Source organism: Tardiphaga sp. 813_E8_N1_3 (assembly GCF_051811025.1).
Lineage (GTDB): Bacteria > Pseudomonadota > Alphaproteobacteria > Rhizobiales > Xanthobacteraceae > Tardiphaga.
The window spans coordinates 5,571,424-6,013,354 of sequence record NZ_JBPWQE010000001.1; the positions used below are offsets into that span (position 1 = coordinate 5,571,424).

General features: G+C 61.5%; 429 protein-coding genes, 5 tRNA genes and 2 pseudogenes. 217 read left to right on the forward strand and 219 right to left on the reverse strand.

Features of this window, described 5'->3' with window-relative positions; translation table 11 throughout:
- The 5 genes from AB8A33_RS26325 to trxA (AB8A33_RS26345) all read left to right on the forward strand — a co-directional run bounded on the left by AB8A33_RS26325 (window position 1) and on the right by trxA (AB8A33_RS26345) (window position 8,352).
- On the forward strand, window positions 1–318 hold the full coding sequence (locus tag AB8A33_RS26325; RefSeq protein WP_439095480.1) for a PilZ domain-containing protein: 318 nt from the start codon (window positions 1–3) through the stop codon (window positions 316–318).
- 141 nt (window positions 319–459) lie between these two features.
- Window positions 460–1,182 carry a nucleotidyltransferase family protein gene (locus AB8A33_RS26330; RefSeq protein ID WP_439096069.1) on the forward strand — a complete coding sequence of 241 codons (723 nt, stop codon included), beginning with the start codon at window positions 460–462 and terminating at the stop codon, window positions 1,180–1,182.
- Window positions 1,183–1,250: 68 nt separating this feature from the next.
- Window positions 1,251–4,439 carry a double-strand break repair protein AddB gene (gene addB / locus AB8A33_RS26335; protein WP_439095481.1) on the forward strand — a complete coding sequence of 1,063 codons (3,189 nt, stop codon included), beginning with the start codon at window positions 1,251–1,253 and terminating at the stop codon, window positions 4,437–4,439.
- Window positions 4,436–7,930: a double-strand break repair helicase AddA gene (addA, locus tag AB8A33_RS26340; RefSeq protein WP_439095482.1), complete on the forward strand. Its 3,495-nt coding sequence runs from the start codon at window positions 4,436–4,438 to the stop codon at window positions 7,928–7,930. The genes addB and addA overlap by 4 nt, the downstream gene beginning before the upstream one ends.
- 101 nt (window positions 7,931–8,031) lie before the next feature.
- Window positions 8,032–8,352, forward strand: coding sequence for a thioredoxin (gene trxA / locus AB8A33_RS26345; RefSeq protein ID WP_068734104.1), 321 nt, complete (start codon window positions 8,032–8,034; stop codon window positions 8,350–8,352).
- Window positions 8,353–8,584: 232 nt separating this feature from the next.
- On the opposite strand, the gene AB8A33_RS26350 is transcribed toward trxA (AB8A33_RS26345), so the two are convergent.
- The 12 genes from AB8A33_RS26350 to aroA form a co-directional block, all read right to left on the reverse strand.
- Window positions 8,585–9,325 (reverse strand): metallophosphoesterase family protein, encoded by a 741-nt coding sequence (locus AB8A33_RS26350; protein WP_439095483.1) that lies wholly within the window; start codon window positions 9,323–9,325, stop codon window positions 8,585–8,587.
- A 46-nt stretch (window positions 9,326–9,371) separates the two neighbouring features.
- Window positions 9,372–10,703 (reverse strand): bifunctional folylpolyglutamate synthase/dihydrofolate synthase, encoded by a 1,332-nt coding sequence (locus AB8A33_RS26355; protein ID WP_439095484.1) that lies wholly within the window; start codon window positions 10,701–10,703, stop codon window positions 9,372–9,374.
- Window positions 10,700–11,629: an acetyl-CoA carboxylase, carboxyltransferase subunit beta gene (gene accD, locus AB8A33_RS26360; protein WP_439095485.1), complete on the reverse strand. Its 930-nt coding sequence runs from the start codon at window positions 11,627–11,629 to the stop codon at window positions 10,700–10,702. Before accD ends, AB8A33_RS26355 begins: the two co-directional genes overlap by 4 nt.
- 105 nt (window positions 11,630–11,734) lie before the next feature.
- The gene (gene trpA / locus AB8A33_RS26365) at window positions 11,735–12,571 is read right to left on the reverse strand and encodes a tryptophan synthase subunit alpha (RefSeq protein WP_439095486.1); all 837 of its coding nucleotides are present in this window, start codon (window positions 12,569–12,571) and stop codon (window positions 11,735–11,737) included.
- Window positions 12,568–13,785 carry a tryptophan synthase subunit beta gene (gene trpB, locus AB8A33_RS26370; RefSeq protein ID WP_439095487.1) on the reverse strand — a complete coding sequence of 406 codons (1,218 nt, stop codon included), beginning with the start codon at window positions 13,783–13,785 and terminating at the stop codon, window positions 12,568–12,570. The genes trpA and trpB overlap by 4 nt, the downstream gene beginning before the upstream one ends.
- The gene (locus tag AB8A33_RS26375; RefSeq protein WP_439065472.1) at window positions 13,785–14,441 is read right to left on the reverse strand and encodes a phosphoribosylanthranilate isomerase; all 657 of its coding nucleotides are present in this window, start codon (window positions 14,439–14,441) and stop codon (window positions 13,785–13,787) included. Before AB8A33_RS26375 ends, trpB begins: the two co-directional genes overlap by 1 nt.
- A 57-nt stretch (window positions 14,442–14,498) precedes the next feature.
- Window positions 14,499–14,888, reverse strand: coding sequence for a LapA family protein (locus AB8A33_RS26380; protein ID WP_439095488.1), 390 nt, complete (start codon window positions 14,886–14,888; stop codon window positions 14,499–14,501).
- Between the two features lie 87 nt (window positions 14,889–14,975).
- Entirely contained in the window at window positions 14,976–15,287 is a 312-nt protein-coding gene (locus tag AB8A33_RS26385; RefSeq protein WP_315840004.1) for an integration host factor subunit beta, read from the reverse strand.
- 160 nt (window positions 15,288–15,447) lie between these two features.
- A complete protein-coding gene (sppA, locus tag AB8A33_RS26390; RefSeq protein WP_439095489.1) occupies window positions 15,448–16,428 on the reverse strand; it encodes a signal peptide peptidase SppA in 981 nt (326 codons plus the stop codon).
- A 200-nt stretch (window positions 16,429–16,628) separates the two neighbouring features.
- Window positions 16,629–18,332, reverse strand: a complete 1,704-nt coding sequence (rpsA, locus tag AB8A33_RS26395; protein ID WP_068730324.1) for a 30S ribosomal protein S1 — start codon at window positions 18,330–18,332, stop codon at window positions 16,629–16,631.
- Between the two features lie 262 nt (window positions 18,333–18,594).
- Window positions 18,595–19,233: a (d)CMP kinase gene (gene cmk, locus AB8A33_RS26400; RefSeq protein WP_093757876.1), complete on the reverse strand. Its 639-nt coding sequence runs from the start codon at window positions 19,231–19,233 to the stop codon at window positions 18,595–18,597.
- A 111-nt stretch (window positions 19,234–19,344) separates the two neighbouring features.
- Window positions 19,345–20,694 carry a 3-phosphoshikimate 1-carboxyvinyltransferase gene (gene aroA / locus AB8A33_RS26405; RefSeq protein ID WP_439095490.1) on the reverse strand — a complete coding sequence of 450 codons (1,350 nt, stop codon included), beginning with the start codon at window positions 20,692–20,694 and terminating at the stop codon, window positions 19,345–19,347.
- Between the two features lie 147 nt (window positions 20,695–20,841).
- On the opposite strand from aroA, the gene AB8A33_RS26410 reads away from it, so the two are divergent.
- Together AB8A33_RS26410 and AB8A33_RS26415 are read left to right on the forward strand one after the other, a co-directional pair.
- Complete coding sequence (locus tag AB8A33_RS26410) at window positions 20,842–21,255, forward strand: TIGR02300 family protein (RefSeq protein ID WP_068730321.1); 414 nt, start codon at window positions 20,842–20,844, stop codon at window positions 21,253–21,255.
- A gap of 81 nt (window positions 21,256–21,336) precedes the next feature.
- Window positions 21,337–21,412 (forward strand) — tRNA-Ala (locus AB8A33_RS26415).
- Window positions 21,413–21,481: 69 nt separating this feature from the next.
- Here the strand turns inward: AB8A33_RS26415 and AB8A33_RS26420 are convergent.
- Window positions 21,482–21,940 (reverse strand): MarR family winged helix-turn-helix transcriptional regulator, encoded by a 459-nt coding sequence (locus AB8A33_RS26420; protein WP_439095491.1) that lies wholly within the window; start codon window positions 21,938–21,940, stop codon window positions 21,482–21,484.
- Window positions 21,941–22,100: 160 nt separating this feature from the next.
- Between AB8A33_RS26420 and AB8A33_RS26425 the strand changes: the two genes are divergently transcribed.
- The 10 genes from AB8A33_RS26425 to AB8A33_RS26470 all read left to right on the forward strand — a co-directional run bounded on the left by AB8A33_RS26425 (window position 22,101) and on the right by AB8A33_RS26470 (window position 30,869).
- Window positions 22,101–22,526 carry an organic hydroperoxide resistance protein gene (locus AB8A33_RS26425; protein ID WP_439095492.1) on the forward strand — a complete coding sequence of 142 codons (426 nt, stop codon included), beginning with the start codon at window positions 22,101–22,103 and terminating at the stop codon, window positions 22,524–22,526.
- Between the two features lie 244 nt (window positions 22,527–22,770).
- The gene (locus AB8A33_RS26430; protein WP_439095493.1) at window positions 22,771–23,979 is read left to right on the forward strand and encodes a CaiB/BaiF CoA transferase family protein; all 1,209 of its coding nucleotides are present in this window, start codon (window positions 22,771–22,773) and stop codon (window positions 23,977–23,979) included.
- Between the two features lie 167 nt (window positions 23,980–24,146).
- Window positions 24,147–25,460, forward strand: coding sequence for a sn-glycerol-3-phosphate ABC transporter substrate-binding protein UgpB (gene ugpB / locus AB8A33_RS26435; RefSeq protein WP_439095494.1), 1,314 nt, complete (start codon window positions 24,147–24,149; stop codon window positions 25,458–25,460).
- A 106-nt stretch (window positions 25,461–25,566) separates the two neighbouring features.
- Window positions 25,567–26,448, forward strand: coding sequence for a sn-glycerol-3-phosphate ABC transporter permease UgpA (gene ugpA / locus AB8A33_RS26440; RefSeq protein ID WP_439095495.1), 882 nt, complete (start codon window positions 25,567–25,569; stop codon window positions 26,446–26,448).
- Window positions 26,448–27,296, forward strand: coding sequence for a sn-glycerol-3-phosphate ABC transporter permease UgpE (gene ugpE / locus AB8A33_RS26445; protein WP_439095496.1), 849 nt, complete (start codon window positions 26,448–26,450; stop codon window positions 27,294–27,296). Before ugpA ends, ugpE begins: the two co-directional genes overlap by 1 nt.
- 6 nt (window positions 27,297–27,302) lie before the next feature.
- Window positions 27,303–28,400, forward strand: coding sequence for a sn-glycerol-3-phosphate import ATP-binding protein UgpC (locus tag AB8A33_RS26450; RefSeq protein WP_439095497.1), 1,098 nt, complete (start codon window positions 27,303–27,305; stop codon window positions 28,398–28,400).
- A gap of 179 nt (window positions 28,401–28,579) precedes the next feature.
- Complete coding sequence (locus AB8A33_RS26455) at window positions 28,580–29,005, forward strand: Hsp20 family protein (protein WP_116659550.1); 426 nt, start codon at window positions 28,580–28,582, stop codon at window positions 29,003–29,005.
- Window positions 29,006–29,097: 92 nt separating this feature from the next.
- A complete protein-coding gene (locus tag AB8A33_RS26460; protein WP_439095498.1) occupies window positions 29,098–29,364 on the forward strand; it encodes a DUF1150 family protein in 267 nt (88 codons plus the stop codon).
- Between the two features lie 357 nt (window positions 29,365–29,721).
- On the forward strand, window positions 29,722–30,309 hold the full coding sequence (locus AB8A33_RS26465) for a hypothetical protein (protein WP_439095499.1): 588 nt from the start codon (window positions 29,722–29,724) through the stop codon (window positions 30,307–30,309).
- Between the two features lie 32 nt (window positions 30,310–30,341).
- Window positions 30,342–30,869: a hypothetical protein gene (locus tag AB8A33_RS26470; RefSeq protein ID WP_439095500.1), complete on the forward strand. Its 528-nt coding sequence runs from the start codon at window positions 30,342–30,344 to the stop codon at window positions 30,867–30,869.
- A 111-nt stretch (window positions 30,870–30,980) separates the two neighbouring features.
- Here the strand turns inward: AB8A33_RS26470 and ptsN are convergent, their stop codons facing one another.
- The 7 genes from ptsN to AB8A33_RS26505 form a co-directional block, all read right to left on the reverse strand.
- Window positions 30,981–31,442: a PTS IIA-like nitrogen regulatory protein PtsN gene (ptsN, locus tag AB8A33_RS26475; RefSeq protein ID WP_068730308.1), complete on the reverse strand. Its 462-nt coding sequence runs from the start codon at window positions 31,440–31,442 to the stop codon at window positions 30,981–30,983.
- A 240-nt stretch (window positions 31,443–31,682) separates the two neighbouring features.
- Window positions 31,683–32,288, reverse strand: a complete 606-nt coding sequence (hpf, locus tag AB8A33_RS26480; RefSeq protein ID WP_439095501.1) for a ribosome hibernation-promoting factor, HPF/YfiA family — start codon at window positions 32,286–32,288, stop codon at window positions 31,683–31,685.
- A gap of 59 nt (window positions 32,289–32,347) precedes the next feature.
- Window positions 32,348–34,024, reverse strand: coding sequence for an RNA polymerase factor sigma-54 (gene rpoN / locus AB8A33_RS26485; protein WP_439095502.1), 1,677 nt, complete (start codon window positions 34,022–34,024; stop codon window positions 32,348–32,350).
- A 90-nt stretch (window positions 34,025–34,114) separates the two neighbouring features.
- Entirely contained in the window at window positions 34,115–35,119 is a 1,005-nt protein-coding gene (gene lptB, locus AB8A33_RS26490; RefSeq protein WP_439095503.1) for an LPS export ABC transporter ATP-binding protein, read from the reverse strand.
- A gap of 197 nt (window positions 35,120–35,316) precedes the next feature.
- Window positions 35,317–35,988 (reverse strand): LptA/OstA family protein, encoded by a 672-nt coding sequence (locus tag AB8A33_RS26495; RefSeq protein WP_439096070.1) that lies wholly within the window; start codon window positions 35,986–35,988, stop codon window positions 35,317–35,319.
- Between the two features lie 5 nt (window positions 35,989–35,993).
- Window positions 35,994–36,743, reverse strand: coding sequence for an LPS export ABC transporter periplasmic protein LptC (lptC, locus tag AB8A33_RS26500; protein WP_439095504.1), 750 nt, complete (start codon window positions 36,741–36,743; stop codon window positions 35,994–35,996).
- Between the two features lie 176 nt (window positions 36,744–36,919).
- Window positions 36,920–37,534: a ribonuclease D gene (locus tag AB8A33_RS26505; RefSeq protein WP_439095505.1), complete on the reverse strand. Its 615-nt coding sequence runs from the start codon at window positions 37,532–37,534 to the stop codon at window positions 36,920–36,922.
- 168 nt (window positions 37,535–37,702) lie between these two features.
- Here AB8A33_RS26505 and AB8A33_RS26510 point away from each other — a divergent pair, with 168 nt between their 5' ends.
- Window positions 37,703–38,539 carry an NYN domain-containing protein gene (locus AB8A33_RS26510; RefSeq protein ID WP_439095506.1) on the forward strand — a complete coding sequence of 279 codons (837 nt, stop codon included), beginning with the start codon at window positions 37,703–37,705 and terminating at the stop codon, window positions 38,537–38,539.
- On the opposite strand, the gene AB8A33_RS26515 is transcribed toward AB8A33_RS26510, so the two are convergent.
- From AB8A33_RS26515 to AB8A33_RS26525, 3 genes are read right to left on the reverse strand one after another with little or no spacing between them, the layout of a single operon-like run.
- Window positions 38,521–38,901 carry a cupin gene (locus AB8A33_RS26515; protein WP_439095507.1) on the reverse strand — a complete coding sequence of 127 codons (381 nt, stop codon included), beginning with the start codon at window positions 38,899–38,901 and terminating at the stop codon, window positions 38,521–38,523. The genes AB8A33_RS26510 and AB8A33_RS26515 overlap by 19 nt on opposite strands.
- A 24-nt stretch (window positions 38,902–38,925) precedes the next feature.
- Entirely contained in the window at window positions 38,926–40,425 is a 1,500-nt protein-coding gene (locus AB8A33_RS26520; protein WP_439095508.1) for a 4-hydroxyphenylacetate 3-hydroxylase family protein, read from the reverse strand.
- A gap of 51 nt (window positions 40,426–40,476) precedes the next feature.
- A complete protein-coding gene (locus AB8A33_RS26525; protein ID WP_210269356.1) occupies window positions 40,477–41,007 on the reverse strand; it encodes a flavin reductase family protein in 531 nt (176 codons plus the stop codon).
- A gap of 160 nt (window positions 41,008–41,167) precedes the next feature.
- Here AB8A33_RS26525 and AB8A33_RS26530 point away from each other — a divergent pair, with 160 nt between their 5' ends.
- Entirely contained in the window at window positions 41,168–41,749 is a 582-nt protein-coding gene (locus AB8A33_RS26530; protein ID WP_439095509.1) for a MarR family winged helix-turn-helix transcriptional regulator, read from the forward strand.
- Between the two features lie 28 nt (window positions 41,750–41,777).
- Here the strand turns inward: AB8A33_RS26530 and AB8A33_RS26535 are convergent, their stop codons facing one another.
- From AB8A33_RS26535 to AB8A33_RS26565, 7 genes are read right to left on the reverse strand one after another with little or no spacing between them, the layout of a single operon-like run.
- A complete protein-coding gene (locus AB8A33_RS26535) occupies window positions 41,778–42,467 on the reverse strand; it encodes a response regulator (RefSeq protein ID WP_439095510.1) in 690 nt (229 codons plus the stop codon).
- Window positions 42,464–45,184: a DUF4118 domain-containing protein gene (locus AB8A33_RS26540; protein ID WP_439095511.1), complete on the reverse strand. Its 2,721-nt coding sequence runs from the start codon at window positions 45,182–45,184 to the stop codon at window positions 42,464–42,466. Before AB8A33_RS26540 ends, AB8A33_RS26535 begins: the two co-directional genes overlap by 4 nt.
- 40 nt (window positions 45,185–45,224) lie before the next feature.
- Window positions 45,225–45,830: a K(+)-transporting ATPase subunit C gene (locus tag AB8A33_RS26545; protein ID WP_439095512.1), complete on the reverse strand. Its 606-nt coding sequence runs from the start codon at window positions 45,828–45,830 to the stop codon at window positions 45,225–45,227.
- A gap of 11 nt (window positions 45,831–45,841) precedes the next feature.
- Window positions 45,842–47,959 carry a potassium-transporting ATPase subunit KdpB gene (gene kdpB / locus AB8A33_RS26550; protein WP_439095513.1) on the reverse strand — a complete coding sequence of 706 codons (2,118 nt, stop codon included), beginning with the start codon at window positions 47,957–47,959 and terminating at the stop codon, window positions 45,842–45,844.
- A 20-nt stretch (window positions 47,960–47,979) separates the two neighbouring features.
- On the reverse strand, window positions 47,980–49,683 hold the full coding sequence (gene kdpA, locus AB8A33_RS26555) for a potassium-transporting ATPase subunit KdpA (protein ID WP_439095514.1): 1,704 nt from the start codon (window positions 49,681–49,683) through the stop codon (window positions 47,980–47,982).
- 26 nt (window positions 49,684–49,709) lie between these two features.
- Entirely contained in the window at window positions 49,710–49,799 is a 90-nt protein-coding gene (locus tag AB8A33_RS26560; RefSeq protein ID WP_081421711.1) for a K(+)-transporting ATPase subunit F, read from the reverse strand.
- A gap of 10 nt (window positions 49,800–49,809) precedes the next feature.
- Window positions 49,810–49,968 carry a hypothetical protein gene (locus AB8A33_RS26565; protein WP_439095515.1) on the reverse strand — a complete coding sequence of 53 codons (159 nt, stop codon included), beginning with the start codon at window positions 49,966–49,968 and terminating at the stop codon, window positions 49,810–49,812.
- Between the two features lie 210 nt (window positions 49,969–50,178).
- Between AB8A33_RS26565 and AB8A33_RS26570 the strand changes: the two genes are divergently transcribed.
- The 3 genes from AB8A33_RS26570 (at window position 50,179) to AB8A33_RS26580 (ending at window position 52,307) form a co-directional block, all read left to right on the forward strand.
- A complete protein-coding gene (locus AB8A33_RS26570; protein WP_439095516.1) occupies window positions 50,179–50,637 on the forward strand; it encodes a hypothetical protein in 459 nt (152 codons plus the stop codon).
- Window positions 50,638–50,751: 114 nt separating this feature from the next.
- Window positions 50,752–51,675, forward strand: coding sequence for a 2-dehydro-3-deoxygalactonokinase (locus AB8A33_RS26575; RefSeq protein ID WP_439095517.1), 924 nt, complete (start codon window positions 50,752–50,754; stop codon window positions 51,673–51,675).
- On the forward strand, window positions 51,672–52,307 hold the full coding sequence (locus AB8A33_RS26580; protein ID WP_439095518.1) for a 2-dehydro-3-deoxy-6-phosphogalactonate aldolase: 636 nt from the start codon (window positions 51,672–51,674) through the stop codon (window positions 52,305–52,307). Before AB8A33_RS26575 ends, AB8A33_RS26580 begins: the two co-directional genes overlap by 4 nt.
- Before the next feature lie 111 nt (window positions 52,308–52,418).
- Here AB8A33_RS26580 and AB8A33_RS26585 read toward each other — a convergent pair.
- Window positions 52,419–52,505 (reverse strand) — tRNA-Leu (locus AB8A33_RS26585).
- A gap of 163 nt (window positions 52,506–52,668) precedes the next feature.
- Here AB8A33_RS26585 and AB8A33_RS26590 point away from each other — a divergent pair.
- The gene (locus AB8A33_RS26590; RefSeq protein WP_439095519.1) at window positions 52,669–53,637 is read left to right on the forward strand and encodes a complex I NDUFA9 subunit family protein; all 969 of its coding nucleotides are present in this window, start codon (window positions 52,669–52,671) and stop codon (window positions 53,635–53,637) included.
- A 59-nt stretch (window positions 53,638–53,696) separates the two neighbouring features.
- Here the strand turns inward: AB8A33_RS26590 and AB8A33_RS26595 are convergent, their stop codons facing one another.
- Entirely contained in the window at window positions 53,697–54,506 is an 810-nt protein-coding gene (locus AB8A33_RS26595; RefSeq protein WP_170849629.1) for an undecaprenyl-diphosphate phosphatase, read from the reverse strand.
- A 205-nt stretch (window positions 54,507–54,711) separates the two neighbouring features.
- On the opposite strand from AB8A33_RS26595, the gene AB8A33_RS26600 reads away from it, so the two are divergent.
- The gene (locus AB8A33_RS26600; RefSeq protein ID WP_068730287.1) at window positions 54,712–55,404 is read left to right on the forward strand and encodes a glutathione S-transferase family protein; all 693 of its coding nucleotides are present in this window, start codon (window positions 54,712–54,714) and stop codon (window positions 55,402–55,404) included.
- Complete coding sequence (gene queG / locus AB8A33_RS26605) at window positions 55,353–56,588, forward strand: tRNA epoxyqueuosine(34) reductase QueG (protein ID WP_439095520.1); 1,236 nt, start codon at window positions 55,353–55,355, stop codon at window positions 56,586–56,588. The genes AB8A33_RS26600 and queG overlap by 52 nt, the downstream gene beginning before the upstream one ends.
- On the opposite strand, the gene AB8A33_RS26610 is transcribed toward queG, so the two are convergent.
- Window positions 56,548–57,018: a nuclear transport factor 2 family protein gene (locus tag AB8A33_RS26610; RefSeq protein ID WP_439095521.1), complete on the reverse strand. Its 471-nt coding sequence runs from the start codon at window positions 57,016–57,018 to the stop codon at window positions 56,548–56,550. The genes queG and AB8A33_RS26610 overlap by 41 nt on opposite strands.
- Window positions 57,019–57,079: 61 nt before the next feature.
- The gene (locus tag AB8A33_RS26615) at window positions 57,080–57,862 is read right to left on the reverse strand and encodes an alpha/beta hydrolase (protein WP_439095522.1); all 783 of its coding nucleotides are present in this window, start codon (window positions 57,860–57,862) and stop codon (window positions 57,080–57,082) included.
- A 322-nt stretch (window positions 57,863–58,184) separates the two neighbouring features.
- Here AB8A33_RS26615 and infC point away from each other — a divergent pair, with 322 nt between their 5' ends.
- Window positions 58,185–58,724 (forward strand): translation initiation factor IF-3, encoded by a 540-nt coding sequence (gene infC, locus AB8A33_RS26620; RefSeq protein ID WP_086936983.1) that lies wholly within the window; start codon window positions 58,185–58,187, stop codon window positions 58,722–58,724.
- Between the two features lie 114 nt (window positions 58,725–58,838).
- On the opposite strand, the gene AB8A33_RS26625 is transcribed toward infC, so the two are convergent.
- Window positions 58,839–58,985, reverse strand: coding sequence for a hypothetical protein (locus AB8A33_RS26625; protein ID WP_439095523.1), 147 nt, complete (start codon window positions 58,983–58,985; stop codon window positions 58,839–58,841).
- Window positions 58,986–59,278: 293 nt separating this feature from the next.
- Here AB8A33_RS26625 and rpmI point away from each other — a divergent pair, with 293 nt between their 5' ends.
- The 6 genes from rpmI to AB8A33_RS26655 all read left to right on the forward strand — a co-directional run bounded on the left by rpmI (window position 59,279) and on the right by AB8A33_RS26655 (window position 65,385).
- Window positions 59,279–59,479 (forward strand): 50S ribosomal protein L35, encoded by a 201-nt coding sequence (rpmI, locus tag AB8A33_RS26630; protein ID WP_068730283.1) that lies wholly within the window; start codon window positions 59,279–59,281, stop codon window positions 59,477–59,479.
- Window positions 59,480–59,547: 68 nt separating this feature from the next.
- Window positions 59,548–59,907 carry a 50S ribosomal protein L20 gene (gene rplT, locus AB8A33_RS26635; RefSeq protein WP_068730282.1) on the forward strand — a complete coding sequence of 120 codons (360 nt, stop codon included), beginning with the start codon at window positions 59,548–59,550 and terminating at the stop codon, window positions 59,905–59,907.
- A gap of 208 nt (window positions 59,908–60,115) precedes the next feature.
- A complete protein-coding gene (pheS, locus tag AB8A33_RS26640) occupies window positions 60,116–61,198 on the forward strand; it encodes a phenylalanine--tRNA ligase subunit alpha (protein WP_439095524.1) in 1,083 nt (360 codons plus the stop codon).
- The gene (gene pheT, locus AB8A33_RS26645; RefSeq protein WP_439095525.1) at window positions 61,195–63,600 is read left to right on the forward strand and encodes a phenylalanine--tRNA ligase subunit beta; all 2,406 of its coding nucleotides are present in this window, start codon (window positions 61,195–61,197) and stop codon (window positions 63,598–63,600) included. Before pheS ends, pheT begins: the two co-directional genes overlap by 4 nt.
- Complete coding sequence (locus AB8A33_RS26650; protein WP_439095526.1) at window positions 63,597–64,364, forward strand: TSUP family transporter; 768 nt, start codon at window positions 63,597–63,599, stop codon at window positions 64,362–64,364. The genes pheT and AB8A33_RS26650 overlap by 4 nt, the downstream gene beginning before the upstream one ends.
- A gap of 73 nt (window positions 64,365–64,437) precedes the next feature.
- Window positions 64,438–65,385: an MBL fold metallo-hydrolase gene (locus AB8A33_RS26655; RefSeq protein ID WP_439095527.1), complete on the forward strand. Its 948-nt coding sequence runs from the start codon at window positions 64,438–64,440 to the stop codon at window positions 65,383–65,385.
- A gap of 25 nt (window positions 65,386–65,410) precedes the next feature.
- Here AB8A33_RS26655 and AB8A33_RS26660 read toward each other — a convergent pair whose 3' ends face one another.
- The gene (locus AB8A33_RS26660) at window positions 65,411–66,811 is read right to left on the reverse strand and encodes a flavin monoamine oxidase family protein (protein WP_439095528.1); all 1,401 of its coding nucleotides are present in this window, start codon (window positions 66,809–66,811) and stop codon (window positions 65,411–65,413) included.
- Between the two features lie 194 nt (window positions 66,812–67,005).
- Between AB8A33_RS26660 and AB8A33_RS26665 the strand changes: the two genes are divergently transcribed.
- Entirely contained in the window at window positions 67,006–67,893 is an 888-nt protein-coding gene (locus AB8A33_RS26665; protein ID WP_439095529.1) for a YiiX/YebB-like N1pC/P60 family cysteine hydrolase, read from the forward strand.
- A gap of 9 nt (window positions 67,894–67,902) precedes the next feature.
- Here the strand turns inward: AB8A33_RS26665 and AB8A33_RS26670 are convergent, their stop codons facing one another.
- From AB8A33_RS26670 to AB8A33_RS26680, 3 genes are read right to left on the reverse strand one after another with little or no spacing between them, the layout of a single operon-like run.
- Window positions 67,903–68,754, reverse strand: a complete 852-nt coding sequence (locus AB8A33_RS26670) for a carbohydrate ABC transporter permease (protein ID WP_068730277.1) — start codon at window positions 68,752–68,754, stop codon at window positions 67,903–67,905.
- A 13-nt stretch (window positions 68,755–68,767) separates the two neighbouring features.
- Entirely contained in the window at window positions 68,768–69,646 is an 879-nt protein-coding gene (locus AB8A33_RS26675) for a carbohydrate ABC transporter permease (RefSeq protein WP_439095530.1), read from the reverse strand.
- 53 nt (window positions 69,647–69,699) lie between these two features.
- A complete protein-coding gene (locus AB8A33_RS26680; RefSeq protein WP_439095531.1) occupies window positions 69,700–71,082 on the reverse strand; it encodes an ABC transporter substrate-binding protein in 1,383 nt (460 codons plus the stop codon).
- 140 nt (window positions 71,083–71,222) lie between these two features.
- On the opposite strand from AB8A33_RS26680, the gene AB8A33_RS26685 reads away from it, so the two are divergent.
- Window positions 71,223–71,975, forward strand: a complete 753-nt coding sequence (locus AB8A33_RS26685) for a sulfate transporter family protein (RefSeq protein ID WP_439095532.1) — start codon at window positions 71,223–71,225, stop codon at window positions 71,973–71,975.
- Here the strand turns inward: AB8A33_RS26685 and nth are convergent.
- Complete coding sequence (gene nth / locus AB8A33_RS26690; protein WP_439095533.1) at window positions 71,972–72,748, reverse strand: endonuclease III; 777 nt, start codon at window positions 72,746–72,748, stop codon at window positions 71,972–71,974. The genes AB8A33_RS26685 and nth overlap by 4 nt on opposite strands.
- A gap of 22 nt (window positions 72,749–72,770) precedes the next feature.
- Between nth and AB8A33_RS26695 the strand changes: the two genes are divergently transcribed.
- The gene (locus AB8A33_RS26695; protein ID WP_439095534.1) at window positions 72,771–73,289 is read left to right on the forward strand and encodes a DUF2244 domain-containing protein; all 519 of its coding nucleotides are present in this window, start codon (window positions 72,771–72,773) and stop codon (window positions 73,287–73,289) included.
- A gap of 81 nt (window positions 73,290–73,370) precedes the next feature.
- Window positions 73,371–74,252 carry a methylated-DNA--[protein]-cysteine S-methyltransferase gene (locus tag AB8A33_RS26700; protein WP_439095535.1) on the forward strand — a complete coding sequence of 294 codons (882 nt, stop codon included), beginning with the start codon at window positions 73,371–73,373 and terminating at the stop codon, window positions 74,250–74,252.
- A 78-nt stretch (window positions 74,253–74,330) separates the two neighbouring features.
- Here AB8A33_RS26700 and AB8A33_RS26705 read toward each other — a convergent pair whose 3' ends face one another.
- The 3 genes from AB8A33_RS26705 to AB8A33_RS26715 form a co-directional block, all read right to left on the reverse strand.
- A complete protein-coding gene (locus tag AB8A33_RS26705; protein ID WP_439095536.1) occupies window positions 74,331–75,698 on the reverse strand; it encodes an MFS transporter in 1,368 nt (455 codons plus the stop codon).
- A gap of 76 nt (window positions 75,699–75,774) precedes the next feature.
- Window positions 75,775–77,304, reverse strand: a complete 1,530-nt coding sequence (locus AB8A33_RS26710; RefSeq protein WP_439095537.1) for an aldehyde dehydrogenase — start codon at window positions 77,302–77,304, stop codon at window positions 75,775–75,777.
- Window positions 77,301–77,951: a GntR family transcriptional regulator gene (locus AB8A33_RS26715; RefSeq protein WP_439096071.1), complete on the reverse strand. Its 651-nt coding sequence runs from the start codon at window positions 77,949–77,951 to the stop codon at window positions 77,301–77,303. The genes AB8A33_RS26710 and AB8A33_RS26715 overlap by 4 nt, the downstream gene beginning before the upstream one ends.
- Window positions 77,952–78,122: 171 nt before the next feature.
- Between AB8A33_RS26715 and AB8A33_RS26720 the strand changes: the two genes are divergently transcribed.
- The gene (locus AB8A33_RS26720; RefSeq protein ID WP_439095538.1) at window positions 78,123–78,914 is read left to right on the forward strand and encodes an alpha/beta fold hydrolase; all 792 of its coding nucleotides are present in this window, start codon (window positions 78,123–78,125) and stop codon (window positions 78,912–78,914) included.
- A gap of 26 nt (window positions 78,915–78,940) precedes the next feature.
- On the opposite strand, the gene AB8A33_RS26725 is transcribed toward AB8A33_RS26720, so the two are convergent.
- From AB8A33_RS26725 to dnaK, 8 genes are all read right to left on the reverse strand, one after another.
- Window positions 78,941–79,564, reverse strand: coding sequence for a 2,3-bisphosphoglycerate-dependent phosphoglycerate mutase (locus tag AB8A33_RS26725; RefSeq protein ID WP_439095539.1), 624 nt, complete (start codon window positions 79,562–79,564; stop codon window positions 78,941–78,943).
- Window positions 79,565–79,587: 23 nt separating this feature from the next.
- Window positions 79,588–80,403, reverse strand: coding sequence for a 4-hydroxy-tetrahydrodipicolinate reductase (dapB, locus tag AB8A33_RS26730; protein WP_439095540.1), 816 nt, complete (start codon window positions 80,401–80,403; stop codon window positions 79,588–79,590).
- Window positions 80,404–80,537: 134 nt separating this feature from the next.
- Complete coding sequence (locus tag AB8A33_RS26735) at window positions 80,538–80,840, reverse strand: DUF1330 domain-containing protein (protein ID WP_439095541.1); 303 nt, start codon at window positions 80,838–80,840, stop codon at window positions 80,538–80,540.
- Between the two features lie 23 nt (window positions 80,841–80,863).
- Complete coding sequence (gene pyrF, locus AB8A33_RS26740; RefSeq protein ID WP_439095542.1) at window positions 80,864–81,580, reverse strand: orotidine-5'-phosphate decarboxylase; 717 nt, start codon at window positions 81,578–81,580, stop codon at window positions 80,864–80,866.
- 6 nt (window positions 81,581–81,586) lie between these two features.
- Window positions 81,587–82,165, reverse strand: a complete 579-nt coding sequence (locus tag AB8A33_RS26745) for an NADPH-dependent FMN reductase (RefSeq protein WP_439095543.1) — start codon at window positions 82,163–82,165, stop codon at window positions 81,587–81,589.
- Between the two features lie 44 nt (window positions 82,166–82,209).
- Entirely contained in the window at window positions 82,210–82,812 is a 603-nt protein-coding gene (locus AB8A33_RS26750) for a class I SAM-dependent methyltransferase (protein ID WP_092140887.1), read from the reverse strand.
- Window positions 82,813–82,904: 92 nt separating this feature from the next.
- Entirely contained in the window at window positions 82,905–84,047 is a 1,143-nt protein-coding gene (gene dnaJ, locus AB8A33_RS26755; RefSeq protein WP_439095544.1) for a molecular chaperone DnaJ, read from the reverse strand.
- Window positions 84,048–84,230: 183 nt separating this feature from the next.
- Window positions 84,231–86,129 (reverse strand): molecular chaperone DnaK, encoded by a 1,899-nt coding sequence (dnaK, locus tag AB8A33_RS26760; protein ID WP_439095545.1) that lies wholly within the window; start codon window positions 86,127–86,129, stop codon window positions 84,231–84,233.
- A gap of 380 nt (window positions 86,130–86,509) precedes the next feature.
- Between dnaK and AB8A33_RS26765 the strand changes: the two genes are divergently transcribed.
- Both AB8A33_RS26765 and pncA read left to right on the forward strand, forming a co-directional pair.
- Window positions 86,510–87,457: a hypothetical protein gene (locus tag AB8A33_RS26765; RefSeq protein ID WP_439095546.1), complete on the forward strand. Its 948-nt coding sequence runs from the start codon at window positions 86,510–86,512 to the stop codon at window positions 87,455–87,457.
- An 86-nt stretch (window positions 87,458–87,543) separates the two neighbouring features.
- Window positions 87,544–88,260 carry a bifunctional nicotinamidase/pyrazinamidase gene (pncA, locus tag AB8A33_RS26770; protein WP_439095547.1) on the forward strand — a complete coding sequence of 239 codons (717 nt, stop codon included), beginning with the start codon at window positions 87,544–87,546 and terminating at the stop codon, window positions 88,258–88,260.
- A 53-nt stretch (window positions 88,261–88,313) separates the two neighbouring features.
- Here pncA and grpE read toward each other — a convergent pair whose 3' ends face one another.
- Together grpE and hrcA are read right to left on the reverse strand one after the other, a co-directional pair.
- Entirely contained in the window at window positions 88,314–88,910 is a 597-nt protein-coding gene (gene grpE / locus AB8A33_RS26775) for a nucleotide exchange factor GrpE (protein WP_439095548.1), read from the reverse strand.
- Window positions 88,911–89,026: 116 nt separating this feature from the next.
- Window positions 89,027–90,115, reverse strand: a complete 1,089-nt coding sequence (hrcA, locus tag AB8A33_RS26780) for a heat-inducible transcriptional repressor HrcA (RefSeq protein ID WP_439095549.1) — start codon at window positions 90,113–90,115, stop codon at window positions 89,027–89,029.
- 153 nt (window positions 90,116–90,268) lie between these two features.
- Here hrcA and rph point away from each other — a divergent pair, with 153 nt between their 5' ends.
- From rph to hemW, 3 genes are read left to right on the forward strand one after another with little or no spacing between them, the layout of a single operon-like run.
- Complete coding sequence (gene rph, locus AB8A33_RS26785) at window positions 90,269–90,991, forward strand: ribonuclease PH (RefSeq protein WP_439095550.1); 723 nt, start codon at window positions 90,269–90,271, stop codon at window positions 90,989–90,991.
- Window positions 90,992–91,027: 36 nt separating this feature from the next.
- On the forward strand, window positions 91,028–91,663 hold the full coding sequence (rdgB, locus tag AB8A33_RS26790) for an RdgB/HAM1 family non-canonical purine NTP pyrophosphatase (RefSeq protein WP_439095551.1): 636 nt from the start codon (window positions 91,028–91,030) through the stop codon (window positions 91,661–91,663).
- Window positions 91,650–92,813 carry a radical SAM family heme chaperone HemW gene (gene hemW, locus AB8A33_RS26795; protein WP_439095552.1) on the forward strand — a complete coding sequence of 388 codons (1,164 nt, stop codon included), beginning with the start codon at window positions 91,650–91,652 and terminating at the stop codon, window positions 92,811–92,813. The genes rdgB and hemW overlap by 14 nt, the downstream gene beginning before the upstream one ends.
- A gap of 3 nt (window positions 92,814–92,816) precedes the next feature.
- On the opposite strand, the gene AB8A33_RS26800 is transcribed toward hemW, so the two are convergent.
- Window positions 92,817–94,043 (reverse strand): penicillin-binding protein activator, encoded by a 1,227-nt coding sequence (locus tag AB8A33_RS26800; protein WP_439095553.1) that lies wholly within the window; start codon window positions 94,041–94,043, stop codon window positions 92,817–92,819.
- A gap of 225 nt (window positions 94,044–94,268) precedes the next feature.
- Between AB8A33_RS26800 and rsmI the strand changes: the two genes are divergently transcribed.
- From rsmI to AB8A33_RS26820, 4 genes are all read left to right on the forward strand, one after another.
- A complete protein-coding gene (gene rsmI / locus AB8A33_RS26805) occupies window positions 94,269–95,225 on the forward strand; it encodes a 16S rRNA (cytidine(1402)-2'-O)-methyltransferase (RefSeq protein ID WP_439095554.1) in 957 nt (318 codons plus the stop codon).
- The gene (locus AB8A33_RS26810) at window positions 95,212–95,625 is read left to right on the forward strand and encodes a YraN family protein (protein ID WP_439095555.1); all 414 of its coding nucleotides are present in this window, start codon (window positions 95,212–95,214) and stop codon (window positions 95,623–95,625) included. Before rsmI ends, AB8A33_RS26810 begins: the two co-directional genes overlap by 14 nt.
- Before the next feature lie 38 nt (window positions 95,626–95,663).
- Window positions 95,664–96,605, forward strand: coding sequence for a glutathione synthase (gene gshB, locus AB8A33_RS26815; protein ID WP_439095556.1), 942 nt, complete (start codon window positions 95,664–95,666; stop codon window positions 96,603–96,605).
- A gap of 193 nt (window positions 96,606–96,798) precedes the next feature.
- Entirely contained in the window at window positions 96,799–97,779 is a 981-nt protein-coding gene (locus AB8A33_RS26820) for an MBL fold metallo-hydrolase (RefSeq protein WP_439095557.1), read from the forward strand.
- Window positions 97,780–97,863: 84 nt separating this feature from the next.
- Here AB8A33_RS26820 and AB8A33_RS26825 read toward each other — a convergent pair whose 3' ends face one another.
- Window positions 97,864–98,898 (reverse strand): diguanylate cyclase domain-containing protein, encoded by a 1,035-nt coding sequence (locus AB8A33_RS26825; RefSeq protein ID WP_439095558.1) that lies wholly within the window; start codon window positions 98,896–98,898, stop codon window positions 97,864–97,866.
- 181 nt (window positions 98,899–99,079) lie between these two features.
- Between AB8A33_RS26825 and AB8A33_RS26830 the strand changes: the two genes are divergently transcribed.
- From AB8A33_RS26830 to AB8A33_RS26845, 4 genes are all read left to right on the forward strand, one after another.
- Window positions 99,080–100,618: a YifB family Mg chelatase-like AAA ATPase gene (locus tag AB8A33_RS26830; protein WP_439095559.1), complete on the forward strand. Its 1,539-nt coding sequence runs from the start codon at window positions 99,080–99,082 to the stop codon at window positions 100,616–100,618.
- Window positions 100,619–100,725: 107 nt separating this feature from the next.
- Complete coding sequence (locus AB8A33_RS26835) at window positions 100,726–101,196, forward strand: hypothetical protein (RefSeq protein ID WP_439095560.1); 471 nt, start codon at window positions 100,726–100,728, stop codon at window positions 101,194–101,196.
- Window positions 101,197–101,371: 175 nt separating this feature from the next.
- On the forward strand, window positions 101,372–103,618 hold the full coding sequence (locus AB8A33_RS26840; RefSeq protein WP_439095561.1) for an ATP-binding protein: 2,247 nt from the start codon (window positions 101,372–101,374) through the stop codon (window positions 103,616–103,618).
- Between the two features lie 138 nt (window positions 103,619–103,756).
- Entirely contained in the window at window positions 103,757–104,707 is a 951-nt protein-coding gene (locus AB8A33_RS26845; protein WP_439096072.1) for a GNAT family N-acetyltransferase, read from the forward strand.
- A gap of 4 nt (window positions 104,708–104,711) precedes the next feature.
- Here the strand turns inward: AB8A33_RS26845 and coaA are convergent, their stop codons facing one another.
- From coaA to hisB, 7 genes are read right to left on the reverse strand one after another with little or no spacing between them, the layout of a single operon-like run.
- Complete coding sequence (coaA, locus tag AB8A33_RS26850) at window positions 104,712–105,665, reverse strand: type I pantothenate kinase (RefSeq protein ID WP_439095562.1); 954 nt, start codon at window positions 105,663–105,665, stop codon at window positions 104,712–104,714.
- A 28-nt stretch (window positions 105,666–105,693) separates the two neighbouring features.
- Window positions 105,694–106,014: a phosphoribosyl-ATP diphosphatase gene (locus tag AB8A33_RS26855; protein WP_439095563.1), complete on the reverse strand. Its 321-nt coding sequence runs from the start codon at window positions 106,012–106,014 to the stop codon at window positions 105,694–105,696.
- A 48-nt stretch (window positions 106,015–106,062) separates the two neighbouring features.
- Window positions 106,063–106,824: an imidazole glycerol phosphate synthase subunit HisF gene (gene hisF, locus AB8A33_RS26860; RefSeq protein WP_068730242.1), complete on the reverse strand. Its 762-nt coding sequence runs from the start codon at window positions 106,822–106,824 to the stop codon at window positions 106,063–106,065.
- A gap of 8 nt (window positions 106,825–106,832) precedes the next feature.
- Window positions 106,833–107,570, reverse strand: coding sequence for a 1-(5-phosphoribosyl)-5-[(5-phosphoribosylamino)methylideneamino]imidazole-4-carboxamide isomerase (hisA, locus tag AB8A33_RS26865; protein WP_439095564.1), 738 nt, complete (start codon window positions 107,568–107,570; stop codon window positions 106,833–106,835).
- Window positions 107,567–108,217 (reverse strand): imidazole glycerol phosphate synthase subunit HisH, encoded by a 651-nt coding sequence (gene hisH, locus AB8A33_RS26870; protein ID WP_439095565.1) that lies wholly within the window; start codon window positions 108,215–108,217, stop codon window positions 107,567–107,569. Before hisH ends, hisA begins: the two co-directional genes overlap by 4 nt.
- A complete protein-coding gene (locus tag AB8A33_RS26875) occupies window positions 108,214–108,744 on the reverse strand; it encodes a DUF2628 domain-containing protein (RefSeq protein ID WP_439095566.1) in 531 nt (176 codons plus the stop codon). Before AB8A33_RS26875 ends, hisH begins: the two co-directional genes overlap by 4 nt.
- Window positions 108,745–108,775: 31 nt before the next feature.
- Window positions 108,776–109,369, reverse strand: coding sequence for an imidazoleglycerol-phosphate dehydratase HisB (gene hisB, locus AB8A33_RS26880; protein ID WP_068730239.1), 594 nt, complete (start codon window positions 109,367–109,369; stop codon window positions 108,776–108,778).
- 201 nt (window positions 109,370–109,570) lie between these two features.
- Between hisB and hslV the strand changes: the two genes are divergently transcribed.
- Genes hslV through hslU form a run of 3 tightly spaced genes read left to right on the forward strand, consistent with a single transcriptional unit; the run spans window position 109,571 to window position 112,094 of the window.
- Window positions 109,571–110,143 (forward strand): ATP-dependent protease subunit HslV, encoded by a 573-nt coding sequence (hslV, locus tag AB8A33_RS26885; RefSeq protein WP_115032094.1) that lies wholly within the window; start codon window positions 109,571–109,573, stop codon window positions 110,141–110,143.
- Complete coding sequence (locus tag AB8A33_RS26890; protein ID WP_439095567.1) at window positions 110,140–110,751, forward strand: DUF2585 domain-containing protein; 612 nt, start codon at window positions 110,140–110,142, stop codon at window positions 110,749–110,751. The genes hslV and AB8A33_RS26890 overlap by 4 nt, the downstream gene beginning before the upstream one ends.
- Window positions 110,752–110,792: 41 nt before the next feature.
- Window positions 110,793–112,094, forward strand: a complete 1,302-nt coding sequence (hslU, locus tag AB8A33_RS26895; RefSeq protein ID WP_439095568.1) for an ATP-dependent protease ATPase subunit HslU — start codon at window positions 110,793–110,795, stop codon at window positions 112,092–112,094.
- 168 nt (window positions 112,095–112,262) lie between these two features.
- Here the strand turns inward: hslU and AB8A33_RS26900 are convergent, their stop codons facing one another.
- The 3 genes from AB8A33_RS26900 to AB8A33_RS26910 are packed head-to-tail and all read right to left on the reverse strand — an operon-like array spanning window position 112,263 to window position 115,274.
- A complete protein-coding gene (locus AB8A33_RS26900; RefSeq protein ID WP_439095569.1) occupies window positions 112,263–112,856 on the reverse strand; it encodes a Smr/MutS family protein in 594 nt (197 codons plus the stop codon).
- Entirely contained in the window at window positions 112,853–114,601 is a 1,749-nt protein-coding gene (gene mltA / locus AB8A33_RS26905) for a murein transglycosylase A (protein WP_439095570.1), read from the reverse strand. The genes AB8A33_RS26900 and mltA overlap by 4 nt, the downstream gene beginning before the upstream one ends.
- A complete protein-coding gene (locus tag AB8A33_RS26910) occupies window positions 114,579–115,274 on the reverse strand; it encodes a Tim44/TimA family putative adaptor protein (RefSeq protein ID WP_439095571.1) in 696 nt (231 codons plus the stop codon). Before AB8A33_RS26910 ends, mltA begins: the two co-directional genes overlap by 23 nt.
- 504 nt (window positions 115,275–115,778) lie before the next feature.
- On the opposite strand from AB8A33_RS26910, the gene secB reads away from it, so the two are divergent.
- The gene (gene secB / locus AB8A33_RS26915) at window positions 115,779–116,258 is read left to right on the forward strand and encodes a protein-export chaperone SecB (protein WP_068730233.1); all 480 of its coding nucleotides are present in this window, start codon (window positions 115,779–115,781) and stop codon (window positions 116,256–116,258) included.
- 61 nt (window positions 116,259–116,319) lie between these two features.
- On the opposite strand, the gene dnaQ is transcribed toward secB, so the two are convergent.
- The 4 genes from dnaQ to AB8A33_RS26935 are packed head-to-tail and all read right to left on the reverse strand — an operon-like array spanning window position 116,320 to window position 119,114.
- A complete protein-coding gene (gene dnaQ / locus AB8A33_RS26920) occupies window positions 116,320–117,021 on the reverse strand; it encodes a DNA polymerase III subunit epsilon (RefSeq protein WP_439095572.1) in 702 nt (233 codons plus the stop codon).
- A gap of 32 nt (window positions 117,022–117,053) precedes the next feature.
- On the reverse strand, window positions 117,054–117,653 hold the full coding sequence (coaE, locus tag AB8A33_RS26925) for a dephospho-CoA kinase (RefSeq protein ID WP_439095573.1): 600 nt from the start codon (window positions 117,651–117,653) through the stop codon (window positions 117,054–117,056).
- A 16-nt stretch (window positions 117,654–117,669) separates the two neighbouring features.
- Window positions 117,670–118,278 (reverse strand): Maf family protein, encoded by a 609-nt coding sequence (locus tag AB8A33_RS26930; RefSeq protein WP_439095574.1) that lies wholly within the window; start codon window positions 118,276–118,278, stop codon window positions 117,670–117,672.
- Entirely contained in the window at window positions 118,275–119,114 is an 840-nt protein-coding gene (locus tag AB8A33_RS26935; protein ID WP_089263669.1) for a pyruvate, water dikinase regulatory protein, read from the reverse strand. Before AB8A33_RS26935 ends, AB8A33_RS26930 begins: the two co-directional genes overlap by 4 nt.
- A 472-nt stretch (window positions 119,115–119,586) precedes the next feature.
- Between AB8A33_RS26935 and hemJ the strand changes: the two genes are divergently transcribed.
- The 4 genes from hemJ (at window position 119,587) to mnmG (ending at window position 125,277) form a co-directional block, all read left to right on the forward strand.
- Entirely contained in the window at window positions 119,587–120,009 is a 423-nt protein-coding gene (gene hemJ, locus AB8A33_RS26940; RefSeq protein WP_439095575.1) for a protoporphyrinogen oxidase HemJ, read from the forward strand.
- Window positions 120,010–120,283: 274 nt separating this feature from the next.
- Window positions 120,284–121,549, forward strand: coding sequence for a transcription termination factor Rho (rho, locus tag AB8A33_RS26945; RefSeq protein WP_068730228.1), 1,266 nt, complete (start codon window positions 120,284–120,286; stop codon window positions 121,547–121,549).
- A 214-nt stretch (window positions 121,550–121,763) separates the two neighbouring features.
- Window positions 121,764–123,098 (forward strand): tRNA uridine-5-carboxymethylaminomethyl(34) synthesis GTPase MnmE, encoded by a 1,335-nt coding sequence (gene mnmE / locus AB8A33_RS26950; RefSeq protein WP_439095576.1) that lies wholly within the window; start codon window positions 121,764–121,766, stop codon window positions 123,096–123,098.
- Between the two features lie 307 nt (window positions 123,099–123,405).
- Window positions 123,406–125,277 carry a tRNA uridine-5-carboxymethylaminomethyl(34) synthesis enzyme MnmG gene (gene mnmG, locus AB8A33_RS26955; protein ID WP_439095577.1) on the forward strand — a complete coding sequence of 624 codons (1,872 nt, stop codon included), beginning with the start codon at window positions 123,406–123,408 and terminating at the stop codon, window positions 125,275–125,277.
- A gap of 32 nt (window positions 125,278–125,309) precedes the next feature.
- Here mnmG and AB8A33_RS26960 read toward each other — a convergent pair whose 3' ends face one another.
- Both AB8A33_RS26960 and AB8A33_RS26965 read right to left on the reverse strand, forming a co-directional pair.
- A complete protein-coding gene (locus tag AB8A33_RS26960; RefSeq protein WP_439095578.1) occupies window positions 125,310–125,495 on the reverse strand; it encodes a hypothetical protein in 186 nt (61 codons plus the stop codon).
- Window positions 125,496–125,580: 85 nt separating this feature from the next.
- The gene (locus tag AB8A33_RS26965; RefSeq protein ID WP_439095579.1) at window positions 125,581–126,114 is read right to left on the reverse strand and encodes a DUF4269 domain-containing protein; all 534 of its coding nucleotides are present in this window, start codon (window positions 126,112–126,114) and stop codon (window positions 125,581–125,583) included.
- A 102-nt stretch (window positions 126,115–126,216) separates the two neighbouring features.
- On the opposite strand from AB8A33_RS26965, the gene rsmG reads away from it, so the two are divergent.
- The 3 genes from rsmG (at window position 126,217) to AB8A33_RS26980 (ending at window position 128,770) form a co-directional block, all read left to right on the forward strand.
- The gene (gene rsmG, locus AB8A33_RS26970) at window positions 126,217–126,927 is read left to right on the forward strand and encodes a 16S rRNA (guanine(527)-N(7))-methyltransferase RsmG (RefSeq protein ID WP_439096073.1); all 711 of its coding nucleotides are present in this window, start codon (window positions 126,217–126,219) and stop codon (window positions 126,925–126,927) included.
- Window positions 126,914–127,768 (forward strand): ParA family protein, encoded by an 855-nt coding sequence (locus AB8A33_RS26975; RefSeq protein WP_439095580.1) that lies wholly within the window; start codon window positions 126,914–126,916, stop codon window positions 127,766–127,768. The genes rsmG and AB8A33_RS26975 overlap by 14 nt, the downstream gene beginning before the upstream one ends.
- Before the next feature lie 111 nt (window positions 127,769–127,879).
- Window positions 127,880–128,770, forward strand: a complete 891-nt coding sequence (locus AB8A33_RS26980; protein WP_439096074.1) for a ParB/RepB/Spo0J family partition protein — start codon at window positions 127,880–127,882, stop codon at window positions 128,768–128,770.
- Here the strand turns inward: AB8A33_RS26980 and holA are convergent.
- From holA to AB8A33_RS27000, 4 genes are all read right to left on the reverse strand, one after another.
- Window positions 128,767–129,795 (reverse strand): DNA polymerase III subunit delta, encoded by a 1,029-nt coding sequence (gene holA / locus AB8A33_RS26985; RefSeq protein ID WP_439095581.1) that lies wholly within the window; start codon window positions 129,793–129,795, stop codon window positions 128,767–128,769. The two genes, AB8A33_RS26980 and holA, sit on opposite strands and share 4 nt — an antisense overlap.
- Window positions 129,796–129,804: 9 nt before the next feature.
- Window positions 129,805–130,356 carry an LPS assembly lipoprotein LptE gene (lptE, locus tag AB8A33_RS26990; RefSeq protein ID WP_439095582.1) on the reverse strand — a complete coding sequence of 184 codons (552 nt, stop codon included), beginning with the start codon at window positions 130,354–130,356 and terminating at the stop codon, window positions 129,805–129,807.
- A complete protein-coding gene (gene leuS / locus AB8A33_RS26995) occupies window positions 130,343–132,952 on the reverse strand; it encodes a leucine--tRNA ligase (protein WP_439095583.1) in 2,610 nt (869 codons plus the stop codon). Before leuS ends, lptE begins: the two co-directional genes overlap by 14 nt.
- A 182-nt stretch (window positions 132,953–133,134) precedes the next feature.
- A complete protein-coding gene (locus AB8A33_RS27000) occupies window positions 133,135–134,832 on the reverse strand; it encodes a diguanylate cyclase domain-containing protein (protein WP_439095584.1) in 1,698 nt (565 codons plus the stop codon).
- A gap of 75 nt (window positions 134,833–134,907) precedes the next feature.
- Between AB8A33_RS27000 and AB8A33_RS27005 the strand changes: the two genes are divergently transcribed.
- Together AB8A33_RS27005 and AB8A33_RS27010 are read left to right on the forward strand one after the other, a co-directional pair.
- Entirely contained in the window at window positions 134,908–135,636 is a 729-nt protein-coding gene (locus AB8A33_RS27005) for a YggS family pyridoxal phosphate-dependent enzyme (protein ID WP_439095585.1), read from the forward strand.
- Between the two features lie 199 nt (window positions 135,637–135,835).
- Window positions 135,836–136,879, forward strand: a complete 1,044-nt coding sequence (locus tag AB8A33_RS27010; protein WP_439095586.1) for a hypothetical protein — start codon at window positions 135,836–135,838, stop codon at window positions 136,877–136,879.
- An 84-nt stretch (window positions 136,880–136,963) separates the two neighbouring features.
- On the opposite strand, the gene AB8A33_RS27015 is transcribed toward AB8A33_RS27010, so the two are convergent.
- On the reverse strand, window positions 136,964–137,473 hold the full coding sequence (locus AB8A33_RS27015) for a L,D-transpeptidase family protein (RefSeq protein WP_439095587.1): 510 nt from the start codon (window positions 137,471–137,473) through the stop codon (window positions 136,964–136,966).
- Between the two features lie 249 nt (window positions 137,474–137,722).
- Here AB8A33_RS27015 and AB8A33_RS27020 point away from each other — a divergent pair, with 249 nt between their 5' ends.
- Window positions 137,723–138,409, forward strand: coding sequence for a response regulator transcription factor (locus AB8A33_RS27020; RefSeq protein ID WP_068730214.1), 687 nt, complete (start codon window positions 137,723–137,725; stop codon window positions 138,407–138,409).
- 72 nt (window positions 138,410–138,481) lie between these two features.
- On the forward strand, window positions 138,482–138,931 hold the full coding sequence (locus AB8A33_RS27025; protein ID WP_184512497.1) for a cyclic nucleotide-binding domain-containing protein: 450 nt from the start codon (window positions 138,482–138,484) through the stop codon (window positions 138,929–138,931).
- A gap of 6 nt (window positions 138,932–138,937) precedes the next feature.
- Here the strand turns inward: AB8A33_RS27025 and AB8A33_RS27030 are convergent, their stop codons facing one another.
- The 8 genes from AB8A33_RS27030 to tesB form a co-directional block, all read right to left on the reverse strand.
- On the reverse strand, window positions 138,938–139,753 hold the full coding sequence (locus AB8A33_RS27030; protein ID WP_439095588.1) for an exodeoxyribonuclease III: 816 nt from the start codon (window positions 139,751–139,753) through the stop codon (window positions 138,938–138,940).
- Between the two features lie 66 nt (window positions 139,754–139,819).
- Window positions 139,820–140,674 (reverse strand): outer-membrane lipoprotein carrier protein LolA, encoded by an 855-nt coding sequence (locus AB8A33_RS27035; RefSeq protein WP_439095589.1) that lies wholly within the window; start codon window positions 140,672–140,674, stop codon window positions 139,820–139,822.
- 193 nt (window positions 140,675–140,867) lie between these two features.
- The gene (locus AB8A33_RS27040; protein ID WP_439095590.1) at window positions 140,868–143,354 is read right to left on the reverse strand and encodes a DNA translocase FtsK; all 2,487 of its coding nucleotides are present in this window, start codon (window positions 143,352–143,354) and stop codon (window positions 140,868–140,870) included.
- A gap of 38 nt (window positions 143,355–143,392) precedes the next feature.
- The gene (locus tag AB8A33_RS27045; protein ID WP_439095591.1) at window positions 143,393–144,622 is read right to left on the reverse strand and encodes an aminotransferase class I/II-fold pyridoxal phosphate-dependent enzyme; all 1,230 of its coding nucleotides are present in this window, start codon (window positions 144,620–144,622) and stop codon (window positions 143,393–143,395) included.
- Between the two features lie 295 nt (window positions 144,623–144,917).
- Window positions 144,918–146,357 carry an ammonium transporter gene (locus AB8A33_RS27050; RefSeq protein WP_068730209.1) on the reverse strand — a complete coding sequence of 480 codons (1,440 nt, stop codon included), beginning with the start codon at window positions 146,355–146,357 and terminating at the stop codon, window positions 144,918–144,920.
- A 54-nt stretch (window positions 146,358–146,411) separates the two neighbouring features.
- On the reverse strand, window positions 146,412–146,750 hold the full coding sequence (locus AB8A33_RS27055) for a P-II family nitrogen regulator (protein WP_068730208.1): 339 nt from the start codon (window positions 146,748–146,750) through the stop codon (window positions 146,412–146,414).
- A gap of 468 nt (window positions 146,751–147,218) precedes the next feature.
- A complete protein-coding gene (locus AB8A33_RS27060) occupies window positions 147,219–147,557 on the reverse strand; it encodes a P-II family nitrogen regulator (protein WP_092140987.1) in 339 nt (112 codons plus the stop codon).
- Between the two features lie 167 nt (window positions 147,558–147,724).
- Window positions 147,725–148,600 carry an acyl-CoA thioesterase II gene (tesB, locus tag AB8A33_RS27065; RefSeq protein WP_439095592.1) on the reverse strand — a complete coding sequence of 292 codons (876 nt, stop codon included), beginning with the start codon at window positions 148,598–148,600 and terminating at the stop codon, window positions 147,725–147,727.
- 142 nt (window positions 148,601–148,742) lie between these two features.
- On the opposite strand from tesB, the gene AB8A33_RS27070 reads away from it, so the two are divergent.
- Window positions 148,743–149,963 carry a ubiquinone biosynthesis hydroxylase gene (locus tag AB8A33_RS27070; RefSeq protein WP_439095593.1) on the forward strand — a complete coding sequence of 407 codons (1,221 nt, stop codon included), beginning with the start codon at window positions 148,743–148,745 and terminating at the stop codon, window positions 149,961–149,963.
- A gap of 8 nt (window positions 149,964–149,971) precedes the next feature.
- On the opposite strand, the gene AB8A33_RS27075 is transcribed toward AB8A33_RS27070, so the two are convergent.
- Window positions 149,972–150,949: a LysR family transcriptional regulator gene (locus AB8A33_RS27075; protein WP_439095594.1), complete on the reverse strand. Its 978-nt coding sequence runs from the start codon at window positions 150,947–150,949 to the stop codon at window positions 149,972–149,974.
- Window positions 150,950–151,036: 87 nt separating this feature from the next.
- Between AB8A33_RS27075 and gstA the strand changes: the two genes are divergently transcribed.
- Genes gstA through AB8A33_RS27090 form a run of 3 tightly spaced genes read left to right on the forward strand, consistent with a single transcriptional unit; the run spans window position 151,037 to window position 152,690 of the window.
- Window positions 151,037–151,678: a glutathione transferase GstA gene (gene gstA / locus AB8A33_RS27080; protein WP_439095595.1), complete on the forward strand. Its 642-nt coding sequence runs from the start codon at window positions 151,037–151,039 to the stop codon at window positions 151,676–151,678.
- Window positions 151,679–151,693: 15 nt separating this feature from the next.
- Entirely contained in the window at window positions 151,694–152,353 is a 660-nt protein-coding gene (locus AB8A33_RS27085; protein ID WP_439095596.1) for a glutathione S-transferase family protein, read from the forward strand.
- Between the two features lie 7 nt (window positions 152,354–152,360).
- Window positions 152,361–152,690: a DMT family transporter gene (locus AB8A33_RS27090; protein ID WP_439087125.1), complete on the forward strand. Its 330-nt coding sequence runs from the start codon at window positions 152,361–152,363 to the stop codon at window positions 152,688–152,690.
- 17 nt (window positions 152,691–152,707) lie between these two features.
- On the opposite strand, the gene AB8A33_RS27095 is transcribed toward AB8A33_RS27090, so the two are convergent.
- The 3 genes from AB8A33_RS27095 to trxA (AB8A33_RS27105) are packed head-to-tail and all read right to left on the reverse strand — an operon-like array spanning window position 152,708 to window position 154,599.
- On the reverse strand, window positions 152,708–152,908 hold the full coding sequence (locus AB8A33_RS27095) for a Trm112 family protein (protein WP_068730204.1): 201 nt from the start codon (window positions 152,906–152,908) through the stop codon (window positions 152,708–152,710).
- A gap of 47 nt (window positions 152,909–152,955) precedes the next feature.
- Window positions 152,956–153,630 (reverse strand): LON peptidase substrate-binding domain-containing protein, encoded by a 675-nt coding sequence (locus AB8A33_RS27100; RefSeq protein ID WP_439087126.1) that lies wholly within the window; start codon window positions 153,628–153,630, stop codon window positions 152,956–152,958.
- A gap of 30 nt (window positions 153,631–153,660) precedes the next feature.
- Window positions 153,661–154,599 carry a thioredoxin gene (gene trxA, locus AB8A33_RS27105; protein ID WP_439095597.1) on the reverse strand — a complete coding sequence of 313 codons (939 nt, stop codon included), beginning with the start codon at window positions 154,597–154,599 and terminating at the stop codon, window positions 153,661–153,663.
- Window positions 154,600–154,897: 298 nt separating this feature from the next.
- Between trxA (AB8A33_RS27105) and AB8A33_RS27110 the strand changes: the two genes are divergently transcribed.
- The 4 genes from AB8A33_RS27110 (at window position 154,898) to AB8A33_RS27125 (ending at window position 157,779) form a co-directional block, all read left to right on the forward strand.
- Window positions 154,898–154,972: transfer RNA gene (locus AB8A33_RS27110), tRNA-Gly, on the forward strand.
- A gap of 160 nt (window positions 154,973–155,132) precedes the next feature.
- The gene (locus AB8A33_RS27115) at window positions 155,133–155,582 is read left to right on the forward strand and encodes a hypothetical protein (protein ID WP_170849625.1); all 450 of its coding nucleotides are present in this window, start codon (window positions 155,133–155,135) and stop codon (window positions 155,580–155,582) included.
- Window positions 155,583–155,843: 261 nt separating this feature from the next.
- Entirely contained in the window at window positions 155,844–157,112 is a 1,269-nt protein-coding gene (locus AB8A33_RS27120; RefSeq protein ID WP_439095598.1) for a PQQ-dependent sugar dehydrogenase, read from the forward strand.
- 76 nt (window positions 157,113–157,188) lie between these two features.
- Entirely contained in the window at window positions 157,189–157,779 is a 591-nt protein-coding gene (locus AB8A33_RS27125) for a c-type cytochrome (protein WP_439095599.1), read from the forward strand.
- A gap of 54 nt (window positions 157,780–157,833) precedes the next feature.
- On the opposite strand, the gene panE is transcribed toward AB8A33_RS27125, so the two are convergent.
- From panE to AB8A33_RS27150, 5 genes are all read right to left on the reverse strand, one after another.
- Complete coding sequence (gene panE, locus AB8A33_RS27130; protein WP_439095600.1) at window positions 157,834–158,757, reverse strand: 2-dehydropantoate 2-reductase; 924 nt, start codon at window positions 158,755–158,757, stop codon at window positions 157,834–157,836.
- A gap of 137 nt (window positions 158,758–158,894) precedes the next feature.
- On the reverse strand, window positions 158,895–159,632 hold the full coding sequence (locus AB8A33_RS27135; RefSeq protein ID WP_439095601.1) for an SDR family oxidoreductase: 738 nt from the start codon (window positions 159,630–159,632) through the stop codon (window positions 158,895–158,897).
- 12 nt (window positions 159,633–159,644) lie between these two features.
- Window positions 159,645–160,274, reverse strand: a complete 630-nt coding sequence (locus tag AB8A33_RS27140; protein ID WP_439095602.1) for a 2-hydroxychromene-2-carboxylate isomerase — start codon at window positions 160,272–160,274, stop codon at window positions 159,645–159,647.
- Window positions 160,275–160,367: 93 nt separating this feature from the next.
- Window positions 160,368–161,732, reverse strand: coding sequence for an MATE family efflux transporter (locus AB8A33_RS27145; RefSeq protein WP_439095603.1), 1,365 nt, complete (start codon window positions 161,730–161,732; stop codon window positions 160,368–160,370).
- An 88-nt stretch (window positions 161,733–161,820) separates the two neighbouring features.
- Window positions 161,821–162,423, reverse strand: a complete 603-nt coding sequence (locus AB8A33_RS27150) for a DUF2239 family protein (RefSeq protein WP_439095604.1) — start codon at window positions 162,421–162,423, stop codon at window positions 161,821–161,823.
- Between the two features lie 135 nt (window positions 162,424–162,558).
- Here AB8A33_RS27150 and AB8A33_RS27155 point away from each other — a divergent pair, with 135 nt between their 5' ends.
- The gene (locus AB8A33_RS27155; protein ID WP_439095605.1) at window positions 162,559–163,224 is read left to right on the forward strand and encodes a glutathione S-transferase family protein; all 666 of its coding nucleotides are present in this window, start codon (window positions 162,559–162,561) and stop codon (window positions 163,222–163,224) included.
- Here AB8A33_RS27155 and AB8A33_RS27160 read toward each other — a convergent pair.
- The 3 genes from AB8A33_RS27160 to ggt form a co-directional block, all read right to left on the reverse strand.
- Window positions 163,221–164,120 (reverse strand): amidohydrolase family protein, encoded by a 900-nt coding sequence (locus AB8A33_RS27160; protein ID WP_439095606.1) that lies wholly within the window; start codon window positions 164,118–164,120, stop codon window positions 163,221–163,223. The genes AB8A33_RS27155 and AB8A33_RS27160 overlap by 4 nt on opposite strands.
- Window positions 164,107–165,411: an MFS transporter gene (locus AB8A33_RS27165; protein WP_439095607.1), complete on the reverse strand. Its 1,305-nt coding sequence runs from the start codon at window positions 165,409–165,411 to the stop codon at window positions 164,107–164,109. Before AB8A33_RS27165 ends, AB8A33_RS27160 begins: the two co-directional genes overlap by 14 nt.
- Before the next feature lie 80 nt (window positions 165,412–165,491).
- A complete protein-coding gene (gene ggt, locus AB8A33_RS27170) occupies window positions 165,492–167,237 on the reverse strand; it encodes a gamma-glutamyltransferase (RefSeq protein WP_439095608.1) in 1,746 nt (581 codons plus the stop codon).
- A gap of 106 nt (window positions 167,238–167,343) precedes the next feature.
- Between ggt and AB8A33_RS27175 the strand changes: the two genes are divergently transcribed.
- The gene (locus AB8A33_RS27175; RefSeq protein WP_439095609.1) at window positions 167,344–168,735 is read left to right on the forward strand and encodes an MFS transporter; all 1,392 of its coding nucleotides are present in this window, start codon (window positions 167,344–167,346) and stop codon (window positions 168,733–168,735) included.
- 9 nt (window positions 168,736–168,744) lie between these two features.
- On the opposite strand, the gene purH is transcribed toward AB8A33_RS27175, so the two are convergent.
- From purH to AB8A33_RS27190, 3 genes are all read right to left on the reverse strand, one after another.
- The gene (gene purH, locus AB8A33_RS27180) at window positions 168,745–170,337 is read right to left on the reverse strand and encodes a bifunctional phosphoribosylaminoimidazolecarboxamide formyltransferase/IMP cyclohydrolase (protein ID WP_439095610.1); all 1,593 of its coding nucleotides are present in this window, start codon (window positions 170,335–170,337) and stop codon (window positions 168,745–168,747) included.
- 100 nt (window positions 170,338–170,437) lie between these two features.
- Window positions 170,438–172,129: a heparinase II/III family protein gene (locus AB8A33_RS27185; RefSeq protein WP_439095611.1), complete on the reverse strand. Its 1,692-nt coding sequence runs from the start codon at window positions 172,127–172,129 to the stop codon at window positions 170,438–170,440.
- 182 nt (window positions 172,130–172,311) lie between these two features.
- The gene (locus tag AB8A33_RS27190) at window positions 172,312–173,652 is read right to left on the reverse strand and encodes an RsmB/NOP family class I SAM-dependent RNA methyltransferase (protein ID WP_439095612.1); all 1,341 of its coding nucleotides are present in this window, start codon (window positions 173,650–173,652) and stop codon (window positions 172,312–172,314) included.
- Between the two features lie 195 nt (window positions 173,653–173,847).
- On the opposite strand from AB8A33_RS27190, the gene AB8A33_RS27195 reads away from it, so the two are divergent.
- Entirely contained in the window at window positions 173,848–174,075 is a 228-nt protein-coding gene (locus AB8A33_RS27195) for a DUF1674 domain-containing protein (protein ID WP_439095613.1), read from the forward strand.
- Window positions 174,076–174,186: 111 nt separating this feature from the next.
- Complete coding sequence (locus AB8A33_RS27200; protein WP_439095614.1) at window positions 174,187–174,702, forward strand: thermonuclease family protein; 516 nt, start codon at window positions 174,187–174,189, stop codon at window positions 174,700–174,702.
- 63 nt (window positions 174,703–174,765) lie between these two features.
- Here AB8A33_RS27200 and AB8A33_RS27205 read toward each other — a convergent pair whose 3' ends face one another.
- The 3 genes from AB8A33_RS27205 to acs form a co-directional block, all read right to left on the reverse strand.
- Window positions 174,766–175,281 (reverse strand): L,D-transpeptidase, encoded by a 516-nt coding sequence (locus tag AB8A33_RS27205; protein ID WP_439095615.1) that lies wholly within the window; start codon window positions 175,279–175,281, stop codon window positions 174,766–174,768.
- Window positions 175,282–175,554: 273 nt separating this feature from the next.
- Entirely contained in the window at window positions 175,555–176,676 is a 1,122-nt protein-coding gene (locus tag AB8A33_RS27210; RefSeq protein WP_439095616.1) for a Kelch repeat-containing protein, read from the reverse strand.
- A 38-nt stretch (window positions 176,677–176,714) separates the two neighbouring features.
- Window positions 176,715–178,664: an acetate--CoA ligase gene (gene acs / locus AB8A33_RS27215; protein ID WP_439096075.1), complete on the reverse strand. Its 1,950-nt coding sequence runs from the start codon at window positions 178,662–178,664 to the stop codon at window positions 176,715–176,717.
- A 355-nt stretch (window positions 178,665–179,019) separates the two neighbouring features.
- On the opposite strand from acs, the gene AB8A33_RS27220 reads away from it, so the two are divergent.
- Window positions 179,020–180,126: a DNA topoisomerase IB gene (locus tag AB8A33_RS27220; RefSeq protein ID WP_439095617.1), complete on the forward strand. Its 1,107-nt coding sequence runs from the start codon at window positions 179,020–179,022 to the stop codon at window positions 180,124–180,126.
- 1 nt (window position 180,127) lies between these two features.
- Here the strand turns inward: AB8A33_RS27220 and AB8A33_RS27225 are convergent, their stop codons facing one another.
- From AB8A33_RS27225 to tsaD, 5 genes are read right to left on the reverse strand one after another with little or no spacing between them, the layout of a single operon-like run.
- Complete coding sequence (locus AB8A33_RS27225; protein WP_439095618.1) at window positions 180,128–180,838, reverse strand: class I SAM-dependent methyltransferase; 711 nt, start codon at window positions 180,836–180,838, stop codon at window positions 180,128–180,130.
- Window positions 180,805–181,221 (reverse strand): EVE domain-containing protein, encoded by a 417-nt coding sequence (locus AB8A33_RS27230; RefSeq protein ID WP_115033147.1) that lies wholly within the window; start codon window positions 181,219–181,221, stop codon window positions 180,805–180,807. Before AB8A33_RS27230 ends, AB8A33_RS27225 begins: the two co-directional genes overlap by 34 nt.
- A 12-nt stretch (window positions 181,222–181,233) precedes the next feature.
- Window positions 181,234–181,785: a L,D-transpeptidase family protein gene (locus tag AB8A33_RS27235; protein WP_439095619.1), complete on the reverse strand. Its 552-nt coding sequence runs from the start codon at window positions 181,783–181,785 to the stop codon at window positions 181,234–181,236.
- Window positions 181,782–182,762 carry an NAD(P)H-dependent glycerol-3-phosphate dehydrogenase gene (locus tag AB8A33_RS27240; protein ID WP_439095620.1) on the reverse strand — a complete coding sequence of 327 codons (981 nt, stop codon included), beginning with the start codon at window positions 182,760–182,762 and terminating at the stop codon, window positions 181,782–181,784. The genes AB8A33_RS27235 and AB8A33_RS27240 overlap by 4 nt, the downstream gene beginning before the upstream one ends.
- Window positions 182,763–182,772: 10 nt before the next feature.
- Window positions 182,773–183,846, reverse strand: a complete 1,074-nt coding sequence (gene tsaD / locus AB8A33_RS27245; RefSeq protein WP_439096076.1) for a tRNA (adenosine(37)-N6)-threonylcarbamoyltransferase complex transferase subunit TsaD — start codon at window positions 183,844–183,846, stop codon at window positions 182,773–182,775.
- Window positions 183,847–183,991: 145 nt separating this feature from the next.
- Here tsaD and AB8A33_RS27250 point away from each other — a divergent pair, with 145 nt between their 5' ends.
- The 4 genes from AB8A33_RS27250 (at window position 183,992) to AB8A33_RS27265 (ending at window position 187,911) form a co-directional block, all read left to right on the forward strand.
- On the forward strand, window positions 183,992–184,738 hold the full coding sequence (locus AB8A33_RS27250) for a uroporphyrinogen-III synthase (protein ID WP_439095621.1): 747 nt from the start codon (window positions 183,992–183,994) through the stop codon (window positions 184,736–184,738).
- Window positions 184,739–184,794: 56 nt separating this feature from the next.
- The gene (locus AB8A33_RS27255; protein ID WP_439095622.1) at window positions 184,795–185,958 is read left to right on the forward strand and encodes a COG4223 family protein; all 1,164 of its coding nucleotides are present in this window, start codon (window positions 184,795–184,797) and stop codon (window positions 185,956–185,958) included.
- Window positions 185,959–185,965: 7 nt separating this feature from the next.
- On the forward strand, window positions 185,966–187,681 hold the full coding sequence (locus tag AB8A33_RS27260) for a heme biosynthesis protein HemY (protein WP_439095623.1): 1,716 nt from the start codon (window positions 185,966–185,968) through the stop codon (window positions 187,679–187,681).
- A gap of 154 nt (window positions 187,682–187,835) precedes the next feature.
- Window positions 187,836–187,911: transfer RNA gene (locus AB8A33_RS27265), tRNA-Thr, on the forward strand.
- Window positions 187,912–187,965: 54 nt separating this feature from the next.
- Here AB8A33_RS27265 and AB8A33_RS27270 read toward each other — a convergent pair.
- From AB8A33_RS27270 to AB8A33_RS27295, 6 genes are read right to left on the reverse strand one after another with little or no spacing between them, the layout of a single operon-like run.
- A complete protein-coding gene (locus AB8A33_RS27270) occupies window positions 187,966–188,769 on the reverse strand; it encodes an ABC transporter ATP-binding protein (RefSeq protein WP_439095624.1) in 804 nt (267 codons plus the stop codon).
- 5 nt (window positions 188,770–188,774) lie between these two features.
- Window positions 188,775–189,575, reverse strand: a complete 801-nt coding sequence (gene rutD / locus AB8A33_RS27275) for a pyrimidine utilization protein D (protein ID WP_439095625.1) — start codon at window positions 189,573–189,575, stop codon at window positions 188,775–188,777.
- Window positions 189,576–189,606: 31 nt separating this feature from the next.
- On the reverse strand, window positions 189,607–190,398 hold the full coding sequence (locus AB8A33_RS27280) for an ABC transporter permease (RefSeq protein ID WP_439095626.1): 792 nt from the start codon (window positions 190,396–190,398) through the stop codon (window positions 189,607–189,609).
- Window position 190,399: 1 nt separating this feature from the next.
- Window positions 190,400–190,786 carry a pyrimidine utilization protein C gene (gene rutC / locus AB8A33_RS27285; protein ID WP_093757765.1) on the reverse strand — a complete coding sequence of 129 codons (387 nt, stop codon included), beginning with the start codon at window positions 190,784–190,786 and terminating at the stop codon, window positions 190,400–190,402.
- Between the two features lie 7 nt (window positions 190,787–190,793).
- The gene (gene rutB / locus AB8A33_RS27290) at window positions 190,794–191,522 is read right to left on the reverse strand and encodes a pyrimidine utilization protein B (RefSeq protein ID WP_439087158.1); all 729 of its coding nucleotides are present in this window, start codon (window positions 191,520–191,522) and stop codon (window positions 190,794–190,796) included.
- Window positions 191,522–192,535 (reverse strand): ABC transporter substrate-binding protein, encoded by a 1,014-nt coding sequence (locus tag AB8A33_RS27295; protein WP_439095627.1) that lies wholly within the window; start codon window positions 192,533–192,535, stop codon window positions 191,522–191,524. The genes rutB and AB8A33_RS27295 overlap by 1 nt, the downstream gene beginning before the upstream one ends.
- Window positions 192,536–192,617: 82 nt before the next feature.
- Between AB8A33_RS27295 and AB8A33_RS27300 the strand changes: the two genes are divergently transcribed.
- From AB8A33_RS27300 to AB8A33_RS27345, 10 genes are all read left to right on the forward strand, one after another.
- Complete coding sequence (locus tag AB8A33_RS27300; protein WP_439095628.1) at window positions 192,618–193,592, forward strand: LysR family transcriptional regulator; 975 nt, start codon at window positions 192,618–192,620, stop codon at window positions 193,590–193,592.
- 76 nt (window positions 193,593–193,668) lie between these two features.
- Window positions 193,669–194,961 (forward strand): glutamate-5-semialdehyde dehydrogenase, encoded by a 1,293-nt coding sequence (locus tag AB8A33_RS27305; protein ID WP_439095629.1) that lies wholly within the window; start codon window positions 193,669–193,671, stop codon window positions 194,959–194,961.
- Window positions 194,962–194,991: 30 nt separating this feature from the next.
- Entirely contained in the window at window positions 194,992–195,621 is a 630-nt protein-coding gene (locus AB8A33_RS27310; RefSeq protein ID WP_439095630.1) for a nicotinate-nucleotide adenylyltransferase, read from the forward strand.
- 417 nt (window positions 195,622–196,038) lie between these two features.
- A complete protein-coding gene (rsfS, locus tag AB8A33_RS27315) occupies window positions 196,039–196,404 on the forward strand; it encodes a ribosome silencing factor (protein ID WP_439096077.1) in 366 nt (121 codons plus the stop codon).
- A gap of 45 nt (window positions 196,405–196,449) precedes the next feature.
- Window positions 196,450–196,932 carry a 23S rRNA (pseudouridine(1915)-N(3))-methyltransferase RlmH gene (gene rlmH / locus AB8A33_RS27320; RefSeq protein WP_439095631.1) on the forward strand — a complete coding sequence of 161 codons (483 nt, stop codon included), beginning with the start codon at window positions 196,450–196,452 and terminating at the stop codon, window positions 196,930–196,932.
- 126 nt (window positions 196,933–197,058) lie between these two features.
- Window positions 197,059–198,390 (forward strand): murein hydrolase activator EnvC family protein, encoded by a 1,332-nt coding sequence (locus tag AB8A33_RS27325; RefSeq protein WP_439096078.1) that lies wholly within the window; start codon window positions 197,059–197,061, stop codon window positions 198,388–198,390.
- Window positions 198,387–199,763: a S41 family peptidase gene (locus AB8A33_RS27330; RefSeq protein ID WP_089263233.1), complete on the forward strand. Its 1,377-nt coding sequence runs from the start codon at window positions 198,387–198,389 to the stop codon at window positions 199,761–199,763. The genes AB8A33_RS27325 and AB8A33_RS27330 overlap by 4 nt, the downstream gene beginning before the upstream one ends.
- A gap of 145 nt (window positions 199,764–199,908) precedes the next feature.
- The gene (locus AB8A33_RS27335) at window positions 199,909–201,117 is read left to right on the forward strand and encodes a divergent polysaccharide deacetylase family protein (RefSeq protein ID WP_439095632.1); all 1,209 of its coding nucleotides are present in this window, start codon (window positions 199,909–199,911) and stop codon (window positions 201,115–201,117) included.
- A 105-nt stretch (window positions 201,118–201,222) separates the two neighbouring features.
- On the forward strand, window positions 201,223–201,726 hold the full coding sequence (locus AB8A33_RS27340) for an RNA pyrophosphohydrolase (protein ID WP_089263237.1): 504 nt from the start codon (window positions 201,223–201,225) through the stop codon (window positions 201,724–201,726).
- A gap of 7 nt (window positions 201,727–201,733) precedes the next feature.
- Complete coding sequence (locus AB8A33_RS27345) at window positions 201,734–202,228, forward strand: RNA pyrophosphohydrolase (protein ID WP_439095633.1); 495 nt, start codon at window positions 201,734–201,736, stop codon at window positions 202,226–202,228.
- 43 nt (window positions 202,229–202,271) lie between these two features.
- On the opposite strand, the gene AB8A33_RS27350 is transcribed toward AB8A33_RS27345, so the two are convergent.
- From AB8A33_RS27350 to AB8A33_RS27370, 5 genes are all read right to left on the reverse strand, one after another.
- Entirely contained in the window at window positions 202,272–202,679 is a 408-nt protein-coding gene (locus AB8A33_RS27350; RefSeq protein ID WP_439095634.1) for a F0F1 ATP synthase subunit epsilon, read from the reverse strand.
- 160 nt (window positions 202,680–202,839) lie between these two features.
- Complete coding sequence (atpD, locus tag AB8A33_RS27355) at window positions 202,840–204,282, reverse strand: F0F1 ATP synthase subunit beta (protein ID WP_315839865.1); 1,443 nt, start codon at window positions 204,280–204,282, stop codon at window positions 202,840–202,842.
- A 76-nt stretch (window positions 204,283–204,358) separates the two neighbouring features.
- Entirely contained in the window at window positions 204,359–205,234 is an 876-nt protein-coding gene (locus AB8A33_RS27360) for a F0F1 ATP synthase subunit gamma (RefSeq protein WP_439095635.1), read from the reverse strand.
- A 121-nt stretch (window positions 205,235–205,355) separates the two neighbouring features.
- Window positions 205,356–206,888 (reverse strand): F0F1 ATP synthase subunit alpha, encoded by a 1,533-nt coding sequence (gene atpA / locus AB8A33_RS27365; RefSeq protein WP_439095636.1) that lies wholly within the window; start codon window positions 206,886–206,888, stop codon window positions 205,356–205,358.
- Window positions 206,888–207,448, reverse strand: a complete 561-nt coding sequence (locus AB8A33_RS27370; RefSeq protein WP_089263247.1) for a F0F1 ATP synthase subunit delta — start codon at window positions 207,446–207,448, stop codon at window positions 206,888–206,890. The genes atpA and AB8A33_RS27370 overlap by 1 nt, the downstream gene beginning before the upstream one ends.
- A gap of 696 nt (window positions 207,449–208,144) precedes the next feature.
- On the opposite strand from AB8A33_RS27370, the gene AB8A33_RS27375 reads away from it, so the two are divergent.
- Window positions 208,145–208,636: a septal ring lytic transglycosylase RlpA family protein gene (locus AB8A33_RS27375; RefSeq protein WP_439095637.1), complete on the forward strand. Its 492-nt coding sequence runs from the start codon at window positions 208,145–208,147 to the stop codon at window positions 208,634–208,636.
- Window positions 208,637–208,816: 180 nt separating this feature from the next.
- Here the strand turns inward: AB8A33_RS27375 and AB8A33_RS27380 are convergent, their stop codons facing one another.
- Complete coding sequence (locus AB8A33_RS27380) at window positions 208,817–211,015, reverse strand: primosomal protein N' (protein ID WP_439095638.1); 2,199 nt, start codon at window positions 211,013–211,015, stop codon at window positions 208,817–208,819.
- A 146-nt stretch (window positions 211,016–211,161) separates the two neighbouring features.
- Here AB8A33_RS27380 and AB8A33_RS27385 point away from each other — a divergent pair, with 146 nt between their 5' ends.
- The 3 genes from AB8A33_RS27385 (at window position 211,162) to AB8A33_RS27395 (ending at window position 213,571) form a co-directional block, all read left to right on the forward strand.
- Window positions 211,162–211,794 carry a carboxymuconolactone decarboxylase family protein gene (locus AB8A33_RS27385; RefSeq protein ID WP_439095639.1) on the forward strand — a complete coding sequence of 211 codons (633 nt, stop codon included), beginning with the start codon at window positions 211,162–211,164 and terminating at the stop codon, window positions 211,792–211,794.
- An 84-nt stretch (window positions 211,795–211,878) separates the two neighbouring features.
- The gene (locus AB8A33_RS27390) at window positions 211,879–212,877 is read left to right on the forward strand and encodes a tyrosine recombinase XerC (RefSeq protein WP_439095640.1); all 999 of its coding nucleotides are present in this window, start codon (window positions 211,879–211,881) and stop codon (window positions 212,875–212,877) included.
- A gap of 103 nt (window positions 212,878–212,980) precedes the next feature.
- Entirely contained in the window at window positions 212,981–213,571 is a 591-nt protein-coding gene (locus AB8A33_RS27395; protein WP_439095641.1) for a DUF4337 domain-containing protein, read from the forward strand.
- Between the two features lie 4 nt (window positions 213,572–213,575).
- On the opposite strand, the gene AB8A33_RS27400 is transcribed toward AB8A33_RS27395, so the two are convergent.
- The 7 genes from AB8A33_RS27400 to AB8A33_RS27430 all read right to left on the reverse strand — a co-directional run bounded on the left by AB8A33_RS27400 (window position 213,576) and on the right by AB8A33_RS27430 (window position 222,549).
- The gene (locus AB8A33_RS27400; protein WP_439096079.1) at window positions 213,576–214,469 is read right to left on the reverse strand and encodes an alpha/beta fold hydrolase; all 894 of its coding nucleotides are present in this window, start codon (window positions 214,467–214,469) and stop codon (window positions 213,576–213,578) included.
- Between the two features lie 27 nt (window positions 214,470–214,496).
- Window positions 214,497–215,027 (reverse strand): hypothetical protein, encoded by a 531-nt coding sequence (locus AB8A33_RS27405; RefSeq protein ID WP_439095642.1) that lies wholly within the window; start codon window positions 215,025–215,027, stop codon window positions 214,497–214,499.
- Window positions 215,028–215,065: 38 nt separating this feature from the next.
- The gene (gene lpdA / locus AB8A33_RS27410; RefSeq protein ID WP_439096080.1) at window positions 215,066–216,469 is read right to left on the reverse strand and encodes a dihydrolipoyl dehydrogenase; all 1,404 of its coding nucleotides are present in this window, start codon (window positions 216,467–216,469) and stop codon (window positions 215,066–215,068) included.
- Between the two features lie 43 nt (window positions 216,470–216,512).
- Complete coding sequence (locus AB8A33_RS27415; protein ID WP_439095643.1) at window positions 216,513–217,259, reverse strand: SDR family oxidoreductase; 747 nt, start codon at window positions 217,257–217,259, stop codon at window positions 216,513–216,515.
- A gap of 122 nt (window positions 217,260–217,381) precedes the next feature.
- Window positions 217,382–218,614 carry a 2-oxoglutarate dehydrogenase complex dihydrolipoyllysine-residue succinyltransferase gene (odhB, locus tag AB8A33_RS27420; protein WP_439095644.1) on the reverse strand — a complete coding sequence of 411 codons (1,233 nt, stop codon included), beginning with the start codon at window positions 218,612–218,614 and terminating at the stop codon, window positions 217,382–217,384.
- 116 nt (window positions 218,615–218,730) lie between these two features.
- Window positions 218,731–221,691, reverse strand: coding sequence for a 2-oxoglutarate dehydrogenase E1 component (locus AB8A33_RS27425; protein WP_439095645.1), 2,961 nt, complete (start codon window positions 221,689–221,691; stop codon window positions 218,731–218,733).
- A 174-nt stretch (window positions 221,692–221,865) separates the two neighbouring features.
- Window positions 221,866–222,549 carry a TetR/AcrR family transcriptional regulator gene (locus tag AB8A33_RS27430; protein ID WP_439095646.1) on the reverse strand — a complete coding sequence of 228 codons (684 nt, stop codon included), beginning with the start codon at window positions 222,547–222,549 and terminating at the stop codon, window positions 221,866–221,868.
- A 234-nt stretch (window positions 222,550–222,783) separates the two neighbouring features.
- Here AB8A33_RS27430 and AB8A33_RS27435 point away from each other — a divergent pair, with 234 nt between their 5' ends.
- The 3 genes from AB8A33_RS27435 to AB8A33_RS27445 all read left to right on the forward strand — a co-directional run bounded on the left by AB8A33_RS27435 (window position 222,784) and on the right by AB8A33_RS27445 (window position 225,539).
- Window positions 222,784–223,326, forward strand: coding sequence for an OsmC family protein (locus AB8A33_RS27435; protein ID WP_439095647.1), 543 nt, complete (start codon window positions 222,784–222,786; stop codon window positions 223,324–223,326).
- 69 nt (window positions 223,327–223,395) lie between these two features.
- Window positions 223,396–224,535: an acyl-CoA dehydrogenase family protein gene (locus AB8A33_RS27440; RefSeq protein ID WP_439095648.1), complete on the forward strand. Its 1,140-nt coding sequence runs from the start codon at window positions 223,396–223,398 to the stop codon at window positions 224,533–224,535.
- 125 nt (window positions 224,536–224,660) lie between these two features.
- Window positions 224,661–225,539 (forward strand): sulfurtransferase, encoded by an 879-nt coding sequence (locus AB8A33_RS27445; RefSeq protein ID WP_439095649.1) that lies wholly within the window; start codon window positions 224,661–224,663, stop codon window positions 225,537–225,539.
- 235 nt (window positions 225,540–225,774) lie between these two features.
- On the opposite strand, the gene sucD is transcribed toward AB8A33_RS27445, so the two are convergent.
- The 6 genes from sucD to AB8A33_RS27475 all read right to left on the reverse strand — a co-directional run bounded on the left by sucD (window position 225,775) and on the right by AB8A33_RS27475 (window position 231,902).
- Complete coding sequence (sucD, locus tag AB8A33_RS27450; protein WP_439095650.1) at window positions 225,775–226,659, reverse strand: succinate--CoA ligase subunit alpha; 885 nt, start codon at window positions 226,657–226,659, stop codon at window positions 225,775–225,777.
- 4 nt (window positions 226,660–226,663) lie between these two features.
- The gene (gene sucC / locus AB8A33_RS27455) at window positions 226,664–227,860 is read right to left on the reverse strand and encodes an ADP-forming succinate--CoA ligase subunit beta (RefSeq protein WP_439095651.1); all 1,197 of its coding nucleotides are present in this window, start codon (window positions 227,858–227,860) and stop codon (window positions 226,664–226,666) included.
- A 206-nt stretch (window positions 227,861–228,066) separates the two neighbouring features.
- A complete protein-coding gene (gene mdh, locus AB8A33_RS27460; RefSeq protein ID WP_439095652.1) occupies window positions 228,067–229,032 on the reverse strand; it encodes a malate dehydrogenase in 966 nt (321 codons plus the stop codon).
- Window positions 229,033–229,239: 207 nt separating this feature from the next.
- Window positions 229,240–230,424, reverse strand: a complete 1,185-nt coding sequence (gene zapE, locus AB8A33_RS27465; RefSeq protein WP_439095653.1) for a cell division protein ZapE — start codon at window positions 230,422–230,424, stop codon at window positions 229,240–229,242.
- A gap of 65 nt (window positions 230,425–230,489) precedes the next feature.
- Window positions 230,490–231,026 (reverse strand): RNA 2',3'-cyclic phosphodiesterase, encoded by a 537-nt coding sequence (gene thpR / locus AB8A33_RS27470; protein ID WP_439095654.1) that lies wholly within the window; start codon window positions 231,024–231,026, stop codon window positions 230,490–230,492.
- Window positions 231,027–231,257: 231 nt separating this feature from the next.
- On the reverse strand, window positions 231,258–231,902 hold the full coding sequence (locus AB8A33_RS27475; RefSeq protein ID WP_439096081.1) for an arylesterase: 645 nt from the start codon (window positions 231,900–231,902) through the stop codon (window positions 231,258–231,260).
- A gap of 55 nt (window positions 231,903–231,957) precedes the next feature.
- Here AB8A33_RS27475 and AB8A33_RS27480 point away from each other — a divergent pair, with 55 nt between their 5' ends.
- The 4 genes from AB8A33_RS27480 to AB8A33_RS27495 all read left to right on the forward strand — a co-directional run bounded on the left by AB8A33_RS27480 (window position 231,958) and on the right by AB8A33_RS27495 (window position 236,983).
- Entirely contained in the window at window positions 231,958–232,698 is a 741-nt protein-coding gene (locus tag AB8A33_RS27480; protein WP_089263284.1) for an ABC transporter ATP-binding protein, read from the forward strand.
- A gap of 4 nt (window positions 232,699–232,702) precedes the next feature.
- Window positions 232,703–235,273 (forward strand): ABC transporter permease, encoded by a 2,571-nt coding sequence (locus AB8A33_RS27485; RefSeq protein WP_439095655.1) that lies wholly within the window; start codon window positions 232,703–232,705, stop codon window positions 235,271–235,273.
- Window positions 235,274–235,585: 312 nt separating this feature from the next.
- The gene (locus AB8A33_RS27490; RefSeq protein ID WP_089263288.1) at window positions 235,586–236,374 is read left to right on the forward strand and encodes a Bax inhibitor-1/YccA family protein; all 789 of its coding nucleotides are present in this window, start codon (window positions 235,586–235,588) and stop codon (window positions 236,372–236,374) included.
- Window positions 236,375–236,458: 84 nt separating this feature from the next.
- Window positions 236,459–236,983, forward strand: a complete 525-nt coding sequence (locus tag AB8A33_RS27495; protein WP_439095656.1) for a GNAT family N-acetyltransferase — start codon at window positions 236,459–236,461, stop codon at window positions 236,981–236,983.
- 15 nt (window positions 236,984–236,998) lie between these two features.
- Here AB8A33_RS27495 and AB8A33_RS27500 read toward each other — a convergent pair whose 3' ends face one another.
- From AB8A33_RS27500 to acnA, 3 genes are all read right to left on the reverse strand, one after another.
- On the reverse strand, window positions 236,999–237,361 hold the full coding sequence (locus tag AB8A33_RS27500; RefSeq protein ID WP_439095657.1) for a DUF2794 domain-containing protein: 363 nt from the start codon (window positions 237,359–237,361) through the stop codon (window positions 236,999–237,001).
- A 429-nt stretch (window positions 237,362–237,790) separates the two neighbouring features.
- On the reverse strand, window positions 237,791–238,543 hold the full coding sequence (locus AB8A33_RS27505; RefSeq protein ID WP_439095658.1) for a DUF1223 domain-containing protein: 753 nt from the start codon (window positions 238,541–238,543) through the stop codon (window positions 237,791–237,793).
- A 168-nt stretch (window positions 238,544–238,711) separates the two neighbouring features.
- Window positions 238,712–241,432, reverse strand: a complete 2,721-nt coding sequence (acnA, locus tag AB8A33_RS27510; RefSeq protein ID WP_439095659.1) for an aconitate hydratase AcnA — start codon at window positions 241,430–241,432, stop codon at window positions 238,712–238,714.
- A gap of 230 nt (window positions 241,433–241,662) precedes the next feature.
- Here acnA and ccmA point away from each other — a divergent pair, with 230 nt between their 5' ends.
- The 5 genes from ccmA (at window position 241,663) to AB8A33_RS27535 (ending at window position 244,551) form a co-directional block, all read left to right on the forward strand.
- Window positions 241,663–242,265 (forward strand): heme ABC exporter ATP-binding protein CcmA, encoded by a 603-nt coding sequence (gene ccmA, locus AB8A33_RS27515; protein ID WP_439095660.1) that lies wholly within the window; start codon window positions 241,663–241,665, stop codon window positions 242,263–242,265.
- Window positions 242,262–242,936: a heme exporter protein CcmB gene (gene ccmB, locus AB8A33_RS27520; RefSeq protein ID WP_439095661.1), complete on the forward strand. Its 675-nt coding sequence runs from the start codon at window positions 242,262–242,264 to the stop codon at window positions 242,934–242,936. The genes ccmA and ccmB overlap by 4 nt, the downstream gene beginning before the upstream one ends.
- Window positions 242,937–243,059: 123 nt before the next feature.
- The gene (locus AB8A33_RS27525) at window positions 243,060–243,797 is read left to right on the forward strand and encodes a heme ABC transporter permease (protein ID WP_439095662.1); all 738 of its coding nucleotides are present in this window, start codon (window positions 243,060–243,062) and stop codon (window positions 243,795–243,797) included.
- On the forward strand, window positions 243,797–243,976 hold the full coding sequence (ccmD, locus tag AB8A33_RS27530; protein ID WP_068730071.1) for a heme exporter protein CcmD: 180 nt from the start codon (window positions 243,797–243,799) through the stop codon (window positions 243,974–243,976). The genes AB8A33_RS27525 and ccmD overlap by 1 nt, the downstream gene beginning before the upstream one ends.
- Window positions 243,973–244,551, forward strand: coding sequence for a DsbE family thiol:disulfide interchange protein (locus tag AB8A33_RS27535; protein WP_439095663.1), 579 nt, complete (start codon window positions 243,973–243,975; stop codon window positions 244,549–244,551). The genes ccmD and AB8A33_RS27535 overlap by 4 nt, the downstream gene beginning before the upstream one ends.
- Before the next feature lie 3 nt (window positions 244,552–244,554).
- On the opposite strand, the gene AB8A33_RS27540 is transcribed toward AB8A33_RS27535, so the two are convergent.
- Window positions 244,555–244,950, reverse strand: a complete 396-nt coding sequence (locus AB8A33_RS27540; RefSeq protein WP_439095664.1) for a nuclear transport factor 2 family protein — start codon at window positions 244,948–244,950, stop codon at window positions 244,555–244,557.
- Window positions 244,951–245,082: 132 nt separating this feature from the next.
- Between AB8A33_RS27540 and AB8A33_RS27545 the strand changes: the two genes are divergently transcribed.
- Window positions 245,083–245,589, forward strand: a complete 507-nt coding sequence (locus AB8A33_RS27545; RefSeq protein WP_439096082.1) for an Lrp/AsnC family transcriptional regulator — start codon at window positions 245,083–245,085, stop codon at window positions 245,587–245,589.
- Window positions 245,590–245,690: 101 nt separating this feature from the next.
- A complete protein-coding gene (locus tag AB8A33_RS27550) occupies window positions 245,691–246,062 on the forward strand; it encodes a ComEA family DNA-binding protein (RefSeq protein ID WP_315839838.1) in 372 nt (123 codons plus the stop codon).
- A gap of 75 nt (window positions 246,063–246,137) precedes the next feature.
- Here AB8A33_RS27550 and AB8A33_RS27555 read toward each other — a convergent pair whose 3' ends face one another.
- Window positions 246,138–247,043, reverse strand: a complete 906-nt coding sequence (locus tag AB8A33_RS27555) for a LysR substrate-binding domain-containing protein (protein ID WP_439095665.1) — start codon at window positions 247,041–247,043, stop codon at window positions 246,138–246,140.
- Window positions 247,044–247,280: 237 nt separating this feature from the next.
- Here AB8A33_RS27555 and katG point away from each other — a divergent pair, with 237 nt between their 5' ends.
- On the forward strand, window positions 247,281–249,458 hold the full coding sequence (gene katG, locus AB8A33_RS27560; protein ID WP_439095666.1) for a catalase/peroxidase HPI: 2,178 nt from the start codon (window positions 247,281–247,283) through the stop codon (window positions 249,456–249,458).
- A gap of 164 nt (window positions 249,459–249,622) precedes the next feature.
- The gene (locus AB8A33_RS27565; protein WP_439095667.1) at window positions 249,623–250,228 is read left to right on the forward strand and encodes a glutathione S-transferase family protein; all 606 of its coding nucleotides are present in this window, start codon (window positions 249,623–249,625) and stop codon (window positions 250,226–250,228) included.
- A 140-nt stretch (window positions 250,229–250,368) separates the two neighbouring features.
- On the opposite strand, the gene fabI is transcribed toward AB8A33_RS27565, so the two are convergent.
- The 3 genes from fabI to fabA all read right to left on the reverse strand — a co-directional run bounded on the left by fabI (window position 250,369) and on the right by fabA (window position 253,031).
- On the reverse strand, window positions 250,369–251,178 hold the full coding sequence (fabI, locus tag AB8A33_RS27570) for an enoyl-ACP reductase FabI (RefSeq protein WP_439095668.1): 810 nt from the start codon (window positions 251,176–251,178) through the stop codon (window positions 250,369–250,371).
- Window positions 251,179–251,182: 4 nt separating this feature from the next.
- On the reverse strand, window positions 251,183–252,409 hold the full coding sequence (fabB, locus tag AB8A33_RS27575) for a beta-ketoacyl-ACP synthase I (protein ID WP_439095669.1): 1,227 nt from the start codon (window positions 252,407–252,409) through the stop codon (window positions 251,183–251,185).
- Between the two features lie 82 nt (window positions 252,410–252,491).
- Window positions 252,492–253,031: a bifunctional 3-hydroxydecanoyl-ACP dehydratase/trans-2-decenoyl-ACP isomerase gene (fabA, locus tag AB8A33_RS27580; RefSeq protein WP_439095670.1), complete on the reverse strand. Its 540-nt coding sequence runs from the start codon at window positions 253,029–253,031 to the stop codon at window positions 252,492–252,494.
- 308 nt (window positions 253,032–253,339) lie between these two features.
- On the opposite strand from fabA, the gene irrA reads away from it, so the two are divergent.
- Window positions 253,340–253,828: an iron response transcriptional regulator IrrA gene (gene irrA, locus AB8A33_RS27585; protein WP_089263317.1), complete on the forward strand. Its 489-nt coding sequence runs from the start codon at window positions 253,340–253,342 to the stop codon at window positions 253,826–253,828.
- A 22-nt stretch (window positions 253,829–253,850) separates the two neighbouring features.
- Here irrA and AB8A33_RS27590 read toward each other — a convergent pair whose 3' ends face one another.
- Window positions 253,851–254,678 carry an SGNH/GDSL hydrolase family protein gene (locus tag AB8A33_RS27590; protein WP_439095671.1) on the reverse strand — a complete coding sequence of 276 codons (828 nt, stop codon included), beginning with the start codon at window positions 254,676–254,678 and terminating at the stop codon, window positions 253,851–253,853.
- Window positions 254,645–255,172: an SH3 domain-containing protein gene (locus tag AB8A33_RS27595; protein ID WP_068730049.1), complete on the reverse strand. Its 528-nt coding sequence runs from the start codon at window positions 255,170–255,172 to the stop codon at window positions 254,645–254,647. The genes AB8A33_RS27590 and AB8A33_RS27595 overlap by 34 nt, the downstream gene beginning before the upstream one ends.
- A gap of 224 nt (window positions 255,173–255,396) precedes the next feature.
- Here AB8A33_RS27595 and AB8A33_RS27600 point away from each other — a divergent pair, with 224 nt between their 5' ends.
- Complete coding sequence (locus AB8A33_RS27600; protein ID WP_439095672.1) at window positions 255,397–256,398, forward strand: 2-hydroxyacid dehydrogenase; 1,002 nt, start codon at window positions 255,397–255,399, stop codon at window positions 256,396–256,398.
- A gap of 26 nt (window positions 256,399–256,424) precedes the next feature.
- On the opposite strand, the gene trmB is transcribed toward AB8A33_RS27600, so the two are convergent.
- The 11 genes from trmB to tsaB form a co-directional block, all read right to left on the reverse strand.
- Window positions 256,425–257,183: a tRNA (guanosine(46)-N7)-methyltransferase TrmB gene (gene trmB, locus AB8A33_RS27605; protein WP_439096083.1), complete on the reverse strand. Its 759-nt coding sequence runs from the start codon at window positions 257,181–257,183 to the stop codon at window positions 256,425–256,427.
- Between the two features lie 77 nt (window positions 257,184–257,260).
- Complete coding sequence (locus tag AB8A33_RS27610) at window positions 257,261–257,677, reverse strand: helix-turn-helix domain-containing protein (protein WP_068730045.1); 417 nt, start codon at window positions 257,675–257,677, stop codon at window positions 257,261–257,263.
- A gap of 273 nt (window positions 257,678–257,950) precedes the next feature.
- Window positions 257,951–259,558: an apolipoprotein N-acyltransferase gene (gene lnt / locus AB8A33_RS27615; RefSeq protein WP_439095673.1), complete on the reverse strand. Its 1,608-nt coding sequence runs from the start codon at window positions 259,556–259,558 to the stop codon at window positions 257,951–257,953.
- A complete protein-coding gene (locus AB8A33_RS27620) occupies window positions 259,555–260,670 on the reverse strand; it encodes a hemolysin family protein (RefSeq protein ID WP_439095674.1) in 1,116 nt (371 codons plus the stop codon). Before AB8A33_RS27620 ends, lnt begins: the two co-directional genes overlap by 4 nt.
- Before the next feature lies 1 nt (window position 260,671).
- Complete coding sequence (gene ybeY, locus AB8A33_RS27625; protein WP_068730038.1) at window positions 260,672–261,184, reverse strand: rRNA maturation RNase YbeY; 513 nt, start codon at window positions 261,182–261,184, stop codon at window positions 260,672–260,674.
- Between the two features lie 65 nt (window positions 261,185–261,249).
- On the reverse strand, window positions 261,250–262,305 hold the full coding sequence (locus AB8A33_RS27630) for a PhoH family protein (protein ID WP_068730036.1): 1,056 nt from the start codon (window positions 262,303–262,305) through the stop codon (window positions 261,250–261,252).
- Window positions 262,306–262,309: 4 nt separating this feature from the next.
- The gene (gene miaB / locus AB8A33_RS27635; protein WP_439095675.1) at window positions 262,310–263,728 is read right to left on the reverse strand and encodes a tRNA (N6-isopentenyl adenosine(37)-C2)-methylthiotransferase MiaB; all 1,419 of its coding nucleotides are present in this window, start codon (window positions 263,726–263,728) and stop codon (window positions 262,310–262,312) included.
- A 104-nt stretch (window positions 263,729–263,832) separates the two neighbouring features.
- Window positions 263,833–264,537, reverse strand: a complete 705-nt coding sequence (locus tag AB8A33_RS27640; RefSeq protein ID WP_439095676.1) for an HAD family hydrolase — start codon at window positions 264,535–264,537, stop codon at window positions 263,833–263,835.
- Between the two features lie 13 nt (window positions 264,538–264,550).
- Window positions 264,551–265,003, reverse strand: a complete 453-nt coding sequence (locus AB8A33_RS27645; RefSeq protein ID WP_068730031.1) for a Fur family transcriptional regulator — start codon at window positions 265,001–265,003, stop codon at window positions 264,551–264,553.
- 42 nt (window positions 265,004–265,045) lie between these two features.
- The gene (gene rimI / locus AB8A33_RS27650) at window positions 265,046–265,531 is read right to left on the reverse strand and encodes a ribosomal protein S18-alanine N-acetyltransferase (RefSeq protein WP_439096084.1); all 486 of its coding nucleotides are present in this window, start codon (window positions 265,529–265,531) and stop codon (window positions 265,046–265,048) included.
- The gene (tsaB, locus tag AB8A33_RS27655; protein WP_439095677.1) at window positions 265,531–266,226 is read right to left on the reverse strand and encodes a tRNA (adenosine(37)-N6)-threonylcarbamoyltransferase complex dimerization subunit type 1 TsaB; all 696 of its coding nucleotides are present in this window, start codon (window positions 266,224–266,226) and stop codon (window positions 265,531–265,533) included. Before tsaB ends, rimI begins: the two co-directional genes overlap by 1 nt.
- 379 nt (window positions 266,227–266,605) lie before the next feature.
- Between tsaB and AB8A33_RS27660 the strand changes: the two genes are divergently transcribed.
- Window positions 266,606–268,285 carry a methyl-accepting chemotaxis protein gene (locus tag AB8A33_RS27660; RefSeq protein WP_439095678.1) on the forward strand — a complete coding sequence of 560 codons (1,680 nt, stop codon included), beginning with the start codon at window positions 266,606–266,608 and terminating at the stop codon, window positions 268,283–268,285.
- Between the two features lie 74 nt (window positions 268,286–268,359).
- On the opposite strand, the gene AB8A33_RS27665 is transcribed toward AB8A33_RS27660, so the two are convergent.
- From AB8A33_RS27665 to murJ, 4 genes are all read right to left on the reverse strand, one after another.
- Window positions 268,360–268,929 (reverse strand): NifU family protein, encoded by a 570-nt coding sequence (locus AB8A33_RS27665; protein ID WP_439095679.1) that lies wholly within the window; start codon window positions 268,927–268,929, stop codon window positions 268,360–268,362.
- Between the two features lie 135 nt (window positions 268,930–269,064).
- A complete protein-coding gene (locus AB8A33_RS27670) occupies window positions 269,065–269,559 on the reverse strand; it encodes a universal stress protein (protein ID WP_439095680.1) in 495 nt (164 codons plus the stop codon).
- 156 nt (window positions 269,560–269,715) lie between these two features.
- The gene (gene trpS / locus AB8A33_RS27675) at window positions 269,716–270,768 is read right to left on the reverse strand and encodes a tryptophan--tRNA ligase (protein ID WP_439095681.1); all 1,053 of its coding nucleotides are present in this window, start codon (window positions 270,766–270,768) and stop codon (window positions 269,716–269,718) included.
- Window positions 270,769–270,861: 93 nt separating this feature from the next.
- The gene (gene murJ, locus AB8A33_RS27680) at window positions 270,862–272,412 is read right to left on the reverse strand and encodes a murein biosynthesis integral membrane protein MurJ (protein WP_439095682.1); all 1,551 of its coding nucleotides are present in this window, start codon (window positions 272,410–272,412) and stop codon (window positions 270,862–270,864) included.
- A gap of 160 nt (window positions 272,413–272,572) precedes the next feature.
- Here murJ and AB8A33_RS27685 point away from each other — a divergent pair, with 160 nt between their 5' ends.
- Window positions 272,573–273,574, forward strand: coding sequence for an adenosine kinase (locus AB8A33_RS27685; RefSeq protein ID WP_439095683.1), 1,002 nt, complete (start codon window positions 272,573–272,575; stop codon window positions 273,572–273,574).
- Window positions 273,575–273,772: 198 nt separating this feature from the next.
- Here the strand turns inward: AB8A33_RS27685 and AB8A33_RS27690 are convergent, their stop codons facing one another.
- Window positions 273,773–274,957 carry a serine hydrolase domain-containing protein gene (locus tag AB8A33_RS27690; RefSeq protein ID WP_439095684.1) on the reverse strand — a complete coding sequence of 395 codons (1,185 nt, stop codon included), beginning with the start codon at window positions 274,955–274,957 and terminating at the stop codon, window positions 273,773–273,775.
- A gap of 274 nt (window positions 274,958–275,231) precedes the next feature.
- Here AB8A33_RS27690 and AB8A33_RS27695 point away from each other — a divergent pair, with 274 nt between their 5' ends.
- Together AB8A33_RS27695 and AB8A33_RS27700 are read left to right on the forward strand one after the other, a co-directional pair.
- Entirely contained in the window at window positions 275,232–275,561 is a 330-nt protein-coding gene (locus AB8A33_RS27695) for a hypothetical protein (protein WP_439095685.1), read from the forward strand.
- Between the two features lie 154 nt (window positions 275,562–275,715).
- Window positions 275,716–277,206, forward strand: a complete 1,491-nt coding sequence (locus AB8A33_RS27700; RefSeq protein WP_439095686.1) for an NAD-dependent succinate-semialdehyde dehydrogenase — start codon at window positions 275,716–275,718, stop codon at window positions 277,204–277,206.
- Between the two features lie 126 nt (window positions 277,207–277,332).
- Here AB8A33_RS27700 and AB8A33_RS27705 read toward each other — a convergent pair whose 3' ends face one another.
- Both AB8A33_RS27705 and AB8A33_RS27710 read right to left on the reverse strand, forming a co-directional pair.
- Window positions 277,333–277,545, reverse strand: coding sequence for a hypothetical protein (locus tag AB8A33_RS27705; protein ID WP_439095687.1), 213 nt, complete (start codon window positions 277,543–277,545; stop codon window positions 277,333–277,335).
- Window positions 277,546–277,570: 25 nt separating this feature from the next.
- Window positions 277,571–277,774 carry a hypothetical protein gene (locus AB8A33_RS27710; RefSeq protein WP_439095688.1) on the reverse strand — a complete coding sequence of 68 codons (204 nt, stop codon included), beginning with the start codon at window positions 277,772–277,774 and terminating at the stop codon, window positions 277,571–277,573.
- Window positions 277,775–277,818: 44 nt separating this feature from the next.
- On the opposite strand from AB8A33_RS27710, the gene AB8A33_RS27715 reads away from it, so the two are divergent.
- Window positions 277,819–278,175, forward strand: a complete 357-nt coding sequence (locus AB8A33_RS27715; RefSeq protein WP_439095689.1) for a hypothetical protein — start codon at window positions 277,819–277,821, stop codon at window positions 278,173–278,175.
- A 37-nt stretch (window positions 278,176–278,212) separates the two neighbouring features.
- Here the strand turns inward: AB8A33_RS27715 and AB8A33_RS27720 are convergent, their stop codons facing one another.
- Window positions 278,213–279,034, reverse strand: a complete 822-nt coding sequence (locus tag AB8A33_RS27720; RefSeq protein ID WP_439096085.1) for a hypothetical protein — start codon at window positions 279,032–279,034, stop codon at window positions 278,213–278,215.
- A 291-nt stretch (window positions 279,035–279,325) separates the two neighbouring features.
- Between AB8A33_RS27720 and AB8A33_RS27725 the strand changes: the two genes are divergently transcribed.
- Window positions 279,326–280,456, forward strand: a complete 1,131-nt coding sequence (locus tag AB8A33_RS27725; RefSeq protein ID WP_439095690.1) for an efflux RND transporter periplasmic adaptor subunit — start codon at window positions 279,326–279,328, stop codon at window positions 280,454–280,456.
- 8 nt (window positions 280,457–280,464) lie between these two features.
- On the forward strand, window positions 280,465–283,632 hold the full coding sequence (locus AB8A33_RS27730) for an efflux RND transporter permease subunit (protein ID WP_439095691.1): 3,168 nt from the start codon (window positions 280,465–280,467) through the stop codon (window positions 283,630–283,632).
- A gap of 38 nt (window positions 283,633–283,670) precedes the next feature.
- On the opposite strand, the gene AB8A33_RS27735 is transcribed toward AB8A33_RS27730, so the two are convergent.
- From AB8A33_RS27735 to AB8A33_RS27755, 5 genes are all read right to left on the reverse strand, one after another.
- Entirely contained in the window at window positions 283,671–285,863 is a 2,193-nt protein-coding gene (locus tag AB8A33_RS27735) for an SLC26A/SulP transporter family protein (protein WP_439095692.1), read from the reverse strand.
- 174 nt (window positions 285,864–286,037) lie between these two features.
- Window positions 286,038–286,955, reverse strand: coding sequence for a phosphoribosylaminoimidazolesuccinocarboxamide synthase (locus AB8A33_RS27740; protein WP_439095693.1), 918 nt, complete (start codon window positions 286,953–286,955; stop codon window positions 286,038–286,040).
- A 67-nt stretch (window positions 286,956–287,022) separates the two neighbouring features.
- Window positions 287,023–287,940: a pirin family protein gene (locus tag AB8A33_RS27745; protein ID WP_439095694.1), complete on the reverse strand. Its 918-nt coding sequence runs from the start codon at window positions 287,938–287,940 to the stop codon at window positions 287,023–287,025.
- A 104-nt stretch (window positions 287,941–288,044) separates the two neighbouring features.
- Window positions 288,045–288,647 carry a 3-keto-disaccharide hydrolase gene (locus AB8A33_RS27750; protein WP_439095695.1) on the reverse strand — a complete coding sequence of 201 codons (603 nt, stop codon included), beginning with the start codon at window positions 288,645–288,647 and terminating at the stop codon, window positions 288,045–288,047.
- A gap of 65 nt (window positions 288,648–288,712) precedes the next feature.
- A complete protein-coding gene (locus AB8A33_RS27755) occupies window positions 288,713–289,633 on the reverse strand; it encodes a LysR substrate-binding domain-containing protein (RefSeq protein WP_439095696.1) in 921 nt (306 codons plus the stop codon).
- A gap of 240 nt (window positions 289,634–289,873) precedes the next feature.
- Between AB8A33_RS27755 and AB8A33_RS27760 the strand changes: the two are divergent.
- Window positions 289,874–289,987: pseudogene (locus tag AB8A33_RS27760) on the forward strand (DUF1127 domain-containing protein); the annotation flags it as partial.
- Window positions 289,988–290,077: 90 nt separating this feature from the next.
- Complete coding sequence (locus AB8A33_RS27765) at window positions 290,078–290,365, forward strand: DUF1330 domain-containing protein (RefSeq protein WP_439096086.1); 288 nt, start codon at window positions 290,078–290,080, stop codon at window positions 290,363–290,365.
- Between the two features lie 6 nt (window positions 290,366–290,371).
- On the opposite strand, the gene AB8A33_RS27770 is transcribed toward AB8A33_RS27765, so the two are convergent.
- On the reverse strand, window positions 290,372–291,736 hold the full coding sequence (locus AB8A33_RS27770; RefSeq protein WP_439095697.1) for an MmgE/PrpD family protein: 1,365 nt from the start codon (window positions 291,734–291,736) through the stop codon (window positions 290,372–290,374).
- Between the two features lie 131 nt (window positions 291,737–291,867).
- Between AB8A33_RS27770 and AB8A33_RS27775 the strand changes: the two genes are divergently transcribed.
- The gene (locus AB8A33_RS27775) at window positions 291,868–293,013 is read left to right on the forward strand and encodes an FUSC family protein (protein WP_439095698.1); all 1,146 of its coding nucleotides are present in this window, start codon (window positions 291,868–291,870) and stop codon (window positions 293,011–293,013) included.
- On the opposite strand, the gene AB8A33_RS27780 is transcribed toward AB8A33_RS27775, so the two are convergent.
- A complete protein-coding gene (locus AB8A33_RS27780; protein ID WP_439095699.1) occupies window positions 292,997–293,491 on the reverse strand; it encodes a hypothetical protein in 495 nt (164 codons plus the stop codon). The genes AB8A33_RS27775 and AB8A33_RS27780 overlap by 17 nt on opposite strands.
- A gap of 51 nt (window positions 293,492–293,542) precedes the next feature.
- Window positions 293,543–294,016 (reverse strand): DUF2867 domain-containing protein, encoded by a 474-nt coding sequence (locus AB8A33_RS27785; protein WP_439095700.1) that lies wholly within the window; start codon window positions 294,014–294,016, stop codon window positions 293,543–293,545.
- A 143-nt stretch (window positions 294,017–294,159) separates the two neighbouring features.
- Here AB8A33_RS27785 and AB8A33_RS27790 point away from each other — a divergent pair, with 143 nt between their 5' ends.
- The 10 genes from AB8A33_RS27790 to ccoS all read left to right on the forward strand — a co-directional run bounded on the left by AB8A33_RS27790 (window position 294,160) and on the right by ccoS (window position 302,749).
- Complete coding sequence (locus AB8A33_RS27790) at window positions 294,160–295,119, forward strand: tripartite tricarboxylate transporter substrate-binding protein (RefSeq protein ID WP_439095701.1); 960 nt, start codon at window positions 294,160–294,162, stop codon at window positions 295,117–295,119.
- Between the two features lie 93 nt (window positions 295,120–295,212).
- Window positions 295,213–295,587, forward strand: coding sequence for a nuclear transport factor 2 family protein (locus AB8A33_RS27795; RefSeq protein WP_439095702.1), 375 nt, complete (start codon window positions 295,213–295,215; stop codon window positions 295,585–295,587).
- 235 nt (window positions 295,588–295,822) lie between these two features.
- Window positions 295,823–297,481: a cytochrome-c oxidase, cbb3-type subunit I gene (gene ccoN, locus AB8A33_RS27800; protein WP_439095703.1), complete on the forward strand. Its 1,659-nt coding sequence runs from the start codon at window positions 295,823–295,825 to the stop codon at window positions 297,479–297,481.
- Window positions 297,482–297,483: 2 nt separating this feature from the next.
- Window positions 297,484–298,221: a cytochrome-c oxidase, cbb3-type subunit II gene (gene ccoO / locus AB8A33_RS27805; RefSeq protein ID WP_439095704.1), complete on the forward strand. Its 738-nt coding sequence runs from the start codon at window positions 297,484–297,486 to the stop codon at window positions 298,219–298,221.
- 2 nt (window positions 298,222–298,223) lie between these two features.
- A complete protein-coding gene (locus AB8A33_RS27810; protein WP_439095705.1) occupies window positions 298,224–298,406 on the forward strand; it encodes a cbb3-type cytochrome oxidase subunit 3 in 183 nt (60 codons plus the stop codon).
- Entirely contained in the window at window positions 298,400–299,281 is an 882-nt protein-coding gene (gene ccoP, locus AB8A33_RS27815) for a cytochrome-c oxidase, cbb3-type subunit III (protein ID WP_439095706.1), read from the forward strand. The genes AB8A33_RS27810 and ccoP overlap by 7 nt, the downstream gene beginning before the upstream one ends.
- Window positions 299,278–299,493 carry a hypothetical protein gene (locus AB8A33_RS27820; RefSeq protein ID WP_439095707.1) on the forward strand — a complete coding sequence of 72 codons (216 nt, stop codon included), beginning with the start codon at window positions 299,278–299,280 and terminating at the stop codon, window positions 299,491–299,493. The genes ccoP and AB8A33_RS27820 overlap by 4 nt, the downstream gene beginning before the upstream one ends.
- 16 nt (window positions 299,494–299,509) lie before the next feature.
- Window positions 299,510–300,316, forward strand: coding sequence for a DUF2189 domain-containing protein (locus tag AB8A33_RS27825; protein ID WP_439095708.1), 807 nt, complete (start codon window positions 299,510–299,512; stop codon window positions 300,314–300,316).
- A 16-nt stretch (window positions 300,317–300,332) separates the two neighbouring features.
- Entirely contained in the window at window positions 300,333–302,597 is a 2,265-nt protein-coding gene (locus tag AB8A33_RS27830) for a cation-translocating P-type ATPase (protein WP_439095709.1), read from the forward strand.
- Complete coding sequence (gene ccoS / locus AB8A33_RS27835) at window positions 302,594–302,749, forward strand: cbb3-type cytochrome oxidase assembly protein CcoS (RefSeq protein ID WP_089263381.1); 156 nt, start codon at window positions 302,594–302,596, stop codon at window positions 302,747–302,749. Before AB8A33_RS27830 ends, ccoS begins: the two co-directional genes overlap by 4 nt.
- 109 nt (window positions 302,750–302,858) lie before the next feature.
- Here the strand turns inward: ccoS and AB8A33_RS27840 are convergent, their stop codons facing one another.
- A complete protein-coding gene (locus tag AB8A33_RS27840) occupies window positions 302,859–304,172 on the reverse strand; it encodes an MFS transporter (protein ID WP_439096087.1) in 1,314 nt (437 codons plus the stop codon).
- A 199-nt stretch (window positions 304,173–304,371) separates the two neighbouring features.
- Here AB8A33_RS27840 and cyoA point away from each other — a divergent pair, with 199 nt between their 5' ends.
- From cyoA to AB8A33_RS27875, 7 genes are all read left to right on the forward strand, one after another.
- Complete coding sequence (gene cyoA / locus AB8A33_RS27845; RefSeq protein WP_439095710.1) at window positions 304,372–305,538, forward strand: ubiquinol oxidase subunit II; 1,167 nt, start codon at window positions 304,372–304,374, stop codon at window positions 305,536–305,538.
- A 14-nt stretch (window positions 305,539–305,552) separates the two neighbouring features.
- Window positions 305,553–307,577 (forward strand): cytochrome o ubiquinol oxidase subunit I, encoded by a 2,025-nt coding sequence (cyoB, locus tag AB8A33_RS27850; RefSeq protein WP_439095711.1) that lies wholly within the window; start codon window positions 305,553–305,555, stop codon window positions 307,575–307,577.
- Window positions 307,574–308,206, forward strand: coding sequence for a cytochrome o ubiquinol oxidase subunit III (gene cyoC / locus AB8A33_RS27855; protein ID WP_439087213.1), 633 nt, complete (start codon window positions 307,574–307,576; stop codon window positions 308,204–308,206). The genes cyoB and cyoC overlap by 4 nt, the downstream gene beginning before the upstream one ends.
- Window positions 308,203–308,592, forward strand: a complete 390-nt coding sequence (gene cyoD, locus AB8A33_RS27860) for a cytochrome o ubiquinol oxidase subunit IV (protein ID WP_439095712.1) — start codon at window positions 308,203–308,205, stop codon at window positions 308,590–308,592. Before cyoC ends, cyoD begins: the two co-directional genes overlap by 4 nt.
- Entirely contained in the window at window positions 308,592–309,428 is an 837-nt protein-coding gene (locus tag AB8A33_RS27865; RefSeq protein ID WP_439095713.1) for an SURF1 family protein, read from the forward strand. Before cyoD ends, AB8A33_RS27865 begins: the two co-directional genes overlap by 1 nt.
- A gap of 84 nt (window positions 309,429–309,512) precedes the next feature.
- Complete coding sequence (locus AB8A33_RS27870; protein WP_439095714.1) at window positions 309,513–310,886, forward strand: ATP-binding protein; 1,374 nt, start codon at window positions 309,513–309,515, stop codon at window positions 310,884–310,886.
- Complete coding sequence (locus AB8A33_RS27875; protein WP_089263395.1) at window positions 310,876–311,409, forward strand: response regulator transcription factor; 534 nt, start codon at window positions 310,876–310,878, stop codon at window positions 311,407–311,409. The genes AB8A33_RS27870 and AB8A33_RS27875 overlap by 11 nt, the downstream gene beginning before the upstream one ends.
- 39 nt (window positions 311,410–311,448) lie before the next feature.
- On the opposite strand, the gene AB8A33_RS27880 is transcribed toward AB8A33_RS27875, so the two are convergent.
- From AB8A33_RS27880 to AB8A33_RS27895, 4 genes are read right to left on the reverse strand one after another with little or no spacing between them, the layout of a single operon-like run.
- Entirely contained in the window at window positions 311,449–312,888 is a 1,440-nt protein-coding gene (locus AB8A33_RS27880; protein ID WP_439095715.1) for an amidohydrolase family protein, read from the reverse strand.
- 13 nt (window positions 312,889–312,901) lie between these two features.
- The gene (locus AB8A33_RS27885; RefSeq protein WP_439095716.1) at window positions 312,902–313,927 is read right to left on the reverse strand and encodes an ABC transporter substrate-binding protein; all 1,026 of its coding nucleotides are present in this window, start codon (window positions 313,925–313,927) and stop codon (window positions 312,902–312,904) included.
- 27 nt (window positions 313,928–313,954) lie between these two features.
- Window positions 313,955–314,728 carry an ABC transporter permease gene (locus AB8A33_RS27890; protein WP_439095717.1) on the reverse strand — a complete coding sequence of 258 codons (774 nt, stop codon included), beginning with the start codon at window positions 314,726–314,728 and terminating at the stop codon, window positions 313,955–313,957.
- Window positions 314,729–314,731: 3 nt separating this feature from the next.
- Window positions 314,732–315,586, reverse strand: coding sequence for an ABC transporter ATP-binding protein (locus AB8A33_RS27895; RefSeq protein ID WP_439095718.1), 855 nt, complete (start codon window positions 315,584–315,586; stop codon window positions 314,732–314,734).
- 165 nt (window positions 315,587–315,751) lie between these two features.
- On the opposite strand from AB8A33_RS27895, the gene AB8A33_RS27900 reads away from it, so the two are divergent.
- Entirely contained in the window at window positions 315,752–316,453 is a 702-nt protein-coding gene (locus AB8A33_RS27900; protein ID WP_439095719.1) for a GntR family transcriptional regulator, read from the forward strand.
- 27 nt (window positions 316,454–316,480) lie between these two features.
- On the opposite strand, the gene gyrB is transcribed toward AB8A33_RS27900, so the two are convergent.
- The 7 genes from gyrB to rpsT all read right to left on the reverse strand — a co-directional run bounded on the left by gyrB (window position 316,481) and on the right by rpsT (window position 328,338).
- Complete coding sequence (gene gyrB / locus AB8A33_RS27905; protein ID WP_439095720.1) at window positions 316,481–318,922, reverse strand: DNA topoisomerase (ATP-hydrolyzing) subunit B; 2,442 nt, start codon at window positions 318,920–318,922, stop codon at window positions 316,481–316,483.
- Window positions 318,923–319,148: 226 nt separating this feature from the next.
- On the reverse strand, window positions 319,149–320,243 hold the full coding sequence (locus AB8A33_RS27910) for an FUSC family protein (protein ID WP_439095721.1): 1,095 nt from the start codon (window positions 320,241–320,243) through the stop codon (window positions 319,149–319,151).
- 157 nt (window positions 320,244–320,400) lie between these two features.
- Complete coding sequence (locus tag AB8A33_RS27915; protein ID WP_439095722.1) at window positions 320,401–322,560, reverse strand: hypothetical protein; 2,160 nt, start codon at window positions 322,558–322,560, stop codon at window positions 320,401–320,403.
- Between the two features lie 112 nt (window positions 322,561–322,672).
- Window positions 322,673–323,821: a DNA replication/repair protein RecF gene (recF, locus tag AB8A33_RS27920; RefSeq protein ID WP_439095723.1), complete on the reverse strand. Its 1,149-nt coding sequence runs from the start codon at window positions 323,819–323,821 to the stop codon at window positions 322,673–322,675.
- A gap of 231 nt (window positions 323,822–324,052) precedes the next feature.
- Complete coding sequence (dnaN, locus tag AB8A33_RS27925) at window positions 324,053–325,171, reverse strand: DNA polymerase III subunit beta (protein WP_089263411.1); 1,119 nt, start codon at window positions 325,169–325,171, stop codon at window positions 324,053–324,055.
- Window positions 325,172–325,412: 241 nt separating this feature from the next.
- Window positions 325,413–326,846 (reverse strand): chromosomal replication initiator protein DnaA, encoded by a 1,434-nt coding sequence (gene dnaA, locus AB8A33_RS27930; protein ID WP_439095724.1) that lies wholly within the window; start codon window positions 326,844–326,846, stop codon window positions 325,413–325,415.
- 1,225 nt (window positions 326,847–328,071) lie between these two features.
- On the reverse strand, window positions 328,072–328,338 hold the full coding sequence (gene rpsT, locus AB8A33_RS27935) for a 30S ribosomal protein S20 (protein WP_068729934.1): 267 nt from the start codon (window positions 328,336–328,338) through the stop codon (window positions 328,072–328,074).
- Between the two features lie 354 nt (window positions 328,339–328,692).
- Here rpsT and AB8A33_RS27940 point away from each other — a divergent pair, with 354 nt between their 5' ends.
- From AB8A33_RS27940 to AB8A33_RS27955, 4 genes are all read left to right on the forward strand, one after another.
- Complete coding sequence (locus AB8A33_RS27940) at window positions 328,693–329,007, forward strand: hypothetical protein (protein WP_439095725.1); 315 nt, start codon at window positions 328,693–328,695, stop codon at window positions 329,005–329,007.
- Window positions 329,008–329,194: 187 nt separating this feature from the next.
- Window positions 329,195–329,851, forward strand: coding sequence for a peptide-methionine (S)-S-oxide reductase MsrA (gene msrA, locus AB8A33_RS27945; protein WP_439095726.1), 657 nt, complete (start codon window positions 329,195–329,197; stop codon window positions 329,849–329,851).
- Between the two features lie 183 nt (window positions 329,852–330,034).
- Window positions 330,035–330,661 carry a polysaccharide biosynthesis/export family protein gene (locus AB8A33_RS27950; protein WP_093757687.1) on the forward strand — a complete coding sequence of 209 codons (627 nt, stop codon included), beginning with the start codon at window positions 330,035–330,037 and terminating at the stop codon, window positions 330,659–330,661.
- A gap of 225 nt (window positions 330,662–330,886) precedes the next feature.
- A complete protein-coding gene (locus tag AB8A33_RS27955) occupies window positions 330,887–331,885 on the forward strand; it encodes a Bug family tripartite tricarboxylate transporter substrate binding protein (RefSeq protein WP_439095727.1) in 999 nt (332 codons plus the stop codon).
- A gap of 164 nt (window positions 331,886–332,049) precedes the next feature.
- Here AB8A33_RS27955 and AB8A33_RS27960 read toward each other — a convergent pair whose 3' ends face one another.
- Both AB8A33_RS27960 and AB8A33_RS27965 read right to left on the reverse strand, forming a co-directional pair.
- Window positions 332,050–332,724: a dienelactone hydrolase family protein gene (locus AB8A33_RS27960; protein WP_439095728.1), complete on the reverse strand. Its 675-nt coding sequence runs from the start codon at window positions 332,722–332,724 to the stop codon at window positions 332,050–332,052.
- A gap of 75 nt (window positions 332,725–332,799) precedes the next feature.
- Entirely contained in the window at window positions 332,800–333,141 is a 342-nt protein-coding gene (locus AB8A33_RS27965) for a hypothetical protein (protein WP_439095729.1), read from the reverse strand.
- 214 nt (window positions 333,142–333,355) lie between these two features.
- On the opposite strand from AB8A33_RS27965, the gene AB8A33_RS27970 reads away from it, so the two are divergent.
- Window positions 333,356–334,450 (forward strand): HD-GYP domain-containing protein, encoded by a 1,095-nt coding sequence (locus AB8A33_RS27970; RefSeq protein ID WP_439095730.1) that lies wholly within the window; start codon window positions 333,356–333,358, stop codon window positions 334,448–334,450.
- Window positions 334,451–334,462: 12 nt separating this feature from the next.
- On the opposite strand, the gene AB8A33_RS27975 is transcribed toward AB8A33_RS27970, so the two are convergent.
- Together AB8A33_RS27975 and AB8A33_RS27980 are read right to left on the reverse strand one after the other, a co-directional pair.
- Entirely contained in the window at window positions 334,463–336,055 is a 1,593-nt protein-coding gene (locus AB8A33_RS27975) for an AMP-binding protein (protein WP_439095731.1), read from the reverse strand.
- 122 nt (window positions 336,056–336,177) lie between these two features.
- Window positions 336,178–336,591: a VOC family protein gene (locus AB8A33_RS27980; RefSeq protein ID WP_439095732.1), complete on the reverse strand. Its 414-nt coding sequence runs from the start codon at window positions 336,589–336,591 to the stop codon at window positions 336,178–336,180.
- A gap of 152 nt (window positions 336,592–336,743) precedes the next feature.
- On the opposite strand from AB8A33_RS27980, the gene AB8A33_RS27985 reads away from it, so the two are divergent.
- Window positions 336,744–337,733: a Bug family tripartite tricarboxylate transporter substrate binding protein gene (locus AB8A33_RS27985; RefSeq protein ID WP_439095733.1), complete on the forward strand. Its 990-nt coding sequence runs from the start codon at window positions 336,744–336,746 to the stop codon at window positions 337,731–337,733.
- A 155-nt stretch (window positions 337,734–337,888) separates the two neighbouring features.
- Window positions 337,889–338,149: a DUF3551 domain-containing protein gene (locus AB8A33_RS27990; protein WP_439095734.1), complete on the forward strand. Its 261-nt coding sequence runs from the start codon at window positions 337,889–337,891 to the stop codon at window positions 338,147–338,149.
- A gap of 24 nt (window positions 338,150–338,173) precedes the next feature.
- On the opposite strand, the gene AB8A33_RS27995 is transcribed toward AB8A33_RS27990, so the two are convergent.
- Window positions 338,174–338,854: a spermidine synthase gene (locus AB8A33_RS27995; protein WP_439095735.1), complete on the reverse strand. Its 681-nt coding sequence runs from the start codon at window positions 338,852–338,854 to the stop codon at window positions 338,174–338,176.
- Window positions 338,855–339,279: 425 nt separating this feature from the next.
- On the opposite strand from AB8A33_RS27995, the gene AB8A33_RS28000 reads away from it, so the two are divergent.
- Window positions 339,280–339,609, forward strand: a complete 330-nt coding sequence (locus tag AB8A33_RS28000; RefSeq protein WP_439095736.1) for a GCG_CRPN prefix-to-repeats domain-containing protein — start codon at window positions 339,280–339,282, stop codon at window positions 339,607–339,609.
- Window positions 339,610–339,770: 161 nt separating this feature from the next.
- A complete protein-coding gene (hutH, locus tag AB8A33_RS28005) occupies window positions 339,771–341,297 on the forward strand; it encodes a histidine ammonia-lyase (protein WP_439095737.1) in 1,527 nt (508 codons plus the stop codon).
- Window positions 341,298–341,311: 14 nt separating this feature from the next.
- Here hutH and fliI read toward each other — a convergent pair whose 3' ends face one another.
- The 3 genes from fliI to AB8A33_RS28020 are packed head-to-tail and all read right to left on the reverse strand — an operon-like array spanning window position 341,312 to window position 344,226.
- Window positions 341,312–342,643 carry a flagellar protein export ATPase FliI gene (gene fliI / locus AB8A33_RS28010; RefSeq protein ID WP_439095738.1) on the reverse strand — a complete coding sequence of 444 codons (1,332 nt, stop codon included), beginning with the start codon at window positions 342,641–342,643 and terminating at the stop codon, window positions 341,312–341,314.
- A gap of 28 nt (window positions 342,644–342,671) precedes the next feature.
- Window positions 342,672–343,442: a flagellar basal-body rod protein FlgF gene (gene flgF, locus AB8A33_RS28015; protein ID WP_439095739.1), complete on the reverse strand. Its 771-nt coding sequence runs from the start codon at window positions 343,440–343,442 to the stop codon at window positions 342,672–342,674.
- Window position 343,443: 1 nt separating this feature from the next.
- Window positions 343,444–344,226, reverse strand: coding sequence for a DUF1217 domain-containing protein (locus AB8A33_RS28020; RefSeq protein ID WP_439095740.1), 783 nt, complete (start codon window positions 344,224–344,226; stop codon window positions 343,444–343,446).
- Between the two features lie 154 nt (window positions 344,227–344,380).
- On the opposite strand from AB8A33_RS28020, the gene motA reads away from it, so the two are divergent.
- The 36 genes from motA to AB8A33_RS28200 all read left to right on the forward strand — a co-directional run bounded on the left by motA (window position 344,381) and on the right by AB8A33_RS28200 (window position 373,780).
- The gene (gene motA / locus AB8A33_RS28025) at window positions 344,381–345,286 is read left to right on the forward strand and encodes a flagellar motor stator protein MotA (RefSeq protein ID WP_439095741.1); all 906 of its coding nucleotides are present in this window, start codon (window positions 344,381–344,383) and stop codon (window positions 345,284–345,286) included.
- The gene (locus AB8A33_RS28030) at window positions 345,286–346,221 is read left to right on the forward strand and encodes a FliM/FliN family flagellar motor switch protein (protein WP_068729903.1); all 936 of its coding nucleotides are present in this window, start codon (window positions 345,286–345,288) and stop codon (window positions 346,219–346,221) included. The genes motA and AB8A33_RS28030 overlap by 1 nt, the downstream gene beginning before the upstream one ends.
- Window positions 346,202–346,486, forward strand: a complete 285-nt coding sequence (locus tag AB8A33_RS28035; RefSeq protein WP_093757678.1) for a hypothetical protein — start codon at window positions 346,202–346,204, stop codon at window positions 346,484–346,486. The genes AB8A33_RS28030 and AB8A33_RS28035 overlap by 20 nt, the downstream gene beginning before the upstream one ends.
- 33 nt (window positions 346,487–346,519) lie before the next feature.
- The gene (gene fliN, locus AB8A33_RS28040; RefSeq protein WP_175369216.1) at window positions 346,520–346,918 is read left to right on the forward strand and encodes a flagellar motor switch protein FliN; all 399 of its coding nucleotides are present in this window, start codon (window positions 346,520–346,522) and stop codon (window positions 346,916–346,918) included.
- A gap of 12 nt (window positions 346,919–346,930) precedes the next feature.
- Complete coding sequence (locus AB8A33_RS28045; RefSeq protein ID WP_093757676.1) at window positions 346,931–347,968, forward strand: flagellar motor switch protein FliG; 1,038 nt, start codon at window positions 346,931–346,933, stop codon at window positions 347,966–347,968.
- Between the two features lie 12 nt (window positions 347,969–347,980).
- Entirely contained in the window at window positions 347,981–349,057 is a 1,077-nt protein-coding gene (gene flhB / locus AB8A33_RS28050) for a flagellar biosynthesis protein FlhB (protein ID WP_439095742.1), read from the forward strand.
- 93 nt (window positions 349,058–349,150) lie between these two features.
- The gene (gene flgB, locus AB8A33_RS28055; RefSeq protein ID WP_092141368.1) at window positions 349,151–349,528 is read left to right on the forward strand and encodes a flagellar basal body rod protein FlgB; all 378 of its coding nucleotides are present in this window, start codon (window positions 349,151–349,153) and stop codon (window positions 349,526–349,528) included.
- A gap of 11 nt (window positions 349,529–349,539) precedes the next feature.
- Window positions 349,540–349,956, forward strand: coding sequence for a flagellar basal body rod protein FlgC (gene flgC, locus AB8A33_RS28060; protein ID WP_089263697.1), 417 nt, complete (start codon window positions 349,540–349,542; stop codon window positions 349,954–349,956).
- Between the two features lie 2 nt (window positions 349,957–349,958).
- A complete protein-coding gene (locus AB8A33_RS28065; RefSeq protein ID WP_439095743.1) occupies window positions 349,959–350,279 on the forward strand; it encodes a flagellar hook-basal body complex protein FliE in 321 nt (106 codons plus the stop codon).
- 9 nt (window positions 350,280–350,288) lie between these two features.
- A complete protein-coding gene (gene flgG / locus AB8A33_RS28070; RefSeq protein ID WP_089263432.1) occupies window positions 350,289–351,077 on the forward strand; it encodes a flagellar basal-body rod protein FlgG in 789 nt (262 codons plus the stop codon).
- A gap of 25 nt (window positions 351,078–351,102) precedes the next feature.
- The gene (flgA, locus tag AB8A33_RS28075; protein ID WP_439095744.1) at window positions 351,103–351,579 is read left to right on the forward strand and encodes a flagellar basal body P-ring formation chaperone FlgA; all 477 of its coding nucleotides are present in this window, start codon (window positions 351,103–351,105) and stop codon (window positions 351,577–351,579) included.
- On the forward strand, window positions 351,576–352,685 hold the full coding sequence (gene flgI / locus AB8A33_RS28080) for a flagellar basal body P-ring protein FlgI (RefSeq protein WP_439095745.1): 1,110 nt from the start codon (window positions 351,576–351,578) through the stop codon (window positions 352,683–352,685). The genes flgA and flgI overlap by 4 nt, the downstream gene beginning before the upstream one ends.
- A gap of 66 nt (window positions 352,686–352,751) precedes the next feature.
- Window positions 352,752–353,408, forward strand: coding sequence for a MotE family protein (locus AB8A33_RS28085; protein WP_439095746.1), 657 nt, complete (start codon window positions 352,752–352,754; stop codon window positions 353,406–353,408).
- A 5-nt stretch (window positions 353,409–353,413) separates the two neighbouring features.
- Window positions 353,414–354,109, forward strand: a complete 696-nt coding sequence (gene flgH, locus AB8A33_RS28090; protein WP_439096088.1) for a flagellar basal body L-ring protein FlgH — start codon at window positions 353,414–353,416, stop codon at window positions 354,107–354,109.
- 12 nt (window positions 354,110–354,121) lie between these two features.
- Window positions 354,122–354,607 carry a flagellar basal body-associated FliL family protein gene (locus AB8A33_RS28095; RefSeq protein ID WP_439095747.1) on the forward strand — a complete coding sequence of 162 codons (486 nt, stop codon included), beginning with the start codon at window positions 354,122–354,124 and terminating at the stop codon, window positions 354,605–354,607.
- Window positions 354,604–355,338: a flagellar type III secretion system pore protein FliP gene (gene fliP, locus AB8A33_RS28100; RefSeq protein WP_439095748.1), complete on the forward strand. Its 735-nt coding sequence runs from the start codon at window positions 354,604–354,606 to the stop codon at window positions 355,336–355,338. The genes AB8A33_RS28095 and fliP overlap by 4 nt, the downstream gene beginning before the upstream one ends.
- A gap of 222 nt (window positions 355,339–355,560) precedes the next feature.
- The gene (locus tag AB8A33_RS28105) at window positions 355,561–356,859 is read left to right on the forward strand and encodes a flagellin N-terminal helical domain-containing protein (RefSeq protein ID WP_439095749.1); all 1,299 of its coding nucleotides are present in this window, start codon (window positions 355,561–355,563) and stop codon (window positions 356,857–356,859) included.
- A gap of 129 nt (window positions 356,860–356,988) precedes the next feature.
- Window positions 356,989–358,632: a flagellar basal-body MS-ring/collar protein FliF gene (gene fliF / locus AB8A33_RS28110; protein ID WP_439095750.1), complete on the forward strand. Its 1,644-nt coding sequence runs from the start codon at window positions 356,989–356,991 to the stop codon at window positions 358,630–358,632.
- Complete coding sequence (locus AB8A33_RS28115) at window positions 358,629–359,324, forward strand: hypothetical protein (protein WP_439095751.1); 696 nt, start codon at window positions 358,629–358,631, stop codon at window positions 359,322–359,324. Before fliF ends, AB8A33_RS28115 begins: the two co-directional genes overlap by 4 nt.
- 1 nt (window position 359,325) lies before the next feature.
- Window positions 359,326–360,663: a MotB family protein gene (locus tag AB8A33_RS28120; RefSeq protein WP_439095752.1), complete on the forward strand. Its 1,338-nt coding sequence runs from the start codon at window positions 359,326–359,328 to the stop codon at window positions 360,661–360,663.
- Window positions 360,660–361,847, forward strand: a complete 1,188-nt coding sequence (locus tag AB8A33_RS28125; protein WP_439095753.1) for a chemotaxis protein — start codon at window positions 360,660–360,662, stop codon at window positions 361,845–361,847. Before AB8A33_RS28120 ends, AB8A33_RS28125 begins: the two co-directional genes overlap by 4 nt.
- A 68-nt stretch (window positions 361,848–361,915) precedes the next feature.
- On the forward strand, window positions 361,916–363,088 hold the full coding sequence (fliK, locus tag AB8A33_RS28130; RefSeq protein ID WP_439095754.1) for a flagellar hook-length control protein FliK: 1,173 nt from the start codon (window positions 361,916–361,918) through the stop codon (window positions 363,086–363,088).
- A complete protein-coding gene (locus tag AB8A33_RS28135; RefSeq protein WP_439095755.1) occupies window positions 363,009–363,617 on the forward strand; it encodes a transglycosylase SLT domain-containing protein in 609 nt (202 codons plus the stop codon). Before fliK ends, AB8A33_RS28135 begins: the two co-directional genes overlap by 80 nt.
- A 74-nt stretch (window positions 363,618–363,691) precedes the next feature.
- Entirely contained in the window at window positions 363,692–364,942 is a 1,251-nt protein-coding gene (locus tag AB8A33_RS28140) for a flagellar hook protein FlgE (RefSeq protein WP_439095756.1), read from the forward strand.
- Between the two features lie 32 nt (window positions 364,943–364,974).
- The gene (flgK, locus tag AB8A33_RS28145; RefSeq protein WP_439095757.1) at window positions 364,975–366,444 is read left to right on the forward strand and encodes a flagellar hook-associated protein FlgK; all 1,470 of its coding nucleotides are present in this window, start codon (window positions 364,975–364,977) and stop codon (window positions 366,442–366,444) included.
- 5 nt (window positions 366,445–366,449) lie between these two features.
- On the forward strand, window positions 366,450–367,496 hold the full coding sequence (locus AB8A33_RS28150) for a flagellar hook-associated family protein (protein ID WP_439095758.1): 1,047 nt from the start codon (window positions 366,450–366,452) through the stop codon (window positions 367,494–367,496).
- A 37-nt stretch (window positions 367,497–367,533) separates the two neighbouring features.
- A complete protein-coding gene (gene flaF / locus AB8A33_RS28155) occupies window positions 367,534–367,881 on the forward strand; it encodes a flagellar biosynthesis regulator FlaF (RefSeq protein WP_439095759.1) in 348 nt (115 codons plus the stop codon).
- A gap of 8 nt (window positions 367,882–367,889) precedes the next feature.
- Entirely contained in the window at window positions 367,890–368,297 is a 408-nt protein-coding gene (gene flbT / locus AB8A33_RS28160; protein WP_439096089.1) for a flagellar biosynthesis repressor FlbT, read from the forward strand.
- 16 nt (window positions 368,298–368,313) lie between these two features.
- Window positions 368,314–368,727, forward strand: a complete 414-nt coding sequence (gene flgD / locus AB8A33_RS28165; protein WP_439095760.1) for a flagellar hook assembly protein FlgD — start codon at window positions 368,314–368,316, stop codon at window positions 368,725–368,727.
- A gap of 3 nt (window positions 368,728–368,730) precedes the next feature.
- Window positions 368,731–368,997, forward strand: coding sequence for a flagellar biosynthesis protein FliQ (fliQ, locus tag AB8A33_RS28170; protein ID WP_068729862.1), 267 nt, complete (start codon window positions 368,731–368,733; stop codon window positions 368,995–368,997).
- 75 nt (window positions 368,998–369,072) lie between these two features.
- The gene (flhA, locus tag AB8A33_RS28175; RefSeq protein WP_439095761.1) at window positions 369,073–371,160 is read left to right on the forward strand and encodes a flagellar biosynthesis protein FlhA; all 2,088 of its coding nucleotides are present in this window, start codon (window positions 369,073–369,075) and stop codon (window positions 371,158–371,160) included.
- Complete coding sequence (gene fliR / locus AB8A33_RS28180) at window positions 371,157–371,903, forward strand: flagellar biosynthesis protein FliR (RefSeq protein ID WP_439095762.1); 747 nt, start codon at window positions 371,157–371,159, stop codon at window positions 371,901–371,903. The genes flhA and fliR overlap by 4 nt, the downstream gene beginning before the upstream one ends.
- A 6-nt stretch (window positions 371,904–371,909) precedes the next feature.
- Window positions 371,910–372,305, forward strand: a complete 396-nt coding sequence (locus AB8A33_RS28185) for a hypothetical protein (RefSeq protein WP_439095763.1) — start codon at window positions 371,910–371,912, stop codon at window positions 372,303–372,305.
- A 36-nt stretch (window positions 372,306–372,341) separates the two neighbouring features.
- Complete coding sequence (locus AB8A33_RS28190; protein WP_439095764.1) at window positions 372,342–372,806, forward strand: rod-binding protein; 465 nt, start codon at window positions 372,342–372,344, stop codon at window positions 372,804–372,806.
- A 33-nt stretch (window positions 372,807–372,839) separates the two neighbouring features.
- Window positions 372,840–373,331 (forward strand): hypothetical protein, encoded by a 492-nt coding sequence (locus AB8A33_RS28195; protein ID WP_439095765.1) that lies wholly within the window; start codon window positions 372,840–372,842, stop codon window positions 373,329–373,331.
- Window positions 373,328–373,780 (forward strand): hypothetical protein, encoded by a 453-nt coding sequence (locus AB8A33_RS28200; protein ID WP_439095766.1) that lies wholly within the window; start codon window positions 373,328–373,330, stop codon window positions 373,778–373,780. Before AB8A33_RS28195 ends, AB8A33_RS28200 begins: the two co-directional genes overlap by 4 nt.
- A gap of 169 nt (window positions 373,781–373,949) precedes the next feature.
- Here AB8A33_RS28200 and AB8A33_RS28205 read toward each other — a convergent pair whose 3' ends face one another.
- Entirely contained in the window at window positions 373,950–374,663 is a 714-nt protein-coding gene (locus AB8A33_RS28205) for a response regulator transcription factor (RefSeq protein ID WP_116659879.1), read from the reverse strand.
- A gap of 901 nt (window positions 374,664–375,564) precedes the next feature.
- On the reverse strand, window positions 375,565–376,449 hold the full coding sequence (locus AB8A33_RS28210; protein WP_439095767.1) for a hypothetical protein: 885 nt from the start codon (window positions 376,447–376,449) through the stop codon (window positions 375,565–375,567).
- 534 nt (window positions 376,450–376,983) lie between these two features.
- Between AB8A33_RS28210 and AB8A33_RS28215 the strand changes: the two genes are divergently transcribed.
- Window positions 376,984–377,331, forward strand: a complete 348-nt coding sequence (locus AB8A33_RS28215) for a hypothetical protein (protein ID WP_439095768.1) — start codon at window positions 376,984–376,986, stop codon at window positions 377,329–377,331.
- Window positions 377,332–378,229: 898 nt separating this feature from the next.
- On the forward strand, window positions 378,230–379,222 hold the full coding sequence (locus tag AB8A33_RS28220; protein WP_439095769.1) for a glycosyltransferase family 1 protein: 993 nt from the start codon (window positions 378,230–378,232) through the stop codon (window positions 379,220–379,222).
- 76 nt (window positions 379,223–379,298) lie between these two features.
- Here the strand turns inward: AB8A33_RS28220 and AB8A33_RS28225 are convergent.
- A tRNA-Arg gene (locus AB8A33_RS28225) sits at window positions 379,299–379,375 on the reverse strand.
- 384 nt (window positions 379,376–379,759) lie between these two features.
- Between AB8A33_RS28225 and AB8A33_RS28230 the strand changes: the two genes are divergently transcribed.
- From AB8A33_RS28230 to AB8A33_RS28240, 3 genes are all read left to right on the forward strand, one after another.
- On the forward strand, window positions 379,760–380,572 hold the full coding sequence (locus tag AB8A33_RS28230) for a class I SAM-dependent methyltransferase (protein ID WP_439095770.1): 813 nt from the start codon (window positions 379,760–379,762) through the stop codon (window positions 380,570–380,572).
- 186 nt (window positions 380,573–380,758) lie between these two features.
- Entirely contained in the window at window positions 380,759–381,724 is a 966-nt protein-coding gene (locus tag AB8A33_RS28235) for an amidohydrolase family protein (protein WP_439095771.1), read from the forward strand.
- A gap of 112 nt (window positions 381,725–381,836) precedes the next feature.
- The gene (locus AB8A33_RS28240) at window positions 381,837–382,925 is read left to right on the forward strand and encodes an acyltransferase family protein (protein WP_439095772.1); all 1,089 of its coding nucleotides are present in this window, start codon (window positions 381,837–381,839) and stop codon (window positions 382,923–382,925) included.
- Window positions 382,926–382,933: 8 nt separating this feature from the next.
- On the opposite strand, the gene AB8A33_RS28245 is transcribed toward AB8A33_RS28240, so the two are convergent.
- From AB8A33_RS28245 to AB8A33_RS28265, 5 genes are all read right to left on the reverse strand, one after another.
- Entirely contained in the window at window positions 382,934–383,434 is a 501-nt protein-coding gene (locus tag AB8A33_RS28245) for a hypothetical protein (protein WP_116659886.1), read from the reverse strand.
- A 46-nt stretch (window positions 383,435–383,480) separates the two neighbouring features.
- Window positions 383,481–383,657 carry a hypothetical protein gene (locus tag AB8A33_RS28250; RefSeq protein ID WP_439095773.1) on the reverse strand — a complete coding sequence of 59 codons (177 nt, stop codon included), beginning with the start codon at window positions 383,655–383,657 and terminating at the stop codon, window positions 383,481–383,483.
- Between the two features lie 207 nt (window positions 383,658–383,864).
- Window positions 383,865–384,926, reverse strand: coding sequence for a polysaccharide deacetylase family protein (locus AB8A33_RS28255; protein ID WP_439095774.1), 1,062 nt, complete (start codon window positions 384,924–384,926; stop codon window positions 383,865–383,867).
- Window positions 384,927–385,041: 115 nt separating this feature from the next.
- Window positions 385,042–385,446, reverse strand: coding sequence for a YccF domain-containing protein (locus tag AB8A33_RS28260; protein WP_093757646.1), 405 nt, complete (start codon window positions 385,444–385,446; stop codon window positions 385,042–385,044).
- Window positions 385,447–385,538: 92 nt separating this feature from the next.
- Window positions 385,539–387,260, reverse strand: a complete 1,722-nt coding sequence (locus tag AB8A33_RS28265; protein WP_439096090.1) for a putative bifunctional diguanylate cyclase/phosphodiesterase — start codon at window positions 387,258–387,260, stop codon at window positions 385,539–385,541.
- A gap of 612 nt (window positions 387,261–387,872) precedes the next feature.
- Between AB8A33_RS28265 and ssuD the strand changes: the two genes are divergently transcribed.
- From ssuD to AB8A33_RS28285, 4 genes and pseudogenes are all read left to right on the forward strand, one after another.
- Window positions 387,873–389,030, forward strand: coding sequence for an FMNH2-dependent alkanesulfonate monooxygenase (ssuD, locus tag AB8A33_RS28270; RefSeq protein WP_439095775.1), 1,158 nt, complete (start codon window positions 387,873–387,875; stop codon window positions 389,028–389,030).
- An 18-nt stretch (window positions 389,031–389,048) separates the two neighbouring features.
- A complete protein-coding gene (gene ssuC, locus AB8A33_RS28275) occupies window positions 389,049–389,855 on the forward strand; it encodes an aliphatic sulfonate ABC transporter permease SsuC (RefSeq protein WP_068729785.1) in 807 nt (268 codons plus the stop codon).
- A 239-nt stretch (window positions 389,856–390,094) separates the two neighbouring features.
- Window positions 390,095–390,739, forward strand: a pseudogene (locus AB8A33_RS28280) (ATP-binding cassette domain-containing protein); the annotation flags it as partial.
- A gap of 25 nt (window positions 390,740–390,764) precedes the next feature.
- Window positions 390,765–391,367, forward strand: a complete 603-nt coding sequence (locus AB8A33_RS28285; RefSeq protein ID WP_231078779.1) for a flavin reductase family protein — start codon at window positions 390,765–390,767, stop codon at window positions 391,365–391,367.
- Window positions 391,368–392,311: 944 nt separating this feature from the next.
- Here AB8A33_RS28285 and AB8A33_RS28290 read toward each other — a convergent pair.
- The 4 genes from AB8A33_RS28290 to AB8A33_RS28305 all read right to left on the reverse strand — a co-directional run bounded on the left by AB8A33_RS28290 (window position 392,312) and on the right by AB8A33_RS28305 (window position 402,177).
- Window positions 392,312–394,537: a CHASE2 domain-containing protein gene (locus tag AB8A33_RS28290; protein ID WP_439095776.1), complete on the reverse strand. Its 2,226-nt coding sequence runs from the start codon at window positions 394,535–394,537 to the stop codon at window positions 392,312–392,314.
- A gap of 10 nt (window positions 394,538–394,547) precedes the next feature.
- The gene (locus AB8A33_RS28295) at window positions 394,548–395,855 is read right to left on the reverse strand and encodes an HlyD family type I secretion periplasmic adaptor subunit (protein ID WP_439095777.1); all 1,308 of its coding nucleotides are present in this window, start codon (window positions 395,853–395,855) and stop codon (window positions 394,548–394,550) included.
- Entirely contained in the window at window positions 395,852–397,609 is a 1,758-nt protein-coding gene (locus AB8A33_RS28300; protein ID WP_439096091.1) for a type I secretion system permease/ATPase, read from the reverse strand. Before AB8A33_RS28300 ends, AB8A33_RS28295 begins: the two co-directional genes overlap by 4 nt.
- A gap of 137 nt (window positions 397,610–397,746) precedes the next feature.
- Window positions 397,747–402,177: a cadherin-like domain-containing protein gene (locus AB8A33_RS28305; protein WP_439095778.1), complete on the reverse strand. Its 4,431-nt coding sequence runs from the start codon at window positions 402,175–402,177 to the stop codon at window positions 397,747–397,749.
- 556 nt (window positions 402,178–402,733) lie between these two features.
- Here AB8A33_RS28305 and AB8A33_RS28310 point away from each other — a divergent pair.
- Window positions 402,734–403,534: a transglutaminase-like cysteine peptidase gene (locus tag AB8A33_RS28310; RefSeq protein ID WP_439096092.1), complete on the forward strand. Its 801-nt coding sequence runs from the start codon at window positions 402,734–402,736 to the stop codon at window positions 403,532–403,534.
- Between the two features lie 45 nt (window positions 403,535–403,579).
- Here the strand turns inward: AB8A33_RS28310 and AB8A33_RS28315 are convergent, their stop codons facing one another.
- Entirely contained in the window at window positions 403,580–405,268 is a 1,689-nt protein-coding gene (locus AB8A33_RS28315) for a methyl-accepting chemotaxis protein (RefSeq protein ID WP_439095779.1), read from the reverse strand.
- 245 nt (window positions 405,269–405,513) lie between these two features.
- On the opposite strand from AB8A33_RS28315, the gene AB8A33_RS28320 reads away from it, so the two are divergent.
- Together AB8A33_RS28320 and AB8A33_RS28325 are read left to right on the forward strand one after the other, a co-directional pair.
- Complete coding sequence (locus AB8A33_RS28320) at window positions 405,514–406,356, forward strand: SDR family NAD(P)-dependent oxidoreductase (protein WP_439095780.1); 843 nt, start codon at window positions 405,514–405,516, stop codon at window positions 406,354–406,356.
- Between the two features lie 18 nt (window positions 406,357–406,374).
- Complete coding sequence (locus AB8A33_RS28325) at window positions 406,375–406,887, forward strand: cupin domain-containing protein (protein ID WP_439095781.1); 513 nt, start codon at window positions 406,375–406,377, stop codon at window positions 406,885–406,887.
- Here AB8A33_RS28325 and AB8A33_RS28330 read toward each other — a convergent pair.
- On the reverse strand, window positions 406,868–407,179 hold the full coding sequence (locus tag AB8A33_RS28330) for a hypothetical protein (RefSeq protein ID WP_439095782.1): 312 nt from the start codon (window positions 407,177–407,179) through the stop codon (window positions 406,868–406,870). The genes AB8A33_RS28325 and AB8A33_RS28330 overlap by 20 nt on opposite strands.
- A 112-nt stretch (window positions 407,180–407,291) precedes the next feature.
- Between AB8A33_RS28330 and AB8A33_RS28335 the strand changes: the two genes are divergently transcribed.
- Window positions 407,292–408,095, forward strand: a complete 804-nt coding sequence (locus tag AB8A33_RS28335) for a DUF4886 domain-containing protein (RefSeq protein WP_439095783.1) — start codon at window positions 407,292–407,294, stop codon at window positions 408,093–408,095.
- A 104-nt stretch (window positions 408,096–408,199) separates the two neighbouring features.
- Here the strand turns inward: AB8A33_RS28335 and AB8A33_RS28340 are convergent, their stop codons facing one another.
- Both AB8A33_RS28340 and AB8A33_RS28345 read right to left on the reverse strand, forming a co-directional pair.
- Complete coding sequence (locus AB8A33_RS28340) at window positions 408,200–409,426, reverse strand: LLM class flavin-dependent oxidoreductase (RefSeq protein WP_439095784.1); 1,227 nt, start codon at window positions 409,424–409,426, stop codon at window positions 408,200–408,202.
- Window positions 409,414–409,569, reverse strand: coding sequence for a hypothetical protein (locus AB8A33_RS28345; RefSeq protein WP_439095785.1), 156 nt, complete (start codon window positions 409,567–409,569; stop codon window positions 409,414–409,416). Before AB8A33_RS28345 ends, AB8A33_RS28340 begins: the two co-directional genes overlap by 13 nt.
- A 46-nt stretch (window positions 409,570–409,615) precedes the next feature.
- On the opposite strand from AB8A33_RS28345, the gene htpX reads away from it, so the two are divergent.
- From htpX to AB8A33_RS28365, 4 genes are all read left to right on the forward strand, one after another.
- Window positions 409,616–410,548: a zinc metalloprotease HtpX gene (htpX, locus tag AB8A33_RS28350; RefSeq protein WP_439095786.1), complete on the forward strand. Its 933-nt coding sequence runs from the start codon at window positions 409,616–409,618 to the stop codon at window positions 410,546–410,548.
- A gap of 158 nt (window positions 410,549–410,706) precedes the next feature.
- Entirely contained in the window at window positions 410,707–411,786 is a 1,080-nt protein-coding gene (locus tag AB8A33_RS28355) for a DUF4892 domain-containing protein (protein ID WP_439095787.1), read from the forward strand.
- Between the two features lie 186 nt (window positions 411,787–411,972).
- Complete coding sequence (locus tag AB8A33_RS28360; protein WP_439095788.1) at window positions 411,973–412,395, forward strand: hypothetical protein; 423 nt, start codon at window positions 411,973–411,975, stop codon at window positions 412,393–412,395.
- A 112-nt stretch (window positions 412,396–412,507) separates the two neighbouring features.
- Window positions 412,508–413,245, forward strand: coding sequence for a cupin domain-containing protein (locus tag AB8A33_RS28365; RefSeq protein WP_439095789.1), 738 nt, complete (start codon window positions 412,508–412,510; stop codon window positions 413,243–413,245).
- A 76-nt stretch (window positions 413,246–413,321) separates the two neighbouring features.
- Here the strand turns inward: AB8A33_RS28365 and sthA are convergent, their stop codons facing one another.
- Window positions 413,322–414,716 (reverse strand): Si-specific NAD(P)(+) transhydrogenase, encoded by a 1,395-nt coding sequence (gene sthA / locus AB8A33_RS28370; protein ID WP_315844270.1) that lies wholly within the window; start codon window positions 414,714–414,716, stop codon window positions 413,322–413,324.
- Window positions 414,717–414,995: 279 nt separating this feature from the next.
- Here sthA and AB8A33_RS28375 point away from each other — a divergent pair, with 279 nt between their 5' ends.
- The 9 genes from AB8A33_RS28375 to AB8A33_RS28415 all read left to right on the forward strand — a co-directional run bounded on the left by AB8A33_RS28375 (window position 414,996) and on the right by AB8A33_RS28415 (window position 425,104).
- Window positions 414,996–416,405 carry an MFS transporter gene (locus AB8A33_RS28375; RefSeq protein WP_439095790.1) on the forward strand — a complete coding sequence of 470 codons (1,410 nt, stop codon included), beginning with the start codon at window positions 414,996–414,998 and terminating at the stop codon, window positions 416,403–416,405.
- A gap of 144 nt (window positions 416,406–416,549) precedes the next feature.
- Complete coding sequence (locus tag AB8A33_RS28380) at window positions 416,550–417,368, forward strand: chromate resistance protein ChrB domain-containing protein (RefSeq protein ID WP_439095791.1); 819 nt, start codon at window positions 416,550–416,552, stop codon at window positions 417,366–417,368.
- A gap of 1 nt (window position 417,369) precedes the next feature.
- Window positions 417,370–418,764 (forward strand): chromate efflux transporter, encoded by a 1,395-nt coding sequence (gene chrA, locus AB8A33_RS28385; RefSeq protein WP_439095792.1) that lies wholly within the window; start codon window positions 417,370–417,372, stop codon window positions 418,762–418,764.
- A 106-nt stretch (window positions 418,765–418,870) separates the two neighbouring features.
- Window positions 418,871–419,119, forward strand: coding sequence for a hypothetical protein (locus AB8A33_RS28390; protein ID WP_439095793.1), 249 nt, complete (start codon window positions 418,871–418,873; stop codon window positions 419,117–419,119).
- 213 nt (window positions 419,120–419,332) lie between these two features.
- Window positions 419,333–420,514, forward strand: coding sequence for an extracellular catalytic domain type 1 short-chain-length polyhydroxyalkanoate depolymerase (locus tag AB8A33_RS28395; RefSeq protein ID WP_439095794.1), 1,182 nt, complete (start codon window positions 419,333–419,335; stop codon window positions 420,512–420,514).
- 106 nt (window positions 420,515–420,620) lie between these two features.
- A complete protein-coding gene (locus tag AB8A33_RS28400) occupies window positions 420,621–423,110 on the forward strand; it encodes a PAS domain-containing protein (RefSeq protein WP_439095795.1) in 2,490 nt (829 codons plus the stop codon).
- Between the two features lie 131 nt (window positions 423,111–423,241).
- Entirely contained in the window at window positions 423,242–423,661 is a 420-nt protein-coding gene (locus tag AB8A33_RS28405) for a DUF1236 domain-containing protein (protein WP_439095796.1), read from the forward strand.
- Window positions 423,662–423,827: 166 nt separating this feature from the next.
- Entirely contained in the window at window positions 423,828–424,799 is a 972-nt protein-coding gene (locus tag AB8A33_RS28410) for an acyl-CoA desaturase (protein WP_439095797.1), read from the forward strand.
- A 68-nt stretch (window positions 424,800–424,867) separates the two neighbouring features.
- Window positions 424,868–425,104, forward strand: coding sequence for a hypothetical protein (locus AB8A33_RS28415; RefSeq protein ID WP_439095798.1), 237 nt, complete (start codon window positions 424,868–424,870; stop codon window positions 425,102–425,104).
- Between the two features lie 143 nt (window positions 425,105–425,247).
- On the opposite strand, the gene AB8A33_RS28420 is transcribed toward AB8A33_RS28415, so the two are convergent.
- Together AB8A33_RS28420 and AB8A33_RS28425 are read right to left on the reverse strand one after the other, a co-directional pair.
- Window positions 425,248–425,916, reverse strand: a complete 669-nt coding sequence (locus tag AB8A33_RS28420) for an MBL fold metallo-hydrolase (protein WP_439095799.1) — start codon at window positions 425,914–425,916, stop codon at window positions 425,248–425,250.
- A 293-nt stretch (window positions 425,917–426,209) separates the two neighbouring features.
- Window positions 426,210–427,334 (reverse strand): vWA domain-containing protein, encoded by a 1,125-nt coding sequence (locus tag AB8A33_RS28425; protein ID WP_439095800.1) that lies wholly within the window; start codon window positions 427,332–427,334, stop codon window positions 426,210–426,212.
- A gap of 148 nt (window positions 427,335–427,482) precedes the next feature.
- On the opposite strand from AB8A33_RS28425, the gene AB8A33_RS28430 reads away from it, so the two are divergent.
- The gene (locus AB8A33_RS28430) at window positions 427,483–427,977 is read left to right on the forward strand and encodes an MmcB family DNA repair protein (protein ID WP_439095801.1); all 495 of its coding nucleotides are present in this window, start codon (window positions 427,483–427,485) and stop codon (window positions 427,975–427,977) included.
- A gap of 14 nt (window positions 427,978–427,991) precedes the next feature.
- Here the strand turns inward: AB8A33_RS28430 and AB8A33_RS28435 are convergent, their stop codons facing one another.
- Window positions 427,992–428,546 carry an ActR/PrrA/RegA family redox response regulator transcription factor gene (locus AB8A33_RS28435; protein WP_089263491.1) on the reverse strand — a complete coding sequence of 185 codons (555 nt, stop codon included), beginning with the start codon at window positions 428,544–428,546 and terminating at the stop codon, window positions 427,992–427,994.
- Window positions 428,547–428,760: 214 nt separating this feature from the next.
- Between AB8A33_RS28435 and AB8A33_RS28440 the strand changes: the two genes are divergently transcribed.
- Complete coding sequence (locus tag AB8A33_RS28440) at window positions 428,761–430,017, forward strand: MFS transporter (protein WP_439095802.1); 1,257 nt, start codon at window positions 428,761–428,763, stop codon at window positions 430,015–430,017.
- A gap of 54 nt (window positions 430,018–430,071) precedes the next feature.
- Here AB8A33_RS28440 and AB8A33_RS28445 read toward each other — a convergent pair whose 3' ends face one another.
- Both AB8A33_RS28445 and AB8A33_RS28450 read right to left on the reverse strand, forming a co-directional pair.
- Window positions 430,072–430,569: a VOC family protein gene (locus tag AB8A33_RS28445; protein ID WP_439095803.1), complete on the reverse strand. Its 498-nt coding sequence runs from the start codon at window positions 430,567–430,569 to the stop codon at window positions 430,072–430,074.
- Window positions 430,570–430,712: 143 nt separating this feature from the next.
- Window positions 430,713–431,258 (reverse strand): carboxymuconolactone decarboxylase family protein, encoded by a 546-nt coding sequence (locus tag AB8A33_RS28450; protein WP_439095804.1) that lies wholly within the window; start codon window positions 431,256–431,258, stop codon window positions 430,713–430,715.
- 172 nt (window positions 431,259–431,430) lie between these two features.
- Here AB8A33_RS28450 and AB8A33_RS28455 point away from each other — a divergent pair, with 172 nt between their 5' ends.
- Together AB8A33_RS28455 and AB8A33_RS28460 are read left to right on the forward strand one after the other, a co-directional pair.
- Window positions 431,431–432,615 (forward strand): acyl-CoA dehydrogenase family protein, encoded by a 1,185-nt coding sequence (locus tag AB8A33_RS28455; protein WP_439096093.1) that lies wholly within the window; start codon window positions 431,431–431,433, stop codon window positions 432,613–432,615.
- 141 nt (window positions 432,616–432,756) lie between these two features.
- Window positions 432,757–433,893, forward strand: a complete 1,137-nt coding sequence (locus AB8A33_RS28460; RefSeq protein ID WP_439095805.1) for an acyl-CoA dehydrogenase family protein — start codon at window positions 432,757–432,759, stop codon at window positions 433,891–433,893.
- A 50-nt stretch (window positions 433,894–433,943) separates the two neighbouring features.
- Here the strand turns inward: AB8A33_RS28460 and AB8A33_RS28465 are convergent, their stop codons facing one another.
- The 8 genes from AB8A33_RS28465 to AB8A33_RS28500 all read right to left on the reverse strand — a co-directional run bounded on the left by AB8A33_RS28465 (window position 433,944) and on the right by AB8A33_RS28500 (window position 441,930).
- Window positions 433,944–434,984 (reverse strand): amino acid ABC transporter substrate-binding protein, encoded by a 1,041-nt coding sequence (locus AB8A33_RS28465; RefSeq protein WP_439095806.1) that lies wholly within the window; start codon window positions 434,982–434,984, stop codon window positions 433,944–433,946.
- A gap of 76 nt (window positions 434,985–435,060) precedes the next feature.
- The gene (locus tag AB8A33_RS28470; RefSeq protein WP_089263709.1) at window positions 435,061–435,663 is read right to left on the reverse strand and encodes a L,D-transpeptidase; all 603 of its coding nucleotides are present in this window, start codon (window positions 435,661–435,663) and stop codon (window positions 435,061–435,063) included.
- Window positions 435,664–435,823: 160 nt separating this feature from the next.
- Window positions 435,824–435,973: a DUF2474 domain-containing protein gene (locus AB8A33_RS28475; protein WP_120287497.1), complete on the reverse strand. Its 150-nt coding sequence runs from the start codon at window positions 435,971–435,973 to the stop codon at window positions 435,824–435,826.
- Window positions 435,973–436,974 carry a cytochrome d ubiquinol oxidase subunit II gene (cydB, locus tag AB8A33_RS28480; RefSeq protein WP_089263497.1) on the reverse strand — a complete coding sequence of 334 codons (1,002 nt, stop codon included), beginning with the start codon at window positions 436,972–436,974 and terminating at the stop codon, window positions 435,973–435,975. Before cydB ends, AB8A33_RS28475 begins: the two co-directional genes overlap by 1 nt.
- Window positions 436,971–438,380: a cytochrome ubiquinol oxidase subunit I gene (locus AB8A33_RS28485; RefSeq protein ID WP_439095807.1), complete on the reverse strand. Its 1,410-nt coding sequence runs from the start codon at window positions 438,378–438,380 to the stop codon at window positions 436,971–436,973. The genes cydB and AB8A33_RS28485 overlap by 4 nt, the downstream gene beginning before the upstream one ends.
- 345 nt (window positions 438,381–438,725) lie before the next feature.
- A complete protein-coding gene (locus AB8A33_RS28490; RefSeq protein ID WP_439095808.1) occupies window positions 438,726–439,337 on the reverse strand; it encodes a sigma-70 family RNA polymerase sigma factor in 612 nt (203 codons plus the stop codon).
- Window positions 439,338–439,531: 194 nt separating this feature from the next.
- Window positions 439,532–440,269, reverse strand: a complete 738-nt coding sequence (locus tag AB8A33_RS28495; protein WP_439095809.1) for a response regulator — start codon at window positions 440,267–440,269, stop codon at window positions 439,532–439,534.
- Entirely contained in the window at window positions 440,266–441,930 is a 1,665-nt protein-coding gene (locus tag AB8A33_RS28500) for an ATP-binding response regulator (protein WP_439095810.1), read from the reverse strand. Before AB8A33_RS28500 ends, AB8A33_RS28495 begins: the two co-directional genes overlap by 4 nt.
- Window position 441,931: the final 1 nt, after the last annotated feature.

Below are 441,931 nucleotides of genomic sequence, written 5' to 3' on the forward strand. Positions count from 1 at the left end.
ATGACGGAGCGGCGTGCCGGAGATCGGGCCGTTTTCGAGCGCGGATTTCCTGCGCACATGATGGGCATCGACGGCACCTGGCGCCGCTCCTGCATCATGGAAGATATTTCCGAGACCGGCGCCAAACTCACCGTCGATGGTTCTGTCGAAGGACTAAACCTGAAAGAATTCTTCCTTCTGCTCTCATCCACAGGCCTCGCCTATCGCCGCTGCGAACTCGGCTGGGTCAATGGCGACCAGATTGGTGTGAACTTTCTCAAACCGAACGATAAAAAGAAAAAGACGAAACGTTCCGAGACACAGGAGGCAGAAACGTGACTGTGTAGGCGGGTGCAATTGTCGCATCCGCGTCATCTCGGCCGATTATGGCTCGATAGGTTCATGCATGCGACACGCCGCCGTGCTACCATCATTTCAGCTCAAAAATTCAAGAACGATTCCATCAAGGCCAATGTCGCCATGTCTGTAAAACCCACCAGAGCAATGGTTCTCGCCGCCGGCCTCGGCCTGCGCATGCGACCGCTCACCGACAATCTGCCGAAGCCGCTGGTCCCCGTCGCAGGACAGCCGCTGCTGGATCACGTGCTCGACAAGCTCGCCGCTGCGGGCGTGACCGAAGCCGTAGTTAATGTGCATTACCTGCCTGACCAGATCATCGATCATGTCGCAGCGCGCACCAAACCGAAGATCATCATTTCCGACGAGCGCGATCAGGTGCTCGGCACCGGTGGCGCCGTGGTGAAGGCCCTGCCGCTGCTTGGCTCCGAGCCGTTCTATCATCTCAATGCCGACACGATGTGGATCGACGGCGTGCAGCCGAATCTCGCGCGGCTTGCGGAGGCCTTCGATCCCGCGCGCATGGATATCCTGCTGCTGATGGCGCCGACGGCCAACAGCATCGGCTATGCCGGCTCCGGCGACTACGCGATGCTCACCGATGGTGCGCTGCGTCGTCGCAAGGAAAACCAGGTGGTGCCGTTCGTCTATGCCGGCGTTGCGATCCTGTCGCCCGCACTATTCAAGGATGCGCCGTCGGGTGAATTCTCACTCACCAAACTGTTCGACAAGGCCAACGAGCAGGAGCGCCTGTTCGGGCTGCGCATGGAAGGCGTCTGGATGCATGTCGGCACGCCCGACGCCGTGCGCGCCGCGGAAGACGCATTCCTCGCCAGCGTCGCCTGAATTTCCTGCGACTCCCGTCGCCTTTCCAGCCATGCCATGATGCACCCTGATCACGAATCAGGGTGTTCATGCGCGTTTTCAATATCCCATCTTCCGCGCCGTTTCTGCGCACGCTGATCACCGCGCTTGTCGACGGTGATCTCGTCGAGGGATTCTCTGCGCGTAAAGCGCCAGAGAAGCTTGCTGAAGTCACCCTGTATCTGCCGACACGCCGCGCCGGCCGTATGGCCCAGGAGATATTCCTCGACGTGCTCGGCACCGATGCCGTGCTGCTGCCGCGTATCGTTCCGCTCGGCGATGTCGACGAGGAGGAACTGGCCTTTGCACAGGCGGCATCGCCCGACGCGCTGGAAAGGCTGGATGCACCGCCCGCGCTTGACGGATTGCAGCGTCGCCTGCTGCTGGCGCAACTGATCGCCGCATGGGCGAAGCAACTCGCGCCCGGCGACCCCGGCCAGACACCGCTCGTGGTCGGCGGCCCTGCCTCGACGCTCGCGCTGGCCGACGATCTGGCGCGGCTGATGGACGACATGGCGACGCGCAAGGTCGACTGGAGCGCGCTGGACGGGCTGGTGCCCGATGCGCTCGATCAGTACTGGCAACTCACGCTGCAGTTTCTGAGCATCGCCAGGAACGTATGGCCGGACATCCTCGCCGCACACACTGCGATCGAGCCTGCGGTGCGCCGCGATCTGCTGATCGATGCAGAGGCCGCGCGCCTGAAGGCGCACAAAGGCGGGCCGATCATTGCGGCCGGCTCGACGGGCTCGATGCCGACCACGGCAAAATTCCTGCGCGAAGTCGCGCAACTGCCGCAGGGTGCTGTCATCCTCCCCGGCCTCGACACCGACCTGGACGACACCGCGTGGAATCTCATCGGCGGTACCATGGATGCACTTGGCCGAACCGAATCCTCGGCATCGAACCATCCACAATTCGCGCTGCATGCACTGCTGGAACGCTTTGGCATCACGCGCCGCGATGTGATGATGCTCGGCACGCCGTCGCCGCAGGGGCGCGAACTCTTAGCCTCGGAAGCGATGCGGCCGTCCAATGCCACGGCGCAATGGCACACGCGACTGGCACAGCCGGCCGTCGAACAGAAAATCGCGGCCGGCATGCAGAACCTCGCTGTGATCGCCGCCGCCAATCCGGAAATGGAAGCGCTGGCCATCGCGATTGCGATGCGCGAGGCCCATGAGCTGAAGAAATCCGCGGCATTGGTGACGCCCGACCGCGCGCTGGCGCGCCGGGTGATGGCCGCGCTCGGGCGCTGGAATCTGACCTTCGACGATTCCGGTGGCGACGCATTGACGGAAACCTCGGCGGGCGTCTTCGCGCGCCTGATCGCCGAGGCCGCAGCGGAGCAGCTTGAGCCCGCAACATTGCTGGCGCTGCTGAAACATCCGCTATTTCGTCTGGGCGCCGCGCCGAATGCCTGGACAGATGCCATCGAGACGCTTGAGCTGGCGTTGCTGCGCGGCACGCGGCCGACGCCGGGCACGGCGGGACTGGCGCAGGACTTCGCGCGGTTCCGCGACGAACTCGGCAAGCTTCGCCGCCGTGAAGCATCGATGCTGCATCGCGCGGAGCCACGCACGAAGCTCAATGACGATCGCCTCGACCGCGCCGAGGAACTGATTTCAGGACTGCGCACGGCGCTGGCGCCGCTGGAAAGCATCCATCCGATCAGGCCAATCGATTTCGCTGACGTCGCCCAACGTCATCTTGAGGCTATCAAGCTGCTGTCTTGTGAAAGCAAGGACAAGCACGTCGCGCTATTGGGACGCACAGGCGGTGTAGCGCTGAGTAAAGCTTTTGAGGATCTGCTGGTGAAGGAGCCAGCCGAAGACGGCGGCGAGGATAAGCTCCGCCCGAGCGGGCTGATGATGCAGCTCCACGATTATCCCGATGTGTTTCAGACCGCCTTCGCGGACCGTATCGTGCGCCGCCCGGAAGTCGCCAATGCCAACTTGCGCATCTATGGCCAGCTCGAAGCACGACTGACGCAATCGGACTGCGTGATCCTCGGCGGTCTCGTCGAAGGCATCTGGCCGCCCTCGCCGCGGATCGATCCATGGCTGAGCCGTCCGATGCGCCATCAGCTCGGCCTCGATCTGCCGGAGCGGCGCATCGGCCTCACCGCGCATGACTTCGTGCAGCTGCTCGGCACGGAGGACGTCATCCTCAGCCACGCTGCGAAAGTCGGTGGCGCGCCGGCCGTCGCCTCGCGCTTCCTGCACCGGCTCGAAGCCGTTGCTGGCGAGACACGCTGGGAGGCGGCACTGGCCGCGGGCGAACATTACGTCCGCTATGCCGAAGAGCTCGATCGCCCTGAGCAGGTCACGCCGATCGCGCAACCCGAACCACGGCCGCCACGTGCTGCGCGCCCGCTGCGGCTCTCGGTCACGGCCATCGAGGACTGGCTGCGCGATCCGTATACGATCTACGCGAAATATATTCTGGGCCTCGCGCCACTCGATCCCGTCGACATGGCGCTCTCGGCGGCCGACCGGGGCTCGGCAATCCATGCGTCGCTCGGCGACTTCACGATGGAATACAGCAAGGCGCTGCCCGACGATCCCGCCCGCGAGCTGCGCCGGATCGGACAAACACATTTTGCGCCCCTGATGACGCGGCCGGAAGCGCGCGCTTTGTGGTGGCCGCGCTTCCTGCGCATCGCATCGTGGTTCGGCGCATGGGAAATCGATCGCCGTATCAATGTCGCCAGCATCGATGCGGAAGTGCGCGGCGAGATCGCGATCCCACTCGATCACGGCCGCGTCTTTCATCTGTCGGCGCGGGCCGACCGCATCGAACATCGCAGCGACCGCACTTTCGTGCTGCTCGACTACAAGACCGGCCAACCGCCCACCGGCAAGCAGGTGCGCATGGGCCTGTCGCCGCAGCTCACGCTGGAAGCCGCAATCCTGCGCGAGGGTGGATTTGCCGGCATTGCCGCGGGATCGTCCGTCAGCGAACTGGTCTATGTTCGGCTCAGCGGCAACAATCCGCCGGGCGAAGAGCGGTCGCTCGAACTGAAGATTGAGCGCAAGGACGAGGCGCAATTGCCCGACGACGCCGCTATCGAGGCGCGCGCCAAGCTGGAAGCACTGATCCGCAGCTTCGAGGACGAGGCCACCGCCTATACGTCGCTGAGCCTGTCCATGTGGTCGAACCGCTATGGCAGCTATGACGATCTGGCGCGGATCAAGGAGTGGTCGGCCAATGGTGGCTCTGGAGGAGGCGAGTCATGAGCGGCCCGCGCAATATCCCGCCTGCAGCAAGCACCAAGCAGCAGCTCGCATCAGATCCCGCCTCCTCCGTATTCGTCTCGGCCAATGCCGGTTCCGGCAAGACCTATGTGCTGGTCAATCGCGTCATCCGGCTGCTGCTCGACGGCGTGCCACCGGAGAAGATTCTCTGCGTCACCTTCACCAAGGCCGCAGCGGCGAATATGGCGGAGCGCGTGTTCACGCGGCTCGGCCATTGGGTCACGCTGGATGACGCCGCCCTCGACGCGGAAATCAAAAATGCCGGCGTTCCCGCGTCGAACAGCAGACTGCGCTCGCGGGCGCGAGAATTGTTCGCCAGCGCACTGGAAACGCCGGGCGGCCTGAAAGTTCAGACCATCCACGCACTCTGCACGCGGCTGCTGCAGCAGTTTCCGTTCGAGGCCAACGTGCCGGCGCGGTTCAGCGTGCTCGACGACCGCGACCAGAACGAGATGATGGAGCGCGCCAGCCTGCAGGTGCTGCTGCACGCGGCGGCGGCGCCTGACAGCGCAGAAGGCCGCGCGTTGACAACGGCCATGACCTCGGCCTCCGACGTGACGTTCCGCGACGTGGTGCGCGAGGCGAGTCTGTCCCGCGATCAGTTCCTGGCCTGGATCGAGCGTGCCGGCTCGACCGACGCCGCGATGGCGCAGCTGTCGGCAATCCTGGGCGTGACAGCCGGCGATACCAGAGAGAGCGTCGAGCTGGAGATTATCGACGGGCCGCATCTGCCGCGCGAGCGCTGGATTCCCGCCGCCGAAATCTTCGAGACCGGCAGCAAGACCGACAACGATCAGGCAGCGCGGCTGCGCGAAGCTCTGGCGCTGTCGGGCACCGAGCAGGTCGAAAAATATCTCGAACTGTTCCTGACCAAGGATCAGAGCTTACGCAAATCGCTGGCCACCAAGAAGATCGCCGACAGCCGGCCGGATCTTCTCGCCGCCCTGCAACGTGAAGGCGACCGCGTGATCCCACTGCTGGAGCGTCGGCGCGCCGTCGCGATGCGCGAACGCACCCAGTCGCTGCTGGTGATCGCCAGCCAGGTCGCGGAGAACTATCGGCGCGAGAAGAACGAGCGCGGCCTCCTGGATTACGACGACCTGATCGCGCGCACGCTGGAAATGCTCGACCGGGTGTCGTCGAGCTGGGTGCATTTCAAGCTCGACCGCGGCGTCGATCACGTGCTGATCGACGAGGCGCAGGACACGAGCCCGCGGCAATGGGACATCATCACCCATCTGATCTCGGAATTCACCTCCGGCGAAGGCGCGCGCGACGGGCTCAAGCGAACGATTTTTGCCGTTGGCGACGAGAAACAGTCGATCTTTTCGTTCCAGGGCGCGGCGCCACGCGAATTCGATCTGCGCCGCAAGGCATTGCAGAGCCGGTTCAAGGATGCCGGGATGAAGTTCGATCCCGTCGCGTTCAGCCATTCGTTCCGCTCGGGCTCGGCCATTCTGCAATCGGTCGATCACGTGTTTCGCGAGGAAGCGATCTTCCGCAGCATCCATGCCGTGGAGAACGGCTATCCCATTCATGAAACACTTGATGATGCTGGGCCCAGCCTTATCGATCTATGGGAGCTGGAGCAACCGGACGACCGGCCCAGTATCGAAGGCTGGCAGGCGCCATTCGACAAGCGCTCGGAGACCAGCCCGGAGGTGAAGCTCGCCCGCCGTGTCCAGACCGAGATCAAAGACTTGATCGCGGCAAAGACAGAGACCGGCCCCATCGGCAAACGCCGCGCGCTGCGCTATGGCGACATGCTGGTGCTGGTGCGCCGCCGCGGCAAGGCGTTCGATGCCATCATCCAGGCGCTGAAACATGCGGGCATTCCCGTCGCCGGCGCCGACCGGCTCAAGCTCACCGAACATATCGCCATCATCGACCTGATGAATCTGGCCGACGCGCTGCTGCTGCCGCAGGACGATCTGGCACTGGCGACCGCATTGAAGAGCCCGCTATTCGGACTCGACGACGACGACCTGTTCAAGCTGGCCTATGAGCGTACGGGATCGCTGCGCGATGCGCTCGGCAAACAGGCAGCCGGCGACGACAAGCTTTCCGGTGCGCTGAAGCGGCTCATCGCCTGCGAGAAACGCTTCGCCAGCGAGACGCCTTTCGCGTTCTACGCCTGGCTGCTCGGCGGCGACCATGGCCGCGCGCGTATCCTGCGCCGGCTCGGCCATGAGGCCAATGACGCGCTCGACGAATTTCTCGAACTCGCACTGGGCTATGAGCGCAAGGCACCGGCCTCGCTGCAGGGCTTCGTCGCCTGGCTGCGCGCGGCCGACACGGAAGTGAAGCGCGATATGGAGATCACGCGCGACGAAGTCCGCGTGATGACCGTGCACGGCGCCAAGGGCCTGGAAGCGCCTGTCGTGTTCATGGTCGATACCACGTCGTCGCCGGCGGATTCGCAGCGGCTCAATTTGATTCATCTCCCGCAGGGCAACGCCGCACCGAACAGCCCGGGCGTCGTGGTCTGGGCCGGCAAGAAGGCGGACGATCCGCCAGCAGTCGCGGCGGCGCGCGCCGACATGATCCGCGATACCGAAGACGAGTATCGCCGGCTGCTCTATGTGGCGATGACGCGCGCCGCCGATCGCCTGATTGTCGGCGGCTGCATGCCCGGCAATCGCAACGAGGTGCGGCCGCTGTCCTGGTACGACCTGATCCAGAAGGGCCTGGAGAATTCCGGGCTGCAGATGCAGAGCGTGCCGCCGTCGGACGGCGTGGTGAAACGCTATACGCGGGTGGAAGACGTGACACCGGCGCTTGGTGCGACGGCACCTGTCGCAACGGGTGCGCCGATCGTGCTGCCGGCCTGGATGCGCCACAAGGTCGGCGACCAGCCGCGCCGCGAAAGCCTGTTGCGCCCATCGGATGCCGACGACGATGACGACGGCCGCGGACAACGCTCGGGCGAATCCGAGCGGCTGCGCCAACTGGCCTTGCAGCGCGGCAACCTCGTGCATCGCCTGTTGCAATCGCTGCCCGACATCACCGCCGAGAAACGCCGCGAGACCGGACTGAACTTCCTCGCCCGCAACGCCAGCGACTGGACCGATCTCGACCGCGTGGCGCTCGCCACGCAAGTGCTGTCGCTGATCGGCGATCCGCGCCTGGCCGAGCTGTTCGCCCCCGGCAGTCGCGCGGAGGTGGCGGTGGCCGGACGATTGACGCGGAAGGACGGATCGCCCGTGCTCGTCTCGGGCCAGATCGACCGGCTGGTTCTGACCAAGATCGAGATCCGGATCGTCGACTACAAGACCAACCACAACCCGCCGCGCAGACTGATCGAGGCGCCCAAGGCCTATATCCGGCAGTTGGCGCTGTATCGCGGCGTGCTCGCCAAGTTATACCCAGACCGACCGATCCGCGCCGCCCTGCTCTGGACGGAAACGCTTGAAATGATGGAGATTTCCGGTGCTGCGCTGGACGCGGAGCTGGCCGCCATCATCTCGGCGTGACCAACCTTGACCCGGCAAGGGGGCGTTCATAGGTTGGATGCATCATTCCAGCGCGCGAATCTTCTGGCGCGCCCTTCATTGAACAGGACGAGGATAAGACCATGGCCGTTGGCAAGGTGACAGACGCCGATTTCGAAGCGGAAGTGCTCAAGGCGACCGGCCCGGTCGTGATCGATTTCTGGGCCGAGTGGTGCGGTCCGTGCCGCATGATCGCGCCGGCGCTCGACGAAATCTCCGCTGCCATGGGCGAAAAGGTCACCATCCTGAAGCTCAATGTCGACGAGAATCCGAAGACCGCCTCCAAGTATGGCGTGATGTCGATCCCGACGCTGATGATCTTCAAGGGCGGCGAAATGGCCTCACGCCAGGTCGGCGCCGCGCCGAAGGCGAAGTTGCAGCAATGGATCAGCGCAGCGGTTTGATCGCGCGCGTGAACTAACGAATTCGAACGGCCGGTGATTTTTTCACCGGCCGTTTTTATTTGACGTGATGGAACCAGATCTTCTCAGCTGTCGTCCCCGCGAAGGCGGGGACCCATAAACACCAAAGTACTTTTGGAGTGCTGTAGTTACGGCTCTGACGTTCGAACATACTGACCGTGGTTATGGATCCCCGCCCTCGCGGGGATGACAATCGAGAGGCTGTACCTCTCAACTACCTGATCCACCCTGTCGCCAGCGCGCTCGCCCATTCCGGGCGCTCATTCTTCCGCGCCATGTCCGCCATCGCCTGATGATCATAAGGCACCTGACGGAACGTCACCTGCCAGCGGCCTGAGCTGGAATCCAGAATCGCGTAGCAGGCATCGGGCGTGCCGACTTCGAGCATGTGCGGATAGGGCGTGACGTCGCGATAGCCGGGGCCGCCGACGCTGCCGGGATTGACGATCATGCGGCCGTCGCGAAGCCTGACGGCGCGCGCGATGTGGGTGTGCGCGCAGAGAATCAGCGACTGGGCGATGCCCTTGGCTTTCTCCTCGATGGCTTCGATCGTGGCCATATGCACGATGCCCTCGGGCGTCACCGCTTCCATCCAGTAGGTGTTGTCGTCATCCGGCGTGGCATGACAGAGATAGACCTCCTCGCGATAGATCGTGCTGAACGGCAAAGTGCGCAGCCACTCCATCTGCGCCGGTTCGAGTTGGCTGTGCGCCAGACGATCCGACGGATACATGTCGTCAAGCGCGTAGTCGGTGACATAGCGGTCGTGATTGCCGCGGACACATACGGCATTCATGCCCATCATGATCTCGACGGTGCGGCGGGCATCCATCGGGCCCGAAACCATATCGCCGAGATTGACGATGTCGGAAATGTCCTGGGCATGGATATCGGCGACGACAGCCTCAAGGGCGAGATGATTGCCGTGAACGTCGGCAATGGCAGCGAAGCGCATCGGACCTCCCCAAAATCAAGCAAAGATCACTTGTATCGATGCGATTCTATGCAGGTAGCGTGCCGTTCTCCGCAAGCACATGGCCGGCCAGATAGAGCGAGCCTGCAATCAGGATCCGAGGCGGGACTTCGTAGGCCAGCTTCGTCAGCGAATGCAGCGCGTCGGCAACGCTCGGCGCTGTCTCGACGCGCATGCCGAGACTGCGCGCAGCATCGGCGAGCGTATCCGGCGCCATGGCGCCGTCGCGGCCAGGGATTTTCACGGCAATGATATGGCGGGTCTGGCCGGCGAAATTCGCCAGAAAGCCCGTCGCATCCTTGTTGGCCATCATTCCGGCGATCACCACCAGCGGCCGCGGTACGCGCTCTTCGAGATCGCCGAGCGCCGCTGCAATGACACGCCCGCCATCGGCATTATGGCCGCCATCGAGCCAGACTTCGGAATCGGCGGGCGCGGCTTCGACAAGCTTGCCCGATGTCAGCCGCTGCATCCGCGCCGGCCATTCGGCACGCGCGACGCCGGTCTCATAGGCTGCGGGATCGATCTTGAGGATATCCAGCGCGCGCAGGGTCGCAATCGCCAGACCCGCATTGCCAAACTGATGGCGCCCGAACAGCCGCGGCGCAGCGATATCCATCAGCCCGCGATCGTCCTGATACACCAGACGCCCGCGCTCGATATTGACGTGCCATTCCTGCCCGGCGCTGATGAGCGGCGCATGCATCTTGCGCGCCTGCTGCTCGATCACGTCGGTGGCCTCCGGCAATTGATCGACCGTGATCACCGGCACGCGGCGCTTGATAATGCCAGCCTTCTCGGCGGCGATCTTCGCGAGCGTGTCGCCGAGAAAATCCGTGTGGTCGATGGTAATCGGCGTAAGCACGCAGGCGGCGGGTGCTTCGATGACATTGGTCGCATCGAGGCGGCCACCGAGACCGACTTCGAGCAGGACAACATCGGCGGGATGCCTGGCGAACAGATCGAATGCGACGGCGGTCTCGGCCTCGAACAGCGTGATCGGCGCACCAGCGTTAATCAACTCGACATGCGCGAACACGTCACGCAAAGCGTCATCACTCACGAGGGTGCCAGCGAGCCGGATGCTCTCATTCATGCGGACGAGATGCGGCGAGGTGTAGACGTGGACGCGCAGGCCTGCGGCCTCACAGATCGCGCGCAGATAGGCAATGGTCGAGCCTTTGCCATTGGTGCCGGCAACGTGAATCACCGGAGGCAATTTGCGCTCGGGATTGCCGAGCTGCGCCATGAGCCGCTGCATGCGGTCCAGCGACAGATCAATCGTATTCGGATGCAGCTTCGAGAGCCGCGCCAGAATCTCGCCGAGGTCCGGCGACGATGGCGGCGCGGAGGTGCTCACGCGTGCGCGGCCGGCACCGCGTCTGGAGCCATGACGATCTCGGCCGGAATGCTCTCCGCACGCGGCGGGCTCGCAATGGCCGGCGACTTCGTCAGCAGACGGCAGAGCCGCGCCAGCGTCGGCTTCAGGTCGTGGCGGTGCACGACCATATCGACCATGCCGTGGTCGCGCAGATATTCGGCGCGCTGGAAACCTTCCGGCAGCTTTTCACGGATGGTCTGTTCGATCACGCGCGCGCCGGCAAAGCCGATCAGCGCGCCGGGTTCGGCGATGTGCACATCGCCCAGCATCGCATAGGACGCGGTGACACCGCCGGTGGTCGGATTGGTGAGCACGACGATGTAGGGCAGTTTGGCTTCGCGCAGCATCTGCACGCCGACGGTCGTGCGCGGCAGCTGCATCAGCGACAGGATGCCTTCCTGCATCCGCGCGCCGCCGGAGGCTGCGAATACGATGAAGGGCGACTTCTTCTCGACCGCGAGTTCGAGCCCACGGACCAGCGCCTCACCGGCGGCCATACCGAGCGAGCCACCCATGAAATCGAAATCCTGCACGGCGACGACGACGCCGGTGCCTTCCATCCTGCCGTAACCGACCTTCACCGAGTCGTTCATGCTGGTCTTGGTGCGCGCATCCTTGATGCGGTCGACATATTTGCGCTCGTCGCGAAACTTCAGCGGATCGGCGATCACTTCGGGCAGCGCGACGTCGTACCAGGTCTCGTTGTCGAAGATCGACTTCATGCGGGCGGTGGCGCCCATGCGCATGTGATAGTTCGAGCCGGGAATGACGAACTGGTTGCTCTCGACGTCCTTGTAGAACACGAGCTGTCCAGTATCCGGGCACTTGATCCAGAGGTTCTCGGGCGTATCGCGCTTGAGGATGCTGCGGATCTTCGGCCGGACGACGTTGGTGAGCCAGTTCATATGTGTCTCCGCGTCGCTGAGATGATGCGTCGCTCTGATATCTATATGGCGGCCGGGACGGAGCCCGGCAACCGTTGTTCCCGGTTGATGGAGGCCAATTGTGGCTTATTCCGCAGCCTGTTTGGCTCCATGAACGCCCTGGGCGAGGGCTGCGGCCAGATCGGCGACCGCGCCGACAGTCCTGGCCGTGGCCTTGCCATCGGCATCCAGCGAGCCTTTCAGCGCATCGATCAGCGCAGTGCCGACCACGGCGCCATTGGCATGGCGCGCGATGTCATGCGCAGCTTCCGGCGTCCGGATGCCGAAGCCGACACAAACCGGCAATTGGGTGTGACGCTTGATCCGCGCCACGGCCGCGCTCACGGCGGATGAATCCGCGCTGGCTGACCCGGTGATGCCGGTGATCGAGACGTAATAGACGAAGCCCGACGTGTTCGCGAGAACGGCCGGAAGGCGCTTGTCGTCGGTGGTCGGCGTTGCCAGACGGATGAAGTTCAATCCGGCCTTCATCGCGGGGATGCAGAGCTCGTTATCTTCTTCCGGCGGCAGATCGACGATGATCAGGCCATCGACGCCGGCAGCCTTGGCATCGGGCAGGAATTTATCGACGCCGTAGATATAGATCGGATTGTAGTAGCCCATCAGCACGATGGGCGTCTTGTTGTCGGAGCTGCGGAAGTCGCGCACGAGCTGCAACGTCTTCTTCAGCGTCATGCCGGCCTGCAGCGCGCGCAGGCCTGCGGCCTGGATCGACGGGCCGTCGGCCATCGGATCGGTAAAGGGCATGCCGATCTCAATGATATCGGCGCCGGCCTTCGGCAGCGCCTTGACGATTTCGAGTGCGGTGGCGGGATCGGGATCGCCGGCCATCACGAAAGTAACGAAAGCCGCGCGGCCTTCGGCCTTGAGTTCGGCGAAACGGGTATCGATGCGGGTGGTCACGACTGCCTGCCCTTCAGGATATCGCCGACCTGCGGGACGTCCTTGTCGCCGCGGCCGGAGAGATTGACGACCATCAGGTGATCCCTCGGCAGCGTTGGCGCGAGTTCGCTCACCTTGGCGAGAGCATGCGCCGGCTCCAGTGCCGGGATGATGCCTTCGAGTTTCGACAGCAACTGGAATGCGGCCAGCGCTTCCTCGTCCGTCGCCGACAGATACTTCACGCGGCCGATCGTATGCAGCCACGAATGTTCGGGGCCGATGCCGGGATAATCGAGGCCCGCGGAGATCGAATGGCCTTCCTGGATCTGGCCGTCTTCGTCCATCAAGAGATAAGTGCGGTTGCCATGCAGCACGCCGGGACGGCCGCCAGCGATCGATGCGGCGTGCAAGTTGGTGAGCCCGTGGCCCGCCGCTTCGACGCCGTAGATATCGACCGAGGGATCGTCGAGGAACGGATGGAAGAGCCCCATCGCATTGGAGCCGCCGCCGATGCAGGCAATCAGCGAATCCGGCAGGCGGCCTTCGATCTCCTGCATCTGCACACGAGTTTCCTCGCCGATGATCGACTGGAAGTCGCGCACCATCATCGGATAGGGATGCGGGCCGGCGACAGTGCCGATGCAATAGAACGTGTTGTGCACATTGGTGACCCAGTCGCGCAGCGCCTCGTTCATCGCATCCTTGAGCGTGCGCGCACCGACCTGCACAGGCACCACCTTGGCGCCGAGCATTTCCATGCGGATCACATTAGGCTGCTGACGCGCGACGTCCACCGCGCCCATATAGACGATGCATTCGAGGCCGAAGCGCGCGCAGAGCGTCGCCGTCGCCACGCCGTGCTGGCCGGCGCCGGTCTCGGCGATGATGCGCTTCTTGCCCATGCGGCGCGCGACCATGATCTGGCCGAGCACGTTATTCACCTTGTGCGAGCCGGTGTGGTTCAGCTCCTCGCGCTTCAGATAGATTTTTGCGCCACCGAGATGTTCAGTGAGACGCTCAGCAAAATACAGCGGCGATGGGCGGCCGACATAGGCCTTGAGATAACCATCCATCTCCTTGCGGAAGGCGGGATCGGCCTTGGCATCCTCATAGGCCTTCTGCAGATCGAGGATCAGCGGCATCAGCGTCTCGGCGACGAAGCGCCCGCCGAAGATACCGAAGTGACCAGTGTCGTCGGGGCCGGACCGGTAGGAATTGGGAATGGCTTGAGTCATCAGGTCGTCAACTCTTCCGTTGCGCGCGCGGCGCGGATGAAAGCGCGGATCATGTCGGGATCCTTGATGCCCGGCGCGCTTTCCACGCCGGACGAAATATCGACACCACCTGCCCGCGTGATGCGCAGGGCTTCGGCGACGTTGGCGGCATTGAGGCCGCCCGACACCATGAAGGGCAGCTTCAGATCGAGGCCTTCGAGCAGATGCCAGTCGAAGACCGCGCCGAGACCACCCGGACGCGTTGCATCCTTCGGCGGTTTGGCATCGAACAGGATGCGATCGCAGACCGCTGCATAGCCAGGCAATGCAGCGAGATCGGCTCTGGTCTCGACGGCCAGCGCCTTCATCACCGGGAGGCCGAACTTCTGTTTGATATCGCGCACCCGCGCAACGCTCTCCTTGCCATGGAGCTGCAGGATATCGGGCTTCAAGGCATCGATGCTGTTTTCGAGATCGGCGTCATCGGCATCCACCGACAGCGCGACCTTCACGGCACGGCCCTTCGCCTGCTTGCCCAAAGCCCGCGCAACGTCGAGCGTGACGTGACGCGGTGACGGCGGAAAGAACACGAAGCCGACCATATCCGCGCCGCCAACCAGAGCCGCATCGAGCGTCTCCGGAGTGGACAGGCCGCAAATTTTGACGATCAGAGACATGCTTCAAATGGCCGCTGGCAATACCGGGAATGGCAGGAAAAGCCTGTGCGCGGGGTTCTACAACGTCGCGCCGGACTTGTCTCGCTCACCGGCCATATAAGGGGAACCGGGCGCCGGGAGCCGCTGCGTACCATTCCGCGAGGCGGTCGCAGTATGGGCGCGCAGATCGGCCAGTTCAGCCCGGGCCCGCTGCGCATCGGCCTCGCGCTGGCGTGCTGCGCGGCGCCAGTGGCCCTGCCTGAACCAGGTGGCCATGCCGCCTGCGATGACGCCCAGGATGGCCGACAGGATGATCACAACGAATAGCGGCATCGTGGCACCGACCGCGGGGTCGCTGCTGTTGAACGGATCGAAGGAGACCGTGACCAGATGACGGTTAGCGACGGCGAACACGACGAAAACGATCGCGAGGGGGATGATCACCAGAGCTGAGAAGAATTTACGCATCAACGTCTCTCGCGAAGGCGATGCGGGCGCGCATTCCGCTAATTGGCTCAGACCTGTCGGCCCGAATGCGCGCTACCTCAAAGTTCTTTATGGCGCTGCGCTTGCTTCCGGCACAGCATTGTCGCGATTCAGGCGCTCGCGCATTTCCTTGCCGGTCTTGAAGAACGGAACGCTCTTCTGGTCCACCGGCACATGCTCGCCAGTCCGGGGATTGCGGCCCGCACGGGCCGGGCGATGCTTCACCGAGAATGCACCGAAGCCGCGGAGTTCGACACGGTCACCGCGTGCCAGCGCAGCCACGATCTCATCGAGAATCGCATTCACAATGTTCTCAACATCCCGCTGGTAGAGATGCGGGTTATGCTCAGCGATGCGTTGAACGAGTTCGGATTTGATCATCGAGACGTTGGACTCTGAACGGGAGGATGCATTTCCGTGAAAATGCCTTGAACTGTCAAGACGCTAAATGAATTCGGGCACCTTCGAAAATGCGTGACAAATGCCCGAAACCGTTGTTGCAGCCTTCCTTGCAGTGCGGAAGAACAGGATGAGCGGTTCCCTAGTTAGTGGTGGCCGGCCGCCACAGCGCCAGCATGCCATCGAGACCGAAGCCATCCATGGCCTGCGCGAGGCCCGCCTGCTCGACCTGCCGCGCGATCGCACCAAGACCTACAGCGTCGAGCGTGATCGTCGCAGCAGCGCGCAGGAAGGTGAAATCGCTGAATTTAGGCGTCAGCTTGAAGTCGCTAACCGGCAGGTCGCTCTTGATCTTCTTCTCGGATACCAGCCACGCCACGGCGGCTTTCTCGTCGCCAAGCTGATCGATCAGCTTGAGGTCCACGGCCTGGCGCCCCGTGAAAACACGGCCATCGGCGACTTTCTGTAGTTGCACGTCATCCATGGCGCGGCGGCTCTGCACGAGCCCGCGGAACCAGCCGTAGGAGTCCTTCACCAGCGATTCCAGCGCTGCCCGCGCCTCCGGGCTGGTCGGCTCGAAACCATTAGGCGCCGCCTTCAGCGGCGAGGATTTGACCTGCTCGACCTCGACACCGACGGTCTTCATCAACCCCGTGAAATTGGGAAACTGGAACAGAACACCGATGGAGCCGACCAGCGAGCTCTGCTGCGCAACGATATGGTCGGATGCGAGCGCCGCGATATAGCCGCCCGATGCGGCCAGGCCCTCGACGACAACGACCATCGGCTTCTTGGCCTTGAGGCGCATCAGCGCGTCATAGAGCTGCTCGGAGCCAGCCGTAGTGCCGCCCGGCGAATTGATGTGTACCACCACCGCCGCCGCCGATGACTTCTCCAGCCGCTCCAGCGCCTCGACGCGATCATTGTTGCTCTGGATCAGGCCCTCGATCTTGATGCGCGCGATCGCCCCCGACGACGACAGCGCCTCGGACCCCGACCGTGTCACGACGACGCCGACGACGACCATCGCAGCGACCGCGACCAGCACCGCCGCCACGCGCCAGAACGTCAGCTTGCGACGTATCCTGCGGCGATCGACGATCACATCGGAATCAAGCGACATCGGAAATCTCCTAAGCCCTCGGCGAGAGCTGCGTCTGGCGGATGCTGCATCTGTCGTCCGGGCAGCGTTTACTTGAGGTATCTCAAATACATCAATTGCGAGGCAATATGAAGAAAACATGGTCGAAACAGCAAAAAGGGCCCCGGTGAAACCGGGGCCCCAATTGGTAGCAACAAGTGAGTCGAAACTTACCTGCGCGCTTACTTGTCGGTGCTCTGCTTGAGCGCCTTGCCGAGAATGTCGCCGAGGGTCGCGCCCGAATCCGAAGATCCGTACTGCGCGATGGCTTCCTTCTCTTCTGCCACTTCGAGAGCCTTGATCGACACCTGGACCTTGCGGGCCTTCTTGTCGAACTGGATCACGCGGGCATCGACCTTCTCGCCGACGGCGAAACGCTCAGCGCGCTGATCCGAGCGCTCACGCGCCAGTTCCGAACGCTTGATGAAGGTCGTGAAGTCGGTGCCGGCGATCTGAACGTCGATGCCGGATTCCTTCACTTCGATCACTTCGCAAGTCACGACAGCGCCCTTCTTGACGTCGCCCGGCTCTGCGAAGGGGTCGCCTTCGAGCTGCTTGACGCCGAGCGAGATGCGCTCCTTCTCGACATCCACATCGAGGACGATGGCCTTGACCATGTCGCCCTTCTTGAAGTTGTCGATGACCTGCTCGCCCGGCTGCTTCCAGTCGAGGTCGGAGAGATGGACCATGCCGTCCACATCGCCTTCGAGACCCAGGAACAGACCGAACTCGGTCTTGTTCTTGACTTCGCCTTCGACGGTCGAACCGACCGGGAACTTCTCAACGAACACTTCCCACGGATTGCGCATGGTCTGCTTGAGACCGAGCGAAATGCGGCGCTTGACGCTGTCGACTTCGAGAACCTGCACTTCGACTTCCTGGGAGGTCGAAACGATCTTGCCGGGGTGCATGTTCTTCTTGGTCCACGACATCTCCGACACGTGGATCAGGCCTTCGATGCCCGGCTCCAGTTCGACGAATGCGCCGTAGTCGGTGATGTTGGTGACGCGACCCGAGAAGCGTGCGTTCAGCGGGTACTTCGCCTCGATGCCCTGCCATGGATCGTCGAGCAGCTGCTTCATGCCGAGCGAGATACGGTGGGTCTCGTGGTTGATCTTGATGATCTTGACCTTGACCGTCTGACCGATGGTGAGCACTTCGGTCGGGTGGTTGACGCGGCGCCACGCGATATCGGTTACGTGCAGCAGGCCGTCGATGCCGCCGAGGTCAACGAACGCACCGTAATCGGTGATGTTCTTGACGACGCCGTCGATGACCTGACCTTCTTCAAGGTTCTGGACCAGTTCCTGACGCTGTTCAGCGCGGGTCTCTTCGAGAACCGTACGACGCGACACGACGATATTGCCGCGGCGACGATCCATCTTGAGGATCTGGAACGGCTGCGAGTTGTTCATCAGCGGAGCAACGTCGCGGATCGGACGAATGTCCACCTGCGAACGCGGCAGGAAGGCCACTGCGCCGTCGAGATCGACGGTGAAGCCACCCTTGACCTGATTGAAGATGACGCCGTGAACCTTCTCATTGTTGTTGAAGGCCTTCTCGAGCTTGCCCCAGCTCTCTTCGCGGCGGGCCTTGTCGCGCGACAGAACGGCTTCGCCGAGTGCGTTTTCGATCCGGTCGAGGAACACTTCGACTTCGTCGCCGACCTTGAGTTCGCTGTCACGGCCGGGACCGGCGAATTCGCGCAGTGCCACACGGCCTTCAGTCTTCAGGCCGACGTCGATGACGGCCATGTCCTTTTCAATCGCAACCACGATGCCCTTGATGACAGAGCTTTCCTGAAGGTTGCCGCCCGCGAAGGACTCGTCGAGCATTGCCGCGAAATCATCGCGGGAAGGATTATACGAAGAAGCAGTCGAAGCCATTTGTTCTCCAGATGCGGGTATCGCCGGCCGTTCGGGTTAATGGGCGTCTCAAATGTGAAGTGTCAGGGGTCCGCAACCTCTAACGACCGTCTTGCAGGAGGATGCAAGAACGGGCCGGCAGCATGCCTTCACGATCGAAACGTGGGTAGGGTCTTGATGGTGTCCGGAGCCTTAAGCGCGTATCGCAGCTCGAGATCGGGAGCGGGCTTTCCTCCAATGACGGCAACGGTTTTGTCTGAGGTCTTTCGGAAAGAAAGAAAAATCAGACCCGCTGCCGGCCCGCTCGGACGGCCTCGACAATGTCGATGGCGGCCCGGACGCCGCCTTCTATATCCAAATTGGAGTTATCCAGCAAGTATGCATCCGTGGCCGGCTTCAGAGGCGCAATCGGGCGGTTCTGGTCGCGTTCGTCGCGCCTGATGATATCCGCCAGTACGGCGGCCTCATCGGCCACCTCGCCCCGTCCAAGAGCCTCCAGGGTGCGCCGGCGGGCGCGAACCCTGGCATCGGCCACGACGAAGATCTTCACGTCCGCATGGGGGCAGATCACGGTTCCAATGTCGCGGCCGTCGAGCACCGCTCCCGGCGGATCCTCGGCAAAACGCCGCTGGAAGTTCAAAAGAACCTCCCGCACCCGCGGGATGGCCGAGACTACAGAGGCCGCATCACCGACTTCCTGGGTCTTCAGCGCCGGATTGCCGAATTTCTCGGGATCGAGCTCACTGGCGACAGCCACGGCCTGCGCCTCATCGGTCAGGTCCGCGCCGAGATCGAGCATCGCCTTGGCGACCGCGCGATAGATCACACCGGTATCGAGGTGCCGGTAACCGTAATGGTGCGCAAGCCGTTTGCCCAGCGTGCCTTTTCCGGATGCGGCGGGACCGTCGATAGCAATGATCATGCGTTGTGCGTGCTCGTCTTGTCACGATGAATGGCGGTGGATCGGGAGCCAGGCTCGCGCGATCTGCGCGGGCTTAACATCCGTCTCCGGAAATATCCACGCCGGCTAGACTCAGGAAAAATCAGCACCCAGCCGACGCATCATCGGGATGAAATCGGGGAAGCTGGTCGCGATGAAGGTCGTGTCGTCGATGGTCACCGGCTTGTCGGAAGCGAGGCCCATGGCCAGCGCCGACATCGCGATACGGTGATCCATATGGGTGGCGACAAGGCCACCGCCGGCAACACGGCCATTGCCATACACGATAAGGTCGTCGCCAACGATCTCGACATTGACGCCATTGACCCGCAGCATCGCCGCAGTGGCTTCCAGACGGTCGGATTCCTTCACACGCAGCTCCTGCAGCCCGCGCATGATGGTCGTGCCCTCGGCGAAAGCCGCAGCTACCGCCAGCACCAGATATTCATCGATCATCGACGGCGCGCGCTCCGGCGGCACTTCGACGCCGTGCAGCTTCGAGGCAGTGATCCGGAACTGCGCCATCGGTTCGCCGGCATCGCCGCGGATATCGCTTTCCTCGATGGATGCACCCATCTCGCGCAGCGTCGTGAACAGGCCTGTGCGCAGCGGATTGGTCATCACATCGGTGAGCACGATCTCCGAGCCCGGCACGATCAATGCCGCGACCATCGGGAATGCTGCAGAGGACGGATCTGCCGGCACCACGACATCGGCGCCCTTCAATTCGGGCTGGCCAGTCAGCGTGATCTTGCGACCGTGCGCGCCTTCTTTCTCGGAGACGATCTCGGCGCCGAAATGCTTGAGCATCAGCTCGGTGTGGTCCCGACTGGCCTCTGTCTCGATCACCGTGGTGGTGCCAGGGGCCGACAGGCCGGCCAACAGCACAGCTGACTTGATCTGGGCGGAGGCGACCGGAGTGCGATAGACGATCGGCAGCGGATCACGCGCGCCTTTGATCGTCAGCGGCAGACGCCCCCCGTCCTGGCTCGCGGTGACCTTGGCGCCCATCAATTCCAAGGGATCAACGATCCGGCGCATCGGCCGGCTGCGCAGCGACGCATCGCCATCGAACGTCGCCTCAATGGGGCAGCCTGCGACGGCTCCCATCACCAACCGGCATCCGGTACCGGAATTGCCGAAATCCAGCGGCGCCTTTGGCGCGGCGAAGCCGGCAACGCCGACGCCGTTGACCTTCCACGCAAAATCGCCCGTTCGTTCGACCCTGGCGCCCAGTGCCTGCATCGATTTGGCGGTATTCAGGACGTCCTCGCCCTCCAGCAGCCCCGTGATCCGGGTCTCGCCGACCGCCAGCGCGCCCAGAATAAGGGCCCGATGCGAGATCGACTTGTCACCGGGCACCCGGGCGCTACCACGCAGGGCGCCGGATTTTCGCGCTGTCAGCGGTGTCGGCTGGGCGGCGGCTGTGTCTGATTGGGTCAAGATTGTGTTCCTTCGCGCAGGCGGCTCGTAGCATATGAGCCACGCTGCGTCACGCAGCGGTCATTCTCACGCAAACCGCTATTGACAGGGGCGCGTCAACTAGCCAAGTGAAGCACCGTTTTTCAAAAAATCCCCAGGACCCTTCACGTGGCCAAATCCGATCTCGGAACCAAACGCATTTGCCCCACGACGGGCAAGAAGTTCTACGACCTCAACAAGAGCCCGGTGATTTCGCCGTATACGGGCGAGGTCGTGCCAATTGCGCCGATTGCGCCGCCGCGGACCCGCGCGGATGCAGCCGCACGCGCAGCTGCAGCATCTGCCGCCGCGGAAACTCCGGAAGCCGCCGAGAGCGAAGAATTGGTCTCGCTGGAGGAAGCCGACGCCGAGGAGAATACCGGCAAGAAGGCTGCGGTGCTGGAATCCGAGGACGATATCGAAGTCGATGACACCATCGATGACGATGAAGACGATGATTCGACCTTCATTGCCGACGAAGAAGAAGGCGATGAGGACGTGACCGACATCATCGGCGACGTCTCGGGCGACGAAGAAAGTTAAGCTCAGAAGAGACTTGAGATCACTCCTGATATGTGATCTTGGTTTGCCGCGCGACGCCCTACCCAGTGCGTCGCAGGTATTGGGGCCATAGCTCAGCTGGGAGAGCGCTTGCATGGCATGCAAGAGGTCGGCGGTTCGATCCCGCCTGGCTCCACCATCCTTCGCTCGCTTCGCGAGCTGCGGCTCGGCGAGCCGCACCAACCAATCCTCGTAGAGAATGACCGCGCTAATCCCCCAGCGCTGCGTTCAGCCGATCACGTAGCGCCACGAGTTCATTTTTCATCGCGGCCATTTCGCCGACCGTGCAGGCTGACGCCGCAAGGATCCCCTGCGGCACGGCCTTGGCTTTTTCACGCAGCGCCTGACCTTGCGCCGTCAATGCGATCAGCATCTGCCGCTCGTCTTCGACGCTGCGGGTACGTTTGATCAGGCCGGCCGCTTCCAGACGCTTCAGCAGTGGCGTCAGCGTGCCAGAATCGAGAAACAGCCGCTCGCCGATATCCTTGACCGGGACATTGTCGTGCTCCCACAGCACCAGCATCGCCAGATATTGCGGATAGGTCAGCTTCAGCCGCTCCAGCAGCGGCTTGTAGACGCGGTTGAACGCGTGGCCGGCTGAATAGACGGCAAAGCAGAGCTGGTTATCGAGCTGCAATAGCGGATTTGGTGCGGGTTTCTTGGCCATGGTTATCTCCGGAGCTTATCTGGCCACGGGTAATCCCAGACCCAAACCCCTTCACGATCAGTTGAGCACAATTCGATTGCCTCGTCCATTTTATGTATTGCGCGCAATCTAATTGTGCGCAATTATGATAGGGCAAGACGCAAACAACGAGGAGACGACAATGTCTGTGAATGTGCTCTACAAGACCAGCGCCAAGGCAACCGGCGGCCGCGATGGCCACGCCGCGACTCTCGATGGCGCGCTCGACGTCAAGCTCACCACGCCGAAGGAACTCGGCGGCGCAGGTGGCGCCGGCAACAATCCCGAGCAACTGTTCGCGGCCGGCTACGCCGCCTGCTTCATCGGCGCGATGAAGTTTGTGGGCTCGCAAGGTGGCCCGAAGGTACCGGCCGACGTGTCGGTCACGTCCACCGTCGGTATCGGCCCGCGCTCAGCTGGCGGTTTCGGCCTCGATGTCGAACTCGCGGTCTCGCTGCCGAGCCTGCCGCGTGCAGAAGCCGAGGCGCTGGTCGAAAAGGCGCATCAGATCTGCCCGTATTCCAACGCCACCCGCGGCAATATCGACGTTCGCACCGTCGTGGTGTGATCGATCTCGCAAATTGATCTTGGTCCCGCAGATATTCCGCCGGGCGACGCAAATCCAAAAGGGCTCGGCCATTGGCCGGGCCCTTTTCTGTTCGCCTGACGGCACCCTTACACCTGCCCATAGCGGCCATCCCGCGGTTGGGCATTGCCGCTACGGCGGAAGCCAGCTAGCTCTGACAGACCCCGACATGCCCTTCGCGATGCGTTGGGCATATCCGCAATACACGTGAGAGAAGGCTGACTTGATGAGCTTGCCGATAGCTCCCGGCGCAATTGCCGGTCTGCGCGTGATCGACCTGTCACGCGTGCTTGGTGGACCCTACTGCACCCAGATCCTGGCCGACCACGGCGCCGACGTCGTCAAGGTCGAACCGCCCGCCGGCGACGAGACTCGCGACTGGGGCCCCCCCTTCCACGACGACGACGCGGCCTATTTCATCGGCACCAACCGCAACAAGCGCTCGATCGGTCTCGACCTCGCCTCCGAGGGCGGCCGTACAGTGCTGATGCGGATGCTCGAAAATGCCGACGTGATGATCGAGAACTTCAAGCCCGGGACGCTCGACAAATGGGGCATCGGCAACGATTTCCTGCGCGAAAAATTCCCGCAGCTGATCCATTGCCGCATCTCCGGCTTCGGCGGCGATGGCCCGCATGGTGGCCACCCCGGCTATGACGCGATCATCCAGTCGATGGTCGGCCTGATGGCATCGACCGGCTCGCAGGAGAGCGGCCCGACCCGCATCGGCGTCGCGCTCGTCGACATGGCGACCGGTCTCTATGCCTGCGTCGGCATCCTGATGGCGCTGGCCGAGCGCGCCAAATCGGGTCTCGGTCAATTCGTCGAGGCAACATTGTACGAAACCGGTCTCGCGATCATGCATCCGCATACCGCGAACTACTTCTACAACGGCGGCAAGCCGCCGGCGCTGACCGGCAACGAGCATCCGAACCTGGTGCCCTATGCCGTGTTCGCTGCCCGCGACGGCAACATCTTCATGGGCGTCGGCAATGACGGCACCTTCCGCAAACTGTGCCGCGAACTCGGCAAGCCGGACCTCGGCACGGACGTGCGCTTCGCACGCAACCGTGACCGCGTGCAGAATCGCGATGCGTTGCGGGCCGAGCTGGAAGCGATCCTGAAAGATCACGACAGCGCGCCGCTGTGCGAGCGCCTGCTCGGCGCCGGCCTCCCCGCCGGTCCGGTGCAGTCGATCGACAAGGCGCTGGCCAATGCGCATACGAAGCATCGCGGCGATATCATCGAGAAGGACTGGTACAAAGGCGTTGCCTCGCCGGTCCGCTTCGATCGCACCAAAGCGAGCCTGCGCCGCGTGCCGCCGAAGTTCAACGAGCACTTCAACGAGATCCTCACCGAGTTCGGCTACTCCGGTGATGAGATCAAGGAGCTGGTCGCCAAAGGAACCGTGAGCGGCTCCGAGCGCAAGCGATAAAAACAACACGGGGCTGCGCGATCCGCAGCCCCGTTCGTCTTCGACTTTTTGCGGCTTCCCAACGCCGCCATTTCCCGCCTAGCATCCGCGCCGTCAAAATGTCGCATGCACGTCATCCGGCGCAGCTTTGTTGCAACGAGACGATGACGGCTAACGGGAGAAACTGGATGATCCGCCCCCAATTCGCACTTGCCACTTTGTTCGCATCCACGCTGGCGCTCGCTTCGCCCGCGCATGCGGTGACCGAGATCCAGTGGTGGCACGCGATGACCGGCGGCAACAACGACATCGTCAACAAGCTCGCGGCTGACTTCAATGCCAGCCAACCGGACTACAAGGTGATCCCGACCTTCAAGGGTAGCTATCCCGACACCATGAATGCCGGCATCGCCGCGTTCCGCGCCGGCACCGCGCCGCACATCCTGCAGGTCTTCGAGGTCGGTACCGCGACCATGATGAGCGCCAAAGGCGCCGTCAAACCTGTCTACCAGCTGATGAAGGATGCGGGCGAGCCGTTCGACCCGAACAACTATCTGCCCGCGATCACCGGCTACTATTCGACATCGAAGGGCGAAATGCTGTCGTTTCCCTTCAACTCGTCGTCGATGGTGATGTGGGTCAATCTGGATGCGCTGAAGAAGGCCAACATTGCCGAGATTCCCAAGACCTGGCCCGAAGTGTTCGAGGGCGCCAAGAAGCTCAAGGCGGCCGGCTATGCGACCTGTGGCTTCTCCAATGCCTGGGCGACCTGGGCCAATATCGAGCAGTTCTCGGCATGGCATAACGTGCCGATCGGTACCAAGGCGAATGGACTCGACGGCTTCGACACCGAGTTGAAGTTCAATTCGCCGCTGCATGTTAAACATTTGCAGACACTGATCGAATTGCAGAAGGACAAGACCTACGATTATTCCGGTCGCGCCAATGCCAGCGAGAGTCGCTTCGGCTCCGGCGAATGCCCGCTGTTCATGACCTCCTCCGGCTATTACGCGACGGCGAAGGGCACCGCCAAATTCGCCTTCACGTCGGTGCCGATGCCTTACTACCCCGAAGCTGCCGGCGCGCCGCAGAATTCGATCATCGGCGGCGCCTCGCTATGGGTGATGGGTGGCAAGAAGCCCGACGAATACAAGGGCATTGCGAAATTCTTCAGCTTCCTGTCCGACACAGATCGTCAGGCCAAGCTGCATCAGGAGTCAGGCTATCTGCCGATCACCAAGTCCGCCTATGAAAAGACCAAGGCCGACGGTTTCTATGACAAGAACCCGATCCTACAGACCCCGCTGAAGGAGCTGACCAACAAGGAGCCGACCGAAAATTCGCGCGGCCTGCGGTTCGGCAACATGGTGCAACTGCGAGATATCTGGTCCGAAGAAATCGAGGCTGCGCTGGGTGGCCAGAAGACGGCACAACAGGCACTCGACACCGCCGTGAGCCGCGGCAACGCCATGTTGCGAACCTTCGAAAAGACTGCGAAGTAATATTCAAGCGGACGCTGTCGTTGCCCGCCCTCGTGCGCAATTGCGCGCTTGGACCGGGCGATGACATGAGCAGAATGAGGCTGCTTGCTGGGGCACGACGAACTGCATGGAAAAGTCCGCGGTCTTCAAGGGTAAGCTGCTGCCATATCTGTTGCTCGTGCCGCAGCTGGTCATCACCCTGGTGTTTTTCTACTGGCCGGCCAGCCAGGCTGTCTGGCAATCGTTCCTGCGCGAGGACGCGTTCGGCCTGAACTCGGAATTCATCGGGCTGGAGAACTATCAGGCGCTGCTTGCTCAGCCGGAATACTACAAAGCAATGGCGACGACAGTGGTGTTCTCGTCGCTGGTCGCGGCGCTTTCGCTGTCGATCGCGCTGCTGTTCGCGACCCAGGCCGACAAGAACCTGAAAGCGGCACCGACCTTCAAGGTCATGATGATCTGGCCCTATGCGGTGGCTCCCGCGGTCGCCGGCGTGCTGTGGCTGTTCATCTTCCACCCGACGCTCGGCACCATGGCCCGGCCGCTGCGCCTGATGGGCTTCAACTGGAATCCAATGCTGAACGGCAATCACGCCATGGCGCTAGTCGTCATGGCCGCGGTGTGGAAGCAGATCGCCTATAATTTCCTGTTCTTTCTGGCCGGCCTGCAGGCGATCCCGCGCAGCGTACTCGAGGCCGGAGCGATCGACGGCGCCGGACCATATCGGCGATTCTGGACGATCACCTTCCCGCTGCTGTCGCCGACCACGTTCTTCCTGCTGGTCGTCAATGTTGTCTATGTGTTTTTCGACACCTTCGGCATCATCGACGCCGTCACGGGTGGTGGGCCGGCTGGGGCGACGACCACCATGGTCTACAAGGTCTATGCCGACGGCAGGCTCGGCGGCGACCTCGGCGGATCGGCAGCGCAATCGGTGATCCTGATGGTTATCGTGATCGCGCTCACGGCCATCCAGTTTCGTTATGTCGAGCGCAAGGTGCAGTACTGATGGTCGAGCACCGCCGCTGGAACGACATCCTCGCTTACGCGATCCTGACACTCGGCGTGTTCATCGTCGTGTTCCCGGTCTATGTCGCACTGATCGCCTCGACCCATGACGCAGCGACGGTGGTCAACGGCAACATGCCGATGCTGCCGGGCAGTCATACGCTGGAGAACTACTACCGCGCGATTTTCATCGGCGGATCGCGCGCCAGCCGCGAGCCGGTCGGCCACATGCTGATGAACTCGTTCGTCATGGCAATGGGCATCGCGCTCGGCAAGATCGTGATCTCGATCCTCTCCGCCTATGCGGTGGTGTATTTCCGTTTTCCGTTCCGCCAGACGGCGTTCTGGATCATCTTCGTGACGCTGATGCTGCCGGTCGAGGTCCGTATCTATCCGACCTACAAGGTGATCGCCGATCTGAAGATGCTCGACACCTATGCCGGGCTGATCCTGCCGCTGATCGCATCAGCCACCGGCACGCTGCTGTTTCGCCAGTTCTTCATGACCGTCCCCGATGAATTGCTCGAAGCCTCGCGCATCGATGGCGCCGGTCCCTTTCGCTTTTTCAAGGATACGCTGCTGCCGCTGTCGGTCACGACGATGGCAGCGCTGTTCGTGATCCAGTTCATCTATGGCTGGAACCAGTATCTGTGGCCGCTTCTGATCACGACGCAGGAATCCATGCAGACCATCGTCACCGGCATCAAGAAGATGCTGACGACGACGGATGAACTCGCCGAATGGCAGCTCGCGATGGCGACAGCGATCCTTGCGATGGTGCCTCCTGTCGCCGTGGTGGTGTTCATGCAGCGGCTGTTCGTGCGCGGCCTGGTCGAGACGGAGAAGTAAATTCAGATGGCCAATGTTTCGCTGCGCAACGTCCGCAAGACCTATTCCGGCGGCTTCGAGGCCATCAAGGGCATCGATTTCGAGATCGGCGACGGCCAGTTCTGCGTGCTCGTCGGGCCAAGCGGCTGCGGCAAGTCGACCTTGCTGCGCATGGTTGCCGGCCTCGAAACCGTCACCTCCGGCGAGGTCGATATTGGCGGCCGTATCGTCAACGAGATCGAGCCGGCGGATCGCGACATCGCCATGGTGTTCCAGAACTACGCGCTCTATCCGCATATGAGCGTCTACAACAATATGGCTTACGGCCTGCGCAACAGGGGCATGCCGAAGCCGGAGATCGATACGCGCGTGCGCGAAGCCGCGCAGACGCTCGAACTCGCCGGCATGCTCGATCGCAAGCCCAGACAATTGTCCGGCGGGCAGCGCCAGCGCGTCGCCATGGGCCGCGCCATCGTCCGGCAGCCGAAAGTGTTCTTGTTCGACGAACCACTGTCGAATCTCGACGCCAAGCTGCGCGTCGCCATGCGGGTCGAAATCCGCAAGCTGCAACGCCGCCTCAAGACGACGTCGATCTACGTCACCCACGATCAGTTGGAGGCGATGACGCTCGCGGATATTCTGGTGGTGATGAATGGCGGCCAGGTCGAGCAGATCGGCAGTCCCCTCGATATCTACCGCAAGCCGGCAACCACTTTCGTCGCCTCCTTCATCGGCGCGCCACCGATGAACCTGATCAAGCTGAGCGGCGATGAGATCCGTACCCAGTTCGCTGGCGACAGCCGCAGCGCTGCCGAGGCCGGTATCCTGGGCGTCCGGCCGGAAGACCTTGCGATCTCCGGCGAGGCGACAGCCGACGGCGGCATCACGCTGAACCTGACGGTCGAGGCCATCGAGCGGGTGGGCGCGGAAACCTTCGTCTATGGCACCCGCGCGCGGGCCGAGAAGGCCGTCAGCGCCACTCCGGGCGAGCTGCCCGAGGGCGAGGTCATCGTGCGTATCCCCGGCCAGGATGCCCCGGCCATCGGTGCTGCGATCCGCGCCACGGCTCCCCGCGACAAACTGCACCTGTTCAGCGCTGACGGCCGCAACCGGATCGATATCTGATCCCTAGGGATCGATATCCGATCCGTTTCAAGGCCTTAGTAACGGTTTCCCTGCAATTTAGGGGTGCTTGAACCGGGCTTTGGCATGCCCATATTGTTGATTGACCTGTTGGCAGAGTGCCGATTGGCCAGGGGTGCCGTAAGGGCCCCTCAAAGTCGCTTCGAGAGGGCTTTGTAGGTATGTCTCGTGTTCCTTCGTTATCCAGTCCGTTCCTTTTGGGATTCGACGAGATTGAGCGTGCGCTCGATCGCGTCGTCAAAGGCGCCGACGGTTATCCTCCTTACAACATCGAGCGGTGCGACCGGAACAATGGTCAACCCGAACGCCTGCGGATCACGCTGGCGGTCGCAGGTTTCACCCGCGATCAGCTCGATGTGACCACTGAGGAAAACCAGCTCGTGATCCGGGGCCGCCAGCAGGACGACAAGACCCGGCAATACATCCATCGCGGCATCGCCGCGCGCCACTTCCAGCGCACATTCGTGCTGGCAGAGGGGATGCTGGTGCTGGGTGCGGATCTGAAGAACGGGCTGTTATCGGTTGATCTGGCCAGGCCTGAGCCTGAAAGGGTCATTAAGACAATCGCTATCAATGAACACGAATAATGCATGACGCGACAAACTGATCAGGTCATGCATCCTGAGTATGGAACGAGTAGCGGACTCGACCGCTTGATCTCATAGAAGGAGTCGAGACGATGACTGAAGTTGTTACGATCAATGAAAACGCCGCCGTCACCACCGAAGCATTGGCGCATCTGGGCGAAGGTATGATCGCCTATGTAAAGCCGGTTCGCTCGGAAGATGTGCCGGGACTGTTTCCGCAGGCGCCGGAGATTGCGCCGGGACTGCAGCTCTTCGCGCTGCACGCCGCCGACGGCACACCAATCATGCTCACCGACAGCCGCGAAGCGGCGATCGCGAATGCATGGAGCCAGGAATTGCAGGCCGTCAGCGTTCACTAACGCCGACTGGCTGAGATGCAGACGTCAGGATACGCGGTGACAGCCGCGTATCCCAATGTCCGGTATCCCAGTTTCCAAACGACGATCATCACGCGCAGGTGCTCGGCCTCCATGACGCGGTATCTGTTTAACCCGTCGTCAACATCGTGAACGCAACATCAGACGCAATCGATTCGCACAGGTGCGCCAGCCACCGTTGCCATCTGAAAAATTTATCCCCCCATCAGTAGCAATCCGTATATCCGACGCGATGGCATCATTGCGCCTGATCTCTGCTGCCGTTTCACGGAAGAAAATGGTGACCACGCATTCACCATGACTTGAGAAAATCTGGTCATGTTGAGATTCGAGGTCGCCATGAATGGATCGACACAAGCCGAGATCGTTCAAATCGAAGACCTGCTGCGGAGCTTCGGTGCAAAGGTCACCGCTCCAGAGGTACAGGTGGCTGCGCCAAGCCGCTCCTGGAGTTTCGATAGTCGGCCGGTGATCGCAGCCTGTTTCGCGCTCTTCGTTTTTGCACCGGGCTGCGCTGCGGCCGCCGTGTTCCTGATGCGCGTCGACGGCACCGTCCCTCCGATTATCGCGCCCGACAGCAATCCTCCTTTCGTAACCAAGTCAGACCGCTTGCCGCTCGGGCAATGGAGCATCGAGGCAGTTCAGACCCTCGGCACTCTAAATAACGCACGCCTTGCGGCGGCTGCAGCACTCGCAGATCCTGTATTTCTCTCACCAATCCTGATCCGCGGCAGCCTCGAGGACGGCACGCTCACGACCTTCGCCGAGCCTGCGGTCATGCCTGGGCCGACCATGCTGCCGTCAAAGCTGCGGGTGCAGCGTGACGTCCGGCGCCCCAAGCCACCCAAACTCGTCGCCGACATCACTCACCCTGAGCCGCCACAACCAACCTTCTTCGAAAAGCTGTTCGGACGACGTTTCAACTAGCTCAGTCACTCTTCTCACAAGCGAGGAACACAATGCAAAACACTGCCGCGATGAACTCGGACGTCAAAGCTCTCCTCACTTTGCTGTTGCTCAAGACCGGCACCAGTTCGCCGGAGATTCACAATGCTCTGCAGCTTGCTGCCGCATCGCGGGTAATGATGGCGGAAGAATATGCCAATCCGATGCGCATGCAGGGCACAGAAGCTTCAGGTAGCAACGTCGCCAAGCTTCGTCCCGTAGCCGCCGTCAACGTTCCTGAAACGTCAGCGGCCGTGCGACGCATGAAGCAGAGCGCAGACGCGATGAATTCCGACGTCAAGGCGCTGCTGACGCTGCTGCTGCTCAAGAGCGGTGCGGATTCCAACGAGATCCAGACAGCACTGCGGATGGCAGCATCGTCGCGCGCAGTCGCTGCAGCGGAAGAAGCAGAATCGATCCGTGCCGAAACGCAGGCTGAAGCTGCCTCTGCAGCCATGACCGAGCTCGCATCGATCACCGCGCGGCAGGCGGTGCGCAACGAGTCGCTCGCTCCAATCTCGGCCAAGGAATTCGCGGCATAAGCCGGCGAGGCCAACTAGCCTTCCATTTCCACGTAAGCAAGGATCTGGTTCGGAACAGAAAATCGCCCGGTCCAACCGGGCGCTTCCAGCGTAAGCTGCGGGGCGAGATGGTTAGGCGGCTGTCGCTGGCGGCAAAGCGAGCACCGAATAGATCGCCTGCGCGTCACGGGAAGCACGCAGTTTCTTGGCAACGTCCTGATCGCGCAGCAGACGTGCGATCCGCGCCAGCGCCTTCAGATGATCGGCGCCCGCACCTTCCGGCGCCAGCAGCAGAAACACCAGATCGACCGGCTGGCCGTCCATGGCCTCGAAATCGATCGGACGCTCAAGGCGTGCAAACAGCCCAAACAGCTTGTCGAGCTTCGGCAACTTGCCATGCGGAATGGCGACGCCATAGCCCACGGCCGTCGTGCCGAGCTTCTCACGCTGCAACAGCACCTCGAAAACGGCGCGGTCGTTCTGACCGGTGAGCGCGGAAGCGCGCGCAGCGAGCTCCTGCAGCGCCTGCTTCTTGCTGTTGACCTTCAACGCCGGGATTATCGCCTCGGGCGCGACCAGATCGGTAATCGTCATTGACCGTTCCGAGGATGTTTGACCGTCAGCGGGTAGTTAGAACAAAAACCGGCAGCGTCAAGAAAGACTGGAAAGGGGCATCGTTCCCTGTGGCGGAAAACGCGCCGGGCGCGAACGCCCGAACGTACTCTAGCACCGGAACCCCCCATGCGAAATCCATTGACCGGTATAACCTGTCAAAGGCGGCGGACCATAGGGAGGGGCCGTTTGGGCGTCAATGCTGTTAAACAGAATTGGCCGTCAGGACGGTTTAACCACCGGAGGATCGACCCAACCCACGTTACCGTCCCCCCGTCGATAAACGATATTTAGCCGGCCGGTACTTCCGTGCTGAAATACCACGACGGCAGCGCCGGTAAAGTCGAGTTCCATGACAGCTTCGCTCACCGAGAACCGCTTCAGCGACCTGGTCGATTCGGCAATGATGACCGGATCGTAGCCACTGTCGGCATCCCCCTCATGATCGGGCGCCTCAAGGATGTAGCTCGGCGCGTCCAAAGTAGGGGCCGTGAGTTCGGCCATCGCCTGATTTTCAGCATGCGACTTGCGCGCGGAACGATCCTTCAGCCGGCTCTTGTAGCGACGCAAACGTTTCTCGATCTGAAGCAGCGCCTGATCGGCGCTGGCGTAAGCATCCGCTGCATTGGAGTCCGCTTCGAGCGTAATTCCGGAATCAAGATGCAACGCACAATCGGTGCGGAAGCCGAAGCCGTCTTTGCTAAGCGTGATGTGACCGGAATAGTTGCCATCGAAATATTTGCGGAGGACCTCATCGGTCCGCTCGCTCACGCGGCCTCGCAAAGCGTCTCCGACATTGATGCTTTTTCCCGAGATACGAAGGGTCATGCTGATGCCTCGATTCTTCTGCCTTGAACCGACAGTATCCCGTTTCCACGGGAGTGCAATCAAGCTGGTGCAGTGTCGCGGGATCGGTCGGGTGTCCTATCGGACGGAGTGGTGGGTGCCGTGAGTGCATTGCCGAGCATACTCTGCTTGTCGCGGCGGCGCTGGACCGAAGACGGGATACGCATGGCTTCACGGTATTTGGCAACGGTACGGCGCGCGATATCAATTCCGGCTTCGCGCAAGCGTTCCACGATCGTGTCATCCGAAAGAATAAGAGAAGGACTTTCTCCATCAATCAATTGCTTGATGTGATGTCGCACCGCTTCGGCCGAATGCGCTTCGCCACCATCAGCCGACGCGATCGACGCCGTAAAGAAGTATTTCAATTCAAAGCTGCCGCGATTTGTCGCCATGTATTTATTGGCGGTGACGCGCGATACCGTCGATTCATGCATTTGAATGGCATCAGCAACCGCCTTGAGATTCAGCGGCCGCAGATGCGCAACACCCTGCGTGAAGAAGCCATCCTGTTGCCGGACGATCTCGGTCGCAACCTTCAGGATAGTCCGCGCGCGCTGATCGAGCGCGCGCACCAGCCAGGTCGCGTTCTGTAGACAATCAGTGAAGTACGACTTGTCGCCATCCTTACGGATCGTTTTCGACAATTCGGAATAATAAACCTGGTTCACGAGAACGCGCGGCAGCGTGTCGCTGTTCAACTCGACATGCCAGCCGCCATCAGGACCGGGCCGCACGTAAACATCAGGTACCACGGTCTGCGTCCGCGCCGAGCCAAACTTCAGACCGGGCTTCGGATCGAGCCTGCGAATCTCGCCGATCATGTCGGTCAGATCTTCGTCGTCGACGCCGCAGATTTTTCTAAGATTGCCGATGTCGCGCTTGGCCAGAAGATCGAGATGCTCGACCAGTGCCTGCATCGCGGGGTCGTAGCGGTTCTGTTCACGCAACTGGATCGCGAGACATTCGCTGAGGCTGCGCGCGCAGACACCCGGCGGGTCGAATTTCTGCAGCGCGCCGAGAACGCTTGCGACATCGTCAACAGAGGCGCCCAGCCGCTCATGCACGTCGCCGAGATCTTGCGGCAGATAGCCGGCCTCATCAACGAGATCGATCAGATACTGACCAATCATGCGCTGCACAGGCGATGAGAACGCCACCGCGAGCTGTTCGGCGAGATGGCTGCCGAGCGTCACTTCCGCGGCAACGAAGGCCTCGAGATTGTAGCTGTCGTCGTTGGAAGCGCCGCCACCCCATTCGGTATAGGCGGTCGGAGCAGCGTCTTGTGCGTTGCGTGCGGCGGCTTCGGCCGGCTCTTCGGAGAAGACGTTGTCCAGCCCGGTATCCAGGGTCTGTTCGATCTCGGCGCGGGTGCCGAGCTCGCGGTTCATCCACTCGTCGGGCGCCGGCGCATCGAAGCTGTCGCCGCCTGAACGATCGGAAAAATCGGAATGGTCGCCACCATCGTCGTGGCCGGAGGCATAGCCCGCCTCGTCTTGGCTCGAAAACTCGCTGCGCTCGGGGCTGGCCTCCCCGGCCACCGGCGGCTCAGGACCGTCGCTAGCGCGTTCCAGCAGCGGATTGCGCTCCAGTTCATCTTCGACAAAGGTTGCGAGATCGAGATTCGACAGCTGCAGCAGCTTGATGGCCTGCATCAGCTGCGGCGTCATCACCAGCGACTGGGATTGCCGGAACTCTAGTCTCTGCGTCAGCGCCATGGAGGCAAAAACCGATCCAAAAGTTGGTCCGTTTCTTGCTTATCTCTTTCCCGGCCTGATGTACACGGCTTGACGAATTGTAAATTTGGTCTAGAGGCGGAATTCCTCGCCAAGGTAAAGGCGACGCACGTCCGGGTCAGCCACGATCTCCTCAGGAGATCCTTCCGTCAGGATTTCACCAGCATAGACGATGTAGGCGCGGTCTGTCAGCCCCAGCGTTTCGCGCACGTTGTGGTCGGTGATGAGGACGCCGATGCCGCGATTGGTCAGGTGACGGACCAGGTCCTGAATATCCCCCACCGCAATCGGGTCGATGCCGGCAAAGGGCTCGTCGAGCAGCATATAATTCGGCCGCGTCGCCAGCGCGCGCGCAATTTCAACGCGGCGGCGCTCACCGCCGGACAGCGCGATCGACGGCGACTTGCGCAGTCTCTGGATGTTGAACTCTTCGAGCAGCCCGTCGAGCTCGCGCTCGCGCTTCTTGCGGCTGGGCTCGACGACTTCCAGCACCGCACGGATGTTCTGCTCGACGGTAAGACCGCGAAAAATCGAGGCTTCCTGCGGCAGATAGCCGATGCCGAGGCGCGCACGTTGATACATCGGCAGCTTCGTGACGTCGTGACCGTCAAGCTCAATGGCGCCGCTGTCGGGCTTGATTAGGCCGGTGATCATGTAGAACACCGTGGTCTTGCCGGCGCCGTTCGGTCCGAGCAGGCCGACGGCCTCGCCCCGGCGCACATAGATGCTGACGCCGCGGGTGACCTGGCGTGAACCGAAGCTCTTTTTGACGTTATGGACGGCCAGATAGCCTGCACGCGGGGTCGCTTTTGGCGCGGCAGCGCCGTTGGTTCTGGGTCGTGGCGGGGCCTTGTCGGGACGGCGGGGCGGCGTAGGCTGTGGGGCACGCGGCGCATCCCCCCGGGCCTGCGGAACCTGGGGCGTATCGGCCGGAGCGGTGCGCACGAGCGGCGGCGCCTCACGGCTGGGATTGCCCAGCATGTCGCCGAGCGCCGTGATGTCGACCGGCGACCGCGCAAAACCCTGCGGACCGCGTTTCGGAGCGCGCCGACGGAACATGCCGAGGAAATCAACCATTCGCGCTTCGATCAGCCTCTAAACGTCATCCGCGCCAGGTCGCGGCATGTTCGATCACTGGGAACAGCATGGCGGACTAGATGTCCCTTGCCCAGCCGAACGCCAAGCCTTCCATGTCGATTAAAACAATGGCGATAACGGGTTACGCGGCGAGATTCAATCGGATCCGGCTCGCCTCTATTGGTAAGCCCTTCGATTTACTTGGGTTTTCCGCCTCCGGGCCCGGGTATGATGGAGGTCGGGCCACCACCCTTCTGCTGGCCGGATGACTCGAACATGCCCTGAACCCTGCCGCTATTGGATTCGACGCGTGACGTGCCCGTGGTCATATCCACAGTCAGACGATCGCCGCGCAGCACATTCTTGCCCTGGGTGAGCACAACATTGCCCTGCATGGTGACGAGATTGGTCCGGGTATCGAACACCGCCGTCTCGCCGGTGACGACCTGGTCTTTCTGGGTGACGATGACGCCGCCGCGCGCTTCGAGCCGCTTGATCGCCGACGAGCCGCCAGGGCCCGGCTGCGCCGCCTTGATCGGCGCCTTGGGCGCAGCCTTGGCAGCCGGCTCGTTCGCGGAGCCGCCGCCGTCATAGAAGACCACGAGAGTCTTGGACTTCATCGTGGTGTCGCCCTGCACGACCTTCACATCGCCTGCGAAGGTCGCCTCCTTTTTCTTGTCACGCATTTCCAGAGATGCGGCCTCGATCTGAATGGGCTGATCGCGATTCTGCGAGAAGCCCTGCATCGCATTCGGCACACCCTGCACCGCGCTCTGCGCATGTGCATCGGCTGTCAAAGCCAGCAGGAGCACGGCGATCGCAGCGCCGGTCACCCCGCGGAATCGGACATTACTGACGGGAAAAATCATCACATTCATTTCGCGTTGGCGCGCTTGCCGTTGGCGGCCCGCGGCTTCACGGGCTCCGGCGCGACTTCGGGCTCTGCCACGGTCTCAGGCTGAGCCGAAGCATCCGGCGAAGGCGGGTCCATCTTTAGGTTCATCGACACACCGCCCTCGAACCGGACCAGCTCACCATGTTCCGTGATGCGCATCCGTTGCCCGAGCAGAGTACCATTGAGAAGTTTGACATCGACCGGTTCGTCCGACGTGACGGTGCCATTGGCAATATCAATGTTCGCCTGAGTCAGCCGGGCTTCGTAGCCGGTCGTCGTTTGCAGGAAAACGTCCTGGTACAGATAGAGCATCTGCGCCTTCGAATTAAACTTGCCGGTGCGGGCATCCATCGTCATCGTCGACTTGTCTTCCATCATCACCTTGGCGCGCAAGGTTGTCAGTTCGACATTGTCGGGATCAGTCAGATCCTGCGTCGCGGCCTTGGCCCATAACTCATATGGCCGCCCGTCCGGCGAGAAACCGGCCAGATGCGGCGTCTCCATGGTGATCTTGGTGCCCGAAACGACCAGATTGCCCATGTCGAGCGGCAATTTGGCGAGGATCCGGAACGGATTGAAGATCGACACGCCGACAATTGCCGCCATCGACAGGATCACGACGGCAGGGACAGCAATCCGCAGCAGACGCACCAGACGGCTATGGCGTGCCGCGGCCCTGAACCGCGCATCCATGCCCGCCTGATAGCTGGGAACCTGAACTGAACTCACCGTCGCTCCAACGGGCCATGCCGAAAAGGGCCACACCGAAAGGCCTGCCAAACCTGCGCCAGTCTATGCTGAAATGCACCGGTTTGCAGCCCCGCCCCACCAGAACGAGGAGTATGACCGAAACGCGGCGGGAGGGACCCTGAACTGTTTCAGAAAGTCACTTCGCCGCAGGCCGGTCACGAATGAGCGAAAATGTCCTCGTTTTCCCAGCCCGAGAGGTCCAGTTTGGCCCGGGTCGGAAGGAAATCGAAACAGGCCTGCGCCAGTTCGGTGCGCCCCTCTCGCGTCAGCATGACGTTCAGCCGCTCGCGCAGTCCATGCAGATGCAGCACGTCCGACGCCGCGTAGGATAGCTGGGCCTCGCTGAGGGTCTGACTGCCCCAGTCGCTCGACTGCTGCTGCTTCGACAGATCGACGCCGAGGACTTCGCGGACCAGATCCTTGAGACCGTGCCTGTCAGTATAGGTACGGCACAGGCGAGAGGCGATCTTGGTGCAATAGACCGGCTCGGGCATAACGCCGAGTGCGTTGTAAAGAGCCGCGAGATCAAACCGGGCGAAGTGGAAAATCTTGGTGACTTTGGGATCGCCGAGCAGCTTCTTCAGGTTTGGCGCGTCCGTGTGGCCCATCGGGATCTGCACGACATCGGCACTTCCGTCACCGGGCGAGAGCTGCACCACGCATAGCCGGTCGCGATGCGGATTGAGACCCATGGTCTCGGTGTCGATCGCAACCGAATCGGTGTAGCGGCTTAAATCCGGCAAATCGCCGCGATGCAGGCGGATGGTCATGTCTGGTCAAATGCCTCTGTCAGTGCCCGCGATTCGAGGGCTTTGGGTGACTTTACCGCGCAATGGCCGGGCTGACGAGAGATACGCTCCCTCAGGTTTCGCCTGCAGCAAAAAGCTGACAGACTGAGCGGGCCATTCATCCATCGCGCTAGCGGGCAGAGGTTGCAGATGAACGTCGCACAGCAGCGCTTGCCCCGTTTCGCGGTCCTGATCGATGCCGACAACACGTCCCCGCAGATCGCCGGCGGCTTGTTCGAGGAAATCTCCAAATTCGGCGAAGCCAGCGTTCGCCGGATCTACGGCGACTTCTCAAGTCCGCAGCTCAGATCCTGGGCCGACATCCTGCAAAAACACGCCATCGATCCTTATCAACAGTTCGCCTACACGAAGGGCAAGAACTCATCCGACATCGCGCTGGTGATCGACGCGATGGACCTGCTGCATAGCGGGCGGTTCGACGGCTTTTGCCTGGTGTCCTCCGACAGTGACTTCACACGTCTCGCCTCACGGCTGCGCGAGCAGGGCGCTGACGTCTACGGCTTCGGCACGCGGAAAACACCCGAGAGTTTTCGGCAGGCATGCCGGCGCTTCATCTATACGGAGAACCTGAGATCCGAGCGCGCGGCGGCAAGCACGGAACAACCATCAAAGCCGGCAGCCTTGCAAAGCCCCGCTGCCGCAGTTCCGATTCTGGAAAAAGTGGTATCCCAACTGAGCAACGAAGACGGCTGGGTCAATCTGGACCGGGTCGGAGAACAACTTCCGAACACCGTGTCCGACTTCGACGTCCGCACCTACGGCTTCAAGAAGCTGAGCGACCTGGTGCGCAAAATGGAGACATTCGAGGTCGGAGAGGGCTCGACCGGACGTTTGCGACTTCGGATCAAACCGAAGACGGCCACGCCGGCCGAGGAGAAACCTTCCGAAGAAGCAGCGGTCGCGCCACAAAGAAAGCGCGCCCCAATCAGGAGGAGACGCGAAACGGCTCAGGCCGGATCGAAATAGTGGATTTCCATCAGCACGCAGCCGCCGATCGACTTGAACGGGCCGTGATAGGCGCCGGGCGGACGGCAGGCATAGGTGTTCGGCTTGAAGGACTCGCCGCCATTGCCCTGCTTGTCATTGCCGACGATCAGGTCGCCGGTAAACAGGAACACTTCTTCCCAATATTCGTGCACGAACGGTTCGGTGGTGTAGACGCCCGGCTCGAAACGCAGCAGGCGGGTGCGGCTACCACGCTTGTTCACTTCGTCGAGCGCCCCGGACAGGATCTTCTGCTGGATGCCTGCCGGATAACCCGCGGGCGTCTCCCATCCCGAGGACATATCGACGGTGCGGAATTCATCGTGAAGTTTATTAATGGCCATAGTCAATGTTCCTGAAGGGACAGATCAAGCGACAGCGCGCGGCGAAGCAGCCGGCGCCATCGAGGTGGAGACTTCATCGGCAAGGTCATAGCTGGACAGCATCTTGTCGAGCAACGCTGCAGACCGCATCCAGTCATAGGTGCGGAAGGCGTGGCCCTTGGTGACGAAGGTCGCGCCGGCGAAAAACATCTCGTATTGCGAGTGACGCGAGGCGAATTCGGAGCCGACCGCATCCCAAGCTAGCTTGTAAAACTTGACCTTCTCGGTCGCGCTGGCAGCGGGGGACTGCTGGGTCTTGCCGATCAGACGCGCCAGTTCCGGATTGGCGAAGTCCTTCACCGAGGACGGCAGCATAATCATGCCGCCGCCGGCGAGTTCGCGCAGCGTATTGATGACCTTGGAATAGAGTTGCTGGGTAAGGACCTGTGCCGAATACAGCATCGCCCGGTCTGGCACATAATAAGCGCCGCGCTGGGTGCCCTTGGTCTCCATCGCGACGACGAAGGCTTCGACCATCGACACTTCGGCTGCGAGCTGACCTAGCATTTCCCTGACCTGCGGGAAGCCGGCGATGCCGTTGGTCTCGGCGGTCCGGTGCGCGATCCCGATCAGGAAGCGCAGCTTCACCGAAAGCCGGATCATGGCCTGATAGTTCTGATACACATGTGCCGGGGTCGCGTGGAACTGCTTCTGGCACATCGCGATGTCATCAACGATGAACACTCGATCCCAAGGCACCTTCACGTCGTCGAAATACAGCACGGCATCGTTTTCATCGAAGCGGCTCGAGAGCGGATTGTCGAACACCGACGGCGACGCGGCTTCATAGGACTTGCGCGACAGGACCTTCAGACCCTTGGTGTTCATCGGAATCGCGAAAGACACCGCGTATTTCTCGTCGCCGGGTTGCAGCGGCTGGATACAGGTGACGAACACCTCGTTGGCCATGATGCCGCCAGTGGCCAGCATCTTGGCGCCACGGATCGTCAGGCCCTCGGCATCGCGCGACAACACGCCCGCCGACAGGAACGGATCGGCCTGCTCGGCCGCGCTCTTGGAACGGTCGGCCTGCGGGTTGATGATCACATAAGTAAGGTAGAGGTCGTTGTCGCGGGCGTAGCGATAGTAATCCGCCAGCGCCTTGGCGCGATCCTTGTCGTAGGCCTCGAATACCTCGACGCCCATATACATACCGGCGATGCAGGAGGCGACGTGATCCGGCGCGCGGCCCATGAAGCCGGCATGCAGCTCGGTCCAGGCTTCCAGACCGCGGCGGCGATTGACCAGCGCATCATAGCTGCCGGGCAATTCCCAGATCCGGTTGGCGCGGGTGCCGGTTTCAGTCTCGAAAGTCATCAGCTCGCGATTTTCCGGCGCACTCTGGAAATCGAACATCCGTCCGATCGAAGCCACTGCACCCCGGAACGCCGGATGAATGGTCACGTCATCCACCAACTCGCCATCGAGATAGATTTCGCGGCCGTCGCGCAGGCTCGCGATGTGCTGTTCGCCGGTCTTGATCATGGGTTGCCTCGATCACTTTCAGTCATGGGTAGCATTCTCAGGTGCATTATTTCAGTAGTGCATCGGCAGCGGCCATTCCGGGCTGCGCTCGGTACTTGCAAGGCTGCGATAGGCCCCACGGAAGAAGACCAACGGCTCGTTGGCTGGATAGGCGCTGAACTTCACCACCCGGCCGACGAAGATCACATGGTCCCCGCCGTCATATTGCGCGTATGGCGCGCATTCGAAGTGCGCGAGCGCGCCGGCGATCAAGGGCGCAGCCTCATGACCCAGCGTATGTTCGACCGCCGCCCACTTGTCGCCGAGCGCCCTGGCGAACTTGTTCGACAGATGTTCCTGATCGCGGCCGAGGATATTCACGGCATAGCCCTTGGCCTCGGTCATCGCCTTGAGACTGAAGGCTTTGCGGTCGATCGAGAACAGGATCAGCGGCGGGTCCACCGAGACCGAGTTGAACGAACTCATGGTCAAACCGATCGCCTGGCCATCGGCCGCTTCGGCCGTGATTACGGCGACGCCGGTGGCAAACTGTCCGAGCGCCTGTCGGAAGGCGCGGGGATCCACGTCCGCAGTGGCGCCCATGGTCATCTCCTGATCGCGAAACCTGAACGACGCGCATTAGCTTTATAACAAAGCTATATTATCGAACGAAAGCTCGCGCTGTCAAGCATGGCTGGCCCGCTATCAAAACGCACTGGTTCCAACTTGTTTGTGCGTAACGCCGCCGCTATACGACTCATAGGTGTGCGGGGACCTGATGGCGATTAAAAGCAAATCACGTAAAATGAAGGTAGAACCAACGATTTCGCGGCCACAATTGATGGTCGACGGATCGGATCGGGCCTTCCGTCAATTTGTCCATGACACATTGGCGTTTTCGGCGCGGCTTCAGGCTGTGCGCGGGCAACTCGGGGCAGTGATCGGCCTGTCCGGCACGCAATACACCGTGCTCATCGCCATTGCTCATTTGAGCGGCACAGATGAGAAGATCGGCGTCAATCAGGTCGCCGAGCATCTGCACTTCAGCGGCGCGTTCATTACCATCGAGATCAACAAGCTGGTATCAAACGGCCTTGTTGAAAAAGAGACCGATGAGGAAGACCGCCGCCGCGTCATTCTGACCATCACGCCGAAAGCGCGCGCGCTGCTCAATGAATTGGCACCCGTTCAGCGTCCGGTGAACGATATGCTGTTTCGCAGCATGTCGGCTGCGGATTTCGAGCGAACGCGCAAGCTGATGTCGGAGATGGTGGACGCCGCCGACGAGGCGATCCGGCTGCTGGACTACAACGCACCGGCATCGGTCGCCCGGCAGACCAAATAACCTGCTGTTTGACGGAGTTTGTCGCTGGCTATTCGCCGGCGCGCAGCCGATAGCCGATACCCGTTTCGGTCAGGACAAATTGCGGGCGCTCCGGATCAAGCTCAATTTTTTGACGCAGCTGGCGTACATAAACGCGCAGATATTGTGCGTCCGTGAGTTCGTCCCACAATTCCTTCAGCAGAAACCGGTGAGTCAGCACCTTGCCGGCATGCTGCACCAGGACCCGCAGCAACTCATATTCCTTCGGTGACAGTTTCACCTCACGGTCACCGACCTTGACGATGCGGCGCACCAGATCGACCGACAACTCGCCGGATCGGAATACCGGCCGCTCGCCATGAACCTGCAGCTGATGCCTGAGCGCGGCTCGCATGCGCGCCAGCAGCTCATCCATGCCGAACGGCTTGGTGAGATAGTCGTCGGCGCCAAGATCGAGCGCCTGCACCTTGCCCGCTTCGTCGCCGCGGCTGGACAGGACCACGATCGGCACGCTGTCATCGCGCGCGCGAATCATCTGCAGCAGGTCGTGGCCCTGGATGTCCGGCAGGCCGAGATCGAGGATGATCACGGCTGGCTTCTCCGCCAGTTTCTCCAGCGCGATCTTGCCGTTGCTGGCCTCCAGGACGTCATAACCCTGGGTGCTGAGGCCCATGCGCAGCAATTTGCGGATCGGCGGCTCGTCATCGATGATCAGGACCTTGATGGCAGCGGTGTTCATGCGGCGGTGTCCAGAGCTTCGGAGGCCGGCGGGATGGGAAGGCGGATGATCAGCACGGCGCCTGATCGGTCGGCCCGATTGGTGGCCGAGATAGTGCCATGCATTGCCTCAACAAAGCCCCGAGAGATCGCAAGGCCGAGGCCGGTACCCGCCCGAACGTGATCGCCCTTGTTGGCGCGATAGAATTTATCGAACACCTGCTCGAGATCCGCGGGTGGAATGCCCGCACCTTCGTCCATCACCTGCAGCGAGACCGACTCCTTGTCGCGTATAGCCCTGATCGCGATGGTGGTGTCATCCGGGGCATATTTCGCGGCATTATCAAGCAAGTTGAACAACACCTGCTCGAACAGTACCGCATCCAGCTCCAGCATCGGCAGGTTTGGCGCCAGATCGAGCGCGACGGGATGCCTGCTGAGGATCTTGCCGGCCCGGCGCAGCGCGCTGCCGACAATCTCGGTGAGATCCTGCAGCGTTGCATTGGGCACCACGGCACCGGACTCCAGCTTGGTCATATCCAGCAGATTGGCGATGAAGCGGTTCAGCCGCTCGGATTCGTCGATCACCGTGCCGAGCAGATCGGCCTTCTCGGTCTCGCTGAGCTTCGACGACAGATCGCGCAGCGTGGAAGCCGCGCCGAGTACGGAGGCCAGCGGCGTCTTCAGATCATGCGAGATCGAGGTCAGCAGCGCCTGGCGCAACCGATCGGATTCGACGTTGCGCTCGGCGCGGTCCATGTCTTCGACGAGCTGCACGCGCTCGATGGCTAGTGCGCTCTGATCCACAAGCGCATCCAGCAACCGGCGCTGGTCCGGCGTCAGCAGCGGACCTGTACGGTCGTCGTCGATGCCGATCACACCGATCGGTCCACGACCGGTGCGCATCGGCAGAAACAGCCGCTTCGCGCCGGGCAATGTCTCGGAGCCACGACCGGCCGGGCGATCGTTGCTCCAGGCCCAGTTGGCAGCGGCCAGATCCGCCTTGTCCAATTCATCCTCAGGGGGATAGCCCGCTTTGACGGTGATAACGCCCTGTTCCGGCAGCAGAAGCACGACGCGCACCTTGAGCATCAATGCGATCTGATAGGCGCTCGCCCACAGCACATCGTCGAGTGCCGCCGTGCCCGCCAGCTTTCTGCTGAAAGCATAAAGCGACTCGGTTGTTCGCACGCGGCCGAAGGCCGAGACGGCCTGCGTGCGCACCCGCGCCGCGACATTGGACACCAGAATAGCGATCAGCATGAAGAAGAAGAACGCCGCAACATTGGTCGGGTCGGTGATAGTGAGCGTATATACCGGCGGCAGGAAGAAGAAATTATAGCTCAACGATGCCACGACGCTCGCCAGCAGCGATGGCCAGAGACCAAAGCGTACGGCGACGCCGACCACGGCGGTGAGAAACATCAGATCGACATTCTCGATGCCGAAGATCGGACGCAACAGTGTTGCAGCCGCAAGAGCCACCGCCACGACGGCAAACGCTGCAAAATAGGGTTTGGCATCGAACGGCTCGACGCGATCGGCCATCTGTGCGCGCTTCGCGGCGGGTTCGGCCGGCAGTGCATCACCGGCGATGACGTGCACGCTGATATTGCCCGAGCGCCTGACGAGATCATGGACCACCGAGCCGCGCACCAGTTCGAACCACCATGACCGCGATGCCTTGCCAATCACGATCTGGGTGACGTTGTTGGCATGGGCATAGCCGAGCAGATCGTCGGCAATCCGCCGTCCAGCCCCCGGAATCGTCAGGGCTTCGGCACCAAGCGCTTCGGCGAGCCGCAGCGTATCGGCCAGCCTGTCGCGCTGTTCCTCAGTAAGCTGAAGGCTGCGCCGCGTTTCGATACTGACTGCCGTCCATGGCGCATGCAGCCGATCGGCAAGACGCTTGGTGTAGCGCACCAGCCCGGCCGACCGCGGATCCTCACTGATACAGACCAGAATGCGTTCACCGGCAGCCCAAGGGCCGGCAATGGCATTGGCCTGCATATGCGTGAGCAATTGCTCATCGACCCGGTCGGCCGTCCGTCGCAATGCAAGTTCGCGCAGCGCCGTGAGATTGCCGGGCGAGAAATAATGCTCCAGCGCGCGCTCGGCCTGTTTGGGAACGTAGACTTTGCCTTCCTTCAGGCGCTGAATCAGATCGTCCGGCGTCAGATCAATCAGCTCGATGGCGTCGGCACGATCGAACACCGAATCCGGCACGGTCTCGCGCACCCGCACATGGGTGATCTGTGCGACCACATCATTCAGGCTTTCGATGTGCTGGATATTGACTGCGGTATAGACGTCGATCCCCGCAGCAAGCAATTCCGCGACGTCGAGATAACGTTTCGGATGCCGGCTGCCGGGCGCATTGGTATGGGCGAGTTCATCGACCAATGCGATCTGCGGGCGCCGCGCGATCAGCGCATCTAGATCCATTTCCTCGAGTTGCTGACCCTTGTGGTCGATGCGCTTGCGGGGAAGCACCTCAAGGCCGATCAGCAGCGCCTCGGTCTCGGCGCGCCCGTGGGTCTCGACTACGCCAACCACCACATCGACACCCGCCTTGCGCCTGGCATGGGCGCTTTGCAGCATCTCGTAGGTCTTGCCGACGCCGGGGGCGGCGCCGACAAAAATCTTCAGCCGCCCGGCCGCAGCTTCCTCGCGCCTTGCTGTTTCCAGCAAGGCCTCAGGCGAAGGTCGGTGATCGGGATCGCGGCGCTGATTTGCCATAAGGCAATATAGTCTCCGCCAGGGCTGCGGCCTAGACGGCCTACTTCGGTGCGGCGGCGTCCAGCGCGAGATTCAAGGCGAGAACGTTAACGCGCGGTTCGCCGAGCAGGCCGCCGAGGCGGCCCTCGACCTTTTCGGTCACCAGCTGGCGGACGCGATCCTCAGGCAGCTTGCGCGCCTTGGCGATGCGGGGCACCTGAAACAGCGCGCCCTCCGGCGAGATGTTGGGGTCGAGACCGCTGCCCGAGGTGGTGACGAGATCGATCGGGACCGGCATCGATGGGTTCTCCGCCCTCAGCTTCTCGACGTCGTCCTTGACGCGGTCGATCAGCGCCTTGCTGGTCGGACCGAGATTGGAGCCCATTGAGTTCACCGCGTTATAGGGCTGCGGCACGGTCTTGGTGGAATCCTGCGGGTCCGGGCCCAGGGTCGCAGACGGACGGCCGTGGAAGTATTCGTCGCCCTTGAACTCCTGACCGATCAGCGCGGAGCCTATCACCTTGCCGTCACGCTCGATGAGGCTGCCTTGCGCCTGTTCCGGCATGATCACCCCGGCAATGCCCGTCATCGCGAGTGGATAGCCGAGGCCGGTGATGGCAGTGAGGCCGAGCAGCAAAACGATGGCCGGGCGAATTTCTCTCAACATAGCGTAACTCCTTAAACCAGGTGCAAGGCGGTGACGACGAGGTCGATCGCCTTGATACCGATGAACGGAACGATGATGCCGCCGAGGCCGTAGATCAGCAGGTTGCGGCCGAGCAATGCGCCGGCGCCGATCGGGCGATAGGCAACGCCTTTCAGGGCCAGCGGAATCAGCGCGATGATAATGATCGCATTGAAGATGATGGCCGACAGGATGGCGCTCTGCGGGCTCGCCAGCTTCATGACATTGAGCGCCTCAAGCTGCGGATAGAAGGCGAGGAAGATCGCCGGGATGATGGCGAAGTACTTCGCCACGTCATTGGCGATCGAGAACGTGGTCAGCGCACCGCGCGTCATCAGCAACTGCTTGCCGATTTCAACGACCTCGATCAACTTGGTCGGGTTGGAGTCGAGATCGACCATGTTGCCAGCCTCGCGTGCCGCCTGCGTGCCGGTATTCATGGCGACACCCACATCGGCCTGCGCCAATGCCGGCGCGTCATTGGTGCCGTCGCCGCACATGGCCACCAGCTTGCCCTTGGCCTGCTCGTCCCGGATGAGCTGCAGCTTATCCTCGGGTGTGGCCTGCGCGAGGAAATCATCGACGCCGGCTTCAGCCGCGATGGCCGCAGCGGTCATCGGATTATCACCGGTGATCATGATGGTCCGGATGCCCATGCGACGCAGTTCGGCGAAGCGCTCGCGGATGCCGCCCTTTACGATGTCCTTCAAATGGATGACGCCGAGTAGCTTGCCATCGCGCGCCACGGCCAACGGCGTGCCGCCGGCCTTGGCGATTTCGTCTGAAATCGCCTGGATCTCGCGTGCCGTGTCCGACATCGGCTGGATCGCGCGGGCAACGTTTCCGGATGCGACGGCAAACGAGGCGCCGCCATTGACGTAAGCCAGCATCGAATCCACCGCGCCCTTGCGCACCGACGAGCCACCGGCATCGACACCGCTCATGCGGGTCTGCGCGGTGAACGGCACGAAGGTCGCTGACAGTTCGGCCATGTCGCGGCCGCGGATACCGTATTTCTCCTTGGCAAGCACGACGATGGAGCGGCCTTCCGGCGTTTCATCTGCGAGCGACGCGAGCTGCGCCGCATCGGCCAGTTCCTGCTCGGTGACACCGCGCACCGGACGAAATGCCGTCGCCTGACGGTTACCGAGGGTGATCGTGCCGGTCTTGTCGAGCAACAGCGTATCGACGTCGCCGGCGGCTTCGACCGCGCGGCCGGACATCGCCAGCACATTGAAACGCACGAGGCGATCCATGCCGGCAATACCGATGGCCGACAGCAGCGCGCCGATGGTGGTCGGGATCAACGTGACGAACAGCGCCACCAGTACCACCACCGAGATCGAGCCGCCGGCATAGGCCGCATAGCTCGGGATCGTCACCGTCGCGAACACAAAGATGATGGTGAGGCCGACCAGCAGAATGTTCAGCGCGATCTCGTTCGGCGTCTTCTGCCGCTCGGCGCCTTCGACCAGCTTGATCATGCGATCGATAAAGGTCGAGCCTTGCGCCGCGGTGATGCGGACGCGAATCCAGTCGGACAGCACCTGCGTGCCGCCGGTGACCGCCGAGCGATCGCCGCCGGATTCACGAATGACAGGTGCGGACTCGCCGGTGATCGCCGCCTCATTAACTGAAGCCACGCCTTCGATCACTTCACCGTCGGACGGGATGTTGTCGCCGGCTTCCACCAGAACGACATCGCCGACCTTCAGGCTGGTGCCGGAGACCATGCGGTAGCTCTTGTCGCCGCTGTCGCTGCCGGTGAGCAGCTTGGCCTGGCTTTCGGTGCGGGTCTTCTTCAGCGATTCCGCCTGCGCCTTGCCGCGGCCTTCGGCGACGGCTTCGGCAAAGTTGGCGAACAGCACCGTGAACCAGAGCCAGAGGATGATCTGGAACGCAAATCCCAGATCGCTTCCGCCGGTGATGACGTTCTTGATGAAGATCACCGTGGTAAGTGCGGCGACGACCTCGACCACGAACATCACAGGGTTCTTGATCATCAGTCGCGGATCGAGTTTGGTAAAAGCCGAGCCGATGGCTGGGATGACAATTTTCGAATCGAGCATGGCCGAGACCGGCACCCGCTTCTGCAGTTTCAACGTTTCCATGGACATAACTCCAAATCCGATCAGAACAGGGTATTGGCGGTCATCGCGAGGTGCTCGACGATCGGCCCGAGCGCGAGTGCCGGGAAGAAGGTGAGACCGCCGATGATCAGAATCACGCCGATGACGAGGCCGACGAACAATCCGCCGGTGGTCGGCAAGGTGCCAGCCGAAGCCGGGATCGACTTCTTCGCGGCCAATGATCCGGCCAGCGCCATGGCTGGTACGATCATGAAGAAGCGGCCGACGAACATCGAACTCGCCAGTGTGAGGTTGTAAAAGAAGGTGTTGCCGGTGAGCCCGCCGAAGGCCGAGCCGTTATTGCCGGTGGCCGAGGTGAAGGCGTAGAGCACTTCGGTAAAGCCATGCGGCCCGGCATTGGCCATGGAGGCCACGGCCGAGGGCAGCACCACCGCCACCGCGGTCCAGCCGAGATACATCAGCGGCAGGACGAGAATGGCAAGCATCGCCATCTTTACTTCGCGCGCCTCGATCTTCTTGCCGACATATTCCGGTGTGCGGCCGACCATCAGACCGGCGACGAAGATCGCCAGCACGACGAACAGCAGCATGCCATAGAGACCGGCACCGACGCCGCCAACGATGATCTCACCGAGCTGCATATTGATCAGCGGGATCATGCCGCCAATCGCCGTAAACGAGTCATGCATCGCATTGACCGCACCGCAGGATGCTGCCGTGGTGATGACCGCGAACAGGCTGGAGGCAACGATGCCGAAGCGCAGCTCCTTGCCTTCCATATTGCCGCCGGTGAGACCGAGTGCATTCAGGCCTGTTGTGCCCGAGGCTTCAGCGCCATAGGTGATGGCAACGCCGACAATGAACAGCACGCCCATCACGGCCAGAATCGCCCAGCCTTGCCTGGGGTTGCCGACCATGCGGCCGAACACATTGGTCATCGCCGCACCCAGCGCGAAGATCGAGATCATCTGGATGAAGTTCGACAGCGCGGTCGGGTTCTCAAACGGATGTGCCGCATTGGCGTTGAAGAAGCCGCCGCCATTGGTGCCGAGCATCTTGATGGCAACCTGCGACGCAACGGGGCCAACCGCGATGGTCTGCTTCGCACCTTCAAGCGTCGTCGCATCGACATAGGCGCCGAGCGTCTGCGGAATGCCCTGCCAAACCAGGAACAGCGTGTAGACGATGCAGATCGGCAGCAGCACATAGAGCGTGCAACGGGTAATATCGACCCAGAAATTTCCGATGGTGCGCATCGACGAGCGTGCGAAGCCGCGGATCAGCGCAACCGCCAAGGCAATGCCAGCGGCCGCCGACAGGAAGTTGTGCACCGTCAGACCCAGCATCTGGGTCAAATATGACATGGTGCTTTCGCCGCCGTAGTTCTGCCAGTTGGTGTTGGTGATGAAGGAGATCGCGGTGTTGAAGGAGAGATCTTCGGCGACCGCGGATTGCCCCGCAGGATTGAACGGCAGCACGGCCTGCAGCCGCATGAGCGCGTAGAGACTGAGGAAGCCGACCACATGAAAGAGCAGCATGGCGACCGTATAGGTCAGCCAGTGCTGCTCGCGTTTCTCGTTGACACCACCGATCCAGTACAGACCGGCCTCGACCGGCCGCAGGATGGGAGAGAGGAAAGTACGCTCTCCATTGAAAACGGATGTCATGTAGCCGCCGAGCGGCTTCACCAGCGCGAGAACCACCGCGCAGTACAAAGCGATTTGAATCCAGCCAATTGTTGTCATGTCAGTGGACCTTTTGGAGTGCGCGCTCAGAACCGCTCGGGCCGCAGCAGCGCGTAAGTGAGGTAGATCAGCAATGCCGCGGACACGAAGCCGGCGAGGGTGTAATCGAAAATCATGATGCGCTCCTCACAGCCGTTCGCAGGCATAGGCATAGCCCAGCGTGAGGATGAAGAAGCCCAGACCGAGGGCCAGCATGACGACGTCCAGCATGGGAAGCTCCTGATGTGATGACTGCAGCGGCGCGGAGCAAATGGCTCTCGCGCCCGATGCACGATCAGGTGCCATTCAGGACGTAGGTTTTCGAGATGAAGCCAGCGGCGAACTTATAGGAATCTCATAAAGACGCGCAGAGCCCGTAAGCGCATGCGGGACCCATTCTCGCGCTTATGTCGCCTTTATATTTTTGTGGCCGGGACCGCCTCGCATTCAAATGACGAACTGCGGATATTGGAGGCTGCGGCCTTCTCAAGACCGCGCTGTTCATGGAGACCCGCTATGTCGTTCATCTCGATTCAGCGAACGCCCCTTTCCGAAGCGCCATCCGAAACGGCTCCGCTTGACGCTACGAGTTTCGCCGCGATCTGCCTCACCACCTGCAAGCGCCTGCCGGCCATGCGCCACACGGCGGAGGCCCAGCGCCTCGATCGCCTGGTTACTGCCGGCGCCTGGACCGATGCCGCGCTTGCCTTGATCGTCATCGAACTGCCGCGGTGGCAACTGCGTCGGCTCGCTTATGACGAAGGTGAATGGCATTGCGCTCTCTCGAATCAGCGTGACCTTCCAGACTGGCTGGACAGCGCCGTCGAGACGCATCACCCAGACATGGCGACGGCGATTCTGGATGCATTTCGCGCTGTTGTTAGCCGCGGAGGCACGCCGCATCTGTCGCAAGCACCCGTGCGCGCAATCCAACCCACCGATTGCGAGCCGATGCTGTGTGAGAATTACTGTTGAGCGAAGAAGGTCGGTGCGAAATGCTGTAGCTCGACCATCTCGAACAGCCTTCCAAGAGTGAGGCTTTCGGCTATGCTCGGCACGAATTCGTGCCATCACAAGCCGGAGCAAAACGTGACATCAGACAAACCGGCTTTCGTCGCGGTCGATTGGGGGACCAGTAGCTTTCGAGGCTGGTTGATGGCGCCCGACGGCAGCGTGCTTGCGGAGACGCGCGGGCCTGAAGGCATGCTGCATTGCGCGACTGCCGGCTTCGCTGCGGTGCTCGCTGATCACCTTGCAAAGCTTGGCGGAGCGCAGGACCTGCCCGTGTTGATCTGCGGCATGGCCGGCGCAAAGCAAGGCTGGATCGAAGCACCCTATCTCCACACACCGACACGACTCGACGATCTGCACAACGGTGCGCAGCGTGTCGACACGCAAGGCGACGTGTGTATCCTGCCCGGCATCGCCCAAGCCGACGCCGCAGCGCCCGACGTCATGCGCGGCGAAGAGACGCAACTCCTCGGCGTGACCGAGCCTGGCTTCACCGGCCTGGTCTGCATTCCCGGCACCCACAGCAAATGGATCCGGATTGAGTCCGGCAGCGTGGTGTCGTTCACGACCTATATGACCGGCGAACTCTTTTCCGTCATCAGTCAGCACAGTATCCTGAAACACGCCGTCGATCATGATGCGCCTTCGCCCGCCGCGAATGACGCGTTCCGCGATGGCCTGCAACGCGCGCTCGATGCGCCCGCTGGCTTGACCGCCTCGCTATTCAGCTTGCGCGCAGCGCAATTGCTTGGCTTCCAGCAACAGCCCGACGGCGCGGCACGCCTGTCGGGCCTCCTGATCGGCACGGAAATCGCCGATGCCGGATCGCGCTATGGCACGCGCCATCCGGTGCGCCTGATCGGCGCCGGCGGGCTCAAGGATCTCTACGCGTCGGCGCTTGCAGCTGCCGGCTTCGAGGTCACCATCGTCGATGCCGAACGCGCATCGCAACACGGCCTGACCAAGGCCGCAATCCAGCTGTGGGGAGCTAAATTCATATGAACCAGCCAATCCGTTGGCCCATCGTGAAGCGTCCGCTCGTCGCCATCCTGCGCGGCGTGCAGCCCGATGAGGTGGAGGGCATCGTCGAGACGTTGATCGACACCGGCTTCGAGATGATTGAGGTACCGCTGAACTCGCCCGATCCGTTCGATTCCATCGCACGGATTTGCAAACGATTTGGCACCGACATCCTGATCGGCGCCGGCACCGTTCTCACCGCAGACGACTGCGCCCGCGTTGCCGATGTCGGCGGGCGTTTGATGGTGAGCCCGAATGTCGATGTCGATGTGCTGGCAATGGCGGCGAGCCGCGGCATGGTCACGATGCCCGGCGTATTCTCGCCGACCGAAGCTTTCCTCGCCCTACGTGCAGGAGCTTCCGCCCTGAAATTCTTTCCGGCATCGATCCTCGGCCCGTCCGGCATCGCCGCCATTCGCGCGGTTTTGCCCAAAGATGCAGTGATCGGAGCTGTTGGTGGTGTTTCCGACCGGAATTTTGCGGACTATGTCGCCGCCGGCATACAGGCCTTCGGCCTTGGCAGCAGCCTGTATCGGCCTGGAATGAGCGCTATCGAGGTGAGGGCGACCGCACAGGCATCTGTCGCGGCCTATGATCAGGCGATGGCCCGCTAGAGGCGGAGTGCAATGTCTGTTCGCGGGTGGCGCGTCCGTACTTGTCGAACGCGCGGCCGGCACATTTAAATTGACTGAATTTCTCTGAATATCAGAGACTTAGGAGCACCGTGGTGCCCAGGAAAGGACTCGAACCTTCACGGCCGTTAAGCCACTGGCACCTGAAGCCAGCGCGTCTACCAATTCCGCCACCTGGGCACGTGCGAGGCACGTGGCGCGGTTAGTAGGGGGCCGTTACGCGCTTGTCAAATTGCTTCGTTCAATTCCAAATCCGCTGTACAGGCTCCGCGCGTTGGCGTATCGCGAATTGGTCTAAATTCCCTCGTTTTGCCCTTGCATGACTGACTCAAGGAACTGATCCATGGCTGCCCCCATCGACACCCTCGTTACGGTTTTCGGCGGATCCGGCTTCGTGGGACGCCATGTGGTCCGCGCGCTGGCCAAGCGCGAATACCGGATCAGGGTCGCCGTGCGCCGTCCGGAGCTGGCCGGCCATCTGCAGCCGCTCGGCCGTGTCGGGCAGATCAACATTGTTCAAGCCAATCTGCGCCACCCGGCCTCGATCAAGGCCGCGATGCGCGACGCCAGCATCGTCGTCAATCTGGTCGGTATCCTGACCGAAAGCGGCGCGCAGACCTTCGATGCCGTGCAGGCGCGGGGCGCCGGCGCGGTGGCGCAGGCCGCCGCCGAGATCGGCGCGCGGGTGGTGCAGTTTTCGGCCATCGGTGCTGATGCCGATTCCGAATCGGCCTATGCCCGTGCCAAGGCGGCCGGCGAGCAGGCCGTGCTGGCGGCTGTGCCTTCCGCAACGATCCTGCGCCCGTCGATCGTGTTCGGCCCCGAGGATCAGTTCACCAATCGATTTGCCAGTCTCGCCCGGATGGCCCCGGTGATGCCGGTGTTCGGCGCCACGACCAAGATGCAGCCGGTCTATGTGGGCGATGTCGCCCAGGCAGCGGCCGATGCCGTCGACGGCAAGACCAAGCCCGGCGCCACCTATGAGCTCGGCGGCCCGGAAGTGCTGACGATGAATGAAATCGTCGATATCATTCTCAAGACCATCGAGCGCAAGCGCGTGACGCTGCCGGTGCCGACGGCCATCGCCAAGCTTCAGTCGTATTTCCTGCAATTCGCTCCGGGCGACTTCAAGCTGACGCCAGATCAGGTCGCCATGCTGCGCGTCGACAATGTGGTGTCGGAAGCCGCCAAGGCGGCCGGCCTGACGCTGGATGGCTTGGGTATTGCTGCTGATTCGCTGGAAGCGATTGCGCCACAATATCTCTGGCGCTTCCGCGCCACCGGTCAGTTCGCACATAACGGCATAAACTGACGATGTCATCCCCGCTTGGCACGCCGAAAGCGTGCGTGGAGCGGGGATGACCTGGAATTTTAGTAGCCCAGCGCCAGCGCGATCAGGCCGAGCGTACCGACGATCACACGCCACCATGCGAACAACGCGAAGCCGTGGCGGGTCACGTAGCCGAGAAAGCTCTTCACCACGATGATCGCGGTGATGAACGATACCACGAAACCGATAGCGATGATCACGCCGTGATCGACCGAGAGATCGGCCCGGCTCTTGTAGAGATCGTAGACGAAAGCACCGACCATGGTCGGGATCGCCAGGAAGAACGAGAACTCCGCCGCTGCGCGCTTCTCAGCGCCGAGCAGCATGGCACCGACGATGGTCGCGCCGGAGCGCGACACGCCGGGAATCATCGCCACGCACTGCGCCAAACCGATTTTCAGATACATCGGCAATGGAAACGTCGTGGCATCGTGATGCACGGGCTCAAGATCGAGCTGATCGACCCAGAGCAGGATCGCACCGCCAACAATCAGTGAGAAACACACGACCCACGGATTGAACAAATAGCTTTTGACATAGCCGCCGGCAGCGGCGCCGATGATCGCGGCAGGCAGGAACGCGATCAGCACGCCGATCACGAACCGGCGCGCCGCAGCGTCACCTTTGAACAGGTTCAGCGCGATATGCCACAACTTGCCGAAGTAAAGTGCAAGGATCGCCAGAATGGCGCCGAGCTGGATCAGCACGGCGAAGCTCTTCCAGAAATTGTCTTCGCCCAGATCGAAGAAGCGTTCCGCGAGAAGCAGATGCCCCGTTGAGGAAACCGGCAGGAACTCGGTGACACCCTCGACAATGCCGAGAATCACCGCCCTTATCGCATCAGACATCATCTGCTTATCTGTCCTTCGTCAGTGTGGGCCTGAAAAAGCCGGGTTCTTCTCGCCTATTCCCTTCATTGCTGCAATCGCAAATACCATCACATTCGCGGGTTGCCTCAGAGCCAAGCTCCGGTAGTTTGGCGCGCGCCGCGTGACACTTTTACCACCGACGCAACCGAGACGCTTTCTTAACGACCGCATAACTATCAAGGCCGGCATGTACACGCTTTACCATCACTCGTTCTGTCCGCATTCCCGCTTCATTCGTCTCGTACTCGGCGAATACGGACTCGATCTCACACTGGTGGACGAGCGACCGTGGGATCGGCGTGAGGCATTTCTGGCGCTCAATCCTGCGGGAACTACGCCTGTGCTGCTCACCGATGGTTTCCCGCCCATTCCTGGCGCCGGGATCATCGCCGAATATATCGACGAGACCCATGGACCGGAGATGGGCGATCGCCGCCTGCTGCCTGTCGCGATGGCGGAACGCATCGAAGTGCGCCGGCTGATGGCGTGGTTCAACGAGAAATTCTTCGAGGAGGCCTCCGGTCCACTGGTCACCGAGCGCATCTATAAGCGCTTCATGAGCGAAGAGGTCGGCGGCGGCGCGCCTGCGATGGATGTGATTCGCGCAGCCACCGCAAATGTGCGCTATCATCTGGCCTATATCGGCTGGCTGGCGCGGACACGCAATTTTCTGGCCGGTGACCGACTGACTTATGCGGATCTGGTCGCGGCAGCTCATCTGTCGGCGATCGACTATCTGGGCGATGTTCCATGGAGCGAGGACGACGCAGCAAAAGCGTGGTACGCGCGGGTGAAATCCCGTCCGTCGTTCCGACCGCTGCTGAGCGAATGGCTGGCGGGCGTGCCGGCATCGCGGACCTATGTGGATCTCGATTTCTGAGCCCATCCGCTGACGACGGCCGCTCCACGCTTCCCGCCGATCTCAAGGATAGGCTGACGCGCGAGGCAAAGGCGCTGGGCTTCGATTCAATCGGGATCACCGATCCCGATTCCATCGCCGGCGTACGCGAACGGCTGCAGGAATTTCTCAACGCCGGCGCCCATGGCGACATGGAGTGGCTTGCCGACAATCCGGACCGCCGCGCCGACCCCAAGGTGATGTGGCAGGACGTGCGCTCCGTCATCATGCTCGGCGTCAATTATGGACCCGACGAGAATCCGCTCGAGATCCTCAAGCAGCGCTCGCACGCCGCGATCTCGGTCTATGCCCGCGGCGACGACTATCATGACCTCATCAAGAAGCGCTTGAAGCTGCTTGCGCGCTGGCTGATCGCGCAGGCTGGCGGCGATGTCAAAGTGTTCGTCGATACAGCCGCCGTGATGGAGAAGCCACTTGCCGGCGCGGCGGGATTGGGCTGGCAGGGTAAGCATACCAATCTCGTTTCGCGCGAATTCGGCTCGTGGCTATTTCTCGGCGCGATCTTCACCACGCTCGAACTGCCGCGCGATAAGCCGGCCAATGATAGCTGCGGTTCGTGCCGGGCCTGTCTCGACAGCTGCCCGACCTCGGCCTTTCCGGCGCCTTACAAACTCGATGCGCGGCGCTGCATTTCCTATCTCACGATCGAGAACAAGGGCCCGATCCCGCACGAATTTCGTAAAGCCATGGGCAACCGCATCTATGGCTGCGACGATTGCCTCGCGGCATGTCCCTGGAACAAGTTTGCGCAGGAGGGCCGCGAGATCAAACTCGCCGCGCGCGATGAATTGCGTGCGCCATCGCTGGCCGAACTTGCAAGGCTCGATGATCCGTCTTTCCGCGCATTCTTCACGAAGTCGCCCGTAAAGCGCATCGGCCGCAACCGCTTCATCCGCAATGTGCTGATCGCTATCGGCAATTCGAACGACCTGTCGCTGATGAACGATGCGCAGCGACTGCTCGGCGATGAAAGCCCCGTGGTCCGCGGAGCTGCAGTGTGGGCGTTGTCGCAACTGATGCCTGCGGATGCGTTTGCTGCATTGGCTGCGCAGTTCACCGCAGCCGAACAGGACGAGAGCGTCGGCAGCGAGTGGCGACTGGCCCTCAGTTCGTCAGGTGTCGCGCCATCTCCGGTCGCGCTTTGAGCGCTTCACCCTGCTTGGCGACGATCTTGGCGATCCGCTCAGGCGCGAAATGCAAATCGACGAAGGCCGGCGCCGTATTGGCCACTTCATGATAGCTCACGATCTTGCCGTCACGCAGCGTCATGATCGCAACGCCTTCGAACATCGCGCGGCCGCCATTGGCTTCGGGGAGTTTCGAGCGATAGCTGAATGTGTAGCGCGCATAGAGCGTGGTGCCGTCGCTCACCGGCGCATGCATGTCCCAGCGAAAGTCTTGCGCGGTTCGATAGAACCAGTCATCGACCATGTCGGCGATTTTTGCACGGCCTTCGAACGCACCATAGAAGACGTCGTGATAGACGCCGTCCTCGGCGAACAGCGCAGCGAAGCTCTGGCCGTCACGCTGTTCGACGGCATCGCAAAATGCGCGCAGCATTGCCGTGGCATCCATCCTCACTCCTCCCGCTGATCGTTCTTTCAGGCGAGCCTATTCAACGGTGCGGGTGATGCAATCAAAACTCCGCCACAGCCGACAATAGTCGCGCAATGTCCTGCGGGCGCGACAGCCGATGGTCGCCGTCCTGAATCATGGTCAACACGACATCCTCGCTGGGCAGCCGTTCGGCCAGCCTGAAAGCGTGCTGCCAGGGCACGTCGGGGTCCTGCCTGCCTTGCAAAATCCGCACGGGGCAACCGACATCGATCGTGCTGCCGAGCAGCAGGTGATTGCGCCCCTCTTCGATCAACCGCCGCGTGATCGGATAGGGCTCACCATATTCCGACGGGCGCAGCCATTGGCCAGTGGTCTCGATCTCCGTGCGAATGTCCGGCGAGAAACCTTTCCACATCAGCTCTTCGGTGAAATCCGGCGCCGGCGCGATCAGCACCAAACCCTTCAGCGTCGCGCGTCCCACTTTGCCGCGTCGGGTCAGCGCGCGCGCCAACAGCAACGCCATCCAGCCGCCCATCGACGAGCCGATCACCACCTGCGGACCCTGGCAGGCCGCATCAAACGCCGCGAGGCCGTCCTCCAGCCATTGGCCGATGGTGCCATCGGCGAAATCGCCGCCGGATTCACCGTGGCCGGAATAATCGAAACGTACACAGGCCCGGCCATGGTCGGCGGCCCAGGCATCGAGCGCCACCGCCTTGCCGCCCTGCATGTCGGATTTGAAGCCGCTCATCCAGAACAGGCCTGGCGCAGCGCCATCGCGAACCCTCATGGCGATCTGGCGGTTGCTGCCGCCGGTACCGACAGTGATGAAAGTAGGGTCGGTCGATACCGTTGTGCTCATCAAACTATCCTTGTTCGACCTCAAAATGCTGCCTGCTGTTTGATTGAGCAGGTCGGAATCGTCAACGCCGATCCCTAAACGTCCTTATGCTCGGGAACGCCCACCCCGGTGCCGCGTTGCGCTCCTGTCAACCACGGCTTGCAGAAAGGCCCCGGGAACTCTATGTGAGCCAAGTCAGCGGAGTGCGACACCTGATGCCCTTTCGCGTGACGAAATTGCCTCGTATTTGAGTGATTAAACGCTGCGTTGCGTGAGTTTGCTTGCTCCAAACGCCTTATTCCTTCACACTGCGGCCTTCCTAAACAACATTGGAGAGTTACCCATTCGCCGTCCCAACAGAGCCCCGCCCGCCGCAACCAAAGACGGGCCGCGCACCAACGATGAAATTCGCAATCTGCAGATCCAGCTGATTGATCAGACCGGCCTCAACCACGGCACCGTGGAAACCATTGCTGCGATCAAGATGGCGATGGAAGCCGGTATGGATCTGGTCGAGATTTCGCCGAATGTGAGTCCCCCCGTCTGCAAGATCATGGACTACGGCAAGTTCAAGTATTCGGCGCAGAAAAAGGCCGCCGAGGCCCGCAAGAAGCAGAAGATCGTCGAAATCAAGGAGATCAAGCTCCGTCCGATGATCGATGATCATGACTACGACGTGAAAATGCGCGCGATGCAGCGCTTCTTCGAAGAAGGCGACAAGGTCAAAATCACCTTGCGCTATCGTGGCCGCGAAATGGCGCACCAGGAAATCGGTACCAAGCTGCTCGACAAGGTCAAAGCAGACGTCGCCGAATACGCCAAGGTGGAGCAGGACGCGCGCTTCGAAGGTCGTCAGGTGGTGATGGTGCTGGCACCGCGCTGATCACAGCGGCGACTGACCTTAACGAGGTTGGCAACCAGGAATTTCGGCCCGTCAGATTTCTGGCGGGCCTTTTTCTTTGGGAGAGTATTCGGAGATCGTCCGGAGCCGGACGGCTCAGCCCGAAATAAGGGCGAGTGCGCCGGCCAGCGCGAGAGCCGCGGCGAGGCCCGCGGCAGCGAACATCCAGCGGGTGGCCGTCTGAGCAGCAGCATCTTGCTGGATGGCAACCGCCCTTGCGGCGGTACGTACATTCCGGGCCATTGTCGTCGTCCCTCTGTTTCTCTGGTCCGGATCACATAGGCATCCGACCCCAGTCAGACCAGTCTGCAGCCATGCGCTAAACAGAAGGTTGAACCGCGTTAATCGTTGCCATCAGGGCGTTCCTCTGCCATAAGCCCAACCTTCGTCGCCCGGCTGATTAAGGGCTGCCGTGTCGACGACTGTGCTGACTTCTCGCAAGCGGCGATTAGTTGAGCATTTTCAACGCTCTAACGAGCATTTTAGCCAACGCTACGCCTTCCGGGGCGCTTTCTGCGTGGCAATAGGAGAGCCAAATGCCCAAGCTGAAGACCAAGTCGGGCGCTAAAAAGCGCTTTAAAGTCACCGGAACGGGTAAGGTTATGGCCGCCCATGCCGGTAAACGCCACGGTATGATCAAGCGGACGAAGAAGCAGATTCGTCAGCTCCGCGGCACCCGCGTGCTGTTCAAGACCGATGGCGACAACATCAAGCAGTACTTTCTGCCAAACGCCTGATCGCCCTTACGCCGCTTCATAGCGGCGGATATCACCCCTTTTGTTATTTCAGATGAAGGAGATCAGTCATGGCTCGCGTAAAACGCGGTGTGACGGCTCACGCCAAGCATAAGAAAGTCTACAAGGCCGCCAAGGGTTTCCGTGGTCGCCGCAAGAACACCATTCGCGCCGCCAAGGCCGCCGTCGACAAGGCCGGCCAATATGCGTTCCGCGATCGCAAGCGCAAGAAACGTACGTTCCGCGCGCTCTGGATCCAGCGCCTCAACGCTGCCGTCCGTCCGCTCGGCATGACCTACAGCGTGTTTATCAACGGTCTCGCCAAGTCCGGCGTGACTGTCGACCGCAAGGTGCTCTCGGATCTCGCGATCAACGAGCCGGCGGCGTTCAACGCGATTGCTGAGAAGGCCAAGGCTGCACTCGCAGCTTAAGTCTGCAAAGGCCGCGCTTGCGGCCTGCGCTCTCTCCACTCCGCGTATTCATCGACATTGTCATGGCCGGGCAGAAGCGTTCACACGCTCCTGTCCCGGCCATTGACGTCTTAATCCCTGTGATACCCGTGCTGTAGAAGCTGGTGCCCGGCCTTCCGTCGGACGCAAAAACAGCAAGAGGCGCCCGCCTCTCTCATCGAGGTTGCTGATGTCCGATCTGACGACGCTCCAACAGAATATTTTGGCCGATATTGCCAATGCCTCCGACGAAGCCGCCCTCGAAGCGGTGCGCGTCGGCGCGCTCGGCAAGAAAGGCTCGATCTCCGCGCTGCTTGCCACGCTCGGCAAGATGTCGCCGGAGGAGCGCAAGACCGAGGGCGCCGCGATCAACCTCGCCAAGGATGCCGTCACGCAGGCACTAACCGCGCGCCGCGACGTGTTGAAGTCCGCTGCACTCGATGCACGCCTCGCTTCCGAGACCATCGACGTGACGCTGCCGCTGCGGGATGGCCCCGCTGAACTCGGCCGCATTCATCCGCTCAGCCAGACCTGGGACGAACTGACGACGATCTTCGCCGATATGGGCTTCGCCGTCGCCGAAGGTCCGGACATCGAGACTGACGATTATAACTTCACCAAGCTGAATTTCCCCGAGGGCCATCCGGCCCGCGAAATGCACGACACCTTCTACTTCAATCCGAAGGAAGACGGCTCGCGCCTGCTGCTGCGCACGCATACGTCACCGGTACAGGTACGCACCATGCTGAGCCAGCAGCCGCCGATCCGCGTGATCTGCCCGGGCCGCACCTACCGCAGCGACTCTGACCAGACGCACACGCCGATGTTCCATCAGGTGGAAGGCTTGGTCATCGACAAGGGTTCGCACCTCGGCCACCTCAAATGGATCCTGCACGAATTCTGCAAGGCGTTCTTCGAGGTCGATAACGTCAATATGCGCTTCCGTCCGTCGTTCTTCCCGTTCACGGAGCCGTCGCTGGAAGTCGATATCCAGTGCCGCCGCGACAAGAACGAGATCCGTTTCGGCGAAGGCGAAGATTGGCTCGAGGTTCTCGGCTGCGGCATGGTGCATCCAAATGTGCTGCGCGCCTGCGGCATCGATCCCGATGTGTATCAGGGCTTCGCCTGGGGCATGGGCATCGATCGTATCGCGATGCTGAAATACGGCATGGCCGACCTGCGTCAGCTGTTCGAAGGCGACGTGCGCTGGCTCAATCACTACGGCTTCAAGCCGCTTGAAGTACCGACGCTGGCCGGAGGACTGAGCACGTGAAATTCTCCCTCTCCTGGCTGAAGGATCATCTCGACACTGACGAGTCGCTCGAGACGCTGACCGACAAGCTCACCATGATCGGGCTTGAGGTCGAGCATATCGACGACAAGGCGAAGCTGCTGAAGCCGTTCACAATCGCCGAGATCGTCACGGCCGTGCAGCATCCCAATGCCGACCGCCTGCGCGTCTGCACCGTCAATGTTGGCGACGACAAGCCGCTGCAGATCGTCTGCGGTGCGCCGAATGCGCGCGCGGGACTGAAGACCGTCCTCGCCAGGCCCGGTACTTTCATTCCGGGCAAGGATTTCACCATCGGCCTCGGCAACATCCGCGGCGTCGAAAGCCAGGGCATGCTGTGCTCGGCCGGTGAACTCGGCCTGCCGGACAATATCGACGGCATCATCGAACTGCCGGCCGATGCGCCCGTCGGCGCGATCTATCCCGATTGGGCCAAGCTCGGCGATCCGGTCATCGAGATCAATCTAACGCCGAACCGCCAGGATTGCACCGGTGTGTCCGGCATTGCGCGTGACCTTGCCGCGGCCGACATGGGCGTGTTCAAGAATCCCGGCATCAAGCCGATCAAGGGTGAATTCCCTTGCCCGGTGAAAGTCACCGTCGAAGACCCCAAGCTTTGCCCGGGCTTCGCGCTGCGTCTCGTGCGCGGCGTCAAGAACGGCCCGTCACCGGAGTGGCTGCAGAAGAAGCTGACCTCGATCGGCCTGCGCCCGATCAATGCGCTGGTCGATATCACCAACTTCCTGACCTTCGACCGCGCGCGTCCGCTGCATGTGTTCGATGCGTCTAAGGTAAAGGGCGACATCGTTGTCCGCCGCGCACGTGACGGCGAGACGCTGCTCGCGCTCGACGGCAAGACCTATACGCTCGACAGCAAGGCTTGCGTCATTGCTGATGACAACGGCGTGGAATCGCTCGCCGGCATCATGGGCGGCGAAGCCTCCGGCTGTTCGGAAGAAACCACCGATGTGCTGATCGAATCCGCGCTGTGGAACGAGATCAACATCGCACAGACCGGCCGCAGGCTCGGCATCAATTCCGACGCACGCTATCGTTTCGAACGCGGCGTCGATCCGGTGTTCATGGTGCCCGGCCTCGAACTGGCAACCAAGCTGGTGATGGAACTGTGCGGCGGCACGCCGTCGGAAAGCATCGTGGTCGGCAAGCCTTATGGCGACGACCGCATCATCGATTTCCCGATTGCCGAGGTGAAGCGCCTCGCTGCCATCGACGTGCCATTCCCGGAGATGCGGCGCATCCTGACCCATCTCGGCTTCATGGTGGCCGGCAGTGGTCCTGTGGTGAAGGTCGCGGTGCCGTCATGGCGCAGCGACGTCACCGGCAAGGCTGACATCGTCGAGGAAGTCATGCGCATTTTCGGCGTCGACAAGGTGCCGATGACGCCGTTCCCGCGCGGCGATGCGCCACGCAAGCCTGTGCTCACCCAGATCCAGCAGCGTACCCGCCGCGCCAAGCGTGGACTGGCAGCGCGTGGGCTGGTTGAAGCCGTGACCTGGTCGTTCATCTCGAAACCGCATGCCGAAGTGTTCGGCGGCGGCGCGCCGGAACTGGCGCTGGCCAATCCAATCGCCGCCGATCTCTCCGACATGCGCCCGAGCTTGTTGCCTGGCCTGATCGCGGCCGCTCAGGCCAATGCGCATCGTGGCTCGTCCGACCTCGCATTGTTCGAAGTCGGCCAGATCTTCCGCGGCGACCGCCCGCAGGATCAGTTCATCGCGGCCGCCGGCGTGCGGCGCGGTCTCGCCTCGTCGGCGGGCAACGGCCGTCACTGGTCAGGCGCCAGCGCTGCGAATGCGCTCGACGCCAAGGCCGATGCCTTTGCAGTTCTCGCAGCAGCGGGTGCGCCGACGCAGGCATTGCAGATCGTGGCCGGTGGCGCGAACTGGCTGCATCCCGGCCGTTCCGGTACGATCCAGATCGGTCCACAGAACATCCTCGGTCATTTCGGCGAGCTGCACCCGCGCACGCTCGAAGCACTCGGTGCCGACGGCCCGTTGATGGCATTCGAAGTATTCCTCGATCGCATTCCCGACGCCAAGCAGAAGGCGACCCGGGCCAAACCGACTTTGGAGCTCTCGGCGTTCCAGCCTGTGTCGCGCGATTTCGCCTTCATCGTCGATCGCAAGATCATGTCCGGCGACATCGTCAAGGCCGCGGCCGGCGTCGACAAGAAGCTGGTCACGGCGGTGACCGTGTTCGACGTCTATGAAGGCAAGGGCATCGACGACGACAAGAAGTCGGTGGCCATCGCTGTCACGATCCAACCGCGCGAGAAGACCCTGACCGATCAGGAAATCGATGCGGTGGCAGCGAAGATCGTGGCGGAAGTGACGAAGAAGACCGGCGGCACGTTGCGCGCATGATGGAAGCACTCGGCCTGGTCCAGTATTCGACCACGTCGCTCGTTTTTATCACCGTCACCGCCTTCATCGCTGGACTGGCCCGCGGGTTTTCGGGCTTCGGTTCGGCGCTGATCTTCATGCCGCTCGCCTCAAGCGTGGCCGGCGCGCAAGTCGCGTCGCCCTTGCTGCTGCTGATCGACTTCTCGACCACGCTGACGCTGATCCCGAACGCCGCAAGACGCGCCGACAGGCGCGACGTCAGCATCATTTCGCTGGGCGCACTTATTGGTGTGCCGCTTGGCACGATGGCCTTGACCTGGGCCGATCCGCTCACTGTTCGCTGGGGCATCGTCGCACTGATCGTCACGATGCTGACACTACTGATCTCCGGCTGGCGCTATCCCGGTCAGCCGACGGTGCCAGTGACGGTCAGCGTTGGCGGCGTCGCCGGGTTTTTCGGTGGCTTGGCGCAACTCGGCGGCCCGCCCATAGTGATGTATTGGCTGCGAGACGCGGCAGTCGCGGCCGTCACCCGCGCAAATATCATCCTGTATTTCGCGGTCGCAGACGTCTTGATCATCATCAGCTATGCGATCGGCGGATTGTGGAGTTCCGCCATTCTCGGCCTCGCGGTGATTACCGGACCACTGTTCGGTCTCGGCCTCTGGCTTGGCTCGAAACTGTTCGGCAAGGCCAGCGACGAGCTGTTCCGCAAGATCTGCTACGCGCTGATCGCCGTCTCGGCGCTGATCAGCCTGCCGCTGTTCGACGGGATATTTCACTGACGCTTGCGTGACTTGCCGCGCTAGCCGGCGCGGCGCTAGGGTCTCTCCAATTCAAGAACAACGGGAGAAGACCATGATCGATCGCCGCGACATGCTGAAGTTTGCCGCTGCCGGCGCCGCGGTCTTCGTGGCGCGCCCCGCGCTGGCGCAAACGCCGGCAAAACCCCGCGCCAGGATCATATTTCTCGGCACCAAGGGCGGCCCGCGCGTCGGCGTCGGTGCATCCAATCCCGCCAACGTCGTTGTCGTCAACGACACGCCATTCGTGATCGATTGCGGCATGGGCGTCAGCCGGCAACTGGTCAATGCCGGCGTGCCGATTCCCTCAGTGAAGTATATCTTCATCAGCCACCACCATTCCGATCACAATCTGGAATACGGCAACCTGTTCTACAATGCCTGGGCCGCAGGCCTCTCGACGCCGATCCACTCGTTTGGTCCCAAGGGCATCGAGACAATGACCCGGACTTACTGGGAGCTGAACAAATTCGACGTTGATACCCGCATCGAAGATGAAGGTCGCCCTGATCCACGGCCGTTGCTCGTTGCCAAGGATATCACGGAGGATGGCGTGGTGCTGCAGACCGCCGACGTCAAGGTGACAGCGTTCCGCACACCGCATCCGCCGATCGTCGACAACTTCGCCTACAAATTCGAGACGCCAGACGGCGTCATCGTGTTCTCCAGCGACACCGCTTACAACCCGAAGCTCGCAGAGTTCGCCAAGGGGGCGGACGTGCTGGTGCATGAGGCACTTTACGTGCCCGCTGTTGACCGGCTGGTGATCAAGACGAAGAACGGCGCGACGCTGAAAAAGCATTTGATGGAAAGCCACACCACCACCGAGGATGTCGGCCGCATCGCCGCCGCGGCTGGCGTGAAGGTGCTGGTGCTCAGCCACTTCGTGCCGGGCGACGATCCCGAAGTCACCGACGAAGACTGGATCGAGGGCGCGCGAAAGAATTTTTCCGGCAAGATCATCGTGGCCAAAGATCTGATGCAGCTGGCGCTACCGATGTAGCGCCAATAGCGGCCTCACGTCGCGGCTACTCCAGCCCCGCTCCGCTCGACCGCTGCCGACGCTTCGTGCGCACGGGCTTCTCCGGTTCCGGCTCTTTCATTGCGCCGATCTTCTTGAGCGCCGCCTCTGCTGCGCGCTCGCCGCTTTCCCATGCGCCATCGACCGTGCCCCACAATGTTTCATGCGTGGCTTCGCCGGCAAGGAACAGATTGCCCATAGGCTCAGCCAACACGCGGCGCGAGGCCTGACCACCCGGTGCGGCCCCCGACATGGCTCCGAGCACGAATGGCATCGTATCCCAGCGTGTTGTTGCAGAACGCTTGATCGCAGATTTGATATCGGAGCCGAACAGCTTCGTCAGCCATTCAACGGCGAAAGCCACCATCGCGGCCTCGCCCTGAGTTGCAAGGTCGCGGCCGAATGTGCCGGCGACATCGACGGTACACAGCGATGACCCGCCAATATTCGCAAACAGCGCACCGGTACGTGTGCTCGTGCTTTGCTCGACCATTAGCTCATCGCGACCCAGCCCGAGCGGATTGCCCGTAAACTGTAGCGCGATACGGTCATAGCTGCCGAGGCTGAGTTTTGCCGCCGCGTCGAGCTGCCGCTTTGGCAGTTCCGGCGTGAACTTAATCGCCCCCGACGACAACACATTGCTTGATGCGGTGATGATCACCGCCCGCGCCGCAATGCGCCCTGACGCCGTCTCAACGCCGATGTCGCGCCCGCTCCAGGTCACGCGCGTCGCAGGGGTCGACAGTGCCACCGGAACGGCCTCACCGAGCTTACCCATCAACGCGCCGAGCCCCTGGCGCGTGGCAACATCGATGGCGCGATCCTGTGCGCGCGAAAGATCCAGCGTCGAGAGATCCTTGAGGTCCTTGCCGGTCGCATAGGCCCCGAGCACGAAATCGATCGTGCCCGCCCAGTCCCCGAGGTCCTTCGGCAGCGCCGCGGCGCAGGAGATGTCGGCACGGCGTGCCGCCTCATCGATAGCGCGATTGGCGCGCACCACCGCGGCGAGCAATTCCTCGGTCTCGCCGGCGCGGGCATTGCGACGCCCGATGCGCAGCTTCTGGCTCGGCGGCGACGGCGCGACATCAATTCCCACCGGCCGGGCAAGCTTCACCACTGCGTTAGTTTCCGGCGTGTGCAGCCAGCGCGCGCCACGATCGAAAGGGACGTCGAAACTTGTCGCGTCCGTCATGCAGCGTCCGCCAATCCGGCTGGAGGCCTCGACCACGATCACCTTGCGATTGGCCGCCTGGATGCGACGCGCCGCTGCAATGCCCGCAGCGCCCGCGCCGATCACGACAATGTCAGCATCCCGCGGCAGCGGCGCGGCCAATCCCCTTGCGCCGAACAACGGCGCGAGCGTCAATGCTGCGGACGCCGACAGGAAATCCCGGCGTGAAATTGTCATGACATGGTTTCCGAAATTTTATGATGCATGAGAACGTCCCGCGAACCTTGCCGTATTCGAGGATGTGCAGCAACCGTCGTGGTGAATCAATCGTCACCAGCGCCGCGTGGGCATGAACCAAATTGCAATGGCTCTCGACCATGATGGAGCCAGGGAAAGCGGTCGATATGAACCGCGCTGGGGGAGTCACGATCATGGGCCTCATGCTCGATACGGTCGGGAAACTGATCGCGAAATATCTGCAGAAGGAGCTGCCCGGCTACGAGCCTTTCACGCCGAGCGATCCCGAGCGCCTGCGCGGTATCATTCAGGAAGGTGATGTGTTGCTGGTCGAAGGCAACAACCGCGTCTCCGGCATCATCAAATATCTCACGCAATCGACCTGGTCGCATGCTGCGCTTTATGTCGGGCCGATCGACGGCGCTACGGAGCCGAATGGCGAGCCGCATGTGCTGATCGAGGCCAATATCGGCGAAGGTGTCACCTCGGCACCGCTCTCGAAATATTATCCGTTCCACACCCGGTTGTGCCGCCCGGTCGGTCTGTCCCACGAGGACCGCACCACGGTGTGTCGTTACGCCATCAACCGGATCGGCTTTGGTTACGACACCAAGAACATTCTCGACCTGATGCGCTTCCTGATCCCGCTGCCGGTGCCGCAGCGCTGGCGGCGGCGCATGATCGCTTTCGGCTCCGGCGATCCCACCAAGATCATCTGCTCGGCACTGATCGCGCAGGCTTTCGATGCCGTGCGCTATCCGATTCTGCCGAAAATCACCCGCGCGGGCAGCCGCCAGGCCCGTCGCGAGATTCTGCACATTCGCGATTCATCGCTGTATATGCCCAGGGATTTCGATATCTCGCCCTATTTCGAAGTGGTGAAGCCGACCATCGAACTCGGATTCGACTACACGGCGCTGCACTGGGCTGACAAACAGAAGCCGCTCCGGGAGGTGGCGGGCACTTTCGATCCATTTCCGGACGTCTTCGGCACGCCGCCGTTCATTCCTGAGACGACTGACACGGAAGCGGAAGTGGCTGACGAAGACGTGAGCAGGCCTCGGATCAGGCTAATCGCCTGATCCGCCACTTCAAGACTTGACCGCGCCCGCTGTGAGTCCGCCGACCATGTAGCGCCGGAAGGCGTAGTACACGGCGGCCGGTGGAAGCGCGTAGATGAAGCCCGTGGTCATCAGCAATTCCCACGGCGAGTCGTCAGCTGCGAGGAAGTTCCCGAGTGCCACTGGCAGTGTGATCTCGGTGTCTTTCGACAACAGCAGGAAGGCGTAGAGATATTCGTTCCAGGCGAGCAACAGCGCATAGGTCCCGATTGCAACCAGCGACGGCAGCATCAAGGGCACGTAGACCATGCGAAACAGCTGCAGCGGTGTCGCGCCGTCCATGATGGCGGCTTCGTCGAGCTCGAGCGGCAGTTTGTCCGACGCCTGCTTGAGCACCCAGATCGCATAGGGCGAAGCAATGGTCACCATCGCCAGGATCAGCGACCAGTGATTGTTGAGCAGGCCGTAATTGCCCATGGTGCGATACATCGGCACAGCGAGGAATGCCGCGGGAATGAAATAGGTAAACAGCGCCATGTTCATCACCGTTCGGCCGCCGCGGACGCGCAGGCGACTGATCGCAAAGGCCGCCGATGTCGCAATCACCAGCGTCAGCGCGCCGACCGCCACCGCAATGACGACCGAGTTCAGGAACTGCGCCCAGAAATCGCGCAGAAAATAGTGCTGCTGATTGAACACGATTCTGAAATTATTCAGCGTCGGATGGTCGGGCCACAGCTTGCCCGCGAATGCATCCTGCTTCGGCGAGATCGCGAACAGGAACATGTGGTAGATCGGAATCAGCGTCCAGATCAGCACGGGAATGCCAATCAGCAGCAGTCGCGCTTCGGTTCCGACTTCTCGTAGCGTTGGCACTCTCATCGGGTGAACCTCTTCATCGAGAGAGCCGTTTCATCATGAAATAGACCAGCGGCAGCACCAGCGGCATCGCGCAAACGATGGATGCCATTGACATGTCGAGCTGATCGAGGCGGAGATAGCGAATCCCCAATGTCGACAGAACATGAGTGAGATCGGCTGGCCCGCCTCCCGTCAACAGATAGACGCTGTTAAAGTCGCCGAGCGTCCAGATCATCGAGAGCAGCGTGCAGGTCAGATACAGTGTCTGCATCGATGGCCAGGTGATGAAGCGGAATTTCTGCCACCAGCTGGCGCCGTCCACATCGGCGGCCTCGAACATGTCGGTCGAGATCGCAAGACGCCCTGTCATCAGGATCAGCGTCCAGAACGGCAGTGACTTCCAGATGTGCACCAGAATCGCCAGCGTCAGGCCCATGGCAGGGTCGTTCAGCCAGTTGGGCCCATCCTCGCCGGTGAACTTGAAAATCAGGTTATTGATCACGCCCCATTCGGGATTGAACATGAAGCGGACCGACAGGATGGTCGGGATCGACGGCACCGCCCAGGGCAGGATGAACAGCACCGACAGCCAACGAATCCAGGTGCGCGACTGCACAAAAAAGCCGGACAGGAACAGCGCCACCAGCATCTTGAGATTGATGCCGACGATCAGAAAGATCAGCGTATTGACGACGGCACGCGCAAACACCGGATCGTTATAGAGCGCGACGTAACTCGCGGGGTGACGCGCCAGCCACAAGCCATAACCGATCGGATAGACCACGAAAGCGGCGAAGACGAGCAGATAGGGCGCCAGCATGACGATGCCCCAGACCTGCGGCGTCGTCAGGCGGGCAGACCATGGCCGGCGTGGCAGCGTATCTGCGGGAGCGGGATAGGTGATCGTAACCATGCTGTACACCATTGCAAAAGCCGGCCGCAAAGTGCGGCCGGCTTTGTGTCGGACTAACCCGCGATTTCCTTGATGCGGGCGATCAACTCATCGACCGCCTTCTCGACCGGCACCTTCTCGCTGACCACGCGGTTCATCGCCTTGGCCCAGACGTTCTCGTTGTTGAGGATCGTGAACTTGTAGTTCTTCACGAAATCGAACGACGAGGTGCCACCCGTGAACTGGGTGTAAACTGCCTTGCGATGCTTGTCGGCCTGCCAGAACGGACTTGCCTGTCCGGCCTTGGTCACCGGGAACCAGCGACCAAGCGCACCTTCGACATAGGGGCTGAGGTTTTCTTCTTCCATCAGGAACTTGACGAACTCCTTGGCGCCCGCCTTGTTCTTCGACTGCGAGAAGATCATCCCCGTCTTCACGTCGGAGCGATACTTGATCGGCGTGCCGTCCGGCTTCAGCGGGAACGATGCCGTGACGATCGTGTCCTCATAGGCCTTCTTGCCTGCCGCGCGCTGCTCCGGTGTCAACGTCTGGTTTTGCGAATCCTCGAACCACTTTGCCGCGATCGAAATCGTGAAGTTGTGGGTCATGATGATGCTCTTGTTGTGGAAGGCGACATTGTTGTCGGGGTCCTTCCACGTCGTCGAGGACGGCGGCGTACAGCCCCTGATATAGGTGTCGGTATAGTCCCTGAGCGCGCCGATCAGGCCTTCCTTGACCTTGGGATCGTCAACCAGAAGCTTGCCGTCATCGTCCACCAGCTTGACGTTATAGGCATCCATGAAGGTGTAAAACGACTGCAGCGAGTCCGTGGACTCCACGCCCATCGGCTGGCCGACACCATAGGCGCGGCTGCCTGACGCCTTGCGATAGGCCGGCTGGACCTTGTCGCACCAGAACGACCAATAGCCCTTCCAGTCCTTGGGGATATCGCTGATCTTGTAGCCCGCCTGCTCAAGCAGATCGCTCCAGATCTCCACATGCATCGACTGCTGCTTCAGCGGAAAGCCGTAATAGGCTTTCTTCTTGGTCTGACCGTTCATCAGATAGGCCGTTTCGACCGTATTCGGCGCAAACTTGTCCTTCATCGGCGCCAGGATGTCGGTCAAATCCTCCAGCTTGCCCTCAAAGGCCCACTTGCCCGACGCCTGCACGTCATAAGTATCGGCATAGGCAACGTCCGGCGGCGTGCCGGAATCCAGCGCGGCCACCGTCTTCGGGATCATGTCCTGAATGGCATATTGCGAGAGTTCGACCTTGATCTTGGTCTTGTCCTCGAACTTTTTGATCGCCGCCAGCAGCGATTCATCTTCGGATTTGTAGAAACCCTTGCTGAACCAGACGGTGATGCTTTGCTGCGCGAAGGCGGGCGCTGCGGTCAGAAACAAGCCGGAAGCGGCAGTGGCCAAAACAAGCGCACGGGTACCCTTGGTGATCAAGACGTCGTCCTCCCTGATGATTGTTTTTCTTGAGACTACCTCTTTCTATTTATCCGTCCAGTGAAGAAGTCGATGCTGCGCTGCACTTGTCTGACAACTTCGCAAGGGTTAGGTCTTCGTGATTACGAGGAGAAAATCGGATGCTTGTCGCTGCCGCCAAGGCGTTATCGCAAATTCTTTCACCACCGATGCGCAGCATCCTGTGGAAGTCGATCGGACTTGCCCTGGTTTTAATCACCGTATTGGCGATCGGCATGCAGCGGCTGTTGAACTGGGCTGCCACTTCGGGCGGCGTCTGGGCCGAAAGTGCTGTCGGGTCGGACTACCACACGATGATCAATATGCTGTCCTGGATCTTGTCGATCGCCGCCGGCCTAAGCGTCGTCGCAGGTGCAATCTTTCTGATGCCGGCGATCACGTCACTGGTCGCCAGCGTGTTCGTCGATGATGTCGCCGATGTCGTCGAGCGCGAGCACTATCCCGCGGAGCGTGTCGGCGTCGCATTGCCGTTCGGGCTCGCCATTACCGAAGGCGGCAAGACCGCGCTGCTGACCATCGCGGTCTATCTGATCGCGCTGCCCTTCGTGTTGTTCGCCGGCATTGGTTTCATCGTCTTCTTCATCGCGACCGCCTGGCTGCTCGGCCGCGAATATTTCGAGCTGGCCGCCATGCGGTTCCGCTCACCGGCGGACGCCAAGGCGATGCGCAAGCAGCATGCGGCGACGGTGTTCACCGCCGGGCTGTTCATTGCAGCCTTCGTCTCTATCCCGATCGTCAACCTGGCCACGCCGCTATTCGGCATGGCCTTCATGGTCCATATGCACAAGCGATTGAGCGGCCCGCGACCGGAGCTGATCGAGCCGGGTCGGGTGACGAGGATACCGGTGGCCTAGACCACCGTCTTCTCCGGCCACTGGCACAGATCGTTGATCAGACATACCTCGCAGCGCGGCTTGCGCGCGAGGCACGTGTAGCGGCCGTGCAAGATCAGCCAATGATGGGCATGCAGCATGAACTCTTCGGGAATCACGCGCTCCAATTCGAGTTCGACCTCCAGCACGTTCTTGCCCGGCGCCATATTGGTGCGATTGCCGACGCGAAACACATGGGTATCCACGGCCATCGTATGCTCGCCGAACGCCATGTTGAGTACGACATTGGCTGTTTTGCGCCCGGCACCCGGCAGTGATTCGATTTCGGCGCGGGTGCGCGGCACGACGCCGCCGAATTCGCGGATCAGCTTTTCCGACAGCGCGATGACGTTCTTCGCCTTGGTGCGGTAGAGTCCGATCGTCTTGATGTAGTCCCGCACCGTCTCTTCGCCGAGATCAATCATTTTCTGCGGCGTATCGGCGATGGGAAACAGCGCGCGAGTCGCCTTGTTGACGCCGGCGTCGGTCGCCTGCGCCGACAACACCACAGCCACGAGCAGCGTATAGGGATTGAGATGCTCGAGCTCGCCCTTGGGCTCGGGATTGGCCTTGCGGAAGCGCGAGAAGGCTTCATGGACCTGGGCTTTGGTCCAAGGCTTCAACTTGTTCGGTTTCAGCTTGATAGGCTTCGGCTTGGCCATCTTCTTCGCAGGCGCCTTGACCGCTTTCGCTACAACCTTCTTTGCAGGACTGGATTTCGTGCTGGCGGGGAGCTTGCGGGTGATTTTCGGCATCAAAGGGATATACTGAGGGACCATGACATCAGGCAACGACTTTGACGTCCTGCAGGAACCGATGCTGTTCAGCGCGCTGCTGCGTCCGCATCGCGCGCTGGGTCGCAAGGGCTTCCTCGTGCTCATGGGTTTCATCAGCGCGGTCTCGTTCGGCGCGGGGATGGCCTTCCTGCTAATGGGCGCCTGGCCGGTGTTCGGCTTCTTCGGCCTCGACCTGCTGGCGATCTATATCGCCTTCAAGATCTACGACAGACGCGCCAGGGCCACCGAAGAGATCACGGTCACGCCGTCGGAAATCCGTGTGCGCCGGGTCAGCCCATCAGGCGACGTCGTGGAATGGGCATTCAATCCGCTCTGGGTGCAGATCGATCAGGTGTGCCACGCCGAATTCGGCATCGAGCAGCTTTTTCTGGTGTCGCGCGGCCGTCGGGTGTCGATCGCACGGTTCCTCGGCGCGGAGGAAAAGGCAAGCTTTATCAAAGCCTTGATGGAAGCGCTCCAGGCTGCCAAACGCGGCCCGACCTATAATCCGGTGAGCTGATGATCCACCGGGAAACGGGTGGTTTGCGCGCCGGGACAGGCCTACATCGATATCATGATGAATCTTGCCAGAGACCTAGCGATGACTGAGCATCGCCCGATCAAGCCGGGCCAGCGCGACGCGGCCCTGCGCGATTACGATTCCGTACGCCGTGCCATCGGCTTCATGCACTCACAGTGGCGGGACCAGCCCAACATCGAGGCCGTGGCGGACGCCGCAAGCGTGACGCCGGACGAGTTGTACCACCTGTTCCGCCGCTGGGCCGGACTGACACCGAAAGCGTTCATGCAGGCGCTGACGCTCGATCACGCCAAGCACCTGCTGCGCGATTCCGCCAGCGTCCTCGACGCAGCGCTCGACTCCGGCCTTTCCGGCCCGGGCCGGCTGCACGATCTGTTTGTAACCCATGAAGCGATGTCACCCGGAGAATGGAAAACCGGCGGCGCCGGCATGGAGTTGCGCTACGGCTTCCATCCCTCGCCGTTCGGCACAGCGATCGTGATCGCCAGCGACCGCGGCCTTGCAGGTCTCGCTTTCTCCGATCCAGGCGACGAACAGCGCGCTTTCGCCGACATGAGCCGGCGCTGGCCCGCGGCCACATTGATTGAGGACACTCCCGGCACAGCCGGACTGGCGCAGCGCATCTTCGACAGCAAGCTGTGGCGCCCGGACCAACCGTTGCGGGTGGTGCTGATCGGCACCGACTTCGAAGTCCGTGTCTGGGAAACGCTGCTGAAAATCCCGATGGGCCGCGCCGTCAGCTATTCGGATATCGCCTGCAAGATCGAAAACCCGAAGGCCGCACGCGCCGTCGGCGCCGCCGTCGGCAGGAATCCGATTTCCTTCGTGGTGCCGTGCCACCGCGCGCTCGGCAAGTCCGGCGCGCTGACGGGTTATCATTGGGGCATCACACGGAAGCAGGCAATGATCGGCTGGGAGGCCGGACAGGTCGGGGTGAGCTAAAGACGAGTCAGAGACGCTGGGCGTGACTTCTGTAACCAGCAGGCCGCGAGATGGACGCGACCTGCTGGATCGCGATGATCAGGAAACTTCCTTCAGCACCGGCACTGCCGCCTCGTCTGGCTTCATTTCTTCCAGACTACGATTGCGGGGCTCGATACCCAGCGCCCATACCGTGATAATCTGCAGCACCAGCAATCCGATCATCAGTGCCATCACACCTGCAACGCCCCGTGCCTCGAAGAGCGTCACCACCAGGAACGGCGTCACGATGGTGGCGCCACGCCCCAGCGTATTGACGATCCCCGATGCCCGCAGACGCACTTCGGTCGGGAACAGTTCGGGGATGTAGATGCCGAACAGCAGCGCAACCAGCACATAGATCGGGATCGTGAGCGCGAAGCCCACCGCTGGCAGCAGCAGCGGATCGGAAATCATCGGATAGATGATGCCCAGCACCACCGCGATCAGCGACGAACCGATGATGGTCGGCTTGCGACCCCAACGATCCGCTGTCAACGCGCCGATGGCCGAGCCGACCGGAGCACCCAGCGCCATCAGCAACGAGTAACTGAACGACGTCGCGACGCTCAATCCCTGCTTGATGAAGAACACCGGCAGCCAGGTCACGAAGCCATACAGTAATGTGTTGATGGTGATCAGGCAGACCGAACCGACGATCATGCGCGACAGCAGCGGCGGCGCGAACAGCGACGACAGCTGGCCGGACGCCTGCACGGTCGGGACCGTGGTCACCGGCGGCAGCGGCTTGCCCTGGGCAGCCTCGCTCTCGATCTTCTGCATGAGCGCCTCAGCTTCCTCGCGGCGGCCGACGGCCTCGAGCCAGCGCGGCGACTCCGGCAGGTTCTTGCGCATGTACCAGACCACCAGCGCACCGATGCCGCCGAGCACGAACATGGCGCGCCATCCGAACATCGGCACCACGAACGAGGCCACCAGTAGCGCCACCGGCAGGCCACTAACGACGCAGACGGCCATCAGCCCTAGATACTTGCCGCGCGAACGTGCGGGAACGAACTCGGTCATCGTCGAGTAGCCGACCACGTTTTCAGCGCCGAGCCCGAGGCCCATTACGAAGCGGCAGAGGATCAGGATGGTCATGTTTGGTGCGAATGCCGCCGCAAGCGATGCCACGCCGAACAGCAACAGATTGAACTGGTAGGAGAATCGACGGCCGTAGCGATCACCGAGAAAGCCCGTGGCGAACGAGCCGAGCATCATTCCGAAGAACGTCGCCGAAATGAACAGCGCATTCTCGGCGAGTGTCGAGAAGCCGCTTTTGAGCGTCACGCCCAGCACTGTTCCTGCGATGTAGATGTCAAAGCCGTCGAAAAACATTCCAATCCCGATCAACGTCATGATGCGGTAGTGGAACGGTCCGATCGGCAGCCGGTCCAACCGGCCGCCTGCATTTACTGATGTCGGCATCGTCGTCTCTCCCTGTGTGTTTTCATGTCGATTGGCGCCGTCCCTCTGTGGGGGATCTGTTGGCGATCGCCTTGCTCTAGTTCAGTCGCTTCTGCCCCGCAGTGTCGCGATACCAGTCGAACGGACCATCGCCCGTCGCGACCATCACGCTCTTGGTGTTGAAGTGATCGTCGAAGCTTTCGGTGCCGCATTCACGGCCGATGCCACTGTCGTCCACGCCGCCCCAGGGCGATGCGGGATCGAGGCGATGATGATCGTTGATCCAGACTATCCCCGCCTTGACGCGGCCAGCGACGCGATGCGCGCGCGCGACATCACGGGTGCGAATGGCTGCTGCAAGCCCGAACGGGGAATCATTGGCCAGACGCAACGCATCGGCTTCGTCCTTGAACGGCGTGACAGATGTGAACGGACCGAACACCTCTTCCTGGAAGATGCGCATGTCCGACCGAACATCGGCGAACACCGTGGGCTCCACGAAGAACCCGTTTTCGTGACCGGCTATCTTTGCCGCTACGCCACCAGCAACCAGCCGGGCACCGTCTTCGTGACCGAAACGCGCATAGGAAAGCACGCGGTCACGCTGGCGCGCCGAGATCACCGGGCCGAGCTGCGTATTGGGATCGAACGGATCGCCGATGCGGATCGACTTCGTCTTGGCCTGCAGCTTGGCTACGAACTCATCGTAGATCGAAGCCTGCACGATATGCCGTGAGGCGCAGACGCAAGTCTGGCCGGCGCCGATGAAAGCGCCGAAAGCGGCGTAATTGACCGCTTGATCGACATCGAAATCATCGAACACCATGACGGGCGTCTTGCCGCCAAGCTCCATGGTCTGATGCGCGAACACCTTCGCTGCCGAAGCACCGGCGATGCGCCCAGCCTCGGTGCCGCCGGTCAACACCAGCTTGTTGATGTCGGGATGTTCGGACAACATCTTGCCGGCACTTGGGCCATAGCCCAGCACAATATTGAACACACCCGGCGGCAGGCCGGCTTCGGTGAAGATTTGCGCGAGCTTCAGCGTGGTCAGGGGCGTGTATTCCGAAGGCTTCACGACCGTCACGCAGCCGGTGGCCAGCACGGCCGCCAGCGACTTGCACAGAATCATCAGCGGGTGATTGAACGGCGTACAGTTCGCCACGATCCCGATCGGCGTGCGCAGTGTGTAGTTGAGATACGCACCTTCGACCGGGATGACCGAGTCGCGCCGCGCCAGCGCAACGCCGGCGAAATAGCGGAAGAAATCAGGGAGACGCGCAAGCTGCGCACGGGTCTCGTTGACTGGACGGCCGTTGTTCAACGTCTCCAGCCGGTACAATGTGTCGAGATTGGCCTCGAATGCATCGGCAAGCTTGTTGATGAGGCGCGCGCGGGCGCGCGTATCCAAGCCACCCCAGGCGCGTCCTTCGAACGCCGCACGCGCGCTCTTCATCGCATGATCGATATCGGCCGCGGTCGAATTGGGGATTCGCGCGATGACGTCGCCCGTAGCCGGGTTTCGCACATCAATCATCTCGCCGTTGCCGGCTTCGACCTCACGGCCATCGACGAAGTTGCCGTGAATCTCGACATCGATGGAGCCGGTTTTTGCTGGAATGTTCATAGATCTCTCCCTTCGACGATGATCGCGTTACGCGCCAAGGCCGGTAGCACGCGCTTTTCTGTTTTCTCGATATGAGCCTTGATGATGCGCGCCGCGCCGCGCTGGTCGCGGCGCTGCATGGCGTCGATCAGGCTGACGTGCTCACCCACGAGCTGCATGTGATCGCGGCCCTTGACGTTGGCGATGCTGACACGCACCAGCCGGTCGGCCTGTTCGATCAGATCGCGCGCGGCCGACGCCATGCGCCGGTTGCCGGACGCCTGTGCCAGCGCGATGTGGAAGGCCCGGTTGTAGTCGATGAAATCTTCCGCCGAGCCGTCGAACGACCGGTACTGGTCCAACCCGCGCAGGATGTCGTCCGAGGCCTGCTCGATCGCCTCCGACACACAGGCCGGCTCGACCGCATAGCGAAACCGCAACAGGTCCCGGGCGTCCGAGATCGAGATCGGATTGACCCGGTAACCCTGGCGCGGCTGCACCGTCACGAGATGCTCCCGCTCCAGCCGCAGCAGAGCTTCGCGTACGGGCTGACGGCTGACCGCATAGCGCTCCGCCAATTCCTGTTCCCGCATATCATCGCCCGGCATAAAGCGACACATGAGGATATCAGACCTGAGGCTATTGTAGACATTATCCCGAAGAAGCACGGATATTTCCTCTGATTCTTCTTCCAAGATGCTCCTCGTGAAATATCACGTCAAGTCAGATTTGCGCGATCGGGGACTTGCTTTTGCGCGGTGGTCCGGGACACAACAGGACAGGCGGATGCGACAGCCGATCAGGCTGCGGGCCGGAAGCTTTTGACGGGAGAGGCAAAAATGGCAGATCGGCGCTTGGCAAACGGCACCGTCAATGCAGCGCAATTCGGCGAAGGACCAGCCATCGTGCTGCTTCACTCGCTGCTGTCTGACCGAGCAAGCTTCGACAGGATCGTGCCGTCACTGGCCAAAACCCACCGTGTCATTGTTCCCGAATTGCCGGGCTTTGGGGGATCAGACGCCGTAAGCGGCGGACTGGCGGCGGTGGCGGACCGCGTGGCGGAGGCCGTCGGGGACTGCGGCGACGGCACGGACACGATCGTGCTCGGTAACGGCTATGGCGGTTTCGTTGCCTTGCAGATGGCGATCCGCCATCCGGGCATCGCAAGCCGTCTGGTTCTCGCCGATTGCGGCGCAGCGTTTTCCGAACCCGGTCGTGAGGCGTTCCGCAACATGGCGACGGCAGCATCGACCAAGGGATTGCCGGCGGTTACCGACGTCGCGATGCGACGCTTGTTCGCCGCCGAATTTCAGGAGCATAATCCGGAGCTGATGCGCGATCGCCGCGAGGCCTTTTTACGCACCAATCCCGGGGTGTTTCAAAGCGCCTGCGAGTCCTTGGCGACGCTGGACCTGCGCCCCGAGATCGGGACCGTCAAAGTGCCGGTGCTGGTACTGGTCGGCGAGCACGATGAAGCGACGCCACCACCGATGTCCAGAGAGCTTGCTGCCGGACTACCTGATGCACGGCTGATCGTGCTTCCGGGCTGCGCGCATGTCCCGCAGCTTCAGAAGCCGGACGTCTTTCTCGATGCGATCTCGGATTTCGTGTCGGTTGCGATGGCGCGCTAACGGCGCCACGCAACCGAGCCCGTCGATCAACTCGCCAGATCGACCTTCGACGCCACCGTCGCATCGGCATTCAGCCGGTAGATCACCGGCACGCCGGTCGCGAGTTCGCGGGCCAGAATGCCTTCCGGCGTCAGCTTCTCCAGCACCATGATCAGCGCGCGCAGCGAATTGCCGTGCGCGGCGACCAGCGTGCGCTCGCCGCGCAGCACACAAGGCAGGATCTCCTGCACGAAATACGGCAGCGTGCGCGCCAGCGTATCCTTCAGGCTTTCGCCGCCAGGCGGCGGCACGTCATAGGAACGGCGCCAGACATGGACCTGCTCCTCACCCCATTTGGCGCGGGCATCGTCCTTGTTGAGACCAGAGAGGTCGCCGTAATCGCGCTCGTTCAGCGCGAGGTTTTTGGTGATCGGCAAACCCGTCTGGCCCATCTCTTCCAGTGCGAGATTGAGCGTGTGCTGCGCGCGGGTCAGCGCCGAGGTGAACGCGACATCGAAGGTCAAGCCCTGCGCCTTCAGCTTGCGGCCGGCTTCCTTGGCCTCTGCGACGCCCTTCTCGGTGAGATCAGGATCTTTCCAGCCGGTGAAAAGGTTCTTCAGATTCCATTCGCTCTGTCCGTGACGGACGAGGACGAGAAGACGTTCGTTCATCGACAATTCCGTTTCGTTCTTTCTTACATTTCACCAAGGCCGAGCACGTCAGCCATCGAGTACAAACCGGGCTTTTTTCCGTGTGCCCACATCGCCGCCTTCAGCGCGCCGTTCGCAAAGATCATGCGATCGTCGGCCTTGTGCGTCAGCTCGATGCGTTCATTGGGGCCGGCGAAGATCACCGTGTGATCACCGGCTACGGTGCCGCCGCGGAGTGAAGCAAATCCGATATCGCCGGTCTTGCGCGCGCCGGTGAGACCATCGCGGCCACGCGCTGAATGCTGGTCGAGCGGAATCCCGCGACCTTCGGCTGCAGCCTGACCCAGCATGAAGGCCGTGCCAGATGGCGCGTCGATCTTGGCCTTGTGATGCATCTCCAGCACTTCGATATCGAACCCGTCATCGAGCGACTGCGCGACGCGCTTTACCAGCGCAGCGAGCAGGTTGACGCCGAGGCTCATATTGCCCGACTGCACGACGATGGCCTGGCCGGTCACGCTCTTGATGACGGCATTGTCTGACGACGACAGACCGGTGGTGCCGATCACATGGACGAGGCCGCGCTGGGCGGCGATGGCGACATTGGCGATCGTCGCGGCAGGCACGGTGAAGTCGAGAATGCCATCGGCATCCTTCGACAGCGTCCAAAGGTCGGCCGAGAGTTTGACGCCGTTCTCGGGCAGGCCGGCGAGCACACCGGCATCCTGTCCGAGCAATTCAGAGCCCGGCGCTTCCAGCGCGCCGGCGAGAACTGCGCCCGGGGTTTCGGAGATGGTGCGGATCAACGCGCGGCCCATTCGGCCGCCGGCGCCAGCAACGATCAGTCTCATGTCAGACATTGAACGATCCTCAGTATCTCAAGGCGGTATAGCGGCGCGCTGCCACGGCGGCAACACGCCCACGGTACCTAAAGTCCTTAGATACCAATCAGATCAGACACATGCTTAAGGCCTGCGGCTTCAAACTTGTTCGCTCAAGGCTGCGGCCCCTCATAGCCCTCGATGATCACGAGGTCACTCTCGCCATGGGGTTTGCGCATCTCGACGAGGCGCTGGTATTCCGGCGAATTGTAGCAGGCCAGCGCGGTCGCGTAGTCCTTGAATTCGAGCACGACATTGCGCGAACGCGAACTGCCTTCCTTGGCCTCGAACTGACCGCCGCGCACCAGGAATTTGGCCCCGAATTTATTGAAGACCGGACCGTTCTCGGCCACGTATTGCTTGTAACCGTCCATATTGTGCACGTCGACACGCGCAATCCAGTAAGCCTTGGCCATCTGTCTCTCTCCCTGTCCCGTTCTTACTTGTTCGTCAGAGCCTGCGTGATTTCGGCGACGATCGCCTCGGCCGCTGCCTTCGGATCGGAGGCTTCCATTACCGGACGGCCGACCACCAGATAGTCCGAACCTTCGGTAATCGCGCGTGCCGGGGTCATGATCCGCTTCTGATCGCCCGCATCACTGCCCGCAGGGCGCACGCCGGGCGTGACCAGACACATCTCGGGCTTGATATACTTGCGCAGGTTCGCGGCCTCTTCCGGCGAGCAGACGAGGCCATCGATACCGAGCGCCTGCGCCTGCTGCGCGCGCGTGGCTACGAGATCGCTGACACAGAGCTGATAGCCAGCGGCTTTCAGATCCTCGTTGTCGTAAGAGGTCAGCACAGTCACGGCGAGGATCTTCAGGCCGGAGCCCTTGCTGGCATTGGCCGCCGCCTGCATGGTCTGCGGATAGGCATGCACGGTGAGGAAGGTCGCGCCGAGCTTCGCCACGCTTTCCACGCCGCGCGCGACGGTGTTGCCGATGTCGTGCATCTTCAGATCAGCAAACACCTTCTTGCCGGCATCGGCGAGCTTGCGCACCAGCGGCAGGCCACCGGCATAACCAAGCTGATAGCCGATCTTGTAGAAAGACACGCTGTCGCCGAGCCGCGCGATCATCGCTTCGGCAGCCTCAACATCCGGCAAATCGAGCGCGACGATCAGGCGGTCGCGGGGATCAATGGTCTGCAACGTCATGTCATCTCACTTCATCTGCTGCGCGACATCGATGAGCTGGCGCACCATCGCCGTCATCGCATCCTTGTCAGCGGCGTGTTTCAGCCGGTCCATATCGTCATAGGCCTCACCGGCGAAAGCCAGCGTGAGCTGGTTCGGGATCACGGTCGCGCGGCAGGCCGACAGCACCAGCCGCAGCGCCTGCAGGCAACGCGTACCACCGAGCCGGCCATTCGACGCCGCAGCAATCGCAAACGGCCGTTCGCGAAACACCTGGCCCTTGCCCTCATGTGCATCCGCCACGCGCGAGACCCAGTCGATCGTGTTCTTCACCAGCGGCGGCAGCGACGCGTTGTATTCGGGCGTCACAATCAGCACACCATGATACGCCGATATCATGCGCTTCAGATCGAGCGCATATTTCGGCACGCCGGAACTGCTCTCGAGATCACCGTCATAGATCGGCAGCGGAAAGTCGCCGAGTGAAATCTTGCTGACGTCGACATCGGCGCGAACCAGCGCATCAACGGCAACGGCCGCCAGTTTCGCATTCAGCGATCCTGTGCGCAGCGAGCCGGGAATAACGAGGATCTTGATCGCGGCCATGATTCCGATCGTCGGGCGAAGCCGCCGCGCGATCGCGGCCGGCACTAGCGTTTGCGATACACCCAGACGCGCGCCGGCGGAAGGTTCATCCAGATCCGCTCGGAGGCCTCTGTGGACACGCCGGGCAGCGATTTGGGGATCGGCGGCGCCACCGAATAGGTGAACTGCACGAAGGGCGCGTTCGGCGACATCGCCGTAAAGGCATCACGGATCAGCTTGAGGCGCGTCAGCATCGGTTTGGTGACCAGCGGCAGGCCGGAGACGACGGCAGAGGCGGGCTCTTTCAGCACATCCCACAGCGTATCGCGCAATGTGTAGGCGTCGCCCTGAACGATCGTCGCCTGCGGGTAGCGCTCGCGCAGCAGTGCGCAAAAGGTGGGATTGAATTCGACGAGCACCAGACGTTTCTGGTCCACCCCGTGTGCAACCAGCGCAGAGGTGATCGCGCCGGTGCCGGGTCCAAGTTCGATGACCGGACCGGTCGTGTCATTGTCGACATATTGCGCCATCGTGCGGGCAAGAGCTTTGCCCGACGGCATCACGGCGCCCATATGCAGCGGCTTATCGATCCATGAACGGAGGAAGCGGACCTCGTCGTCGAGACGGAGCGGCTTCTTCAACGTACGCGCGGACGAGTGCAGAGGCATGTCGCTTCCAGGCAGACCGCGGAACGTGCGGAACGTCAGAATTTCGTCATAAAGAGGTATAGGCAACAATAGAAACGGTCAAGCTTCCAACGTCAGGAGCCTGTCCGCGTTCCGAAGAAGTCCTTGACCTTAGTGAAGAAACCCGCGGCTTCAGGTTGCGTTGCACCCGAAGATAGTTTCTCGAATTCGGCCAGCAGCTCCTGCTGCTTTTTCGTCAGGTTCTGCGGCGTTTCCACGACGACCTGGACATACATGTCACCGGTCTGGCGCGAGCGCAGCACCGGCATGCCTTTCGACGAAACGCGGAAGCGGCGCCCGGACTGGGTGCCCGAGGGAACCTTGACCTTGTTGCGCCCGCCTTCGATGGTCGGCACTTCGAATTCGCCGCCCAGCGCCGCGGTCACCATCGAGATCGGCACACGGCAATGCAGGTCCGCGCCATCGCGCTGGAAGAAGTCGTGCGAGGCCAGCGACAGGAAAATATAGAGATCGCCCGATGGGCCACCGCGCGCGCCGGCTTCGCCTTCATTGGCAAGACGAATGCGGGTGCCGTCCTCGACGCCCGCCGGAATGTTGACCGAGAGCGTGCGCTCGCGCTCGACGCGGCCAGCGCCGGAGCAGCTCGGGCAAGGATCCTCGATCATCTGACCGCGGCCCTGACAGCTCGGACAGGTCCTTTCCAACGTGAAGAAGCCCTGGGCCTGGCGAACGCGGCCGGCGCCGCCGCAGGTCGAACAGGCCTTCGGCTTGGTACCGGCCTTGGCGCCGGTGCCGGAGCAGGCTTCGCAGGTCACCGCGACCGGAATCTCAATCTGTGCGGTCTTGCCGGAGTAAGCCTCCTCCAGCGTGATTTCCATGTTGTAGCGAAGATCTGCCCCGCGCTCGCGGCCGCCGCTGCGGCCACCGCTGCGCTGCCCGGCCATGCCGAACAGGTCTTCAAAAATGTCGGAGAAGGATGAAGCGAAGCCGGATCCGAAGCCCGGACCACCACCGCCACCATTGCCCTGTTCGAAGGCCGCATGGCCATAACGGTCATAGGCCGCGCGCTTATCACCGTCCTTGAGGACGTCGTAGGCCTCGGCAATTTCCTTGAACTTCACTTCAGCGGCGGCATCGCCTGGATTCTTGTCCGGATGCCACTTCATCGCAAGCTTGCGAAACGACGTCTTCAGAACCGCTTCATTGGCGGAGCGCTCGACTTCCAGCGTTTCGTAGTAACATTGCTTGGTGGACATCAGTCAGATCCGCCCGAAATTGGTCCTCATCCCGAGGAGCATCCCAGAAGAACGCATCAATGAAGATGCTACTCCCGTACTAACAAAACTTGCCTAACAAGGCCCGCCTGACAAAAAACAACCCTCATCCTTCGAGGTGCGCACCGCGCTACTCAGGATGAGGGTCATTGTTCCGCTCGCCTATCAGGCCGACTTCTTCGGCTTGTCGTCGTCGACTTCCGTGAACTCGGCGTCGACCACGTCATCCTTCTCGGCATCGCGCTTGGCGTCAGCCTCGGCCTGCTGGGCGTACATCGCTTCGCCGAGCTTCATCGAAGCCTGCGCCAGCGTGTTGGTCTTGGCCTTGATCGCCTCGGCATCATCACCCTTCAGAGCTTCCTTCAGGTCGCTCATGGCATCCTCGATCGCGCGGCGCTCAGGCTCACCGACCTTGTCGCCATGCTCGCTGAGAGCCTTCTCGGTCGAATGCACGAGGGCATCGCCGTGGTTCTTGGCATCGACAGCCTCGCGACGCTTCTTGTCGTCGGCAGCGTTGGCTTCGGCGTCCTTGACCATCTTCTGGATGTCGGACTCGGACAGACCGCCCGATGCCTGGATCCGGATCTGCTGTTCCTTGTTGGTCGCCTTGTCCTTCGCCGACACGTTGACGATGCCATTGGCGTCGATGTCGAAGGTCACCTCGACCTGCGGCATGCCGCGCGGAGCCGGCGGAATGCCCATCAAATCGAACTGGCCGAGCGGCTTGTTGTCGGCCGCCATTTCGCGCTCACCCTGGAACACCCGGATGGTGACGGCGTTCTGGTTGTCTTCGGCCGTCGAGAACACCTGGCTCTTCTTGGTCGGGATCGTGGTGTTGCGCTCGATGATGCGGGTGAATACGCCACCCAACGTCTCGATGCCCAGCGACAGCGGGGTCACGTCGAGCAGCAGCACGTCCTTGACGTCGCCCTGCAGCACGCCGGCCTGAATGGCGGCGCCGATGGCCACGACTTCGTCCGGGTTGACGCCCTTGTGGGGCTCCTTGCCGAAGAACTGCTTCACGACTTCCTGGATCTTGGGCATGCGGATCATGCCGCCGACCAGAACCACTTCGCCGATTTCACCGGCGGTGAGGCCGGCATCCTTGAGCGCCTTGCGGCAAGGCTCGATGGTCTTCTGCACGAGATCGTCAACGAGCGCTTCGAACTTGGCGCGGGTCAGCTTCAGCGTCAGATGCTTCGGACCGGAGGCATCCGCCGTGATGAACGGCAGGTTGATTTCGGTCTGGGTCGTCGACGACAGCTCGATCTTCGCCTTTTCAGCAGCTTCCTTCAGACGCTGCAGAGCCAGCTTGTCGTTGCGCAGGTCGATGCCCTGCTCTTTCTTGAACTCGTCGGCGAGGTAGCCGACCAGACGCATGTCGAAGTCTTCACCGCCGAGGAACGTATCGCCGTTAGTGGACTTCACTTCGAACACGCCGTCGCCGATCTCAAGGATCGAGACGTCGAAGGTGCCGCCGCCGAGGTCGTACACCGCGATGGTGCCGGACTTCGACTTGTCGAGGCCGTAAGCGAGCGCAGCCGCAGTCGGCTCGTTGATGATGCGCAGCACTTCGAGGCCAGCGATCTTGCCGGCATCCTTGGTGGCCTGACGCTGGGCGTCGTTGAAGTAGGCGGGCACGGTGATGACGGCCTGCTCGACCTTCTGGCCGAGGTGAGCCTCCGCGGTCTCCTTCATCTTCTGCAGCGTGAAGGCGGAGATCTGCGAGGGCGAATAGGTTTTACCGTCGACTTCCACCCAGGCGTCGCCATTGCCACCCTTGGCAATCTTGTAGGGGACGAGCTTCTTGTCCTTCTCGACGGTCGGATCGTCATAGCGGCGGCCGATCAGGCGCTTCACCGCGAAAATGGTGCGCTCGGGATTGGTAACTGCCTGGCGCTTGGCCGGCTGGCCGACGAGGCGCTCGCCATCATCGGTAAAAGCCACGATGGACGGCGTGGTCCGCATGCCTTCTGCGTTCTCGATGACCTTCGGCGTTTTGCCATCCATGACGGCGACGCAGGAATTCGTCGTACCGAGGTCGATACCGATGACCTTTCCCATGCTCTCATATCCTTTTTCTGCGGCAGGTTGGCTGGGCCCTGACGGCACCCCGCTCCCAACCCCCAAACATCAACTATTCGCGATATTGCGACGGTAGGCCTCATATAGGAGGGGGGGTGGTGGCCGCAAGGCATCTGGCACACTCCAGACCCATGAAAACACGACCGGTGCGCGAAATTAATATTTGGTGAAACAGACCCTTGGCGGTTGTTTCGCCAATACGCGACGGATAGGCGCGGACGGCGCCGGGAACGGATTTATGGCTTGATCTGTTGGCGGAACAGGGCAACCGTGAACGCCCTTTCCGGCCGGTCGTGTGACGGCCAAGGCCGGAACCCCACACCATCGAACAGCCTCAATACAAACCCAGTAGATTTTTCATGAAACATGCTGCGCCCCTGTTCGCTTTGACCATGCTGACGGCCATTTCGGTCGCCCACCGCCCCGCTTTGGCGGCTGACCCCGTCTTCCCGCCGGGTGTCCGTGTGGGTCTGGCCCCGCTGGTCGGCCTCGCCCCCGCAAAGACCTTTGTCGGCTTCGAGACCTCCGATCAGGGCGTCAAGGTGCTCATGACCGAACTGCCGGCCGCGGCCTTCAACGAGGTCGAGACTGCGTTCAAGGCCAATCCGGCGGGCATGGCCGCGAAGCCCGAGAGCATCGAGACCACTGCCGGAAAGGCCTTCTACACGATCGAGAGCGCGAAGGACGCCACCGGCAATGTCAGGCGCTATTCGATGATCGTCGGCGGCAGCGGGAACTTCTCCGGCTATGTCGCCGTGCAGGTCCCGGAAAACGCCCAGAAGATCTATACCGACGACGCGGTGCGCCAGATGTTCTCGTCCGTTGTGGTGCGCAAGGAAGTGCCGCTGGCAGAGCAACTCGGCCTGATGCCGTTCAAGGTCGCCGAAATGAGCGATTTCAAGACCGTCCGCACGCTTGCGCCAGGCGCCGCTTTGTTGCTGGCCGACTCGACCGACGAGAACAGCATCGAAACGAGTCCTTTCATGGTGATCGGCAGCCTCGCTTCGGCGCCTGAAAAGGCCGAAGACCGTGGCCGCTTCGCCCAACAGGCCGCAGGCTCGATCCCTGGTTTGCGTGAGGGCCGCATCACCATGTCGGAGCCACAGCGCATCGACGGCATGGCCGGCTGGGAGACCCGTATCGACGCCGTAAGCGGCAAGAACAACACGCCGGTCAGCGTCGTGCAGTGGCTGCGCTTCGGCGGCGGCAAGGTCACCATGCGCATTATCGCCAGCGCGCCGCGCGACGATTGGGCCAAGGCGTTTCCGCGCTTCCGCGCCGTGCGCGACGGCATCGAGCCGCGCTAACGAAAGGCGCGGGCCGGCTCACGGCCCGCTTTACGATCTCCCCGTGACCTGATCTGCTGGACAAATCCGATACGGGGAATTTCGTGATGCTCAACAGACGTCAAATTCTCGCAGGGTTGGGGACGATTGCGATGACCAGCCTAGCTTCCAAAACATTATCCGCCGCCGGCAAGGTCAGCCTCGACCGCACATCCGTCCTGCTGGTGATCGACGTTCAGAACTGCTTCCTGCCCGGTGGCAGCCTTGCGGTGAAGGACGGCGACAAGGTCGTGCCGGTCATCAACGGCATCGCCAAGAAATTCGCCGACGTGGTGATGACCCAGGACTGGCACACACCAGGCCATATCTCATTCGCGTCAAGCCACAGCGGCAAGAAACCATTTGAAACCACTGATGTGAAATACGGCAAGCAGGTGCTGTGGCCGGACCACTGCGTACAGGGCACTGACGGAGCCGCCCTCTCGAAGGATCTCGCGATCCCGCATACCGAGCTGATCTTGCGCAAGGGCTTCAACAAGGATGTCGACAGCTACTCGGCTTTCACCGAGGCTGATGGCAAGACCACCACCGGCCTCGCCGCCTATCTGAAAGCCCGCAAATTGCAGCGTGTGTTCATCGCCGGCCTTGCGACCGACTTCTGCGTCGCATGGTCGGCGCTCGATGCGCGAAAAGCAGGCTTCGATGTCTATGTGGTCGAGGACGCCTGCCGCGGCATCGACACGCAGGGCTCGCTGGCCAAGGCCTGGGCCGACATGAACAAGGCCGGCGTGAAGCGGATTCAATCAGGCGATCTGGCAGCGTAACTCATACTGGATCACCCGCTTTCGCGGGTGATGACAGCAAGAGGCGCTGTTACTCAGACGCTGCCGCCCGCAGCCTTGGCGCCGCCCTTCGATACGCCGACCAGCGCCGGACGCAGCACGCGCTCACCGATGGTGTAGCCGGCCTGCACGACCTGAACGACGGTGCCCGCAGGCACCGATGCATCCGGCACCTCATACATCGCCTGCTGGAAGTTCGGGTCGAACTTCTCGCCCGACGGATCGAACTTCTTCACGCCGTTCTTTTCCAGCGTGTTGAGCAGCGACCGCTCGGTGAGTTCGACACCTTCGAGCAGTGCCTTCAGGCCCGGATCAGCCGCGGCCTTGGTGTCGGCAGGCACGGCATCGAGGGCGCGCTGCAGACTGTCAGCGATATCGAGCACTTCGCGCGCGAAATTGGTGATTGCATAGGTACGGCCATCGGCGACGTCGCGCTGGGTGCGCTTACGCAGGTTTTCCATTTCCGCCAGCGTGCGCAGCATCTTGTCGCGCGCGTCCGCGGCTTCCTTGGTCAGGGCCTCGACCGAGTTCGGCTCCGGATCGTCCGGCATGATGTAGGGCTTAGAGACCACCGGATCGGCGGCCGCTGCCGTCTTGTCCTGATTGTCGTTCTGCCCATTGGAATCAGTCATCACGCTGCCTTCTCAAAAACACGCCAAAATGGTGGGATTGCTGAGCGGGATATCGGGGTTTAAGCGCCGAAAATCAAGCGCAACCAGCCAGAATGCAGGATCTGGAACCGGCCCTGTCAGCCGCCGAGCATGCGGCTGACGATGCGCGCCGCATAATCCACCATCGGGATCACCCGCGCATAATTCAGCCGGGTCGGGCCGATGACACCGAGAACGCCGACAATATGGCCGGCACCGTCGCTATAGGGCGCAATGATCGTGGACGAGCCAGACAGTGAGAACAGCTTGTTTTCGGAGCCGATGAAGATGCGAACACCTTCCGCGGTCTCCGCCCGGCCAAGAAGATCGATCACCTCGCGCTTGGCTTCGAGATCGTCGAACAGGAGGCGAACGCGTTCAAGATCCTCCAGCGCATGGAGATCCTCGAGCAGATTGGCCTGGCCGCGCACGATCAGCTGCCGATCGTCCTTTTCCCCGCCCGACCAGCTGGCAATGCCGGCGGCAATCACCTTCTGGGTCAGCTGATCGAGCTCGATCTGGTTCTGGGTCAGCGCCGTTTCCAGCTCCAGCCGGGCTTCGGCCAGCGTACGGCCGCGGATTCGGGCATTGAGGAAATTCGAGGCCTCGTTCAACGCCGATGATGGCACGCCGGGCGCCAGGGTCAGCACCCGGTTTTCGACCTGGCCATCCTCGGCCACCAGCACAACCAAGGCCTTTTCAGGCTCCAGACGGACGAATTCGATGTGTTTCAGCCGCACATTGGACTTGGCGGTCAAAACTACCGCCGCTGCGCGGGTCAGCCCGGACAGCCGCGTCAATGCCTCGCCGAGCGCCGCCTCCACTGTCTGCGAACGGCCGACGGAGGAGAGCTGCTGCTGGATCGATTGCCGCTCTGGTTCGGTTAGGTCACCGACCTGCATCAGGGCATCGACGAAAAACCGCAGTCCGAGTTCGGTCGGCAAACGCCCGGCAGAGGTATGCGGCGCGTAAATGAGGCCAAGTTGCTCCAGGTCCGACATGACGTTGCGAACCGAGGCCGGCGACAGCGGAACCGTGATCAGACGCGAAATATTGCGCGATCCGACAGGTTCCCCAGTGGCGAGATAGCTCTCGACGATCTGCCGGAAGATCTCGCGCGATCGCTCATTGAGCTGGGCAAGCCCGGCATGCGGCGTGATCAGGCCGATCGGATCGTGGTGGGCCACAGGCAACTCCTTGAGGACCTAATTTGTCGCTCCGGCGCGCCGGATACAAGCACCATTGCGTGCGTGGAACCTGCCCTGCCCTTGCCGCTGCGGTCCGCGGCCCCTAAAAGCACCGCGAACAGGCTCTCTCTGGACATTTGGAAGGATTTTCTCATGCGGCCAAGCCGTCGTGCGCCCGATGAACTGCGCGCCGTGTCGCTGGAACGCGGCGTCGTCAAATATGCCGAAGGCTCCTGCATGGTGAAATTCGGCGACACCCATGTGCTGGTCACCGCGACGCTGGAAGAGCGCCTGCCGCCATGGCTCAAGGGCCAGGGCCGCGGCTGGGTCACGGCCGAATACGGCATGCTGCCCCGCGCCACATTGGAACGCACCCGCCGCGAAGCCGCATCCGGCAAGCAGGGCGGCCGCACCGTCGAGATCCAGCGCCTGATTGGCCGCTCGCTCCGCGCTGCCGTCGATCTGGAAGCGCTCGGCGAACGCCAGATCACCATCGACTGCGACGTCATCCAGGCCGATGGCGGCACCCGCACGGCGTCGATCACCGGCGCATGGGTTGCGCTGGCTGACTGCATCTCGTGGATGAAGAACCGCAACATGTTCAAGAACGGCGGCGGCAACGTGCTGCGCGACAATATCGCGGCGATTTCCTGCGGTATCTATCAGGGCACCCCGGTGCTCGATCTCGACTATGCCGAAGATTCCGAGGCCGACACTGACGCCAATTTCGTGATGACCGGCGACGGCCGCATCATCGAAGTCCAAGGCACCGCCGAAAAGACGCCGTTCACGCAGGACGAGTTCCTGAAGCTGATGGCGCTGGCGCAGACGGGCGTCGGCCGTCTGGTCGAATTGCAGAGGATGGCGATCACCTGATTTCGCAATCACCCAAGCAGGCATAGACTCACCACCATGCATCGTCGAATCACTGGGAAGCTCGTCATTGCCACCCACAATCCCGGCAAGCTCGCCGAGATGCGCGATCTCCTGGCTCCCTACGGCATCGAGGCAGTATCGGCCGGCGAGCTCGGCCTCGCCGAGCCCGACGAGACCGGCGACACCTTCAAGGCCAACGCGGCGATCAAGGCGATTGCCGCGGCCAATGTCGCGCAACTGCCAGCCTTCGCTGACGATTCAGGTCTGGTCGTCGATGCCCTCGATGGCGCGCCCGGCATCTATTCGGCACGCTGGGCCGGTGACTCCAAGGACTTCAACGGCGCGATGACACGCATCGAACGCCTGCTACAGGAACGCGGCGCGACTACGCCCGACAAGCGCGCCGCGCATTTCGTCTCGGCGCTCTGCGTGGCATGGCCCGACGGTCACCTCGAGGAAGTCGAAGCCCATGCCCATGGCACGCTGGTCTGGCCGCCGCGCGGCACTGCCGGCTTCGGCTATGATCCGACATTTCTGCCCGACGGCCATGGCCGCACTTACGGCGAGATGACCGCGGTCGAAAAACACGGTCTGCCACCACTCGGCGAGGGCCTGTCGCATCGCGCCAGGGCGTTCGTGAAACTCGCGGAGATCTGCCTTGAATCCCGCTGACGCACAGCAAGACGCTTTCGGCGTCTATGTGCACTGGCCGTTCTGCCTGTCGAAGTGCCCGTATTGCGACTTCAACAGCCATGTCCGTCATCACGCCGTCGATGAAGTGCGTTTCGCGCGCGCCTTTGCCCGCGAGATCGAAACCACCGCAGCGCGCACGCCGGGCCGGACGGTGACGTCGATCTTTCTCGGCGGCGGTACGCCGTCGCTGATGCAGCCGCAAACCGTCGGTGCTATTCTCGACTCGATCGGCAAATACTGGAACGTCGCCTCCGACGTCGAAGTATCACTCGAAGCCAACCCGACCTCCGTCGAAGCGACGCGCTTTCGCGGCTATCGCGAGGCCGGCGTCAACCGCGTGTCGCTCGGCGTACAGGCGCTTGACGATGCGTCGCTGAAATCACTGGGACGTCTGCATAGCGCGCGTGAAGCACTCGATGCCGTCGCCATCGCGCGCAGCGCATTCGATCGCTATTCATTCGATCTGATCTATGCGCGCCCCGACCAGACTCCGCAGATGTGGACCGATGAACTCAAGCTCGCGATCTCCGAGGCCGCAGAACATCTGTCGCTGTATCAGCTGACCATCGAGGAAGGCACGCCGTTTTTTGGGCTGCATGCTGCCGGTAAACTCAAGACGCCGGACGAAGGCCTCGCGCGCACGCTTTATGACGTGACGCAGGAGGTTTGCGCGCAGCAGGGCCTGCCATTCTACGAGATTTCCAACCACGCCCGCCCGGGTGCGGAATGCAAACACAACCTCGTCTACTGGCGCGGTCAGGAATATGCCGGCATCGGGCCCGGCGCCCATGGCCGTCTCGACATCGACGGTGTCCGCCATGCCATCGCCACCGAGAAGCGTCCGGAAGCTTGGGTGATGCGTGTGGAAGACAACGGCCACGGCGTGACATCGGATGAATTGCTCAACAGCGAAGAACGCGCCGACGAATATCTGCTGATGGGCCTGCGCCTCGCTGAGGGCATCGATCCCGCGCGTTATCAGATGCTGTCCGGCCGTGCGCTGGATGAGAAACGCATCGAGATTCTGCGCGAGGAAGGCGCGATCATCGTCGAAGAGAACGGCCGTCTGCGCGTGACGCAGGAGGGATTTCCCGTGCTCGATGCAGTCGTGGCAGATCTGGCGGCTTAATCGCTACGCCCCGAAACTCTTGGGCGAACCCGCCACGGCCTGACCGCCGCCTGAAGCGACCTTCATCACAGCCAAACCGCGATCATTGCCGCCATCGCTGCGGAAACGGAACAGGCCATCGATGCCGGCAAAGCCGGACGGATTGGTGAGCGTCTCCGGCGCGAAGCGCTGTCCGCCCTGGGTGCGCGCCAAGGCAGCCACGAGCGCCACCGCATCGTAGGCAAGCGTCGCGGTGCGCACGGGATCGCCGCCATATTTCGCGCGATAACGGCCAGCAAATGCACGAAACCCTGCGGGATCCGGCGCGGCATAGAGCCCACCCTGCAACGCCGCGCTGTTGAAGACGCGCGGATTGTCCCACAGGCCCGTACCGAGTAATTGCACATTGCGCAGATTGGCGCCCGCCGCGGTCAAAGCGTCGGCCGTTGCAACCACCGCGTCGCCATCGTCTGCGATGAAGAGTGCATCAGCGCCGGTCAGTGATGCCGCGATGTTACGTGCCGCGCTGGAGCGATCCGCGCCGTAGCGCTCAAAGGCGACGATGCGGCCGCCCTTGCGCGCGACGGCCTGTTTGAAAGCCACTTCGACGACATTGCCATAGGCGTTTTCGGGCAGCATCGCCGCAAAGGATCGTTTACCCGTGCCCGCAGCGTAATCGACAATGCGATTGACGTCGGACTCAGGCAGAAAACTGAGCAAATAAACACCGCGGCCCGCGACGCTCGAATCGGTCGAGAACGCGATCACCGGCACGTTGCGCGCCCGGGTCAGTTGCGCCGTCGCCGGCACTGACAGCGCAAACAGCGGCCCGAGAATAATTTCGGAGCCTTCATCGAGCGCCTGCTGGGTCGCCTGTTGCGCGCCCTGCGCGCTGCCGTTGTCATCCTTGATCAGCAATTGAATGCTGGGATTCTGGAATTCGGCGAGCGCCATTTCGGCGGCATTCTTCATCGACTGCGCGGCGACGCCGGCATTGCCCGACGCCGACAGCGGCAGGATCAGCCCGACTTTCGTGCCGCCGGTGCCGATAGCTTGCGACTGCTGCGCCGGCCCCGCGGGAGGTCCCGACGGCGCTGCAGGGCCGGTGCCGAACGCATTGGTCAGCGTCGATTGCACACCCGCGCAGGCCCCGAGCAGCGGCGCGCCCAGCAGCAGGCCGACAGCCGTCCGCCGTGTTGCGCCCGACGTCGCGCCCTTGGTCCCGGATTTGGGGTCGAACGGATCCGCCATCACTTCTCTTCTTTCGGCCGCATCAAATCGGCCCGCCTCGTCACCCACCATATAGTGTGAGGCGCGGATTCAGACATATTGTCGGCGATAAGTTAACCAAAACAAAAGCTTTATGTCCGGCATACCCCGTCACCGCGGCCGGATTAGCACGACGGGAATGAACCACGACCAAACGCCGAAAAAACGGCTGTCCCCCTTTGGCGCAATTCGCTCTACATTGTCGCCATGCGCGCAACACCCCTCTCCTCATCGCCTGCGGACGCCGCGGCGCCATCGGCCCGGACCTTCACGGTCTCCGGCCATCTGCTCATGGCACCGAAAGCTGTTCCGGGGCTGCATCTCGTAGCCACGCCGATCGGCAACCTTGGCGACATCACCCTGCGCGCGCTGGAAACCCTGGCGGGGGTCGATATTATCGCCTGCGAAGACACCCGCATCACCCGCCGCCTGACCGAGCGCTACGGGATCACTGGCACACTCAAGCAATATCATGAGCACAATGCCGAACAGGCGCGGCCGAAGATCCTCGAAAAGCTGGCGCAGGGCGCATCCATCGCGCTGGTGTCGGATGCCGGCACACCACTGATTTCCGACCCCGGCTTCAAGCTGGTGCGCGAGGTCGCCGCCGCAGGCTTTAGCGTGATCTCGCTGCCGGGGCCGTCCTCGGTGCTGGCCGCGCTGGCTGTCTCGGCGCTGCCGACCGATCGCTTCTTCTTCGAGGGCTTCCTGCCATCACGGCAAATGGCGCGCCGGTCCCGCCTGACGGAGTTGGCTGCCATCGACGCCACGCTGGTAATGTTCGAATCCGGCAACCGCGTGCAGGACACGCTGGCCGATCTCGCCGATATCATGGGCAACCGCGATGCGGCGATCTGCCGTGAACTCACGAAGATGCATGAAGAGATCAATCGTGGACCGATTGCCGATCTGGCCAAGGAGGCCGATGGGCTGGAGACCCGCGGCGAATTCGTACTCGTCATCGGGCCACCGGCTGCGGATGCGCAGGCCATGACCGAGGACGATCTCGATGCCCTGCTGCGCAGCTCGTTGCAGCTCGACAGCGTCAAGGATGCCGTCGCGCATGCGGTCGAACTGTCCGGCCGGCCGCGCCGCGCCGTCTATGCCCGCGCGCTGGAACTGGCGAAGGAGATTCACAGGGACTCCGGCGATGGCGAAGACTGACAAAGTCTCCACGCCGAAGCCCGCACCTAGACCGGCAGCCCCGGAACGCGTTGCTGCGTTCAATACCGGCCTCTCCGCCGAAAGCCGTGCCGCTGCTTTGCTGCTGGCCAAGGGTTACCGCATCCTCGCCCGCCGCTTTCGTACACCCCATGGCGAGATCGACATTGTCGCCAGGAAACGCAGCCTGATCGCCTTTGTCGAGGTGAAGGCCCGCGCCAGCCTGGACGAGGCCGCCTATGCGGTGACACCGCGTCAGCAGGCCCGGATCATGGATGCCGCCCAGGCCTGGCTGATGGTGCACCCCGAACATGCGGAATTCGACCTGCGTTTTGACGTCGTGCTGATTGCGCCGAGACATTTGCCACGCCATCTGTTAGCGGCATTCGACGCCTCAACCTGAGCTTTCGCCTCCCCGACCACAATTCCGGACCATGCAGCATGACCTTGAACGTCGCCGTCCAGATGGACCCCATCGCGCGCATCAATCACAAGGGCGATTCGACCTTCGCAATGCTGCTGGAAGCCCAGAAGCGCGGTCACAAGCTGTCCTATTACACCCCGGACAAGCTCTCGCTGCGCGGCAATGATGTGGTGGCGCCAGTGCAGCCGCTGTCGGTACGCGATGTCGAAGGCGATTATTTCACGCTCGGCGAGCCCGTCCGCACCAACATGGCATCCTTCGACGTCGTGTTGCTGCGCCAGGACCCGCCATTCGACCTCGCTTACATCACCTCGACGCATCTGCTCGAGCGCATCCATCCGAAGACGCTGGTGGTCAATGATCCGGCTTCCGTGCGCAACGCGCCGGAGAAGATCTTCGTGATGGGCTTCTCGGATCTGATGCCACCGACGCTGATCTCGCGCGACAAGGACGAGATCAATGCGTTCCGCGCCGAACATGATGCCGTGGTGATGAAACCGCTGCATGGCCACGGCGGCGCAGCCGTGTTTCGCGTGCTACCGCAGGACATGAATTTCGGTTCGCTCTACGATCTGTTCTCCGTGACCTTCAAGGAGCAGTGGGTCATCCAGCGCTTCCTCCCCGAGGTGAAACATGGTGACAAGCGCATCATCCTGATCGACGGCGAATTCGCGGGTGCCGTGAACCGCGTGCCGGCTGAAGACGATTTGCGCTCCAACATGGTGCGCGGCGGCGCCGCCAAGGCCACCGAACTCTCGCCGCGCGAGCGCGAGATCTGCGAACGTGTCGGACCGGCGCTGCGTGAACTCGGTCTACTGTTCGTCGGCATCGACGTGATCGATGGCAATCTCACCGAGATCAACGTGACGTCGCCCACGGGCATTCGTGCCATCGCCAAGCTTGGCGGCCCTGATGTGGCAGCACGCGTATGGGACGTGATCGAAGCGAAGCGGAAGTAAACTCCACCCACGTCATTCGCTGCGTTGCGTCAATGCTTAACGCAGACGTTTAAATTCCATTCGTCACAATTCTTCACCCGCTGCTTTTGCTTGCCAGTCATCGAGGGCAAGGGCAGCATGCTGATGCACGCCCGACCAATCGGGCGGCCCGCCATGTGTGGTGGCAAGCAAAAGCATAATAGTGGAGGAACGCATGACTTCAGACGTTTCGCGACGGTCCCTGCTCGCGCTCTGCGCAGGTCTGGGCGCTAATGTCCTCGCTCCCGGCCTCATCGGCAGCGCATCGGCCAAGGCACCAAAGCTCGGCACACAGGCGCCCTACTTCCACCGTTTCATGTTGGGCAGCGCGGAAGTCACCGTTGTCTCCGACGGACCTTTGCCGCTCGGCGATCCCTCCGGCACATTCGTCGGCGTGCCCAAGGAAGATGTGCAGAAGATGCTGACGGATAATTTCCTCAGCAGCAGCAATGTCGTGCTCGAACAGAACGCGCCGATCGTCAACATGGGCGACAGGCTGATCCTGTTCGATACCGGCATGGGCACGTCGCAGCTGTTCGGCAACACCACGGGCCGCCTGCAAAAGAGCATGGCCGAGGCGGGTATCAAACCCGGCGATATTGACGCTGTGGTATGCTCACACGCGCATATCGATCATATCGGCGGCATCGTCGATGCCAATGACAAGCCGCTGTTTCCGAACGCGCAGGTCTATCTCAGCGAGGAAGACTTCAAGTTCTGGACCGACGAAGGCAAGCTCGGTTCGCCGCTCAAGGACTTCATCGTCCATGCCCGCAAGAACCTGCTGCCAGTGAAGGATCGCCTGGTATTCTTCAAGGACGGCCAGGAGTTCCTGCCGGGCGTTACCGCGATCCATGCGCCGGGCCATACGTTCGGCCACCACATGTTCATGATCCAGTCGGACGGAAAGTCCTTCGCGTTCCTCGGCGACCTGACCCACCATCAGGTGCTGTTGCTGGAGAAGCCGCGGATGGAGTTCGCCTATGATTCCGATCCGAAGATGGCGGCGGTGACGCGGGTGAAGATGCTCGACATGCTCGCGGCCAACAAGACCGCGGTGATGTCCTATCACTTCGCCTGGCCGGGTTATGGCCATGTGGTCAAATCCGGCGATGGCTTCCGCTATATCGCCGAGCCGATGGTGATGAATCTCTAGCGGAAATCCTGCAACTTTCCTGCGACTTTCTTGCGGCGATCCTGAGACAGCGATCGCCGCAGGAACTCCGCAGCGAACACATCGTCATGCCGCCGACGAGGTGTCTCGCGAGCGCAGCTCGGCGCCGCGTTTATAGATCCGGAACGTCCCTCGTCCGGCATCCTTCGCCGCATAGAGCGCTGAGTCGGCCATGGCCGCCAGTTGCGACGATGTGCAGTTGTCCGCCAGCGCGATGCCGACCGATGCGCCGACGCGCAACTGTTGTCCGCGATGATCGATCGGTAAGCCCAACTGTGTGACAATCGCACGCGCTGTCTCGGAGGCTTCCTCGAATTGTGCGTGAGGCCCCAGCAGAACTGCAAATTCATCACCGCCAAGGCGTGCGACCAGTTCGGCACCCGCGCAGATGTTACGGATTCGATTTGCGACGACGGTCAGGCAGGCATCGCCGGCCGCATGGCCGAAACAGTCATTGACGGGCTTGAATTCATCGAGATCGATCAGCAGCAGCGCGCCGAACGGCTTCACCTTGATGGCCGACGCCGCATCGAACAGCGACAGCTTGGTTTGAAACTGGCTGCGATTGGCGAGCCCGGTCAGCGTATCGAACTCGGCGAGATAGCGATTGCGATCCGCCAGGATTTTTTCTTCGGTAATGTCCTGCTTCATCCCGAAGATGCGCACGGCGACGCCATCGACCGACTCGACCGTGGCCGTGATCCTGATCCAGCGCCGGTTGCCCTTGAAAGTGATAATCTCCGCATCGAGGCTAAAGCCGGTTCGATCTTCGATTGCCTTGCTGCGCCGCTTTGTCAGTTCCCTGACGGATTCTTCGGGATAACAGGCGAGCGCCTCCTCGCGAATCGGCGTCGAGCCGCGCGGCAGATCGAAGATGTCATAGACGACATCGGTCCAGACCAGCGATTCATCGGAGAGGTCGCATTCCCAGACGCCGATTCGCGCTGCAGCCGAGGAGCGATCGAAGATCTTCCGGCTATGGGCCAGCGAAGCAGCTTGTTCGTCGATGATGGCTTGCTGGGCTTCGATCTGCGCCTTCAGCGCAGCGATCAGGTCGGCGTCATCCGGAGCGTCTGGCGGCATCGACAAGCGATCTGACATCTGCGGGCACCCGGTCTTCGTCTCGAAGCTCATAGGATGCTTTGCATGACGTGTTTAAGATTTTCTACGCCAATGGCCGACTTCAGCCAAAATCAGCATACTTTACCACTAGATTTCGTTCACCAATTGTTCTTGATGTTTCGGCAACCTTAGGTTACCATCGCTCACGAATGAGGGCGGCATGGTTCAGCGCGTTTCCACCGTAGCCTTTGAGGGAATCGAGGCCCGCGCGGTCGACGTGCAGGTTCAGGTCGTGCCCGGCCTGCCGAATTTCCTGATCGTTGGCCTGCCCGACAAGGCGGTGTCCGAAGCGCGCGAGCGGGTCCGTGCGGCGCTGGTCGCCTCGGGTCTGGCGCTGCCGGCGCGGCGCATCATCGTCAATCTCGCGCCGGCCGATTTGCCGAAGGAAGGCAGCCATTACGATCTGCCGATCGCGCTCGGGTTGATGGCGGCGATCGGCGCGATTCCACCGGACGCATTGGCGGGCTTTACCGTACTCGGCGAGCTCGGTCTCGATGGCTCGCTCGCTCCCGTGGCCGGCGTGTTGCCGGCTGCGATTGGCGCGAATGCGCGCGACGAGGGATTGATCTGTCCGGCAGCCTGCGGCGCGGAAGCCGCCTGGGCCAGTCCCGACATCCAGATCGTCGCCGCGACGTCGCTGATCCAGATCGCCAATCACTTCAAAGGTACGCAGGTTTTGTCACGGCCGCAGCCGAAGATACATGCGCGCGAAGAAATGCTGCTCGATCTGCGCGACATCAAGGGACAGGAAAGCGCCAAACGCGCGCTGGAAATCGCTGCCGCGGGCGGCCATCACCTGCTGATGGCCGGCAGTCCCGGATCGGGAAAATCCATGCTGGCGGCGCGGCTGCCATCGATCCTGCCGCCGCTGTCCCCGGCGGAGCTGCTCGAAGTCTCCATGATTGCGTCGGTGGCCGGCGAGATCAGGGACGGCGCACTCACCTCACGCCGGCCGTTCCGCGCACCGCATCATTCCGCCAGCATGGCCGCACTCACAGGCGGCGGGTTGCGCGCGCGGCCGGGCGAGATTTCGCTTGCGCATCAAGGCGTGCTGTTTCTCGATGAATTGCCGGAATTCGATCCGCGCGTGCTGGATTCGCTGCGCGCACCGCTCGAGAATGGCGAGGTCGCGGTCTCGCGCGCCAATCACCGCGTCACCTATCCCGCGCGCTTCATGCTCGTCGCCGCGATGAATCCATGCCGCTGCGGTCACGCTTTCGAGCCGGGCTTCTCCTGCAAGCGCGGCCGGATCGATCGCTGCACCTCGGACTATCAGGCGCGCATCTCGGGCCCCTTGATGGACCGCATCGATCTGCGCATCGAAGTGCCGGCGGTGACCGCAGCGGATCTCATTCTGCCGCCACCTTCCGAGGGTTCTGCCGAGGTCGCCGCGCGTGTCGCCGCCGCGCGCGATCTACAGACCATGCGTTATGCCGCGGCGGGATTGTCGGGCACACATACCAATGCCTCCGCGCCCGCCTCTGTGCTGGAAACGGTTGCGCAGCCGGATGCCCAGGGACTGACATTGTTGCGCGACGCCGCCGAAGCCATGCGACTGACCGCGCGCGGCTATCACCGCGTGCTGCGCGTGGCGCGGACGCTGGCGGATCTCGACGGCGCCGAGAAAATCGGGCGGCTGCATCTGGCCGAGGCGTTGTCTTACCGCGCGCTGGCGGAGGACGTTCGCCGAGCTGCTTGACGTCACCTCATCGCCCCTGGTGTGGACATCAACGCGATAGTAACGAGTTTTGTTTACGCTCTGCTCACCATAACCCCGCGTTACGGGGCCAGGGCGAGTACCGTGTCATGCTGCGTTTCAAGATTTTAGCCTCGACAATTCCTTTGGTACTCGCGGCATTTCTCGCCCGTGGCGATCTCGTAGCCAGTACGCATCCCTGCATCTCCACCGGTGAGACCACCATCCAGATCGCCACCATGCCCTGGCAGGCGCGATCGCATGTCAGCTTCACCAGCGATCCCTTGCAGGCAACCGTGCGTGTGCAGATCGTCGATAGCGCTGAGATTGCCGACTTCGTCGTAGTTGATGATGTCGATGCAGCGGAACCGGATGTTTGTCCGGTCACCGCTGCGACGCGCTTCATCGGTATTGCCGATACGTCGGCAACATCGGAACCCGTCATCTATTTGTCGGAGCAGGGTGACGCCGACTACCGGATCTTTGTGAAGTCACGCAGCTTCACGGCGCACGATGCCGCCGCGCTGATTGTCAGCGCCCATGGCCGCAGCCCGGCGCGAATGGCAGCGGCCAGCCTCTAAGCCACGCATTAACGCTTCATCAACCATGTCTGCGCGGGCAAATTCAAAACTGCCATCGCGCAAGCACTTGGCAACAACATACCCGCATTGTTTCCGACATCTGCGATCGTCTGATCGGGGCCTGTATTCGTGTGCAAGCGCGAGCCAGGATGTGACCAAGCCGGAGTACTGATCTGTGGCGAAAGGTGTTTTCCGGATCAAGGTCTACTTCCGCCGCTTCGCGCGCCGTTTTCCGTGGCTCGCTTTTGGCATCCGCTCCTTCGTGATGTTCTCGGCTGCCTTCGGTGGCGCCTATGGCTTCATCTCCGGTTCGACCTCCAAAGACTCCGGTTACGATCCGCATACCTTTGCGATCGGTGCCAGCTTCCTGTTCGCGCTGGCCTGCGTGGCGCTGGCCACCATGAGCATCCGCATGCGCTTCATGAGCAAGCGGATGCGCAAACTGGCTGCGCATAACGACGCCCTGGTCGATCGGAACTGGGAATTGAAGGAAGCCGAGGAACGCGCGCGCAGCCTGTTCGAAGCGCAAGGCGACCTGATCGTGATCCGCAACAGCGAAGGCTGCATCACTTTCGTCAACGATGCCTATTGTGCGCTGGCGGAACAATCTCGCGAAGCATTGATCGGCAGCCACTTCGAACTCACGCTGCTGGAGCAGGGCGATATCGCCAACGAGCCGAACGGCACCAGCATGCACGATCAGAAGATCGCCACGGCGACCGGCCCGCGCTGGATCGCTTGGCGTGAAGGTCTGGTGCGGATCGACGCAGGCCAGCCCGCCGAATTGCAATGCGTTGGCCGCGATGTCACCGACCGCACCCAGACCGAGCGCGCCCTCAGCGAAGCGCGCGACCACGCCAATGCCGCCAACCGCGCCAAGTCGCGTTTCCTCGCCATGGCGTCCCATGAAATCCGCACGCCGCTGAACGGCATTCTCGGCATGAGCGGCTTGCTGCTCGATACGCCGCTGACACCCGAACAGACCACTTACGCCAAAGCCGTGAAGACCTCCGGCGATGCGCTGCTGTCGCTGATCGAGGAGCTCTTGGATTACTCCAAGATCGAGGCCGGCAAGATCGATCTCGAACACCGCCCCTTTGCGCTGGCGGGATTGATAGAGGACATTACCGAATTGCTGGCGCCGCGCGCGCAGGCCCGCAATCTCGAAATCGCGGCCTATGTCGACGAGCGGCTGCCGCTGCAAGTGATGGGCGATGCAGCGCGCCTGCGCCAGGTGCTGCTCAATCTCGCGGGCAATGCCATCAAGTTCACGGCGACCGGCGGCGTGGCGCTGATCGTCGAGCCCGGCATCTGGCCGAACGAAATCTCTTTCCTGGTTCGCGACACCGGCATCGGCATCGCGCCGGATGCGCAACAGCGCATCTTCCGCGAATTCGAACAGGCAGACGAGGGCACTGCGCGCCAATATGGCGGAACGGGTCTTGGCCTCAGCATCAGCGAGCGTATCGTCAAGCGCATGAACGGCCGCATCACGCTGCAGAGCGAGCTCGGTGCCGGCTCGACCTTCGAAGTGTCGATCCCGCTCGCCGCATCCGACAGCGGCACCGCGACCTTCGTGCCGCCGGATCTCACGGGCGTTTCGGTGATGCTGGTGGCACCACAAACCATCGAAGCTTCGCTCACAGCCCTGCGACTCGGGCGATGGGGCGCGCAGACCTGCACTGTCTCCGACCTAACCGTTGCGCAAGCGCTGCTGCCCGAACGTTCATGGCACGCCGTCATGATCGATCGCGCTCTTGGTGCTGACACTGCCGAGCAGCTTGCGAACGCTGCGATTCCGCACGCGCTGCGACGGATCGTGCTATTCACGCCGGCGATGCGTCATGAGCTGCAGCCCACAACGCCGAGTGCGTTCACCGGCTATCTGGTGAAGCCGCTGCGTGCGACCTCACTCGCCGCGCGCCTGACATTGCAGACGGACTCACCGACGATCGCCGCCGATGATCCGTTGGATCGCGATTCGGCCACATCGGAACCAACGGAGGCGATGGCACCCAGCCTCTCGATCCTGGTCGCCGAAGACAATGAGATCAACGCGCTACTGATGCGCTCGCTGCTGATGCGGCTTGGCCACAAGCCCGTCGTGACCACCAATGGCGAAGAGGCACTGGAATCCTGGCTCGCCTCCGACGCGGCCGACACGCCCTATGACCTCGTCCTGATGGACATCCAGATGCCGAAGCTCGACGGCATCGAGACCACCAAACGCATTCGCGCGCGCGAGGCCGGTCAACGCGTCAGGCGTACCCCGATCCTGGCCCTCACAGCGAATGCACTGGTCGAAGACCGATACGCCTGTTTCGAGGCCGGCATGGACGGCTTCCTGATGAAGCCGCTGGACCGCGATAAACTCGCCGAAGCCCTCAGGGGACTCGCCAAGACGCGGCACGTCGGCGCCTAGCAGCTCCACCTTCGCTGTCACACCCCCGCAACACGCCCGTCACACGGCTGTTGAGCGCCCGTGATGTCTGGTGCGGATAAGCCGCATCGATGATTCGCGTAATGCCTGCGGCACAAGTCGATTGAGTTGGGGATGGCCATGCACGGCAACGAACTGGTGCGACCGAAGCAGGGTTTCATGCAGATGTTGCGGCCCCAGAACATGAGCGCCGCCGCGCAGACGGCGATCACCTGGTTCAAGCCGCCACTACATCTCGATCCCGCTAACGGTATTCCCGTCGCCTCGAATTCGCTCGGCCGGATGGGTCCGCTCGAAGTTCGCCTCGCGCAGGACAAACGCGACGTGAAGCGCGCGCAGCGTCTGCGCTACAAAGTATTCTACAAGAACGGCACCGCGATCGCCGACGCCGCTACCATGCTGGCACGCCGCGACAAGGATGCATTCGACAAGATCTGCGATCACCTTCTCGTCGTCGATCACGATGCCAAACCCACACTGTCCGGCAAACAGCCGGTGGTCGGCACCTATCGCCTACTACGCCATGAGGCGGCCATGCAGAATGGCGGCTTCTATACCGACAGCGAATTCGATCTGTCGGGGATGATCGAGCGCCATGAGGGTCTGCGGTTTCTCGAACTCGGTCGCTCCTGCGTGCTGCCGCGCTACCGCAACAAGCGCACCGTCGAATTACTGTGGCAGGGCATCTGGAGCTACGTGCGACAGAACAAGTTCGACGTCATGATCGGTTGCGCCAGTTTTGAAGGCACCGATCCGGATCGCCTGGCATTGCCGCTATCGTTTCTGCACCACAATGCGCGCGCGCCCGAAGCCTGGCGCGCCCGCGCGCATCCGTCGCGCTATGTCGAGATGAACCGGATGGCCGCGGATGCCATCGACACCAAGGCGGCGCTCCGTGCGCTGCCACCGCTGATCAAGGGATATCTGCGGATCGGCGCCATGATCGGTGATGGCGCCGTGATCGATCATCAGTTCGGCACGACCGACGTGTTGATCGTGATGCCGGTGACGTCGATCGGCGCACGCTATATCGAGCATTTCAGCACGGACGCGTCACGCCACGCGGCGTAATCACTTAGAGGCGACGCAGCGCGACGTTCTCTACCACGTGATCCGCGCCTTTTTTCAGAATCAGCGTGGCACGTGGCCGCGTCGGCAGGATGTTGTCTTCGAGATTGGCGAGGTTGGTGCGCTCCCAGATCGCCAGCGCCGTCGCCGTGGCTTCTTCATCCGACAGCAATGCGTAGCGATTGAAATACGATCGCGGATCATGGAATGCGGTGTCGCGCAGTGCCAGAAACCGTCTCACATACCAGTCGCGCAGCACCGGTTCGTCAGCATCGATATAGACGGAGAAGTCGAAAAAGTCGGAGACCACAGGCACCGCCTTGCCGTCGCGCGGCAGGCGTCCGGTCTGCAGCACGTTGACGCCTTCGACGATCAAGATATCCGGTTGGTCGACTTCGACCCACTTGTTTGGAACCACATCGTAAGTGAGATGCGAATACACAGGCGCGCGGACGGCATTGCGGCCGGCTTTGATGTCACTGAGAAACTGTAGCAGCGTCGGCAGATCGTAGCTTTCGGGAAAGCCCTTCTTCTGCATGATGCCTTCGCGCTCGAGCACCGCATTAGGATAGAGAAAGCCGTCGGTGGTGACGAGATCGACCTTGGGCCGCGGCGACCATCTTGCGAGCAGTGCCTGCAGCACGCGGGCGGTGGTCGACTTGCCGACAGCGACCGACCCGGCGACGCCGATGATATAGGGCATTTTGCGATCCTCGATGCCGAGGAATTTGCGCTGCGCGTAATATAGACGTTGCGTCGCCGTGACATAGATCGAGAGCAGGCGGGACAGCGGCAAATAAATCTCTTCGACCTCGCGCAGATCGAGGCGATCATACATAGAACGCAGGGCGGCGATCTCGCCGGCCTCCAGCGTCATCGGCGTATCGTCGCGCAGCTTGGCCCACTGATCCCGCGAGAAAGTCCGATAGGGATTGTATTGTTGGTCTGCCCGCATATCCATGAAGCGGTCCCCGTTGTGATCGACGCTGTTACTCGCTCTTGCGCGAAGCTTTCTCTTGCAGTCCGGATTGCGACGTGCGCTGACCGAGCGCCGTCTCGACCTCCTGAATTGTCACGCCGCGCGCCTTCAACAGCACCAGCAGATGAAACAGCAGGTCAGCACTTTCGTTGATCAGATTGGTGCGATCGTTCTCGACCGCCGCGATCACGGTCTCGACCGCTTCCTCACCGAATTTCTTGGCGCAATGCTCCGCACCCTTGTCGAGCAGCTTGCGGGTATAGGACGCGTCGCCACCCGCCGCGGCGCGGGCGTCGATGGTATCGGCAAGGTCATGAAGCGTAAAAGCCATTTCGGCGCCTTGTTGGCTGGGCAGCGCGGACTCCTGCCAGAGATTGACCTAGGGGTCGAGCCGCATCGGCAGTCCGGCCCGGACCATATGCTCCTTGGCCTCGCGAATGGTAAATTCCCCGAAGTGAAAAATCGAGGCCGCCAGCACCGCGGTGGCGTGGCCGCTCCTGATACCTTCGACCAGATGATCGAGATTACCGACGCCGCCCGAGGCAATGACCGGTACACCGACGCTGTCGGCGATGGCCCGGGTCAGTTCGATATCGAAGCCGGAGCGGGTGCCGTCGCGATCCATCGAGGTGAGCAGGATTTCACCGGCCCCCAATGACACGACTTCCTGGGCGAATTCGATGGCATCGATGCCGGTCGACTTGCGGCCGCCATGGGTAAATATCTCCCAGCGTGAGCCGGATCGCTTGGCGTCGATCGCCACCACGATGCACTGGTCGCCGAATTTCTCGGCGGCTTCCTTGACGAACTGGCGATTGGCCACCGCGGCCGAATTGATAGAGACCTTGTCGGCACCGGCGCGCAGCAGTGTCTTGATGTCGTCCACCGTGCGTACGCCGCCGCCGACCGTCAGCGGCATGAAACAGGCTTCGGCGGTACGCCGGACCACGTCCATCATGGTGCCGCGATTTTCGTGGGTCGCGTTGATGTCAAGGAAAGTGAGCTCGTCGGCGCCAGCGGCGTCATAGGCGATCGCAGCCTCGACGGGATCGCCGGCATCGCGCAGGTCGACGAAGTTGACGCCCTTCACCACACGTCCATCCTTGACGTCGAGGCAGGGGATCACGCGCACCTTGAACATACCAGCTCCTATGCCGCCCGTGACTGCTTGATCAGCGCCAGCGCCTCGGCCGGATCAATCCGCCCATCATACAGCGCACGGCCGGAGATCGCGCCTTCGAGCTTCGCAGCGCGTGGCTCAAGCATGGCCTTGATATCATCGATGGAGGCGAGGCCGCCCGAGGCGATCACCGGAATTGAAATCGAATCGGCCAGCGCAATCGTCGCATCCCAATTGATGCCCTTGAGCAGACCATCGCGCGCGATGTCGGTGAAGATGATGGCGGCGACGCCGGCATCTTCAAAACGCTGCGCGATTTCGAGTGCGGTGACGGTCGAGGTCTCGGCCCAGCCTTCAACGGCAACCTTGCCATCGCGTGCATCGAGGCCGACGGCGACCTTGCCAGGGAATTTCTTCGCCGCTTCCTTCACCAAAGCGGGATCGCGCACCGCAGCCGTACCGATAATGACACGGGTGATACCTTTGGAAAGCCAGGCTTCCACCGTCTTGAGATCGCGAATGCCGCCGCCGAGCTGCACCGGCATCTTGATGACCTTCAGCATCGATTCCACGGCCTGCGCATTCACCGGCTTGCCTGCAAAGGCGCCATCGAGATCGACGACATGCAGATATTCGAAGCCCTGGGTTTCGAAGTCGCGCGCCTGTGCTGCGGGATCGAGGTTGAACACAGTGGCGCGCGCCATGTCGCCCTGTTCGAGGCGAACGCACTGGCCGTTTTTCAGATCGATGGCGGGAAAGAGAATCACGGCTTCCACTTCAGAAAGTTCGAAATCAGGGCCAGCCCGAAACGCTGGCTCTTTTCGGGATGAAATTGCGTACCGATCGCGGTGTCCTTGCCGACGATGGCGGTGATGGGACCGCCGTAATCGGCGCGCGCCAACACATCGGCCTCGTTGACCGCGTTCAGGTGATAGGAGTGCACGAAGTAAGCATGGCGGCCCTTCGGCCCGAGCGGCAGGCGCTCCAGCACCGCGTGCTCGCGCACCATGTCGAGCGTGTTCCAGCCCATATGGGGGATCTTCAGATTCTCTTCGCGCGGCTGGATCTTCTCGACATCGCCAGCAATCCAGCCCAGCCCGTCGGTCGTGACGTGTTCCTTGCCCTTGGTCGCCATCAGCTGCATGCCGACGCAGATGCCGAAGAAAGGTCGAGCCTTGTCGCGCACCGCTTCCGACATCGCCTCGACCATGCCGTCCAGTGAATCCAGTCCCTTGCGGCAATCCGCAAAGGCGCCGACGCCGGGCAATACGATGCGATCGGCGCGAAACACCGTTTCGGGATCGCGCGTGACGATGACTTTCTCGGGCACGTCCATGCTGCGCGCGGCGCGCTCGAACGCCTTCGCCGCGGAGTGCAGGTTGCCCGAGCCGTAATCAATAATGGCAACGCTCACCGTGTCACTCCCGGTTGCGGGAATAACCCGATGATGTCGTTTTGCGCCGGAGACGGCGGACGTGAGAAAGGCTGGCTGGGAACGTGACGGGTCGGCGGCGGACCGCCGCGATCGCTCGCCCACTGGTCGTTGACGGCGTTGTGTTGGGCGGTCCAGCGATCGAAGAAGCGACGCTCGGCGGCATCCTTGTTATTGGCGACGACCACATCGAGCTGACGCCACTTGCCGCGCGACAGGGTCCAGCGGCGCAGGCTGGCGCCCTCGAAGCCCATCAGCAGCGCAAACAGCAGCATCACGACGAAACGCGCGCCGATATCGACCTTCAACATCGACAGCGCGACTTCGCCTGCGACCGACAGCACGACATAGCCGAGCAACGCCCACCACAGCCGATGATAGATCAGCCAGATCAGGCCGGCGACGAAGGCCCAGAAATGGAATCCATCGCGCACGAACTCGAACTTGTCCGTTGCCGCAAACGGCTCAGGGCCGGCACCGCGAGGCGCATGAACTGTGTAGACCGGCATGGCAAACTCCGCCCGAAACCGTAGAGGCCGATCAGCCGCCGAGCTGACCCTTGGTGGATGGCACTTCGCCGGCATTGCGCGGATCGATCGCAACACCCGTCCGCAGTGCCCGCGCCAGACCCTTGAAGCAGGATTCGGCAATGTGATGGCTGTTCTCGCCATATAGGGTTTCGACGTGCAAAGTCACGCCCGCATTGCCGGCAAAGGCATTGAACCACTCGCGCACCAGTTCGGTGTCGAATTCGCCGATCTTGTGGGTCGGGAAGGTAGACTTGAACACCAGCACCGGCCGGCCGGAAATATCCAGCGCCACCCGGGTCAGGGTCTCGTCCATCGGCATATAGACCGAGGCATAGCGGGTGATCCCGGCCATATCGCCGAGCGCCTGCTTGACCGCCTGGCCAAGCGCGATGCCGACATCCTCCACCGTATGATGGAAATCGACATGAAGGTCGCCGACCGCCTTCACGGTGACGTCGATGCGGGAATGGCGGGCGAGCAGATCAAGCATATGGTCGAAGAAGCCGATTCCGGTGGTCGATTTGGATACGCCGGTACCGTCGAGGTTCACGGAGACCTCGATATCGGTTTCCTTGGTCTTGCGCTTGATTGTCGCCGTGCGCATGAAAACGCCTCTCCGCCTGCTGAAAACGCGCCCTTTTAACAGGGAGATGACACCTTCGCTACCGCGGGAGAGCCGATTCCGGACCGATCTTTGCGCCTATGGTGACCGGAATCCGCGCGCATCGGCCGCTGGCCTATGCTTCCTCGCCGGATTTGCAACGGCCGGTATCCGTGCCTAGATCAGGCGCTCAAGAGGGTTTCCATGAACGCATCCTATTCGGCCTCCCATGACGGATCGTCTCCGGTCTGGCACGGCACCACCATCCTGACCGTCCGCAAGGGCGGTAAAGTCGTCATCGGCGGCGATGGCCAGGTCTCGATTGGCCAGACGGTCATCAAATCCAATGCCAAGAAGGTCCGGAAACTGGGCCGCGGCGACGTGATCGGCGGCTTTGCCGGCGCCACGGCGGACGCCTTCACCTTATTCGAGCGTCTCGAAGCGAAACTGGAGCAGTATCCCGGCCAATTGACCCGGGCGGCCGTCGAACTCGCCAAGGACTGGCGCACCGACCGGTATCTGCGCCGGCTGGAAGCCATGATGATCGTCGCCGACAAGGACGTCTCGCTGGTGCTCACCGGCACCGGCGACGTGCTGGAACCGGAAGCCGGCGTGATGGCGATCGGCTCCGGCGGCAACTACGCACTGGCGGCGGCAAGGGCCTTGGTCGATACCGACCAGGATGCCGAGACCATCGTGCGCAAGTCGCTCGATATCGCCGCCGATATCTGCGTCTACACCAACCGCAACGTGACCCTGGAAATGCTGGACGCATGACCGTCGCGGGTCACAACACCCGCGCGTCGTCCGTCAGCGACCTCTCGGTCAAGCAGGGCGTAGTCATTGCGCTCGGTCTGCTCGCCCTGCAAGCGGCACTTCTCTATGCAATGGGGCGGCTGCCGATCTGCGCCTGCGGCTATGTGAAGCTCTGGCATGGCGTGGTGCTGAGTTCGGAAAATTCACAGCACCTCACCGACTGGTACACTTTCTCCCACATCATCCATGGCTTCCTCTTTTACGCCGCTACCTGGCTGCTATTGCCGCGACTGTCCTGGATCGCGCGCCTGATCGTCGCCATGCTCGTGGAAGGCGGTTGGGAGCTGCTGGAAAATTCGAGCTGGATCATCGAGCGCTATCGCGCCGGAACGATGTCGCTGGATTATTTCGGCGACAGCATCGTCAATTCGCTGGCAGATACATTATCGATGATCGCCGGCTTTATTATCGCAAAGAAGCTGCCGGTCGCCGCCACCGTCGCGATCGCTTTGCTGTTTGAAATTCTGGTCGGCTTGCATATTCGCGACAATCTCACTTTGAACGTGATCATGCTGATTCATCCATTCGAAGCGATCCGGACCTGGCAGGCCGGGCCACCCATCATCTGATCCGCTTGTCCCAACGCCCTTCTCACCCTACGTAGAGCGACATGACCGACTTTTCCCCCCGCGAAATCGTTAGCGAACTCGACCGCTTCATCGTCGGCCAGCATGATGCCAAACGCGCAGTGTCCATCGCACTCCGCAATCGTTGGCGGCGCCTGCAGCTAACGGGATCGCTCCGCGAGGAAGTGCTGCCGAAGAATATTTTGATGATCGGCCCCACCGGCGTCGGCAAGACCGAGATCGCACGGCGGCTGGCGAAGCTCGCCGGCGCGCCGTTCATCAAGGTCGAGGCCACCAAGTTCACCGAGGTTGGTTATGTCGGCCGTGACGTCGAGCAGATCATCAGGGATCTCGTCGAAGTCGCGATCTCACTAACCCGCGAGCGCAAGCGCAAGGATGTCCAGGCGCGCGCTCAGCTCGCCGCTGAGGATCGCGTGGTCGATGCACTGGTTGGCGCCACCGCAAGCGCGGCCACGAAAGATTCATTCCGCAAGAAGCTCCGCACCGGCGAGCTCAACGACAAGGAAATCGAGATCGAGGTGCAGTCATCCGGCGGCCCGTCGATGTTCGAAATCCCGGGGATGCCCGGCGCACAGATGGGCGCGATCAATATCGGCGATATCTTCGGCAAGATGGGCAAGGGTACCAAGACGCGCCGCCTGCGTGTCGAGGATGCGCATGAGCCACTGGTGAATGAGGAAGCCGACAAGCTGCTCGACAGCGATGCGCTGGTGCAGGAGGCGATCTCTGTCGTCGAGAACAACGGCATCGTCTTCCTCGACGAAATCGACAAGATCTGCGTGCGCGACGGCCGCAGCGGCGGCGAGGTCTCGCGCGAAGGTGTGCAGCGGGATCTGCTGCCGCTGATCGAAGGCACGACAGTGTCCACCAAGCACGGTGCAGTGAAGACCGACCACATCCTGTTCATCGCCTCCGGCGCATTTCATATCGCCAAGCCGAGCGACCTATTGCCGGAACTGCAAGGCCGCCTGCCGATCCGCGTCGAGCTCAATGCGCTCACGCGTGATGACATGCGCCGCATTCTCACCGAGCCGGAAGCGTCGCTGATCAAGCAGTATGTGGCGCTACTGCAGACCGAAGGCGTGACGCTGGAATTCGCCGACGATGCGATCGATGCGCTGGCGGATGTAGCTGTTGCCGTAAATTCAACCGTCGAGAATATCGGCGCGCGCCGTCTGCAGACGGTGATGGAGCGCGTGCTCGACGAGATCTCGTTCGCGGCGCCGGACCGCAACGGCGAGACGATCCGCGTCGATGCCGCCTATGTGCAGAAGCATGTGGGGGATCTGGCGAAGAATTCGGATCTGAGCCGTTTTATTTTGTAGGGACAATTCGTCATTCCCCGCCACTCCGACTGGAGTGGCTGAGGGCGCGGGCAGCGTCAGCTGCACGCGAACCCGGAACCTCGGGCGGCCCTATCGCTGCGAGTTTCCGGGTCTGCGCTCCAGCCGGCTTCGACGACTTATGTGCATCCCGGGATGACGAGTTCGGGCCTACCTCGCCCGCCTGATCCGCACATACAGCGCACCGGCGCCGCCGTGCCCGATATGCGCTTCCTCGAATCCCACCACCAGCGAACGAAACTCTGGCAGCCCCAGCCAGAGCGGCACCTGACGGCGCAGGATGCCGCGCTCGGATTCCGGACCGGTGGTCCGGCCCTTGCCGGTGATAACCAGCACGAAGGTCATGCCGTCATGGCTGGCGCGATGCAGGAAGACGGACAGCGCGTGATGCGCGCGCGTCTGTGTCATCCCGTGGAGATCGATCCGCGCATCGATGTCCTTGCGACCGCGCGAGAGCTGCGAACGTTCGCGACGGCCGAGCGGAGCCAAAGGCGGCACGGGCTGCGGTGCAGGCTTTGCGAGTTTGAGGACTGCCGGCGGTGCCGAGGTCATCTTCCTGGGCACCACGGCTTTCACGAGCGTTGGCGCTTCTTCCGCGGGCTCCGGCTTCACCACGCGCTTCTTGCGCAGCGGCTTGACCTGTTTGGCGACCAGTTCCCAGAGCGCGCGCTCCTCTTCGCTCAGCGCGCGGCGACGGCGCGGCGCCACGGGATCGATGAGTTGCGGTGGACGTGAACGCTTCATTGCCAGGGGAAACGGAAGAGTGACTGCGGCTGCTTCGCTGCGCGATGATACACGCGGTGCCGGACTGTGACACGTTTCGGTTTAACTTCTCGCTTCACTTCAGGTTTTACTTCGGGTTTTTTCTGCGGTTTCGCCTCGGCTGCGACTTGAGGCGCGACCGCAGGCCGTGCCTCCGGCAATGGCGCTGCCTTAGCTGCGGCTGGAAGCGATGCCGGAGCGGGCGCGACTGCAGCCGCAGCCGGTTTTGCAACTGGCAATGGCGTCGTCGTGGTCACCGCTGGTGCTGCGGGTTTCGACGTGGCCGATGTATCGGGCCTGGACGTATCGGGCTTTGCTGCAGCCTTGTTATCGGCCGCGGAATTTTCGACCTTCGATGCTTCTGCAGGCTTCGGCTCGGTCTGCGGATAAAGTTTTGCGATCACTGCCGACGGCCGAGCATCGGGCAGCGGCATGTGATGGCCGCGCGCAGAGGGATCGAGACTCTTCGGCACCAGCATCGCGAAGCGCGCGGGATGACGCATCCGACCGGCGACTCGGCCAGCTTCTGCGCCGGCGCCAAAATACAGATCGGCACGAGCCGGGCCGACAATGGCCGAGCCGGTGTCCTGCGCCACCATCAGGCGACGGAACGGCGTCTTTGCCGTATCTGAATCGACAGGCAGATCGCCTTCGATGAAGAACGGTGTGCCATAGACATGCAGCGACTTATCGACGGCGATGGATCGGCCCGGCGTCAGTGGCACGCCTTGCGCACCGACGGCTTCGTCCTTGTCGGAGAGCTGCACTTCGCGGAAGAACACGTAAGAGCGGTTCTGCCGACGCAACTCGCTCGCGGCATCCGGGTTCTCGTCCATATATTGCCGAATGCGCTGCATCGACATCTGCTCGCGCGGGATGATGCCGCGATCGATCAGCACGCGACCAACCGGCGTGTAGCGATAGCCATTATGCGCATCGTAATTGATCCGCACCGTGCCGCCGTCTTCGAGGCGCACGCGTGCCGAGCCCTGGATCTGCGTGAACAGCAGATCGGTCTGACTCTTCAGCCAGACGATTTCGAGCCCGCGTCCGGCGATGGCGCCATCCTCGATTTGGCCGCGATCGTAATAAGGCACGAGCTTGCGGCGGCCGATCTTGCGAAACACATCGCCGCCATTCGGCATGCTTGCGGAGGACTGGCTATAGCCGCGCACGAACAGATTCGACGGGCGGCGATAGACCGGCACCGTATAGACATCGGTTTTGGTCCGCGAGCCATCGATCACCGGCTCATAATAGCCGGTGACGAAACCTTCGGGTTCGCCGAGCCGCGAGATACGCAGCGGCAGGAAATGCTCTTCAAAGAAAGCCCGGGCCTTGGCGCCGTCGGAAATGTCGGCGCTCCTCGCTGCACGACAGGGATCGCGGAGCGTGGTGCCGAGCGCCTTGGAATCTGGCAGTGGCTTGCGTTGAGCTACGATCGGTTTGCAGCTGGTGCGAAAAGCCTGAAAGGCGAGGAGGTGATCGTCTTCGCTCCAGCCGGCGATATTGGCCCACGCGACAGGCTCGTACTGGCTGCCTGTGAATTCGAACGGCCATTCCCGCGGCGGATTGTGCCGCGGGACATAGACAAATTGTGCAGGATCATTCTTGGTGTGGCGCCGAGCCCGTGCGTCTGCAGGGGCAGGGATCAACGCAGCAGCAATCACGCACAGCGCGGCAAGCCGGCCGAACCTGGCAGCGTTACTGCACGCTGCCGGTGCCAACCAGCTTCCAATTCGGATCGCGCGAGGTGATATCGCGAGCAAAGGTCCAGACGTCGGTGATGTCGCTGACCTTGTCGGCATTGCCGTCGACCACAGCGCCGGTCTTGTCGCGCGTCACCGAGATCATCTGCGACACGAAACGCACGGTGAGCTGCGCCGCGCGGTCGCGCACTTCGGCGCCGACGAGTTCGGCCTTGTCGATTGAGACGAAGCGGGTCTCGGTCTTCTGCTCGTTCTTCTCGCGGTCCTTAATGACCGCGTCGAACGAGTCGAACACTTCCGATGACAGCAGATCCTTCAGCGACCGACGATCGCCATTGGCAAAGGCCAGCACGATCATCTCGTAGGCGCCCTTGGCGCCAGTGATGAAATGGCGGGGATCGAATGACGAATCCTGTTCCACGACGGCATCGAGACCGGTGGCGAGTGGCGTGCCCGGTTCGGTGATGCCCTTCCAGCGCTCCGCGGGAGAGACGTCGGCGGCCGGTGCCGGGGCAGCCTGATCGACGGGACCGCCGGGCATGGGCACGACATTGCCTTCAGGCGGCAGAGCATCACGCGCCGCGCGGTCGAAGGGCGGACGCTCTTCGCCGGTGCGCTGTCCGAGCACATTGCGCAGGCGGATGAAAATGAAGACCGCCAGTGCCAGGAAGATGATGGTGTAAATGTCCACGTCTTATTGCTTTCTGATCGGTGCCGGGCATGCCCGGCGGAAGACTATGCCGCCCATCGCGGTCCTGAAATCGGCTCCCGCAAGGTCGGGAGATCGCGTCATGAGCGAACCTGCTCCATGTAGACATGAAACTAAGCCCAGCCAATGGCGCGCCATCGTGTCCGGCTGCGGCAAAGCGGCCTTTGCGCCGGCAGCCTCGACCGCAACCGCTTCGATAAATTCTAGCGCGTTTGTCCGGCAGAGGAAATCAGATCGGATGAGGAAAACCCGCACTTTCAGTCATTTACCGCGAATTCGGGGCGAATATGACCGGTTTTGCGCCTGGATGCCCAAGCGTTGGGTCAAACCAGCGATTTTCTAGCGTCCAGGTTGTGGCGTGGCATCCTTGTCGAGTGCCGCAGGCCTATGATAGCCACTCGCCGCGATCACCTCATTCGACCGTTCGCGCGGACGCCCGCGACGAACCGGTTCCACCCGCCCGGCAGCGCTTCAGGAGAATTTTCGATGGCAAACGGCAACGGCACCCCTCCGGAGCAGTCACCCCCCCAGCTCAATGTGCTGGCGCAATACACCAAAGATCTCTCCTTCGAGAATCCGAACGCCCCGGCCTCGCTAGCACCGCAGGCCCAGCAGCCGAACATCAATATCCAGATCAATGTCGGCGCCAACAATCTCTCGGAGAGCGAATATGAAGTGACGCTGTCGGTCGAGGGCAAGGCCGAGAACGCCGGCTCAGTACTATTCTCGTTCGAACTGGCCTATGCTGGCGTATTCCGCATCGTCAATGTGCCGCAGGAAAACCTGCACCCGCTGGTTATGATCGAATGCCCGCGCCTGCTGTTCCCGTTCGCGCGCGAAATCATCGCCACCGCGGTACGTGATGGCGGCTTCCCGCCGCTGATGCTCGATCCCGTGGATTTCGTCGGTCTGTACCGGCAGAACCTGGAACGTCAGGCTCAGGCCGACGCTGGTCCGGCAAACTAAGTTCGGGTGCTCGAAACAACAAGCTTACGTCATGGCCGGGCTTGTCCCGGCCATTATCGTTTTACGACGGCGTTCCCAGAAATTCGTTCCAGATTGCCTTCTCGCCCATCGTTGCGACAAAGGCGCGGTGCTCGGCGCGATCGGCTTCGGTCACGCGTGGCGCAAGTGCGATCTCGCGCTGGCGGCGCGGTGCGTCATTGATGCTGCCGGTGCGCTGCGCAGGCGCTTCGTCCGCCAGGATCAGTTGCGACTGCCGGGCGCCGATGAGGTCGATATAGACTTCCGCCAGCAATTCGGAGTCGAGCAGCGCGCCGTGCTTGGTACGCCGGGAATTGTCGATCGCATAGCGGGCGCAGAGATCGTCGAGCTTGTTCGACACGCCGGGATGCTTGCGCCGCGCCAGCAGCAGCGTGTCAACGAGACGCTCGCGCGGCACCGGCGGGCGCTTGATGCGGTCGAGCTCGGCATTGATGAAGCCGAGGTCGAACATGCCGTTATGAATCACCAGCGGCGAATCACCGATGAAGGTCATGAAGTCGTCGACCACTTCGTGAAACAGCGGCTTGGTCGAGAGGAACTCGGCCGACAGCCCGTGCACGTTGAACGCTTCCTGAGGCATGTCGCGCTCGGGATTGACGTAGACATGGAAAGTCTGGCCGGTCGGCATCCGGTTGAAGATTTCGAGGCAACCGATTTCCACCAGCCGATCGCCCCGGAGGGGATCGAGGCCCGTGGTTTCGGTATCCATGACGATTTCACGCATCGAACTAAGCCGGTTGTCGAATCAGGGGACGGTCAGGGCCGCCGTTGTGGCATCTTAACAGCCTCGGCGAGAATTTCACGGATCCGCTCCCGCACGGGGTCCAATCCGTTCGATGTATCCACCACGAAGTCGGCGCGCTTGCGCTTTTCGGCGTCAGGCAGCTGCCGCGCCAGGATGGCGTCAAGCTTCTCGGCCGTCATACCCTCGCGCGCCAGGATGCGCTCGCGCTGCTGCTCAGGATTGGTGGACACGACGACCACCGCATCGACCCGCTTTTCACCGCCGGTCTCATAGAGCAGGGGTACATCAACCACCGCCACCGGCACGCCGGATTTCTCGGCATCGTCCAGGAATTTCCTGTGATAGGCTGATAGCAGCGGATGCACGATCTGCTCGAGCTTCTTCATCGCGGCGGCATCATGCACGACCTGTGCAGAGAGCTTCGCGCGATCGACCTTGCCGTTATCTGTGGTGCCGGGGAAGGCGGCTTCAATCAGCGGCGCAGCTTCGCCCTCATAGACCATGTGCACAGTGGCGTCGGCGTCATAGACCGGCACGCCGGCTTCCATGAACAATTTCGCGGTGGTCGATTTGCCCATTCCGATCGAACCGGTCAGCCCCAATACGCGCATCAAGTCCTCATCAAAATCAGATCGCGATCATCTCTTCGCCGCGCAGGAAACTCAGCAGCGGCAGCAGCGGCAGACCGAGAATGGTGAAGTGATCGCCTTCGATCAGCTCGAACAGATGCACACCCAGACCTTCGAGCTGATAGGCGCCAACACTCGTCGACACCTTGTCGCCCGCAGCATCCAGATAGGCATTAATCGCGGCATCATCCAGCTTACGCATGGTCATGTGCGCGACAGAGACATTGGAGAACAACGTCGCGCCATCGCAAACGACGGCGAGCGCTGAGTGCAATTCGTGGGTCCGGCCGGCGAGAGCTGCAAGTTGTTCGGCCGCCTGTTCGCGTCCGGCGGGTTTGCTGAACATCCGATCGCCCAGTGCCAGGGTTTGATCGGCGCCAAGAACATAGCGACCAGGATGACGCAGCGAGATAAAGGCTGCCTTCCGCTCGGCGAGCAAAGCTGCGATCTCGCCCGGCGCCTTCAACCCGGATTTCTGCTGGATGCCGCGCTCATCGATATCCGCTGGCATCGCATCGAAGGTGATGCCGGCATTCGCCAGCAACTCGCGACGGGCCAAACTCTGCGACGCCAAGATCAGCGGTTGCACGCCGCGCCAAATGGTCATTCGGACATCCTCTGACGCTGGCGATCGGCCAGCAGTTTCATGATGGCTGCCGCGGTTTCCTCGATGGAGCGACGTGTCACTTCCAACAAAGCCCAGCCGTATTTGGCACTAAGCTTGCGCGCATAGGTCACTTCATCCGTGACCGACTGGCGATCGATATAATCGTCATTAGCCGTATCGCTGCCAATGCTCAGAAGCCGGTTCTGGCGAATCTGAATCAAGCGCTCCGGCGTTGCGTGCAGGCTGACCACCAGCGGATTTTTCAACGTCTCAAGCTGGTGGGGAATGGGGATGCCGGGGACCAGCGGCACATTGGCCGTGCGCACACCACGATTGGCAAGATAAATTGATGTCGGTGTCTTCGACGTGCGCGAAACGCCGACCAGAACCACGTCCGCTTCTTCGAGGCCTTCCACATGCTGGCCGTCGTCATGCATCATCGAATAATTCAGCGCATCGATACGCTTGAAATATTCGGCATTGAGCGTGTGCTGCGCGCCGACGCGGCCGGTGGTCGACGCACCAAGATAGGCCTGAAAGAGCTGCATCACCGGCCCGATGATCGACAGGCTCGGGCTGTTGATCTCCTGGCATTTGGCTTCCAGTCGGCCGACCAGATCTTTTTCCAGTAGCGTAAAGAGAACAATGCCCGGCGCTTCCTCGATCTCGGAAAGCACCCGATCAAGCTGCTTCTGACTCCGCACAAGCGGGTAGACATGCTCGACCGGCGTGACATTCGCATATTGCGCAGCGACGGCGCGGGCCACGGTGATCAATGTCTCACCGGTCGAATCGGAGACCAGATGAAGATGAAAATAGCTGCCGGTGGTGGGCACCATGATCGTGTATGTCCTGTGAATCTCTGTGGAGCTTTTCCGGAATATCGACCACCGCCTCGGCGGACCCGGGATAACTCGGTTTTTTCTTCACAGGCCTCATGAAGAGGAAAAACTCTGAGGCTGCCTGGAATGATAATGGGGTTATCCAGGTTTGTCTTGGGATAATCCAGTGCACGGCGACGGTAAGCCTTTGCGCTGCATATCGAACTTGCATGCGAGCGGCTGTCGGAAAATCACACGGCGATGTGCATAAGCGCGGGACAGTTCTGGGATTGTTTTGGGCGGCTGAAATCCACTGTCACTTAGACTCAAACCTAAGATTCTATAAATATTATTTAAGAGAAGGATGGCTTGCGGATAGTGCGGTGATCCGCTCTGTATCGGCGTGTCCTGCAACGCGGCTTTCCGGTGAAGTGTTCCGGTCTCGGCACGTGCGATGTGACGCAGTGATGCTGGAAAGAACTTTCGAATGTATGAATGGGCCAAGGCGCTGCATGTGATCGCCGTCATCTCGTGGATGGCAGGCATGCTCTATCTGCCGCGACTGTTCGTCTATCACTGCGATGCGGAGATCGGCTCGAAGCAATCCGAAACCTTCAAACTGATGGAGCGTCGTCTGCTCAAGGCGATCATCAATCCGGCGATGATCGCCACCTGGATCGTCGGCCTGTATCTCGCCTGGGCCGGTCACTGGTTAAGCTCGGGCTGGTTTCACGCCAAACTGACGCTGGTGCTGCTGATGTCTGGCGTTCATGGTTTCCTGAGTGCCCGGGTGCGTGATTTTGCTCAGGACAAAAATACGCGGACTTCGAAATTCTATCGAATTATCAACGAGGTACCGACCGTTTTGATGATCCTGATCGTGATTTTGGTGATTGTGAAGCCGTTCTAGGCTAAATTTGTCATCACAACCGCCGTCTCGGCTCCTTGCGCGACACCCTGCGATTTTCTATATTCGCGTCATCCCACCCCACGCAGGCGGATGTGGTTTGTACCGGTTTCGCTTTTTAAACCGGCCACCGCATCAGGTTTGAAGCTCCTTCAGCACCTTCCTCGCTCAAGACTTCCTGGCCAGAGACCTGCGGACTTTCCTGATCTTTTCCAGCGTCCGCATCCGTCTTGGCTACCTCGCGCTCCCTCCCCGACTTTCCACAGGATCCCTCCCAATGCGGGAAATGAAACTCCAGGACCTCAAGGCCAAGACGCCAGCCGAGCTTGTCTCGTTTGCGGAAGAGCTCGGGGTCGAAAATGCCAGCACCATGCGCAAGCAGGAGCTGATGTTCGCGAGCTTGAAGCAGCTTGCGATCAAGGAAACCGACATCATCGGCGAAGGCGTCGTCGAGGTTCTCTCCGACGGCTTTGGCTTCTTGCGGTCGCCCGATGCGAATTACCTGCCGGGCCCAGACGATATCTACGTCTCGCCCTCGCAAATCCGCCGCTTCGGCCTGCGCACCGGCGATACGGTTGAAGGCCATATTCGCAGCCCGAAGGAAGGCGAACGCTATTTCGCTCTGCTGAAGGTCAATACGCTTAACTTCGAGGATCCTGAGAAGTCGAAGCACAAGGTCAATTTCGACAACCTGACCCCGCTCTTTCCAGATCAGCGTTTCCGCCTTGAGCTGGAAGATTCGACCCGCCGCGATCTCTCGGCACGCGTCATCGACATTGTGGCGCCGATCGGCAAAGGCCAACGCGCATTGATCGTTGCGCCGCCGCGCACGGGTAAAACCGTGTTGATGCAGAACATCGCGCATTCGATCACGGCCAATCATCCGGAATGCTATCTGATCGTTCTTCTGATCGACGAACGTCCGGAAGAAGTCACCGACATGCAGCGTTCGGTGAAGGGTGAGGTCGTCTCCTCGACCTTCGACGAACCGGCGGTGCGTCACGTTCAGGTCGCTGAAATGGTGATCGAGAAGGCCAAGCGCCTGGTCGAACATGGCCGCGACGTCGTCATCCTTTTGGATTCGATCACCCGTCTCGGGCGCGCCTACAACACCGTGGTGCCGTCGTCCGGCAAGGTGCTGACCGGCGGTGTTGACGCCAACGCGCTGCAGCGTCCGAAGCGCTTCTTCGGTGCGGCTCGTAACGTGGAAGAAGGTGGTTCGCTGACCATCATCGCCACCGCGCTGGTCGATACTGGCAGCCGTATGGACGAAGTGATCTTCGAAGAATTCAAGGGCACCGGTAACTCGGAACTCATCCTGGACCGCAAGGTCTCGGACAAGCGGACCTTCCCCGCGATCGATATTTCGCGCTCCGGCACCCGCAAGGAAGAGCTCATCACCGATCCACAGCTGCTCAAGAAGATGTATGTCCTCCGCCGCATTCTCAATCCGATGGGTACGATGGACGCTATCGACTTCCTGCTCGACAAGCTCCGCAATACGAAGAACAACTCGGAATTCTTCGATTCGATGAACACGTAAGCTTAGGGGCTGTTCGAGCGAACAGTTTCAGGAATGCAAAAGCGCCGTTGCGACAGCAGCGGCGCTTTTTTGTTATGAGTCCACAAACCGTCATTGCAGGATGTACGTCGGTAGGCGCAGCGATCAGAGTGCGAATCCGGAATGTCCCGCTTGGCTTAAAAGATGCGACGCAAGAATCTGATTGCGCCACCTGCAGCCCATCGGCAAATAGGCGATGCATCCACGCGACCAGACGATCTACGCTTTGTCCTCCGGACGCCCGCCGACGGCGATTGCGATTGTCCGCGTGTCAGGTCCTCAGGCAGGCGAGGCGCTGGCGCGTCTGGCAAGGAAGCTGCCGGCGCCGCGGATGGCCACCCATGTTTTCCTCTCGGATGACCGGCTCGGGCCGATCGACGATGCGGTGGTGCTGTGGTTTCCGGGACCGGCCAGTGCGACCGGCGAGGACATTGCCGAATTTCACATTCATGGCGGGCGCGCAGTGCTGGCTTCCTTGTTTGAAGCGCTGGGCGCTATCGACGGCTTGCGGCCGGCGGAGCCCGGCGAATTTACGCGCCGTGCGTTCGAGAACGGCAAGCTCGACCTGACCGAGGCGGAAGGCCTTGATGATCTGATCCATGCCGATACCGACCGGCAGCGGCGTCAGGCGCTGCGGCAGCTCAAGGGACTGCTCGGCGACAAGGCGCGCAACTGGCGACAGCAGATCATCGAGGCGCTGGCCCTGGTCGAAGTCGGTATCGATTTTTCCGACGAAGGCGACGTATCCGCCGAATTACTGGCGCCGGCTTTGGCGAAAGCATCGGCGCTGCATCGGGAGATCGAGGACGTGCTGGCGGCGCAGGGTCGAAGCGAGCGGTTGCGTGACGGTCTGGTGGTGACCATCGCTGGCCAGCCCAATGTCGGGAAATCAACGCTGATGAATCAGCTCGCCCGCCGCGATGTGGCAATTGTTTCACCGTATGCCGGCACCACCCGGGACGTCATCGAGGTGCAACTCGATCTCGACGGTTATCCGGTGACGATCATCGATACCGCCGGCATTCGCGAGACGGCCGATCCGGTGGAGGGGGAGGGCGTGCGCCGGGCGCGGGCTCGGGCGGCTGAAGCGGATCTGGTGCTGTGGCTGGTCGACTCCGGCGCGGAGGCATCCAATCCGGGGCAATGGTTGGCGGAATCTAAAACGCCGGTCTGGGTGGTCCGGAACAAGGTCGATCTGATCCAGGGTGCGTCGGCCGGGCCAGACTTGTTGATCGCCATCTCTGCAGAGCGCGGCGATGGCCTCGCACAACTGTTGGCCCTGCTGGTCGATTTCGCCGGTCGGTACTTCGGGAGCGGTGAGGCCGGGCTGATTACCCGGGAGCGGCAACGTCTTTTGCTGCGCAGCACGTCGGATTTGCTGCAGCATGCTGCAGCATCGGCTGAGCAAGGCGAAGAATTCGTAGCCGAGGATATGCGTGCTGCAGCGCAGCAATTGGGACGGTTGCTTGGGCGTGTCGATGTGGAAGACATCCTCGATAGCATCTTCCGGGATTTTTGTATAGGTAAGTAATATTACTTTGTTCATTTTTAATGAAATGAATATTGAATCAACTCGGGTGTGGAGCTCTCGGTAAAAGCATAGAGATTTCAGCCATCATTGCGAGCGGAGCGAAGCAATCCAGAAGGCCGGGTAGCTGACTTGCAAAAGACAGGACTGCTTCGTTGCAATACGCCCCTCGCAATGATGGCCGAAGAAGAATGTGTTTCACGTGAAACAGTCCGGCCTCCATTCTTCCAAAGACACTGTTGTTTCACGTGAAACGCTGCCTGTGGATTTCTCTTCAATCCCGGCGGCGCCCGCGCTAGAAGCTGCAGCCATGCAGGACAAGTTTGACGTCATCGTAATCGGGGGAGGCCATGCCGGCTGCGAGGCCGCGGCTGGTGCTGCGCGCATGGGCGCGCGGACGGCATTGGTCACGCATCAGTTTGCGACCGTTGGCGCGATGTCCTGCAACCCAGCCATCGGCGGTCTCGGTAAGGGCCATCTCGTTCGCGAGGTGGATGCGCTGGACGGGTTGATGGGACGCGTCGCCGATGCCGGCGGCATCCAGTTCCGCATGCTCAACCGCAAGAAGGGTCCAGCCGTTCGTGGCCCGCGTACCCAGGCGGACCGCAAGCTTTACGCTGCAGCGATGCAGGCGGCGATCGTGGCGACCGAGAATCTGAGTGTGGTTGAAGGCGAGGCCGACGACCTGCTGATGTCAAATGGCCGGGTCACCGGCATCCGTCTGGCCGATGGCCGCGAACTCTCCGCCGGATCGGTGGTCATCACCACCGGGACCTTTCTGCGCGGCCTGATCCATCTCGGCGAGAAGAACTGGCCCGCTGGCCGGATCGATGAAGCTCCCGCACTCGGCCTGTCCAAGGCGTTCGAACGCGTCGGCTTTACCCTCGGACGGCTCAAGACCGGCACGCCACCGCGGCTCGATGGGACCACCATAGACTGGGCCGCCGTTGAGATGCAGTCCGCCGACGATCCGCCGGAGCCGTTTTCGGTGATGACCGATCGGATCACCAATCCGCAGATTCAGTGCGGCATCACGCGCACCACACCGGCGACCCATGAGGTGATCCGGGCCAATGTGCATCGCTCGCCGATGTATTCCGGCCAGATCAAGAGCTCGGGGCCGCGCTATTGCCCGTCCATCGAGGACAAGATCGTCCGTTTCGGCGATCGCGATGGCCACCAGATCTTCCTGGAGCCGGAAGGCCTCGATGACTCCACGGTCTATCCCAACGGCATCTCTACCTCACTGCCCGAGGACGTTCAGGCTGCGATCCTGGCCTCGATCCCCGGTCTCGAGCGGGTCCGAATGGTCCGCCCGGGCTATGCGATCGAATATGACCATGTCGATCCCCGCGAACTCGATCCGACCCTGCAGACCAAGCGCGTCCCCGGCCTGTTTCTGGCCGGGCAGATCAATGGCACCACCGGATACGAAGAAGCCGCCGCCCAGGGTCTCGTCGCCGGTCTGAATGCGGCCCTGGCCGCGAGTGGGAGCCAGCTGACCGTATTCGATCGTGCCGATGGCTATCTCGGCGTGATGATCGACGACCTGGTCACCCGTGGGATTACCGAGCCCTATCGGATGTTCACTTCACGGGCGGAATACCGTCTCACGCTGCGTGCCGACAACGCCGATCAGCGCCTGACCGACAAGGGTATCAGTCTGGGATGTGTCGGCAGCGCTCGTTCGGCCCGCCATGGCGCCAAGATGGAAGCCCTCGGCGCTGGTAAAGCCCTGACCCAGGCGCTCTCGATCACTCCTAATGGGGCCGCTAAGCACGGTCTGGCGCTCAATCATGACGGTCAGCGTCGCTCCGCCTTCGATCTCCTGTCCTACCCGGAGACCGAATGGGCCACTGTGACCCGGATCTGGCCAGAATTGTCGGCCATTGACCCAGCGATCGGCACCCATATCGAGATCGATGCCAAATATGATGTCTATCTGAAGCGTCAGACCGCGGATGTGGAGGCTTTCCGCCGTGATGAGGGTCTCTCGCTCGTGGATGTCGACTATGATGTGGTCCCCGGACTGTCCAATGAGGCCCGGGCGAAGCTTAAAGCCGCGCTTCCGCACACAGTGGGGCAGGCGGGACGTCTGGATGGTATGACCCCGGCCGCGCTGGCCATTCTCGCCGCCTATCTCCGCCGCGAAGCGCGCAAGCCGAAGGCTGGTTTGGCCTAGTTGTTTGTTTCACGTGAAACAGGAAGCCGAAATCAGCGTGGCTCTGTTGAAGATGGCTTCGTTGGGCGGGGCCAGAAGGCGATAGCAGCGACGGCCACTGTAAAGAGAACCACCGCGACGATCGTCTGGACCACGTCGAAATTGAGTGCATCACGCGAGACGAATAGCGCAGTGATGGGTGCTGCCAGCATCAGGAAAAGCCGTACGATCACACTCATGGTCATCTGCCTCCAACGATGATTCATTGGAGGCCGGACTCGTCCCGCTCGCATTGATCCTGGTCAACTCACTGTCCTGCATCCTCTAGACTGCAAAGCCTTGCGCCCTCAGGACTGCATTCAGCTGGTCATCAGAGGTGCTGAACAAGTCGTACAAGACAGCATAAGGATCGCCTTCAAGCTTGAGAGCACGCGCAAAGGCGGGCTCTGTCTTTACTCCCCCGGCCCGTAACGCGTAGACGGCGGTATGGAAGGCGGGTCCGCCCAGGCTCAGCAGTCGCTTCTCGACCTCGAAGTGCCGCCAGCCGGCTTGATCCTGTACGGGAGTCGAGCTGACGAAGATCTCGAACGGCCATCCATACGCTTCGAATATCGCGATCACCGGTCGGCCTTTGGCCGACCATTGATAGATGGCAAAGCTTTCGGACTCGCCGAAGTGCTTCCAGATAAGTCCGACAGCCGCGGACAGGTCGGCGGCGCAACAGACGATATCGATGTCCCTGTCGGACCGGGCGACTCCGAGCGGCAGCGTGCCGATCACATGCGGGTCGAATGGCTCGAGGATGCCGAGCAGGTCGGTGCGTCGAAGGGCTTCCTGATAGGTCGGGCGCTCATTCATCGGCAATTCCCGCCCGGATTCGTCGCCTCAATCCGGCAATTTGATAGCGACAGCAATGGACTCAGAGTATGGATGGGTCCCAACAGCTTTTCAGACAATCCAATGGCCCAACGATCCCAGCAAGCTGCTCCCGCACCCCGGCTCGATGCCGACAAGGCCGCGGCCCTGCGGCTGACACCTGTTTCACGTGAAACGGAAGACAGGCTCGATCGTTATGTTGACCTGTTGCTGCAGTGGCAGGCCAAGACAAATCTGATTTCGCCGGCCACGCTTCCAAATCTCTGGACGCGCCATATCTCGGATTCGCTGCAGCTTCTGAACCTCGCGCCGGATGCAAAGATCTGGCTCGACTTCGGCAGCGGCGGAGGTTTCCCCGGCGTCGTTCTGGCCTGTGCCATGGGTGACGTCGTGGGTGGGCATATCCATCTCGTCGAGCGCAATGCCAAGAAGGCGGCGTTCCTGCGCGAAGCGCTACGGGTGACGCAAGCCCCTGGTACAGTTCATCTGGCTGACATCGGGGATAATGTGGATAGATTTCCCGAACACGTCGATTGCATCACTGCACGTGCTGTTGCCTCGTTACATATCGTCATCGGTTTCGCTGAGCCCTTCATGAAGCCGGGCACAAAAGCCTTATTTCTCAAGGGTCAAGATGTAGAATCGGAATTGACCGAAGCTACTAGATATTGGAATATAAGCCCGCGCCTGCATGCCAGCCTGACCGGCGGACAAGGCTGGATCGTTGAACTCGACCGGATCGAGCGACTGACCCCGTCCGCAAACCAAAATGGCCACACCAATGACAGTAATTGATCAGCAATATCAAGAGCATACGTCAAATATGGTGCCTGGCCATCCGCGCATCCTGGCACTGGCCAATCAGAAGGGCGGCGTCGGCAAGACCACCACCGCGATCAATCTCGGCACGGCACTGGCTGCCATCGGCGAGCGGGTGCTGATCGTCGATCTCGATCCGCAGGGCAACGCATCGACCGGTCTCGGCATCGATCGTCGCAATCGCAACTGCTCGACCTATGACGTCCTGATCGGCGAAGCGCCGCTGCGCGATGCCGTTGTCGTCACGGCCGTGCCACGTCTGCATATCGCTGCCTCGACGATGGATCTTTCGGGCCTCGAGCTTGAACTCGGTTCGGCCCGCGACCGCGCCTTCCGGCTGCGCGATGCGATCGGCGAGTTGAACAACAATGTCTCGCCGGGCTCCGACTACACTTACGTGCTGATCGATTGCCCGCCGTCGCTCAATCTTCTGACGGTCAACGCGATGGCCGCATCGGATGCGATCCTCGTTCCTCTGCAGTGTGAGTTCTTCGCCCTCGAAGGTCTGTCGCAATTGTTGCAGACGGTGGAGCAGGTGCGCTCGACGTTGAACCCGAACCTGTCGATCCATGGCATCGTGATGACCATGTTCGACGCACGCAACAACCTGTCGAACCAGGTCGTTGCTGACGTACGCGAGTTCATGGGAAGCAAGGTTTACGAGACCATGATCCCGCGCAACGTCCGCATTTCGGAAGCACCGTCCTACGGCAAGCCGGTGCTGGTTTATGATCTGAAGTGCTCGGGCTCCGAAGCCTACTTGCGGCTCGCGACCGAAGTGATTCAGCGCGAGCGTGATCTGCGTACTGCTCACTGAAATCTTGCGTCGATAGTTTTCGGGATGCGGTGAGCTTTGCGCTACCGATCCTGCGGTCTGAATTTTTAGTTTGAGTACGGAGTACCCCGCATGAGTTCGAAGGGATTGGCGATGGCTGATGAAGCGCGTTCGCGGTTGGGTCGCGGTCTTGCAAGTCTGATCGGCGATGTCGGCGGCGAAGCCGCGCATGTCGAGCGGCCTTCGCGTAACCAGCGCAAGGTGCCTATCGAATTCCTCAAGGCCAATCCGCGCAACCCGCGTCGCACGTTTGCTGATGCGGAACTCAGCGAACTCGCGGCATCGATCAAGCAGCATGGCGTGATCCAGCCGATCGTGGTGCGTCCGGTGAAGGGCTCGAACGATCGCTTCGAGATCATCGCCGGCGAACGCCGCTGGCGCGCGTCGCAGATCGCCGGTCTGCATGAAGTGCCGATCGTGCCGCTCGACGTGACGGATTCGGCCGCGATGGAAATCGCGATCATCGAGAACGTCCAGCGCGAAGATCTCAATGCGATGGAAGAGGCGCAGGGCTATCACGCGCTCGCCGAGACCTACAAACACAGCCAGGACGAGATCGCGAAAATCGTCGGCAAGAGCCGTAGCCATGTCGCCAACATGATGCGCCTCACCAAGCTGCCGGAGGACGTGCAGGGCCTGATCGCTTCCGGTCAGTTGTCCAACGGTCATGCCCGGGCACTGATCAACCTGCCGGATGCGTCGAGCGCCGCGAAGCGGATCATCGCCGAGGGGCTGAACGTTCGTCAGACCGAAGCACTCGCGCATGAAGAAGGCGTGCCGGAGCGCGCGCCGCAGAAGCCCCGCACGTCGTCTCCCAAGGCGGCGAAGGATGCCGACACGATCGCGCTGGAAAAGCGGGTCAGCGACGTGCTCGGGCTGAAGGTGTCGGTGGATCACCGAGATCCCGGCGGTACCGTGATCATCAAGTATCGCGATCTCGATCAGCTCGACGAAATTCTGAAGCGGCTGGATGCGGGAAGCTAACCGCGCCGCCTTGCATTCACGGCAATCGACATCAACGCCCTCTGTGCGATCACCGCGCCGAGGGCGCTTTGTTTGCGGACATCGAGGGCGGCGACGGCGAGCTGGTCGATGATATTCACCAGTCGTTGTGCTGAGAAATTTCGCAGTGCCGCTTCGACCGTTCCCTTGCGCGAAAAATGCAGCCGCGGAAATCCGCTCTCGACAGCCGATGACGCAGAGCTGCCGGCTTCGACAAGCAGACTGGCTTTGTGCAGCAATGCGGCCTGGCGCTGCGCCGCCATCATGATCATGCCGGGATAGGTCCCGGCGATCATCGCCTTGTTGAACTCAACCTCGACGGCCGCGGGATTTCCGGCAAAGGCGCCATCGACGATCGGATCGATCTTCAGCTCGGATGCGTCGGCAACAACGGCCATCACATCGTCGAGCGTGACTTCGCCGGTGCCATGCGCATAGAGCGTCAGTTTGCGGAGTTCGTTGCGCGACGCCTGCCGATCGCCACCGAGCAGCGACATCAGCGTCGCGCGCGCATCGGGCGCCATGCGGAGATTGGAGACGCGGAGTTCTTCGTCGATCAACTTTGCGAGGTCACGCTCGGTGTCCGGGTAACAGGCAATCGCTACCGCGGTCCTGGCCTTCTCGCAGACCTTCCGCAAAGGCGATTCCGGCCGTAGCTCGCCAGCCTCGATGACGATACGGCAATCCTTGATGTCGGAGTCGGCGAGGGTGTCGACGCCGCTGGAAAAATTCTTCGAGCCCGCGCGCACGCGTATGGCGCGGCGACCGCCGAACAGCGGGACGGTCATGGCTTCTTCGACGAGGCGCGACGGCTCGGCGGCGAGATCGTCGCCGTCCATGCGGACCAGCGAAAATGGATCGTTGGGATCGTCGACGGCGGATTTCATCAACGCATCGGCACGCTCGCGAACGAGTCCGGCATCAGCTCCGTAGAGCAGGATGATCGGCCGACCGGTATCCGGCCTGGCCAGGAACGTGTCGATATCTTTTCCGCGAAGCGCGACCACGCGAGGCGCTTAGGTGCCGGCGTAGAAGAACGACGCCAGCCGGGTGTTGATATTGTCGGCGATCTCACCGGCCGCGCGGTCCTCGGCATCACGATAGGCACGGGCGCGGGCGAAGCGCTGCAGCTGGCCAGGAATGTCGTAGGTGACGCGGGAGAAGGTGCTGCCGGTCAGGACCTGCTTGCCGGTGGCGATCTCGATCAGGCCGTAGGTCGCATCGATGCCGTAGTTTTCGCTGGTCGGCAGCGCGGTATTCGGATCGACGATCAGCGAGGTGCGGCTCGGGTTGAAGCGGATCTTGAGCTGATAGGTCGGCGGCAGGCCGGTGGCGCTGCCATACATCTTGAACATCAGCGCGTTGCGGATCGCGACACCGACGCGCGCCTGCGGCGACGCATTGGGATATTCCAGCGGTGGAACTTCGACGCCCTGCAGTTTCTCGCGCAGGCCGGGTTTGCCATCGCCACGCTCGGCATACATCGGCTGGAAGCAGCCAGCCGTCAGCGCCGCCAGGGTGGCGACGACCATGAGCCGGGCGGCAATGCGGGATTTAGCCGACAACATTCACGATCCTCTGGGCGACGACGATGACCTTCTTGACGGGCTTGCCGTCGAGAGCCTGTTTTACAGCATCGAGCGCCAGAGCGGCAGCCTCAATTTCCGGGTTCGTCGCTTCCCGGGCCACTGTGACTTCTCCGCGCTTCTTGCCATTGACCTGCACCGGCAGGGTCATGGTGTCTTCAACCAGCAGATTGGGCTCGATTTGCGGCCAACGGGCTTCCGAAATCATGCCCGGTTGCCCCAGTACGCCCCAGCATTCTTCGGCCAGATGCGGCATCATCGGTGCAAACAGTTGAACAAGGATGACCGAGGCCTCGTGGAGCGACCAGCAGACGTCCGGGGCCGGGGTTCCCGGACGCGCCAAGGCTTCGCCCAGCACGTTAGAGAATTCGCGGATATGGGCGAGACAGACGTTGAAATGCAGTTTTTCGATCTCGGTCGAGACCTTGCTGAGCGCGCCATGGGCGGCCTTGCGGATCGCCAGCGCATCGGGATTGAATTCGGTGGGACGGGCTGCCGGCGCTGATTTGCCGTGCGCGGCTGATTCGCTGATCTGACGCCACAGGCGCTGCACGAAACGCGAGGCGCCCTTGACACCTTCCTCGCTCCAGATCACGTCGCGGTCCGGCGGCGAGTCCGACAGCATGAACCAGCGGGCGGTATCGGCGCCGTAGGTGCCCATGATGTCATCGGGGTCGACCGTGTTGCGCTTCGACTTCGACATCTTTTCGATCGGGCCGATGGTGATGTCTTCGCCAGTGGCGATCAGCGTAGCGCGTTGGCCGTTACCGCCGATCTCGATGTTGATCTCGGCCGGTGAGGCGAAGGTGCCGTCCTGCTTCTTGTAGGTCTCGTGAACCACCATGCCCTGCGTGAACATGCCGGCGAATGGTTCGTCGAAATTGACGTGACCGGTGGCCTTCATGGCGCGGGTGAAGAAGCGACTGTAGAGCAGATGCAGGATCGCGTGTTCGACGCCGCCGATATACTGATCGACTGGCATCATTCGATTGGCGACGGACGTCGTCGTCGGTGCGGTCTCGTTCCACGGATCGGTGAAGCGCGTGAAATACCAGGACGAGTCCACGAACGTGTCCATGGTATCGGTTTCGCGCCGTGCATCCGCGCCGCAATTCGGACACTTCACATGCTTCCACGTCGGATGATGATCAAGCGCATTGCCCGGCTTGTCGAAGGAGACGTCCTCCGGCAGCACGACCGGCAGATCCTTGTCCGGCACCGGCACGATATCGCAGCTCGGGCAGTGAATGATCGGGATCGGGCAACCCCAATAGCGCTGACGTGAGATGCCCCAGTCGCGCAGGCGGAAATTGATCTCGCGCTTGCCCCAGCCGTCCTTCTCGAAGATTTCGAGCGACCGCTTCATGGCTTCTTCGCAGGTCATCACGCCGGGTTCGCCAACCCAGCGCACATATTGCACCGTATCGGTCTTCGCCGGAACGAACGCGACATCCTGCACGCGCTCGTCGCTGCCGACCGGCACGAACACGTCCAGTACCGGCAGATCGTATTTGCGCGCGAAATCCAGATCGCGCTGGTCATGCGCGGGACAACCGATGATGGCGCCGGTGCCGTAATCCATCAGCACGAAGTTCGCGATATAGAGCGGCAGCGTCCATGACGCGTCAGCGGGATGTGTGACCTTGATACCGGTGTCGAAGCCCAGCTTCTCTGCCGTGTCGATCTCGGCCTGCGAGGTGCCCATGCGATGGCATTCCTCGATGAAGGCCGCCACCTTCGGATCTATCTCAGCCAGCGCTTTTGCCAGCGGATGATCTGGCGAGATCGCCGAGAAGGTCGGGCCATACATCGTGTCCGCGCGCGTCGTGAACACGGGCAGCGTGTCGAAACCTGCGGGCGCGCCGATCAGTCCGAACTGGAAATGCAGGCCTTCCGACTTGCCGATCCAGTTGCGCTGCATTAGGCGCACCTTGTCCGGCCAGCGATCCAGCGTATCCAGCGCGGACAACAGCTCGTCAGAATATTTGCTGATCTTGAAGAACCACTGGGTCAGCTCGCGCTGTTCGACCAGCGCGCCAGAACGCCAGCCGCGGCCGTCGATGACTTGCTCATTGGCCAGCACGGTGTGATCGACCGGATCCCAGTTCACCTTGGACTTCTTGCGCTCGGCCAAACCTGCCCGCATGAAATCGAGAAACATCTTCTGCTGATGCTTGTAATAAGTTGGGTCGCAGGTTGCGAATTCGCGCGACCAGTCCAGCGACAGACCCATGGTCTGCAGCTGCTTCTTCATCGATGCGATGTTCTCATAGGTCCAGGCCTTCGGGGCGACCTTGCGCTCGATGGCGGCATTCTCGGCGGGCAGGCCGAACGCGTCCCAGCCCATCGGATGCAGCACGTTCTTGCCCTGCGCGCGCTGGAAGCGCGCGACGACGTCGCCCATCGTATAGTTGCGGACATGGCCCATATGGATGCGCCCTGACGGATAGGGGAACATCTCGAGCACGTAATACTTCTCGCGCGGATCGTCGTTCTTGGTGGCGAAGATCGCCTTCTCGTCCCAGACGCGCTGCCAGCGCGGTTCGGTCTCGCGGGCGTTGTAACGTTCGTTGCTCATGGTGCTTTTGAAATCCGCCGGCCGGTTCGAGCGCTTCTCAGATCATGGACGCGCGAACGAGGTCGCAAACCGGTGCTTGCTCGGGCTGAATTCGCGCTTGAGGCCGGGGACTAGGCCATAAAAGGCCGCGTTAGGTCAATGGTTTAAGACGAGAAACGGGGCCGCGGCGGGTCCCTGTCGTCTCACCCCGCCAGCGACACGGCCGTGCCATAGGCCCGGACAAAGCCGTGCTCAACCACGGTGTTGCGGCCACGCCGTTTGGCGGCGTAGAGCGAGGCATCGGCTGCCTCGATCAGGTCCCTGGCAGTCTCCAGTGTGGCGGGCGTCGCTGAGGCTACGCCGACACTGACGGTGACCCGCTGATGCGCGCTGGTGGCATGGGGGACCGACAGATTCCAGATGGCAGCGCGCACCATTTCGCCGATCTGGACGCCGCGGGCGACCTCGGTGCCCGGTAGCAGCAGGCAGAATTCCTCGCCGCCATAGCGGCCGGCAAAGCCCGAGCTGCGATCGGCCAGATTCGAGAGCGCTTCGCCGACGCGCGCCAGGCAGGCATCGCCTTCGGGATGGCCATAGGTGTCGTTGAAGAGTTTGAAGTGATCGACGTCGATCATCATCAGCGTCAGATGGTCGCCGGACTGCTGGGCTTTCAGCCATTCGAAGTCGAGGCGGCTTTGGAAGCCCCGCCGATTCGCCAGGCCGGACAGCATGTCCACCGATGCCAGCACCGTGAGCTGCTCGTTGCTGGCGCGCAATTCGCGTTCGCGGCCACGTAGTTGCGCTGCCATCCCGTAGAATGCGCGTGCCAGCGGCACGAACTCGGCCGGCAACGTGTTGCGCGCAACGCGCGCCGACCAGTCACCGCGGCCAAACCTCTGCGCCATGGTTTCCATCATCTGGATCGGCTTGATGATCAGTCGCTCCGCAACCACAAGCGCGCCAAGCAGAACGAACAGGCAGACGAAGGCGAGCTGCAAATAAGCCGTGCGGATTTCGCGATCGGCAACCGCCGAGACTCGGGCCTCGTCGATGCTGACGATCAATTGCGCGCCGGTACCGGGGATTGTCGCGAATGATACGGCGCGCTGTGAACCGTCACTGGCGCTGAATGACAGCGAACCGGTCTGCTTATCTGTATTGCGCAGATGCGCTTCGATCATCGTCAATAGAGCAAGGTCTTCCATCGGCCGACCGATCGCGCTGGCGTTTGTCGGCGGCGCTGCAAGCACGGTGCCGGCATGATCGACCAGCAGTGTCGTGACACCGGGCCGGTCGCCGAGATTGCCCATGATCTTCGACATCCAGTCGAGATTCACCGCCGCCAATACCACGGCATCGTCGTCCTTGGTCAGGCCCGGTGCGAGATAGGCAGCCATCACCGTTGGTTGGTTCGTCAAGCGGCTGAACAGATAATCGCTGACGACAAACTCACCGGTCGCTATCGCTTTCTTGAAATAGGGGCGATCGCTGAAATCGAATCTCTGCTCGATGACTTCCGGCCAGGTCGAGCACATGGCGATGCCATCCGCGCCGGCCACTGTCAGGCTGCGCAGCCACGGCATATCGCCGCGGAGGCTCGCCCGCATAATGGCGCAGCTCCGATTCACCTGAGCGGCCGACGTATAGATGTAGGCGGATGATTTCAGCACGGCCTCGATCGAGGCGAAGACTTCGCGCTGTGCATCGGCGCTGTGCTGGGCGACACCAGCGAAATCACGCGCGGCCGTCGCGATCTGGTGGGTGCGCGTCGCATCGAGTGAGCGAATTCGCTCCGCCATTAATGGCCCGACCAGAATGAGGGCCAACAGGACCAGTCGAGCGCGAATACCGAGAGCTCCCCTAAGCCTCGCTTTATTGCGGTTAATACCGATGCGTGACATCTTCGATCCCTAAGCCCCGCGGACATAGGTACTCCAAAGCCTTCAAAAAGCCTTTCCCGGATTCGTTAAACTGCAATGGATCTCAAGAAAGTTCGCGCCTTGGTTGAAAATAAATCCGTGCAAGAGTCGTCGAGCGTAACGCCTTCTTTACCAACCGGCGGACTCGCATCGGTCGAGTACGATATCTTCCGCGCGTGTAACGAAGCGCGGCGGGATCGCAGTTCTGTGACTTTGATCGCGGTGTCGAAGACCTTCGAGGCTGATGCAATTGCGCCCGTGATCCAGTCCGGTCAGCGTGTGTTCGGCGAAAATCGCGTCCAGGAGGCAAAATCCAAGTGGCCGGCGCTGATCGCCACTCAACCCGCGATTGCGTTGCATCTGATCGGGCCTTTGCAGTCCAACAAGGCCAAGGAAGCGGTCGCCTTGTTCGATGCGATTCACTCGGTCGATCGCCCGAGCATTTGCGAAGCGTTAAGCAAGGAGATGAAGGCGCAGCAGCGGACGCCACAGCTCTTTGTACAGCTCAACACCGGTGAGGAGCCGCAAAAGGCCGGCATCGCGCCGGGCGAGGCCGATGATTTCCTGGCCCGCTGTCGCGATACATATGGGCTGACGATTTCCGGATTGATGTGTATTCCGCCGGTTGACGATGCGCCGGCACCGCATTTCGCGCTGACAGCGAAGATCGCTGCACGTAACGGATTGACTGGGTTGTCGATGGGCATGAGTGCCGACTTCGCCATCGCCATCCAGTTCGGCGCGACTCATGTGCGCGTCGGCTCGGCGATCTTCGGGAAACGGTAGTTCTTCTCTCACCTCTCTCACTTCCGGTAATGGGCCGTTGGCGCTTTGCCTGAAGTGAAAAGTTCCCGACCGCGCGCCTGAAGGTGCGCCATAATGTCGCACCAATCCGTCTCGACTGTGTCCGACGCGGGACCCAGCCCCGCGAGAGGGACAGACATGCTACTTTCGCTCCGCCACTTGGCTTCTGGCCACGCTGACCATGCCGGTCGTTGCCATGGCGCAGATCATCAGCATCACGATTGCTCCACCGGAACTGCCGGTCTACGAGCAGCCCGCCATTCCCGCGCCTGGCTATATCTGGACGCCCGGCTTCTGGGCCTATGGTCCGGACGGTTACTACTGGGTGCCCGGCACCTGGGTCGAGCCGCCTCAGGTCGGCCTGTTGTGGACGCCGGGCTATTGGGGCTGGCATGGCGGCTATTACGGCTGGAACGCCGGCTACTGGGGAACGCAGGTCGGTTTCTACGGCGGCGTCGATTACGGCTACGGCTATGGCGGCGCTGGTTATGGTGGTGGGCGCTGGACCAACGGCGTGTTCGCCTACAACCGAACCGTCAATAACTTCGGCGGCGTCGCCGTCACGAATGTCTACAACCAGACCATCGTCAACAATACGACCAACATCACGCGGGTCAGTTTCAACGGCGGCGCTGGCGGCACAACCGCGCAGCCGACGCCGCAGGAGCAGGCCGTCGCGCACCAACCACACATCGCGGCAACGGCTGTACAAACCCAGCACGAACATATCGCGAGCACCAACAGAGCGCTGCTCGCGTCCGAAAATCATGGCCGTCCGGCGATTGCGGCGACTGCCAAGCCGGGTGAATTCGCTGGCAAAGGTGTCGTGGCAGCGCGGGAAATTGGGCCGGCTGCCGCGCGGCCGGCGGCGACGTTCGTGCCCGCGGCACTTCCTTCGACCGGCGCCAAACCGCCTGCAAACAGGCCGGTTGCGAACGCAATGCCTGAGAACAAGGGGCCATCGGCGGCCGTCGCACATGCGACGACCAATGGCGCAGTCCCGCCGAACGCGCTGAACACGGCAGCCAAGCCGCTTACGGTCAGGCCGCCTGTCGCCCCGCACCCGGCGGCTCCCAGGATGGCCGCTGTCGCGAAACCGCCGGCCCCGCCGCATGTTGCCGCCGCGCGGCCAGCGCCGCATCCGGTTGCAGCTCGTCCGGCTCCTCATCCTCCGGCGCGGCCGAAGGCGCCGCCGCATAACGATCCGCACAGGAAGCCGGAGTAACCGATCAGTCTGGCCGGGTCATTCAATCTCCGGTCAGATCTTCCCGTCTCTTCTAAAAATCTGAAGGCTGGGTCTGCACCAGATTTAGCCGATGACGATGCGCGTTTGCGGTCCGATCCGGGCCAGCAGCCGCAGCATGGCTGGCTTGGTCATCGCAACACAGCCAGCGGTCGGCGCGAATTTCTGGCGTGCGAGATGCAGGAACACTGCGCTTCCCCGTCCGGCGATCCGCGGCCGGGTGTTCTGGTCGATCTCGATGATGAAATCGTAGAGATGATCCTCGCGGGCCAGTCGGTCGCCGTCATTTCCACGATCGAGGCGCACAGGCCGATTGTAGTGCCGGTCAGATGGATCCTCGCACCAGCCATCCGTGGGGGTGATCGGGCGGATTGGCAGAAAGCTACGCGGACGTGGATGGCGGTCGGCTCGCCACCACAGCCGGATGGGGCGAAACGTCCCACGCGGCGTTCCGCCATCGCCTTCGCGTTTGTTCGCCTTGATTCCGCCGCGGCCGAGCGCGACGGGTATGGTTGTGTGGTCGGTCGTCAGCCATCCACGGAGTCTGTCTCCGGCTGACGCGCGAATGTGAACCATAGTTAGCGGTCGATCACGCAAGCTTGTTCGATAAGTGTCTGAAATAACGAGACTTCCCATCCGAATCGCGAACTCCGCCTTGCTATTTACCGCAAATGTTCTATTTCGCGCTGCAGCAGTACATTCGCCGGGAATGTCGCTGATTTTGCGCTAGAATATGCGCTAACGGCGAAGCCTGTCACGATTTCTGGCCCACTGTTTCAGCGCGGCGTACAACGCTCCGCCGCAGCCGTTCAAAGGATTGTCGCAATGCCCAATGCCCGCAAGATCCTGATCGTGGATGACGATACTGATTTGCGCGAGGCGCTGGTCGAGCAGCTGTCGCTGCACGAAGAGTTCGAGGCCTCCGCTGTCGACACCGGCGCCAAGGGCGCTACCGCAGCCAAGGCCAATTCCCCCGATCTGGTCCTGATGGATGTCGGCCTGCCCGATACGGATGGTCGCGAAGTCGTGCGCAGCCTACGCAAAGGTGGCTTCAAGGCGCCGATCATCATGCTGACGGGACACGACACCGATTCCGACACCATTCTCGGTCTGGAGTCCGGCGCCAATGATTATGTCGCCAAGCCGTTCCGCTTCGCCGTGCTGCTGGCGCGTATCCGTGCGCAGCTCCGTCAACACGAAGCCAGCGAAGACGCTGTTTTCACTGTCGGTCCCTATAGTTTCCGGCCTGGCTCCAAGATGCTCACCGGCGCCAATGCCAAGAAGGTCCGCCTGACCGAGAAGGAAACCGCGATCCTGCGCTTCCTGTATCGCGCCGGCCAGTTGCCGGTGTCGCGCGAGACGTTGCTGCAGGAAGTCTGGGGCTACAATTCCGGCGTCACCACGCACACGCTGGAAACGCATATCTATCGGCTGCGTCAGAAGATCGAGAAGGACGCCGCCAATCCCGAAATCCTGGTGACGGAAGCCGGTGGCTACAAGTTGGTGCCGTGATACGATTGGGGAGCCGATTCGCCATTAGCTGTTCGGTGCCCTCCTTCGCGCGTCCCGATCACACGGTTCTACATGTCGATCGATGATGATGTAGCCCTGCTTGAGCGCGTCCCGACATTGCGCCTGTTGGGTATCGCCGCTTTGCGCGTGATCGCGATCGGCTCCGAACAGCAGGAATTTGCACGGGGCTCCGTGTTGTTCCGGCAGGGCGACGATGCCGATTGCGGCTACGTCGTCCAAACCGGCGCATTCCGCATCAGTCTCGACGACGGCAGCGATCATGAAGTGATCGCAGGCCCCGGCACATTGATGGGCGAACTTGCATTGCTGGTGGCGATGCAGCGACCCTCGACGGCGGTCGCCACGGAATATTCCAGCACGATCCGGATCACACGCAGCCTGTTTCAGCGCGTGCTCGACAGCGATCCCGCTGCCGCGCGCCGTCTGCGTGACGACATGGCGACCCGCGTCAGCCAGCTCGCCAGCGACGTGACGTTGATCGGCGCCAAGCTCAGCCAGTAACTGATATCAAAGCTCCAGCACCGTCGTGACCGGTACGTGGTCTGATGGCCGTTCCCATCCGCGTGCATCACCGGTCACGGTGAAGTCGCGGATTGAATCTTTCAGTGCGGACGACACCCAGATGTGATCGAGGCGGCGGCCGCGATTCGACGCTGCCCAGTCGGCGGCTCGGTAGCTCCACCACGTGTAGATCTTTTCCGACAGTGGAATGCGTTCGCGCGCGACGTCGATCCAGTTGCCTTCGCTCTGCACGGCGAGCAGCTTTTCGCACTCGATCGGCGTATGCGACACAATCTTCAGCATCTGCTTGTGCGACCACACGTCATTCTCATGTGGCGCCACGTTGAGATCGCCGACCAGGATGTGACGCGCGTCGCCGCGCGGATGCAGCGGCTCGCAGGTCTTCATCTCGTCGAGGAACGAGAGCTTGTGCGCGAACTTCGCATTCACGTCCGGATCCGGAACGTCGCCGCCGGCAGGCACATAGAAATCATGCACGATCAGCGGCACGGCCATGCCGGCCTTTTCGCCGAACGATACCGAGATGTGGCGTGAGTCCAGATTGTTGCAGAACACGCGGATGTCGCTGCTCTCGAACGGAAGTTTCGAGACGATGGCGACACCGTGATAGCCCTTCTGTCCGTTCAGCACGACATGGTCATAGCCGAGCTGTTTGAAGCGCTTGAGCGGAAAGGCATCGTCCGGGCACTTGGTTTCCTGCAGACACAGCACATCCGGCTGCATCTCTTCGAGAAACTTGGCGACAAGGTCGATGCGCAATCGCACCGAATTGATATTCCAGGTAGTCAGGGAAAAACGCATGGAAATCCGATGGTGAGACGGCGCAAGCGCGCCTGCTCATCATGAGGGCATCACCTGCAGCGAAAACTAATTCGCGCCGCTGGTGGGATACTTGGTGAAGTCGATCTTGAACAGCCCCGGGTCGGGCTTTTTCGCGGTATCGAGATTGTAGATCGCGACCGTGGTGTCATAGCCCTGCGGGTCGGTGACGGTCCACTGCTTGAGCTGGCCATCCTTGGTGCCGACCATCAGCATCAGGCGCGAGGTGCCGACCAGCGCGTTCTTTTCCTCAATGGTCACCGACGTATAGAGGTCGTCAGCGGTGACGGCGACCACATTGGTGTCCTTCATCAGGTCGATGCGATCGGACAGCAGATAGCGCAACGGTGTCTGCGACAGCGGGTAGATGTCCTGGGTTGCCAGCTTGGAATCGCGGACGGCGAGCGACTGGCCATCGGACACCATGGCGATGGTCGTCGGCGCATCATATTCGAAACGGACCTTGCCGGGCTTCTGGATGAAGAAGTCACCGGTGGTGCGGCTGCCGTCTGGCCCCACCTGAACAAAGTTACCGCTCAGATTGCTGAGTGATGACAGATAGCTGCTTACTTTACTTGCCTGGGCCTTTTGATTGGCGTCGAAGGTCATGAAAATGCTGGCGGGAACGTTGCGGCGAGGATCCGGAATGATCGGATTCGGTGGCGTGGATGTCGTCGCCGATGTCTTGGGTGCAATTGCGACCGGCGGCCGAACGGCCTGGGGCTCGGAAGCCGACATCTGGAAACTGCCATTGCTGCGCGCCAGCGGTGCAGGTCGCGGCAAGGGGATTGATTGGGCGTAGGCCGAGGGCGCCACAATGGCGGCGACAAACGTCGCGACGAGGCCGGCTGCGCCGATGCGCAGGAAAGACCGGTCTGCGGCGTGATGGGTCGGGCGTCTCATCAAGGCGTCGTCCTGCTCGGCGGGTTCGGCGCATTTTACCGCGCTTTGCGTCAGAATGGGTACCGGTTTTGCGGTCCGGCCGGCGGTCTCTTGCGCCCCCGTCGCGGCTGGCGCCGCCAGCGCAGGCGCTAACCCGGAGCTGTGGCGATTTCGCGACTCGAAAGCGGGATTGTCCATCGGCAGGGTCAAACTCTCAGAACCCGCTTTCTTCTTCTTCGATCAGAATCTCGCGTTTACCGGCATGGTTTGGCTGACCAACGATGCCTTCATTTTCCATGCGCTCTATCAGCGACGCTGCGCGATTGTAACCGATCTGCAGCCGGCGCTGGATGTAGCTGGTCGACGCCTTGCGGTCGCGCTTCACGATGGCAACGGCTTGCTGGAACAGATCGCCACCACCGCCATCGGCACCCATGCCGGTCGAATCGAATACCGCGCCGTCCTCGCCTTCTTCCGGTTCTTCGGCGGTGACCGCCTCGAGATATTCCGGCTCGCCCTGCGTTTTCAGGTGGCGCACCACCTTCTCGACTTCCTCGTCCGACACGAAAGGACCGTGTACGCGCGAGATGCGACCGCCGCCAGCCATATAGAGCATGTCGCCGCGACCGAGCAGTTGCTCGGCGCCCATCTCGCCCAGGATGGTGCGGCTGTCGATCTTCGAGGTGACCTGGAAGGAAATGCGCGTCGGGAAGTTCGCCTTGATCGTGCCGGTGATGACGTCCACCGACGGACGTTGCGTCGCGAGGACGACGTGCAGACCGGCGGCCCGTGCCATCTGCGCGAGGCGCTGCACCAGGCCTTCGATATCCTTGCCGGCGACCATCATCAGGTCGGCCATTTCGTCGACAATGATGACGATATAGGGCAGCGGCGCGAGATCGAGTTTCTCTTCCTCGTAGATCGCCTTGCCGGTTTCCTTGTCGAAGCCGGTGTGAACGGTGCGCGAGAGCTCCTCGCCCTTGGCCTTGGCTTCCACGAGGCGCGCATTATAGCCGTCGATGTTACGCACGCCGAGCTTGGCCATGCGCTTGTAGCGCTCTTCCATCTCGCGCACGGCCCATTTCAGTGCGACCACGGCCTTCTTCGGATCGGTCACGACCGGCGTCAGCAGATGCGGGATGCCGTCATAGACGGAGAGTTCGAGCATCTTCGGATCGACCATGATCAGGCGACACTGATCCGGCCGCAGCCGGTAGACCAGGCTGAGAATCATGGTGTTGATAGCGACCGACTTGCCCGAGCCGGTGGTACCGGCGATCAGCATATGCGGCGTGCGCGCAAGGTCGATGATGATCGACTCGCCGCCGATATTCTTGCCGAGGCAGAGCGGCAGCTTGATGCTGCCGTCATTGGTGTCCTGCACGGTCAGCAGTTCGCGCAGGTAGACGTTCTCGCGATGTGCGTTCGGCAGCTCGATGCCGATGGCGTTGCGACCGGGGACGACGGCGACGCGGGCGGACAGCGCGCTCATGGAGCGCGCGATATCGTCGGCAAGGCCGATCACGCGCGACGACTTGATGCCCGGTGCAGGCTCCAGTTCATACAGCGTGACGACGGGGCCGGGATTGGCTTTGACGATTTCGCCGCGCACGCCGAAGTCCTGCAGCACGCCTTCCAGCGCGCGCGAATTGGCTTCGAGTTCGGCCTTGCTGAGCGGCTTGCGATCGGCGGCCTTCGGCGCGGTGAGCATGCCGACAGAGGGCAGTTCGAACTTGCCGTTGGATTTGCGCACCGGCTCCTTGGCCGAGGATTTCTTGCGCGCCTTCGGGGCGGGCTCCTCTTCCTCTTCTTCCTCCTCGTAATCCTGCTCTTCGTCTTCGTCGTGACCGCTCTCGTCTTCGTCATGCGGCGCAATTGACGGACTGTTGCGACGACCGCCGAGGTTGGGTTCCTGACGTTCGAAGGAGGCCGCGCGCGCTTTCGGCTCGCTCGCGACCATCTTGCCATAGACCAGCGAGAGCAACCGGCCGAGACGCGCCTTCGCGCTCATCACCGCATGCGCGGCCCAGCCCAGCGAAACCGAAATTGAGCCGCGATCGCGAGCTTCATCTTCCTCGAACGGCTCGTCGTCTTCCTCGATGTCGATCTCGGCAAATTCTTCCTTCGCTTGCGCGCCATAGCCGCAGGCGATCAAGAAAGTCACGATCATCGCCGCGCAGAGAATAAAGCCGAGGACGAATCGATAGATGAAGCCGACGGGACCGAAGACGACCGCGGGCGCGCGAAACAGCGCGTCGCCGACTACGCCACCGACGCCGGTCGGCAGCGGCCACGACCCGCCGTGCTGCCAGCAGCTGGCAAAGCCTGATGCAATGATGGTGCAAAGGACCCAGCAACCGATGCGCAGCGCTTCGCGATCGAAATGCCGATGCGTCATCATCCGCCAACCCCAGACGGCGATGGTGAGAATCATCATGATCGCGCCGAGGCCGAGGATCTGCATCAACAGATCGGCACCGATCGCGCCAGGATAACCGGCGACATTGCGGATCGCACGCGAGGTGGCATGGCTCAGGCTCGGGTCCTGCACGGACCATGTCATCATCGCTGCCGCCGCGACACCTGCGGCGCAGACCAGGCCAAAGCCGGCGAGTTCGCGCAGCCGACGACCCAGCATCTCGCGAATTGACGCGGGCAGATGGCCGACCAGAGGAATGACGCGTTCGATCGTGGTGCTCATACCGGAGTGCTCATGCGCCCTGCATTAATCCAGGATCTTCAATTCAAAATTTTCACCAGCCGATGCAAAGCCTCGGCTGTCGTTTCACTGTCCTGCACCATGGCCAAACGAATATAGCCGGCGCCGGGATTGCTGCCGTCGGCCTGCGGGCGCGCCAGATAACTTCCGGGCACCACGCGTACGCCGCCATCGCGATACAGTCTCACGGTTGCCTCTTCGTCGCCGCCATATGCGGAGACATCGAGCCACAGGCAGAAGCCACCGGCCGGTCGCTTGTAGCCGTAGCGATTGCCGAGGATCTGATCCGCAAGATCGAACTTCAAGCGGTAGAGTCTGCGATTCTCTTCCACATGCGCTTCGTCGCTATAGGCGGCAACTGCGACCTGTTGCAGCGGCACCGGCACCTGCGGCGCGGCCACGTTGCGCAATTCGTGAAACGCGCTCAGGAATCTCTTGTCGCCAGCGACGAAGCCGACGCGCATGCCGGGCAGGTTCGAGCGCTTAGACAGCGACTGAAACGCAACGACATTGGCATAGTCGGGTCCGGCTGACGCCAGCATGCTGCCGGGCGCGGCCTGTGTGTAGATTTCCGAATAGCATTCGTCGGACAGCACGATGAAACCGTAGCGCAGCGCGAGGTCGTGCAGCTTTTTGAAATAAGCGGGCGTCGCGACGGCGCCTTGCGGATTGGCCGGCGATGCGACGTACATCGCGACCGTGCGTGCCAGCGTCGCTTCATCGAGCGCGTCGAGATCGGGAAGGAAGCCGTTGGCCACTGTGGTCGGCATGAAGATCGGCTCGCAACCCGCGGCGCGCGCACCGGCGCCGTAGGCTGGATAGAACGGATTTGGCAGCAGGATCGCCGGCGTGCCTTTGCGCGGGCCGACAAAGCGCGCGGCCGTGATCGCGGCGAAGAACAGGCCTTCACGGCTGCCATTCAGCACCAGCACTTCGGTTTCAGGATCGAGGGTGCGCGGAAGATTGAAGCGCGTACTCATCCACGTGGCGGCGGCGCGGCGGAACGGCTCGATGCCCTTGGCGATCGGATAGCGGCCGAAATCGGCGGTGTGTTTGGCGAGGATCGGCCCAACGAAATCCGGCACCGGGTGCTGCGGTTCGCCTAATGACAGTGTGATCAGCGGTTGGCCGGGCTGATATGGCGCCAGCAATTCCGTCAGTCGCGCAAACGGCGAACGCTCGCCATCGGGCCTAGCCGAGGTCCGGCTGCCAGCGCCTTGCGCCGCGGAAGGAGGAGCGGTGAGTGCCATCAGAAAAACGCCAGTACTTTCAAGGCAGCCGATCGCCCCGTGAGATCGGCCGAAACGGGATCAAACCACCATAGATACGGCGAGGTTAAGACGCGATTAACCATCGAGGGGCCGGCCTTGCTATCACACGTTCAGCGGCCGTCCAGGCCTGCGCGGGGATCAGAATGGCACCCCAAAAAGTGAAAGGCCCCAGCTTGCGCTGGAGCCCTTCGACGGTTGGGACATTGCCGGGTAGTGCCCCAACCGATCCCTTTGTGAGCATCCCGGATCGATGAGCCGGGATGGCTCGTGACGCTTACATGTTGTAGGCGCGTTCGGTGTGCTCGGTGACGTCGAGGCCTTCGCGCTCGACTTCAACATTGACGCGGAGACCGACGATCACGTCGACGACCTTGAACAGGATCGCCGAACCGACGCCCGACCACACCAGCGTGGTCGCGACAGCCTTACACTGGGCGATCATCTGGGTGACCATGTCGTAGTCGCCGATCTTGCCGGCGACGTAGTCCATGACGCCCGTGCCGCCGAGGGCCGGGTTGACCAGGATGCCGGTGCCGAGCGCGCCGATGATGCCGCCGACGCAATGGACGCCGAACACATCGAGCGAGTCGTCATAGCCAAGCGAGTTCTTCACGACGGTGCAGAAGAACAGGCAGACGACGCCTGCGACCAGACCGAGAACCATCGCGCCCATCGGGCCCGAGAAGCCGCAAGCCGGGGTGACGGCGACGAGGCCGGCAACCGCGCCCGATGCTGCACCGAGCAGCGACGGGTGACCCTTGGTCATCCACTCCGCGAACATCCAGGCCATCGCCGCAACCGCAGTTGCGAGGAAGGTGTTGGTCATTGCGAGAGCGGCAGTGCCCGAGGCTTCGAGGTTCGAACCGACGTTGAAGCCGAACCAGCCAACCCACAGCAGGGACGCGCCGATCATGGTCATGGTCAGCGAGTGCGGAGCCATCAGCTCCTTGCCGTAGCCGGTGCGCTTGCCGATGATCAGGCAGCCCACGAGGCCAGCAATACCGGCGTTGATGTGAACGACGGTGCCGCCAGCGAAGTCGAGAGCGCCCCACAGGAACACCTGGCCGGCATCGGCCATGACTTCGTCAAGCTTGGCCTGAGCGGCAGCCTTCGCATCGGGAGCCGCTGCAGCAACAGCCTTGGCAGCTGCGACAATGGCGTCCGGACCAGCCCAGTACCAAACCATGTGCGCGATCGGGAAGTAGATCAGCGTCACCCAGAGCGGCACGAAAAGCGCCACAGCCGCGAACTTGGTGCGTTCGGCGAAGGCGCCGACGATCAGGCCCGGGGTGATGGCAGCGAAGGTCATCTGGAAGCAGAAGTAAACGAGTTCCGAGATGTTGGCGTCTGCGGTGAACGAAGCAGCCATCGAATCAGGTGTCACGCCGGCGAGGAACGCCTTCGAGAAACCGCCGATATAGGCCGAACCGCCCGTGAAGGTGATGCTGTAGCCATAGAGGGCCCACAGCACCATCACGATACAGGCGGTGTAGAGAACCTGCATCAACACCGAGAGCATGTTCTTGGAACGGACGAGGCCGCCATAGAACAGGGCGAGGCCCGGGACGGTCATCAACAGAACCAGCACCGTCGAGGTCATCATCCAGGCGTTGTCGCCTTTGTTGACCGTCGGATCGGCGTAAGCCGCAGTTGCGGCGAACAGGCCAACGGCGAGTGCCGCCAATCCCGCGCCAGAGGGACGCTTAAACGTCATTGTGTTTGACTCCTGATTGAAGAATGGGTGAGCGCGAAATCCGAGGAATTCGACTTAGAGGGCTGCAGCATCGGCCTCGCCGGTGCGGATGCGAACCGCGTGGTCGAGGTTGATGACGAAGATCTTGCCGTCGCCGATCTGGCCGGTCTTGGCGGCCGTGGTGATGGCTTCGATGGTTTTGTCGACCTGATCGGAAGCGACAGCTACCTCGATCTTGATCTTGGGCAGGAAGCTCACCGCATATTCAGCGCCGCGATAAATTTCCGTATGGCCCTTCTGCCGGCCATATCCTTTGACTTCCGTGACCGTCAAACCATGAACGCCAATGGCGGTCAGGGCATCACGGACTTCCTCAAGCTTGAATGGCTTGATGATCGCCATAACAATTTTCATGGGTCCTATCCCCGCTTGGGCCCGACCGAAAACCGACCGGGCGATCTCGACTGAGGTTCACCACGCGGAGAAGTTCACTACGCGGGCACAGCCAGACCAGATAGAATCAAATGCCGTGCCAGATCGGTGGAATTCTCTAACGGTTTATGAATCCCCAGCTTTTCGCGTTTCTCAGGCATTGAGACAGAGTGCGCTATTCGGTCGCGCCCAAACTCTAGTCAATTCTGCTCAAAATGGAAGCATGACAGGCTCTCGACATATTCCTGCTCAGGCGGCGGGCAGCCGGGAGGTGTCCAAATACGTCAATTCGAGGCAAAAACCTCAAAATTGTCTAATCTGGAGGCCTTCCAACCAGCGCGCGCAGAGTCGATCCTGCTCAACTGAAAAAAGCAGCCGAGGGCTTCTCAGGAAGGTTCCGAGCTGACCGTCAGCAGCTCCTGACAGTAACGGCTTGCGCTGGCGTATTGCCTAAAGCGCGTCGCTGTCGGTCTCGCCGGTGCGGATACGCAGGGCGTGGTCGATCGGGGTCACGAAGATCTTGCCGTCGCCAATCTGGCCGGTCCGGGCTCCGCTGGAGATGACCTCGACCGCCTTGGCTACGAGATCGGATGCCACAGCGATTTCGAGCCGCAGCTTGGGCAGGAAATTCACGATATACTCGGCGCCGCGATACATCTCGGTATGGCCCTTCTGCCGGCCATAGCCTTTCACTTCGGTCACCGTCATGCCGTGGACGCCGATAGCCGTCAAAGCCTGACGCACTTCATCGAGCTTGAAGGGTTTGATGATCGCGACCACGAGCTTCATGCAGGGCTTCCTCTTCGGGGCGGTGTAAGACCCTGCTTACGCAATCACGCAACTTTATGCCATCCCTGTTGGCACGGCGCGTGGAAATTGGGCGCCGGCGCTGCCTTCGGGCGGGCCAACTGCACGCCAGGACGGCAAGCAGTATCCCGGACTGGAAGCGACGCGACTTACGTCGCTGGCTTCTCGCGTCGCTCGCGCACTGAGCCTTCCTGTGCCACGGTCGCCACCAGCGTGCCGTCGGGCTTGAAGATCAGGCCGCGCGCGAGGCCACGGCCGGTCTGGGCGCTCGGCGAATCCTGGCTGTAGAGCAGCCATTCGTCGGCGCGGAACGGGCGGTGAAACCACATGGCGTGGTCGAGACTGGCCGCCATTGCCTGACCGTCGAACAAAGTGCGGCCATAGCGGGCCATGATGGAATCCAGCAGTGAAAAGTCCGACGCGTAGGCCAGCGCGCACATATGGAGCGCCGGATCGTCCGGCAGCTTCGCGGCGGTACGAATCCAGAAATTAATCCGGCCCTCCGGAATCTTCTCGCCGGCATAACGCTGGAATTCGACCGGACGCAGCTCGATCGGCCGGTCAGACTCGTAATAGCGGCGGATGAAATCGGGCATCTTCTCGATGATCGGATGTTTCGAGAGCTCTTCCGCAGTGAGCTTGTCCGGCGGTGGCACGTCCGGCATCGGATCCTGGTGGTTGAACGAGTCCTCCTCCTCGGCGTGGAACGACACTATCATCGAGAAGATCGCGTGGCCGTGCTGGATCGCGGTGACACGCCGGGTCGAATAGCTCTTGCCGTCGCGCAGGCGCTCGACCTCGTAGACGATCGGAATCTGCGGGTCGCCGGGCAGGATGAAATAACAATGCAGCGAATGCGGCATGCGGCCTTCGACGGTGCGGCACGAAGCCACCATGGCCTGGCCGATCACCTGGCCGCCGAACACCCGCTGCCAGCGCGTTTTCGGGCTGCGACCGCGGAACATGTTCACCTCGATGGTCTCGAGATCGAGGATATCGATCAGATCGATCAGGCTCTTGGACATGTCGGCATCTTTCGCTCAGCGGCAATATTAAGGGAGGTTTACCAAGACCTTGGCCGTGCAGGCCCCGGTCCCATTGCCGCCCTTGTTTCGCGATCCTGTTTCGCCCAGCTATAAGCGCGTGGCAACAGCGAGAACGGATATCATGACGGCACAACGAGGCATTGTCATCGGCGGCGGAGCGTTTGCCGGGCTGGCATTGGCGCTGGCGTTGCGGCAGGGGCTTGGCCCCGATCTGCCGATCATTGTCGCCGATCCCGCGCTGGCGGCGAGGCCGAGCCGCGATCCGCGTGCCACGGCCATCGTTGCTGCCTGTCGGCGGCTGTTCGATGCTCTCGGTGTCTGGGATGCCGTGGCCGCCGAAAGCCAGCCGATCCTCGACATGGTCGTTACTGATTCCAAGCTGGAAGACGCCACTCGTCCGACCTTCCTGACCTTCGGCGGTCATGTGGAGCCGGGCGAGCCATTCGCACATATGGTCGAGAATCGCCGGCTGATCGACGAACTCGTGATCCGCGCCGAAGCGGCGGGCGTCGACCTGCGTGCGACTGCGGTGACGACGTTCGATTCAAGGGCCGACGGTGTCAGCGTCACGCTCGGGGATGGCAGTGTGATCGAGGCTGGCCTGTTGGTCGCCGCCGATGGCGCGCGCTCCAAGCTGCGTGAGCGCGCGGGTATTGCGACCCATGGCTGGGACTATGACCAGTCCGGCATCGTCGTCACCGTCGGCCATGAGCGCGATCATGACGGACGTGCCGAAGAACACTTCCTGCCCGCCGGGCCGTTCGCAATTCTGCCTTTGACTGGCAAGCGTTCGTCGCTGGTGTGGACCGAGAAGCGCGCGGAAGCCGCACGCATCGTCGCGTTGCCGGACGATGAATTCCATGCCGAGCTTGAGCAGCGCTTCGGCCTGCACCTCGGCGAGGTCAAAGCACTCGACAAGCCGCGCGCCTTTCCGCTCGGCTACTTCGTCGCGCGCTCCTTCATCGGCGAACGGCTGGCGCTGATCGGCGATGCCGCGCATGTGATCCATCCGATCGCGGGGCAGGGACTCAATATGGGTCTCAAGGACGTCGCGGCCTTGGCAGAGACCATCGTCGATGCTGCACGGCTTGGGATGGATTTCGGGCAGAGCGATGTGCTTGAGCGCTACCAGCGCTGGCGCCGCTTCGACACCATGACGATGGGTGTCGCCACCAATGTGCTGAACGTCCTGTTCTCGAACGACCTGCCCTTCGTGCGCAGCATCCGCGACATTGGTCTCGGTATCGTCGATCGGCTGCCACCGTTGAAGGGCGCGTTCATCAAGCAGGCTGCGGGATTGTCGGGGGAAGTGCCGCGGCTGTTGAAGGGCGAGGCGCTATAGTCAGCACGTCATGCGGTTACGTCGCTCAACGTGGATGGTTTCTGATTCTTCTCGCCTTCGAACAGCGAGCGCTCGCGGATCAATCCTTCGCCGACGAGATCGAAGAAGGCCCTGACGCGCGCCGTATTCTTCAAATCCGCATGAGTCACGATCCAGAGTTCACCCTCGAGTTCCTTGAGGGGCTCAGATAGTGCTCTTGCCACCCCGGTGTCGTGATCTGCGAGATAGCATGGCATCAGCGCGAGCCCGATGCCGGCTTTCGCTGCGACGAGCTGGTTGACCAGACTGTTTGTCCGATAGACGAAGGCATTCGATGGCGCGGCGCGTGACAGCCAGTCGGCAGCCCCGATGCCTGATGTTGTTTCCTCCCAGCCGATCAAGGAATGGCGATCGATCTCGGATGGATTCGATAACGGGCCGCCAATTGCCTCGAGATAGGCAGGGGCGGCATAGAGCCCCCACGCGATGGCCGACAGTCTACGTCCCCAAAGATCGCCTTCCTTCGGACGGATAGGGCGCAATGCGATGTCGGCTTCGCGGCGCGACAGGCTCAGCACGCGGTTGTCGATCACCAACTCCACGACGATGCGGGGGTGAGCCTGCTGGAACGTGGCGAGAAGCGGCGTCAGCCGGCTATAGGCCAGCGTTTCGGACGACGTGACCGTCAGGCGGCCGGACAGACGATGATCGCGGCCGGATATGTCACGATCAAGCGCCAGCGCCTCGTCTTCCATGCGCTCCGCGCCGGCAGCCATCCGCGCACCGGCTTCGGTCGCTTGGTAGGCGCCGCCTGGAAGCCGTTCGAATAGTCGCACGCCAAGCTTGTCCTCCAACGCTTTCAGGCGGCGGAAGGCCGTGGAGTGATCGACTCCGAGTGTTATCGCCGCCGCTGTCAGACTGCCCGCGCGTTGGATGGCGAGCGCCAGCCGAAGTTCGTTCCAATCATCCATGTTGACGAAGATAGCAGTGTGCTTGCTTGCAGTCACGCAAGCGTCGCTGGCGAAATGCCAATGGGACTTGCGTCTGCGCGGACGCTACCTTGCTGGTGCAATAGCGACACCACGACGGACGCGATGAAAGATCCAGCCATGAAACTCTATTACGCCACCGGTACCTGCTCGCTCTCACCTCACATTGTTGCGAACGAAGCCGGTATTCCGCTTGAACTCGTGCGGGTGGATATCCGGAAGTCGCCCCATGTCACCGAGGCGGACAGCGACTATTCGGCGGTGAACCCTAACGGCTACGTGCCGGCGCTAGCGCTTGATGATGGGACAGTGCTGACCGAGGGCACCGCGATCGTTCAATACCTTGCGGACCTCAAACCCGAGAGCAGGTTGGCGCCACCAGCGGGCACACCGCAGCGTGTCGAGCTGCAATCCTGGCTCAACTTCATTGCCACCGAACTCCACAAGATGTTTAGCCCGTGGCTGTTTCACCCCGAATATGGCGCACAGGCGGGAGATGTTGCACGCGCAAAGATCGCAGAGCGGCTGGCGTCGGTCGAACGCCATCTGGCAGCGGGCAGGCTGTTCCTGCTCGGAGAAAGCTTCACGGCGGCCGACGCCTATCTGTTCACGATCGTCGGGTGGTCCAACTTCGCCAAGGTGGATCTGTCCAACTTTCCGCATCTGCGCGACTTCATGGCCCGCGTCGAGGCGCGGCCCGCCGTGCAGCAGACGATGCGCGCCGAGAGAATAAAGGTGAGCGCATGACCATGGATCAGCCAGATGCGCCATCATCTCTGCCCTTACGTGCAGCGAGCGGCCATCGTGCTTGCCGAAAAGGTTGTCCGTTTCGAGCGGTGCTATATCGATCTCGCGCACAAGCCGGATTGGTTTCACGAAATCTCACCGCTGGGCAAGGTTCCGCTTCTGCTTGTCCGGCGCGACGGCAACGACACCGCCGTTCTCTTCGAGAGCGCGGTGATCTGCGAATATCTCGAAGAGACGCAGACAGGCGTGCGGCTCCACCCATCCGATCCGCTCGAACGAGCCAGGCACCGTGGCTGGATCGAGTTCGGCTCGTCGATCCTCGCCGATCTGTGGGGATTCGAGACGGCCACCGAAGCGAACAGCTACGAAGCGAAGCGGAAGATGCTGGCCGGAAAATTCGGTCGCATCGAGGACGTGCTAACCGCAGCGCCATTTTTTGCGGGGCGGCACTTCAGTATGGTCGATGCGGTTTACGCGCCGATCTTTCGCTACTTCGATGTGTTCGATACCATCGCTGACACGGAAGTCTTCGCCCAAACACCCAAGGTTCGGGCATGGCGGGCAGCGTTACGCGGGCGTCCGAGCGTAGCGAACGCCGTCACGGCCGACTACGCCGACCGGCTGCGTGCATTCCTCGCTGAACGGGACGCTCATCTTCTCAAGATCGCAGCATGAGGAAGCCATGAGCCAGGGTGTCGCATGGCTGCTGCTGATCGTGGCCGGGCTTCTGGATGTGGGGTGGGCGATCTCGATGAAATATGCGGCGGGTTACACCCGGCCGGGCTGGACCATCCTGTCGCTGATTTTCCTCGCCGCGTTCGTCTATCTGCTCGGTCGGGTTCTGGAGGTTTTGCCGGTGGGATCCGCCTACGCGGTATGGGTCGGGATTGGTGCAGCCGGCACGGTCCTGTTCGGAAGCGTGCTGTTTGGCGAGTCGATGAGTCTGCTGCGTGGCGGTGGGGTCGCGCTCATCGTAGCGGGCATCGTCGCCCTGAGATTTGCGCCGGCATGAGCCGCTACATCAGAAATTCAGTCGATCTTCCGCGCTTCTTCCGGCAGCATGATCGGAATGCCATCACGGATTGGATAAGCAAGCTTGGCCTGGCGCGAGATCAGCTCCTGGCGGGCCGCATCGAATTCGAGTTGCCCCTTGGTCAGCGGGCACACCAGAATCTCGAGCAGCTTGGCGTCGACGGTGCTTTCGGCGCGCTCGATTGGCGGTGTGGTCATGGGTGCGCTCCGGTGATGCGGTCGTGGATCATGGTTATTTATCAGAATTACTGCAGCGGTGGGTCGCCGCTGGTGCGCTTCTTGGCCAGATCCATTTCAGTGACAGCGATCAGGATCTCGGCGCGGGTCTTGAGATCGGGCGCTTCGAGCATCGCCTGCTTCTCGGGCGGACCATAGGGCGACATCATCGCCAGCGCATTCACCAGGGCCTCGTTGGGGGCCTTGTCGATGCCTTCCCAATCCACTTTCAGGTTGTTGGCCTTGAGGAAGTCGTTGAGCACCGCGAGCAGCGCGGTCCGATCCACATCATCTTCGCCTTTGCGTGCGGTAAAATCGTCGATGAAGGGGAAGTAGTCGACCTTGCACTGCCGGTACGCGGTCAGCACCGAGAGTTCCTGCACCACCTCGAAACGGGAAACGCCGGTCAGTTCGAGGATGTAGCGGCCGTCACCGGATTCGGCGAGCTGGGTGATGCGCCCGACACAGCCGACTTTGAACAGTGCCGGCCTGGCCTCATCGGGCGAATGCGCCGCGTCGGGCTGGATCATGCCAATCAGCCGGTGCCCGTCGCGAAGCGAATCGTCGATCATCGCCAGATAACGCTGCTCGAAAATGTTCAGCGGCATCTGGCCACGCGGCAGGAGCAGTGCACCCGGTAACGGAAAGACCGGGATCACCTCGGGAAGTTCGGCAGGCCCGCGATAGTCGGCATTGATGGGCATGTCCGGTTCCGATTCGTCACGCGAGGAGAATTACGAGAACAGGATAGTCGATAACCGCCTGCGACCGTCAACGGTGGCCTCATCCGTCGGTCCCCAGGCGTCGAAGAGCTGGATCAATTGCTTGCGGGCGCCGTCGTCGTCCCATTTGCGGTCACGCTTGACGATTTCGAGCAGATGACCGGTGGCCTCGCTGCGCTGGTTGCCGGCATTGAGCGCGATCGCAAGGTCGAAGCGGGCTTGATGGTCGAGCGGATTCGCCGCGACCTTCTGTTCCAGTTCGGTGACCGGACCGAGCGCGCTGGCCTGTTCGACCAGGTCGATCTTGGCCTGCACGGCCTTGACCGCAGCGTCCTCACGCTTCGCGACCGGGACGAGCTCAAGCGTCTGCTTGGCCTGCTCAATGGCGCCGGTCTCGACGTAACAGCGGGCAAGACCAGCAATGGCGGCGATATTGCCGGCGTCGGCGGCAATCACCTCGCCATAGATCGAGGCGGCGGTCGCCGGATCGCCCTCAGCCAGAATCGCTTCAGCTTCCTGAAGCAACTCTGCTGCCGTCGGCTCGGCCCCAGGCATGCCGGCTGTCAGCTTGTCGATGAACGCGTTGACCTGGCTCTCCGGAACCGCACCCATGAAGCCATCGGCCGGCTGGCCGTTGACGAAGGCAATCACGGCCGGGATCGACTGGATGCCCATCTGGCCGGGAATCTCCGGATTCTCGTCGATGTTCATCTTGACCAGCTTCACCTTGCCCTTGGCGGCGGTCACGGCTTTCTCGATGACAGGAGTCAGCTGGCGGCACGGACCACACCAAGGCGCCCAGAAGTCGATCAGGACCGGCTGGCGCTTGGATTCCTCGATGACGTCCTGCACGAAGGTGCGGGTGGTCGTGTCCTTGATGAGAGCGGTTGCTGCCTGCGGCGTCGAACCTGCCTGCGGCGCCTGTGCGCCGCCCTGATCCATGATGGTCACGTGAACCTCGCTCGATGTCTGAAAAATTTGGCTGCTTCTAGCATGGCCTGAGCGATTAAATGGCGTTCGTGACAGTAATTTGCAATCCGGTGAAATAGGTCCGGCAGGGGCCGTTTCGACCCGAGAGGCGACATTTGGCTGTTTTGACCCATTTTCTGGGCGGAATCAGGCTCAAAGGGCCATAAACCGCGATTAACTCGTCGCGATCCGAGATGCAGTCTAACTGTTGCATTCGCCACCGGCATTTGGCATAGGTCTGCGCGTCGGCGGCGAGCAATCGCCGCCTGTCTTCTCGGATGCGGGTGTAGCTCAGTGGTAGAGCACGACCTTGCCAAGGTCGGGGTCGAGGGTTCGAATCCCTTCGCCCGCTCCAGAATTTTCCTGGTTTTTTGGCATCAGTTTTATCGATCGCAGGCCGCCGTCAGGCGGCCTTGTCGTTTGTAATCCGCAGGCACGCAGATCCGCCCCGCATCGCTTGAAATCATCGGGCGTTGGGCAGACAATCCACGGGCGAAGCGGGTACGAGACTGACGATGCCGTCGACCACTGATTCCAACCTGGAAATTGCCAAGCGTGCCAATGACGAGGCGCGGGCGGATTTTGCGACCTGGGTGATGATGGCGAAGCTGAAAAGCCTCGACGCGCTGCCGCAGGAAGCCCAGACATTCTATGCGGGCTATCTCGCGCTGCTGGCGCGTGGCAAACAATCCGAGCCAGCCGCGGCCGAAGCCACCATCCAGACTGTCTACCGCAGCTATTATTCCCGCATGGGCGGCACCGGCATCGCGCCCATCATCAAGACGGCTTCGAGATCAAGACCAATGCCCGACGACAACAATAACAACGTCACGCCTTTTCGCCGGATCAAGCCCAACACGCCACCGCCCCCGCGCGAAAAGAAGAAGCTGCCGGTCGCGCTGATCTTCATCGGGCTGATCTTGCTGGCCGTGGCCTGGCGCTATCTCACCAAGGGCAGCCTTTAAAAAAAAACGTAGCAATGATCGCGCGATGATGCGGTGCGATGCGCCAATTGCATCAGGCTACTGGAACTAACTCTCAAAATTTCTTTTCAAGATGTCGTCGTGATGGCGACGTCTTTCATTTGCGCGAGCGTTAGTTGCGCTTTTCACTTGCGACATTTGTGCTAGCATCTCACTGTCTGAGAAATCACAGACCAATAAAGTTCGTCTCGAACGTTCAATTAAGACATAGCAGCCGCAATAAGCTGCACAGGGAGTGACGCGATGAAATCGATGACTGGTCGATCCGTTGTTGCGTGCGCCGCCATCCTCGCTACGGCGATCGGCATGGCCTCGCTCAATCAAGCGAGCGCACAGCAGAAGCTCAAGAGCTACAAATCCGATACCAAGGAATTCTGGACCAATCCGCCGGACGACTGGTTCCTCGGCGACGAGACCGAGGCACAGAAGGGCCTCGCGCCACCGTCAGGTCCGCCGACCGGTGCGTCCGACGCCGAACTCGCAGCCATGATAAAGAAGATCAAGCTGCCGCCGGGATTCAAGATCGAGGTCTATGCATCCGGCGTGCTGGCGGCGCGGCAGATGGCCTGGGGCGATAAAGGCACGCTCTTTGTCGGCTCGTTCGGCCTCGGCAACGTCTATGCGATCACCGACAAGGGCGGCAAGAAAGAGGTCAAGACCGTCATCAAGGGCATGAAGATGCCGACGGGCATCGCCTTTCAGGACGGTGCGCTCTATGTGATCGATATCAACAAGCTGATCAAATACGAGAATGCCGAGGCAAATATCGACAAGCTCGGTGACGGCAAGGTGGTCTATGACGACATGCCGTCATTCGCAGCGCATGGCTGGAAGTATCTCGCGCCGGACAAGGACGGCTGGTTCTACGTTCCGTTTGGACCTCCCTTCAACATCGGCATTCCGCCGACCAGCCTCTCGCAGATCCGCCGTGTCGATCCCAAGACCGGCAATGCCGAAATCGTGGCGCTCGGCGTTCGCAACAGCGTCGGCGGCGATGTCGATCCCCGCACCGGCAAATACTGGTTCACCGAAAATGCGCGCGACTGGATCAGCGACGATATGCCGAGCGACAAGCTCAACATGATCTCGAAGCTCGGCGAGCATTTCGGTTATCCGCATTGCCATCAAGGCAACATGCCGGATCCGAAATTCGCCATGGGTCACAAGTGCTCGGAATTCACGCCGCCGGTGTTGAATCTCGGCGCCCATGTCGCGCCACTGGGGATGAAGTTCTATACCGGCAACATGTTTCCTGCCGAATACAAGAACAACATCTTCATTGCCGAGCATGGTTCGTGGAATCGGCACAAGTATCAGGGCGCACGTATCAAGCGTGTGATCGCCGGGCCGGATGGGAAGAACGCCAAGCAGGAGATCTTCGCCTCTGGCTGGATCGAGGGTGACCAGGGCTATCTCGGCCGTCCTGCCGATATCGTCCTGGCCAAGGACGGATCGCTGCTGATTGCCGACGATTGGGCAGGCGCGATCTATCGCATCAGCTACGCGAAGTAAGTCGCGAATTGCGTGAGGCTGGAGTTGCGTCATCCGCAGCTCCAGCCTCATGTATTCTGGAATGGGAATGTGGCTCATGCATCGTTCTGCAATCGCGGCTGTTCTTGTCTTTCTAGTTCTTGGTTCTGGGTCCAGTCCGGCTGATGCCGCCGATATCGCCGCCGGCAAGGAGAAAGCCGAGCTCTGCAGTGGATGTCATGGCGAGAACGGCATCTCGCAAATGGAGAACGTGCCATCGCTCGCCGCCCAGCCGGATCTGTTTATCCAGTGGCAGCTGGTGTTCTTTCGTTCAGGCACGCGCAAGAACGAACAGATGCAGCCGATCTTGGAGCAGATCGACAACAACGACATCCGCAATCTTGGCGCCTATTTCGCCTCGCTGAAACCGCCGGAGGGCAAAAAGCCCGATGACAATCCGGATCTGTCGGCCAAGGGCGCGCAAGCGGCGGTCGGCCGTCGCTGTGCGTCGTGTCACACAGACAGTTATGGTGGCACGAAAGCGGTGTCGCGTATCGCCGGACAACGCGAGGACTATCTCGTCAAAGCGCTGCGCGATTACAAGTCCGGCGTCCGCGCCGGTGGCGGCATGGCAGCGATGGCCGAGGTTGCCTATTCGCTGAGTGAAGAAGAAATCACCGCGCTGGCGCATTATCTGGCGCGTCTATGAGATGAAAGCGTAGCCCGGATTGCGATTGGCTCAATCCGGGCTACGTCGTGATGCTTACGCTACCCGCTGATGCTCATACGCCTTGAGATGCGTATAGATCATCCGCAGTCGCGGCACGGCAACCTTGGCGGCATCGGCGCGGGCGATGACATCGCCGACGATCTGGTCGGCCTCAATCTGCGCCTTGTTGAGGATGTCGCGATACATCGAGGCGGTCATCTTCGAACCTTCCGCCGTCAGCATGCCCTCGGTGCGTTCCAGGAACGCTGCCCGCGGTGCGAAGCCATTGGCCTTGGCGACGGCGCTCATCTCATCGCGCACGCCAAGGATAAAGTCGCGGCCGCCGGGTGCCGCCACGATATCGCCGACCGCGCCGCGCATGGCGCTGGTCGCGCCGGCAATCGTCGCTAGGAAGACCCACTTCTCCCACATATCCTGCATGATGGTCTCGGAGGCTGTGCCGCCAAAGTTGCCGGTCGCCATGATTGCGGCGATCGCCTTCACGCGATCTGAACTGCCGCCCTTGCGTTCGCCGAAGCTGAGCACTTGCATCGGCGCCATCTGCACCACTTCGCGCGCCTCGTTGAGCGTCGCTGCGATCTGGCACTGACCGCCCATCACGTTCTCCGCACCAAATTTCTTCTCCAGCACGTCGAGATGCTTCATGCCGTTGAGCAGCGGAATGATCGCTGTGTTCGGCCCAACAGCCGGTGCGAAGGACGCGATGGCGTCGTCGAGATCGAAGGCCTTGCAGCTCAGCAGCACGACATCGAATTTCTCCTTGATCGTGTCAGCCTGCACCGTCGGCGGATTCTTCAGGGTCACGTCGCCATGCGGGCTCTTGATGACAAGGCCGGCGCTCGCCAGTTCACCGGCGCGCTTTGGGCGGACAAGAAAGGTGATGTCATTGCCGGCCTGCAACAGCCTGCCGCCGAAATAGCCGCCGATGGCACCGGCGCCGACCACGAGAATACGCATTGAGGAATTCCTTAGTTGGGTTGTTCTGAATTTTATTGTTCGATTGGTTCAGACAGAGATCTCATCACGGCCTAACAAACCCGCGTTTAGGCGAGATGCGCAAAGTCGCACTCCTCACCACGAAGCAGGTTTTGCTTCTACCACTTCTCTCCGAACGGACGGATCTCCAGCTCGAACGTCCAGGCGCTACGCGGCTGCTGATAGAGCTGCCAGTATGACTGAGCGACCGAGGCCGGTGGCATCAATAAATCGGGATTGTTCAGCGCCTCCTTGCCCCACATCTGCTCGCGGCGCTCGCGCACCCAGGCGGTGTCGACGCCGCTGTCGATGATCAGATGGGCGACATGAATGTTTTTCGGGCCGAGCTCGCGGGCCATCGCCTGAGCTACTGCACGCAATCCGAATTTGGCCGATGCAAAAGCGGCAAAGCCACTGCCGCCACGCAAGCTCGCGGTGGCGCCCGTGAAGAAGATGTTGCCCTGGCCACGCGGCATCATCAGCCGGGCAGCTTCGCGCCCGGCCAGGAAACCGGAATAGCAGGCCATCTCCCAGACCTTGCGAAATACCCGCTCGGTCGTCTCCAGGATCGGGAAATTCACATTGGCGCCGACATTGAAGATGCAAATCTCCAAGGGAGCATGCGCATCTGCGTCATCGAGAAAGGCGGCGATTTCGTCTTCCTTGCGGGCATCCAGCGAGCGCGCCACGATCGTGCCACCCATGGCCTCGATCTCTGCCACCAAAGGCGCCAGCTTGTCGCCGTTGCGGCGCCCGGCGAACACCGTGAAACCTTCGGCGGCAAACTTCTTGGCGATCTCGGCGCCGATATAATCCCCGGCGCCGATAACAGCGACAGTCGCGTTGCGCTTCTGCATGAAACTCTCCTGTTACTTGCTGGCGCCGGTGATCAGTTCCTCGACTTCGCGCAGCTGCTCCTTGCCGAAGAACATCTCGTTACCCACGAAGAAAGTCGGCGAGCCGAAGGCGCCACGCTCGACGGCGGTCTGCGTGTTTGCCACCAGCACTGCCTTCACCTCGGGCTCCTGTCCGCGTGCGAACAGTCTTGCGCCATCGAGACCCGAGTCGGTCAGCGCTTTGATGGCCACTTCGGGGTCATCCATCTTCTTTGGCTCACCCCACATATGATGGAATGCCGCCTCGACGTATTTCTCGAACACGCTGTCAAGCTGTGCCGCGATGGCGACGCGCATCAGGTTCAGTGTGTTGACCGGAAAGAACGGGTTCATCGTGTAGGGCTTGACTCCGAAGCGCTTCACGAAGCGCTCGGTCTCGAGCTGATGAAACTCGCGCTTGTTTTTGACGCCAGCATAGGTTTCGGCCGGCGAGCGATTATTGGTCGCCTTGAAGATGCCCCCCAGCAGGACCGGGACATATTCAAACTTCGCGCCGGTACGTGCTTCGATCGCGGGAATTGCCTCGTGACTGAGAAACGCATTGGGACTGCCGAAATCGAACAGGAATTGCGGGGCAGCTTTGGTCAAGGCGGTCTCTCCCATCGTTATTTTCTGGGCGTATTGTGCCGTAGGGATACCGGTTCGTCCATTAACTTTATGATGATCGTCATCCTTTGGGATGTGCCTGAGCGAGGGTCAAATAAGGCGCTCGATGCGCTGCTTCTTCCAGACCAGTTGGTAATAGCTCATCTGCAGAATGCACATGACGCAGAACGTCATCGCATAGGCGATCCAGATGCCTTGAAGTCCGAGGTGACGATCGAGGATGAAGGCGGCGGGTACCTCGATCCCGGCGATCGCCACCAGCGACAGGAGCATGGGTGCAATCGCCGTTCCGCTCGCGCGCATCGCGTTGGAAAAAACCAGCGACATCCCGAACATGACCGAGCTCCAGGATACGATGTGCAGCAGGTTCTGCGCGAGATCGAGCACGACGGGATCGGTGATGAACAAGGCCATGACGGCGCGCGAAAACAGATAGGTCAGCGCGACCAGACTGCCGGTCAGAACCAGGTTCATCATCAATCCGGTGCGAACCACGGCATCAACGCGATCGGTGCGGCCCGCGCCGATCATCTGAGCGCTCAGGATCGATACCGCAATGCCGATCGACATCGCAGGAAACTGGACATAGGCCATGGCCTGATTGACGGCACCGTAAGCCGCGGTGGCGCTGGAGCCGTGGCCATTGACTAGGCCGAGCAATACGAGTTCGGCGAGCGACATCGCGACCATTCCCACGGCGGCAGGAAAGCCGATGCGGAGGATCTTGCCGAGAAGCGCCGGATTGGGTCGCAAGTGAGCGAGAACCGCAGCGCTGCAGGCCAGCGGATGGCGTTTGCGGCTGAGGTAGAAGCCGAGACATGTCAGTGTGACGAGGCTCGACGTCGCAGAGGCCCATGCTGCACTGGCTATGTTGAGCTGAGGCAGGCCGAACCATCCGTTGATCAATGCCGGGGTCAGAACGAGACCAATCGCCGTGGAAATCGTCAGGGCCAGCAACGGCGTGACAGTGTCACCTACACCCCGCATCATGGACGTCCAGATGACAAACAGAAATGTCAGTGGCATCGCGACCAACATAATGCGTGCGTAGTTGCTGGCCTCGTCGACAATATTTTCTGGTACGGAGAGCGCGACCATCAGGGGGCGGCTGAACAAGCCGCCAACAATCGCGGTCACGAGTCCAAAGAGGAGACAGACCGTAAAGGTCGTGCCCGCGATCACGGCGATCTTCTCCCGTTCGCCGGCGCCCCATGCCTGACCGATGAGCACCGTTGCGCCTATGCTCAATCCGATAACGAAGGACACCAGAAAGAACATCACGGGGAAGAATCCGGATGCGGCTGCGAGCGCATCGACGCCGATCATCTGGCCGAGATAGATATTGTTGAAGGTGCCGAACAATGACTGCAGCACGTTGCTCAGCATCATCGGTGCAAGGAAGGTGAGAAACGTCCTCCACAAAGGACGCGGTGTCATCGGCAAAGGCTCAGACATGGCGGGTTCTCGGTTGGCACGAAGACATAACGGTCCGTTAGCGCGTGTTGATGCGCACGGTGTTGTGGTGGTCGATGGGGCCGGGTGATCAGGCCGAGGAGGCGGCCTGATCACGAAATGCGAGTATTACGATGTGATCGCGGATATCGACTGGCCAATTCGCGATGAGTTCGGTGAAGCGCCGTCGATCGCCAGCAAACAGCGCGCGCGACGCTTCCTCGAAGCCCGACAGATTACCGGCCATTGTCGACATGAAGTGATAGGCGGCATCGCGTGCCGCGCGCTGCCGATCGCGGTCGCCATTGGCGCGGCGAGCATTTTCGACCAGTTTGCGCAGCGCGACTGAGGCACCGCCCGGCTGTGCGCCGAGCCAATCCCAGTGTCGCGGCAACAGCGTTATTTCGCGGGCGACGACGCCGAGCTTCGGCCGGCCACGGCCACGGGGTTCAGCGGGCGCGTCGGTTTCTGACTCGATGGTTGTTGGCTGAGGCAGACGGGCGACGACCTCGCGATGGCTGCCGCGCAAATCGATGTCGAGGGACTTGCCGGTGGCGTTGTCGAAAATGATGATCGGGTCGGCGATTGCGCCGGTCGCGATCTTCACGGCAATGGCCACCTCGGCCAACGGCCCAGAAGCTAGCAGCCGTTCGCCGGCAAATGCGGTGAAGGAGCTGGAAGACGTTGTATTCATTGTGAAACCTGCGCCATAAATTCTGCGATGGAATGCAGTTGATCTAACGCTATTTATACCCGGGTAATAATTGAGTCAATATCACCCGGGTGTAATTCTGTCGCTTGCCCGGCTTCGCGCCCAGAAGGACCCGCCATGCTCACTGTCCATCACCTGAATAACTCGCGCTCCCAGCGCGTTCTGTGGCTGCTCGAGGAGCTCGGCGTTCCCTATGAGATCATCAGGTACAATCGGCAGCCCAACATGCTGGCGCCGCCGGAGCTGCGGGCGATCCATCCGCTCGGCAAGTCGCCTGTCATCACCGACAACGGCAACACGATCGCCGAGTCCGGTGCGATCGTCGAATATCTGATCAAGACCTATGGCAACGGTCGGCTGATCCCGGCCGACCATACGCCGGAGCGGCTGCGGTTCACTTACTGGCTACATTATGCCGAGGGATCGGCGATGCCGCCGTTGTTGTTGAAACTCATTTTCATGATGCTGCCGAAGCGCGCGCCGCTACTGATGCGTCCGGTGGTCAATGCCATCGCGGCGAAAGCGCTGAACACGTTGGTCGATCCGCAGCTCAAACAGCATATGGCGTTCTGGGAAGGCGAACTGTCGAAGAGCGAATGGTTCGCCGGCAACGAATTCAGCGCCACCGATATCCAGATGAGCTTCCCGCTCGAAGCCGCCTCGGCGCGGGCCGGGCTAGAGCAAGGACATCCCAAGGCAATGGCGTGGCTCGCGAAGATCCACGCGCGGCCCGCCTATCAGCGTGCGCTGGAGAAGGGCGGGCCGTATTCGGTGGGGCGCTAGACCGCGGGGAAGCCGAACAGCTTTTGCGGATTGTTCGTGAGGATACGATTGCGCGTCGTCTCATCCGGCACCCAATCGGCCAAGAGGTCGAGCAGATCGCTCACGCCCATCATCACGTCCCAGTTCGCCACATGCGGCCAGTCGGAGCCCCAGATGCAACGATCGGCATTGGCGGCGACCAGCTTCTGCGCGAACGGAATCGTATCGCTATAGGGTGGGCCACCCTGGATGCTGGTGCGATAGGCGCCGGACAGCCGCACCCATGCGCCGTCACGCACGAGTCCGACCAGAGCGTCGAAGCCCGGATCGTTGATGCCGCGTGAGGTCGGGAAGTGTCCCATGTGGTCAATGAGAAATGGTACCGGCAGTTTCGCAAAGCGTGAGGCCAGAGCAGGAATGTCCTTGGCGTCAATCAGAAACTGCAGATGCCAGCCCATTTCGCGGCAGAGCGACGCATAGTCCTCAAGCTGCGCGAACCCCATTCCGCCGCCATAAAGCACGTTGAGCCGAAGGCCGACGACGCCGGCTTCTTTCAGCGCCGCCTTCTCCTTCTCGGGGCAATCGAGCCCGATCACGGCGATGCCGCGCAACCGGTGGCGATTGGCAGTGAGTGCATCCACCAGCAGGCGATTGTCGGTGCCATGCACGCTGACTTGCGTCAGCACGCCGTAAGTCATGCCGGTCGCATCGAGCATCGATAGATAGGATGTAGCTGTGGCTTCTGGCGGCGTGTAGCTGCGCCCGGCGACGAACGGATAGTCCGGCGGCAGACCGATCACATGGGCGTGAGTATCAACGGCGCCACGCGGCACGGTGAACCGTGTCGCGCTGCGCTGGGTCGGTTGCGGCCCCGGGCAAGCCCGGGGTTCGCTCGATAATGGATCAGGCGTCTGCATAGAGAATACGTCCGCGGGTTTCAGGCAGCGCGAAGGCCGCAAGGAAGAACAGGCTGTAAGCCAGCACCGCGAAGATTGCGATGGCGTTGCCGAGGCTGGTGGTGTTGGACAGCGCGCCGACCAGGAACGGGAACAGAGCGCCGATGCCGCGGCCAAAATTGTAGCAGAAGCCCTGGCCCGATCCGCGCAGGCGTGTCGGATAGAGCTCCGTGAGGAACGCGCCCATGCCGGAGAAGTAGCCCGAGGCAAAGAAGCCGAGCGGGAAGCCGAGGACCCACAGCACTTCGTTGGTGAGCGGCACCTGTGTGTAGACCAGGATGACGGCGATGGCGCCGAGCGAAAAGGTCAGGAACAGGTTACGGCGGCCGATGCGGTCGGCGAGCCAGGCACCGACCAGATAGCCGATGAAGGAGCCGATGATCAGAGCCGAGAGATAGCCCGTCGACGAGACGATCGACAGCTTGCGCTCGGTGGTGAGGAAGCGCGGCACCCAGAAAGTGATGGCGTAGTAGCCACCCTGACAACCGGTTGCGGCGAGCGAAGCGAGAATCGTGGTCTTCAGCATCGGGCCAGCGAAGATTTCGCTGAGCTTCGGCCGATCTCCACTGGCATTCTGCTTGGCGCGGGTTTCGACGGCGATGGCCGGCTCTTCGACATAGCGACGCAGATACAGCACCAGCAAGGCCGGCAGTGCGCCGATGGCGAACATCCAACGCCACGCGACGTCCGGCGGCAGATATGAGAACAGGATCGCCTGCGACAGCACGGCAAGACCCCAGCCGATCGCCCAGCCCGACTGCACCGACCCAACCGCGCGACCGCGATATTGCGGGCGGATGGCTTCGCCCATCAGCACCGCGCCTGCGGCCCATTCACCGCCGAAACCGAGGCCGAGCAGCGCTCGCGCCACCAGCAGCTGATCGAAATTCTGCACGAACGCACAGACCAGCGAGAAGAACGAGAACCAGAGAATTGTGAGCTGAAGTGTACGGACGCGACCGATGCGGTCGGCAAGATAGCCGCCGAGCCAGCCGCCGATGGCGGATGCGAGTAGTGTCACGGTGCCAGCAAGGCCGGCAGTGCCGGGATCGACCTTCCACATCACGATGATGGTGCCGATCACCAGCGGGTAGATCATGAAATCCATGCCATCGAGCGCCCAGCCCGTGGCGCAGGCCCAGAATGTGCGGCGCTCCGGCAAATTCATGTCGCGATAGAAGGCCAGAAGGCTGGTGTCTTCGATTTCCGCGCGCTCGATAGCGCCGGGATCGATTGGTCGGTTGCCGCTCATGATTGTTTCCCCCGTTTGTCGTCTTGGTTCGGGGGCGCTCACCCGCGCGCCCCTGGAGGCACCGGATATGTCATTGCACGTCAGTACCCAGATGCCTCAGCGCCACGCGTACGCGGATCAGGGGCGCCAAGCAAGCCGTCTGGCGTCACGAGAATAGAATTGGCCGAAGTCTGGCCCATCGGCTCGACCACCTTGTGGCCCATGGCACCCAGGGCACTGAGGATCTCTTCGCTGAAGCCGCGTTCGATGCGCACTTCATCAGGCAGCCACTGGTGATGCAGGCGAGAGGTCGCGACGGCCGACATCACATCCATTCTGTAGTCGAGCACATTGACGATCACCTGCAGCACCGTCGAGATGATGCGGCTGCCGCCGGGCGAGCCGGTGACGAGCACCGGCTTGCCGTCCTTCAGCACGATGGTCGGCGACATCGATGACAGCGGCCGCTTGCCGGGGCCGGGCAGGTTGGCTTCAAAGCCGACAAGTCCATAGGCATTGGATGCGCCGGGTGCGGCGGTAAAGTCATCGAGCTCGTTGTTGAGCAGCACGCCGGTGCCGTCGGCGACGAGGCCGACGCCATAGCTGAAGTTCAGCGTGTAAGTGTTGCTCACCGCATTGCCGGCGCTGTCGACCACCGAATAGTGGGTCGTATTCTGTCCTTCGCGCGGCGGCACGGCCGAGAGTGCATCGGTCCACGGCGTTGCCTTGTTGGGGTCGATCGAGGCGCGCTGCCCGGCAGCGTAGTCCTTCGAAGTCAGCGTCGCGATCGGCGCGTTGACGAAAGCGGGATCGCCTAGATAGCGCGCGCGATCCGCATAAGCACGCTTCATGGCCTCGACCAGCAGATGCAGCGACGGAGCGGAGGCCTGCCGCATCTCACCCATCGGAAAGCCTTCGAGAATATTCAGCGTCTCCAGCAGCACCGTTCCGCCGGATGATGGCAGCGGCATTGAGATAATGTCGTAGCCGCGATAGCTGCCGCGGACCGGTGTGCGAACCACGGGCTGATAGGTCTTGAGATCGTCTGCCGTGAAGATGCCGCCTGCCGCATTGATGCCGCTGACCAGCTTCTCGGCGACGGGGCCTTCATAGAAGCCGCGCGGTCCCTGTGCGGCAATCGCTGTGAACGTTGTTGCGAGGTCTGTCTGGATCAACCGGTCGCCGTCGCGCAGCGACGTGCCATCATCACGCGAAAAGATCTTCTTCGTTGCGGGCCAGCGCGCCAGGCGCCTGTGCCAATCCGGCAGCGTATCTGCGCCGTCGTCAGTCAGGATGAAGCCGTCGCGCGCCAGCGCAATCGCGGGCTGTAACAGATCCGACAATGTGAACTTGCCCGAGCCGTATTTCTCCAGCGCCAGCGCAAGTCCCGCCACCGTGCCGGGGATGCCGATGCCCAAAGCGGAATCGCGGGATTTTGCGGTGTCCGGTTTGCCGTCGCTGCCGAGAAACATGTTGCGGGTGGCAGCGGCCGGCGCGGTCTCGCGATAGTCGATGGTGACGTCTTCGCCGGAGGCTGTATGGATCACCATGAAACCGCCACCGCCGATATTACCGGCGCGCGGATAGGTGACAGCCATGGCGAAACCGCTCGCAACAGCCGCATCGATCGCATTGCCCCCGTGCGCCATGACATCCGCGCCGACCTTGGCGGAGATTTTCTCCTGAGCGACGACCATGCCATGCTTGGCAGCGATGGGTTTGAGCGTGCCTGGCGGTGCGGGGGTATAGATGTCACGCGCCTGCTGCGCGTTTGTTGATGCCGGGACGACGAGTATAAATGCGAGTGCTGCGACGCACGTACAACGCAGGAAAGCAAACGGTACCATCGATCACTCCGGCTGACAGCGGACATGATCGCATCGCCGTCTCGAATGCTATATGGCTTGTGAAACGGACGAGACAACACTCTGTGATTCGCGGGGGATACCACGCATGGCGGTCGCCGCCGCTTCATCAGCCTCTGTGACAGCCGCGCCAAAGACCTATCCACCGCGCTCTGCGGTGATCAGCTGGATGTTTTTCGACTGGGCGGCGCAGCCTTACTTCAGTCTCATCACCACCTTTGTCTTCGCGCCCTACTTCGCCACGCGCGTGGCATCCGATGCCGCCACGGGACAATCGCTGTGGGGCTTTGCCACCGCTGCGGCCGGGTTGATCATCGCGCTGGCATCGCCGATGCTTGGCGCGATTGCCGATGCGAGCGGCCGCCGCAAGCCGTGGATAGCAGGTTTCGGTGCGATTTTCGTGATCGGTGCCTGCATCATGTGGATCGGCAAGCCTGGCGATCCCGCGTTGATCCTGCCGCTGCTGATTGCCTATGGATTTGCGACGATCGGCGTCGAATTCGCTACGGTGTTCAACAATGCGATGATGCCGACGCTGGTGCCGCCGGATAAAATCGGTCGCCTGTCGGGCTCCGGCTGGGCGCTCGGCTATGTCGGCGGCATTCTGAGCCTCATCATCGTGCTCGGCTTCATGGCTGCGAATCCGACGACGGGACGTACGCTGTTTGGTCTGGTCCCGATCCTCGGTCTCGATCCCGCGACGTTCCAGGGCGATCGCATTTCGGCGCCACTGTCGGGCCTGTGGTTCGTCGTCTTCGTGCTGCCGATGTTTCTGCTGACGCCGGATTTTCCTGCGAAAGTTTCGCCCGGTCACGCCGTGCGTGCAGGTCTGACCGATCTCAGGCACACGCTAAGCGAATTGCCGAAGCATCGCTCGATGATGGCATTCCTGATTGCCAACATGATCTACACCGACGGGCTGGTGTCGCTGTTTGCTTTCGGGGGCATCTATGCGGCCGGCACGTTCGGCTGGAATACGATTCAGATCGGCACATTCGGCATCGTCCTCGCGATCGCCGGCACATTCGGCGCCTTCATCGGCGGCAGGCTCGACGATGCGCTGGGCCCGAAGCGCGTGATCACCGGCAGCATCCTGCTGCTGCTGACCTCGATCATCGCGATCCTGCTGATCGATCGCGAAACCATCTTCTTCATCAAGGTCACACCACCGGTGCCTGGCGGCGGCTTGTTCGCAGCGCCGGCAGAGAAAGCCTATCTCCTGCTTGGTTGCCTGATCGGCATGGCTGGCGGCCCGCTACAGGCGGCATCGCGTACGCTGTTGATCCGGTTGGCACCGCAGGATCGCATCGCGCAGTTCTTCGGCCTGTTCGCACTGACCGGAAAGGTGACGTCCTTCATGGGGCCGCTGCTGATCGGCCTTGTCACCGCGGTCACCGCCAGCCAGAAGGCTGGCATGGCGGTGCTGGTGCTGTTCTTTGTCGGAGGTCTCGGCCTGCTCGCGCGGGTGCGAGAAGCCTGAGCCTCGGCCTCAGTGCTTGAAGTGGCGGACGCCGGTGAACACCATGGCGATGCCGGCATCATCAGCCGCCTTGATCACTTCATCGTCGCGCACCGAACCGCCGGGCTGGATCACCGCGGTGGCTCCGGCCTCGATGGCAACGAGCAAGCCGTCCGCGAACGGGAAGAACGCGTCTGACGCGACCACCGATCCCTTGGTCATTGGCTGTGCGAGCTTCATCTCGATCGCCGCATCCTGCGCCTTGCGCGCTGCGATGCGCGCGGAATCAATGCGGCTCATCTGGCCGGCGCCGATACCGACAGTGGCAAGGTCCTTGGCATAGACAATGGTGTTCGACTTGATGTGCTTTGCTACGCGGAAGGCGAATTTGAGATCGCGCAGTTCGGCGTCGGTCGGCTGGCGCTTGGTCACAGCCTTCAGCACCATGTCGTCGACAACAGCATTGTCGCGGCTCTGGACCAAAAGACCGCCGGCAACCGTCTTGTACGTGAAGCCCGGTGCGCGCGGATCCGGCAATGCGCCAGCCAGCAGCAGGCGCAAGGTCTTTTTGGCAGCGACGATGGCGATGGCTTCCTCGGTGGCGTCAGGCGCCACGATCACTTCGGTGAAGATCTCCGTGATCACGCGCGCGGTATCTGCATCGAGCGTCTTGTTCAGCGCAACGATGCCGCCGAATGCCGAGGTCGAATCGCAGGCCAGTGCCTTGCGATAGGCTTCAACGAGGCTGCTGCCTTCGGCAACGCCGCAAGGATTGGCGTGCTTGACGATGACACAGGCCGCGGTGCGCTTTGGATCGAACTCGGCGATGCATTCATAGGCCGCATCGGTGTCGTTGATATTGTTGTAGGACAGTTGCTTGCCCTGCACCTGCCGCGCCGAGGACACGCCGGGGCGCAGTTCGGGTGTGCGATAGAACGCAGCGGTCTGGTGGGGGTTCTCGCCGTAACGCAACGCTTCGACGAGCTTGCCACCGACAGCACGGAAATCCGGTGCGGTGATCTTCAATTGATCCGCGAACCAGTTCGAGATCGCAGCGTCATAGGCCGCGGTGCGGGCATAGGCCTTGGCTGCCAGGCGGCGGCGCAGCGTCAGCGTGGTCGCGCCCTTGTTGGTCGCGAGTTCGTCGAGCACCGACTGATAATCGGAGGGCTCGACGACGACGGTGACGTCGTCATGGTTCTTGGAAGCCGCGCGGATCATGGCCGGGCCGCCGATGTCGATGTTCTCGATGCAATCCTCGTAGGATGCATTCTTCGCGACGGTCTCTTCGAACGGATAGAGGTTCACGACGAGCAGATCGATCTGCGAAATTCCGTGATCCTTCATCGCCTTGGCGTGTTCAGCATTGTCGCGGATCGCGAGCAGGCCGCCATGGACCTTCGGATGTAGCGTCTTGACCCGGCCATCCATCATTTCCGGGAAGCCGGTGAGATCGGACACGTCGGAGACCTTCAGGCCGGCCGCAGCGATCGCCTTGGCGGTACCGCCGGTGGAGACGAGGTCGATGCCGTGAGCGGACAGCGCGCGTGCAAATTCGATCAGCCCGGACTTATCGGAAACGGACAATAAAGCGCGGATAACCTTGCGCGGATGGTCGGTCATGATGCGTATCCCATGGGAGAAGACCGCCGCGTAGCATGGTTTCGCGGTGCAAGAAACCGCAAGGGCTTGCATGCCAGCAATTTCGTCGGGAAGGCCTGATTTACAAAGGCAATTCCGGCTCGCGACGGGCATTGCGGCGGGCTGTGGTCTGCGACGGCGAGGAGGCCGAGCGGGCAAAACTCCAGCGGATGCTGGAGTTCTGCTGGGCGTTCTGATGGATCACGATCTGGGCGGTTCGCCGGGGCCCGTCATTGCCGGCCAGGAACACGCTGTCTTCGAGCTCGACCTTGTCGTCGAGGGCTTCGAAGGTCCAGACGTCACGGTTCGGCAATACCAGCATGACGCCGCGGGCGTCGCTGAGCCGGCTGGCCTTCACGGACGGATGCAGATGGAAGCGCAACGCGTAGTCGGTATTACTGCCTTTCAGCCGCGCGCCGGGCGCTGCCGCGACGATGTCCTCGCCCTCGAGTTTCGAACCGTCCTCGGAGATCATCAGCACGCGCCGATGGGTGACGCCAAAGCGTGGGTGATAGCCGTCATGCGACGTGGTCAGCATGGTGCCGCTTGAGGTGATCTCGCGATAGCTCTCGACCACATGCGGACCATTGACGATCGGTGCGCCCTGCAGAAACTTCTTCATCGCGCTGCGCTCGATGAACTGGCACGACGAGGTGTTGTGATAGGTCATGGTCGAATGCGCGGGGGTGCCACGTGCGAAAGCACGCCAGTTGTCGCGTCCGGTCGACGGCATCCCGCAATTGACGACGATGCGGCTTGGGCCGGACGACAGTTCGAACGACAGCGTGCCGGCATGAGCATCGTGGCTGACACTCGGCGGCGGCGGCGGACCGGTATCGATGATCACGGTCATCTGGCCGGCTTCGAGGCGCTGGAAGCCGGTGTGCGGCATATGCGCCATTGGCACGCCATGAGTGTCGTCATAGGCCAGCAGCGTCGCCAGCAGATGCGACGGCGCATTGCTCATGCCGTTGAACAGCGCGAACGAGCCATCGCCGTGACGGAAGAACCGCAACATCGGCATCATGCGGTCGATGGCGTTCAGCAACGCCGGGGGCGGCGCGATGTTGCGGGCGGCAAAGGTCTGCCGCAGCGGCAGCAGATCGATCAGCAATTCGATCAGTGCGCCAGGATTGCGCGAAATATGCCCACCGTCGGGCAGGATCTGGCGCTGCAATTCGTCAGAGAGTTTGCGTGTGGCGGTACGAATGTGGCGCGCCTGGTTGGCGAGGCAGAGCGATGCGTAGCACAGCGCGATTAGTACCTGCAGCTTCGGCACGCCGTCGGGAGCGTGCGACAGCGCGTAGCGTAGCGAGCGAATCTCGCGGCTGAGCGAGCGCAGATAGCGGCGATAGAATTTCCCGTCGGTATCGCCGAGCACCAGTGGTGCCTGCGATAGCAGCGAGATCACGCGGCGCGCGATGACGTCGGCGCGGCGGCTGACAGGACGCTTGCGCGACGGATTCGACATCCAGTCGTCGATCAGCGAGCGGGCGTTGGCGCGGGTGATAGCGGTGTCGGCGGCGCGCAGATGCCTCAGCCAGCCGAAGCCGAGCAGTGAGACTTCCCAGTCTTCCGATGGCGGTTCCAGGTCGAAGATCGAACGGCCGTGACAGGTGACGATCTTGCCGGCAAAGACGAAGCGCCCGGCATAGATTTCGGCGGCGCGGGTGGCGTCGGTGGTGCGCAGATCATGCGGAGCGATGATCAGGCGATCGGTGCGTCCGGGCCACAATCGGGCCAGCGCTGCCGATCCGCCAGACGCGCGCGACATCGCGCTCCGCGCGAAGCGGCCGAGGATCAGCCTCGAGATACGTCTGCGATGAGCGACCACGCGCGCCTTGAACTGGAGAGAAAGGTTTGTTGCGAATCCTTTTAGCCGGAAACGCGGTCCGCACACAGTACAAGGAGGCCCCCTGTGGAAGCCTCGCGAATCGGGAGATTACTCTGTGAATATCAGGATTTAATCAGTCGCGCCGCATAGAAGCCGTCGAGCCCGCCCAGCCGGGGGTCGGCATGGGGTAGATGGCTCGGCAGAGTGCGCAGATCGCCATCGGGGGTGACGATCTCGGCAAGGCCGGCCACTTCGCTGGCGTCGGCGGGGGCGCGGCGCATGCTGGAGTCCTTGGCCAGCAGGTCGGCGATGGCCTGTTCGCCTTCTTCGGGCTCCAGCGAACAGGTGCAATAGACCAGGGTTCCGCCGGGCTTCAGGATGGAGGCTGCCTTCTGCAGCAGGCGTCGCTGCAGCGCTGTCAGCATGACGATGTCGGAGTCCTGTTTCAGCCAGGCGACGTCGGGATGCCGCCGGATGGTGCCGGTGGAGGAGCAGGGCGCGTCTAGCAGTACGCCGTCAAAACCCTCGCCGGGATATTCGGTGCCGTCGACGACGACGGTTTCGGCTTCCAGCGACAGACGCGTCAGATTCTCGCGCAGGCGCGCCACGCGGTTCGGCGAGCGGTCTACGGCCGTCACCTGAGCGCCGCCATGGACCAGCTGTGCGGTCTTGCCGCCCGGTGCGGCGCAGAGATCGACGATGCGCTTGCCCTTGAGGTCGCCGAACAGTCGTGCGGGTAGTGCCGCCGCGGCGTCCTGCACCCACCACTGGCCGTCATCGAAGCCGGGCAGCATAGTCACCGAGCCCTGCAGCAAGGTTCGGACGGAACCGGTTGGAAGCACTTCGCCGTGCAGGCGCGTGGCCCAGGCATCGGCTTCGGATTTGACGGTGAGATCGAGCGACGGCTCATGGCTCAGCGCCACGGCCATTTCCTTCGCGGCCGTCTCGCCGTAATGCGCCGTCCAGCGCGCCATCAGCCATGGCGGGATGTCGAGAGTCTGAGCGGCCACTTCGTCGATCAGCGGCTGGCCTTCTCGCGCGCAGCGCCGCAATACGGCATTGACCAGCCCGGCATATTTCGCAGCCTTACGGTCGGATTGCACCATGCGGACCGACAGGTCGACGGCGGCGTGATCCGGTACGTCCATCCAGAGGATCTGGGCAGCGCCGATCAGGAGCGCGCTTTGCGCGCGCGGTGCATCTGTAGGAACACCGCGGTCGAGCAGGCGGGAGAGAATATGCCCGAGCGTACCGAGCCTGCGCAGGATCGTCGCAACCAGGCGGCGCATCAGCGCGCGGTCGCGGTCAGACAGCGTTTTCAGGCCGGGATGGGCGGCGGCGCCTTCGAGCTGGTCGTCGAGGGTCCGGTGCTTGTGCAAGACGCCGTCGAGAATATCCGCCGCAATCCGTCGCGCGGCGAGGCCGGGGACCTCGGTTGGCGGTGCGTATCTTACTTGCGACATACAAAAACATCACGACTGAGGGCGGGCAATGGCACGGGCAGGCTCAGCGTGCGGCCATTGGATGGGAGCGATTCTGTCGCATGCGAATATGCCAAATGTAAGAATCGCCCTTATATGCTCACAGTCGAACGGCAACTGTTCGACAGTGATTTATGTAACGCGTGCCGCCCTTGCCGGTTCAGCAGGAAACCTGAGATGAACGACATTCCTTCCGAGTCCGCAACGTCTTTGCCGGAGCATGAGCCGGCCCTGAAAAAAGTTTTAACGCCCGCCGCGCAGCGCGCGCTGGCCGAGGCGGAAGCGCGCCGGGCCGCAGCTGCAGCAAATACTTCGGCGAAAGCGAAAGAGTTTCAGGGACCTGAAGGTCCGGAGCCCACGCGCTTCGGCGACTGGGAACGCAAGGGTATTGCGTCCGACTTCTAGCCGTCGCGTCATTGTGGCCAGATTCTTCTGGCCGGCTGTTTCGACTCACATTATCGCAGGGCGATGACCCCAGCATCGCGCATTCACCGTGCGTCGCCGTGGCGATCCCGCATGTCCGCGGCGATGCCGTGGGTATTCGTGCTCGGCCTGGCCGCCGGCACCATGCTGCCGGTGAAGCGTTGGCTGCCGTTCCTGCCCGGCGCGGATCAGACCGAGGCGGCCCGCGATTCCGAGGCGATCGTCAGGCGCGCCGGCAATGCTGAGGCGCGCTATCCGATCGAGATGCGCTATGCCATCGATGGCGATACTTTTGGCGCGCGCGTTCATCTTGGCTCGGGTGAAGACGTCAGCGTGCGCATTCGTTTGCGGGGCATCGATGCGCCGGAGCTGAAGGGGCAATGCGCGCGCGAGATTCAGAAAGCAGAAACCGCGACGGCCGCACTGACCAAGTTGCTCCGCGAGGGAAGCCTCACGATCTACAATATCGGGCCTGACAAATATCCCGGCCGCGTAGTCGCCGATGTGGCGACCAGGCAAACGCCGAACGTGTCGGCTGCACTGCTCGGTGCTGGTCACGTGCGCGCGTATGGCGGCGGCCATCGCAACGGCTGGTGCGATAACCGCTGAGATCAGCAAAACAAAAAGCCGCGCATCATGCGCGGCTTTTCAGAATAGCGAAGCTGCTAGCGATTAGCGCTGGGTGACGATCACCGGCGTGCCGACCGAGACCCGCGAATAGAGGTCGGTGATGTCTTCGTTGTACATGCGGACGCAGCCATAAGAGACATAGCCGCCGATCGAATTGGGGCGGTTGGTGCCGTGGATGGCATATTCGCCGCCGGCAAGGGTCATCGCAGCAACGCCCATCGGATTGGCTGGCGAGCCGCCAGCGATCACGTCCGGGATGCTGGGATTGTCGCGCTTCACGTCGGCGGGCGGAGCCCAGGCCGGCTGGCGATACTTGCCGTCGATCTTGGTGGCGCCGGCCCACTGTTTGCCGGGCTTGCCAACGCCGACGGGATAGCGCACGGCCTGACCCTGTTCGAGCACGAGATACAGCTTACGTTCATTGGTCTTCACGACGATGGTGCCGGGGGCATAGTCGCCGTGGAAGCCGACCACATTGGGCGCTGCCTGCGCGGCGGGGGACATCAGGGCGCCAATGACAACGGTGGCTGCCAGCGCACTAGCAATCTTCAAGGACATCGATCTCTCCAGTTCGGCCCGGCCGGTAGCGGCCGACGAGGTCGTGCCGCCTCTCAAGGCGACGAAAACAATTGCACACGGGAAATTCTCAACCAGCCGCGTAAACAACCGGTCTCTGCCGGCGCGGGGGAGTGCGCCAACGAGCGCCTAAAGAGGAAATCCGCTGAACAAAGTAAATGCCCGGAAAACAACACTCGCTCTAAATTGGCCGGCAGCGGCCATCTGCCCCTGACAATCGCGTGAGCGCAGCCAGATGCGATGCGTTGGAGGTCACTAGGCCAGCGTAAAGGCCTCATGGACGGCGGATTGTACCGCGCCGCCGAGGACAGCGCCGCCGCCAGCCACATAGATCCAGTCACCAATAACTGTGGCGCCGACCGCATGGCGCGGGGTCAGCATCGGCGCGTGGCTCTGCCAGGTGTCGGAGGCCGGATCGTAGCTTTCCATCTGTCCGTACACTTTGCCCTGGGTGAGCTGGCCGTTCTGTACCACGCCGGATTCGCCGCCCATGGCGAACAGCCGGTCGCGATACACGACAAGGCCATGGCCTGAACGGATCGTCGGCAGTGCAGCGCGCAGCTCCCATGTGTCGCGCTCGGGCAGATACACATGATGCAGATCGGTATTGTACTCGAACGTATTGAAACGCCCGCCGATCACATGGATCACGCCGCGCGTGGCGACGCAGCCGACATGGTCGCGCGCGCCGGGCAGTGCCTTGCGGGTCTCCCATTTGTCGGTCTTGGGATCATAGACTTCGTGCCAGCTGACACTGGCGCGCTCGGCCGCTGGCTCAGACGCGCCGCCGATCAGATGAATCTTACCGTTCAGCGCAACGGCAGCGCCGGCGCCACGTGGCCGCGGCAAAGGCGCGATATTGTCCCAGCGATTGGCAGTGACGTCGTAGGCATAGGCGTTCTGGTCCGAACCGCGGTTCTGCTGCATGAAGCCGCCGAGCGCGTAGACGCGGCCGGCATCGGCAGCGACCGAGACATGGTTGGCGCCGCGCGGCAGCGGCGCGGCGTCGAGCCACTGATCCGAAGCGGGATCGTAGACATGGTGATAGGGGCGGTCGACGCGGCCTTCGCCATAGCCGCCGACGATATGCATGCGATCGGCCCACGATGTCGCCCAGGCCATCTCGCTGCGCGGTAACGGCAGTGCAGCGCGCGATATCCACTTGCCCGGCGGTCCCTTTGGCGCGGGACTCTCAGTGACGCGCTGCGCTTCCTGCTCGGGCGTCATGTGATGCGGGACGCCGCCCTGCAGTTTGGCGTAGGGTTCTTTCGACGACGGGGCCGCGGGTAGTGCCGGATGACCGGCATGTTGTGCGCGGGCGGAAACTCCGCCCGCAACAACTGCAGCACTTCCCAACACGAATGACCGACGATCCACCACATCACTCCGTGTTTGCCGATAGATCGGGCGAGCGGTTACGCCCCCGGCTTCTTGTTCTGCCGATGCTCGACGAGGTCGGTGACCACGGCGGGGTCGGCCAGTGTCGATGTATCACCTAGAGATGACGGTTCATCCTCCGCGATCTTGCGCAGGATGCGGCGCATGATCTTGCCGGAGCGGGTCTTCGGCAGGCCCGGCGCGAACTGGATGAGGTCCGGCGAGGCGATCGGGCCGATGTCCTTGCGGACCCAGGCCACCAGCTCCTTGCGCAGCTCTTCCGTCGGCTCGACGCCATTCATCAGCGTGACATAAGCGTAGATGCCCTGGCCCTTGATGTCGTGGGGATAGCCGACCACGGCGGCCTCGGACACTTTCTCATGGGCAACCAGCGACGATTCCACTTCGGCGGTGCCCATGCGGTGGCCGGAGACGTTGATGACGTCATCGACCCGGCCGGTGATCCAGTAATAGCCGTCGGCATCCCGTCGGCAACCGTCGCCGGTGAAGTACTTGTTCTTGTAGGTCGAGAAGTAGGTCTGCTCGAAGCGCGCGTGATCGCCATAGACCGTTCGCATCTGGCCAGGCCACGACTTGGCAATGCAGAGATTGCCCGAAGTCTCGCCATCCAGCACTTTGCCATCGGCATCGACGATCTCCGGCACGACGCCAAAGAACGGCCGCGTGGCCGAGCCGGGCTTGAGCCTGGTCGCACCGGGCAGCGGCGTGATGAGAATGCCGCCTGTCTCGGTCTGCCACCAGGTATCGACGATCGGCGCACGCGCCTCGCCGACCACGTGATAGTACCACTCCCAGGCTTCCGGATTGATCGGTTCGCCGACCGATCCCAGCAATCGCAGGCTCTTGCGCGAGGTCTTCTTTACCGGCTCGTCGCCGGCCTGCATCAGCGCGCGGATTGCGGTTGGCGCGGTGTAGAAGATGTTGACCTTGTGCTTGTCGATGACTTCCCAGAAGCGCGACATCGACGGATAGTTCGGCACGCCTTCGAACATCAGCGTGGTCGCGCCGTTGGCCAGCGGCCCGTAGAGAATGTAGCTGTGACCGGTGACCCAGCCGACGTCGGCGGTGCACCAGTAGATGTCACCCTCATGATAGTCGAACACATATTGATGCGTCATCGACGCGAACAGCAGATAGCCGCCAGTGGTGTGCAGCACGCCCTTGGGCTGGCCGGTGGAGCCCGACGTGTAGAGGATGAACAGCGGATCCTCCGCATTCATCGGCTCGCAGGGGCATTCGGTGGTGACGACTTCGGCGGCTTCGCGGTACCAAAAGTCACGGGCGGGATCCATATTCACCGGTGTGCCGGTGTGCTTGACGACAACGACCCAGTCGACACCGCCGGCCTTGGCGACCGCGGCATCGACATTGTTCTTCAGCGGCACCTTCTTGCCGCCGCGCAGGCCTTCATCGGCGGTGATGATGATCTTCGACTGGCAGTCAGTGATGCGCTGCGCCAGCGAGTCCGGTGAGAAGCCGGCGAAGACGACAGAGTGGATCGCGCCGATACGCGCGCAGGCGAGCATCGCGTAAGCGGCTTCCGGAATCATTGGCAGATAAATCGTGACGCGGTCGCCTTTGCCGACATTGCGGTTGCGCAACACGTTGGCCATCTTGCAGACTTCGTCGTGCAGCTCCTGATAGCTGATGTGTTTCGACTGCGAGGGGTCGTCGCCTTCCCAGATGATCGCTGTCTGATTGGCGCGCTTCGGCAAATGCCGGTCGATGCAATTATAGGCGGCGTTCAATACGCCATCTTCGAACCACTTGATCGAGATCTTGCCTGGGGCAAAGGACGTGTTCTCGATCTTGGTGGGGGCGTGGCTCCAGTTGAGGCGCTTGGCCTGCTCGGCCCAGAAGCCGTTGGAATCGCTGATCGAGCGTGCATACATCGCGTTGTATTTCGCGTCATCGACGAAGGCGCGCGTCGTCCACTCAGCCGGTACGTCGTAAATCTTGTCGGACATCGTCCCCTCCACCACCACCGTGCGACCGCTGCGCGAATTCGCCGCCAGCCGGTTCTCGTTGCGCGCAATATGCGCCGGCGCGAGATAGCTGGACAAGCGGGGCCGGACTAGGCCTTTGGTCGGTCCGCAAGGTCGCAGCCCCGATCACGTTCGCGTTTTGACCGGCCCGGAAATTTCATCATAAAGCCAATTCGGATGCTGAACGGTAACCAGTAACCGAAATTGCGTGCCTGCGGACTCGCAATAGTTGCGGGAAGCCCCTAAATCGCCCTCGCAGGGACGGCCAAGCGGCCCGGAACCAAAAATCAACAAACGGCATTAGCAGAGACACAGGGCCGACGAGGCAGATAACACTATGATGGAACAGCAGAATTTCGCGCCTTCCCGGGCCGTTTCCGCCCGTTCCGTCGCGCGACCAGGCCGTATGGCCAAGCCAAGCCCCGCGAGTGTGGAGGTTTTGGCCCGTGAAATGGGCCTGAAGCTTGGAGATCAGTCTGAGCTGACGATCCGCCGGCTTAAGCGCGGAAAATCTTATTCCTTCGTCAGGGCCAACGGCACCCCGATCAAGCATATCGGCACGATCAAGCGGCTGAACTCCATGGCGGTGCCCCCGGCCTATGCCGAGGTTCGCTATGCCGTTGATCCTACGTCGCACTTGCAGGCCGTAGGCCGCGACGCGGCCGGCCGGCTGCAATACCGCTATCACTCGGACTGGGAGAAGGTCCGCGAGCAACGCAAGGCGCATCGGCTGGCGAAGCTGGTGGCGGCACTGCCGAAGATCCGCCGCAACGTCTCGGCGCTTCTGGCTGGCGACGAGCCGACGCGTGAGTTCGCGCTCGCCGCTGTCATCGAACTCGTCACGCGGACCGCGATCCGTGCCGGCAACGAGAGCTACATGAAGCTGTCGGGCACCCGCGGCGCCACTACGCTGATGAAGTCGAACGTGCAGCTCGAAGACGATTGCATCGTGCTCACCTTCAAGGCCAAGGGCGGCAAGGCAGTGCGCAAGGAGTCCAATGCGTCGAAGCTCGTCCGCGCGATTGGTATCCTGCACGACGTGCCGGGCAAACGCTTGTTCCAGTATCGCGACAATGCTGGCCGCATTCACAAGGTCAACACGGCAGCTGTGAACGCCTTCCTGCGCGATATCGCCGGCATCAAGATTTCACTGAAGGATTTCCGCACGTTGATGGCGTCGGCGACGGTGGCTGAAACCCTGTCACGAATCGAGCCGGCAGCCAGTGAGCGCGGACGCAGGAAGCAGGTGCTCGAAGCCGTGCGTTCGGCGGCGGACGAATTGCAGAACACGGCGGCGATCTGCCGCAAGAGCTATGTGCACGATACCATCGTCACGGCCTTCGAGGACGGCGTCCTCGCGCGCATCGCGGCGACGCAGACGGGCTATCGCTCGCAATCGAAGCGCGAGCAGCTTCTGGCGCAGGTGGTGGCAGAGGCGGGTTGAGTCAGGCGAGCGTCCACACCGCAGTGTTCTTGATCTCCGCATCTTCGAGATCACGTGTCACCGGCACCTTGTATTCGGTCAGCTTTCGCAATTTGTCCTTCGGCAGATAGCTGCGACCGGGATCGCCGATCAGCACCGTCGCACCACGCGCCGCTTGTTCTGAAAGAAATGCAAAGGCGCGCTCTGCGGTGTCGCGTTCATAGAAAATATCGCCTGCCAGAATTGTTTGTGCGGTCGGGACAGATGAGCCGCCGAGCAGATCGTCACCGCGAGCATTGATCGTAACGCCATTTTCAGCCGCGTTCAGTGCGATCGCCGTGCGCGCAAAGGCGTCGATGTCATAGGCGAAGACGCTGCTTGCCCCGGCTTTTATCGCGGCGATAGCCACAAGCCCCGATCCAGATGCGAGATCGATGGTGGTCCTTCCAGCAACATGTTCGGGATGATCGATAACGAAGCGCGCCAGCGCCTGTCCGCCGGCCCAAGCGAAAGCCCAGAACGGTGGCGGCAATCCGGCCTCGCCAAGTTCCTCTTCTGTCTTGCTCCACAGCGGCACGGCCTCGTCGGCCACGTACAACATGATTTCCGGCACCAGCGGCACCGGCAGCAGGCGTGTATTGGCACGAATGAATGCGACGGGGTCAGATATTGCAGTTGATTGGGCCGCGCCGTCGGCGCTCACAGCCCGCCCATTTTGCAGAGCAGCTTCCATTCCTCGGCAGTGATCGGCGGCACCGACAGGCGGGACTGCTTCAGGATCGCGACGTCAGCAAGCTTCGGCTCAGCCTTGATTGCCGCTAGCGACACCGGCTTTGGCAGGTCTTGCACGGCCTTGACGTCGACGCAGACCCAGGGCGTTCCCGGCTCGGCGGTGGGATCGGGATGATGCTCCCTGATGATCTCGGCGATACCCACGATCTCCTTGCCGATATTCGAATGATAGAAGAAGGCGCGGTCGCCCTTCTTCATCTTCATCATGTTCAGCTTGGCGGTGTGGTTACGGATACCGGTCCATTCGGTGCCCTTGGCACCGGCCTTTTTCTGCTCGTCCCACGACCAGGCGTCGGGCTCCGATTTGATCAGCCAATAGGCCATGCCTGCTATCCTTTATAGTCTGATATCGATGGGCGTCCCCGGTGCGACCCGTGCCCAGATGTCGTCAATTTCGCGATTTGTCACGGCGACGCAACCATCCGTCCAGTCGCGGAGTAAATGGAGCTTGCCGAGCCAGCTCATGCCGTTGCGCAGGCCGTGGATCATAATGTCGCCGCCCGGCGCCACGCCTTGCTGCCGCGCGCGCTCGCTGTCTTCAGTATTCGGATAGGAGACATGGAGCGCGAGGTGAAAGCGGCTGCGGCCGTTCTTGGAATCGATGACGTAGCGTCCTTGGGGCGTGCGCCCGTCGCCTTCACGCGTCTTGTGGCCGGCCGGCGTGGAGCCCAGCGACACCGGATAGGTCGCGAGCACGGTGCCGCCGCGCGATAGCGTCAGCGTGCGGGCACTCTTGTCGACGGTGATGAGATCGGCTCGCTCTTCTGCCGCGACCAGTTCGGGAAGTCGGCGATTGAGCTGCAGGAAGTCCCAACCGACGAAAAATGCACCCGCTGACAGCAGGAGCATCGCAGCGGCCAGCACATAGTTCCGAACCGACAGACTCATCCTTCTGCCTTGAACGGCCGCGTCAGCAGGCCATCGATTGCCTGATCGATGGTTGCCTGGCCTGCCAGAATTGCCGCCACGGCTTTTGCCACCGGCATATCGACGCCCTTCGATGCCGCAAGCTCGATCAGCACCGGCGCCGTGAACTCACCTTCGGCGAGTTTGCCGCGCGCCGGCTGCTCGCCGCGGCCGAGTGCCACGCCGAGTGAAAAATTGCGCGACTGTGCGCTCGAACAGCTCAGGATCAGATCGCCCAATCCTGACAGGCCCGACAGCGTCTCGGTGCGCGCGCCACATGCGATGCCTAGTCGCAGTAATTCGCTGAAGCCGCGCGTGGTGAGTGCTGCGAGGGCCGAGGCGCCCAGTTCCTTGCCGGCGACGATGCCTGCGGCAATCGCCAATACGTTCTTCGCTGCGCCGCCGATCTCGACGCCGCGCACATCGGTGGAGTGATAGGGACGGAACGTCGCCGAACCCAGGGCCTGCACGAGTGCGACGGCAATATCCTCGTCGGCGCAAGCGAGCGTCACGGCCGTGGGCAAGCCAGCTGCGACATCGTCAGCGAAATTCGGCCCCGACAGAATGGCAGGGATCGCATGCGGTGCGACGTCGACGATGACCTCCGTCATGAATTTATGACTGCCGCGCTCAATGCCTTTGGCGCAGGCGACCACCGGAACGCCTGCCGGCAATAGCGGCGCGAGCGCGGCCAATGCCTCGCGCAACTGCTGCGAGGGGACCGCGAGCAGAATGGTATCGGCACGTGCGGCCAGCGAAAGATCGGCGGTGACGAAGACAGAGTCATCGATGGCAGCGCCGGGCAATCGCGGATTGGCGCGAGACACTTGCATTAGTTCGGCGGCTGCAGTTGAGCGCGCATAAAGTACGGTTTCGCGGCCGGCGCGCGCGGCGACATCGGCCAATGCGGTGCCATAGGCCCCAGCGCCGATCACCGCCACTGAATTGAAGTCGGCCATAGTGAGCTCTTCAGTAAGCCGCGCGGGATTTGGAATGACCTGCTGGCGCCTTCGCGTCGGCATCGAGCAGCCAGCGCGCGCGGGGCGGCGCTTCCATCGTGTCGGTGAGTCCTAGCGCAAGACGCTCTGCGCCGGCCCAGGCGATCATCGCGCCATTGTCGGTGCACAGTGCCGGCGGCGGGATGATCAGCGTGGTCTGCGCTTTTGCGGCGACGGTCTGCAGCGCGCCACGTATGGCCTGATTGGAGGCGACACCGCCGGCCGCCACCAGTGCATGCGGCGGGCCGAATTGATCCTCGAACAGTCTGAGGCCGACGCTCAATCGATCCGCCGTCGATTCCAGCGCCGCCGCCTGGAAACTGGCGCAGAGATCCGCGATGTCCTGTTCTTCCAGCGGAATGAGACGGCTTGCCTCGTTCCGGACCGCAGTCTTGAGACCGGAGAGCGAAAAATTCGCATCGGGCCGGCCGAGCATCGGCCGCGGAAAGGCAAAGCGCTTGGGATCGCCGCCCGATGCGGCGCGTTCCACCTGCGGGCCGCCGGGATAGGGCAGGCCGAGCATCTTGGCGACCTTGTCGAAGGCTTCGCCCATGGCGTCATCGACGGTGGTGCCGAGTCGGACATAGTGGCCGACGCCGAGCACTGCCACGATCTGGGTATGGCCGCCGGAAACGAGAAACAGGCAATACGGAAACGCCAGCGAAGTGGTCAGCCGAGGCGTCAGCGCATGGGCTTCAAGATGGTTCACGGCCACCAGGGGGGTGTCATGCACCATCGCGATAGCTTTGGCGGTGGTGAGACCCACAATGACGCCGCCGATCAGGCCGGGCCCGGCCGCCGCCGCAACGCCGCTTAGCTGGGCAAAATTGACGTCGGCATCCTTCATGGCGCGGCCGACAATGCCGTCGAGCAGGTCGATATGGGCGCGCGCGGCGATCTCCGGCACCACGCCGCCATAGGGCGCGTGGTCGCCGATTTGCGAATGCACGATATTGGACAGGATCTTGCCGCTGCCGTCGGGTTGGCGTTCGATGACGGCGGCCGCGGTCTCATCGCAGGTCGTCTCGATTCCCAGCACCAGCATCGGTTGGTCGGTCGTCACTATCGGTCCTTGCTAAATCAGCTAAATCCGGGCTTTTCCTGTCCCCGGCGTAGCATTGCGGGGTCGCAAGGTGCAATCACTCGATGCCCTGTGTGGCGTGCGAGACCCCCGAAACCGGACCTCAGATATGGCTATTCTCGTTACTCGCCCGCAGCCGGACAATACCAGCACCGCTGCGGCCTTGCGCGCGCGGGGCTTCGAGGTGCTGGCGGCGCCGATGCTGCGCTTCGAGAAAGTGATGCTGTCCATCGATGGCGATGCAGATTTTGGCGCGGTGGTCGTGACGTCGGCCAACGCACTGCGCGCACTTGCCGATCAGCCGGCGCAGGCGGGCCTGCTTCGCCTGCCGCTGTTCGCGGTCGGCGACCGGACCGCAGAGGCCGCGCGCAATCTCGGCTTTGCCAAGGTCATATCCGCCGAAGCTGACGCTGCGGCGCTGCGGGACCTATTGATGGAGAGCAGCAAGAACAAGCTGCTGAACAAGAATCGCCCGCTCCTTTATCTGGCGGGCGCCGATTTGGCGCGGGATCTCGCCGGCGAACTCGGTGCGCGTGGTTTCACGGTGGTGACACAGACCATCTACCGGATGATGCCGGTTGCCGATCTGCCACATGATGTTTCCGCGGCCTTCGTGGCCGGTAAGGTCGAGGCCGTGCTGCATTATTCGCGGCGGAGCGCCCGGGCATTCTTTCAGGCGGCTGGGCTTTCAGGGGTCGAAATCGCCGCCCTCGCAGTTCCACATTATTGCCTTTCGGCTGCGGTCGGCGCGATTGCGCACGATGCCGGAGCGAGCCAGGTCGTGGTGGCGCAGACTCCGGACGAAAATGCCCTGTTCGCGGCGCTGGACCGTGCCATCGTGCCATTATCGCGTTAAGACTGCTGTGACCAAATCCCGATAGGGATCGGGCATGTCACGAGGGAACCGACGCGATGGCCGACGATAGCGATACAGGATCGTCTCCGGATGCCGGTCGGCCCAAACGCCCGCCGCCAACCATCGAACTGACGGCTGCTGACGTCACCGAGCACCCGGCTGCTGCGGAATCTACGGCACCGGAAACACCATCGGAGTCCATCGATACCGCGCCGTCGGACATGCCGCCGTCCGAGCCCGCCGCGGAGGCTGCGACTGAAAAGCAGGCGGCCATCTCACCTGCGCGTGCACCTGTCCTGGTTCCCGCCGCCGTTGGCGCGGTTGCCGGTGCGCTTGTCGCCGGAATTGCATGGTTCGGCCTGAGCGGCATTGCTTCGAGCGACAAGGCAGATGTCGATTCGCTGACCTCTCGCATTGCGCAGATCGAAGCGCGCCCGGTCGCTACTCCGGATACGGGGCTGGCAACGCGGATCGATACGCTTGAGAAATCCATCGCGGGATTGCGCGGCGATCTCACTGCCGCGAAGACGCAATCGGATCGTGTCGTCGCCGATATCAATCAACTCAAATCCGCGCCGCGTACCGCGACCGGTGTGGTCGATCTCGGGCCGATCAATGAGCGGCTCGGGCAGATCGAACGTGCAGCCGGCGAGCTGAAGTCTTCTGCCGCCCAACAGAATACCAAACCTGTCGATGACACGGCCTTGCGTCGTGTCGTTGCGGCATCACTGCTCGATACGTCGGTGCGTCAAGGTGAGCCCTTTGCGGCGGCGCTTGCGGCGGTCAAACCGCTTGCCGGCAATGCCAATCAATTGAAGCCACTCGACGCGTTTGCAACGACGGGTGTGCCGAATGCAGCCGCGCTCAGCCGCGAACTGCTTGTATTGCTGCCGAAGCTGACACCGGCTCCGACGGAGGCACCTGCCGCAGGCACAGGTCTTATGGATCGCCTGCAGGCCAGCGCCGCCAGGCTGGTCCGTCTTGAGCGTACCAACGCTCCCGGTGCAGGTAACAACAGCGGTACGATCTCACGCGTCGCTGTTGCTGCACGCAGCAACGACATCGCTACGGCCAAGCGTGAGTTGCACACGCTGTCTGCTGCCGATCGCGCGGCGGTTCAGACCTGGCTCGACAAGGTTGATGCGCGCGATGCAGCGCTCGCGGCTTCACGACAATTCGCAGCCGACGCGATGGCGGCGCTCTCCAAACCGGCGCCATAGGAATCCGATGTTTCGTATCATTCTGTTCCTCGTGTTGATCGCGCTGGCTGCAGCGGGCGCGGCTTGGGTGGCTGACCAGCCCGGCGATGTTGTGTTGTCGTGGGGCAACTGGCGTGCCGCGCCGTCGTTGCCTGTATTCGTACTGGTGCTCGGCCTCATCGTCGTCGCGGCGATGCTGGCATGGTCACTCCTGCGTGGCTTGTGGCGCGCGCCTGAGCAGATGCGCCGTCGCCGCCATGAAAAGCGTCAGGCGCGCGGACGTCAGGCCATCACGCATGGTCTGCTGGCGATCGGGCAGGGCGATGGCCACGCCGCGCGGCGTCATGCCGATATCGCCAAGCGTTTGACGGCTGACGATCCGCTCGCTCTGTTGCTGCATGCTCAATCTGCCCAGCTCGATGGCGATCGCGCCGGTGCGCATCGTGCGTTTCAGGCGATGGCCGAGCGTGGCGATACGCGATTGTTGGGTCTGCGCGGTCTGTTCATCGAGGCGCAGCGCAGCGACGATCCCGTCGCCGCCGTGACGATTGCCGAAGAAGCGCTGAAATTATCGCCGGCATCGACATGGGCGTCGCAAGCCGTTCTTGGCTTCCGCTGCGCGCAGAGCGATTGGACCGGCGCGCTGAAAATCCTCGACAACAATTTTGCCTCTGGCCTGATCGATCGCGCGGCGTTTCGTCGGCAGCGCGGCGTGCTGCTCACCGCGCGTGCGCTGGAGCTTGAGACACAAGATCGCGATCTGTCCCGCGACAGCGTGACCGAGGCGATCAAGCTTGCGCCAACTTTGGTGCCAGCCGCCGTTCTCGCCAGCCGATTCCAGAGCGAGGCGCATCAGACCCGCCGGGCGATGAAGATCATCGAGACAGCGTGGCTGGCGCAGCCGCATCCGGATCTCGCCGATGCCTATGCCCATGTGAAGCTCGGCGATTCCGCGCGCCAGCGGCTGGTGCGTGTCGAGACGTTAGCGTCGAAAGCGCCAGGCCATATCGAAGGCGCACTGGCGATCGCCCGCGCGGCCATCGATGCCGCCGAATTCACGCGCGCTCGCGACGCACTGGCGCCGTTCACGACCGACTCCACCCAGCGCGTCGCGATGCTGATGGCTGAAATCGAACGTACCGAACATGGCGACAGCGGCCGCGCTCGCGCCTGGACATTGCGTGCCGTGCGCGCCTTGCATGATCCGGTCTGGACCGCGGACGGCTATGTGTCCGATCGCTGGCGGCCGGTTTCGCCGGTCACCGGACGGATCGATGCGTTCCAGTGGCAGACGCCGCTGGCCGCGCTGCCGTCGGACAGGGCCTCAACCATTGAGACCGAGATTTTGCGCGAGACCGTCCTAGCCCCGCCGCCCGCGATGCCCAAACCCGTGGTGCCCGTGCCCGCCGAGGTCACACCTGTCGCGTCGGCTCAGGACCTCGCGGTGGAACCTGAGGGGCCAGCACAGCCCGAACCGGTGGCCGATGCCGCGCCCGAGCACGCCGAGGCGCCGCCGCCGCTCCCGAAGCCGGCCCCCGCGCCGCCACCGCTGTTCCGCGACCGCAGCGATATCGCCAGCGCCGCGAAGCCCGCCGTGGCCATTCCGGCCGTCATTCCCATCGTCAGGCCTCCGGACGATCCCGGCGTGGACGAGGCCGACGATTGTCGCGATGAATTCGCCGAACTGAATGCCGGCCAGCAACAGGGCGGTTGGCGCGGCTTTCTGCGCCGTTGGGGCGGCTGACACCCCCTGATTCAGGCCGAAATGGCCGGTTTCGGCGCGTGGTTCGCCTGGATTTTCGGTAGGCAGATTCGCCCCGGCTTCTTGCAAAGCGGAGCCCCGGGCGATATCAGATGCCCAGCGTTTTCGGCCGAAAAGCCGAATCGCCGCTTGGTTCGCCGCAATAGCTCAGTTGGTAGAGCACGTCATTCGTAATGACGGGGTCACAGGTTCGAGTCCTGTTTGCGGCACCATTTGCGCTTCGGCGCCATACCTCTCAGTCAACAATCAGCCGCAGCTTTGGTGCCTTACGTGGCGGTTGCCGGCATTTCCAGGTCGGCCCAGATTTTGGCGAAATAGGCCTGGAAGGCAGCGTCGGTGCGCAGCGCCACGGGATCGCGGCCTGCTTTGGGCAGATCGATGACGTGAAGCGCTCGCACGGTCGCCGGGCGTGCGCTCAGCACCAGAACGCGGTCGGCCATCGCGATGGCTTCGCCGATGTCGTGGGTGACCAGAATGGCGCTCTTGCCGTTTTCGGCGATGATGCGTGACACGTCGGCCTGCAGCAGCAGGCGGGTCTGAAAATCCAGCGCCGAGAACGGCTCATCCAGCAGGATCACCTGTGGGTCGAATGCCAGCGTGCGCATGATGGCCACGCGCTGGCGCATGCCGCCTGACAGGGTTGCCGGCTTGGCATGTTCGAAGCCGGCGAGGCCGTAGGCGCGGATCAGTTTTGTGGCGATCTCGCGCGACGTCTGACGCGGCGCACCGCGCACCTCCAATCCGAGCATCACATTGTCGATGACGGAACGCCACGGCAGCAGTAGATCCTTCTGGAGCATATAGCCGACATGCCCTGCGGCATCGTCGACGCGGATGCCCCCGACCTCGACATGCCCCCGTGTTGGCTTCAGCAGGCCGGCGATGACATTGAACAATGTGGACTTGCCGCAACCGGATGGGCCGACAATGGCCAGAGTTTCGCCCTGCCGCAATTCAAAGCTGACGTCGCGAATAGCCTCGACAAACTGCTTGCCGCTTCCGAACGATGCGCCGACCTGCTCAGCCTTGAGCACAGCGGATGTGGACGACGTCGTTGCGACTTGCGTCATGACGTTCATGCATCCACCTCGCTGCAGAAGCCGAGCAGCATGTCATTGAAAGCATCGGGGGTCACGGCGGTGAAGGCATGGGCGCCCCATTCCACCTCGCGAACGCGCGCGCCGGGAATGGCGGCGGCCAGTTGTTGCGAGAGATAGGCCGGTACCAGGCTGTCGTCCCGCGAGGAGGCTAGCAGTGTCGGCGTTGTAATGGTCGCAAGGGCTTCGCCGGGGTCGAAGGCGAGAAACATATCGATGCGCGCATTCATCGTGGCCGCTGTCGGGAAGTGCGCGAGGATGCGCTCTTCTTCCGCGTCGAGCTGCGCGACGTTGTCGGAAATCCATTGTGGCGGATACAGAAACAGCGGCTGTGCCCGTACATAGGCTTTCGGGCCGGACTGGTTCAGGATCTGTTTGCGGACTTCGAAGCAACGTCGCAGGAATGGATCGGCCCGGCCCCAGCCGTTTACCACCACCAGACTGCGCAAGCGCGCGGGGGCGCGCAGGGCAAGTTCAATTCCGACGATGCCGCCGATGGCGTGGCCCACCACATGCGCATTGCTGACGCCGGCATGGTCGAGCACATGCGCAATGTCGTCGGCCATGCCGGCGATCGATCGCGGTGGTGCGCTGTTAGTAGCACTACGGCCGGTGCCGACGTGGTCGTAGAGGATGACCTGGTGGTGCTGCGCGAGTGCTGCGACCTGCGGCGTCCAGAACGATCCGCTGCCGCCCATGCCGGCCGACATGAGGATCGCCGTTCCGTGTCCATGAGTTTCGTAAAAGATGTCGGCGTCACCGCCGCTTGCATAGGGCATGGTTGGTCTTGCGGGTTCGAGCGATAAAAAGTCAGAAGCGCAGGCGGCGTTCGAGAATGTCGATCGCGCCGTACATCAGCAGCGCCACTGCCATGAGCGCAGCGATGCCGACCCAGACGGCATTCAAATCGTAGAGCACGCCGGCGTAGTAGATCATGTAGCCGAGACCCTCTTTCGAGGCGATGTATTCGCCGACCACTGCGCCGATCAGCGCGAAGCCGACATTGAGACGGAAGGCAGATACGATCCACGGCATGGCGCCCGGAATGACCACCGTTCGCCAGGTCTTCCAGCGGCTGGCGCCGAGCGAGCGCATCAATTTGATCAGGTCGCTATCGACTTCCTTGGCGCCTTGCTGCGCGGTGATGACCGCGACGATGAAGGTGATGATAGCGGCGATGGCGATCTTCGATGAGATGCCGATTCCGAACCAAACGATAATCAAGGGCGCGAGCGCGATCTTCGGCAAGCCGTTGAGAGCGATGAGATAGGGGCGCAGCACCGCTGCGCTGGTTGGAAACAGCCAGAGGAGTAGACCAACGGCACTGCCGGCGATGGTGCCGATCAGGAATCCGGCGACGGCTTCCCAGGCAGTCAGTGCGGCATCGCGCAGGAGTTCGCCGTTGGCGATCAGAATAGAGGCCTTGGCGAAGATGCCGCTTGGCCTTCCGTAGAGATAGACAGCGATCCATTTGAAACTGATCGCAATTTCCCAAGCTGCAAGTAACAGGGCCAGCAGTGCCACCTGCAGCAGCGCGATCCGCAACACCGGCGGCATCAGGCGTCGCTCGGCATTGACCTGGCTGGCTTCGATGGTCGTCACATCAAGCTCGTTTGTGTGCGATCGACGCGATCTCGACGAGACAATCCGGTTTCACCAATCCGCACTGGATGCAGTAGCGGGCCGGCTTCTCGCCGGGAAAGTATTCGGCATAGACCTTATTGACGGCGCCGTAATTGGCCCAATCGGTGACGAAGATGGAGTTGAAGGTGACATCGGCCATAGTGGCGCCCGCGGCAGTCAGCACGCTTTTGATCGTCTCAAGGATGTGTCGCGTCTGCGCCGCCGCATCGCCGACATGAACGACGTCGTTATTCTTGTCGAAGGCCAGCGTGCCGGATACATAGATCACGCCGTCGGCCATCATGCCGGGCGAGTAAGGTGCGAGCGGCGGATGAGTGCCGGGCGGAATAATCGCGCGATCTGTCATGGGATCCTCAGGCTTTCGTGGATGGTTCGGTCTGCGCGAATGCGCGGCGGAAATCGGCTGTGCTGGAAACCCAGCCGAAGAAGGTTTCGATGTTGAAGACGGCTGCCTTCTGGACGTAGTCGGGACCGGCCTGATGCGTGGCGTCTTCGAGCATCACGCCGAAATATTCGAGATGGAAGCCGTCGCGCAGGGTCGATTCCACGCAGACATTGGTGGCAACGCCGCAGAACACCAGGTTGCGGATGCCGCGCGCGCGCAGGATGCTGTCGAACTGGCTATTGAAGAAACCGCTGTAGCGCGGTTTCGGCACCACGATATCGCCCGGCTGTGGCTGGAGTTCATCAACGAGTGCATAGTCCCAACCACCCTTGGCGAGCAGGCTGCCTTGTAATTCCGGGCGTGCGCGCATGGTCTTGAGTGCGTTCGATTTGTGCCAGTTCGGGGATCCCGGACCGCCGGCCTCGACATAGTCGGCGTCCCAGCCGTTCTGGAAGTAGATCACGGTGACGCCTGCCTCGCGCGCGACCTCCAGCGTCTCCTTGACGGCCACGATCGCTGCCTTGGCGCCGGTCACGTCGAAGCCTGCGAGATCCAGATAGCCGTTCGGCGACGCGTAGGCGTTCTGCATGTCGACGACGATGACTGCGGTCTCCTCGACCGCGAGCCGCAATGGCTCGGGGCGTGCAGGCAAGGTGACGTAGCGCCGTTCAGGCGGAAAGCTGGTTGAAACCGACATCACGCCAATCCGAATTCCTTGGTCGCTTTCTCGGCGAAGCGATTGTCGACCATCTGCGTATACGGAAGCGTCGTCGAGACGGCGCCGCCGCCCTGTTCGAGCAACATCGCGCGATCCCATTCCTCGGCGGAGATGGTCGGGTTTTTCGGGATCGCCGTCTTGCTGCCGAAGAAATTCTTCGTCGCATTGCCGACCACCGAGGGCGAGACTTTCGGGAAGTACTTCTCGGCCACTTCAGTGAAGACCGCATTGTTCTCGTGCATCATCTTCTGCGCCTCGGCGATGGCGTTACAGAAGCCTTGCACCGTCTCCGGGTTGGAGGCGATCACGTCTTCGGTGGCCATGGCCGTTGTGAAACATAGCGGACCAAGCAGATCGGCGAATGATAGCGACGGTACGAGGCCAAACTGTTCGGCGCCGATGCTGATGTCCCATTCGAATGCGGTGGCGATGTCGGCACGGCCATCCTTGACGGCTGCGGCCTGGGCGCCCGGTGGCAATTCCAGGAAGGTGACGCCCGCTTCCTTGGGGTCGAATTTGCCGACCGTCTTCATGGCGTAGGTCGGGACCTGGATCGTCGAGGACGGAAATTTCAGCGTCGCGATGGTCTTGCCGCGGAGATCGTCGATGGTGGTGATCTTGGTGTCCGGGCGGGTCATTCCCCACATCGACACGCCGCCGACGATCTTGGCGATATTCTTGATCTTGCCTCCTTCGCGCGTGGCGTTGACGGACATGCCAGGGCTGGTGACGCCGATCTGGCCGCGGCCGGACAGCAGGATTGGTACCGGCAGTGCGATGCCGCCGGCGGTCGACAGGTCGGTGTCGAGGCCATGTTTGGCGAACAAGCCCTTATCGGCGGCGACGTAGAGCGAGGCATACATGCCGAGCCGGATGGCTTCGGACACCAGAACCTTGCGGCCGGCGGCAAAGGCCGGGCCTCCCAGGCCTGCAAACGGTGCTGCTGTGGCGCCGATGAGCGAATATTTGAGTAGGTTGCGCCTGTCGATCATGCCTCTGTCCCTCGCCGCCATTGCCGATGTCAGATGGTGCGCTGCATAGTTTTTAGCCGCAGCGTTTCGTCGCATAAAATTCTTGCACTCGTTAATTTCATTAACAAGTCGGGAAAAACAGATATATTTATCTGTAATGCTTATGAATATCGACCTTCGGCAACTCCGTGCCTTCGTCGAGGTGGTTCAGGCTGGCAGCTTCAGCCGGGCCGCGCGAAAACTTGGTGTCTCCCAATCCGCCCTGAGCCAGGCCGTTCGCCAGCTTGAGGACGAGTTGCAGGTCCGGCTGCTGGACCGGACAACGCGCAGCGTCCAGCTCAGCAAGGTCGGTGTCGAATTCCTGCCGGGGATCCAGCGCCTGCTGGCGGATCTCGATCACCAAATTCAGGATCTACGCGATCTGCGCGAGCACCGCCGCGGCCATGTTACGGTGGCCTGCGTGCCGTCAGTGGCGTTGCGTCTGATGCCGGTGGTGTTGGCGAACTTTCAGCGCGAATATCCCATGGTGAGCGTGACGCTCAAGGAAGTGTCACGGCATCAGATCATTGCCGGGCTGCGCAGCGGCGACGCCGAGCTCGGCATCGCCAATGTGCCGGGCGAGGATGCGGATCTTGACGCGACGAAGCTGCTGACGGACCGTTTTGCGCTGGTGATGCGGCGAGATCATCAGCTGGCGTCACAAAGCACCGTGAACTGGATGGACGGCGTCGCTGCAGGCATGGTCGCAATGGCGACCGGAACCGGCATCCGGCTGGAAATGGAACGCGGCCTGCAGGAACTGGGGCGCAGCAGCCCGCTGCATGAGGCCGAACACCCGGCGACCCTGCTTGCCATGGTCGAAGCCGGCGTCGGCGTGGCGCCGTTGCCAGGTCTGGCGTTGCCAGCGACGGACCACCCCGTGCTGACCTTCCGCAGGCTGCTCGATCCGGTCATCGAGCGCGATCTCTATCTGATCCGCCGCGTCGGGCGTGACCTGTCGCCGGCCGGTCGCGCGCTTTACCGCGGCATCCAGCTCGTGGCGCAATCAATCCGCGAGCGCACCGCCGCCGGGTGGTAGCGAACACGCTTTGACCTTGCTCCCATGAGTCCCTATTTTGGGATGAATAGTCCTCTTCCGCTAATTTGAGCCCCTTATGACCGCCTCGCTGAAAGCCATCGACGGATCGGCAGATTTGCCTGTCCTGATGAACGACCTCGCCCGGAGTGCCCGTGCGGCGGCGCGTGCGTTGGCGGTGGCTCCAACGGAGCAAAAGAACCGGGCGCTTGAAGCGATGGAACGCGCGATCCGCGCCGGTGCGCCGGCGATTCTGACGGCCAATGCCGAGGATGTCGCCGAGGTGCGCGCCAATGGCGCCACATCGGCCTTTATCGATCGGCTGACCCTGACCGAGGCGCGCGTGCACGCGATGGCGGATGGCATCCGGGTCATCCATGACATCGCCGATCCCGTCGGCGCCGTCACCGAAAGCTGGCAGCGGCCGAATGGCATGACTATCGAACGCGTGCGCGTACCGCTCGGCGTCGTTGCGGTGATTTTCGAGAGCCGTCCGAATGTTGCGGCGGATGCCGGCGTGCTGTGCCTGAAGTCCGGCAATGCCGTGATCCTGCGCGGCGGTTCGGACAGTTTCCGCTCTTGCCGCGCGATTCACGAATGTCTGGTGCAGGGTCTGCGCGAAGCCGGTCTGCCCGAAGCTGCGATTACGCTGGTGCCGACGCGCGATCGTGCGGCGGTCGGATTGCTGCTCACCGGCCTCAATGGTGGTGTCGATGTGATCGTGCCGCGCGGCGGCAAGAGCCTGGTCGCGCGCGTCGAGGCCGAAGCGCGCGTGCCGGTGTTCGCCCATCTCGAAGGCGTTAATCACACCTATGTCGATCACGCCGCCAAGCTCGATATGGCGAAGTCGATCGTGTTGAATGCGAAGATGCGCCGTCCGGGTGTCTGCGGTGCGACGGAAACACTGCTGATCGACCATGCGGTGGCGGGCACGCATCTCAAGCCGCTCGTGGAAATGCTGATCGATGCCGGCTGCGAGGTGCGCGGCGACGCCGCTGTGCAGCAGGCCGATGCGCGCGTAAAGCCTGCAACGGACGAGGATTGGGACACCGAATACGAGGATGCGATCATTTCGGCCAGGATCGTCGATGGTGTGGACGGCGCGCTCGCGCATATTCGCGATCACGGCTCGCACCATACCGATGCGATCGTGACCGAGGACGCCGCGGTGGCCACGAAGTTTCTCAACGAAGTAGATTCGGCGATCGTACTGCATAACGCATCGACGCAGTTCGCGGACGGCGGCGAGTTCGGCTTCGGCGCGGAAATCGGAATCGCGACTGGCAAATTCCATGCACGCGGCCCGGTCGGCGCCGAGCAGCTCACCAGTTTCAAGTATCGCATTCACGGCACCGGACAGACCCGGCCGTGATGATGTGCGCGTGGGCGCGTGGAGACTGAATTGGAGTCGCATTCAGTCCCGCCGGCGCAGGGCATACCGCCACATAGTCCCGGCATGCGGATCGGCCTGCTCGGCGGGTCGTTCAATCCGCCGCATGCCGCACATCGCGCCATCAGCCTGTTCGCGATGAAGCGGCTGCAACTTGATCGCGTCTGGTGGCTGGTGTCGCCGGGCAATCCGCTGAAGGATCAACGCAATTTGCACGATCTCGCCGAGCGCGCGGCTGCTGCGAAGGCGATGGCCGATCATCCGCGCATCGATATCACCTGTCTCGAGAGTGTCATCGGTACGCGCTATACTGTCGACACCATCAGCTACCTCCGACGTCGATGTTCGCAAGCACGATTTGTCTGGATCATGGGTGCCGACAATCTCGCCCAGTTTCACCGCTGGGAGAGCTGGCAGGTGATTGCCGGGGAGGTACCCTTTGCGGTCATCGACCGACCGCCGCAGAGCTTCCAGGGACTGGCATCGACTGCAGCCCAGGCCCTCGGCCGTTACCGGATACCGGAGCAGGATGCTGGGTCATTGGCCGACCTGAAGCCCCCCGCGTGGGTATTTTTGACCGGTTTGAAGCTGAATCTGTCCTCTACCCGGCTGCGGAACCCGGATGGCAGCTGGAAGACGTAATTCCACAACACTCGCCCGATAAGTGCTATAGGGCGGGCGCTGGAATATTGAATCCGGCATTCCCACATGCATACTTGATCTCACCGGGCGCCGGATTCGGCGTCCCAATACAGTGAAAGGAATGGTCCTCTGGCCACTTCTGTATTGTCCAAGACGGGCGCCAAGAAAGCCTCGTCCAAGGCCGCTTCCACGAAAACGGCCGCATCGCCCAAGAAACCCGCTTCGGTAAAGAAGAGTGCCGCGCCTGGAAAGGCTGCCGCGTCCAAAGCCGCAAAGCCGAAGGTCGCAACCAAGCCTGCTGCCACGAAGCCCGTTGCCGCCAAGTCTGTTGGTGCAAAATCTTCTGCCGCAAAGGCCGCGCCGAAGGCTGTCATTCCGAAGAAGGTTGCTGCGTCCAAGGCGCAGAAATCAGCAACGGTGCGCGACAGCGCGGCCGAAACCCTCAAACTCGTTCTCGCTCGTCTTGACGACATGAAGGCCGAGGAAACGGTGACCATCGACCTGCGCGGCAAGTCGGCCTTCTCCGATTACATGGTCGTGACCACCGGTCGGTCGAATCGCCATGTTGGCGCGGTGGCCGAAAATGTCGCGAAGGGTCTCAAGGAGGCCGGCCAGAAGAAGCTGCATGTCGAAGGCCTGACCAATTGCGATTGGGTGCTGATCGATACCGGCGAAGTCATCCTGCATGTCTTCCGGCCTGAAGTTCGCGAATTCTACAATCTGGAACGTTTGTGGACGCAGAGCCCGTCGGATGAAGCGCGGATCGGTCTGAAGGCTGTTTAAGCCACGGGCATTCGGCAACGGCGCGACGCGTGCTAGTCTGCGCCGATGCATCTTCTTGTGATTTCCATAGGCAAGCTCAAGCAGGGTCCTGAGCGAGAACTCGCGGAACGGTACCGTGATCGCTTTGACGATATCGGCCGCAAGCTCGGCTTTCGTGGCCTTACCATTCATGAAATTTCGGAAAGCCGCGCACGCGATGCGGCGACCCGGATCAATGAGGAAGCCGCGGCGATTTCGGCGCTGATTCCGGAAAAGGCTGTATTAGTAGCGCTTGACGAGCGCGGCAGCAGTGTCGACAGCGCCAGTTTCGCTCGTCATATCGGAAAATGGCGGGACGAATCGGTACCACATAATGTTTTTGTCATCGGCGGGGCGGACGGACTTTCGCCCGAATTGCGGCGCAAAGCCAAACTGAGCATTGCATTCGGCTCGGCGACCTGGCCGCATCAAATGGTTCGCGTCATGCTTCTGGAACAAATTTACCGGGCCGCCACAATTCTGGCTGGCCACCCGTATCACCGCGTTTAGCTCACGGTGTTTAGCTTAACGCGTTTGAAAGAAGGCGCTGTCGAAACCACGATGCTGTCACCGCGGTCCATTCCATTTGAACACGACGCCGTTCACCGCGGGATGTCGAGCTCATCGTCGTTGTCGATGATTGTACTATCAGCAACTCTTATACCCGCGACTGTTGCAGGTTTTCTTGCAGGTTTGATGACGACCTCGGTCCGGGCGCAAACCGCTACGCCAATCCAGCAGGCCAATGCGCCATCGCCTGATATCATTCGGCAGCGCGAGCAAGAGCTCGAAGCGATCCGCGCGCAGCAGAAGAGTGCCGCAGAGCTGCAGACGAAACTGAAAGCCGATATCGCGGCGATCGGACAGGATCGCGGCAAGCTCAATCAGCAGCTCATCGATGTCGCCGCCCGCGTCCGCGGCGTCGAAGCCCGCATCGACGACGCCGAAGCGCGTTTGCGTCCGCTGGATGCGCGCGAGCAGCAAATTCGCGGTACGCTGGAATCGCGCCGCGGCGAGATCGTCGAAGTGTTATCGGCCTTGCAGCGCGCGGGCCGCCGCGCGCCGCCTGCTTTGCTCGTGCGTCCCGAGGATGCTTTGAAGTCGTTGCGCACTGCGATGCTACTTGGCTCCGTCGTGCCCGACATGCGCGTGCGCGCCGAGAAGCTGGTGGCTGACCTCAGCGAACTCGTGAACCTGCGCAAGGCGATCTCGACGGAGCGCGATCAGCTTGCAGGGGATCGCGACAAGCTCAAGGAAGACCAGACGCGCCTCGCGTCCTTCACCGAGGAGCGCCAGAAGCAACAGTCGGCTGCGGAAAAGGACATGGAAGCGGAAGCCGCGCGTGCGCTGACGTTGTCCCGTCAGGTCGACAGTTTGCAGGGCCTGATCGCGAAGATGGAGCAGGACTCCAAGGCCGCAGCGAAGGCAGCAGCCACCGCCAATCTGCAAGGCACGCCGGCGGCGCTCAGCAATGGCAAGCCGAATATCGGTGCCTTCAAGGACCCCGGCAGGCTCAGCCCTGCGGTCGCCTTTGCTTCGGCAAAGGGCATGCTCGCACTTCCGATCAACGGGGTTAAAATTCGCAATTTCGGCGGTTCCGATGGCGTTGGTGGCGTCGAAAAAGGCATTTCACTGGCCGCGCGGGCCGGTGCGCAGGTCACAACACCGTGTGACGGGTGGGTTGTTTATTCCGGTCCGTTCCGTAGCTATGGACAACTCTTGATCCTCAACGCTGGGGGCGGGTATCATGTCTTGATCGCCGGGATGGAGCGTATTTCGGTGAACATTGGTCAGTTCGTCCTTACCGGGGAACCGATCGCTGTCATGGGATCAACATCCCGGGTAGCATCCGTCCTTGCGGCCAATGCCAGCCAGCCTGTGCTTTATATCGAGTTCCGTAAGGACGGGACTCCCATTGATCCAGGCCCATGGTGGGCCGCTAACGAAGGCGAAAAGGTTCGCGGATGATGCGCAAGACTTCCATAATTCTGCTGAGTGCTGCCACTGGCGCCGCCTTGACGCTCTTCGTGACTCAGCCACGCGCCGTGTTCATGGGCACCAGTGCCCGCGCAGCGACCTCGGATACCTACCGCCAGCTCAACCTGTTCGGCGACGTGTTTGAGCGCGTCCGCAGCGACTATGTCGAGAAGCCCGACGACAGCAAGCTGGTCGAATCGGCGATCTCGGGCATGCTCACCGGCCTCGATCCGCATTCCAGCTACATGGACGCCAAGAGCTTCCGCGACATGCAGGTGCAGACCCGCGGTGAGTTCGGTGGCCTCGGCATTGAAGTCACCATGGAAGACGGCCTGATCAAGGTGGTGTCGCCGATCGATGATACCCCGGCATCGAAGGCCGGCATCATGGCCAACGACATCATCACCAGCCTCGATGAAGAAGCCGTGCAGGGTCTCACCCTGAACCAGGCCGTCGAGAAGATGCGCGGTCCGGTCAATACCAAAATCAAGCTGAAGATCATCCGTAAGGGCCAGGACAATCCGCTCGATGTCACCCTCGTGCGTGACAACATCCGTGTTCGCTCGGTGCGTGCTCGCGTTGAAAGCGACGATATCGCTTACATCCGCATCACGACCTTCAACGAGCAGACCACCGAAGGCCTGAAGCGCGAGATCGCGGCTCAGACCGCGGCGATCGGTGCTGACAAGGTCAAGGGTTACATCATCGACCTCCGTAACAATCCAGGCGGTCTGCTCGAAGAAGCTGTCACCGTTTCCGACGCATTCCTCGAGCGCGGCGAGATCGTCTCGACCCGCGGTCGTAACGCTGAGGAAACCCAGCGTCGCACGGCACATGCTGGCGATCTGACCAAGGGCAAGCCGGTGGTCGTGCTGATCAATGGCGGTTCGGCTTCGGCATCGGAAATCGTCGCTGGCGCGTTGCAGGATCACAAGCGTGCGACCACGATCGGTACGCGCTCGTTCGGTAAGGGCTCGGTGCAGACCATCATCCCGCTGGGCTCCGGCAACGGTGCGCTGCGTCTGACCACGGCGCGTTACTTCACGCCGTCGGGCAAGTCGATCCAGGCCAAGGGCATCGTCCCGGACATCGAAATCGTGCAGGACGTGCCGGACGAGTTGAAGTCCCGCGACATCAAGGGCGAGGCTTCGCTCCGTGGCCATCTGAAGAACGATGGCGATGAGAAGACCGGTTCGCAGTCCTACGTGCCGCCGGATGCCAAGAATGATAAGGCGCTGAAGGCCGCTGCCGATTTGCTCCATGGCATCAAGGTGACGTCGAACGCAATCATCACGCCGCCGCCGGGAGCCGCTGCTGCCGCGGACAAGCCGGCAGACGACAAGCCGGCCGCCAAGCCGAACTGATTGGCGAGTACGCATCAATTCTGCGGAAAGGGCGGCCTTCGGGTCGCCCTTTTTGTTGGAATCCTCCCAAGGGATCCGATGTCCTTCCGGCTGCCGTGGCCACGACCGGGCGTGTTATTGTCCGGTCGGCTGATTCGGGAGATCCATGGCAGTGTCGGCGGACGATCTAAGCGCCCCGCTTGGACAGAAATCGAGACGTAAGCGTCACTTCCGGCTGCCTTTTTCCGGAACGCAGGCGCTTGCCGCGATCTTCACCTTGCTGCTGCTCGGCTTTCTCGGTGCTGCCATCTTCAATAACAACCCGATGGGCGGCGAGCCGGTAGCACGCGTAGCGATCAAAGCGCCTGCCGCGACCGATGATGAGAAGGTCGCCGCCAGGCCGCCGGTCGAGGTCAAGCACGGTACGCCCGAGACGGCCAAGGCGCCTGAGGCTCCCAGCCAAAAGACCATCACCATCATCGACGGTTCCAGCGGCGCTCGTAAGGACGTCGTGGTGCCCAGCGAGGGCTCGGACAGCGTTGTGGTCGATGCACCGCCGCCGGTCATGACGGGTATTGATCAGAAACTGCTGGAGAAATCCCGTCACGGTATGGTGCCGATCGCCATCGGCGCGCTGAAGCCGGTGACGGCCTATGCCGCGGGCTCCGAGGCCGAGCGCGCCAGGGCGATGAAGACGCCGAGCATTTCCATCGTCATTGGCGGCCTCGGCGTTGGTGCAGCCAAGACCACCGATGCCATCATGAAGCTGCCGCCCGCGGTGACGCTGGGCTTCACGCCCTATGGCTCGGATCCCGGCAAATTGGTCGAACGCGCCCGTGCGCAGCGCCACGAGGTGCTGCTGCAGTTGCCGATGGAACCGTTCGACTATCCCGACAACGATCCCGGTCCACAGACCCTGTTGTCCTCGGCTACGGCCGAGCAGAACCTCGATCGCATGATGTGGCATATGAGCCGCTTCCAGGGCTATGTCGGCGTAGCCAATTTCATGGGCGCACGCTTCATCGCCACGGACACGGCGATGCAGCCCATTGCGCGGGAAGCCAGCAAGCGGGGGCTCGCATTGTTCGACGATGGCTCGACGCCGCGCAGCGTCGCCGCAGCGGCCGCCGAAGGGCAGGGCATGCCCTTCGCGCGCTCCGATGTGGCCATCGACGCGGTGCCGACCTCGGCAGACATCGACAAGGCGCTGGCGCGGCTCGAGGGGCTGGCCAAGGAGCGCGGTGTGGCGGTCGGCGTCGCTTCGGCGCTGCCGATCTCGATCGAACGTATCAGCGCCTGGGCGAAAACCCTTGAAAGCCGCGGGATCATGCTGGTGCCATTGACAACCGCGATGCTGAAATCAAAATCAAGCTAGCGTCTTTGGGCTAGGGTGAATTCGGCGCAACCGAATCGCTGCGATTCAGCAAAGTCGAATCGCTGCGTAAAGAGTGCTCGAACGGACGCAAGAGGCATTGACGGAATGGCGCGCTACGAAGACCTGCCCTATCGAACTTGCGTCGGAATGATGCTGATCAACCCGCGAGGGCTCGTCTTTATCGGCCGACGTGCCGGCGGTATCGAGCACGTCGATGACATGCATGTCTGGCAGATGCCGCAGGGCGGCGTCGATCCCGGTGAGGACACCTGGGAGGCCGCAAAGCGCGAGCTCTATGAAGAAACCAGCGTCCAATCGGTCGAGAAGCTTGGCGAAGTGCCGGACTGGCTGATTTATGACATTCCCCGCACGGTGGCCGGGCGGGCCTGGAAGGGTCGCTATCGCGGCCAGCGCCAGAAATGGTTCGCCGTACGCTTCACCGGCGATGACAAGGAAATCAACGTCACGCATCCCCCGGGTGGCCACAAGGCCGAGTTCATCAATTGGCGCTGGGAGCCGATGAAGAACCTTCCGGAGTTGATCGTGCCGTTCAAGCGCCCGGTCTATGAGCGGGTGGTGAAGGAATTCGCCGGTCTGGCGGACGGCTAGCGCGGGAATGACGGACAACCGGCCGTATCGCCCCAATGTGGGCGTCGCACTGTTCAATGTTGACGGCAAAGTTCTGATCGGCCGTCGGTTCAAGGATGATGGGCCGGAGATCGTCCTGCCGGGCCTGGAGTGGCAGATGCCGCAGGGTGGCATCGATCCTGATGAAGATCCTCGCGTCGCCGTGATGCGGGAATTGTGGGAAGAGACCGGCGTCATCCATGCCGACTATCTCGGCGAGACCGGCTGGATGACCTACGACTTCATCCCGTTCGAGAATCCCAGCCATCGCTTTGCGCGGTTCCGCGGGCAGCGGCAGAAGTGGTTTGCGCTGAAATTCACCGGGGATGATGCCGAAATCGATCCGCTGACGCCGCGCAACGGTCAGCCGGCTGAATTCGACACCTGGCGCTGGGAGCGGCTGGATCGCGTCGCGGATCTCGTAGTGCCCTTCCGGCGGGAGGTCTATCGTGCCGTGGCCGAGAGTTTTGCGAAATTTGTCTGAAGCGAAGCCCTGACGAAACGAAGCGCTATCCGGGCTATAGCGCTTAGTGCATCGCCGTCGAGGTGACGTGCTGCTGGATGACCTTGAAGTGGTCGATGCGCTCGATAGCGCGGTCCAGCGCGGAGCCTTCCTTCTCGGCCAGCTTTTCTTCCATCTCGGCGATCTGGCCCGCGAAAGCTTCACGGTCGAGCTCTTCTATCGAAGTCGCGACCTCGGCCAGCACAGTGAGGCCCTTGTCCGAGACTTCGGCGAGGCCGCCGAGCACGATGATCTTCTGCTGGGTGCCGCCGGTCGTCACGATCATGATGCCTGGACGAAGCGCAGCCACTAGCGGCGCATGACCGGCCATCACACCGAGATCGCCCGCGACGCCGGGGATATCGACCTGATCGACTTCGCCCGCGAAAGCGAGCTTTTCCGGCGAGACGAGATCGAAATGAAAGGTGGCCATGTCGTTATCCGCTGACTGCTCCCTCCCCCCTTGCGGGGGAGGGTTGGGGAGGGGGGTAACCACGGGCGAAGGCGCTTGCGGCACCCTCACCCCGGCGCAAATGCGCCGACCCTCCCCGCCTAGCGAAGCTTTGCTTCGCGCGGGGGGGAGGGTAAGAAAGTTAAGCGGCTTCAGCAGCCAGCTTCTTGCCCTTTTCGACGGCTTCTTCGATCGCGCCGACCATATAGAAGGCGGCTTCCGGCAGGTGATCGTACTTGCCTTCGACGATCGCGCGGAAACCCTTGATGGTGTCGGCGAGTTCGACGAACTTGCCCGGCGAACCCGTGAAGATTTCAGCGACGAAGAATGGCTGCGACAGGAAGCGCTCGATCTTGCGGGCGCGGGCCACGGCCAACTTGTCCTCTTCCGACAGTTCATCCATGCCGAGAATGGCGATGATGTCCTGCAGCGACTTGTACTTCTGCAGCACCTGCTGAACCATACGAGCGGTCTGATAGTGCTCTTCGCCAACGACCAGGGGGGACAGCATGCGCGACGTGGAGTCGAGCGGATCCACCGCCGGGTAGATGCCCTTCTCCGAGATGGCACGGTTCAACACCGTCGTTGCGTCCAAATGGGCGAACGAGGTGGCAGGCGCCGGGTCGGTCAAGTCGTCGGCCGGAACGTAAATGGCCTGCACCGAGGTGATCGAACCCTTATGCGTGGTGGTGATGCGCTCCTGCAGCGCGCCCATGTCAGTCGCGAGCGTCGGCTGATAACCCACCGCCGAAGGAATACGACCGAGCAGAGCGGACACTTCCGAACCTGCCTGGGTGAAGCGGAAGATGTTGTCGACGAAGAATAGCACGTCCTGGCCCTGATCGCGGAAGTGTTCTGCGACGGTCAGACCTGACAGCGCGACGCGGGCGCGGGCGCCCGGAGGCTCGTTCATCTGGCCGAATACGAGAGCGCACTTCGACTTCACGGCCGGATCCGGATTGTGCGGGTCGGCATTCACCTTGGACTCGATGAACTCGTGATACAGATCGTTACCTTCACGGGTACGCTCGCCAACGCCGGCGAACACCGAGTAGCCACCGTGTGCCTTGGCGACGTTATTGATCAGTTCCTGAATGAGAACGGTCTTGCCGACGCCGGCGCCGCCGAACAGGCCGATCTTTCCGCCCTTGGCGTAAGGCGCAAGCAGGTCGACGACCTTGATGCCGGTGACGAGAATTTCAGCTTCAGTCGACTGGTCGGTGTAGAGCGGCGCTTCAGCATGGATCTCGCGGAGGCCTTCCGCATCGATCGGGCCGGCTTCGTCGATCGGCTCGCCGATGACGTTCATGATGCGGCCGAGGGTGCCAACGCCCACTGGTACCTTGATCGGCGTACCGGTGTCGGTGACTTCCTGGCCACGAACCAGACCTTCGGTGGTGTCCATCGCGATGGTGCGGACGGTCGATTCGCCGAGATGCTGGGCGACTTCGAGAACCAGACGGTTGTTGCCGTTCTTGGTCTCAATCGCGTTCAGAATCGCCGGCAGGTAACCTTCGAACTGCACGTCGACGACGGCGCCGATCACCTGTGTGATACGTCCGGTCTGGTTGGCGGGGCTAGCCATGAAAACTTCTCCTTAAACCTCAAGGACTCTGAAGTCCGAAACTTGAACGGCGGTCGGGTAGACCGGATTATTACTGTTAGATCGCCTCGGCGCCGGAGATGATTTCGATCAGCTCCTTCGTAATCATCGCCTGGCGGGTGCGGTTGTAGATCAGTGTCTGCTTGCGGATCATGTCGCCGGCGTTGCGCGTGGCGTTGTCCATCGAGCTCATCTGCGCACCGTAGAACGAAGCATTGTTCTCCAGCAGCGCGCGGAAAATCTGTACCGCGAGATTGCGCGGCAGCAGGCCGTCAAGGATCTCATCCTCGGCGGGCTCGTATTCATAAGTCGGTGTCGGGCCGGCATTGGCAGCAGGCGCTGCGACTTCCAGCGGAATGATCTGCTGGGCGGTCGGAATCTGCGAGATCACCGACTTGAAGCGCGAATAGAACAGCGTGCAAACGTCAAACTGACCGTCATTGAAGAGAGCCAGAACTTTCTTGGCGATATCATCGGCATTGACGAAGCCGAGCTGACGCACGGAACGCAGTTCGAGATGACCGACGATCTGCTTGTCGAAGTTGCGGCGCAGCTGCTCGTAACCCTTGCGACCGACGCAGAAGAACTTGACCTCTTTGCCCTGGTTCATCAGCGCCAGCGCGCGTTCACGCGCCAGACGTACGATCGAGGAATTGAAAGCGCCACATAGGCCCCGCTCGCCGGTGCAAACCAGCAGCAGGTGGACCTGATCCTTGCCGGTACCAACCAACAGCGCCGGGCCGGTGCCCGGTGTGGTCGCGCTGGCGATGCTGGCGATCACCGTATCCATCTTCTCGGCGTAAGGACGTGCAGCTTCGGCAGCGGTCTGCGCACGGCGCAGCTTCGATGCCGCAACCATCTGCATCGCCTTGGTGATCTTCTGCGTCGCCTTGGTCGAGGCGATGCGGACACGCATGTCTTTAAGTGAGGCCATTCTCAGTCCACCCCGGCGATCTAGCTGTTCAGCTGATCGCGAACCTCTCGTTCGAAACGCCCGACCTCGTGCCGGACATCAACGCGAATGGCCGGCATGAGCCGGCCATTCATTGGCAATATTAAGCGTAGGTCTTCGCGAAGCCTTCGACGACGGCCTTGAGCTGGGCGGCGACGTCATCCTTGAGATCGCGGCTGTCGCGGATCGCGTTGAGGATCTCGACGTTCTTGCCGCGCAGCAGCGACAACAGGCCGTCTTCGAAACCGCGCACCTTGCTAACCGGCAGCGTGTCGAGATAGCCGTTGGTACCGGCCCAGATCACGGCAACCTGCTCTTCCATCTTCAGCGGCGAGAACTGCGGCTGCTTCAGGAGTTCGGTCAGACGTGCGCCGCGGTTCAGCAGGCGCTGGGTCGAAGCGTCGAGGTCCGAGCCGAACTGCGCAAAGGCAGCCATTTCGCGGTACTGCGCGAGCTCACCCTTGATCTTGCCGGCGACCTTCTTCATCGCCTTGGTCTGCGCGGCGGAGCCGACGCGCGACACGGACAGACCGACGTTCACGGCGGGTCGGATGCCCTGGAAGAACAGATCGGTTTCAAGGAAGATCTGACCGTCGGTGATCGAAATCACGTTGGTCGGGATGTAGGCCGACACGTCGTTGGCTTGGGTTTCGATGACCGGCAGCGCCGTCAGCGAACCATTGCCCTGGGAATCGTTGAGCTTCGCAGCGCGTTCGAGAAGGCGCGAGTGAAGATAGAACACGTCGCCGGGATAAGCTTCGCGGCCCGGAGGACGACGCAGCAGCAGCGACATCTGGCGATAGGCAACAGCCTGCTTCGACAAATCGTCATAGATGATGACGGCGTGCATGCCGTTGTCGCGGAAGAATTCGCCGATCGTACAGCCGGTGAATGGCGCGATGTACTGCATCGGAGCCGGATCGGAAGCGGTCGCAGCGACGACGACGGAGTATTCCATCGCGCCCTGCTCTTCGAGCACCTTCACGAACTGCGCAACGGTCGAACGCTTCTGGCCGACGGCGACGTAAACGCAGTACAGTTTCTGGCTCTCGGGAGCGCCAGCAACGTTCAGCGACTTCTGGTTCAGGATGGTGTCGAGCGCGATTGCGGTCTTGCCGGTCTGACGGTCACCAATGATCAGCTCGCGCTGGCCACGGCCGACCGGGATCAAAGCATCGACCGACTTCAGGCCGGTTGCCATCGGCTCGTTGACCGACTTGCGCGGAATGATGCCCGGCGCCTTGACGTCGACGCGCATGCGCTTGTCGGCCTGGATCGGACCTTTGCCGTCGATCGGATTGCCGAGACCATCGACAACGCGGCCGAGCAGACCCTTGCCAACCGGCGCGTCCACGATCGAACGGGTGCGCTTGACGGTCTGGCCTTCCTTGATCTCGCGGTCAGCGCCGAAAATAACGACACCTACGTTGTCGGTTTCGAGGTTCAGCGCCATACCGCGGGTGCCGTTCTCGAATTCGACCATTTCACCAGCCTGGACGTTGTCGAGGCCGTAGACGCGGGCAATGCCGTCGCCGACGGACAACACCTGTCCGACTTCAGAAACTTCAGCTTCCTGGCCGAAATTCTTGATCTGGTCTTTGAGGATCGCGGAAATTTCTGCGGCGCGGATGTCCATCAGCCTGCCTCTTTCATCGAGTGCTTGATCGAGTTGAGTTTGGTGCGAAGCGAGCTATCCACCATGCGGCTGCCGAGCTTGACGACAAGCCCGCCGATGATGGACGGATCGACTTTCACGTTGAGCGCGACGTCCTTGCCCGTCACTGACTTCAGCGCGGTCTTGAGGGCGTCGAGATTCTTGTCACTGAGCGGCTCGGCGACGGTGACGTCAGCCGTAGCTTCGCCCTTAAACTTGGCTACCAGCGCATTGAAGCCGCGCGCCACGTCGCCAATGGCGAACAGGCGGCGGTTGGCGGTGAGGACCTTGAGGAAGTTGGCGGTGATGCCGGTAATTCCGGCCTTCTCCAGAACCGAAGCGAGGGCCTTGCCCTGAATCTCTGCAGAGAACACCGGGCTGCGAACCAGTCGCGCCAGGTCGGCGCTGTCGGCCAGCATCGCTGCGAATTTGTCGAGATCGGCCTTCACCGCATCGACGGACTTTTCGTCACGCGCCAGCTCAAACAGAGCCGTTGCATAACGACCGGACATTCCCGAAACCGACGGATCTTGTGTTGCCACGAATTGCGCTCTTCAGGCTGTCAAACTCGCAAGGGAATAACTATCGCCTGAATGTGGCGCCTAGCGATCCAAGTCCTTGGAATTCAAGCGGGACTTCGATTTTTAGGTCACAACAAAATGTCGTGACCCGTTCAAATCGCGGCTTTGCTAACATAGCCCGCGCGCTGGTGCAACGCGACGAAAGCGTTTGATGATGCCTTGTCGCAGGCCCTCGCAAAGAATCATTTCAGGGAGATGTGACTCGCCAATCGGGTCGCTGACGGAGTGTTTCGTTGTCCGTCTCCGAGGCGGAATTTCTAATTCCGCATGGCGGTACGCAGTGCCGATTTTTTGAATCATGCAGCGTCGGTCGCGGATAAGTCCGCAATTGAAATCCCGGCAGGGAGCGCGCGGCGTGTGCGCCTTACGTCACCGTTTCGGGCTGCTTAACATTTACTTACCGAATGCTATCCATGCACGATGATCACTTCGCTATTCAGTATAGTCGTGTAATTTACAGTATATTTAATAGTTAATAATTTGTTAAAATGGCCTATTAGCCATGTTCTGTTCCATCACAAGATATTTCATCTGGTCATGGAACGATTGTGTTGCCTATTTTACGCCTCATTACGTCGTCAAACGCTCAGCCAGTGAAATTGGGACGGGGGTCCACTTGCCACACTTGTGGCAATACTGTCTGAGGGACAACAACTTATGCTGCGTTACGGAAAATCGACGCTGGGCGCTATCGCCCGGCCGCGTACGGCAATCGCTGTCATGACTGCCGCTCTTGTTTTCGGGGGAACTGTTTCGGAGGCTTCGGCCAAATCCCGGCACCATCGCCATCACCACAAGCATCACGCACATCAGGCCAGCCAGCCGTCGCTGTTCGATGCCAACGCGTCGATCGCGCCAACCACGGGCGGTCGTAGCTTCTCGGGTGTTGCGTCCTATTACGGCAATGAGTCCGGCAGCCGCACCGCCTCGGGTCAGCGCTTCAATCAGAATGCGATGACTGCCGCGCATCGTTCGCTGCCGTTCGGCACCAAGCTGCGCGTGACCCATGGCGGTCGCAGCGTTGTCGTCACCGTCAACGATCGCGGACCGTTCATCCGTGGCCGTGTACTCGACCTGTCGAAAGGCGCAGCCAGTGCGATCGGTTTGACCGGCCGTGGCGTCGGCCGCGTCGTCGCGGAAGTCATGTAAGCGCGTCGCGTTTCTGATCTTTCAAGTTCAGTAGCGTTGTGTGTGTATTGAGTAGAGTAAGCGTTGAGTAAAAGAGCCTGCTGTCATCAAAAGACAGCAGGCTTTTTTGTTTTTGCGTTGTCAGTTCACGCCGTCATTCCAGGTTCGCGCGCAAGAGCGAGCCTTCCGGAACGACGAAGCTCAAAGAAAGCTCTGCGGATCGACATCGACTTCGAGCTTTAGGTTGCCTGTCGGTTTTGGGCCATGCGCCAGCCAGTCGCGGAGATAGTGCGACAGGTCGACATTGCGCGCCGACTTCACCAGCAGTCGGAAGCGATAGCGACCTTTGATGACGGCGAGTGGTGCTTCAGCGGGGCCGAGCACCATGATGCGCTCGTCGATCGGTGCTACGGCGGCGAGCTTGCGCGCATAGCCCTCCGTGGTTGGCCGGTCACCGCCTGAAATGATCAGACTCGCCAGCCGTCCGAAGGGTGGATAGCCCGCGCGTTCGCGGGCCTCGATTTCGCTGGCGTAAAACGCTTCGCGGTCGTTTGCGATCAGCGCCTTCATCACCGGATGCTCCGGCTGATGGGTCTGCAGATAGCCGACGCCGCGTCCCTGGTCACGTCCGGCGCGGCCGATGACTTGATTGAGCATCTGATAGGTGCGCTCCGCGGCGCGGGGATCGCCATTGCCGAGGCCCAGATCGGCGTCGATGACGCCGACCAGATTGAGCCGCGGGAAGTTATGGCCCTTGGCCACGAGTTGCGTGCCGATGATGACATCGACGCGGCCTTCTGCGATCTCGGTCAGCTCCGTCCGCATCGCATCGATTGACGTGATGAGGTCGCTTGACAGCACCATGGTGCGCGCATTCGGAAACAGGCTGGCTGCTTCCTCCTGCAGGCGCTCGACGCCGGGTCCCACGGCAACCAGCGACTCTTCAGCCTGACAATGCGGGCATTGATGTGGGCGATGCATCGAGAAGCCGCAGTGATGGCATACCAGTCGCTGGCGAAAGCGATGATCGACCAGCCACGCATCGCAGATGGTGCAGGCGAAGCGATGTCCGCAGCCGCGGCATAGCGTCAGCGGCGCATAACCGCGGCGATTCAGGAACAGCAACGCCTGTTCCTTGCGCTCTATGGCGATCTGGATTTTCTCGGCGAGGCGCGGTGCGATGAAGCGGCCGCGCATCGGCCCTTCGCGGCGCAGATCAATGGCTTCGATATGCGGCATATGCTGGCCACCGAAGCGCGATGGCAGCGCGATGCGCTGATATCGCCCCTTGCGAGCATTGACCTCGGACTCAACGGACGGAGTCGCAGAGGCGAGCACGATGGGAATCCTGGCGATGGATGCGCGCACCACGGCCATGTCGCGGGCATGGTAATGCGCGCCTTCGTCCTGCTTGTAGGCCTGGTCGTGCTCTTCATCGACGATGATCAGGCCAAGTTTCGCATAGGGCAGAAACAACGCCGAACGCGCGCCGACGATGACATGGGCCTCGCCATTGGCGGTCGACGCCCAGTTGCGTGCGCGGGTACGCGGTGTCAGTTCGGAATGCCATTCCAGCGGCCGCACGCCGAAGCGTTTTGAGAAGCGCTCCAGGAATTGCCCCGTCAGCGCTATTTCGGGCATCAGGATCAACACCTGTTCGCCGCGCTTGATCACCTCGGCAACCGCCTCGAAATAGACCTCGGTCTTGCCGGAGCCGGTGACGCCGTCGAGCAGGGCGGCGTGAAAATCCCCCTTGGCGGCGAAAGTCCGCATCGCTTCGGCCGCGACGGCCTGGTCGTCTGAAAAATCCGGCTCGGCGAAGGTGGGGTCAGGCGCCGGCGGCGGTAGCGCGCGAGGCATGGCTTCAATAGCAAGCGTGCCTTCATCGACGAGGCCGTCGATCACGCCGGCGCTGACACCGGCTTCCTTGGCGGCTTCGGATTTGGCATGCAGCAACCCGTCCGACAGGATCTCGATCAGCCGTGCGCGTGCCGAGGTCATGCGCTTGGGCACTTCGCCGACCAGACGGACGCCCACGCGCACCCGCTCCGGGCCGAGGTGCTCGCCCATCCGCAGTGTCATCTTCATGACCATGCCGCGGGCGGACAAAGTGTAATTCGCCACCCAGTCGACCAGGCTGCGCAATTCCTGCTTCAGCGGCGGGACATCGAATTTCTCGCCGACTTCCTTGAGCCGGTTGTGCAGCCGTGGATCGGGATTGGTGTTTTCCGCCCAGACCACGCCGATCACCTCGCGGGCACCGAGCGGCACGCTGACGACATCGCCGGGCTGCAGATCGAGGCCGCGGGGCACGCGATAGGAATAAGCCTGGTTCAGCGCGACCGGCACCAGCACGTCGACGACGCCAGACGATGTTTTGGTACGCGCAGCTTCGTCCATCGGCGGAATCAGACTCGAATTGGGGTATCCGCTAACCTAAGCTCGCGGTGCGGTCCGGACCAGTGCCGGCAGGGCGGCCCGGTCTTATGACCGATGCGCCACCACGACAATGAAGCAAAAATAATAAGTCAAAGGGAGAACCAAATATGGGCCACAGGCTCGCAGGGGCAGCCGCCTCACTCATCATTATTTCTGCCGTTGTGGTGCCCGCACGGGCGCAGGACCGGATGCCGCCGATCCCGGCCGACAAATACACCGATGCCCAGAAGAAGGCCGCCGAGGAATTCGCCGGCGGGCGCGGCTATGAGGTTCGTGGGCCTTTCGTGCCGCTGATTCGCAGCCCGGAAGTCATGCTCCGCGCCAAGGCCATGGGCGATCATCTCAGGTTCAAGAGCGCACTGGCTCCGCGGCTGAGCGAAATGATCATCCTGATCACCGCACGGGAGTGGACCCAGCAATATGAGTGGGTTGCCCATCATGACATCGCGATCAAGGCGGGTCTCCGCAACGAGATCGCCGACGCGATTGCCGACGGGCGGCGGCCTGTTGGCATGGCCGATGACGAAGAGGCCGCCTACGACATGTCGATCGAAATCCAGCGCACCAAACGCGTGAGTGATCCGACGTGGAACAAGGCCGTTGCAAAATTCGGCGAGCAGGGCGTCATCGATCTGCTCGGGATCAATGGCTATTACACCTTCCTGGCCATGGCTATGAATGCAGCGCGAACAGGCCTCCCGGCCGGTGTCACAGAGCCCCTGAAGCGGTTCCCGGATTGACGATGCTGGCGGTTCACCAAAGTGAAACGAGCGGGGTGTGATAATCTCCGCCCGTTCGCGTGCGACGCACTGCAAGGCATCCCGATGGCCAAGCTTTCCGACAAGAAACCAGCCGAAGCCAAATCAAGTGGGCCGGCGCCGATTGACCTCATCTGTGCGGATGCCGATGTCTCGCTGCAGATGACGCGGTGGCTGTCGCATCTGCGCGCCGAGCGGCGGCTGTCGCCAAAGACGCTCGAAGCCTATGCGCGCGACGTCCGGCAGTTTCTTACATTTCTCGCCGAACACTGGGGCGCGCTCGTCTCGCTGCCGCGTTTCGCCAAGCTGGAGACCAGTGATGTCCGTGCCTTCATGGCGGCGCGCCGCGGCGATGACATTGGTGGCCGCTCGCTGATGCGCGCGTTGGCCGGTCTGCGGTCTTTCGGCCGTTTTCTCGAGCGTGAAGGCAAAGGCAACGTCGGTGCGCTGTCAGCGATACGCGCGCCCAAAATCGGCAAGAGCCTGCCGAAACCGCTGCAGATGGCCTCGGCCAAGCGCCTTGCCGATGCGGATGAGCGTGCGGGCGAAAACCGCGATCCGTGGATCTGGGCACGCGATGCCGCGGTGATGGCGCTGCTCTATGGCTCGGGCCTGCGCATCTCCGAGGCGCTTGGCCTCAAGCGGCGCGACGTGCCGGCGCCCGGTGCCGGCGACGTGCTGATCGTCAATGGCAAGGGCAACAAGACCCGCATGGTACCGGTGTTGCATAATGTGCTCGAGCTCATCGCCGACTATGCGGCGCAGTGTCCGCACCCGCTGCCCGCAGAAGGACCGATGTTTGTCGGCGCGCGGGGTGGCCCGCTCAGTCCTCGGATCATCCAGTTGACCATGGAGCGGATGCGCGGCGCGCTCGGTCTGCCCGATAGCGCCACGCCGCACGCGCTGCGCCATTCCTTTGCCACCCATCTGCTGACTCGCGGTGGTGACCTCCGCGCGATCCAGGAATTGCTCGGCCACGCCTCGCTATCGACCACCCAGATCTATACCGGCATCGACACCGAGCGGCTGTTCGAGGTCTACAAGACCGCACACCCGCGAGCGTAAGGCGGCCCGGCCCCGCCCGTAGTACAAGTGTCATCAAGCTGCCCCTTGCGAAGTTGGCGCGGTTCAGTCAATCGTCGGGCCATTAACCGGAGAGGGGTCCCCGATGAGCGCGCACGAAAGTATGGAGCACGCGGAGCATGCCGAGCATGCGTCTGGCTCTAACAAGAATATTGCACTCCTGATTGCCGTGATCGCGCTGTTCCTGGCGTTCTCGGAAACCCTCGGCAAGGGCGCGCAAACCGAATCCATCAGCAAGAATGTCGAGGCGTCCAACCTCTGGGCGTTCTTCCAGGCCAAAAGCATCCGCCGTACCGTCGTTCAGGCGACGTCGGATCAAGCCCGGCTGAGCCTTGGCCTGATGGGTGACGATGCCGCCAAGGCCGCACTGTCCAAGCAGATCGACGACTGGAAGAAGACCGCGGATCGTTACCGCTCCGAGCCGGAAACCGGCGAAGGCTCCGAACAGCTCGCCGCCCGTGCCAAGGAAGCCGAACACGCGCGCGACCTCGCGATGGCGCGCTACCATCACTATGAAGTGGCCTCCGCCGCATTCCAGATCGGCATCGTTCTGGCATCGGCCACGATCATCACCGGCATGATCGCGCTGGCCTGGGTATCAGGTGCACTGGCGATTGCCGGCGTCGCCTTCACGGCGATCGGCTTGTTCGCGCCGCATGCGGTTCATCTCATGTAACGACTTAAGCCGAAGCGGTCCGGCAGAGTTGCAGGACCGCTTCGGCAAACTCCCGCGGGGCTTCCTGCGGCACGTTGTGGCCGACGCCGGGGATCACACGGCGCTCATAGGTCGCCGTGAAATACTGGCCGTGGCGCTCAGAACTCTTCACGACATTGATGCCGTCGTCGGCGCCATGTAGCACGATGGTCGGCACGTCGATCTTCGGCTGCGCTGCAAGTTGCGTTTCCGGAAACACATAATTGAGATCACCGGCGACGCTGCCGGTCCGGTGCATGTAGGAGTGCACGACAACATCGACAAAGTCGTCATTGTCAAAGGTGGGCGCGGATCGTTCGAAGGTTGCGTCGTCGAACGCCCAACTCGGTGACCACATCTTCCATAAAAGCTTGCTCAGTGCCGCGCGATTCTGGATCAGGCCATTACGGCCGCGTTCGGTGTGAAAGTAGTATTGATACCACTGCCGGGCTTCCTGTTCCGGATCGGCGGGGGTCGCGGCTCTGGTCAGATTCTGGATGTTGTAACCTGCGCAACTGACCAAGCCATGTATGCGTTCAGGCCATAGCGCCGAGACAACACAGGCCGCGCGTCCGCCCCAGTCGTAGCCCGCGACGACAGCCTTGCCGATACGCAGCGCGTCCATCAGCTCCAGCAGATCCTGCCCAAGCGCGGCCTGTTGCCCCGAGCGGCTGGTTGCGCTGGAAAGAAACCGTGTTGGCCCATAACCACGCAGATAAGGCACGATGGTCCGGAAGCCGGCGGAGTTGATGATGTCGACCGCGTCGTCATAGCCTCTGATGTCATAGGGAAAACCATGCATCAGAAGGACGGGCAGGCCATCATTCGGTCCGCTATGTTCATAGGCAATATCGAGAAGGGGAGTTTGGATGCGTGCCAGTTCAGCCAAGTCGTTCTCCCGTTCGGTCTACCGCGCCGAATGTGCCCGATGACGCAGCCGTTGTACCAGCCGCATCCAACGCGACGATGAATTGGAGCGGAACATCGCCATCGTCGCTTTGATTCTTGCAGTCACAGGCGCGACCAATTCGCCGGCCCGGCGGCGGATGTCGAGAACGAATTCATAGAGCTTCCGAAACCAGTTCATCTGCAACAGCTTCGGCCGTGTCACATCGAAGATGAACGCAGCGACGCCGACGCCGAGAAACTTGCTGAACACGATGAGCGCGAAAGCGCTGATCCAATATTGATGCATGAGCAACCAGGCGCCGGCCAGTTTCAACGGAAACAGCAGGATCGCCGGAATAACAAACACGATCAGCGTCAACATTGGCGACAGCCGCGCGATTCGCGCGGCCAGCCATTCCTTCAAAGCGCGCAGCGGAATCGCTGCAACAATGCGCGCGACGACCGGTTCGAGATGATCCCACAGCCACGCTTCGATCAGGAAGATCAAAGCGAGGAAGAACCATAGCGGCTGCAGCACGCGTCGGATCATGGTGTTCGTCTCCCAGCCGGCGTCGCACCGGCCGTGACTCACATATGGATAGCGCGCTTGGCTACCGCAAATGCCGCTTCCTTCACCGCCTCGGAGCGGGTCGGATGGGCATGGCAGGTGCGGGCCAGATCTTCGGCGGAACCGCCGAATTCCATCAGCACGCAGGCCTCGTGGATCATTTCGCCGACTTCGCGGCCGATCATATGCACGCCGAGCACGCGATCGGTCTTCGCATCTGCGAGAATCTTCACGAAACCATCGGTAGTCTGGTTGACCTTGGAGCGGCCATTGGCAGTGAACGGGAACTTGCCGACATTGTAAGCGATACCGGCAGCCTTGAGCTCTTCCTCGGTCTTGCCGACGGCGGCGACTTCCGGCGTGGTGTAGACGACGCCGGGGATTACGTCATAGTTCACATGACCGGCCTGGCCTGCAAGAATCTCGGCGCAGGCAACGCCTTCGTCTTCCGCTTTGTGCGCCAGCATCGGGCCCGCGACGACGTCGCCGATCGCATAGATGCCCTTCACGTTGCTTGAGAAGTGATGGTCGATCTTGACGCGGCCGCGCTCGTCGAGCTCGACACCTGCTTCCTTGAGGCCAAGCGCTTCGGTGTAAGCCACGCGTCCGATCGCGACGAGAATCACATCGGCTTCGATGGACTCGGCAGCGCCGCCCGCGGCTGGCTCGATCTGCGCCTTCAGAGTCTTGCCCGACGTATCGACGCCGGTGACCTTGGCGCCGAGCTTGAATGTCATGCCCTGCTTCTCCAGCATGCGTTGGAATTGCTTGGCGACTTCGCCGTCCATGCCGGGCAGGATGCGGTCGAGGAATTCCACCACAGTGACTTCAGCGCCCAGCCGGCGCCACACCGAGCCGAGCTCGAGGCCGATCACGCCGGCGCCGACCACGATCAGCTTGCCCGGGACCTTGTCGAGCGACAGCGCGCCGGTCGACGACACGATGCGCTTCTCATCGATCTCGATGCCCTTCAGCTTCGCGACGTCAGAGCCGGTAGCGATGACGATGTTCTTGGTCTCCAGCGTCTGGGCCTTTCCGTCAGCGCCGGTGACTTCGACCTTACCGGTGCCGAGCACACGGCCGGTGCCCATCACGACGTCGATCTTGTTCTTCTTCATCAGGAATTCGACGCCCTTGACGTTGCCGTCGATGCCCTGCTGCTTGAAGTTCATCAACGCGGGAAGATCGAGTGTCGGGGCGGACACCTTGATGCCCATCTTTGCGAAGGAGTGGCCGGCTTCCTCAAAAAGCTCCGACGAATAGAGCAAAGCCTTCGAGGGCATGCAGCCGATGTTCAGGCAGGTGCCGCCCAGCGTGCTGTTCTTCTCGACGACGGCAACCTTCATGCCGAGCTGCGCCGCGCGGATCGCGCAGACATAGCCACCGGGTCCGGTGCCGATAACAACGAGGTCGTAAGCCATGATGCAGTCCTGTATTTTCTTCTGGATGATATGGGGTGCCTGGGCCTTAACGGCCACCGGACACGTCGAGAATGGTGGATGTGACGTAAGAAGCCTCGTCCGACAGTAACCAGACAATGGCGTTGGCAACTTCATCCGCAGTACCGACGCGCTTCATCGGGACGTTGACGGAAAGACGATGCGCGCGATCCGGCTCGCCGCCTGACGCGTGAATGTCAGTATCGATCAAACCGGGTCGAATGCCGGCGACGCGAATGCCCTCGGCTGCGACTTCGTGTCCCAATCCGATGGTGAAGGAATCGATCGCGCCCTTCGACGCGGCATAGTCGACATAGGTGTTCGGCGCGCCCAGTTTGGCGGCTACCGATGACAGATTGACGATGACTCCGCCGTTGCCACTGTGCTTGGTCGACATCCGCTTCACGGCTTCGCGGGCGCAGAGAATGCTTCCGGTGACATTCACCGTCATCATGTTGGCGATGCGTTCGGCAGTCATCTGATCGACGCGGATGGAAGGGCCGACAATGCCGGCATTGTTGACCAGCGCGCCGAGAGGACCAAAGGCGTCCGCGGTCTTGAACAGCGCAAGAATGTCAGCCTCGGAGCCGACATCGCATTTCACCGCTATGGCCTTGCCGTTGGTCGCTTCGATCTTCGAGACGACCTCGTTGGCGGCGGCTTCGTTGCTGGCATAGCCGACCACGACCTTGAAGCCGCGTGAGGCCGCCAGGAGCGCAGTGGAACGACCGATACCCCGGCTACCACCAGTGATGATGACGACGCTGTCGGTCATGTCCTGCTCCAGCTTCGCTGAGGTGCCAAGACTTCAGGTATCGAGGCTTCGGATATCAAGGCTTCTTGGTCATCAACCGGCAGCGTCGCCGCTACCGGTTGATAATAGTGAATAAGGAGAGATCAGAGATCCAGAACGAGACGTGCCGGATCTTCCAGGCTTTCCTTGACGCGAACGAGGAAGGTCACGGCTTCCTTGCCGTCGATGACGCGGTGATCGTAGGAAACCGCCAGATACATCATCGGGCGGATCTCGATCTTGCCGCCGACTACGACCGGACGTTCCTGGATCTTGTGCATGCCAAGGATAGCCGACTGCGGTGCGTTCAGGATCGGCGTAGACATCAGCGAGCCGTAGATGCCGCCATTGGTGATGGTGAATGTGCCGCCCTGCATTTCGTCGATCTTGAGCTGGCCGTCGCGGGCGCGCTTGCCGAAATCCGCAATGGTTTTTTCGATGTCGGAGATCGACTTGGTATCGCAGTCACGCACCACGGGAACGACGAGGCCCTTGTCAGTGCCGACGGCAACGCCGACGTGATAGTAGTTCTTGTAGATCAGATCGGAGCCATCGATCTCGGCGTTCACGGCCGGAATATCCTTCAGCGCCTGCACGCAGGCCTTGGTGAAGAAGCCCATGAAGCCGAGCTTGGTGCCGTGCTTCTTCTCAAAAACGTCCTTGTACTGTGAGCGCAGCGCCATCACGTTGGTCATGTCGACCTCGTTGAAGGTCGTGAGCATCGCGGCGGTGTTCTGCACGTCCTTCAGGCGGCGCGCGATGGTCTGGCGCAGGCGTGTCATCTTCACGCGCTCTTCGCGCGACGCGTCGTCTGCGGGCGACGGCGCACGAACCTGCACAGAGGCGGCTGGCTGATTGATCGGGGTCGGCGCCGAGGCGGCCTTCTCGATCGCAGCGAGCATGTCGCCCTTGGTCACGCGGCCATCCTTGCCCGAACCGGGCACGGTGGCGGCATCGATGCCGCTCTCGGCCGAGATCTTGCGGACCGACGGCGCCAGCGGCGCATCGACGGGTGCGGACTTCTGAGCGGGAGCAAGTGTAGCAGCGGCCGGAGCCGGAGCAGCGGGCTTCGCGGGAGCAGCAGCCGGCTTGGCGCCGCCGGCACCATCGGTGATCTGGCCGAGCAGTGCGCCGACGGCAACGGTCTCACCATCCTTGGCAACGATCTCGCCGAGCACGCCGGCGGAGGGCGCCGGGACTTCGATCGTGACCTTGTCGGTCTCGAGTTCGACCAACGGCTCGTCAACGGCGACGGCATCGCCAGCCTTCTTGAACCAGCGGCCGATGGTGGCTTCCGTCACGGATTCGCCGAGCGTGGGAACGCGAATTTCAGTCATTGTCTATTTCCTCTTGTGGCGTGGCGACCCGCTCGGTCATCCCTGCCTGAACTTGAAATCAATGCGGATATGCGAACGCCCCGCGGGTGCGGGGCATTCGCCAACAGGATGGAGGCTTAGCCGAGTGCTTCGTCGAGGAAGGCCTTGAGCTGGGCGAGATGCTTGGACATCAGGCCGGTAGCGGTCGCCGCAGATGCGGCGCGGCCGGCGTAACGCGGACGCTTGTGGGTGGCGTTGATCTGGTTGAGCACCCATTCGAGATACGGCTCGATGAAGTGCCAGCCGCCCATGTTGCGCGGCTCTTCCTGACACCAGACGAATTCCGCACCCTTGAAACGGGTCAGCTCCTGCACCAGCGTCTTCAGCGGCACCGGATAGAGCTGTTCGACGCGCATCAGATAGATGTCGTCGACACCGCGCTTCTCGCGCTCTTCGTAGAGATCGTAATAGACCTTGCCGGTGCACAGCACGACGCGGCGGATCTTGTTGTCGGGTACGAGCTTGATCTTCTCGTCCGGCAACTTCTCCGCATCGTCGAACAGCACGCGGTGGAAGGTCGTATCGGCGCCGAGTTCGCTGAGCTTCGACACTGCACGCTTGTGGCGCAGCAGCGACTTCGGCGTCATGACGATCAGCGGCTTGCGGATCTCACGCTTCAACTGACGACGCAGCATGTGGAAGTAGTTGGCCGGAGTGGTCGGATAGACCACCTGCATGTTGTCTTCCGCGCACATCTGGAGGAAACGCTCAAGGCGTGCGGAGGAATGCTCCGGGCCCTGGCCTTCATAGCCATGCGGCAGCAGGCAGACGAGGCCCGACATACGGAGCCACTTGCGTTCACCCGACGAGATGAACTGGTCAAACAGCACCTGTGCGCCGTTGGCGAAGTCGCCGAACTGCGCTTCCCAGATCGTCAGCGCCTTCGGCTCGGCGAGCGAATAGCCGTATTCAAAGCCAAGCACGGCTTCTTCGGACAGCAGCGAGTTGATCACCTCGTAGTGACCCTGGTCGGGCTTGAGATGGTTAAACGGCGTGTAGCGGCTCTCGTCTTCCTGGTCGAACAGCACCGAGTGGCGCTGCGAGAAGGTGCCACGCTCCGAGTCCTGACCGGACAGACGGACGTGGTGACCTTCTTCCATCAGCGTGCAGAACGCCAGCGCTTCGCCGGTTGCCCAGTCGATGCCTTCGCCGGTATCGATGATCGCCTTGGCGCGGGTGTCGAGGAAGCGCTGCACCGTGCGGTGAACGCGGAAGCCATCGGGCACCTTGGTAATCTTGGCGCCAATAGCCTTCAGCGTGTTGACGTCGACACCCGTCACGCCACGGCGGGGATCTTCCTCCTGGTCGGCATATTTGAAGCCGGCCCACTTGCCGTCGAGCCAGTCGGCCTTGTTCGGCTTATAGCCGGCGCCGGCTTCGAGTTCGGCATCGAGACGAGCGCGCCAATCGGCCTTCGCCTTGTCGACTTCGCCTTCGGTCATCACGCCATCGGCGATGATACGCTTGGCATAGATATCGAGCGTCGACTGGTGCGCGCCGATCTTCTTGTACATCACCGGCTGGGTGAACGCCGGCTCGTCGCCTTCGTTATGGCCGTGGCGGCGATAGCAGAACATGTCGATGACGACAGGCTTGTGGAACTTTTGCCGGAACTCGATCGCGATCTTGGCTGCGAATACCACCGCTTCCGGATCGTCGCCGTTCACATGGAAGATCGGAGCATCGATCATCTTCGCGACATCGGACGGATAGGGCGACGAACGGGAGTAACGCGGATAGGTGGTGAACCCGATCTGGTTGTTGACGATGAAGTGGATCGAACCGCCGGTGCGATAGCCCTTCAGGTCCGACAGCGCGAAGCATTCCGCGACCACACCCTGACCCGCGAAGGCCGCATCGCCATGCATCAGCAGCGGCAGCACGGAAATACGCTGGTCTGGCGGATCACCATTCTGGTCCTGCTTGGCGCGGACCTTTCCGAGCACCACGGGATCGACGATTTCAAGATGCGACGGGTTCGCCGTCAGCGACAGATGGATATTGTTGTTGTCGAACTCGCGATCCGACGAGGCACCGAGGTGATACTTGACGTCACCCGAGCCTTCGACCTCGTCCGGGTTGGCCGAACCGCCCTTGAATTCATGGAACAGCGCGCGGTGCGGCTTTCCCATCACCTGGGTCAACACATTGAGGCGACCGCGATGGGGCATGCCGACGACGATGTCACGGACACCGAGGCTGCCGCCGCGCTTGATGATCTGTTCCAGCGCCGGGATCAATGATTCGCCGCCGTCGAGGCCGAAGCGCTTGGTACCGGTGAACTTGACGTCGCAAAACTTCTCGAAGCCGTCGGCTTCGATCAGCTTCTGGAGGATGGCGCGGCGACCTTCCGGCGTGAAGCTGATTTCCTTGTCCGGACCTTCGATACGTTCCTGGATCCACGCCTTCTGTGCGCGGTTGGAAATGTGCATAAATTCGACGCCGAGGGTCTGGCAGTAGGTGCGCTGCAGGATCGCAACGATCTCGCGCAGCGTGCCGTATTCGAGGCCGATGACGTTATCGAGGAAGATCTTGCGGTCGTAGTCGGCATCGGTGAAGCCGTAGGAGCGCGGATCGAGTTCCTCATGATCCTTCTGGCCTTCGATGCCCAGCGGATCGAGATTAGCGTGGAAATGGCCGCGCATGCGGAAGGCGCGGATCAGCATCAAGGCGCGCACCGAATCGCGGGTCGCCTGATTGATGTCACCGGTCGGTGCCGCAGCACTTGGCTGCGCGGCCTTGGCGGCGAGCTTGGCGCCCATCACCTTCTCGACCTGGGCCCAGTTGCCGTCCATGGCGGAGGTCAGGTCGTCCTTGGGCGTCAGCGGCCAGTTGGTCTTTTCCCAAGACGGACCTTCGGCGTTCTTCTGAACGTCGGCGGGCGAGTCCTTCAGGCTCTTGAAGAACTCCTGCCACTCGGCATCGACCGAGGAGGGGTCCTTTTCATAACGGGCGTAAAGTTCGTCGATGTAAGTGGCGTTTGCGCCCTGCAGAAATGAGGAGAGGGCAAAGGCGGCGTTCGCGTCCTGGCGAGACATGATGGCGTCCTGATTTGGTATCGCGCGGAAATTTTAGCGAGGGCTGATCCGGTTGCCGGATCATCCTAAAGTCGAGCGAGCTTCTACCCTATTTAATCCGAATGTGCGCTCTGAAAAGCACGAAGAACTGAATATTTCGTCAATTCTTTGTGCGCGAGATTTTATCCGCTGATTTCAGTCGACGACACTGAGGTCTTCCTTGGCCAAAGCGGCAGCGCCGCCTTGCAGTCCGGCGCGTCGGGTGCGGCGGATTTTGGGCGGTCCGCAGGCCTCGTCGATCAGGGCATTGGCGGCCATACCGGCAGCGTCTGCGACGGTCGGATCGCGGGTCACCATGGCGGCGACGATGGCTCCATCCATCAGGAGGCCGATCTGGTGGGCCAGAAAATCCGGTTTCTTGGCACCGGCGGCTTCGACCAGCCCTGAGATGTGTTTGAGAATGAACGACTTGTGCCGGATGGTGATGTCGCGTAGCCGGGTTTCGTCCTTCGAGTGCTCACCCACTGCATTGATGAAAACGCAGCCATAATAGGTCTCTTCGGCAAACCAGCTTTTCAGCGCGGGGAAGATCGAATCCAGCTTTTCACGGGGGGTTTTGGCGCGTTCCACGGCTGCAATGAACCAGCCGCGCCATGTCTCGCTTTCTGCCTTGAGCACAGCGTCGACGAGATCGTCCTTTGATTTGAAGTTCTTGTAGAGCGTGGTTTTGGCCGTGCCAGCCTCGCTGACGATGGCGTCGATGCCGGTAGCATTGATGCCATTCTTGCAGAACAGCCTCGTTGCCGCGTCCATCAGCCGCGCGCGCGGCGTCGCCTGCGGAACATTGCTTTCGACAGCCTGCGGCATCGCATCGGTCATGCCCTGTCATATGTCATGGCGTGCGCGAGGCGCAAGCAATCATCGGTTCCTGACCAATATTCGAGCGGGTAAACGCCGATTTGGCGCGCTAAGTGGCAACTTAACCTCTGCCCGATTTTACGCCACCCCGCCAACCTTCTGAAATCGTAATCATTTCTGGCTCCAGCGCCACTGGCATGGTTTCTGCAGTACTACAGAACGTTCTGTATCTTTCCAATTCCAAGGGAGAACCCAATGACTGCTGTCGCCGCCAAAACCGCCCTGACCGGCTGCCTCGCGCCGATCGACAAAGGCGGCCTGGAACAGCTGATCGCCAACGGCAAAGCCAATCCCAATGTCATCAAGACGCTGAAGTGTAAAACGGTTGCCGAGGGCAAGTTCCGTCACGCCAACTACATCCGTAACCTGCCGCCCTACATCGTCGATGAGCCGCCGGCGCTACTCGGCGACGACACAGCGCCGAATCCGTCCGAAGCGTCATTGGCAGCGCTCGGCTCCTGCATCGCCGTCGGCCTGCACGCTAATGCAGTGCATCGCGGTTGGACCGTCAACAAACTCGAACTGCAGCTCGAAGGCGATCTCAACATCACTGCTGTCTGGGGCACCGGCGATATCAGCGAGAAGCCGGTCGGCTTCACCGATGTGCGCATCAAGGTCGACATGGAATGCGAAGGCATTGCGCAGGCCGAGATTGATGCGTTGATCGATCACGTCAAGAAGTGGTCGCCCGTCGCCAATACCTTCACGCGTCCGGTCAATCTCGAAGTCTCTGCCTGAATGTGAGTTCGCGCAGCCGCAGCGATGCGGCCGCAATTTCTCTCTTCCTTGCGCGTGACGGAGATCGACATGACCACGACGGCAGTGCTGCGGAAATCGGACGATGTTGAGGTGACGGGCGACACACCGTCGCTCGTCGAGCGAATAGCCGCCGTCGCACGCACCGATCTCTCGCCGATCGCTTTAGATATCGACGAAGGTACGATCTATCCGGATCAGGCGTTGCGTCATCTCGGCGAGGTCGGTGCCTGGTCAGCTCACGCCGATCTTGGAGAGACCATTGCGGGCATCTCTACCATCGGCGAAACATGCGGCTCCACCGCCTTCATGGCGTGGTGTCAGAACACGCTGGCCTGGTACATCCTCAATTCCGATAACACCGCGCTGAAGGCGAAGTATCTCAGCGCGGCTGCAAGCGGCAAGCTGCTTGGTGGTACGGGCCTGTCCAATCCGATGAAGAGCTTCTTCGGTATCGAGAAGCTCAAGCTCAAAGGTCGTCGCACCAACGGCGGTTACATCGTGCGGGGTGCTCTGCCCTGGGTCTCGAATCTCGGTCCCGACCATATGTTCGGTACCATCTTCGAACTTGATGATGGCTCCGGCGATAAGGTGATGTTCCTCGCCGATTGCGCGGACGAAAATCTCGCGCTGACGCCGTGCAAGCCGTTTCTCGCCATGGACGGCACCGGCACCTACGCCGTGCAGTTTCGCGACGTCTTCATTCCTGACGATCAGGTGCTCGCCGCACCAGCAATGCCGTTCGTGAAGAAAATTCGCGCGGGCTTCATTCTGATGCAGATGGGTATGGGCCTTGGGCTGGTGCGCGATTGCGTTGCGATCATGGACAGCGTCAAGCCGTCGCTCGCCCACGTCAATTGCTTCCTGCCACAGCAGCCAGAGGATTTCGCGGGCCTGCTGGCGAAGATGGAAGCCGAGACGATGATGCTCGCGGCAACGCCGTTCGAGACCAGCAATGCCTATTGGCGAAGTGTTGTCGAACTGCGTCTGCGCGCGGGTGATGCCGCCGTCGCCGCAGCGCATGCAGCGATGCTGCATTGTGGCGCACGCGGCTATCTCAAATCGCACCGCGCCCAGCGCCGGCTGCGTGAAGCCTATTTCGTGGCGATCGTCACCCCCGCCACCAAGCAGCTCAGAAAAATGCTCGCAGACAATGCGCGCGAATATCAGGGAGACCAGGGCGGGGCGTGATCCCGATTGTGCACATGACCTCGATCACGCGAACGGAAAGCGAATTGACTTAAGTCACGGCGAAACGACAGGCGATCCAGCACAAACGACTCAACAATGACGGTTCAACACAGTGGAGGCTTTCAATGGCTGAAGTTCTCATTTCCGCAGACGACCTCGTCACGTTCATGAAGTCAGAACCTTGTGTCATCATCGACACGCGCAATCCCGACGCCTATGCGGGCGGGCATATCCCCGGCGCCGTCAATCTCCATGAGATCTTCACCTTCCTGGCGACCTCGACGCCCGAAGGCATGGACGAGCTGAAGAAGAAGTTCGCCGAAGCCTTCGGCGGTGCGGGCCTGTCCGGCAGCGAGACTGCGGTGATCTACGAGCAGTCGATGAATTCCGGCTTCGGCCAGTCGTGCCGTGGCTACTTCCTGCTGGAGTTTCTCGGCTATCCCAGGATCAAGGTGCTGCATGGCGGCTTTGACGCCTGGACGATGAAGGGCCTGCCGATTACCACCGACGTCCCGACACCGGCTGCGGCATCGTTCGCGATCAAGCCGGAAGCAGGCTCGATCCTGATCGATGCTGCGACCATGCAGGCTGCCCTCGACAATCCGTCGATCGCGATCCTAGACGTCCGCGATGTCGACGAATGGATCGGCGAAAGCTCCTCGCCCTATGGCAAGGATTTCTGCCCGCGCATGGGCCGCATCCCCGGCGCGGTTTGGATCGAGTGGTACCGCATGATGAAGCCGACCTCCGAAGGCCCGCGCTTCAAGTCGAAGAACGAGATTCTCGCCGAATGCGCGACTGTCGGCATTACGCCGGCGACTACGGTCTATCTCTATTGCTTCAAGGGCGCGCGGGCGTCGAACACGTTTCTGGCTTTGAAGAATGCCGGCGTCGCTGATGTCAGGATGTATTTCGGCTCCTGGAACGAATGGAGCCGCGATGTGAAGTATCCAATCGAGGAAGGCTTGCCACTGGTGGGTGAGAAGCAGGCCGTGGCCGCTTAAGTAGCTACCGCGCTCGTCGCCAAACCCTCGTCATTCCGGGGCACGGCCGGCCCTTGCCGGACGCGAATCCGGAATCCCGAGATGGCTTCAAGCTCTGTGACGCCCATGTCGAGATTCCGGGCTCGGCCCCGTCGCCTGCGGCGCCGCTTCCGCCCCGGAATGACAGCGCTCTCCAAAAACAAAAGGCCCGCTCGTTGGAGCGGGCCTTTCATATTTTCAACTCTGTCGAGCCAGCTCAGCCCTTCAGCACATCCACCAGCGTGGTGCCGAGGCGGGCCGGAGACGGCGAGACGCGGATGCCTGCGGCTTCCATCGCTGCGATCTTCGACTGGGCGTCGCCCTTACCGCCCGACACGATGGCGCCGGCATGGCCCATGCGACGGCCGGGAGGTGCGGTGACGCCGCCGATGAAGCCGACCATCGGCTTCTTGCGGCCGCGCTTGGCTTCGTCCTTGATGAACTGTGCCGCGTCCTCTTCCGCCGAACCACCGATTTCGCCGATCATGATGATCGAGGTGGTCTTGGGGTCGGCCAGGAACATCTCGAGCACGTCGATGAACTCGGTGCCCTTGACCGGGTCGCCGCCGATGCCGACCGCTGACGACTGGCCGAGGCCAGCCTGGGTGGTCTGGAACACGGCTTCATAGGTCAGCGTGCCGGAACGCGACAGGATGCCGACGCTGCCGGGCTTGAAGATGTTGGCCGGCATGATGCCGATCTTCGATTCACCCGCAGTCACGACGCCCGGGCAGTTCGGCCCGATCAGGCGCGACTTGGAGCCGGACAGCGAACGCTTGACGCGCACCATGTCGAGCACCGGAATGCCTTCGGTGATGCAGACGATCAGCGGGATTTCCGCATCGATCGCTTCGCAGATCGCGTCGGCGGCGCCCGGCGGCGGCACGTAGATCACCGACGCATCGGCGCCCGTTTTGTCACGGCACTCGGCCACGGTGTCGAACACAGGCAGGTCGAGGTGCCTGGAGCCGCCTTTGCCCGGCGACGTGCCGCCGACCATCTTGGTCCCGTAGATAATCGCCTGTTCGGAGTGGAAGGTGCCGTTCTTGCCGGTGAAGCCCTGGCACATCACCTTGGTATTCTTGTCGATGAGAACTGACATCGGCTTACTTTCCCTTCACGGCGTTGACGATCTTCTGCGCGGCGTCGTCGAGATCGTCGGCGGGCAGCACGTTCAGGCCGGATTCACGAATGATCTTCTTGCCTTCCTCGACATTGGTACCTTCGAGGCGGACAACCAGTGGCACCTTGAGGCCGACGGCCTTCACCGCGGCGACGACGCCGGCAGCGATGATGTCGCACTTCATGATGCCGCCGAAGATGTTGACGAGGATGCCCTTCACGTTCGGATCGGAAGTGATGATCTTGAACGCTGCGGTCACCTTCTCCTCGGTGGCACCGCCACCGACGTCGAGGAAGTTGGCCGGGCTTTCGCCGTACAGCTTGATGATGTCGAGCGTGGCCATTGCGAGGCCGGCGCCGTTGACCATGCAGCCGATAGTGCCGTCGAGCGCGATGTAAGCGAGGTCATATTTCGACGCTTCGATTTCCTTGGCGTCTTCTTCCGTGGTGTCGCGCAGCGCGACGATCTCCGGATGACGATACAGCGCGTTCGAGTCGAACGACATCTTGGCGTCGAGGCACTTCAGCTCGCCCTGCTTGGAGATGATCAGAGGGTTGATCTCCAGCATGTCCATGTCTTTGGCAATGAACGCGGTGTAGAGCTGGGTGATCAGCTTCTCGGCCTGCTTGGCGAGATCGCCCTTGAGGCCCAGCGCCTGAGCGACGGTGCGGCCATGATGGCCCATCACGCCGGTGGCCGGATCGACCGAGAAGGTCACGATCTTGTCCGGGGTGTTGTGCGCGACTTCCTCGATGTTCATGCCACCTTCGGTGGAAACCACGAAAGCCACGCGCGATGTTTCACGGTCGACGAGGAGGGAGAGATAGAACTCCTTCTCGATGTCCGAGCCGTCTTCCAGATAGATACGGTTGACCTGCTTGCCCGCCGGGCCGGTCTGCTCGGTCACGAGGGTCGCGCCGAGCATTTCCTTGACGAACTGCTTGGTCTCGTCGATCGACTTGGCGAGGCGGACGCCGCCCTTGTCGCCGGCCGATGCTTCCTTGAACTTGCCTTTGCCGCGGCCGCCGGCGTGGATCTGGCTCTTCACCACCCACAATGGACCGCCGAGCTGCTTGGCGGCAGCTTCAGCTTCTTCGGCCTTGAGAATTGGCACGCCCTTGGAAACAGGCACGCCGAATTCCTTCAGCACGGCTTTCGCCTGATATTCATGGATATTCATAAGTTGCTCCCGAACCCCGGATGGTGAACTTGGAATTCACGTCATTTTCTTTAAACTGGCATACCGTATACCAAGCATGCTGCAAGTCAAAGCCGACGATAATTCCGCGTGACGGACGAATTGGCTGAGGGGTTCGTTGCAGTGTTTGCCAACGTCGTCAAATGCAAAACCGGCACCCAGAGGGTGCCGGTGAAGTGATCTTGATCTTAGCCGAGCAAGTCGGGCGCGATCTTCTTGCAGGCGTCCATCAGGCCGACCACCGAAGCGACCGACTTGTCGAAGCCTTCCTTATCCTTGCCGGCGAGTTCGATCTCGACGATGCGCTCGACGCCCTTGGAACCGATCACGACGGGAACGCCGACATACATGTCCTTGACGCCGTATTCACCGTTGAGGTGAACGGCGCAGGGCAGAACGCGCTTCTTGTCCTTGAGGTAGCTCTCGGCCATCGCGATGGCCGACGCGGCCGGAGCGTAGAAGGCCGAACCGGTCTTCAGCAGGTTGACGATCTCGGCGCCGCCATTGCGGGTGCGGTCGACGATTTCGTCGATCCGGGCCTGCGAGGTCCAGCCCATCTTCACCAGGTCCGGCAGCGGGATGCCGGCAACGGTCGAATACTTGACCAGCGGAACCATGGTGTCGCCGTGGCCGCCGAGCACGAACGCGGTGACGTCTTCGACCGACACATTGAATTCATCGGCCAGGAAGTAGCGAAAGCGTGCAGAGTCCAGCACGCCGGCCATGCCGACGACCTTGTTCGCCGGAAGACCGCAGGCCTTCTGCAGCGCCCAGACCATCGCATCGAGCGGGTTGGTGATGCAGATGACGAAGGCATTCGGGGCGTACTTCTTGATGCCTGCGCCAACCTGCTCCATCACCTTGAGGTTGATCGAGAGCAAATCGTCGCGGCTCATGCCCGGCTTGCGCGGCACGCCGGCGGTGACGATGATGACGTCCGAACCTTCGATCGCTTCATAGGAGTTGGCGCCGGTCAGCTTGGCGTCGAAGCCGTCAACCGGTGAGGACTGCGCGAGATCGAGCGATTTGCCCTGCGGCACGCCTTCCGCAATGTCGAACATCACGACGTCGCCGAGTTCTTTCAGGCCAACGAGGTGAGCGAGCGTTCCGCCGATCTGACCAGAACCAATCAATGCGATTTTGTTACGCGCCATGGGAAATCTATCCTTTAAGCCCGAAGGGGTGGGGAGGGAGCAGGAAATGCTGACAGGCTGGTTATCCCTTTCGCGGACACCGTTCAAGTCGGGGCCTGCCCAATTGTCGAGCGCCGGCCTGCAATGCAAATTATTATGAGCGAACTGGAAATTGGAATCGCTTGCGAAAGTACCGATTCCCCTTTGATATCGATCTGATCGTGCGCGTCAGGTTTCGACCAGGCCCGTGGTGGCGCCTGACGCCGTGGAATCGCTGCGGCCATGGGGCAGGGCCAGATATGTTTCTGAACCCATCTCGAACAGCCGCGACGCGGTCCGCGCGAATTCCATTGCCTCGAAACCTTCGCTGGCCTGATACAGCGCGTGCGGTTCGCCGGCGGCCGAGGCCATCAGCTTCACGGCATTGTCATAGAGCGTGTCGATGAGAGCGATGAAGCGTTTGGCGGCGTTGCGGTCGCCGTAGTCCATCATCGGAATATGTTCGATGAACAGCGTGTGATAGTCGTGCGCCAGTTTCAGATAGTCTGACGCGCCAAGCGGCTTCTCGCAGAGGTCGCCAAATGAAAACCGGGCCACGCCCTGCGCTTCCAGGGGAACACGCAGCGTGCGGCCCTTGATCGAGATATCACGCGACTTTGCCGGTGCGCCGCCCGTGAGCTTTGCCCAAGCGTTGTCGAGAGCGGCCTTTGCTGCATCGTCGTCCGGCACCAGCCAGCTTTTTACGCCGGCCAGTTTTTCCAATCGATAGTCGGTGCGCGAATCCAGCTTCCGCACTTCCATATGATCTTCGATCTGTTTGATGAACGGCAAAAATAGCGCGCGGTTGAGGCCGCCTTTGTAGAGATTGACGGGTTCGACATTGGACGTCGCGAAGACGACGGTGCCGAGTTCGAACAGCCGTGCGAACAGTCGGCCGAGGATCATCGCATCGGCGATGTCGGTGACGTGAAATTCGTCGAAGCAGAGGAGCCAGGCTTCCTCGAAGATCGAATTCGCCGTCAGCGCGATGACGTCGCCGTCGGGGAGCTCGCCGCTCGCGATTTTCTGGCGAAAATTATAGATGCGCTCATGGGTGTCGGCCATGAACTCATGGAAATGAGCGCGACGCTTGTGCGTGACCGCGCTGGCTTCGAAGAACAGGTCCATCAGCATGGTCTTGCCGCGGCCGACCTCGCCATGGACGTAGAGACCGCGCGGCGGTTGCATATCCTTGTCGCCGAACAGGCGTCCGAAGAAGCCCTGCTTGCGCGGTGGCTTATAGGTCGACAGCGCAGCATCGAGCGCCGCGATGGCCTCGACGGCGCCGGCCTGCGCCGGGTCAGCCTCGATAGTGCCGGAGGCCACGAGGGCTTGATATTGTTCGCGGAAGGATTGCGGAGGGCTGGACGACATGGGGCCCTAACGGCCCCATACGCCCGGAAAATGCAAGATACGAATTGGTCGAAGCGGATATGCGCTCATGCGCAGAGCGCGTAGGAATCCTCGACCAGATAAGGGCCGCCGCCCGTGGATGCCCGCGAGGAGAACAGCACGAAGCGCGAGGCGGTGAAGATCTTTGTCGGGAAGTAGCCCCGCACCGAAAGATAGTCGGCGACGTCACGGTCGCAGGAATCGCGCAGCCGGGCCAGCGTGACATGCGGCGTGAACTTGCGGCCCTCGGGCTCGAGCCCGCAGCGGCGCACCAGCCGTTCCAGTTCGGATTGCAGCTCGATCAATGGACGGCTCGGCTCTACCGCCGCGACGACAGCGCGGGGCTTCTTGCCGCCGAAGCTCGACAGGCCGCGGACCGCGACCTCGAAAGGCCTGCGCTCGACGCGCGACATCAGATCGGCGATCTCGTTGGCGGAGACGCCATCGATGTCGCCGATGAAGCGCAACGTGACATGATAATTTTCGGGGTCGACCCAGCGTGCGCCTGGCAGGCCGCCACGCAAATTGGCCAATGTCTGGCCTATCTCGGCTGGTATTTCCAGTCCGGCGAACAAACGCGGCATAGTCAGCTCCTCTTTGCCGGGGCGCGATTTTCGCCGAAAGGTGGGGCACTAAGTGTCCTGCACCCCTCGGCGAAAATCATGCCCGAACAAACGAGCCGGTGATGTCGAAGAGAGCGACGAATCACCGATGTCTTTTTTTACCCGACTTCTGTGACTCTGCGAAGCAGATGCCGCGCTCGGTGCATGAAGGTTCCGTGAAAAACCGTCATTAAGGTTGAGGCTGCCTGTTTCTCAACTGCGTTGCCCAGCGATCACGCCGACAAATGCCTCGACGCTGGGCAGGATGTTTTTCACGACGATGTCCACGCCCTCCGCTGTCGGATGCATCGCGTCGGCCTGGTTGAGCTTGCTGTCCCCGGCGACGCCTTCGAGAAAGAACGGATAGAGCGGTACGCCGAACTGCCTGGCCAGATCCGGATAGATCAAATTGAACTTTTCCGCATAGTCGGCGCCGTAGTTCGGCGGTGCTACCATGCCGCAGAGAAGCACAGATATGTTGCGCGCTTTCAGCCGCGTTAGAATCTCGGTCAATGCAGCGCGCGGGACTTTCGGATCGGTGCCGCGCAACGCATCGTTGGCGCCGAGTTCGACGATCACGCCCTGCGTTCCCTCCGGGATCGACCAGTCAAGCCGGCCCAGGCCGCCTGAGGTGGTATCCCCGGATACGCCGGCATTGATCATCTCGACCTCTATCCCCTTGTCCTTCAGGACCTTTTGCAGCCGAACCGGAAAGGCGGCCGCGGCCGGCAACCCGTAGCCGGCGCTCAAGGAATCGCCGAGCACCACCAGCTTGATCGGCTTGCCCGTAGCGGCTGTCTGTGCCGTGGCGGAGCGGATCGGAAGTGCGACCATCAGCCCGGCAACGACCAGCCACATAAACATGCGTAGCAGCCCCTCGACCGCCGCAAACGAAGTGCCATATGAAGCTCGCATGGATACTTTCATTGAAGCCTCATCATCGGCCGGCGTTTCGCCGGACACCATTTCAATCTCGAACATCAACCTCTCGCTCGGCACCGGTGCCGCGCGGGTGCATATCCTCAAGGATATCAGCTTACGCGTCGGATCGGGTGAAGCGATCGGGCTGATCGGCCCGTCGGGCTCCGGCAAGTCCACGCTGCTGATGGTGATGGCGGGGCTGGAACGTCCTGACTCAGGTCAGGTGGTGGTCAACGGCACCTCTTTCAATGATCTAGATGAGGACGGGTTGGCGCGGTTTCGTGGCCGTCATGTCGGCATCGTCTTCCAATCCTTTCACCTGATCCCGACCATGACCGCGCTGGAGAATGTCGCGGTACCGCTGGAGCTGGCAGGTCATCCCGATCCGGCCGGCCGTGCGGCGCGCGAGCTGGAAGCGGTCGGTCTCGGCGCCCGTCTGCATCACTATCCGACCCAGCTTTCTGGCGGTGAACAGCAGCGCGTCGCGCTGGCGCGCGCATTGGCACCGGATCCTGCGATCCTGGTCGCCGACGAGCCGACCGGTAATCTCGACGAATCCACCGGCGGCCAGATCGTCGATCTCCTGTTCGCGCAGCACGCCCAGCGCGGCATGACGCTGGTGCTGGTCACCCACGACAACACGTTGGCGCATCGCTGCGACCGTGTGGTGCGGTTGCGTTCCGGCCGGATCGATGGTCCCGCCACCGAGCGCAATTGGGTCGAGACGGCCTGATCAGATGACCACCATCACCGAGACCGTTCCCAATAGCCGCGGCCCCTCGCTGGCGCTGCGTTACGCTTTCCGTGAAATGCGCAGCGGCCTGCGCGGTTTCTACGTTTTCATCGCCTGCATCGCGCTGGGGGTCATGGCCATCGCCGGCGTTGGCTCAGTTGCGGCAAGTCTCGGTGAGGGGGTGGCGCGCGAAGGCCGCACGCTTCTCGGCGGCGATGTCGCATTCTCGCTGATGCAGCGTGAGGCCAAACCGGAAGAACTCGCCTTTCTGCGCTCACGCGGCGCGGTGTCGATTGCCGCAACGCTGCGTGGCATGGCGCGCGCACCGGATGGCAATCTTGCGCTGGTCGAGATCAAGGCGGTCGATGGCAGTTATCCCTTGCTTGGCAAGGCGACCCTGGCGCCGGACATGCCGATGAGTGATCTGTTCGCCGAACGCGATGGCGCCTTCGGTGCTGCGACGGATGCGACCTTGATGGCGCGGCTTGGCCTCAAGGTCGGTGACCGCCTCACGGTCGGTAATGCGACGTTCCAGATTCGCAGCGAAATTTCAGCGGAGCCCGACAAGCTCGCCGGCGGTGTCGGTTTCGCGCCGCGCTTCCTCACCAGTGAGGACGCTCTGCGCGCCACCCAGCTTCTGCAGCCGGGCAGTCTGGTGCGTTGGATTTACCGTGTTCGCCTGCCGGACGCCGTCTCCGGCGACCGTGCAGCCAAGGCGCTGGCCGACGATGCGCGGGTCCAACTGCCGCAGGCAGGCTGGGAAATCCGTTCGCGCGATAATGCGTCGCCGCAACTCGAGCGCACCATTACGCGCTTCACGCAATTTCTCACTCTGGTCGGCCTCGCATCACTGCTAGTCGGCGGCGTCGGTGTCGCCAATGCCGTGAAAAGCCATATCGATCGTCGCCGCGACGTCATCGCAGCGCTGAAAGCACTTGGTGCCACCGGCCGCGACGTGTTCGCGATCTATCTCACCCAGGTGCTGGTGCTGGCGGTGATCGGTTCGCTGGTCGGCCTGGTGGTCGGCGCGTCCCTGCCGTTCGTCATTGTTGGCCTGTTCGGCAAGCTGCTGCCGCTGCCGGTGGTGCCGGCGCTTCATCTTGGCGAGCTGGCGTTGTCGCTGTTGTACGGGCTGCTGACGGCGCTAACCTTCGGCCTGTGGCCCTTGGCACGTGTGCATGACGTACCGGTCGCGGCGCTGTTTCGTGACGCGGCGCTGACGGAATCGCACCGGCCGAAGCTGCGCTATATGCTCTGGATGGCACTCGTGGTCGGGCTGCTGATCGCGGTCGTGGTCGGGCTTGCTTACGACAAGCGTGTCGCTTCCGTCTTCGTGGTGTCATCGATGGTCGTATTCGCCTTGCTGCGCGGCATTGCCGGCGCATTGATGGCTTTTACGCGCAAATTGCCGCGTCCGAGTATGACCATGCTGCGGCTCGCCATCGCTAATATCCACCGGCCGGGCGCGCTGACGCCGTCGGTGGTGATGTCGCTCGGGCTGGGCTTGACGGTGCTGGTGACCGTCACCCAGATCGACGGCAATCTGCGCCGGCAGTTCATGGCGGCATTGCCTGAGAAAGCGCCGTCGTTCTATTTCATAGACATTCCCTCAACCGATGCCGACCGTTTCAGCGCGTTTCTCAAGGAGAGGCAGCCGGAGTCGACCGTCGAGGATGTGCCGATGTTGCGTGGCCGGATCGTCGCTGCGCGCGGCGTCAAGGCGGAAGATCTCAAGCCGTCGTCCGATGCCGAATGGGTGCTGCAGAGCGACCGCGGCCTCAGTTACACCAACGAGGTTCCGCGCGGCTCCAAGCTGGTCGAGGGCGAATGGTGGGCGCCCGACTATAGTGGTCCGCCGCTGGTGTCGTTCGAGAAGAAGCTGGCCGACGGGCTTGGGCTCAAGCTCGGCGACGAGGTCACCGTCAATGTGCTGGGCCGCGATATCACCGCCAGGATCGGCAACATGCGGTCTGTCGACTGGCAGAGCCTCGGCATCAATTTCGTCCTGGTGTTCTCGCCCAATACCTTCCGCGGTGCGCCGCATACCCATATCGCCACGCTGACCGAACCGAAGTCCGATCCATCCAAGGATGCCGGTCTGGTCAAGGCCGTGGCCGACGCGTTCCCGATGATCACCACCGTCCGGGTCCGGGAAGCGCTCGACACCGTCGGAAGTGTGGTCACCAACCTCGTGCTGGCGATCCGCGGTACCAGCGCGGTGACGCTGCTCTCGGCCATCCTCGTGCTCGGCGGTGCGCTGGCTGCCGGTCACCGCCATCGCGTCTATGACGCCGTCATCCTTAAGACCCTCGGCGCCACGCGTGCGCGGCTTCTGGGTGCCTATGCACTCGAATATCTGATGATCGGCCTGGCTACGGCGGTGTTTGGGGTCATCGCCGGCTCGGTGGCGGCGTGGCTGATCGTCACGCGTCTGATGACGCTGAGCTTCGTCTGGCAGGCCGGCAGCGCGGCAGGCGTGGTGCTGGCGGCGCTAATTGTCACAGTGGGCCTGGGCCTGGTGGGTACGTTGGTAGCCTTGAACCAGAAGCCAGCCTCCGTGTTACGGAATTTGTGATCCGTTTTGACACGAAGCAGCCTTTGAGCGGGCTGATTCGTGCAAAATGACGGAGAAATCGCCAAGCTTGTGTCAGGCTGAAAGTTTACCAGGTTGCCTGAATGCAAATCGGAGCGACATTCCGCCACGCGTGGAAGCTTGCAGCGAATGTGTTAGTTTACCACATACCCTATGGGTCAGACATCGAGCGCAGATGACATCGATTTTTTATGAAATCGAATTAAGTGTCAGGAAGTGCAGATATCTGGGATACAATTCGAACCGGCGACGCGAACCCTTTGCGATCAGCCGGACAACATCGAGGTTTCGACCATGTCGGATCTAGACCGTAACTATGCTTCCCCCTTCGGCCGGGCCGGCGCGCGCGATGCCGCTGCCGTAGACGCCGGACTGCGCTCCTACATGTTGCGCATCTACAACTACATGACGATCGGTCTGGCCATAACCGGCCTGGCTGCTCTCGGCGTGTACATGGCGGCTGTCACTACCGACCCGTCGGGCGCTGCTGCCCGGATCGGTAGCTCCTACCTGACGCCGTTCGGCTACGCGATGTTCGTGAGCCCCCTGAAGTGGGTGTTCATCCTCGCGCCGCTGGTGATGGTGTTCGCTATCTCGTTCGGTATCAACCGGCTGAAGCCGGCCACCGCGCAGCTGCTGTTCTGGGCCTTCGCGGCTTTGATGGGCATCTCGCTGTCATCGATCTTCCTGGTGTATACGCACACCTCGATCGTGCGGGTGTTCTTCATCACCGCGGCCTCGTTCGGTGCGCTGAGCCTCTATGGCTACACCACTAAGCGTGACATGACGGGTATGGGTTCGTTCCTACTGATGGGCCTGTTCGGCATCATCATCGCGAGCGTTGTGAACATCTTCGTTGCCTCGTCGATGCTGCAGTTCATCGTGTCGGTCGTCGGCGTGCTGATCTTCGCGGGCCTCACCGCCTACGACACTCAGCGCCTGAAGAACGACTACATCTACGGTTACGCCTCGCAGGGCGGCGACATTGCCGAGCGTGCGGCGATCACCGGTGCCCTGTCGCTCTACCTGAACTTCATCAACCTGTTCACGCTGCTGCTGCAGCTGCTCGGACAGCGCGAATAAGCCTTCAGGACATCGAGAAGATTTTAGCCCCGGCCGAAAGGCCGGGGCTTTTCTTTTGGGTCGGGCAAAAATAATCTCTGCGCCATGTCCGATATTGAAATCAGACCCGGAGTCGCGGCGGATCTGCCCGCGATCACCGCGATCTATGACGAGGCGGTGCAGTTCGGCACGGCTACGTTCGAACTGATCCCGCCAGATTTGGCCGAGATGACGCGGCGTTTCGAGGCGCTGGTGAGCGGGGGCTATCCTTATCTCGTGGCTGTGCTGGAAGGCCGGGTTGTCGGCTATGCCTATGCCAGCGCGCATCGCCCGCGACCGGCCTATCGCTTTACCGTCGAGAATTCGATTTATCTCGATCCGAAAGCCCAGCGGCGGGGCGTTGGCGGCAAACTTCTGGCGCGGCTGATTGCTGAATGCGAGAGCCGCGGCTATCGCCAGATGGTCGCCGTGATCGGTGACAGCGCCAATACCGGCTCCATCGCGGTTCATCGCAATGCCGGTTTCCAGATGATCGGAGTGCATCCCGATGTCGGTTTCAAGTTTGATCGCTGGCTTGATACCGTCTCGATGCAGCTCGCACTTGGCGACGGCGCCCGTACGCTGCCCTGACGCTCAGCGAATCGATTACACTACCGCCAGTTTACGATCGATCACCAGGAGCACGCGGTCGAGTTCCTGGCCGCGGCGCAGAATCATGCCGCTCGCCGAAATCACGCTATACATGCCCTGCTTGCGCGCCAGTCGCGGATCTTTCTCAATGCGATAGAGCGGTACTTCCGACGAGCGACGGAACACCGAGAACACCGCGCGGTCGCGTAGAAAGTCGATGGCGTAGTCGCGCCACTCGCCGTCGGACACCATACGGCCGTACAGGTTGAGGATGCGGCTGAGTTCAAGGCGATTGAAGCTGACGACGGGCGCGGCGGCGGCTTGGCCCGTCGCCGCGCGATTCTCGGTGGGCTCAGTATCTCCCGGAATCACATTCATGCAGCGCCTCCTGTCATATCACCGACATGATCGCGCCGACCGCGGTCCTCTGCAAGGGCCGATCCGCAGGCCCGATGGTAGAAATTTCCCGTCACGGGAACGTCAGGTGAATCTTATTGCCGCCAAATTTTGGCCCATTGGGCGCCCTTCTGGATTGCGACAAGAAGATACTGCGTCGGGTCCGGTTCTTCCGGTCTCGGATTCCTCAGCCCCCAGCCCCCCGCGGTCGTTGGGATCGGACCCTGCGCAGGAAGTTAATCCCCACTGGGCCAACGCAAGTTGGTCCTTTTCTTTTTGGTGGGACTGCTTCTCGTCATTCTCGGCAAACCAATAGGTTCGCCCGCTGCTCTTGCTGCGTTCGTCCTCAGACACTCCGGTTGGAGCGTCGGGGGAATGAAGAGATTATTGATGACGAGCTGAGATTAAAAACTACTGCAGTGACGTATACGCCGCGCCGCGCATCGCGCCGGGCCTGTCGCGCGTGCCGTCCTGGACATAGACGACAGCGGCATCGACGCCATCCCTGGAAATGTTCTCCAGCGGCAGCGTCCAGTTGGCGGCGTTGCCGGTCCAGTCGCCGACCTTCAGCCAGTTCCGAACGACGTTGTAATAGGTCAGTTGCTTGCCGCGATTCTCGCCGCGACCGACCGTGATCGGCACGGACTTCGACACCGAGCAAATCCAGACTTCGCCATGCGCGGTATCGGGTGCATTGCTCGATGCGGCAACGGACACGTTGACGTGTTTGCCGGAAATCGACATCGACACCGGCACCGTCATCACGGTGCCTTTCTTGGTTTCGCTGATCGCGCCCTGGATACGATCGGCATCGCTGCCGATTACCTGAGTGGCGCCATTGACGACGACTTGCGGTGTGTAGACGTCGCGATCGCCGCGCATCTGTGAGTAGGCTTTCTGACGCGCACTGAAACGCGAGTCGGCAAGCGTATCCTTCCAGCCAAGGTAATCCCAGTAGTCGATCGGCATGCTTAATGCGATCACGGACGGGTCTTTGGCGAGGTCGCCGATGATCTTGTCTGCAGGCGGGCAGGACGAGCAACCCTGCGAGGTGAAGAGCTCCACCACGGCCCGGGGCTGGGCCAGCGCGCTGCCACTTGCTGCAATGGCGGCGCACACGCTAAGCGCGCCGGTCCACTGCGATATGCCGCCAAAGGATTTCATGAGGTTTTGCTACGCTCGAGGTGGGACACATAACAGACGGTGTCGCACATTGGTGTCGCTAACACATTCATGCCCTCAAACGCCAGAAGGCGACCTTTTCATAGGCCGCCTTCCGTTCACTAGCCACTCACTTCGCAGTGAGGCACTACGTCACACCACGTATGGGCGTCAGGCCGCAAGCTGACGCAGCACGTAATGCAGGATGCCGCCGTTGCGGTAATATTCGAGCTCGTCCAGGGTATCGATGCGGCAGAGCAGCGTCTCCTTGTGGAGTGAGCCATCGGCCGACACGATTTCCGCCACCATCTGCTGGCGCGGCTTGATGTCGCCGGTCAGGCCGCGGATCGTGACCTTCTCGTCGCCCTTGAGGCCGAGCTTCTTCCACGACGAACCGTTCTCGAAGGTCAGCGGCAGGATGCCCATGCCGACGAGATTGGAGCGGTGAATACGCTCGAAGCTCTCGGTGATCACGGCGCGAACGCCGAGGAGGCGGGTGCCCTTGGCGGCCCAATCGCGCGACGAACCGTTGCCGTATTCGGCGCCTGCGAAGATCACCAGCGGCACCTGCTCAGCCTGATACTTCATCGCGGCGTCGTAGATCGACATCGCTTCGCCGTCGGGCCAGTGCTTGGTCATGCCGCCTTCCGGCACGTTGCCGTCAGCGCCCTGCATCATGAAGTTCTTGATGCGGATATTGGCGAAGGTGCCGCGCATCATGACTTCGTGGTTGCCGCGTCGGGTGCCGTACTGGTTGAAGTCGGCCGGGCGCACCTGGTGCTCCGACAGATACTTGCCAGCGGGCGAGGTCAGCTTGATCGAACCGGCCGGTGAAATGTGGTCGGTGGTGATCTTGTCGCCGAACATGGCCAGAATGCGCGCATCGACCACGTCGATGATCGGCTCGGGCTGCTGCTTCATGCCTTCGAAGTAGGGCGGGTTCTGCACATAGGTCGAGCCCATGTTCCACTTGTAGGTCTCGCTTTCGACCGTCTTGATCTTGCGCCAGTTGGTGTCGCCCTTGAACACGTCGGCATACTTCTTCTTGAAGATCGTCGACGTCACGTACTTCTTGATGAAGGCGTTCACTTCCTTGCTGGTTGGCCAGATGTCCTTCAGGAACACTGGCTTGCCATCCTTGCCTTCGCCGATCGGCTCGACCGCGAGATTCTTGGTGACGGTGCCCGCGAGCGCGTGGACGACGACCAGCGGCGGCGAGGCGAGGTAGTTCGCCTGCACGTCTGGGGAGACGCGGCCTTCGAAGTTGCGGTTACCCGACAGTACCGCGGCGCCGATGATGCCGTTGTCGTTGATCGACTTGGAAATCTCGGGCGGCAGCGGGCCGGAATTGCCGATGCAGGTGGTGCAGCCGAAGCCGACCAGATTGAAGCCGACCTTGTCGAGATCGAGCTGCAGGCCGGAATTGGCGAGATATTCTGCGACGACCTGTGAGCCCGGCGCCAGCGAGGTCTTCACCCACGGTTTTGCTTTCAGGCCCTTGGCGACGGCGTTGCGGGCCAAGAGGCCGGCGGCGATCAGCACCGAGGGGTTCGAGGTATTTGTGCAGGAGGTGATGGCGGCGATCACCACATCGCCATGGCCGAGATCGAAGTTCTTGCCTTCGACCGGGAAGCGCTGGTCGTGATTGTCGGGCTTTTTGTACTCGGTGGTCATCGCGGCAGAGAAGCCTTCCGCGATCGCCGGCAGTGCGACGCGCCCTTCCGGACGCTTCGGACCCGCCATCGATGGCACGACATCGCCGAGATCCAGCTTCAGGGTTTCGGTGAACACCGGATCGGGTGACTTGGCGGTGCGATATAGGCCCTGCGCCTTGGCATAGGCGGCGACGAGTGCCACGCGCGGTGCCTTGCGGCCGGTGGTCTTGAGGAAGTCGATAGTCTCGGAGTCGACCGGGAAAAAGCCGCAAGTGGCGCCGTATTCCGGCGCCATGTTGCCGATGGTGGCCTTGTCGGCGACCGACAGATAATCGAGGCCGGGGCCGTAGAATTCCACGAACTTGCCGACCACACCCTGCTTGCGCAGCATCTGGGTCACGGTGAGCACGAGATCGGTGGCGGTGACGCCTTCCTTGAGTGCGCCCGACAGCTTGAAGCCGACCACGTCGGGCAGCAGCATCGACTGCGGCTGGCCGAGCATCGCGGCTTCCGCCTCGATGCCGCCGACGCCCCAGCCGAGCACGGCGAGGCCGTTGACCATGGTGGTGTGCGAGTCGGTGCCGACCAGCGTGTCCGGATAGGCGACCTCGAAGGTGCCGGTCTTCTTGCCGACCGTCATCTTCTGCTTCTTCGTCCAGACGGTCTGGGCGAGATATTCGAGATTGACCTGGTGGCAGATGCCGGTGCCGGGCGGCACGACGGAGAAATTCGAGAACGCGCTCTGGCCCCACTTCAGGAACTCGTAACGCTCCTTGTTCTGCTTGTACTCTTCGGCGACGTTCTTGCCGAACGCCTTGTTGTCACCGAAGAAATTCACGATCACCGAGTGGTCGATGACCAGATCGACCGGGACCAGCGGGTTGATCTTCTTGGGATCGCCCTTCAGCGCCTGCATCGCATTACGCATGGCGGCAAGATCGACCACCGCGGGGACGCCGGTGAAGTCCTGCATCAGCACGCGCGCAGGGCGGAACGAGATTTCGTGCTCAAGCTTGCGCTTCTTCAGCCATTTCGAGAAAGCAACGATGTCTTCCTTCTTGACGCTGCGGCCGTCCTCGTTGCGCAGCAGGTTTTCCAGCAAGACCTTCATCGAATAGGGCAGCTTCGAAATGCCCGTCAGCCCGTTTTTTTCGGCGAGCGGCAGGCTGTAATAGACATAAGTCTTGGTGCCGACCTTGAGGATCTTCTGGCACTTGAAGCTGTCGAGCGAGGTCATGGTGAGGGGATCCCAATTCCAGTTAACTGACACCCGGTGAGGGCATCCAGGCACGGTCAACACAGAAGGCCGGTTTGCTTGCACCCGCGATTGTGTGCTGCATCATCTTTCCGGTTTATAGAATCTTTCTAGAGACGCTGCCACACCGACAATCGTTTGCAGCCCTGCGAAATAGTGCAACAACGCCGCGACGACTTCTGAACCAATCAGATAGTCATGGAAGGGTTAAGATGCGGCTCTCGGGGCGCAATTTGAGATGCCTGCGGGGGGGCCGCGAAGTCTTCGCCGGGCTCGATTTCGATGCCGCGGCGGGTGAGGCCGTGGCGGTCGTCGGCCCAAACGGGGCAGGCAAAACCTCATTGCTGCGGCTGATCGCCGACCTGCTGGTGCCGGCCGAGGGCAGCATCACCCTCGAGGGTGGTGACGGCGAGATGACGGTCGCCGAACAGGCCCATTACCTGGGCCACCGCGACGCCATGAAGCCGGCTCTGACGGTGACGGAAAACTTGACCTTCTGGGCCGACTTCCTCGGTGACACGCCGGCGGATCCAGCCGCGTGCATTGCAGCAGTGGGGCTCTCCCATGCGGCGCAGTTGCCCGCGGGCTTCCTGTCCGCCGGCCAGCGCCGCCGACTGTCGATCGCGCGGCTCCTGACCGTCCGGCGGCCGATCTGGCTGTTGGACGAACCGACAGCGGCGCTGGATCTGGGCAGCCAGCGGGTGTTTGCGGGGCTGATGACGGAGCACCTCGCCGCCGGCGGCCTGATCGTCGCCGCGACCCACGGTCCGCTCGGCATTCCCGCAAGGGAACTGCGGATCGGGGGCGACGCGTGAGTGCCCTCGGCGCGTTGATTCGACGCGACGTCCGCATCGCTGTCCGGGTCGGCGGCGGGGCGCTGATCGGCGTGCTGTTCTTTCTCACCGTCGTTGTGCTGATGCCTTTCGCGCTGGGGCCCGATCTTGCGCTGCTGGCGCGGCTGGGGCCCGCGATCCTGTGGCTTGGGGCACTGCTGGCGAGCCTGCTGACCCTCGACCGGTTGTTCACCGCCGATCATGACGATGGCTCCCTCGATCTCATCCTGATGAGCCGGACGCCGCTGGAACTGGCCTGCGCCGCCAAGGCGCTTGCGCATTGGCTGGCCGCGGGCGTGCCGCTGATCGTCGCGACGCCAGTGCTGGGGCTGCTGCTCAATCTCGACGGACCGGCGACGCTGGCGGTCGCCCTGACGCTGTTGGCGGGCACGCCGGCGCTGACCTTCACCGGCATGATTGGCGCCGCCCTGGCGGTGACCCTGCAGCGCGGAGGGCTGTTGCTGGCGGTCCTGGTGCTTCCGTTGTCGATCCCGGTACTGATTTTCGGCGTTGCGGCGTCGAATGCCGCCATCCTCGAGCAGGGGGAGCTGACATTCTCGACCCCGTTCTCCATTCTCTGCGCGCTGTCGCTGGCGAGCCTCGTGATCGGGCCGTTCGCGGCGGCGGCGAGCCTGCGGCATGGACTGGATTGAGGCGGTTGGAATAATCACGACAGGCCGAGACGCTAGATTGACCTGGGTCAACTCGTCGCGAGCTGTGTTGAACGAGAATAACTTGCATTGATCGCGGACAGAGCCGCGACTATTGGAAATGCCATGACGCTGACCGAACTCGCCAATCCGACCCGGTTCCTGTCGCTTGCCACACGCATCCTGCCGTGGCTGGCGATAGTGACGGGCGTTCTGCTCGCCATCGGCCTGTATCAGTCGGCCATGGCCCCGGATGACTATCAGCAGGGTGCCACCGTCAAGATCATGTTCATCCATGTGCCGAACGCCTGGCTATCGATGTTCGTCTGGGGCGTCATGAGCGTGGCATCGCTGGGCACGCTGGTGTGGCGGCATCCGCTCGCCGATGTCGCAGCCAAGGCGGCGGCGCCGATCGGCGCGGCCTTCACCTTTCTCGCGCTGGTCACGGGATCGCTCTGGGGCCGGCCGATGTGGGGCACCTATTGGGAATGGGACGCCCGACTGACTTCGGTGCTCATTCTGTTTCTGATGTATCTCGGCCTGATCGCGCTGTGGCGTGCCGTTGAGGACCCATCGCGGGCGGCGCGCGCCGCTGCGGTGCTGACGCTGGTCGGTGCCATCAATATTCCGATCATCAAGTTCTCGGTCGATTGGTGGAATACGCTGCACCAGCCGGCGTCGGTGATGAAGATGGGTGGCTCGTCGCTCGACAAGTCGTTTCTGATTCCGCTGCTGGTGATGGCCGTGGCGTTCTCGCTGCTGTTCATCACGCTGCATCTCGCGGCCATGCGTAACGAGATCCTGCGGCGTCGTTTGCGCGCGCTGCAGATGGTGCAGGCCGCGAAGCCGGTGGCACTCCCGTGATGGCACTTGGTCCCTACGCGTCTTTCATCGTCACATCCTACGCGCTGGTTGCAGCGGTGGTGCTGATCCTCATCGTCTGGATCGCCATCGATCACCGCCGCGTCCGCGCACGGCTGCATGAGTTGGAATCCTCCGGCGTGGCGCGGCGTTCGGGGCGTGGCGCGACGGATCTCACATGACCACACAAGCCACTCCGAAGCGCCGCTGGATGCTGGCACTGCCTCTGCTGATCTTTGCCGCGCTGGCGGCGCTGTTCTGGTTTCGGCTCGGCGCCGACCCTGCGAAACTACCTTCCGCATTGATCGGCCGTGCCGCGCCGCAGACGGCGTTGCCTGCGCTGCAAGGCCTCACCGATAACGGCGCGCCGATCCCGGGGCTCGATCCCGCAGTGTTTATGGGCAAGGTCAGTCTCGTCAATGTCTGGGCGTCGTGGTGCGTGCCGTGCCACGAGGAGGCGCCGCTGCTGACAGAGCTCGGCAAGGACAAACGACTGCAACTGGTCGGCATCAACTACAAGGACGCGCCGGACAACGCGCGCCGCTTTCTCGGCCGTTACGGCAATCCGTTCGGCATCGTTGGCGTCGATGGCAACGGCCGCGCTGCGATCGAATGGGGCGTCTATGGCGTGCCCGAAACCTTCATCGTCGGCCGCGACGGCCGCATCGCCTACAAGATGGTCGGCGGCATCACGCAGGAGAACTACGAGCGCGTGCTGAAGGTCGAGATCGAAAAGGCGCTGCAGGCGGGCTCCTGACGTCTATTGATCCGTCGCCTCGAGTCGCCGGGCAACATGAAACGACTTCGCGGTCACCAGCCAGGCATCGCCGATGCGATGATAGGACAGGTAGTCGCAATACCAGACCGTATCGATCCGGACGACAACCTTGACCAGCGCCTGGGTAGGCGCGGCGAAATCCATGAGCAACACCTCCTGTTCGCGCGGTGCGCCCTTGCTCTTCGGCGATGGTGTGGAGGCCAGCATTGCCTTGTAATCCGCGGCCGGCAGCAGACGCAGGCTGTCGTCGCGCAGTCCGTGCAGTTGTGCACTTCCGGCAAATACGTGATCGAAACACGAGACGTCGTTATCGAACATCAGGTCGAAGTAACGTTCGACGGCATCGAGCAGTGATTGCGTTGTCAGTCGGTCGGGCATCGGGATGCTCTTTCGTTGGGAGAGTGAGTCCGACGATGACACTTGACCGCTGCGCATGTCCTTGCGAACTTGGCTAATATCGAACGCGCTTGCGCAATGAATGATCCTTTACGGACCTCTGATTGGTGGATCATGCCAGAAATCCAGTTGGATGATATTGATCGCCGAATTATCACGGAGCTGCAGGCCGACGGCCGCCTGAGCAACATCGAACTGGCCGATCGGGTCGGCTTGTCGCCGTCGCCCTGCTTGCGACGGGTCAAGAACCTGGAGCGAGCGGGATATATCGATGGTTACCGTGCGGCGTTGAGGCGTGAGCGCGTAGGGTTGGGGTTTACGGCCTTCGTCGGTGTGAAGATCGATGGGCATGCCAACAAGCGTGCGATCGCTTTCGAGAAAGCCGTCGTGGAGATGCCCGAGGTGGTCGCATGCCATCTCGTGTCCGGCGAGTCCGATTACTTTCTCGAAGTGGTCGTGCCTGAACTAGCTGACTATCAACGCTTCCTTGTCGGCAAGCTTCTCAACCTGCCCATCGTGCGCGAGGTGCGGAGCAACATCGCGATTCAAACGCTCAAGGCGGGCGCGCCGCTCCCACTCGAACACTTGAAACCGATCGCTCCCGAAGTGCGCGCTAAATAAATTTCAGCTTTTATCTGCGGTTCATTTTCGCGCCATGGCGTCGCCATGAATCCGCAGCTAGCTTGATGGCGTTACTTAACCGTCCTTGGAGGGACACCACGATGCGCCATTTCAAATTTGCTACTTTGACCGCTGCCGCTCTCACTCTGGGTCTGCTCGCATCCGCGCCGTCGATGGCGCAGTCGCCGCAGCCCGCTGCTCCCGCCGGCAAGATGGCCCCCGCTGCCACATCCAAGATGGCGCCTGCCAGCGAATCGAAGATGGCCCCGGCACCGAAGGCTGAACTGCTTGATCTCAACTCGGCGACCGTCGAGGCGCTCGAGGCTCTGCCCGGTATCGGCAAGGCCTATTCGGCGGCGATCGTCAAAGGCCGTCCGTATAAGGGCAAGGACGAACTCGTGCAGAAGAAGATCGTGCCCGAGAAGACCTATGACGGTATCAAGGACAAGGTGATCGCCAAGCAGAAGAGCTAGGCGCGATCGCTTCACTCATCCGGAAACGCACCGGCGCAGCCGCGCCGGTGCGTTTTCTTTTGCGGCCCATCTCGATCAGCCGATAACGCTGTCCTTCACCACATCGCCCAATGCGGCGAAGTCCGCCTTGCGCGGCGACGTCCGGCGAAAGGCGAGGCCGATGGTGCGGCCGGGCTGCGGATTCTCCAACCGCAGGAATTTGACGCGCTGGTCGCGTTGTTCGACATCGGCGGCGATTTGCGGGATCAACGTCACGCCATAGCCGCTGGCGACCATCTGCATCACCGTGGAGAGGCTGGACGCAGCGAAGGCCATGCCGTTGCCGCCGGACTGATGGCCGCGCGCTGCGGTGGCGCAGAACGCTAGCGCCTGATCGCGCAGGCAGTGGCCGTCTTCCAGCAGGATCAGGCGGCTCTGGTCGATCTCCATCGCCTTGATGCGTTTGTCGGCGGGCCGGGGATCGTCTGCCGGCACGGCGAGCAGGAACAGATCGTCGAACAGCTTGGCCGTGTCGATTTCAGGCTCGCCAAGCGGCAGTGCCAGCATCGCGGCATCGAGTGCGCCCGATTTGATGTCGTCGACGAGTTGCCTGGTTTGCGTCTCGCGGAGCTCCAGCCGCAATTCCGGAAACTGTTTCTGTAGTACCGGCAGGATCCGCGGCAGCAGATACGGCGCCAGCGACGGGATCACGCCGAGCGTCAGCCGCCCGGTCAGGAGTCCGCCGCGATGCCGCGCAAAGTCCACCAGGTCGCGCGAGGCCGCCAGCACGTCCTCGCCGCGCCGCGCGACTTCGCGCCCGACATCGGTCAGCATCACCTCGCCGGGCCGGCGCTCCACCACCTTGACGCCCAGCGTCCGTTCGAGATCGCGTATCTGCATCGACAGCGCAGGCTGGGTGACGTTGCAGGCGTCGGCCGCGCGGCCGAAATGGCCGTGTTTGGCGAGCGCGGCGAGATAGCGGAGCTGGCGGAGCGTGATCATGGATCATCAGATAAACTGATCGGGGGGCGAAGACAATTCGACTGGACCTGATCTAAGAATTCTTCCAATCTCTCGTCACGAAATCCGATTAGGGTGAGCGCCAAGCTCGCCGAGGAATTCGGCAGACAATTGAAATTAGACAGCTTTTGGAAAATTTGAGCGGGTTTTTGAAGGCGATCCGGTGTGTCGGTGTTGCCTGGGACGGCTCATATTCCAAACAGCCAGAAGGAGAGACTGATGGACACGACGAATGAGAATGGTGCCGGCAAGTGCCCCGTTGCGCATGCCCCCGCTGCCCGGGCCAATCGTGACTGGTGGCCGAACAAGCTAGACCTGTCGATTCTCCACCAGCACTCGTCGCTGTCCGATCCGATGGGCGATGCGTTCAACTACGCCGAGGAATTCAAGAAGCTCGATTACGAGGCGTTGAAAAACGACCTGCGCAAGCTGATGACCGATTCGCAGGACTGGTGGCCGGCTGATTTCGGACATTACGGTCCCCAGTTCATCCGCATGTCGTGGCACGCCGCCGGTACCTATCGGCTCAGCGATGGCCGCGGCGGTGGCGGTCGCGGTCAGCAGCGTTTCGCTCCGCTCAATTCCTGGCCGGACAACGTCAACATCGACAAGTCACGCCGCCTCCTGTGGCCGATCAAGCAGAAATACGGCAACAAGATCTCTTGGGCCGACCTGCTGATCCTGACCGGCAACGTGGCGCTGGAGACCATGGGTTTTCGCACCTTCGGTTTCGCTGCCGGTCGTGCCGACGTCTGGGAGCCTGATCAGGACGTGAACTGGGGTTCCGAAACCACGTGGCTGTCCCACCGACCGCTCGACAAGTTCGAAGCTCCGCTGAGTGCCACCGAGATGGGCCTCATCTACGTCAATCCGGAAGGTCCCGGTGCCAACGGCGACCCGGTGTCTGCCGCCGCCTTCATCCGCGAGACCTTCAAGCGCATGGCGATGAACGACGAGGAAACCGTGGCTCTAATCGCCGGCGGTCACACATTCGGCAAGACCCATGGCGCTGCGCCTGAGTCACACAAGGGTCCGGAGCCTGAAGCTGCCGGCCTGGAAGCGCAGGGTCTGGGTTGGGCGAGCAATTACGGCACCGGATCCGGTGCAGATGCCGTCGGCAGTGGCATCGAAGTCACCTGGACGCAGACGCCGGCGCAGTGGAGCAATTTCTTCTTCGAGAACCTGTTCAAATATGAATGGGTCCAGACCCGCAGCCCCGGTGGCGCCATCCAGTGGGAAGCCAAGGACGCCGAGCCCGTCATCCCCGACGCGCATGATCCATCGAAGAAGCACAAGCCGACCATGCTGACGACGGATCTGTCCCTGCGTCTGGACCCGGCCTATGAGAAAATCTCACGCCGCTTCCTGCAGAATCCGCAGGCCTTCGCCGACGCTTTCGCCCGCGCCTGGTTCAAGCTGACCCATCGCGATATGGGTCCGCGCGTCCGTTATCTCGGTCCGGAAGTGCCCAGGGAAGAGTTGATCTGGCAGGACCCGATCCCTGCAGTCGACTATCCGTTGATCGACGATACCGACGTCGCTGCGCTCAAGGCCAAGCTATTGGCCTCGGGTCTGACCGTGTCTGAATTGGTCAGCACGGCCTGGGCTTCGGCCTCCACCTTCCGTGGCGGTGACAAGCGTGGCGGTGCCAACGGCGCGCGCGTTCGTCTGGCCCCTCAGAAGGACTGGGAGGTCAACCAGCCGGCTCAGCTAGCCAAGGTGTTGCAGGTGCTCGATGGAATCCGGAAGGAGTTCAACGCGGCGCAATCCGGTGACAAACAGGTTTCGCTTGCCGACCTGATCGTCCTCGGCGGCAGCGCGGCGGTCGAGAAGGCCGCGAAGGATGCTGGCCTGGATGTGACCGTTCCGTTCTCTCCGGGACGCGGTGACGCTTCGCAGGCGCAAACCGATGTGGAATCCTTCGAGGTGATGGAACCCGTCGCGGATGGCTTCCGTAACTACCTCAAGGGAACGTCTGCCGTGCCGGCCGAAGTATCCTTGGTGGATCGCGCGCAATTGCTGACGCTGACTGCTCCGGAAATGACGGTTCTCGTCGGCGGCCTGCGAGTACTTGGTGCGAATTCCGGGCAGTCCGTGCGCGGTGTCTTCACCAAGACACCGGAGACGCTGACCAACGACTTCTTTATCAACCTGCTCGACATGAGCACGGAGTGGAAGGCGGTCGATGGCTCGAACAACGTGTATGAGGGACGTGATCGCAAGAGCGGCGAAGTCAAGTGGACCGGTACACGCGCCGATCTGGTCTTCGGTTCGCACTCGCAGCTGCGTGCCTTCGCGGAGGTCTATGCAAGCGCCGACGCCAAGCAGAAGTTCGCCGAGGACTTCGTGGCGGCCTGGGCCAAGGTCATGAACGCGGATCGCTTCGATCTGGTGTGATAGATACCTAACCGTAAAGTCGAAGCCCTCGCGACATCGTCGCGGGGGCTTTTTCTTTTCACGAAACGTGGTCGAATGCGCGATACGACCATATGCACAGCCCTTGCACCCTCGTCCGAATCTGCGCACAACAGGCAAATAATTCTGCCGAGGGAGAATTTGCGATGATGAAACTCTACTGGTCGCCACGCTCGCGCTCATTTACGGCATTGTGGCTGATGGAAGAGACCGGCGTCGCCTATGAGCGCATGCTCACCGACATCACCACCGGTGCACAGCGCACGCTGGAATTCCTGACGGTCAATCCGATGGGTAAAGTGCCGGCGCTGCAGGATGGCGACGCGACCATGGCGGAAGCCGCCGCAATCTGCACTTATGTGGCCGAACGATATCCGGAAGCCAGGTTGGCGCCGCCGGTCGGCGATTCGCATCGTGCAAAATATCTGTACTGGCTGTTCTTCGCACCGAGCTGTATCGAACCGGCCATCGCGCAGATTGCAACCAAGATGGAATTGAGTTCGGTAGCCGCCGGTTGGGGCGATGCACAGCGCGTGTTCGATGTGCTCGAAGCGGCACTGGAAACGGGCCCCTGGATTCTCGGCGAGAACTTTTCCGCGGCCGACATCGCGATCGGCTCGGGGCTGAACTTCGCGGTGCGCGCGTTCAAGATGGTGCCGTCGCGACCGGCCTTCGATCGCTATCTCGATCGCTGCGCCGCGCGTCCGGCGTTCCAGCGCGCACAGGAATATGCGTCGGGCGAGAAGGTATGAGACGAGTCAGTTCACATCATGTCTGTCGTCACCCGGCTTGACCGGGTGGTCTAGTATCCGGCGGCGGCTGTGATCAATCAGTGAAGTGAGAGTGGGTCGCCCGCTTTTGCGGGCGACGACAGTCTGAGAGGTCGCGCTCGTTACTCCGAAGCCGCGTCTGCCTTCAGCGCATCCGGATGCGGCATCGAGATGATGTTGTAGCCGGAGTCGACGAAGTGCGTTTCGCCGGTTACGCCGCCGGAAAGATCCGACAGCAGATACAGCGCAGTGCCGCCGAGTTCTTCCAGCGTCACGCCGCGGCCGAGCGGCGAATGTTTCTGCTGGAATGCGAACATCGCGCGGGAATCGCCGATGCCCGAGCCGGCCAGCGTGCGCACAGGCCCGGCAGACACCGCATTGACGCGAATGCCTTGGCGGCCGAAGTCCGACGCGAGATAGCGTACTGAAGCTTCGAGCGCGGCCTTGGCGACACCCATCACATTGTAGTTCGGCATCACGCGGGTCGATCCGCCGAAAGTCAGCGTGATCATGGCGCTGCCAGGCTTCATAATTTCCGAGGCGCGCTTGGCGACTTCGGTGAAGGAGAAGCAGGAGATTACCATGGTGCGCGAGAAATTGGCGCGCGTGGTGTCGGCGTAACGGCCCTTGAGTTCGTTCTTATCGGAGAAACCGATGGCGTGGACTAGGAAATCCAACCCGCCCCATTTCTCCTTGATCGCAGAGAACGTAGCATCGACGCTGGCGATGTCCTCGACGTCGCAGGGCAGGATCAGATCCGCATTGAGCGATTCCGCCAGCGGCTTGACGCGCTTGCCGAGTGCATCGCCCTGATAGGTGAACGCCAGTTCGGCGCCCTGCGCATGCAGTGCCTTGGCGATTCCCCACGCGATTGAATGATCATTGGCGACGCCCATGATCAGTCCGCGCTTGCCCCGCATCAGTGATGGCATCGCGTTATGCATCCATCCGCTTGAAGACCAGCGTGGCGTTGGTGCCGCCGAAGCCGAAGGAATTCGACAGCACAGTGCCGACCTTCACATTGTCGATGCGCTTGCGCACGATCGGCATGTCGGCGAACACCGGATCGAGTTCGGTGATGTTGCCGCTCTCGCAGATAAAGCCATTCTGCATCATCAGCAGCGAGTAGATTGCTTCCTGTACGCCGGTGGCGCCGAGCGAGTGGCCGGTGAGGGCCTTGGTCGCCGAGATTGGCGGGCATTTCTCGCCAGTGCCAAACACGTTGCGGATCGCCTGCATTTCCGGCGGATCGCCGGCCGGCGTCGAGGTCGCATGCGGGTTGATGTAGTCGATCTTGATGCCGCCGGTGGTGGCCAGCGCCATCTTCATGCAACGCTCGGCGCCTTCGCCCGATGGGGCGACCATGTCGTAACCGTCCGACGTGGCGCCGTAGCCGATGATTTCGCCATAGATCTTGGCGCCGCGTGCTTTCGCGTGCTCGAGTTCTTCGACAACGACAACGCCGGCGCCGCCAGCGATGACAAAGCCGTCGCGGCTGACGTCATAGGGACGCGAAGCGGTGGAGGGCGTGTCGTTATACTTCGATGACATCGCGCCCATGGCGTCGAACAACACCGAGAGTGACCAGTCGAGTTCTTCGCAGCCGCCGGCAAACACGACGTCCTGCTTGCCCCACTGGATCATCTCATAGGCATTGCCGATGCAGTGGTTCGAGGTCGCGCAGGCGGACGAGATCGAATAGTTCACGCCCTTGATCTTGAACCAGGTGGCGAGCGTCGCAGAAGCGGTCGAGGACATCGCCTTCGGCACAGCGAACGGGCCGACGCGCTTCGGGCCCTTGCTGCGGGTGATATCGGCGGCTTCGACGATCGTGCGCGCGGAAGGCCCGCCCGAGCCCATGATGATGCCGGTGCGTTCGTTGGAGATATCGGACTGTTCGAGGCCGGAGTCCTGGATCGCCTGTTCCATGGCAATGTGATTCCATGCGGCGCCTTCGCCGAGGAACCGCATCGCGCGGCGGTCGATCACATCGACCGGATTGATGGTCGGTGCGCCTTGCACCTGCGAACGGAAACCGAGCTCTGCATATTTGTCGGCGCGCGTGATGCCCGACTTTGCCTCATGGAGGCTCGCAAGCACTTCCTGAGTGTTGTTTCCGATAGATGAGACAATGCCCATCCCCGTGACGACAACCCGCCTCATGATCGCCTCGCCCTTTGAATTACGTTGTTGTGGAACTGACGGTCGCCCCCTCGGAGACCGCCGTTGAATAGCACCCGGTAGATCACGTTCCCGGCTGCAATGCGGCAGGTGCTTCCTGCTTGAACAGGCCGACCTTCAGGTCCTTGGCGCGATAGATAATCTCGCCATCGGCCGAAAGCGAGCCGTCGGCAATCCCCAACCACAATTTTGAACGCATCACCCGTTTGATATCGATGGTGTACACGACCTTTTTGACACCAGGCAGAACTTGGCCGGAAAACTTCAGTTCGCTCAGCCCCAGTGCCCGTCCGGGACCGATGCCTCCCGACCAACCCAGAAAGAAGCCGACCATCTGCCACATGGCGTCGAGGCCGAGGCAGCCCGGCATCACCGGATCGCCCTTGAAGTGGCAACCGAAGAACCAGAGGTCCGAATTGACGTCGAGTTCAGCACGCACGAGACCTTTACCGAATTCGCCGCCATCAGCCGTGATCTCGGTGATGCGGTCGAACATCAACATCGGCGGCAGCGGCAATTGCGCGTTGCCGGGTCCGAACAGCTCGCCGCGGCCGCAGGCCAGCAGGTCTTCATATGCGTAGCTGTTGCGTTGTTCCTGGATCATGCCGGCTTTCTGGGTCCATCGATGGTGGTGGCTACCCGGGTCGAGTCGCCACATATAGAATTGTTCCAAATCAGACGGGAACTTGCCCCGGTTGGGCGCTCTCTATCATAGGCTTATGGGGCGGCAAAGCGCCGGATCGCCTGCTTTTGGCGGTCTATTGACCATGTTGCGATGCACTGCGGAAGCCTCCCCCTCTGATGCATGGCTCCTAGTTGCGAAAACCTTGCATCTGAAGCCCCGCCTTTCTATAATAGAGGCCTAATTCAGTGTTCTTTTAGAGTGTGAACGGCAGGATTACTGACGTGGATATGAGCGACAGCGTTTCAGTTCTGGATGACGCAGCTGCGGTTGCGGAAATCAATCATGGCCGTCAGCCGGCTTTGACTGGTTGCCCGTGGCATGACGTCAACGAGATGCTGCAGTCGGTCGGCCTGCGTCCCACCCGTCAGCGCATGGCGCTGGGTTGGCTGCTGTTTGGCAAGGGCGCCCGCCATCTCACTGCGGAAATGCTCTACGAGGAAGCGACCCTCGCCAAGGTACCGGTGTCGCTCGCAACCGTCTACAATACGCTCAATCAGCTCACGGATTCCGGCCTGCTCCGTCAGGTCAGCGTCGATGGTACGAAGACTTATTTCGATACCAACGTGACCTCGCATCACCACTACTATCTCGAGAACAACCACGAGCTGGTCGATATTCCGGACCAGAATCTCGTGCTGACCAAGATGCCCGAAGTCCCCGAGGGCTTCGAGATCAGCCGCATCGACATGGTCGTTCGTCTGCGCAAAAAGCGCTAACGGCTCTATCCAGATTCTGAAGTTATTTGCGCCGCCGAACCGTTTTCGGCGGCGTTTGCTCGCCAGCTGCAGCCGTCGCCACGATCGCACGCGCCAGTGCACGACCTATGCATTCGTAGCCGGCCGCGGAATTGTGTAGTCCGTCCCAGGCCGTCAGCGCTCCCATCGAGAGCCCTGCGTCCACCGCACGGCGCATCAGCTCGAAGCGCGAGAACTGCGGCACGCGTTCCTGCCGGGCGGCGTCAGCTATGCTCGTCTGCATCTTGGAATACTGCGATGCGAGAATGACCGGCGCGTATTGTTGATCCATCAGGATCACATCGGCCCCGTCAGCCTTCAGCAGGCGGATGCCCTCGACGATCCTGCCGGTCAGGCTGTCTGCGCTTTGCAGCCAGGTCACGTCATTGGTGCCGATCTGCCAGATCACCAGATCCGGGCGATGCGCCAGCACATCGCGATCGAAGCGCGCGATATTGCCGGGGATCGTATCGGCGTTAAGTCCGCTATTGATGACCTCCAGCCGTAAATCTGGCCTCAGACGTCGCAGCTCGCTCTGCAGCATGCCGGGGTAGGTTTTGGCGGGGTCGGATTGCCACAGGCCGAGCGTCGAGGACGAGCCCATGGCGACAATCTTCAGCGGGCCACCGGTTTTGAGCGCGGCCGCGGTGCGCGGAAGGGTCGCATCACCAGACAGCCGCTGATCCACAGCTAGACACATCTCAGTGGCGGATTGCGCACGAGCCGGGCCGGACCATGACAGCGCTGCAGCGCCGATCAGTGCGCCGGCGCAGGCCAGGCTCCCGATGCGGGATGCGCTCAGTTCACCTTCTCGTCGGCGTAGACGCCCCATAGCCGCTGCTGTTCGATCCAGCCGTCAAAGCCGTTGCCGATCACCCGGCACCAGCCATTGTTACAACGCTTTACCTGCGCCACAACGCCGGCCTGCAGCCGGGCCGCAACAGCGCTGGTCGCATCCGGATTGTCATAGATCGAGGCGAGTTCGTCCTTGGATTTCATGGTCACAACCGCGGTGCGACGGCCGGACAGCAGCGAGTGATAGACCCAGCCTTCGGCGCCCTCGGAATCGCGGACGCGGCGCCAGTTCTCGTATTCGGCGGTGATCTCCACCGGCAGGCCGGAGCGGGTATAGACCCAGGCGACATCGTTGTCCTTGGTGGGGCCGGCGCGGACATTAACGTGATCCGACTTGAGGCTGACGTAGCGCGGCACCGGCAGGCCGCTGGCGCCCAGCGGGGTGTCCTTGGCAGCGAGAGCCGGATCGATTGCTGCCGCGATCAGAGTACCCATCGCCAACATCGCACACGCAAATCGCCGGAACGCCATCAACCCCACCTCAACCCAATCCAAAGAACGCAAGTGTCGCCGCGCCGCACGCGCCTGTTGGGTTCTTGTTTTGGCTCGGTCTTCTGCTAGAGAGGACCGAAGGCCAAGGCACCAAAAAGGGTGTCGGGGAACCCGAGGAAACGGTGAATTCGCGGCTGCGGCAGTTTCGAACAACCGGGTTAATGCGGACTGAACGGATTAGCCAAAGCGCGAGTGAGCAGGACATGTCGGTCAAGAAAAAGCCTCTCGTCGTCGTCACGCGCAAGCTGCCGGACTCGATCGAGACCCGCATGCGCGAATTGTTCGACGCGCGCATCAATCTCGACGACATACCTCTGACGCCCGAGCAACTGGCCGAAGCGACCCGCACCGCCGATGTGCTGGTGCCGACCGTCACCGACGAAATCACCAAGGAACTGCTCGAGCATCCCGACTGCAAGCTCAAGCTGATCGCCAATTTCGGCAACGGCGTCGACAATATCGACGTCGTCGCTGCGCACGCCCGCGGCATCACCGTCACCAACACGCCGAAGGTGCTCACCGAGGACACCGCCGACATGACCATGTCGATGATCCTCGCGGTGCCGCGCCGGCTCATCGAGGGCGCGTCGATTTTGACCGAGGGCAAGGACTGGCAGGGCTGGTCGCCGACCTGGATGCTGGGCAAGCGGCTCGGCGGCAAGCGGCTCGGCATCATCGGCATGGGCCGCATCGGCCAGGCCGTGGCGCGCCGCGCCCGCGCCTTCGGGCTGCAGATCCACTATCACAACCGCAAACCCGTGGCACCGAAGATCGCCGAAGAACTCGGTGCGACCTATTGGGACTCGCTCGACCAGATGCTGGCGCGCATGGACATCATCTCGGTGAACTGTCCGCATACGCCGGCGACGTTTCATCTGCTGTCGGCACGCCGCCTCAAGCTGATCCGCAAGGACGCCTATATCGTCAACACCGCGCGCGGCGAGGTGATCGACGAAGAGACGATGATCAAGCTGATCGAGTCGGGCGACATTGCCGGTGCCGCGCTCGACGTGTTCGAGCATGAGCCCGCGGTGAGTCCGAAACTGGTGCGGCTCGCGCGCGCCGGCAAAGTCGTGCTGCTGCCGCATATGGGCTCGGCGACGATCGAAGGCCGTGTTGAGATGGGCGAGAAAGTCATCATCAACATCCGCGCCTTCCTCGACAATCATAAGCCGCCGGATCGTGTACTGCCGAACATGCTGTAAGGCGCGGCATCTATGCGACGCTAGATTTACGAGATCAGCTTGAAAATCAGATAGGCCGCGATACGACCCTCACGCGTGGCTTTGCGGCCGTAGCGTGTCATGGTGTAGTTCGACCATGGCAGGCGCCAGTCATCGGCGCGCTCTGCGGTCCAGATGAAATCTGGCGATCGCGACACATGCCAGAGTGTCCACGCGACGTAATCCGGAATGTCATGCACGAAACGAAATTCGCCTGACGACTTCAGCACGCGCGCCATCGCAGCCAGTGTTGCGTCCTGCACGAAACGGCGCTTCCAGTGACGCTTCTTCGGCCATGGATCCGGATGGATCAGGTCGATGCGTGACAGCGATTGCGCCGGTGCCCATGTGAGAAGTTCGGCGGCGTCGCCGGCGACGAGGCGGATATTCCCGATATTCTGCGCCTCGATCTGCGTCAGAATCTTCGCCATGCCGTTGATATAGGGTTCGCAGCCGATGAAGCCGATGTCAGGATGCGCCAGCGCTTCCGCGACGAGATGCTCGCCGCCGCCGAAGCCGATCTCCAGACGGACGGTCTCGACGTCTGTACCGAACAGCGTGCGAAGATCGTCAGGCGCGGGATGTGCGATGTCGACGGTGAGTGCCGGCAGCAGCGTCGCCATCAGGTCGGCCTGATGATCGCGTAGCTTGTGGCCCTTGCGGCGCCCGAAGAATGAGCCGGTATAGTGGCCGCTCTCGGCAGGCGTGGACGCACCCGCGTCAGCTGGGTCGTCGTGATCGTTATGGTCGGAATCGGCTGTGGTCATCGCGCGCGAGTGATACAGCCGAAACGCCATCGGCGCCATCAGGCGCGATGACGTTTTTCCGTTGAAATACCGTGATTCTAGCGCTGATCCGGGGCTTCGCGCGAAGCAATCTGCTCGACCAGGTCGACGATGCTGCGGCGGAGCTTCGCATCGGTGATGCGCGTGAAAGCGCGGGTCAGAGCGAGGCCTTCGGAGGTAGCGAGGAAGTCCGAGACATATGCAGGCGAGGAGGCTTCAGCGAAGCCTTCGCCGTTATGGATCGCACCGGGGCCGCCTTCGAACAGGAACGATACGGGGACCTGCAGGATTTCCGAAATCTGCTGCAGCCGGCTGGCGCCGACGCGGTTGGTGCCCTTCTCGTATTTCTGAACTTGCTGAAACGTCAGACCGAGGGCTTCGCCCAGCTTTTCCTGACTCATGCCGAGCATAATGCGCCGCATGCGCACACGGCTGCCGACATATTTGTCAACAGGATTGGGCGCTTTCGTCGACATCTCAATTACTCCTGGATCACATCAAGGGAGACGGATCATGCATGGCAATCCCGTCATTAGGTCGGCTTCGGTTGTAACCAAAGGTATCCTAGTGGATTATAACAACCGCACAAATTTTCCTAAGCGGAAAATTTAAGCCACTGCATGTTTATTTCTCAATAGGTGAGAAATAAAGCTAACAAAGCTAGCTTAAAAAGCAATCACATTGGGGCGGTTGTTCGGTAGGCGGCGAAAGCTGGCTCGCAAACTATACCAAATGCTTCAAGTCTCGCGCTAGTGGCGTGCCGGCGTGCGCCGCCGAACAGCGAAAATGATCGCGAGCGCGACGAACATCGCGGCGGGAATATCGCCGATTTTCGAGTAGACCGTCGGCGAAATGGCCGCCGGCAATCCTGAATCCAGCACGCCTTCGACACCGAGATCGAGCCGCGCGATCACGCGGCCGACAGGGTCGACCACGACGGAAATGCCGGTGTTCGCAGCGCGGACTAGCGGCAGGCCTTCCTCGATGGCGCGGACGCGGCTTTGCTGCAGGTGCTGATAGGGGCCGGTAGAAATGCCGAACCAGCCATCGTTGGTGAGATTGACGATCCAACCCGGCCGATCGTTACGCGTGGTGATATCGTCCGGGAAAACCGCCTCGTAGCAGATCAGCGGCAGCATGCGAGGCGCGCCGGGAATTTCCATTGGCTTCCGGCGCGTGCCGGGAATGAAGCCGCCATGGACTTTGGTCAATTGCTGGAAGCCGATCTTCTCCATGAAGCTCTGGAACGGCAGATATTCGCCAAACGGGACGAGATGAAGCTTGTCGTAGGTCGACAGGATGCTGCCGTCATGGTCGATCACATAGATCGAATTATAGGCCTGCGTGATGCGCGCGCCGAGCGGCGCATCCGGCGGGCGCACGGCTCCGGTGACCAGCACGGTGCCCTTCGGCAGCAGATTGGCGATCTGCGCCATCGCATCGGGTTCGCGCGACAGGAAGAACGGGAATGCGGATTCCGGCCAGATCAGAATATTGGCTGCGCCGACGCCTGAATTTTGTGGACCGGTCGCGCGGTCCGACAGTGCAAGATATCTGCTCATCACGTCCGCCTTCGCGGAATAGTTGAAGCGCGTGTCCTGCGACAGATTCGGCTGCATGATGCGCAGCTTCACATTGGCAACCAGTTGCGTCGGCGTGCGCGATAGCCGGGCCATGCCATAGGCGCCCATCACGACGAGCAGTACCAGCGCAAGCGCCGGCGCCAGCCATGGCCGCTGCGTGCGCGAGCGGCCGTCGATCAGCACCGCAGGCGATGCAAAGATCGCGACGGCGACAAATGTCAGCCCCCACAGGCCGATCAGCGACGCGCTCTGCGCCAGCGCGAGCGGTTCGGTGAGAGCGTAGCCAAACGCATTCCAGGGAAAGCCCGTCAGTACATGACCGCGCAGCCATTCGCCGATCGTGAGACTCGCCGCGAGCGCGAAGATGCGGCTGGCGTCCTTGGTCCAGAGCAGACGCGCCAGCGCGAAGCCGATCGCGGTGAACAGCGCGAGATAGGCGGGCAAGCCGCAGATCGCGGCAGGCAACAGCCATGCGAAGGTCTGCGCGTCGACGAGGAAAGCGTAGCCGATCCAGTATAGGCCCGGCACGAAATAGCCGAAGCCGAACCACCAGCCGGCCATGGCCGCGGCCGGAATGCCGCGCATCTTGCCTGCGGCAGCGCCATCGATCAGCCAGACGACGACGGGGAACGTGATGAACAGTACCGGCCAGGCGTTGAACGGCGCCATCGCCAGCGATGACAACGCGCCCGCCAGCAAGGCGATGCCTGCGCGCTTCCAACCCCATGCGAGAATGATGCTGAGTGCGACAGAGCGCAGGCTGCGTGATGTCACGGCGTACCCGCGTTATCGCCTGGCGGAGGCGTATTCACATTATCATTGGACGGTGCCGCGCCGGCGTCCGACGTCGTATCGCGGCGGCGCGGTTCGCGGGCGCGGGGCGCAGGCCGCTCCTTGCGGGGCCCGACGCGCAGTCGCTTGACGCGGCGCGGATCGGCATCAAGCACTTCGATCTCGAAATTGCCAGGGCCGGAAATCACCTCGCCGCGCACGGGCAGCCGTCCGACATGGGTGACGAGATAACCGCCGAGCGTTTCGACTTCCTCGCCGTCCTCGCCGGTCTCGAATTCTTCGCCGATCATGGCGCGCACATCATCGAGGCTGGCGCGTGCATCAGCGATGAAGCTGTCGCCCTGCCTGACGATGGATGGCGGCTCGTCGCTGTCATGCTCGTCGTCGATCTCGCCGACGATCTGCTCGACGATGTCCTCGATGGAGACGAGGCCGTCGGTGCCGCCATATTCGTCGACAACGAGTGCGAGATGGATGCGGGCTGCCTGCATCTGCGCGAGCAGATCGATGGCGCGCATCGATGGCGGCACGTAGAGCAGCTTGCGGATGATGCCGGTCTCGACGACGGTCTGGGCCAGATCGACCGAACGCAGATCGAGGCCCGCGGGAAACACTTTCTTCTTCTTGGCCGTCGACGGCACGACGTTGCGCGCCTTCACGGTCATGTATGCCAGCAGGTCGCGGATATGGACGATGCCGACGGGATCGTCGAGAGTTTCGTTGAATACAACCAGGCGCGAATGCGCCGCGCTCTCAAACAGGCCCATCAATTCGCCGAGCGAGATGTCCTGCTTCACCGCGATAATATCGGCGCGATGCACCATGACGTCGGCGATGCGGCGCTCGTTGAGTCCCAGAATATTGCGCAGCATCGTGCGCTCGATGGTGGAGAAGCCGGTCTCGTCCGGCGCGGAGGCGTCGAGCACGACTTGCAGGTCGGCACGCACCGAGCCCGGCTTCCAGCCGAACAGGGAGCGGATCGCGCGGGTCAGCCAGGTCTCCGACGTCGGGCGCATGACCTCGCCGTCGTGAACCACCGCAGGCAGATTGCTTGAGGTTTTCGAATGATCGTTTCTAGTGTCGCCGTCCGGCATCTCAGGTCACCCGATCCTGATCTGCATAGGGGTCCGGGATTCCAAGTGTCGCCAGGATCTCGCGCTCCAGCGCTTCCATCTCTTCGGCCTCGTCGTCCTTCTCATGGTCGTAACCGACCAGATGCAGAAAACCGTGAATGGCGAGATGGCTGAGATGATTGGTGAAGGTCTTATCTTCCTCGTCAGCCTCGCGGCGCGTGGTCTCATAGGCGATCGCGATGTCGCCCAGCATGCGCGGCATATCATCGGGCTCGTCCGCGCCTTCGGGTGGCTGCAGCGCCGGGAATGACAGGACGTTGGTCGGCTTGTCGATGCCGCGCCAGTTCTGGTTCAGCGTACGGATGCCCGCATCGTCGGTGAGCATGATGGCGAGTTCGGCGTCGGCCGTGTCGGTATCGACCATGGCAGCGGCGGCTTCGATGGCGCGGTGAATCACGGCGTCGGCATCGGCCTCCGCGGACCAGCAATCGGCGACAACAAGAACCTCTGTCGCGGGAGATGAATAGGTCGGCATCGGTATCGAACTTCTTTCGCGAACGGACCCGATCCCGGGTCCGTCGTCAGCGTATGAGTGTGTCATCAGGTCTTGGTGGCGACCGCCTTCTGCGGCGTTCCTTCGTAAGCGGCGACGATGCGGGCCACGAGTTCATGGCGGACCACGTCCTCGCCGGTGAATTTCACCTGCGAGATGCCTTGCACGCCGTCAAGCAGACGCGCGGCTTCGGCGAGACCCGAGGTCTGGCCGTTGGGCAAGTCAACCTGCGAGGGATCGCCGGTGATGATCATGCGGCTGTTCTCGCCGAGACGCGTCAGAAACATCTTCATCTGCATCGACGTAGTGTTCTGCGCTTCGTCGAGGATGATCGCCGCATTGGTCAGCGTGCGCCCGCGCATGAACGCAAGCGGCGCGATTTCGATTTCGCCGGTCTGCAGTGCGCGCTCGACAATGCGCCCGTCCATCAGGTCATACAGTGCGTCATAGATCGGGCGCAGATACGGATCGACCTTCTCGCGCATGTCGCCGGGAAGGAAGCCCAGGCGTTCGCCGGCTTCCACCGCCGGACGCGACAGGATGATGCGATCGACTTCCTTGCGCTCGAACAGCATCGCCGCCTGCGCAACCGCAAGCCAGGTCTTGCCGGTACCGGCGGGGCCGATGCCGAACACTAGCTCGTTGCTTCTCAGCGCGCGGATATAGGCGTCCTGCGTCGCGGTGCGGGCACGCACCGGGCGCTTGCGCAGATTGATGGTGTCGAAATTCGAGGCGGCTGCTTTCGACCCCTTGGGATCGAACGGAAATAGCGTGCCTTGCGCCAGTGTCGCGCGGATCGTGCCTTCGACATCGCCGGGGGCAAGGTCATGGCCCTGCACCGCCTGCGCATACAGCGTTTCAAGCACGCGCCGGGCGGCATCGCAGGCGTCGCGGGTACCGGTGAGGGTGATGTGGTTGCCGCGGGAATCGACGACGACATTCAGCCGGCGTTCGATGATCGCGAGGTTCTGGCCATAAGGCCCGACCAGCGAAGAGGCCGCCCGGTTGTCATCAAAGTCGATGACGACCTGCGTCTCGGCCTGCGGTGGAGTATCGAGTTTACGAACAGCGAGCGTAGACGAATCCGATGCGCTTTTGGCCAAGAATTCAGGCTCCCGTGACGGTGTGAGAACGGACTGGCTGCAACACTGGTGGTACTGGAGAACTAGCAACTGGAGGTGATGTGAGGCTGCCGAGCAGGCTGTAGCGCTCGAGGCTCTCAATGGTGACCGGAAGCACCTGGCCGATGATGTCGTCAGAGGCCATCACGTGGGCCGGCTGCAGGTAAGCGGTGCGGCCGACGATTTGGCCGGGATTGCGCGCGGGGCGTTCGAACAGCACATCCACAGTGCGTCCAATCGTGGCCGCGTTGAAGGCCGATTGCTGGCTGTCGATCAGGTTCTGAAGCCTCACCAATCGCTCGTCCATGTCGGCCTGTGACACCGTCTCCTGCAAATCCGCGGCCGGCGTTCCCGGACGCGGCGAATACTTGAACGAATAAGCGCCAGCGTATCCGATTTGTGTGACGAGTGCGAGCGTGGCCGCAAAATCTTCCTCGGTCTCGCCGGGGAAGCCCACGATAAAATCGGAAGTAAAAGCAATGTCTTGCCGCGCGTCGCGAAAACGGTCGATGACGCGGCGATAATCTTCGGCTGTATGTTTCCGGTTCATAGCCGCCAGAATCCGGTCGGAACCCGACTGCACCGGCAGATGCACGAACGGCATCAGCTCCGGCAAATCGCGATGCGCCGATATCAGCGTGTCCTCGACGTCGCGAGGATGGCTGGTGGAATAGCGCAGCCGGGCGATGCCGGGAATTTTTGCGACGCGATAGAGCAGTGTGCCCAGTGCCCACGGGCGGCCGTCGGGGCCGTCGCCGTGATAGCCGTTGACGTTCTGGCCGATCAGCGTGATCTCGCGCACGCCATTGTCGGCGAGCCGCTGCACATCGTCGATGATTTTCGCCACCGGGCGCGAGACTTCGGAGCCGCGGGTATAGGGCACCACGCAGAAGGTGCAGAACTTGTCGCAGCCTTCCTGCACGGTGACGAAAGAAGAAATGCCGCGGGCGCGAATCGCTGCCGGCTTCGGCGGTGGCAGGAAGCCGAACTTGTCCTCGACCGGAAATTCGGTGTCCAGCGCGCGGCCGCCAGCTTTCGCCTGTTTCAGCAGCGCCGGCAGGTTGTGATAGCTCTGCGGCCCGACCACGACATCGACCACAGGCGCGCGGCGAATGATCTCGTTACCCTCGGCCTGTGCGACGCAGCCGGCGACGACGACGTTCATCTTGCGCCCGGCCTGCGCGGCTTCAGCCTTGGCCACGCGCAGCTTGCCGAGCTCCGAATAGACCTTCTCGGACGCCTTCTCGCGGATGTGGCAGGTGTTGAGGATCACCAGATCCGCGTCGTCGGCATTGGCCGTCTCGACGAAGCCTTCTGGCGCCAGCGTGTCCACCATGCGCTGGGCATCGTAGACGTTCATCTGGCAGCCGTAGGATTTGATATGCAGCTTGCGCGGCGCGGTCATGGAACCTGTGATGGGCTGGAAATGCGCTTGCTGCGCAGCGCTCAATTATAGGCTAACGCCCGGGAAATCCAGCATTTCTGCAAAATATAAGGCCGCGCAAGGACTTAAGGGAGTCCGGCTGGCTCGCCAGCCAATGCGCCCCTGGCCACGAGGCCCGGCAGTTGTCGCATATCGTCGAATACGAGATGGGCCCCAGCGGCCGTCAGGGCTGCCGCGGTGGCCGGGCTGCAGTGGCCGCCGCCGTGATAGCCGAACACGGTCATGCCGGCTGCGATCCCCGCCGTAACGCCGGGAATGCTGTCCTCGATCACGACACAGCGCTCCGGCACGGCATTCATCTGCGCGGCGGCAAACAGAAACAGATCGGGCTGCGGCTTGCCGCGCTCGACCTGCAGAGCGGAAAACAGATGCGGATCGAAACGGTCGAGCAGCCCGGTCGTAGTGAGGCTGCTGCGAATGCGTGTCGGTGTACCCGAGGACGCCACGCAAGCCGGCTGTGACAATATTGCGAGCGTCTCGGCGATATGCGGGATCGGCTGCAGCTTCGCGCCGAACACCTCGTCGATCGTGGCTTTCAGCGTCGCGGTGTAGTCATCGGGCAGCACGCGGCCGAGCTCGGTCTCGACTTCCAGGCGCGCCTCGCGCGCGGACCGACCGAGGAAACGCTCATGCACCTGATCGGCGGTGATGGGATAACCGAACTGTGTCAGGACATCCGCGTGGACGACGCAAGCGAGGGACTCACTGTCGACGAGCACGCCGTCACAATCGAAGATGACGAGATCGAAGCGCGAAGAAACTGAACTCACTTGGTTGATTCGCTCACTTGGTGGTTTTGTCCTCGTCGAGCGGCACGCAGTACAGCTCCAGCCGGTGATCGACCAGCTTGTAACCGAGCTTTGCGGCGACTTCAGCCTGCAATTTCTCGATCTCTTCAGACGTGAATTCGATGACGGTCCCGTCGCGCAAGTTGATCAGATGATCGTGATGGCTGTCACGCATCGTCTCATAACGCGCGCGACCTTCGCGAAAGTCGTGACGTTCGATGATGCCAGCATCTTCGAACAGCTTCACCGTGCGATACACCGTCGAGATCGAGATCTTGTCATCCACCGCAACGCAGCGGCGATACAGTTCCTCGACATCGGGATGATCGTCGGCTTCCGCCAGAACGCGCGCAATCACGCGGCGCTGTTCCGTCATGCGCATGCCGGTCGCGGCGCAGCGCGCCTCGATACCAGCAGACTTCATCGCAGATGATTTCAGTGCAGTCATGATCCGGATCCCATCGTGACTTCTTTTGCCACTCCGCAGGCGTCAGGACAAGTCGCGGCGCATCACCAGCGCATTCAATTCCGCTCCATCCGCTTCCTTATAATAGCGTTCGCGGCGTCCCGCGACTGCGAAGCCGGTTCTGTCATAAAGCCGCCGCGCCGGTTGATTGTTTTCCTCAACTTCGAGGAACACCGTACGGACGCCGCGGCCGGCGAGGTGACCGAGATGGGTGAGAAACAGATCGCGCGACAGGCCGCGACCACGATGACCGGGCGATACGGCAATTGAGAGAATCTCGGCCTCATCGGCCGCGATTCGCGAGACGGCGAAGCCGATGAGGTGGCCGCGCAGCTTCAGCCGGTGCACGAGCGTGTTTTGTTCGCGCAGCATCTGCTCGAACTCGCCGGCACCCCAGCCGCGATGGAACGATGCCGCATGCAATTGTGCGAGTTGTCGCGCGTCGCGCAATGTCGCGGGCTCGACCACGGCCTTGCCGCGGCCGAACAGGCGCGACCACCAAGCGGGCATCATGACGCGGTTTGTGCGGCCTGTTGCATCAGGCTGCTTTGCGGCTTGGCGTCGGGTGCGCGCAGATAATAGGGACGCGCCAGCGCGGTCTCCGGATTTACGGCAGCGCCGAGCCAGGCCACCCATGAGATTTCGGGAGCGGGCTGCATGTCGACGCGCAGCGGCGCCGGTGCATCGGACGGCCAGCGCGCGGCAATGATCTCGGCGGCATTACCGACCAGATAGGGTGCGCCGAACTGAGCGGACTCGAGGGCCTCGTCGATAGGAATGACGCCCGGCCGCACCAGCGAGGTGCCGTTACCACTGACGACCTGGAAATAGACATGGTCATGCCGCGCATCGATGGCGGCGATGACGGGTGCATCCATGTTCTCGCTGACGACGGGCGCTGCAAAGGCCGTCAGCGTGGTGATGCCGACCACAGGCTTGCTCGCCGCCAGGCCAATGCCGCGCGCCGCCGACAGGCCGACGCGCAGGCCGGTGAAGCTGCCGGGGCCAGTGGTGACGGCAATGCGGTCGAGGTCGGCGAAGGCGATGCCCGAGCCCGCCATGACGCGCCCGAGCAACGGCATCAGCGCCTCGGCATGACCGCGCTTCATCGGCATGGACTCATGCGCAATGAGCTTGCTGGTACGGGTATCGAGGATGCCTGCGGCACAGGCGTCGAGGGCGGTATCAATGGCAAGGATCAGCATAAAAGAGACGCTACCACGGCTTGCGAGGATTTGCGTCTGCCACTCGCAGAATATCGCTCCACGCGCAATGGCGCTGTGATTCGCGTTGCTGTCGGAGAGCGGGCGACAGCTTTGGCGTGCATACGCAACTCGCTTTCTCATAAAGATATTTTCAAAAGATGCGGTGGCGAGATGACGAAAGTTCCCGTGAGCGAAATGGGCTGGTGGAATAGATGCAGTTTCGCTCTGGTTTAAAGCTTCACTTAATAAATTCTTCGGAGATCGATGAGATAAGCATACCGTTCGAAAGCGACATTTGGCGGATGCCCGTCGCTTTCATGCGGGCTGAAATTATTCGTCTAATTTTTTGAATACGATTATATTTATGGGAGGCGATCCGATGCTGCATTGGTTGAGCAGTTCAGAGGCGCGCGAGGGGCTGGCCTTGGCGGCAGCGATCAAAAAATCGCAAGCTGTGATCGAGTTCAGCGCTGACGGCACGATCCTCGGAGCCAATCGCAACTTTCTGTCCGCCCTTGGATATACGCTGGAAGAAATCGTCGGCAAGAACCACGGCATGTTCGTGACGCCGGAGATGAAGAGCAGCGCGGAATATCGCGCGTTCTGGAGCAACCTCAATCGCGGCGAATACCAGGCCGGCGAGTTCAAGCGTCTCGGCAGAGGTGGCAAGGAAGTCTGGATCCAGGGCTCCTACAACCCGATCCTTGGTGGTGATGGCAAGCTCCTGAAAATCGTCAAGTTTGCCATGGATACAACTGCAGTGAAAATCCGCAGCATGGATGATGCCGGCAAGATCGCAGCCATCGGTCGTTCGCAGGCTGTCATCGAGTTCAGGCTCGATGGGACGATTGTCACGGCCAACGACTTGTTCCTGAATGTCATGGGTTACAATCTCGCGGAAATCGAAGGCAAACATCACAGTATGTTTGTCGATCCTGCGACGCGCGACGGCGCGGCCTATCGCGAATTCTGGGCCAGCCTCAATCGTGGTGAATATCAGGCCGCCGAATACAAGCGGATCGGCAAGAACGGCAAAGAGGTCTGGATTCTCGCGACCTACAATCCAATCCTTGATGAGACAGGCCGGCCAATCAAGGTGGTCAAGTTCGCGTCCGACGTCACCGAACAGAAGCTGCGCACGGCGAATTTTTCAGGCCAGATCGAGGCCATCGGCAAGTCGCAGGCCGTGATCGAATTTAACATGGATGGCATCGTTCTCAGCGCCAATGAGAATTTTCTGGGTGTGCTCGGCTACGCACTCTCGGAAATACAGGGCAAGCACCACAGTATGTTCGTTGTGCCGAGCGAGCGCGACGGTGCGGACTATCGCGAATTCTGGGCGGCGCTCAAGCGTGGTAACTATCAGGCGGCGGAGTACCAGCGGATCGGTAAGGGCGGCAAACAAGTCTGGATACAGGCTTCGTACAATCCGATTCTCGATCTCAATGGCAAGCCGTACAAGGTCGTGAAGTATGCCGCCGACACCACGGCGCAGGTGATCGCGCGCATGAAGAGTGAACGCGTCCGCGCGATGATGGAATCGGTCGCCGCCGGCGCAGAGGAACTGAACACGTCGGTGCGTGAAATCTCTGAAGCTATGATGAAATCAAAGACCACGGCGATGTCTGCCGTGGGCAAGGTCGAGTTGGCGGACGATCAAGCGCAGCGTCTCAGTTCCGCGGCGCAAGCCATGAGCGGCATCGTCGAACTGATCGGCAATATCACCGGCCAGATCAATCTGCTGGCGCTCAACGCGACGATCGAATCCGCCCGGGCGGGTGAAGCCGGACGCGGCTTCGCCGTGGTGGCCTCCGAGGTGAAGAATCTTGCCAATCAGGCGAAGCAGGCGACTGACAAGATCGCCAGCGAGATCGGTAGTCTGAACGGGATTTCTGGCGATGTGGTCGACGCGCTGAACGCGATCAAGCAGGAGATCCAGAACGTCAGCGAATATGTGACTGCAACAGCGGCTGCGGTTGAGGAGCAGAGCACGGTGACGAATGAAATGTCGTCGAGCATGCAGCGCGCCGCAGAAGAAGCCGCAAGCATCGGGCGCTAAGCGAAGGCTGTTCCAGAAACGAAAATGCCCGGGATTGTCCCGGGCATTTTTTATGTGTCGGGCTGCGACCGAACTTACATCGGGCGGACTTCGATCACGTCCGGCACGAAATGCTTCAGCAGGTTCTGGATGCCGTGCTGCAGGGTTGCTGTCGATGACGGGCAGCCGGCGCACGAGCCCTTCATGTTCAGATAGACGATACCGTCCTTGAAGCCGCGGAAAGTGATATCGCCACCGTCATTGGCCACGGCCGGGCGCACGCGAGTCTCGATCAGGTCCTTGATCGTGTCGACGGTCTCGGCATCAGCCTCGTTGAAGAACTCGGCCTCGTCGTCGGAGATCACGTCGCCGCTCACACTGCCGTCGGCCATCAGCGGCGCGCCGGACATGTAATGCTCCATGATGGCGCCGAGGATCGCCGGCTTGAGGTGCTGCCAGTCGCTGTCGTCCTTGGTCACGGTGACGAAGTCGGAGCCGTAGAACACGCTGGTGACGCCCTTCACGGCGAACAGCTTTTCGGCCAGCGGCGAACGCGTTGCGGCTTCCGCGGAGGTGAATTCCATGGTGCCGCTGTCGAGTACGTCGCGGCCGGGAATGAACTTGAGCGTGGCGGGATTGGGGGTAGCTTCGGTCTGGATGAACATCGGTCTCTCCTGCGTCGCCGGTTCAAGGCCGGCGCGTGAGTATCCCTAGCAGATGGCGACGAAAAACGCACGATCAAGGCGCGAAATCGCCGAATTCGGCCTATTTTGCAGCCCCTTAGCCGTCTGAGAGGGTGGTTACGACAGCGCGTCGATGTCGAGGTCGTTCAGGGCGCCCGACACGATGACGACCGGCACCGGGAAAGAGCCGACTAGCTTGGCCATCATAGTGACGATCGGGCCGGGACCTTCCGCGCCGGCCGATGCAGCCAGCACCAGCATGGAAATATCGACGTCCTTGTCGATCACGTCGAGGATCTGCTCGGTGGGGTCGCCCTCGCGGATCACGCGTTCGGGCGTGATCGCAGCAATACCGTTGGCGCGGCCGGAGGCGCGGTCCAGCGCGGCATTAGCGCCTTCTTCCGCTTCGGCGCGCATGATGTCGGCAACGCCGAGCCATTGCTGGTTGCGATCCTCGGTCTCGATGATGCGCAGCATCACTACACCACCGCCGACGCGGATGGCCCAGCGGCTGGCGTAATACACCGCGCGATCCCATTCCTCGCTGTCATCGACGACCACGAGACATTTCGGCTTGTGGCCGCTTTCATAACTACGTCGCTGGGTGCTCATGCATGTCCCGATGCTGTGGCGCGTATGATGCGCCAGAATGTGAGCGGCTTGGCAATGACGTCATGCTGCCACGGCGCAGCCGCGTTCGACAAGCGCGACGCAGAGAGCATCTGCGTCGCGTCGATTGTGGCGGAGACAAGGAAAGCGACGAGGGAATTACCGCTTGTGGACGAAGCCGATGATGTCCTTCACGGACTTGATGGTTTCGGCGGCAATCACGCCGGCGCGTTCGCCGCCATCGGCCAGAACCTGATCGACATAGGCCAGATCGGATGTCGTCAGCCGCTTCATTTCACCGGCGATCGGTGACAGTTTTTCGACAGCGAGATCGACGAGGCTCGATTTGAAGCCGGAAAACTGCGCGCCGCCGAATTCGCCGAGAATGTCAGCCTTCGACCGGTTGGACAGCGCTGCATAGATGCCCACGAGATTGTCGGCCTCGGGACGCGGCTCCAGGCCTTTCTCTTCCGATGGCAACGGTTCCGGATCGGTCTTCGCCTTGCGGATCTTTTGCGCGATCGTATCCGCATCGTCCGTGAGGTTGATGCGCGAATTATCCGACGCATCCGACTTCGACATCTTCTTGGTGCCGTCGCGCAGGCTCATCACGCGTGTTGCCGGACCGGTGATGACGGGCTCGGGCATCGGGAAGTAGGGACCCTCGTGGCCCTGCGCAGCAATGGACTCCGAGAAGTCGTTGTTGAACTTCTGTGAGATGTCGCGGCACAGTTCGAGGTGCTGCTTCTGGTCCTCGCCGACCGGCACATGCGTCGCGCGATACAGCAGGATGTCCGCAGCCATCAGCACCGGATAGTCGTAGAGACCCACAGACGCGTTTTCGCGGTCCTTGCCGGCCTTCTCCTTGAACTGCGTCATGCGGTTCAGCCAGCCGAGGCGAGCGACGCAGTTGAAGATCCAGGCCAGCTCGGCGTGGCCGGACACCTGGCTCTGATTGAAGATGATCTGCTTCTTCGGATCGATGCCCGATGCGATGAAGGCTGCAGTCACTTCACGGGTGTTGCGGCGCAATTCATCGGGGCCGCCCCACACGGAAATCGGCACGGTGACGGCATGCATATCAACCACGCAGTAGATGCAATTATGCGTCTCTTGCAGTTTGACGAAATTCACGATCGCGCCAAGATAGTTGCCGAGGTGGAGATTGCCCGTCGGCTGGACGCCCGAAAAAACCCGTTGAGTAAAAGCCATCGTCTAGTTCCTGTGCGCCCGTGGTGGAATGCGGGCCAAGGGGCGTGACTTGCCATAGGCGCCGGGCGGCGTCCATTGCCAATGTGACCATGGCTAGATGGCAGGTGCCTTCTTGAGGGCGCCGCGGACCTCGGCCCAGCGCACTGCGCCGGTGAGCGCGAGCAGTGCTGCGTAGATTGCCAGCCCAGAAGCGATCAGGAGGCCCAGCACGCTCGCTCGTACCAAGCTGTGGGCCTGCACCGTCCAGGGCAAGACAATATACGCGGCGAGCCATAGCAGCCCGCCCATGACCAGCGAGGACAGGACGATGATCGGCAGCCGACGTTTTGCATCATGGTCGAGTGAGAAGCCGAAAGCCGCTGCGCTCCGGAGGATCAAAAAGGCCGCGCTGCTCCACGCCGCCAGAGCGATCGCCGCTGCGATGCCGCTCGCACCGAATGGCCTATTCAAAACCAGTGCGGAGATGATCGCGACGAGCAGACCGATGAGCGTTGCCAGCAGCGGCGTCGTCGTGTCCTCGCGTGCGAAGAAGGCGGGCGACAAGGCTTTCACAAGCACCTGAGCGGGCAGGCCTAAAGCCAGCCATATCAGCGCACTTGCAGTCGAGGTCGTGTCGCTCGCGCTGAACGCGCCGTGTTGGAACAGAAGCTGCACGATGAGATGGCTCAATATCATCAATCCGAGCGTAGCCGGCAACGCGAGGCCGATCGCGAGTTCAAACCCGCGCGATTCCGCCTGCGCGATGGCCGCGTGATCGTCCGATCGTACGGCGCGCGTCAATGCGGGGACCAGCACAGTGCCCATGGCCGTGCCGACGATGCCGAGCGGCAGTTCGATCAGGCGGTTGGCGAAATACAGCCACGACACGGCCGCCGGAGTCGTCGATGCGATGATTGCGCCGGTGACGATGAGAAGCTGCGGTCCGGAATTGGCGATCATGCCGGGCAGCGCTTTGCGAAAGAAGCCGCGCATCTCGCTATCGAGCGACAGCCGCAAAGGCGCCGCAAGATTGCCGCTGGATTTCCGCAAGATCAGCATCAGCAACTGCAGTAACCCGGCAATGCCGACAGTAGCCGCCGTGGCCATAGCGGCAGTATCTGGCTCTTGCCGCCACACCAGCAGTAGGGTCATGACGGCGATCAGGGCGATGTTGAAGAGCAGCGGCGAAAATGCGGTCAATGCGAAGCGCTGCTGCGCATTCAGCAGTCCCATCATGACTGTGACGGGGCCGGCGAAGGCGAGATAGGGCAGCATCAATCGCGCATTGTCGACGGCGAGCTGCAGTGTCGGCTGGCCGACGAAACCCGGGGCAAGCAGTGCGATCACGAGCGGCATCGCAAAGCCGATCAGGATCGTCGCGACGATCAGCGCAACGCTGATGGTGCCGAGCACACGACCTGCAAAAGCTGTGGCTGCGACGGCACCCTGCGTTGTCTGGATGCGCAGCCAGGCCGGAATCAGCGCGGCATTCAGTGCGCCCTCGGTGAGCAATCGCCGGATCACGTTGACCAGCTGAAACGCCACCAGAAAAGCATCCGCGATCGGACCTGCGCCTAGCAGCGCGGCGACCATCGCGTCGCGGGCGAAGCCCAGCAACCGCGATGCCAAAGTGCCTGTGGAAACGGTCAGGATGGAACGGATCATAGAACCATCGTAAAGGGCTGTCCTTGCTGGCGCGGGGCAGAACGTGATAGTCGCTGCAGCCATCAAACCGGCCTTTACCGACGGCTCAACTTGGGCGACCGCGAGACGAGTTGAAACGGATTTTCAGCCTCATCGCAATTGCCGCAACGGGATATTCTTAATGACCTCAGCGAAATATGACGTGCTCGGAATCGGCAATGCGATTTTCGACGTGCTGGTGCAGGCCGATGACAAGTTTCTCGCCGCACATGAGATGACCAAGGGCGGTATGGCGCTGATCGACGAAGCCCGCGCCACTGCGATCTACAAGGCGATGGGCCCTGCCACCGAAATGTCCGGCGGTTCGGCCGCCAATACCATCGTCGGCCTCGCCAGCCTCGGCGCCCGCGCGGCCTATGTCGGCAAGGTCAAGGATGATCAGATCGGCACGCTCTACACCCACGACATCCGTGCTGCCGGCGTTGCGTTCGACACCAAACCCGCCACCGGCGGTCCGGCTACTGGCTGTTCCTACATCCTGGTGACGCCCGATGGCGAGCGCACCATGAACACCTATCTCGGTGCTGCGCAGGATCTGACGCCCGACGATATCGACGCCGCTGCAGTCGCGGCCTCGTCGATCGTCTATCTCGAAGGTTATCTGTGGGATCCCGCCAGCGCCAAGGAAGCCTTCGTGAAGGCCTCGAAGATCGCTCATGAGGCCAAGCGTCAGGTCGCATTGACGCTGTCGGACGCGTTCTGCGTCGGCCGCTATCGCGCAGAATTTCTCGACTTGATGCGCTCGGGTACCGTCGATCTGATCTTCGCGAACGAGGCTGAACTGACCTCGCTCTACGAAACCACGGATTTCGATGCGGCGCTCAAGCAGCTCGGTCAGGACACCAAGCTCGGCGTCGTCACCCGCAGCGAGAAGGGCTGTGTCGTGACATCGGGCGATGGCGTCGTTGCAGTGCCTGCACACAAGATCGAGAAGCTCGTCGATACCACCGGTGCAGGCGATCTGTTCGCGGCGGGCTTCCTGTTCGGCCTGGTGCGCAACGCCGGCTATGAAAATGCCGGTAAGCTCGGCGCGATGGCCGCCGCCGAAGTCATCCAGCATATCGGCGCGCGCCCGCAGGTGTCGCTGAAGAACCTAGCTGGCAAGAACGGGTTGCCGGTTTAAGGTGTTGTTCCCTCCCCCTTGCGGGGAGGGTGGCCGGCCTCAGGCCGGATGGGTGGGGGTGCTACACGCGCTGTAGCGTTTGTTGCGCCCCATCCGTCACGACGCTCGCTGGCGCTCGGATCGCGCCACCCATGGCGGACGGAATTCGTCCGCCAGACCTCGCTGCGCGGCTGCGCCGCTTGAGGGAGGGAGAAGAACTCACGCCGCCTTCTTCGCGCCTAATCCCGCATACACCGCGCGTTCGAAATCCGAAAACACCTTCAAGCAAGTCGAATCCGCAAATGGCAGCACCTGCATCATGATGACGCCGGTGATATCTCGCGCTGGATCTATCCAGTAGTAGGTGTTGGCGAGGCCGGCCCAGGCGAGGCTGCCGGCGCTGCGGCCTTCGGCTGACTGCGCCGTATTGATCATGAAGCTGAGGCCGTATTTCTTGTCGATGCCCGGAAGGAAGTCGACATTGTTACTGGCGGTCGGCACGGCTGAGGTCATTGGCGTCATATTGAGTTCGCCGATGTGGTTTTGGCTCATCAGCGCAATGGTCTCCGGTTTCAATATCCGATTGCCGTTGCCGGTCCCGTTATTCAGCATCATTTGAGTGAACTTGATGTAGTCGGGGGCGGTGCCATAGAGCCCCCCGCCACCGGCGAAGAATTCCGGATCCTGTTTAATCTCGAACGGGATCGGGGTCAGTGCACCGTCGGCGCCGCGGCTGTGCATGGCAACAAGGCGCTTGCGCTGGTCGCCGCCAATCACGAAGGCGGTGTCGGTCATCCCAAGCGGCGCCAGCAAATGGTTCTGGAAATAGGCGTCAAGGCGTTCGCCGCTGACGGCCTCGACGACCTTGCCGACGAAGTCGATATTGGTGCCGTACTCCCAGCGGGTCCCGGGATCGCGCATGATTGGCACCTTCATGGCGGCGTTCAGTCCGGAGCGAAACGGCGGAATGCCGGTTGTCTCGAGATAGCGCACCATGTCGCCGTTCCACATGTCGTAACAGAAACCGGCGGTGTGGGTCAGCAGATGCCGCAAGGTGATCGGTTGGCGCGGCGGACGCAGTTTCGGAGTGCCTTCGCTGTTGAAACCATCCAGCACCTGCGTCTCTGCGAGGTCCTGCAGCACAGTCGCCAGCGGTGCATCCAGCGTCAATTTGTCCTGCTCCACCAGCTGCATCGCTGCAGCAGCCGTAATCGCCTTGGTCATGGAGGCGATCCAGAACACGCTGTCCGGCGTCATGGTGGTATCTTTGGATGCGTCACGCTTGCCCAGCGCCCCTTGGTAGATGACCTCGCTCCGCGTCGCAGCCACCGCCACGGCACCGGGAATGACACCTGTTTCGCTGGCCTGCTGCAGAATCCGGTCAATCTCGACTTGAACTGACATCCGTTTCCTCTCCGATTTTCTTTGATCTTACCGATTTCCGGCGCGGACATTCAACTTGGGCGCGAGGTCGTCGGTCTCGCGGATGTGATTACATTTGCGCTGGTTTTAGCATTTGAGGGGAACCATATCGGGCTTGGGAGCGAGTTTCATCGCGCCCTGGAACGAAATTGGCGCAGCTGTGTTCAAAAAATGACGTGAACGTCAAAGCGCTTTCCGACACTAACCCGTAAGACCATGAGTAACACGTGCAGCGTGTCAGCTGCGGAGACCGACGATGATCGCGAACTGGACCGACTGGAAACATTATCCCCGCGCTTCCCGTGGCGAGAGCATCGAGGCCCCGATCGGTCCAGGAATTTTCGAGGTTCGCGTGGCGCAGACCGGCGCCCTGTTCGCTTTCGATGCGGCTGAAAATCTGGCGCAGGCGCTGGCGAAGATTTCGGCCCCGCCCAAATCGTTTATTTCCTGGTTCGGTCGCGGCGACGCCGCGATGCTGCCGGAGCTGGAATACCGCACCTTCTCCACGACCACCCGTGCCAACGCCCGCATCGCTTTCGAGCGAATGATCGATCGGCGCGAGACCTATATGCGCGGCGCGGCCTGATCGGGCTTGCGGCGTTCTGCGACTGTTGAATTCGGGCGTTAAATACCCCTGCGCGCGATAGCTGCCATTCGCCGCCAAGGGGCGCTTTCGGGCCTATACTCCTCTACAAGTCCGCGGCTATACGTTCGCGACACTTTCCGCAGGAGAACCGCCCATGTCACCGACCTCAGCCGCACGCCAGTCCACCGCCCCTTCGCTGCGCGACCGCCTCAAGGACCCCTCGCTGCTGCGCGACAAGTGCTATATCGACGGCGCTTGGGTCGGCACCGGCGAGACGGTGGTCACCAACCCGGTCAACGATGTCGAGCTCGCCAAGGTGCCGAATATGAGCACCAAGGAAGCGACGCAGGCTGTCGAGGCCGCCGAAAAGGCGTTTCCGACCTGGGCCAAGTTCACCGCCAAGCAGCGCTCCAACATCCTGCGCAAGTGGTTCGAGCTGATCATCGCCAACCGCGAGGATCTCGCGCTGATCCTGACCACCGAGCAGGGCAAGCCGTTGGCCGAAGCGCTGGGCGAGGTCGATATCGGCGCCGCCTATATCGAATTCTTCGCCGAGGAAGCCCGCCGCGTCTATGGCGAGACCATCCCGACCCAGCGTGCCGATGCCCGGCTCCTCGCCATCAAGCAGCCGATCGGCGTCTGCGGCGCCATCACGCCGTGGAATTTCCCGAACTCGATGATCACCCGCAAAGTGTCCCCGGCGCTGGCAGCCGGCTGCACCGTGGTGCTGAAGCCTGCCAACGAGACGCCGCTGTCGGCGCTGGCGCTGGCTGAACTCGCTGAGCGTGCCGGCGTGCCGAAGGGCGTTCTCAACATCATCACCGGCGATGCGTCGTCCATCGGCCTCGTGCTCTGCGAACATCCCGCCGTGCGCTTCGTCGGTTTCACCGGCTCCACCAATGTCGGCAAGATTCTCTACAAGCAGGCTTCGGTCGGTGTGAAAAAGCTCGGCCTCGAACTTGGCGGTAACGCACCCTTCGTGGTGTTCGACGATGCCGACATCGATGCCGCCGTGGAAGGCGCGATTGTCTCGAAGTATCGCAACATGGGCCAGACCTGCGTCTGCGCCAACCGCCTCTACGCGCAGGATGGCATCTACGACCAGTTCGTCGAGAAACTGTCGAAGAAGGTCGCGGCGATGAAGGTCGGCGACGGCACCGAACAGGGCATCACCCAGGGCCCGCTGATCAACGAGAAGGCTGTCGAGAAAGTCGAGCGCCACATCGCCGATGCGGTAAAGGGCGGCGCCAAGGTCGTCACCGGCGGCAAGCGCCATGCGCTCGGCGGTACGTTCTTCGAGCCGACGGTGCTGGCCAATGTGAAGCCGGATGCGCTGGTCTCGCAGGAAGAAACCTTCGGCCCGCTGGCGCCGGTGTTCCGCTTCAAGGACGAAGCCGACGTCATCGCCATGTGCAACGCCTCGCCGTTCGGCCTGGCATCGTACTTCTATTCGCGCGATCTCGGCCGCGTCTGGCGTGTCGCGGAGGCGTTGGAGTCCGGCATGGTCGGCGTCAATACCGGCCTCATCACCACCGAAGTCGCTCCGTTCGGCGGCGTGAAGGAGTCAGGTTTGGGCCGCGAAGGCTCGCATCACGGCATGGAAGAATATGTCGAGATCAAATACATCATGATGTCGGGAATCTGAGGCGTCACCTCCGACCCAATTAAAAATTCGTTATGCGTTATGCCCGGCCAGCGCGAAGCAAGTTTCGCGAGATGTGCCGGGTATTTGCATTTGGGCTGGCAGTGCCAATGGCTGAGCCAGCGTCGCTCAGTAGCAACGACGGACGCGCACGCCATTTACCCAGACGGTGCGGCACGCGACCGCCACCGGACGGCGCACCACGGCGGCGCCACGATAGCCAGCGCAGCCGGCACGGTAAACGCCACGTGCGCAGACGACGGCGTTGGCGTCGGTGGCTTCAAACGTCATTGTCGTACCGAATGCGAGAACGGCTGCAACCATCATCAAGAAATTACGCATAGTGATCTCCCGGCTGTGTCGGTTGTCAAAGGACTTGATCAGAAAGGTTCGTTGGCTTCAGTGGCGACGTAAGCGGAATACGAACAAGAGTTTCGGAAGCTGCTTCAATGGCAAAGAGTAGTTCGTAAGCACACGAAAAAATCTCGTGAGCGATCAGAAATCCTGCAACAGCGCCTTGATCCGGCAGTGCATCTACTAAATCCTGCAAATACTTGCCGACTTGAAACATGCGACGGGGCTATTTCGCCCGATGTTGAATCAGCAGGAGAAAGCATGTCGGATTTCAGGACCAGGTGGCTTGCTTTTCATAATCGACATATCGAACCCGTCTCAAAGGAAATATTCGGTCACGTCGAAAAGATGGTGATCGGCACTTTGATTATATCGGCCGGGGCACATGTATCGAGCGACGAGCCCTCTATTGTTCTGTTCGGATACCTGCGCCACGGTCTCGTCGGTCGCGGTGTCATGCTGTTCGGAATAGTTCTGTTGCTACTGAATTTCATCGATGGCCTCTACAAGCTTGCAAAGATGGAGTGGCACGTCGCATTTCAGGTTGCGATGTCGTTCTGTTACATCATTCTATCTGCCCGGTTGATACAGCTGATCCTTGCCTTTCGTGGAGAGTAATGGATGCGGCCGACCAATCACTATCGCGCAGCTTCAGTCATCGTTGAGCGAACGGCGCCAGGACGCTGGTGCAAGCCGGCGAGAGCGACGCGCTGTTGCTGGCCAGGCACTGCACGATGCGGCCACCACCCGGCGCAACGCCGCCGCAGAGCGATCTGATGTCGCCGCCGCACGCTGATCTCATCACGAGCAATTCTTCGCGCGGCCGCATCGGCCGCAGTGCGAGGGCTGCGGGAGCAGTTGCGGGTGCGGCGGTCGTGGCTGCTGCGGCCGGGGCCGCAGTCGTGCCTTTCGCAGCGGGCGCCGCTGCGGCGGGCGTCTCGCCACTGGCTGCGCTGACGGCTTTCTCGCAACCGGCTGAAAGCTTGGCCTTGTTTGTCTCAAGGCACTGCAATGCAGGCGCTCCGCCCGTCGGCACGCCCTTGCAGACCTTTGGGTAGTCGCTGCTGCAGGCGCTGCGGATGGCCGCGATCTGTGCGCTGCTCGGTTGCTTCGTGGCTGCTGCCTTCGGTGTGGCAGTTGTGGCGGCGGGCTTGGCAGCCGGAGGCGTTGCCTCGGTCTTGGGCGTCGCTGCTGGTGTTGGTTCGGCGGCCTTTGGTGCGGCGGCCGGCGCTTCGACGGCCCGAACTGCGCCCGCACATCCCGACGAAAGGCTCGACATGTTCTTCTGCAGGCACTGCAACGAGGCTTCTCCACCAGGCGGAACGCTCGAGCAATGCGCGATGTAATCCGAGCGACACTGCGTCTTGATCGCGTCACGCTGCGCTTGGCTCGGCGCTTGCGCAAAGGCGGGGCTCGTGATTGCGAGTAGAATGATAGTCGCCATCGACACGCGATGTCGCGCGGCTGAACCGGACATGAAGTTCATCGATGAAATCCTCGTTGCTATCGCCCGGTCAGTCAGGGCAACTGCGTAAAATCTTCAAGAAGCGTGAGTTCTGAAAGGCATTCGCAAAACAACTTCGGTCCGACATCATTTTACGGTTTCGGTTTCACTACAAGTGGATTGTTGTTATTGATGCGGGCGGCCGTCGTTTTTTGGCCAGGGATTCTTTGAGAGTCATTCGATTGAGGCAGGAAGATGCAGTTTGTGCGCGCCTGTTCATCTGGACTGATAGCTCGCATTGAGCAGCTGCAGCATGTCAGGGTCATGCGTGTTTCAAGCGTTGCGCTGGCGAGTCTCTTTTTAAGTGCCTGCGAGCAAAACACTTTCGTGCAGCCACCGCCGCCGAAAGTTGAGGTCGCGGTTCCTGTGCAGCGCGGCATCACGCGCTTTCTCGAAGCGACAGGCAATACAGCGCCCATCAAGAACGTCGATCTCGTGGCGCGCGTTCAGGGCGTTCTGCAGTCGATCAACTATCAGGACGGCTCCTTCGTCAAGCAGGGCACGACGCTGTTCACGATCGAACCTGAGACATACCAGTTGAAGCTGGAGCAGGCGCAGGCTGCAGAAGCCGGTGCGCAAGCGTCTGCAAAGCAGGCGGAAGCGGATTTCAAGCGCCAGTCGGACCTCGTATCCCGCCAGGTTGTTGCGCAGTCAACGCTCGAGCAGTCGACGGCGGCACGAGAAAACTCACAAGCCAATCTGCAGCAGGCGCAAGTCAACACCAAAATTGCGGCCGTCAATTACGGCTATACGAATGTCATTGCGCCATTTGACGGCATCGTCAGCGCACATCTGGTGTCGGTTGGCGAACTGGTCGGTGTGGCGTCGCCGACCCAGCTTGCGACGATCGTGCAGCTCGATCCGATTTATGTAAATTTCAACGTCAACGAACAGGACGTGTTGCGCATCCGGGACGAAGCCCGGCGGCGCGGGCTGACGGTGAGCGATCTCAGGCAGTTGCCGATCGAGATCGGACTGCAGACCGAGATCGGTTTTCCACACAAGGGCCAGATCGACTACATCTCGCCGACCATCAACCAGTCGACGGGGACGCTGCCGGTGCGAGGACTGCTGCCAAATCCGGATCGCATCCTGTTGCCGGGTTTCTATGTTCGCGTCCGCGTGCCCATCGACAAGCAGGACAACGCCTTGCTGGTGCCGGATGTATCGCTCGGCAGCGATCAGGCGGGACGTTACGTGCTGGTCGTGAATGGCGACAATGTCATCGAGCAGCGGAAGGTCGTCACCGGCCCGCTGGAGGGTGAGCTTCGCGTCATCGAAAGCGGCCTGAAGCCGGATGATCGCGTCGTCATTGCAGGCCTGCTGCGTGCCATTCCGGGGCAGAAGGTCGATCCGCAACTGAGAAAGATCGAAACGCCGGTACCGACCAAATAGGACAGGCCATGATTTCGAAGTTCTTCATCGAGCGGCCGGTCCTGTCCAATGTCATTGCGCTGCTGATGATCCTGATCGGCGGCGTCTCGCTCTATGGCCTCGCTGTCGCGCAATATCCAGACGTGGTGCCGCCGACCGTCCAGGTGACGACGCGCTATCCCGGTGCCAGCGCCAAGACCATCGTCGACACGGTCGCGCTGCCGATCGAGCAACAGGTCAATGGCGTCGAGGACATGCTCTATATGCAGTCCTACAGCGCCGCCGACGGCACCTATTCACTCACGGTCACGTTCAAGATCGGTACCGATCTGAATTTCGCGCAGGTGCTGGTGCAGAACCGCGTATCGAGCGCGCTGTCGTCGCTGCCGACCGCCGTGCAGAATCAGGGCGTGACCGTTCAGAAGAAATCGACGGCAATCCTGTTGTTCGTGACACTGACGTCACCGAAGGCGACCTATGACAGCCTGTTCCTGAGTAACTACGCCACAATCAATATCCGGGACGAGCTGTCGCGTCTGTCGGGGGTCGGCAATGTGACGGTGTTCGGCGCCGGCCAGTATTCGATGCGGATTTGGCTGGATCCAAGCAAGCTGCAAGCGCGCGGACTGATGCCGCAGGATATCATCCAGTCCATCCAGCAGCAGAGCCAGCAGGTCTCTGCAGGGCAGATCGGCATGCCGCCGACGCCAGCGGGGCAGGCCTTCCAGTACACGCTAAACATCAATGGGCGGCTGGATGATCCCGGTGAATTCGAGGACATCATCGTCAAGACCGGCGACAATGGCGATGTCACGCGGGTCCGTGACGTCGGACGCGTCGAGTTGGGTGCGCAGACCTACAGCCAGATATTCTCGCTCAACCAGAAGCCGGCCGTCGGCATCGGCGTGTTCCAGTCGCCGGGCGCCAATGCGCTCGAGGTGGAGAAGGCTGTCGAGAAGAAGATGGCGGCGCTGGCCACGCAATTTCCCGACGACATCAAGTACGACACGCCGTTCGACACCACGAAATTCGTCCAGGCATCGATCAATGAGGTCTACAAGACGCTCATCGAGGCCGGCCTGCTCGTGCTGGTGGTCATCTTGGTCTTTCTGCAGGACTGGCGCGCGATGCTGGTGCCGGCGACGACGGTGCCCGTGACGATCATCGGCGCCTTCGCGGCGATGGCGGCGCTCGGTTTCACCATCAATCTGTCGACCCTGTTTGCCATTGTGTTGGCGATCGGCATCGTCGTCGACGACGCCATCGTGGTTGTCGAAGGCGCCGCCTACAATATCGAGCAGGGCATGTCCGGACACGACGCTGCGATCAGCGCGATGGACAAGCTGTTCGCCCCGATCATCGGCATCACGCTGGTGCTGATCTCGGTGTTCCTGCCGGCGGCATTTCTGCCCGGGCTGACGGGGCGCATGTATGCGCAATTTGCTCTGGTCATCGCGGCTACGGCGCTGCTCAGCGCCGTCAATGCGGCCACGCTGAAGCCGACGCAATGCGCATTGTGGCTGCGCCGCCCGGTGCCGCCGGAGAAGCGCAATTTCTTCTATCGCGGGTTTAACAAGGTCTACGACCGGCTCGAACGGGGCTATGCCGCCCTGATCGGTCACATGGTCGCGCACAGCAATCTCTCGGTTGTCCTGGCATTGATCCTGATCGGCATCGGCGGTTACGGCCTGTCCCGGATTCCCACCGGCTTCATCCCGATCGAGGATCAAGGCTATCTGCTGGTAGCAGTCCAGTTGCCCGATGGCGCCGCGTTGGATCGGACGCAGCGTGTACTCGATCGGGTCAGCGAATTGGCTGCGAAGACGCCAGCGGTGGAACAGGTGGTCACCATCGCCGGCATCTCCGCGCTCGACAGCAGCTCCAGCCTGGCCAATGCCGGTGTCGCCTATCTGATCCTGAAAGAATGGAGCGAGCGCGGACCGGGCCAGGATCTTCGTTCGTTGTTCGTTGGATTGAACGAAAGCCTGTCGGTGATTCCAGAGGCGCGCATTCTGGTGATCCCGCCGCCGCCCATTCAAGGTATCGGTAACGCAGCGGGCTTCGCCATGCAGATCGAACTGCGCGATGGCAACGCCGATTATAACAAACTGCAAGCGATCACCGGGGCGATCGTAGCCAATGCACAGACGCAGAGTGCTTTGCAGCGCGTCAGTTCGCCGTTCCGCTCGATGGTGCCGCAATTCGATATCGAGATCGACCGTATCAAGACCCAGACCCTGCATGTGACGACGGATCAGGTGTTCTCGACCCTGTCGTCTTATCTGGGTTCGTCCTTCGTCAACCAGTTCAACAAGTTTGGCCGCACCTTTCAGGTCTACACACAGGCAGATGCCAAATTCCGGCTGACCGCCCGGGACATCGAGAACTTGATGGTCCGCAACCAGCAGGGCAGCATGATCCCGCTTGGCACGGTGGCGAAGATTACGCCTGCCGTGGGGCCGTCGCTGATTAGTCTCTATAATCTCTATCCGACGGCGACAGTGATCGGCCTGCCGGCACAGGGCTACAGTTCCGGGCAGTCCATGGCGCTGATGGAGCAGATTGCGGCCAAGACTCTGCCTCCGGGAACGGGCTTCGAGTGGACGGCGATGTCGTACCAGGAAAAGATCGTCGGCAATCAGCTCTATTATGTGTTCGGCCTTGCGCTGCTGCTCGTCTATCTGGTGCTCGCGGGGCAGTATGAAAGCTGGTACGCGCCGATTTCGGTGATCCTGGCCGTGCCGCTGTCACTGCTTGGCCCGATGTCGGTGCTCACCGCGCTGCGGATCGAGAACAATCTCTACACCCAGATAGGCATTATCCTTTTGATCGCGCTGTCGGCGAAGAACGCGATCCTGATCGTCGAGGTGGCGATCGAACTGCATGTGCATGATCGCAAGCCACTGCTGGAGTCCGCGGTCGCAGCAGCGCGGGCGCGCTTTCGGCCGATCCTGATGACGTCCTTCGCCTTCATTCTCGGCGTGCTGCCGCTGGTGCTCGCGACGGGCGCCGGCGCCAATGCCCGCAAGTCGATCGGCATCACGGTGTTCTCGGGCATGCTCGCCTCGACGTGCCTTGCCGTCCTGTTCGTTCCGACCTTTTTTGTGGTCGTCCAACGGTGGGAGAACTGGCGCGCCAGCCGCAAGGCAACGAAACCTGCCAATTCGACCGTCGGTGCCGGCGGCCCCAACTCGTAGATGATTGTGACGTCCGTTTCAGATGTGCTGCGTAGTTCTTACCTTCGCAGCACCGCGATCATCCGGCTGGCAAAAGACAGCCGCTCGGCCATCACAGACACGAAATAGGTCAGCAGCTTCTGGCTCAATGCCGGATGGTTCTGCTTGATGTCCTCGAAAGCATCGGCGCGCAGCAAATAAAGCACGCTGGCGATTTCTGCCTGGATGGTGGCGCTGCGGGGAGCATAGGCCACGAGGCCCATCTCGCCCACCGTCGTATAGCGCCCGAGGCTGCGCACCCGTGTCAGCTTGCCATCGCCCGCGGGCACCATGATGCCGAGCCGGCCGTCGAGAATGAAGTGCATGGAATCGGCGGCGTCGCCGGCCTGAACGACGATCTCGCCGGCGCCGACCTCGACGCGCTGGCAGCGTCGCATCAGTTCTTCAGAATCGCCGGCGGTGCGTAGGATCTTGGTGAACCAGTCGCGCAAGTTGGCTTCTTCTTCGGCGAGCCCGCGATGCTTGACGATCACCTCGTTCTCGCACCACTCCAGCGCGTGATCGAGTTCGCCCATGACCTTGACGGCGTCATCGATGAACAGGCTGGCACGCAGGTTGCGATTGGCTGAGGGATGAAGATTTGCGAGCACCAGCGTGGTGCCGTGGCCTTCTGCAATGCGCTTGATCTGGGCGAAGCTGTGGGCCGCCGACGAGTCGATGCCCGTCACCAGCTTGAAGTCGAACACCAGATAGCGGCATTCGGGATGACGGCGCAGCAAAGCCTTTACGTGCAGATACAGTCGGTTGGCCGAGCCGAAGAACAGATAGCTCTGCAGATTGAGGCCCTGGATTTCGCGGCCATGCGCCGCCAGCGTGCGCTGATCCTCAAGCGAGCGATCGAGCGAACTGCGATATTCCGAGCCATCGAAACCGTATTTGATCGAGGACACCCGCGACACGCTGAGCGCGAAGGTGGCGCAGCCGATCACGATACCGATCAGCACACCGGCCACGAAACCCCATGTGAGAATAATGACGATGATCGCCAGCAGCGACAGGTAGTCGAGCAGCGACAGCCGCTTGCGGGAGTCGACGATCCAGCGATGCAGTTGTTCGAGGCCGAGATACAGCAACAGGCCACCGAGCACGAAGCGCGGCATATAGGCCAGCAGCGCGGGGTCAACGACGAGCATCAGCGCGGATGCCGCGGCGACGGTGAGGCCCGAAAGCCGCCCGGTGGCACCGCTGTTGCGATTCAGGAGCGAACGGCTGATCGAGATGCAGCCGGCATAGCCACCGAGTGCGCCAGCCAGGATATTGGCCGCCCCGGTCGCATTGAGCTCGCGTTCGATATCGGCTTCCCGATGTGCGGCAACTTCGAGGCCCGTCGTATTGAACAGGGTGCTCACGGCCGTCACGAAGATCACGGCAATGAAATTGCCGATGAGTCCGGGCAGTGCCTGCCAGGGATAGCCTTCGCTGAAGAAGGCCCAGGGCAGGGTCAGGTTGGCTTTCGGAGGCGATGCGAAAGTCCAGCCCATTGCTTGGGCCTCGATCACGGACACGCCTGCGATCCGGAAGACGAGATGCGCCGCTATAACGCTCCCGAGGAGAATTATCGGCAGGCCTAGTGGCTTACGGGACCGATGCCAGGTCGCATAGATGGTCAGTGCCACGGCTACCGCGGCCAGCAACTCGTAGAACGTCATCGGATTGGCGAGTTTTGTCAGGTTCGCCCATTGCAACTTGTAGCCGGTGATCACCTGAATGGCGCCGGCGACAATCAGGCAGGCGGTGGCTCCGAGAAAACCGCCGATGACCGGATAGGGCACATAGCGGATCGCGCGTCCCATGCGGGTAACGCCGAAGCCGCAGAGCACGATGCCGGTGATGATCGTGGCCGAGGACAGGGTGATGAGCACCGGGCCGAGCAAGGCAGACGGTGCATCGGCCGTGACGATGTGCTCGACCAGAGCCGCCGCCAGGATGGCGGTGACGGCTGCGGTGGAGCTCTCGGGACCGGCGATCGCGAAGGGAAACGAACTGCCAAGGGCGATGACGGTGGCGATGACACTCGCGGAGATGAAGGTCGCGGCGATGCCATAGGGCAGCAGCGAGGCCAGCGGCCCGGTGAAGATCAGCACCGAATAGGACAGGCCGAAGCTGATGGTGAGGACGCTGGCGATCAGGCCGCCGAACACGTCGTTGCGCCAGGCGCGCAACACGTCCGGGCTGACAAGGGTGTCAGTCATGGACGGCTACTTTCGCAATGACGGCGATGAGGGGGGCGGGCCGGAAGTATGTCACGCGCGAACCTGTAGGAGCGCTGCGCGACAGGCGCAACCGCCGCCGTCTCTGGTAGACGACGGTGAGATGTACGGACAAGACTATTTTTATGACAGTCCGCGGGAAAGACAGCCAGTTTGTTAGTTGATGACCAGCTCCGTGCCGGTCAGGCGGCGATAGGCCTCCAAATAGCGCTTGCTGGTGGCGTCGATCACCTCGGGGGGCAGGAGCGGCGGCGGGGCTTCACCGTTCCAGCGGCCGGCGCGGCGCTCGATGTCGAGATAGTCGCGCAGCGGCTGCTTGTCGAAGCTCGGCTGCGGCTGGCCCGGTCTATAGACATCGGCGGCCCAGAAACGGGAGCTGTCCGGGGTCATCACCTCGTCGATCAGGATGATGCGGCCGTCGGCCTCCTTGCCGAATTCGAACTTGGTGTCGCCGATGATGATGCCGGCCTCGCGGGCGATCTCCTCGCCCTGAGTGTAGACGGCGCGGGTCATACTCTCGAGCGTGAAGGCATCCTCCTCGCCGATAATCTCGCGCATCCGGGCGATGGTGATGTTTTCGTCATGGCCGGTCTCCGCCTTGGTCGCCGGGCTGAACACCGGCTCGGCGAATTTCTGGCTTTCGAGCAGCCCCGCTTCCAGCTTCTCGCCGGCCAGCGTGCCTGACGCGGCATATTCCTTCCAGGCCGAACCCGAAATGTAACCGCGAATCACGCACTCGATCGGAAACACGGTGGTGCGGCGGCACAGCATGGCGCGACCGGCCAGCGCGGCGCGGTGACCTGCGAGATCCGGCACCTGCCTGATGATCTCGTCGGCATCGGCGGAGATCATGTGATGTGGGACCACGCCGCCGAGCTGGTTGAACCACCAGGCGCTGATCTGGGTCAGCACCGCGCCCTTCATCGGGATCGTTTCGTTCATGACGACGTCGAAGGCGCTGATGCGGTCGGTGGTCAGCAGCAATACGCGGTCGTCGCCGACAGCATAGATATCGCGCACCTTGCCGCGACCGATCTTGGGGAGGGGCAGGTCGCTGGTGGCCATCGTGGTCATGTCAGGGTCTTTCGAAAGCAGAGTCGTCCGGCGTCTGGCCGGCGGCGTCGTGATGAAGGGAGTGAGCCTATTCCGGCAGCGGGATGAATTCGTGTTCGTTGGGCACATGGGCGAAGCGGCCGGTCTTCCAGTCCTCTTTCGCCTGCTCGATGCGCTCCTTGCTGGAGGACACGAAATTCCACCACAGATGCCGCGGCCCTTCCAGCGCGTCGCCGCCGAGGAACATCATGCGGGTATTGCTGATAGCCTTGATGGTGATCGCGTCGCCGGGCCGGAAGATCAGCAGTTGCGGCGCCTCATGGCGGTCGCCAGCGATCTCGATCTCGCCATCGACGATATAGACCGCACGCTCTTCATGGTCGGGATCGAGCGGCACGCTGGTGCCGGCCTCGACGGCCACTTCGGCGTAGAACCATGGCGACACCATCGACACCGGCGAAGCTTTACCGAACGCCTTGCCGGCGATCACGCGTGCGGTGAAGCCGGTATCGGTGATGGTCGGCAGGCTGTCCGCGGCATAATGCTGGAACGACGGCGCGATCTCCTCGGAGCCTTTGGGCAAAGCGATCCAGCTCTGCAGGCCGAGCATCTTCTGGCCGTCGCGGCGCTGCACATCCGGGGTGCGTTCGGAATGGGCGATGCCCTTTCCGGCGGTCATCAGGTTCATGGCGCCCGGCTGGATCTCACGGACATTGCCCTCGCTATCGCGATGCATGATGGCGCCGTCGAACAGATAGGTCACCGTGGCGAGGCCGATATGCGGATGCGGCCGCACGTCCATGCCCTTGCCGGAGATGAACTGCATCGGGCCGAAATGGTCGAAGAAAATGAACGGGCCGACCATCTGGCGCTTGCCATGGGGCAGGGCGCGGCGGACGAGGAAGCCGTCGCCGAGATCGCGGGTGCGCGGGACGATCACGAGCTCCAGCGCGTCGCAGGTCTGCGCGTCGCCGAGGATCGGATCTTCTGATGGTTGCCAGCTCATGAGGGCTCCGTGGGGTTGGGGCCATCATAGCAGCATTTGGCGGGGCGGGTAAAAGGGGCTCAGCCCGGATGGATCGCTCCGTCCGGACCGAGGAATGGCTGTGCTTACAGCGGCTTGATCTGGACCTTGCGGAATTTCACCACACCGGAGCCGTATTGCAGGGCGATCGGGCCAATCGCGTGCTTGGTGTCCTCGACGTCGACGGTCTTTTCGCCGTTCAGGATCACGGTGAGCTTCGGGCCCTTGGCGGTGATCTCGTAGGTGTTCCACTTGTCCGCCGCCTTGGGCATCGGATTGACCTTGGCCACATCGACGATGGCGCCGGTGCCATAGGACGGGTCGGGCCGCTTGTCGAAGATGTTGACCTCGTAGCAGGTCTTGCCATCGATCACCTTCGGGTTATCGCAGCGGATGAAGATGCCGCTATTGGCTTCGGCATCGGTCCAGAACTCAGCCTTGATCTGGAAATCCTTGTAAGGCGTCTTGCTGACGAGATAAGCGAGATCCTTGCCGGAGAGCAGCTTGTCGGCGGCGAGCGCGCCGTCCTTCATCTCCCAGTTGGCGTCGCCAACTTTGTCCCAGTCGCCCATCCTGGTGCTGTCGACCAGCGTGACCCAGCCGTCAGACTGGCTCATGGCAGGCTGGATTGTCGTAAGAGCCGCAACGCCGATAACGAATCCGGCCGCAATCGCTGTAACGCGCATCATAAAGGTCTACTCCCGTTTGCTTTTTATTGGCGTGACGTTAGCCACGGGAGAATGCGGTTGTAAATCTACTTCATATTGTGCGGTGCGCTAACGCTTGATGCCTTGCGCTTAGCTGCTGGGCTGCGGGTCGTTAGTTCGTCCAGCAGCACTTTCTGCATTGCCTGGACGTTCGGCGAAGCTGCGCCCTTGCGCCAGATCAGCACGGTCTCGGCATGATTCTCGCCGCGCGGCAGGCGATGCACGGTGAGCCGCTTGCCCTCCGGGAACGTCGACAGCACGCTTTCCGGCAGCAGCGCGATGCCCATACCCGCGACTACGCAGCCGAGCATGGCGTGATAGGAGCCGAGTTCGATGGTGCGCTCGGGCATCTCGCCGCGCTTTGCATACCAGTCTTCCAGCCGCTTGCGATGTGGGCAGCCGTTCTCGAACACCAGCACCGAGCGCGGCGCGCTGTCCTTGCGGCCGATCGGCGGATGGCGTGGCGACGACACGATCACCGGCTCCTCGTCGAACGCATGCATACGGTCGAACGGTGCCGCGGCAATCGGCTCGGCCACGAAGGCGGCGTCGAGATCGCCGGCGAGGATGCCCTTCGCGAGCGTCTCCGGATTGCCGATGCGCATTTCGAGCTGCACGTCGGGATAGCGATGGTGAAATTCATTGAGCGGCCCGGGCAACCGCACCGCTGCTGTGCTCTCCATGGCGCCGAGGCGGAAGACGCCGCGCGGCCGCGGGTCCTGCACCGCGTCGCGGGCCTCGTCGGCGAGCGCCAGCAGCCGATCGGCATAGCCGAGCAGCGCTTGGCCTGCGGGCGTCAGATGCAGGCGCTTGCCCTCGCGCACGAAGAGCGCCGTGCCGAGATCATCTTCGAGCTGACGCACCCGCGTCGTCACGTTGGACTGCACGCGATGCAACCGCTCCGCGGCGCGCGTCACGCCGCCTTCGCGCACCACGGCGCGGAAGATGCGCAGCTCGGACAGATCCATACATCTCTCCATGAGATCGAAATGATCTTGATTATTCATTTTATAGGATGAAATGCGCCGGGTAAACCATCATGGCCAATGTCACAGCGTAAGCGGAGAGGGGTGGACATGATCGACGATGAACCCGAACCGCACGTGCACGATGCGCGCTACCTGACGCCGCTGCAATGGACCGCGCTGAAGCGATCCATCATCCGGGGTATCCATGTCGAGCGCGGCCGGATGTTACGTTCGGTCGCGATGGCGGCTGTCGCAGCCCTGCGCCACGGCTGGCGCTGCCTGCGCGAGCGGCAACAGGCGCGAGATCAACTACGCTCCATGAGCGACTACGAATTGCGCGATATCGGCGTGACCCGCGCCGCCATTGATGCCGTGACCCGCCACGGCAATGACGATGCGACGCAGGACGCGCCACAACGATCATATCAAAACTGGAGAGCCATGATGTCGAAAGCCTACTGGATTGTCCGCGTTTCGGTGCGCGACGAGAGCCGTTATCCGGACTATCTCGCCGCGGCCAAGCCGGCGTTCGACAAGTTCGGCGCGCGGTTCATCGTGCGCGGCGGCGCCTTCGAAACCATGGAAGGCGACGCCCGCGATCGCAATGTGGTGGTGGAATTCGCCGACCGCGCGACCGCAACCGCCTGCTACCGTAGCCCGGAATACGAAACCGCCAGATCCATCCGGCAAAAATACGCCGAGGCGGATTTTATCATCATCGACGGTGCCTGATGTCCGTTACCGTCCCAGCGCCGTCGCCGTTGCCACGCGGTCGAAAGTCTCGAGCGAGAGAATGGCGTCGGCGAATTTCTCGGCGCGATTGTTCAGCACGGGGCGTGCGAGCTGTAGGAACTTCTGCTGCATGGCGGCGGCATCAGGGAACGATGTCGGCTCGCCCGACGGGTCGGCATAGATGCGCTCATGCACGCCGTCCTCGGTATGAATGCTGACGCGGGCGCCGAACGGATGGCGTTTGCCTTCCAGGCGTTCGTCCTGAACCACGTCGAAGCGGTCGGCCAGCGTGTTGATCGCGCTGTCGCCGAGGCGCTTGTAGTCGTCCCAGCCGAAGCTGCCCTGATCGAGCGCGAGCGCGCCGGTGAAGAACATCGAGAACTGGCCGCCAACGATGGAGGTCGGATGGCGCTTGGTGGTGGCGTCGCCGGTCAGTGTGATGCCGTTGCGATGCAATCCGATCTCGACGCGCTTGACCTGGTCGGGCGTCAGATTGTGCTCACGGCGCATCGCCACCAAGGCATCGATGGCGGCATGCGTATAGCGGCAGCTCGGATACGGCTTGATGCCGATCTTCATGGTTTCATAGACAGAGCCGAGATCGGCCACGGCCTTCTCGGGATGCGCGTTGTCGCTATAGCCGACCAACAGGCCATGCTTGCCTTCGACGGATTCCGTCGCGCCGATGAATTCGTTGCGGGCCAAAGTCGCGGCTATCACGCCGTTCATGGCGGCGGCGCCGACCTGATAGCGCTTGTTCCAGGCGCCGTTGACGAGGAATTGCAGCGACCCTGCCGCCTGGCTGCCTGACACGCCGAAGGCTGAAATCAGCTGATCCTTCGAGAGCCCGAACAGTTTGCCCGCGGCCGCCGCAGCGCCATAGGTGCCTGCGGTCGCGGTCGGATGGAAGCCCTTGGCATAATGCGAGGTCGGGTCGAGCGCGTTGCCGAGCCGGCAGCAGACTTCATAGCCGGCGACGATGGCCGTCAGCACCTGCTTGCCGGATGCGCCGACCATTTCGCCGACGGCGAAGGCGGCGGGTACCACGGGAGCGCTGGGATGCAGCGAGGAATCGGCATGGGTGTCGTCGAAATCGAGCGAGTGGCCGAGCGCGCCGTTGAGCAGGGCGGCCACGGCCGGCGTCCAGGTCTTGCTGTCGCCGAACACGGTGGATTCGCCCTTGCCGTCCAGCGACAGGGCTTCCAGCATCTTGAGTAAAGAGGGGGTGGATTCGGCCTCGCTGCGGGCACGGATGGTGCTGCCGAGATAATCGAGGGTGAGGACCTTGGCACGCTCCAGCACATCCTGCGGAATGTCGTCGAATTTCAGATCTGCGACATAGGCGGCAAGCGTTGCGGTCTCATTGGCCATTGTGTTTCCTCACTCTTGTTGAAATAGCCTTAGGCGGACCAAATCGGCGTTTCAAGCGGCCATGGCGACGCGTGGATCAGCCATGCCGAAACCGGTTCGCCAAAATCCGTTTTCAGGGATCAATTTGTGACATGTCCGCATCGAAGCGTATTCTCGGCTTCCTGAAACGGGTGGTTGCCTTCTTCGGGGAGCGCAAGGTCGAACTCGGCCTTGGCGTCCGGGTGACCGCGGCGGCGCTTGCTGCGCTGATCATAGCCCTGACCGTCGGGCTGAAACTGCCGCTGTGGGCTGTGCTGACGGCGATCATTGTCACCCAGATGAGTGTCGGGCGGTCGCTGAAGGCAACGCGCGACTATCTGGTCGGGACAATCGGCGGCGCCATCTATGGCGGCACGGTGGCGATCCTGATCCCGCATTCCAATGAAGGCGCGCTGCTCGCCGTTCTGGTGCTGGCGGTGGCGCCGCTGGCCTTCATCGCGGCGATCAATCCCAGCCTCAATGTCGCAACAGTGACGGCGATCATCGTGCTGCTGCTGCCGATGATGAATCACAACACACCACTGGAATCCGCCATCGACCGCGTGCTCGAAGTGACGGTGGGTGCGATCACCGGCTTGTTAGTATCCTTCCTTGTGCTGCCGTCGCGGGCGCATAGCCAGGTCCGCGCCAGTTCGGCGGAGGCGCTCGATCTGATCGCGACGGCGCTCACCGAGTTGCTGGCTTCGCTAACGCGCGGGCGCGACAATGAGGCGCTGCACCGGTTGCAGGATGGCATCGGTCACGCTCTTACAAATCTGCAGGCGATTGGAGCCGAAGCCGAGCGTGAGCGTGCGGCGCATTTGTCCCGCGGACCCGATACAGGCCCGTTGCTGCGTACGACGCTGCGGCTGCGGCATGACCTGGTGATGATCGGCCGCTCGACCGTGGTGCCCTTGCCATCTGCGCTTCAGGTTCGTCTTGTGGGCCCACTGTCGCGCGTGAGCGATGCCATGACGACGTTTCTGCATTCGACGGCCGTGGCGCTGCGCAGTGGCACCGGCGCGCCGGCGATCTGGCCGGTGCAGACGGCACTACAGGCCTATGCGGGAGAGGTCGCGGCGCTTCGTCAGGAAGGTCTGACGCGCGGATTGCCCGGCGATGTCGCCGAACGCTTCTTTGCCATCGGCTTTTCGCTGGAGCAGATGCGGCAGAACCTGAAGGATCTCGAACGTTGCGTCGCCGAATGGGCGGCTGCGGACCCTGATCCGGTCAGCAAGGAGCCTACTGACGTGACCTGAGTGTCGCCAGCGCGTGGAGCTGCAACTTCTCGGGATCGCGCTCGCCGCGCGCGGCTTCATCGAGAATGCTGCTCGACAGCGTTTGCACGGCATCAGACGAAATCCGCAGCGGCAACTCGTCGAGGCAACGATCGAGCGCCGTGGACATTGCAGCGACGGTCTCCGGGCCGAACGACTGATTCCGTTGATCGTCAGCCTGAGGCGCCAGATCGGGAGACGCAACGTCACGAATGCGTGCCGAGAGCCGCGCCGCCTCGGCCAGCACACGCAGGTAGATCAATCCGGCTTCACTGAGGCCCTCTTCATCGATTTGTCCTGACCGAGCCACGGCGACGATCCGTGCCGCGAGACGGCGGCGATTCTCGATCGTGTCGGCAAACTCGCCTTCATGTGCGATGAAAGGCTGCCACGCGGCGTCGAACGCGCGCGCTAGCGTGACTTTCAGCTCGTTATTCTGCGGATCGATCTCGGATGTCATGCGCGTTAACGGATGGCGATGGCGCCAGTTCCCGTTTCCGCTGCGGCAAAATCAGCGCGCGACCTGCCGCAGCATGGAACGAACCACCATCCGATGAAATGGCTTGATGACCGTCAGATAGATGCGTCCGAGCCAATTGTGCATCAGCACCACAGTGGTTGCCGTAACGCGCTGGCCGGTGCCGTCCGCAGCAACATCGATCACGACGCGGAAATCGAGATGGTTGTCGTTGAAGCCCGCGACCAGACGCTGCGGCGTCTCGCTGAGCACCGGGAAGAAGCCGACCTTGTCGATATCGGCGTGGCGCGCGGAAAGCGCGGTCTTTAGCCCGAAGGGCGCAACGATCAGATCCCGCAGCCGCAGCAAGGCGTCCACCCAGCGCGGGGAACGGCTGAACATGCGGGTGGCGGCGTCGCGGGCGGTCAGGTCCGTCGTCTTGGTGGAGATGCTAAACGCATCGGCGAATTGTGCGCCGCTTAGCAAACTGTTGGTGTCGATTGTCGGGTGAGCCATCGAGACGGTCATCAGGACCTCCGTAGACGTCAAAACGCGGCGCCGCACGCCGTCGGTTACGCCGCTTTGTAGCATAACATGTCTTTGCCTCCGGCGCCGGATACTCCCTAAGATCACGGAAAAAACAGGGGTGACCTGGTCAGGGAGGATTTGGAATGGCTTGGTTCAGGCTTGCTCCGCTCTGTCTGGCGCTGCTCGTGCCGCTCTCCGCGTCCGCACAGGACTATCCCACTCGCCCCATTACACTCGTCGTGCCCTTTGCCGCCGGCGGCAGTTCCGACGTCAATGCACGGTTGATTGCCGAGCAGATGGGCCGGCATCTCGGTCAGCCCATCGTGATCGAGAATATCGGCGGCGCGGGCGGGGCCGTGGCGCTCGCCCGTATCGCGCAGGCTCCGCCTGACGGCTACACCATCGTGCAGGGTAATAGCGGTACAAATACCGCGGTCTATCTGTTCACGCCTGATGTGAAATTCGCGCCGTCGGATTTTGCGGGGATTGGCATGTTCAACAAGAGTTCGGCCATGGTTGCCATCCGGCGCAACTTTCCGGCTGACAATCTCGCGCAATTCATCGCGCATGCGAAACAAAATCCCGGTCGTCTCAATATCGGCCACTCCGGTGTAGGCTCGCAGAACTATCTGTTCTGCAAGGCTTTCGTTCAGGCCGCGGGCATCGATGTCACGCTGGTCGGCTATCGCGGCGGCGGTCCGGCCCTGAACGATCTGATTGGCGGGCAGATCGACGGCATCTGCGACTCCTCGGCGTCGGTGACGCCGGCGATCCAGAGCGGTCTCATTCGTGCCATTGCTTTGGCATCCAGAACGCGCCTGTCGCATCTGCCTGACGTCCCGACCGCCAGCGAGGCCGGATTGCCGCAATTTGAAATATCTGGCTGGTATGCGCTGTTCGCGCCGAAGGGCACGCCCGCGCCGATCATCGGGAAGCTCAACGCCGCGATGCGCGCCGCCGTTGCCAACCCCGATTATCAGAAACGACTCGACGATCTCGGCTCCATGCCTGCTGGCGACGCCGAAATGGCGCCGGCCTATCTCACGGCCTTCGTGCCGCAGGAGATAGAGCGGTTTCGAAAGATGCTCGCTGACAGCAAGTGATCCAAAGCCGGATGACCTATGCAACGGTACAGTATGGCCGTCATCGCTTTCGTGTTATAAGGGTTCCAGTGCGGTTGCAGGTGGGGGAATGCGTTGGCTTACGATCGTTCGACCGTTGAAGCGGTCATCCAGCATTATTTCGACGGCCTCTACGAGGCTGATGCCGACAAGCTTGGCGCGATCTTTCATCCGAGTGCAGACCTGCGCTGGGTCGAGAATGGTGAGCTAAAAGTGCTGGCCATGCCGGACTGGATGGCCATGGTCCGCAAGCGCAATTCGGGCAAGGTCGAGGGCAAGTCGCGCGAGGACTTCATCGTCACGGTGGATCGCTCCGATGACAAGACGGCCTTCATCAAGGTGCGCTGCCAGCTGCCGCCGCGTTATTTCACCGATTACCTGATCGCAATGAAGCTCGCCGATGGCTGGCAGATCGTCTCGAAATCCTATCGTTACGACGTGAAGGACTAACAGGCGCCCTGCCTGCTCCCGCAGGCGAGGCGCGCCAAGTTCAGTTGTGCGACGTTGATTAGAAGTATCAAAAATTGCGATTGATCCCGGTCGGAATCCGTTCGCGGACTTGACCTAAGTCAATCGCGGCGGCGGCGCAGTGAGCTAGTCGTGATGGTGTGAGGGTGCTCTGTGCCAATCAGGCGCTGCGCGTCCTGCCCGACGAGCCGGTGCGAGACAAGCAGGGGATGACCGGATGATCGCGCAATTGACGAAATCGGAGCGGCAGCTCGCACTGATCATCCTGCTAGCCCTGACGATTTGCGGCCTCGCGATGGCGATCGCCGGCCGCCAGGACCCGCTCGGCGTCCATGGCGCCATTGTCATGCTGGCGGGGATCGCCGGCATCTTCGGTGTCATCTATGTCTATTACGAGCCGGAGCCCGATGAGGCCCGGCTGGCGCTGTATTACGACGACCCCACCAAACTGGCGATCATCCTGGCGATGATCTGGGCCGTCATCGGCATGTTCATCGGCGACTGGGTCGCGTGGCAGCTGGTGTTTCCCAATCTGACGTTTGATGCCGGCTGGTCGAGCTTCGGTCGCATCCGCCCCGCGCATACCAGTGCAGTGATCTTCGGCTTCGGCGGCAACGGGCTGATTGGCACCTCGCTCTATGTACTCCAGCGCACCTCGCGCGCGCGATTGCCGGATCAGATCAGCCCGTGGTTCGTGCTGCTCGGTTACAACCTGTTCTGTGTGCTCGCCGCCACCGGCTATCTGATGGGCGTCACCCAGTCGAAGGAATATGCCGAGCCGGAATGGTATGCCGACCTTCTGCTGGAGATCGTCTGGATCGTCTATTTCGTCATCTATATGCGGACGCTGGCGCGGCGGAAGGAGCCGCATATCTACGTCGCCAACTGGTACTACATGGCCTTCATCGTGGTGGTGGCGATCCTGCACACCGTCAATAATCTGGCGATGCCGGTCTCGTTCGGTCACGCCAAGAGCTATTCGGCCTTTTCCGGCGTGCAGGATGCGATGACCCAATGGTGGTACGGCCACAACGCCGTCGCCTTCTTCCTCACCTCCGGCTTCCTCGGCATGATGTATTACTATCTGCCGGTGCGCGCGGGCCGGCCGATCTATTCCTACCGGATGTCGATCATCTCGTTCTGGGGCATCACCTTCATGTATATGTGGGTGGGCTCCCATCACCTGCACTACACGGCGCTGCCGCAATGGGTGCAGACGCTCGGCATGACTTTCTCGCTGATGCTGCTGATTCCGTCCTGGGGCTCCGCCGGCAATGCGCTGCTGACGCTGAACGGCGCCTGGTACAAGGTGCGCGACGACGCGACGCTGCGTTTCATGATGGTGGCCGCGGTGTTCTACGGTCTCACCACGTTCGAGGGATCGTTCATGGCGATCCGCTCGGTCAATTCGCTATCGCATTACACCGACTGGACCGTGGGTCATGTCCATGCCGGCGCGCTCGGCTGGGTGGCCATGATCACCTTCGGCTCGATCTATGCGTCGGTGCCGTGGCTGTGGAAGCGCGAGCGGATGTATTCGCCGACGCTCGTCGAATGGCACTTCTGGCTCGCTGTCGCCGGCCTCTTCACATACGTCTTCGCGATGTGGAATTCAGGTATCATCCAGGGCTTGATGTGGCGCACCTATAACAGCAGTGGCACGCTGTCTTATTCCTTCATCGAGACCGTGATCGCGATGAAGCCTTATTACGTTGCGCGGGCGGTGGGTGGGTTCTTCTTCTTCGCTGGCGCCGTGATCGGTCTCTACAACATCGTCATGACCATCCGCACTGCTGGTCAGCCGGCCGATGAACGCGCCGCAGATCGTCCGGTGGCACAGCCCGCGGGCGTGCCCGCGCTGCAGCCGGGAGAATAGCGATGGGCTTATTCGGCCTGCACTACAAGCTCGAGCGCAAGACGATGGGCCTTGCCATCGGCATTATCGTTGCCGCCAGCATTGGCGGCCTCATCGAGATCGTGCCGCTGTTCACGATCCATCAGACGGTGGAAGACGCGCCGGATATGCGCGTCTATACGCCGCTCGAAATCGCCGGCCGCAACATCTACATCCGTGAGGGGTGCTACGCCTGTCATTCGCAGATGATCCGCACATTGCGCGACGAGGTCGAGCGTTACGGGCCATATTCGCTCGCGGTCGAATCCAAATACGACCATCCGATGCTGTGGGGCTCGAAGCGTACCGGACCGGATATCGCGCGCCTCGGCGGCAAATATTCTGACGAATGGCACGTCAAGCATCTGATCAATCCACGCGACGTGGTGCCGGAATCCGTGATGCCGCCTTATGCCTATCTCACGCGGGCCAAGGTGCGGATCGACGATCTCGGCCTGCATCTGGCCGCGCTGCGCAAGGTCGGCGTGCCTTATACGGATGAGATGATCGCCAACGCATCCAATGATGCCTATGGCCAGACCTCGCCGGATACGCCCTTCGCCGAAGGCGTCACCAAGCGCTATGGTGAGGCAACCAATGTTCGCGCCTTCGATGGCCAAGCTGGCGAGCCGACGGAGATGGATGCGCTGGTCGCTTACTTGCAGATATTGGGCAAGCTGACCGATGCGGCCCATAAGGCCAAAACGGCTGCGGGAGAGTGACGATGGAGCATGAGGCCACCGTCTGGTTCGCGAAGTCCTTCGGACTGTTTTACCTGATCGCCATGTCGATCGGCGTGGTGGTTTACGCCTACTGGCCCAAGAACAAGACGTCGTTCGACTGTGCAGCGCAGTCGATCCTCGATCCATCCGTCGAGGACAAGCCATACGAGGCGAAGCGATGGTAGTAGAGGAACGCGATCCCGTCTCCGGCTATCTCACCACCGGCCACGAGTGGAACGGCATCAAGGAGTTGAACACGCCGGTGCCGCGTGCGGTGATCTTCTTTCTATGGGTTACGTTTCTGTATTCGGTCGTGTACTGGATTCTGATGCCGGCCTGGCCGCTGGGCGTGACCTATACCAAGGGCCTGCTTGGGATCGACCAGCGCAATATCGTTGCGGAGCAGCTCAAGGATGCGGCCGCAGAGCGCGCCAAATGGAGCAAGCTGATCGAGACCGAAAGCTTCGAAGCTATCCAGGCCGATCCGAAGTTGATGAAAATCGTGCGGCAGACCGGTGCGACGTTGTTCGGCGATAATTGCGCCGCCTGTCATGGCCGCACCGCCGAGGGCGGTAGCGGCTTTCCAACGCTGGTGTCGCAGGCCTTTCTCTGGGGCGGTACGCCCGACGCGATCGCCGAGACGATCCGCGTCGGCATCAACTCGCCGCACAAGGATTCGCGGACATCGCAGATGCCGGCCTTCGGCCGTGACGGGATGCTGAAGCGCGAGCAGATCGACGATGTCGTCGACTATGTTCGCAGCCTGTCGAACCCTGCCGTCGCCAAGGTGATCGCGCCCGCGAAGCTCGCCAGCGGCAAAGCGGTGTTCACCGACAATTGCGTCGCCTGCCACGGCGAGAACGCGACCGGCAATATCGAACTCGGGGCGCCGAACCTGCGCGACAATTTCTGGATCTATAGCGGCGACGCCCAGTCGGTCTTCACGACTGTCTGGGGTGGCCGGCAAGGTCACATGCCGAGCTGGGATTCGCGGTTGTCGGCGCTCGATCGCAAGATTCTCGCGCTCTATCTCGTCAACCTCAGGACTGCCGGGCCATGAGTGCAGCAGCGATGAAGCAGGTCAACGCGAAGTTCTGGATCTGGATGGCGGTTGCTGCCGGTCTGCTGCTGGTGCTGATGGCCAATGCGCATATGGTCTATGTGGCGTTCTCGTCGCAGCCTGACTGTATCGATCACGTCAAGCGCGGTGCCAGTGTCGCGGAAGCCGGCAAATTCAGTGCGGCGTCCTCGTCATGCACGCCGCGTCATTGAGATTGCGAGGTCGAAGATGAATCTTCCAGCCGTTGCTCCTCCGCTGCCACCCTCGGTCTCGTGGAACCGCCATATCGCCCCATCCGTCGCCTTTGACTGGCTCAAAGCCGGCTGGCGCGATCTGACAATTATCCCGTCGGTGAGCCTCAGCTATGGCGTGCTGGTTTTCGCGGTCTCGGTCGTGCTGGTCGGCGGGCTGTTCGCTTTCGGCTGGGACTACATCCTGTTTCCGGCCTTTGCCGGCTTCATGGTGGTCGGGCCGGTGCTCGCCATCGGGCTCTATGAGAAGAGTCGCCGGATCGCCGCCCATGAGCGGGTGTCACTATTGCAGATGATTCTCGTCCGGCCGAAGTCAGGCGGCCAGGTGCTGTTCGCGGGCCTCTTGTTGGGCTCGCTGATGCTGGTCTGGATCCGCGCCGCGGTGATCATCTACGCGCTGTTTTTCGGCATGAACCCGTTTCCCGGCCTCGATGGTGTCGCAGCCATGCTGTTCACCACACCCGTCGGCTGGGCGATGCTGATCGCCGGCACCGCGGTCGGCGGCATCTTTGCGGCATTCTCCTTTGCGATCAGCGTGTTCGCCATTCCCATGCTGCTCAACGAACGCGTCGATGCGCTCACCGCCATGGGCACCAGCATGGGGATGGTTTGGGCCAATCTGCCGGTCATGCTGACCTGGGCGGGAATCGCGCTGGCTTTGTTCTTGATCAATGTCATGACTGGCTTGCTCGGTATGATTGTCGTGTTTCCCGTGCTCGGTCACGGGACATGGCACGCCTATGTGGCGATGAGGCCAGGTGTCGAAGAGCCTGCCTCGCATTGAGAAAACGAGGTCTCCGATGAGTTGCTGTGGCTCAGGAGCAGAATTGGCAATGCTGGCGGCGCCGGATCCGCGCGAGGTGTTGCTGGCCAGCCGCACCATCGTCGGCGGTTTGAGGCAGACCGATCTCTCGGTGCCGGACGTTCACTGCGGCGCCTGTATTCGCACGGTCGAACAAGCGCTCGGTGCGCTCGACGGCGTGACTTGGGCACGGGTGAATCTCTCGACCAAACGCGTCACTATCAAATGGCGCGCCGATGCCGCGCCGCCGTCGTTCATCGAAACGCTGCGCAAAGTCGGCTATGAGGCGCATCTGTTCGAGGTCGATAGCGATGCCAGGGACACGACACTGTCGGAACTGATCCGTGCGCTGGCGGTATCGGGTTTTGCGGCGAGCAATATCATGCTGCTGTCGGTGTCGGTGTGGTCCGGTGCCGAGCCCGCGACGCGCGATCTGTTCCACGGCATTTCTGCACTGATCGCGTTGCCGACGCTGATCTATTCCGGCCGGGTATTCTTTCGCTCGGCCTGGCAGGCACTGCGTCACGGTCGCACCAATATGGATGTGCCGATATCGCTCGGCGTACTGCTGGCCTTCGGCATGAGCCTCTATGAGACGGCGACTCATGGACCGCACGCGTATTTCGATGCCTCCGTGACGCTACTGTTCTTCCTGCTGATTGGCCGCACCCTCGATCACATGATGCGCGAACGTGCTCGCGTTGCAGTGAAGGGGCTCGCGCGTCTGGCGGCACGCGGCGCGCTGGTTCTGCAGAGTGATGGTGCGCAGATCTATCTGCCGGTCGGCGAAATCACGCCAGGTATGACCATCATACTCGCTGCCGGCGAGCGCGTGCCGGTCGATTCGCAGGTCACCAAAGGTTTGTCCGAGCTAGATGTTTCGCTGGTCACCGGCGAGAGCGTGCCGCAGCCGGCACTGCCGGGGTCGATCCTGCGCGCCGGCACATTGAATCTGACGGGGCCGCTGACGATTACCGCCACAGCTTCCGCCAACGATTCGTTCCTCGCCGAGATGCTGCGGATGATGGAAGCCGCGGAGCAGGGCCGTTCGGTCTATCGCCGCATCGCCGATCGCGCGGCGGGGCTCTATGCACCGGTGGTGCACCTCACGGCAGCGATCACGCTGGCGGGCTGGATGTTTGTCGAAGGCGACTGGCACCATGCCATCACCATTGCGGTCGCAGTGCTGATCATCACCTGTCCCTGCGCACTTGGTCTTGCCGTGCCGATGGTCCAGGTGGTCGCCGCGCGGCGACTGTTCGAGAATGGTATTATGATCAAGGATGGCGGCGCGCTGGAGCGCCTTGCCGAGGTCGATACGGTGGTGTTCGACAAGACCGGCACGCTGACGCTCGGCAATCCGCGCGTCGTCAATGCGGACATGATCGCGCCCGCGACGTTGGCGCTGGCCGGCGCGGTCGCCGCATATTCGCGGCATCCTTATTCGCGCGCGCTCGCTGCGGCCGTTCCGACGGCACAGGCCCCGATTGCGTTCGATGACGTCTCCGAACATCCGGGCTGCGGCATGGAAGCGCGTCTCGGCGGCAGCGTGCTGCGTCTCGGTCGGCCCGAATGGGCCCTCGCCGATACCAGCAACATGGATCTCGACGGCTCCTCCGTGGTGCTGTCGCGCGATGGACAATGCGTAGCGGATTTCCGCTTCGAGGATCGATTGCGTACGGGCGCGGCTGAAACGGTCGACGACTTGAAGCGCGACGGACTGGCTGTCGAGGTCGTCTCGGGCGATCGTGAGACGCCCGTGCGGACGCTCGCCGCCGGAATGGGCGTGTCATATTTCGCAGGTGTGCTGCCGGGTGGGAAAGCGGCGCATGTGGCCGAGCTGGCATCCGCCGGCAAGAAGGTGCTGATGGTTGGCGACGGCCTCAATGACACGCCGGCGCTGATGGCCGCGCATGCGTCGATGGCGCCGGCATCGGCTGCCGATGTCGGGCGCAACGCCGCAGATCTTGTCTTCCTGCGCGAAGATCTGTCGGCCGTGTCGCAAGCAATCGCGGTCTCGCGCGAGGCCGGGCATCTGGTCCGGCAGAATCTCGCGCTGGCGGTCGGCTACAATCTCATTGCGGTGCCGATCGCGATCATGGGTCACGTCACGCCGTTGGTTGCCGCGATTGCGATGTCTGGTTCGTCCATCGTGGTGGTGGCTAACGCGCTGCGGCTGCGTGGCCGCGGCAAGTCCGACAAGCCTCAGGGCGCAAGCGCATCAACACCGCAGATATCAGTCAGAATGGAGCCGGCGGAATGACGGACTATTTCTATCTGATCCCGATCGCCATCGGGCTGGGTCTTTGCGGCCTAGCGGCGTTCCTGTGGTCGTTGAAGTCAGGTCAGTATGACGATCTGCAGGGCGCCGCCGAACGCATCCTGCATCAAGACGATGTGCCACTGTCGCACTAGAGCGCTTTCGCGCGAAGGAATGCCGGTTCGCGCTGAGAAATGTGCAGACAAAAAGAAAGGGCCTCGGTTTTGATCAGAACCGAGGCCCTTTCTCTAACGGTAATGTTGCTTACGGCTGGATCGCCGACGCGTCGCGGCTGGCGAACTGACGGTTGATCGAAATCGCAAGCAGGGTCATGACCGCACCTGACAGCAGATAGACGCCCGACGAGGGCAGGCCGAAGCGGCTCGACATCACCAGCGCCACGAACGGGGCAAAACCGGCGCCGAACAGCCAGGCAAGGTCCGTGGTGAGCGCCGAACCCGTATAGCGGAAGCGCTTCGAGAAGCTCGATGCGACCGAGCCCGATGACTGACCGAGCGACAGGCCGAGCAGAATGAAGCCGGTCACCATGAAGGCCAATTCGCCAACGATGCCGCCGTCCAGCATCTGAGGTGCGAAGCCGCTGAACACGGCGATGGCAATCGCCGAACCGGTCAGCAACGTGCGGCGGCCGACCTTGTCGGCGACATAGCCTGAAACGATCATGGCGATGATGCCGAACACGGCGCCGATACACTCGACGAGCAGGAAGCGTCCGGGGGCTTCGCGGGTGAACAGGAATACCCATGAGAGCGGAAACACCGTGACCATGTGGAACAGTGCGAAGCTCGCCAGGGGTGCGAAGGCGCCGATCACAACGGTGCGGCCCTGTTGGGCGATGGTCTCGGTGACCGAGGACGGCTCGAGTTCACGGGCTTCGAACAGCGCCGTGTAGCCCGGCGTCACCACCATGCGCAGACGTGCGAACAGCGCGACGACGTTGATGGCGAAAGCGACGAAGAACGGATAGCGCCAACCCCAGTCGAGGAAGTCTTCAGCGGACAGGGTATGGACGAAGAAGGCGAACAGCGCGCTGGCCACCAGCAAACCGATCGGCGCACCGAGCTGCGGGATCATGGCGTACCAGCCCTTCTTGCCCTCAGGCGCATTCAGCGCCAGCAGCGAAGCAAGACCGTCCCATGTGCCGCCCCAGGAAATGCCTTGGCCGATACGTGCGGCGGCCAGCAGCCAGGCCGATGCAACGCCAATCGATTCGTAACCGGGCAGGAAGGCGATGGCGACGGTGGCAACACCGAGCAGGAACAGCGCGATGGTCAGCTTCGCGCCCTTGCCCTGGCTGCGGTCGATGGCCGTGAAAAGCATCGTGCCGATCGGGCGGGCGATGAAGGCCAGCGCAAAGATCGCAAAGGAATAGAGAGTGCCGGTCAACGGATCGAGATAGGGGAAGACGAGCTTCGGGAACACCAGCACCGAGGCGATCGCATAGACGAAGAAGTCGAAGAACTCGGAAGTTCGGCCGATGATGACGCCGATGGCGATCTCGCCCGGGTTGACCTCGCCGTGGCCATCCGCGTGCAAAAGGCGCGCGTCCCGTTCCATCGTCGATGACGTCTGCGCCATTTTTTCTATCCGTCGGTGGTGTGTTGAAAGTAATGCAATCGACGCCCAAAGGGCGACGCGAGGCTAACGATTTGTCGTGAACAGCGTCTCCGGACCATTGGACAAATTGTCCAATGTTGCCCTGCAGCAAATGCGCCTAACCGTGCGCGTGAACCGTCACTATGAAATAGGTAACACCTTGAGCCGCCTACGGATCCTTCTCTTGCTGCCCTTGGTTGCCTTGCTGGGCGGATGCAATTTCGTTGTGATGAATCCCGCGGGTGACATCGCAGTGCAGCAGCGCGATCTCGTGGTGATCTCCACCGTATTGATGCTGCTGATCATCGTGCCGGTGATGGCGCTGATCGTGTTCTTTGCCTGGAAGTACCGGCAGTCAAACACCGCCGCCAAATACGAGCCGGACTGGGATCACTCAACCCACCTCGAGTTGGTCATCTGGTCGATGCCCCTCCTCATCATCATTTGTCTCGGCGCTGTGACCTGGTCCAGCACCCATCTGCTCGACCCGTATCGCAGACTGGACCGGATTGCGCCCGGCAATGCTGCGAGCCTCAACGAGCCGCTGCAGGTGGAAGTCGTCGCGCTCGACTGGAAGTGGTTGTTCTTCTATCCGGACTACGGCATCGCGACGGTCAATGAACTGGCTGCGCCGGTCGATCGTCCGGTGCGCTTCAAGATCACTGCCTCGTCGGTGATGAACTCCTTCTATATCCCCGCGCTCGCCGGCCAGATCTATGCGATGCCCGGTATGGAAACCAAGCTGCACGCGGTCGTCAACAAGCCCGGTGTTTATGACGGCTTCTCGGCGAACTATAGCGGCGCCGGCTTCTCCGGCATGCGCTTCAAGTTCCATGGCGTCGATCAGGCTGGCTTTGATGCCTGGGTCGCGAAGGTCAAGGCGAGCAATGAGACGTTGAGCCGCGAGGCCTATCTGGAGCTCGAAAAGCCCAGCGAGAACGTGCCGGTTCGTCTCTACAAGGACGTCGCGCCTGACCTCTACAAGGCGATCCTCAACATGTGCGCCCAGCCCGGCAAGATGTGCATGAGTGAGATGATGGCGATGGACGCGAAGGGTGGCCTCGGCCTCGCCAGTGCCCGCAACATCCTGCCGCTGAAGTACAATGTCTCGATGCTCGACGGCTCCAGCTCGACCAAGAACTACGTCGCCAGCGTCTGCACCCTTGCCGAGGCCGCACGCGAAGCAGCCGATCACCGCTCGACGACGACTCCACTCGACCCGACGCCGGTCACCGGTGCCGGTCTCGCGCGCCCGGGTGCCGCCCCCGCGCCGTTCAATTTCACGCCTGCGCCGCCGCCTGCCGAGCGGCGCGCTTCCAACACCTGATCGGGTCGATCTAAATGTCTGATACAGCCGCACTGGCAAATACCGGGCTTGCGAAGTTCATCTTCGGCCGCCTGACGCTTGAGTCGTTTCCCTATCATGAGCCGATTCTGGTCGCGACTTTCGCGATGGTCGCACTCGGCGGCATCGCGCTGCTCGGCGCGCTGACCTATTTCAAGCTCTGGGGCTATCTCTGGAAGGAGTGGTTCACCAGCGTGGACCACAAGAAGATCGGCATCATGTATATGGTGCTGGGCATCGTCATGCTGCTGCGCGGTTTCGCCGACGCGATCATGATGCGCGCCCAGCAGGCCATGGCCTTCAACGGCTCCGACGGCTTCCTGCCCGCCCATCACTACGATCAGGTGTTCACGGCGCATGGCGTGATCATGATCTTCTTCGTGGCGATGCCGCTGGTCACCGGCCTGATGAACTATATCGTGCCGCTGCAGATCGGTGCGCGCGACGTGTCGTTCCCATTCCTGAACAATTTCAGCTTCTGGATGACGACCGGCGGCGCCATCCTTGTCATGATGTCGCTGTTCGTCGGTGAATTCGCCAAGACCGGCTGGCTGGCTTATCCGCCGCTTTCGAATATCGGCTACAGTCCGGATGTCGGCGTCGACTATTATATCTGGGCGCTACAGGTCGCCGGTGTCGGCACGACGCTATCGGGCATCAACCTGATCGCAACCATCGTGAAGATGCGCGCGCCGGGCATGACCATGATGAAGATGCCGATCTTCACCTGGACCTCGCTCTGCACCAACGTCCTGATCGTCGCGTCCTTCCCGATCCTGACCGCCGTGCTCGCGCTGCTGTCGCTGGATCGTTACGTCGGCACCAACTTCTTCACGAACGACCTCGGCGGCAACCCGATGATGTATGTGAACCTGATCTGGATCTGGGGCCATCCGGAAGTTTACATCCTGATCCTGCCGCTGTTCGGCGTGTTCTCGGAAGTGACCTCGACCTTCTCGGGCAAGAAGCTGTTCGGCTACACCTCGATGGTTTACGCCACGCTGGTCATCACGATCCTGTCCTATCTCGTCTGGCTGCATCACTTCTTCACCATGGGCTCGGGCGCCAGCGTGAATTCCTTCTTCGGCATCACGACGATGATCATCTCGATCCCAACGGGGGCCAAGATATTCAACTGGCTGTTCACGATGTATCGCGGCCGCATCCGGTTCGAACTGCCGATGATGTGGACGATCGCCTTCATGCTGACCTTTGTGATCGGCGGCATGACCGGCGTTCTGCTCGCAGTGCCGCCGGCCGACTTCGTGCTGCATAATAGCCTGTTTCTGATCGCCCACTTCCACAATGTGATCATCGGCGGCGTGGTGTTCGGCATCTTCGCGGCCATCAACTTCTGGTTCCCGAAGGCCTTCGGCTTCAAGCTCGATCAGTTCTGGGGCAAGGTCTCGTTCTGGGGTTGGGTCCTCGGCTTCTACTTCGCCTTCATGCCGCTCTATGTGCTTGGTTTGATGGGCGTCACCCGCCGCCTGCGCACCTTCGACGATCCGTCGCTGCAGATCTGGTTCATCATCGCAGCGTTTGGTGCGGTTCTGATCGCCATCGGCATCGGTGCTTTCCTCGTTCAGATCGCCGTCAGCATCTGGAACCGCGAGAAGCTGCGCGATACCACGGGCGATCCCTGGAACGGGCGTACGCTGGAATGGGCAACGTCGTCGCCGCCGCCGGATTACAATTTCGCCTTCACCCCGGTCATTCACGACAATGACTCGTGGTGGGATATGAAGCGCCGCGGCTATACACGTCCGCTGGAAGGTTTCCGGCCGATCCACATGCCGAAGAACACCGGTACCGGCGTGATCCTCTCTGTCCTGGCTACCGCGATGGGCTTCGCTCTGATCTGGTACATCTGGTGGCTCGCGGCCCTGAGCTTCATTGCCATCGTCGGCGTCGCGATCTTCCACACCTTCAACTACAACCGTGACTTCCACATCCCGGTGGAGGACGTCATCCGTACCGAAGGCGAGCGTACGAAACTTCTCGCAGTACAGGCCGCGTCATGAACGTACCGACCCAAACGATAAACGGCACTGAAGTCCCGGTCTTCTACGTCGTCGACGAACACGATCATCCGGCCGGTTCCAGCACCATGCTGGGCTTCTGGCTCTACCTGATGAGCGATTGCCTCATCTTCGCGATGCTGTTCGCCACCTTCGGCGTACTCGGCGGCAGCTATGCTGCGGGACCCGGGCCGAAGGATCTGTTCGACCTCAACCTGGTCGCGCTCAACACCGCGATGCTGCTGTTCTCGTCGATCACCTACGGCTTCGCGATGCTGGAGATGATGAAGGGCAGAGTGAAGTCGACCCAGATGTGGCTCGGCATCACCGGCCTGTTCGGCCTCGCATTCCTCTGCATCGAACTTTACGAATTCCATCACATGATCCACGAAGGTGCTGGCCCCTGGCGGAGCGCCTTCCTGTCGTCCTTCTTTACGCTGGTCGGCACCCACGGTCTGCACGTCACCTTCGGCATCATCTGGCTGGTCACGCTGATGGTGCAGGTTGCCCGGTTCGGCCTGATCGAGGCGAACCAGCGCCGGCTGATGTGCCTGAGCATGTTCTGGCATTTCCTCGACGTCGTCTGGATCGGCGTCTTCACCTTTGTTTATCTGCTGGGAGTCCTGCGATGAGCGCCGATGCACATGCCGCGCACGGACATGGTCACGATGACCACGGCCACGATGATGGCCGCGACCATGGTTCGTTCAAGTCGTATATGACCGGCTTCGTCCTCTCGGTCATCCTTACCGCCATTCCGTTCTGGCTGGTGATGACGGGTGCGATCGAGAACAAGAACTGGACCATCGCGATCGTCGTTGCGTTCGCTGTGGTGCAGATCGTGGTTCACATGATCTACTTCTTGCACATGAATACGACGTCGGATGCCGGCTGGACCATGATGGCGCTGATCTTCACGATCATCATCGTCGTGATTGCGCTGAGCGGTTCGCTCTGGGTGATGTACCACCTCAACGTCAACATGATGCCAGTTCACGACATGAGGAATATGCCCTGATGGCCATGGCGCGCGCCAACGACGGGATCGTCGTGGGCCGCCCGGCCAGACAGGAGTCGTCTGAATCGAAAATGGAATCCGGGCGGTCGCGACGTAGCGCGACGACCCTCACGGTGCTGGGTCTGCTGGTACTGCTCGGTATCGCGGGATTGACCGCGCTGGGCATCTGGCAGGTCGAACGCCGGGCCTGGAAACTGGATCTGATCGCACGTGTCGATCAGCGCAGCCACGCCGCGCCCGAAGCTGCACCCGGGCCTGCGGCGTGGCTTGCGATCAATCGCAACGACGATGAATATCGTCGCATCAGCGTTACCGGGCGGTTCGTGCCGGGCGCCGATACTCTGGTGCAGGCCGTCTCGGATCTCGGCGCCGGTTTCTGGGTGCTGACGCCGCTGCGCGCCGAGGCCGGCTACACCGTGCTGGTGAACCGGGGTTTCGTCAGCGCGGACGAGCGCAAAGCCGGCGCATTCGCAGCGCCCGCGACGCCGGTGTCGGTAACCGGGCTGCTGCGAGTCACCGAACCGAAGGGCGGGTTCCTGCGCTCAAATGATCCCGCTGCCCAGCGCTGGTATTCCCGCGACGTCGAGGCTATTGCCGCTAGCGAGAAGCTTGGCGGGCTGCGATTGCAGGATGTCGCACCCTATTTTATCGATGCCAATGCCGCGCTGGACGCACCGGGGCAGCCCCATGGCGCCCTGACCGTGATTGCCTTCCCGAACAACCACGTGGTCTATGCCATCACCTGGTTCGGCCTCGCTTTGATGCTGGCCGGCGGTGCCCTGTTCGTCGCCCGCGACGAGTGGCGGATTCGGAAAAAATCACTACCTCGCGTATGACGTCACAGATGATGCCCTGGCCCGATTGAGGCCGGCCGATCAAGCTGACGGGACCAGATGCCGGGTTTGGGAGCAGAGAGCAACGTGGGGACACAAGACGTCACTGGCGTCAGTGCAGTGGCCCCGTCGCCTATTGACGCTGCGGGGGCAACCAAACCTGCTGCGTTCTCGGCTTTACCGCTCGACGAAACCACCAATATCAAGAACATCAATCTGCTGATCCAGTTGCGCTGGATCGCAGTGGTCGGGCAAGTCCTGACCATCGGCTTCGTGCATCTGGTGATGGGCATCGCGCTGCCGTGGATGGCCATGGTGGCGGTGCTGTGCGGCTCGGTATTCCTCAATGTCATCAGCCAGGAGTGGCTGCGCCAGCAGACCGACGCGCGTGACCGCGAACTGCTTCTGCTTCTGCTGCTCGACGTGGCGGCGCTAACGGGGCAGCTCTATCTGAGTGGTGGCGCGACAAATCCGTTCGTGTCGCTCTATCTGCTGCAGGTGACGCTCGGAGCAATGCTGCTGAACGGTCGCTCGACCTGGGTTGTGGTCGTTGTCGCCTGTCTGTGCTTCGCCGGGCTGATTGTGTTTCATCGCCCGCTGGAGCTACCGGACGCGCTGCGTGACAACCTCTTCCAGTTGCACATTATAGGCATGCTGATCTGCTTCGTGCTGGATGCAGCGCTGATCGTCGTTTTCATGACGCGCATCGCACAAAACCTGCGCGAGCGGGACGAGGGTCTCGCAGCGCTGCGCCAGCAAGCCGCGGAGGAAGATCATATCGTGCGCATGGGCCTGCTCGCCTCTGGGGCCGCGCATGAGCTTGGTACGCCGCTGGCATCGCTGTCGGTCATCCTCAGCGACTGGCGCCGCATGCCGGCGCTGGCCAAGGATCCTGAATTGATGGAAGAGATCGCTGAAATGCAGGCCGATGTACAGCGCTGCAAGTCGATCGTCACCGGCATCCTGATGTCTGCGGGTGATATGCGCGGTGAAGCGCCTGCCGTCACATCCGTGCACGATTTCTTCAGTGAGCTGGTTGAGGAATGGCGCATCGCGCGCTCAAGCAGAACGCTGGTCTATGAGAACCGGTTTGGCGAGGATATGCCGATCGTTTCGGATTCCGCGTTGAAGCAGATGATTTTCAATGTGCTCGACAATGCGAATGAAGTATCGCCGCTCTGGATCCGTCTTGCCATCGAGCGCGATGGAGACCAACTGGTGCTGAAGGTCAGCGACATGGGGCCGGGTTTCGCCAAGGAGATGCTGGCGAATCTTGGAAAACCCTACAATTCAAGCAAGGGCCAGTCCGGGCGCGGGCTCGGTCTGTTTCTGGTGGTCAATGCCGTCCGCAAACTGGGCGGCGCGGTGGTGGCGGAGAATCGTCCCGTGGGCGGCGCCCTCGTGTCGTTGTCGCTGCCACTGTCCGCCCTCGCGATTGGAGCGCGCAAACATGTCGGATGAACGTCTGCTGATCATTGTCGAGGACGACGAGGGTTTCGCGCGCACGCTAAAGCGCTCGTTCGAGCGTCGCGGTTACACCGTGCTGCATTCCGAGGGCTTCGAGACCTTGACCGAGGTGCTCGGCGACAAGGTGCCCGGCTATGCGGTGGTCGATCTCAAGCTCGGTGGAGCCTCGGGTCTGGCCTGTGTCGAGGCGCTGCATGCGCTGAGCCCTGAGATGCTGATCGTGGTGCTCACCGGCTATGCCAGCATCGCCACGGCGGTGGAGGCGATCAAGCTCGGCGCGTGTCATTACCTCGCCAAGCCCTCGAACACCGACGACATCGAGGAAGCCTTCCAGAAAGCGACCGGCGATGTGCAGGTGGCGCTCACGGAGCGCCCGACCTCGATCAAGACGCTGGAATGGGAGCGCATTCACCAGACGCTGGTGGAAAGCGACTTCAACATCTCCGAGACGGCGCGTCGTCTTGGCATGCATCGTCGTACGCTAGCGCGAAAGCTTGAAAAGCGTCAGGTGAACTGAAGCGGCTCGGTGTTCAGTGAGCTGGTAACATCCCTGCTGCTAGCAACACCCCTGTTGCCGGAACCAGTGCGATACGGCGCTTTCGAACGGCGCCCAGGCACGTTCGAACGCCTTGAATTGCGGCACGCTCTTGCGATAGAGCCCACGCAACTCGGTCTCCATGGCCTCCAGATCGACGCCGGTTGGCTTGCCATCGCGGCTGATGGTGCGGCCGTTGACGACGACATCGCGAATGCAGCTTGAATTGCCGCGCGCAAACAGCATGTCGATCGGATCGACCGGCATGATGGCATCGCGGTCGAGCTGGCCGATATCGAGGGTCACGAAATCCGCGACCTCTCCGGTCGTGAGTGTGCCCGGGCCGGGCGCGCCAATCGATCTGCGGCCGTTGCGGATGGCGAGTGCGAGAAACTCTGCCCGACTCCAGGTGCGGTCGAAGCCGAGCCCATCATGGGCCATCTGCACGAGGCGCATTTCGCGGATCGCATCGTCGTCTTCGTCGAGGGCAACGCCGTCGATGCCGACGGCAATAGGGCAGCCGCGGCGATGGGCATCGGCAATCGGTGCGAGGCCGGAATGCAGATGCAGATTGGAGCTGAAATTCGTCACGATGGTCGCGCCGGACTCGGCGATCATGTCGAGTTCGTCCGGCCGCGCATGAATGCAATGCGCCAGCGTCAGCCGGTTCGACAGCAAGCCGATATTCTTGAGGAAGCGCACCATACCGTCGGGAAAGGCGCGGTCGGCCCATTGCCGCTGATAGATGGTCTCGAGCAGATGCATATGGACGCGCCGGCCGGTAGCGGCAGAGCGTTCGGCGATGGCTTCGAGCAGCGCGGGGGAACACCACTGCACGCCCGCCGGTCCAAATTGTACATCGACCATCCGTCCGGCAATCGCGGCGTGAATCGCTTCGACGCGGTCAAGATATTCGGCCGGTGTCGGGCCCGGACGAATGAACATGTCCTGGATCGTACTCCGGTCGTCCTTGGGCAATGCGGCAAGTACGTCTGCGCCGTCGCCATAGACGATTGGATTCTGGTCGCGCACGGCCAGCGCAAAGGCTAGCCGGATGCCAACATCGTTGGCGGCTTTTGCGATCGCGATCGACTCGTCGAGGATCGGCATTTTGCCGCTCGGGCGGGTGTAATGGATCATCGCTCCGCCGCAGCCTGCGCGTGCCGAGCGGGCGAGCGAGACGGCGGCGGCGAGATAGGGATCGGGCGGCGTGCCGAAGGCGGAGCGTGCGATCCATGATTCCAGCGGCATATTAGATGCGCCGAAGGATGTCATGGATGGTCGCGCGTGGTCGTGGGCATTGACCAATGCTGGGATGACCAAATGGTTCGTCTGCGGCGAAATGCTTGCGCCGGCCGAGACGTTCGTGATCAGGCCATCCGCATAATGGATGCTCGCCTGAGGCACGAGGCCCCGATCTGTGCCGGTGAAGATATTCGTCGCAGATGTAACCTGGGTCATGCCACGTGCCTGCTTAGTTCGCCGTATAGACCAGTTCGCGATCCCCACGGGCCGGCAGGAACTCGCGGGAGAAGATTTCCTTCGGGGTCGGCGTGCGCTTCAGGTCGTAACCTTCCACGACCATGCCGATGGCGCGGGTCATGCGGTCATCCTTGATGTCGCCGACGCCGATTTCCTTCATTTCGGGCGAAACCATCAGCTTATCGAAGGAATATTGCAGACGGCGCTTCTCGACGGGGACATCGACCAGATTGTCGAAGGCAACGACTGAGGCCATGCCGGCGTTCTGATCCTTGGCGACGGCGATGTTGGCCTTGTTGATGGCTCGGACCAGACCCGCGACGGCTTTCGGATTTGATGCCAGCAGCTTCTGCGACACCATCACGCCGTTGGAATACAGGTCGAGGCCGAACTCACCGAACGAGAACCACTTGTAGTCCTTTTCGGGATCCTGACGGTTGAGGACGAGGTTAAAGTAGCTGGTGATGTTGAAGACTAGCGCGGCGTCGATGTCGCCCTTGATCAGCATCGGCTCCTGCAGGTTGGGAGCCATGTTGGTGACCTTGATCTTGTCGCCGGCGAGGCCGTTCTTCTGGATGAAGACTGGCAGCAGGCGCGTCGTCGGCGTGCCCTGCGCGCCGCCCAGCGTGCGTCCTTCGAAATCCTTGATCGTCTTGATGCCGCTGGTGTTCTTGGTGACGATCGAGAAGGGAGGCTGATTCCACATCATATAGACCATCACGGGCGCGTCAGCAGGGCGCGTCGATGAGTTCTGGATGATAGCATTGACGTCGCCGAAGCCGGCATCCCAGGCGCCGGACATGATGCGCGTCACGGTCGCGCCGGAGCCTTCGCCCTGATCGATAACGACGTTCAGGCCTTCTTCCTTGAAGTAGCCTTTGTCCTTCGCATAGAAAAATGCCGCGTCGCTGCCCTGGGTTTTCCAGCCCAGCGTGAACTTGATGGTCGTCTCCTGAGCGAAGGCGGAGCCTGTAAGCAGGACACTGCCGACTGCGAGGGCGGTCAATCTCTTCAACATGACGTTCTCCTGGTTGGTGTGAGGTGATTAGGTTGCGACGAGATCGTTCTTGCGTGTGGCCCAGCCGGTCACGCGCGCTTCGATCAGAGAAAAAATGACGTAGAGTGCCACGCCGAGGATCGCGAGAATGAACAGGCAGGCGAAGACGAGCGGCACATTGAAGTTCGACGATGCACTCATCATCACATTGCCGATGCCGCGATTGGACGCGACGGTCTCGGCCAGCACAGCGCCGACGAACGCGTAGCTGACGGCGACTTTCAGCGAGGCGAAGAAGAACGGCATGGTGCGCGGCAGGCCGACATTCCAGAGAATGTCCATCTTGCTGGCGCCGAGTGCCTTCAGCACGTCCTCCAGTTCCGGCTCGGTGGTGGCTAGGCCGGTTGCGATGTTGACGACGATGGGGAAGAAGCAGATCGACAGCGCGGTGAGAATTGCGGGCACGGAGCCGGAGCCGAACCATAATACGAAGATCGGCACCACTGCCACTTTCGGAATCGACGAGAAGCCGACCAACAGCGGATAGGCGGTGTCATAAGCGACTTTCGAGACGCCGATGACCGCGCCCAGCACCACGCCGAGACCGACGCCAAGGACGAAGCCGGCCATGGTCGTGCCGAGGGTCTGCAGAATATGCGGCCACAGGATCGGGAAGCGCGCGATCAGCGTCGCAATGATTTCCGTCGGACGCGGAAGAACCAGATCCGACACGCCCGACATGATACAAAATAACTGCCATCCCACGAAGAAGATGACGATCAGTCCGAACGACCAGAGTTTTTGACGCAGGCCTACACTCATGACCTATTCCTCCTGCGCTTCGGGAGCGTTGCTCCGGGCATTGACGATGAGTTCACGCAGACGCTGGTTGAGTGCGACGAAGTCCGGCTCGAAGGTCATCGGAATGGTGCGTGGGCGGGCGAAGTCCACGCGGCTGTCGTCGAGGATGCGGCCTGGCCGTGCGCTCATCACGCAGATGCGGCTGGCGAGGAAACCGGCTTCGCGGAGGTCATGCGTGACCAGCAGCACCGTCGGTTTGTGTTGCAGCCAGAGGCTCTGCAGAATCGACCAGAGTTCTTCCTTGGTGAATTGGTCGAGTGCGCCGAACGGCTCGTCGAGCAGCAGCATGCGCGGTTCATGAATCAGGGCACGGCAGAGATTTGCCCGCTGCAGCATGCCTCCGGAGAGCTGCCACGGATACTTCTTGCCGAAATCCTTGAGGCCCACTTGCGCCAGAAGCGCGTGTGCCTTGTCGAGAAACGCGCCTTTGCGCTGCTGTCGGTACTGCGACCGGAACGGCTCCACGATCTTGAGCGGAAGCATGATGTTCCGCTCAATGGTCAGCCAGGGCAGCATGGTTGGGTTCTGGAACGCCATGCCGATCCGCAATGCCTTGGCTGCGACCTCACGCCCGCCGACGATCACGACGCCGGTGGTGGGGCGGAGCAGATTACTGACGAGCTTGAGGATCGTCGACTTGCCGCAGCCAGAGGGGCCGACAAGGGCGAGGAATTCGCCGTCGGGAATACTAAGGTTGGTCTCCGCAAGCGCCGGCGTGGCGGTCGGGCCGCGGCCGAACGTTACCGAGGTCGCAGACAGTTCAATGGCGGTCGGTCTGCGTTGGCTCTCGGCGGGCCCATTTTCTTGCATACTTGTCATGGCGATAAGTGCATGCAATTGGGGTGCCACTTGAGTCCGGGGCGAAACGTTGTCATTTTACGTTCGCTCGCCATTCCATGCGGAATTATTGGGCAGCCACTCTCCTCGATTGCATGCACTTCGGGCACTGCCCAGAATGCCCAAATCGCGACAGGTTCGATCTGAATGCCAGAAGCGCTGAATTCAAAAGACAAGGTTGGGGTGATCTGCCGCGCGCTGCGGCGGGCGATCATCGAGCAGGCTCTGGAACCCGGCGCCAAGCTTCCCGAGGACTCCCTGGGTGAGCGCTTCGGCGTCAGTCGGACCATTGCGCGCTATGCACTCGGGCAACTGGCGTCCGAGGGGCTTGTGGAGCTGCGACGTAACCGCATCGCCGTGGTCGTGACGCCGAGCTGGCAGGACGCGCGCGACATCTTCGACATCCGGATGGATCTCGAGCGGCTGATCGTCCGCAAGATCGCCGGCAAGCTCAGTAGCAGTCAGATCGCGCGCCTCAAGGCGCATGTCGAGGCGGAGCGCGAGGCGCATGACGGGCCGAACGCCGTGTCCATTCGCCTGGCGACTGAATTTCACATCATGCTGGCGTCGATGACCAACAGCCCGGTGCTGGTCCGCTATGTCAGCGAGATCGCCTATCGGTGCTGTCTGACACTGTCGCTGTTCAGTCGCCCACATTCGTCAGAATGCGGTATCAGCGAGCACATAGCGATCATCGAAGCGCTGCAGGAGGGCGATGCCAACAAGGCGATGTCGCTGATGCATTCGCATCTGGACTCGGTCGCCAACCGCGCGCTGGTGGAGCCGACTCCGGCGCGGGGCCGGGATCTGCTGGATGTGCTCGCGCCCTATGCCGAGGAAGCGACCTAACGACCTCGGCAGCGCGGTTGTCCTTGCTCAGACGTCGACATTCGCGCTGAGCGAATTGTCCTGGATAAATTCGCGGCGCGGTTCAACTACATCGCCCATCAGCTTGGTGAAGATGTCGTCGGCTTCGTCGACTTCCTTGACGCGCACCTGCAGCAGCGAGCGCTCGTTGGTGTCGAGCGTGGTCTCCCAGAGCTGGCCGGGGTTCATCTCGCCCAGACCTTTGTAGCGCTGCAATGCCACGCCCTTGCGGCCGGCATCGGTCACGGCTTCAAACAGCGTGACCGGACCGTGGATCGCGAATTCGATATCCTTGCGGCGCAGGACGCCGGATTTCGGATAGGCTTCCTGCAGGCGCGCAGCATATTCGTCGAGCTTGCGGGCATCGGCCGAGCCGAGCAGCGCATCGTCGATGAACGACACTTCCTTCACGCCGCGGATGGTGCGTTCGAAGAAGAAGCCTTCGCCTTCGCGGAACTGGCCGACCCAGCCGCGCTCGACCTCGTCAGCGAGCGCATCGAGACGCTTAGCAATGTAATCGGCAGCGGCGTTCGCCGTGGCGAGATCGACGGTGACCTGCGGATTGAGTACGCCGGCAATCGCTGCCTGCTCCACCACTTTGCGGTTATAGCGCGAGTGCAGATTGTTCAGCGTCGAGCGGATGACGCGGGCATCCTCGACCAATGAGAGCAGATCGCGGCCGGTGCGTTCCTCGCCCGATGATAGTCGGAACAGGCAGTCGTCGAGGCCGGTCTCGATCAGGTAGTCTTCCAGCGCGCGCTCGTCCTTGAGGTACTGCTCGGATTTGCCGCGCGTCACTTTGTAGAGCGGCGGCTGCGCAATGTAGAGGAAGCCACCTTCGATCAGCGTCGGCATCTGGCGGAAGAAGAACGTCAGCAACAGCGTGCGGATATGCGCGCCGTCGACGTCGGCGTCCGTCATCAAGATGATCTTGTGATAGCGCAGCTTCGAGAGATCGAAGTCGTCGCGGCCGATGCCAGTGCCGAGCGCCGTGATCAGCGTGCCGATCTGTTCGGAGCCGAGCATCTTGTCGAAGCGCGCGCGCTCGACATTGAGGATCTTGCCGCGCAGCGGCAGCACGGCCTGGAATTCGCGGTTGCGGCCCTGTTTCGCAGAGCCGCCTGCCGAGTCACCCTCGACGATGAACAGTTCAGACTTGGCGGGATCGCGTTCCTGACAGTCGGCGAGTTTGCCGGGCAGGGAGGCGATATCGAGCGCGCCCTTGCGGCGCGTCAGTTCGCGCGCCTTGCGGGCGGCTTCGCGGGCAGCGCCGGCTTCGATCACCTTACTGACGATGATCTTGGCTTCGGTCGGATGTTCCTCAAACCACGAGGCGAGGGCTTCGTTGAGAATATTCTCGACCACCGGACGCACTTCCGAGGATACGAGTTTGTCCTTGGTCTGCGACGAGAATTTCGGATCGGGCACTTTCACTGACAGCACGGCAGTGAGGCCTTCGCGGCAATCGTCGCCGGTCAGTGCAATCTTTTCCTTCTTGGCGACAACTTCGGCATAGCCATTGACCTGGCGCGTCAGCGCGCCGCGAAAGCCGGCGAGATGGGTGCCGCCGTCACGCTGCGGGATGTTGTTGGTAAAGCAGAGGACGTTCTCGTGGTAGCTGTCGTTCCACCACATCGCGACTTCGACTGATATGCCGCCCTGTTCGGCGCGCATCACGATCGGCGTCGGCACCATCGCCTTCTTGTTGCGGTCGAGATATTTGACGAATTCCTCGACGCCGCCCTCATACATCATGTTCTCGGTCTTCTCGACCGGATGGCGCAGATCCGACAATCTGATGTTGACGCCGGAATTCAGGAAGGCGAGTTCGCGCAGACGATGTTCAAGCGTCGCGAAATCATATTCGAGTGTCGTGAAGGTTTCCGCCGAGGCATAGAACGTCACTTCGGTGCCGCGCCTGCCATTGGCATCGCCGACCACCGAGAGCGGCGCCACAGCGTCGCCATGGGCGAATTCGATGCGGTGTTCTTTGTCGTTGCGCCAGACGCGCAGGATCAGCTTGCTCGACAGCGCGTTGACGACGGACACGCCAACGCCGTGCAGACCGCCGGATACCTTGTAGGAGTTTTGGTCGAATTTTCCGCCGGCATGGAGCTGGGTCATGATGACCTCGGCCGCCGAAATGCCTTCCCCCTTGTGAATGTCGACGGGAATGCCGCGACCGTCGTCGCGCACCGTCACTGACCCATCGGCATTCAGAATAACTTCGACGGCGCTTGCATGACCGGCCAACGCTTCGTCGATCGCGTTGTCGACGACTTCGTAGACCATGTGATGCAGGCCGGAACCGTCATCCGTGTCGCCGATATACATGCCCGGCCGCTTGCGGACGGCGTCGAGTCCCTTCAGGACCCGGATCGATTCCGCACCATATTCAGCGGGAATGGCATGCTCAGTGTCGGCGATGGGTTGCCGGGCTGGTTCAGTCATGTAGGGGCCTTCGAAGGTGTGCCGAATCAGCGCGGAAAACGGCGCTTGAATCGCTCTATTTGTGCCATGAAAGGCGCATTGCGCCTAGCGCAAAGTAACGCGCAGCAAGCTATTGAATAAATAGGTTTTTTTGGCGTCATTTCAAGTCGATTTGAGGCCGTTTTCGTAGCCTGATTTCGCGCCTGTTCCGGGCGTCGAAATGCCCGGCTTGCGTGCATCCGAGAGGCTATTTTTCGGCCAATCCCGCAGCCGGTTTGGCGGGGGTCCCCTTGAGGCCGCGCCTGGCGATCAAATGCGCGGCCAGCACGACCGGCTCCAGCAGCACCATCCCGAACAGAATGCCAAACAGGCGGTCATAGCCGGGCTCCAGGGCGGCATTGGCGTAGTTGTCAGGCACCAGCACCACGAGGAAGGCCAAAGTGAATTGCAGACCGGCATAACTCAGGGAGGGCGGGCCATTTTCGATGTGACGGCCGATCATAACGCCGAGCGCGAGTCCGATGGTCATCACGACGGGCGAATGTTGGCTGACCAGCAGGATTGCGCTGGCCAGCAGGCCGCCCGCGAGACAGCCGACCAGCCGGTTCATCATGCGCGAGGAAACCGGGCTAAGCATGCCCTCCGCCAGCGATGCGGCCGGTACCAGCATGACCGCGAAGATCGTGATGCTGGACTGGCTGAGCGAGGGGATGCCGAGCCACTGCCAAGCCCACGGGATCAGCGCCAATGCAATGCCGCCAACCAAGGCGTGACGCGCCACCGTGGCGTGCCATTGCCGCGTCGGCTGGTCGACCGGCTTGGCGCGCAGATTGTTGTCCGGATTCGGTAGCGCGCGCCGCACTGTCCAGGTCGAGATCGCACTGACGATGACGCAGGCGGTGGTGCCGGCCAGCACTTCGAGCACGCGCGTCGAGGCAAAGCGCAGGATCGGCTCGCGCGCATGTTCCATGCCTTCGATCAGCACCATCAGGAAAGTGAGGCCGGTGAACAGCCAGGCATAGGCGCGGCGGCCGACGATGGCGAAATAGAGGGTGATGCTGCCACCGATCAGAAGACCGAGGCTCAGCAACACCGGCTGGCGCAGCAGCAAAGGCGCAGCGGCAAGCGCGAGTCCTGCGCCAGCGAGCGTCCCAATCACGCGGAGGATGCCGCGTGTAAAACTTTCGGCGACATGCGAGCGCATCACCATGTAGCCGGAGAACGCGGCCCAGCCGACATTCTCCGCGCCGATGGCGTGCGACAAGACGATCGCCAGCAGCACCGAACAGACGCATTCGGCCTCGTCGATCATGCGCGGCCCGGGGATCGGCAGCGAACGCATTTCGCTTCCGAATGCGTGTGCGATCCGCGATAGGTGAATGGCCAAAAATACCAGCATAGCCAGATATTTATGCCGTCCGGCGCCGCCTACAACAGCCGATTTCTCATGGCTCAATGCTGCGATGGATACGCTCACTGATATGCCGTTAGCTTTGTCCTCAGTAGAGCTGAAGCGGGAGGATATCCCGACCGTCAGGGCCGACCATTAGACCCCAGCTGTCATTGGCCGCGACCTTGATCGTGCTGTCATGTGCAGGCTTGCCTGCGGCCTTGATTGTGACCTTGTAGGCGCCGGGCGGCAGTTCCATGGTCGGCCCGTTCGGATTTTGCGGTCCCCCCACGCCGGGCGCGACCTTGATCGTCTTGTTGTGAACGCTGACCGACACCTCGGCATCGCCCATATTGCCGAACAGCAGCCGAACCTTGCCCGGTGGGGGCAGGATGCCCGCCTTTGTCGCTTCTGCGGGATGACGCACGACCAGGCTGACGCTGGTCTCGTCGTTGCGACGCTCCAGTTTCAGCATGGCCGGACCATCGGGGGCTTTGAAAGCCAGCATGGCGCTGTCGGGCTTGATGACCGCGCTCTGCGTGTCTTCCTGCCACTGTCGCTGCGTAAGTTCGCGTCGGTAGAACGCCAAAACCGAATCCAATCCGGCAGGAATGGAGGCGTTCAACTCATGCCGGAATGGTGCGCCACCGGGCAGCCCGGATGTACCGAGCGATCGCAACGTCCGCTGCTTTGGTGTGGGATAATCGGTGTCGCCATCGGATTCGAGAACCTGTTCGACACTCTTGGCGTTGTCGGTTTTGCTGGCAACGGCCGCGACAGGCGCGCCCTTCAGGCCCGAGCCTGTCGCCGTGACATTGACCTTCGGGCCCATCTGCATCGCCGTCAGCGAGATGCTTTGCTTGGCCTTGCTGAAATTCAACACCACCATATTGGGATTGTTGATGACCGACGGCGCGCTCTTCCAGCCGAGCGTTTTCATTCCGCTGCGGTAAAAATCCGCCAGCGCGCTGACGCTTGATGAGCTGGTGAATGCGAGTCTGCCATCGGCGCCGTCGAAATCGATCTCGCTGGCGGTGTCGGGGACCGGAATCGATGTGCTCGCACCGTCCATCGCGCGTAATGCAGTTTCCGGCCCACGCGCGGCTTGTGCCGCGGCGCGCCTCGCATCCGCTTCGGCAATAGCCGCCTGCCCGAACGCGAGTGCGTCCTTGATAAAGCGGTCGTCTGCTTCCTTTTTGGCCTTCGCGCGCGCTGCGATCACGGATGGCAGGACCTGCACGTCGATCTGCACGGTGGTCAGATCGTATTTGCGACCAATCTGCATCGTCGCAGTTTCCTCCGGGGAGGTGAATGCGAGCGAGGCGCGATCGGCGGTGACGACGGTGTCCTTGCTTTGTTCGATCCAGCCTTTCTTGCCGAGTTCGCGGCGATAGAAGGCGAGCACGGGGCCGAGTTCAGCCGGGATCAGCGCATGCGCTTCGCGCTTGATGGAATCTGCGCTGCCGGTGGTTCCGGCGGATTTGATCCGTTCGGGTTTTGGCAGACCGGCAGATTCTGAGCCGGCGACCAGCTCTTGCGGAAGCGCGAATGGCGCAACGCGTATCTCGACGCTGGTCCTGCTGTCGGCGCCTCGTTGCAAGGTCAGCATCACCGGCAATTGTCGCGTGTTGCCGTCGCGGGTGAAATAGACACGCACGCCATTCGCGATCGTCTCGTCGATCTTCGCGTCGGGCCAACGGGTCTCCGCAGCACTCGCTGATAGCGGCGACCAGCCCAATGCAGCGAATTCTTTCTGAAAGAAAGCCAGCGTTGCGTCGACCGTTTCAGTGGTCATGCATCCAAGGTACGGTCGCCGCTCGTCGTAGACGATGTCGGTCGCACGTTCAGGGAAGGGCAGGTTCACTTCCAGGCGCTGTGAGCTGTAGCTGACGCCCGACCGGTCCGTTCGGCTGCCATCGGTCATAAAGGATGCCGACACGCCCTGCGCCCCCTTCTTGTACCAGCGACTGCGATTCGAGGCCTCGAATGGCGGCGTGTAGGCGATCCAGCCATCGGCGGCGAGTAATCTGCCGGTGCTGGCAATTGTGTCTGCAACAGTGCCAGCGCCAAAATAGCTGGCGCTGAGGTTGGGATACTTGGTGGCTTCCGGCCGGGCCGTTGCACCTTCGATGTATGGCAGCGTTCTCACATCCACGAGGCCGTCTTCGGCGTGGCAGGCCAGCGAGCCGCCGGCGATGGCGGTGCTGACGAGCAGGGCAAATAGGCAGTGTCTGGCCGGGAGCTGCATCCCGCGCTTGCTTGAAAACATCACTGAAAGCCTCCGGCGGTTGCTTGCGCGCATGCAAAAGCGCCGCCCACAAGGGCAGCGACATCATTTGCGCGGGGCACTTAAAGTGAGTTGTAGGAGGTGTTGCTTTGGTTCAACCAGCCGGCGGGCGCCGCGTGGCGCGCCCATTGGCGATGTCGAAGATCTCGCCGGAGGTGCCGATATCCCCGAAAGCAGCGGGATCGGCACCGGTCATCCAGACCTGGGCGCCCAATTTCGAGAGTTCGCCGAACAGCGACTTGCGCCGGTCGGGGTCAAGATGGGCGACGACTTCATCGAGCAGCAGCAGAGGCGTGATACCGGTCATCTCGGCAACCAGCGTGGCATGTGCGAGCACGAGGCCGATCAGCAGCGCCTTCTGTTCGCCAGTGGAGGCATCGCGCGCGGGCATGTTCTTCGGCGCATAAATCACCTGCAGGTCAGTGAGATGCGGGCCGTCAAGCGTGCGGCCGGCGGCGGCATCACGCGGGCGACTATCGCGCAAGATCTGGCGATAGCGATCTTCGACCGCTGTGGCCGGTTCATTGACCAGCGCATTCTCCATCCATCCGTCGAGCATGATGAGTGCGGATGGAAAGGCCGAGGCTTCGCCGCGCACGCGCAGCATCTCTGCGAGCCGCATCGCGGTCTGACCACGCGTCGCGGCGACAGCAACTGCGAGTTCGGCGGTCTCGCGCTCGATGGCGTCGAGCCAGTGGCTGTCACCGTTGCGCTCTTCAAGCAAGCGGTTGCGTGAGCGCAGGCTGCGCTCCAGCGCGGAGACGCGACCGGAGTGATCCTTGTCGATGGCCAGCACGAGGCGGTCGAAGAAGCGCCGGCGTTCGGAGGCGGCGCCCATGAACAACTGGTCCATCGCGGGTGTCAGCCACACCATGCGCAGGTGATCGCCAAACGCTGCGGCAGAGCCTACCGGCTCACGGTCGATACGACAGCGACGGCTGGTGGAGGCGCCTTCAGCCGTGGGTGCATCGATGCCGGTGCCGAGTGTGGCGAGGCCCACTTCGCCCTCGACAGTCGCCGACACGGCCCAGGAACCGTCGCCGTCGTTATTCGCAACGTCTTCGAGCGTCGCGCGGCGCAGGCCGCGGCCCGGCGACAGAAACGAGATCGCCTCGATGCAATTGGTCTTGCCGGCGCCGTTCGGGCCGGCGAGGGCGACCATGTCCGCCGACGTTTCCAGCGACGCCGCGCGATAGCTGCGGAAGTTGGTGAGCGACAGGCGATGGATGCGGGAGGCGGTCATTCGTGAATATGGGACTCAGCTAAAGTCGTCGCAACGAGCCGCGCCAATCTCCGTTGTCATCCCCGCCTAGTGCGCCGAAGGCGCATGCGGGGCGGGGATCCATAACCACGGTCGGCACAATTAAAACGGCAGAGCCGTGGCTACCTAGCTGCAACCAGTTCTTCGGAGGCTATGGGTCCCCGCTCCGCGCGCGCCTTTGGCGCGCTAGGCGGGGACGACACCTGAAGGAACTCACACCCGCATCGGCATCAGCACATAGAGGGCGCCCTTGGCGTCCTTGTCCTGCACCAGCGTCGGCGAGCCGGGATCGGCGAGGCGCAGCACAGCGACTTCGCCTTCGATCTGGGCGGCGATGTCGAGCAGATAGCGCGAGTTGAAGCCGATATCGAGCGCGTCGGAGGCATATTCGACTTCGAGCTCTTCCGTCGCACTGCCGGAATCCGGATTGGTCACCGACAGCACGAGCTTGCCCGCCGACAGCGCGAGTTTCACGGCGCGGCCGCGTTCGCTGGAGATTGTCGAGACGCGGTCGACGGCGTTCTCGAAATCCTTTTTGTCGATCACCAGTTCCTTGTCGTTGTTCTGCGGAATTACGCGGCCATAGTCCGGGAAGGTGCCGTCGATCAGTTTCGAGGTCAGAACCACATTGCCAAGCGTGAAGCGGATCTTGCCCTGCGACAGTTCGATGGTGATCTCGGCTTCCAGATCCTCGATCAGGCGCTGCACTTCACCAACCGTCTTGCGCGGCACGATGACGCCCGGCATGCCGTCGGCGCCCTTGGGCAGCTTGAGGTCGATCTGCGCCAGACGATGACCGTCGGTGGCGACGGCACGCAGGGTTGCCGCGGTCGCGGTGCCGGCGGCATGGAGATAGATGCCGTTGAGATAATAGCGGGTCTCTTCAGTGGAGATCGCAAACTGCGTGCGGTCGATCAGACGCTTGACGTCGGAGGCGGGCAGCGCAAACGAATGCGTCATTTCGCCGGCGGCGAGATCCGGGAAATCATTCTCCGGCAGGGTCTGCAGGGTAAAGCGCGAGCGGCCGGCGCGGATCGCCATTACCGAGCGATCGCCATCGGCTTCGAGCACGATCTGGGAGCCGTCTGGCAGTTTGCGGACGATGTCGTAAAACATATGTGCGGGCACGGTGGTGGAACCGGCGGTGCCGACTTCGGCGGCCAGGGTTTCTGTGACTTCAAGGTCGAGGTCGGTGGCCTTCAGCGACAGCCGGGCATTTTCGGCGCGGATCAGCACGTTGCCCAGGATCGGAATCGTGTTGCGGCGCTCCACCACGCGATGGACGTGGCTCAGCGACTTCAGGAGTTGCGCGCGTTCGACGGTGACCTTCATAACAAAACCCGCCCGATTCAATCCGGTGTCGTGTGAAAATGCCCGGCAGCCCGAACGGGCGCCGCGGCGATGACACCCGCAAGCTCGATCAAGTGGATTTTGCTCAATCCCGCGGGGGACCGCAAGGTGGCGTGGATGGCCGGGAAGCGCAAGAGAGATAGGCTTCCGGCCCCCAATGTTTTGAGGGTTAACGGCAGGTCCGGCCCCGGTGCGCGCTTCGGCACACCGGGGCCGGAATGTCTTATTCCTGCAGTTGGCGCTTCAGCGTTTCGACCTCATCCTGCAGGGCCACGTCCTTGCCGACCAGCGCCTCGATCTTGCGTACGGCATGCAGAACGGTGGTGTGATCGCGGCCACCGAAGCGGCGACCGATTTCCGGCAGCGAGCGCAGTGTCAGGGTCTTGGCCAGATACATCGCAACCTGACGGGGGCGCACGACATTGGCGGTGCGGCGTGAAGACAGGAGGTCGGACCGGCTGACATTGTACTGACGCGCGACGACACGCTGGATGTCCTCGATCTTGATGCGCTTCGGCTCCTGCGGGCGGATCAGGTCGCGTACTTCTCGCTCAGCCATTTCCAGCGTGACCGGCGTGGCGTTCAGCTTCGAATGCGCCAGCAGGCGGTTGATTGCGCCTTCGAGGTCGCGGCCGTTATGGGTGATGGTGCGGGCCAGATAGTCCAGCACCGGCTCCGGCACCTCGAACGAGGCGTGATGTGCACGCGCGGCGGCAACGCGCGATTTCAGGATGCCCAGGCGCAGCTCTTCGCCGAGCGAGCTCATTTCGACGACGAGACCGCCGGCGAGGCGCGAACGCACGCGTTCGTCGAGGCTTTCTAGATCCGACGGCGGACGATCAGCGGCGATCACCACCTGGCGGCCGGCATCGATCAGCGCATTCAGCGTGTGACAGAATTCGGCCTGCGTGGTCTTGCCCTGCAGAAACTGCATGTCGTCGATCACCAGCACGTCGATGCCGCGTAGCGCTTCCTTGAAGGCGAGCGCCGTCTGCGTCTTCAGCGCAGCGACGAAGCCGTACATGAACTTTTCGGCAGTGAGATACAGCACCTTGCGGTCTGGGCCGGAATTGCCAGCCCAGGTCACGGCCTGCAACAGATGGGTTTTGCCGAGGCCGACGCCGGCATGGATGTAAAGCGGGTTGAACATCACCGGATCGCCGCGGCGACCTTCGGCGACCTGACGCGCGGCAGCATGGGCCAACGTGTTGGCGCGGCCGAGCACGAAGCTCGCAAAAGTCAGGCGCGGATCGAGCGGCGAGCCGCCAAGTGCTTCATGGCTTGCGGACACCGGCGCGGTGGCCGTGGCACGGAGTTCGGGCGCGGGACGGTTGTTGAACGTCTCGGTGCGGCGTGCTTCGGCTGGCGCGGCGGCTTCCTTGTTGGCGGGCGCCACGTTGCGCATTGCGGAGCGCACGGTGAGGTCGACGCGGTGAACCTGCGGCATCTCGGCCTGCCAAGCGTTCAGCACACGCTCGGCATAGTGGGCCTGGATCCAGCTCTTCAGGAATCGGGTGGGTACCGAAAGATGGACGCTGTCGTCCTGCACGCTTTCGAGATCCATCCGCGCGAACCAGCTGGAGTAAACGTCTTCGCCAACCGTCGACCGCAGCCGACCTTTCACGCGAGACCAGTGATCCTGTTCCATATTAGCCATTGTCAGAGAACTTTTCAGATAGAGTGAGTGTCCGGCACAACGCTGCCGATGAATGTCCGCGTATGGAGACGCGGTGCGACCTCGTGTGACGCGTCGTCTTCGGGCACAGCTCCGCCAACGGCCATCCGGCCGAGGTCAGATCAGTGATGTCGAAGAGGACCTCGTCGCGAGGTCAGCGCGTACTGGAGGGTCTGTCGGGAACGTGGGCGGAGGTGTGGGTCGCCATATCTGAACGAGACGCAGATCGCGGTCGCTGGAATGCTGTCGTGGTCGATTTGCGCATAAAGCCTCCCCCGCTCGCCGCGGTCGCTCGCGGCAAGATGTCAGTTCACATGTGGTTCAAAGTTAGTCCGCAACGCTGAACATCGAAACTCGTTCAGTCGCATTCCCGTATCGTCGTCTTGCCCGCTCGCCTGCCCGCTTACTTCCGCACCGTCAGCTTTGCTGGTTGCGATTGGCCGGTGCGCATTTCTTTTCAAAGCACCCGAATGGATACCCGAGAAATTTCGACACAGAACAACCCTTCCCATATTGCTATGGGCTGCGATCCGATCAAAGCTTGGAAGGTGTCGCTAACCTGAAGACCGTCGCTGATCCTAAGGTCCGTCCTGGTTCTTAAATCGCTCTGATCTGAAGAACCGCGGGCGCCGCGAGTGATTAAAGAAATACAGCACGCCCGGTTTCTCGCAACGGAATCATTTTTCAGGTGCCCCGCAAAAGCCTCACTTGCGCAGCCCGGAACGCGCCATGATTTTTTTGACGATACGTCAAGGTTTTGAATCAACGCGCTGAATCGCAATGTGACAGTGCCGTTGCAAATTCGATCCAGCGAAAAAAGAAATTCATAATTCATTTACGAATGAAGGGGCGGAGTCCGCGTTTTCAAACTGGTCCGCTTCGCTATGCCGATAAGTGATTAGAGCCGCGCGTTTTTTTCTGTGCGTTGAGTCAGGGTAACCCTAGACATCGGACTCGCGCTGGCGGCGTGACGCTGTTGCTTTTTCAGAATCACGCTGACGCAAGCGATAACGCGGATTGGCGCTCGGTGTGATGCGTTGTGCGTTCCGGCTGTGCCGTTGAAGAGACATGACGAGACGCGCATCGTGCAAGCGTGCAGCCGTATTTGCGGTTCATCAGAATTTGTGACGCGATAGCGCGAACGCATTGCGGCATAAAAAAAGCCCGGCGCAAAGCCGGGCTTTTTAGAAAGAATGTTGTCGTCAGATTACTGCGCGAGCTTCGCGATCTGATGGACGAGACGCGAGACCTTGCGGCTTGCGAGATTCTTGTGAACGAGGTTGCGCTGAGCAGCCTTCATCAGTTCGGGCTCGGCGAGCTTCATCGCCTTCAGCGCCGCTTCGCGGTCACCGCTCTTGATCGCCGCCTCGACGGTGCGGACTGCACCGCGCATCTGGGTGCGGCGGGATTTGTTGACGATGGTGCGGCGGGCAATCTTGCGCGTCGCCTTCTTGGCGGAGGTCGTATTGGCCATATCTCACTATCCTTCAGCAGCGTCCCGTCTCGGGCGCCGGGCTGATTGACGTCTGCCGCTCGACTGCGGCCAACGCTGATCTGTTTCCGGGGTGTTCCTGAAAATGCTATCCCCGGAGCGGCAAAGCTCACGCGTTTTGAAACTCACGGGGCGCGCCGCTCAAAGAACAGCGGCGGCGGGATTGCGCCCACCGCCATTGGCGCTCCTTATAGAGCGCCCGATTTCCACCGTCAACGCTTTCCGGCTGTGCCTTTAGACGGAAAACAGCCGTGTGGTCGCAGTTAAGTTGCTGAAGAGGTTGAATTTCTCGGGTTTGCCCGGTATTGCCGGGGAGAGAACGATGAGGGGATTCGGATGATCCGCGGTTTTTTCCGCCTGATAGGGCTGTTACTGCTGGCCGGTGGGTTCGTATTCCTGGTCTATGATGGGGCACGCTCGATTGCCGATCAGGCGCTGCGGCTGACCCGGCTCGGGGAGTTCTGGAACGACATCAACCAGGCCAGCCAGCGTTCCTTCCAAGCAGCGGTCGATGCCAATGCGCCTTTTCTCAGCGGGCTTCTCAAGCTGCTGCTTAACCAACCGGCCTGGGCCATCATGGGCGTGCTCGGCATCGTGCTGATGCTGCTGTTCCGGCCAAGCAAGCCGCTGATTGGTTATTCGCGGAATTGAACGGCGCATCAGCGGCGTAACAGACCTGCCGTTTCCGTCGTAGATACCTATATTGCCATTCGAGATACGCGCCGCGCGGCGGGAGTGAATCCGGTTCTGCCGTCACGGCGTTGTTGGCCCTCAGATGCGTGCGTTCGTCCAGCGAACCGGAGCCCACTTCGTTCGCGAACGCGCAGGGAGACGATCCATGCTGTTCATGCGTAAAACCACTACATTGCCGACCGCTGCCGAAGCGCTGCCCGGTCGCGATACGCCGATCCCGACTGCCAAGCACCACTTCGTCAATGGCAGCAACATCCAGCAGCCCTATCCGGAAGGAGTTGAGCAGGCGGTGTTCGGGCTCGGTTGCTTCTGGGGCGCTGAGCGCAAGTTCTGGGAACTCGGCGACGGCATCTACACGACCGCGGTCGGCTATGCCGGCGGCTTCACGCCGAACCCGACCTACGAAGAAGCCTGTTCGGGCCGCACCGGTCACACCGAAGCGGTGCTGGTGGTGTTCGATCCGAAGAAAATTTCTTACGAGCAACTCCTGAAGACGTTCTGGGAAAGCCACGACCCGACCCAGGGCATGCGTCAGGGCAACGACATCGGCTCGCAATATCGCTCGGCGATCTACACCTTCAACGATGCGCAGCGCGATACTGTCGTAGCCTCAAAGGCGGCGTATCAGAAGGCGCTATCGGCGAAGGGTCTCGGCACCATCACTACCGAGATCGCGCCGGCCGGGAAGTTCTACTTCGCCGAAGACTATCACCAGCAGTATCTGGCGAAGAATCCCGGCGGCTACTGTGGTCTCGGCGGCACCGGTGTGTCCTGCCCGATCGGAGTCGGCGTCACGGCTTGAACTGACCACGGCTAAGTGTAGATAAACAACGTCAAAAGCCCGCTTTCGGAACTCCCGAAGGCGGGCTTTTTGCTGCCTGATGGAAGGCCATGACAACGGAATTTTAACCATAACAGGCCAGAACCGAAGCTGCCTCTATGAGGGATATGTCCAGTGTCGTCTGCCCGCGCGTTTCGTCTGCCCATGATTGTCGCGGTTGCCGCGCTGGCTTTGTCCGGCTGCATGCGGAGACCAGGTCCTGTTGCAGTGGTTGCGCCGGCCGCCGATCTCGATACCCTCGCTTACGGCCGCCCGGGTTACGGGCCGGCAGCAGTGCCGGTTGCTTATGCTCCCCCGGTCTCGACCTATGATGCGCAGTACAAGCTCGATGCCGGCGACAAGTTGCGCGTCGTGGTTTACGGCCAGGAAGGTCTCACCAATTCCTACGCCATCGATGCCGGTGGCGCGATCACCATGCCGCTGATCGGCCGCGTGCCGGCGCGCGGCATGACACCTGCTGCTTTGGCCGCGAGCATCACCGGTCGCCTGCGTAACGGGTTCATTCGTGAACCGTCGGTGGCTGTCGAAATCGAAGCCTACCGTCCGTTCTTCATTCTCGGTGAAGTCGCCGCTCCCGGCCAGTATCCTTACGTGCCCAATATGAGCGTCGAAAGCGCAATCGCCATTGCTGGTGGTTTTTCGCCGCGCGCCAAGCGTGATGAAGTCACGCTGACCCATACCACCGTTGAGGGCTCGTATCGCGCCGTAGTGCCGCTGGGCACGCCGATCAATCCCGGTGATACGGTGCTGGTCAGCGAACGCTGGTTCTGATCGCGCGCATCAAGTTCCGTCATCACCCCAAGCGTGATTTTCTCCGCTTTGCGGAATAGGTCGGGGTGCTCTCGATAATTTAAGGCTGCGATGTATAGGCGCATCAGCGTCAGGACACGCGTTGCGCTGTATCAGAATCGTCTTCTGCGCTGTAAGCAATGGTCAAGCGAGGCCAACTCGCCGGAGCGCCGCCATGTCGGCGCAACCAGATTTCAGGGGGAATAGATGAAGACGAGTCCGTCGATCGAGGTCATGCGCGGCGTCACTCTGGCAGCCATCGTGGCGCTGGGAGCGGTGTCGTCGCAGGTGTCCGCGCAGACGGCGCAATCCTATCCCGATCGGCGCATCACTTTCGTCGTGCCCTATGCGCCCGGTGGTGCCACTGACGTCGCCGCGCGCCTGCTGGCGCAGAAGCTGCAAGAGTCCTGGAAGCAGACCGTCACCGTTGAGAACAAGCCGGGCGCCGGCGGTGTGATCGGCAACGATTTCGCCGCCAAGGCTCCGGCCGATGGCTACACGGTGCTCGTTGCCATCACGCAGATCATCCAAGCGCCGAGCCTGATGTCGAAACTGCCTTACGACGCATTCAAGGATCTCGCGCCGGTCACGCAGGTCGCGATCTCCCCGATCGTGCTCGTCGTTCCTGAAGCGCAGCCGATGAAGTCTGTGAAGGAGCTGATCGATCTCGCCAAGGCGAGCCCCGGCAAATATCCGTACGGCACTTTCGGCAATGCCACCACGTCGCATCTTTATGGCGAGCTCCTGAAGAAAAACACCGGCATCGACATGACCCATGTGCCGTATCGTGGCGCCGCGCCGCTCTTGAACGACCTGCTCGGTAATCAGGTCACGGCGGCCTTCCTCGACTTCACCACGGCCGGACCGCAGCTCGAAGCCGGCAAAATCCGTCCGCTCGCGGTGGGTGGCGAGAAACGCAAGCCCAAGCTGCCGAATGTGCAGACCATGGCTGAACTCGGCTATCCCGGCTTCGAGGCTGAGGGCTGGGTTGGCATCTTCGTGCCAGCAGCGACGCCGAAGGACATTGTGAACAAATTGTCCGCCGAGCTTGGGCGTATCATCAATTCGCCGGAAGGGACCGCCGGCTTGCAAGCGGTCAATCTCGTTCCCGTCGGTGACAGCGCCGAGTCGTTCGAGAAGAGCTTGCGCCGCGATTTCGACCGCTGGGCGACGGTGGCAAAGACCGCGGGCGTCAAAGGCGAGTAAGTTGGCACGGATTGGCTCGGGCAGGTCTCGGCTGTCACCCGCTAAAGCGGGTGATCCAGTAAACGCAGGGGTTCGTGATTAGCCCTGGTGACAACGTATATTGGATCGCCCGGTCAAGCCGGGCGACACCGAGAGTGTGATAAGGAGAGACGCGCCCTCGTCTCTTACTTCACCAGATGCTTGGCCAGAAAGCCTAGGCTGCGCTCCCTGGCGACATCTGCGCTGGCCTTGTTGTAGCTGGCGCGCTGATCGCAGTTGAAGCCGTGTTCGGCACCGTCATAGACGAAGACCTCCACATCCGGCCGCTTGGCGCGGATGGTCTCGACGTCCGACAGCGGAATGCCGTGATCCTTTTCACCGAAATGCAGTTGCGTCGGTACGGTCGGCTTGTCGTCGGCAAAGCGCACCACGGCGCCGCCGTAATAGCCGATGGCGGCGCTGAGGCCCGTCAACTTCGCGGCGGCGGCGTAGGCAACGCTGCCGCCAAGGCAGAAGCCGATGATGCCGACATTGCCGATATCCCCAACGGAATCGATCGCGGCCTGGGTATCGCGCAGCATCGCGGGCCAATCCGGATTGGCAACGAACTTGCGCGCGATGGCGATTTCCTCGGGCGAATAGCCGGACTGGAAGTTGGGTTCGGTGCGATCGAAGATCGACGGCGCCACCGCCACATAGCCTTGCACAGCGAAGCGATCGCAGACCGTGCGGATGTGGTTGTTTACGCCGAAGATTTCCTGGATCACCACCACGGCGCCCTTGGGCTTGCCCGCAGGCTGCGTGCGGTAGGCGCCGAGCTTGAAGCCGTCAGATGCAGTCAGCGTGATGTCTTGTCCCACGAGGTATTCCATATCGTTGTTAAGGGGTGAGGTCTGTTTGGCGCGGACGACAGCACTGGTCTACTCACAAAGCGGCTACTGCCACATCCAATGCCGGCCCCAGTCGCCCTTCCAGCCGGTCAGGCGTCCCTTGCGAAACTGGAGATAGAGGCGATCGCGGCGGTCAAAGAAGCCGCTGCCGCCGAAGGTTAGGACCGCCAGATAGATCTCATGCCCCGGCCGGCCGCTGATATAGGTCAGCGGCGCGCCTAGTGCGTGGGCGGCATCATCCACCGCCATGCCGAAGGCCAGCGGCGTGGTGTTCGAAAGGGTTGCCGTGAATAGCAGATCGGGCGTCGTTCCGGCGGGCTGCCCGTGGGCTGGAACCGTGACGGCGAGGGCGGTCGCTACGCCGAGGATGAACCTGATGGTCTTCATGGCGCGATTGTTTTCCGGATCGGATTCCGGCGCAAGGCGGCTTTGCTTAAAGTTTTCACGAAGTCCCTAACCGGCTGATAGCGCTATCCGCCGGAATGAAACCTTCCCGAGGTCGATCAGGAAGCATTAACAATACCCATTAAGCTTCAAGAACCCTGTTCCAAGGTATGTATGTCCTGCTTGCGGCCCGTTCACCGCAATAGATCGAGGGCATATGACCGCTTCAGTCAAACAATCGCCGGCGCGCCGCCGACTGCTTCTGGCATCGGACCGCAGCGATAGCAGCAGTGAACTCGTCGATATTCTGCAGAAGGTTGGCGAGGTCGATGTTGTCCCAACATCAGCCATTCCGGAGACGCCGCCTAGCGAGCTGTCGGGTATCGTGGTCGATATCAATCTGCGTTCGGCAGAGGCCGTGCAGCGCGTGCGCAACAAACTGCGCCACAAATCCTATGAAGCGATACCGCGTTTGTTCGTGCTGGCCGACTCGCTGCATCACGGATCGATGCAGGCCTGGGCGCTCGGCGCCACTGATACGATCGCGCGGCCGTTCGATGCGCGCGGCATTATGCAGCGTATCCGCGCCGCGTTTCCGAACCCACATGACGAGGACTTCTCCGCCCGCGGCAAGGCGCTGAATCGCGGCGTCGAAGCCGCCCATGCGGTGATGGTCAAGATCTTCGAGAAGTTGCCCGCTGGCGTGCCGCTCACTTTCAACGACGTGATGCAGGCGGAGAACCAGATTCTGAAGGCCATCAAGCGCACGTCGCTGCGCGAATGGCTGGCCGCCGTCGGTCGTCATCACAATCACAGCTATCGTCACTGCCTGTTCGTGACTGGCTTCGCGGTGGCCTTTGCGCAGCATCTCGGCATGCGCGACGAAGATCAGCGCCGTCTCACGCGCGCAGCCCTGGTCCATGATGTGGGCAAGGCTTTCATCCCGGTCGCGATCCTGGACAAGCCGGGCAAGCTCACCGAGGAAGAGACGCTCGAAATCCGCAAGCATCCGCGTCTCGGCTTTGAGGCGCTGGTCGCGCAAGGCAGTTTTCCGCGCGAGATGCTCGACGTGGTGCTGCATCACCACGAATTCCTGGATGGTAGCGGCTACCCCGATGCGCTGGCCGGCGACCAGATCAGCGATATCGTGCGCCTGATGACCATCGTCGACATCCACGCGGCTCTGGTGGAGCGGCGCGCCTATCGCATGGCCTTCACGCATGCCAAGGCGTTCGAGATCATGGAGCAGATGGGCGACAAGATCGACCAGCAACTGCTACAGGTGTTCCGCCCGGTGGCGCTCGGCGCGTAAGCGTCGTTCGTCTCAGGCCAGCAGCTTGCGCAACTCGGCCTTGGCGACTTTCTCCAGAGTTGAACGCGGCATCTCGTCGACGAAGTGGATTTCACGCGGCACCTTGAAATCCGCCAGACCGCTCTTGCAGGCCGCCATGACATTGTCATGCAGCGCCGGGGGCACCTGCGCCACGCCGGTATGGGGAATGATGAAGACCACCGGCACTTCATCCAGCATGGGATGTTTCTTGCCGACGACGGCAGCTTCGCGCACGCCGGGCACGGTGATGACAACCTGCTCGATCTCGGACGCCGCGACGTTCTCGCCGCCGACCTTCAGCATGTCCTTGGCGCGATCGCCGAACTTGATATAGCCGCGCTCCAGCAGCGTGACGCGGTCGCCGGTGATGAAGAAGCCGTTGGTGTCGAAACTGTCTGAGGTCGCGGCTTCGTTGTGGAGATACTCCTTGAACAGCGACAGGCCGGGAATGCCCTTGATCGTGAGGTTGCCAGTCTCGCCCACGGCGGTCGGCGTGCCGTCGTCATTGGTGACGCGAATGCCATATTCGGTTGCGGCGCGGCCGATAGCCATGGGCGTATTAGGCTGGTCGACCTCGCCGATGATGCCGTGAGTAATGGTCTCGGTCATGCCCCACCAGCCGATGATCTTGACGCCGAATTTGGCGAAGGCCGGCGGGTCGCAGAACGACGCACCCCACAGCCGGAAATGATGTTTCGGTACATCGTGCTCGAGCAGCGCCTTCAAGCAGAACGGAATCGTCGAAAGCCAGGTCGCGCGATGTTCGAGGGCGACGGACCAGAACCGGCGCGCGGAGAAGCGCGGCTGGAGCACGATGGAGGCGCCGACCCACAGCGTCGCCAACATCGAATAGGCCAGCGCATTGGTATGGAATAGCGGCAGATAGGTCATATGCGTATCGAACGCATGCAGGTCCTGATGCGCAGCGTTCACCTTGCCGCCCCATAAAGCATTGGCGTGGGTCCACAGTACGGCCTTGGGCCGCGACGTCGTGCCCGACGTATATTGCACGCTGCAATGCGCCCAGGGATCGACAGGGCGGCGCGGACGATCGGCGCTGTCGGCGAACAGGGATTCGAACCGCTCAGCCTTGCCCACAGCATGGCCGTCGGCCGACGCGCCGGCGTTGTGCGACGTCACCGCGATCCAGCGCAGCTTGCGGCAATTAGCGGCGACGATTTCGGCATAGGATGGCTGGGTGATCGCGGCGACGGCGCCGCAATGATCGGCGAAATATTCGATCTCGGCGGCTGACGAGCGGGTATTCGTGGTGACCGCGATGGCGCCGAGTTCGACGCAGGCGAACCAGGCCAGCAGCATCTCGACGCAATTGTCGAGATGGATCAGCACATAGTCGCCCTGGACGATACCGCGTCTGGCAAGTCCTGCGGACAGTGCGCCGACGCGATCGTGAAACTCGCCATAGGTCCATGGCCGTGCCGGTGCATCGAACGGCGACCAGATGATGAAGGGATGATCGCGCCGCGTTTCGGCACGCATGCGCAGCAGCGACGGCACGTCCATGCCGTCGAACGGGCCGATCGAACCGGGAATCATGGCGGGATTTGTCGCGGGGTGGGGCATGCATCCTCCGTCGAAAGCCGCCGGAGCGACCGCTTGTGCGGTGCGGCTTTCTTATTCTTGTTTTTACGGAAGATGTTGTGCCATCGGCGGCGGCGCGGCGCAAACTGCCCCGGCATGCAGGCTCAGCCTATTTCGTAAGATGAAATTTCAATCAGGCTGCCATCGGGATCCCGGCAATAGACCGAGCGTAAGGTGCCCCGCGCGCCCTGTTTGGCCACCGGGCCTTCCTCGATCGCGACACCGCAAGCGCCGAGATGCGCGACCACGGCGCTGGGCGGCGATGCAGTGAGAAAACAGAGGTCGTCGCTGCCGGCCATCTCATGATCCGCCGTGAACCACTCGACCTTATCGGCACCGACTGGCCGCAGATTGATCTTTTGCACGCCAAAACTCACCGATGTGCGCGGCGACTTGCCCGGACCGGGATCGAACACCTTCACCTCCATGCCCAGGACGCGTTGATACCAGGTGGCGGAACGCTGAACATCAGTGACATTCAGGACGAGATGATCGAGGGCCGTGACGGTGAGGGACATGAATGGTCCTTGGCTTGCCTTGACGTTTCTTTGGGCTGGTGCCGCAGTAGTGTCGCACTGGTCGATAGTTGAATTGTTTGGTAGATACGGCCGTTGTCAATTCAACACACGCTGACCGCGCGCAAAGTTGCGGCAGCCGGAGGGAATAAAATATGACGTCACGTCGTGCCGCGATCGGTCTGATTGCGCTTGGCTTTTCTGCTTTTACTGCAACCGCTCTCGTTCCTGTCAGCTCGGCGCTGGCCGTGGATTATCCGACGCGGCCAGTACGTTTCGTTGTCGGCTATCCTGCTGGTGGTGCAACCGATATTCTGGCCCGCCTGATCGGGCAAAAGCTATCCGAGCGAACCGGTCAGCAATTCGTCGTCGAGAACAAGCCGGGAGCCGGCAACAATATCGGCACCGAATCTGTCGTGAATGCAGAACCCGACGGCTACACCATCCTGCTGGTCAATCCGGCAAACTACATCAACGCGACGCTTTATGGGAAGCTAAGCTTCAATTTCGTGCGTGATATCGCGCCTGTCGCCGCCTTCCATCGCACTGCCAATGTGATGACCGTTAACAAGGACATCACAGCGAAGACCGTTGGGGAATTCATCGCCTATGTGAAGGCCAATCCGGGCAAGGTGAACATGGCGTCGTCGGGTAACGGCACCTCGGTGCATCTGTCCGGCGAGATGTTCATGATGCTGTCAGGCGCCAAGATGCAGCATGTGCCCTATCGCGGTGCTGCGCCAGCGATCACTGATATGCTCGGCGGTCAGGTCCAGGTGATCTTCGACAACATGCCGTCAATCATCCAGCATATCCGCTCGGGCAGCCTTCGTGCGCTGGCGGTGACGACCACAGAGAAGTCGTCGCTGTTACCCGATGTGCCGACCGTCGCGGAAACCGTGCCGGGTTATGAGGCCAGCGCTTTGTTCGGCATGGGTGCGCCGAAGAAGACTCCGCCAGAGATTATCGCCAAGCTCAACGCGGACGTAAATGCGGTGCTGGCCGATCCGGCAGTCAAGGCCAAGCTGATCGATCTCGGCGGCGAGCCGCTGATCGGACCGCCGGAAGCCTTTGGCAAGATGATCGTCTCGGAGACCGAGAAGTGGGAGAAAGTGGTCAAGGCCGCGGGCCTTAAGGTCGAATGAACCCATGCGGCACTATGGTGTCTAACCCTCGTGATGACGCCAGCGCCAGCGTGTGATCACGAGACCGGGATGTACCGGAGTCTGCGGGAACGTTCATCCGCAGGCTCTGTTGCTTTCTGGAGATGTCACAGGACCGCTGCCGCGGAGGAGAAGAGATGATGCGTAATCTGATGCTGGCCGTGCTGGCCGTTGGTGGTGTTTCGGCCATGGCTTCCAGCCCTGCAGTTGCCGCCCCGACCTATCCCTATTGCATCCAGTCGCAGGCTTTCGGGACCGATTGTTCCTATCCGAGCTATGAGGCGTGCCAGGCCACCGCATCGGGTCGCGGCGTCGACTGCATCGTCAATCCGCGTCTGGCGTTCAGCCCGCAGCCCTATAGCGAACCGCGCCGCAGTCGGCGTTCGGTTGCCTATTAAGACCCATCTTCATGGCGGCGACGGCTATGTTTTTGGCTTCGTCGCCAGCCAGATGACATGACGGGCGCCACCGCGTGTGCCGGTGGCGCGGATCTTGATTTCCTCGGCGTTGAAACCTGCTTTGCCGAGGAGGGCAGTGAATTTGTCATATGGAAATGACGACCAGACGGCCAGCACGCCGCCCGGACTGAGCGCAGCCTGGGCCGCGCGCAACCCTTTCAGGTCATAGAGCGCATCGTTCGATTTTCGCGTCAGGCCTTCGGGCCCGTTGTCGACGTCGAGCAGGATCGCATCATACTTGCCGCGTGCACCGGCGATGGCTTTAACGACATCGCCTTCGACAATCTCCACACGCGGATCAGTCAGGCTGTCGCCAGACAGCTCAGCCATTGGGCCACGCGCCCAGGCGACGATTGCGGGGACCAGTTCGACTACGGTGATCTTCGCTTTCGGGCCGAGCACCTTTAGCGCCGCGCGCAATGTAAAGCCCATACCATAACCGCCGATCAAAAGCCGCGGCGCCTTCATGTCCTTGAGGCGAAAGCAGGTGAGCGTCGCCAGCGCTTCCTCGGAGCCGAACAGCCGACTGCTCATCAATTCGTTCTGGCCGAGCTTGATGGTGAACTCGTGCCCGCGCTGCATCAGGCGCAGCGGCACGCCGCCGCCGGGTACTTCGGTCGTATCGATCAGTTTCCAGGGAAGCACGGGTGTCTTTCATCAAGCGATTGCGCGGCGGCAGGTGGTAGCGCGAGAACCGAGTTCCACGCAACTCGGCTATCATGCAAAAGCCTTACAGCAATTGAAGTCGCTCGTGCCGCAGCACTTCGATCGCAGTGGGACCAGATGCAGGGTTCCAGTCTCTGGAATAGCTCCAACACGTCGCCGCAGCTTTGTTTAAAGGGAACTACACTGATGAAGTACTTCATGCGGCAGCTCCGTTCGGCGTTCTTAACGGGCGGATAACTAACCGAGCGGGTTGTGCCGGTGCATTGATAGAACGGAATTGCCAACGGTATCCCGTGCCTCTAAGCAGAATGGAGACCAACGCATCTTCGGGTTGCGCATCGCGCGGCAAGACGGAGACGCTTTCGTCGGGGCCGAATGATCTTCAACTCATCGAGAGGAATAGAATGACCAAAATTCTGCACCTGATGGCGGCATGTCTCGTCGCCATGTTCATCGTCTCGACGCAGGCAAGTGCTGCGCCGATGATGGGCCAGAGCGTCGCTGTCGAAGCGCACGTGATCCCGGTTGCGGGTGGCTGCGGTCCGAACGGCTGGCGCGGTCCCTATGGCGGCTGCCGCTATACGCCTTATTACGGCCCGCTCCCGGGCGGCTACTATCAGGAAGCTCCCGTGATGGGTAACGGCTGCCCTCCCGGTTACTGGCGCGGTCCGTGGGGACACTGCCGCAACACGCCCTATCACGGCAACCTGCCGGGCGGCGGCTGGAAGCCATAAGCCAAACGTGACGCTGCGTTGCACGTCGCAGCGCACGGCCTGACTGTCGATCAGCTGAAAGGCCAGCCGCAGGGCTGGCCTTTTTGTTGCACGCAAACATTGAAGCGCAGCGTTGGATGTGTTGCCTTGGGCCATCTACGGGACGGCTTGGAGTTACTTTTATGACGATGCGGTTCACACCGGGTGCGGTGACACTGGCAGATTGGCGGTCGATCTATCGGGGGGCAGTACCAGTTCTCGATGAGAGCTGTATTCCCCACATCAATGCCAGTGTTGCGGCAGTTGCCCGGATCGTTGCCAAGGGCGAACCCGTCTATGGCATCAATACAGGCTTCGGAAAGCTTGCTCATGTCGGCATAGAAGCCAAAAGCATCACGGCCCTGCAGAAAAACATCGTGCTGTCGCATTGCGTGGGCGTCGGCGACCCGGCGCCGGCGCCGGTGGTGCGGCTGATGATGTGTCTCAAGCTTGCGAGCCTGGCACAGGGTTTCTCCGGCGTTCGCATGGAGACGGTTCAGTTGCTCAGCGCCATGATTGCGCATGACATCACGCCCATCGTGCCCGCGCAGGGATCAGTCGGTGCCTCCGGCGATCTGGCCCCGCTCGCGCATATGGCGTCCGTCATGATCGGCGTCGGCGAGGCGCTGACGAAGTCCGGGCGATTGCCGGCGACGGAGGCGCTCGCCAGTGCGGGTCTGCAGCCGATCGAGCTGCAGGCCAAGGAAGGACTGGCGCTACTGAACGGCACGCAGTTCTCGACCGCCTATGCACTTGCGGGATTGTTCGAGGCTGAAATTCTTTTCAAGACAGCGCTCGTTAGTGGTGCTTTGTCCACCGATGCCGCGCGTGGCTCGGATACGCCGTTCGATCCGCGCATCCATCAACTGCGCAAGCATGAAGGACAGATCGTTTCGGCCCAGGCATTGAAGGAACTTCTCGCCGGCAGCGCGATTCGCGAGTCGCACCGCACCGGCGACGTCCGTGTTCAGGATCCTTATTGCCTCCGCTGTCAGCCTCAGGTGATGGGCGCCGCGCTGGACGTTTTGCGACAGACGGCCACCACACTTCTTACCGAAGCGAATGGCGTCTCTGACAATCCACTGGTCTTTGCCGACGACGATATTGCGATCTCCGGTGGCAATTTCCATGCGGCGCCGGTTGCTTTTGCGGCGGATATGATGGCGCTTGCGATCTGTGAGATCGGATCAATCTCAGAGCGCCGGATCGCCATGCTGGTGGATCCGGTGCTATCCGGTGTGCCTGCGTTCTTGACACCGAAGCCGGGGCTTAATTCCGGTTTCATGATCGCGCAAGTGACGGCGGCGGCGCTGGTATCTGAGAACAAGCAGCGAGCTTACCCGGCCAGCGTCGATTCGATTCCGACATCGGCCAATCAGGAAGATCATGTCTCGATGGCTGCCCATGCGGCGCGCCGGCTACTACCGATGATCGAGAATGCAATGGCCGTCATTGCCATCGAGCTGCTGGCGGGCGCACAAGGCTGTGATTTTCATGTGCCGCTCAAGTCCAGCGATCATCTGGAAAGCGTTCGCGAGCGCATTCGGGCCGAGGTGGCTCATCTCGACGAGGACCGATATTTTCACGACGACATCCAGAAATCGCTTCGCCTCGTGCGATCCGGCGCGATCGTCGCGGCAGCGAATCTCGACACGATCCCGGGCGTATAGAGCGCGGAGCGCAGTTACCCGATTGCGGTCTTGATCACGCTGAGCAATTCCTGGAATGGCTCGGCGCAGGACGGGTCGCTCGGGTGCTGCTGCAGCACGTCATAGATCTTGGGCACGAGCTGCACGGCCTGATCGAGTTCGCTGTCGCGGCCGGGCTGATAGCCCCCCATCAGGCGAAGGTCGCGGGTGTCTTCGAAACGCGCGATCATGGCACGCAGCTTGCGCACCAGATTGGCTTCCTCCGGGGACCACACATGCTGGCCGAGACGCGAGACCGATGACAGCACATTGACGGCGGGATAGCGGCCCTGATCGGCGACGTCACGGTCCAGCATGATGTGCCCGTCCAGTGTACCGCGCACCGTATCTGCCACGGGCTCGTTGTGGTCGTCGCCGTCGACGAGCACGGCAAAGACGCCGGTGATGCAGCCCTGGCCTTCTAGGCCCGGTCCTGAACGCTCCAGCAGTCGTGGGAGCTCGCTGAAAACGCTCGGCGCGTAGCCGCGTGCGATCGCCGGCTCGCCGGTGGCGAGTGCGACTTCGCGCGATGCATGGGCGAAGCGCGTCACCGAATCGACGATCAGCAGCACCGATTCGCCGCGATCACGGAAATATTCGGCGATGGTCATGGCCGTCTTCGGTGCCAGCCGCCGCATCATCGGGCTTTCGTCGCTGGTCGAGACAACCGTGATGGCGCGGGACTTGTGATGCACCAGCGCTTCCTCGAGAAATTCACGCACTTCGCGGCCGCGTTCGCCGACCAATGCAGTGACAACCGTGTCGAAGCCGGAGCCGCGTGCAAGCATCGAAAGAAGGGTAGTCTTGCCGACGCCGGAACCGGCGAAAACGCCGATGCGCTGGCCGATGCAGAGCGGTGTGAAGAGATCCACGACGCGAACGCCGGTGCGCAGCGGCTTGCTGACGCGCGAGCGGCTCATAGCCGGCGGGGGATTTGCATCCGTTTGCATCTCGCGCTCGCCGACCGGCATGTCGCCGGCGCCATCCAGTGGCTCACCGAGGGCGTTGATGACGCGGCCTTTCCAGGCCGGATGTGGGGACAGTGTCTTGGGAGGCATTCGGAAGGCGGGAACGCCGAGGCCGGCAGCAAAATGGGAATCGAACGGTTTGGCCGTCACGCCGTCAGTATCGATCCGCACGACCTCACCGAGATGAACCTGCTTGTCGATCTCCAGTCCGATCAATTCGCCGAGCCTGACATAGCGCGACAGGCCGGAGACGCGAAAAAGTGTCGGCGTCACCTCGGACACCATGCCGCCGACACGAACCGTGGGCACGTCTCGGCGCAGGGTTGCGATGGTCGATTCGAGTTTTTCAAGCGCGTTCATCGAGCTCTCCCGCCGGTCACATCAGGCATCAGGCTTTTGGATCGCCCAGCGTGCGAATGGCGCTCTGCATGGTGCTTTCGGAATTGTCGATCAATGAGCTGACGCTCTGGAAGGTGCGCTGTGCAGTCATCATCTGTGTGAGTTCTGTCAGAGGATCGACATTCGATCCTTCGACATAGCCCTGCTGAAAGCCGACTGTGACGAAATCGAGCGCGGTGGTCGCGGGCTTGCTGGGAATCACGCCCGAAGTTCCGAACCGCTCCAGCTTTGCGTCCGAGGCGATGTCAAAGAGGCCAAGCTGACCGACCTGGATCCGGCCCTGCGAAATGGTGCCGTCGCGTACGATCGTCAGCGGGCCGGCATCAGGATCGACGATGATCGGCGTGCCGCCTGAATCGAGGATTGGATAGCCGGTGAGGGTCTGAAGCTGCCCGTTGATATCGATCTGCATGCGGCCGTCGCGCGTATAGACAGTGCCGTTCGGCCCAGAAAATGCCATCCACGTTGTGTGGCCAGGATCGGGGCCGCCGGGGTAAGCGGCCATGCTGTTTCCGGTGACCGCGACGTCCAGCGTGTTGCCGGTCTGGGTGATAGCACCTTCCTTGCGCGAGATGAAATTCTCGCCCGGCGAGGAGAAAGCGACCGCCTGGGTCGCTGCGCGTGACATCGCAGTCTCGAATTTCACGGCGTCGGCACGAAACGCGGCTGTTTTCATATTGGCCATATTGTTCGCGATGGTTTCGAGCCGCTTCTCAAGCGAGACCTGGGCCGAGAGGCTGACATAGAGCGCTGATTGCATTTTATTGTCCGAGTTTCAGGTTCTGCAGGGCGGTCAGCACATCCGTGCTGAGGCCCATTTCGAGCGGCTGTGTGATGAGGGTGCTTGAAGCCGACTGCGCGGTGGACGTTCCGTTCTCCATCTCCCACATTACCGAAAAACGCTGCAGAAACTTCTGCAGCTTCTCGGGGGTCTGGAAATCCGTGATGTCGATTTTCGCGCTGAGCATATTCGCTTGTTTGTCGACATCCGCCATCGACGTCATCGATGAGACACCCTGCGCGATCTGGGCGACCTTGAGCAGCGCTGGATCTGCGAGAATCTGATAGATGCTGGTGATCTTGGGCGCCTTGCGCTCGAAGTAGAGTGCTAAACGAACGCCTTCGTTCTGCGATCCGGCGTCTTCCTCGAGTTGTTGCCGAACGTATTTCTCCACGGTGCCGACCTGCGCGGCGGTTGTGCTCGTTGCCTGGTCACCCAGCTTGGCGAAGTCGAATGCGGTGGCGAATTCGCGGTAGCGGGCGTCGGAAAGCTTGTTGGCGAAGGTGGTCGAGCTGGCAACGCCTTCTGTGAGAACCTTGCGCATGAACGCCTTGGCATAGGTCATGTCGCTCAGCCCGAAGGCCTTCATGGCATAGTTGAACAGCCGATAGTCGCCGATAAACTCGTCGATCGTTTTCACATTGCGGATGTGTGACAGGTAGTATTCCGTGTCCTTGGACACGTCCGGCTTCTCCATCGTCTGCTGCAACGATTTGACGATGTCCTTGGAGATCAGCTGGTAGCTTGCGATTGTCGAGACCATCGGCAGTGGGTTCCCAGTCTGCGGGCGCATGCGGCGAGACTGGCCTCAAACTCCCCGCACAAGCTTGCGCGGGGCTGGCCGCCGCAGGTCGATGTCAGCCTCGTGCAAGCATCGGTGCCTAAGTGAATCGTATCCTCAATTTGGAGCGGTGCGCTTGAGCATTCTCTTTGGTGTCATTATCACACTCGCCAGTCTGATCGGCGGCTTCACCGCGATGGGCGGGCATCTCAGCGTGATATGGCAGCCCTGGGAGTTCGTCATCATCATGGGGATGTCGCTGGGCACCTATGTCATTGCGAATCCCTGGAAAACCGTGGTCGACACCGGCCGCGCCACCGTGCAGGCGTTGACTGTCGCGGTGCCAAAGGAGCGTCACTACCTTGATCTATTGGGGCTTCTGCATTCGCTGATGCGCGAAGTGCGGAACAAGGGCCGCAACGAGGTGGAAGCTCACATCGACGATCCATCATCGTCAGAAATATTCACCGCCTTCCCGACCGTTCTCGCCAATGAGCCGCTTCTGCACTTCATCTGCGACTACTTCCGTTTGATTATCATGGGGAGTGCGCGACCGCATGAGATCGAAGCGCTGATGGACGAGGAAATCGAAACCATCATTCGCAGCAAGATGAAGCCATATGGCTCGTTGATGATGGTGGCCGAAGGCCTGCCGGCGCTCGGCATCGTCGCTGCGGTGCTCGGCGTCATCAAGGCGATGGGCGCTCTCGACCAATCCCCGAAATTGCTCGGTGGCTTCATCGGCGCGGCTCTGGTCGGCACATTCGCCGGCATCTTCTTGTCCTACGGTCTCGTCGCGCCGCTGGCCCACAAGATCAAGCTGGTGCGCGAGCAGCGCGCGCGGATGTATGTGATCGTCAAGCAGTCACTGCTCGCCTTCATGAACGGGGCCTTGCCGCAGATCGCGATCGAACATGGCCGCAAGATGATCGGCCCCGGTGAACGCCCGTCGATCGATGTCGTCGAAAGCGAAACCATCTCCGGCGGGCCTGCAAAAGCAGCGACTGCTGAACCCCAAGCGAAAGCGGGAGCGCGGGCCTGATGTCAGAAGTGAAGTCAGGACGCGTAGATCAAGGATCAGATCAACTTCTAGGGGCTGCCGGGATCTCCGTCGAACGCATGCCGATGCTGCATGTGATTTTCGACCAAATGACGAATCTTTGCGCCGAAAGCCTGCGATCCATGTCGCCGTCGCAGTCGTACTTTTCGCTCAGCAGTGTCGGTAGCGATCGTCTCTCCGATATCCTCGATCGCTACGAGGGTGAAGCCATTGCTGCGGTCTTCTATGCGCAAGCTTGGGACGCCCGTATCCTGATCGGGTTTGATCGCGATTTCGTCTACACCATGATCGAGCTCCTGTTCGGCGCTGATGGTGCGGAGCCGCCGCTGGATATGCCGCGGGTATTTTCGAATGTGGAGCTGCATGTTGCGCAGTCGCTGTTCGAGCGCTTTGGCAAGGCATTGCAGGCGTCATTCGACCGCGCTTCCGACGTGACGTTCAATCTGGAGCGCGTCGAGACGCGCATGGATTATCTCGCGATCGGCCGCCTTAACAATATGGCTGTATGCGCCAAAATTCTGTTGCAGGGTCTCGATCGCGGCGGCGAGATGTTCATCGTCATTCCGCACGCAGCGCTCAATCCGATCCGGCAGGCGCTGTCGCAGATCGTATCCGGTGAGTCGGCATCCACCGATCCGAACTGGAGCCGTCAGTTGCACAGCGAGATCAAGCGGACTGAAGTCGTTCTGAAGGCGGTTCTCGAAGAGCGACAGTTTACTCTCGGCGAGGTCGCGAAATTTCACGTCGGCCAGGTGCTCAAGCTCAACGCCACGCCGGACACGATGGTTCGCCTCGAATGCAATGATCAACGCCTGTTCTGGTGCCAGCTCGGCCAGATGAATGGTGTCTACTCGCTGCAGGTCAAGGAATCGGCCGACCAAAAACGGGAATTTATCGATGGTATCCTCGCTCGTTGACATCATCCTTTTCGCAGCCCTGCTCTTCACGAGCATCCGCGTCACCAAGATGCATCGTGAACTCGTCAAGTTGCGCGCGCATCAGGGCGAGTTCACCGCCGTGGTCGGCAAGACCAATGAGACCGTGGACGACATGGTGTTGATGGTCCGCGAATTCAGTTCGGACGGACGGCAAATGGTCCAGGCGCTCGGCGACAAGATCGACGAGGCGCGCAAGGCCATCGCGGAAATCGATACTCGCACTGCGGCGCAAAATCCGGCTTAGGCCAAGATCTGAGTTTTCAAGAAGGCAGGGGATATGAAGCAACCATTCGATATCGATCCAGTAAGCGCGGCAACTGCTACAGCTAGCGACCCGCTCAAGGCTGACGGCGCGTCGTTCGGCAAACTGGCAGATCTCGCGGCTCGCGCTGCCGAGGAAACCAGCCGGCTGACAAATCTTGAACCTATCCTGCGCATCCCGGTCACGGTGCAGGTGCTGCTCGGCTCAGCCACCATGCCGGTCGCGGATCTGATGAAGCTTGGCCGTGGCGCAGTGATCCCGCTCGATCACCGTGTGGGCGAGCCCGTCGAAGTCGTCGTCAACGGACGCATCGTTGCGCGCGGTGCGGTTGTGGTCGTGGAAGACGAAAATTCGCGTTTCGGTGTATCGCTGACGGAAATCGTCGGAGGAGCGGCCGGGGATCCGGACGCTTAAAGAGATTTTCCCATGGCATTCAATGCACCTGCTAAGCGCGCCGGCACCAGCATCAAACCGCTGGGTGGCACCGAAAAAGCGGCAGCCCTTTTGCTGGCCATGGGGCGTGAGCTCTCGGGCGGCCTGCTTCGAGAGTTCGATCCCGAAGAGATCAAGCTGGTCACGCGCGCTGCGGCTGAGCTCAAGCCCATCTCGGGGCCTGAGCTCGAGGCGATCATCGAGGAATTCGCTCAGAACTTCTCGGAAGGTCCGAATATCTTCGGCACTGTCGGTGAGCTGGAGAAGCTGCTGAACGGCGTGCTGCCGCCGGAACAGATTACTGACATCATTTCCGAAGTTCTGGGCAACAAGACCAAGTCAGTTTGGGAGCGAATCTCTCTCGTCTCGGAAAGCTTGCTCGCCAACTATCTCCTCAAGGAGCATCCGCAAACCGCTGCGCTCATTCTCTCGCGGGTGAAGCCGGCGTGTGCGGCCCGCGTGATGAGTCATCTTCCGCCGGATATCCGGCACGACCTGATGCGGCGTATGCTCAGCCTCAAGCCTGTTGTTGAGGATGCCATGGGCATTATCGAGAAAACGATGCATGAAGACTTCATGATCAACTTCGCTCGGAACCTGGCGTCCGACACCTATCCGCGCATGGCCGACATCATCAACAAGATGGAGCGGACGCAGATGGAGGAATCGCTGAAGAACCTCACCGAATCGCGACCGAAGTCGGCCGAAATTCTGAAGGGCATGCTGTTTACCTTCGACGACATCGTGAACCTGACGGCCAAGGCACGCATGCTGATCTTCGATCAGGTGCCGACCGACCGCGTGGTGATGGCGCTCAAGGGATCGGATACGACATTCCGCGAACTCATTCTGTCGTCGCTCGCCTCGCGCACCCGTCGTCTGGTGGATCACGAACTGGCAAACGGTATCCCTGCGAATCAGCGCGAGATCCTGGACGCGCGGCGCGCCATTACCGACCTTGCGCTCGATATGGCCGGACGCGGCGAAATCGAACTCAATCCCGATCAAGAAGATCAGCCGGTATTCACCTGAAGATAGAGCATTGTGTCTGACGAACCCGATAAGGACAGTAAAACCGAAGAGGCGACAGAGAAGAAGGTTCGTGATTCCGTTGAGAAAGGGCAGATCCCGGTCTCGCGCGAAGCGCCGATTTTCGCCTCTATGCTCGCACTATTGATTATTCAAAGCTTTCTGACCACCGACAACGTCAGAAAATTGACATTCACTTTAGCCCGATTGATCGACGATCCGTCGGGCATCCGCATCCGCAATGGAACGGATGCTATTGAGTTGCTCTCCGCGGTCGGTATGAGTGCGGCGGGACTGGTTATTCCGATTGTTATCGTCCTGATGCTGGCCGGGCTGGCGTCATCTTTCCTGCAGAACGCACCGCGAATTGTGTTCGATCGCATCCAGCCGGAAGCCTCGCGCATCTCGATAGCGAAAGGTTGGGGCAGAATCTTCGGTGCGCAGGGACGTGTGGAATTCGGAAAGTCGGTCTTCAAGTTCGTCGCTATCAGTCTGGTCGTGATGATCGTCCTGCGGGCTGAGGAGGCCGTGGCCGTGAATGCATTATTTAGCGATCCGGCGGCCGTTCCGGAACTGGTGCTGACTACCGCAATGCGGCTTGTCTCCGCCATCAGCATTGCGACCATTGTCCTGGTATCACTCGATCTCGTCTGGGCACGCTTCCATTGGCGTCGCGAGCTGCGCATGACGAAGCAGGAGATCAAGGACGAGTTCAAGCAGGCCGAAGGCGATCCGATCGTTAAATCGCGGTTGCGTTCGTTGGCGCGAGATCGCGCCCGCAAGTCGATGCTGGCAGCCGTTCCACGCGCCACGCTGGTGATCGCAAATCCCACGCATTACGCGATTGCGCTGAAGTACAAGCAGGGTGAAGACGCTGCGCCGACAGTGCTTGCAAAGGGGCAGGACCTGATCGCGCTGAAGATCAGGGAAATCGCCGAGAAGAATGGTGTCCCGGTGGTGGAAGACAAGATGCTGGCGCGCTCGATGTATGATGTCGCACACATCGACAAGATGATTCCGTCGGAGTTCTTTCGCCCCGTCGCAGAAATCATCTACTTCCTGCATTCGCGAAAGCAGAAGACGAACGCGTAAGCGCTCCGCGCATGTCGTGATGCGCATCTCCAGCCTCGGACAAGTTTCCATTTGTAAACCATTACGAAGGAATCATGTTTGCCTGGGGGATAAGTGGGACCCGTCTATCTCTTCGACGTTGCCTCATCGCATGAGCGATGGCTGTCGCTGCGGCAGTCCGCAATCTCGGCGAATGTCGCCAATGCGAACACGCCGGGCTATCGCGCGCAGGACATCGAGCCGTTCAACAAGATTATTGAATCGAAGGTCGTGCCCGTGACGGTGACGTCACCGGCGCACATCACGACCGGTTCTTCAGTTGAGGCCCAGGGCATGCGCAAGGAGAAGAGCTGGGAAACCGTGCACTCCGGCAACTCTGTCAGCCTTGAGCAGGAGATGCTGAAGGCCGGCGATATCAATCGCGACTACTCACTGAATACGGCGATCGTCAAATCGTTTCATCGCATGTTCATGACAAGCATGAAGACCTGAGGGAAGTGACGATGATTGATCCGTTGCAAGCATCTGTTCAGATCGCGAGTTCCGGCCTCGAGGCGCAGTCGACCCGCTTGCGTGTCGTGTCGGAGAACCTTGCTAACGCCAATTCGACCGGCCGCACGCCAGGCTCGGATCCGTATCGCCGCAAGACCACGACCTTCACAGCCGAGATGGACCGTGCCGCTGGTGTGCGCATGGTCAAGGTGAAGGATGTCGGAACCGATCAGGCACCGTTCCGCGTGGATTATGAGCCAGGCCATCCGGCCGCCGATCCAACCGGCTACGTAAAGCTGCCCAATGTGAACTCGTTGATTGAAATGGGCGACATGCGGGAAACCAACCGGTCCTTCGAGGCCAACCTACAGGTCATCAAACAGGTGAGATCCATGGTGTCGATGACCATCGATCTCTTGAGGAGCTAACCATGCTTGAAGCGGTATCCTCAGTCATCAGCAGTGCTGGCGAGCTCGCCAAAACCAGCGGAGTCATCAATTCTGCGACACCCGCGGTGCAGCCCGGTGCGGCGACCGTCGGTTTCAACAACGTCCTCGAACAGGTCGCAGCCGATGCCATCGGTTCGATCAAGGCCGGCGAAGCCGCGTCAATCCAGTCCATCCACGGCAAGCTCTCGGCACAGAAGGTGGTCGAGGCGGTCATGTCTGCCGAACGGTCATTGCAGATGGCTGTCGCCGTCCGCGACAAGGTCGTTCAGGCGTATCAAGAAGTCAGCCGAATGGCGATTTGAGGTTTAATCATGAGAGCTCTGGCCATTGCTGCCACCGGTATGGGCGCGCAGCAGCTTAATGTCGAAGTGATCGCGAATAATATCGCGAATATCAACACGACCTCGTACAAGCGATCCCGCGCGGAATTCACCGATCTGTTCTATCAGATCGACCGTGCGCAGGGCGTGCCCAACCGAAGCGGTGAGGGCGCGGTACCGGAAGGCGCCAAGCTCGGTCTCGGCGTGCGTTCGGCTGCCGTGCGCAAGCTGCATCTGCAGGGCGCAATGGCGCAGACTGGCAACACTTATGACATGGCCATCAACGGCCGCGGCTGGTTCCAGATTGCCGGCCCCAATGGCGAGACACTTTACACACGTGCCGGTGCATTCAACCTGAATGAAAACCGCCAGCTCGTGACGCCTGACGGTTATCTGGTGACGCCTGCGATCATCGTCCCGCAGAATGCTGTGGATGTCACTGTCAACGAGTCCGGTCAGGTCTTTGCGAAGGTCGACGGGACCGTTGCGCCTGTTCAGCTCGGGCAACTCTCGCTCGCGAACTTCTCCAATGAAGCCGGTCTGGATCCGCTTGGCGGAAATCTCTATCGCGAGACGGTCTCATCCGGCGTGCCCGTTGTTGGCTTCGCAGGTGATATTGGCTACGGCAAGCTGCATCAACACTATCTCGAGAGTTCGAACGTCGATCCGGTGAAGGAAATCACCGAGCTGATATCGGCGCAGCGCTCCTATGAAATGAATTCAAAAGTCATCCAGGCGGCTGACGAGATGGCATCGACCATCTCGAAGGGCATGCGGTAAATCCACGGAACGGGATCTAGGCCTGATGCGCGCAGTCACCATTGTCACCCGCTGGCTCGCGAGCTTCGTGCTCGCGGCCGGCATCGCAGGCGTCGCGAATGCGGCGGAAGAGGCCGTTCGCTATCCCGTGCCAGCCACCGCGATCTATCCCGGTGATGTCATCAGGGATGAAATGATCATGGATCGCAACTTTGCGCCCAATATTCAGGGTGCAAGCGCCTTTATCAACGACCGTGCATCGCTCGTTGGCCGCATCGCGCGTCGCACTCTGTTGGCAGGGCACCTGATTCCGATCAACGGGCTCGAGGATCTCAAGGCCGTCACCCGCGGCGCTGTGGTGAAGGTGCTCGTCGAGGATGACGGGCTCATTATCGTCACCTATGCAACGTCCCTGCAGTCGGGCAGCGCCGGCATGATGGTGCAGCTTCGCAACCTCGATACCGGCGTCACGATCCGGGGCATCGTCCAGCAGGATGGATCAGTGCGGATTCAAAACGGATGATGCTGCGTCTCTTTTGCGGTCTCCTGCTTTCGCTTTCGCTTTCGGTTTCGACGGCAGATGCCGCTGTGCGCGTGAAGGACATCGCCAATCTCAAGGGCGTACGCGAGAATCAGATTCTCGGTTATGGCCTTGTGATCGGCCTCAAGGGCACCGGTGATACGTTGCGCAACGCGCCGTTTACGGAACAGTCGTTGCAATCGATGCTCGACAATATGGGCATCAATATCCGTGGCACCTCATTGCGTACGCGTAACGTTGCCGCCGTCGTTGTGACGGCCGATCTGCCGCCGTTCGTCGCGGGTGGTTCGCGAATCGACGTCGCGATCTCGTCGCTGGGCGACGCATCGTCGCTGCTTGGCGGAACGCTGGTGATGACACAATTGCGCGGCGCCGATGGTGAAACCTATGCCGTTGCGCAAGGCGCTATCGCCGTAGGCGGCTACAACATCGAAGGCGCCGCACAAACGCTCAGCCAAGGTGTGGCCACAGCCGGCCGCATCCCAAATGGCGCGCTGATCGAACGTGAAGTCAAGGGTCGCTTCAGCGAGATGGAATCGCTTATTCTTGAGCTAAAGAACCCGGATTTCGTCACCGCAACGCGCATCATGGATGCGATCAACGCGCATGGCAGTGGCCGTTACCAAAAGGCCGTAGCCTTCGAACGCGATTATCGTACTATCGTACTGTCCCGACCGCGTGGCACCTCGCCGGTGCGCTTTATCGCCGAAATCGAGGAACTGCTGGTCGAGCCGGATACACCGGCGCGGGTCGTAGTTGATGAACGCACGGGAACAGTGGTCATCGGCCGGAACGTACAGATTTCGACAGTGGCGGTTACCCATGGCAATCTGTCCGTGAGAATTACCGAGGCACCGATCGTGTCGCAGCCGTCGCCGTTTGCCCGTCGTGGCGAGACCGTGGTGGTGCCGCAGACCTTCATCGAAGCCAATGAGCCCGGCGCCAAGATCGCAATTCTGCGCGGCGCCGACTTGCAGCGCCTGGTGCGTGGTCTCAACCAGATCGGGCTGAAGCCGCAGGGGATCATCGCAATCTTGCAGGCGATTAAGGCGGCCGGTGCGCTTCAGGCGGAACTCGTCATCCAGTAAGGCGCGGGTCAGCGTCACGCAAGCCAAAGCGTGCAACGCTTGCTCAGCTGAATCACGAGAACACGAATGGCGCGCGTCGCAAATCGATCGATCAAGTTCCTGATGCTGGTCGGTATGATGCTGTCCACACAGGCATCGGCCGAACCCGAGCAGAAGCTCTCAAAGCCGCTGAACCTTGGTGAATTTGCAAAGACGCCGCAAGTTGCGCGCCCCCGTCCGGCTGCAAACAAGCAGGAACCGGTGGTGCGTCCGCCTGCCGATTCGGCGCTGATCACCGGCGCAATCGACAAGAAGGACAGCACAGCCGCGAACTCCCAGGAATCCGACGTCGCGCGCTTTTGCAGCAACATCGCAGACCAGGCGCTCGATGCCCGCGTGGCGTGGCAGCAGAAAGAATTAGAAGCGACGGAATCCAAACTGAAGCTACGCATTGCCGAACTTGAGGCCAAGCGTGCCGAATATGAGGAATGGCTGAAGTTGCGCGAGGAGTTCCTCAAGAAGGCGGAAGACAGCGTCGTCGAGATCTATTCGCGCATGAACCCCGAGGCTGCGGCGCAGCAGATTGCCAGCATGGCTGATGACACGGCAGCTGCTGTTCTCGCCAAGCTGCGCGTTCGCGTGGCCAGCGCGATCCTCAATGAAATGGAACCGGCACGTGGCGCACATCTCGCCGACACGCTCGCCGGGATGCGTCGCACCGACGACGGGAAAGCCAAGAAATGATGTGGTTGAGAGTGATTCTGATTCCGGTCGCACTGTCGTGCCTGACCGGTTGCGCCAGCAATCTCGCCGAGGTTGGTCAGGCACCCTACATGTCGCCGATCGGCAACGGCATGCAGGTCGATGCGCGCGCAATTCCGATCGAGAGACGCGCCTATCATAGCGCGGGCCCTCACTCGATCTGGAATGACCGCAAGGACCTCTATCGCGATTCGCGGGCGACGCGGGTAGGCGACCTTCTGACCGTGAATATTCTGATGAACGACAAGGCGATCCTCGACAACAAGACGGATCGGTCACGCGACTCGCAAATCAAGGTTGAGTCCGATTACTCGGCCAATATCGCCAAATGGCTTTCTGCCGGAAATTTCGACACGAACGTCAAATCCCAGTCATCGAACAAGGGTGCCGGTAAGATCGACCGTAACGAAGAAGTGCGTTTCTCGGTCGCCGCCGTCGTTGTTGACGTCCTCCCGAACGGCAATCTCCTGGTCAGCGGCTCGCAGGAAATGCGCGTCAATTACGAGATGCGCATCGTCAATGTTGGCGGCATTGTGCGCCCGATCGATATCAGCCGCAACAACACCATAGCCTATGAGAAGATTGCCGAAGCCCGCATTTCGTACGGTGGCCGTGGCCGTTCAATGGAAGTACAGCAGCCGAACTGGGGTCAGCAGGTCTACGACCAGGTCGCGCCGTTCTGATGGGAACCGATCATGGCCGATAATGCCGCGAATGACGGTCAGCGCCTCGGGATCATGCAGTGGCTTGGCGCCCTGCTGCTCGTCACCGCGCTCTCGGTGGGGGCAGGAGTCCTGGCAAGCTTTCAGTTGATGTCGACGTTCCAGCGCATCAGCGAGAACAAAAAGGAAGCTCAGGAAAAGCCGATCTCGTCGGCGTTCAATCCCAATGATCGTCTGCGCAAGATCACACCGGTCGTCACCAATCTGGCGGCGCCGCCAAATGCCTGGATTCGCTTGGAGGCGTCGATCGTGACCGATAAACTGACCGAGGAGGAGGCGAGTATGGTGGTCGCCCGCATCGGTGAAGATATCGCAACCTATATGCGTACACTCACGCCCACGCAGATCGAGGGCGCCCGCGGTTTGCAGTATCTGCGCGAAGACTTGAACGAGCGTGCGCTTATGCGTTCGAGCGGAAAGGTTCGTGAACTGATCATCGAGACGTTGGTGGTGCAATGAAGCGTATCATTCCGGTTCTGCTTCTGGTGCTTCTGCCAACCGCTGCAATAGCCCAGGTGCCGGATCTGTCGACACTGCTTCCGCAAGGCGAAGGCAGTGCCAGCGGCCGAATCATCCAGATGGTTGCGCTGCTGACGGTGCTGTCGCTGGCGCCCGGCTTGCTCATCATGGTGACGAGCTTTACGCGTTTTGTTGTTGCGCTCTCATTCCTGCGCACCGGTCTCGGCCTGCAGACAACGCCGGCCAATATCGTGATGATCAGCCTCGCGCTGTTCCTGACATTCTACGTGATGGCACCGACCTTTGATCGCGCATGGGTGAACGGCCTTCAGCCATTGATGAAGAACGAAATTACCGAGCAGGAAGCTTATTCGCGGGTCACCGATCCGTTCCGCGATTTCATGCTGCAGCATGTGCGTGAGAAGGATCTGCAAACCTTCGAGAACCTCGCTGCCGAGAGTATGAAGATCAAACTGGAAGGCCAGCGGATCGATCTGCGAATCATCATTCCGGCATTCATGGTGTCGGAGCTTCGCCGCGCATTCGAGATCGGCTTTCTTGTCGTCATGCCGTTCCTGGTGATCGACATGATCGTTGCAACACTAACGATGTCGATGGGCATGATGATGATGCCGCCTACGGTATTCGCGCTACCGTTCAAGGTACTATTCTTCGTATTGATCGATGGCTGGAATTTGCTCGCCGTTGGTCTTGTGAAGTCGTTTCTCTAGGTCATTTGATTCATTACGATGTAAGTGACGAATCAAATGATCGCTGTTAACTATAGTAGCCGCCGCTCCCTTCAGCTTTGGGTAAGGTTTGGCGGCTAGCTTGCAATTCACGACAGGTTGGGTCGATCAGAAATCGACATCCCAAAGGCATGATGCCGCCCTCTCGTACCGGTGAAAGTCCGGTATGTCCCCAGCAAATCAATCAAATTAAAGGGACATACGATGTCTAGCTTGATGACCAACTCCCAGGCCATGACCGCGCTGCAGACCCTGCGCTCGGTCGATGCCAATCTCTCCACCACGATGAACCGCATCTCCACCGGCTATCGCGTGGCGACCGCGTCGGACAACGCCGCTTACTGGTCGATCGCGACCACGATGCGTTCGGACGTTAAGGCTCTGGGCGCCGTGCAGGACGCTCTCGGTCTCGGCGCTGCAACCATCGACACCATGTATACAGGCCTCAGCGCCACGGTCGACGTCGTTTCGTCGATCAAGGAAAAGCTGGTTGCCGCCCGTACCCCGGGTGTTGACCGCGCCAAGATCCAGAGCGAAATCACCGAACTCCAGAAGCAGCTAAAGAACACTGCCGACTCGGCCGTGTTCAACGGTGAAAACTGGATCTCGGTCGACTCGCAGGACCCAACGTACAACGCGACCAAGTCGGTCGTGTCGTCCTTCTCCCGCGCCGGCGGTGTCGTTTCGGTGGACACGCTCACCGTCGACCTCAATGCCATCAAGCTCTACGATACGACGCTGGACGCCGCCTACATCACGGCTCATGCCGCCGCCACGACGACGACCCTCGTTTTCGATCCGGCCACCGTCGGTGCGGCTGGCCCGCCCGCGACGACCACGGGCACGATTGCTTTCGCCGTCACGCCTCTTGGTGGAACCGCCACGACGACCACGATCAACGTGTCGCAGACGTCCACGATTCAGGACGTCGCAAAGGCACTTAATGGCTTGGGCATTCAGGGCCTTACCGTTGGTGTCAATGCCGATGGCAAGACGATCGAGATCAAGAACGCAAGCACAACCGCGATCGCGACCACCAGCACCGCTGGTGGTGCGACCGGCGGTACCGTTGCGTTGCAGCCAGCGGCTACCGCCAACGTGGCGTCCCAAAAGGGCGTTCTCGACGAGACCTACGACGTCTACAAGAATGGTGGCTGGAACACCTTCAGCGTCGCTAATCTGGACATCTCGAAGTTCACCGATAGCGCCACCGATCTGACTGCGCTCGAGACTTACATCTCTGGTACAGACAAAGCGCTGAGCAAGATCACTGATTCCGCCACCAACCTCGGCGCCATCAAGAACCGCATCGGCCTGCAGCAGAACTTCGTCAAGACCCTGACCGACTCGCTCGATCGCGGTATTGGCCAGCTCGTCGACGCAGACATGAACGCCGAATCGACCCGCCTCCAGGCCTTGCAGACGCAGCAGCAGCTGGGCATCCAGGCGCTGTCGATCGCCAACGCCGGCAGCCAGAGCATCCTGTCGCTGTTCCGCGGCTAATCGCTCTCGCATCGTGAACAGGAATGGCCGCGACCGTCATAGGTCGCGGCCATTTCGCTTTCCGGCTCTCCGTAACCCTCGGACAAGCTTCACAATCGATGATCGATTCGGAAGTGGGCAGGGGTATTTATGGTCAATCGCGAGCACGCGCAGAAGCTCTGGAATAATCTGCTTGAGCTGGGTACGAAGCGTCTCATTCTGCTCGCGGTGGTTGGCCTCGCTGTGTTCGGCGGCGTTGGCGGCGGCGCATACTATATCAGTCGGCCGGAATACAATGTTCTCTATTCGGGTCTCAGCCGCGAGGATGTGACGCGTGTCAGCTCGGTGCTGCGCGACGCGAATATCGCTTTCGATCTAAATACGGCGGGCGATACCGTCTATGTTCGCCCCGGGCAGACGGCGCAGGCGCGTACGTTGCTGGCCGACAAGGGCCTGCCCAGTACCACCGGCGGCGGTTACGAGCTGTTCGACAAGATTGGCTCGCTCGGCCTGACGTCGTTCATGCAGGAAATCACGCGCGTGCGTGCGCTCGAGGGCGAGATTGCGCGGACGATCCAGGTTCTCAAAGGGGTGAAGGCGGCGCGCGTCCATATCGTGATGCCTGCGCGTGGCTCGTTCCGGCGTGAGCAATCGCCGCCGTCGGCTTCGGTCGTATTGCGAACGGATGGTCCGGCGGATGCACGCACGGCACGCTCCGTACGTCATCTCGTAGCCGCGGCCGTGCCGGGAATGACCGCGGACAAGGTCACCGTGCTCGACAGTGACGGTTCGCTGCTTTCGGACGATGACGGCAGCGGCAGCGTCGGGGCAACGCCGACCACAATGGCCAATTTGCAGAAGGTCGTCAGCCGCTCGATCCAGGAGAATGTGAGCCGGGCACTGACGCCCTATCTGGGGCTCGATAACTTCGAGGTCAGTGTTGCAACCCAGCTGTCGACCGACAAGAAACAGACGAACGAGACGGTCTACGATCCGGATTCGCGGGTGCAGCGCTCTGTGCGCGCTGTGCGAGAGAAGGAAACGTCGCAGAGCCTCGATCGACAGCAGCCGACGACCGTTCAGCAGAACCTGCCAGATCAGCAGGTCAATGCGACCGGTGCCAAGAATCAGAATGACGAGAAGCAGCGCCGCGAAGATATCACCAATTACGAAGTGTCGTCGAAGACGGTGACGACCACGAGCGATGGTTTCGTGGTGAACAAGATGTTCCTCGCCGTTTTGGTCAACCGGCCACGCCTCATTGCGAGCCTTGGCGATAAGGTGAGCGATGCTGCGATCGAAGCCAAGGTCGCGGAGATCTCGCAGATTGCTGCGACTGCAGCTGGCATCGATCGCCCGCGCGGCGACCAGATTCAGGTTTCGGCGGTCGAATTCATGGAAGGTGCGCGCGATCTCGCGCCGGTGCCGTCGATCACCTTCACAGAGGTGATGATGCGTCAGGCAGGCAGTCTCGTGAGTGCCATTACCATCCTGGCCGTGGCCGGCATGCTGATCTGGTTCGGTCTGCGCCCTGCCATCAATACGATCCTCGCCAGCGCCAAGACCGACGAGACAACGCAGTTCCAGGCGGAGACGAATGCGCTGCTCAGTGGCGGTGGCACGATGGCGACCGCGGCTCTGTCAGGAGGCGAGGCTCCGCCCAACCTCATTCAGGACGTCTCGAGCAGTATGCAGAATACGCCGCAGAAGCGGCTAGAGCAGATTATTCAGCTCGATGAGAAGCAAGCGGCGGCGATCCTCAAGCAATGGATCAGACAAGAGGAAGCGGTATGAGCGCAGAGCAAGTCGCACGTCTGATCGCGGATTTCGATCGACCGGAGCCGCCAAAAACGCGCAGCCGCGTCGTTCCGTTCGACCATCTGCATCACTCCAGCGTGCAGCCGCAACATCAGCCGCTTCTGCAGAAGGCAAAGCAGCAACCGTCGTTTCAACCGCAACCGCAGATGCAGCCAAAGTCGCCTCTCGTGCAGGAGGATGATGGCTATGAGCGCGGTCGCGCCGAAGGCTATGCGAGTGCACTCGCCGAGTTCGAACGGCGCATGGAGCAGGAGAAGCAGGCACTTGCGACGCAGGCCGCCGAAGAACGGCAGCAACTGCTCAACGAGACGGCGGCCAAGCTCGCCGGCGATATCGCCGAAATGGGCGATCAGTTGCAGGGAAGAATCGCCGGCGTAGCCGCGCGCCTTCTTGAGCCGCTTATCAGTAACGCCGTGCAGAAGCAGGCAGTTACGTCATTCATCGAGCATCTGTCGTCGATTACGACCGATAGCCGCCGCCCGGTTTTGCGCATCACTGGCCCATCGGAGCTGCTCGAATTGATCCGCAGCAAGCTCGGCGTCCGCGCCATTGCATCGGAATTGCGTGCCGGCCCCGAAGCGGAAGCGTCGATTGTTGTTGATCAGATCGTGCTTGAGACTCAGCTCAAGGTCTGGACCGAGCGATTGAAGATGGCGGTCCAGAGCTGAGATGGCCGATCCGCTTCCGCCAGAAATAGTGATCATTCGCCGTCGCAGTTCGCTTGAGAGCGGCGAGACGAAGAACAGTGTCTGGAAAATCGCCTACGCCGACTTCATGACGGCGATGATGGCATTCTTCTTGGTGATGTGGCTGATCAATGCCACCAATCAGGAAACGCGTGAGAGCGTTGCCACCTATTTCAACCCGATCAAGCTGACGGACTCAACGCCGGATCGCAAGGGCATCAACGACGCCCGGCGGGTTGACCCCGGCAAGGCCGTGGAAGGCGAGAGCAAGTGGCCGCACCCGGAGCCAGGTCAGCCGACCGATGCGCTTGCGCGCCCGCAGCCTCCACAGCCGCGCTATGGCGAAGCCACATTATTTCGTGATCCTTATGCTGTGCTCTCGGAGATTGCCGGCGGCCCTCCACGTCCGGGGCAGACCAGCGCAGCGCTCGATCCGAATCGCAAAGAGGGGCTGAAGGGCGGAGAGGCCTATCGAGACCCCTTCGATCCGATCAACTGGCCGATGGCGTCGATCTCGTCGCTTGAGAAGAAGCTGTCGGGGCGCAAGGACGCCGGCAGCCTTCCATTCGGTGAGGATGTTGCTGTTGCAGCGAGCGAGGGCCAGGAGCCGCGCCCACTCGATGCCAAACCCGATGCCACCGGCACCCCGGGTCAGGAGATGTCCGGATCGAATTCAACTCCCGCGAAATCCGACAAGCAGGAGGCGCCGAAGCCTGCTGGGTTGTTTGCTGACGATGGCGACAAGCCCAACCCGGCTGCGGGTCGCCCGCAACCGGCGCAGGCCGACAAGACCGCGGCGCCGGCTGACAAATCTCAAACGCAGCCTGACAAGGCGCCTGCTCAGGCCGAAAAGGCCCAGCCGATGGACGCCGCCAAGCTCCAGGCCGCAATCTCTGCAGCATTGGCCGCGATTGGACCGGCGCGTCCGGTGGCCGAAGTGAGGGAAACCCCCGAGGGACTCCTGATCAATCTGACGGATGACGTGAATTACGGAATGTTTGCCAATGGTTCGGCCGAGCCCACGCCCGGTCTCGTTCGCGCGCTCGACAAGATCACGCCGATGATCGCGCAGAACCGCGGCCAGGTCATCGTGCGCGGCCACACCGATAGCCGCGTCTATCGCACATCGGAATATGATAACTGGCGGCTCTCGACCGCGCGTGCGCATATGGCATATCACATGCTGGTGCGCGGCGGCCTCGACGCCGCGCGGGTCGAACGCATCGAGGGCTATGCGGACCGCCGGCCAAAAATTCAGAACGACCCGCTTGCCGCGCAGAACCGGCGGATCGAACTTCTGATCCGTGCTCCCGCGCTATGACCAGCGCCAGGATCATTGCAGCAACGCTTCTAGCCTGTCTTGGCAGCGCACATGCGCAGCCGGCCGACGACCAAATGCGCGAGCCGTATCAGATGGTTCGTTCATTGCAGATGCTGCAAGATCAGATCGCGCGCGGCGATCTCGACGCTCACAATTCCCAACCCGCCCTGCTGAAACGCCTGGGTGAGAACTTCCTGAAAGCCGATGCTGCCGTCTGGAAGGAGCCGCGCAATTCGCGCGCAGCTGTCACCTTCCTCTTGAGTGGCGGATCGCCGCAAGTGGTCGCGAGCCTCCGCTCCCGCAACGTGCTGAATATTGACGAGGCCATTGTCGATGGCGCCATCGCCTATGTCGAAGGGCGCACGGACGAAGCGAAGTCGAAGCTCGCCAATATCAAGCCACGCAGTCTGCCTGCGGCGCTCGGTGCCGAGATTGCGCTGGTGCAATCGGCACTGGTTGCGCAAGACGACCTGAAGGTCGCGATCGCATTGCTTGACGAGGTGCGGCTGATGATGCCGGGCACGCTGGTCGAGGAAGCGGCACTGCGTCGGGAGATTTTCATCGTCGGGCAGGACGACGACTTCGACAAGTTCGAAGCCCTCGCGGTGCGTTATTTCCGTCGATATAGGCATTCTATCTATGCAGGCAATTTCCGCCAGCGCTTTGCGCTCTCTGTTGCACGCTTCAGCTTCGTGCAGCGCCCCGATCGATTCCCGCGTCTTGTCGCCGTGCTCGATCATCTCGATCGGGCGAGCCAGCGGTCACTCTATCTTTTGATTGCAAGAACGGCATTGGTTCGCGGCAAGACTGAAATGACGGTGCTCGCCGCTGACCGTGTATTCGCATTGTCCGATGACGACAGCGCCGAGCGTGTACGCGCGCGCCTGTATCGTGCCGCGGCTCGCGTTGCCACATCTGCACACAGTGCTGCAATCGCCGAGCTTGAGCAGATTGACAAGGCAAAACTGTCCGAACGTGATGTTGAACTGAAAACTGCGGCGCTCGCCATTGGACTGAATGTTCGAAAGGCGCTGCCGGAGGCAAAAGCCAAGAGCGACGGAAGCAGCGAGGCGAAGACGGCCATGCGGCCGCGCATTGATTTCAGTCGCTCTCTCGCCGCCGTCGATCGCGCCCAAAAGCTGCTCGACGCGTCACAAGAACAATTAAAGGAGAAAGCCCGATGAACAATGCCGACCTCCTGACGGCAGCGCTCCGCCAGACTGCGGCCGGAAAGGCTGGAGCGAAGGGCGGATTGAACGGCGGTGCCCATGCCAAAGATGGCAAGGAGAAGGCCGATCACTTTCGCGAGCAGCTCCGCCTGGTCTCGAAGGAGTCCAAAACGGCCACGCCGCATGTTGCCAAGATCGGTGAAGAAACCAAAGAAGTCAAAGCCGCCGATGCGAATCCGGTGCTCGACGCAGCCTCCGTCCTTGCGGAATTGACCGGTGAAGCGCCGCAAAAGCCTGTCGCGCCCGACGACCAAAACGATGATGACGATACGCCGGCGACCGCTGGCGGCGACGAAGACACAACAAAATCCGCGCCCTGGCGAGCGCCGGATGCGGCGATCAGCGCCGTCATGTCCAGGCTCGACCGTGGGCATTCACCTCCGGCAAGGGCGGACGACGTGCCGCCGCGCGTGTCCGTGCCGGACGCGAAGATCGAGGATACTCCGCTCGATTCCACAAAGCTGGTCCCTGTCGCAAAAGCCGATAAGCCTGATGCCGATACGGCTGCCACGCAGCGCTTCACGCTGACGGTCGAGACGACGGACACAAAGCCGCTTCCTGCGGTGAAAGCCGTGGTTCGTGAACAAGAGACACATTTCGAACCCGTGCAGCAGGTCACGACGCTTCAGAAGATCGTTGATCGGATGGCGACTGATCTGCCGGCTCTCGCGTCCCCTGAAGGGGCGCGCGGGGCCGACGCGCCGGGGCTCGACGCGAACAAGGCCGTGGATAGCCGGCCGGTGCGCATGATGACGCTCGAACTCGATCCACCCAATCTCGGCGCCGTCACTGTCAAAATGCGGCTTGCCGGCGATTCCGTGGAGATTCATCTCACCGCGGATCGCTACGAGACCACGCAGATGCTGCGTCAGGAGCGTGGTGCGCTCACCGATGCCATGCAGTCTGCGGGCTACACGTTCGACATCGCCGCGATCGATCATACCCGCACCCCCGACGCAAATCTGAACAACGGTCAGCAGCAGCAACAACAACAGCAAATGCCGTCCGATCAGCGTTCTTCGCTGCCATCGTCGGGCGGATCACAGGCGGATGGTGGCGCTTCGGGCCGGTCATCCGGCGATTCGCAGAGCGGCGCACGGCATAACAGGCAGGATCATGAGCAATCGCCAAGGCCGGCAGAACGGCAGCAGGACCAGAATAGCAGTCGGGTTCGCAGCAGCACTGTTTATATCTAGCATTGTGACCAATGCGCGGGCCGAAGGCCCGTGCGAGCGGGAGATGGCACGCGCGGCACGCCGCCATAATGTGCCGCTCGGCGTGCTCTTCGCAGTCGGACTGAGCGAGACTGGACGCAAGGGCGTGCTGAATCCCTATGCGCTCAACGTCGATGGCAAGACGGTGCTGGCCACCGATCTGCGCAATGCCGTTGCACGCTTTATGGAAGAAAAGAGCAAGGGCGCCAAGCTGGTCGATCTTGGCTGCATGCAGATCAATCATCGCTATCACGGGGAGAAATTCCCGAATGTAGAGGCGATGTTCGATCCCGCACGTAATGTCGACTATGCCGCACGGTTTCTAAAAGATCTGCGAGAGCGCGAGGGAAACTGGACCATGGCCGTCGCGCGCTACAATGCCGGCCCGACTAACGTCGTAGGCCAGAAACGCTACATATGCAGTGTTATCGGCAGCCTTGTCGCGAGCGGATTCGGGGCGTGGACGAGCAAGGCCCGCGATTTTTGCGCTGAGCGCACTGCGTCACGATGACCCTGTGGATAACCGCCAGCCTCGCACAAGCAACTTCAACTCTAATACTTCACACGTGAAACGGAGGATAATCGATGAGTCTGTATGGGGTGATGCGCACAGGCGGCTCCGGCATGAACGCGCAATCGAACAAGCTGGCAACGGTCGCTGACAATATCGCGAACGTGAACACCACAGGCTACAAGCGCGCCTCGACGGAATTCTCCTCCCTTATCCTTCGCAGCGGAACCGGAAATTACAATTCCGGCAGCGTCGAGACGCAGGTTCGTTACGCCATTTCCGATCCCGGAACGTTGAACTATACGACGTCAGCTACGGATCTGGCGATTCAAGGCAACGGCTTCTTCGTGGTGAGCGATGCAGGCGGGACGCCGTACCTCACGCGCGCCGGCTCTTTCGTTCCGGATGGCCAGGGCAATCTCTACAATACCGGTGGCTACTATCTGATGGGCTACAACATCAAGAATGGCGCCCAGCCGAACGTCGTTGCCAACGGCCTCGGCAATCTCGAGGTCGTAAACATCGCGCAGCAGTCCTTGCTGGGAAATCCGACGACCCAGGCAGGCATCAGTAGCGCCAACCTGGATTCCAATGCTGCGATCAGCGCCGGACCGCCGAACTTTACGTCGAAAACGTCGGTCATCACCTACGATAATATTGGAAATCCGGTGAAACTTGACATGTACATGTTCAAGACAGCCGCCAATACATGGGATGTGCAGGTCTACAACAGCGCAGGCGCGGCAGCAGGCGGCGGCTTCCCTTATGCAGCCGGGTCGCAGCTGGGCGCCACCACGACATTTACCTTCGACGTCAGCGCCACCGGCAAGGGTCGTCTCGATGCCGCAAGTCCGACCTCTATAAACTTCACAATCCCGGGCGGCTCGCCCGTCACTTTCGATATGTCGAGTATGACGCAGGTTGCGGACGAGTTCCAGTTCAAGGCCACGACCAACGGCAACGCGCCGAGCGCGCTCGACCGTGTCGAAGTCAGCTCGGACGGCACCATGTATTCGATCTTCGACGACGGCACGCGAATCGCGAGCTACAAGATCCCGCTAGCGACGGTGCCTAGCCCTGACAATCTCTCGCCCGAAGTCGGGAATGTCTATTCGATTAGCACCAAATCCGGCAACATCCAGGTCGATTTCGCGGGCAATAGCGGTCTCGGCACGATCAAGCCGGAAGCGCTCGAAGCTTCGAACGTCGATCTTGCCAACGAGCTCACGGCGATGATCGAGTCCCAGCGCAGCTACACCGCGAATTCCAAGGTGTTCCAGACCGGCGCTGACTTGCTCGACGTGCTCGTCAACCTGAAGCGCTAGCGCATAGCGCCGATCACTGACGGGAGTCTCCAATGTCACTTACGGTCGCACTCAATTCGGCCCGCTCGTCGCTTATGGCGTCGGGCGTGCAGTCTTCCGTCATCTCGCGCAATGTCGCCGGCCTGCACCAGGACGGCTACTCGCGCAAGAATGCCCTGATCGTTTCCCAACCGGGGAGCGGTGTCTATGTGAGCGGCATCCAGCGGGCGGCGAGTGCAGGCCTGTTCAACAATGTTGTCAAGGCGGTGTCGACCACCGCACAGCAGGATGCGCTCTACAATGGCCTACAGAAAGTAGCGGCAGTCACCATCGACGATCCCGAACTCGACCAGTCCGCGGCGGCGCAGCTGGCCAAGCTGAAAAGCGCCCTGCAGCAATATGCATCGGCGCCGGATAACGTGACGTTCGCGAAGTCCGCAGTCACTGTGGCCCAAAATGTTGCTGCATCGCTAAACGATTCGACCAACACCGTGCAGACTGTTCGTGCGGATGCCGACGCCGAAATGGCAACATCGGTCGAAAACATCAATCAGCTTCTGGCACAATTCGAGACGGTCAATACGGCCATCGTCAAGGGAACGACGTCCGGCTCGGACGTCACGGATTATCTCGATACGCGCGATAATATTCTGTCGAAGCTGTCGCAAGAGGTCGGAATCACCTTCGCCACCCGGGCGAATAACGACATGGTGATCTACACGGATTCCGGCGTGACGATGTTCGAACGCACCGCCCGGTCCGTCACCTTCCAGCCAACCAACTCCTATACGCCGGGGACCACCGGCAACGCCGTCGTCATCGATGGCGTCCCGGTGACTGGACCAACCGCGGTAATGCCGCTCAATTCGGGTAAGCTCGTCGGTCTTGCCACGCTCCGCGACGACAAGATGGTGACCTATCAAAATCAGCTCGACGAAGTCGCGCGCGCGGTCATCGAGATCTTTTCCGAACAGGATCAGAGCGGCGGCGGCGGCCCTAACAGAACCGGTCTCTTCACCTATGCAGGTGGACCGGCAATGCCGACCGCTGGCGTGATCAATACCGGACTCGCCGGCACGATCAAGGTGACCGATCTGGTCGATCAGGCCCTTGGCGGCAATCCGAGCCTGATCCGCGATGGTGGGATCAATGGCGTTAATTACGTCTACAATGCCGGCGGTGAGGCGGGTTTCTTCGCCCGCATCCAGGGCCTCGTCGATGGCATGGCGGCAACCCGAACCTATGATCCGACTGCGCTCGGCAAGCCTAGCGGCAGCCTCATCGACTTTGCCGGCTCCTCGGTGAGCTGGCTGGAATCGCAGCGCAAAAGCGTGAGCGAAGATGCGACCTATAGCCAGACACTTCTGGAGCGCAGCGCGGATGCGTTGTCGAATGTCAACGGCGTCAACATGGATGACGAGATGACCTTCATGTTGCAGGTCGAGCGCACCTTCTCGGCATCATCGAAGCTGATTTCGACCATCGACGACATGCTGAATGAACTTCTGAGGGCAGTGGGGTAATCGATATGGCTACAAACTTCATTTCGTCGAACTCGATCTCGACCACCCTGCGCATCTCTGCGTCGAAGAGCCTGGTGGCGATTTCCAAGGCGACCAAGGAGGCGACGACGGGAAGGCTCGCTGATGTCGGGGAGAGCCTTGGTGCACTCACGGGGCGCGACGTGACCCTGCGTGCGGAGCTTCTCGATATGGAAAAAATCGTCGATACCAATGCACTCGTGAGTGCCCGCCTGGACGTCACGCAGGAGCGTGTCTCGCAATTGATCGAGACGGCCCAGTCCTTCCAGAAGGATCTGCTGGCGGCGCGCAATTCGGCAAATGGCGGCGTCATCATCGCCCAGCCAGCAGCGTCGAACCTCCAGTCGCTTCTCACGACGCTCAATGTTGCGATGGACGGGCAGTATCTGTTCGCCGGCATCGACACGGCGCAACAGCCGATGACGCCCTATCAAACTGGCTCGGCCAGCAAGACGGCGATCGATGCGGCTTTTACTACCGCTTTTGGTTTTCCGCCCGGTAACGTGGCTGCCGTAAATATCACGCCCGCTGCCATGAATACCTTCCTCGACAATGCGTTTGCGACCGAATTTGACGATCCGGCTTGGGGAACGAACTGGTCTTCGGCATCCGATCAGGTCATGCGCAGTCGCATCTCTACGACGCAAACCGTCGATTCCTCCGCCAGCGCCAATGACAAGGCATTCCGGAAACTGGCGATGGCCTACACGATGCTCAGTGGGCTTGGTCTGGAAACCATGAATCAGAGCACGTTCCAGGCCGTTACAGACAAGGCGCTGCTGCTGGTCGCCGGTTCGGTATCCGACCTCGCGAGTGTCGGTGCGCGCCTCGGCACCGCGCAGGAACAGACAACAAATGCAAGCAGTCGTCTCAAGGTACAGACCGACATCGTCAACAAGCAGATCAATGCAATGGAAGTGGTAGATCCGGAAGAGGCATCCGTCCGGGTCAACTCCTTGAAAAATCAGCTGGAGATGTCGCATGCGCTGACCGCGCAAATTCAGAACCTCAGCATCCTCGATTATCTGCGATAGGCGGGCTGATCTATGAACCAACAGGTTATCGATTGAAATGACACTGGCAGGTTACGACGCGGAAATCGAGGATAGCGGCCGCGAGGCGCGATCCAGAGAACAACAAGCGCTCAATCACGGAATTAAACTGCTTCAAAAAATCCAGGGCGGAGCACTTGCTTCATCCGAAGAAACTGATGCCTTACTCTATATTCGTAATCTCTGGACCTTCTTCATACAAGATCTGTCGAATCCACGAAACGGCTTGCCGGAACAGTTGCGAGCGCAACTGATTTCAATTGGCCTCTGGGTCATCAAGGAAGCCGAGCGCCTCCGGGAAGGGCAGTTGTCGGACGTGAGCGATCTCGTCGCCATCAACATTGTCATCCGGGATTCACTGGCATGAAGAAGCCGATGTGCATATCGCTGCGGTCAGGCGAGAAGATCTATATTAACGGCGCGGTGTTGCGGGTCGATCGCAAGGTGACGCTTGAATTGATCAACGATGTAACTTTCATGCTGGAGAGTCAGGTCATGCAGGTCGCCGACGCGACCACGCCGCTTCGGCAGCTCTATTTCGTCGTCCAGCTGATGCTGATGAGCCCGAGCGATGTCGAGCAGGCGCGTGCCGTCTTTGGACATCAACGCTGCGCGATCTATGCAGCCGCCGACAATACAGAGCTATTGCAGGGCCTTGAGGCGATCGAGGAACTGGTCGAGGCGAAACGTTATTACGAGGCCTTGCGGAAGATCCGTGGCCTGTTTGAGATCGAGCAGGCGATTCTGGGCAGCGCCGACATGCTGCTTCCGGTCGTAGCCTGAACCCAAGGAGAGCAAGATGATCGTCAACGGCGTAGATACCGCGAAATCCGCGACCAACACGACGCCCGGCACGTCGTCGCAGTCGGCCAACATGATCGACTACAACGGGTTCCTGCAGCTCCTGATTGCGCAGATGCGTAATCAGGATCCCACCAATCCAACCGATTCAACCGAGTATATGAGCCAGCTTGCACAACTATCGTCGGTCGAGCAGGCGGTTCAGACCAATGCAAAGCTCGATACGCTGTTGTCGACCAGCGCGATGTCCCAAGCTGAAGGGCTGATCGGCCGTACTGCGTCGTTTACGGACGAATCCGGCACGACCACGAGCGGCAAGATCAAGGAAGTCTACATTATCCAGGGTGGCGCGGTCGCGACGCTCGAGAACGGGGTTAAGGTTTCCCTTGGGCCTGGCATCACGATCAGCTGAACCATGAACGAGCGCGACGCCCTCGATATCGCCCAACAGGCGATCTGGACCATCATCGTTGCCGCTGGTCCGGCGGTCGGCGCCGCGATGTTCGTCGGTATCGTCATTGCCCTCCTGCAGGCGCTGACGCAGGTGCAGGAAATGACGCTGACCTTTATCCCCAAGATCGTGGTGATGCTGATCGTGGTCGCGGTCACCGGCTCCTTCATGGGAGCCCATATCTTCGCCTTCACCGAAGTGCTGTACGGCCGGATCGAACGCGGCTTCTAGCCGCCATCGTCTCCACCATCTTCACGCAAGGTCGGCGCTGCACAGTGCGGCCATGATATTCGTGCGAGAATTGCCATGGCCGACGTAATGATCTCAGCCCTGCCGGCCGAACGGCGGGTAGGCACGGACGTCGCCTTTGCATTCGGCATCGTCACCATTCTGGTGATGCTGGTGCTGCCGGTTCCGACGATCCTGATCGACCTCGGCCTGGCCTTCTCGATCGCGCTGTCCGCGCTGATCCTGATGGTATCGCTGTGGATCCAGCGGCCGCTGGATTTTTCGGCATTTCCCACCGTGCTGCTGATCGCCACCATCTTGCGCTTGGCGCTGAACGTGGCGACCACACGCGTGATCCTGTCGCATGGCGGTGAGGGAGAAAACGCCGCCGGCTATGTCGTCGCCGGTTTCGCCAAATTCGTGATGGGCGGCGATTTCGTCATCGGCCTGATCATCTTTGCAATTCTCGTTACCGTGAATTTCGTGGTGATCACCAAGGGTGCGACACGTATCGCCGAAGTCGGCGCTCGCTTTTCGCTTGACGCCATTCCCGGCAAGCAGATGGCGATCGACGCCGATCTGTCGGCCGGTCTGATCGATGACAAGGAAGCGCAGCGTCGGCGCCACGAGCTGGAGGAGGAGAGCTCGTTCTTCGGCGCCATGGACGGTGCCTCGAAATTCGTGCGCGGCGACGCGATCGCCGGCCTGATTATCACCGCCATCAACATCTTTGGCGGCATCATTATCGGCGTCACTCATCATGGCATGGAGCTGTCACGCGCCGCCGACGTCTTCACCAAGCTCTCGGTTGGTGACGGTCTGGTCTCGCAGATCCCGGCGCTGATCGTATCGCTCTCAGCCGGCCTGCTCGTCTCCAAGGGTGGTACCCGCGGCTCTGCGGAGCAGATGGTGCTGAAGCAGCTCGGAAAATATCCGCGGGCTCAGTCAGTTGCTGCGATGATGATGTTCGCGCTTGGTCTGCTTCCTGGCCTGCCATTCCTGCCCTTCGCACTGCTTGGCAGCGCGATGGCCTTCATGAGCTTCTCTCTGCCACGCCAGCAAGCGGCTCGCGCGAAGGTCGAGCAGGCGCGTGTCGCGCAGGTGCAGGAAAAGGCGCAGATCGAGAACAGGGATTCCGTCAAGGAGCTGCTGAAGACCTCCGATGTCGAGCTCTGTGTCGGCAGCCAGCTTGCGATCCAGATGCTGAATGCCCATGGCGAACTGGCGCATCGCGTCGCCAAAGTTCGGCGGCGCTTCGCTGCCCAATATGGCTTCGTCATTCCCGAGATCAAGTTGACCGATGACCTCTCCATCGGGCCGAAGTCGTATCGTATCAAGATCTACGGCACCGTCGTGGCCCATCACGAGTTGCGTATTGGCGAGTCGCTCGTGTTGTTTGACGGTGATCGGAAGCCCGATGTTCCGGGCGACGAGACGATCGAACCTGCCTTCGGCATGAAGGCGATGTGGGTGCCCGATACGTTTATCGACGAAGTTAAACAGGATGGCTTCAAGATTGCAGACAATATCTCGGTACTGCTCACGCATCTCAGCGAGGTCGTTCGTAACAATCTGGCCCAGCTCCTGACTTACAAGGACACTCGCGCGCTGATGGATCGGCTCGATCCCGAATACAAGCGGCTGATCGAGGATATGGTGCCTTCGCAGATCTCCTATTCCGGGTTGCAGGCGGTGTTCAAGCTACTACTCGCCGAGAGGATCTCGATCCGCAATCTGCATCTCATTCTAGAAGCGATCGCGGAGATAGCGCCGCATGTGCGTCGTTCCGAGCATATAGCCGAGCATGTGCGGATGCGCATTGCGCAGCAGATCTGCGGCGATTTCGCTGACAACGGCGTGCTCAAGGTGCTCCGCCTCGGCAATCGTTGGGATCTCGCCTTCCATCAGAGCATCAAGCGCGACGGCAAGGGCGAGATCGTGGAATTCGACGCCGATCCGCGGCTGGTCGAGCAATTTGCGGATGACGTGTCGGTTGCGGTCCGCAAGGCGGCTGCAAATGGCGACACTGCGGTGTTGGTGGCGCCTCCCGATGTCCGCCCCTATGTGCGCATGATCACCGAACGCATGTTCCCCACGCTGCCCGTGCTGTCGCATGTCGAAATCGCGCGCGGCGCCGAGGTGTTGTCGCTCGGAGCCGTGTCTTGATCGCAAGCAGCTCCGTCTCCATCCTGGCCACATTCCTGATCTTTTGCCGCATCGGGACTTGCATGATGGTGGCGCCGGGCTATTCCCGCGTCAATATCCCGACGCAGATCCGGCTGTTTCTCGCCATCAGCGTCACCCTGATGCTCACACCTCTGCTGGAGTCCTCAGTCCGGCCGGCTGTGGAAGCGGCGACGGCGCCGGATCTCCTCCGTCTCATCATGTCCGAGCTGATGGTCGGCCTGGTCATTGGGCTCACGGCGCGCATGTTCTTCGCCGCATTGGAAACAATGGCCACATTCGTCGCTTCGGGGATCGGCCTGACTCTTGCCGGTGTTGCCGACGACGGTGAACATGTGCCGGCGCTGGTGCCGCTGATCACGCTGACTGCGACGGTGGTCTTCTTTGTAACCGACCAGCATTGGGAATTGTTGCGCGGCCTGGTCGGGTCCTATCAGATCTGGCTGCCGGCGACCGGAATCAGTGCCGAGGGCGGGCTGACGCAACTCGTCGATCATCTCTCCATGGCCTTTACGCTCGCGCTCCGGGTCGCCAGTCCTTTCGTCATCTATGCTGTCATCGTCAATTTCGCGGTCGGTCTCGCCAATAAACTGACGCCAAGCATTCCCGTCTACTTTATCTCGCTTCCCTTTGTACTCGCTGGCGGTCTGTTACTGCTCTATCTCACGGGCCGCGAAATGGTGCTGCAATTCAGCATCGCCTTCGCGTCCTGGCTGTCCGGGTGACAAGCCATGCAGAAGCGCGACCGCAAGATTCGTCGTATCGCCGCCGTGCAGGCCAGGCTGCACCGGATTGCCGAGTGGCAGCTGATGGAATGTCAGGCACGGGAGAACCAGCTCGAGGAAAAGCAGCGTGTCATTCTCGAAGGTTTCAATGACGAGAGCAAACTTCCGGACCTCGCCGTGCAGACGGCGAGCCAGAGTTTGCGCGCGGCGAACATCGAGCAAGGCGTCGTGGCCAAGACCAGGGAAAGGCTGGCGGCGCATGCGCGCGATGAAGGCCGCAAGCTGAAACACGCGCTGAAGATGATGAAGTCGGCGGTCGGACGCACGGTTCGGGCCGACGAAAAACGGGTTCTGGACGACGAAATCGACAAGGCCGTACGGCGGTCGATCGAGGGAGCATAGACCGATGGGAATTCTGACAGTTACGCAGGGTATGTCATGACAGTCGCCCCGGTATCGAACGATCTGATCGCGGATGTCATGAAGGCGGCCGATCCGGCCGCCCAGCGCGTAGCGGCGACCAGGCTCGAGCGGATGGCGCCGGCAGACAAAGCGAATTTTGCATCCGCGATCGCCGAAGAGTTCGCTGCGGGGCAGACGGCGCAGAGCGCGACGGCTGCCTCGATCAGCGGCGGAGAGGTCGCGACGACGGCGGTCATCCGGAAGGCAGAAGGAAGCAACCCAACTTATCGCAAGTTCGAAGCCTTCGTGTTGCAGATGTTCGTGGAGACGATGCTGCCGAAGGACGCCGAGGATGTATTCGGCAAGGGCACTGCCGGCAATATCTGGCGTTCGATGCTGGCCGAGCAGATCGGCAATGAAATGGCCAAGGGCAATGGCGTCGGCATCGCCAAGCAACTGGCCAAATCGCGCCCGACATCGGCTCCCACTTCCGAAGGCTAACGGCCGATTCCGGCCATGACAGTAGAGATCGACATGGAACAGATCGAACAGCAGACTTCAATCATCACCGTCGAGGCGCAGGCTCTGGCCTTGCCCGGGAATGACCTTCCTGAATCGGTGGCGCAGGAAGCCCTGATTCTCGGCGACGCGGACGATGTGCCTGGCCAATGGCTCGGCACCCAAAGCAGCGCGCTGACCGCGATCGATCGATTGAAAGCGACCATCGATGAGGAGACGGAGAAGCTTGAGGTTCGCGCCGTAGTGGATTTCGACGGCTTCAGCCAGCGAAAGAACCGTGGTCTGCTTGAGCTGACTCGCGCGATGCGGCTGACTCAGGACATCAAGAATGATCCGCGCGTCACGCCGCAACTCACGCTGTTGCGCGCCAGCCTGATCCGTAATCAAGCTGCATTGCAGATCCATCTCGATGCAGTGCGTGAGGTCTCAGCCATCATCGCGCGTTCGATCCAGGAGGTTGAATCGGACGGCACCTACTCACTGGCGATCGCAGGCAAGCGCAAATGATGAAGCTGCTGATCACGGGCATTTGGGCCTGCCTCGTCACTGTGGGTACCAGTTTCGGGATCTCCTACTGGAAGGAGACTGCGGCCGCATTGCCCGCGAAGCAGGATCAACCTGAAGGTCTGGTTTATGAAAAGATCAAGGTGATCAATGTGCCGATGATCGCCGACGGCAGCGTTCAGGGCTATATCGTCACCCAGCTCGTCTTCACTGCTAACGCCAAAGTCCTGCGTCAGCTGCCGGTGCCGCCGGAGCCGTTCGTCGTCGATGAAGCATTCCGTATGATCTATGGCGATCAGAAGCTCGATTTCAAGAATCTCGGCCGTTACGACCTCACACAGTTTGCACAGGCCGTGCGCGCGCAGGTCAATAAGCGTCTGCAGACGGACGCGCTGCAGGAAGTCCTGGTGCAGGATTTCAACTATGTGTCGAAGGATCAGATTCGCCGCTAATACTACAGCGAGTGGTCATTGCTGTGGTACGGTGATACACGATGACATGGCGTGGTGGATGTGTGGTACTTCGTGTTGCGCGAGAAGCTCTGTGCCTTGCACAGCAGTTCGAGGAGGCGGTGGACGCCAACGCCGTGGTCGGCGTCCTCTTGCGCGTAAGGCGTGAGCCTTAGTTCGCCTTTGAAACAGGCGCTTCGTTAGCGGGACGAGACTTCAGATCGTCCAGCCGGTAACCCATGTAACGCTTCGATTCGATCGGGTCGAAGCCGAGATGATCGCGTAGCTTCTTGCGTAGCTTGCTCACATGGCTTTCGATCACATTCTCATCGAAGCTGGCATCGAACAGACCGTAGATGGCGTTGAAGAGCTGGGTCTTCGTCAGCCATTTACCCTGATGTCCGACCAGGTGTTCGAGAATGCGTAGTTCGCGTCGTGGTAGCACCAAAGTGCGACCGGCGACTTCAGGGTCGCGGCCATCGAGAAAGACACGAATCACGCTCGTTTGTGCCGGTTCATGCTGATCGATGGTACGGCGGCGAATAACTGCCGTTCGTGCCATGATCTCGCGGACATGGACCGGCGCGTGAACGACGTCATCGACGCCAGCTTCGAACAACTCAATGGTCTGCTTGAGGTGCTTCAGGCTGTTGAGCGCAATGATCGGCGCCCGTGACCTGTTGCGGATACTGGATGGGATGCTCGTCCGATCCGGACAATCGCCCAGCAGAAAGGCCCGAATGACAGTTAAATCATTACCAACGGCACATTCCAGCCAATCGCGAAAGTCTGTAGACGTGAAGCCAATCGATACAACCCCTTCGCGATCAAACCCGGCCGCATAGCCTTGTGTGACGCCCTCTCGGTCATCGATTACAACAAACATATTAATCCCCTGCGTGTTTCGCCTTGATATCGTTATGGGGTCGAATTAGGCGCACTCGCCCCATTTTTGTCTTGAAGACGCAACACAACAGTTACTTGAGCGGATGGATGGGCCTTTGATCGGTGCGCTGACTTGCAATGGGGGCCCGGTCGCTTTTTACGGGATACCCAGTGCTGTGATGCGGTCAGCTCACGTTGTCCGGCTTGCATTCATCCGTAGTTTCAGAGAGCTCCCTCTCGCTATGTGAACACGACATGACATCTCATGGTCGTGCACGGTCGGTGGCAGAACCGAGCCAGCGCAAATGTCAAAACTGGGGAAGTGGCTGATCGCGTGCCGTGTCGTCGATATCTGGCGCTTTGATCGGCTGGACTTGCCCGAGTTATCACACACGCGAATCGGCATACTGATCATCAAAATGATACCGCATCATCAAGTAATCGAGGTGCACAAATTTGCAAAGAGTCGTGCTTGCAAACCATGCAGTTGAAGCAAACTAACAAGTGGATAATTCATGAAGAGCGACGAATTTGTCGGGGCCTTCTTGCATCGAACTATCTCACAGCGTGCCGTCACGGACGCAATCGCGACTTCACCGGTTTGAACCAGTGCAGTACCACACGGCAAAACGCATCGATTATCGTGCGCGGACATATAGAGTGCGAGTCTGTTCGTCATGTGCGGGGCAGCAACATGCGATTACGTGGGCCCGATATCAGCCGGCATCGGCCAATACTGACATCCACTCTCAGGAGCGGGTCATGTAGGGCACTCGGATCGCGCGATGCGAATCCGAAGCTGCCGATCTTGTCGGCGGCGTCCTTGGTAGTCATCCAGCGTGTCACGAGCATCCTGCCTGTGCGTGGCCGTAAGTATCAGTCACTCAAATCGAGGCATCAATTCAGCGACCTGAAAGGATGACGCCTCTGCTGGTCAGAACCTGCCAGCGGTTGTTTTCGTTCTTGATTTCCTGGATTCGCCCGAGAGCAGGGACATCCTGCCCCGGCACGACCTCAATCACACCGGTTTTGCCCTCAAGCACGGCGACGCCATCATAGGCGCGGCGCACGTGCCAGCCGGGAATAACGTCGCGTGACGTACTTGCTGGCCGTTGCGCCTGAGGCTGCACCGTGCCGGTGATGTCGGGAGCGTTCGCCAGCGTAGCCGCGACCTGTACCGCTTGGGTTTTCTCGTCAGCAATGCGTGCAAATTTTGCAGCCAGGGCCGCCTGTTCACGCTCGGCGCGATCCTGTGCGCGGTTTGCCTGTTCGGCGGCCTGCGTACGGGCTGCTTCAACGGCAGCGCGACTGCTAGCCACATCGCCGGTCACGTCTGCAACTTGCCGTCGTAGCTGCGCGACGGAATCGCGAATGCTGCGAAGATCTGCATCGGATACGGCTGAAGATGTCATCGGCCGCAGGAACAGATAGGCAATTGCGCCAGCGGAAACGACCGTTGACAGGCCGACGACCATTGCCAGGGAGAAGAACGGAGCTTTCCATGCCGGCGATTGTAACGGTCTTGCGACAATACGGGCCGGCGGCACAGTGAAGCGCACCTTTGACTTGATCGGCTCTTCGAGGGTGGAAGCGCGAGCGCGTTGCATATTTGCCCGCGCTTCGCTGGCGAGACGCTCGTCGATCGCGGCGGCAGCGGCGACATGAGGTTTTGGCTTGGAGTGTGAATTCGGTGATTGCTCACGAAACAGGCTGCCGTTTTCCACAGCGCTTGACCGTGAATCCGACGGTATCTTGGACATCGTCATGCTGATCTTTGCATTGGTCATGACTGTCTGCAGCGGCAATCAAATCGTAAGAGCGGCGTAACAAGCGAAGCTTGCGCGAAGCCGTCGCGGCGCGTGTCTGAACAAATGATCAACTGAAGGAGGCTGCACATCGCGGACCGATGCGGATTTTCTGGTCGGTGATCATGCGATCGAGTGATGCCGCGCGGGCTGACACGTAGTGCACAAGAGCGCAAAGTCATCGTGTAGTTATTTGTGTGGTAATCGTGTGGTCGTCGGCTTCTGGTCGATGAGCTTCTCGTCGTCGCGGGGCGGCAGTTTGATGGAAAGCGTGCCGGGCGGGCGCATGCATCCTTGATGAAATGCGACGCAACCAAATCAAAGAAGAGCCAAACAATATTGAAATTGATTCATAAAAATATAGATGAGCAGGGCCGCTTCACTCGATAGTCAATGAGATCGAATCGGTAAACTGCGCATTGAGTTAAATGCCGGATGTCCTGATAATAGATCGGTAGGGGCTATTCATCGGTTGATGAAGTGGCGTTTTAAGAAACCGACACTATTGCCGTGGCCATGGATATCGATCTCAAAAGCCTTCGCGATTACGTGAAATTGTTGAAAGCCGAACGGCAGGATTCGCCGATCGGCAAGATCAAATCGGGCGCGACTGAAATTATTCGAAAGAACCTTCGGGAATTGGAGCGGATGCATCGTGAAGACGGCGCAACGTGGACCGAAATTGCTGCGGGCCTTGCTGCGCAGGGTGTCACCCAGGGGGATGGTCAGCCCATCACCGGCCGGCGCCTGACAGCCCTGATGCATAATATCAGGGTGCAGGAAGAGCGGGGCCTTGCCCGGGAGAAGGCGCTCGTTGATGCGCCTGATGAGGAGCGGCCCGAGCCACAAGGCAGTAGCGACTGACGCGTCGTTGCGAATTATCAATTAGACCCATTCAAAATGATGGGTCTTGTTGATGGCATTCTGCCACGACTGTCGTCGAAGTGGATCGAGTTGAAAGAGGGCCGGCATGGTGCTCTCGCCGCGTCGGACTGCGGCGTGCGCTCCGCCTTTGGCGCCCGCTCGACGTCAACTAGCTTGTGCAACGACCCGGTGATTTTTGAGGGTGTCTTCGGAGCCGCATAGTGAAATTGTGCGGCCCTGTTCGTCAGTTCCGACTGCTCAAACCGTCATTCCACGTATCGATGTTCGGCCACGGCCGGCCTGATATCATGCTTGATCGGCCTCATGACTAACCAGGCAACGCTCCACTCCGAAGCGCGCTCAGGATGTTGTGGTCCATTATATCTTGCACAGGATGTGTCGACAGCGCGTGATGCGCTGAGCTGACGACATGGAATGCGAATGGTGGCGCCACGCCGCCTATCGAGGGGTCTCGCAGCGGCAACGGTCATCAGGCGCAGCAGGTGAAAATCGGAAATGCCCGAGCGACCTTCAACAAGTCGAGCAGCGGTCCCCCAAGCCCGACGCAGCAAGCGGGTGAAGGGTGTCCGATCGCAGGTGGCTCTGGGAGGGGCCAAAAGGCGCCTTGAGGCTAGCTCGCCAAAAACGCTTGCAAGCTGGGCATGTTACAGCCTTCTTCGCCCTCGTCAGACGCGTTTTTTTGTTGCATTCATGCCGTGTCGCGCATCAATCCGTGATGGCGATACCCGTTCTATTGCAACTCCTGTGAGCTGGCCTCGTCTGTTAAGGAATTCCATCGGTGAGCGCGACGGCTGAAAGCCCAAATAGGACGAGACCGAGAATCCTCGAATTGGGCTCCTGGCACTACTGCAAGGACGTCTATCCCGAAGAGACGGATGTGCTTTGGACGGGGGAACGTCCGATCCCTCGCGGGCGAGCGGCGAAAGGCTTCGCCGACTGCACGCCCTGGCGATTCATCAAGGCGATGCGTGAGGCGCGACGCGGGAAATACGACCTGATCATCGTCTATATGCCGCTACGCCCGGCGTGGCATCCGCGCTACTGGCTACGCGCTTTCTTCCGACAACCGCTTCGCCCGCTCTCCGCGATGACAAGAGTGTTCGGCGTCTCCTGGCTACGATTCGTGAAGCTTCCCGTGCCGATCGCTGTTCTGGATATGAACGACGCCTTCATTGTGGGCTCGCATAACTTCTTTCTGCTCGACAAGGCTGCCGCGGCTTTCAAGCGCGAACTTCCCGTCGATCGGTGGCATATTCTCTGCCACTCGGCCCATCCGGCACTTCCGACGCGACGCATACGGCGCAATCGGCGCTGGAACGAACGTCTGGCGAAAATACGTCCCATTTCGCTTCCTGCAGCAAGGATCGATACCGATGGCGAACCTCCGGAAAAAACGTCTGACGTGTTTTTCGTTGGCGAAGTCGCGGAAAATTCGTGGGTGCGCCGTGTCGGTCTTTCAGAACTCGAGGCGTTGAAAAGCAAGGGCCTCAAGATCGATATTCCGCATGAGAGGCTACCGCATGACGAATTCCTGCGGCGGCTTTCGAGCGCATGGCTGGCCTGGTCACCGTCGGGCTATAGCTGGGAGTGCTATCGGACCGCCGAGGCGGCGCAGTGCCTGACCGTGCCGGTTCTCAACTATCCGACGGTCGAGCGTCACGCGCCCGTTCGAGAGCACGAGCATGTCCTGCTGTACGACGTAACCCCGGGCAGTCTGTCGGCCGTGATCGAGCGCGGACTGAGTGACAAGCCGCGTCTGCGCCAGATGGCACTGGATCTGCGCGAGCATGTTCGCCAATATCATCTGCAGGACGCGATGGTCGATTATGTCATCGACGAGACGCTGCGGGCGGATGGTCGAACGGCTTAACGGAAGCAAAGCTCTGAGGCGCAATCCGTTAGGCTTGACCCCGCCGCCATGCCGTCTAGCGCGGCGCGGCAAAATCTGGCGCACCCGACACGATTCGAACGTGTGACCTTTGCCTTCGGAGGGCAACGCTCTATCCAGCTGAGCTACGGGTGCTTGAGGGTCCATTTAGCCGATTGGCCGGGCGGCGGCAACGGCTGGCCGGGGCGGTTTTGAGCGAAAACGGCTCGGTTGGAGGGGGCGTTGCCCTCTTTCAGGCGACGGTCACGCGTTCGAAGCGGGCCTGGATGCGCAGAAGCGCTTGCGCCGCTGGCGTGGGGGTATTTCGCGCGGGCGAGGGGACCAGGTTACTCCCCGTGATTGTCCCGGAACCTCGTCCATTTGCTCAATCACGCTGTGTTTGGCAACGGGACGTCGTCCGATCGCGAATACTGAACCTAGACCAAGAGCCGAGTGACATAACTGCGGCTACCCAGGCGCCATTCTGCGAACCGACCAAGGGCGCCGGCCGTTCCCATGTCGAACATCGGAGGACGTCCCATGAATGCGAACCAGGCTCTTTGGGAGAAAGGCGATTTCACCCGTATCGCGGAGACGATGCGCGCCAGCGGCGAGGCGCTCGTTGCGTCGATCGGGGTCACGCGCGGAAGCAATGTGCTCGATCTTGGATGCGGAGACGGCACGACAGCGCTTCCAGCAGCAAGAGCCGGGGCAAACGTCACGGGTATCGATATTGCACGCAATCTGGTGGAGGCCGGCAACAGGCGCGCGATGGCGGAAGGGCTTACGTGTCGCTTTCAGGAAGGCGATGCGTCGAATCTGAAAGATATCAAGGACGACAGTTTTGATCTCGTTGTCAGCGTCTTCGGCGCGATGTTCGCGCCCCGGCCATCGGATGTTGCCAGGGAAATGGTTCGCGTCACGCGGCCTGGCGGCCGGATTGTGATGGGAAACTGGATCCCGAACGATCCCACTTTGGTGGCGCAGATCCTCAAGATCAGTTCGTCCTATTCGCCTCCTCCACCGGAAGGGTTCGTAAGTCCCATGACCTGGGGTCTCGAGGACAATGTTGTCGAGCGCTTCACGTCGGCGGGCATTCCGAAGCCAAATATCTCATTCGCTCGTGACTCCTTTGAATTCAACTTTGCTGGAACGCCGGCAAAGTTCGTCGACCAGTTCAAGGCATATTACGGACCGACCATGAATGCCTTCGATGCGGCTGAAAAAGACGGTCGCGCCGACACCTTGAAGGGAGAGCTTGTAAAGCTCTTCGAGAGTCAGAATAGAAACTCTGATCCTTCTACGACATCGGTGAAGGCGACGTTCCTGCGCGTGACCGTCCGCAAACCGTGACATGACTGCGAGCGAGCTGCTGCACAGTCAATTTGGCATGGGGCTGTGCAGCAGGAGGGCAATCCCCGTCGTCTTCGCTTTGCAGCATGTGGAAGCACCCTTGCGCATCGATCGCGAAACGATCACGTTGGCCTCAATCAAGTGAACGCCGGCCCAAAATGGCGTCACGACATCAGGGAGGAACCAATGTTCACAAGACGCGGTGTTCTGTTCTCTTCAATCGCGGGAGCGGTCGTGCTCAGCAATAGATTTGCGGTTGGCAAGGCCGCGCAGCCGGCGACGCCGGTGAACTTTCAGGTGCCTGCGGACGCCTGCGACTGTCATACCCATATTCATGGCGATCCCGAAAAATTCCCGTTCTTTGCAGGTCGCGTCTACACGCCCGAACTGGCGTCGCCGGAGGAAATGGCGGCGCTGCACAAGGCACTCGGCGTCAAGCGTGTGGTGATCGTCACGCCCAGCATCTACGGCACCGATAATTCGGCGACCCTGTTCGGCATGAAGGCGCGCGGCAACGATGCGCGCGGCGTTGCTGTCATCGATGACAAGACGTCGGAGAGCGAGCTCGACGCGATGAAGGCCGCCGGCATTCGCGGTATGCGGATCAATCTTGCGACCAGCGGTGTGAGCGATCCCGCCATCGGCAAGCAGCGTCTTATGGGCGCGATCGAGCGTATGAAGGCGCGCGGCTGGCACATCCAGATGTTCACCAATCTGCCATTGGTATCCGCGATCAAGGATGTCGTTGCCAGTGCGCCGATGCCGCTGGTGTTCGATCATTTCGGCGGTGCGGAAGCTAGACTCGGACCGGATCAGCCGGGCTTTGCGGACCTGCTCGACCTCGTCAAAACCGGCAATGCCTATGTGAAGATTTCCGGGGCCTATCGTGCTTCGACGCAAGGGCCGGATTTCCCCGATGTTGCACCGCTGGCGAAGGCGCTGATCGCCGCCAATCCGGAGCGGATCATCTGGGGCACCGACTGGCCGCATCCGGATTCGGTGACACCGCCCGGCAGGAAGCCGACCGAGGTCACGCCGCTCTATCAGATCGACGATGGCCGCCTGCTGAACCAGCTCGCGGTGTGGGCGCCCGACGCGGCACTTCGCAAGACAATCCTGGTCGACAATCCCGCGCGGCTCTACGGCTTCTGATTGCTGGCGTCACCTCGCCGCCTTCTTTGTCCCGCAAGAGTTCCAGATCGGCGGAACTCTCGTCTCTGCCAGAGGTTTGCCCCCGACCGCGACGGGCGGTCTAGGGAGCCCCATGCTGTCAAATCTGCAGGTGTTGCGCGGCATAGCTGCCCTCGGTGTGGTGTTCTTCCACACCGGCTACAAGTTCGCGGGCGATTGGCACACCGAATTCTTCGGGGTCTCCACCTTCTTCGTCATCTCCGGCTTCATCATGTGTTTCATCACCCGGAAGGGCGATGACGATTTTCTCGCCAAGCGCCTGGAGCGGATCGCACCGCTCTATTGGCTGTGCACAGCCGTCCTTCTTGTCGTGATGTTCGGATCTGCTCTGTTTGAGGCCGCGACATGGGCAAAGCCGCTGGATGGCCGTTCGTCCGAGCCGCTCTGGGCCTATGTCGGCCGCAGCCTGATGTTCGCGCCGATCGGCGACAAATATCCGATCCTGAATGTCGGTTGGTCGCTGAATTACGAGGTGTATTTCTATGTGATCTTCGCAGCAGCGCTTACGATCAGCCGCCGTCTGGCGCCGCTGATCGTTGTCGGATGCCTGGTGGCGTTGAACTATGCCGCGGCCGCGGTCTGCACGGCGGCTGCCTGCCACTATCTGTCCTTCGATTATACGAAATTCTTCATCGCCGGGATCGCGATCTTCTATGCGCTGCAGGTCTTTGCTCCCGCCGCGCCACAACGCGCCATTGTCTGGATCGGCGCCGCACTTGTCACACTCTGCTATGGGTCGCAATTCGTGGGGCCGCTATGGGCAAACAGCGTCACACCGTCGGTTTATATGGCGCTCGCCGCAACCGCGCCGGTCGTGATCGTCGCGAGTGCGCTGTTTGTCGAGTATGCCGGCGGTGCCATAACCTGGCAGCCGCTGATTCTGATCGGCAATGCGTCCTACGCCATCTATCTCACGCATCCGATCGTTTTCGACGTCATGAAAACAGGTAATGAGCGATGGCTTCAGCTGCCGACGCCCGAAGCATCGACAATGATGATGCTGTGCTACGTCGCCATAGCCGGCAGCGCGGGCATCATCGTGCATCTCACCATTGAAAACCCGCTGCTTCGCGTGATCAGGCGCAGACGGCAGCCGGGCATTAAGGCACTCGCGTCAGGCGGTGGGCTTGATGCCGTCGGTCGACAGCATCAAGCCGCATAGGTTCTGGGTCAGCTCCGGATCATATTGATCGAGACGTCGCGGATCTGGCCCTTGGAGCTGATCGAGACCAGCTGCTTGTTGCCCTTGGTCGTCAGCGTCAGGTTGGCGGCGAAGCCGGCGGCCTCGACGAAGACATCGATCTGGCCACCGCCGGCGCTACCCTGCAGGTTGCCGAAGATATTGCGGCTGGCCTCACCCCATGTGCCGGTGACCTGACCGCCCTGACTCTTCACATCGCTGCTGAGTTCGAACTTGTAGCTGTCGCTGGCGCAGCGCAGGGACTGTTTCAGCGCGGTCCCGCCAACGACATTGTAAGTGGCGCGGCAACGGATCTGCTCCGAGGAGCCATCCGACAGCGACACGGTGCCGCTGCCGCTCCACGATCCGTCAAAGCCGGCAAAAGGGCTCGCTGACTGGGCCTGGCTCGCCGTCGCCGATAGCATCAGGATTGCGCCGACAGTGGCGGCCTTGAGCGTGTGTCCGATCAGATTTGCGCTGAATGAGGTCATGGTGATGGCTTTCTGTGTCTGGGGATGTCGGAGGGGAGGGGGGCGATCAGGCGCGACGCGTGAGCGTCAGATAGGCGAATTTCGCCGTCGCCGTCTCAGAGGCGATCTCCGCGCCATTGTAGGAAAAGGTGCCGATGCCCGGCAGGTCGTTCATCGCGGTGCCGGAGAATGACGGGCCGGCAAAGGCAAACGAGAAGGCGACGATGAAACCGATGATGCGCATGTGACTGTCCCTGTTGGGCGGCGCTGTGTGCCGCTTCGTTGGACAGATGGATAACCATGCCCGGTTTCAGGCGGTCTGCGTCGAGGTGGATAATGGTTTCGTCGGGGGATCGTTTTGTTTCGCCGCGCGCCTTGCCACGAAACACAAAAAGGCCGGGGCAGCGGTGCCGCCCCGGCCTCGATTGGGTCAACCCGAGTGGATCAGGTGCTAGTCGACCGTCTGGATCACGTTGGAAATCGGGCGCGCATTGCTGGTTTTCACCGGCTGAAGCTCGGCGGCGATGGCGGCGTCATAGCTTGCGATCGTCGGCAGCGTGTCCTTGGCGCGGATATGCACGACCTTGTAACCGCCGGCCTTGAGCTGGGCCAGCAGGTCCGGCACGGCGGCAGCGGACCACTTGTGCAGGTCATGCATCAGGATGATGCCTTTGCCCTTCTTCTTCAGCTTTTCCATCACCGAGGCGACCAGCTTGCCGGAGTTATGGATGCGGAAGTCCTCGGAATCGATGTCGATGGAGAAGGCGGCGATGTTGCGCTCGGCGAGATAGGCCTTCAGCTCCGCATTCTGGCGCAATTGCGGGAAGCGGAAGAACGGCGACAGCGGCTGACCCGCCATCAGGGTGATGGCGCTGATGCCGCGCTCGATCTCGTCCTTGGCTTCCTGCGGCGTCTTGCTCGCCAGGTTCTGGTGCGACCAGGTGTGGGTGCCAACCGAATGGCCGGCGGCGATCACCTGCTTCAGCACCGCGGGATGCCAGGTGGCATGTTTGCCGATCGGGAAGAACACGGCCTGCACGCATTGCGCGCTGAGCGCAGCCAGCACGGCGGGCGTGGTCACCGGCCACGGGCCGTCGTCAAAGGTCAGCACGACTTCGCCGGGCTGCAGGAAGTCGTAGTCGCGATATTGCGACATGCCGAGGCCGGGGCCGCCGGTGGTGTCGATCTGTACGGTACGCGACACGCCGAGCGCGTTCGGATTGTTGCAGACGGGCTTGGCGATGGTCGGGCGCTTTTCGACCGGGGAAGCTGCGGGCATGGCAGCCGGTGCGGCCGCCACGGCCTGTACGCGTGGCGCTGGCTCGGCAGGCGCGGTCGATGCGCCCGGCTTCGCGGCGCGCGTGTCGATCGAGGCGGTCGTCAGCTCGCTCTTGTCAGCTTTTGCCTTGGCTGTTTGTGCAGGGGCGGGGCCGAAAAGATGCCAGGCGCCAGCGCCCGCGGCGACAACCGCCGTGAAAGAACCCGCAACGATCAAAAAAGGAAGCTTACGCATATTCACTCCGGCGTCCGAGGCCCACCTCGTTTCACCATTGAGCGAAATAGTTAATCACGCGTATGCGCGACGCACTCTCAACGAGAAAATTTGAATTTGTTCAACGCAATGCGCGTTAGGCCGGTACGATGACCTTACCGATCGGCCAGAGCGCGATGCCGGCGAGCTTCAGATGCGCCCAGGCAAAGGGAATGCCGACGATGGTGATCGCCAGGGCCAGCGCCGCGAGGAGATGGCCGATCGCCAGCCACCAGCCCGCCAGCACGAGCCAGATGATGTTGCCGAGGAGGCCGAAGACGCCGGTGCCGATGTCGCCGCGGCCAGTGACGGCCTCGCGGTCAACGGCGCGCTGGCCGAACGGCAGCAACGTATAGGCGGCGATGTTGAAGGCGGCGCGGGCCCAGGGCAGGCCGATGATGGTGATGGCCATGACGACGGCTGCGATCAGCCAGCCAACCGCCATTCCCAATCCGCCGAACACGATCCAGAGGATATTCAGAAACAGCGGGACGACGGGCATGGGGGCTCTCTGGTGATGCGCAGCGTGGTTTTCAGTCCCTTAACAGATGGGATGTGGTTGCGGGATGACAATGACGGGGAGAGGGCGGTGCCTCAATATCCCCTGCCGCCGGCGCGGGAATAGGCCGGGCGGGCATCCGGTGCCGGGCGAGCCGATGATGCGCCGCGCACGTCGCTACTGGTGCGCGCCTGTGGCTGCAGTTCTTCCAGAAAGATCGGCTTGGAGAAATAATAGCCCTGCGCATAGCGGATCTTGGTCGCGGCCTGAAGATAGGCCAGTTCCTCGAAGGTCTCGACACCTTCGGCGATCACCGTCATGCCGAGCGCTTCGCTGAGCGACTCGATGGCGCGGAGGATGCCCTGGCTGCGCGGGCGCTTGTGGATGTCCGTGATGAAGGAGCGGTCGATCTTGATCTCATCGGCGGTGATATCCGCTAGCGCGGACAGCGACGAATAGCCGACGCCGAAATCGTCGATGGAGATGCCGACGCCGAGTGCGCGGAACATCGGCAGGATATCGTCCTGGAAATGCGTCTTGGCGACGAATGCGTCTTCGGTCACTTCGACCATGAAGCGCGTCGGGCAGCCGGTCTCCTCGATCGCCCTTGCAAAGGCGCGCATGAATTCCGGATTGCCCGCCTGTTTGGCGGCGACGTTGATGCTGATAGTGGCCGTGGCGCCGAAGGTCTCGTCGATCAGGTCGATCGACTTCATGATCTCGGCGAGCACCAGATGGGTGAGCTCGTCAATCAGGCCGAGTTCGACGGCCAGATTGATGAAGGTGCTGGGCGCCTGGATCACGCCATCGTCGTTACGCAGCCGCACCAGGGCCTCGATACCCTTGATCTCCAGGCTGCGGATATCGACCTTCGGCTGAAACGCGCAGCAGAACCGCTTGTCGAGAAGCGCCAGCCGCAATGACTGTTCGGTGGCCATGCGGGTCAGCGCCTCGCTCTCCATGCTGGAGTCGAAGAACACGGCAGCGCCCTTGGTTTCATTCTTCACGCGATACATCGCGATATCGGCGTTCTGATGCAGTGCGTCGTAGTTGCGGCCGTGTTCAGGATAGAGGCTGACACCGATCGAGGCGGAGGCGAATATTTCGGAGCCGTCGATGAAGAACGGCGCACGCAGCCGCTGTACCAGCAGCTCCAGATATTCGGCGACCTCCTGCTGGCTCTGGATCGGGTTCAGTAGCAGCAGGAATTCATCGCCGGAGATGCGCGACAGCATGTCGGTGCCGCGCAGGTCGAGCGCCAGCCGCTTGGCGAACTGTACCAGCAGCGCATCACCGACGCTGTGACCGTAATAGTCGTTGATGTGCTTGAAATTGTCGATGTCGAGGAAGGCCAGCGCGAAATGTGATGTCTCGCCGGAATGGCCGATGATGTCGCCGACATGTTTCTCGATCACGCGCCGCGTCGGCAGATCGGTCAGCTCGTCGTAATAGGCGCGGCGAAACAGCTCCTCTTCCATCTCTTTCTGCCGGCTCACATCGATGGCGCTGGACAGCAGCACGCTGCGGTCACCGATTCGCACCGGGCGATGTGTGGTCAGGAACACCCGCCTGTCGCGTTCGGAATTGACGCGTTCCTCGAACACTGCGGAGCGGCCGGACTGCAGCAGGTCGAGCGCGGTCATGCGTCGATGCGTCAGTGCCTGCACCAGAAAATCCGATTGCGGATCGGGTCTGTTGAATTGGTCTGCCGATGCATTGAACTGGATTGCCGCGGCATCATTCACCAGCAGAAAGTCGCCCTGATCGTCTTGCACAGTGACGGAGGCCGGCAGCATGCGTACGATCTCGCGCAGCATCTCCAATTCGTGCCCGGCATCGCTATCCACGAATCCGGTCGCAGCCTCGGTAGAAGAGGTTACGGTCGGGCGGTCGCTGTCCATTGGAGAGGCCGACGAGCCTGGGGCGGATGCATTCTGCATGGTGGCCGAGCTTCGCAAAGCGCCTTGTCGATTTGGTTAAATCGGTTCGCAAAACGCGGGTAGTTGTGTAAATGCCGCACGATTTGGAGCGGTAGCGGTGCTGACGTCATTAACAAAGCGTCAATGACGGCGGCGAAAGCGCCAGATTGCTCAATGACGGCCTGCACGATCATTCTCATGATGAGCCTTTGAGCAAAACAATCTGAATGTCACACACCGCGATCTCAGCATGAAATTCTCCGCTCAGTCGCACTGATCGCCGGTCGGGCCCTTGCATTCCGACCCACGCGGTTGTGATCGCTGCGGGATGCAAGATTGGCGGAGAAAAATGCGCTGCATATGCCCGGAAGTTTGAAAGGAACGTCTCGTCATTGACGTAAGTCACAGTGCGCACGTCGCTATTTTCCCGGGCCACTCGACAGACTTATGTCATGACACCATCCTCTCGCGGTGCCGCAATGGTCGCCCGATGCGAGAGAGACGTCACCGATGAGCAATCCATCCAAAGCCAATGTTCTCTGGTTCCTGCCGACCCACGGCGATGGACGCTATTTGGCATCGACCCATGGTGCGCGCGAGATCGACTTTAAATATCTCCGTCAGATCGCGCAGGCCGCCGATCAGCTGGGCTATTTCGGCGTGCTGCTGCCTACGGGGCGCAGCTGCGAGGATTCATGGGTGGTCGCATCCGCCGTAGCCCCGTGGACTGAACAGCTTCGCTATCTCGTCGCCGTCCGGCCGGGCCTGCAATCGCCGAGCGTCGCCGCGCGCATGACCGCGACGCTGGACCGTGTCACCAACGGTCGTCTCCTGATCAATGTTGTGACCGGCGGCGATCCCGTCGAGAACAAGGGCGATGGCATCTTCCTGCCGCATGACGAGCGCTATGCCGTCACCCGCGAATTCCTCAACGTCTATAACGACCTGCTGGCCGGCAAGACTGTCAATGTCCAGGGCAAGCATATCCAGATCGAGGACGGTCGACTTATCTTCCCGCCGGTGCAGTCGCCGCGCCCGCCACTGTATTTCGGCGGCTCGTCGGATGCCGGCATCGATGTTGCGGTGGACACCGTCGACAAATATCTCACCTGGGGCGAGCCGCCGGCGCTGGTCGCCGAGAAGGTCGCGCGGGTGAAGGCTGCTGCCGAAAAGCGCGGTCGCAAGCTGTCGTTCGGCATCCGTCTTCATGTGGTCGTGCGCGAGACCAACGAGGCGGCATGGAAGGCTGCCGACGAACTCATTCAATATGTCACCGATGATGTCATCGCCAATGCGCAGAAGACATTGGCCCGGCAGGACTCGGTCGGCCAGCAGCGCATGATGCAGCTGCATGGCGGACGTCGCGACAAGCTCGAGATCAGCCCGAATCTCTGGGCCGGCGTTGGCCTCGTGCGCGGCGGCGCCGGTACGGCGCTGGTCGGCGATGCGCAGACGGTGGCGGCGCGCATCAAGGAATATCAGGACGTCGGCGTCGATACGTTCATCATGTCCGGCTATCCGCATCTCGAGGAAGCCTATCGCTTCGCCGAGCTCGTCTTCCCGCTGCTGTCGCTGCAACAGCACGACAACGTCACATCGCTACGGACGCGCACCGGCCCGGTCGGTGAAATCGTTGCCAATGAGCACCGCGCGCAGAGCGCCTCGTAATTCCGACAGGCACCCATCATGAGCATTGTTGAAATCCTCCCCCGCGTACGCAGCTTTCGCCTGCCGCGCATCGATGGCCTGACCCAGTGGATCGTGCCACTGGTCATCCTGCTCGTCTGGCAGGCCGCTTGCGTGACCGGCTACGTGCCGGCGCGGGTGATGCCAGCGCCGACGGATGTTGCCTTGGCCGGGTGGAAGCTGCTGGTCTCGGGCGAACTCGCCCAGAATATCTGGGTGTCGTTCTGGCGTGCATCCGTCGGCTTCCTGATCGGCGGCAGCATCGGCTTTGCCTTCGGCCTTGCCAACGGTCTGTCCCAGCTCAGCAGCAAGCTCACCGACACGACGCTGCAGATGGTGCGCAACGTGCCGCATCTGGCGCTGATCCCGCTAGTGATCCTGTGGTTCGGCATTGATGAGTCGGCCAAGCTGTTCCTGGTCGCGCTTGGCGTATTCTTCCCGATCTATCTCAACACGCTGCACGGCATTCGCACGGTCGATCCGCAGCTGATCGAGATGGGCCGCATCTATGGCATGCGCAACAGCGAATTGTTTCGCCGCGTGATCTTCCCGGGCGCGCTGCCGTCGATCTTCGTCGGCGTGCGCTTTGCGCTCGGCATCATGTGGCTGACGCTGATCGTGGCCGAAACCATCGCGGCCTCGTCGGGCCTTGGCTACATGGCGATGCAGGCGCGCGAATTCATGCAGATCGACGTCGTCGTCCTCAGCATCCTGATCTACGCCCTGCTGGGCAAGGTCGCCGACAGCGCCTCGCGCGCGCTGGAACGGCTGACATTGTCCTGGCATCCGGCCTTTCAGAAACATTGAGCGAAATTCGCAAGCGAGAATTTGAAATGACCGTGCAACAGTCTCTTCGCCTCAGTCATGCCGATGCTCAGGTCATCGATGCGCCCGTCGATTTCGAACAGGCCCTCGCCACGCAGGTGCGGCGCCCGTCCGAGCAGAAGTCCCGTGGTCTGTCGCTCACCATCCGCGGCCTCCGCAAATCCTTCGGCAGCAATGAAGTGCTGCGCGGCGTCGACCTGCATATTCCTGCCGGCCAGTTCGTGGCCATTGTCGGCCAGAGCGGCTGCGGCAAGAGCACGCTGCTCCGCCTGATCGCAGGCCTCGACGCGCCGACCGCCGGCACGATCAGCTTTGGTGAGGAAACCCGCGCGGAGGACATCCGCGTGATGTTCCAGGAACCGCGCCTGTTGCCATGGGCCAGCGTGCTCTCGAATGTGGAAGTTGGCTTGGGGACGGACCGGACATCGGCCGATGCCAAGGCGCGCGCTGAAAGCGCATTGACGGAAGTCGGTCTTGCCGAAAAGCGCGATCAATGGCCGTCCGTCCTGTCAGGTGGCCAGAAGCAGCGTGTCGCGCTGGCGCGGGCACTGGTCAGTCATCCGCGCGTGCTGGCGCTCGACGAGCCGCTCGGTGCACTCGATGCGCTGACGCGTATTTCCATGCAGCAACTGCTCGGCCGCGTGTGGCACGACCAGACCTTCACCTCGATTCTGGTGACGCATGACGTGTCCGAGGCCGTGGCATTGGCTGATCGTGTGCTGGTGATTGAAGACGGCCGTATCGCGCACGATATCAATGTCGATATCGCCCGGCCGCGGCAGCGTGGTTCGGCAGATCTTGCGGCGCTGGAAGGTTCGATCCTGCGCAATCTGCTCGGCCCGGGAGCCGACGCCACTGGCTTGTGAGACTATTGTGACCTGCGAGGCTGCCATGAATTCCGTCGTTCGTAACATCACCGTCGATCGCGAGATTTCTTCCGATCGCGAGGTCTCTTCGCAGGAATTCCGCGGCGCCATGCGGGTGCTGGCTGGCGGCGTCAGTGTGATTACCGTCGGGCGTGGCAAGGACATTACCGGCATGACGGTGACGTCGGTCTCGTCGCTGTCGGTCGATCCGCCGACGCTGATTGTTAGCGTCAACCGGGAGTCGTCGTCCTGGCCGCTGCTGCAGCGCTACGGCGCCTTCGGCGTCAACATCTTGTCGGCCGATCAGCTCGATGTGGCCGAGCGGTTTTCGGGCAAGGGCGGATTGAAGGGTGCAGAACGTTTCGTCGGCGCGCAGTGGGTGACCCGGGCAACCGGCGTGCCGCTGCTTGCCGGCAGCCTGGCGGCGATCGATTGCGACGTCGAGGAAGTCATCGAGCGCCACTCCCACGCCATCGTCATCGGCCGCGTCCGTGATGTCATCACCTCCGTCCCGCATACCGCGCTGACCTATTGGGACGGGCAATATGTGGCGATCGACCAGAACGAAGACAATCTGAAGCTCGCCGAAGTCAGCGTACCCAGCATGCGGGCGCTGCGGGAGATCTGACGCGCCGCCGTCGTTCCGTTTCGTCGTTCTCAAACACTCTGAGTGGGGGAGCGGGGAAGCCCGACATGTTCATCCCCATCGTCATTCCGGGGCGCGTCGCCGGCGAAGCCGGCAGAGCGCGAACCCTGAGTTTCCACTGTCATTCCGGGGCACACGAAAGCGGCGAAGCCGCTGAAGTGTAAACCCGGAATCCGGGAGTGTTCAGCGCAAAACAGGTCGGGATTCCGGGTTCGCGATACGCCGCCTTCGGCGTCTCCTCGCGCCCCGGAATGACGGGTGTGGCCGAGGTTGCGTCAAACATTTTTTCCTATCTTCCGTTGACAGTATCTCCGCAAGGTTTATATTCCCCTCTGTCCTGCCCCACCGAGAGGGGCGATCGCGATCGTCACGTTCGCGGGGTGGGATGCGGTGGACGCCGGAGATGCGGCGTCACGCGGTTCACGGGTGACGTCTGTCTTCGGGCAGGACGGATCTGCGCCAGCACTGCCACTGGCAAGGAGACGACCGACCTTGCGATGGAAAGACCCCTGGACAGTGTGACGGACGACCAAATCGAAACGCGTCCGGCCTATTCGCTTGAGGCTCCCTTCCCATCGCCTTGGGACTTTAATTCGGTGATCGGATCGTTCGCTGAGGCAAAGTGCAAGCAACCGAAAAAACACCGCAGGCGGAACGTCGGGCAATCGCTCGGCGCCTCCGAAAGTCCTGATGCACTCACAATTGCGGAAGACCGCATTCGCATCAGGCCCAAGGGTGCAACGGGCACCCGACGTTCCGCACGCCCTCTCACAGGGGGCGGGAATGCGAAACACGACGGCGTCCCCGCGCCGCAAACAACAGGGGTGATGACGCATGTCTGATGAGCGGTGGCTGTTTGAAGTTCAAAGTGGCTGTTTGAAATTCAAACGATCACTGAGCCAGCGGTCGCGTCCCGAAATGACGGCTCACTTCGTCAGCAATGCAAACGAGCCGTTCCAGTCCGCCGGCGGCGGGTTCTCTTGATAGGCGCGGATGCGTTTCTCATAGAGCTCGTAGAGCTTCTCGAGCGCATTCGCGACATCGGAATTGCGACCGCGCTCGATGGCGAACAATGCGTCGTCCCAGTCGCGATTACGATAGCAAGCCAGCATCTCGATGGTCAGATTGCGCAGCGTCTGGAAGCGTTCCGAATGCGTCACGTCCTCCCGTCCGGCGATGGCGTAGATCACTTCTGGTTCTTTCTTGCCTTTCACCATGATGAAGTCGAGTTCGAGAATGGCGAACTTGTCCTTGGCGGAGAGCGCGGTTTTCGAGCCGACGATGATCGGGAAGCCGTATTCCTTTGACTGGCCTTCGAGACGCGAGGCCAGATTGACACTGTCGCCGAGCACCGAATAATCGAAGCGCAGGTCCGATCCCATATTGCCGACCACGCAGCTGCCGGTATTGAGGCCGATGCCGACATTGATCGGGATGTAGACGTGGCCGCCGTTCTCGGCCTCGGTCTGGCGCAGCTTGTTCAGCGCGTCGATGCGATCCAGCATGTCAAGCGCGGCGTGACATGCATTGATCTGGTGCTGATCGTCGTCGATCGGCGCATTCCAGAATGCCATGATGGCGTCGCCCATATATTTGTCGATGGTGCCCTTGCGATCGAGGATTGCATTGGTCAACGGTGTCAGAAAGCGGTTCATCAGCGTGGTCAGGCCATGCGGATCGTGCTTGTAGGACTCGGAGATGGTCGTGAAGCCGCGCACGTCCGAGAACATGATGGTCATCTCGCGCTCCTCTCCGCCAAGCACCAGCTTCTCCGGCGATTGGGCGAGCTGAGCCACCAGCGCCGGCGACAGATACTGGCTGAAGGCCGAGCGGATGCGACGGCGCTGCGCCTGCTCGCGCACGAAATTGCTGAAGATAAGCGTGAGATAGATCAGCGTGGTCGAGAACAGGGGATAGGTGAAGTCGATCAGCAGTCGATGCTTCGTATAGAAGTACCAGGACGTGCCGGCGAGTAGTGCGGCAAACACCGACCCCATGATGACCAGCGTCACCGGGCCGAACATCGGTGCCAGCGAGATCACCACGACACCAAGCAGCAACGCGATGCCGAGCTCGACGGCGATCGCATAGTTCGGTTGCGAGAGCACCTGCCGTGTCAACGCGCTTTCCAGCACCTGCGCGTGCACTTCGACGCCCGGCAGCACCGGATCGATCGGGGTTGTCTTGACGTCGAGCAATCCCACCGACGATGTCCCGATCAACACCAGCTTGCCTGCAATGGCACCGGGCGGGAAGCTGCCGTCGAGTACATCGGACGCCGGAATGTATATTGACGGATCGTGCTTTGCGAAATGCACCCAGAATTGTCCGTTGCGATCGGTCGGGATTTGCAAGCCCTTGACCGCGATGCTGCGAATACCCGCATCGTCCGATCTGGTCAGAATGGTATCCGTACCTGTGGCAACGCGCAGCATTTCGAAACTCAGTGATGGCAGCGTCATGCCCTGAGCCTGCATCAGCATCGGCACGCGCCGAACGATCGCGTCACGTTCGGTACGAATGGTCAGCAGACCGCGGCCGGCTGCAGCGGATTCCAGCGTCGATACGTTGCGGAGCAGCCCCGGAAAATTGATCATGTACGGGGCAGGATCGCCGCCCAGCATGGCGAGCCCCGTCAGCGGCAGCGAATTATCCAGCGTCTTGACCGGGTTGGGCAAGCCCGATTCACCCAATACCACACGCGACTGCCTTATCGCCTGTGCGAGTATCGCGTCATTGCTCGGAAGCGCGCGGAGCTTGGCCCGGGTCTCTTCATCGAGGCCCTGAAAGAAATCTGCGGCAATCGCCGGCGTCATTCGGTCCGGTTCGGGAAACACGATGTCGAACGCGATCACCACCGCACCGGCGCGTGTCAGCTTGGTGACGAGTTCGGCAACACGGGTGCGCGGCCACGGCCATTGACCGTCCTTTGCGAGACTCTTTTCGTCGATATCGACGATCACGACAGGTCTTGCCGTTTTCACCCGCGGCTCGATCACCTGATAGGTGTCGAAAGTCCGCATGCGCAATTCCTCGATCGCCGAAGGATCTGTGATACGCAGCAATGCGAGGCCCAGCAGCAACACGACGCAAAATGCCCGCGCCCGCCCAAACTTCTGCGCCAGCCGTCTTACTCGCCGCATGCGCTTCATGGGTGCCGGGTCATTTCTCGCGGAAGGCGCGCATCAATTGATCGCTCAGCGGCTTGGCGAGATAGGACAGCATAGTGCGGTCGCCGGTCTGCACGAAGGCTTCGACGGGCATGCCGGGGATCAGGCGTACGTCGCCGAGCTTGGCGACTTCGGAAGCCGGCATCGAAATCCGGATCGTGTAATAGCTCTGCCCGGTGCGCTGATCCGTCGTCGTATCCGGCGAGACGCGGCTGACGGCGCCGTTGAGCTCGGGCGTGGTGCGCTGGTTAAAGGCGGAGAGCCGCAGCAGCGTCTTCTGGCCGATCTGCAGCTTGTCGATATCCTGCGGATTGACGCGGGCTTCCACCGACAGATTGTCGGTCTGCGGCACAATCAGCATGATCGCGTCGCCGGCGGTGATGACGCCGCCGATCGTGTGCACGGTGGATTGCAGCACCATGCCGTCCTGCGGCGCGCGGATGTCGATGCGGCGCAGCTGGTCCTCGGCAGTGACCTTGCGTTCGACGAACTCGCCGATCTTGTCATTGGTCTCCCGCAGATCCTTGGAGACCTCGCTGACGAGGTCCTTGTCGATCTGGAAAATCTGCAGCTCGATCTCGGTGATCTTGCCCTTGGCCTGGGCGCGGGCGGCGACGAACTGCGCGCGTTCGCCGGCAAGGCGGGCGGCATCGCGCTCCAGCACGGTCAGGCGCGATATCTGGACCAGCTGCTGGTCGAACAGGCCGCGGACGCCGACCAGCTCCTTCTCGACCAGGGCGATCTCGCGGGTCTTGGCTGTTTCCTGCGCCGTCAGACCGGCGATCTCCTCGTTGAGCTGCGCGATGCGTTCGCGAAGCTGCTGCTTCTGGCCGACGCGACCGGTCGAGCGCACATTGAACAGCTTCGTTTCGCTGGCGATGACGTTCTTCACGTCGTCATCTGCGATCTGCTCGATGAGCTGCGGTGGAAACGTAATACGATCGACGCCGCGCTGCTCGGCTTCCAGCCGCGCCGCGCGGGCCCACAACCCGTTGAGGTTCTTGGTGACGATAGCAAGGCCGGCTTTGGTGACGGTATCATCCAGGCGCACGACGACATCGCCGGCCTTCACCAGGTCGCCGTCGCGGGCGCGCACTTCGCCGACGACGCCGCCGGTCGGGTGCTGCACCTTCTTGACGTTGGAATCGACCACCACGGAGCCTGGCGCAATCAGAGCGCCCGAGATCTGCGCGGTCGATGCCCAGCCGCCCAAACCTCCGGCGAGCACGAGAACGACCGCAAGCCCGATCATCAGATGGAGGCGAATGGAACGGCGCGAACCTGTCAGCGGCGCACTCATGGCTTGGCAACTCCGCCGTCGGCAACGATCTTGATCGGCTGCGGTGCCGGGCGCTGCAGCACCTGGCCGAGTACGGTCTCCTTCGGCCCGAAGGCCTGCATGCGGCCGTCCTTCAGCACCAGCAGCATATCGACCCCTTCGATGCCGATCGGCCGGTGTGCGACCACGATGACGATGGCACCGCGCGTGCGGGCCGCGCGCACGGCCTTGGTCAGCGCTTCGTCGCCCTCGGTATCGAGATTGGAATTGGGTTCGTCCAGAACGATCAGGAACGGATCACCATACAGTGCCCGCGCCAGCGCAATGCGCTGCGCCTGGCCGGCTGACAGAACACCGCCGTGATCGCCGACCTGCGTATCGTAGCCTTCGCGCATGCCGACGATGAGGTCGTGTACGCCGGCCTGCCTTGCCGCGGCGATGATGTCGTCATCCTTCGCGTCGGGATCGAAGCGGCAGATATTATCGGCAATGGAGCCCGCAAACAGTTCGACATCTTGTGGCAGGTAACCGATATGGCGGCCGAGATCGTCGGGCGCCCATTGGTCGAGCGCTGCGGCGTCGAGCCGGACATGACCGCGCACCGGCTTCCAGACGCCGACCAGTGCACGCAGCAGCGATGACTTGCCGGAGCCAGACGGTCCGATGATGCCGAGGCCGTTGCCAGCTTCCAGTGCAAAATTGATATCGCTGACCGTGATCTTCTGCTCGCCCGGCGGTGCGATGCTGAGGCCTTCGATACTCAGTTTCTGCGACGGGTTCTGTAGCTGGGTGACAGCTGCCTGATCCGGCAAGGCGTAGAGCAGCCCGTTGAGCCGATGCCAGCTCTGCCGGGCGGTGACAAAACCCTTCCAGTGCGCAATGGCCAGATCGACCGGCGCAAGCGCGCGGGCGCTGAGGATTGAGCCGGCGATGATGATGCCGGCGGTGGCTTCCTGATTGATCACGAGATAGGCGCCAACGCCGAGCACTGCAGACTGCAGGATCATGCGCATCACCTTGGCGATGGCGCCGAGGCCGCCGGCCACATCGCTGGTGCGCTGGTTGCCGGCCAGATAGGTCTCGTTGGCCTCGCGCCAGCGCTGCGTCAGACGCCCGGCCATGCCCATTGCGACGACGACTTCGGCATTGCGCCGGCTGGCGGAGGCAATCCCGCTGCGACGTGCCGCAAGACTATTGGCCTCGCGCGCAGGTGTGCGGGTCATGATTTCCGTGAGGATCGTCAGGCCCACCAGCAGAACCGCACCGACCAGCGCGGTGACGCCGATCATCGGATGGAAGGCAAAGCAGATCGCCAGATAGAGCGGCAGCCATGGCAGGTCGAACAATGCGCTCGGTCCCATGCCGGAGAGGAACGAGCGAACGTTATCGAGGTCGCGCAGCGGCTGCAGGCCTTCGTTGTGTCCGCCGGATAGCAGCGGCAGTCGCACCACGGTCTGGAATACCCGGGAGCTCAGCGCCTCGTCGAGCGAACTGCCGATCCGCACCAGGATGCGCCCGCGCAGCAGGTCGAGTATGCCCTGAGCCACATAGAGGCCGCCGGCCAGGATGATGAGACCGACGAGGGTCGGCACGCTGCGGCTCGGCAGCACGCGGTCATAGACCTCGAGCATGAAGAACGAGCCGGTCAGATACAGGATATTGATCATGCAGCTCATCAGCCCGACGCCGAGAAAGGCGCCGCGGCAGGCCCGCAAGGCATCGCCGAGCTCGGTCCGCGCCGGCAGGCTGGAGGTTCGTGACAGGCCACGCTGCATCGTCAAACCTTTGCGGATCATGCGGACGGTCGCTCGTCAGGCATCAAACGCCCCCCAAGCCCCGATCTGGCAGCCATTATGCCATCAGTCAGGCGACTTGTGCAGGTGCTGTCCACGGGACGGTTAACGGTGCCGCGTTACGCCACGTTGGAATAGGGGTGGACGATGAAGTCGCTGGCGTGCAGCTGGGACATGTGCACGTTATTGAGTTGCAGCGTGTCACCGCCATCGAGATGGATCAGGGTATTGTTTCCCTTTTGCTCGATTCCGCCGGACAGCTCCCAAAGGGTCAGCTTCAGATCGCCGAAGGGGCCTGAAAGATTGGGCACACCACGAATGTGGTCGAGCACGATCTTGTCGATGCCGACTTCGAAGTCCGTGACGATATCCTTATCGACCGATCCGCTATGCGACCCGAAGACGAATTGATCCGAGCCATGGCCACCCGTCAGTGTGTCTTTATTGATCGTTGCGAAGATGACGTCATTTCCGGCCGTGCCGTTCAGTGACACCTGCGTATTAGACTGGAGAGGCGCTGTATTGAAGATGAAATTGACATGCTCGCTGGCGCCGAACCCGTCAGTGATGGTGACAGCAACGGTCGCTTGAGGCGTTTCCGAACTGGTTGGTTTGAAGGTGAAACCATCTTCGAGATAATGATCAATAGACGAGAGTGATCCTGACTTCACCACCGTGCCGTTGATGTCCAGTTTATAGTTCTCACCGCTGGACCAATCTTTGTCCCACGCCGATACGTCGGAAAGCTTGAAAGATCCGTCGTCGCGCTTGGAAAGTTCAGCCGATGACGTGTCGAATTCCGGTGCATCGTTCTTCCAGGTCATCTCGGTGCCACCGTGATGGTCCGAATCGATGTCGAGATGTTTGAGCACACCTGGATCGGTCAGCGTGAAATAATCGTTTCTGCCCCAGCCATAATGCACATCGACGACGCCGTTGTGCTGGTCGAACCAGAGCTGCCAGGGCGAGATGCCCTGCAATTCGATCGAGTCGCCGTAGGACAGACCGGAAACAGTCCCGACGAAGTGAGATCCGCGATCAAGAATCAGTTCGTCGCTGCTGATGCCGGAGAAGGTCACATTGGCATCCGACCAGCCGCCGAATTCGAGATTGCCGCCGCTGATTTTCGCGGTGCCGTGACCGGTGACATTGCCGCCGATCTCGAACAGGCCCGCATAGGCTTCGATAGTCCCGTAATTGACCAGGTCGCCTTTGATTTCGAGACCGCCGGTGGCCATCGACGCGATGACACCGAAATTGATCAGGCTGCCCTTGCCGGTGTCGATGATCAGTGCGTGCGAGTGGTCGGATGCGATGATCTTGCCGTCGCATTCATTGACGATGCTGAGCTTGCCGTCACCGAGCTTGCCATAGCCGTTGATCGTATTGTCGGCATTGATGAGTTTCGAGTTGAGCGAGTCGCCGGTGATCCGGTCGGCGCTTCCGTCGAGCGTCACAGTGCCTTCGCCATCGAGCGTCACCGTGCCGTGGATCAGCAGGGTCGCGCCGGCCGTGTGATCATCGACCAGCAGCGTGCCGGTGTTTTGCACGATACCATTGACTTCGAGCGTCGTGCCCGGTGCGAGCTGGATATCGCCGTCGTTCACCAGTGTGCCGGTGACGTTCAGCGTTCCGGTGCCGGTCAAATCGAGCTCGGCCTGGGCTCCGATGTGAAGCCCGGCAATTTCCATCGGGCCATTGAGATTAAAGGTGACCGCCGGCGGAGCAACCGTATTGATATAGACGATCTCGTCTGCCGTCGGGACGATTCCGAGTGACCAGTTGCCCGGTGTGTTCCAGTTATTGTCGTGGGCAGCACCGGTCCAGATGTTTGAAGCGCCGAGGCCGATGATCACATCGGTTGGACCACTGGCAACCAGCTCGGCGGTTCCACCGCCGTCGGTGTAGCTGGCGATAACATAGACGGTCACGCCGACATCTGCGGCAGTGAGGACGTAGCTGCTACCCGTGGCCTGCGAAATCGCGACAGGTCCATTGGAGCCGGGGCTCGAGCGATACCATTGGTAGTGAAACGTCCCCAGTCCATCGACATCGGCCACGCTGCCGGTCTGGGCGGTGATCGTCGCGCCTTCCTGGAACGTTCCGGAGATCGTGACCTTGCCGCTGGGCAAATCATTGACCGGCGTGACGGCAAGCGCCGCATGGCCACCAGCCGACGTCACGCCGTCGGAGATACGATACGTAAACGACACGGGTCCGTTGAAATTGGCCGCAGGCGTGAAGGTCCAGGTGCCGTTTTGGTTGTGAGTGAGCGTTCCGCAGCCGTTCGCAACTTCAAGAGAAGTCACGTGCAGCGTCTGGCCGTCGGCATCCGTGGCATTTGCCAGCAGTTGTGCCTCTGTGATGGTCAGGCTGCCGTCTTCGTGGATAGCTGCGAGCGTCACATCGCTCCCGACAACCGGCGCGTGGTTTTGACCGGGCGCGACAGTGCCGTCATAGGGGGCGCTGAGATTGTTGTGGCTGCCCCCATCGTCGACCTGCACCGTAAAGGTGGGCTGACTCGTGCTGCCGTCACTGACGAAACGGACATGATGTTGGGCGAGTTGTGCGCTCGTGAACGTGTAGGAGGTCTCGGACGAGCCCGTCTCGTTGGCAACACTCAGGAGCTGAAACACGGAATTCGTCGCCGGCACCCACTCGGAGCCGTTCCACACCTCGAATGTGCCGCCGGTGACGTTGCTCACCGTGAAAGTGAAGTTGGTCGTTCCGTCGGGATCGCTGACCGCGAAGCTTGTGTCGCTCAGCACCGTAACGCCGCCAAGGACGACTTCGATCGACGTGCCGGTGATCACCGGCGCGTCGTTGACGCCCGTGATCGTGATCGTCTCGGTCTGCGCCACGGTCGCGCCATGGGCGTCGATGATATTATAGGTGACCTTGAGGGTCGCGGTCTCGCCTTCGTCGAGATAGGCAAATGCGTTCGGAGTGATTTCCAGCTTGGTGCCGTTGAGTGTCACGCCGGTATGCGTGTTGGTCGGCGCGCCATTGTTCAGTGAGAACTTCACACTACTCACGGTCAAGGTCGCGGTTTCGCCGAGATCGGCATCGGACGCGCCGGCGAGCAAATCGAAGGTCTGGGTGGCATTGCTCTGCGTTGCGGCGCCTGTCAGCGCAGATGCAACGACAGGCGCATCATTCGTGCCGTCGACAGTGAAGGTCAGAGTCTCGTGGGTCGTGTCCGGTCCCGACTGGCTGTTGAAGCCGATGGTGTAGACGGCCTTCTGTCCTGCGGCGAGGAACTTGAACCCTGCCGGATCGTAACTGACATGACCGGTTTGCGGATCGACGGTGATCAGTGACTTGAGGTCGAGCGACGTGGGCGTGCCGCTTGGGCCGCTCGCCGAAATGATATGCGCCGTGCCCGGCACATAGGGTGTCGCAACGTCGCCGCTATCCGGATCGGTGATCTGGACCTGATCCTTGATCTCGAAGCTGGTCTTGTCGACCGGCAGCATCACGACAACCGGCGCAACGGTGATGGTCGGCGCCGTGTTGAAGCGCGTAATCGTAACGTTGATCGGCGGCGTAGTCGGGGTGTCGCCCGGCAGGTTGATCGGAACCTTGAAGGGCTGGCCCGGCAACGTATCTGGCAGCGGGATGAATTTCAGCGGATCCGGGCTGGTGCCGGAATTGGGATCGGCCGGCGATGATCCACCCCCGGATCCGTTGCTGCGCGGATTCGCATTCGGAACGTAGTTCGGAAAATAGGTCTGCAGCGTCTGCTCAATGATCGCCCGTGCGATCGGCGTCAGCGGATCGGCGATGCCTGTGGCCGTATCGCCATTACCGAGTACGCTGGTGACCTGACCGGCTGCATTCACGGTGCCGATGATCTGGCCGCTCGTCTTGTTATACAGCACATAAGAACCGGTCACGCCGTTGGGCTCGACCAGAACCTGGAATTTCACCGGCGGCGCACTGCCTTGTCCCGGAACCTCGAAACCGATTTCGACCAGCACCGCGGTGCCGCGGATGCCCATGGTGGCAACCGGCGTATCGACGCGCATATTGCCATGCTTGGCAGTTTCGCCGGCAACGAAGGTGATCGTGCCCTGCACAAGGCTGAGCAGAGATGAATTCGACGATCCGTTGGGATCGTAGACCATCTCGTTCAGCACCATGCGTGCGTTGGCCGAGAGGCCAAACACGGTGCCATCGATGAAAGTCAGGGTCAGCGATGAATCGCCGCCGGCCTGGACAACGTCGCCTTTCTGCACCTGATCGCCGACATTGAGCGTCACAGAGACGCCATTGCGGATCGCAGTCGCGCTGCCGGCTAGCTTGCTAACAGTACCAATGACTTGCGCGGCAGCATTGGCGCCGCCGCCGAGCTGCGCGACCTGCACTTCACCGACAAGGGCAGTGACGAGATCGCCGGACAGCTGCGCGCCATCGGGCGACGACAGAGCTGCGCGCAGCGAACCCTTGAAATAGTCGGAGACGACGTGTTCGTGCCCGTCCTTGGACAGGACGAGATCGACGCCGGAGCGCTTGTAGTCGCCGGAAAACAGCAGGTTGGCATCCTGCACGACAATCGCGGAACCGGCTGGATGAGCGGAAAACGTATGGCCAACACTGCCGCCGCCTGCCGTTGGTTCGGCCGGCGCATCGCCAGATTGCGAAAATTCGAATGGACCCGCGTAGTTCAATTTCTACCGCGCATGGTTATGGTTATTAATTGGCTAATTTGCGAGCCATGCATACCACCGCGGGGTGCAATGCGATAGTGGACGTCTGCGCATCACTTTTTCAAGCTATCGCCAGCTTTGTGAAATGGTCCGAATGCCATTGATCCATATAGTAAATTTCCGTTAACGACGTTCCGCGTTCGGCCTGTGTTCCGATTACGGAACTCGGCACCGCGGGAACAAGGGCGTGAGGTAATATAATCCTCTAATTCAGCCATTTCGATAAAATTGTCGTCAAGCCGGTTAGCCCCCTTTCAGCCTGTCCGCGAACTTCGCCGACCCGGCTAACCCCTTTTAATCCCGTCGAAAATTCCCCGCCTCAAGATGGCCCCACAAATGATCCGGTCACGTGCGAGCAGCCCAGCTTGCCGATGCCCGGACAGACGGGGCGTCTATGATGTGGACTTCTGCTTTTGCGCGGGTGCGCTGCGCGTCTGTGCTGGCCTTGGGGCTGGCGATTTTCGCGGCACCCGCTGATCTCCTGGCCGGAACGGCCTTTCCTGACCAGGCGATCGACGCAGTCGAGCGGCCTGCGGAGCCGTTTGGCCTCGCCACATCGGCGCTGCCGGAGGGTGAGCTCAAAGCCAAGTGGCGTGGGGTGGAACGCGAGCAGGACGACGAGCAGCTTGCCCTTGAGCTTTGTGCCGAGACACCCGTCCGCTGCTCGCCTGAGGCAGCGAAGTTTCTGGATATCGTCGGCGACGCCAGTGCCCGCGATGGTCGCGCCCGTATGGGTGAGGTCAATCGCGCTATCAATCTGGCGGTTCGGCCCGGTGACGATCTTGTGCTCTATGGCGCAACGGATGTCTGGCGTTCGCCGCTGGCACTGTTCGCCACTGGCGCCGGCGATTGCGAGGACTACGCCATCGCCAAGTTCACCGCATTACGTGCCGCCGGCGTTGCGGCCGAGGATTTGCGGGTCGTGATCCTGCGCGACACGCTGCGCCAGGAAGACCACGCCGTTGCTGCCGCCCGTCTCGATGGCCACTGGTTCATGCTCGACAACCGTCGCATGGCGATGGTCGAGGACGTCAACATGAAGAACACCAGGCCGCTCTTCGTGATGGATCACAGCGGCATCCGGCAATATGTCGATGCGCCGCTGCTGGCAGCTACGCAGCGTCCGGTTGCGGATGAAGCAGCTCTGACCACGCTGGCATCCAGCGCCAAAAAGGCATCGGGCCGCCCCGCGCTGTAAGCGGAAACGGCCCGTATTGATCGAAGCGTCAGCCGGTCGCCTGATTTAGGCCGCGCGAACCTTGGTCAGGAAGTCCGTCACCGCCGATTGCAGCATGCTGGCCTGTCCGTCGAGCTCGCGCGCGCCGCTGAGCACCTGGCCGGCCGCCTGTCCCGTGGCGGAGGCTGCCGCGTTGACGCTGCCGATATTGGTAGCGATTTCGCTGGAGCCGGTCGCTGCTGCCTGAATGTTGCGGGCGATTTCGCGGGTCGCGGCGCCTTGTTCCTCGACGGCCGATGAGATCGCCATGGAGATCTCGCTCATCTTCTCGATGGTCGCACTGATATTGCCGATCGCCGAGACGGCATCGCCGGTCGTCGACTGCATGCTGGCAACCTGCGCCGAGATTTCCTCCGTCGCCTTGGCTGTCTGGGTTGCCAGGGCTTTCACTTCCGAGGCGACAACCGCGAAGCCACGTCCCGCTTCGCCCGCACGGGCGGCCTCGATGGTGGCATTGAGCGCCAGGAGGTTGGTCTGTGCTGCGATCGTGTCGATCAACTGCACCACAACGCCGATCTTCTCGGCTGCGCCGGACAGGAGCTGAACCGTTGCGTTGGTCCGGTCTGCCTCGCCGACGGCCTGCCGCGCGATCTCGGTCGATTGCGCAACCTGCCGCGAGATTTCCTCGACGGAAGCGGTCAGTTCTTCCGCGGCGGCGGCAACGGTCTGCACATTGTTCAGCGCCTTCTCGGACGCCATGCTGACGCTGGCCACGCGATCGGTGGTTTCGCTTGCGGTATTGGTCATGGACGATGCGGTGGCCTGCATTCCAGCCGCGGATGTCGCAACCGATTTCACGACGCCATTGACGCTTTGCTCGAAGCCATCGGCAAGGCTGTTCATCGCCGACTTGCGTTCGGCGGCGACGCGCTGCTGGACGGCGACCTCTTCCTGCTCGAGGCCGTGCATGCGGATCGCATTGTCCTTGAATACCTGCACCGTCGTGGCCATTGCACCGATCTCGTCGCGACGGTCGGCGCCGGGAATCTCGGCTTTCAGCTTGCCGTCAGCGAGATCCCGCATGCGGGTGCCGAGCTGGCTCAGTGGCCTCGTGATGCTGCGGGCGATGAACCAGGCGATCAGGCCGGCAACAACAGCGATACCGAGGATCGCTGTTGCCAGTGACCAGATGATCGGCGTCAGCTTCGCATCGAGATCGTCGAGATAGGCGCCGGTACCGACGAACAGATTCCAGTCGGGTACGGCAACCGCATAGGAGAACTTGCGGATCAATTCGGTCGTGCCCGGCTTCATGTATTCGTAATACAGCGTGACATCGCCCTTGGCGGCAACGCCGTCGCGCAATTCGCGGGTCAGCGCACGGCCGTTGGTCGGAACGTCCAGCCGGTTGGTGCCGAACTGTTTCGGATCCGGCGTCACCAGCGCGATGCCGTTCATGTCATAGGAGAAGACGTAGCCGTTGCCCTTGTCATAAGTCATCGTGCGGGCGCGCTTGACGAATTCCTGGATCGCAGCATCCTTCGTCAACTCGCCGGCTGTCACCTGCTTCTGCAGACCGAGCGCCAGATTGCGCGCCGTTTCGACGATGGCGAGAACCTGCTCCATGCGAGAGCTGCGCATCTCGGCGCTGACGAGGCGCGTCGCCTGCACGCCGGCAAGGCAGAGACCGATCAGAGTGACGGTGACGAGAAGCCCAAGCTTGGCGGAAATCGGCAGGTTATTGAGCAGCTTCACGGAAAAGGTCTCCAGCAATCGCGAGCCATGCTTGGATGGCGGTACAATGCTGCACGATACGCAGATGCGCCTTAGAACTTCCTTAATCGTAATTCTCGGGACTCTCCGACGGTTGTGGCTTGGAAAGTTCGCCGCTTCACCTGCAAATTCAGCGGGCTGCGAGGTGCGCTGACTCAAAATACGCCTTGCGCGGGCGCGCTTCAGAGGCGTCAAATACAGACCACAAAAACAAATGGGGAAACGATATGGGGCGTCTCGACAACAAGGTCGCAGTCATCACCGGTGCAACGAGCGGCATCGGATACCGTACGGCGGAAATCTTTATCGCGCAGGGCGCGAAAGTCGTGATTGCCGGGCGTCGTGCGTCGGAAGGCAATGCGCTTGCTTTGAAGCTCGGCACAAATTGCAGTTTCCGTCAGACCGACGTGACCGATGAAGCGCAGATGAGCGCACTGATCGGTCACGCGATCGAGAAATTCGGCCGCATCGATTGCCTGTTCAACAATGCCGGTGGTCCGGCGCAGACCGGCGGTATTGAAGGCCTCGACGTCGATCGTTTCGATGCGGCGATGGCGACATTGGTGCGCAGCGTCATGCTCGGCATGAAGCACGCCGCCCCGCATATGAAGAAGCAGGGCAGTGGCAGCATCATCAATAATGGCAGTATCGCCGGACATCTCGCTGGTTACTCATCCTCGGTGGTCTATGGCGCCGCCAAGGCCGCGGTGATCCACCTCACCAAATGCGTGGCGATGGAGCTCGGTGAGAGCGGTGTGCGCGTCAACAGCATCTCGCCAGGCGCCATTGCGACCGGTATCTTCGGCAAGGCGCTGGGACTATCGGTGGAAGCAGCCGAGCAGACGCCGGCGCTGATGCGCGAGGCGTTCAAGGCTGCGCAACCGATCCCGCGCGCTGGTCTGCCGGACGATATCGCCCATGCCGCAGTGTTTCTGGCGAGCGACGAGTCGTCTTTCGTCAACGGCAACGATCTGGTGGTCGATGGCGGTGTTACGGGCGGTCGCAACTGGAGCCAGCAGCAGCAGGGCTATGTCGCGATGCGTAAGGCGTTCGGCCAGGGCAATGGCTGACTGGCAGGGGAGCGAAGAATGTCCATTACATGCGATGCGATCGCACCGAGGCTGCCTGAAGCCCGCTATGTGTCTGTTGCCGTGGCCGCAGGACTGATGTGTGCTATTGCCCTTGGCAAGGCACTCCCGACGACGATGGACGCCTTGTCGACTGTTCTTGCGCCGCTCTGCGCCGTTAGCAGTAATGGCTCCAGCGCCAATCCCGGCGATGCGGTGGAACTGATCACGTCGCATGCGCTGCCGAATGTGCCGGGCAAGCGCGTGACCATTGTGCGCGTGTCCTATGGACCCGGCGGCTTCAGCGCGCCGCATCGTCATTCCGGCACGGTGACAGCCTACGTCACCAAGGGTGAGATTCGCTCGCAGCTCGGCGGCGGGCCGGTCGAAATCTTCAAGGTTGGGCAGTCATTCTTCGAGCCGCCGGGCTCGACGCATCTCGTCTCGGCCAATGCGAGCAATGCGGAGCCGGCCGAGTTGATCGCAGTGTTTGTGGCCGATGAAGGCGCACAGCTTACGATGCCGCTGGACTAGTTGCAGTGTTCAAAGCTGGCGTCTCTGGCGTGACTCGACCATGACGTTGCAGAAAAGACAAACCTGTGGCCGTCACTTGAACGATGGAGCTATGTCCGGCGATGTGCATGCGCGTGGCAAAACCACGGTCGATGCAGTCTTCCCACACCGTCAGTCGTGGGCACGACGTCCGCCATGCATCGAGCACGTCGGCATAGGATCTGGGTTCACGCGCGATCCATTCCAGGAGATCAAGGATCAGGGGATCGAGGTCATGGGAATCGAGCTCATGTGGATCAAGTTCATAGGGCATGGCGTTGTCTGCCTCCCGCGGTCGAGGCCGGCGCAATCCGCACCGCCCTGTGCTATCGATACGCACATAATAGGAACCGGGAGACATTCCATTGTCCAGAACTTTGCGAGTCATGCTCGTTGCTGTGGCCACCTTTGCAGCCGCAGCCAGTGCGCCCGATGCGGCGCAAGCGCAGACCAAACCCAAGGTCACGTCGCTGGGGCCCGATTTTCCGAAGACCGAGATATTCATCGGCAACAGTTTCTTCTATTTCAACAACAGCATGCACAGCCACGTGCTGGCGATGGTGCGTGCTGCCGATCCCGCCAACAGGACGAGCTATCAGGCGACCTCGGTGACCATCGGTGGCTCCGGCTTCGAGTGGCATGATGTCGAGAGTTACTTTCGACCCAATGCCATCGCGTCCTATTCCTTCGACGACAATAACAACATCATCTTCAACAAGCGCGAGCGGTTGTTCGATGCTGCAATCATGATGGATTGCAGCCAGTGCCCGATCCATCCCAAGCTGAAGTCGGTCTTTACTGAATATGCGAAGAAGGATGCCGACATCGTCCGCGCCCATGGCGCGAAGCCGATCTTCTTCATGTCCTGGGCCTATGAAGACAAGCCGGAGATGACGGCGGAGCTGGCCGAAGCCTATACGGTCGCCGGCAATGCCAATGATGCGCTAGTCATCCCGGCGGGCCTTGCTTTCGCGAAGGTGCGGGCAAAGCAGCCGGAGCTCAATCTGTATCAGCCTGATAGGCGCCATCCGAGCATGGCGGGCACATACCTTGCGTCCTGCGTGGTCTTCACCGCGCTGACGGGCCGCTCGCCGGTGGGCAATCCGTATCTCGCGGGTCTCGATGAAGCGACTGCGAAGATGCTGCAGACGGCGGCGTGGGAAACGGTGCAGGATTATTACGGGAAGTGAGCGCCACATTCTCCGTCATGGCCGGGCTTGTCCCGGCCATGACGTCTTGCCGTTAGTTTAAGGCGTGGATACGCGGGACAAGCCCGCGCATGACGGAATTCTAACTACCCCTTCTTCTGCAGATCCGGTGCATTCACCAGCGGAATCGCCACCCGCCCTGGTCCGGTGAGCGGTAGCGCCGCGGCCGCTTTCTCGTTGGCCATGATCTTGGCCATCACGGCCTGTCCGGCGCGCTCGAACACCTCGCGGTTCTCGATGACGAATTGCTGCGACTTGCGCAGTGATGCGATGTAGCCGTTGATCTCCGGCACCACGTAGCGCGCCACCATGTCCCAGCTGCGCCTCGTGTTTTCCGGATTGGCCCAGTCATGCACGAAGCCGATGATGGTGCCGACCCCGCCCGAGACCTGCATCAGGTTCTTGATGGTCTTGATGAGGTCATCCGGCGTGCCAATGGTCGAGGCCGCATTCTCACCGCCTGCGGTCTTCTCGACCGCATCTTCCGGTGAGCTGAAGGGCTGCAGGCCCGGCCGCTGCAGCGTGCCGACATTATATTCGTTGTGCCAGCGCATCAGGCCGGGGCCGGCCTCGCGCGCTGCCTGTTCGCGCGTCTCGGCGATATGCCAGGACAGCAGCACACGCCAGTTGGCGCGATCCACCGTGGTGCCGTGCTTCTTCGCTGCGTCCTCCGCAAAGCCCCACTGCGTCGGCAGCGCCATCAAGCCCTGTGTCGACATCGAGCCGAGCGAGATGATGCCGATGCCGTATTTCCCGGCCAGCGTCATACCCGAGGGCGAGATCTGCGACGCCACCACGAAGGGCATCTCCTCCTGCAGCGGCAGGATCTGCAGCGCGGCATCGTTCATGGTGAACCAGTCGCTTTTTGCGGTGACGCGTTCACCGTTGAACAGCCGGCGGATGATGGCGATGGCTTCGTCCTGGCGATCGCGCTGGGTCATCGGATCTATGCCGAGCGTATGCGCGTCGGAGGCGAGCGCGCCCGGCCCGGAGCCGAAGATCGCGCGGCCGCCGGTCATGTGATCCAGCTGCACCATGCGCTGGGCGACGTTGTAGGGATGGTGATAGGGCAGCGAGATCACCCCGGTCCCCAGGCGAATGCGCTTGGTGCGTTCGCCGGCCGCGGCGAGGAACATCTCCGGTGAGGCGATCATCTCCCAGCCCGACGAATGATGCTCGCCGCACCAGAATTCATCGTAGCCAAGCGAATCCAGCTGCTCGACGAGATCGAGGTCCCGCCGGAACTGCAGCATCGGATGTTCGCCGATCGGATGATGCGGTGCGAGAAAGGCGCCGAACTTCACGCGAGCCATAGTGTTTCCTCTTTGTAATGTTCTTTAATGTTTTCGTTGCGCAGCCTATGGCCGGATGTCGCGGCATTCAATGCAATCCGCTGCATGGCCGCGACGCGCTGCCGCACGATGCCGCCTTGCGGAACGATCGGGCCGATCACCATTTGATGGCTGCACCGCAGCGTTTCCCGCAGGCGGGCAGGAGGACAAATGAGCTACTTCAAGACCGCGATTCTGCTGGCTGGCATGACCGCTTTGTTCATGGGCGTCGGCTATCTCATGGGCGGCGCGTCGGGTGCGATGATCGCGCTGGTGGTCGCCGCCGGCATGAACATGTTCGCCTACTGGAATTCGGACCGCGCGGTGCTCTCGATGCACGGCGCCCAGCCGGTTGATATCAGCAACGCGCCGGACCTGTATCGCATGGTCGGCGAGCTCGCCCACAATGCCGGCCTGCCGATGCCCAAGATCTACATCATGGACAATCCGCAGCCGAACGCATTCGCCACCGGCCGGAATCCGGAGAACGCCGCTGTCGCCGTGACCACCGGCCTGATGCAGCAGCTCACGCGCGAGGAACTCGCCGGCGTGGTGGCGCATGAGCTTGCGCATATCAAGCATCACGATACGTTGCTGATGACCATCACTGCCACCATCGCCGGTGCGATCTCGATGATCGCGCAGTTCGGCATGTTCTTCGGCGGCAACCGCAACAATAATGGCCCGGGCATGATCGGCCAGATCGCGCTGATGATCATGGCGCCACTTGCCGCCATGCTGGTGCAGATGGCGATCAGCCGGACGCGTGAATATGCGGCCGACGAGATGGGCGCGCGTATTTGCGGCCAGCCGATGTGGCTCGCTTCGGCACTGGCGAAGATCGACAACGCCGCGCATCAGATTCCGAACGAGGATGCCGAGCGCGCACCGGCGACCGCGCATATGTTCATCATCAACCCGTTGTCGGGTCGTGCCATGGATAATCTGTTCACCACGCATCCTGCCACGCAGAATCGAATCGCAGCGCTGCAGCAGCTTGCGGGACAGATGGGTGTTCAGTCGCGTGCGCCTGAGCGTCCAGCACCCACGGCAACGGGCCCGTGGAACGGTGGCGGTCAGACGCGCCGCGGTCCGTGGGGCTAACAACCCGCTTTGACTTAACGAGTTTGGTCGCCGCGCAGCGCCGTCTGGTTCAATGAAGGTCGGACATGGCTGCGCGGCTATTCGCTGCGCTTTAGTCCGCTTGTTTCCATAACCTAAATCGTCATCGTGTGCGCTCCTGAAACGGGGACGCATGACTCATGCTCGGACGCATTCTGACGGTTGGCTTGTTTGTTTTGTTCGGTGCATGCGCGGCAACGGCCGATGCGACGATTCCCAACAAGGATATTCCCGGTGCCCGGGATAATGCGCTGCTGAAACGCTATGACGGCTCCTTCATCATCAGCTACGAGCGCCTTGCCTTCACCGACTTCACCATCCCGCTGTCGAAGCTCGAAAAGACCGGTGATAGCGATCGCGATCGGATGAACAATCAGGTCTACAAGCCGAACAAGGTGCTTGAAGTGGAAGGCGCACGCACGCGCATCAGCTATCTGCTGCCGGTCAATCGGTCGCCGCTCGAAGTGCTGCGGAACTATCAGGATGTGGTGAAGGCAGCCGGCGGCGAAGTGCTCTATAGCTGCAAGACCGATGACTGCGGCGGCGATCCAACGCGCTCGGCTGCGGGCGGCGGCGGCGATATGAGCCTGCTGATGTATTTCGTCACTGAGGCGCAGTTGAAAGACGGCGATTTTTCCAACGGCAAATGCGCCATGGCGTCCCATCTCGATGATCAGCGCTTCTTCGCCGCCAAGATCCCGCAAGCTGGCGGCGATGCCTATGTGACCGTGCAGACTTACCTCGTGAAGGACGACCTCTACTGCAAGGCCTTCAACGAGCGCACTGTCGCCGTCGTGCATATCGTCGAGCCGAAGCCGCGCGAGCAGAAGATGGTGGTGGTGAAAGCCGACGAGATGGCGAAGACCATCGGCTCCACCGGCCGCGTTGCGCTCTACGGGATATTCTTCGACACCGGTAAGGCCGACCTGAAGCCGGAATCGTCGCCGACCCTGCAGGAGATTGCGGGTCTGCTGTCGTCGGATCCGAAGCTCGCCGTGCTGATCGTCGGTCACACCGACAATCAGGGCGCCTATGACTACAACCTCGATCTCTCGCGTCGTCGTGCAGAATCGGTCGTCACCGCGCTGACCACGAGCTTCCGCGCCGATGGCAAGCGCTTGCGCGCGGCCGGTGTCGGCATGCTCGCACCCGCAGCATCGAATGACCAGGATGATGGCCGCGCCAAGAACCGGCGTGTGGAAGTCGTTAAGCTGAACTGATCGCAACGGATGTTGGGGAGGGTGGGCTCGCGGGTGTCAGGTCCTTCGGATAAGCGCTGTTCTGTTGGGGAAGAGATATCTCTGCGGATTCGACCAAAGCCCAATAGTGTCGAAGAGGCCCACGGGGATATTGGTATCGGAAGTTGATGGAAAGGTTGTTGCCCGGACAGATAGAAGGGTAATTACATGACGCCCGATGCCGTCGCTTTGGCCTCTATGGTCCTTCTGATTTTCTCGATGGGCTTCTTTCTGCTGTCGTCACCGGCCTTTCTGCTGGTGAGGCTGGATATCCCGGAAGTGACTCAGTTACTGCGGGGCCTGTTCCGCTCCTATTTCCTGATGGTCGCTATCGCCGGTGTCATCGCCACAATGGCCTTTGCACTGGCGGGTCGACTGGTTTTCACCATCGGCATCGGCTTGATCGCGGCTTTTGCGATCTGGGCGCGGGGCTGGTTCTTGCGCAGGATGGATAGTCAGATGAGCGCACGAGACGCCGGTGATGCCGAGGCCGTGCGTCGGCTGCGACGGATGCATTGGGGTGGCATGCTGTCGAATGCGCTCCAGCTTGCCGTGGTCCTGGGGAGCATCCCCTATGTCATGTCAACTTGATCAGGTTTGCGAAAAGACGCGGTGAGCGTGCTTGCGGGTAGGCCGTGTCCTCTGGCTGTTCGACGAGTGTTGGAGTGTAACGCGTTGATGAGCGTTGCGATGGAGGATGCAGATGAGCAAATTCTCTTGGCGCTGGTTATCCCGACACAAGTCCAAATCCGCGGATGCCGGCGCGCGTTCTTGTGAACGATTTGAAGACGGAGATCGGCGTCAGTTGCTCCAGGCGCTGTCGGCCATTGCCGCCGGCAGCGCTTTGGCCGCGATACCGCAAAGCTCGGACGCGAAAGATTCCAGCGACCTGCCACCTCCCAAGCGGGTACTCACCGGCCGCGATGAAGCAGGCAAATCGGTGTTCAAGTCCTTCGATGTCACGTCCAAGGTCGTGGAGATCGATGCCAGTCCCGGCCTGACATTCTACGAACTCTACATGACCGAGGGCGTGCCGCGACTCACAGGCCAGGAGGTCGACCCGATGCTGAAAGGGACGAAAGCGTTTCCCGGCCCGGGCGGGACGATGTTTCGGCTGATCTCCTATCCGCCCAGACGCCCCGAAGGCTGGAAGCCGCCGCCCGGCGTCACGATGGAGAGCGGGCTGCGCGAGTTGTCGGAGAAGGTCCCTGGCATGGGTGACCATTTCGAGCGCGGCGCGCCAGGCATGCACACATCGGATACCATCGATTACGGCGTCGTGGTTCGCGGCGAGATGACGCTGGAATTGGACGATGGACAGAAAGTCCATTTACGTCAGGGCGATTGCGTCGTGCAGAACGGGACACGCCATCGCTGGCGTAACCCGTTGCCGGAGCCCTGTCTCATGGCCTTCATTTCGATCGGCGGCAAGCGCGGCTAGGACCTGGGCATGCCACGCGTGACGTCAGGCCATGAATCCATGTGGCCATAATCTATCTGACCATGGCGCTTCTGCGCTACCGCGCCGTCATTCTGTTCCACGCATCCAGCCCGGCGATCTTGTACGCCTCCGCCAGCGTCGGATAGTTGAATGTGTTCTGGATGAAGTAGTCGATCGTGCCTTTGAGATTGAGCACGGCCTGGCCGATATGGATCAGCTCGGTCGCGCCTTCGCCAAGGATATGCACGCCGAGCAGGCGGCGAGTCTTGGTCGAGAAGATCATCTTCATCATGCCGCTATCCAGGCCCATGATATGGCCGCGCGAGGTCTCGCGAAACCGCGCGACGCCCACCTCATAGGGGATGCCCTTCTGGCGGACTTCCTCTTCGGTGAGGCCGGTCGTGGAAATCTCCGGCACCGAATAGATGCCGTAGGGAAAGAACTCCGGCGGCGCCAGCGGATCCATCCCGAGGGCGTGACAGGCGGCGACGCGGCCCTGCTCCATGGATGTGGAGGCCAGCGAGGGAAAGCCGATGACATCGCCAGCGGCATAGATATGCGGCACGCTGGTTTGCAGCGTGACGGGATCGACAGTGATGCGGCCGCGGTGATCGACCGCGATACCGGCGGCTTCGAGATTGAGCCGGTCGGTGGCGCCGACGCGGCCGGCGGCGAACAGCAGCATTTCCGAGGTCACGTTGCGGCCGTCTGCGAGTTTGGTCACGATGTGCCCGCTCGGTGCGTGCTCAATCGCATTGACCTTGGAGCCGAGCCGCAGCGCGACATTGCGATCGCGCAGCTCATGCATGAATTCGTCGATCAGCTCCTTGTCGATGAAATCGAGAAAGGTCGGCCGCGGCTCGATAAGCGTCACGGCGACATCGAGCGCGCTGAAGATGGTGGCGTATTCGACGCCGATCACGCCTGCGCCGATCACCGCGAGGCTGCGCGGCAGTTTCGGCAGGTCGATGATCTCGTCGCTGTCGAATACTGTCTTGTTGTCGAACGGCACGTAATCGGGCCGGAATGGCCGCGTGCCGCAGGCAATCAGGATATGGCCGGCGGTGACATTCTTGATCTCGTTCTTCTCGTTGGCGATCTCGATCTGGTGCGGTCCGGTGAAACGCGCTTCGCCGAGCGCCGTCTTCACGGCATTGCGGCTGAACTGATGCTCCAGCACCTCGACTTCGTGGTCGAGCGTCTTCTGCAGCCGCATGATCAGGTCGCGGGCGTCGATGTCCTGTTTCACCCGATAGGAACGGCCGTAGAAGCCGCGCTCGCGCCAGCCGGACAGGTTGAGCACGGTCTCGCGCAGGGTCTTCGATGGAATGGTGCCGGTATGGACCGAGACGCCGCCGACCCGCCGGCCCTTCTCCACCACCAGTACGGACTTGCCGAGCTTGGCGAATTGGACGGCAGCACGCCGGCCAGAGGGGCCGGAGCCGATCACGATCATGTCGTAGTCATACATTGAAGAGGCCTCGAAACCGGAAGGGCCGGCATATGCAATCGCTTCGCCATGCAGCAATCGGGCCACAGGCAGTATCTTCCTGCACGAGGAATGCAAATTCGGTGTGACTTGGATGGGGAGATCGACCTGCGAGGCCGGGCCTGCGGTCAGCGCGCCGACCAATCCCGACGGGAGAGCTCAATTGAATAAAGCTACCTCCGAGGTAATCGACGCGATGACTGGAAGCTGGGATCAAAGCGGACGGCTGCTTCAGGCCGAACCGTTGAGCGAGGCGCTACCATGCACCAGATCGTCGCCAATCCTGTCGACTCCGCGCGCCGCTGGTGGGTGCTGGCGATCGTCGTTGCGGCGCAGTTCATGTTTGGGGTCGATGCCTTCATCGTCAATGTCGCGATCCCAACCATCGCGGTCGAGCTTCGTGCCAGCGCGGCGCAGATCGAGGCCGTGATTGCGGTCTATCTGATCGGATATGCGACGCTGGTGATCACCGGCGGCCGGCTCGGTGACATCTACGGCACCAGGAACACCTTTCTCGCCGGCGTGCTCGGCTTCACCCTGACGTCGCTGTGGTGCGGGCTCGCCCAATCCGGACCGGAGCTGATTCTGGCACGGCTGGCCCAGGGCGCCACTGCGGCGCTGATGGTGCCGCAGGTGCTGGCCACCATCCATATGCTGTTTGTGGATGAAACCCGCGCCCGCGCTTTCGCCGTCTACGGCATCGTGCTCGGTCTTGCCGGCGCTGCGGGCTTTCTGCTCGGTGGCCTGCTGGTGACGATGGACCTTGCAGGCCTCGGCTGGCGTGCGGTGTTCTTCGTCAATGTACCGGTGGGACTTGTCATCATCGCGGCGGCGTGGCGGCTGATGCCATCCGTTCCTCGCCGTCCAGGCACACGGCTGGATATACCGGGTGCGCTGGTGCTGTTCGTCGGACTGCTCGGTCTGATCGGCCCGCTGCTGTTCGGGCACGAATTGCACTGGGCGCCGTCGGTGTGGCTGGCGATGGCTGCGGGTGCGGCAGTGATCGCCGGCTTCGTCAGGCTCGAGCGCCGCGTCGCGTTGCGCGGTGGCATGCCGCTGATCGATCTGGCGTTGCTGGCGGATGCTGCTTTCATGCGCGGGCTGTGCGCGGTGTTCTTTTTCTTCTTCGCCAATCTGTCATTTTACTTGGTGATGACGTTGTTCATGCAGAACACGCTGCACATTCCGCCGCTGCGGGCCGGTCTCATTTTCATACCGCTGGCGCTGGCCTTCATCGTCGCATCGCGTCACAGCGGCATGCGGTCGCGCCATCGTGGCACGCTGGTGCTGATCGAGGGCTGCGTGGTGCAGATCATCGGTCTCGCCGCGCTGGCTGTAACGGTGCTGGCCGTGAACGCGTCGTCTGCGTCGCTGCTAGCGGTACCGCTTGCCGTATTCGGTTACGGCCAGGGTCTGGTCATGGCGCCGCTGTCCAGTGCCGTACTGTCGACCGTGCGGACGTCGAGCGCGGGAGCCGGCTCGGGCATGTACGGCACCACGACGCAAATCGCCAACGCAGCCGGCGTTGCTGCGATCGGCGCGGTCTATTTCGCGGTGCAATCCGCCGCATCTGCAGTCATCGCGCTGCTCGCAAGCTTCGCATTGTGCGTGTTGTCGGTCGCCGCCTGTGCGGGCTTTCTGCTCTGGATGCGCCGCGCGGGCAACGCGTAGAATTCCAGCACGGCGTTTGACCGCCCAGCACGCGCCTTGACAGGTCAATCGCGATGGCTTGATACTGGGGTATGGGGACAAAGCGATCTCCCCACGAGGCGACATGCCCAAGTATCGCGTCCCGCATTCCTGCAAGGACGCGCCATGTCATCGATCAACAGCATTTCCGTTGAAAAACTCGTTCGCCTGATCGGGACGCCGAAATGTCCCGCGCTCGTCGATGTCCGCACCGACGAGGATTTCGCTCGGTCGCCGTTTCTCCTGCCAGGTTCGGTCCGGCGGCCATTCGGCGACGTGAATGGTTGGGCCGCAGCGCTGCGCGGTCGGTCCGCCATGGTGATCTGCCAGAAAGGTCTCAAGCTCAGTCACGGCGTTGCCGCGCTGCTGCGCGATGCCAGTATCCCGGCAGAGGTTCTGGAAGGTGGATATGTCGAATGGGAGAATGCAGGCCTGCCGCGCGTTCCCGCCGGCAAGTTGCCGCCGCAAAACTCGCAGGGCCGCACCCTGTGGGTGACGCGCGAACGCCCGAAGATTGACCGCATTGCCTGTCCCTGGCTGATCCGGCGTTTCATCGATCCGGCGGCGCTGTTTATGTTCGTTGCGCCGTCGGAAGTGTCGGCCGTCGGCGAGAAATTTGATGCTGCACCCTTCGATATCGAAGGCGTGTTCTGGAGCCATCGCGGCGAGCTCTGTACCTTCGATGTGATGATCGAGGAATTCGGCCTCGCCACGCCGCCGTTGCTGCGGCTGGCTACCATTGTCCGCGCGGCGGATACGGCACGGCTCGATCTCGCCCCGGAAGCGCCAGGCCTGCTGGCGGCGTCACTCGGCCTGTCGCGAATGTATGCCGACGATCTCGAGCAGCTTGAGGCTGGACTGAATCTGTACGATGCGTTCTATCGCTGGTGCCGAGATGCCAGCACCGAAACCCACAACTGGCCGACAGCAAAGACGAAAGCTTGAGATGACGGAAGTAACTTCGGTCGCACCACCGGCCATTCCCGAGCCGCAGACCCACGGCGTGTCCTTCTCGGAGGCATTTTCGGTGTGGCTGCGGATCGCTTTGCTTTCCTTCGGCGGTCCAGCCGGGCAGATCGCGGTGATGCATCGCATCCTCGTCGACGAGAAACGCTGGGTCTCCGAGAGCCGGTTTCTGCATGCGCTGAACTACTGCATGCTGTTGCCGGGCCCGGAGGCGCAGCAGCTTGCGACCTATATCGGCTGGCTGATGCACCGGACCGCCGGCGGGCTGATGGCCGGCGGGCTGTTCATCCTTCCCGGTGCGATCTGCATCATGGTGCTGAGCTGGATCTATGCCGCATTCGGCAATGTCGGCATCGTCGCGGCGCTGTTCTTCGGCTTGAAGGCCGCGGTGCTCGCGATCGTGCTGCAGGCGGTGGTGCGGGTCGGTAGCCGCGCACTGAAGAACGACGTGATGCGCGCGCTAGCCGCCATCGCTTTCCTCGCGATCTTCTTTCTCGACGTGCCGTTCCCGGTGATTGTTTTCGGTGCGGCAGCAATTGGCTTCCTCGGCGGTCGGGCCGGTCTGTCGGCCTTCACGGTGAGTGCGGGCCACGGGTCATCAGGCGGTGACGCTGATAGTCTGCTCGGGGATCAACTTCCTCTCCATGCCCGGCCGAGTGTACGGCAGTCGCTCATCGTTGCGGCCGTCTGGCTGGTGCTGTGGCTCACGCCCGTCGCTGTGCTGCTCGTGGCGCTCGGCAGCAATGACGTGTTCAGTCAGATTGCCGTTTTCTTCTCCAAGATGGCGATGGTCACCTTCGGCGGCGCCTATGCGGTTCTCGCTTATGTCGCGCAGCAGGCCGTCGATCACTACGCATGGCTGAAACCGGGTGAGATGCTCGATGGCCTTGGCATGGCCGAAACCACGCCTGGTCCGTTGATCATGGTGCTGCAATTCGTGGGCTTCATGGCTGCCTTCCGCGCACCGGGGATGTTGCCACCGTTGCTGGCGGGCACGCTTGGCGGATTGCTCGCGACCTGGGTGACTTTCGCGCCATGCTTCCTCTGGATTTTTCTCGGCGCGCCGTTCGTCGAAACCCTGCGTGGTAACCGCGCGCTGAGTGCCGCGCTGGCGGCGATCACCGCCGCAGTGGTCGGCGTCATCCTCAACCTGGCGATATGGTTCGCCATCCACACGATGTTTCGCGACGTGAAACCTGTTCGTACGCTCGGACTGAGCTTCGACATGCCGGTTCTGCACAGCGTCAACGGATGGGCTGTCGCGCTGTCGGTGGCGGCCCTGCTTGGGGTCTTCTATCTGAGGATTGGTCTGCTGCAGATACTGTTGGCTTGTGCAGGCGCGGGTGTGCTTTTGCATATCGCCGGGCTGGTGTGACCTCAATCGCGAAACCGTGTGCGGAACCGGTAATTGACGGCCGACGGGAACAGGAACGTTCCGACTGACGTCGCGTTGAAGGCCGTTCACTCAACAGGAGCTAACCATGCGGAAAACCATTCTTGTTGCGATCTGCGCCACGGCCATCGGCGTCACTCCGTTCGCAGCCTTCGCCCAGGCGACCGGGCCTTCGGGTCAGGATTCAACCAAGATGGGCACCGGCACGACCGCCAGGGACGGCGAGGCCAGGACCACGGGTACCCAGGGAATGTCGAAAGACAGCGCGAAGAAGGATTCCATGCACAAGGACAGCATGAAGAAAGACAAGATGATGAAGAACGACATGAAGCAATAACGCGTCATCGTCTCCCCGACTCGCCCCGTATGGCGTGGCCATGTTATGGCCGGCCCTGCGGGGCTTTCTTTGTAACATAGGTAATTTCTGAAGCGTCCGTGGCGCCTCTCGTTTCGTTGATAGGTATATTGAAACCGTATTTGTTTTATTTTGCAGTGCAGCAACCATATGTCGTCGGTACTGTTGTATAAGCCTGACGACCTAGGAGCTGCCGTGTCTCTCGCCGATAATATCGACTTCCTCCGCAATCTCCCGAAACTGCCCGGAATCAATACGTTGGAGGGGTTGGCGCGCGGCCGTACACCTGTCGGCACGAGCCCGATCAGCGAATCAACGGGTTTCGGCAGCAATCCTGGCGACCTCCGTATGTTCAGTTACGTGCCCGCCACGCTGGCAGCAAACCCGGCATTGGTCGTCGTGCTGCACGGATGCACCCAGAACGCTTCTGGCTATGACGTCGGCACCGGCTGGTCTGGTCTCGCCGAGCGTTATGGTTTTGCGCTGCTGATGCCCGAACAGAAGTCGTCCAATAACGGCAACACGTGTTTCAACTGGTTCAATGCCGATGACATCGCGCGCGATAGCGGCGAAGCGCTCTCGATCCGTGAGATGATCGAGCAGATGGCACTGGACCATGACGTGGATCGCAAGCGTATCTTCGTTACGGGTCTGTCAGCCGGCGGCGCGATGACATCTGTCATGCTTGCGACTTATCCCGATGTGTTTGCGGCCGGCGCCATCATTGCGGGTTTACCCTATGGTATCGCCACCACCATGCAGGACGCGCTGAGCGGCATGTATCGCGCGGCATCGCGTCCCGCGAACGACCTCGGCAATCTCGTCCGCAAGGCGTCGCCCCATGGCGGGCCGTGGCCGAAAGTATCCGTGTGGCACGGCAGTGCCGATCGCACCGTCAATCCGGCCAATGCCGGCGAGATCGTCAAGCAGTGGCTCGATCTTCACGGCCTGCCGCCGGCGCCGATGTCGGCGGTGGATGTCGACGGCTATCCGCGTGAGGTGTGGTGGAACAAGGACGGTGAAACCGTCGTGGAATCCTACACGATCACCGACATGGCGCATGGCACGCCGCTGGCGATTGCCGGACAGGACGAGCCCTATGGTGCCGCCGGTGCCTTCCTGCTCGAAGCCGGCATCTCATCCTCCTATCATATCGCGCAGTTCTTCGGCCTTACCCGGCAGCTTGCACCACGCAATGTCGAAGCTGCAGCCGTGGAACCAGCGGCCCCGGCGGATGACATTGTCTCATTGGTGACGCAAAAGCCGCGCACGTCAGGCGATCGACGCGCCGCGCGCCGCGATCCCGCAGGACGGCGATCTATCGATATCAATGGTGCCATTACCCGTGCCCTCACGGCTGCCGGTCTCATCAAGTAATCCTGACAAGTAACAGGGCGTGATCGGCGCCGATTTGCGTCAGGTCTGACAGGGCGCTAAGTTCTCGATATACGTCAGACTGGTCTTGCGTACCGATTGCCCGCGCATGTTGGATGCCCATCGACCGAATTCGCCCGACTTTCTCGCCGGTGGAGGCGAGATGGGGGCGTTGATGCGCGCTTACGATTGGGCATCGCATCCGATCGGCGCACCGGACACCTGGCCGCAGAGTCTGCGCACCGCGATCCGGATCGTTCTGAATACCAACCACCCGATGTTCATCTGGTGGGGACCGGACCTCATCCAGTTCTATAACGACGCCTATGCGCTGACCATGGATGTACGACAGCATCACGCAGGGCTGGGCGCGCGTGGCCGTGAATTCTGGCACGAGATCTGGCCCATCATCGGCCCGCAGATCGTGCAGGTGATGGGTGGCGGCGGTGCCACCTGGCACGAAAACCAGCTGATCCCCATGACGCGCAACGGCAAGCTCGAACACAGCTATTGGACCTACAGCTACAGTCCGCTCGATCTGGATGACGGCGTCGGCGGCGTGCTGGTGGTTTGCCGCGATGTCACCCGGGATCATGAAGCGACTATTGTCTTGCGTGAGCGAGAAGCAGAGCTCGCGCGCGTGCAGCAGATCGGCCAGATCGGCGGTCTCGAAGTCGATCTGCGTACCGGCTTCCGCAATCGTCGATCGCCCGAATATCTGATCGTTCATGGTTTGCCGCCGGAAGCGGCCAATGAGTCGCACGAAGATTGGGTGCGTCGCATCCATCCAGAAGATCGCGAGGCGACGGAGCAGAAGTTTCGCGACGCGGTGAAAAGCGGCGTACGCGACTACAATGTGCAGTATCGCATCATTCGCCCGAGCGATGGCCAGACTCGCTGGATTTCGGTGCGGTCCTATATCGAGCGCGATGACGCGGGAAAGCCGCTGCGGCTGGTCGGTGCGCATACCGACGTCACCGATCAGGTGCTGGCCGAGCAGGCGCTGCGCAAGAGCGAGGATGAGGCGCGCCAGCTCGCGGCAAAACTTGCAGACCTCAATGAGACGCTGGAACAGCGCGTGCGTGACAAGACGCGTGAGCGCGACCGGATCTGGAGCGTGTCGCAGGATCTCCTGATGGTCGCCGACTATGATGGCGTCTGGCGCACCGTCAATCCGGCCTGGACGCGTACGCTCGGCTGGAGCGAGGCCGAGCTGCTCAACAAAACGTCGCGCTGGCTCGAACATCCCGAGGACCAGGCCAGGACGATGGCCGAAGTCGACAAGCTTGCTGCTGGCGAACCGACGATCCGCTTCGAGAATCGCTTTCGCCACAAGGATGGCTCCTATCGCTGGCTATCCTGGACGGCGGTGCCGGATCAGAACCAGATCTATTGTGTGGCGCGCGATGTCACTGCCGAGAAAGCTGCCGCCGAGCGCCTTAAGACCACTGAAGAGGCGTTGCGTCAGTCGCAGAAGATGGAGGCTGTCGGCCAGCTCACCGGCGGCATCGCGCATGACTTCAACAACCTGCTCACCGGCATCGTCGGCTCGCTCGACCTGATGCAGACACGGCTCGGTCAGGGCCGCACTGACAATATCGCGCGCTATATCGACGCTGCGATGACCTCGGCCAATCGTGCGGCGGCGCTGACGCACCGGTTGCTGGCCTTCGCGCGGCGGCAGCCGCTGATTCCGAAAAGTGTCGATGCCAATGTGCTGATCGTCTCGCTGGAGGATCTATTGCGCCGGACCATTGGCGAGACGCTGGATCTCGATATCGCGGCGGCGCCTGATCTGTGGTGCACACTGTGCGATCCGAACCAGTTGGAGAGCGCGTTGCTCAATCTGGCGATCAATGCGCGCGACGCGATGCCTGATGGTGGGCACTTGAAGATCGCGACACAGAATGTGCGCGTCGATGCCATCAATGCCAATGCGCCGGCTCTGACGCCTGGTGACTATATCTGTATCAGCGTCAGCGACAGCGGAACCGGCATGAGCCCGGAGGTCGTGGCGCGCGCCTTCGATCCGTTTTTCACGACAAAGCCGATCGGGCAGGGCACGGGCCTCGGCCTGTCGATGATCTACGGCTTCGCGCGTCAGTCCAATGGACATGTCAGCATCGACAGCAGGCTCGATATCGGGACGGCCGTGAAACTGTATCTGCCGCGCCATGAGGGAGATGCTGCCGCACAGGATGACGAGCCGCTGAAGGGCGATCAGTACGTGGCCGCGGGCGAAACCCTGCTGGTGGTCGAGGATGAGCCGGTGGTGCGCTCTGTCATCGTCGATATGTTGCAGGACGAAGGTTATCGCGTGCTCGAGGCGGTTGATGGCCCGTCGGGCTTGCGGGTCCTGCGCGAGACGCCGAAGATCGATTTGCTGATCACCGATATCGGGCTGCCCGGCATAAACGGCCGTCAGCTTGCCGATCAAGCGCGCGAGGCGCGGCCGGACTTGAAGATCCTGTTCATCACCGGTTATTCCGAAAGCGTCGTTATGGCGAAGGGCTTTCTGCTGCCTGGGATGGAAATGATCACCAAGCCGTTCGACCTCGATCATTTCTTGCGACGCATCCGCGCGATGGTCACGAACTGATCGTCCGGTTCCATATCTCTCCAGAAATTTCAGCCTCTGTGCGCAGGTTCTAATACTTCGATCTCCGGAACCATTGTGCGACCGCGAACTTGTATCGGCGCAATACAGATCAATCAAAACTGGAGATCATCATGATCCGCCGTCTTCTCGGAACCGCTGCCATCGTCGCCACGATGGCTCTTTCCGCTGTTGCTTTGGCTCAGGGGGTCCCCGGGGGCATTGAGCGTGGCGCGCGTGATGGCGAGCGCGCAGCCGGTCCTGTGGGCGCTATCGTTGGCGGCACCATCGGTGGTGTTGTCGGCGGTGTAGCCGGTGTGCTCGGCGTCGACGATCGTCCGCGGTTCCGCAGCTATGTCGTGGAACAGCGTCGCCCATCCTACACCTATAGCAACGAAGTTCGTGTCGGTGCCGTGTTGCCTGAGAGCGGTGTGACCTATTACGAGGTTCCAGCGGAATACAATTCCGCCCGTGAATACCGCTACACCGTGGTCAATGGTCGCACGGTGCTCGTCGAGCCGCGCACCCATCGCATCGTCGAAGTGATCGATTAAGCCGATCGCTAAGCGATTTATCGAACAGGCTGCCTTCGGGCGGCCTGTTTTGTTCCGTCTATGGCCTGCAGCGTATCCGTAGTCAGCGCCGATCTTCTCGCGTAGAGAAGTGCAGGGGAATCACACGAGCACCACGCGGCGATCAATCGCCCGGATGCGGAGAACGATGGCCACCAGCAATCGCGATCAGATCGCCCCTGCCATCGCACTGCAAGTTCCCCTTGCCGATTGCACCGAGACAGGTCTCGCGTTGCCGGACGGCGTTCAGCCTTATCGGATCGACTGGCTTAACACGCTCACCATCGGTACCTTTCACGCACTCGCATTGCTCGCTCTGATGCCGATGTTCTTCAACTGGACAGCGGTGATCGTGGCGGTCATCGCAGCGCGGTTGTTCGGCCTCATCGGTATCAATATCGGTTATCACCGGCTGCTGACGCATCGCGGTTTCAAGTGCCCGAAATGGCTGGAGCACGCGTTCGTTGTCGTGGCGATCTGCTGTGCCGAGGATACGCCGGCGCGCTGGGTTGCCATCCATCGCCGTCATCACGAGAAGTCCGACGAGCAGCCGGATCCACACAGCCCGCTTGCCAGCTTCTTCTGGGGCCATATGGGCTGGCTGCTGGTGAAGAACCCAGACCTGTCCCGCCTCGGCATCTATGAACGATATGCCAAGGATGTTCTGCGCGATCCGTTCTATGTCGCGCTGGAGCGCAATCTCTGGCAGCTGAAGATCCTGCTTATCCAGGTCAACGTCTTCTTCTTTGCAGGCTTGGCCGGCAAACTGCTGTGGGGCGGCTCATGGGCCGAGGCCGTGCAGTTCGCTCTCAGCATTGTCGTCTGGGCGGTCTTCGTGCGAACAGTCTTCGTCTGGCATCAGACATGGGCGGTCAATTCGGTGACGCACATATGGGGCTATCGGAACTACGCGACCGATGAGGACAGTCGCAACAATCTGTTTATTGGCTATCTCGCCCATGGTGAGGGCTGGCACAACAATCACCACGCCGACCAGCGCTCCGCGCGCCATGGCCATCGCTGGTGGGAGTTTGACACCACCTATCTGACGATCCGCCTGCTGGAGAAGCTCGGCCTGGTATCGGATGTTGTCCAGCCGCGGCATACGACCAAGGGGTAAGGCCTGCCGAGCTCGAGCATGCCACACGAGATGCAACTTTTCGTCACAATTCGCGTTACTACACTATGATGACGAAGCCCGATATCTGGTACGTGGCGTTTGGCCCCGACAAATCAGTGAAGTCCGACACCCGCGCGACAAACGGTGTGCGTACGACCAGGACCTTCAAATCCGAAATCGATGCAAAACTGTTCGCCCGGGAAATCCTGGCCAAAGGCTGGACCGCAACGGCCGGTACCTTGAATCCGTATCAGCCCAAGCGAACCATTGCGGCATCGCAGATCGAGGACTGGACCAATCTCTAAAGGCGCCGAGAAGCCGAAGCCAATCTGCGACTCCATGATCTTGACCAGCCCGATCGGCGTCGCGCGGGCGCCGCTCATCGTTCCAGAGCTCGGCAGGAAGCGCTTTTTGCTCCCCGAAGCTCCCGTCATCGCTCATGGCGGAATTACGCCTCGCCGGTGAGGAACGGGTTTGTCATGCGCTCCTGGCCGATGCTGGATCCGGGGCCATGACCGCAGATGAACCCGACATCGTCGCCGAGCGGGATCAGCTTGGTCATGATCGAATTGATCAATGTTTCATGGCTCCCACCGGGGAAGTCGGTCCGCCCGATGGAACCTGCGAACAGCACGTCGCCAACATGGGCGAATTTCATCGCCTTGCTATAATACACGACGCTGCCGGGCGAATGACCGGGGCAGTGCAGCACGTCGAATGTCAGGCCGCCGACACTGACGGTGTCGCCTTCATTGAGCCAGCGGTCAGGCATGAAATTGCGGGTGCCCGTCATGCCGTATTTAGCGCCGCTGTCCTCGACATGTTCAAGCAGGAACGTATCGGCGATATGCGGGCCGATGATCTCGACCTTCAGCGTCTCGCGCAGCTCGTCGGCGCCGCCGACATGGTCGATATGGCCGTGGGTCAGCCAGATCTGTTCGACCTTCACATTGGCCTTGGCAATGGCGTCCAGGATCAGCGGCACGTCGCCGCCGGGATCGATCACCACGGCCTGCCGCGTGGCTTCATCCCACAGCAACATGCAGTTCTGCTGAAACAGGGTCACCGGAATGATGGCGCCCCCGGCCTGGGCTTTATGTTCGGTTTCATCTGTCATCGCGCCACAATGCTGATTTTTGCGGGCGAGAAAAGGGGAATTTGGGCGGTTTCTTTCTTCCCCTCTCCTCCAGCGCAGCGAAGCTGCGCGCCGCGGGAGAGGATGCCTAGGCGGCGTCCGGCTGCCGTTCTTGAAAAGAGAAGCCGATGCAACGCATCGGCTATGGCGAAGCGAAGGCGGGAGAGGGCCCTTGAGAAAAGCGCCCCCTCTCCCGTCTCGAACCGCTACGCGGTTCGATCCACCCTCTCCCGCCAGACGCGGCTGCGCCGCGCCCGGGGGAGAGGAGGAAAAGATCACTTCTTCAGCTGTACCTTCAACGTCGCCTCCACCTCGCGGTCGAAAGATGACGCCTTGGCCGGCGCTTTGTCGCGCTGGGTCATGAGGTATGCATCGCGCTTGGCCACCAGCGCGGTCAGCTTGTCGTTCAGCGCCTTGCGATCTTTCATCTGCTTGCCGAGTTCATCGGCGCGCTGCTGCGGGGACAATTTGCGAATGGCCTCAGGCAATTCATCTTCCTTCACGCTGTCGAGCTTCTGCTTGCCGGCGGACACGTCGCTGACGAGGTCGCCGCCGCCGGTCACGGCTTCCGACGACACTTTCGCGCGCTTGTTGATGTAGCTCGCCATATCCGTTGCCGAGGCGGGCGCCGCCGCTGCGACTTCAGAGAGCTGTCGTGTCTTGCTCTCGGTATGCTTCTGCAGCGCGCGGGGGCCGTAGGGGATCACCGTCTTGTTGATGTCGTTCTGCAGGATGATGATCTCTTCGTCATAGGGTGTCTCGATGATGACGATCTGGCCGCCATCCTGCGGGATTGCGATGAAACGGCCGTCGCCACGCTGGGCAACGTCGCGCCAGACCTTCTCCGTATCGCGGGCGGCGCCTGCGAGAACAGCGTTGACGATGATGTCCTTCTGCTTCGCGACTTCGAGCGTGATCGTGTATTTCGTGTCCTGCTGATAATCCATATGCGGCGGTGCGTCGCCGACCAGGAAGACGATACGCCTGACATCGTTGCCCTTGGTCCATTGCAGCTTGTTGACGGCGACATCGAGTGCCTCGTTGACGCTTTCCGGCCAGTCGCCGCCACCTTTCGCCCGGACCTGCAGCAGGTTGCCATAGAGATCCTGGATGTCGGTGGTGAGGTCGAAGGTCTTGGTCACGTAATCGTCGCCGATGTCGCGATAGGCGACGAGGCCCATGCGGATGTCGGCGTCGGGATTGCTGTCGAGGATCGTGGTTGCGATCGACCAGATCTTGCGCTTGGCGCCCTCGATCAGCCCGCTCATGGAACCGGTGGTGTCGAGCACGAAGGCGACTTCGACGGTCGGCTTGGCCTGCGCGGAACCGGCGAAAATTGCTTGCGGCAGAGTTGCGGCAGCCGCGAGCAGGACGACGCGACTGAGATGGGCTAAGCTCATGGGATGTCTCCGTAATCCGGGCTGCTGCGATGAAAGGACACGCCCGCTGCCGCTTGCGGAAAACTTGCGTCCGGCTTGCGACATTCGTGCGGCAGACTGGCGGGAGACGTGATGGGCGGCCCCGCCGAAATCGGCTAAGTTTGTCGCCATGGAATCGAATGCCGTTCACACCCCCGCGCTGATTTTCGATCGCCGCCAGTCGGAGACGGCGCTGGCGATTGCGCGCGGAACCACTAGGCTGCTGCGGTCGCTGGGATTCTCATGCGTCAGCGAATTGCCGCTGCCGTCCGGGCGGCGTGCGGACCTGGTCGCGCTGAACGAGCGCGGCGATATATGGATCGTCGAGATCAAGTCATCAATCGAGGATTTGCGGGTGGATCAGAAATGGCCGGACTACCGCGCGCATTGCGACCGGCTGTTCTTCGCCTTCACGCAGGATCTGCCGTGCGAAATCTTTCCCGGCGACACTGGGCTGATCGTAGCGGATGCCTATGGTGCGCATATGCATTGCGATGCACCGGAGCATCGCCTGCCCGCGCCGACGCGCAAGGGCATGATGCTGCGCTTTGCGATGACCGCGGCGCACAGACTGAACAGGCTGCACGACCCTCAAGGTCATGCAGCCCTGCCGAACGAAATCTAGCTTTTAAAGAAGGCTCAGCGCGGCGCGCGCTTGGCGAGAATCCGCTGCAGCGTACGGCGATGCATGTTCAGACGACGTGCGGTCTCCGAGACGTTGCGATTGCACATCTCATAGATGCGCTGGATGTGTTCCCAGCGCACGCGGTCGGCCGACATCGGGTTGTTCGGCAGTTCGGACTTGTCATTGTCGATCGCAAGCAGCGCTGCAACGACGTCGTCGGCGTCGGCCGGTTTCGACAGATAGTCGACGGCACCCATCTTCACTGCGGTCACGGCGGTGGCGATGTTGCCATAACCGGTGAGCACGATGGCGCGCGCATCGGGACGCTGCTGCTTCAGCGCCGATACGACATCGAGGCCGTTGCCATCACCGAGACGAAGATCGACTACGGCAAAAGCGGGCGCTGATTTGCTGATCTGGGCGAGACCTTCGGAAACGGAGTCGCAGGACGTGACCGTGAAGCCGCGTGTTTCCATTGCACGCGAAAGACGCTCCAGAAACGGCTTGTCATCCTCTACAATCAGGAGCGAGCGGTCGGTCTGTTCAGTCACTTCGGCGAGCGCATTCACGGTTCAAAATCCTCCATATCCAACACGATACCATATGGCGCTGCCGAATGCAGCTGCCAAGGGTGGGAAGATTTGAATGGCTTGATTGTGAAGTTAATCCAAAAGCGTTTTGGCCCGTAAAACGGGTGGTTAATTCTAATCACGGTGGTACATCAGCGCGGCGTGTTGTCGCAGAGCAGCATGATGGACGAAACGTAATGAAAGCAGATCCGGAATGGACGCGACTCCGACTGGGCCGAAGAAGCCCGAGGTAAACGACGAGACATCCGCTCGTTACGACGGCTGGCGTATCGTCGGTGTTTGTTTCCTGCTCGCGACATTCGGCTGGGCGCTCGGTTTCTATGGCCAGAGCGTCTATCTCGCGGAACTTCAGCGCGTGCATGGCTGGCCGGCCTCGACCATCGCAACGGCCACGACCTTCTTCTATCTCGTCGGCGCATTGCTGGTCGCATTCGTGAGCGAAGCGATGCGTGCGCTCGGGCCGCGTAACTGTTTGCTGGCCGGTGTCGGCGTGATGGCTTTCGCCACCATCCTGCTCGGACAGATCACGTCGCCCTGGCAGCTCTATGCGGTGAATGTGTTGCTCGCATTTGGATGGGCCGGCACCAGCCTCGGTGCGATCACCAACACGCTCGGTCTGTGGTTCGACAAGAAGCGCGGCATGGCCATTAGCCTTGCGCTGAATGGCGCGAGTTTCGGCGGCATCGTCGGCGTGCCTTTACTGGTGACGGCGAGCAACGCCTTCGGCTTTGGCGGCGCGACGATTGCCGCAGCGACCGCGATGCTTGTGCTGCTCGTCCCGGTGATCATCATCTTCGTCGGCCATCCGCCGCATCGCGCAGCACCCGCCACACCGGACGGTGTTGCTGCTACAACCAACGCACCATCGTCGACACGGATTCGCGCGGAGGCGATGCGTGACGTGGCGTTCCTGACGCTCACGATTGCCTTCGCGTTCGGATTGTTTGCGCAGGTTGGTTTCATCGTTCACCTGATCTCGTTTCTCGATCCGGTGATCGGCCGGGAGCGCGCGGCGGCCGCGGTATCGCTGCTGACGCTGATGGCGGTGGTTGGCCGCGTCTTGTTCTCGACAGTGATCGACCGGCTCAATCAGCGACTGGCATCGGCGCTGTCGTTTCTCAGTCAGGGCGTCGCGCTCGCCATTGTCATCAATTCGCGCAATGAGGCGCTGGTGTTCTTCGCCTGCGCGCTGTTCGGCTTTTCGGTTGGCAATCTCATCACGCTGCCGGCGCTGATCGTGCAGCGCGAATTTGCTGCGCGCTCGTTCGGGGTGCTGGTCAGCCTGATCACGGCGGCGACCCAGGTCACTTACGCTTTCGGTCCGGGCATCGTCGGCTGGCTGCGCGATCTGTCGGGAAGCTATGCCGTGCCGTTCTATGTCTGCATGGCGTTGCAGGTGGCCGCGGCCGTGTTGATCATGGTGCGGGGGCGAAAAGTCGCCGTATCATAGGGTGGATTAGGCGAAGCCGTAACCCACCGCCAATTGTCGGCGAAGGTCGAGCGTTTAGCTCACCCGCTGCTTCAGCAGCTCCTCAACGTCCAGCCGCTTGGTAAACATCGCGATGCCGCCATTGGCGTCGCGTGGCCAGTCCGCCTCCGGCCGATCCCAATATAGTTCGACGCCATTCTGGTCGGGGTCGCGCAGATACAGCGCTTCGCTGACGCCGTGGTCGCTGGCGCCGTCAAGCTGTATGCCGACCGAGAGCACGCGGTGCAGGGCATCGGCCAGGGCCGCGCGGGTCGGATACAGGATCGCGGTATGGAAAAGACCTGTGGTGCCGGGTGCCGGCGGCTGGCCGCCTTTGCTCTCCCAAGTGTTCAGGCCGATGTGGTGATGGTAATCGCCGGCGGCGATGAAGACGGCTTGATCGCCATAACGCTGCTTGACCTGAAAGCCGAGCACGTCGCGGTAAAAGCCGAGCGCTCGGTCGAGATCGGCGACCTTCAGGTGAACATGCCCGATGCGTGTGCCTGCGGGGATCGGCGGGGTTGGGTCGGGCATGTGGGAGCTCCTGATTTGCGTAATGCTCAAGACGATCTAGTCACGGGATCGAAGGATCGGTAGAGCGTCTTCGCGAAACCCATCGTTTCCGGGGATTGGATTGATGGGTCTCGTCGCGCTTTACCCATCCCAGGGAGCATCGCCTACGCAAGCTCCGAAACTAGCCCGTCCGGCAGGCCGAATTCGTAGGTGTTCAGCGTCATCGAGACCATGGTGTAGTAGCCGCACAGGCCGATGATCTCGACGAGGCCCTGTGCGCCCAAGGTCTCGGTGGCTTCGTCATAGAGCGGCTTGGACAGACCCTGCGCCTCGTGCAGCGACCGGGCGACGTCATAGATCACCCGCGCCTTCTTCTCGCTGAAACTCGGCGTGCGACGGTTCTTGATGTCTTCGATGATGGCGGGATCGAGGCCGCCATCGAGCGCCATCTTCTTGTGCGCATACCATTCGAAATGCGCGGTCCAGTGCCGCGCGGTGACGAGGATCGCCAGCTCGGCATGCGCGGGTGTCAGCGTGGTGTCGTAGCGCAGAAACGCACCGAGGCGGGTCGCGTGCCGGGCCATGTTCGGGCTGGCGAGCCAAGCCATCATCGGCTCCGGCGGCCGTCCGCGCTTGCTGGCGATCGACTCGTCATAGATGGACTTCTGGTCGGCAGACATTTCGCCAGGCGAAAGCCACTTGAGACGCATGTTGTTTCCTCGTGTGTTTTTGCTCGTTGTCTTCTGGCGATACACCGGAATGGCGAGCCTGACTACTTCCGCCTTGCAGCAGGCCATTGAATTCCACGAAGTGGCGAGTAAGCTTCGCTCAACAACATTGCGGATGCTCGGCATCCCGCGCACAAAACGGATGGAAACGCTGATGTCGGATCTCGATCAATTTCGCAGCGAGACGCGCGCCTGGCTTGAGGCCAATTGCCCACCGGAGATGCGTAAGCCGATGAGTTCGGACGAGGATACGTTCTGGGGCGGTCGTAATGCCAAATATTCATCCGAGCCGCAGCGGATCTGGTTCGAACGGATGCGCGACAGGGGCTGGACCGTGCCGCATTGGCCAAAGGAATATGGCGGTGGCGGACTCGACGGCGAACAGACGAAGATCCTGCGCCAGGAAATGGCTGCGATCTCGGCCCGTTTGCCGCTGGTATCGTTCGGCATTTCCATGCTCGGGCCGGCGCTGCTTAAATATGGCACCGACGCCCAGAAGCAGGAGCATCTGCCGAAGATTGCTGCGGGCCTGATCCGCTGGTGCCAGGGCTATTCCGAACCCAATGCCGGCTCCGATCTGGCCTCGTTGCAGACGCGCGCCGAGAGCGACGGCGATGATTATCTGATCACCGGCCAGAAGATCTGGACGTCCTACGCGAATTACGCCGACTGGATATTCTGCCTGGTGCGCACTGATGCGTCCGGCAAGAAGCATGACGGCATCAGCTTCATCCTGTTCGACATGGCGTCGAAGGGTGTCTCGACCAAGCCGATCCTGTTGATCTCCGGCAAGTCGCCATTCTGCGAAACCTTCTTCGACAATGTCCGCGTGCCGAAGTCGCATGTGCTCGGCACCGTCGATCGCGGCTGGGACGTTGCGAAATATCTGCTACAGCATGAGCGCGCGATGATCTCCGGCATGGGTGAGCGCGGCGCTGGCCGACCGCTTGGCCAGGTCGCTGCCGACACCATCGGGGCGGACGAACAGGGCCGCCTCGACGATGCGATGCTGCGCGGACAAATCGCAAGTTTCGAAGTCGACGAGGCCGCACTGGCCTGTGCGGCAGAGCGCGCGGTCGATCTGGCGAAAGCTGGTCAGGCACATCCCGCGTTTTCGTCGGCGATGAAATATTACGGCACCGAACTCAACAAGCGCCGCCATGAAATCCTGATGTCATCAGGCGGCATCGATGCGCTGGAATGGGAAAGCCAGCGCTCGCATGAAGGCGCACGTCCGCGTGCGTGGCTGCGCACCAAGGCGAATTCAATCGAAGGCGGCACCAGCGAGGTGATGCTGGGGATTGTCGCCAAACGCATTCTGGATTTGCCGGGGGCGTAAGCCTTCTCAGCTGTCATGACCGGGTTTGACCCGGCCATCCACATCCTCCTTCGCAACAAGGCGTGGTTACCCGGCATATGCCGGGCATGACGACCATCTCATTCGGCGCGCAGCCAATCAACGAACAACCGGATCACACCCATGCCTCTCCTCCTCAACGAAGAACAGACCATGCTGCGCGACAGCGCCCGCGGCTTCATCGGCGACAAGGCGCCGGTCAGCCATTTCCGGCAGCTGCGCGATGCCAAGGATGCGACCGGATTCTCGCGCGACTACTGGCGCGCGTTTTCCGAAATGGGATTTGCCGGATTGCTGGTGCCGGAAGCGTTCGGCGGCAGCGGGCTCGGCGCCGTCGAGGCCGGCGTGGTAATGGAGGAGATCGGCCGCACGCTGATGCCGTCGCCATTCTTCTCCACGGCTGTGCTGGGCGTTTCGGCGCTGAATCGAGGCAGCGATGCGCAGAAGTCGGAATATCTGACAAAGATCGCCAATGGCGCGCTGCTGGCGGCGCTGGCGATCGATGAAGGCGCGAAGCATCGCCCGCTGCAGACGGCCATGAAGGCCGCGCGCTCCGGCAACGGCTTCAAGCTGAACGGTGCGAAGGCCTTCGTCGTGGATGGCCACACCGCCGATCTCCTGATCGTCGCGGCACGCAGCGCAGGCGCGCCGGGTGAGCGCGACGGCCTCACGCTGTTTCTGGTCGATCCGAAGGCCAAGGGTATCGCGCTCGAGCGCACCGCGATGGTGGATTCGCACAATGCAGCGCGGATCACGTTCGAGAATGTCGAGGTCACGGCCGACGGCGTGCTCGGCGATGTCGATCAGGGCGGCGCGTTGCTGGACGGCGTGCTGAATATCGGCCGCGGCGCTGTCGCGGCGGAGATGGTCGGCCTGTCAGACGAAGTGTTCGGCCGCACCGTGACCTATCTCAAGGAGCGCAAGCAGTTCGGCAAGCTGATCGGCGAATTCCAGGCGCTGCAGCATCGCGCCGCGCATCTCTATACCGAGATCGAGGTGACGCGTGCAGCCGTGCTGAAAGCGCTGCAGCTCATTGATGATGGTGCGCCGACCGCGCCGGCCGCGATTGCCGTCGCCAAGGCCAAGGCCGGCACCACGGCAACGCTCGCCGTGCAGGAAGGCGTGCAGATGCATGGCGGCATGGGCATGACCGACCAGTTCGACATCGGCTTCTTCATGAAGCGCGCGCGGGTCTGTCAGGAATTACTGGGCGACAGCAATTATCACGCGGACCAACTGGCGCGGCTGAAGAATTATTGAGGCCGGCGTTCTAACCTCTCCCCGCTTTTTGCGGGGAGAGGTTAGAAAAACTATCTGATCGGCGGCGCGTATTGGATGCCGCCTGCGCTCCAGATCTGGTTGAGGCCCCGCGGAATCTTCAGCTTCGAGCCTTCGCCGATATTGCGGTCATAGACTTCACCATAATTGCCGACATGGCGGATGATGCGGGCAGCCCAGTCCTTCGGGAGGCTGAGGTCCTCACCGTAAGCGCCTTCGGTGCCGACCAGACGCATCACGTCGGGCTTCTTGGACTTCAGGGCTTCATCAATGTTTTTCGAGGTGATGCCGAGCTCTTCGGCATTGATCATGGCGTAGAGCGTCCACTTCACGATCATCATCCAGTCGTCGTCACGCTGGCGCACGACCGGAGCCAGCGGTTCCTTGGAGATGACGTCGGGCAGGATCAGGTGGTCGTCGGGCTTGCTCATGGTCAGGCGCAGCGCATAGAGCTGCGAAGCATCCGCCGTGAAGGTGTCGCACTGGCCGGAATTATAGGCCTTGAGGACATCGTCCAGCTTCGGGAACTTCATTTCGGTGTATTTGATGTTGTTGCTGCGGAAGTAATCGGCAAGGTTCAGCACCGTCGTGGTGCCGTCCTGGACGCAAACCTTGCTGCCATCGAGTTCCAGCGCGGAATCGATCTTGCGGGACTTCGGCACCATGAAGCCCTGGCCGTCATAATAGGATACGGCGGGGAAATAGAGATCGTAATTGGTTTCGCGCGACATGCTCCAGGTGGAGTTGCGCGACAGGATATCGACCTTACGGCTCTGCAGCTCCTTGAAGCGATCGGAGGCGTCCAGCGGGACGAAAGTCACCTTCTTCGGATCGTTGAAGATCGCGGCGGCGACGGCGCGGCAGAAGTCGACATCGAAGCCGGTCCATGTGCCCTGCGCATCCGGCGACGAGAAGCCGGGCAGTCCGGTATTGACGCCGCACAAGACGGCGTCACGCTTGACCGTGCGCTTCAGCGTCTTGGTGTCGTAGCGCTCATAGGTGATCGCAGCCGCAGCCACTGCAGTGGCAACCACCAGACCGATGGCCAGCCCGGTCGTGAAAGTCCGCTTCATCCCCATGCGAAGTCCGCCCCATCGTCGGTGAAAGGTATGTCAGAGAAAAACTGGAGTTGCGCGATCACGCGCAGGATCAGATTTCAGGCTTCTGCCGTACGATGACCTTGGTGCCCACCGGGATCCTCTCATAGAGGTCGGCGACATCCGCATTGACCAGGCGGAAGCAACCGGACGACACGGCGGTGCCGATGGTGTCGGGCCGGTTGGTGCCGTGGATGCGATAGACGGTGGCGCCGAGATAGAGCGCGCGGGCGCCGAGCGGATTGCCGGGCCCGCCTGCCATGAAGCGCGGCAGATAGGGTTGGCGCGCGATCATTTCCGGCGGCGGCGTCCAGTCCGGCCATTCCGCCTTGCGTGAGATCTTCAAGAGGCCCTGCCACTGGAAGCCGTCGCGGCCGACGCCGATGCCGTAACGCAGCGCGCGGCCATTGCCTTGCACCACATAGAGATGGCGTTCCGAGGTCGCGATGATGATGGTGCCCGGCGCTTCGGTGGTGCGGTACAGCACCATCTGCTTCTGAAATTCCGGTTCAAGCTGAACGGAGTCGTCAGCAATCAGCCCGGGCTCGTCGCCGACATCCGGACGCGGCTGCTGGGCGAGGCCTTGCGTGATCGACAACATCAGGCTGGCTGCGGCGACGAGCTGAAAGCCAAGCAGGCGGCGGATGTTGATCATCGCAGGCATCTCCGGTTTCGCGTCCGATATTCTGTATCATCCCAGCCAAATCACGGGAACCATGAAATCAGCGGGCATGGCGACGGTCCGCGCGCGGACGCCGTGAGTCGCAGGCATATTTGCCGTCCGCGGGTGACGATTTGATTAAAGGTCACCGCGTCTATTTCGGTGCGATCCACAGTCGCAGCACGTAGCTGACGAGGGTCACACTGGCGACGCCGCCCAGCCACAGCGCAACAAACCACAACAGGCGCTGCATCAGCGGGCGCTTGTCTGAAGGGACGGGCTTTTGCTGCGACGCAGGTGTCATCAGTGATAGCCCGCGCCGGCGCGGACCTTGCCGCGAAACACGTAATAGGCCCAGGCGGTGTAGCCGAGGATGATGGGAACCAGCACGGCGACGCCGTAGCTCATGAAATGCAGGCTGTTGTCGGGTGACGCGGCCTGCCAGATGGTGATGCTGCGCGGCACGATATAGGGCCACATGCTGATGCCCAATCCGGCATAGGACAGCGCGAACAGCGCCAGCGACAGGAAGAACGGCCGGTAATCCTGTTTGGCCGCGAGGCTGCGCATCAAGAGCGCTGTGATGGCAGCAACCGCAATCGGCACCGGCGCCGTCAGGATGATGTTGGGCCAGGCGAACCAGCGCCGCGCATATTCGGCATCCAGAAATGGCGTCGCGATGCTGACGAGACCGATGGCGGCGAGCATGGCGAATAGAAGCCACCAGCTCAGCCGATAGGCCTGATCGCGCAGTGCGCCTTCGGTCTTCAGCACCAGCCAGGTGGCGCCGAGCAGGCCATAGCCGGCCATCAGTGCGAGACCGGTCAGGACACTGAACGGTGTCAGCCAGTCCCACCAGCCGCCGCCATAGTGCCGGCCGTTGACGACGATGCCTTGCAGGATAGCGCCGAGCGCCACGCCCTGCGCCAGTGTGGCCATCAGCGATCCGCCGGCGAAGGCGATGTCCCAGAGATTTCGCTCGCGCGTGGTGCGCCAGCGGAATTCGAAAGCGACACCGCGAAACACGAGGCCGAGCAGCATCACGATCATCGGCGTATACAATGCCGGCATCAGCACCGCATAGGCCAGCGGAAACGCCGCCATCAGGCCGCCGCCGCCGAGCACCAGCCAGGTCTCGTTGCCGTCCCAGACCGGGGCGACCGAGTTCATCATGACGTCACGGTCTTCCTTCTTCGGGAAGAGTGGAAACAGCATGCCGAGGCCGAGATCGAAGCCGTCCATCACGACATAGACGAACACGGCAAAGGCGATGATGAAGGCCCAGACGACCGCGATATCGATCATGACGCGCGCCCCGATGCGGTTGCGCCCACAGCCGGGGTAATGCCCGCTGCGCGACTCGGGACGTTCCCGGCCGGGCCTTGCTCATCATGATGTGGCGGCACGGCCATGAGCCGGAGCAGATAGATCGTGCCAGCGGCGAAGACCAAGAAATAGACGATGGCGAAGGCGATCAGCGACGACGCAACGGCTGGCGCCGCCAGTGGCGAAGCCGAATCGCTGGTCCGCAGTAGGCCGTACACCGTGAAGGGTTGACGCCCCGTTTCGGTGGTCACCCATCCGGCCAGCACGGCGATGAAGCCCGCCGGGCCCATCGCGAGCGCAAAGCTGTGCAGCAAACGCGACTCATAGAACTTGCCGCGGAAGCGCATGAAAAGGCTCAGCAGACCCAGCCCCAGCATCAGGAAGCCGATGCCGACCATGATGCGGAACGACCAGAAGGTCACCGGCACCGGCGGCCAGTTCTCGCGCGGAACGGTGTCGAGGCCGGCCATCGGTGCATTCGGATCGTGCTTCAGGATCAGCGATCCCAGCTTGGGGATCTCGATGGCATAGTTCACTCTGCCTTCGGTCTCGCTGGGGAGGCCGAACAGGATCAGCGGCGCACCATGGGGATGGCTCTCGAAATGGCCTTCCATGGCCATGATCTTGGTCGGCTGGTGCTCGAGCGTGTTGAGGCCGTGCTGATCGCCGGCGAGGATCTGCAGCGGCGCGACCAGTGTCGCCATCCACATCGCCATGGAGAACATCACGCGCGGGCCCGGCAGGCGCGAGTCCTTGAGGAGATGCCAGGCGCCGACAGCGCCGACCACGAAAGCCGTTGTGAGATAGGCCGCGAGAACCATATGGACGAGCCGATAGGGGAAGGACGGATTGAAGATCACTTTCCACCAATCGGCGGCAACGAACTGGCCGGCAGCGTTGACGCTATAGCCGGCCGGTGTTTGCATCCAGGAATTCGCGGAGAGGATCCAGAACGCCGAAAACAGCGTGCCGATCGCAACCATCAGCGTAGCGAAGAAATGCAGCCTTGGACCGACGCGCTTGAGGCCGAACAGCATGACGCCAAGAAAGCCAGCCTCAAGGAAGAAGGCGGTGAGGACTTCATAGGCCATCAGCGGGCCGATGATCGGTCCTGCCTTGTCGGAGAAGGCCGACCAGTTGGTGCCGAACTGGTAGGACATCACGATGCCCGAGACCACGCCCATGCCGAAAGCAACGGCGAAGATCTTGAGCCAGTAATTGAACAGGTTGAGGAAGACGTCGCGCCCGGTCCACAGCCAGAGTGCCTCGAGCACGGCGAGATAGCTGGCGAGTCCGATCGAGAACGCGGGAAAGATGATGTGAAATGACATCGTGAACGCAAATTGCGCTCGGGCTAGTATGACAGGGTCAAAGCCTTCGAACATCTGCATCCGTCCATGTGTAGTCTGGATGTGTTCTATCATGCAGAGCGCGCGGGCGAAACTGTGCGAGATCTTTCGTTAGTTGACCACCCGCATTCGGCAACGTCTTGAAAAGGCTGTCCATCTGCCCACATTGGCGTTCGCCGTTGGACTCGTAGACAATTTGTCCAATTTTGTCAGATGTATTGCGCAGGTCGATGCGGAAGTTCGTGCGACTGCTGACGATGACAAAGCCGGAGCTCAAAACAAAATGCGACCCGGAAGGGGGCATCCCGTCCGGGTCGCTGGAGGTGGGGAGGTTTACGCGAACTGAAGTCTGGAACGTTGGAGCAAAGGAATCGCGGCGGATTACGCTGCGATGCTGTCGATGCCGGCGGTCTTCAGGAGATCGGCGAGCTGCTTGCGGGCGTAGAACATGCGCGTTTTCACCGTCGACGCGGGGATACCGATCAGGCCGGCGGCCTCTTCCACTGACTTCTCATGATAATAGACGAGGTTGACGATCTCGCGATGCGCCGGCGACAGCTTGGCGACACAGGCGCGAAGAATGGCGCTGGTCCGGCTGCGATCGAGCGATGCCTCAGGTGTATCGGCCTGGTCGGCGATTTCCATGACATCGTCCTGGTCGATGTCTTCATATTTACGCTGGCGCAGCGCGGTCAGTGCCTTGAAGCGTGCGATCGACAACAACCAGGTGGAGACCTGCGAGCGGCCTTCGAACTGGCTGGCGGTCCGCCACACATCGAGGAATACCTGACTGACCAGATCTTCCGCCGCTGACGTGTCACGCAGCATGCGGAGAACGAAGCGATAGACCCGCACATTGTGCCGGGCATAAAGCGTGTGCATCGCTGTGCGGTCGCCGCTGGCGATATTCTCCAGCAGCATCTCGTCCGAGGTGGCGCGGGCCGTAATGATACCCTGCTGACCGGCGGCATTGAGGGCGATGACGTTCTGCATGACTAACTCCCGTAAGAGACCGCGTAGCGGCTTCGTTGGGAGGATTGTTAAGGAGCCCAAGTTTCAGGGCGTCTGCTTCAAAAGCGGAAAATGGTTTCATGGAACCGGAGAATTGTTTCGTCGCAGGGGTGGCGACGAAACATTCAGAGGTGAAATGCGTGCAACTTGAATGAGATAGATTCTAAAAGGAGTGCTCAGGCCTTCTCGCCTGCCGGGGAGAACAAATAGCCCCCGCCGCGAATTGTACGGATCACGGCGGGCTTTGTCGGATCGGGTTCGATTTTGCGGCGGATTCGCATGATCCGCAGATCAACCGCCCGGTCGAAAGCCTCGGCGTCGCGGGCATTGGCCAGTTCGAGCAACCGTTCGCGCGAAAGCACGCGCTTCGGATTCGCGGCGAACACCTTGAGCAGGCCAAATTCAGAGGCCGTCAGCGGATGTTCGTTGCCCTCGTCATCGCGCAGGGCCTGCGCTTCCAGATCGAGCCATTTCGTGCCGAAGCGCACGAGATGATCCTTGCTCTCCTTGGCAGGCGTTGCATCAGCGGCTGCGCCCTTCACCGGCGTGCTTCGGCGCAAGACCGAGCGGATGCGCGCCATCAATTCGCGAAGTTCGCAGGGCTTGGCGATGTAATCGTCGGCGCCGAGCTCGAGGCCGACGACACGGTCGATGGGGCTGGCGGTGGCGGTGAGCATGATCACCGGCACATTGATGCGGCTCTTGAGGTCACGGATGATCGAGAGCCCGTCTTCCTCGGGCATATTGAGGTCGAGCACCACGAGATCCGGCACCTTGGTCTCGATCTCGCTGCGCAGGCTCTTGCCGCCGTCGCACAGGGTCACGGCAAAGCCGTGCATCTTGAGATAGTCGCCCACCATCTCGCGGGCGGGCGCTTCGTCGTCGACGATGACGATATGTGGGCTCTGGCTCATGACAGGCCCTCGGTAGTGGCTGGCAGCAGGATGGTGAAGATTGCGCCCTGGCCGGGACCTGGACTGTCTGCATTTACCTCGCCGCCATGCATGTCGATGATGCGTTTGACGATCGACAGGCCGAGGCCGGTCGAACTTTCACCACCGGTCGGCTTGGCTGAAAGCCGCTGGAAACGGCCAAACAGACGGTCGAGATCTTCCGGCGACAGGCCGGGACCTTCGTCGCTGATGCTGATGCGGACATAATCGGCGTCGCCCGCGATGAGCAGCGCGATCTTGCCGCCGATGGGGCTGTATTTGATGGCGTTGCTGACGAGATTGTCGATCGCTTCGCGCATCCGGTCGGCATCGCACATGGTGAGATCGTGGTGCTCCGGCGCCGAGACGGAGAGATCCTGCTGCTTGTTCACGGCAGACGGCCGGTTCGCTTCCGCAACGTCCCGGACCAGCGTCGCCAGATCGACCGGCTCACGGCGGATGGTGATATCGAAAGCGTCCGCCATGGCATCGGAGATCAGGTGATCGACCATCGAGGTCAGTCGCTTGGTGGCGTCACGGATGTGATCGACTTGCGCGGAGACGTTCTCCTTCGGCGATCCCGCCGATATCAATTCGGTCAGCATCTCGGTGCGGCCGAGGATCACGCCGAGTGGATTCTTCAGGTCATGGGCGACGGTGCCCAGAATCTCGTTCTTGAAGCCGTTGGCGCGCTGCAGCCGCAGCCACTGCGCGGAAAGCCGGCGATTGGCCTGCATCAGGGCGCGGGTGCGCTGCGCCACGCGGTCTTCCAACTGTGTATTGGCCTCGTGCAGTTGCTGGTAGAGGATCACGTTGTCGAAGGCGATGGACAACCGGCTGCCGAAGATCTCCACCAGCGAGCGATCGGTCTCCGACAATGGCCGCTCTGCCTGCAGCAGCACGACAACCTCGCGGCCGCTACCGGTGCGAATATAGAGCGCCGTCCGATGGTCGGCGAAGTCATGCTTGCGGCGCTTGAAAGCCTCTTCGACCATCAGGCGCAGGTCCGGATCGAGCGACTGCGAGGTGGCGGTACCCATGAAGCGGCTGTAGCAGCCCGATCCGGCGAGGACGGCATAGTCGTCGCCGACAACGCCGCCATCGCGCAGCACCAGAATGCCCGCGCAATCGACGTTCAGCAGTGACGCGATCTGCGTCAGCACGCCTTCGGCGAGCCGCTGCATCGACTTGAAATCGTAGAGCGTCGAGGCCGCGTCGATGATGATTTCGAGGCCACGCCGTGTCTGCACCATGCGCTCGAGCTGCTGATAGCTGCGCAGCGCGGCCGTCAGCGAGGTGAAAAGCTTGTCGGCGGTCAGTTCGGTCTTCGCCTTGTAGTCGTTGATGTCGTAGTCGACGATGACGCGGCGCTCCGGCGCCTGACCTGGCTGGCCGGTGCGCAGGATGATGCGCACCGTCTCGTTGTGCAGCTCGTTGCGGATGAACTCGACCAGTTCGAGGCCCGCCGCGTCGGTCTCCATGATGACGTCGAGCAGCACGGCCGCGATATCCGTATGCTCGCGCATCAGGGCCTGGCCTTCCGCAGCGGAATAGGCCGACAGGATTTCCAGCGACTGGCCGTTCAGGGTGTAATCGCTCAGCGCGAAGCGCGTGCCTTCATGCACGGCCTGGTCATCGTCGATG

What these genes read in the sequence shown, in the direction of transcription:
- AB8A33_RS26325 (WP_439095480.1), top strand. Translation starts at nt 1, where the DNA reads ATGACGGAGCGGCGTGCCGGAGATCGGGCCGTTTTCGAGCGCGGATTT.
- AB8A33_RS26330 (WP_439096069.1), top strand. Translation starts at nt 460, where the DNA reads ATGTCTGTAAAACCCACCAGAGCAATGGTTCTCGCCGCCGGCCTCGGC.
- addB (WP_439095481.1), top strand. Translation starts at nt 1,251, where the DNA reads ATGCGCGTTTTCAATATCCCATCTTCCGCGCCGTTTCTGCGCACGCTG.
- addA (WP_439095482.1), top strand. Translation starts at nt 4,436, where the DNA reads ATGAGCGGCCCGCGCAATATCCCGCCTGCAGCAAGCACCAAGCAGCAG.
- trxA (WP_068734104.1), top strand. Translation starts at nt 8,032, where the DNA reads ATGGCCGTTGGCAAGGTGACAGACGCCGATTTCGAAGCGGAAGTGCTC.
- AB8A33_RS26350 (WP_439095483.1), bottom strand. Translation starts at nt 9,325, where the DNA reads ATGCGCTTCGCTGCCATTGCCGACGTTCACGGCAATCATCTCGCCCTT.
- accD (WP_439095485.1), bottom strand. Translation starts at nt 11,629, where the DNA reads ATGAACTGGCTCACCAACGTCGTCCGGCCGAAGATCCGCAGCATCCTC.
- trpB (WP_439095487.1), bottom strand. Translation starts at nt 13,785, where the DNA reads ATGACTCAAGCCATTCCCAATTCCTACCGGTCCGGCCCCGACGACACT.
- AB8A33_RS26375 (WP_439065472.1), bottom strand. Translation starts at nt 14,441, where the DNA reads ATGTCTCTGATCGTCAAAATTTGCGGCCTGTCCACTCCGGAGACGCTC.
- AB8A33_RS26380 (WP_439095488.1), bottom strand. Translation starts at nt 14,888, where the DNA reads ATGCGTAAATTCTTCTCAGCTCTGGTGATCATCCCCCTCGCGATCGTT.
- AB8A33_RS26385 (WP_315840004.1), bottom strand. Translation starts at nt 15,287, where the DNA reads ATGATCAAATCCGAACTCGTTCAACGCATCGCTGAGCATAACCCGCAT.
- sppA (WP_439095489.1), bottom strand. Translation starts at nt 16,428, where the DNA reads ATGTCGCTTGATTCCGATGTGATCGTCGATCGCCGCAGGATACGTCGC.
- rpsA (WP_068730324.1), bottom strand. Translation starts at nt 18,332, where the DNA reads ATGGCTTCGACTGCTTCTTCGTATAATCCTTCCCGCGATGATTTCGCG.
- cmk (WP_093757876.1), bottom strand. Translation starts at nt 19,233, where the DNA reads ATGATCATTGCTATCGACGGTCCCGCCGCATCCGGAAAAGGCACGCTG.
- AB8A33_RS26420 (WP_439095491.1), bottom strand. Translation starts at nt 21,940, where the DNA reads ATGGCCAAGAAACCCGCACCAAATCCGCTATTGCAGCTCGATAACCAG.
- AB8A33_RS26425 (WP_439095492.1), top strand. Translation starts at nt 22,101, where the DNA reads ATGTCTGTGAATGTGCTCTACAAGACCAGCGCCAAGGCAACCGGCGGC.
- AB8A33_RS26430 (WP_439095493.1), top strand. Translation starts at nt 22,771, where the DNA reads ATGAGCTTGCCGATAGCTCCCGGCGCAATTGCCGGTCTGCGCGTGATC.
- ugpB (WP_439095494.1), top strand. Translation starts at nt 24,147, where the DNA reads ATGATCCGCCCCCAATTCGCACTTGCCACTTTGTTCGCATCCACGCTG.
- ugpA (WP_439095495.1), top strand. Translation starts at nt 25,567, where the DNA reads ATGGAAAAGTCCGCGGTCTTCAAGGGTAAGCTGCTGCCATATCTGTTG.
- ugpE (WP_439095496.1), top strand. Translation starts at nt 26,448, where the DNA reads ATGGTCGAGCACCGCCGCTGGAACGACATCCTCGCTTACGCGATCCTG.
- AB8A33_RS26450 (WP_439095497.1), top strand. Translation starts at nt 27,303, where the DNA reads ATGGCCAATGTTTCGCTGCGCAACGTCCGCAAGACCTATTCCGGCGGC.
- AB8A33_RS26455 (WP_116659550.1), top strand. Translation starts at nt 28,580, where the DNA reads ATGTCTCGTGTTCCTTCGTTATCCAGTCCGTTCCTTTTGGGATTCGAC.
- AB8A33_RS26460 (WP_439095498.1), top strand. Translation starts at nt 29,098, where the DNA reads ATGACTGAAGTTGTTACGATCAATGAAAACGCCGCCGTCACCACCGAA.
- AB8A33_RS26465 (WP_439095499.1), top strand. Translation starts at nt 29,722, where the DNA reads ATGAATGGATCGACACAAGCCGAGATCGTTCAAATCGAAGACCTGCTG.
- AB8A33_RS26470 (WP_439095500.1), top strand. Translation starts at nt 30,342, where the DNA reads ATGCAAAACACTGCCGCGATGAACTCGGACGTCAAAGCTCTCCTCACT.
- ptsN (WP_068730308.1), bottom strand. Translation starts at nt 31,442, where the DNA reads ATGACGATTACCGATCTGGTCGCGCCCGAGGCGATAATCCCGGCGTTG.
- hpf (WP_439095501.1), bottom strand. Translation starts at nt 32,288, where the DNA reads ATGACCCTTCGTATCTCGGGAAAAAGCATCAATGTCGGAGACGCTTTG.
- rpoN (WP_439095502.1), bottom strand. Translation starts at nt 34,024, where the DNA reads ATGGCGCTGACGCAGAGACTAGAGTTCCGGCAATCCCAGTCGCTGGTG.
- lptB (WP_439095503.1), bottom strand. Translation starts at nt 35,119, where the DNA reads ATGGTTGATTTCCTCGGCATGTTCCGTCGGCGCGCTCCGAAACGCGGT.
- AB8A33_RS26495 (WP_439096070.1), bottom strand. Translation starts at nt 35,988, where the DNA reads ATGATTTTTCCCGTCAGTAATGTCCGATTCCGCGGGGTGACCGGCGCT.
- AB8A33_RS26505 (WP_439095505.1), bottom strand. Translation starts at nt 37,534, where the DNA reads ATGACCATCCGCCTGCATCGCGGCGATTTGCCGGATTTAAGCCGCTAC.
- AB8A33_RS26510 (WP_439095506.1), top strand. Translation starts at nt 37,703, where the DNA reads ATGAACGTCGCACAGCAGCGCTTGCCCCGTTTCGCGGTCCTGATCGAT.
- AB8A33_RS26515 (WP_439095507.1), bottom strand. Translation starts at nt 38,901, where the DNA reads ATGGCCATTAATAAACTTCACGATGAATTCCGCACCGTCGATATGTCC.
- AB8A33_RS26520 (WP_439095508.1), bottom strand. Translation starts at nt 40,425, where the DNA reads ATGATCAAGACCGGCGAACAGCACATCGCGAGCCTGCGCGACGGCCGC.
- AB8A33_RS26525 (WP_210269356.1), bottom strand. Translation starts at nt 41,007, where the DNA reads ATGGGCGCCACTGCGGACGTGGATCCCCGCGCCTTCCGACAGGCGCTC.
- AB8A33_RS26535 (WP_439095510.1), bottom strand. Translation starts at nt 42,467, where the DNA reads ATGAACACCGCTGCCATCAAGGTCCTGATCATCGATGACGAGCCGCCG.
- AB8A33_RS26540 (WP_439095511.1), bottom strand. Translation starts at nt 45,184, where the DNA reads ATGGCAAATCAGCGCCGCGATCCCGATCACCGACCTTCGCCTGAGGCC.
- AB8A33_RS26545 (WP_439095512.1), bottom strand. Translation starts at nt 45,830, where the DNA reads ATGTTGAGAGAAATTCGCCCGGCCATCGTTTTGCTGCTCGGCCTCACT.
- kdpB (WP_439095513.1), bottom strand. Translation starts at nt 47,959, where the DNA reads ATGGAAACGTTGAAACTGCAGAAGCGGGTGCCGGTCTCGGCCATGCTC.
- kdpA (WP_439095514.1), bottom strand. Translation starts at nt 49,683, where the DNA reads ATGACAACAATTGGCTGGATTCAAATCGCTTTGTACTGCGCGGTGGTT.
- AB8A33_RS26560 (WP_081421711.1), bottom strand. Translation starts at nt 49,799, where the DNA reads ATGATTTTCGATTACACCCTCGCCGGCTTCGTGTCCGCGGCATTGCTG.
- AB8A33_RS26565 (WP_439095515.1), bottom strand. Translation starts at nt 49,968, where the DNA reads ATGGCACCTGATCGTGCATCGGGCGCGAGAGCCATTTGCTCCGCGCCG.
- AB8A33_RS26570 (WP_439095516.1), top strand. Translation starts at nt 50,179, where the DNA reads ATGTCGTTCATCTCGATTCAGCGAACGCCCCTTTCCGAAGCGCCATCC.
- AB8A33_RS26580 (WP_439095518.1), top strand. Translation starts at nt 51,672, where the DNA reads ATGAACCAGCCAATCCGTTGGCCCATCGTGAAGCGTCCGCTCGTCGCC.
- AB8A33_RS26590 (WP_439095519.1), top strand. Translation starts at nt 52,669, where the DNA reads ATGGCTGCCCCCATCGACACCCTCGTTACGGTTTTCGGCGGATCCGGC.
- AB8A33_RS26595 (WP_170849629.1), bottom strand. Translation starts at nt 54,506, where the DNA reads ATGATGTCTGATGCGATAAGGGCGGTGATTCTCGGCATTGTCGAGGGT.
- AB8A33_RS26600 (WP_068730287.1), top strand. Translation starts at nt 54,712, where the DNA reads ATGTACACGCTTTACCATCACTCGTTCTGTCCGCATTCCCGCTTCATT.
- queG (WP_439095520.1), top strand. Translation starts at nt 55,353, where the DNA reads ATGGCTGGCGGGCGTGCCGGCATCGCGGACCTATGTGGATCTCGATTT.
- AB8A33_RS26610 (WP_439095521.1), bottom strand. Translation starts at nt 57,018, where the DNA reads ATGGATGCCACGGCAATGCTGCGCGCATTTTGCGATGCCGTCGAACAG.
- AB8A33_RS26615 (WP_439095522.1), bottom strand. Translation starts at nt 57,862, where the DNA reads ATGAGCACAACGGTATCGACCGACCCTACTTTCATCACTGTCGGTACC.
- AB8A33_RS26625 (WP_439095523.1), bottom strand. Translation starts at nt 58,985, where the DNA reads ATGGCCCGGAATGTACGTACCGCCGCAAGGGCGGTTGCCATCCAGCAA.
- rpmI (WP_068730283.1), top strand. Translation starts at nt 59,279, where the DNA reads ATGCCCAAGCTGAAGACCAAGTCGGGCGCTAAAAAGCGCTTTAAAGTC.
- rplT (WP_068730282.1), top strand. Translation starts at nt 59,548, where the DNA reads ATGGCTCGCGTAAAACGCGGTGTGACGGCTCACGCCAAGCATAAGAAA.
- pheS (WP_439095524.1), top strand. Translation starts at nt 60,116, where the DNA reads ATGTCCGATCTGACGACGCTCCAACAGAATATTTTGGCCGATATTGCC.
- AB8A33_RS26650 (WP_439095526.1), top strand. Translation starts at nt 63,597, where the DNA reads ATGATGGAAGCACTCGGCCTGGTCCAGTATTCGACCACGTCGCTCGTT.
- AB8A33_RS26655 (WP_439095527.1), top strand. Translation starts at nt 64,438, where the DNA reads ATGATCGATCGCCGCGACATGCTGAAGTTTGCCGCTGCCGGCGCCGCG.
- AB8A33_RS26660 (WP_439095528.1), bottom strand. Translation starts at nt 66,811, where the DNA reads ATGACAATTTCACGCCGGGATTTCCTGTCGGCGTCCGCAGCATTGACG.
- AB8A33_RS26665 (WP_439095529.1), top strand. Translation starts at nt 67,006, where the DNA reads ATGGGCCTCATGCTCGATACGGTCGGGAAACTGATCGCGAAATATCTG.
- AB8A33_RS26670 (WP_068730277.1), bottom strand. Translation starts at nt 68,754, where the DNA reads ATGAGAGTGCCAACGCTACGAGAAGTCGGAACCGAAGCGCGACTGCTG.
- AB8A33_RS26675 (WP_439095530.1), bottom strand. Translation starts at nt 69,646, where the DNA reads ATGGTTACGATCACCTATCCCGCTCCCGCAGATACGCTGCCACGCCGG.
- AB8A33_RS26685 (WP_439095532.1), top strand. Translation starts at nt 71,223, where the DNA reads ATGCTTGTCGCTGCCGCCAAGGCGTTATCGCAAATTCTTTCACCACCG.
- nth (WP_439095533.1), bottom strand. Translation starts at nt 72,748, where the DNA reads ATGCCGAAAATCACCCGCAAGCTCCCCGCCAGCACGAAATCCAGTCCT.
- AB8A33_RS26695 (WP_439095534.1), top strand. Translation starts at nt 72,771, where the DNA reads ATGACATCAGGCAACGACTTTGACGTCCTGCAGGAACCGATGCTGTTC.
- AB8A33_RS26700 (WP_439095535.1), top strand. Translation starts at nt 73,371, where the DNA reads ATGACTGAGCATCGCCCGATCAAGCCGGGCCAGCGCGACGCGGCCCTG.
- AB8A33_RS26705 (WP_439095536.1), bottom strand. Translation starts at nt 75,698, where the DNA reads ATGCCGACATCAGTAAATGCAGGCGGCCGGTTGGACCGGCTGCCGATC.
- AB8A33_RS26710 (WP_439095537.1), bottom strand. Translation starts at nt 77,304, where the DNA reads ATGAACATTCCAGCAAAAACCGGCTCCATCGATGTCGAGATTCACGGC.
- AB8A33_RS26720 (WP_439095538.1), top strand. Translation starts at nt 78,123, where the DNA reads ATGGCAGATCGGCGCTTGGCAAACGGCACCGTCAATGCAGCGCAATTC.
- AB8A33_RS26725 (WP_439095539.1), bottom strand. Translation starts at nt 79,564, where the DNA reads ATGAACGAACGTCTTCTCGTCCTCGTCCGTCACGGACAGAGCGAATGG.
- dapB (WP_439095540.1), bottom strand. Translation starts at nt 80,403, where the DNA reads ATGTCTGACATGAGACTGATCGTTGCTGGCGCCGGCGGCCGAATGGGC.
- AB8A33_RS26735 (WP_439095541.1), bottom strand. Translation starts at nt 80,840, where the DNA reads ATGGCCAAGGCTTACTGGATTGCGCGTGTCGACGTGCACAATATGGAC.
- pyrF (WP_439095542.1), bottom strand. Translation starts at nt 81,580, where the DNA reads ATGACGTTGCAGACCATTGATCCCCGCGACCGCCTGATCGTCGCGCTC.
- AB8A33_RS26745 (WP_439095543.1), bottom strand. Translation starts at nt 82,165, where the DNA reads ATGGCCGCGATCAAGATCCTCGTTATTCCCGGCTCGCTGCGCACAGGA.
- AB8A33_RS26750 (WP_092140887.1), bottom strand. Translation starts at nt 82,812, where the DNA reads ATGCCTCTGCACTCGTCCGCGCGTACGTTGAAGAAGCCGCTCCGTCTC.
- dnaJ (WP_439095544.1), bottom strand. Translation starts at nt 84,047, where the DNA reads ATGTCCACCAAGCAATGTTACTACGAAACGCTGGAAGTCGAGCGCTCC.
- dnaK (WP_439095545.1), bottom strand. Translation starts at nt 86,129, where the DNA reads ATGGGAAAGGTCATCGGTATCGACCTCGGTACGACGAATTCCTGCGTC.
- AB8A33_RS26765 (WP_439095546.1), top strand. Translation starts at nt 86,510, where the DNA reads ATGAAACATGCTGCGCCCCTGTTCGCTTTGACCATGCTGACGGCCATT.
- pncA (WP_439095547.1), top strand. Translation starts at nt 87,544, where the DNA reads ATGCTCAACAGACGTCAAATTCTCGCAGGGTTGGGGACGATTGCGATG.
- grpE (WP_439095548.1), bottom strand. Translation starts at nt 88,910, where the DNA reads ATGACTGATTCCAATGGGCAGAACGACAATCAGGACAAGACGGCAGCG.
- rph (WP_439095550.1), top strand. Translation starts at nt 90,269, where the DNA reads ATGCGGCCAAGCCGTCGTGCGCCCGATGAACTGCGCGCCGTGTCGCTG.
- rdgB (WP_439095551.1), top strand. Translation starts at nt 91,028, where the DNA reads ATGCATCGTCGAATCACTGGGAAGCTCGTCATTGCCACCCACAATCCC.
- AB8A33_RS26800 (WP_439095553.1), bottom strand. Translation starts at nt 94,043, where the DNA reads ATGGCGGATCCGTTCGACCCCAAATCCGGGACCAAGGGCGCGACGTCG.
- rsmI (WP_439095554.1), top strand. Translation starts at nt 94,269, where the DNA reads ATGCGCGCAACACCCCTCTCCTCATCGCCTGCGGACGCCGCGGCGCCA.
- AB8A33_RS26810 (WP_439095555.1), top strand. Translation starts at nt 95,212, where the DNA reads ATGGCGAAGACTGACAAAGTCTCCACGCCGAAGCCCGCACCTAGACCG.
- gshB (WP_439095556.1), top strand. Translation starts at nt 95,664, where the DNA reads ATGACCTTGAACGTCGCCGTCCAGATGGACCCCATCGCGCGCATCAAT.
- AB8A33_RS26820 (WP_439095557.1), top strand. Translation starts at nt 96,799, where the DNA reads ATGACTTCAGACGTTTCGCGACGGTCCCTGCTCGCGCTCTGCGCAGGT.
- AB8A33_RS26825 (WP_439095558.1), bottom strand. Translation starts at nt 98,898, where the DNA reads ATGTCAGATCGCTTGTCGATGCCGCCAGACGCTCCGGATGACGCCGAC.
- AB8A33_RS26830 (WP_439095559.1), top strand. Translation starts at nt 99,080, where the DNA reads ATGGTTCAGCGCGTTTCCACCGTAGCCTTTGAGGGAATCGAGGCCCGC.
- AB8A33_RS26835 (WP_439095560.1), top strand. Translation starts at nt 100,726, where the DNA reads ATGCTGCGTTTCAAGATTTTAGCCTCGACAATTCCTTTGGTACTCGCG.
- AB8A33_RS26845 (WP_439096072.1), top strand. Translation starts at nt 103,757, where the DNA reads ATGCACGGCAACGAACTGGTGCGACCGAAGCAGGGTTTCATGCAGATG.
- coaA (WP_439095562.1), bottom strand. Translation starts at nt 105,665, where the DNA reads ATGGATATGCGGGCAGACCAACAATACAATCCCTATCGGACTTTCTCG.
- AB8A33_RS26855 (WP_439095563.1), bottom strand. Translation starts at nt 106,014, where the DNA reads ATGGCTTTTACGCTTCATGACCTTGCCGATACCATCGACGCCCGCGCC.
- hisF (WP_068730242.1), bottom strand. Translation starts at nt 106,824, where the DNA reads ATGTTCAAGGTGCGCGTGATCCCCTGCCTCGACGTCAAGGATGGACGT.
- AB8A33_RS26875 (WP_439095566.1), bottom strand. Translation starts at nt 108,744, where the DNA reads ATGCCGGTCTACACAGTTCATGCGCCTCGCGGTGCCGGCCCTGAGCCG.
- hisB (WP_068730239.1), bottom strand. Translation starts at nt 109,369, where the DNA reads ATGCGCACGGCGACAATCAAGCGCAAGACCAAGGAAACCGATATCGAG.
- hslV (WP_115032094.1), top strand. Translation starts at nt 109,571, where the DNA reads ATGAACGCATCCTATTCGGCCTCCCATGACGGATCGTCTCCGGTCTGG.
- AB8A33_RS26890 (WP_439095567.1), top strand. Translation starts at nt 110,140, where the DNA reads ATGACCGTCGCGGGTCACAACACCCGCGCGTCGTCCGTCAGCGACCTC.
- hslU (WP_439095568.1), top strand. Translation starts at nt 110,793, where the DNA reads ATGACCGACTTTTCCCCCCGCGAAATCGTTAGCGAACTCGACCGCTTC.
- AB8A33_RS26900 (WP_439095569.1), bottom strand. Translation starts at nt 112,856, where the DNA reads ATGAAGCGTTCACGTCCACCGCAACTCATCGATCCCGTGGCGCCGCGC.
- secB (WP_068730233.1), top strand. Translation starts at nt 115,779, where the DNA reads ATGGCAAACGGCAACGGCACCCCTCCGGAGCAGTCACCCCCCCAGCTC.
- dnaQ (WP_439095572.1), bottom strand. Translation starts at nt 117,021, where the DNA reads ATGCGTGAAATCGTCATGGATACCGAAACCACGGGCCTCGATCCCCTC.
- coaE (WP_439095573.1), bottom strand. Translation starts at nt 117,653, where the DNA reads ATGCGCGTATTGGGGCTGACCGGTTCGATCGGAATGGGCAAATCGACC.
- AB8A33_RS26930 (WP_439095574.1), bottom strand. Translation starts at nt 118,278, where the DNA reads ATGACCATTTGGCGCGGCGTGCAACCGCTGATCTTGGCGTCGCAGAGT.
- hemJ (WP_439095575.1), top strand. Translation starts at nt 119,587, where the DNA reads ATGTATGAATGGGCCAAGGCGCTGCATGTGATCGCCGTCATCTCGTGG.
- rho (WP_068730228.1), top strand. Translation starts at nt 120,284, where the DNA reads ATGCGGGAAATGAAACTCCAGGACCTCAAGGCCAAGACGCCAGCCGAG.
- mnmE (WP_439095576.1), top strand. Translation starts at nt 121,764, where the DNA reads ATGCATCCACGCGACCAGACGATCTACGCTTTGTCCTCCGGACGCCCG.
- mnmG (WP_439095577.1), top strand. Translation starts at nt 123,406, where the DNA reads ATGCAGGACAAGTTTGACGTCATCGTAATCGGGGGAGGCCATGCCGGC.
- AB8A33_RS26960 (WP_439095578.1), bottom strand. Translation starts at nt 125,495, where the DNA reads ATGAGTGTGATCGTACGGCTTTTCCTGATGCTGGCAGCACCCATCACT.
- AB8A33_RS26965 (WP_439095579.1), bottom strand. Translation starts at nt 126,114, where the DNA reads ATGAATGAGCGCCCGACCTATCAGGAAGCCCTTCGACGCACCGACCTG.
- rsmG (WP_439096073.1), top strand. Translation starts at nt 126,217, where the DNA reads ATGGCCCAACGATCCCAGCAAGCTGCTCCCGCACCCCGGCTCGATGCC.
- AB8A33_RS26975 (WP_439095580.1), top strand. Translation starts at nt 126,914, where the DNA reads ATGACAGTAATTGATCAGCAATATCAAGAGCATACGTCAAATATGGTG.
- AB8A33_RS26980 (WP_439096074.1), top strand. Translation starts at nt 127,880, where the DNA reads ATGGCTGATGAAGCGCGTTCGCGGTTGGGTCGCGGTCTTGCAAGTCTG.
- lptE (WP_439095582.1), bottom strand. Translation starts at nt 130,356, where the DNA reads ATGTTGTCGGCTAAATCCCGCATTGCCGCCCGGCTCATGGTCGTCGCC.
- leuS (WP_439095583.1), bottom strand. Translation starts at nt 132,952, where the DNA reads ATGAGCAACGAACGTTACAACGCCCGCGAGACCGAACCGCGCTGGCAG.
- AB8A33_RS27000 (WP_439095584.1), bottom strand. Translation starts at nt 134,832, where the DNA reads ATGTCACGCATCGGTATTAACCGCAATAAAGCGAGGCTTAGGGGAGCT.
- AB8A33_RS27005 (WP_439095585.1), top strand. Translation starts at nt 134,908, where the DNA reads ATGGATCTCAAGAAAGTTCGCGCCTTGGTTGAAAATAAATCCGTGCAA.
- AB8A33_RS27010 (WP_439095586.1), top strand. Translation starts at nt 135,836, where the DNA reads ATGCCGGTCGTTGCCATGGCGCAGATCATCAGCATCACGATTGCTCCA.
- AB8A33_RS27015 (WP_439095587.1), bottom strand. Translation starts at nt 137,473, where the DNA reads ATGGTTCACATTCGCGCGTCAGCCGGAGACAGACTCCGTGGATGGCTG.
- AB8A33_RS27020 (WP_068730214.1), top strand. Translation starts at nt 137,723, where the DNA reads ATGCCCAATGCCCGCAAGATCCTGATCGTGGATGACGATACTGATTTG.
- AB8A33_RS27025 (WP_184512497.1), top strand. Translation starts at nt 138,482, where the DNA reads ATGTCGATCGATGATGATGTAGCCCTGCTTGAGCGCGTCCCGACATTG.
- AB8A33_RS27030 (WP_439095588.1), bottom strand. Translation starts at nt 139,753, where the DNA reads ATGCGTTTTTCCCTGACTACCTGGAATATCAATTCGGTGCGATTGCGC.
- AB8A33_RS27035 (WP_439095589.1), bottom strand. Translation starts at nt 140,674, where the DNA reads ATGAGACGCCCGACCCATCACGCCGCAGACCGGTCTTTCCTGCGCATC.
- AB8A33_RS27040 (WP_439095590.1), bottom strand. Translation starts at nt 143,354, where the DNA reads ATGAGCACCACGATCGAACGCGTCATTCCTCTGGTCGGCCATCTGCCC.
- AB8A33_RS27045 (WP_439095591.1), bottom strand. Translation starts at nt 144,622, where the DNA reads ATGGCACTCACCGCTCCTCCTTCCGCGGCGCAAGGCGCTGGCAGCCGG.
- AB8A33_RS27050 (WP_068730209.1), bottom strand. Translation starts at nt 146,357, where the DNA reads ATGACGTTTAAGCGTCCCTCTGGCGCGGGATTGGCGGCACTCGCCGTT.
- AB8A33_RS27055 (WP_068730208.1), bottom strand. Translation starts at nt 146,750, where the DNA reads ATGAAAATTGTTATGGCGATCATCAAGCCATTCAAGCTTGAGGAAGTC.
- AB8A33_RS27060 (WP_092140987.1), bottom strand. Translation starts at nt 147,557, where the DNA reads ATGAAGCTCGTGGTCGCGATCATCAAACCCTTCAAGCTCGATGAAGTG.
- tesB (WP_439095592.1), bottom strand. Translation starts at nt 148,600, where the DNA reads ATGTCCAAGAGCCTGATCGATCTGATCGATATCCTCGATCTCGAGACC.
- AB8A33_RS27070 (WP_439095593.1), top strand. Translation starts at nt 148,743, where the DNA reads ATGACGGCACAACGAGGCATTGTCATCGGCGGCGGAGCGTTTGCCGGG.
- gstA (WP_439095595.1), top strand. Translation starts at nt 151,037, where the DNA reads ATGAAAGATCCAGCCATGAAACTCTATTACGCCACCGGTACCTGCTCG.
- AB8A33_RS27085 (WP_439095596.1), top strand. Translation starts at nt 151,694, where the DNA reads ATGCGCCATCATCTCTGCCCTTACGTGCAGCGAGCGGCCATCGTGCTT.
- AB8A33_RS27090 (WP_439087125.1), top strand. Translation starts at nt 152,361, where the DNA reads ATGAGCCAGGGTGTCGCATGGCTGCTGCTGATCGTGGCCGGGCTTCTG.
- AB8A33_RS27095 (WP_068730204.1), bottom strand. Translation starts at nt 152,908, where the DNA reads ATGACCACACCGCCAATCGAGCGCGCCGAAAGCACCGTCGACGCCAAG.
- AB8A33_RS27100 (WP_439087126.1), bottom strand. Translation starts at nt 153,630, where the DNA reads ATGCCCATCAATGCCGACTATCGCGGGCCTGCCGAACTTCCCGAGGTG.
- AB8A33_RS27115 (WP_170849625.1), top strand. Translation starts at nt 155,133, where the DNA reads ATGCCGTCGACCACTGATTCCAACCTGGAAATTGCCAAGCGTGCCAAT.
- AB8A33_RS27120 (WP_439095598.1), top strand. Translation starts at nt 155,844, where the DNA reads ATGAAATCGATGACTGGTCGATCCGTTGTTGCGTGCGCCGCCATCCTC.
- AB8A33_RS27125 (WP_439095599.1), top strand. Translation starts at nt 157,189, where the DNA reads ATGCATCGTTCTGCAATCGCGGCTGTTCTTGTCTTTCTAGTTCTTGGT.
- panE (WP_439095600.1), bottom strand. Translation starts at nt 158,757, where the DNA reads ATGCGTATTCTCGTGGTCGGCGCCGGTGCCATCGGCGGCTATTTCGGC.
- AB8A33_RS27135 (WP_439095601.1), bottom strand. Translation starts at nt 159,632, where the DNA reads ATGCAGAAGCGCAACGCGACTGTCGCTGTTATCGGCGCCGGGGATTAT.
- AB8A33_RS27140 (WP_439095602.1), bottom strand. Translation starts at nt 160,274, where the DNA reads ATGGGAGAGACCGCCTTGACCAAAGCTGCCCCGCAATTCCTGTTCGAT.
- AB8A33_RS27145 (WP_439095603.1), bottom strand. Translation starts at nt 161,732, where the DNA reads ATGTCTGAGCCTTTGCCGATGACACCGCGTCCTTTGTGGAGGACGTTT.
- AB8A33_RS27150 (WP_439095604.1), bottom strand. Translation starts at nt 162,423, where the DNA reads ATGAATACAACGTCTTCCAGCTCCTTCACCGCATTTGCCGGCGAACGG.
- AB8A33_RS27155 (WP_439095605.1), top strand. Translation starts at nt 162,559, where the DNA reads ATGCTCACTGTCCATCACCTGAATAACTCGCGCTCCCAGCGCGTTCTG.
- AB8A33_RS27160 (WP_439095606.1), bottom strand. Translation starts at nt 164,120, where the DNA reads ATGCAGACGCCTGATCCATTATCGAGCGAACCCCGGGCTTGCCCGGGG.
- AB8A33_RS27165 (WP_439095607.1), bottom strand. Translation starts at nt 165,411, where the DNA reads ATGAGCGGCAACCGACCAATCGATCCCGGCGCTATCGAGCGCGCGGAA.
- ggt (WP_439095608.1), bottom strand. Translation starts at nt 167,237, where the DNA reads ATGGTACCGTTTGCTTTCCTGCGTTGTACGTGCGTCGCAGCACTCGCA.
- AB8A33_RS27175 (WP_439095609.1), top strand. Translation starts at nt 167,344, where the DNA reads ATGGCGGTCGCCGCCGCTTCATCAGCCTCTGTGACAGCCGCGCCAAAG.
- purH (WP_439095610.1), bottom strand. Translation starts at nt 170,337, where the DNA reads ATGACCGACCATCCGCGCAAGGTTATCCGCGCTTTATTGTCCGTTTCC.
- AB8A33_RS27185 (WP_439095611.1), bottom strand. Translation starts at nt 172,129, where the DNA reads ATGTCGCGCGCGTCTGGCGGATCGGCAGCGCTGGCCCGATTGTGGCCC.
- AB8A33_RS27190 (WP_439095612.1), bottom strand. Translation starts at nt 173,652, where the DNA reads ATGTCGCAAGTAAGATACGCACCGCCAACCGAGGTCCCCGGCCTCGCC.
- AB8A33_RS27195 (WP_439095613.1), top strand. Translation starts at nt 173,848, where the DNA reads ATGAACGACATTCCTTCCGAGTCCGCAACGTCTTTGCCGGAGCATGAG.
- AB8A33_RS27200 (WP_439095614.1), top strand. Translation starts at nt 174,187, where the DNA reads ATGTCCGCGGCGATGCCGTGGGTATTCGTGCTCGGCCTGGCCGCCGGC.
- AB8A33_RS27205 (WP_439095615.1), bottom strand. Translation starts at nt 175,281, where the DNA reads ATGTCCTTGAAGATTGCTAGTGCGCTGGCAGCCACCGTTGTCATTGGC.
- acs (WP_439096075.1), bottom strand. Translation starts at nt 178,664, where the DNA reads ATGTCCGACAAGATTTACGACGTACCGGCTGAGTGGACGACGCGCGCC.
- AB8A33_RS27220 (WP_439095617.1), top strand. Translation starts at nt 179,020, where the DNA reads ATGATGGAACAGCAGAATTTCGCGCCTTCCCGGGCCGTTTCCGCCCGT.
- AB8A33_RS27225 (WP_439095618.1), bottom strand. Translation starts at nt 180,838, where the DNA reads ATGGAAGCTGCTCTGCAAAATGGGCGGGCTGTGAGCGCCGACGGCGCG.
- AB8A33_RS27230 (WP_115033147.1), bottom strand. Translation starts at nt 181,221, where the DNA reads ATGGCCTATTGGCTGATCAAATCGGAGCCCGACGCCTGGTCGTGGGAC.
- AB8A33_RS27235 (WP_439095619.1), bottom strand. Translation starts at nt 181,785, where the DNA reads ATGAGTCTGTCGGTTCGGAACTATGTGCTGGCCGCTGCGATGCTCCTG.
- AB8A33_RS27240 (WP_439095620.1), bottom strand. Translation starts at nt 182,762, where the DNA reads ATGGCCGACTTCAATTCAGTGGCGGTGATCGGCGCTGGGGCCTATGGC.
- tsaD (WP_439096076.1), bottom strand. Translation starts at nt 183,846, where the DNA reads ATGCTGGTGCTGGGAATCGAGACGACCTGCGATGAGACCGCGGCCGCC.
- AB8A33_RS27250 (WP_439095621.1), top strand. Translation starts at nt 183,992, where the DNA reads ATGGCTATTCTCGTTACTCGCCCGCAGCCGGACAATACCAGCACCGCT.
- AB8A33_RS27255 (WP_439095622.1), top strand. Translation starts at nt 184,795, where the DNA reads ATGGCCGACGATAGCGATACAGGATCGTCTCCGGATGCCGGTCGGCCC.
- AB8A33_RS27260 (WP_439095623.1), top strand. Translation starts at nt 185,966, where the DNA reads ATGTTTCGTATCATTCTGTTCCTCGTGTTGATCGCGCTGGCTGCAGCG.
- AB8A33_RS27270 (WP_439095624.1), bottom strand. Translation starts at nt 188,769, where the DNA reads ATGACGCAAGTCGCAACGACGTCGTCCACATCCGCTGTGCTCAAGGCT.
- rutD (WP_439095625.1), bottom strand. Translation starts at nt 189,575, where the DNA reads ATGCCCTATGCAAGCGGCGGTGACGCCGACATCTTTTACGAAACTCAT.
- rutC (WP_093757765.1), bottom strand. Translation starts at nt 190,786, where the DNA reads ATGACAGATCGCGCGATTATTCCGCCCGGCACTCATCCGCCGCTCGCA.
- rutB (WP_439087158.1), bottom strand. Translation starts at nt 191,522, where the DNA reads ATGTCGGTTTCAACCAGCTTTCCGCCTGAACGGCGCTACGTCACCTTG.
- AB8A33_RS27295 (WP_439095627.1), bottom strand. Translation starts at nt 192,535, where the DNA reads ATGATCGACAGGCGCAACCTACTCAAATATTCGCTCATCGGCGCCACA.
- AB8A33_RS27305 (WP_439095629.1), top strand. Translation starts at nt 193,669, where the DNA reads ATGACCGCCTCGCTGAAAGCCATCGACGGATCGGCAGATTTGCCTGTC.
- rlmH (WP_439095631.1), top strand. Translation starts at nt 196,450, where the DNA reads ATGCATCTTCTTGTGATTTCCATAGGCAAGCTCAAGCAGGGTCCTGAG.
- AB8A33_RS27325 (WP_439096078.1), top strand. Translation starts at nt 197,059, where the DNA reads ATGATTGTACTATCAGCAACTCTTATACCCGCGACTGTTGCAGGTTTT.
- AB8A33_RS27330 (WP_089263233.1), top strand. Translation starts at nt 198,387, where the DNA reads ATGATGCGCAAGACTTCCATAATTCTGCTGAGTGCTGCCACTGGCGCC.
- AB8A33_RS27335 (WP_439095632.1), top strand. Translation starts at nt 199,909, where the DNA reads ATGGCAGTGTCGGCGGACGATCTAAGCGCCCCGCTTGGACAGAAATCG.
- AB8A33_RS27340 (WP_089263237.1), top strand. Translation starts at nt 201,223, where the DNA reads ATGGCGCGCTACGAAGACCTGCCCTATCGAACTTGCGTCGGAATGATG.
- AB8A33_RS27345 (WP_439095633.1), top strand. Translation starts at nt 201,734, where the DNA reads ATGACGGACAACCGGCCGTATCGCCCCAATGTGGGCGTCGCACTGTTC.
- AB8A33_RS27350 (WP_439095634.1), bottom strand. Translation starts at nt 202,679, where the DNA reads ATGGCCACCTTTCATTTCGATCTCGTCTCGCCGGAAAAGCTCGCTTTC.
- atpD (WP_315839865.1), bottom strand. Translation starts at nt 204,282, where the DNA reads ATGGCTAGCCCCGCCAACCAGACCGGACGTATCACACAGGTGATCGGC.
- AB8A33_RS27360 (WP_439095635.1), bottom strand. Translation starts at nt 205,234, where the DNA reads ATGGCCTCACTTAAAGACATGCGTGTCCGCATCGCCTCGACCAAGGCG.
- atpA (WP_439095636.1), bottom strand. Translation starts at nt 206,888, where the DNA reads ATGGACATCCGCGCCGCAGAAATTTCCGCGATCCTCAAAGACCAGATC.
- AB8A33_RS27375 (WP_439095637.1), top strand. Translation starts at nt 208,145, where the DNA reads ATGCTGCGTTACGGAAAATCGACGCTGGGCGCTATCGCCCGGCCGCGT.
- AB8A33_RS27380 (WP_439095638.1), bottom strand. Translation starts at nt 211,015, where the DNA reads ATGGACGAAGCTGCGCGTACCAAAACATCGTCTGGCGTCGTCGACGTG.
- AB8A33_RS27385 (WP_439095639.1), top strand. Translation starts at nt 211,162, where the DNA reads ATGGGCCACAGGCTCGCAGGGGCAGCCGCCTCACTCATCATTATTTCT.
- AB8A33_RS27390 (WP_439095640.1), top strand. Translation starts at nt 211,879, where the DNA reads ATGGCCAAGCTTTCCGACAAGAAACCAGCCGAAGCCAAATCAAGTGGG.
- AB8A33_RS27395 (WP_439095641.1), top strand. Translation starts at nt 212,981, where the DNA reads ATGAGCGCGCACGAAAGTATGGAGCACGCGGAGCATGCCGAGCATGCG.
- AB8A33_RS27405 (WP_439095642.1), bottom strand. Translation starts at nt 215,027, where the DNA reads ATGATCCGACGCGTGCTGCAGCCGCTATGGTTCTTCCTCGCTTTGATC.
- AB8A33_RS27415 (WP_439095643.1), bottom strand. Translation starts at nt 217,259, where the DNA reads ATGACCGACAGCGTCGTCATCATCACTGGTGGTAGCCGGGGTATCGGT.
- odhB (WP_439095644.1), bottom strand. Translation starts at nt 218,614, where the DNA reads ATGACTGAAATTCGCGTTCCCACGCTCGGCGAATCCGTGACGGAAGCC.
- AB8A33_RS27425 (WP_439095645.1), bottom strand. Translation starts at nt 221,691, where the DNA reads ATGTCTCGCCAGGACGCGAACGCCGCCTTTGCCCTCTCCTCATTTCTG.
- AB8A33_RS27430 (WP_439095646.1), bottom strand. Translation starts at nt 222,549, where the DNA reads ATGACCGATGCGATGCCGCAGGCTGTCGAAAGCAATGTTCCGCAGGCG.
- AB8A33_RS27435 (WP_439095647.1), top strand. Translation starts at nt 222,784, where the DNA reads ATGACTGCTGTCGCCGCCAAAACCGCCCTGACCGGCTGCCTCGCGCCG.
- AB8A33_RS27440 (WP_439095648.1), top strand. Translation starts at nt 223,396, where the DNA reads ATGACCACGACGGCAGTGCTGCGGAAATCGGACGATGTTGAGGTGACG.
- AB8A33_RS27445 (WP_439095649.1), top strand. Translation starts at nt 224,661, where the DNA reads ATGGCTGAAGTTCTCATTTCCGCAGACGACCTCGTCACGTTCATGAAG.
- sucD (WP_439095650.1), bottom strand. Translation starts at nt 226,659, where the DNA reads ATGTCAGTTCTCATCGACAAGAATACCAAGGTGATGTGCCAGGGCTTC.
- sucC (WP_439095651.1), bottom strand. Translation starts at nt 227,860, where the DNA reads ATGAATATCCATGAATATCAGGCGAAAGCCGTGCTGAAGGAATTCGGC.
- mdh (WP_439095652.1), bottom strand. Translation starts at nt 229,032, where the DNA reads ATGGCGCGTAACAAAATCGCATTGATTGGTTCTGGTCAGATCGGCGGA.
- zapE (WP_439095653.1), bottom strand. Translation starts at nt 230,424, where the DNA reads ATGTCGTCCAGCCCTCCGCAATCCTTCCGCGAACAATATCAAGCCCTC.
- thpR (WP_439095654.1), bottom strand. Translation starts at nt 231,026, where the DNA reads ATGCCGCGTTTGTTCGCCGGACTGGAAATACCAGCCGAGATAGGCCAG.
- AB8A33_RS27475 (WP_439096081.1), bottom strand. Translation starts at nt 231,902, where the DNA reads ATGTGGCTGGTCGTTGCCGGGCTGATGGTCGCACTTCCGATCCGCTCC.
- AB8A33_RS27480 (WP_089263284.1), top strand. Translation starts at nt 231,958, where the DNA reads ATGGATACTTTCATTGAAGCCTCATCATCGGCCGGCGTTTCGCCGGAC.
- AB8A33_RS27485 (WP_439095655.1), top strand. Translation starts at nt 232,703, where the DNA reads ATGACCACCATCACCGAGACCGTTCCCAATAGCCGCGGCCCCTCGCTG.
- AB8A33_RS27490 (WP_089263288.1), top strand. Translation starts at nt 235,586, where the DNA reads ATGTCGGATCTAGACCGTAACTATGCTTCCCCCTTCGGCCGGGCCGGC.
- AB8A33_RS27495 (WP_439095656.1), top strand. Translation starts at nt 236,459, where the DNA reads ATGTCCGATATTGAAATCAGACCCGGAGTCGCGGCGGATCTGCCCGCG.
- AB8A33_RS27500 (WP_439095657.1), bottom strand. Translation starts at nt 237,361, where the DNA reads ATGAATGTGATTCCGGGAGATACTGAGCCCACCGAGAATCGCGCGGCG.
- AB8A33_RS27505 (WP_439095658.1), bottom strand. Translation starts at nt 238,543, where the DNA reads ATGAAATCCTTTGGCGGCATATCGCAGTGGACCGGCGCGCTTAGCGTG.
- acnA (WP_439095659.1), bottom strand. Translation starts at nt 241,432, where the DNA reads ATGACCTCGCTCGACAGCTTCAAGTGCCAGAAGATCCTCAAGGTCGGC.
- ccmA (WP_439095660.1), top strand. Translation starts at nt 241,663, where the DNA reads ATGCGGCTCTCGGGGCGCAATTTGAGATGCCTGCGGGGGGGCCGCGAA.
- AB8A33_RS27525 (WP_439095662.1), top strand. Translation starts at nt 243,060, where the DNA reads ATGACGCTGACCGAACTCGCCAATCCGACCCGGTTCCTGTCGCTTGCC.
- ccmD (WP_068730071.1), top strand. Translation starts at nt 243,797, where the DNA reads ATGGCACTTGGTCCCTACGCGTCTTTCATCGTCACATCCTACGCGCTG.
- AB8A33_RS27535 (WP_439095663.1), top strand. Translation starts at nt 243,973, where the DNA reads ATGACCACACAAGCCACTCCGAAGCGCCGCTGGATGCTGGCACTGCCT.
- AB8A33_RS27540 (WP_439095664.1), bottom strand. Translation starts at nt 244,950, where the DNA reads ATGCCCGACCGACTGACAACGCAATCACTGCTCGATGCCGTCGAACGT.
- AB8A33_RS27545 (WP_439096082.1), top strand. Translation starts at nt 245,083, where the DNA reads ATGCCAGAAATCCAGTTGGATGATATTGATCGCCGAATTATCACGGAG.
- AB8A33_RS27550 (WP_315839838.1), top strand. Translation starts at nt 245,691, where the DNA reads ATGCGCCATTTCAAATTTGCTACTTTGACCGCTGCCGCTCTCACTCTG.
- AB8A33_RS27555 (WP_439095665.1), bottom strand. Translation starts at nt 247,043, where the DNA reads ATGATCACGCTCCGCCAGCTCCGCTATCTCGCCGCGCTCGCCAAACAC.
- katG (WP_439095666.1), top strand. Translation starts at nt 247,281, where the DNA reads ATGGACACGACGAATGAGAATGGTGCCGGCAAGTGCCCCGTTGCGCAT.
- AB8A33_RS27565 (WP_439095667.1), top strand. Translation starts at nt 249,623, where the DNA reads ATGATGAAACTCTACTGGTCGCCACGCTCGCGCTCATTTACGGCATTG.
- fabI (WP_439095668.1), bottom strand. Translation starts at nt 251,178, where the DNA reads ATGCCATCACTGATGCGGGGCAAGCGCGGACTGATCATGGGCGTCGCC.
- fabB (WP_439095669.1), bottom strand. Translation starts at nt 252,409, where the DNA reads ATGAGGCGGGTTGTCGTCACGGGGATGGGCATTGTCTCATCTATCGGA.
- fabA (WP_439095670.1), bottom strand. Translation starts at nt 253,031, where the DNA reads ATGATCCAGGAACAACGCAACAGCTACGCATATGAAGACCTGCTGGCC.
- irrA (WP_089263317.1), top strand. Translation starts at nt 253,340, where the DNA reads ATGAGCGACAGCGTTTCAGTTCTGGATGACGCAGCTGCGGTTGCGGAA.
- AB8A33_RS27590 (WP_439095671.1), bottom strand. Translation starts at nt 254,678, where the DNA reads ATGGGGCGTCTACGCCGACGAGAAGGTGAACTGAGCGCATCCCGCATC.
- AB8A33_RS27595 (WP_068730049.1), bottom strand. Translation starts at nt 255,172, where the DNA reads ATGGCGTTCCGGCGATTTGCGTGTGCGATGTTGGCGATGGGTACTCTG.
- AB8A33_RS27600 (WP_439095672.1), top strand. Translation starts at nt 255,397, where the DNA reads ATGTCGGTCAAGAAAAAGCCTCTCGTCGTCGTCACGCGCAAGCTGCCG.
- trmB (WP_439096083.1), bottom strand. Translation starts at nt 257,183, where the DNA reads ATGACCACAGCCGATTCCGACCATAACGATCACGACGACCCAGCTGAC.
- AB8A33_RS27610 (WP_068730045.1), bottom strand. Translation starts at nt 257,677, where the DNA reads ATGTCGACGAAAGCGCCCAATCCTGTTGACAAATATGTCGGCAGCCGT.
- AB8A33_RS27620 (WP_439095674.1), bottom strand. Translation starts at nt 260,670, where the DNA reads ATGCCGGACGGCGACACTAGAAACGATCATTCGAAAACCTCAAGCAAT.
- ybeY (WP_068730038.1), bottom strand. Translation starts at nt 261,184, where the DNA reads ATGCCGACCTATTCATCTCCCGCGACAGAGGTTCTTGTTGTCGCCGAT.
- miaB (WP_439095675.1), bottom strand. Translation starts at nt 263,728, where the DNA reads ATGACCGCGCCGCGCAAGCTGCATATCAAATCCTACGGCTGCCAGATG.
- AB8A33_RS27645 (WP_068730031.1), bottom strand. Translation starts at nt 265,003, where the DNA reads ATGACTGCACTGAAATCATCTGCGATGAAGTCTGCTGGTATCGAGGCG.
- rimI (WP_439096084.1), bottom strand. Translation starts at nt 265,531, where the DNA reads ATGCCCGCTTGGTGGTCGCGCCTGTTCGGCCGCGGCAAGGCCGTGGTC.
- tsaB (WP_439095677.1), bottom strand. Translation starts at nt 266,226, where the DNA reads ATGCTGATCCTTGCCATTGATACCGCCCTCGACGCCTGTGCCGCAGGC.
- AB8A33_RS27660 (WP_439095678.1), top strand. Translation starts at nt 266,606, where the DNA reads ATGCTGCATTGGTTGAGCAGTTCAGAGGCGCGCGAGGGGCTGGCCTTG.
- AB8A33_RS27665 (WP_439095679.1), bottom strand. Translation starts at nt 268,929, where the DNA reads ATGTTCATCCAGACCGAAGCTACCCCCAATCCCGCCACGCTCAAGTTC.
- AB8A33_RS27670 (WP_439095680.1), bottom strand. Translation starts at nt 269,559, where the DNA reads ATGAGCACCCAGCGACGTAGTTATGAAAGCGGCCACAAGCCGAAATGT.
- trpS (WP_439095681.1), bottom strand. Translation starts at nt 270,768, where the DNA reads ATGGCTTTTACTCAACGGGTTTTTTCGGGCGTCCAGCCGACGGGCAAT.
- murJ (WP_439095682.1), bottom strand. Translation starts at nt 272,412, where the DNA reads ATGATCCGTTCCATCCTGACCGTTTCCACAGGCACTTTGGCATCGCGG.
- AB8A33_RS27685 (WP_439095683.1), top strand. Translation starts at nt 272,573, where the DNA reads ATGACCTCAGCGAAATATGACGTGCTCGGAATCGGCAATGCGATTTTC.
- AB8A33_RS27690 (WP_439095684.1), bottom strand. Translation starts at nt 274,957, where the DNA reads ATGTCAGTTCAAGTCGAGATTGACCGGATTCTGCAGCAGGCCAGCGAA.
- AB8A33_RS27695 (WP_439095685.1), top strand. Translation starts at nt 275,232, where the DNA reads ATGATCGCGAACTGGACCGACTGGAAACATTATCCCCGCGCTTCCCGT.
- AB8A33_RS27700 (WP_439095686.1), top strand. Translation starts at nt 275,716, where the DNA reads ATGTCACCGACCTCAGCCGCACGCCAGTCCACCGCCCCTTCGCTGCGC.
- AB8A33_RS27705 (WP_439095687.1), bottom strand. Translation starts at nt 277,545, where the DNA reads ATGCGTAATTTCTTGATGATGGTTGCAGCCGTTCTCGCATTCGGTACG.
- AB8A33_RS27710 (WP_439095688.1), bottom strand. Translation starts at nt 277,774, where the DNA reads ATGTTTCAAGTCGGCAAGTATTTGCAGGATTTAGTAGATGCACTGCCG.
- AB8A33_RS27715 (WP_439095689.1), top strand. Translation starts at nt 277,819, where the DNA reads ATGTCGGATTTCAGGACCAGGTGGCTTGCTTTTCATAATCGACATATC.
- AB8A33_RS27720 (WP_439096085.1), bottom strand. Translation starts at nt 279,034, where the DNA reads ATGTCCGGTTCAGCCGCGCGACATCGCGTGTCGATGGCGACTATCATT.
- AB8A33_RS27725 (WP_439095690.1), top strand. Translation starts at nt 279,326, where the DNA reads ATGCGTGTTTCAAGCGTTGCGCTGGCGAGTCTCTTTTTAAGTGCCTGC.
- AB8A33_RS27730 (WP_439095691.1), top strand. Translation starts at nt 280,465, where the DNA reads ATGATTTCGAAGTTCTTCATCGAGCGGCCGGTCCTGTCCAATGTCATT.
- AB8A33_RS27735 (WP_439095692.1), bottom strand. Translation starts at nt 285,863, where the DNA reads ATGACTGACACCCTTGTCAGCCCGGACGTGTTGCGCGCCTGGCGCAAC.
- AB8A33_RS27740 (WP_439095693.1), bottom strand. Translation starts at nt 286,955, where the DNA reads ATGACCACGATGGCCACCAGCGACCTGCCCCTCCCCAAGATCGGTCGC.
- AB8A33_RS27745 (WP_439095694.1), bottom strand. Translation starts at nt 287,940, where the DNA reads ATGAGCTGGCAACCATCAGAAGATCCGATCCTCGGCGACGCGCAGACC.
- AB8A33_RS27750 (WP_439095695.1), bottom strand. Translation starts at nt 288,647, where the DNA reads ATGATGCGCGTTACAGCGATTGCGGCCGGATTCGTTATCGGCGTTGCG.
- AB8A33_RS27755 (WP_439095696.1), bottom strand. Translation starts at nt 289,633, where the DNA reads ATGGATCTGTCCGAGCTGCGCATCTTCCGCGCCGTGGTGCGCGAAGGC.
- AB8A33_RS27765 (WP_439096086.1), top strand. Translation starts at nt 290,078, where the DNA reads ATGTCGAAAGCCTACTGGATTGTCCGCGTTTCGGTGCGCGACGAGAGC.
- AB8A33_RS27770 (WP_439095697.1), bottom strand. Translation starts at nt 291,736, where the DNA reads ATGGCCAATGAGACCGCAACGCTTGCCGCCTATGTCGCAGATCTGAAA.
- AB8A33_RS27775 (WP_439095698.1), top strand. Translation starts at nt 291,868, where the DNA reads ATGTCCGCATCGAAGCGTATTCTCGGCTTCCTGAAACGGGTGGTTGCC.
- AB8A33_RS27780 (WP_439095699.1), bottom strand. Translation starts at nt 293,491, where the DNA reads ATGACATCCGAGATCGATCCGCAGAATAACGAGCTGAAAGTCACGCTA.
- AB8A33_RS27785 (WP_439095700.1), bottom strand. Translation starts at nt 294,016, where the DNA reads ATGACCGTCTCGATGGCTCACCCGACAATCGACACCAACAGTTTGCTA.
- AB8A33_RS27790 (WP_439095701.1), top strand. Translation starts at nt 294,160, where the DNA reads ATGGCTTGGTTCAGGCTTGCTCCGCTCTGTCTGGCGCTGCTCGTGCCG.
- ccoN (WP_439095703.1), top strand. Translation starts at nt 295,823, where the DNA reads ATGATCGCGCAATTGACGAAATCGGAGCGGCAGCTCGCACTGATCATC.
- ccoO (WP_439095704.1), top strand. Translation starts at nt 297,484, where the DNA reads ATGGGCTTATTCGGCCTGCACTACAAGCTCGAGCGCAAGACGATGGGC.
- AB8A33_RS27810 (WP_439095705.1), top strand. Translation starts at nt 298,224, where the DNA reads ATGGAGCATGAGGCCACCGTCTGGTTCGCGAAGTCCTTCGGACTGTTT.
- ccoP (WP_439095706.1), top strand. Translation starts at nt 298,400, where the DNA reads ATGGTAGTAGAGGAACGCGATCCCGTCTCCGGCTATCTCACCACCGGC.
- AB8A33_RS27820 (WP_439095707.1), top strand. Translation starts at nt 299,278, where the DNA reads ATGAGTGCAGCAGCGATGAAGCAGGTCAACGCGAAGTTCTGGATCTGG.
- AB8A33_RS27825 (WP_439095708.1), top strand. Translation starts at nt 299,510, where the DNA reads ATGAATCTTCCAGCCGTTGCTCCTCCGCTGCCACCCTCGGTCTCGTGG.
- AB8A33_RS27830 (WP_439095709.1), top strand. Translation starts at nt 300,333, where the DNA reads ATGAGTTGCTGTGGCTCAGGAGCAGAATTGGCAATGCTGGCGGCGCCG.
- ccoS (WP_089263381.1), top strand. Translation starts at nt 302,594, where the DNA reads ATGACGGACTATTTCTATCTGATCCCGATCGCCATCGGGCTGGGTCTT.
- AB8A33_RS27840 (WP_439096087.1), bottom strand. Translation starts at nt 304,172, where the DNA reads ATGGAACGGGACGCGCGCCTTTTGCACGCGGATGGCCACGGCGAGGTC.
- cyoB (WP_439095711.1), top strand. Translation starts at nt 305,553, where the DNA reads ATGTCTGATACAGCCGCACTGGCAAATACCGGGCTTGCGAAGTTCATC.
- cyoC (WP_439087213.1), top strand. Translation starts at nt 307,574, where the DNA reads ATGAACGTACCGACCCAAACGATAAACGGCACTGAAGTCCCGGTCTTC.
- cyoD (WP_439095712.1), top strand. Translation starts at nt 308,203, where the DNA reads ATGAGCGCCGATGCACATGCCGCGCACGGACATGGTCACGATGACCAC.
- AB8A33_RS27865 (WP_439095713.1), top strand. Translation starts at nt 308,592, where the DNA reads ATGGCCATGGCGCGCGCCAACGACGGGATCGTCGTGGGCCGCCCGGCC.
- AB8A33_RS27875 (WP_089263395.1), top strand. Translation starts at nt 310,876, where the DNA reads ATGTCGGATGAACGTCTGCTGATCATTGTCGAGGACGACGAGGGTTTC.
- AB8A33_RS27880 (WP_439095715.1), bottom strand. Translation starts at nt 312,888, where the DNA reads ATGACCCAGGTTACATCTGCGACGAATATCTTCACCGGCACAGATCGG.
- AB8A33_RS27885 (WP_439095716.1), bottom strand. Translation starts at nt 313,927, where the DNA reads ATGTTGAAGAGATTGACCGCCCTCGCAGTCGGCAGTGTCCTGCTTACA.
- AB8A33_RS27890 (WP_439095717.1), bottom strand. Translation starts at nt 314,728, where the DNA reads ATGAGTGTAGGCCTGCGTCAAAAACTCTGGTCGTTCGGACTGATCGTC.
- AB8A33_RS27895 (WP_439095718.1), bottom strand. Translation starts at nt 315,586, where the DNA reads ATGACAAGTATGCAAGAAAATGGGCCCGCCGAGAGCCAACGCAGACCG.
- AB8A33_RS27900 (WP_439095719.1), top strand. Translation starts at nt 315,752, where the DNA reads ATGCCAGAAGCGCTGAATTCAAAAGACAAGGTTGGGGTGATCTGCCGC.
- gyrB (WP_439095720.1), bottom strand. Translation starts at nt 318,922, where the DNA reads ATGACTGAACCAGCCCGGCAACCCATCGCCGACACTGAGCATGCCATT.
- AB8A33_RS27910 (WP_439095721.1), bottom strand. Translation starts at nt 320,243, where the DNA reads ATGCGTTCGCTGCCGATCCCCGGGCCGCGCATGATCGACGAGGCCGAA.
- AB8A33_RS27915 (WP_439095722.1), bottom strand. Translation starts at nt 322,560, where the DNA reads ATGTTTTCAAGCAAGCGCGGGATGCAGCTCCCGGCCAGACACTGCCTA.
- recF (WP_439095723.1), bottom strand. Translation starts at nt 323,821, where the DNA reads ATGACCGCCTCCCGCATCCATCGCCTGTCGCTCACCAACTTCCGCAGC.
- dnaN (WP_089263411.1), bottom strand. Translation starts at nt 325,171, where the DNA reads ATGAAGGTCACCGTCGAACGCGCGCAACTCCTGAAGTCGCTGAGCCAC.
- dnaA (WP_439095724.1), bottom strand. Translation starts at nt 326,846, where the DNA reads ATGGCTAATATGGAACAGGATCACTGGTCTCGCGTGAAAGGTCGGCTG.
- rpsT (WP_068729934.1), bottom strand. Translation starts at nt 328,338, where the DNA reads ATGGCCAATACGACCTCCGCCAAGAAGGCGACGCGCAAGATTGCCCGC.
- AB8A33_RS27940 (WP_439095725.1), top strand. Translation starts at nt 328,693, where the DNA reads ATGATCCGCGGTTTTTTCCGCCTGATAGGGCTGTTACTGCTGGCCGGT.
- msrA (WP_439095726.1), top strand. Translation starts at nt 329,195, where the DNA reads ATGCTGTTCATGCGTAAAACCACTACATTGCCGACCGCTGCCGAAGCG.
- AB8A33_RS27950 (WP_093757687.1), top strand. Translation starts at nt 330,035, where the DNA reads ATGATTGTCGCGGTTGCCGCGCTGGCTTTGTCCGGCTGCATGCGGAGA.
- AB8A33_RS27955 (WP_439095727.1), top strand. Translation starts at nt 330,887, where the DNA reads ATGAAGACGAGTCCGTCGATCGAGGTCATGCGCGGCGTCACTCTGGCA.
- AB8A33_RS27965 (WP_439095729.1), bottom strand. Translation starts at nt 333,141, where the DNA reads ATGAAGACCATCAGGTTCATCCTCGGCGTAGCGACCGCCCTCGCCGTC.
- AB8A33_RS27970 (WP_439095730.1), top strand. Translation starts at nt 333,356, where the DNA reads ATGACCGCTTCAGTCAAACAATCGCCGGCGCGCCGCCGACTGCTTCTG.
- AB8A33_RS27975 (WP_439095731.1), bottom strand. Translation starts at nt 336,055, where the DNA reads ATGCCCCACCCCGCGACAAATCCCGCCATGATTCCCGGTTCGATCGGC.
- AB8A33_RS27980 (WP_439095732.1), bottom strand. Translation starts at nt 336,591, where the DNA reads ATGTCCCTCACCGTCACGGCCCTCGATCATCTCGTCCTGAATGTCACT.
- AB8A33_RS27985 (WP_439095733.1), top strand. Translation starts at nt 336,744, where the DNA reads ATGACGTCACGTCGTGCCGCGATCGGTCTGATTGCGCTTGGCTTTTCT.
- AB8A33_RS27990 (WP_439095734.1), top strand. Translation starts at nt 337,889, where the DNA reads ATGATGCGTAATCTGATGCTGGCCGTGCTGGCCGTTGGTGGTGTTTCG.
- AB8A33_RS28000 (WP_439095736.1), top strand. Translation starts at nt 339,280, where the DNA reads ATGACCAAAATTCTGCACCTGATGGCGGCATGTCTCGTCGCCATGTTC.
- hutH (WP_439095737.1), top strand. Translation starts at nt 339,771, where the DNA reads ATGACGATGCGGTTCACACCGGGTGCGGTGACACTGGCAGATTGGCGG.
- fliI (WP_439095738.1), bottom strand. Translation starts at nt 342,643, where the DNA reads ATGAACGCGCTTGAAAAACTCGAATCGACCATCGCAACCCTGCGCCGA.
- flgF (WP_439095739.1), bottom strand. Translation starts at nt 343,442, where the DNA reads ATGCAATCAGCGCTCTATGTCAGCCTCTCGGCCCAGGTCTCGCTTGAG.
- AB8A33_RS28020 (WP_439095740.1), bottom strand. Translation starts at nt 344,226, where the DNA reads ATGGTCTCGACAATCGCAAGCTACCAGCTGATCTCCAAGGACATCGTC.
- AB8A33_RS28030 (WP_068729903.1), top strand. Translation starts at nt 345,286, where the DNA reads ATGTCAGAAGTGAAGTCAGGACGCGTAGATCAAGGATCAGATCAACTT.
- AB8A33_RS28035 (WP_093757678.1), top strand. Translation starts at nt 346,202, where the DNA reads ATGGTATCCTCGCTCGTTGACATCATCCTTTTCGCAGCCCTGCTCTTC.
- fliN (WP_175369216.1), top strand. Translation starts at nt 346,520, where the DNA reads ATGAAGCAACCATTCGATATCGATCCAGTAAGCGCGGCAACTGCTACA.
- AB8A33_RS28045 (WP_093757676.1), top strand. Translation starts at nt 346,931, where the DNA reads ATGGCATTCAATGCACCTGCTAAGCGCGCCGGCACCAGCATCAAACCG.
- flgC (WP_089263697.1), top strand. Translation starts at nt 349,540, where the DNA reads ATGATTGATCCGTTGCAAGCATCTGTTCAGATCGCGAGTTCCGGCCTC.
- AB8A33_RS28065 (WP_439095743.1), top strand. Translation starts at nt 349,959, where the DNA reads ATGCTTGAAGCGGTATCCTCAGTCATCAGCAGTGCTGGCGAGCTCGCC.
- flgG (WP_089263432.1), top strand. Translation starts at nt 350,289, where the DNA reads ATGAGAGCTCTGGCCATTGCTGCCACCGGTATGGGCGCGCAGCAGCTT.
- flgA (WP_439095744.1), top strand. Translation starts at nt 351,103, where the DNA reads ATGCGCGCAGTCACCATTGTCACCCGCTGGCTCGCGAGCTTCGTGCTC.
- flgI (WP_439095745.1), top strand. Translation starts at nt 351,576, where the DNA reads ATGATGCTGCGTCTCTTTTGCGGTCTCCTGCTTTCGCTTTCGCTTTCG.
- AB8A33_RS28085 (WP_439095746.1), top strand. Translation starts at nt 352,752, where the DNA reads ATGGCGCGCGTCGCAAATCGATCGATCAAGTTCCTGATGCTGGTCGGT.
- AB8A33_RS28095 (WP_439095747.1), top strand. Translation starts at nt 354,122, where the DNA reads ATGGCCGATAATGCCGCGAATGACGGTCAGCGCCTCGGGATCATGCAG.
- fliP (WP_439095748.1), top strand. Translation starts at nt 354,604, where the DNA reads ATGAAGCGTATCATTCCGGTTCTGCTTCTGGTGCTTCTGCCAACCGCT.
- AB8A33_RS28105 (WP_439095749.1), top strand. Translation starts at nt 355,561, where the DNA reads ATGTCTAGCTTGATGACCAACTCCCAGGCCATGACCGCGCTGCAGACC.
- fliF (WP_439095750.1), top strand. Translation starts at nt 356,989, where the DNA reads ATGGTCAATCGCGAGCACGCGCAGAAGCTCTGGAATAATCTGCTTGAG.
- AB8A33_RS28115 (WP_439095751.1), top strand. Translation starts at nt 358,629, where the DNA reads ATGAGCGCAGAGCAAGTCGCACGTCTGATCGCGGATTTCGATCGACCG.
- AB8A33_RS28120 (WP_439095752.1), top strand. Translation starts at nt 359,326, where the DNA reads ATGGCCGATCCGCTTCCGCCAGAAATAGTGATCATTCGCCGTCGCAGT.
- AB8A33_RS28125 (WP_439095753.1), top strand. Translation starts at nt 360,660, where the DNA reads ATGACCAGCGCCAGGATCATTGCAGCAACGCTTCTAGCCTGTCTTGGC.
- AB8A33_RS28135 (WP_439095755.1), top strand. Translation starts at nt 363,009, where the DNA reads ATGAGCAATCGCCAAGGCCGGCAGAACGGCAGCAGGACCAGAATAGCA.
- AB8A33_RS28140 (WP_439095756.1), top strand. Translation starts at nt 363,692, where the DNA reads ATGAGTCTGTATGGGGTGATGCGCACAGGCGGCTCCGGCATGAACGCG.
- flgK (WP_439095757.1), top strand. Translation starts at nt 364,975, where the DNA reads ATGTCACTTACGGTCGCACTCAATTCGGCCCGCTCGTCGCTTATGGCG.
- AB8A33_RS28150 (WP_439095758.1), top strand. Translation starts at nt 366,450, where the DNA reads ATGGCTACAAACTTCATTTCGTCGAACTCGATCTCGACCACCCTGCGC.
- flaF (WP_439095759.1), top strand. Translation starts at nt 367,534, where the DNA reads ATGACACTGGCAGGTTACGACGCGGAAATCGAGGATAGCGGCCGCGAG.
- flbT (WP_439096089.1), top strand. Translation starts at nt 367,890, where the DNA reads ATGTGCATATCGCTGCGGTCAGGCGAGAAGATCTATATTAACGGCGCG.
- flgD (WP_439095760.1), top strand. Translation starts at nt 368,314, where the DNA reads ATGATCGTCAACGGCGTAGATACCGCGAAATCCGCGACCAACACGACG.
- fliQ (WP_068729862.1), top strand. Translation starts at nt 368,731, where the DNA reads ATGAACGAGCGCGACGCCCTCGATATCGCCCAACAGGCGATCTGGACC.
- flhA (WP_439095761.1), top strand. Translation starts at nt 369,073, where the DNA reads ATGGCCGACGTAATGATCTCAGCCCTGCCGGCCGAACGGCGGGTAGGC.
- AB8A33_RS28185 (WP_439095763.1), top strand. Translation starts at nt 371,910, where the DNA reads ATGCAGAAGCGCGACCGCAAGATTCGTCGTATCGCCGCCGTGCAGGCC.
- AB8A33_RS28190 (WP_439095764.1), top strand. Translation starts at nt 372,342, where the DNA reads ATGACAGTCGCCCCGGTATCGAACGATCTGATCGCGGATGTCATGAAG.
- AB8A33_RS28195 (WP_439095765.1), top strand. Translation starts at nt 372,840, where the DNA reads ATGGAACAGATCGAACAGCAGACTTCAATCATCACCGTCGAGGCGCAG.
- AB8A33_RS28200 (WP_439095766.1), top strand. Translation starts at nt 373,328, where the DNA reads ATGATGAAGCTGCTGATCACGGGCATTTGGGCCTGCCTCGTCACTGTG.
- AB8A33_RS28205 (WP_116659879.1), bottom strand. Translation starts at nt 374,663, where the DNA reads ATGTTTGTTGTAATCGATGACCGAGAGGGCGTCACACAAGGCTATGCG.
- AB8A33_RS28210 (WP_439095767.1), bottom strand. Translation starts at nt 376,449, where the DNA reads ATGACCAATGCAAAGATCAGCATGACGATGTCCAAGATACCGTCGGAT.
- AB8A33_RS28215 (WP_439095768.1), top strand. Translation starts at nt 376,984, where the DNA reads ATGGATATCGATCTCAAAAGCCTTCGCGATTACGTGAAATTGTTGAAA.
- AB8A33_RS28230 (WP_439095770.1), top strand. Translation starts at nt 379,760, where the DNA reads ATGAATGCGAACCAGGCTCTTTGGGAGAAAGGCGATTTCACCCGTATC.
- AB8A33_RS28235 (WP_439095771.1), top strand. Translation starts at nt 380,759, where the DNA reads ATGTTCACAAGACGCGGTGTTCTGTTCTCTTCAATCGCGGGAGCGGTC.
- AB8A33_RS28240 (WP_439095772.1), top strand. Translation starts at nt 381,837, where the DNA reads ATGCTGTCAAATCTGCAGGTGTTGCGCGGCATAGCTGCCCTCGGTGTG.
- AB8A33_RS28245 (WP_116659886.1), bottom strand. Translation starts at nt 383,434, where the DNA reads ATGACCTCATTCAGCGCAAATCTGATCGGACACACGCTCAAGGCCGCC.
- AB8A33_RS28250 (WP_439095773.1), bottom strand. Translation starts at nt 383,657, where the DNA reads ATGCGCATCATCGGTTTCATCGTCGCCTTCTCGTTTGCCTTTGCCGGC.
- AB8A33_RS28255 (WP_439095774.1), bottom strand. Translation starts at nt 384,926, where the DNA reads ATGCGTAAGCTTCCTTTTTTGATCGTTGCGGGTTCTTTCACGGCGGTT.
- AB8A33_RS28260 (WP_093757646.1), bottom strand. Translation starts at nt 385,446, where the DNA reads ATGCCCGTCGTCCCGCTGTTTCTGAATATCCTCTGGATCGTGTTCGGC.
- AB8A33_RS28265 (WP_439096090.1), bottom strand. Translation starts at nt 387,260, where the DNA reads ATGCTGCGCGAGATCGTACGCATGCTGCCGGCCTCCGTCACTGTGCAA.
- ssuD (WP_439095775.1), top strand. Translation starts at nt 387,873, where the DNA reads ATGAGCAATCCATCCAAAGCCAATGTTCTCTGGTTCCTGCCGACCCAC.
- ssuC (WP_068729785.1), top strand. Translation starts at nt 389,049, where the DNA reads ATGAGCATTGTTGAAATCCTCCCCCGCGTACGCAGCTTTCGCCTGCCG.
- AB8A33_RS28285 (WP_231078779.1), top strand. Translation starts at nt 390,765, where the DNA reads ATGAATTCCGTCGTTCGTAACATCACCGTCGATCGCGAGATTTCTTCC.
- AB8A33_RS28290 (WP_439095776.1), bottom strand. Translation starts at nt 394,537, where the DNA reads ATGAAGCGCATGCGGCGAGTAAGACGGCTGGCGCAGAAGTTTGGGCGG.
- AB8A33_RS28295 (WP_439095777.1), bottom strand. Translation starts at nt 395,855, where the DNA reads ATGAGTGCGCCGCTGACAGGTTCGCGCCGTTCCATTCGCCTCCATCTG.
- AB8A33_RS28300 (WP_439096091.1), bottom strand. Translation starts at nt 397,609, where the DNA reads ATGCAGCGTGGCCTGTCACGAACCTCCAGCCTGCCGGCGCGGACCGAG.
- AB8A33_RS28310 (WP_439096092.1), top strand. Translation starts at nt 402,734, where the DNA reads ATGTGGACTTCTGCTTTTGCGCGGGTGCGCTGCGCGTCTGTGCTGGCC.
- AB8A33_RS28320 (WP_439095780.1), top strand. Translation starts at nt 405,514, where the DNA reads ATGGGGCGTCTCGACAACAAGGTCGCAGTCATCACCGGTGCAACGAGC.
- AB8A33_RS28325 (WP_439095781.1), top strand. Translation starts at nt 406,375, where the DNA reads ATGTCCATTACATGCGATGCGATCGCACCGAGGCTGCCTGAAGCCCGC.
- AB8A33_RS28330 (WP_439095782.1), bottom strand. Translation starts at nt 407,179, where the DNA reads ATGCCCTATGAACTTGATCCACATGAGCTCGATTCCCATGACCTCGAT.
- AB8A33_RS28335 (WP_439095783.1), top strand. Translation starts at nt 407,292, where the DNA reads ATGCTCGTTGCTGTGGCCACCTTTGCAGCCGCAGCCAGTGCGCCCGAT.
- AB8A33_RS28340 (WP_439095784.1), bottom strand. Translation starts at nt 409,426, where the DNA reads ATGGCTCGCGTGAAGTTCGGCGCCTTTCTCGCACCGCATCATCCGATC.
- AB8A33_RS28345 (WP_439095785.1), bottom strand. Translation starts at nt 409,569, where the DNA reads ATGGTGATCGGCCCGATCGTTCCGCAAGGCGGCATCGTGCGGCAGCGC.
- htpX (WP_439095786.1), top strand. Translation starts at nt 409,616, where the DNA reads ATGAGCTACTTCAAGACCGCGATTCTGCTGGCTGGCATGACCGCTTTG.
- AB8A33_RS28355 (WP_439095787.1), top strand. Translation starts at nt 410,707, where the DNA reads ATGCTCGGACGCATTCTGACGGTTGGCTTGTTTGTTTTGTTCGGTGCA.
- AB8A33_RS28360 (WP_439095788.1), top strand. Translation starts at nt 411,973, where the DNA reads ATGACGCCCGATGCCGTCGCTTTGGCCTCTATGGTCCTTCTGATTTTC.
- AB8A33_RS28365 (WP_439095789.1), top strand. Translation starts at nt 412,508, where the DNA reads ATGAGCAAATTCTCTTGGCGCTGGTTATCCCGACACAAGTCCAAATCC.
- sthA (WP_315844270.1), bottom strand. Translation starts at nt 414,716, where the DNA reads ATGTATGACTACGACATGATCGTGATCGGCTCCGGCCCCTCTGGCCGG.
- AB8A33_RS28375 (WP_439095790.1), top strand. Translation starts at nt 414,996, where the DNA reads ATGCACCAGATCGTCGCCAATCCTGTCGACTCCGCGCGCCGCTGGTGG.
- AB8A33_RS28380 (WP_439095791.1), top strand. Translation starts at nt 416,550, where the DNA reads ATGTCATCGATCAACAGCATTTCCGTTGAAAAACTCGTTCGCCTGATC.
- chrA (WP_439095792.1), top strand. Translation starts at nt 417,370, where the DNA reads ATGACGGAAGTAACTTCGGTCGCACCACCGGCCATTCCCGAGCCGCAG.
- AB8A33_RS28390 (WP_439095793.1), top strand. Translation starts at nt 418,871, where the DNA reads ATGCGGAAAACCATTCTTGTTGCGATCTGCGCCACGGCCATCGGCGTC.
- AB8A33_RS28400 (WP_439095795.1), top strand. Translation starts at nt 420,621, where the DNA reads ATGTTGGATGCCCATCGACCGAATTCGCCCGACTTTCTCGCCGGTGGA.
- AB8A33_RS28405 (WP_439095796.1), top strand. Translation starts at nt 423,242, where the DNA reads ATGATCCGCCGTCTTCTCGGAACCGCTGCCATCGTCGCCACGATGGCT.
- AB8A33_RS28410 (WP_439095797.1), top strand. Translation starts at nt 423,828, where the DNA reads ATGGCCACCAGCAATCGCGATCAGATCGCCCCTGCCATCGCACTGCAA.
- AB8A33_RS28415 (WP_439095798.1), top strand. Translation starts at nt 424,868, where the DNA reads ATGACGAAGCCCGATATCTGGTACGTGGCGTTTGGCCCCGACAAATCA.
- AB8A33_RS28420 (WP_439095799.1), bottom strand. Translation starts at nt 425,916, where the DNA reads ATGACAGATGAAACCGAACATAAAGCCCAGGCCGGGGGCGCCATCATT.
- AB8A33_RS28425 (WP_439095800.1), bottom strand. Translation starts at nt 427,334, where the DNA reads ATGAGCTTAGCCCATCTCAGTCGCGTCGTCCTGCTCGCGGCTGCCGCA.
- AB8A33_RS28430 (WP_439095801.1), top strand. Translation starts at nt 427,483, where the DNA reads ATGGAATCGAATGCCGTTCACACCCCCGCGCTGATTTTCGATCGCCGC.
- AB8A33_RS28440 (WP_439095802.1), top strand. Translation starts at nt 428,761, where the DNA reads ATGGACGCGACTCCGACTGGGCCGAAGAAGCCCGAGGTAAACGACGAG.
- AB8A33_RS28445 (WP_439095803.1), bottom strand. Translation starts at nt 430,569, where the DNA reads ATGCCCGACCCAACCCCGCCGATCCCCGCAGGCACACGCATCGGGCAT.
- AB8A33_RS28450 (WP_439095804.1), bottom strand. Translation starts at nt 431,258, where the DNA reads ATGCGTCTCAAGTGGCTTTCGCCTGGCGAAATGTCTGCCGACCAGAAG.
- AB8A33_RS28455 (WP_439096093.1), top strand. Translation starts at nt 431,431, where the DNA reads ATGTCGGATCTCGATCAATTTCGCAGCGAGACGCGCGCCTGGCTTGAG.
- AB8A33_RS28460 (WP_439095805.1), top strand. Translation starts at nt 432,757, where the DNA reads ATGCCTCTCCTCCTCAACGAAGAACAGACCATGCTGCGCGACAGCGCC.
- AB8A33_RS28465 (WP_439095806.1), bottom strand. Translation starts at nt 434,984, where the DNA reads ATGAAGCGGACTTTCACGACCGGGCTGGCCATCGGTCTGGTGGTTGCC.
- AB8A33_RS28470 (WP_089263709.1), bottom strand. Translation starts at nt 435,663, where the DNA reads ATGATCAACATCCGCCGCCTGCTTGGCTTTCAGCTCGTCGCCGCAGCC.
- AB8A33_RS28475 (WP_120287497.1), bottom strand. Translation starts at nt 435,973, where the DNA reads ATGACACCTGCGTCGCAGCAAAAGCCCGTCCCTTCAGACAAGCGCCCG.
- cydB (WP_089263497.1), bottom strand. Translation starts at nt 436,974, where the DNA reads ATGATCGATATCGCGGTCGTCTGGGCCTTCATCATCGCCTTTGCCGTG.
- AB8A33_RS28485 (WP_439095807.1), bottom strand. Translation starts at nt 438,380, where the DNA reads ATGTTCGAAGGCTTTGACCCTGTCATACTAGCCCGAGCGCAATTTGCG.
- AB8A33_RS28490 (WP_439095808.1), bottom strand. Translation starts at nt 439,337, where the DNA reads ATGCAGAACGTCATCGCCCTCAATGCCGCCGGTCAGCAGGGTATCATT.
- AB8A33_RS28495 (WP_439095809.1), bottom strand. Translation starts at nt 440,269, where the DNA reads ATGAGCCAGAGCCCACATATCGTCATCGTCGACGACGAAGCGCCCGCC.